This is a genomic window from Rhizobium sp. Nf11,1 (genome assembly GCF_050587665.1).
In the GTDB taxonomy this organism is placed as follows: domain Bacteria; phylum Pseudomonadota; class Alphaproteobacteria; order Rhizobiales; family Rhizobiaceae; genus Rhizobium.
The window spans coordinates 163,332-592,845 of the sequence record NZ_JBOBHU010000001.1; the positions used below are offsets into that span (position 1 = coordinate 163,332).

393 protein-coding genes, 4 tRNA genes and 15 pseudogenes are annotated in these 429,514 nt (G+C 61.3%); 263 read left to right on the plus strand and 149 right to left on the minus strand.

The features are described from left to right. Positions 1–251: 251 nt before the first annotated feature. From ACQ7C1_RS00860 to folD, 26 genes are all read left to right on the plus strand, one after another. Positions 252–1,157 carry a flagellin gene (locus ACQ7C1_RS00860; protein ID WP_430956967.1) on the plus strand — a complete coding sequence of 302 codons (906 nt, stop codon included), beginning with the start codon at positions 252–254 and terminating at the stop codon, positions 1,155–1,157. A 280-nt stretch (positions 1,158–1,437) separates the two neighbouring features. Beyond that, positions 1,438–2,346, plus strand: a complete 909-nt coding sequence (locus tag ACQ7C1_RS00865; RefSeq protein ID WP_430956968.1) for a flagellin — start codon at positions 1,438–1,440, stop codon at positions 2,344–2,346. A 245-nt stretch (positions 2,347–2,591) separates the two neighbouring features. After that, complete coding sequence (locus ACQ7C1_RS00870; RefSeq protein WP_430956969.1) at positions 2,592–3,503, plus strand: flagellin; 912 nt, start codon at positions 2,592–2,594, stop codon at positions 3,501–3,503. Between the two features lie 299 nt (positions 3,504–3,802). Then, positions 3,803–4,765 (plus strand): flagellin, encoded by a 963-nt coding sequence (locus ACQ7C1_RS00875; RefSeq protein ID WP_430956970.1) that lies wholly within the window; start codon positions 3,803–3,805, stop codon positions 4,763–4,765. Between the two features lie 200 nt (positions 4,766–4,965). Next, a complete protein-coding gene (locus ACQ7C1_RS00880) occupies positions 4,966–5,595 on the plus strand; it encodes a hypothetical protein (RefSeq protein ID WP_430956971.1) in 630 nt (209 codons plus the stop codon). Beyond that, positions 5,592–6,914 (plus strand): MotB family protein, encoded by a 1,323-nt coding sequence (locus tag ACQ7C1_RS00885; protein WP_430956972.1) that lies wholly within the window; start codon positions 5,592–5,594, stop codon positions 6,912–6,914. Before ACQ7C1_RS00880 ends, ACQ7C1_RS00885 begins: the two co-directional genes overlap by 4 nt. 10 nt (positions 6,915–6,924) lie before the next feature. Further along, the gene (motC, locus tag ACQ7C1_RS00890; protein WP_430956973.1) at positions 6,925–8,220 is read left to right on the plus strand and encodes a chemotaxis protein MotC; all 1,296 of its coding nucleotides are present in this window, start codon (positions 6,925–6,927) and stop codon (positions 8,218–8,220) included. Next, positions 8,217–9,635, plus strand: a complete 1,419-nt coding sequence (locus ACQ7C1_RS00895; protein WP_430956974.1) for a flagellar hook-length control protein FliK — start codon at positions 8,217–8,219, stop codon at positions 9,633–9,635. Before motC ends, ACQ7C1_RS00895 begins: the two co-directional genes overlap by 4 nt. Further along, positions 9,556–10,140: a lytic transglycosylase domain-containing protein gene (locus tag ACQ7C1_RS00900; protein ID WP_430956975.1), complete on the plus strand. Its 585-nt coding sequence runs from the start codon at positions 9,556–9,558 to the stop codon at positions 10,138–10,140. The genes ACQ7C1_RS00895 and ACQ7C1_RS00900 overlap by 80 nt, the downstream gene beginning before the upstream one ends. Before the next feature lie 280 nt (positions 10,141–10,420). Further along, entirely contained in the window at positions 10,421–11,092 is a 672-nt protein-coding gene (rem, locus tag ACQ7C1_RS00905; RefSeq protein ID WP_064709879.1) for a transcriptional activator Rem, read from the plus strand. A 125-nt stretch (positions 11,093–11,217) separates the two neighbouring features. Further along, the gene (locus tag ACQ7C1_RS00910; RefSeq protein WP_430956976.1) at positions 11,218–12,516 is read left to right on the plus strand and encodes a flagellar hook protein FlgE; all 1,299 of its coding nucleotides are present in this window, start codon (positions 11,218–11,220) and stop codon (positions 12,514–12,516) included. 36 nt (positions 12,517–12,552) lie between these two features. Then, positions 12,553–14,040, plus strand: a complete 1,488-nt coding sequence (flgK, locus tag ACQ7C1_RS00915; protein WP_430956977.1) for a flagellar hook-associated protein FlgK — start codon at positions 12,553–12,555, stop codon at positions 14,038–14,040. Between the two features lie 3 nt (positions 14,041–14,043). Beyond that, a complete protein-coding gene (locus ACQ7C1_RS00920) occupies positions 14,044–15,090 on the plus strand; it encodes a flagellar hook-associated family protein (protein WP_430956978.1) in 1,047 nt (348 codons plus the stop codon). 34 nt (positions 15,091–15,124) lie between these two features. Then, complete coding sequence (gene flaF / locus ACQ7C1_RS00925) at positions 15,125–15,472, plus strand: flagellar biosynthesis regulator FlaF (RefSeq protein ID WP_184457306.1); 348 nt, start codon at positions 15,125–15,127, stop codon at positions 15,470–15,472. Then, a complete protein-coding gene (gene flbT / locus ACQ7C1_RS00930; RefSeq protein WP_012482697.1) occupies positions 15,469–15,918 on the plus strand; it encodes a flagellar biosynthesis repressor FlbT in 450 nt (149 codons plus the stop codon). The genes flaF and flbT overlap by 4 nt, the downstream gene beginning before the upstream one ends. Then, positions 15,909–16,334 carry a flagellar hook assembly protein FlgD gene (gene flgD / locus ACQ7C1_RS00935; protein ID WP_430956979.1) on the plus strand — a complete coding sequence of 142 codons (426 nt, stop codon included), beginning with the start codon at positions 15,909–15,911 and terminating at the stop codon, positions 16,332–16,334. Before flbT ends, flgD begins: the two co-directional genes overlap by 10 nt. 91 nt (positions 16,335–16,425) lie before the next feature. Further along, positions 16,426–16,692 (plus strand): flagellar biosynthesis protein FliQ, encoded by a 267-nt coding sequence (gene fliQ / locus ACQ7C1_RS00940; protein WP_011424049.1) that lies wholly within the window; start codon positions 16,426–16,428, stop codon positions 16,690–16,692. 89 nt (positions 16,693–16,781) lie between these two features. After that, positions 16,782–18,869: a flagellar biosynthesis protein FlhA gene (gene flhA / locus ACQ7C1_RS00945; protein ID WP_085776975.1), complete on the plus strand. Its 2,088-nt coding sequence runs from the start codon at positions 16,782–16,784 to the stop codon at positions 18,867–18,869. Then, the gene (gene fliR / locus ACQ7C1_RS00950) at positions 18,866–19,618 is read left to right on the plus strand and encodes a flagellar biosynthetic protein FliR (protein WP_085776976.1); all 753 of its coding nucleotides are present in this window, start codon (positions 18,866–18,868) and stop codon (positions 19,616–19,618) included. The genes flhA and fliR overlap by 4 nt, the downstream gene beginning before the upstream one ends. 7 nt (positions 19,619–19,625) lie before the next feature. Next, positions 19,626–20,039 (plus strand): hypothetical protein, encoded by a 414-nt coding sequence (locus ACQ7C1_RS00955; protein ID WP_064800702.1) that lies wholly within the window; start codon positions 19,626–19,628, stop codon positions 20,037–20,039. 31 nt (positions 20,040–20,070) lie between these two features. Further along, positions 20,071–20,634 carry a rod-binding protein gene (locus ACQ7C1_RS00960; RefSeq protein ID WP_430956980.1) on the plus strand — a complete coding sequence of 188 codons (564 nt, stop codon included), beginning with the start codon at positions 20,071–20,073 and terminating at the stop codon, positions 20,632–20,634. Positions 20,635–20,645: 11 nt separating this feature from the next. Continuing rightward, entirely contained in the window at positions 20,646–21,011 is a 366-nt protein-coding gene (locus ACQ7C1_RS00965; RefSeq protein ID WP_003556590.1) for a hypothetical protein, read from the plus strand. Then, positions 21,011–21,547 carry a hypothetical protein gene (locus ACQ7C1_RS00970; RefSeq protein ID WP_430956981.1) on the plus strand — a complete coding sequence of 179 codons (537 nt, stop codon included), beginning with the start codon at positions 21,011–21,013 and terminating at the stop codon, positions 21,545–21,547. The genes ACQ7C1_RS00965 and ACQ7C1_RS00970 overlap by 1 nt, the downstream gene beginning before the upstream one ends. Positions 21,548–21,840: 293 nt before the next feature. After that, complete coding sequence (locus ACQ7C1_RS00975; protein WP_430956982.1) at positions 21,841–22,680, plus strand: WecB/TagA/CpsF family glycosyltransferase; 840 nt, start codon at positions 21,841–21,843, stop codon at positions 22,678–22,680. A gap of 171 nt (positions 22,681–22,851) precedes the next feature. Beyond that, positions 22,852–24,615 (plus strand): succinoglycan biosynthesis protein exop, encoded by a 1,764-nt coding sequence (locus ACQ7C1_RS00980; protein WP_430956983.1) that lies wholly within the window; start codon positions 22,852–22,854, stop codon positions 24,613–24,615. A 121-nt stretch (positions 24,616–24,736) separates the two neighbouring features. Continuing rightward, positions 24,737–25,636, plus strand: a complete 900-nt coding sequence (gene folD, locus ACQ7C1_RS00985; RefSeq protein ID WP_430956984.1) for a bifunctional methylenetetrahydrofolate dehydrogenase/methenyltetrahydrofolate cyclohydrolase FolD — start codon at positions 24,737–24,739, stop codon at positions 25,634–25,636. Here the strand turns inward: folD and ACQ7C1_RS00990 are convergent, their stop codons facing one another. Further along, positions 25,637–26,665 carry a LacI family DNA-binding transcriptional regulator gene (locus ACQ7C1_RS00990; RefSeq protein ID WP_430956985.1) on the minus strand — a complete coding sequence of 343 codons (1,029 nt, stop codon included), beginning with the start codon at positions 26,663–26,665 and terminating at the stop codon, positions 25,637–25,639. A 293-nt stretch (positions 26,666–26,958) separates the two neighbouring features. Between ACQ7C1_RS00990 and ACQ7C1_RS00995 the strand changes: the two genes are divergently transcribed. The 6 genes from ACQ7C1_RS00995 to ACQ7C1_RS01020 all read left to right on the plus strand — a co-directional run bounded on the left by ACQ7C1_RS00995 (position 26,959) and on the right by ACQ7C1_RS01020 (position 34,007). Beyond that, positions 26,959–28,320: an ABC transporter substrate-binding protein gene (locus tag ACQ7C1_RS00995; protein ID WP_430956986.1), complete on the plus strand. Its 1,362-nt coding sequence runs from the start codon at positions 26,959–26,961 to the stop codon at positions 28,318–28,320. 183 nt (positions 28,321–28,503) lie between these two features. Then, positions 28,504–29,517, plus strand: a complete 1,014-nt coding sequence (locus ACQ7C1_RS01000) for a carbohydrate ABC transporter permease (RefSeq protein ID WP_085776985.1) — start codon at positions 28,504–28,506, stop codon at positions 29,515–29,517. A gap of 1 nt (position 29,518) precedes the next feature. After that, the gene (locus ACQ7C1_RS01005; RefSeq protein WP_430956987.1) at positions 29,519–30,682 is read left to right on the plus strand and encodes a carbohydrate ABC transporter permease; all 1,164 of its coding nucleotides are present in this window, start codon (positions 29,519–29,521) and stop codon (positions 30,680–30,682) included. Between the two features lie 33 nt (positions 30,683–30,715). Beyond that, the gene (locus tag ACQ7C1_RS01010) at positions 30,716–32,368 is read left to right on the plus strand and encodes an alpha-glucosidase (protein ID WP_085776987.1); all 1,653 of its coding nucleotides are present in this window, start codon (positions 30,716–30,718) and stop codon (positions 32,366–32,368) included. 21 nt (positions 32,369–32,389) lie between these two features. Further along, a complete protein-coding gene (locus ACQ7C1_RS01015) occupies positions 32,390–33,478 on the plus strand; it encodes an ABC transporter ATP-binding protein (RefSeq protein WP_085776988.1) in 1,089 nt (362 codons plus the stop codon). A gap of 175 nt (positions 33,479–33,653) precedes the next feature. Further along, positions 33,654–34,007, plus strand: coding sequence for a hypothetical protein (locus ACQ7C1_RS01020; protein WP_009996042.1), 354 nt, complete (start codon positions 33,654–33,656; stop codon positions 34,005–34,007). A gap of 84 nt (positions 34,008–34,091) precedes the next feature. On the opposite strand, the gene edd is transcribed toward ACQ7C1_RS01020, so the two are convergent. From edd to ACQ7C1_RS01045, 5 genes are all read right to left on the minus strand, one after another. Beyond that, positions 34,092–35,912 (minus strand): phosphogluconate dehydratase, encoded by a 1,821-nt coding sequence (gene edd / locus ACQ7C1_RS01025; RefSeq protein ID WP_097600348.1) that lies wholly within the window; start codon positions 35,910–35,912, stop codon positions 34,092–34,094. A gap of 78 nt (positions 35,913–35,990) precedes the next feature. Continuing rightward, positions 35,991–36,689 carry a 6-phosphogluconolactonase gene (pgl, locus tag ACQ7C1_RS01030; protein WP_430956988.1) on the minus strand — a complete coding sequence of 233 codons (699 nt, stop codon included), beginning with the start codon at positions 36,687–36,689 and terminating at the stop codon, positions 35,991–35,993. Positions 36,690–36,699: 10 nt separating this feature from the next. Beyond that, the gene (gene zwf, locus ACQ7C1_RS01035; protein WP_085776991.1) at positions 36,700–38,175 is read right to left on the minus strand and encodes a glucose-6-phosphate dehydrogenase; all 1,476 of its coding nucleotides are present in this window, start codon (positions 38,173–38,175) and stop codon (positions 36,700–36,702) included. Between the two features lie 134 nt (positions 38,176–38,309). Continuing rightward, positions 38,310–39,605 (minus strand): NAD(P)/FAD-dependent oxidoreductase, encoded by a 1,296-nt coding sequence (locus tag ACQ7C1_RS01040; protein WP_430956989.1) that lies wholly within the window; start codon positions 39,603–39,605, stop codon positions 38,310–38,312. Between the two features lie 8 nt (positions 39,606–39,613). Further along, on the minus strand, positions 39,614–41,050 hold the full coding sequence (locus ACQ7C1_RS01045; protein ID WP_183702729.1) for a glutamine synthetase family protein: 1,437 nt from the start codon (positions 41,048–41,050) through the stop codon (positions 39,614–39,616). Positions 41,051–41,175: 125 nt separating this feature from the next. Here ACQ7C1_RS01045 and ACQ7C1_RS01050 point away from each other — a divergent pair, with 125 nt between their 5' ends. The 4 genes from ACQ7C1_RS01050 (at position 41,176) to ACQ7C1_RS01065 (ending at position 47,493) form a co-directional block, all read left to right on the plus strand. Next, entirely contained in the window at positions 41,176–42,357 is a 1,182-nt protein-coding gene (locus tag ACQ7C1_RS01050) for an NAD(P)/FAD-dependent oxidoreductase (RefSeq protein ID WP_430956990.1), read from the plus strand. Between the two features lie 145 nt (positions 42,358–42,502). Further along, positions 42,503–42,646 (plus strand): hypothetical protein, encoded by a 144-nt coding sequence (locus tag ACQ7C1_RS01055; protein ID WP_176536335.1) that lies wholly within the window; start codon positions 42,503–42,505, stop codon positions 42,644–42,646. 313 nt (positions 42,647–42,959) lie between these two features. After that, positions 42,960–45,491, plus strand: a complete 2,532-nt coding sequence (locus tag ACQ7C1_RS01060; protein WP_430956991.1) for a methyl-accepting chemotaxis protein — start codon at positions 42,960–42,962, stop codon at positions 45,489–45,491. Positions 45,492–45,645: 154 nt separating this feature from the next. Then, the gene (locus ACQ7C1_RS01065; RefSeq protein WP_430956992.1) at positions 45,646–47,493 is read left to right on the plus strand and encodes a methyl-accepting chemotaxis protein; all 1,848 of its coding nucleotides are present in this window, start codon (positions 45,646–45,648) and stop codon (positions 47,491–47,493) included. Here ACQ7C1_RS01065 and ACQ7C1_RS01070 read toward each other — a convergent pair. Next, positions 47,466–47,714 (minus strand): hypothetical protein, encoded by a 249-nt coding sequence (locus ACQ7C1_RS01070; protein WP_430956993.1) that lies wholly within the window; start codon positions 47,712–47,714, stop codon positions 47,466–47,468. The genes ACQ7C1_RS01065 and ACQ7C1_RS01070 overlap by 28 nt on opposite strands. 90 nt (positions 47,715–47,804) lie before the next feature. Here ACQ7C1_RS01070 and ACQ7C1_RS01075 point away from each other — a divergent pair, with 90 nt between their 5' ends. Next, positions 47,805–48,674: a LysR family transcriptional regulator gene (locus tag ACQ7C1_RS01075; protein WP_430956994.1), complete on the plus strand. Its 870-nt coding sequence runs from the start codon at positions 47,805–47,807 to the stop codon at positions 48,672–48,674. A 110-nt stretch (positions 48,675–48,784) separates the two neighbouring features. On the opposite strand, the gene ACQ7C1_RS01080 is transcribed toward ACQ7C1_RS01075, so the two are convergent. Next, positions 48,785–49,021, minus strand: coding sequence for an SMc00767 family acetate metabolism repressor (locus ACQ7C1_RS01080; RefSeq protein WP_064800722.1), 237 nt, complete (start codon positions 49,019–49,021; stop codon positions 48,785–48,787). A gap of 20 nt (positions 49,022–49,041) precedes the next feature. After that, a complete protein-coding gene (gene aceA, locus ACQ7C1_RS01085; protein ID WP_430956995.1) occupies positions 49,042–50,331 on the minus strand; it encodes an isocitrate lyase in 1,290 nt (429 codons plus the stop codon). Positions 50,332–50,523: 192 nt separating this feature from the next. Here aceA and ACQ7C1_RS01090 point away from each other — a divergent pair, with 192 nt between their 5' ends. The 5 genes from ACQ7C1_RS01090 to ACQ7C1_RS01110 all read left to right on the plus strand — a co-directional run bounded on the left by ACQ7C1_RS01090 (position 50,524) and on the right by ACQ7C1_RS01110 (position 56,128). Beyond that, positions 50,524–51,933 (plus strand): helix-turn-helix domain-containing protein, encoded by a 1,410-nt coding sequence (locus ACQ7C1_RS01090; protein ID WP_430956996.1) that lies wholly within the window; start codon positions 50,524–50,526, stop codon positions 51,931–51,933. 126 nt (positions 51,934–52,059) lie between these two features. Then, positions 52,060–53,157, plus strand: a complete 1,098-nt coding sequence (locus ACQ7C1_RS01095; protein ID WP_097600375.1) for a polyamine ABC transporter substrate-binding protein — start codon at positions 52,060–52,062, stop codon at positions 53,155–53,157. 90 nt (positions 53,158–53,247) lie between these two features. Next, positions 53,248–54,390: an ABC transporter ATP-binding protein gene (locus ACQ7C1_RS01100; protein ID WP_221157660.1), complete on the plus strand. Its 1,143-nt coding sequence runs from the start codon at positions 53,248–53,250 to the stop codon at positions 54,388–54,390. Between the two features lie 4 nt (positions 54,391–54,394). Continuing rightward, positions 54,395–55,306: an ABC transporter permease subunit gene (locus ACQ7C1_RS01105; protein WP_221157659.1), complete on the plus strand. Its 912-nt coding sequence runs from the start codon at positions 54,395–54,397 to the stop codon at positions 55,304–55,306. 3 nt (positions 55,307–55,309) lie between these two features. Continuing rightward, a complete protein-coding gene (locus ACQ7C1_RS01110; protein WP_221157658.1) occupies positions 55,310–56,128 on the plus strand; it encodes an ABC transporter permease in 819 nt (272 codons plus the stop codon). Between the two features lie 105 nt (positions 56,129–56,233). Here ACQ7C1_RS01110 and ACQ7C1_RS01115 read toward each other — a convergent pair whose 3' ends face one another. Then, positions 56,234–56,896, minus strand: coding sequence for a GntR family transcriptional regulator (locus ACQ7C1_RS01115; protein WP_183702789.1), 663 nt, complete (start codon positions 56,894–56,896; stop codon positions 56,234–56,236). Positions 56,897–57,234: 338 nt separating this feature from the next. On the opposite strand from ACQ7C1_RS01115, the gene ACQ7C1_RS01120 reads away from it, so the two are divergent. From ACQ7C1_RS01120 to ACQ7C1_RS01135, 4 genes are all read left to right on the plus strand, one after another. After that, on the plus strand, positions 57,235–58,491 hold the full coding sequence (locus ACQ7C1_RS01120; protein ID WP_183702757.1) for an NRAMP family divalent metal transporter: 1,257 nt from the start codon (positions 57,235–57,237) through the stop codon (positions 58,489–58,491). Between the two features lie 74 nt (positions 58,492–58,565). Further along, complete coding sequence (locus ACQ7C1_RS01125; RefSeq protein ID WP_097600377.1) at positions 58,566–59,333, plus strand: LamB/YcsF family protein; 768 nt, start codon at positions 58,566–58,568, stop codon at positions 59,331–59,333. Between the two features lie 149 nt (positions 59,334–59,482). Then, entirely contained in the window at positions 59,483–61,099 is a 1,617-nt protein-coding gene (locus ACQ7C1_RS01130; protein WP_430956997.1) for a 5-oxoprolinase/urea amidolyase family protein, read from the plus strand. Continuing rightward, the gene (locus ACQ7C1_RS01135) at positions 61,096–62,823 is read left to right on the plus strand and encodes an acetyl/propionyl/methylcrotonyl-CoA carboxylase subunit alpha (protein ID WP_430956998.1); all 1,728 of its coding nucleotides are present in this window, start codon (positions 61,096–61,098) and stop codon (positions 62,821–62,823) included. The genes ACQ7C1_RS01130 and ACQ7C1_RS01135 overlap by 4 nt, the downstream gene beginning before the upstream one ends. 237 nt (positions 62,824–63,060) lie before the next feature. Here ACQ7C1_RS01135 and ACQ7C1_RS01140 read toward each other — a convergent pair whose 3' ends face one another. After that, on the minus strand, positions 63,061–64,953 hold the full coding sequence (locus ACQ7C1_RS01140; RefSeq protein WP_430956999.1) for an AsmA family protein: 1,893 nt from the start codon (positions 64,951–64,953) through the stop codon (positions 63,061–63,063). Between the two features lie 244 nt (positions 64,954–65,197). Between ACQ7C1_RS01140 and ACQ7C1_RS01145 the strand changes: the two genes are divergently transcribed. Further along, positions 65,198–67,150, plus strand: coding sequence for an acetoacetate--CoA ligase (locus ACQ7C1_RS01145; RefSeq protein WP_430957000.1), 1,953 nt, complete (start codon positions 65,198–65,200; stop codon positions 67,148–67,150). 258 nt (positions 67,151–67,408) lie between these two features. Here the strand turns inward: ACQ7C1_RS01145 and ACQ7C1_RS01150 are convergent, their stop codons facing one another. Next, positions 67,409–71,185: an ATP-binding protein gene (locus tag ACQ7C1_RS01150; RefSeq protein WP_430957001.1), complete on the minus strand. Its 3,777-nt coding sequence runs from the start codon at positions 71,183–71,185 to the stop codon at positions 67,409–67,411. A gap of 213 nt (positions 71,186–71,398) precedes the next feature. Between ACQ7C1_RS01150 and ACQ7C1_RS01155 the strand changes: the two genes are divergently transcribed. The 3 genes from ACQ7C1_RS01155 (at position 71,399) to ACQ7C1_RS01165 (ending at position 79,207) form a co-directional block, all read left to right on the plus strand. Beyond that, on the plus strand, positions 71,399–71,848 hold the full coding sequence (locus ACQ7C1_RS01155) for a phasin (protein ID WP_430957002.1): 450 nt from the start codon (positions 71,399–71,401) through the stop codon (positions 71,846–71,848). A 130-nt stretch (positions 71,849–71,978) separates the two neighbouring features. Continuing rightward, positions 71,979–72,055 (plus strand) — tRNA-His (locus ACQ7C1_RS01160). A gap of 633 nt (positions 72,056–72,688) precedes the next feature. After that, a complete protein-coding gene (locus tag ACQ7C1_RS01165; protein ID WP_430957003.1) occupies positions 72,689–79,207 on the plus strand; it encodes a M10 family metallopeptidase C-terminal domain-containing protein in 6,519 nt (2,172 codons plus the stop codon). A gap of 237 nt (positions 79,208–79,444) precedes the next feature. On the opposite strand, the gene ACQ7C1_RS01170 is transcribed toward ACQ7C1_RS01165, so the two are convergent. Then, positions 79,445–80,353, minus strand: coding sequence for a nucleotidyltransferase and HEPN domain-containing protein (locus ACQ7C1_RS01170; RefSeq protein ID WP_430957004.1), 909 nt, complete (start codon positions 80,351–80,353; stop codon positions 79,445–79,447). A gap of 307 nt (positions 80,354–80,660) precedes the next feature. Between ACQ7C1_RS01170 and traA the strand changes: the two genes are divergently transcribed. Next, positions 80,661–85,277 (plus strand): Ti-type conjugative transfer relaxase TraA, encoded by a 4,617-nt coding sequence (gene traA / locus ACQ7C1_RS01175; RefSeq protein ID WP_430957005.1) that lies wholly within the window; start codon positions 80,661–80,663, stop codon positions 85,275–85,277. A 1,048-nt stretch (positions 85,278–86,325) separates the two neighbouring features. Here traA and ACQ7C1_RS01180 read toward each other — a convergent pair. Further along, positions 86,326–86,487: a transposase gene (locus tag ACQ7C1_RS01180; RefSeq protein WP_430957006.1), complete on the minus strand. Its 162-nt coding sequence runs from the start codon at positions 86,485–86,487 to the stop codon at positions 86,326–86,328. A gap of 280 nt (positions 86,488–86,767) precedes the next feature. On the opposite strand from ACQ7C1_RS01180, the gene ACQ7C1_RS01185 reads away from it, so the two are divergent. Together ACQ7C1_RS01185 and ACQ7C1_RS01190 are read left to right on the plus strand one after the other, a co-directional pair. Next, positions 86,768–87,205, plus strand: a complete 438-nt coding sequence (locus ACQ7C1_RS01185) for a DUF4174 domain-containing protein (RefSeq protein ID WP_430957007.1) — start codon at positions 86,768–86,770, stop codon at positions 87,203–87,205. Between the two features lie 37 nt (positions 87,206–87,242). Beyond that, positions 87,243–87,410 (plus strand): hypothetical protein, encoded by a 168-nt coding sequence (locus ACQ7C1_RS01190; RefSeq protein WP_430957008.1) that lies wholly within the window; start codon positions 87,243–87,245, stop codon positions 87,408–87,410. On the opposite strand, the gene ACQ7C1_RS01195 is transcribed toward ACQ7C1_RS01190, so the two are convergent. Both ACQ7C1_RS01195 and ACQ7C1_RS01200 read right to left on the minus strand, forming a co-directional pair. Continuing rightward, the gene (locus tag ACQ7C1_RS01195) at positions 87,407–88,288 is read right to left on the minus strand and encodes a LysR family transcriptional regulator (protein ID WP_430957009.1); all 882 of its coding nucleotides are present in this window, start codon (positions 88,286–88,288) and stop codon (positions 87,407–87,409) included. The genes ACQ7C1_RS01190 and ACQ7C1_RS01195 overlap by 4 nt on opposite strands. After that, on the minus strand, positions 88,285–88,599 hold the full coding sequence (locus ACQ7C1_RS01200) for a putative quinol monooxygenase (RefSeq protein ID WP_430957010.1): 315 nt from the start codon (positions 88,597–88,599) through the stop codon (positions 88,285–88,287). The genes ACQ7C1_RS01195 and ACQ7C1_RS01200 overlap by 4 nt, the downstream gene beginning before the upstream one ends. Before the next feature lie 164 nt (positions 88,600–88,763). Here ACQ7C1_RS01200 and ACQ7C1_RS01205 point away from each other — a divergent pair, with 164 nt between their 5' ends. The 8 genes from ACQ7C1_RS01205 to ACQ7C1_RS01240 all read left to right on the plus strand — a co-directional run bounded on the left by ACQ7C1_RS01205 (position 88,764) and on the right by ACQ7C1_RS01240 (position 97,414). Continuing rightward, entirely contained in the window at positions 88,764–90,260 is a 1,497-nt protein-coding gene (locus ACQ7C1_RS01205) for a CoA-acylating methylmalonate-semialdehyde dehydrogenase (protein WP_430957011.1), read from the plus strand. A 218-nt stretch (positions 90,261–90,478) separates the two neighbouring features. Continuing rightward, complete coding sequence (rirA, locus tag ACQ7C1_RS01210) at positions 90,479–90,961, plus strand: iron-responsive transcriptional regulator RirA (protein ID WP_430957012.1); 483 nt, start codon at positions 90,479–90,481, stop codon at positions 90,959–90,961. A 333-nt stretch (positions 90,962–91,294) separates the two neighbouring features. Further along, the gene (locus tag ACQ7C1_RS01215) at positions 91,295–92,890 is read left to right on the plus strand and encodes an ABC transporter substrate-binding protein (RefSeq protein ID WP_430957013.1); all 1,596 of its coding nucleotides are present in this window, start codon (positions 91,295–91,297) and stop codon (positions 92,888–92,890) included. Between the two features lie 86 nt (positions 92,891–92,976). Continuing rightward, positions 92,977–93,981, plus strand: a complete 1,005-nt coding sequence (locus ACQ7C1_RS01220; RefSeq protein WP_097598967.1) for an ABC transporter permease subunit — start codon at positions 92,977–92,979, stop codon at positions 93,979–93,981. Between the two features lie 9 nt (positions 93,982–93,990). Then, on the plus strand, positions 93,991–94,881 hold the full coding sequence (locus ACQ7C1_RS01225) for an ABC transporter permease subunit (protein WP_064800740.1): 891 nt from the start codon (positions 93,991–93,993) through the stop codon (positions 94,879–94,881). After that, positions 94,881–95,897, plus strand: coding sequence for an ABC transporter ATP-binding protein (locus ACQ7C1_RS01230; RefSeq protein WP_085777038.1), 1,017 nt, complete (start codon positions 94,881–94,883; stop codon positions 95,895–95,897). The genes ACQ7C1_RS01225 and ACQ7C1_RS01230 overlap by 1 nt, the downstream gene beginning before the upstream one ends. Beyond that, positions 95,894–96,847 carry a peptide ABC transporter ATP-binding protein gene (locus tag ACQ7C1_RS01235; RefSeq protein ID WP_430957014.1) on the plus strand — a complete coding sequence of 318 codons (954 nt, stop codon included), beginning with the start codon at positions 95,894–95,896 and terminating at the stop codon, positions 96,845–96,847. Before ACQ7C1_RS01230 ends, ACQ7C1_RS01235 begins: the two co-directional genes overlap by 4 nt. A 27-nt stretch (positions 96,848–96,874) precedes the next feature. Beyond that, positions 96,875–97,414, plus strand: a complete 540-nt coding sequence (locus tag ACQ7C1_RS01240) for a gluconokinase (protein WP_430957015.1) — start codon at positions 96,875–96,877, stop codon at positions 97,412–97,414. Here the strand turns inward: ACQ7C1_RS01240 and ACQ7C1_RS01245 are convergent. The 3 genes from ACQ7C1_RS01245 to ACQ7C1_RS01255 form a co-directional block, all read right to left on the minus strand. Further along, entirely contained in the window at positions 97,404–98,651 is a 1,248-nt protein-coding gene (locus ACQ7C1_RS01245; RefSeq protein ID WP_430957016.1) for an NAD(P)/FAD-dependent oxidoreductase, read from the minus strand. The genes ACQ7C1_RS01240 and ACQ7C1_RS01245 overlap by 11 nt on opposite strands. A 72-nt stretch (positions 98,652–98,723) precedes the next feature. Then, entirely contained in the window at positions 98,724–99,227 is a 504-nt protein-coding gene (locus ACQ7C1_RS01250) for an isoprenylcysteine carboxyl methyltransferase family protein (protein ID WP_430957017.1), read from the minus strand. Further along, complete coding sequence (locus ACQ7C1_RS01255) at positions 99,224–100,276, minus strand: type III polyketide synthase (RefSeq protein ID WP_430957018.1); 1,053 nt, start codon at positions 100,274–100,276, stop codon at positions 99,224–99,226. The genes ACQ7C1_RS01250 and ACQ7C1_RS01255 overlap by 4 nt, the downstream gene beginning before the upstream one ends. 166 nt (positions 100,277–100,442) lie before the next feature. On the opposite strand from ACQ7C1_RS01255, the gene ACQ7C1_RS01260 reads away from it, so the two are divergent. Genes ACQ7C1_RS01260 through ACQ7C1_RS01270 form a run of 3 tightly spaced genes read left to right on the plus strand, consistent with a single transcriptional unit; the run spans position 100,443 to position 102,431 of the window. After that, positions 100,443–100,979, plus strand: coding sequence for a tetratricopeptide repeat protein (locus ACQ7C1_RS01260; protein WP_430957019.1), 537 nt, complete (start codon positions 100,443–100,445; stop codon positions 100,977–100,979). Positions 100,980–101,022: 43 nt separating this feature from the next. After that, positions 101,023–101,628 (plus strand): RNA polymerase sigma factor, encoded by a 606-nt coding sequence (locus ACQ7C1_RS01265; RefSeq protein ID WP_430957020.1) that lies wholly within the window; start codon positions 101,023–101,025, stop codon positions 101,626–101,628. Continuing rightward, positions 101,625–102,431, plus strand: coding sequence for an anti-sigma factor family protein (locus tag ACQ7C1_RS01270; RefSeq protein ID WP_430957021.1), 807 nt, complete (start codon positions 101,625–101,627; stop codon positions 102,429–102,431). Before ACQ7C1_RS01265 ends, ACQ7C1_RS01270 begins: the two co-directional genes overlap by 4 nt. 88 nt (positions 102,432–102,519) lie before the next feature. On the opposite strand, the pseudogene ACQ7C1_RS01275 reads toward ACQ7C1_RS01270, so the two are convergent. Further along, positions 102,520–103,227, minus strand: a pseudogene (locus ACQ7C1_RS01275) (O-antigen ligase family protein); the annotation flags it as partial. Positions 103,228–103,390: 163 nt separating this feature from the next. Here ACQ7C1_RS01275 and ACQ7C1_RS01280 point away from each other — a divergent pair. Both ACQ7C1_RS01280 and ACQ7C1_RS01285 read left to right on the plus strand, forming a co-directional pair. After that, a pseudogene (locus tag ACQ7C1_RS01280) lies at positions 103,391–103,670 on the plus strand (hypothetical protein); the annotation flags it as partial. A gap of 1,197 nt (positions 103,671–104,867) precedes the next feature. Beyond that, positions 104,868–105,347 (plus strand): hypothetical protein, encoded by a 480-nt coding sequence (locus ACQ7C1_RS01285; RefSeq protein WP_430957022.1) that lies wholly within the window; start codon positions 104,868–104,870, stop codon positions 105,345–105,347. A gap of 271 nt (positions 105,348–105,618) precedes the next feature. Here ACQ7C1_RS01285 and ACQ7C1_RS01290 read toward each other — a convergent pair whose 3' ends face one another. Then, positions 105,619–105,825, minus strand: a complete 207-nt coding sequence (locus ACQ7C1_RS01290) for a hypothetical protein (protein ID WP_430957023.1) — start codon at positions 105,823–105,825, stop codon at positions 105,619–105,621. 95 nt (positions 105,826–105,920) lie between these two features. Here ACQ7C1_RS01290 and ACQ7C1_RS01295 point away from each other — a divergent pair, with 95 nt between their 5' ends. The 35 genes and pseudogenes from ACQ7C1_RS01295 (at position 105,921) to ACQ7C1_RS01465 (ending at position 139,151) form a co-directional block, all read left to right on the plus strand. Further along, positions 105,921–106,211 carry a DUF982 domain-containing protein gene (locus tag ACQ7C1_RS01295; RefSeq protein WP_430957024.1) on the plus strand — a complete coding sequence of 97 codons (291 nt, stop codon included), beginning with the start codon at positions 105,921–105,923 and terminating at the stop codon, positions 106,209–106,211. Then, positions 106,212–106,529 (plus strand): annotated as a pseudogene (locus ACQ7C1_RS01300) (non-homologous end-joining DNA ligase); the annotation flags it as partial. It lies immediately after the preceding gene. Positions 106,530–106,639: 110 nt separating this feature from the next. Then, positions 106,640–108,160 (plus strand): annotated as a pseudogene (gene istA, locus ACQ7C1_RS01305) (IS21 family transposase). 52 nt (positions 108,161–108,212) lie between these two features. Then, positions 108,213–108,943, plus strand: a pseudogene (gene istB, locus ACQ7C1_RS01310) (IS21-like element helper ATPase IstB). Positions 108,944–109,038: 95 nt separating this feature from the next. Beyond that, a complete protein-coding gene (locus ACQ7C1_RS01315) occupies positions 109,039–110,316 on the plus strand; it encodes a glycosyltransferase (RefSeq protein WP_430957025.1) in 1,278 nt (425 codons plus the stop codon). A 2-nt stretch (positions 110,317–110,318) separates the two neighbouring features. Further along, positions 110,319–111,545: a glycosyltransferase family 4 protein gene (locus ACQ7C1_RS01320; RefSeq protein ID WP_430957026.1), complete on the plus strand. Its 1,227-nt coding sequence runs from the start codon at positions 110,319–110,321 to the stop codon at positions 111,543–111,545. Then, positions 111,542–112,399 (plus strand): dTDP-4-dehydrorhamnose reductase family protein, encoded by an 858-nt coding sequence (locus ACQ7C1_RS01325; protein WP_430957027.1) that lies wholly within the window; start codon positions 111,542–111,544, stop codon positions 112,397–112,399. The genes ACQ7C1_RS01320 and ACQ7C1_RS01325 overlap by 4 nt, the downstream gene beginning before the upstream one ends. A 10-nt stretch (positions 112,400–112,409) precedes the next feature. Continuing rightward, on the plus strand, positions 112,410–113,420 hold the full coding sequence (locus ACQ7C1_RS01330; protein WP_430957028.1) for a polysaccharide biosynthesis protein: 1,011 nt from the start codon (positions 112,410–112,412) through the stop codon (positions 113,418–113,420). After that, positions 113,413–114,540 (plus strand): non-hydrolyzing UDP-N-acetylglucosamine 2-epimerase, encoded by a 1,128-nt coding sequence (gene wecB, locus ACQ7C1_RS01335; protein WP_430957029.1) that lies wholly within the window; start codon positions 113,413–113,415, stop codon positions 114,538–114,540. The genes ACQ7C1_RS01330 and wecB overlap by 8 nt, the downstream gene beginning before the upstream one ends. 74 nt (positions 114,541–114,614) lie before the next feature. Further along, the gene (locus ACQ7C1_RS01340) at positions 114,615–115,436 is read left to right on the plus strand and encodes a glycosyltransferase family 2 protein (RefSeq protein WP_430957030.1); all 822 of its coding nucleotides are present in this window, start codon (positions 114,615–114,617) and stop codon (positions 115,434–115,436) included. A 134-nt stretch (positions 115,437–115,570) separates the two neighbouring features. Continuing rightward, complete coding sequence (locus ACQ7C1_RS01345; protein ID WP_430957031.1) at positions 115,571–117,355, plus strand: ABC transporter ATP-binding protein; 1,785 nt, start codon at positions 115,571–115,573, stop codon at positions 117,353–117,355. 16 nt (positions 117,356–117,371) lie between these two features. Beyond that, a complete protein-coding gene (gene pseC, locus ACQ7C1_RS01350) occupies positions 117,372–118,544 on the plus strand; it encodes a UDP-4-amino-4,6-dideoxy-N-acetyl-beta-L-altrosamine transaminase (protein WP_430957032.1) in 1,173 nt (390 codons plus the stop codon). A gap of 81 nt (positions 118,545–118,625) precedes the next feature. Further along, the gene (pseF, locus tag ACQ7C1_RS01355; RefSeq protein ID WP_430957033.1) at positions 118,626–119,366 is read left to right on the plus strand and encodes a pseudaminic acid cytidylyltransferase; all 741 of its coding nucleotides are present in this window, start codon (positions 118,626–118,628) and stop codon (positions 119,364–119,366) included. 70 nt (positions 119,367–119,436) lie between these two features. Continuing rightward, a complete protein-coding gene (gene pseH / locus ACQ7C1_RS01360) occupies positions 119,437–120,195 on the plus strand; it encodes a UDP-4-amino-4,6-dideoxy-N-acetyl-beta-L-altrosamine N-acetyltransferase (protein WP_430957034.1) in 759 nt (252 codons plus the stop codon). Between the two features lie 55 nt (positions 120,196–120,250). Further along, complete coding sequence (gene pseI / locus ACQ7C1_RS01365; protein ID WP_430957035.1) at positions 120,251–121,303, plus strand: pseudaminic acid synthase; 1,053 nt, start codon at positions 120,251–120,253, stop codon at positions 121,301–121,303. A 178-nt stretch (positions 121,304–121,481) separates the two neighbouring features. Beyond that, entirely contained in the window at positions 121,482–122,375 is an 894-nt protein-coding gene (locus ACQ7C1_RS01370) for a hypothetical protein (protein ID WP_430957036.1), read from the plus strand. After that, positions 122,368–123,351, plus strand: coding sequence for a Gfo/Idh/MocA family protein (locus ACQ7C1_RS01375; RefSeq protein ID WP_430957037.1), 984 nt, complete (start codon positions 122,368–122,370; stop codon positions 123,349–123,351). Before ACQ7C1_RS01370 ends, ACQ7C1_RS01375 begins: the two co-directional genes overlap by 8 nt. Position 123,352: 1 nt before the next feature. Beyond that, positions 123,353–124,627 (plus strand): DegT/DnrJ/EryC1/StrS family aminotransferase, encoded by a 1,275-nt coding sequence (locus ACQ7C1_RS01380; protein ID WP_430957038.1) that lies wholly within the window; start codon positions 123,353–123,355, stop codon positions 124,625–124,627. Positions 124,628–124,650: 23 nt separating this feature from the next. After that, complete coding sequence (locus ACQ7C1_RS01385; RefSeq protein ID WP_430957039.1) at positions 124,651–125,184, plus strand: GNAT family N-acetyltransferase; 534 nt, start codon at positions 124,651–124,653, stop codon at positions 125,182–125,184. 64 nt (positions 125,185–125,248) lie between these two features. Then, complete coding sequence (locus tag ACQ7C1_RS01390) at positions 125,249–125,968, plus strand: hypothetical protein (protein ID WP_430957040.1); 720 nt, start codon at positions 125,249–125,251, stop codon at positions 125,966–125,968. An 11-nt stretch (positions 125,969–125,979) separates the two neighbouring features. Continuing rightward, the gene (locus ACQ7C1_RS01395; RefSeq protein WP_430957041.1) at positions 125,980–127,479 is read left to right on the plus strand and encodes a hypothetical protein; all 1,500 of its coding nucleotides are present in this window, start codon (positions 125,980–125,982) and stop codon (positions 127,477–127,479) included. A 140-nt stretch (positions 127,480–127,619) separates the two neighbouring features. Then, positions 127,620–128,156 carry an acyltransferase gene (locus ACQ7C1_RS01400; RefSeq protein ID WP_285196009.1) on the plus strand — a complete coding sequence of 179 codons (537 nt, stop codon included), beginning with the start codon at positions 127,620–127,622 and terminating at the stop codon, positions 128,154–128,156. 69 nt (positions 128,157–128,225) lie between these two features. Continuing rightward, complete coding sequence (locus ACQ7C1_RS01405) at positions 128,226–128,858, plus strand: class I SAM-dependent methyltransferase (RefSeq protein WP_285196010.1); 633 nt, start codon at positions 128,226–128,228, stop codon at positions 128,856–128,858. 8 nt (positions 128,859–128,866) lie between these two features. Then, the gene (locus tag ACQ7C1_RS01410) at positions 128,867–129,841 is read left to right on the plus strand and encodes a hypothetical protein (RefSeq protein ID WP_430957042.1); all 975 of its coding nucleotides are present in this window, start codon (positions 128,867–128,869) and stop codon (positions 129,839–129,841) included. Next, positions 129,838–130,833 (plus strand): NAD-dependent 4,6-dehydratase LegB, encoded by a 996-nt coding sequence (locus ACQ7C1_RS01415; protein ID WP_430957043.1) that lies wholly within the window; start codon positions 129,838–129,840, stop codon positions 130,831–130,833. The genes ACQ7C1_RS01410 and ACQ7C1_RS01415 overlap by 4 nt, the downstream gene beginning before the upstream one ends. Next, positions 130,830–132,017, plus strand: a complete 1,188-nt coding sequence (locus tag ACQ7C1_RS01420) for a LegC family aminotransferase (RefSeq protein ID WP_430957044.1) — start codon at positions 130,830–130,832, stop codon at positions 132,015–132,017. The genes ACQ7C1_RS01415 and ACQ7C1_RS01420 overlap by 4 nt, the downstream gene beginning before the upstream one ends. Next, positions 132,014–132,631 carry an acetyltransferase gene (locus ACQ7C1_RS01425; RefSeq protein WP_430957045.1) on the plus strand — a complete coding sequence of 206 codons (618 nt, stop codon included), beginning with the start codon at positions 132,014–132,016 and terminating at the stop codon, positions 132,629–132,631. The genes ACQ7C1_RS01420 and ACQ7C1_RS01425 overlap by 4 nt, the downstream gene beginning before the upstream one ends. Next, positions 132,628–133,641: an N-acetylneuraminate synthase gene (neuB, locus tag ACQ7C1_RS01430; protein ID WP_430957046.1), complete on the plus strand. Its 1,014-nt coding sequence runs from the start codon at positions 132,628–132,630 to the stop codon at positions 133,639–133,641. The genes ACQ7C1_RS01425 and neuB overlap by 4 nt, the downstream gene beginning before the upstream one ends. Next, the gene (gene neuC / locus ACQ7C1_RS01435; RefSeq protein ID WP_430957047.1) at positions 133,638–134,807 is read left to right on the plus strand and encodes a UDP-N-acetylglucosamine 2-epimerase; all 1,170 of its coding nucleotides are present in this window, start codon (positions 133,638–133,640) and stop codon (positions 134,805–134,807) included. Before neuB ends, neuC begins: the two co-directional genes overlap by 4 nt. Continuing rightward, entirely contained in the window at positions 134,804–135,856 is a 1,053-nt protein-coding gene (locus tag ACQ7C1_RS01440) for a nucleotidyltransferase family protein (protein ID WP_430957048.1), read from the plus strand. The genes neuC and ACQ7C1_RS01440 overlap by 4 nt, the downstream gene beginning before the upstream one ends. A 6-nt stretch (positions 135,857–135,862) precedes the next feature. After that, complete coding sequence (locus ACQ7C1_RS01445) at positions 135,863–136,405, plus strand: hypothetical protein (RefSeq protein WP_430957049.1); 543 nt, start codon at positions 135,863–135,865, stop codon at positions 136,403–136,405. Next, positions 136,371–137,030 carry a hypothetical protein gene (locus tag ACQ7C1_RS01450; protein WP_430957050.1) on the plus strand — a complete coding sequence of 220 codons (660 nt, stop codon included), beginning with the start codon at positions 136,371–136,373 and terminating at the stop codon, positions 137,028–137,030. Before ACQ7C1_RS01445 ends, ACQ7C1_RS01450 begins: the two co-directional genes overlap by 35 nt. A gap of 12 nt (positions 137,031–137,042) precedes the next feature. Further along, on the plus strand, positions 137,043–137,813 hold the full coding sequence (hisF, locus tag ACQ7C1_RS01455) for an imidazole glycerol phosphate synthase subunit HisF (RefSeq protein ID WP_430957051.1): 771 nt from the start codon (positions 137,043–137,045) through the stop codon (positions 137,811–137,813). Continuing rightward, positions 137,800–138,447 carry an imidazole glycerol phosphate synthase subunit HisH gene (gene hisH / locus ACQ7C1_RS01460; protein WP_430957052.1) on the plus strand — a complete coding sequence of 216 codons (648 nt, stop codon included), beginning with the start codon at positions 137,800–137,802 and terminating at the stop codon, positions 138,445–138,447. Before hisF ends, hisH begins: the two co-directional genes overlap by 14 nt. Then, complete coding sequence (locus tag ACQ7C1_RS01465; protein WP_430957053.1) at positions 138,444–139,151, plus strand: cytidylyltransferase domain-containing protein; 708 nt, start codon at positions 138,444–138,446, stop codon at positions 139,149–139,151. The genes hisH and ACQ7C1_RS01465 overlap by 4 nt, the downstream gene beginning before the upstream one ends. 356 nt (positions 139,152–139,507) lie before the next feature. Here ACQ7C1_RS01465 and ACQ7C1_RS01470 read toward each other — a convergent pair whose 3' ends face one another. Beyond that, positions 139,508–139,789, minus strand: coding sequence for a hypothetical protein (locus ACQ7C1_RS01470; RefSeq protein WP_430957054.1), 282 nt, complete (start codon positions 139,787–139,789; stop codon positions 139,508–139,510). Between the two features lie 591 nt (positions 139,790–140,380). Between ACQ7C1_RS01470 and gmd the strand changes: the two genes are divergently transcribed. From gmd to ACQ7C1_RS01485, 3 genes are all read left to right on the plus strand, one after another. After that, the gene (gmd, locus tag ACQ7C1_RS01475) at positions 140,381–141,442 is read left to right on the plus strand and encodes a GDP-mannose 4,6-dehydratase (RefSeq protein ID WP_285196025.1); all 1,062 of its coding nucleotides are present in this window, start codon (positions 140,381–140,383) and stop codon (positions 141,440–141,442) included. Next, a complete protein-coding gene (fcl, locus tag ACQ7C1_RS01480; RefSeq protein ID WP_430957055.1) occupies positions 141,443–142,393 on the plus strand; it encodes a GDP-L-fucose synthase in 951 nt (316 codons plus the stop codon). It abuts the gene before it with no gap. Positions 142,394–142,743: 350 nt separating this feature from the next. Then, positions 142,744–143,766, plus strand: coding sequence for an SAM-dependent methyltransferase (locus ACQ7C1_RS01485; protein ID WP_430957056.1), 1,023 nt, complete (start codon positions 142,744–142,746; stop codon positions 143,764–143,766). A 363-nt stretch (positions 143,767–144,129) separates the two neighbouring features. Here the strand turns inward: ACQ7C1_RS01485 and ACQ7C1_RS01490 are convergent, their stop codons facing one another. The 4 genes and pseudogenes from ACQ7C1_RS01490 to ACQ7C1_RS01505 all read right to left on the minus strand — a co-directional run. Then, entirely contained in the window at positions 144,130–145,083 is a 954-nt protein-coding gene (locus ACQ7C1_RS01490; RefSeq protein WP_430957057.1) for a glycosyltransferase family 92 protein, read from the minus strand. A gap of 247 nt (positions 145,084–145,330) precedes the next feature. Then, positions 145,331–146,044 carry an IS3 family transposase gene (locus ACQ7C1_RS01495; RefSeq protein ID WP_430957243.1) on the minus strand — a complete coding sequence of 238 codons (714 nt, stop codon included), beginning with the start codon at positions 146,042–146,044 and terminating at the stop codon, positions 145,331–145,333. Next, positions 145,975–146,127 carry a hypothetical protein gene (locus ACQ7C1_RS01500; RefSeq protein ID WP_285194836.1) on the minus strand — a complete coding sequence of 51 codons (153 nt, stop codon included), beginning with the start codon at positions 146,125–146,127 and terminating at the stop codon, positions 145,975–145,977. The genes ACQ7C1_RS01495 and ACQ7C1_RS01500 overlap by 70 nt, the downstream gene beginning before the upstream one ends. 530 nt (positions 146,128–146,657) lie before the next feature. Beyond that, positions 146,658–146,933, minus strand: a pseudogene (locus tag ACQ7C1_RS01505) (ATP-binding protein); the annotation flags it as partial. Here ACQ7C1_RS01505 and ACQ7C1_RS01510 point away from each other — a divergent pair. From ACQ7C1_RS01510 to ACQ7C1_RS01520, 3 genes are all read left to right on the plus strand, one after another. Continuing rightward, on the plus strand, positions 146,844–147,089 hold the full coding sequence (locus tag ACQ7C1_RS01510) for a hypothetical protein (protein ID WP_285194834.1): 246 nt from the start codon (positions 146,844–146,846) through the stop codon (positions 147,087–147,089). The pseudogene ACQ7C1_RS01505 and the gene ACQ7C1_RS01510 overlap by 90 nt on opposite strands. 272 nt (positions 147,090–147,361) lie before the next feature. Beyond that, the gene (locus ACQ7C1_RS01515; protein WP_285194833.1) at positions 147,362–148,189 is read left to right on the plus strand and encodes a 3-deoxy-manno-octulosonate cytidylyltransferase; all 828 of its coding nucleotides are present in this window, start codon (positions 147,362–147,364) and stop codon (positions 148,187–148,189) included. Positions 148,190–148,274: 85 nt separating this feature from the next. Further along, positions 148,275–148,964, plus strand: coding sequence for a glycosyltransferase (locus ACQ7C1_RS01520; protein WP_430957058.1), 690 nt, complete (start codon positions 148,275–148,277; stop codon positions 148,962–148,964). 86 nt (positions 148,965–149,050) lie between these two features. Here ACQ7C1_RS01520 and ACQ7C1_RS01525 read toward each other — a convergent pair whose 3' ends face one another. Then, a complete protein-coding gene (locus tag ACQ7C1_RS01525; protein ID WP_430957059.1) occupies positions 149,051–149,791 on the minus strand; it encodes a membrane-anchored protein in 741 nt (246 codons plus the stop codon). A gap of 249 nt (positions 149,792–150,040) precedes the next feature. Here ACQ7C1_RS01525 and ACQ7C1_RS01530 point away from each other — a divergent pair, with 249 nt between their 5' ends. The 4 genes and pseudogenes from ACQ7C1_RS01530 (at position 150,041) to ACQ7C1_RS01545 (ending at position 154,143) form a co-directional block, all read left to right on the plus strand. Then, a complete protein-coding gene (locus ACQ7C1_RS01530) occupies positions 150,041–150,361 on the plus strand; it encodes a redoxin domain-containing protein (protein WP_430957244.1) in 321 nt (106 codons plus the stop codon). Between the two features lie 759 nt (positions 150,362–151,120). Further along, positions 151,121–151,306 (plus strand): hypothetical protein, encoded by a 186-nt coding sequence (locus ACQ7C1_RS01535; RefSeq protein ID WP_430957060.1) that lies wholly within the window; start codon positions 151,121–151,123, stop codon positions 151,304–151,306. A gap of 106 nt (positions 151,307–151,412) precedes the next feature. Next, positions 151,413–152,906 (plus strand): ArnT family glycosyltransferase, encoded by a 1,494-nt coding sequence (locus ACQ7C1_RS01540; RefSeq protein ID WP_430957061.1) that lies wholly within the window; start codon positions 151,413–151,415, stop codon positions 152,904–152,906. Between the two features lie 213 nt (positions 152,907–153,119). Then, a pseudogene (locus tag ACQ7C1_RS01545) lies at positions 153,120–154,143 on the plus strand (IS110 family transposase). A gap of 266 nt (positions 154,144–154,409) precedes the next feature. On the opposite strand, the pseudogene ACQ7C1_RS01550 reads toward ACQ7C1_RS01545, so the two are convergent. Beyond that, a pseudogene (locus ACQ7C1_RS01550) lies at positions 154,410–154,784 on the minus strand (integrase core domain-containing protein); the annotation flags it as partial. A 143-nt stretch (positions 154,785–154,927) separates the two neighbouring features. Between ACQ7C1_RS01550 and ACQ7C1_RS01555 the strand changes: the two are divergent. Then, positions 154,928–156,220: pseudogene (locus ACQ7C1_RS01555) on the plus strand (IS110 family transposase). 211 nt (positions 156,221–156,431) lie between these two features. Here the strand turns inward: ACQ7C1_RS01555 and ACQ7C1_RS01560 are convergent. Together ACQ7C1_RS01560 and ACQ7C1_RS01565 are read right to left on the minus strand one after the other, a co-directional pair. Beyond that, positions 156,432–157,025: pseudogene (locus ACQ7C1_RS01560) on the minus strand (DDE-type integrase/transposase/recombinase); the annotation flags it as partial. A 155-nt stretch (positions 157,026–157,180) separates the two neighbouring features. Beyond that, a tRNA-Gln gene (locus ACQ7C1_RS01565) sits at positions 157,181–157,254 on the minus strand. A 245-nt stretch (positions 157,255–157,499) separates the two neighbouring features. On the opposite strand from ACQ7C1_RS01565, the gene ACQ7C1_RS01570 reads away from it, so the two are divergent. From ACQ7C1_RS01570 to ACQ7C1_RS01585, 4 genes are all read left to right on the plus strand, one after another. Continuing rightward, complete coding sequence (locus ACQ7C1_RS01570) at positions 157,500–159,056, plus strand: Ppx/GppA phosphatase family protein (RefSeq protein ID WP_430957062.1); 1,557 nt, start codon at positions 157,500–157,502, stop codon at positions 159,054–159,056. 10 nt (positions 159,057–159,066) lie between these two features. After that, positions 159,067–159,774: an RlmE family RNA methyltransferase gene (locus ACQ7C1_RS01575; protein ID WP_085777067.1), complete on the plus strand. Its 708-nt coding sequence runs from the start codon at positions 159,067–159,069 to the stop codon at positions 159,772–159,774. Positions 159,775–160,172: 398 nt separating this feature from the next. After that, positions 160,173–161,447 carry an O-antigen ligase family protein gene (locus ACQ7C1_RS01580; RefSeq protein WP_430957063.1) on the plus strand — a complete coding sequence of 425 codons (1,275 nt, stop codon included), beginning with the start codon at positions 160,173–160,175 and terminating at the stop codon, positions 161,445–161,447. Between the two features lie 132 nt (positions 161,448–161,579). Then, positions 161,580–161,963, plus strand: coding sequence for a VOC family protein (locus ACQ7C1_RS01585; RefSeq protein ID WP_430957064.1), 384 nt, complete (start codon positions 161,580–161,582; stop codon positions 161,961–161,963). 5 nt (positions 161,964–161,968) lie between these two features. Here the strand turns inward: ACQ7C1_RS01585 and ACQ7C1_RS01590 are convergent, their stop codons facing one another. Next, positions 161,969–163,393 carry a DHA2 family efflux MFS transporter permease subunit gene (locus ACQ7C1_RS01590; protein WP_430957065.1) on the minus strand — a complete coding sequence of 475 codons (1,425 nt, stop codon included), beginning with the start codon at positions 163,391–163,393 and terminating at the stop codon, positions 161,969–161,971. 239 nt (positions 163,394–163,632) lie between these two features. Here ACQ7C1_RS01590 and ACQ7C1_RS01595 point away from each other — a divergent pair, with 239 nt between their 5' ends. The 3 genes from ACQ7C1_RS01595 (at position 163,633) to ACQ7C1_RS01605 (ending at position 166,942) form a co-directional block, all read left to right on the plus strand. Next, the gene (locus ACQ7C1_RS01595; protein ID WP_221114024.1) at positions 163,633–164,625 is read left to right on the plus strand and encodes an MBL fold metallo-hydrolase; all 993 of its coding nucleotides are present in this window, start codon (positions 163,633–163,635) and stop codon (positions 164,623–164,625) included. A 275-nt stretch (positions 164,626–164,900) separates the two neighbouring features. Further along, positions 164,901–166,385 (plus strand): IMP dehydrogenase, encoded by a 1,485-nt coding sequence (guaB, locus tag ACQ7C1_RS01600; RefSeq protein ID WP_085777072.1) that lies wholly within the window; start codon positions 164,901–164,903, stop codon positions 166,383–166,385. Between the two features lie 2 nt (positions 166,386–166,387). Then, the gene (locus tag ACQ7C1_RS01605) at positions 166,388–166,942 is read left to right on the plus strand and encodes a hypothetical protein (protein WP_430957066.1); all 555 of its coding nucleotides are present in this window, start codon (positions 166,388–166,390) and stop codon (positions 166,940–166,942) included. A 7-nt stretch (positions 166,943–166,949) separates the two neighbouring features. Here ACQ7C1_RS01605 and ACQ7C1_RS01610 read toward each other — a convergent pair whose 3' ends face one another. Further along, positions 166,950–167,867, minus strand: coding sequence for a LysR substrate-binding domain-containing protein (locus ACQ7C1_RS01610; RefSeq protein WP_430957067.1), 918 nt, complete (start codon positions 167,865–167,867; stop codon positions 166,950–166,952). Between the two features lie 93 nt (positions 167,868–167,960). On the opposite strand from ACQ7C1_RS01610, the gene ACQ7C1_RS01615 reads away from it, so the two are divergent. The 3 genes from ACQ7C1_RS01615 to ACQ7C1_RS01625 all read left to right on the plus strand — a co-directional run bounded on the left by ACQ7C1_RS01615 (position 167,961) and on the right by ACQ7C1_RS01625 (position 170,143). Then, positions 167,961–168,716: an SDR family oxidoreductase gene (locus ACQ7C1_RS01615; RefSeq protein WP_183702860.1), complete on the plus strand. Its 756-nt coding sequence runs from the start codon at positions 167,961–167,963 to the stop codon at positions 168,714–168,716. Between the two features lie 105 nt (positions 168,717–168,821). Then, complete coding sequence (locus ACQ7C1_RS01620; RefSeq protein ID WP_430957068.1) at positions 168,822–169,238, plus strand: MAPEG family protein; 417 nt, start codon at positions 168,822–168,824, stop codon at positions 169,236–169,238. Between the two features lie 263 nt (positions 169,239–169,501). Next, a complete protein-coding gene (locus ACQ7C1_RS01625) occupies positions 169,502–170,143 on the plus strand; it encodes a TetR family transcriptional regulator (protein WP_183702867.1) in 642 nt (213 codons plus the stop codon). A gap of 6 nt (positions 170,144–170,149) precedes the next feature. Here the strand turns inward: ACQ7C1_RS01625 and ACQ7C1_RS01630 are convergent, their stop codons facing one another. Further along, positions 170,150–171,106, minus strand: a complete 957-nt coding sequence (locus tag ACQ7C1_RS01630) for a LysR substrate-binding domain-containing protein (protein WP_097597820.1) — start codon at positions 171,104–171,106, stop codon at positions 170,150–170,152. Positions 171,107–171,310: 204 nt separating this feature from the next. Between ACQ7C1_RS01630 and ACQ7C1_RS01635 the strand changes: the two genes are divergently transcribed. After that, positions 171,311–171,610, plus strand: coding sequence for a DUF1127 domain-containing protein (locus ACQ7C1_RS01635; protein ID WP_183702870.1), 300 nt, complete (start codon positions 171,311–171,313; stop codon positions 171,608–171,610). Between the two features lie 121 nt (positions 171,611–171,731). Here ACQ7C1_RS01635 and ACQ7C1_RS01640 read toward each other — a convergent pair whose 3' ends face one another. The 5 genes from ACQ7C1_RS01640 to ACQ7C1_RS01660 all read right to left on the minus strand — a co-directional run bounded on the left by ACQ7C1_RS01640 (position 171,732) and on the right by ACQ7C1_RS01660 (position 177,094). Then, positions 171,732–172,595 carry a DUF937 domain-containing protein gene (locus ACQ7C1_RS01640; protein ID WP_221114026.1) on the minus strand — a complete coding sequence of 288 codons (864 nt, stop codon included), beginning with the start codon at positions 172,593–172,595 and terminating at the stop codon, positions 171,732–171,734. A gap of 151 nt (positions 172,596–172,746) precedes the next feature. Further along, entirely contained in the window at positions 172,747–174,120 is a 1,374-nt protein-coding gene (locus ACQ7C1_RS01645; RefSeq protein ID WP_430957069.1) for a glutamate--cysteine ligase, read from the minus strand. A 145-nt stretch (positions 174,121–174,265) separates the two neighbouring features. Further along, on the minus strand, positions 174,266–175,003 hold the full coding sequence (locus tag ACQ7C1_RS01650) for a 16S rRNA (uracil(1498)-N(3))-methyltransferase (RefSeq protein WP_430957070.1): 738 nt from the start codon (positions 175,001–175,003) through the stop codon (positions 174,266–174,268). A gap of 17 nt (positions 175,004–175,020) precedes the next feature. After that, positions 175,021–176,517 (minus strand): inorganic phosphate transporter, encoded by a 1,497-nt coding sequence (locus tag ACQ7C1_RS01655; protein WP_430957071.1) that lies wholly within the window; start codon positions 176,515–176,517, stop codon positions 175,021–175,023. 64 nt (positions 176,518–176,581) lie between these two features. Further along, positions 176,582–177,094: an NUDIX hydrolase gene (locus tag ACQ7C1_RS01660; protein WP_430957072.1), complete on the minus strand. Its 513-nt coding sequence runs from the start codon at positions 177,092–177,094 to the stop codon at positions 176,582–176,584. Positions 177,095–177,322: 228 nt separating this feature from the next. Here ACQ7C1_RS01660 and ACQ7C1_RS01665 point away from each other — a divergent pair, with 228 nt between their 5' ends. Continuing rightward, a complete protein-coding gene (locus tag ACQ7C1_RS01665; protein WP_430957073.1) occupies positions 177,323–178,234 on the plus strand; it encodes a LysR substrate-binding domain-containing protein in 912 nt (303 codons plus the stop codon). 97 nt (positions 178,235–178,331) lie between these two features. After that, positions 178,332–179,489 (plus strand): adenosylhomocysteinase, encoded by a 1,158-nt coding sequence (locus ACQ7C1_RS01670; RefSeq protein ID WP_430957074.1) that lies wholly within the window; start codon positions 178,332–178,334, stop codon positions 179,487–179,489. An 88-nt stretch (positions 179,490–179,577) separates the two neighbouring features. On the opposite strand, the gene ACQ7C1_RS01675 is transcribed toward ACQ7C1_RS01670, so the two are convergent. Continuing rightward, positions 179,578–180,474, minus strand: a complete 897-nt coding sequence (locus ACQ7C1_RS01675) for a LysR family transcriptional regulator (protein WP_221138964.1) — start codon at positions 180,472–180,474, stop codon at positions 179,578–179,580. Between the two features lie 156 nt (positions 180,475–180,630). Here ACQ7C1_RS01675 and ACQ7C1_RS01680 point away from each other — a divergent pair, with 156 nt between their 5' ends. The 4 genes from ACQ7C1_RS01680 to ACQ7C1_RS01695 all read left to right on the plus strand — a co-directional run bounded on the left by ACQ7C1_RS01680 (position 180,631) and on the right by ACQ7C1_RS01695 (position 185,299). Continuing rightward, positions 180,631–182,070, plus strand: coding sequence for an FAD-linked oxidase C-terminal domain-containing protein (locus tag ACQ7C1_RS01680; protein WP_430957075.1), 1,440 nt, complete (start codon positions 180,631–180,633; stop codon positions 182,068–182,070). After that, positions 182,067–183,272, plus strand: coding sequence for a glycolate oxidase subunit GlcE (gene glcE, locus ACQ7C1_RS01685; protein WP_430957076.1), 1,206 nt, complete (start codon positions 182,067–182,069; stop codon positions 183,270–183,272). The genes ACQ7C1_RS01680 and glcE overlap by 4 nt, the downstream gene beginning before the upstream one ends. A 235-nt stretch (positions 183,273–183,507) precedes the next feature. Continuing rightward, positions 183,508–184,818 carry a glycolate oxidase subunit GlcF gene (glcF, locus tag ACQ7C1_RS01690; RefSeq protein ID WP_430957077.1) on the plus strand — a complete coding sequence of 437 codons (1,311 nt, stop codon included), beginning with the start codon at positions 183,508–183,510 and terminating at the stop codon, positions 184,816–184,818. A gap of 43 nt (positions 184,819–184,861) precedes the next feature. Then, a complete protein-coding gene (locus ACQ7C1_RS01695; protein ID WP_430957078.1) occupies positions 184,862–185,299 on the plus strand; it encodes a hypothetical protein in 438 nt (145 codons plus the stop codon). A gap of 23 nt (positions 185,300–185,322) precedes the next feature. On the opposite strand, the gene ACQ7C1_RS01700 is transcribed toward ACQ7C1_RS01695, so the two are convergent. From ACQ7C1_RS01700 to ACQ7C1_RS01710, 3 genes are all read right to left on the minus strand, one after another. Beyond that, complete coding sequence (locus ACQ7C1_RS01700; protein WP_221114030.1) at positions 185,323–185,997, minus strand: outer membrane protein; 675 nt, start codon at positions 185,995–185,997, stop codon at positions 185,323–185,325. 121 nt (positions 185,998–186,118) lie between these two features. Beyond that, positions 186,119–186,811: a L,D-transpeptidase gene (locus ACQ7C1_RS01705; RefSeq protein WP_085777092.1), complete on the minus strand. Its 693-nt coding sequence runs from the start codon at positions 186,809–186,811 to the stop codon at positions 186,119–186,121. Positions 186,812–187,045: 234 nt separating this feature from the next. Beyond that, complete coding sequence (locus ACQ7C1_RS01710; RefSeq protein WP_221114031.1) at positions 187,046–187,792, minus strand: L,D-transpeptidase; 747 nt, start codon at positions 187,790–187,792, stop codon at positions 187,046–187,048. A 228-nt stretch (positions 187,793–188,020) separates the two neighbouring features. On the opposite strand from ACQ7C1_RS01710, the gene ACQ7C1_RS01715 reads away from it, so the two are divergent. Both ACQ7C1_RS01715 and ACQ7C1_RS01720 read left to right on the plus strand, forming a co-directional pair. Next, positions 188,021–188,650: a DNA-3-methyladenine glycosylase I gene (locus tag ACQ7C1_RS01715; protein WP_430957079.1), complete on the plus strand. Its 630-nt coding sequence runs from the start codon at positions 188,021–188,023 to the stop codon at positions 188,648–188,650. Continuing rightward, positions 188,647–189,147: a hypothetical protein gene (locus ACQ7C1_RS01720; protein WP_085777095.1), complete on the plus strand. Its 501-nt coding sequence runs from the start codon at positions 188,647–188,649 to the stop codon at positions 189,145–189,147. Before ACQ7C1_RS01715 ends, ACQ7C1_RS01720 begins: the two co-directional genes overlap by 4 nt. A gap of 11 nt (positions 189,148–189,158) precedes the next feature. Here the strand turns inward: ACQ7C1_RS01720 and ACQ7C1_RS01725 are convergent, their stop codons facing one another. Then, positions 189,159–189,863: an HAD family hydrolase gene (locus ACQ7C1_RS01725; RefSeq protein WP_430957080.1), complete on the minus strand. Its 705-nt coding sequence runs from the start codon at positions 189,861–189,863 to the stop codon at positions 189,159–189,161. A gap of 255 nt (positions 189,864–190,118) precedes the next feature. Between ACQ7C1_RS01725 and ACQ7C1_RS01730 the strand changes: the two genes are divergently transcribed. Continuing rightward, a complete protein-coding gene (locus ACQ7C1_RS01730) occupies positions 190,119–191,168 on the plus strand; it encodes an aldo/keto reductase (protein WP_430957081.1) in 1,050 nt (349 codons plus the stop codon). Between the two features lie 241 nt (positions 191,169–191,409). Here ACQ7C1_RS01730 and copM read toward each other — a convergent pair whose 3' ends face one another. The 3 genes from copM to ACQ7C1_RS01745 form a co-directional block, all read right to left on the minus strand. Next, positions 191,410–191,769, minus strand: a complete 360-nt coding sequence (gene copM / locus ACQ7C1_RS01735; RefSeq protein WP_430957082.1) for a CopM family metallochaperone — start codon at positions 191,767–191,769, stop codon at positions 191,410–191,412. 74 nt (positions 191,770–191,843) lie between these two features. After that, positions 191,844–192,209: a hypothetical protein gene (locus ACQ7C1_RS01740; protein WP_430957083.1), complete on the minus strand. Its 366-nt coding sequence runs from the start codon at positions 192,207–192,209 to the stop codon at positions 191,844–191,846. A gap of 79 nt (positions 192,210–192,288) precedes the next feature. Continuing rightward, positions 192,289–193,044, minus strand: coding sequence for a hypothetical protein (locus tag ACQ7C1_RS01745; protein ID WP_430957084.1), 756 nt, complete (start codon positions 193,042–193,044; stop codon positions 192,289–192,291). A gap of 134 nt (positions 193,045–193,178) precedes the next feature. Between ACQ7C1_RS01745 and hisS the strand changes: the two genes are divergently transcribed. From hisS to hisG, 3 genes are all read left to right on the plus strand, one after another. Next, positions 193,179–194,702, plus strand: a complete 1,524-nt coding sequence (gene hisS / locus ACQ7C1_RS01750; protein ID WP_430957085.1) for a histidine--tRNA ligase — start codon at positions 193,179–193,181, stop codon at positions 194,700–194,702. 231 nt (positions 194,703–194,933) lie between these two features. Then, positions 194,934–196,055 (plus strand): ATP phosphoribosyltransferase regulatory subunit, encoded by a 1,122-nt coding sequence (locus tag ACQ7C1_RS01755; RefSeq protein ID WP_183702927.1) that lies wholly within the window; start codon positions 194,934–194,936, stop codon positions 196,053–196,055. Next, positions 196,052–196,747, plus strand: a complete 696-nt coding sequence (hisG, locus tag ACQ7C1_RS01760) for an ATP phosphoribosyltransferase (protein WP_430957086.1) — start codon at positions 196,052–196,054, stop codon at positions 196,745–196,747. Before ACQ7C1_RS01755 ends, hisG begins: the two co-directional genes overlap by 4 nt. 77 nt (positions 196,748–196,824) lie before the next feature. Here the strand turns inward: hisG and ACQ7C1_RS01765 are convergent, their stop codons facing one another. Next, positions 196,825–197,244 carry a DoxX family protein gene (locus tag ACQ7C1_RS01765; RefSeq protein WP_085777104.1) on the minus strand — a complete coding sequence of 140 codons (420 nt, stop codon included), beginning with the start codon at positions 197,242–197,244 and terminating at the stop codon, positions 196,825–196,827. Positions 197,245–197,445: 201 nt separating this feature from the next. Here ACQ7C1_RS01765 and ACQ7C1_RS01770 point away from each other — a divergent pair, with 201 nt between their 5' ends. The 3 genes from ACQ7C1_RS01770 to ACQ7C1_RS01780 all read left to right on the plus strand — a co-directional run bounded on the left by ACQ7C1_RS01770 (position 197,446) and on the right by ACQ7C1_RS01780 (position 200,250). Next, positions 197,446–198,156, plus strand: coding sequence for a glutathione binding-like protein (locus tag ACQ7C1_RS01770; protein WP_430957087.1), 711 nt, complete (start codon positions 197,446–197,448; stop codon positions 198,154–198,156). 445 nt (positions 198,157–198,601) lie between these two features. Then, positions 198,602–199,345, plus strand: a complete 744-nt coding sequence (locus ACQ7C1_RS01775; protein WP_430957088.1) for an SDR family NAD(P)-dependent oxidoreductase — start codon at positions 198,602–198,604, stop codon at positions 199,343–199,345. Beyond that, on the plus strand, positions 199,342–200,250 hold the full coding sequence (locus ACQ7C1_RS01780; RefSeq protein WP_430957089.1) for a sigma-70 family RNA polymerase sigma factor: 909 nt from the start codon (positions 199,342–199,344) through the stop codon (positions 200,248–200,250). Before ACQ7C1_RS01775 ends, ACQ7C1_RS01780 begins: the two co-directional genes overlap by 4 nt. Before the next feature lie 316 nt (positions 200,251–200,566). Here ACQ7C1_RS01780 and ACQ7C1_RS01785 read toward each other — a convergent pair whose 3' ends face one another. The 3 genes from ACQ7C1_RS01785 to groES all read right to left on the minus strand — a co-directional run bounded on the left by ACQ7C1_RS01785 (position 200,567) and on the right by groES (position 203,610). Further along, positions 200,567–201,013 carry a hypothetical protein gene (locus ACQ7C1_RS01785; protein ID WP_430957090.1) on the minus strand — a complete coding sequence of 149 codons (447 nt, stop codon included), beginning with the start codon at positions 201,011–201,013 and terminating at the stop codon, positions 200,567–200,569. Between the two features lie 590 nt (positions 201,014–201,603). Further along, the gene (groL, locus tag ACQ7C1_RS01790) at positions 201,604–203,241 is read right to left on the minus strand and encodes a chaperonin GroEL (RefSeq protein ID WP_085777109.1); all 1,638 of its coding nucleotides are present in this window, start codon (positions 203,239–203,241) and stop codon (positions 201,604–201,606) included. A gap of 72 nt (positions 203,242–203,313) precedes the next feature. Next, positions 203,314–203,610 carry a co-chaperone GroES gene (gene groES / locus ACQ7C1_RS01795; RefSeq protein ID WP_004675403.1) on the minus strand — a complete coding sequence of 99 codons (297 nt, stop codon included), beginning with the start codon at positions 203,608–203,610 and terminating at the stop codon, positions 203,314–203,316. Positions 203,611–203,952: 342 nt separating this feature from the next. On the opposite strand from groES, the gene ACQ7C1_RS01800 reads away from it, so the two are divergent. Together ACQ7C1_RS01800 and ACQ7C1_RS01805 are read left to right on the plus strand one after the other, a co-directional pair. Then, positions 203,953–204,801 (plus strand): TIGR01459 family HAD-type hydrolase, encoded by an 849-nt coding sequence (locus tag ACQ7C1_RS01800; protein ID WP_430957091.1) that lies wholly within the window; start codon positions 203,953–203,955, stop codon positions 204,799–204,801. Positions 204,802–204,815: 14 nt separating this feature from the next. After that, positions 204,816–205,799, plus strand: coding sequence for a bifunctional riboflavin kinase/FAD synthetase (locus tag ACQ7C1_RS01805; RefSeq protein ID WP_430957245.1), 984 nt, complete (start codon positions 204,816–204,818; stop codon positions 205,797–205,799). 11 nt (positions 205,800–205,810) lie between these two features. Here ACQ7C1_RS01805 and ACQ7C1_RS01810 read toward each other — a convergent pair whose 3' ends face one another. Then, a complete protein-coding gene (locus tag ACQ7C1_RS01810; RefSeq protein WP_430957092.1) occupies positions 205,811–206,269 on the minus strand; it encodes a type II toxin-antitoxin system VapC family toxin in 459 nt (152 codons plus the stop codon). Next, positions 206,266–206,529, minus strand: coding sequence for a type II toxin-antitoxin system Phd/YefM family antitoxin (locus ACQ7C1_RS01815; RefSeq protein WP_430957093.1), 264 nt, complete (start codon positions 206,527–206,529; stop codon positions 206,266–206,268). Before ACQ7C1_RS01815 ends, ACQ7C1_RS01810 begins: the two co-directional genes overlap by 4 nt. A 353-nt stretch (positions 206,530–206,882) precedes the next feature. Between ACQ7C1_RS01815 and ileS the strand changes: the two genes are divergently transcribed. Together ileS and ACQ7C1_RS01825 are read left to right on the plus strand one after the other, a co-directional pair. After that, a complete protein-coding gene (gene ileS, locus ACQ7C1_RS01820; protein ID WP_430957094.1) occupies positions 206,883–209,810 on the plus strand; it encodes an isoleucine--tRNA ligase in 2,928 nt (975 codons plus the stop codon). A gap of 131 nt (positions 209,811–209,941) precedes the next feature. Continuing rightward, on the plus strand, positions 209,942–210,571 hold the full coding sequence (locus tag ACQ7C1_RS01825) for a hypothetical protein (protein ID WP_430957095.1): 630 nt from the start codon (positions 209,942–209,944) through the stop codon (positions 210,569–210,571). Positions 210,572–210,683: 112 nt separating this feature from the next. Here ACQ7C1_RS01825 and ACQ7C1_RS01830 read toward each other — a convergent pair whose 3' ends face one another. Beyond that, a complete protein-coding gene (locus ACQ7C1_RS01830) occupies positions 210,684–211,121 on the minus strand; it encodes a nucleoside deaminase (RefSeq protein ID WP_097597863.1) in 438 nt (145 codons plus the stop codon). Positions 211,122–211,211: 90 nt separating this feature from the next. On the opposite strand from ACQ7C1_RS01830, the gene ACQ7C1_RS01835 reads away from it, so the two are divergent. From ACQ7C1_RS01835 to ACQ7C1_RS01845, 3 genes are read left to right on the plus strand one after another with little or no spacing between them, the layout of a single operon-like run. Then, positions 211,212–213,164 (plus strand): pseudouridine synthase, encoded by a 1,953-nt coding sequence (locus tag ACQ7C1_RS01835; RefSeq protein WP_430957096.1) that lies wholly within the window; start codon positions 211,212–211,214, stop codon positions 213,162–213,164. Beyond that, positions 213,145–213,705 carry a 16S rRNA (guanine(966)-N(2))-methyltransferase RsmD gene (gene rsmD / locus ACQ7C1_RS01840; RefSeq protein ID WP_088396576.1) on the plus strand — a complete coding sequence of 187 codons (561 nt, stop codon included), beginning with the start codon at positions 213,145–213,147 and terminating at the stop codon, positions 213,703–213,705. The genes ACQ7C1_RS01835 and rsmD overlap by 20 nt, the downstream gene beginning before the upstream one ends. 15 nt (positions 213,706–213,720) lie before the next feature. Beyond that, on the plus strand, positions 213,721–214,602 hold the full coding sequence (locus ACQ7C1_RS01845; protein ID WP_097597788.1) for a patatin-like phospholipase family protein: 882 nt from the start codon (positions 213,721–213,723) through the stop codon (positions 214,600–214,602). On the opposite strand, the gene ACQ7C1_RS01850 is transcribed toward ACQ7C1_RS01845, so the two are convergent. The 3 genes from ACQ7C1_RS01850 to ACQ7C1_RS01860 form a co-directional block, all read right to left on the minus strand. Further along, a complete protein-coding gene (locus tag ACQ7C1_RS01850) occupies positions 214,591–215,070 on the minus strand; it encodes an EVE domain-containing protein (RefSeq protein ID WP_430957097.1) in 480 nt (159 codons plus the stop codon). The two genes, ACQ7C1_RS01845 and ACQ7C1_RS01850, sit on opposite strands and share 12 nt — an antisense overlap. A 3-nt stretch (positions 215,071–215,073) precedes the next feature. Continuing rightward, positions 215,074–215,445: a VOC family protein gene (locus ACQ7C1_RS01855; protein WP_085777117.1), complete on the minus strand. Its 372-nt coding sequence runs from the start codon at positions 215,443–215,445 to the stop codon at positions 215,074–215,076. 112 nt (positions 215,446–215,557) lie between these two features. Further along, complete coding sequence (locus tag ACQ7C1_RS01860) at positions 215,558–217,372, minus strand: monovalent cation:proton antiporter-2 (CPA2) family protein (RefSeq protein WP_430957098.1); 1,815 nt, start codon at positions 217,370–217,372, stop codon at positions 215,558–215,560. Between the two features lie 119 nt (positions 217,373–217,491). Between ACQ7C1_RS01860 and ACQ7C1_RS01865 the strand changes: the two genes are divergently transcribed. The 6 genes from ACQ7C1_RS01865 to lpxK all read left to right on the plus strand — a co-directional run bounded on the left by ACQ7C1_RS01865 (position 217,492) and on the right by lpxK (position 223,329). Next, positions 217,492–218,838 (plus strand): TldD/PmbA family protein, encoded by a 1,347-nt coding sequence (locus ACQ7C1_RS01865; RefSeq protein WP_430957099.1) that lies wholly within the window; start codon positions 217,492–217,494, stop codon positions 218,836–218,838. Between the two features lie 25 nt (positions 218,839–218,863). After that, entirely contained in the window at positions 218,864–219,673 is an 810-nt protein-coding gene (locus ACQ7C1_RS01870; protein ID WP_097597783.1) for a 3'(2'),5'-bisphosphate nucleotidase CysQ, read from the plus strand. A 62-nt stretch (positions 219,674–219,735) separates the two neighbouring features. Further along, positions 219,736–219,984: a DUF4170 domain-containing protein gene (locus ACQ7C1_RS01875; protein WP_085777121.1), complete on the plus strand. Its 249-nt coding sequence runs from the start codon at positions 219,736–219,738 to the stop codon at positions 219,982–219,984. Between the two features lie 159 nt (positions 219,985–220,143). Next, the gene (gene waaA, locus ACQ7C1_RS01880) at positions 220,144–221,463 is read left to right on the plus strand and encodes a lipid IV(A) 3-deoxy-D-manno-octulosonic acid transferase (protein ID WP_085777122.1); all 1,320 of its coding nucleotides are present in this window, start codon (positions 220,144–220,146) and stop codon (positions 221,461–221,463) included. Between the two features lie 9 nt (positions 221,464–221,472). Beyond that, a complete protein-coding gene (locus ACQ7C1_RS01885) occupies positions 221,473–222,195 on the plus strand; it encodes an HAD family hydrolase (protein WP_430957100.1) in 723 nt (240 codons plus the stop codon). Between the two features lie 90 nt (positions 222,196–222,285). Beyond that, positions 222,286–223,329 carry a tetraacyldisaccharide 4'-kinase gene (gene lpxK / locus ACQ7C1_RS01890; RefSeq protein WP_430957101.1) on the plus strand — a complete coding sequence of 348 codons (1,044 nt, stop codon included), beginning with the start codon at positions 222,286–222,288 and terminating at the stop codon, positions 223,327–223,329. On the opposite strand, the gene ACQ7C1_RS01895 is transcribed toward lpxK, so the two are convergent. Continuing rightward, on the minus strand, positions 223,326–223,556 hold the full coding sequence (locus tag ACQ7C1_RS01895; RefSeq protein WP_011424196.1) for a DUF2093 domain-containing protein: 231 nt from the start codon (positions 223,554–223,556) through the stop codon (positions 223,326–223,328). The two genes, lpxK and ACQ7C1_RS01895, sit on opposite strands and share 4 nt — an antisense overlap. Positions 223,557–223,623: 67 nt before the next feature. Beyond that, positions 223,624–225,426 (minus strand): DNA mismatch repair endonuclease MutL, encoded by a 1,803-nt coding sequence (gene mutL / locus ACQ7C1_RS01900; RefSeq protein WP_430957102.1) that lies wholly within the window; start codon positions 225,424–225,426, stop codon positions 223,624–223,626. Between the two features lie 183 nt (positions 225,427–225,609). Between mutL and ACQ7C1_RS01905 the strand changes: the two genes are divergently transcribed. Together ACQ7C1_RS01905 and ACQ7C1_RS01910 are read left to right on the plus strand one after the other, a co-directional pair. Beyond that, positions 225,610–227,340: a response regulator gene (locus ACQ7C1_RS01905; RefSeq protein ID WP_430957103.1), complete on the plus strand. Its 1,731-nt coding sequence runs from the start codon at positions 225,610–225,612 to the stop codon at positions 227,338–227,340. Between the two features lie 146 nt (positions 227,341–227,486). Next, positions 227,487–228,851 carry a putative bifunctional diguanylate cyclase/phosphodiesterase gene (locus tag ACQ7C1_RS01910; protein ID WP_430957104.1) on the plus strand — a complete coding sequence of 455 codons (1,365 nt, stop codon included), beginning with the start codon at positions 227,487–227,489 and terminating at the stop codon, positions 228,849–228,851. On the opposite strand, the pseudogene ACQ7C1_RS01915 reads toward ACQ7C1_RS01910, so the two are convergent. The 6 genes and pseudogenes from ACQ7C1_RS01915 to ACQ7C1_RS01940 all read right to left on the minus strand — a co-directional run. Then, a pseudogene (locus ACQ7C1_RS01915) lies at positions 228,818–229,018 on the minus strand (hypothetical protein); the annotation flags it as partial. The gene ACQ7C1_RS01910 and the pseudogene ACQ7C1_RS01915 overlap by 34 nt on opposite strands. Positions 229,019–229,077: 59 nt before the next feature. Beyond that, on the minus strand, positions 229,078–229,683 hold the full coding sequence (locus tag ACQ7C1_RS01920) for a PRC-barrel domain-containing protein (protein WP_430957105.1): 606 nt from the start codon (positions 229,681–229,683) through the stop codon (positions 229,078–229,080). A gap of 219 nt (positions 229,684–229,902) precedes the next feature. After that, complete coding sequence (locus ACQ7C1_RS01925; protein ID WP_430957106.1) at positions 229,903–230,790, minus strand: SMP-30/gluconolactonase/LRE family protein; 888 nt, start codon at positions 230,788–230,790, stop codon at positions 229,903–229,905. A 4-nt stretch (positions 230,791–230,794) separates the two neighbouring features. Next, the gene (locus ACQ7C1_RS01930; RefSeq protein ID WP_430957107.1) at positions 230,795–231,427 is read right to left on the minus strand and encodes a 2-dehydro-3-deoxy-6-phosphogalactonate aldolase; all 633 of its coding nucleotides are present in this window, start codon (positions 231,425–231,427) and stop codon (positions 230,795–230,797) included. Between the two features lie 13 nt (positions 231,428–231,440). Continuing rightward, positions 231,441–232,358, minus strand: coding sequence for a 2-dehydro-3-deoxygalactonokinase (locus ACQ7C1_RS01935; protein ID WP_430957108.1), 918 nt, complete (start codon positions 232,356–232,358; stop codon positions 231,441–231,443). Continuing rightward, a complete protein-coding gene (locus tag ACQ7C1_RS01940; RefSeq protein ID WP_430957109.1) occupies positions 232,358–233,149 on the minus strand; it encodes an SDR family NAD(P)-dependent oxidoreductase in 792 nt (263 codons plus the stop codon). The genes ACQ7C1_RS01935 and ACQ7C1_RS01940 overlap by 1 nt, the downstream gene beginning before the upstream one ends. 103 nt (positions 233,150–233,252) lie before the next feature. Between ACQ7C1_RS01940 and ACQ7C1_RS01945 the strand changes: the two genes are divergently transcribed. From ACQ7C1_RS01945 to ACQ7C1_RS01995, 11 genes are all read left to right on the plus strand, one after another. Then, positions 233,253–234,047 carry an IclR family transcriptional regulator gene (locus ACQ7C1_RS01945; protein WP_183702993.1) on the plus strand — a complete coding sequence of 265 codons (795 nt, stop codon included), beginning with the start codon at positions 233,253–233,255 and terminating at the stop codon, positions 234,045–234,047. A 221-nt stretch (positions 234,048–234,268) separates the two neighbouring features. After that, positions 234,269–235,003: a LuxR family transcriptional regulator gene (locus ACQ7C1_RS01950; RefSeq protein ID WP_183703084.1), complete on the plus strand. Its 735-nt coding sequence runs from the start codon at positions 234,269–234,271 to the stop codon at positions 235,001–235,003. A gap of 615 nt (positions 235,004–235,618) precedes the next feature. Next, positions 235,619–236,788 (plus strand): Mrp/NBP35 family ATP-binding protein, encoded by a 1,170-nt coding sequence (locus ACQ7C1_RS01955; RefSeq protein ID WP_430957110.1) that lies wholly within the window; start codon positions 235,619–235,621, stop codon positions 236,786–236,788. 451 nt (positions 236,789–237,239) lie between these two features. Further along, positions 237,240–238,214 (plus strand): magnesium transporter CorA family protein, encoded by a 975-nt coding sequence (locus ACQ7C1_RS01960; protein ID WP_430957111.1) that lies wholly within the window; start codon positions 237,240–237,242, stop codon positions 238,212–238,214. 18 nt (positions 238,215–238,232) lie between these two features. Then, entirely contained in the window at positions 238,233–240,131 is a 1,899-nt protein-coding gene (locus tag ACQ7C1_RS01965; protein ID WP_085777138.1) for a potassium transporter Kup, read from the plus strand. 336 nt (positions 240,132–240,467) lie between these two features. Further along, a complete protein-coding gene (locus ACQ7C1_RS01970; protein ID WP_430957112.1) occupies positions 240,468–241,679 on the plus strand; it encodes a cell wall hydrolase in 1,212 nt (403 codons plus the stop codon). Positions 241,680–241,950: 271 nt separating this feature from the next. Beyond that, positions 241,951–242,286, plus strand: a complete 336-nt coding sequence (locus ACQ7C1_RS01975; protein ID WP_085777140.1) for an AtpZ/AtpI family protein — start codon at positions 241,951–241,953, stop codon at positions 242,284–242,286. A 63-nt stretch (positions 242,287–242,349) separates the two neighbouring features. After that, the gene (locus ACQ7C1_RS01980; RefSeq protein WP_085777141.1) at positions 242,350–243,102 is read left to right on the plus strand and encodes a F0F1 ATP synthase subunit A; all 753 of its coding nucleotides are present in this window, start codon (positions 242,350–242,352) and stop codon (positions 243,100–243,102) included. Between the two features lie 68 nt (positions 243,103–243,170). Further along, positions 243,171–243,398 (plus strand): F0F1 ATP synthase subunit C, encoded by a 228-nt coding sequence (locus ACQ7C1_RS01985; RefSeq protein WP_003588243.1) that lies wholly within the window; start codon positions 243,171–243,173, stop codon positions 243,396–243,398. Positions 243,399–243,475: 77 nt separating this feature from the next. Further along, positions 243,476–244,099, plus strand: coding sequence for a F0F1 ATP synthase subunit B (locus ACQ7C1_RS01990; RefSeq protein WP_085777142.1), 624 nt, complete (start codon positions 243,476–243,478; stop codon positions 244,097–244,099). A 3-nt stretch (positions 244,100–244,102) separates the two neighbouring features. After that, positions 244,103–244,594: a F0F1 ATP synthase subunit B gene (locus ACQ7C1_RS01995; RefSeq protein WP_085777143.1), complete on the plus strand. Its 492-nt coding sequence runs from the start codon at positions 244,103–244,105 to the stop codon at positions 244,592–244,594. Positions 244,595–244,978: 384 nt separating this feature from the next. Here the strand turns inward: ACQ7C1_RS01995 and ACQ7C1_RS02000 are convergent, their stop codons facing one another. Beyond that, complete coding sequence (locus tag ACQ7C1_RS02000) at positions 244,979–245,668, minus strand: ribonuclease HII (RefSeq protein WP_183703011.1); 690 nt, start codon at positions 245,666–245,668, stop codon at positions 244,979–244,981. A 167-nt stretch (positions 245,669–245,835) separates the two neighbouring features. After that, positions 245,836–246,993, minus strand: coding sequence for a PA0069 family radical SAM protein (locus tag ACQ7C1_RS02005; protein WP_430957113.1), 1,158 nt, complete (start codon positions 246,991–246,993; stop codon positions 245,836–245,838). Positions 246,994–247,133: 140 nt separating this feature from the next. Between ACQ7C1_RS02005 and ACQ7C1_RS02010 the strand changes: the two genes are divergently transcribed. Both ACQ7C1_RS02010 and ACQ7C1_RS02015 read left to right on the plus strand, forming a co-directional pair. After that, positions 247,134–247,652 (plus strand): glycosyltransferase family A protein, encoded by a 519-nt coding sequence (locus ACQ7C1_RS02010; protein ID WP_085777146.1) that lies wholly within the window; start codon positions 247,134–247,136, stop codon positions 247,650–247,652. Positions 247,653–248,023: 371 nt separating this feature from the next. Then, positions 248,024–248,380 carry a hypothetical protein gene (locus tag ACQ7C1_RS02015; RefSeq protein WP_430957114.1) on the plus strand — a complete coding sequence of 119 codons (357 nt, stop codon included), beginning with the start codon at positions 248,024–248,026 and terminating at the stop codon, positions 248,378–248,380. An 80-nt stretch (positions 248,381–248,460) separates the two neighbouring features. Here the strand turns inward: ACQ7C1_RS02015 and moaB are convergent, their stop codons facing one another. From moaB to ACQ7C1_RS02035, 4 genes are all read right to left on the minus strand, one after another. Further along, positions 248,461–249,012, minus strand: a complete 552-nt coding sequence (gene moaB / locus ACQ7C1_RS02020; protein ID WP_430957115.1) for a molybdenum cofactor biosynthesis protein B — start codon at positions 249,010–249,012, stop codon at positions 248,461–248,463. Beyond that, on the minus strand, positions 249,012–249,896 hold the full coding sequence (locus ACQ7C1_RS02025; protein ID WP_430957116.1) for a 4-(cytidine 5'-diphospho)-2-C-methyl-D-erythritol kinase: 885 nt from the start codon (positions 249,894–249,896) through the stop codon (positions 249,012–249,014). Before ACQ7C1_RS02025 ends, moaB begins: the two co-directional genes overlap by 1 nt. Before the next feature lie 12 nt (positions 249,897–249,908). Beyond that, positions 249,909–251,741, minus strand: coding sequence for a tetratricopeptide repeat protein (locus ACQ7C1_RS02030; RefSeq protein ID WP_430957117.1), 1,833 nt, complete (start codon positions 251,739–251,741; stop codon positions 249,909–249,911). A gap of 127 nt (positions 251,742–251,868) precedes the next feature. Next, positions 251,869–252,885, minus strand: a complete 1,017-nt coding sequence (locus tag ACQ7C1_RS02035) for a polyprenyl synthetase family protein (RefSeq protein ID WP_285194730.1) — start codon at positions 252,883–252,885, stop codon at positions 251,869–251,871. 108 nt (positions 252,886–252,993) lie between these two features. Here ACQ7C1_RS02035 and ACQ7C1_RS02040 point away from each other — a divergent pair, with 108 nt between their 5' ends. Together ACQ7C1_RS02040 and ACQ7C1_RS02045 are read left to right on the plus strand one after the other, a co-directional pair. Then, on the plus strand, positions 252,994–253,221 hold the full coding sequence (locus tag ACQ7C1_RS02040) for a DUF2007 domain-containing protein (protein ID WP_085777151.1): 228 nt from the start codon (positions 252,994–252,996) through the stop codon (positions 253,219–253,221). A gap of 7 nt (positions 253,222–253,228) precedes the next feature. Then, on the plus strand, positions 253,229–254,020 hold the full coding sequence (locus tag ACQ7C1_RS02045) for a tRNA1(Val) (adenine(37)-N6)-methyltransferase (protein WP_430957118.1): 792 nt from the start codon (positions 253,229–253,231) through the stop codon (positions 254,018–254,020). Here ACQ7C1_RS02045 and ACQ7C1_RS02050 read toward each other — a convergent pair. Next, on the minus strand, positions 254,010–255,350 hold the full coding sequence (locus tag ACQ7C1_RS02050; RefSeq protein ID WP_430957119.1) for an Nramp family divalent metal transporter: 1,341 nt from the start codon (positions 255,348–255,350) through the stop codon (positions 254,010–254,012). The two genes, ACQ7C1_RS02045 and ACQ7C1_RS02050, sit on opposite strands and share 11 nt — an antisense overlap. A gap of 182 nt (positions 255,351–255,532) precedes the next feature. Between ACQ7C1_RS02050 and ACQ7C1_RS02055 the strand changes: the two genes are divergently transcribed. From ACQ7C1_RS02055 to ACQ7C1_RS02105, 11 genes are all read left to right on the plus strand, one after another. Beyond that, on the plus strand, positions 255,533–256,393 hold the full coding sequence (locus ACQ7C1_RS02055) for a S49 family peptidase (RefSeq protein WP_221138976.1): 861 nt from the start codon (positions 255,533–255,535) through the stop codon (positions 256,391–256,393). A gap of 18 nt (positions 256,394–256,411) precedes the next feature. Beyond that, the gene (locus tag ACQ7C1_RS02060) at positions 256,412–256,603 is read left to right on the plus strand and encodes a hypothetical protein (RefSeq protein ID WP_003584596.1); all 192 of its coding nucleotides are present in this window, start codon (positions 256,412–256,414) and stop codon (positions 256,601–256,603) included. A 391-nt stretch (positions 256,604–256,994) separates the two neighbouring features. Continuing rightward, positions 256,995–257,951, plus strand: a complete 957-nt coding sequence (locus ACQ7C1_RS02065; protein ID WP_064694016.1) for a glycine--tRNA ligase subunit alpha — start codon at positions 256,995–256,997, stop codon at positions 257,949–257,951. Then, positions 257,948–258,499 carry an AAA family ATPase gene (locus tag ACQ7C1_RS02070; protein WP_430957120.1) on the plus strand — a complete coding sequence of 184 codons (552 nt, stop codon included), beginning with the start codon at positions 257,948–257,950 and terminating at the stop codon, positions 258,497–258,499. Before ACQ7C1_RS02065 ends, ACQ7C1_RS02070 begins: the two co-directional genes overlap by 4 nt. A gap of 207 nt (positions 258,500–258,706) precedes the next feature. After that, entirely contained in the window at positions 258,707–260,455 is a 1,749-nt protein-coding gene (locus tag ACQ7C1_RS02075; protein ID WP_430957246.1) for a DUF2207 family protein, read from the plus strand. Between the two features lie 113 nt (positions 260,456–260,568). Beyond that, the gene (locus tag ACQ7C1_RS02080) at positions 260,569–261,120 is read left to right on the plus strand and encodes a LemA family protein (protein WP_430957121.1); all 552 of its coding nucleotides are present in this window, start codon (positions 260,569–260,571) and stop codon (positions 261,118–261,120) included. Positions 261,121–261,211: 91 nt separating this feature from the next. Then, positions 261,212–262,474 carry a 3-phosphoshikimate 1-carboxyvinyltransferase gene (gene aroA, locus ACQ7C1_RS02085; protein ID WP_430957122.1) on the plus strand — a complete coding sequence of 421 codons (1,263 nt, stop codon included), beginning with the start codon at positions 261,212–261,214 and terminating at the stop codon, positions 262,472–262,474. Between the two features lie 38 nt (positions 262,475–262,512). Continuing rightward, the gene (locus tag ACQ7C1_RS02090; RefSeq protein ID WP_430957123.1) at positions 262,513–264,447 is read left to right on the plus strand and encodes a DUF2207 domain-containing protein; all 1,935 of its coding nucleotides are present in this window, start codon (positions 262,513–262,515) and stop codon (positions 264,445–264,447) included. 66 nt (positions 264,448–264,513) lie between these two features. Beyond that, complete coding sequence (purD, locus tag ACQ7C1_RS02095) at positions 264,514–265,797, plus strand: phosphoribosylamine--glycine ligase (RefSeq protein WP_430957124.1); 1,284 nt, start codon at positions 264,514–264,516, stop codon at positions 265,795–265,797. Between the two features lie 93 nt (positions 265,798–265,890). Continuing rightward, complete coding sequence (locus ACQ7C1_RS02100) at positions 265,891–266,352, plus strand: plant virulence effector HPE1-like domain-containing protein (RefSeq protein WP_430957125.1); 462 nt, start codon at positions 265,891–265,893, stop codon at positions 266,350–266,352. Positions 266,353–266,780: 428 nt separating this feature from the next. After that, positions 266,781–268,604, plus strand: a complete 1,824-nt coding sequence (locus ACQ7C1_RS02105) for a methyl-accepting chemotaxis protein (protein ID WP_430957126.1) — start codon at positions 266,781–266,783, stop codon at positions 268,602–268,604. Positions 268,605–268,684: 80 nt separating this feature from the next. On the opposite strand, the gene ACQ7C1_RS02110 is transcribed toward ACQ7C1_RS02105, so the two are convergent. The 3 genes from ACQ7C1_RS02110 to glyS all read right to left on the minus strand — a co-directional run bounded on the left by ACQ7C1_RS02110 (position 268,685) and on the right by glyS (position 271,657). Further along, a complete protein-coding gene (locus ACQ7C1_RS02110) occupies positions 268,685–269,173 on the minus strand; it encodes a DUF523 domain-containing protein (protein WP_085777161.1) in 489 nt (162 codons plus the stop codon). A gap of 110 nt (positions 269,174–269,283) precedes the next feature. Then, complete coding sequence (locus tag ACQ7C1_RS02115; RefSeq protein ID WP_157131373.1) at positions 269,284–269,430, minus strand: hypothetical protein; 147 nt, start codon at positions 269,428–269,430, stop codon at positions 269,284–269,286. A gap of 112 nt (positions 269,431–269,542) precedes the next feature. Next, complete coding sequence (gene glyS, locus ACQ7C1_RS02120) at positions 269,543–271,657, minus strand: glycine--tRNA ligase subunit beta (RefSeq protein WP_430957127.1); 2,115 nt, start codon at positions 271,655–271,657, stop codon at positions 269,543–269,545. Positions 271,658–271,896: 239 nt separating this feature from the next. Between glyS and ACQ7C1_RS02125 the strand changes: the two genes are divergently transcribed. From ACQ7C1_RS02125 to ubiA, 6 genes and pseudogenes are all read left to right on the plus strand, one after another. Then, positions 271,897–274,206, plus strand: coding sequence for a Tex family protein (locus ACQ7C1_RS02125; RefSeq protein WP_430957129.1), 2,310 nt, complete (start codon positions 271,897–271,899; stop codon positions 274,204–274,206). A gap of 133 nt (positions 274,207–274,339) precedes the next feature. Continuing rightward, positions 274,340–275,599 carry a class I SAM-dependent methyltransferase gene (locus ACQ7C1_RS02130; protein ID WP_430957130.1) on the plus strand — a complete coding sequence of 420 codons (1,260 nt, stop codon included), beginning with the start codon at positions 274,340–274,342 and terminating at the stop codon, positions 275,597–275,599. Between the two features lie 34 nt (positions 275,600–275,633). Then, on the plus strand, positions 275,634–276,215 hold the full coding sequence (locus tag ACQ7C1_RS02135) for a histidine phosphatase family protein (protein WP_430957131.1): 582 nt from the start codon (positions 275,634–275,636) through the stop codon (positions 276,213–276,215). A 14-nt stretch (positions 276,216–276,229) separates the two neighbouring features. Further along, positions 276,230–276,370, plus strand: a pseudogene (locus tag ACQ7C1_RS02140) (endonuclease domain-containing protein); the annotation flags it as partial. A 116-nt stretch (positions 276,371–276,486) separates the two neighbouring features. Next, positions 276,487–277,299: a MipA/OmpV family protein gene (locus ACQ7C1_RS02145; RefSeq protein WP_430957132.1), complete on the plus strand. Its 813-nt coding sequence runs from the start codon at positions 276,487–276,489 to the stop codon at positions 277,297–277,299. 154 nt (positions 277,300–277,453) lie between these two features. After that, complete coding sequence (ubiA, locus tag ACQ7C1_RS02150) at positions 277,454–278,413, plus strand: 4-hydroxybenzoate octaprenyltransferase (RefSeq protein ID WP_430957133.1); 960 nt, start codon at positions 277,454–277,456, stop codon at positions 278,411–278,413. A gap of 93 nt (positions 278,414–278,506) precedes the next feature. On the opposite strand, the gene ACQ7C1_RS02155 is transcribed toward ubiA, so the two are convergent. Then, positions 278,507–279,073: a DUF6101 family protein gene (locus ACQ7C1_RS02155; protein ID WP_085777167.1), complete on the minus strand. Its 567-nt coding sequence runs from the start codon at positions 279,071–279,073 to the stop codon at positions 278,507–278,509. Positions 279,074–279,374: 301 nt separating this feature from the next. Here ACQ7C1_RS02155 and ACQ7C1_RS02160 point away from each other — a divergent pair, with 301 nt between their 5' ends. Next, positions 279,375–282,710, plus strand: coding sequence for a DUF1217 domain-containing protein (locus tag ACQ7C1_RS02160; protein WP_430957134.1), 3,336 nt, complete (start codon positions 279,375–279,377; stop codon positions 282,708–282,710). A 261-nt stretch (positions 282,711–282,971) separates the two neighbouring features. Here the strand turns inward: ACQ7C1_RS02160 and ACQ7C1_RS02165 are convergent, their stop codons facing one another. From ACQ7C1_RS02165 to ACQ7C1_RS02175, 3 genes are all read right to left on the minus strand, one after another. Beyond that, the gene (locus ACQ7C1_RS02165; RefSeq protein ID WP_430957135.1) at positions 282,972–284,408 is read right to left on the minus strand and encodes an FAD-binding oxidoreductase; all 1,437 of its coding nucleotides are present in this window, start codon (positions 284,406–284,408) and stop codon (positions 282,972–282,974) included. A gap of 29 nt (positions 284,409–284,437) precedes the next feature. Continuing rightward, on the minus strand, positions 284,438–285,418 hold the full coding sequence (locus tag ACQ7C1_RS02170) for an L-threonylcarbamoyladenylate synthase (RefSeq protein ID WP_430957247.1): 981 nt from the start codon (positions 285,416–285,418) through the stop codon (positions 284,438–284,440). Between the two features lie 68 nt (positions 285,419–285,486). Further along, positions 285,487–286,095, minus strand: coding sequence for a DUF6656 family protein (locus tag ACQ7C1_RS02175; protein WP_085777171.1), 609 nt, complete (start codon positions 286,093–286,095; stop codon positions 285,487–285,489). 403 nt (positions 286,096–286,498) lie between these two features. On the opposite strand from ACQ7C1_RS02175, the gene ACQ7C1_RS02180 reads away from it, so the two are divergent. Further along, positions 286,499–287,743 (plus strand): aromatic ring-hydroxylating oxygenase subunit alpha, encoded by a 1,245-nt coding sequence (locus tag ACQ7C1_RS02180; protein ID WP_430957136.1) that lies wholly within the window; start codon positions 286,499–286,501, stop codon positions 287,741–287,743. 117 nt (positions 287,744–287,860) lie between these two features. Further along, entirely contained in the window at positions 287,861–288,331 is a 471-nt protein-coding gene (locus ACQ7C1_RS02185) for a BA14K family protein (RefSeq protein ID WP_183705194.1), read from the plus strand. 110 nt (positions 288,332–288,441) lie between these two features. On the opposite strand, the gene ACQ7C1_RS02190 is transcribed toward ACQ7C1_RS02185, so the two are convergent. After that, a complete protein-coding gene (locus ACQ7C1_RS02190; RefSeq protein WP_183705196.1) occupies positions 288,442–288,705 on the minus strand; it encodes a DUF982 domain-containing protein in 264 nt (87 codons plus the stop codon). A gap of 435 nt (positions 288,706–289,140) precedes the next feature. Further along, complete coding sequence (locus ACQ7C1_RS02195) at positions 289,141–290,136, minus strand: transporter (RefSeq protein ID WP_221139129.1); 996 nt, start codon at positions 290,134–290,136, stop codon at positions 289,141–289,143. Positions 290,137–290,342: 206 nt separating this feature from the next. On the opposite strand from ACQ7C1_RS02195, the gene ACQ7C1_RS02200 reads away from it, so the two are divergent. Together ACQ7C1_RS02200 and ACQ7C1_RS02205 are read left to right on the plus strand one after the other, a co-directional pair. Continuing rightward, the gene (locus tag ACQ7C1_RS02200) at positions 290,343–292,118 is read left to right on the plus strand and encodes an acyl-CoA dehydrogenase (protein WP_430957137.1); all 1,776 of its coding nucleotides are present in this window, start codon (positions 290,343–290,345) and stop codon (positions 292,116–292,118) included. Between the two features lie 10 nt (positions 292,119–292,128). Then, complete coding sequence (locus ACQ7C1_RS02205) at positions 292,129–292,881, plus strand: crotonase/enoyl-CoA hydratase family protein (protein ID WP_430957138.1); 753 nt, start codon at positions 292,129–292,131, stop codon at positions 292,879–292,881. An 8-nt stretch (positions 292,882–292,889) separates the two neighbouring features. Here the strand turns inward: ACQ7C1_RS02205 and ACQ7C1_RS02210 are convergent, their stop codons facing one another. Then, a complete protein-coding gene (locus tag ACQ7C1_RS02210) occupies positions 292,890–294,140 on the minus strand; it encodes a class I SAM-dependent RNA methyltransferase (protein ID WP_430957139.1) in 1,251 nt (416 codons plus the stop codon). Then, positions 294,137–294,922 (minus strand): TlyA family RNA methyltransferase, encoded by a 786-nt coding sequence (locus ACQ7C1_RS02215; protein ID WP_430957140.1) that lies wholly within the window; start codon positions 294,920–294,922, stop codon positions 294,137–294,139. Before ACQ7C1_RS02215 ends, ACQ7C1_RS02210 begins: the two co-directional genes overlap by 4 nt. A gap of 225 nt (positions 294,923–295,147) precedes the next feature. On the opposite strand from ACQ7C1_RS02215, the gene ACQ7C1_RS02220 reads away from it, so the two are divergent. After that, positions 295,148–297,091 carry a methyl-accepting chemotaxis protein gene (locus ACQ7C1_RS02220; protein ID WP_430957141.1) on the plus strand — a complete coding sequence of 648 codons (1,944 nt, stop codon included), beginning with the start codon at positions 295,148–295,150 and terminating at the stop codon, positions 297,089–297,091. Between the two features lie 293 nt (positions 297,092–297,384). Here ACQ7C1_RS02220 and dxs read toward each other — a convergent pair whose 3' ends face one another. Continuing rightward, complete coding sequence (gene dxs, locus ACQ7C1_RS02225; RefSeq protein WP_430957142.1) at positions 297,385–299,301, minus strand: 1-deoxy-D-xylulose-5-phosphate synthase; 1,917 nt, start codon at positions 299,299–299,301, stop codon at positions 297,385–297,387. A gap of 264 nt (positions 299,302–299,565) precedes the next feature. Here dxs and ACQ7C1_RS02230 point away from each other — a divergent pair, with 264 nt between their 5' ends. Then, positions 299,566–301,545, plus strand: a complete 1,980-nt coding sequence (locus ACQ7C1_RS02230) for a phospholipase D-like domain-containing protein (RefSeq protein ID WP_430957143.1) — start codon at positions 299,566–299,568, stop codon at positions 301,543–301,545. A 36-nt stretch (positions 301,546–301,581) separates the two neighbouring features. On the opposite strand, the gene ACQ7C1_RS02235 is transcribed toward ACQ7C1_RS02230, so the two are convergent. The 4 genes from ACQ7C1_RS02235 to ACQ7C1_RS02250 all read right to left on the minus strand — a co-directional run bounded on the left by ACQ7C1_RS02235 (position 301,582) and on the right by ACQ7C1_RS02250 (position 304,639). After that, complete coding sequence (locus ACQ7C1_RS02235; RefSeq protein ID WP_430957144.1) at positions 301,582–302,505, minus strand: pirin family protein; 924 nt, start codon at positions 302,503–302,505, stop codon at positions 301,582–301,584. A gap of 89 nt (positions 302,506–302,594) precedes the next feature. Further along, entirely contained in the window at positions 302,595–303,362 is a 768-nt protein-coding gene (locus ACQ7C1_RS02240; protein WP_430957145.1) for an SDR family NAD(P)-dependent oxidoreductase, read from the minus strand. 87 nt (positions 303,363–303,449) lie between these two features. Continuing rightward, positions 303,450–303,701 carry an exodeoxyribonuclease VII small subunit gene (locus ACQ7C1_RS02245; RefSeq protein WP_039618216.1) on the minus strand — a complete coding sequence of 84 codons (252 nt, stop codon included), beginning with the start codon at positions 303,699–303,701 and terminating at the stop codon, positions 303,450–303,452. Positions 303,702–303,703: 2 nt separating this feature from the next. After that, complete coding sequence (locus ACQ7C1_RS02250; protein WP_430957146.1) at positions 303,704–304,639, minus strand: histone deacetylase family protein; 936 nt, start codon at positions 304,637–304,639, stop codon at positions 303,704–303,706. Positions 304,640–304,905: 266 nt separating this feature from the next. Between ACQ7C1_RS02250 and ACQ7C1_RS02255 the strand changes: the two genes are divergently transcribed. Beyond that, entirely contained in the window at positions 304,906–305,307 is a 402-nt protein-coding gene (locus ACQ7C1_RS02255) for an acyl-CoA thioesterase (RefSeq protein WP_085777184.1), read from the plus strand. A 293-nt stretch (positions 305,308–305,600) separates the two neighbouring features. Here the strand turns inward: ACQ7C1_RS02255 and ACQ7C1_RS02260 are convergent, their stop codons facing one another. Continuing rightward, positions 305,601–306,251, minus strand: coding sequence for a GntR family transcriptional regulator (locus ACQ7C1_RS02260; protein WP_097597731.1), 651 nt, complete (start codon positions 306,249–306,251; stop codon positions 305,601–305,603). 165 nt (positions 306,252–306,416) lie between these two features. Between ACQ7C1_RS02260 and ACQ7C1_RS02265 the strand changes: the two genes are divergently transcribed. From ACQ7C1_RS02265 to ACQ7C1_RS02275, 3 genes are all read left to right on the plus strand, one after another. Beyond that, entirely contained in the window at positions 306,417–307,841 is a 1,425-nt protein-coding gene (locus tag ACQ7C1_RS02265; protein WP_430957147.1) for a malonyl-CoA decarboxylase, read from the plus strand. After that, the gene (locus tag ACQ7C1_RS02270; RefSeq protein WP_097597729.1) at positions 307,838–309,352 is read left to right on the plus strand and encodes a malonate--CoA ligase; all 1,515 of its coding nucleotides are present in this window, start codon (positions 307,838–307,840) and stop codon (positions 309,350–309,352) included. The genes ACQ7C1_RS02265 and ACQ7C1_RS02270 overlap by 4 nt, the downstream gene beginning before the upstream one ends. 93 nt (positions 309,353–309,445) lie before the next feature. Beyond that, on the plus strand, positions 309,446–310,795 hold the full coding sequence (locus tag ACQ7C1_RS02275) for an SLC13 family permease (protein WP_430957148.1): 1,350 nt from the start codon (positions 309,446–309,448) through the stop codon (positions 310,793–310,795). 94 nt (positions 310,796–310,889) lie between these two features. Here the strand turns inward: ACQ7C1_RS02275 and ACQ7C1_RS02280 are convergent, their stop codons facing one another. Next, a complete protein-coding gene (locus ACQ7C1_RS02280) occupies positions 310,890–311,276 on the minus strand; it encodes an ectoine synthase (RefSeq protein ID WP_430957149.1) in 387 nt (128 codons plus the stop codon). A gap of 232 nt (positions 311,277–311,508) precedes the next feature. Here ACQ7C1_RS02280 and ACQ7C1_RS02285 point away from each other — a divergent pair, with 232 nt between their 5' ends. Next, positions 311,509–312,402 carry a LysR substrate-binding domain-containing protein gene (locus ACQ7C1_RS02285; RefSeq protein WP_430957150.1) on the plus strand — a complete coding sequence of 298 codons (894 nt, stop codon included), beginning with the start codon at positions 311,509–311,511 and terminating at the stop codon, positions 312,400–312,402. Positions 312,403–312,998: 596 nt separating this feature from the next. Further along, positions 312,999–314,138: an acyltransferase family protein gene (locus ACQ7C1_RS02290; RefSeq protein WP_430957151.1), complete on the plus strand. Its 1,140-nt coding sequence runs from the start codon at positions 312,999–313,001 to the stop codon at positions 314,136–314,138. Between the two features lie 196 nt (positions 314,139–314,334). Here the strand turns inward: ACQ7C1_RS02290 and ACQ7C1_RS02295 are convergent, their stop codons facing one another. The 3 genes from ACQ7C1_RS02295 to ACQ7C1_RS02305 are packed head-to-tail and all read right to left on the minus strand — an operon-like array spanning position 314,335 to position 316,205. After that, positions 314,335–314,898, minus strand: coding sequence for a biotin transporter BioY (locus ACQ7C1_RS02295; protein ID WP_011424275.1), 564 nt, complete (start codon positions 314,896–314,898; stop codon positions 314,335–314,337). A gap of 24 nt (positions 314,899–314,922) precedes the next feature. Next, positions 314,923–315,531, minus strand: coding sequence for an energy-coupling factor transporter transmembrane component T family protein (locus ACQ7C1_RS02300; protein WP_430957152.1), 609 nt, complete (start codon positions 315,529–315,531; stop codon positions 314,923–314,925). After that, positions 315,531–316,205 carry an energy-coupling factor ABC transporter ATP-binding protein gene (locus tag ACQ7C1_RS02305; protein ID WP_085777191.1) on the minus strand — a complete coding sequence of 225 codons (675 nt, stop codon included), beginning with the start codon at positions 316,203–316,205 and terminating at the stop codon, positions 315,531–315,533. The genes ACQ7C1_RS02300 and ACQ7C1_RS02305 overlap by 1 nt, the downstream gene beginning before the upstream one ends. A 312-nt stretch (positions 316,206–316,517) precedes the next feature. On the opposite strand from ACQ7C1_RS02305, the gene ACQ7C1_RS02310 reads away from it, so the two are divergent. Further along, entirely contained in the window at positions 316,518–317,708 is a 1,191-nt protein-coding gene (locus ACQ7C1_RS02310) for a winged helix-turn-helix domain-containing protein (protein ID WP_097597725.1), read from the plus strand. A 181-nt stretch (positions 317,709–317,889) separates the two neighbouring features. Here ACQ7C1_RS02310 and ribB read toward each other — a convergent pair whose 3' ends face one another. Both ribB and aroC read right to left on the minus strand, forming a co-directional pair. After that, positions 317,890–318,993 (minus strand): 3,4-dihydroxy-2-butanone-4-phosphate synthase, encoded by a 1,104-nt coding sequence (gene ribB / locus ACQ7C1_RS02315; protein WP_085777193.1) that lies wholly within the window; start codon positions 318,991–318,993, stop codon positions 317,890–317,892. Between the two features lie 8 nt (positions 318,994–319,001). Beyond that, on the minus strand, positions 319,002–320,099 hold the full coding sequence (gene aroC / locus ACQ7C1_RS02320; protein ID WP_430957153.1) for a chorismate synthase: 1,098 nt from the start codon (positions 320,097–320,099) through the stop codon (positions 319,002–319,004). A 369-nt stretch (positions 320,100–320,468) separates the two neighbouring features. Here aroC and ACQ7C1_RS02325 point away from each other — a divergent pair, with 369 nt between their 5' ends. Continuing rightward, positions 320,469–320,729 (plus strand): DUF1344 domain-containing protein, encoded by a 261-nt coding sequence (locus tag ACQ7C1_RS02325; RefSeq protein ID WP_003569889.1) that lies wholly within the window; start codon positions 320,469–320,471, stop codon positions 320,727–320,729. Between the two features lie 211 nt (positions 320,730–320,940). On the opposite strand, the gene ACQ7C1_RS02330 is transcribed toward ACQ7C1_RS02325, so the two are convergent. The 4 genes from ACQ7C1_RS02330 to ACQ7C1_RS02345 form a co-directional block, all read right to left on the minus strand. After that, positions 320,941–321,531, minus strand: a complete 591-nt coding sequence (locus ACQ7C1_RS02330) for a histidine phosphatase family protein (protein WP_430957154.1) — start codon at positions 321,529–321,531, stop codon at positions 320,941–320,943. 20 nt (positions 321,532–321,551) lie between these two features. After that, positions 321,552–322,370, minus strand: a complete 819-nt coding sequence (fabI, locus tag ACQ7C1_RS02335; RefSeq protein WP_064800910.1) for an enoyl-ACP reductase FabI — start codon at positions 322,368–322,370, stop codon at positions 321,552–321,554. A gap of 121 nt (positions 322,371–322,491) precedes the next feature. Beyond that, positions 322,492–323,652, minus strand: a complete 1,161-nt coding sequence (locus tag ACQ7C1_RS02340; RefSeq protein WP_430957155.1) for a DnaJ C-terminal domain-containing protein — start codon at positions 323,650–323,652, stop codon at positions 322,492–322,494. A gap of 349 nt (positions 323,653–324,001) precedes the next feature. After that, positions 324,002–324,460: an RT0821/Lpp0805 family surface protein gene (locus ACQ7C1_RS02345; RefSeq protein ID WP_064800911.1), complete on the minus strand. Its 459-nt coding sequence runs from the start codon at positions 324,458–324,460 to the stop codon at positions 324,002–324,004. Positions 324,461–324,525: 65 nt separating this feature from the next. Between ACQ7C1_RS02345 and pdxH the strand changes: the two genes are divergently transcribed. Next, on the plus strand, positions 324,526–325,146 hold the full coding sequence (gene pdxH / locus ACQ7C1_RS02350) for a pyridoxamine 5'-phosphate oxidase (protein ID WP_085777196.1): 621 nt from the start codon (positions 324,526–324,528) through the stop codon (positions 325,144–325,146). A gap of 8 nt (positions 325,147–325,154) precedes the next feature. Here pdxH and ACQ7C1_RS02355 read toward each other — a convergent pair whose 3' ends face one another. After that, positions 325,155–326,192: a polysaccharide deacetylase family protein gene (locus ACQ7C1_RS02355; protein ID WP_430957156.1), complete on the minus strand. Its 1,038-nt coding sequence runs from the start codon at positions 326,190–326,192 to the stop codon at positions 325,155–325,157. A gap of 216 nt (positions 326,193–326,408) precedes the next feature. On the opposite strand from ACQ7C1_RS02355, the gene ACQ7C1_RS02360 reads away from it, so the two are divergent. Continuing rightward, positions 326,409–327,692: a D-alanyl-D-alanine carboxypeptidase family protein gene (locus tag ACQ7C1_RS02360; RefSeq protein WP_430957157.1), complete on the plus strand. Its 1,284-nt coding sequence runs from the start codon at positions 326,409–326,411 to the stop codon at positions 327,690–327,692. Between the two features lie 76 nt (positions 327,693–327,768). After that, positions 327,769–328,080 (plus strand): pyrophosphatase, encoded by a 312-nt coding sequence (locus tag ACQ7C1_RS02365; RefSeq protein WP_085777199.1) that lies wholly within the window; start codon positions 327,769–327,771, stop codon positions 328,078–328,080. Between the two features lie 24 nt (positions 328,081–328,104). Here the strand turns inward: ACQ7C1_RS02365 and ACQ7C1_RS02370 are convergent, their stop codons facing one another. From ACQ7C1_RS02370 to tldD, 4 genes are all read right to left on the minus strand, one after another. Beyond that, positions 328,105–329,118, minus strand: coding sequence for an inorganic phosphate transporter (locus tag ACQ7C1_RS02370; RefSeq protein WP_085777200.1), 1,014 nt, complete (start codon positions 329,116–329,118; stop codon positions 328,105–328,107). Then, positions 329,118–329,759 (minus strand): DUF47 family protein, encoded by a 642-nt coding sequence (locus ACQ7C1_RS02375; protein WP_430957158.1) that lies wholly within the window; start codon positions 329,757–329,759, stop codon positions 329,118–329,120. Before ACQ7C1_RS02375 ends, ACQ7C1_RS02370 begins: the two co-directional genes overlap by 1 nt. 164 nt (positions 329,760–329,923) lie before the next feature. After that, positions 329,924–330,415 (minus strand): GNAT family N-acetyltransferase, encoded by a 492-nt coding sequence (locus tag ACQ7C1_RS02380; protein ID WP_430957159.1) that lies wholly within the window; start codon positions 330,413–330,415, stop codon positions 329,924–329,926. A 16-nt stretch (positions 330,416–330,431) separates the two neighbouring features. Next, positions 330,432–331,847: a metalloprotease TldD gene (gene tldD / locus ACQ7C1_RS02385; protein ID WP_430957160.1), complete on the minus strand. Its 1,416-nt coding sequence runs from the start codon at positions 331,845–331,847 to the stop codon at positions 330,432–330,434. A gap of 220 nt (positions 331,848–332,067) precedes the next feature. Here tldD and ACQ7C1_RS02390 point away from each other — a divergent pair, with 220 nt between their 5' ends. Next, positions 332,068–332,229 (plus strand): hypothetical protein, encoded by a 162-nt coding sequence (locus tag ACQ7C1_RS02390; RefSeq protein ID WP_430957161.1) that lies wholly within the window; start codon positions 332,068–332,070, stop codon positions 332,227–332,229. Continuing rightward, a complete protein-coding gene (locus ACQ7C1_RS02395; RefSeq protein ID WP_430957162.1) occupies positions 332,226–332,609 on the plus strand; it encodes a hypothetical protein in 384 nt (127 codons plus the stop codon). The genes ACQ7C1_RS02390 and ACQ7C1_RS02395 overlap by 4 nt, the downstream gene beginning before the upstream one ends. Before the next feature lie 231 nt (positions 332,610–332,840). Here the strand turns inward: ACQ7C1_RS02395 and ACQ7C1_RS02400 are convergent, their stop codons facing one another. Then, the gene (locus ACQ7C1_RS02400; RefSeq protein WP_183705248.1) at positions 332,841–333,512 is read right to left on the minus strand and encodes an invasion associated locus B family protein; all 672 of its coding nucleotides are present in this window, start codon (positions 333,510–333,512) and stop codon (positions 332,841–332,843) included. A 315-nt stretch (positions 333,513–333,827) separates the two neighbouring features. Between ACQ7C1_RS02400 and coxB the strand changes: the two genes are divergently transcribed. The 8 genes from coxB (at position 333,828) to plsY (ending at position 340,705) form a co-directional block, all read left to right on the plus strand. Next, the gene (gene coxB, locus ACQ7C1_RS02405; RefSeq protein ID WP_430957248.1) at positions 333,828–334,712 is read left to right on the plus strand and encodes a cytochrome c oxidase subunit II; all 885 of its coding nucleotides are present in this window, start codon (positions 333,828–333,830) and stop codon (positions 334,710–334,712) included. Between the two features lie 18 nt (positions 334,713–334,730). Further along, positions 334,731–336,431, plus strand: a complete 1,701-nt coding sequence (gene ctaD, locus ACQ7C1_RS02410) for a cytochrome c oxidase subunit I (protein ID WP_430957163.1) — start codon at positions 334,731–334,733, stop codon at positions 336,429–336,431. 67 nt (positions 336,432–336,498) lie between these two features. Further along, complete coding sequence (locus ACQ7C1_RS02415; RefSeq protein WP_430957249.1) at positions 336,499–337,449, plus strand: heme o synthase; 951 nt, start codon at positions 336,499–336,501, stop codon at positions 337,447–337,449. Beyond that, positions 337,449–337,589, plus strand: a complete 141-nt coding sequence (locus tag ACQ7C1_RS02420; RefSeq protein WP_430957164.1) for a hypothetical protein — start codon at positions 337,449–337,451, stop codon at positions 337,587–337,589. The genes ACQ7C1_RS02415 and ACQ7C1_RS02420 overlap by 1 nt, the downstream gene beginning before the upstream one ends. Beyond that, the gene (locus ACQ7C1_RS02425) at positions 337,586–338,194 is read left to right on the plus strand and encodes a cytochrome c oxidase assembly protein (protein ID WP_430957165.1); all 609 of its coding nucleotides are present in this window, start codon (positions 337,586–337,588) and stop codon (positions 338,192–338,194) included. The genes ACQ7C1_RS02420 and ACQ7C1_RS02425 overlap by 4 nt, the downstream gene beginning before the upstream one ends. 60 nt (positions 338,195–338,254) lie before the next feature. Further along, complete coding sequence (locus tag ACQ7C1_RS02430; protein WP_085777208.1) at positions 338,255–339,133, plus strand: cytochrome c oxidase subunit 3; 879 nt, start codon at positions 338,255–338,257, stop codon at positions 339,131–339,133. A 388-nt stretch (positions 339,134–339,521) separates the two neighbouring features. Continuing rightward, positions 339,522–340,001 (plus strand): HIT family protein, encoded by a 480-nt coding sequence (locus ACQ7C1_RS02435; protein ID WP_430957166.1) that lies wholly within the window; start codon positions 339,522–339,524, stop codon positions 339,999–340,001. Positions 340,002–340,033: 32 nt separating this feature from the next. Next, positions 340,034–340,705 carry a glycerol-3-phosphate 1-O-acyltransferase PlsY gene (plsY, locus tag ACQ7C1_RS02440; protein ID WP_430957167.1) on the plus strand — a complete coding sequence of 224 codons (672 nt, stop codon included), beginning with the start codon at positions 340,034–340,036 and terminating at the stop codon, positions 340,703–340,705. Positions 340,706–341,150: 445 nt separating this feature from the next. Here plsY and ACQ7C1_RS02445 read toward each other — a convergent pair whose 3' ends face one another. Then, on the minus strand, positions 341,151–341,792 hold the full coding sequence (locus tag ACQ7C1_RS02445; protein ID WP_430957168.1) for a chloramphenicol phosphotransferase CPT family protein: 642 nt from the start codon (positions 341,790–341,792) through the stop codon (positions 341,151–341,153). Positions 341,793–342,028: 236 nt separating this feature from the next. Here ACQ7C1_RS02445 and ACQ7C1_RS02450 point away from each other — a divergent pair, with 236 nt between their 5' ends. From ACQ7C1_RS02450 to ACQ7C1_RS02475, 6 genes are all read left to right on the plus strand, one after another. Then, positions 342,029–342,409 carry a DUF983 domain-containing protein gene (locus ACQ7C1_RS02450; protein WP_085777212.1) on the plus strand — a complete coding sequence of 127 codons (381 nt, stop codon included), beginning with the start codon at positions 342,029–342,031 and terminating at the stop codon, positions 342,407–342,409. Next, positions 342,402–343,157, plus strand: coding sequence for an SURF1 family protein (locus ACQ7C1_RS02455; RefSeq protein WP_430957169.1), 756 nt, complete (start codon positions 342,402–342,404; stop codon positions 343,155–343,157). The genes ACQ7C1_RS02450 and ACQ7C1_RS02455 overlap by 8 nt, the downstream gene beginning before the upstream one ends. A gap of 76 nt (positions 343,158–343,233) precedes the next feature. Beyond that, complete coding sequence (gene ispH, locus ACQ7C1_RS02460; RefSeq protein WP_097597698.1) at positions 343,234–344,235, plus strand: 4-hydroxy-3-methylbut-2-enyl diphosphate reductase; 1,002 nt, start codon at positions 343,234–343,236, stop codon at positions 344,233–344,235. Between the two features lie 55 nt (positions 344,236–344,290). Then, positions 344,291–345,256: a homoserine kinase gene (locus tag ACQ7C1_RS02465; protein WP_430957170.1), complete on the plus strand. Its 966-nt coding sequence runs from the start codon at positions 344,291–344,293 to the stop codon at positions 345,254–345,256. After that, entirely contained in the window at positions 345,253–345,708 is a 456-nt protein-coding gene (rnhA, locus tag ACQ7C1_RS02470; protein ID WP_430957171.1) for a ribonuclease HI, read from the plus strand. Before ACQ7C1_RS02465 ends, rnhA begins: the two co-directional genes overlap by 4 nt. 275 nt (positions 345,709–345,983) lie before the next feature. Then, positions 345,984–346,214, plus strand: coding sequence for a hypothetical protein (locus tag ACQ7C1_RS02475; protein WP_430957172.1), 231 nt, complete (start codon positions 345,984–345,986; stop codon positions 346,212–346,214). A 326-nt stretch (positions 346,215–346,540) separates the two neighbouring features. On the opposite strand, the gene ACQ7C1_RS02480 is transcribed toward ACQ7C1_RS02475, so the two are convergent. The 3 genes from ACQ7C1_RS02480 to ACQ7C1_RS02490 form a co-directional block, all read right to left on the minus strand. Next, positions 346,541–347,614 (minus strand): zinc-binding metallopeptidase family protein, encoded by a 1,074-nt coding sequence (locus tag ACQ7C1_RS02480; RefSeq protein WP_430957173.1) that lies wholly within the window; start codon positions 347,612–347,614, stop codon positions 346,541–346,543. Positions 347,615–347,704: 90 nt separating this feature from the next. After that, the gene (locus ACQ7C1_RS02485) at positions 347,705–347,896 is read right to left on the minus strand and encodes a CsbD family protein (protein ID WP_430957174.1); all 192 of its coding nucleotides are present in this window, start codon (positions 347,894–347,896) and stop codon (positions 347,705–347,707) included. Positions 347,897–347,997: 101 nt separating this feature from the next. Next, entirely contained in the window at positions 347,998–348,603 is a 606-nt protein-coding gene (locus ACQ7C1_RS02490; protein WP_011424313.1) for a YqgE/AlgH family protein, read from the minus strand. A gap of 141 nt (positions 348,604–348,744) precedes the next feature. Between ACQ7C1_RS02490 and ACQ7C1_RS02495 the strand changes: the two genes are divergently transcribed. From ACQ7C1_RS02495 to ACQ7C1_RS02520, 6 genes are all read left to right on the plus strand, one after another. Further along, positions 348,745–349,584, plus strand: coding sequence for a protein-disulfide reductase DsbD domain-containing protein (locus ACQ7C1_RS02495; protein ID WP_430957175.1), 840 nt, complete (start codon positions 348,745–348,747; stop codon positions 349,582–349,584). Between the two features lie 76 nt (positions 349,585–349,660). Then, a complete protein-coding gene (locus tag ACQ7C1_RS02500; RefSeq protein WP_221113498.1) occupies positions 349,661–350,146 on the plus strand; it encodes a peroxiredoxin in 486 nt (161 codons plus the stop codon). Positions 350,147–350,504: 358 nt separating this feature from the next. Next, entirely contained in the window at positions 350,505–350,633 is a 129-nt protein-coding gene (locus ACQ7C1_RS02505; protein WP_430957176.1) for a hypothetical protein, read from the plus strand. Continuing rightward, on the plus strand, positions 350,630–351,379 hold the full coding sequence (locus ACQ7C1_RS02510) for a metal ABC transporter ATP-binding protein (protein WP_430957177.1): 750 nt from the start codon (positions 350,630–350,632) through the stop codon (positions 351,377–351,379). Before ACQ7C1_RS02505 ends, ACQ7C1_RS02510 begins: the two co-directional genes overlap by 4 nt. Beyond that, positions 351,376–352,248, plus strand: coding sequence for a metal ABC transporter permease (locus ACQ7C1_RS02515; protein ID WP_430957178.1), 873 nt, complete (start codon positions 351,376–351,378; stop codon positions 352,246–352,248). Before ACQ7C1_RS02510 ends, ACQ7C1_RS02515 begins: the two co-directional genes overlap by 4 nt. Before the next feature lie 16 nt (positions 352,249–352,264). Then, entirely contained in the window at positions 352,265–353,167 is a 903-nt protein-coding gene (locus ACQ7C1_RS02520) for a metal ABC transporter solute-binding protein, Zn/Mn family (protein ID WP_430957179.1), read from the plus strand. A 61-nt stretch (positions 353,168–353,228) separates the two neighbouring features. Here the strand turns inward: ACQ7C1_RS02520 and ACQ7C1_RS02525 are convergent, their stop codons facing one another. The 7 genes from ACQ7C1_RS02525 to ACQ7C1_RS02555 form a co-directional block, all read right to left on the minus strand. Continuing rightward, positions 353,229–353,537: a Dabb family protein gene (locus ACQ7C1_RS02525; RefSeq protein WP_097597683.1), complete on the minus strand. Its 309-nt coding sequence runs from the start codon at positions 353,535–353,537 to the stop codon at positions 353,229–353,231. 103 nt (positions 353,538–353,640) lie between these two features. After that, positions 353,641–354,060, minus strand: coding sequence for a hypothetical protein (locus ACQ7C1_RS02530; RefSeq protein ID WP_097597680.1), 420 nt, complete (start codon positions 354,058–354,060; stop codon positions 353,641–353,643). Positions 354,061–354,144: 84 nt separating this feature from the next. Further along, entirely contained in the window at positions 354,145–357,057 is a 2,913-nt protein-coding gene (locus tag ACQ7C1_RS02535; protein WP_430957180.1) for an EAL domain-containing protein, read from the minus strand. After that, entirely contained in the window at positions 357,054–357,668 is a 615-nt protein-coding gene (locus ACQ7C1_RS02540) for a GNAT family N-acetyltransferase (RefSeq protein WP_430957181.1), read from the minus strand. The genes ACQ7C1_RS02535 and ACQ7C1_RS02540 overlap by 4 nt, the downstream gene beginning before the upstream one ends. A 28-nt stretch (positions 357,669–357,696) precedes the next feature. Further along, entirely contained in the window at positions 357,697–358,992 is a 1,296-nt protein-coding gene (locus ACQ7C1_RS02545) for a M16 family metallopeptidase (RefSeq protein ID WP_430957182.1), read from the minus strand. 3 nt (positions 358,993–358,995) lie between these two features. Next, on the minus strand, positions 358,996–360,420 hold the full coding sequence (thrC, locus tag ACQ7C1_RS02550) for a threonine synthase (RefSeq protein WP_430957183.1): 1,425 nt from the start codon (positions 360,418–360,420) through the stop codon (positions 358,996–358,998). Beyond that, the gene (locus tag ACQ7C1_RS02555) at positions 360,417–360,647 is read right to left on the minus strand and encodes a hypothetical protein (protein ID WP_430957184.1); all 231 of its coding nucleotides are present in this window, start codon (positions 360,645–360,647) and stop codon (positions 360,417–360,419) included. The genes thrC and ACQ7C1_RS02555 overlap by 4 nt, the downstream gene beginning before the upstream one ends. A 37-nt stretch (positions 360,648–360,684) precedes the next feature. Between ACQ7C1_RS02555 and ACQ7C1_RS02560 the strand changes: the two genes are divergently transcribed. Next, on the plus strand, positions 360,685–361,332 hold the full coding sequence (locus tag ACQ7C1_RS02560) for a hypothetical protein (protein WP_430957250.1): 648 nt from the start codon (positions 360,685–360,687) through the stop codon (positions 361,330–361,332). Positions 361,333–362,118: 786 nt separating this feature from the next. Here the strand turns inward: ACQ7C1_RS02560 and ACQ7C1_RS02565 are convergent. Further along, positions 362,119–362,808 carry an HAD-IA family hydrolase gene (locus tag ACQ7C1_RS02565; RefSeq protein ID WP_430957185.1) on the minus strand — a complete coding sequence of 230 codons (690 nt, stop codon included), beginning with the start codon at positions 362,806–362,808 and terminating at the stop codon, positions 362,119–362,121. Positions 362,809–362,962: 154 nt separating this feature from the next. Continuing rightward, a complete protein-coding gene (locus ACQ7C1_RS02570; RefSeq protein WP_430957186.1) occupies positions 362,963–364,351 on the minus strand; it encodes an MFS transporter in 1,389 nt (462 codons plus the stop codon). Between the two features lie 118 nt (positions 364,352–364,469). Between ACQ7C1_RS02570 and ACQ7C1_RS02575 the strand changes: the two genes are divergently transcribed. Continuing rightward, positions 364,470–365,369 (plus strand): LysR family transcriptional regulator, encoded by a 900-nt coding sequence (locus ACQ7C1_RS02575; RefSeq protein WP_430957187.1) that lies wholly within the window; start codon positions 364,470–364,472, stop codon positions 365,367–365,369. 90 nt (positions 365,370–365,459) lie between these two features. Here the strand turns inward: ACQ7C1_RS02575 and ACQ7C1_RS02580 are convergent, their stop codons facing one another. The 3 genes from ACQ7C1_RS02580 to ACQ7C1_RS02590 are packed head-to-tail and all read right to left on the minus strand — an operon-like array spanning position 365,460 to position 366,884. Then, positions 365,460–365,903 (minus strand): hypothetical protein, encoded by a 444-nt coding sequence (locus ACQ7C1_RS02580; protein ID WP_097597665.1) that lies wholly within the window; start codon positions 365,901–365,903, stop codon positions 365,460–365,462. A 9-nt stretch (positions 365,904–365,912) separates the two neighbouring features. Continuing rightward, positions 365,913–366,257 (minus strand): hypothetical protein, encoded by a 345-nt coding sequence (locus ACQ7C1_RS02585; protein ID WP_085777237.1) that lies wholly within the window; start codon positions 366,255–366,257, stop codon positions 365,913–365,915. 54 nt (positions 366,258–366,311) lie between these two features. Beyond that, positions 366,312–366,884 carry a hypothetical protein gene (locus ACQ7C1_RS02590; RefSeq protein ID WP_085777238.1) on the minus strand — a complete coding sequence of 191 codons (573 nt, stop codon included), beginning with the start codon at positions 366,882–366,884 and terminating at the stop codon, positions 366,312–366,314. A 254-nt stretch (positions 366,885–367,138) separates the two neighbouring features. Here ACQ7C1_RS02590 and ACQ7C1_RS02595 point away from each other — a divergent pair, with 254 nt between their 5' ends. Together ACQ7C1_RS02595 and ACQ7C1_RS02600 are read left to right on the plus strand one after the other, a co-directional pair. Then, positions 367,139–367,360, plus strand: a complete 222-nt coding sequence (locus ACQ7C1_RS02595) for a hypothetical protein (protein WP_430957188.1) — start codon at positions 367,139–367,141, stop codon at positions 367,358–367,360. 264 nt (positions 367,361–367,624) lie between these two features. Further along, positions 367,625–368,041 (plus strand): annotated as a pseudogene (locus ACQ7C1_RS02600) (hypothetical protein). Between the two features lie 53 nt (positions 368,042–368,094). Here ACQ7C1_RS02600 and ACQ7C1_RS02605 read toward each other — a convergent pair. Continuing rightward, positions 368,095–368,778 (minus strand): ArsR/SmtB family transcription factor, encoded by a 684-nt coding sequence (locus tag ACQ7C1_RS02605; RefSeq protein ID WP_430957189.1) that lies wholly within the window; start codon positions 368,776–368,778, stop codon positions 368,095–368,097. A gap of 68 nt (positions 368,779–368,846) precedes the next feature. On the opposite strand from ACQ7C1_RS02605, the gene ACQ7C1_RS02610 reads away from it, so the two are divergent. The 3 genes from ACQ7C1_RS02610 (at position 368,847) to ACQ7C1_RS02620 (ending at position 370,776) form a co-directional block, all read left to right on the plus strand. Then, the gene (locus ACQ7C1_RS02610) at positions 368,847–369,176 is read left to right on the plus strand and encodes an NIPSNAP family protein (protein ID WP_430957190.1); all 330 of its coding nucleotides are present in this window, start codon (positions 368,847–368,849) and stop codon (positions 369,174–369,176) included. Beyond that, entirely contained in the window at positions 369,173–369,523 is a 351-nt protein-coding gene (locus ACQ7C1_RS02615; protein WP_430957191.1) for an antibiotic biosynthesis monooxygenase family protein, read from the plus strand. The genes ACQ7C1_RS02610 and ACQ7C1_RS02615 overlap by 4 nt, the downstream gene beginning before the upstream one ends. 122 nt (positions 369,524–369,645) lie before the next feature. Next, entirely contained in the window at positions 369,646–370,776 is a 1,131-nt protein-coding gene (locus ACQ7C1_RS02620) for a site-specific DNA-methyltransferase (RefSeq protein WP_183705291.1), read from the plus strand. Positions 370,777–370,894: 118 nt separating this feature from the next. Here the strand turns inward: ACQ7C1_RS02620 and ACQ7C1_RS02625 are convergent, their stop codons facing one another. From ACQ7C1_RS02625 to mutY, 3 genes are read right to left on the minus strand one after another with little or no spacing between them, the layout of a single operon-like run. After that, a complete protein-coding gene (locus tag ACQ7C1_RS02625; protein WP_430957192.1) occupies positions 370,895–371,260 on the minus strand; it encodes a nuclear transport factor 2 family protein in 366 nt (121 codons plus the stop codon). Between the two features lie 5 nt (positions 371,261–371,265). After that, positions 371,266–371,880 carry an HAD family hydrolase gene (locus tag ACQ7C1_RS02630; protein ID WP_430957193.1) on the minus strand — a complete coding sequence of 205 codons (615 nt, stop codon included), beginning with the start codon at positions 371,878–371,880 and terminating at the stop codon, positions 371,266–371,268. A 2-nt stretch (positions 371,881–371,882) separates the two neighbouring features. Continuing rightward, on the minus strand, positions 371,883–372,974 hold the full coding sequence (gene mutY / locus ACQ7C1_RS02635; protein ID WP_430957194.1) for an A/G-specific adenine glycosylase: 1,092 nt from the start codon (positions 372,972–372,974) through the stop codon (positions 371,883–371,885). Positions 372,975–373,070: 96 nt separating this feature from the next. Between mutY and ACQ7C1_RS02640 the strand changes: the two genes are divergently transcribed. From ACQ7C1_RS02640 to ACQ7C1_RS02655, 4 genes are all read left to right on the plus strand, one after another. Continuing rightward, positions 373,071–373,562, plus strand: a complete 492-nt coding sequence (locus ACQ7C1_RS02640) for a DUF721 domain-containing protein (RefSeq protein WP_430957195.1) — start codon at positions 373,071–373,073, stop codon at positions 373,560–373,562. Further along, the gene (locus ACQ7C1_RS02645) at positions 373,563–373,730 is read left to right on the plus strand and encodes a type II toxin-antitoxin system ParD family antitoxin (protein WP_430957196.1); all 168 of its coding nucleotides are present in this window, start codon (positions 373,563–373,565) and stop codon (positions 373,728–373,730) included. Between the two features lie 401 nt (positions 373,731–374,131). Further along, on the plus strand, positions 374,132–374,902 hold the full coding sequence (locus tag ACQ7C1_RS02650) for a DsbA family protein (RefSeq protein WP_430957197.1): 771 nt from the start codon (positions 374,132–374,134) through the stop codon (positions 374,900–374,902). A 321-nt stretch (positions 374,903–375,223) separates the two neighbouring features. After that, positions 375,224–378,685 (plus strand): chromosome segregation SMC family protein, encoded by a 3,462-nt coding sequence (locus tag ACQ7C1_RS02655; RefSeq protein ID WP_430957198.1) that lies wholly within the window; start codon positions 375,224–375,226, stop codon positions 378,683–378,685. A gap of 255 nt (positions 378,686–378,940) precedes the next feature. Here the strand turns inward: ACQ7C1_RS02655 and ACQ7C1_RS02660 are convergent, their stop codons facing one another. Next, a complete protein-coding gene (locus ACQ7C1_RS02660) occupies positions 378,941–379,594 on the minus strand; it encodes a glutathione S-transferase family protein (RefSeq protein WP_430957199.1) in 654 nt (217 codons plus the stop codon). Between the two features lie 894 nt (positions 379,595–380,488). Here ACQ7C1_RS02660 and ppdK point away from each other — a divergent pair. Further along, positions 380,489–383,155 carry a pyruvate, phosphate dikinase gene (gene ppdK, locus ACQ7C1_RS02665; RefSeq protein ID WP_430957200.1) on the plus strand — a complete coding sequence of 889 codons (2,667 nt, stop codon included), beginning with the start codon at positions 380,489–380,491 and terminating at the stop codon, positions 383,153–383,155. Between the two features lie 19 nt (positions 383,156–383,174). Here ppdK and ACQ7C1_RS02670 read toward each other — a convergent pair whose 3' ends face one another. Beyond that, positions 383,175–383,447: a hypothetical protein gene (locus tag ACQ7C1_RS02670; protein ID WP_430957201.1), complete on the minus strand. Its 273-nt coding sequence runs from the start codon at positions 383,445–383,447 to the stop codon at positions 383,175–383,177. Positions 383,448–383,659: 212 nt separating this feature from the next. Next, positions 383,660–383,857 carry a hypothetical protein gene (locus tag ACQ7C1_RS02675; RefSeq protein WP_085777255.1) on the minus strand — a complete coding sequence of 66 codons (198 nt, stop codon included), beginning with the start codon at positions 383,855–383,857 and terminating at the stop codon, positions 383,660–383,662. A gap of 105 nt (positions 383,858–383,962) precedes the next feature. Here ACQ7C1_RS02675 and ACQ7C1_RS02680 point away from each other — a divergent pair, with 105 nt between their 5' ends. Beyond that, positions 383,963–384,208 carry a hypothetical protein gene (locus ACQ7C1_RS02680; RefSeq protein WP_097597612.1) on the plus strand — a complete coding sequence of 82 codons (246 nt, stop codon included), beginning with the start codon at positions 383,963–383,965 and terminating at the stop codon, positions 384,206–384,208. Between the two features lie 15 nt (positions 384,209–384,223). Here ACQ7C1_RS02680 and ACQ7C1_RS02685 read toward each other — a convergent pair whose 3' ends face one another. After that, positions 384,224–384,610 (minus strand): hypothetical protein, encoded by a 387-nt coding sequence (locus ACQ7C1_RS02685; protein ID WP_085777257.1) that lies wholly within the window; start codon positions 384,608–384,610, stop codon positions 384,224–384,226. Between the two features lie 322 nt (positions 384,611–384,932). Here ACQ7C1_RS02685 and ACQ7C1_RS02690 point away from each other — a divergent pair, with 322 nt between their 5' ends. Beyond that, positions 384,933–385,841, plus strand: coding sequence for a DUF1499 domain-containing protein (locus ACQ7C1_RS02690; RefSeq protein WP_430957202.1), 909 nt, complete (start codon positions 384,933–384,935; stop codon positions 385,839–385,841). A gap of 795 nt (positions 385,842–386,636) precedes the next feature. Here the strand turns inward: ACQ7C1_RS02690 and ACQ7C1_RS02695 are convergent. The 4 genes from ACQ7C1_RS02695 to ACQ7C1_RS02710 all read right to left on the minus strand — a co-directional run bounded on the left by ACQ7C1_RS02695 (position 386,637) and on the right by ACQ7C1_RS02710 (position 389,787). Then, a complete protein-coding gene (locus tag ACQ7C1_RS02695; RefSeq protein ID WP_430957203.1) occupies positions 386,637–387,317 on the minus strand; it encodes a redoxin domain-containing protein in 681 nt (226 codons plus the stop codon). A 114-nt stretch (positions 387,318–387,431) separates the two neighbouring features. Continuing rightward, on the minus strand, positions 387,432–388,430 hold the full coding sequence (locus ACQ7C1_RS02700; RefSeq protein ID WP_430957204.1) for an extracellular catalytic domain type 1 short-chain-length polyhydroxyalkanoate depolymerase: 999 nt from the start codon (positions 388,428–388,430) through the stop codon (positions 387,432–387,434). Next, positions 388,427–388,873: an NUDIX hydrolase gene (locus ACQ7C1_RS02705; RefSeq protein WP_430957206.1), complete on the minus strand. Its 447-nt coding sequence runs from the start codon at positions 388,871–388,873 to the stop codon at positions 388,427–388,429. Before ACQ7C1_RS02705 ends, ACQ7C1_RS02700 begins: the two co-directional genes overlap by 4 nt. Before the next feature lie 206 nt (positions 388,874–389,079). Next, positions 389,080–389,787 carry a helix-turn-helix transcriptional regulator gene (locus tag ACQ7C1_RS02710; RefSeq protein ID WP_430957207.1) on the minus strand — a complete coding sequence of 236 codons (708 nt, stop codon included), beginning with the start codon at positions 389,785–389,787 and terminating at the stop codon, positions 389,080–389,082. Positions 389,788–389,876: 89 nt separating this feature from the next. Between ACQ7C1_RS02710 and ACQ7C1_RS02715 the strand changes: the two genes are divergently transcribed. Continuing rightward, complete coding sequence (locus ACQ7C1_RS02715; protein WP_430957208.1) at positions 389,877–390,275, plus strand: VOC family protein; 399 nt, start codon at positions 389,877–389,879, stop codon at positions 390,273–390,275. 224 nt (positions 390,276–390,499) lie between these two features. On the opposite strand, the gene ACQ7C1_RS02720 is transcribed toward ACQ7C1_RS02715, so the two are convergent. From ACQ7C1_RS02720 to ACQ7C1_RS02730, 3 genes are read right to left on the minus strand one after another with little or no spacing between them, the layout of a single operon-like run. Beyond that, on the minus strand, positions 390,500–392,221 hold the full coding sequence (locus ACQ7C1_RS02720) for a DUF4166 domain-containing protein (protein ID WP_430957209.1): 1,722 nt from the start codon (positions 392,219–392,221) through the stop codon (positions 390,500–390,502). Further along, on the minus strand, positions 392,218–392,667 hold the full coding sequence (locus ACQ7C1_RS02725) for a thiol-disulfide oxidoreductase DCC family protein (protein ID WP_430957211.1): 450 nt from the start codon (positions 392,665–392,667) through the stop codon (positions 392,218–392,220). Before ACQ7C1_RS02725 ends, ACQ7C1_RS02720 begins: the two co-directional genes overlap by 4 nt. 22 nt (positions 392,668–392,689) lie before the next feature. Beyond that, positions 392,690–393,598 (minus strand): MBL fold metallo-hydrolase, encoded by a 909-nt coding sequence (locus ACQ7C1_RS02730; protein WP_430957213.1) that lies wholly within the window; start codon positions 393,596–393,598, stop codon positions 392,690–392,692. A gap of 166 nt (positions 393,599–393,764) precedes the next feature. Between ACQ7C1_RS02730 and ACQ7C1_RS02735 the strand changes: the two genes are divergently transcribed. Next, a tRNA-Gln gene (locus ACQ7C1_RS02735) sits at positions 393,765–393,839 on the plus strand. Between the two features lie 49 nt (positions 393,840–393,888). Here ACQ7C1_RS02735 and ACQ7C1_RS02740 read toward each other — a convergent pair. Both ACQ7C1_RS02740 and ACQ7C1_RS02745 read right to left on the minus strand, forming a co-directional pair. After that, positions 393,889–394,413 carry a hypothetical protein gene (locus tag ACQ7C1_RS02740; protein ID WP_430957214.1) on the minus strand — a complete coding sequence of 175 codons (525 nt, stop codon included), beginning with the start codon at positions 394,411–394,413 and terminating at the stop codon, positions 393,889–393,891. 432 nt (positions 394,414–394,845) lie between these two features. After that, positions 394,846–395,514, minus strand: coding sequence for a hypothetical protein (locus ACQ7C1_RS02745; protein WP_430957215.1), 669 nt, complete (start codon positions 395,512–395,514; stop codon positions 394,846–394,848). A 404-nt stretch (positions 395,515–395,918) separates the two neighbouring features. Between ACQ7C1_RS02745 and ACQ7C1_RS02750 the strand changes: the two genes are divergently transcribed. Next, positions 395,919–396,878, plus strand: a complete 960-nt coding sequence (locus tag ACQ7C1_RS02750; protein ID WP_430957216.1) for a DUF5655 domain-containing protein — start codon at positions 395,919–395,921, stop codon at positions 396,876–396,878. Then, positions 396,871–397,701 (plus strand): DUF429 domain-containing protein, encoded by an 831-nt coding sequence (locus ACQ7C1_RS02755; RefSeq protein ID WP_430957217.1) that lies wholly within the window; start codon positions 396,871–396,873, stop codon positions 397,699–397,701. Before ACQ7C1_RS02750 ends, ACQ7C1_RS02755 begins: the two co-directional genes overlap by 8 nt. 103 nt (positions 397,702–397,804) lie before the next feature. Here the strand turns inward: ACQ7C1_RS02755 and ACQ7C1_RS02760 are convergent, their stop codons facing one another. Together ACQ7C1_RS02760 and ACQ7C1_RS02765 are read right to left on the minus strand one after the other, a co-directional pair. Continuing rightward, entirely contained in the window at positions 397,805–398,584 is a 780-nt protein-coding gene (locus ACQ7C1_RS02760) for an SDR family NAD(P)-dependent oxidoreductase (RefSeq protein ID WP_430957218.1), read from the minus strand. A gap of 496 nt (positions 398,585–399,080) precedes the next feature. Next, the gene (locus ACQ7C1_RS02765) at positions 399,081–399,695 is read right to left on the minus strand and encodes a TetR/AcrR family transcriptional regulator (protein ID WP_430957219.1); all 615 of its coding nucleotides are present in this window, start codon (positions 399,693–399,695) and stop codon (positions 399,081–399,083) included. Between the two features lie 111 nt (positions 399,696–399,806). On the opposite strand from ACQ7C1_RS02765, the gene ACQ7C1_RS02770 reads away from it, so the two are divergent. The 4 genes from ACQ7C1_RS02770 (at position 399,807) to ACQ7C1_RS02785 (ending at position 405,659) form a co-directional block, all read left to right on the plus strand. Then, on the plus strand, positions 399,807–400,493 hold the full coding sequence (locus tag ACQ7C1_RS02770; protein ID WP_430957220.1) for a PspA/IM30 family protein: 687 nt from the start codon (positions 399,807–399,809) through the stop codon (positions 400,491–400,493). A gap of 47 nt (positions 400,494–400,540) precedes the next feature. Then, the gene (locus ACQ7C1_RS02775; protein ID WP_183837055.1) at positions 400,541–400,822 is read left to right on the plus strand and encodes a YiaA/YiaB family inner membrane protein; all 282 of its coding nucleotides are present in this window, start codon (positions 400,541–400,543) and stop codon (positions 400,820–400,822) included. Positions 400,823–400,914: 92 nt separating this feature from the next. Beyond that, complete coding sequence (locus ACQ7C1_RS02780) at positions 400,915–404,310, plus strand: acyl-[ACP]--phospholipid O-acyltransferase (protein ID WP_430957221.1); 3,396 nt, start codon at positions 400,915–400,917, stop codon at positions 404,308–404,310. 284 nt (positions 404,311–404,594) lie between these two features. After that, positions 404,595–405,659, plus strand: a complete 1,065-nt coding sequence (locus ACQ7C1_RS02785; protein WP_430957222.1) for a dipeptidase — start codon at positions 404,595–404,597, stop codon at positions 405,657–405,659. Between the two features lie 329 nt (positions 405,660–405,988). Here ACQ7C1_RS02785 and ACQ7C1_RS02790 read toward each other — a convergent pair whose 3' ends face one another. Further along, the gene (locus tag ACQ7C1_RS02790; protein WP_430957223.1) at positions 405,989–407,179 is read right to left on the minus strand and encodes a TCR/Tet family MFS transporter; all 1,191 of its coding nucleotides are present in this window, start codon (positions 407,177–407,179) and stop codon (positions 405,989–405,991) included. 667 nt (positions 407,180–407,846) lie between these two features. On the opposite strand from ACQ7C1_RS02790, the gene ACQ7C1_RS02795 reads away from it, so the two are divergent. Beyond that, positions 407,847–410,822, plus strand: coding sequence for an NAD(P)-dependent oxidoreductase (locus ACQ7C1_RS02795; protein WP_430957224.1), 2,976 nt, complete (start codon positions 407,847–407,849; stop codon positions 410,820–410,822). Between the two features lie 393 nt (positions 410,823–411,215). On the opposite strand, the gene ACQ7C1_RS02800 is transcribed toward ACQ7C1_RS02795, so the two are convergent. Beyond that, entirely contained in the window at positions 411,216–411,623 is a 408-nt protein-coding gene (locus ACQ7C1_RS02800) for a hypothetical protein (protein WP_085777277.1), read from the minus strand. 262 nt (positions 411,624–411,885) lie between these two features. Between ACQ7C1_RS02800 and ACQ7C1_RS02805 the strand changes: the two genes are divergently transcribed. Then, a tRNA-Pro gene (locus tag ACQ7C1_RS02805) sits at positions 411,886–411,962 on the plus strand. Between the two features lie 692 nt (positions 411,963–412,654). Continuing rightward, entirely contained in the window at positions 412,655–412,894 is a 240-nt protein-coding gene (locus tag ACQ7C1_RS02810) for a DUF982 domain-containing protein (RefSeq protein ID WP_430957226.1), read from the plus strand. Positions 412,895–412,923: 29 nt separating this feature from the next. Here ACQ7C1_RS02810 and ACQ7C1_RS02815 read toward each other — a convergent pair. From ACQ7C1_RS02815 to ACQ7C1_RS02825, 3 genes and pseudogenes are all read right to left on the minus strand, one after another. Further along, a pseudogene (locus ACQ7C1_RS02815) lies at positions 412,924–413,148 on the minus strand (hypothetical protein); the annotation flags it as partial. Between the two features lie 13 nt (positions 413,149–413,161). Beyond that, entirely contained in the window at positions 413,162–413,425 is a 264-nt protein-coding gene (locus tag ACQ7C1_RS02820) for a hypothetical protein (RefSeq protein ID WP_430957227.1), read from the minus strand. A gap of 807 nt (positions 413,426–414,232) precedes the next feature. Next, entirely contained in the window at positions 414,233–414,880 is a 648-nt protein-coding gene (locus ACQ7C1_RS02825; protein WP_085777282.1) for a S24 family peptidase, read from the minus strand. Between the two features lie 83 nt (positions 414,881–414,963). On the opposite strand from ACQ7C1_RS02825, the gene ACQ7C1_RS02830 reads away from it, so the two are divergent. From ACQ7C1_RS02830 to ACQ7C1_RS02875, 10 genes are all read left to right on the plus strand, one after another. Next, positions 414,964–415,188 carry a hypothetical protein gene (locus ACQ7C1_RS02830; RefSeq protein ID WP_430957251.1) on the plus strand — a complete coding sequence of 75 codons (225 nt, stop codon included), beginning with the start codon at positions 414,964–414,966 and terminating at the stop codon, positions 415,186–415,188. Between the two features lie 138 nt (positions 415,189–415,326). Continuing rightward, positions 415,327–415,593 carry a sigma-70 family RNA polymerase sigma factor gene (locus tag ACQ7C1_RS02835; RefSeq protein WP_430957228.1) on the plus strand — a complete coding sequence of 89 codons (267 nt, stop codon included), beginning with the start codon at positions 415,327–415,329 and terminating at the stop codon, positions 415,591–415,593. Positions 415,594–415,628: 35 nt separating this feature from the next. Beyond that, positions 415,629–415,997 (plus strand): hypothetical protein, encoded by a 369-nt coding sequence (locus ACQ7C1_RS02840; protein ID WP_430957229.1) that lies wholly within the window; start codon positions 415,629–415,631, stop codon positions 415,995–415,997. Continuing rightward, positions 415,963–416,361, plus strand: a complete 399-nt coding sequence (locus ACQ7C1_RS02845; RefSeq protein WP_430957252.1) for a hypothetical protein — start codon at positions 415,963–415,965, stop codon at positions 416,359–416,361. The genes ACQ7C1_RS02840 and ACQ7C1_RS02845 overlap by 35 nt, the downstream gene beginning before the upstream one ends. Continuing rightward, on the plus strand, positions 416,358–416,654 hold the full coding sequence (locus ACQ7C1_RS02850; RefSeq protein ID WP_285196211.1) for a GcrA family cell cycle regulator: 297 nt from the start codon (positions 416,358–416,360) through the stop codon (positions 416,652–416,654). Before ACQ7C1_RS02845 ends, ACQ7C1_RS02850 begins: the two co-directional genes overlap by 4 nt. A 5-nt stretch (positions 416,655–416,659) precedes the next feature. Beyond that, positions 416,660–416,872, plus strand: a complete 213-nt coding sequence (locus ACQ7C1_RS02855; protein ID WP_430957230.1) for a response regulator transcription factor — start codon at positions 416,660–416,662, stop codon at positions 416,870–416,872. 14 nt (positions 416,873–416,886) lie between these two features. Then, complete coding sequence (locus ACQ7C1_RS02860; RefSeq protein WP_138393714.1) at positions 416,887–417,480, plus strand: hypothetical protein; 594 nt, start codon at positions 416,887–416,889, stop codon at positions 417,478–417,480. A gap of 783 nt (positions 417,481–418,263) precedes the next feature. Next, positions 418,264–419,397: a hypothetical protein gene (locus ACQ7C1_RS02865; RefSeq protein WP_430957253.1), complete on the plus strand. Its 1,134-nt coding sequence runs from the start codon at positions 418,264–418,266 to the stop codon at positions 419,395–419,397. Positions 419,398–419,850: 453 nt separating this feature from the next. Then, the gene (locus ACQ7C1_RS02870; RefSeq protein ID WP_430957231.1) at positions 419,851–420,258 is read left to right on the plus strand and encodes a GFA family protein; all 408 of its coding nucleotides are present in this window, start codon (positions 419,851–419,853) and stop codon (positions 420,256–420,258) included. 297 nt (positions 420,259–420,555) lie between these two features. After that, on the plus strand, positions 420,556–421,452 hold the full coding sequence (locus ACQ7C1_RS02875) for a glycosyltransferase family 25 protein (RefSeq protein ID WP_430957232.1): 897 nt from the start codon (positions 420,556–420,558) through the stop codon (positions 421,450–421,452). Here the strand turns inward: ACQ7C1_RS02875 and ACQ7C1_RS02880 are convergent. The 4 genes from ACQ7C1_RS02880 to ACQ7C1_RS02895 all read right to left on the minus strand — a co-directional run bounded on the left by ACQ7C1_RS02880 (position 421,349) and on the right by ACQ7C1_RS02895 (position 425,250). After that, entirely contained in the window at positions 421,349–422,746 is a 1,398-nt protein-coding gene (locus ACQ7C1_RS02880; RefSeq protein WP_430957233.1) for a sensor histidine kinase, read from the minus strand. The genes ACQ7C1_RS02875 and ACQ7C1_RS02880 overlap by 104 nt on opposite strands. A gap of 58 nt (positions 422,747–422,804) precedes the next feature. After that, positions 422,805–423,488, minus strand: coding sequence for a winged helix-turn-helix domain-containing protein (locus ACQ7C1_RS02885; RefSeq protein WP_430957234.1), 684 nt, complete (start codon positions 423,486–423,488; stop codon positions 422,805–422,807). A gap of 149 nt (positions 423,489–423,637) precedes the next feature. Next, positions 423,638–423,940, minus strand: coding sequence for a hypothetical protein (locus ACQ7C1_RS02890; protein WP_430957235.1), 303 nt, complete (start codon positions 423,938–423,940; stop codon positions 423,638–423,640). A gap of 965 nt (positions 423,941–424,905) precedes the next feature. Next, positions 424,906–425,250, minus strand: a complete 345-nt coding sequence (locus ACQ7C1_RS02895) for an ArsR/SmtB family transcription factor (protein ID WP_430957236.1) — start codon at positions 425,248–425,250, stop codon at positions 424,906–424,908. A gap of 107 nt (positions 425,251–425,357) precedes the next feature. Here ACQ7C1_RS02895 and ACQ7C1_RS02900 point away from each other — a divergent pair, with 107 nt between their 5' ends. The 3 genes from ACQ7C1_RS02900 to ACQ7C1_RS02910 all read left to right on the plus strand — a co-directional run bounded on the left by ACQ7C1_RS02900 (position 425,358) and on the right by ACQ7C1_RS02910 (position 428,179). Then, the gene (locus ACQ7C1_RS02900; RefSeq protein WP_221126907.1) at positions 425,358–426,104 is read left to right on the plus strand and encodes a glucose 1-dehydrogenase; all 747 of its coding nucleotides are present in this window, start codon (positions 425,358–425,360) and stop codon (positions 426,102–426,104) included. Positions 426,105–426,428: 324 nt separating this feature from the next. Next, the gene (locus tag ACQ7C1_RS02905; protein WP_430957237.1) at positions 426,429–427,715 is read left to right on the plus strand and encodes an SDR family oxidoreductase; all 1,287 of its coding nucleotides are present in this window, start codon (positions 426,429–426,431) and stop codon (positions 427,713–427,715) included. Next, the gene (locus ACQ7C1_RS02910; RefSeq protein WP_430957238.1) at positions 427,712–428,179 is read left to right on the plus strand and encodes a DUF2269 family protein; all 468 of its coding nucleotides are present in this window, start codon (positions 427,712–427,714) and stop codon (positions 428,177–428,179) included. The genes ACQ7C1_RS02905 and ACQ7C1_RS02910 overlap by 4 nt, the downstream gene beginning before the upstream one ends. Positions 428,180–429,205: 1,026 nt before the next feature. On the opposite strand, the pseudogene ACQ7C1_RS02915 reads toward ACQ7C1_RS02910, so the two are convergent. Beyond that, positions 429,206–429,514 (minus strand): annotated as a pseudogene (locus ACQ7C1_RS02915) (Crp/Fnr family transcriptional regulator); the annotation flags it as partial.

Genomic DNA, 429,514 nt, shown 5'->3' on the forward strand with positions numbered 1-429,514 from the left:
AAAGGGTTTCTTTCCCGGCACGTTAGCATGCGAAGAAATAGATTCAGCCGGTATTAACTATGGGATGTAAGGAGCCGGAGCGGACCCTCCATTTTTAAGAAGTTGGCAAGCATTGGCTGCGAGATTGCCCTGGACATGACGGGTTTGGGCCAAACAAGCAGGCGCCGAGTAGCATGAAGCTGGTCCGTCATCGCCGGTATTATAGTCCGGTATGTCCTCCTTTTTGTATCTAGTTTCCAGGGGACAGATTTATGACAAGCATTAACACGAATTCTTCCGCACAGGCCGCTCTCCAGACGCTGCGCAATGTCAACCAGGGCCTCAACAAGACGCAGAACCACGTTTCATCCGGTTATCGCGTTGAAAAGGCTTCCGACAACGCTGCTTACTGGTCGATCGCAACGACCATGCGTTCGGACAACAAGGCGCTTTCCGCCGTTTCCGACGCTCTCGGCGTGGGTGCTGCGAAGGTCGACACCGCTTACACGGCAATGGACAGCGCCATCGACGTCGTCGGCGAAATCAAGGCCAAGCTGGTTGCCGCAACTGAAAACGGCGTCGACAAGGCCAAGGTCCAGGAAGAAATCGGTCAGCTGCAGCAGCAGCTCCTGAGCATCGCCCAGTCGGCATCCTTCAATGGCGAGAACTGGGTTGCTGGCGCTGCCGGCACCAAGAGCGTCGTGTCCTCCTTCGTCCGCGACGGCTCGAACGCCGTATCGATCACCACGACGGACTACGTTCTCGACAGCGGCTCCGCTGGCAACGTTCTGTTCGGCATGAGCGGCGGCTCGGTTGAAACCTCCACGGGCATTCTCGGGACGTCGACGGGCGCGACCGGTTCTATCTACTCGATGGACATTACCAACTTCACGGCCGGCCAGATCCAGTCGGCTCTGACCAACGTCGAATCGGCTCTGAAGGCCATGACCAGCGCGGGTGCTGCTCTCGGCTCGCTCTCCAGCCGTATCGACAGCCAGGAAGACTTCGTCTCGGCTCTCAGCGACTCGATCGACTCCGGTATCGGCCGCCTCGTCGACGCCGACATGGAGGAAGAGTCCTCCAAGCTCAGCGCTCTGCAGACCCAGCAACAGCTGGCGATCCAGTCGCTGTCGATCGCGAACTCCTCTTCGCAGAACATCCTGTCGCTCTTCCGTTAAGCGGTCGGCACAAGGCTTTCAAGTTTCGCGGCCGGCTCATCCCCGGCCGCGAAATGTTTTAACATAAGGTTAATGATAATCTCTCTAAGTATCAGATATTTTTACGTAATTTCGATTTTGAATTTAACTTTCCTTAACCATATTGCTGTTTTCTAGGCCCATCGAAACGGCGAGTTAACCCTAACGAGAATGGTTAACAGGCATGATGCTGATCGCTGTGGGCCGGCCAAAAATCCGGAATGTCCCTTTTTAAAATCTGCCAACAAGGGGCAAACAGACTATGACGAGCATCAACACCAATAATGCTGCAATGGCAGCCCTCCAGACTCTGCGCGGCATCAACCAAGGTCTCCAGACAACCCAGTCGCACGTTTCGTCCGGTTATCGCGTCGGCAAGGCTGCCGACAACGCTGCCTACTGGTCGATCGCAACGACCATGCGTTCAGACAACAAGGCGCTTTCGGCCGTTTCCGACGCTCTCGGTCTCGGCGCCGCTAAGGTCGACACTGCTTACTCCGCCATGGACAGCGCTATCGACGTCGTCGGCGACATCAAGGCCAAGCTGGTTGCCGCGACCGAAAACGGCGTCGACAAGGCCAAGGTTCAGGAAGAAATCAGCCAGCTGCAGCAGCAGCTCCTGAGCATCGCTCAGTCGGCTTCCTTCTCCGGTGAAAACTGGGTTGCCGGCGCTGACGGCACCAAGAATGTCGTCGCTTCCTTCGTCCGCGACGGCTCGAACGCCGTGTCGGTCGTGATGACCGACTACGTTCTCGACAGCGGCTCTGCCGGCAACGTTCTGTTCGGCATGAGCGGCGGCGCGGTCGAAACCTCCACGGGTATCCTCGGTTCTTCGAATGGCGCGACCGGTTCGGTCTACGCGATGGACATCACCAACTTCACCCTCGGCGAGATTCAGTCCGCTCTGACGAACGTCGAATCGGCTCTGAAGTCCATGACCAGCGCCGGTGCTGCTCTCGGCTCGATCTCCAAGCGTATCGAACTTCAGGAAAACTTCGTCTCGGCTCTCAGCGACTCGATCGACTCCGGTATCGGCCGTCTCGTCGACGCCGACATGGAAGAAGAGTCCTCCAAACTCAGCGCCCTGCAGACCCAGCAGCAGCTGGCTGTTCAGTCGCTGTCGATCGCCAACTCCTCTTCGCAGACCATCCTGTCGCTCTTCCGCGGCTAATAAACGCCAGAAAATATGGCCCGCCGGTCTCCGGCGGGCACCTCTGCTCGAGCCGCGCTTCGATGAAGCGCGGCTTTCTTATTTCCGTTAACGATTGATTAACCATAATGTTGTCTTCTCAGCTCAACGAGACGGCGGGTTAACCGACATTAAAGACCGGTTAACAGGCATGAGGCTGATCCCCGTTCCCGGTAACATTCCGGAATGTCCCTTTTTCCCAGATGCCAACAAGGGGCAATCATTTCATGACCAGCATTTTGACGAACGTCGCGGCGATGGCCGCTCTTCAGACCCTCCGCGGAATCAATGACAGCCTCGAAGCTACGCAGAACCGCGTCTCGTCCGGTTACCGCGTCGAAAAGGCGTCCGACAACGCCGCCTATTGGTCGATCGCAACGACCATGCGTTCGGACAACAAGGCGCTTTCGGCCGTTTCCGACGCGCTCGGTCTCGGCGCCGCCAAGGTCGACACCGCTTACTCCGCCATGGATAGCGCCATCGACGTCATCAGTGAGATCAAGGCGAAGATCGTCGCCGCAACCGAAAAGGGCGTCGACAAGACCAAGGTCCAGGAGGAAATCGGTCAGCTGCAGCAGCAGCTGCTGAGCATCGCACAGTCGGCTTCCTTCTCCGGTGAAAACTGGGTCGCCGGCGCCGATGGCACCAAGAGCGTCGTGTCGACCTTTGTCCGCGACGGTAACGGCAATGTCTCGGTCAAGACGACCGACTACGTCCTGGACACGAGCTCCACGGGCAACGTTCTCTTCGGCATGACCTCGACCGGTACGATCGAGACGACCTCCGGCATCATCGGCACATCCTACGGCACGATCGGTTCGATCTACTCTATGGACATCAGCACCTTCGGTTCGGCTGAGATCTCCATGGCCCTGACCTCGATTGAGGCCGGCCTCGAAGCGATGACCAAGGCTGCATCGCAGCTCGGTTCGATTTCGACCCGTATCGAATTGCAGGAGAACTTCGTCGGAGCGCTCAGCGATTCGATCGACTCGGGCGTCGGCCGCCTCGTCGATGCCGACATGGAAGAGGAATCGAGCAAGCTGACGGCGTTGCAAACCCAGCAGCAGCTGGCGATCCAGTCGCTGTCGATCGCCAACTCCAGCGCCCAGAACATCCTCACGCTGTTCCGCAGCTAAATCAGCCGCTGAAGCTGGACCGAATCTTGCGCCGCCGTTCGGCCGCAAGCAGAAAACCTTCCGGACCGCGTCCCAATGGGGCGCGGTTCTTTCTTTAATATCAATGATTTGAGTAGCGAAATGATTCGCTTTTCGCGCTCGCAGCGCCGCTCTTGCCCAACAAGTTGATATCGAGTTAACTTCGCCTTTAGTTGATTTGCTTTTGCGACGCGCCGGTGAAAACTCGCCGGAGGCATGAGGCCACTTCAGTCGCCGCCGGCATTCCGGCCTGCCCTTTCATCTTATTCCGAGACCTGTCGATGACCGTTAAGATTACCAGCGCGGCCGCGGTGAATGCACTTGCGGTGCTGCGCAGCATCAACAAAGAAGCCAGTCAGACCCAGCAGCAAGTTTCTTCGGGCTATCGGATCGAGACGGCCGCAGACGATGCCTCCTACTGGTCGGTCGCCACCGTGATGCGTTCGGACAGCACCAATCTCGGCACGATTGGCGATGCACTCGGTCTCGGCGCTGCCAAGGTGGATGCGACCTATACGGCGATGAATTCGGCGATCGATCTCGTCAGCGAGATCCGCGCCAAGCTGGTTGCGGCAAGAGAGACCGGCACCGACAAGGACAAGATTAATGCGGAGATCAGCGAATATAAGGATCAGCTGAAGACCGTTGTCCAATCGACGTCCTTTGCAGGCGAGAACTGGCTGCTGAACAGTGACAAGGCCGCGCCGCCGACATGGTCGGTCATTTCGGGCTTCGTGCGCGCCTCGACCGGCGAATACCAGGCTCAGACTATCGACTTCCCGTCGTCGCAGACCATCCTCATCGACAAGAACAGTGCGAGCGGCGGCCTGTTCACCAAAGCGGTCGATGCCCAGGCGATCAACAACACCGGCACGGGACCGCGGAACTATTACCTGCTGGACGCCGGCTCGACCACGCCGGCGACAGGCAGCGAGATCGCGATCGACAAGAACACCACCGACGCCCAGCTCGTCGACATGCTCGATGTAACCGACGCCCTGTTCTCCTCGCTGACGACCACGGCCGCCTCCATCGGTGTGATGAAGACGCGTATCGACGATCAGATCGACTACGCGGCCGATCTGTCGGATTCGATCGACAAGAGCGTCGGCGCGCTCGTTGATACCGATATGGATGAGGCTTCGATCCGCCAGAAGGCGATTGAAACCCAGAAGCAGATGGCCGTCGAAGCGATCTCGATCCTCAACACGGCTGCAAGCAAGATCCTCATTCTGCTGGAGTAGAGCTGGGCGCGATCACCGATGGCGGCGCCATTCATCCTCGCGCAAGTTTGACTTCCTAGTTTCCGGCATGAAGGCATCGTCCGAAAATCATGCCGGCCCCAAGGTCAAGCCCTTGTTCGCTGCGAAGGACATGTCGCGCGCAAGGTCATTTTGAACGGGGGCGGGCATGCCGCACGTCTCCCGGATGCTGGATGGTTTCTATGAGCATTTCGCTTTCTCGGTATTTGAAGGACTTCGGCGAACCGAAGCCGTCAGCGCCGATCATCGATATCGACGATTTGGCCGGAGATGTTTTTCCGGAGACGCCGAGCGAACCTCCGGTCGACATCGAGGCGGAGCGGCGCGACGCCTATGCGCAAGGCCATGCCGCGGCGACCGCTGATTTGACCGAGAAATACGAAAGCGAGGCGCGCGCTCTGGCCGAGGCCCATGCGCGCGCGCTCGAGGAGCTGAAGATTCGCTACGAAGTGGAGGCGGCGGCGGTCATTGCATCCCGCGTCCTCGATATCGCCGAAGAAGTCGCTCAACTGGTCAGCGCCGGCGCAGCCACAGCCATTGCACCCGTCATGACGGAAGCGCTTGCGGCCAAGGCTGCCGAAAGTCTCGCCGCTTTGCTGCGCGAAGCGATTCTCGAAGGCGCGGCCGGGCCGATCGTAGTCAGGGGGCCGACCGGCCTCTTCGACATATTGAAAGCCGAGCTCGGCGAACATGCCGCGGCGGTTCGGCACATCGAGGCCGACGATGTCGATCTAGCCGCCGAAATCGGTGAATCCGTCATCGTCACCCGTATGTCCGCCTGGGCGGCCAGCTTGAAGAAAGTTCTCGAATGAGCGACGGCGAAAATCATCACCACGGCAGAAACGAGATCATTATCGTCAAGCGGCATGGCGGCGGTGATCACGATGGTGCCCATGGCGGTGCGTGGAAAATTGCCTATGCCGACTTCATGACGGCGATGATGGCATTCTTCCTGGTCATGTGGCTGGTCAACGCCGCCAACGAGGAGACCAAGGCCGCTGTTGCGACCTATTTCAATCCGATCAAGCTTGCCGACGAAAAGCCGACGGAGAAAGGCCTGAAGAAGCCTGTCGACCATGCCGAGGGCGAGGAGAAGAAGGAAAAGTCGAAACAGAAGGAAGATAATCCGACCGAGGGCAAGTCGGCCGCCGATGGTGACGACCAGACATCGACCTCAGGCGACCAGACCAATTATTCCGAGGCCGATTTCTTCGAAAATCCCTATTCGGTACTCGCGGAGATCGCGCAGGAGGTCGGCCAGCAGGCCAATGTCAGCGCCAAGGGCGATGGCGGCGCGGCCGATTCCGGCCCTGCCACCGGCGCCGATGGCGGGCAAGCCTATCGCGATCCCTTCGATCCGGATTTCTGGACGAAGCAGGTCGAGGTGACAACGGCCGGAAAACCCTTGCCGCCCGGCAAAAGCGAGGAGCAGGCGACCGAGAGCGAGACGACGGAGATCGCCAAGGCCGAGGATATGAAGCCGATGCCTTTGGCGACCGATCAGAAGCCCGCTAAGGAAGCCAAGGAGACCAAGGAGACGACGGGCGCCGCCCAGGCCAAGGACGGCAAGGCGACGGATGGCAAGGCGCCTGAGGAGAAGCAGACGGAAGCTCGAAAGGACGCCGAGCATCAGAAGGAAGCCGACAAGGGGGCGGCCGGGGCCGAGCAGCAGAAGAAGGAAGCCGAACAGCTTCAGGCGCAGATCGCGCAACAGATCGGCGGTGTCGCCGGCAAGCTCGCCGAAGGCCTGACAGTGACGGCAGCCGAAGGCGGCCTGCTGGTCAGCATCTCCGACCAGAACGACGATTCGATGTTCAATATCGGTTCGGCTGTACCGCGCCAGGAGATGGTGCTCGCCATGGAAAAGATCGGTACGATCCTGAAGGAGAGGGGTGGCGCAGTCGCCATCCGCGGCCACACGGACGGGCGCCAATACAAGGGTGGGCAGAACGAGAACTGGCGGCTTTCGATGGATCGCGCCCAGAGCGCCTACTACATGCTCGTGCGCGGCGGGTTGGACGAGACGCGCGTCTCCCAGGTCTCCGGTTTCGCCGACCGCCGGCTGAAGCTCCCCGCCGACCCGTTCAATGCGGCCAACCGCCGGATCGAGATCCTGGTGCAGGCGGAATAGGGATAGTCGGATGGCGCGTCGGCAGCATCGCTACGTCGGATTTATGGCCCTCGGCCTGGCGATGCTTTCGCCTGCCGCAGGCAAAGCGCAGGATCCGGACGATCTTGCGCCGTACAAGATGCTGCGGTCGCTGCAGTTCGTGCAGGATTCCGTCGTCGCCGGCGATCATTCGGCCGGCGAAATGCAGCGTTTCATGCTGGGTACCATCGACGAGCGGCTGCGAACTGCCAATACAAAGATTTTCGATGATGACCGCAATGTCGATGCGGCGCTGATCTATACAATGAGCGGCGGCAATCCCCAGACGCTCGAATATCTGATCGCCCATGACGTCGACGGCTATTTCGATAATCGCGTCACCGATGTGCTGCGCAAATATCTGACCGGCAAGGGGCTGCTCGTCGCCAAGACGCTGGAGGAAACCGCCAGGGAATATCGTGACAAGAAGATCGGCCCATACTTGGCGCTGATCGGCGGCAACGTGCTGATCGCCACGAAACCGACAGATGCGCTTGATCTCTACGACCAGGCACGTCTTGCCGCGCCGGGCACGATCGTCGAGGAGGCAGCCTTGCGCCGTTCCCTCGCCATCTGCGTCGACAAGGGAATGCTCGACAAGGGGCTCGCCTATTCGCAGCGTTATGCCAGGCGCTTCCTGCATTCGCCCTATGCCAGTCAGTTCGCCGATCTTTTCGTCAAGCTCGTCGTCGCCCATGATCACGACGTGAAACCGCAGGATGTCGTCGATATCCTCTCCTTCATGGATGCCCCGCGCCAGCGCGAGGTCTATCTGCGCATCGCCCGCGCTGCCGCGATAGCGGGCAAGCCCGAGTTGGCGCGCATGGCGGTCGAACATGTGCAGTTGCTTGGCGCGGGCACCGACAATGCCTTTGGCCCGCTCGCAGATTTTTATGGCGGCATGGCCGGCCTTCCCACGCAGGATATCGACCAGGCGGCGAAGAATGTCAGCGGCATCGACGGTGAAACGCTTTCGCCGCGGGATCAGGCGCTGCAGGCGGCGGCGCGGTCCGTCGCCGAGCAGATCCTGCGTGCGCCGGATCCGGCAAGCTTGACGCAAGCATTGAATTCTAACACTTCTCATCAAGAAATCACTTCTGAAAAGGCTGCGGCGATAGCCACGCAACCGGGAACGCCAGGCGCGCCTCCCGGGCCTGTTCCAGGAGGTGTGGCATCGACTGGCCAGAGCCAGGATACCGACTCCTCATTCAACGCATTTGTGACGACCAGCCGATCCAAGCTCGACGAGATCGATGGTCTTCTGGCGCAGGAAGGCAACGAACAATGATGGATTTGAGCGTCTCGGGCGGAGCCTCTGGTGCGGAGGCGGCTGCGGCCGCGAAATCCGCGAAGGGAAAGGGCAATCCCGCCGGTCAGCAGGGCGGCTTCTCCGATGTGCTTGCCAAGACAGGCGGCAGCGCCGTCGACGACGCACCCGACGATGCACAGCCGGATCAGGGTGTCGCCGATGGCGATGCAGGGAAAGTGGCGCGGACGATCCGTAGCCGCAGCGGCGCCAAACCGCTGATCGATCTCGGCAACGCCGCGCTGAAGGCGCAGGCCGAGGTGCAGTCGGAAAGGGTCGCCAATGTCGAGAAGGTTGCCGCAAAGCCTGCGAAGGATGAGCTCAAATTGCCCGCCGGCGTCGGCAAGCCCGATGCCAAGGATCAGTCCGCGGACGAGACCGCGCAGGGGGCCAAGGGCGTCAAGCGCGTCAAGACGGACATCCCGAAAGCAGATGCGGATAAGGACGGTGAGTCCGAGGACGGCGGCATCTCCGATGTGCTCGGGCTGCTGAAGCAGGAGGCCGCTAATGGCACGGCTTCGCCGGCCGTTGCAGCCGTCCATCAAGCCTTCACCAAGACCGACCAGGCCGGATCTGCCGAGAAGACGACCGCTGGTATCGACGCCAAAACGAGCGGGCACGCATCCGACGCCCTTGCGGTCGTCAGCGGCAATGTCGAAAGCGTCAAGGCTGATGACATCAAGGTTCCCGGCGCCGAGAACACCGAAGCCGCCGACGCCCGGACGTTCCGGATCAGCCGCGCCGATGGCCGCGGCGTTTCGGTGGACGTTCACGCGGAACAGCCCGGGTCCAAGGAGGGTGCGAAGCAGACCGATATCGAGAACGTCTCGGTCCTCGAAACGCGCCGCTATATCGGCCTGGCGCAGAATACCAATTCTGCTGCGGTCACTGCCGCTCTCTCCGGTGATTCCGAATGGGCGCGCGCCATGCAGCCGAGTTCGGCGCTCTCCAACGCGGCGGAATGGACGAGCACCGGCAAGGTGGTCAATACGCTGAAGATCCAGATGAACCCGATCGATCTCGGCCTGGTGACGGCGACCATGCGCCTTGCCGGCGACGCCCTGAATGTGGACCTCAAGGTCGAAACCAGCACCGCCTACCGGCAGCTGAAGGAAGATCACGGCAAGATTCTCGAAGCGCTGCGCAGCCAGGGCTATGCGGTCGACAACGTCACCATCAGCATGGCCCCCGTCGAGCGGGCCGACGCCGGCAACCAGGGGCAGGCCTCCCAGCAGCAGTCGCTGCCTCAGCAAGGGCAGGGCGGCGAGGCGCGGGAGCGCCACAATCAGATGGCGCAGCGGATGGATGGAGGCTTCAATGGCGCAGGCGAGACCGGTATCGAAGACGTCTCTGCTGGCGGTGCTCGCAACAGCGGTGCTGGCGGCGTTTACCTCTGAGGCGGCCGCTTCCACCGGTGCCTGCGAACGCGAAATCCAGTCGGCTGCGGTCAAATACGGTATCCCGGAAGGCATCCTCTATTCGGTCGGCCTGACGGAGACCGGTCGCAAGGGCTCACTCTATCCCTATGCCATGAACGTCGAAGGCAAAGCGATTTTTCCGCCCTCGGAACAGGATGCGATGAGGCAGTTCGATGTCGCCCGCAGGAGCGGGGCGAAGCTCATCGACATCGGATGCATGCAGATCAATCACTATTATCACGGCGAGAATTTTGCCTCCGCCGAAGATATGTTCGATCCGCATCGCAACGTCGAATATGCGGCGAAGTTTCTCCGCAACCTGCATGACCGTCATGAGACGTGGACGATGGCGGTAGCAAGATACCATGCAGGGCCGAATAACAACCCGGCGCAGAAGCAATATGTCTGCCGCGTCATCGCAAATTTGGTGGCCACCGGCTATGGCAAGTGGACTCCCAATGCGAGTAACTTCTGCCGAAATTAATTCAACCAAAGAGGGAAGTGCCGAATTATGACGAAACTGTGTCGTAATGTGGCAGGAATCCGGCGCCAAATCGGTGTGCAAGTCACATTTAACTGCTCGTTAACTTTTCCACGAAACTTTTGTGTGGATATCCAAACGCAGCCACTATATGTAGATCAAATCGCCACACAGGTCTTAATCAATTATTAATTTCTGCCATTCACTTTAACGAGTTGTCGCCGATTCGTGCGATTCGTACCCATAGATCATCGAAGTGCCACGCTGATTCGGAGGCGGACGAATGATCGTAGTGGTTGATGAGCGTGAGCTCGTAAAAGACGGATACACATCCCTGTTCGGCCGGGAGGGCATTCCCTCCACCGGCTTTGATCCATCGGAATTCGGCGAGTGGGTGCAGACCGCCGCCGATTCGGATATTGCGGCGGTCGAGGCCTTTCTGATCGGGCAAGGCCAGCGCAGCTTCGAACTGCCCCGGGCGATCCGGGACCGTTCGATGGCGCCGGTGATTGCGGTCAGCGATCAGCCCTCGCTTGAAAACACGCTTGCGCTTTTCGATTGCGGCGTCGACGACGTGGTGCGCAAGCCGGTTCATCCCCGCGAAATTCTCGCCAGAGCGGCCGCGATCCGGCGCCGGCTGAAGGCGATCGCCAACTATACCGATATCGGTGGCATCCGCGTTTTCTCGGATGGCCGTGACCCCGAGATCAACGGCGAGGTCTTTGCGCTTCCCCGGCGCGAGCGCCGCATCCTCGAATATTTGATCGCCAACCGCGGTCGCCGGGTCACCAAGACCCAGATCTTCAACGCCATCTACGGCATCTTCGATGAAGAGGTCGAGGAGAACGTCGTCGAAAGCCACATCTCGAAGCTGCGCAAGAAGCTGCGTAAGAAGCTCGGCGTCGATCCGGTCGATTCCAAGCGCTTCCTCGGCTACTGCATCGATTGGGCCTGATTTTCCGGCCGGGTGGCGGCGACCGGCTCAACCTCGATATTGGCCTTGCTGCTCGCCATGACAGACAGCTTCACGCAAGGCCCGACAAATACTCTCGAGTTTAACAGGTAGAACGAGGTTTTCAGATGAGCATTTTCGGCAGCATGAAGACGGCGGTATCGGGAATGAATGCGCAGGCGAACCGCCTCAGCACCGTCTCCGACAACATCGCCAACGTTAACACGACCGGTTACAAGGCCGTGTCGACGAGCTTCTCGTCGCTGGTTCTTCCCTCCTCGGGCGGCAATTACAATTCCGGCGGCGTTCAAACCTCCGTCCGGCAGGCCGTCTCCGACCAGGGCGATATTTCCTACACCACCTCCAGCACCGACCTTGCGATCTCGGGCGATGGCTTCTTCATCGTTCAGGGTGCCGACGGCACGCCGGTTCTGACCCGCGCCGGCGATTTCACCAAGGACGACGAAGGCAACCTCGTCAATTCCGCCGGCTTTCAGCTGATGGGCTATTCCTACGACTCCGGCGCTCCCGCCGTCGTCGTCAACGGTTTCGACGGCCTCGTTCCGATCAACGTCACCCAGAGTGGCCTGACCGCCATCGCCTCGACCTCAGGTGTCTTCACAGGCAACCTCAATTCCAACGCCACTGTTGTTACGGCTAATCTCCCGAGCGATAACGGTGCTAGCGGCACCACGACGACTGACACCAAGAAGTTCTCGATGGTCGCCTACGACAGTCTCGGCAACAAGGTGATGTACGACTTCTACTTCACCAAGACCTCAGTCACGACGCCGCCGCCGTCTACCGGTACCGCCAGCACCTGGGAGGTTGCGATCTTCCGCAACGCCGATGCGGCGACGGGCGGCACGACCTCCTTCCCTTACAGCAGCGCCGCTGTCGGCACGACCACGCTCGATTTCGACGCCGCTGGAAAAATAACCAACTCGACGGGCGCCGTCACGATCGACGATACGGCGACGACGGGCCTGTCGATCGACATGGACCTCACGGGCTTCACCCAACTCGCCTCCGAGTTTGCCGGCACCGGCACGCCGAACGGCCAGGCCGCCAGCCCGGTCAAGGACGTCACGATCGACGGCGACGGCATCGTCTACGCCAAATACGAGGATGGCAGCACAAAGCCGCTCTACCGCATTCCGCTCGCCAATGTGGCGAGCCCCGATAAGCTGACGCTGATGAGCGGCAACGTCTACAGCGCCAACGGCCAGTCGGGCGTCACCGTCACCGGCTTCGCGCAGACCAACGGTCTCGGCACCATCAAATCGGGCGCTCTCGAAGGTTCGAACGTCGACCTCGCCGGCGAGCTCACAGAGATGATCGAAGCGCAGCGCAGCTATACCGCCAATTCCAAGGTGTTCCAGACGGGGTCCGACATCATGGACGTCCTCGTCAACCTCAAGAGATAATCGGGCTCAAGAGATAATCAGGGTAACGGGTAAGCCATGTCGCTCACGTCAGCACTTAATACCGCGCAGGGAATATTCAACAATACCGGCACGCAGAGCAGTGTCGTATCGAACAATATTTCGAATGCCGGCAACAAGGATTACGTGCGCCGGCAGGCGATGCTCACCACGTCCCTGAACGGCGCACAGGTCGTCAAGATCGACCGGGCGCAGGAAGATGCCCTGCTGCGCCAGTATTTGAAGTCGTCCTCTCAGGACAGCGCCCAACAGACCCTGCTCAGCGGTCTCGAGGATCTCAAGTCGATCGTGGGTGGCAACGATTACGAAACGGCGCCATCCACCTATCTCGGTGTTTTCCAGCAGAAACTTCAGGCCTTCCGCACGACGCCGGGCAGCACCGTCGCTGCCCAGGGCGCCATCACCGCCGCCCAGGACGTCGCTAACTCGCTGAACAACGCGTCGACTTCCGTTCAGGACGTTCGCGCCAACGCCGACAAGCAGATCGCCACCGACGTCGAGAAGCTGAATACGCTGCTCAGCCAGTTCGAGACGGCCAACAATGCGGTGAAGACCGCCACGGCTTCGGGTACGGATGCATCCGGCGCTCTGGATGAGCGCGAGAAGGCTCTCAAGCAGATTTCACAGATCGTGGGCGTCAGCGCGACGACGCGCGACAACAACGACATGGTGCTGAGCACGACCGACGGGACGATCCTTTTCGAGACGGTTCCGCGCACCGTGACCTTCAAGTCCCAGGATGTCTATACCGCCTCCATCACCGGCAATTCGGTCTATATCGACGGTGTCGCGCTTGCGCGCGGCAGCGGATCGACGGCGACGGGGCAGGGAAGCCTTCAGTCGCTGCTGCAGGTCCGTGACGAGATCGCCCCGAACTTTCAGAAGCAGCTCGATGAAATCGCTCGCGGCCTGGTCTCGCTCTTCAAAGAGCAGAGCATCTCGGGCACCCCGACCTATGTGACCGGTCTCTTCACCTGGAGCGGCGACACGGTGGAGGCCGGCAGCTCTGCTGTTGCCGGCATGGCTTCGACCATCACCGTCAGCAGCACCGTCATCACCTCGCAGGGCGGCGACCCGATGCGCCTGCGGGATGGCGGCGTCAACGCCGATGGCGTCGTCAACAATCCGACCCACCTCAGCGGTTATACGACGGACCTCGACAGTCTTTATAATGCCTTGGGCTCCGACATGGATTTCGACCCGGCAACGGGAACGACGGTCGGCTTCGACGCCACGACGGGCATCGATTCCAACGTCAGCATCATGGAATATGCCACGAATTCCCTCGGCTGGCTCGAGCAGTACCGCAGCAACGCCACGACGGCGGCGGAGAACACTTCGGCGGCACTGTCGCGCTCCGACGAAGCCTATTCCAATGAGACCGGCGTCAACCTCGACGAGGAGCTGACGCTGCTCCTTGATATCGAGCAGTCCTACAAAGCGGCGACCAAGATTCTGAACGCCGTAGACGAAATGCTGAAGTCATTGCTGGATATTGCGAGTTAAGCCATGAAGAGCTCATTTATTTCAAGTTCGGCCATTCAAAATGCGATGCGGTTGACGATCCGTCAGGCGCAGAACCAGATGACGAAGGCGACGATGGAAGCGACCACGGGGGTCTATGCGGATATCGGCGTCTCGCTCGGCGGCAATGCGGCCAGAAGCGTGGATTTCACCCGCGAGACCGACAGAATCGATTCAATCAAATCAAGCAATTCGCTTGTCAGCGCACGCATGGAATCCTCGCAGCTCGGTCTTTCCAAGATGAAGGATGTGGGCGATGGCCTTGTTTCGAAGCTGACGGCGTTGCAGGGCAGCCACGATCCGGGCAGCGTCACCGTCGCCATTCAGTCGGCGACCAGCGCACTTTCGACCATGATGGATACGGCCAATACCATGGTGAACGGGGAATATCTGTTCTCCGGCATCAACACGGACGTACAGCCGCTGACCGACAAGACGACCGCTACGAGCGCCGCCATCGTTACTGCGCTGAACACTTATGCGACCGGCCTCGGCAAGGGCGTTAGCGACCTCACCGGTGATGAAATGGAGACCTTCATTACGACGACGGTTGAGCCGATGTTCAGCGAAGCGAACTGGACCAACACGACGACCGGCTGGTCGCAGGCATCGAGCCAGAATATGACGAGCCGCATCAGCAACTCGGAAGTGATCGAATCCTCGACCAATGCCAATTCCGAAGGCATGCGTTATATGGCGCTTGCCTCGGTCATGACAACCGCGCTGCTCGGGCAGGACCTCAGCACCGATGCAATGACGACGGTGTCCAAGCAGGCCATCAGCTACACGGCCAAAGCCACAAGCGGTCTCGTGACGCAGGCAAGCCAGCTCGGCCTCTCCCAGGAGCGCGTCAAGAAGTCCAATGACGCTCTCGACGCTCAGTCGAACATCATCAAGAACAAGCTGGTCGATCTTCAGGGCGTCGACCCGTACGAAGCTTCGACTCTCGTCAAGACTTTGGAAACGCAGCTTGAAACCGCTTACACGATCGTCTCGAAGATCCAGCAGTTGAGTCTTGTGAACTACCTTTGATGAGCAAAGGCGCGCAATAAAGAAGGATGCATGAATGTATCAGTTCTCATATGCCGAAGTCATGCAGGACTCGGTGGCCGACGCGAAAGAGCGGGAATGGCAAGTTCTTGACCGGTCCATAGAGCTGCTGTCGTTGGCGCGCGACAAGGAAAAATATGGTCGGGAAGCCATCGAAGCCCTGTTTTATACGCGCCGGGTGTGGATCAGTTTTATCGAGGATCTGAAACATCCGGAAAACCAGCTGGATATCCAGCTCAGGGCTAACCTCATCTCGATTGCGATCTGGATATTGAAGGAATGCGACAGGATCAGAAAACGTCTGTCTAATAACTACCAGGGCATCATCGACGTTACCACCATCATCAGGGATGGACTTAAATGAAAAGTACACTTCGCATTTCTCTGAAGGCCGGAGAAAGAATCTTCATCAACGGCGCCGTCCTGCGTGTCGACCGCAAGGTCGCGCTGGAATTCCTGAACGATGTGACGTTCCTTCTCGAGAATCACGTCCTCCAGCCGGAAGGCGCAACGACGCCCCTGCGCCAGCTCTATTTCATCGCGCAGATGATCCTCATCAATCCCGAGGGCAAGGACCACTCGACGGCGATGTTCCGCAAGTCGATCACCATGCTGCTCACCTGCTTCAAGAACGAAGAGATCCTCGCTGAGCTGAAGCGGATCGATGCGCTTGTGTCGACCGGCCGCGCCTTCGACGCCTTGAAGGCGATCCGCGGTCTCTACGCGATCGAAGACAATATCCTCAACAATCACGAACTGCCGCCGACGATGGTCGAGCAGATTCGCAGGGAGATCGCACCATGGCGGTAGACGCAACGTCAAGCGTGACGAGTTCGACCACGACGAGCTCGAGCTCAACTCAGAGCAAGGCGACGCTGAACTACGACAACTTCCTTCAGCTGCTCATCGCGCAGATGAAGAACCAGGATCCGACCGATCCGATGGATGCAAGCGAACAGGTCGCTCAGCTTGCCACCTTCTCGCAGGTCGAGCAGACGATCCAGACCAACACCAAACTGGATACACTCCTGGCAAGCTCGAGCCTGACCCAGGCCAGCAGCTATGTCGGCAAATATATGGAAAGCGCCGACGGCACCGTCAAAGGCGTCATCGATTCCGTGAAGGTTTATTCCGACGGCATCATTGCGACGACCACGGATGGCGGTAAGATACTCGTGCAGGCGGGAATCACTGTCGCCGACGAGGCGCCGAGCAGCAGCTCCTGACGCAAAGGGGCGCCAGCGCACCTGACAATGCCGATCAATCGCAGCCCTGTCATAGCGGGGCTGCTTCGAGGCGATATGAGGTTGCCTTCAGATGAATGAAGCTGATGCATTGGATCTGTTTCAGGCCGCAATCTGGACGGTCCTGATTGCCTCCGGTCCGGCGGTTCTCGCTGCGATGGTGGTGGGTCTCGTCATTGCCTTGATCCAGGCGCTTACCCAGGTGCAGGAAGCGACACTGACCTTCGTGCCGAAGATTGTCGCGGTGCTGGTCGTGGTCGGAATCACCGCCCCCTTCGTCGGCTCACAGATCTCCATTTTCACCAATCTGGTCTTTTCGCGCATTCAGTCGGGTTTCTGAGCCACCTTCGCGCAAGCTTCGCCATTTAATTCTCGATCCGAATTGGGCGGACTCATGTCCGCCTCCTCTCATGAAGAGACGGAATCGTCATGGCGCAACCACCTGCACTCCCCCTTCCGAAAGTCGCCCCGAGCCTGCGCGATATCGGTTTTGCCCTCGGCATCATCGGCATCATCTGCATTCTCTTCCTGCCGATCCCGCCGTTCCTGATCGATATGGGGCTGGCCTTCTCGATTGCTTTCTCGGTGCTGATCCTGATGGTCGCGCTATGGATTCAGAAGCCGCTCGATTTCTCGTCTTTTCCGACCATTCTGCTGATCGCAACGATGACACGATTGGCGCTCAACATCGCGACGACCCGCGTCATCCTGTCCCACGGCAATGAAGGCCACGATGCGGCCGGCGGCGTCATTGCCGGTTTCGCCAGTCTCGTCATGTCCGGCGACTTCGTCATCGGGCTGATCGTCTTCCTGATCCTCATCACCATCAACTTCATCGTCATCACCAAGGGTGCCACGCGTATCGCCGAAGTCGGCGCGCGTTTCACCCTGGACGCCATCCCCGGCAAGCAGATGTCGATCGATGCCGATCTCTCGGCCGGCATCATCGATGAAAAGGAAGCCCAGCGCCGGCGCAGGGAGCTCGAAGAGGAGAGCTCCTTCTTCGGGGCGATGGATGGTGCGTCGAAATTCGTGCGCGGCGATGCCGTCGCCGGCCTCATCATCACCGCGATCAACGTCTTCGGCGGCATAATCATCGGCTATTTCCGTCACGGCATGCCGATCGGCGAAGCGGCCGACGTCTTCGTCAAGCTCTCCGTCGGCGACGGCCTCGTCTCGCAGATGCCGGCCCTCATCGTTTCGCTCGCAGCCGGCCTTCTCGTGTCACGCGGCGGTACGACCGGCTCCACGGACCAGGCTGTCGTCAACCAGCTGAGCGGCTATCCCCGCGCGCTCTCCGTCTCGGCCGTCTTGATGTTCGTTCTCGGCCTGATGCCGGGCCTGCCGACCATTCCCTTCACCGTCCTCGGCGGTCTTCTCGCCTTCGGCGCCTGGTTCATTCCGCGGCAGGTCGAGGCTGAAAACAAGCTTCGCCGCGAACAGGAGGAAAAGAAGGTCGTCCAGAGCAAGGAGCTGGAGAAGGATTCGGTCAAGTCGGTGCTCCGCACCTCCGAGATCGAGCTCGCGCTCGGCAAGATGGTGTCGACCCGCCTGCTCGGCGCTCACCAGGAGCTGGCGTTCCGCGTCGGCAAGATGCGCAAGAAGTTCGCCACCCAATACGGTTTCGTCGTGCCGGAAATCAAGGTCACGGACGACATCGCCATTCCCGAGAAGTCCTATCAGATCCGCATCCATGGCACGACGGTCGCATCCAACCTGCTGCGCGTAGGTGAAGTCCTGGTCGTCACCGGCGCCGGTCGCAAGCCGAGCATTCCCGGCGACGAAATCCGCGAACCTGCTTTCGGAATGCCGGCCGTCTCGATCCTCGAAAACTTCGCCGACGATCTGAAACGCGAAGGCTTCCAGCCGATCGACAACGTCTCCGTCGTGCTCACGCACATGAGCGAGGTCATCCGCAACAACCTGCCGCAACTTCTATCCTACAAGGACGTCAAGGTGCTGATCGACCGCCTCGACCCGGAATACAAGAAGCTTGCCGATGAGATCTGCTCATCGCACATGTCCTATTCCGGCCTGCAGGCGGTGCTCAAGCTCCTACTTGCCGAGCGCGTTTCGATCCGCAACCTGCATCTCATTCTCGAAGCGGTGGCCGAGCTTGCCCCGCATGTCAGGAAGACCGAGCAGATCGTCGAGCATGTCCGCATCCGCATGGCCCAGCAGCTCTGCGGCGATCTCGCCGATAATGGCGTCTTGCGTGTGTTGCGCCTCGGCAGCAAATGGGATCTCGCCTTCCACCAGGCCCTGAAGCGCGATGCCAAGGGCGAGGTGATCGAATTCGACATCGATCCGCGCAGCCTGGAGGAGTTCAGCGAGCAGGCCAGCAAAGTTATCCGTGAGTTCATGGATCGCGGCCTGCCATTCGCCCTTGTCACGTCGCCGGAAACACGCTCCTATGTGCGCATGATCATCGAACGGCTGTTCGCCACGCTCCCGGTCCTGTCGCATGTCGAATTGGCCAAGGGCATCGAGATAAAGATTTTGGGCTCGATTTCATGATAACAGACCCGCAAGGGACGGTTCTTGCGCTGTTTCTGGTTTTCTGCCGGATCGGCGGCTGTGTGCTGGTTCTTCCGGGTTTTTCCTCGGCGCGCGTGCCTGAGCAGCTGCGCGTCTTCATTGCTCTCGCGCTGTCGATCGCCGTCATGCCGCTGCTCTGGGATACCGTTTATCCCGCCGTTCATACGGGATCCGCGACCTATATCGGCCTGATCTTCAGCGAATCACTGATCGGCGTGATGTACGGCATGCTGGCCAGACTCTATACGCTCGGCATGCAATTCGCTGCGACGATCCTCGCCATGATGGTCGGCTATACCCAACCGGGTTCGGCCGATGTCATCGAAGACACTCCCGAGACCAGCCTTTCCGCCTTCATCACCTTTGCCGGCATCATGATTCTCTTCATCATGGATTTCCATCACATCGTCTTCCGCGCCCTGATCGATTCCTACACGACCATGCCTTTCGGCGGCTTGGTGCAGATGCGCGCGACGCTGATCTCCTTCACCGACACGCTCGAGCAGACGACCTACATCATGCTGCGGCTGTCGAGCCCCTTTCTGATCTACGGCATGATCTTCAACGTCTCGATCGGCTTCATCAACAAGCTGGCGCCGCAGATCCCGGTCTATTTCATTTCCACGCCCTATCTCCTGATGGGCGGGCTCTTCCTTCTTTACATCTCGATTGCGGCGCTGGTCAGCCAGTTCGGCCAAGCCTTCAGTTCGATCTATATCGGGCGATGAGGCTGTCATGATCGAGAAGAGCCGCTCCCAGAAGCTCAAGCGTCTCCTGTCGGTGCAGCGGCATATCGAAAGGATGGCGGAAAACGATCTGGCCGAAACCAGCCGTCAACGCATCGAGGTCAATGCGGCGATGGACGATGTCATCGTCGCGCTTGGCTCGATGGATCCCGTCCACCACGCTTTCTCGCAGAATTATGCCGATCGATTCGGCCGGCTCACCATCAAGGATCAGCAGCTGACCGGCATGCAGCAGATCCACGAGATGCGGCTGTCGCGCGAGCGCGCCAAGGCCGATCGGCTCGAAGAGGGCATGAAAGAGGCCTTGGACGCTGAGCGCCGCGAGGCCGACGACAATGCCGTTTACGATGTAATCGATCAGCAATTCGCAACGCCAGCCTCCAGCAAGCTTCAAAAACCATAATCGTTGCGATCTTAATTCAGAGGATTGTAACGTGGCTATTTCGCCCCCCAGTGATCTGGTCCTGGACGTGGTCAAAGCTGCCGACCCCATGGAGGTTCAGGCAGCCCAGGAGAAATTGAAGGCAAACCGTGCGGCCTTTGCCGCGACGAGCCTCGCCGAGAACGGCAAGGGCTTCTCCAATACGGTCGACGTTCTCGATCATATCGGCCAGAAGAGCGGCCTCTCCAACATCCAGAACCGCACCAAGGCCGAGGAGGTTCCGGAAAGCTACCGGAAGTTCGAGGCCATGGTGCTGCAGAACTTCGTCAAGTCGATGCTGCCGAGCGAGAGCGAAGACGTTTACGGCAAGGGCGCGACCGGCGACATCTGGAAGGGCATGATGGCCGAGCAGCTCGGCAACACCATGGCCAAGGGCGATGGCATCGGCATCGCCAAGCAGATGTACAGCGAGCAGCTGCGCCGCCAGGAAGGCAAGATCGTCAACGCTTCGACCGATGATCGCGACCGCAACACAGCGCTCAGCATGATCGACGACTTCCAGCGCAGGACCTTCGGCACGCCGACCGCCGACTCCAAGACAGCAAGCGACACATAATCGAGGACACAATGGAAATAGTTTCGAACGAATACAGGATCAAATCCGTTCTCGGACGCCTCGAGATGATCATCGACAATGAGAACACCCGGATCGGCAACGATCCGCAATTTGATCTCAAGGTCTCCAACGCGCACAAGAGCCGTTGCCTCTACGAGCTGTCGATGCTTTTCCGCGATACCGATCCGGCCGAGCTTGCCGCTGCCCATCTCGATCAGCTGCACGGCCTGAAAAAGAAACTGGTTCTGAACGCCAGGCGTGTCGAGGCGCATCTCGAAGCGGTTCGTGCCGTGGCCGACCTCCTGAAGAATGCGGTTCAGGACGCCGACGCCGACGGCACCTATTCCCAGGAACAATTCGCCGCGCGTGGAAACTGATGGTCAAGCTCGTCCTTACCGGTATCTGGGTTTGCGCCATCACCTTGGCCTCGGTCTATTTTTCGGTGTACCTGGCGACGGCGCCGGCACCCGCGGCAACGGATTCCAAGCAGAGCGCGCTCGAACTGGTGAAGGGTGAAACGATCACTGTGCCGGTCATCGGCGACGGTGCGATCACCGGTTATTTTCTCGGCCGCATTTCCTTCATGATGAAGAAGGACATGCTGAAGGGCGTGACCTTGCCGCTCACCGAGATGACGACCGACGAACTTTTCAGCCTGCTCGTCGGCAACAAGATGGTCGATCTTGCCCACATCAAATCCTTCGACCCGAAAGCCTTTCGCGAGGAGATCAGGAAGGGCATGAACGAGCGCCTCGGCGGCGAGTATGTCGCTGACGTGATGCTGGAGCAGCTCGATTATCTCTCCAAGGAAGAGGTCAAGGAAAATTCGGCCGGTCAACCGAAGAAGCTCGGCGCACCGGTCAAGATCGTCGAAGGCGCCCCAGCCGAGGAAGCATCGGCCCCCGCACATTGAAGCAACCGATCATCGATGCACAAACGGCGCCTTCGGGCGCCGTTTGTCGTTGGGCCGCCTTTGGTTAACAAACTACTTATGCGAGCATCAAAATCCAAGGAATTTTCCTAAGGGTTGTTTGAAACCGTCCTGCTATATCAGGTGGCACAGCTTGGCATGCGCCGTTTTCCGCGATCGGGGCGACGCCGTCCATGCGTGACGCGACCGGTTCTTTCGAGACCTCCGGGGTGCGGAAATATGGGCTTGTTTTCCGGGATTTCGGGCGCATGAGGCACCCTCGGCAGGAGGTAGGAATGAATTTGATTGCAAACTTCGCGGTGCTTGCGTCGCGGCGGACGATCTTCGATCTGCCGGTCTGCGATCTCGGCTGGGACGATGCCCTCGTTTTTATCAACGAGCTGGCGTCCATTCCCGTCGGCCAGACCGTGGTTTGCTTCGTCAACGCCCATAACATGCTGACGGCGCTGCGCGACGATGAATATTACCGGATCGTGTCGCACAACTTGGTGCTGCCGGATGGTATCGGCCTCAATATAGCATCGCAGATCGCCCATGGTGGGCCATTTCCCGCCAATCTGAACGGCACCGACTTCGTGCCGGCCCTGCTCACCTTCATGGAGACCCCGCGCCGCATCGGTCTCATCGGAGGCAAGCGCTCGGTCGTCGAGGCGGCGGCGGAAAATTTCCGCAAGCACACGCCCTGGCATGAGTTTGTGGTTATTTCCGATGGATTTTTCGACAAGGTCGACTCCACGGATGTCATCGAGGAGGTCGAGCGCCAGAAACTCGATATTCTGATCGTCGGCATGGGGACGCCGCTGCAGGAGAAATGGGTTCATGACAATATTCGTGCCGACCATGCGCGCCTGGTGCTGACGGTGGGCGCGCTCTTCGACTTCGTCTCCGGCGCCGTGCCGCGGGCGCCGAAGACCGTACGGATGATGCGTCTGGAATGGGCCTATCGCCTGATACAGGAGCCCGCGCGCCTGTGGCGGCGCTACATCGTCGGCATTCCGGTCTTCCTCTTTCATGTCCTGCGCTACCGCTTCCGCCGGCGCGAAAGAATGCTCAGCCATCCGGAAGAGGCCCGCAGCGTCGTGCAGCCGGCGGCCGATCGCAAGAAGGCGAGCTGAGCCTGCAGTGTCCGCGCGTTTGACGCGCAGCAGCGCTATCGAGAATCGGACCGCAATTCTTGCCGGCTGCGGTTAACCATTTCTTTGCCATGAATATTTAGAGTGACTTAATCATCTGCTTCGCATGCGGATGAGTAAACTCGGCCATCATGTGCATGAGATGTGGCGCAAATGTACGATAGCAGGGCCAGAAGTAGTTTTCTCGATCACGCAGCCGCAAGGCCGCGCGCCCATGACGATCCCTATCGGCCGCCCCGATCAAACGGACCGGATATCGCCCCGCCCGAAGCCGACCTGCTGCGCGCCATCGGCCGTGTGCTGGAAGAGCAGCGCATGAGGGCGGCGCCCGAGGCGCCGCTCGTCGACCGCATCGAAACAATTCTCGGCAACCGCCTCCGGGCTGCCAATGATGTCGGCCATCGTCTTCCGCCGGAACCGGCGCGATATGAGGAGCCAATGGCTTCCGCCGGAGAGCCGGCGATTTCGGTCGAACCGCTCGCCGCAATTCATCAGGAAACGCTCGAGCCCCGCCCGGCAGCACCGCAGCGCCGCGCGGACAGGGCCGGCCTTGCGGTAACGGTCGCTGCCGCAACGATCCTGGGCGCCGGCCTGCCGATGCTGATGCCGGCTGCGCCCGTCCTCTACCGCGCCGAAGCGACGCTTGCTGTGAAAACGGATGCCGCAAGCCGCGCCGCTTTTACGCAGGCTGCGGCGAAGGGACTGCTGTCGGCGCGCGTGGCTGCGTCGACAGTCGCCACCCTGAAGCTCGATCACGATCCCGAATTCGTCGGCACGGGCGCCAATGCGTTCGCCGTTGCGCTCGATCTTCTCTCGGCGACCGGTGCTGCCGCCGATCCGGCCTCGCGCGCCGAGGTCGCGCTGAGACGTGCAGTCGAGATTGTGCCCGATGCCGCCGCCGGCACGATCCGGGTGCGGGTGACGACCGGCGACGGCGCCAAATCCACCCGCATCGCCGCAAGGCTGGCCGAGGCAGCGGGCGGCGACGCACGCGGCGGCAACGCCGAAACCGACGCGGTTTTGCGCAAGGCCTATGACGAGGTTCAGGCGGAGCTTGCCGCCTTCACGGCAAAGAGCGGCGAAGGCAACGTCAAGGTGGCGATCGATCTTCGCCGCCAGATCGACCGGCTTGATGCCGATCTGAAAGAGGCAGACCAGAACATTCTCGCGGCCAAGGCGCAGGCCGACCGGCTGAAGGCGGCGAAGCTTGCCGGCGTGCTGGACGGTTCCGTGCCCTCCGACATGCTCTCGCCGGCGATGCAGGACTGGCGCGACAAATATGCGGTCGCCAGGACGACGCTTGCGCAGCTTTCGGCTGAGCTTGGCCCGCGTCATCCGCGCCTGTTGCAACAGCAGGCCGAAACCGACGGCCTCAAGGAGAACATGGGCAGGGAGCTTGCCCGGCTCGCACAGGTCGCCAACGCCGCCGCCAAGGCTGCGGTCGATGCACGCAAGGGCCTGAACGACCGCCGCAACACGCTGATCGCCCAGAGCCGGGATACCGGCGTCGATCTGTCGCGGCTGACCGAGCTGCGCGAGAAGGCGAATGCCGCCCGCTCGCGCCTGGATGATGCGACGTCCGCATCGGCGACAGCCGGCGACGGCCATATCACCGTTTTGAAACCGCCGCTGACATCGGCGGTATCGGCAAAGAGTGGTCTGACCGGCCGCGCTCTGGCCGGCGCCGCCACGGGCCTGGCAATCGGTCTTGCCCTGGCTTTCCTGCTGTCCTTGCGCAAATCCGTCGCGTCTCCTGCAACGGAGTTGCCGGCATCTCCGCCCGTTGCTTCTCCGCCGCCATTGCCCGTGCCAGCCCCGGCGGCGGTCGACGAGATCGCGCAGCTGCGCTCCGAAATCTCAGGCCTGCGGGACCGGCTTCGGGTTCATGTGATGGAAACGCGGCAACCGCGGCGCTGAAGCACCCATTTCCTTGCAAATTTGATATTGCCTTGCCGCTTTCCGACAGGATAGGGCGTTAGCGGGCATTTGACGCTCGTCAACTATTCCTAGATTGACGCAAAACAGGGCGGAGAGACGCGTGACGACAGTAATCGACGGCAAGAACGTAGCTGCATCGGTCATTCAGACGGTCAAGAGTGCGACGGCAGCGTTGGAAAAGATGAGTGGCGTTACCACCGGCCTCGCGGTCATCATCGTCGGCGACGATCCGGCGAGCCACGCCTATGTCGGGTCCAAGAGCCGCATGGCCAAGGAGTGCGGTTTCAAGTCCGTTCAGCACACCCTGCCGGCCGAGACGACACAGGAGGAGCTGGCAGGCCTCGTCGCCGCCCTCAATGCCGATCCGTCGATCCACGGCATCCTGGTGCAGCTGCCCTTGCCGAAGCCGCTCGACAGTGAGCCGATCATCCAGTCGATCCTGCCCGAAAAAGATGTCGATGGCCTCAGCGTCGTCAATGCCGGCAAGCTCGCCACCGGCGACCTGAAGACCGGGCTGGTCTCCTGCACGCCGGCCGGCGCCATGGTCTTCGTCCGCCGCACCCATGGCGAGGATCTCTCCGGCCTCAACGCCGTCGTCATCGGCCGTTCCAATCTGTTCGGCAAGCCGATGGCGCAATTGCTGCTCAACGCCAATGCGACGGTGACGATGGCTCACTCCAGAACCAGGAACCTCGCCGACGTCTGCCGCAATGCCGATATTCTGGTCGCCGCCGTCGGCCGGCCGGAGATGGTCAGGGCCGATTGGGTCAAGCCCGGCGCGACGGTGATCGATGTCGGCATCAATCGCGTCCCGGCTCCTGAGAAGGGCGAGGGCAAGACCCGGCTCGTCGGCGACGTGGCCTTCCGCGAAGTCTCCGAAGTCGCCAGCACCATCACGCCGGTGCCCGGCGGCGTCGGGCCGATGACCATCGCTATGCTGATGGCCAACACCGTCATCGCCGCTCATCGCGCTGCAGGGCAGACACCGCCGCAGTTCTGATTATGGCTGCTGTGGGGCAGGGCCGGTCGAGGCCCTGACGATCAGTTCGGTTTTCCACAGCTCCTGTTCGGGAAAGGGGCCGGCCTGTTTCACCGTGCCGATCAGCCGCTGCGCGATGCGAACGCCTGCGGCCCGCAGCGAGGAGCGCGTCGTCGTCAGCGGCACCGAGAAGTTTTCCGGCTTCAAGAGCGGCAGCACGTCGTCATGGGCGATCAGTGAAATGTCCTCGCCGAGCCGCAATCCCGCCTGGTTGACCGAGCGGATCGCCCCGAGTGCCATCACCGTGCTGGAGCAGAGGATCGCCGTCGGCCGTTCCGGCAGTTGCAGGAACCGTTCCATCGCCAGCAGCCCCTGTTCGTCGGTCATCAGCGCGTGGCTGATGCAATCCTCCTCAAGCGTGAGGCCGCGTTCGGCAAGCGCTGCGATGACGCCGTTTCTTCTGCGGATGGCGAAATCGAGATGCATCGGCCCGTTCATCAAAGCAAAACGCGTATGGCCGAGCTGTAGCAAGAGCCGCGTTGCGTCGTAGAAGGCCCCTTCATTGTCGATGTCGAGATAGGGATAGTCCAGCTCCGCGCCGAAGGAGCGACCGTGCACGACATAGGGCATGGAGAGCGACTTCAGCATGGGAAGCCGCGGGTCGTGGCCGCGCATATAGGCGACGAACAGCGCATCGACATTGCCGCTGATCGCAAGGCGCCGGAGCGCCGCCACCTCGTCGTCCGGGTCGGATGGCATGATGACGAAATGGAAATCGTGGCGCACGGCCTCCTCGCCGAGCCCGGTCAGAAATTCGCCGAAATGCACGTCGGACTGGTGGCCGGGAGCCGTCGGCATGACGAGGCCGATCGAGCCTGCCTTGCCGGTCGCAAGCCGCTGGGCAGCCTTGTTCGGCCGGTATCCGGTTTCCTTGACAGCCTGGAGCACGCGCTCCCGGGTCGCTTCGTTGACCTCGGGATAGCCGTTCAGCGCCCGGCTTACTGTCGTCTGCGAAAGCCCAAGCAATTCCGATAGCTGTTTGAGATTCACCTGCTATGCTTCCTCCCGGCCCGCTTGGCGCCTCGACAGGCAAGCCGCCTCCCAGCGACATCCAAAGCGCTTTCAATTATGTATTCATTTGGCGCGCTTGACTCAAGAAAAATCGCTCCATATTGCCCAAGAGAAACCGGTGGACGCCACTATTCTGCATGTCTGCGGCGGCTTTTCGCGAAATGACTTGACTTCGCTCCACCGAAAGTGGAATGAGTTGGGTGCCAAAGCGCTTTGAAAATTTCCGTTGAAGAAGTTTGGCGCTATTGAGTTTGTGATGGGAGGTTGATCACATGAAAAAGTCATTTTTGATGAGCGTTGCCGTGGTGGCGCTTTTTGCCGGTGCTGCGTCCGCGGCCGATCTGAAGTTTGCGCCGGGAGAAGATGCCAAGTTCAACTGGAAGAGCTATGACGAATTCAAGGCCGCGCACGCCGATCTGAAGGGTCAGCCGCTGACGATCTTCGGGCCGTGGCGCGGCGAGGACGAGACGTTCTTCAGGAGCGTTCTCGCCTATTTCACCGAGGCGACCGGCATCGACGTCAAATACTCCTCTTCCGAAAACTACGAGCAGCAGATCGTCATCGACACGCAGGCGGGTTCGCCGCCGAACGTCGCCATTCTGCCGCAGCCGGGCCTGCTGGCCGATCTCGCCGGCAAGGGCTTCCTGACGCCGCTCGGCGACGACAATTCCAAGTGGATCAAGGACAATTACGGCGCCGGCGACAGCTGGGTCGGTTATGGCACCTACAAGGGCAAGGATGGCAAGGAAGCCTTCTACGCCTTCCCTTATAAGGCCGACGTCAAGTCGCTCGTCTGGTACGTGCCGGAGAATTTCGAGGAAGCCGGCTATAAGATCCCGACGACCATGGAAGAGCTCCATGCCCTGACCGACCAGATCGTCAAGGATGGCGGCGTTCCCTGGTGCATCGGTCTCGGTTCCGGCGGCGCGACCGGCTGGCCGGCGACCGATTGGGTCGAGGACATCATGCTGCGCATGCAGCCGCCGGAAGCCTACGACAAGTGGACGACCAACGAGCTGAAGTTCACCGATCCGGCCGTGGTTGCCGCGATCGACGAATTCGGCAAGTTCGCCAAGAACGAGAAATATGTAAACGGTGGTGTCGCAGCCGTGGCCTCGACCGATTTCCGCGACAGCCCGAAGGGCCTCTTCACCGTTCCGCCGAAGTGCTACCTGCACCATCAAGCCTCGTTCATACCCTCCTTCTTCCCTGAGGGCACGAAGCTCGGACAGGACGCCGACTTCTTCTATATGCCGACCTATGCTTCGCATCCCGAACTCGGCAAACCGGTGCTCGGCGCCGGCACGCTCGTCTCGATCACCAAGGACTCGAAGACGGCCCGCGCCTTCATCGATTTCCTGAAGACCCCGATCGCACACGAGGTCTGGATGGCGCAGTCGAGCTTCCTGACACCCTACAAGGGCGTCAGCACGGAGGCCTATGCCAATCCGCAGATGAAGAAGGAAGGCGAGATCCTGACGTCGGCCACCACCTTCCGCTTTGACGGTTCCGACCTGATGCCGGGCAAGATCGGCGCAGGCGCCTTCTGGACGGGCATGGTCGATTTCGTCGGCGGCAAGACTGCCGAAGAGGCGGCCGGCGAAATCCAGAGCGCCTGGGACGGCATCAAATAATCGTTAATACGATGCCGCCGGTTTGCCGGCGGCATGGCCTGCGTGACTGGCCGGGTTCTCAATGAGCCCGGCCTTCGCGGGATATATCGTGCTGGGCAATCAAACAGATTGACGGTGGCCGGCCTTGATCCGTCAGAATAAAATCCGGTCGGAATGAAATCAGGGGAAGCAGGGGAGGGCGAAATGCTGTTGCAGATTGTGTCCGCGTTGGGCGTCGTGGTCGTGGCCGTTGTCGCGTGCTCGGCCTATTTCTATTTTTCGAACAAGATTCTGGATCTGGCACTGCCGGTGAAGGATGGCGACATCCGCGCCGCATCGCGCAACCTCAACCGGCGCGCACTGATCCGGCCGTGGTTGTTCATCGGGCCTGCGCTGTTCCTGCTTTTCGTCTACCTCGTTTATCCCGTCGTCGCGACCTTCATCCTCTCCTTCTACGACCGCACCGGTCTGCAGTTCGTCGGCCTTGCCAACTACAAATGGGCGATTGGGGACCGCGAATTCCGCCAGTCGATCTTCAACAACATCCTCTGGCTTGCCGTCGTGCCGGCCGCCTGCACCTTCTTCGGCCTTGTCATCGCCGTGATGACAGACCGCATCTGGTGGGGCAATATCGCCAAGAGCATCGTCTTCATGCCGATGGCGATCTCTTTCGTTGGCGCATCGGTTATCTGGAAATTCATCTATGAATATCGCGGCGGTAACGACGTCCAGATCGGCTTGCTGAACGCCATCGTCCAGCTTTTCGGCGGCACGCCGGAAGTCTGGATCTCGGTTCCTTTCTGGAACAATTTCTTCCTGATGATCATCCTGATCTGGATCCAGACCGGTTTCGCCATGGTCATCCTTTCGGCGGCGCTGCGCGGCATTCCGGAAGAGACGATCGAGGCCGCCGTCATCGACGGCGCCAATGGTTGGCAGATCTTCTGGCGCATCATGGTGCCGCAGGTCTGGGGCACCATCGCCGTGGTTTGGACGACGATCACCATCCTCGTCCTCAAGGTCTTCGACATCGTGCTGACCATGACGAACGGCCAGTGGCAGACGATGGTGCTGGCGAACCTGATGTTCGACTGGATGTTCCGCGGCGGCGGCGATTCCGGCCGAAGCGCCGTCATCGCCATCATCATCATGCTTGCCGTCACGCCGATCATGATTTGGAACGTGCGCCGCGCCAACCGCGAACTGAAGGGCCATTGAGATGACCGCTGTCGGAAGCTACTTCAAGATCGGTCCCGCCCGTCTCTTCGTTCACCTTGCCGTTCTGCTGATCGTCATCATCTGGCTGATCCCGACGCTCGGCATCTTCGTCAGCGCGCTGCGCGACAAGGACCAGATCGTCGTCTCCGGATGGTGGACGGCCTTTGTCGGCTCGACGCAGACCGTCGCCGTCCGCCTGGGCACGCCCGATCAGCAAAAGCAGGAAGGCGCCACTTACGTCATTTCAGGCAATGTGCTGGAAGGGCAGACCGGCCGCTCGGTAAAAGCCTTCGGCAACCGCGTGCAGCAGCCGGCCGCTTTCGATGCCGGCGAGACCGCCGATCTCGGTGATGGCGAAATGCTGCAGATCAACAGCGACGGCAGCTATCGCTATACGAAGAACACGGCTTTTTCGCCTGACGAGCGGCCGCGGCGCATCTACGTGTCCGTCTCGGCGCCGCCGCAATTCACGCTGCAGAACTATAAAACGGTTCTGACCGGCGAAGGCATCGGCCAGTCCTTCATCAATTCGCTGACGGTGACGATCCCGGCGACGATCATCCCGATCCTGATTGCCGCTTTTGCCGCCTATGCCCTGAGCTGGATGGAGTTTCCCGGCCGCGCGCTGCTGATTGCGCTCGTCGTCGGCCTCATCGTCGTGCCGCTGCAGATGTCGCTGATTCCGCTGCTTCGCCTCTACAACGAGATCGGCAATATGCTCGGCCAGCCGTCGAAGACCTATCCCGGTATCTGGTTCGCGCACACCGCCTTCGGCATGCCGCTCGCCATCTTTCTCCTGCGGGCCTATATCGCCGGCCTGCCGAAGGAGATCATCGAATCCGCCCGCGTCGACGGCGCGAGCGACTTCGAGATTTTCACCCGTATCGTTTTGCCCTTGTCCTTCCCGGCACTCGCCTCCTTCGCCATCTTCCAGTTCCTGTGGGTATGGAACGACCTGCTCGTCGCCATGGTCTTCCTCGGCACCGATCAGGATCACCTCGTGCTGACCGGCAGGCTGAACGCGCTGCTCGGCTCGCGCGGCGGCAATTGGGAGATTTTGACGGCGTCGGCCTTCGTCACTATCGTCGTGCCGCTGCTCGTCTTCTTCGGACTGCAGCGTTATCTGGTGCGTGGTCTGCTGGCGGGTTCGGTCAAGGGCGGCTGACAATCCCCCGAAATGTGACGAACAGGATATCTCATGAACGTGGCTTCCCAATCGATCTTGACCGCCGACAAGGACTGGTGGCGCGGCGCGGTGATCTATCAGATCTATCCGCGCTCCTACCAGGATTCGAACGGCGACGGCATCGGCGATCTGAAGGGCATCACCGCCCGCCTGCCGCATGTGGCGAGCCTCGGCGTCGACGCGATCTGGATCTCGCCCTTCTTCACCTCGCCGATGCGCGATTTCGGTTACGACGTTTCCGATTACGAGAATGTCGATTCGATCTTCGGCACGCTGGTGGATTTCGACACGATGATATCAGAGGCCCATCGCCTCGGAATCCGCGTGATGATCGACCTCGTCATCTCCCACAGCTCGGACCAGCACCCCTGGTTCGTGCAGAGCCGTTCCAGCAAGACCAATGCCAAGGCTGATTGGTATGTCTGGGCCGACGCAAAACCCGATGGCTCGCCGCCGAATAACTGGCTGTCGATCTTCGGCGGCTCCGCATGGGCGTGGGACCCGACGCGCATGCAGTATTACCTGCACAATTTCCTGACCTCGCAGCCGGATATGAACCTGCATAACCCGGAAGTGCAGGATCGTCTGCTCGATGTCGTGCGCTTCTGGCTCAATCGCGGCGTCGACGGTTTCCGCCTCGATACCATCAATTTCTATTTCCACGATCCGCTCTTGCGCGACAACCCGGCGCTTGCGCCCGAGCGGCGCAACGCCTCGACGGCGCCGGCGGTCAATCCCTATAACTTCCAGGAGCATATCTACGACAAGAACCGGCCGGAGAACCTTGCCTTCCTGAAGCGTTTCCGCGCCGTGCTCGAAGAGTTCCCGGCAATCGCCGCCGTCGGCGAGGTGGGTGACAGCCAGCGCGGCCTCGAAATCGTTGGCGAATATACCTCCGGCAATGACAAGATGCACATGTGTTATGCCTTCGAGTTCCTGGCGCCCGATCCGCTGACGCCGGAGCGCGTCGAGGAGGTGATGGAGGATTTCGAAGCTGCCGCACCCGATGGCTGGGCCTGCTGGGCCTTCTCCAATCATGACGTCATGCGTCACGTCAGCCGCTGGGGCGGGCTGGTCGCCGATCACGACGCCTTCGCCAAACTCTATGCCTCGCTGCTCTTGACGCTGCGCGGCTCCGTCTGCCTCTACCAGGGCGAGGAGCTGGCGCTGACGGAAGCCGATCTCGCCTATCAGGATCTGCAGGATCCTTATGGCATTCAGTTCTGGCCTGAGTTCAAGGGCCGCGACGGCTGCCGCACGCCGATGGTCTGGGACAGCCACGTCGCCCAGGGCGGTTTTTCAACCGTCAAGCCCTGGCTGCCGGTACCGGTCGAGCACATCCTGCGCGCGGTCAACGTCCAGCAGGGCGACGAGACTTCGGTGCTGGAGCACTATCGCCGCTTCATTGCCTTTCGCAAGTTGCATCCGGCCTTTGCCAAGGGTGAAATCGAATTCGAGGAGGCGCAGGGCGACAGCCTGGTCTTCACCCGCGAATACGGCGATGAAAAGCTGCTCTGCATTTTCAACATGAGCCCGGCCGAGACCGGCGTCACTCTGCCTGCGGGAGAGTGGCAGGCATTGACGGGCCATGGCTTTACCAGCAACAACTATGGCGACAAGATCGATATTCCGGCCTGGGGGGCGTATTTCGCCCGTCTCGCTTAAGGATCAGGAGGGGAGTGACAAATGACTGGACTGACACTGAAGGACATCCGCAAATCCTACGGTTCCGTGGATGTTCTCCATGGTATCGACCTCGATATCAAGCAGGGCGAATTCATCGTCTTCGTCGGTCCGTCCGGTTGCGGCAAGTCCACGCTTCTGCGCATGATTGCCGGTCTCGAGGCGATTACCGGCGGCGAGATGTATATCGACGGCCAGCTCGTCAATGACGTGCCGCCATCGAAGCGCGGCATCGCAATGGTCTTCCAGTCCTACGCGCTCTATCCCCACATGACCGTCTACGACAATATGGCCTTCGGCATGAAGATCGCCGGCGAAAGCAAACAGGAGATCGACCGCCGTGTCCGCGCGGCGGCCGAGAGCCTGCAGCTGACCAAATATCTCGACCGCCTGCCGAAGGCGTTGTCGGGCGGCCAGCGCCAGCGCGTGGCGATCGGCCGCGCCATCTGCCGCGATCCCAAGGTCTTTCTGTTCGACGAGCCGCTGTCCAACCTCGATGCAGCGCTGCGCGTTGCCACCCGTATCGAAATTGCCCGCCTTAACGAGCAGATGGCCGATACGACGATGATCTACGTCACCCACGACCAAGTCGAGGCGATGACGCTCGCCGACCGTATCGTCGTCCTCTCGGCCGGCAATATCGAGCAGGTCGGCGCGCCGCTGGAGCTCTACGAGCGTCCCGCCAACCTATTCGTCGCAAAATTCATCGGCTCGCCCGCCATGAACATCATTCCCGCGACGATCGCCGGGACCGGCAGCCAGACGACCGTGACGCTGACCGGCGGCATGTCGGTGACATTAGATGTGGCGACCGAAGCCTCCGAGAAAGGCAAACAGGCGAGCTTCGGCGTTCGTCCCGAAGATCTGAGGATCGCCGATGGGAGCGATTATGTTTTCGAGGGCGAAGTCTCGATCGTCGAGGCGCTCGGCGAAGTGACGCTGCTTTATATCGAGGGCCTGGTTCCCGGTGAGCCGATCGTCGTCAAGTTGCCGGGCATTTACGATGTCCATAAGGGCCAGAAGATGCGCTTTGCCGCCGATCGGCAGAAGCTGCATCTCTTTGACGCGACCGGCCATACTTACCGGAAATGAGGTAGCCATTTCTGGGGGAATAATTCCGAGAATTATACTTGGCGGGCCGGATTATCACTTTCTGTTAAAGATCGGCTGCTAACTTTTCCTCATCAATTTACGAGGGGGACAAGCAGTGGCCGCTTCCAATCCATCACAGCCAAGATCTCACTTCCTGAGCAAGGAAGAATCCTTCATGTATGACCGCGAGGCGCGGTTCAAGATGGAGGACACGATGAATGCCGCGCGCATCGAATATACGGAAAAGGGTGTCATGCACGCGGCTTCGCGCCGCTGCGATATCGTCCGCATCTCGATGAGCAGCGCGACGCTCGCCATCCTGACCCAGTTCAACCTGCCGAAGCAGTTCTATCTGGATATTCCAGATGCCCGCATCACCAAGGTCGGCTGCCTGCTGATGAAGGTGAATGCCAACAACACGATCGAGGTGCGCTTCCTGCGACTGCTGACCCAGAAGGAACTCAACAAGATCTTCGTCTACAGCACGCACCCGGCGCACAAGGATTACGTTCTCGATATCCGCGCCTAAGGATATCACCGGACCTGATACAGAAAACCCGCGGGGTGCTTCGTGCGCACCCCGCGGGTTTTTGTTTGCTCCGGGCGTTCATGCTCAGTGGAAGAGCACGCTCGCACCCTGATCGGAAGCGCCGACGGCGCGGCGGAAGGGGGCGAAGAGTTCACGGCCCATGCCGAATTCATTGTCGGAGAGATCGATGCTCACCGGCTCGCGCTCGGCCATGTCGGCGGCGTCGACCAGCACTTCGAGCGTGCCCTTGATCGCGTCGAGGCGAATGATGTCGCCGTCCCGGATGCGGGCGATCGGGCCGCCATCGACGGCTTCCGGAGTGACGTGGATCGCCGCCGGTACCTTTCCGGATGCGCCGGACATGCGCCCGTCGGTCAGGAGCGCCACGCGGAAGCCGCGATCCTGCAGCACGCCGAGCGGCGGCGTCAGCTTGTGCAGCTCCGGCATGCCGTTCGCCTTCGGCCCCTGGAAGCGCACGACGGCGACGAAATCGCGGTTGAGCTTGCCTTCCTTGAAGGCGTCCTGCAGTTCCTGCTGGCTGTGGAAGATGATCGCCGGCGCCTCGATGACGTGGCGCTCCGGCTTGACGGCCGAGATTTTGATGACCGCCTTGCCGAGGTTGCCGCGCAGCATCTTCAGCCCGCCATTCGCCTGGAAAGGTGTCTCGATGTTGGCAAGCACCTTCGGATCGTGGCTCTTGTCCGGCGACGGTTCGCGTAACACGGTGCGGTTCTCGCCGAGGCGGGCATCGACCGTATAGGCTTCGAGGCCCTGGCCGAAGACGGTGCGAACGTCGTCATGCACCAGCCCGTGCTTCAAGAGTTCCTTGATGAGGAAACCCATGCCGCCGGCCGCCTGGAAATGGTTCACGTCGGCAAGCCCGTTCGGATAGACGCGAGCAAGCAGCGGCACGATTTCGGAAAGCTCGGCGATGTCCTGCCAAGTCAGCTGAATGCCGGCTGCCCGCGCCATGGCGACGAGGTGCAGCGTGTGATTGGTCGAGCCGCCGGTCGCATGCAAGCCGACGACGCCGTTGACGACGGAGCGCTCATCGATCATCTCGCCGGCCGGCGTGAATTCGTTGCCGAGTGCCGTGATCGCCAGCGCCCGCTTGGCGGCTTCGCGCGTCAGCGCTTCGCGCAGCGGCGTGCCGGGGTTGATGAAAGAGGATCCCGGCATGTGGAAACCCATGATCTCCATCAGCATCTGGTTGGAATTGGCGGTGCCGTAGAAAGTGCAGGTGCCGGGGCCATGATAGGACTTCGATTCCGCCTCCAGCAACTCGGCGCGGCCGACCTTACCCTCGGCAAAGAGCTGGCGCACGCGCGACTTCTCGTCATTCGGCAATCCCGTCGTCATCGGACCGGCCGGAACGAAGATCGACGGCAAATGGCCGAAGGATAGGGCCGCGATGACGAGGCCCGGCACGATCTTGTCGCAGACGCCGAGGAAGAGGGCCGCATCGAACATGTTGTGGGACAGGCCGACGCCCGCGGCCATGGCGATCAGGTCTCGCGAGAAGAGCGAGAGCTCCATGCCAGGCTGTCCTTGGGTGACGCCGTCGCACATGGCGGGCACGCCGCCGGCCACCTGGGCGACACCGCCAGCCTCGGCGGCCGCCTCGCGGATGATTGCCGGATAGGTCTCGAACGGCTGGTGGGCCGAGAGCATGTCATTATAGGCGGTGATGATGCCGAGGTTGGGGACATGGTCACCGGCGAGCGCGTCCTTATCGGCGGGGGAACAGATGGCGAAGCCGTGCGCGAGGTTGGCGCAACCGAGCACCGAGCGCTGCACGCCCTTTGAAGCTGCGGCGCGCAGGCGGTCCAGGTAGCGCTCGCGGGTCGGCTTCGAGCGTTCGACGATGCGATCCGTGATCGCAGAAATGCGTGCATGAGCGGACATGGAAAATCCCTGCCTTATTCGTTGTCTCTAACTCTCTCGGCGGCTCCGGCCTGAATCCGGATCCGGGTCTGGGGCCGATCAGGGAGCCCAGTAGATCTCGACCGGGGAAGTGGCCCGGCGCAGAACGGCGCGGATCGGCATTTCTGCCTCGTCAGCGCTGCCTTCCGCCTTGGCGAGAACGTCTTTTTTGCCTTCGCCCTCGATATGGAGCACCAGGAGTGCGGCATCCTGAAGACTGGAGAAGGTGAAGGTCAGGCGCGGCTCGCCGGCTCCTTCCGCTTCCATCGGGATGACGCCGCGCGGCGTCGATGCGTCGAGCGCCTGGGCAAGATTGCTGCCGCCCGGAAAGAACGAGGCCGTGTGGCCATCGCCGCCCATGCCGAGGATCACCACGTCGAAGGGGATGCCGATTTCGGCGCTCTTTTCCGTCGCAAGCCTTGCGGCTTCCTCGACTGAGGATGCCGGCTGGTAAAGCGGCACGAAACGCGCCGCCTTCGCCTTGTTCTGCAAGAGATTGGCATCGACCAGCAGATGATTCGAGCGCGGATTGTCGGCCGGTACGAAGCGTTCGTCCACCAGCGTGATCGTCACCTTGTCCCAGGCAATGTCGCGTGTCGAAAGCGCCTGGAAGAAGGCCTTCGGCGTCGAACCGCCGGAAACGGCCATGGACGCCGCACCTCGAGCGGAGATGGACGCCGAGAGCGTATCGGCAACCTTATCGGCGAGGCTGCCGGCGAGTTCGGCGGCACTGGCGAAGGAATGCAGGGTTGAGGCCATCGATGTCGTCCTAGATGTCGTCATGCCAGGTGCGGCCGTCGCGCTCGATCAGCGCGATGGCCTGGCTCGGGCCCCAGGTGCCGGCTGTATAGCCCTGCACCTGCTGGCCGGTCGTTTCCCAACCCTTGAGGATCGGATCCACCCATTTCCAGGCGGCTTCGACTTCGTCGCGGCGCATGAACAGGGTCTGGTTGGAACGGATCACGTCCATCAGCAGGCGCTCGTAAGCGTCCGGATTGCGGACATTGAACGCCTGGGCGAAGCTCATGTCGAGCGATACGTTGCGCAACCGCATGCCGCCCGGACCCGGATCCTTGATCATCAGCGACTGCTTGACGCCCTCATCCGGCTGCAGGCGGATGATCAGCTGGTTGGCGACGATGCGTCCGGCCGCCTGGTCGAAGATCGCATGCGGGATCGGCTTGAAGGTGATGACGATCTCGGACATGCGTCCGGTAAGCCGCTTGCCGGTTCTGATGTAGAAGGGAACGCCCGCCCAGCGCCAGTTATTGATCTCGGCCTTGATGGCGACGAAAGTCTCGGTGTTCGAGACGCCGCCTTCCAGCTCTTCGAGATAACCCTTGACCGGGCCGCTTCCCGAAGCGCCGGCGCGATACTGGCCGCGGACCGTCGCCTGCTCGACATTGGAGGCATCGAGCGGCTTCAGGGCGCGCAGCACCTTCAGCTTCTCGTCGCGAACGGCTTCCGAATCCATCGACGATGGTACTTCCATTGCCGTCAGGCAGAGCAGCTGCAGGATATGGTTCTGCACCATGTCGCGCAGCGCGCCGGCCGTATCGTAATAGCCGGCGCGGCCTTCGAGACCGACCGATTCCGCCACGGTGATCTGCACATGATCGATATAGTTGGCGTTCCACAGCGGCTCGTAAAGCGCATTGGCGAAACGCAAGGCCATCAGGTTCTGCACCGTCTCCTTGCCGAGATAGTGGTCGATACGGAAGATCTGCTCTTCCTTGAAGACGCGGCCGATCGTGTCGTTGAGTTGCAGCGCCGAGGCCAGATCACGGCCGATCGGCTTCTCGACGACGATGCGGGTCGATTTCGTGATCAGCTTGTGGTCATGGATCTTCTGGGAAATATCGCCGAAGATGCCGGGTGCTACCGCCAGATAGAAGGCGCGCACCCGGTCCCTGCTTTCGTCGAGCAGTTTCTTCAGCTGATCCCAGCCCGTGTCAGTGCGGGCGTCGACCGAAACATAGTAGAGGCGGGCACAGAACTTTTCGACCTCCGCGTCGTCGTATTCGCCTTTCTTCAGGTGTTCCTTCAGCGCGTCCTTGGCGAACTTGCGATATTCCTCATGCGAAAGCGGGCTGCGCGAGGCGCCGATGATACGCGTCGGTTCCGTAAACTGACCCTCGATCTGGCGATGGTAGAGCGCAGGCAGAAGCTTACGTTCGGCAAGGTCGCCGCTGCCACCGAAGACGACATAATCAAAAGGCTCAACGGGAATGATCTGGCTGCTCATGAGCTTGTCTCTCAATCAGGCTGGTTGGCGGCCCTTTTAATCTAATCGATTTAAAAAAGCCAGTGTGCAGTGCAATGAATTTGTCAGGCACCGGTTTTAGAGCGAATTCCCAAAAGAGGAAATCCGCAATCGGACTAAAACTTGTCGCGAAGCGCAAACCACGACAAGGCGAGGAAAAGCAACGGCGCTCGCATCCGGGCCCCGCCGGGAAAGGCGGGAACGTCGAGCGATTTGAACAGATCAAGATCGCCGGATTTTCCGAGCACCGCTTCCGCGTAGAGCTTGCCACAGTAGTTTGACAGCATGACGCCATGGCCGGAGTAACCGCCGATCGAGGTGACGCCGGGCATCACCTCGCGCACGAAAAGCTGGCGTGGCATGGTGATGCCGACGCTGCCTCCCCAGGCATGGGTGATCTCGATATCCTTCAGGTCGGGATAGATCTCGGCGATCTGCCGGCGGATATGCTCCGATATGTCCCGCGGATTGTCCGCCGTATAGGCCTCGCGCCCACCGAACAGCAGGCGGCCTTCGAATCTGCGGAAATAGCGCACGACGAAGCGCGAATCGGCGACGGCCTCGCCCCCCGGCAGCACATCGGGGTAGCCGTCGAGCGGAACAGTGGCGCCGATGAAGGAGCGGATCGGCATAACATGACTTGCCGTCACCGGCTCAAGATTGCCGATATGGCCGTTGCAGGCGATCAGCGCCCGGTCGGCGGTGATCGTGCCCTTTTCGGTTTCGATCGTCACCTTGCCGCCGCTTTGGCGGATCGCCTTTGCCTGGGTCATCTCGAAAATGGACGCGCCGGCATTGGCGGCCACCCGGGCGAGCCCGATGAGCAGCTTGAGCGGATGAATATGGCCGGTCCCGACATCGCGCACGCCGCAGTGGAAACGCTTCGAGCCGAGCCGCTCCTGCGTTTCCTTCTCATCCATGAAGCTCAAATGCGGGTAGCCATAGCGCTCAGCGGCGATTTGGGCATTCTCACGGTAGTCACGTTCGTAGCTTGCCTTGTGCGCGACGTTGAGCTGCCCGGGCACATAATCGATCTCGATCTGATGTTCCCGGGCGAAATCGAGAAGATGGCGCTTGGCCGCCTCGGCGACATCGAACAGGGCTTTCGAGCGTTCGTAGCCGATCTTTTCCTCAAGCTCTTCCGGCCACCATCGCTGGCCGGTGCCGAGCTGGCCGCCATTGCGCCCCGACGCTCCGTCTCCGAAGCGCCAGGCCTCGATCAGCACGACGGAAACGCCTGACTTGGCGAGGTTGTAGGCGGCCTGCAGGCCGGTATAGCCGCCGCCGACAATTGCGACGTCGCATGTTCTCGAGCCGTCGAGAGCGGCGTAGGTCGGCCGCTCCCCGACAGTTGCCTGATACCAGGATAGCCCGGGCGCAATCGGGCTCTGCCACATCGCCTGCGATGCCATGATATCGCTCACACGTTGAGCAGAAGAAACTCCCGCTCCCAGGGACTGATCACCTGCATGAAGGTCTCGAATTCGCCGCGCTTGACGCCGGCGTAAAGGCCGATGAACTGCTTGCCGAACACCTCTTCGAAGGCGGGCTCGTCCTCCATCAGCGCCACGGCTTCCAGCAGGCCGCGCGGCAGGTCGATCGAGCCCTCGTTGGCCGAATCCTCGGTCGGCGCCGTCGGCTCGATCTGCCTCATGATGCCGAGCAGGCCGGCGGCAAGCGATGCGGCGAGCGCCAGATAGGGATTGGCGTCCGAGCTCGGCAGCCGATTTTCTACCCGCCGCGCCTGCGGATCGGAAACCGGAACGCGGAAGGCGGTCGTTCGGTTGTCGTAGCCCCAGGCGTTGTTGACCGGGCAGGACATGTCGGGCTGCAGGCGCCGATACGAATTCACATAGGGCGCCAGCATCGCCATCGCGCTTGGCACGAATTTCTGCATGCCGCCGATGAAATGGAAGAATTCCTTCGAGGCCGATCCATCCGCATTGGAGAAGACGTTTCTGCCCGTCTCGACATTGACTACCGACTGGTGGATGTGCATCGCCGATCCCGGCTGGCCCTGCATCGGCTTGGCCATAAAGGTCGCATAGATGTCGTGCTTCAGCGCCGCTTCACGGATCGTGCGCTTGAACAGGAACACCTGGTCGGCAAGCTCGATCGGATTGCCGTGGCGCAGGTTGATTTCGAGCTGCGCCGGTCCCTCTTCGTGGATCAGCGTATCGATCTCCAGTCCCTGCTTCTCGGAGAAATGGTAGATGTCGTCGATCAGCTCGTCGAATTCGTTGATGCCGGCGATCGAATAGCCTTGGCCGCCGAGGATCGAGCGGCCGGAGCGGCCTTTCGGAGGATGCAGCGGATAGTCGGGGTCGTCATTCTTGGCGACCAGGTAGAACTCGATCTCGGGTGCGACGATCGGCTTCCAGCCGCGATCATGATAAAGGCTCATGATCCGCTTCAAGACGTTGCGGGGCGTATAGGGCACTTCCCCCCCATCCGAATCGACGATATCGCAGATCACCTGCGCCGTCGGGTCGGTCTCCCAGGGCACGACCGATAGCGTCGACAGATCCGGCATCAGCTTCAGATCGCTGTCGCGCGGCTCGTATCGGAAGCTCTCGGTCTCCTCCGGATACTCACCTGAAATCGTATGTCGGTAGATCGCCGAAGGCAGGGCCAGTGAGGTGTTGGAGGTGAATTTGGAACTCGGCATCATCTTGCCGCGCGGAACGCCGGCAAGATCCGGCGTGATGCATTCAATGTCTTCGATGCTCCTAGCCCTCAGCCACTGCGCCGCTTCCTTCCAGTTCGCAACGCCGCGCAGGGATCCGGGGTCCGGGGGTGTTTTGGTCGAGGCGGGTACGTTTCTGGCAGGCTTCAGCGTCGTCTTTTTTGGGGACATGACACACCGGTTTGGTTGATCGTGGCGCCATCATAGCCGGAGTTTGCCAATTGGCGAGGGGTTGAGAACGTTGACTTTCGTCCTTTGATGGAAAAGAAGACGCCGGTTGGATCGGGGAAAAAGGTTTGCAGCACAAAAGCGACGTCATCGTCATCGGCGCCGGAGCCGCCGGCATGATGGCGGCCATTCGCGCGGGCAAACGCGGCCGCTCGGTCGTGGTCATCGACCATGCGAAGGCGCCTGGCGAGAAGATCCGCATATCAGGCGGCGGCCGCTGCAATTTCACCAATATCCATGCCGGACCGAGGAATTTCCTTTCCGCCAATCCGCATTTCTGCAAGTCGGCGCTTGCCCGTTTCACGCCCGCCGATTTCATCGCCATAGTCGATCGGCATGGCATTGCATGGCATGAAAAGACGCTCGGTCAGTTGTTCTGCGACGATAACGCCAAGGACATCATTCGTATGCTGCTGGACGAGATGCGCGCGGTCGGCGCGGGCCTGCATCTCGGCACCGAAGTATCCGGCGTCGAGAGGAGGGAGGCAGGCTTCCGCGTCTCCACGGGCGAAGGCGTCTTCGAGGCATCCTCTCTCATCGTGGCGACCGGCGGCAAATCGATCCCGAAGATGGGTGCCACCGGCTTTGCCTATCGCCTTGCCGAACAGTTCGGCCTCACCGTGCTCGAAACCCGCCCGGCTCTCGTGCCGCTGACGCTGGATCCAGGCATGCTTGCAAGCATTGCGCCGCTTGCCGGCATCTCGGCCCCCGCCGAAATCCGCCACGGCCGCACTGCCTTCCGTGAAGCGCTGCTGTTTACCCACCGGGGTTTAAGCGGCCCCGCCATCCTGCAGATTTCCTCCTACTGGCGGGAGGGCGATGAAATCGTCGTTGCAGTCGAACCGGATGTCGACATATCGGCGCATTTGAAGACGGCGAAGCGGCTTAATGGCCGCCAGTCGGCCCAGACAGCTCTCGGCGATATCCTGCCGAAGCGGCTGGCCCAGTTTCTCGTCGAGCGGGAAAAGATCGCCGGTAATATGGCCGACCTGCCGGACAAGGCCCTGCAGCGGCTGGCCGCCAGCGCCCAGAACTGGATCATCAAACCATCCGGCTCGGAAGGATATCGCACTGCCGAGGTGACGCTCGGCGGCATCGACACCGCGGGCCTCGATTCCCGCAGCATGGAAGCAAAGACCGTTCCCGGCCTTTATTTCGTCGGTGAATGTGTTGACGTCACCGGCTGGCTCGGCGGCTATAATTTCCAATGGGCCTGGGCTTCCGGTTTTGCCGCCGGCGAATCTGCTTAGAAATATCCGCAATAACGATTCAAGACTTCTTAAGAGAGGTGCGCCATCCTGTCTCAATTGCCGGCTCTGAAAGCTTTTCCCAAATTAAGCTTTACCGGCAGGCCTTTTTGTTGGACTGTTGTGTCATAAGAGTGAGGTTTCGAGCATGAACAGAAACGCACGACGCGCCCGCGCCATCGCAATCGCCCAGGCAAAACCCGACGCCCGCATCGCCACCCTGCGATACCTGATGCTCGCAGCCGGCGCGACCGCCGCCAGCCTGGCGCTGCTGCTAGCCAACCTCATCTGATCCTGCCCGCCCATCTGAAAGCAAACTTGCCGGCCTCCGATCGCGACGCTGCGGCCGCGTGGCGCATAATCTGCAATTATTTCACCGTCTTGGCTTAAGTCACCATTACCGCTTATCTGAAAATTAATATCTAATCTGACACAATCGCCCGCGATTATTTGGGCGTTTCCAACTCTGCTTGGACATGAACCGGCAATGACTGCCGCCTGGCCTCCAGGTCCCCCGATGGAAATAGAATAATTCGATGTGCACTCGGCTGGCGCGCCTTATGGCTGCCGGCGGGAGGAGTAGTGTATGAAAGGCCCGGAACGCCATGTTGATTGACAAGATTCTTTCCCGTTTCAGGATCAAGACCAAGGTTTTGATCTTCGTTCTGCCCTTTGTCGTCACCATTTCGGCGGTGGGCTTGACCGGCCTTTACGCATCCGGGCTTCTCCAGGGCCGCATGGAAATATCCAACAGCGTGCTGCAGTCGCTGAGCGGGTTCAAGGATCTTTACGGTTCGATGGATGATTTCCTGCGCGTCACCAGCCCCGAGGCGCGCGACAAGCTGCTGTCGGATCTGAAGATGCAGCAAGGCGTGCTCGATCAGACGCTCGACCAGGTCGGTGAACAGGCTGCCGGCCGGGACAGCCTCGCGGAAGCTTCGAGCCGCACCAAGGAGATTTCGGGCGTCGTCGACAAGCTCTGGGCGTTGCACGAGCAGGAACAGGCGCTGCATGAGCAGATCGACGCGGCGCAGAAGAGCCTGATCAGCACCCGCTTCACGGTCTCTTATCAGGCCGATGAACTGCAGACCGCGCTTCAGCGCGACGAAGGCGCCGCCACCATCACGCTGCGCACGGCCGACCGTCTGCTGAAGGGCGGCGATTTCCTCGGCAGCGTCGCCAGCGGTTACAGCAAGCCGCAGACGCCTGAGGAAAAGATCGCCTACATCAAGGAACAGCTGCCGGAGATCATGAAATCCCAGCGGCTAATCGCCATTTCGGTCCCCACCAACCAGAAGAATGTCATCGACTCGCTGGCTGCGACCATTGACAGCATCAAGCAGATCGCCGAGATGCCCAGCCCGACGGAGGAAAACATCACCGAGCTCGGTCGTCTCGTGTCCCGCTTCCGCCAGACCTCGACCTATACGCAGCTGACCGCGACGCAGAAGATGCGTGAGGCAACACAGCGCTTCGCCGAACTCGAAGGCCGCATCGCCCAGACCAATTCCGTCCTTCAGGATACGCGGCGCCTGGAAAATTCGGTCTATGCGCTGCAGATCGTCCTTTCCGATTTCCTTGCCAATTCAAGCAAGGAAAATCTCGTCCGCCTGCAGCAGCAGACCGGCACGCTTGGCAAGGACATGGAGGTGCTGACAACAAGCGCCAAGGGCATGGGCTTTGCCGAAGGCATATCGGATGCAATCAAGCCGGCGCTCGACGCCATTGCCGGCGGCGGTTCGAAGATCGTCGATACGATCGGCGAGCGCGTGACGGCCTATGCCGCAGCGCGCCAGGAACTCGACGGGATCTGGAGGAAGCTCACTGATTTCGCCGAACTGCAGAAGCAGACGGCCGGCACCGAGCGCACCCAGGCAAACAGCATCTCCGTCATGACCACTGGCCTCGGCATTCTTCTGTCGATCCTCGGCGGCATCGCCCTGGTTCTGACGCTGCAGCGCCCGATCAGCCAGATCACCGCCGCCATGCGCCGCATTGCCGACGGAGCCCTGGATACCAGCATATCGGGCGAGCAGCGCTATGACGAAATCGGCGACATGGCCCGGGCGCTCGGCATCTTCAAGGAAAATGCCATCTCGAAGATCCGCATCGAGGAACAGAGCGACGAGGAGCGCGCTGCCGCCGAGCACGAGCGCCAGCGCAACGATGCCGAAAAGCGCGAGATGGACCGTCAGATCGAGTTCGCGGTCAACGCACTTGCGGCCGGCCTCGAGCGCATGTCGCAGGGCGATATCTCGACGACGATCGATACCCCCTTCATCGGCCGACTCGAACAGCTTCGTCAGGATTTCAACGGTTCGATGCTGCGCCTGCAGGCAACGATGAGCCAGATCCGCGACAACGTCGAATTGATCCAGGGCAACGGCAACCAAATGGCCCACTCGGCCGAGGATCTCTCCAAGCGCACGGAACAGCAGGCTGCCTCGCTCGAAGAGACCGCCGCAGCCGTCGATCAGATCACCGTCACGGTCCGTTCGTCGGCCGAACGCGCCAAGGACGCGGACCAGATCGTCCGCCAGGCCAAGCGCAGCGCCGACGATTCCGCGGTCGTCGTCAGCAATGCGATTGACGCCATGGGCCGCATCGAGGAGGCCTCGCGTCAGATCGAGCAGATCATCGGCGTCATCGACGAGATTGCCTTTCAGACCAATTTGCTGGCGCTCAACGCCGGCATTGAAGCGGCGCGCGCCGGCGAAGCCGGCAAGGGCTTCGCCGTCGTCGCCATGGAAGTCCGCGAACTTGCCCAGCGCTCCGCCGCCGCCGCGCAGGAGATCAAGGGCTTGATCAACAAGTCGACCAGCGAGGTCAGCTCCGGCTCGCAATTCGTCCAGGAAACCGGCACAGTACTTGCGAAGATCAGTGCTCAGATCGTCACGATCAGCCAGCACGTCGAGATGATTGCCCGCGCCAGCCACGACCAGTCCAACGCGCTGCAGAGCGTCAACTCGACGGTCAATCAGATGGACCAGATGACGCAGAAGAACGCCGCCATGGTCGAGGAGACGACGGCCGCCAGCCGCGAACTGGCGGACGAGGCTGACGCGCTGCGCCGTCTGATTCAGCAGTTTAAGATCCACGGCGAGGCGGCCGAAGCCGAGGTCTATCGCGCTGCCTGATCGCGATCCCTTTTCATCCAAACGGCCCCGGCTCTTCCCGGGGCCGTTTTCTTTTGTGTGCAGAATCGCGCTTCCCGCCGCTCTGATTTACGGAAAATTTTTCCTTAACGCTTTTGGCTTAATTTAGCATTTGTCATGCCGGCCGGGGGTTACGATGCAGCGCCTTTTTTCTACGTCTATCGTGCGACAGATCGTTGCGATCACGCTGTTTCTGCTGGCGATCAGCACGGCCGCCATTGTCGGCGCAACCTATTACAATCTCAGCCGTCATGTGATGGACGGGGCCGTCTCCGACGCCAGGGATGCCGCCCGCGCCATGGCTGTCCTTTACGGCGCAGCTGATCCGGCGGCGAAGATTGAGGTGAAGGACAATCAGCTCTCCGCCGTCACCGAGGATGGGGTTCCAGCCCTTGCCGATCATTCGCTTGTCGATCGCACCGCGCAGTCGATCGCCGGCGTAGCGACCATTTTCCAGAAGCAGGGCAGCGACTACGTCCGCATCTCCACGAACGTCAAGAAAGAAAACGGCGAGCGCGCCGTCGGCACCAAGCTCGCAGCCGAGCACCCGGCTCAGCCGGTTCTTGCCAGGGGTGAGGCCTATTACGGCCCGGCCGAGCTATTCGGCCGCAAGTTCATGACCGGCTATTTCCCGATCAAGAACGCATCGAATGCCAATGTCGGTATTCTCTTCATCGGCATTCCGATGGAATTCTATTACCAACGCATGAATGAGCTGCAGATCCTGATTCTCGGCATCGGCGCCATCGTCATGCTGCTCGTCGGTGTTCTCGCCTTTTATGCGATCCGCCTGTCGGTGAAGCCTTTGCAGGCGCTGACCGCCAGCGTCCACTCGATCTCCTCGGGCGATCTCGAAGGGACGATCCCTTGTCTTGAGAAGAAGAACGAGTTCGGCGATATCGGCCGAGCCCTGGCGCTTTTCCGCGACAGCGCCCGCGCCAGGCGCGATCTGGAAACCGAAGCAGTCGAACAGCGCGCCTTGAGCGACGCGGAACGCGCCCGCAACGACGCGGACAAGCGCTCGCTCGACAGCCAGATCGATTTTGCCGTCAGCCAGCTTGCGGCCGGCCTCGGGCGCCTGTCCCAGGGCGATGTCTCGCAAACCATCGGCACGCCCTTTATCGGCCGGCTGGAACAACTGCGCGTCGATTTCAACGCGTCCCTGCTGCGGCTTCAGGATACGCTCTCCGGCATTCGCGACAGCGCCTCGACGATCCAGCGCAACAGCAGCGCCGTTTCGGCCTCCGCCGGCGAGCTTTCGAAACGCACCGAGGCGCAGGCGGCGAGCCTGGAGGAGACCGCCGCCGCGGTTGAGGAGATCACAGTGACAGTTCGCTCCTCCGCCGAGCGTGCCCGCGAAGCCAACAGCGTCGTGGCCGCGACCAAGAAGACGGCCGACAATTCCGGCACCGTGGTTGGCGATGCCGTCGCCGCCATGGAGCGTATCGAAGGGGCCTCGAAGCGTATCGAGCAGATCATCGAGGTGATCGACGATATCGCCTTCCAGACCAACCTTCTGGCGCTGAATGCCGGCATCGAAGCGGCGCGGGCCGGCGAGGCGGGCAAAGGCTTTGCCGTCGTCGCCCAGGAAGTCCGCGAACTCGCCCAGCGTTCGGCCGATGCGGCGCGCGAGATCAAGTCGTTGATCGAAACGTCGAGCCGGGAAGTGACGGCAGGCTCGGAACTCGTCCAGAAGACCGGCGGCGTTCTTGCCTCGATCAGCCAGGAGATCATCGCGATCAGCGGCCATGTCGAGACCATCGCCACTGCCAGCCGCGATCAGTCGGCCGCGCTGCAGGAGGTCAACGGCTCCGTCAACGCTATGGACCAGATGACCCAGAAGAACGCGTCGATGGTTGCCGAGACCACGCAGGCAAGCCGTCTGCTCGCCGGCGAGGCCGATACGCTGATGGCGCTGATCGAACGCTTCCGTATTGGCACCGAGCCCGCGGCCGCTCACCTCGGCGTAAGGAAAGTCGCCTGAGGAACCCGGCAGCGACTGCCGCAAGACTGCGCTGCAGCTTTGCGGCGCTTTGACACCACGCGCCTGATGATGAGGTCGAGCGAGGTCAGCCAGGCGGCGAAGCGAATGGTGCCCTTGTCTCCGAACTCGTCATAGAATCGATCCTCATCCGCCTTGCTGTTGCTCGGCGGGCGATGGTGGCGAAATCCATGCACGCCTGCGATGGTGATCATGTCGATCATGGGATGTCCTTTCCTACTCAAAGACATCTCTTGATTTAAGCGGCGAATTTCTCTTCATAAACAGGGAAATCCACGCTATGTTTTTCACTAATGAAAAACGCGAATTGGGATTCCTATCAGCTTTTCCTGCAGGTGGCCCGGCTCGGCGGCCTGACGGGGGCGAGTTCCGCAAGCGGTCTTAGCCCCGCGACCATCGGCCGACGCATGCTCGATCTAGAACAGGAGGTCGGCCGCACCCTGTTTTCCCGCAGCCAGACAGGTTATCGGCTGACGCGGGATGGCCAGGCGCTGCTCGATCACCTTCAGGAAATGGAGGCCGCCGCCCGCAAGGTCGAAGCCTGGCGGCAGTCCGGGGAGGGCGGCACGACAGTTAGGATCAGTGCAGGCACCTGGGTCGCCTGGCTTCTGACGGAGAATTTCGCTGCCATCCGCATGCCGGGCGATGCCTTCGCCATTGCGCTCACCATAGGCGAGGCGCGGGCAAGCCTTGCCTATCGCGAGAGCGACATCGGCATTCGCGCTTTCGAGCCGGAGGAACCCAATCTGGCCGCCCGCCAGCTTGGAGAGGTGGCATACGCCGTCTATGTCAGGCGAAACGCAGTCGAGACCGACGAGCGCTGGATTGCCGTCGGCGAGGAGGAGGCGATCTCGGCCTATCTGCGCTGGCCGCATTCCCATGCCGCGGCTGATATCGTCGCCACCGTCAACCGGCCGCGCTCGCTGCCGGATCTGGTGCGCGCCGGCGCCGGCAAGACGGTGCTTCCCTGTTTCGTCGGCGATCTCCATCCCGAATTGCAGCGCCAAGGCGGCGAATTGCCGGAATTGCGTCATCGTCAATGGATCGTCATGAATGCCGAGGATCGCCATCGCCCGGAGATCCGCACGGTCGCCGACCGCATGACGAAGCTCGTTAGAAGCTATGCCGACCTTTTCGCCGGCAAGCGTCCGAGCCGCGGCTGATACCGAAGGCGGGAATACTGAAAGACTATAAGACGTCCGCGCATTCTTTCGCGGCGCGGACGCTGTGATCGAGCGCAAACCGAGCAGTGCCCGGGCTGCCGCCTATTTCGTCAGTGCCGGTTGGTGACGACGACCGGGATCAACAGGTCGCCCCAGTTGCCGTCGCCGCCGTGGTGACGGGCCGAGCGCACCAGTTCGACAGAAACGCCGGCCTCGACGGCCTTCATGACGGATTGGTTCAGCCGATGCAGGTCATTGGCGAGCATGCGGATCGTCGTCTGCTGATCCTCGCTCATGCTCGATGCCTGCTCTTCGGCCCGTTCGCGGACGCGTGCGATGGATGCCATGATCTATCCTCCTCTTCGGGTCATTCCGCAGCCGGTTTGAACTGCGCATGTTCGGTTGAATCGTGCATCGCCGTGGTCGAAGACCGGCCGCCGGTGATGGCGAGCGACACGGCGTCGAAATAGCCGGTGCCGACCTCGCGTTGATGTTTGGTGGCGGTATAGCCGTTCACCTCCGCGGCGAATTCGGCCTGCTGCAGTTCGGAATAAGCCGACATCTGCCGCTGCTTGTAGCCGCGCGCCAGCTCGTACATGCCATAGTTCAGCTGGTGGAAGCCGGCGAGCGTGATGAACTGAAATTTGTAGCCCATCGCGCCGAGCTCGCGCTGGAACTTGGCGATCGTCGCCTCGTCGAGGTTCTTCTTCCAGTTGAACGATGGCGAGCAATTATAGGCAAGCAGCTTGCCCGGATGGACCCTGTGCACACCCTCGGCAAAACGGCGCGCCTGCTCCAGATCCGGCTTCGAGGTCTCGCACCAGATCAGGTCGCAATGCGGCGCATAGGCGACGGCACGGGCGATGCAGGGCTCGATGCCGTTTCTGACCTGATAGAAGCCTTCGACTGTGCGCCCGGCATCATAGTCGACGAAGGGCTGGTCGCGCTCATCGATATCAGACGTCAGCAGTTTTGCTGCTTCCGCATCGGTGCGGGCGATGACCAGGGTCGCCACGCCCATGACGTCGGCAGCAAGCCGGGCGGCGTCGAGATTGCGGATATGGGCGGCCGTCGGAATCAGCACCTTGCCGCCGAGATGGCCGCATTTCTTCTCCGAAGCGAGTTGGTCCTCGAAATGGACGCCTGCCGCACCCGCCTCGATATAGGCCTTCATGATCTCGAAGGCGTTGAGCGGTCCTCCGAAACCGGCTTCCGCATCGGCGACGATCGGTGCAAACCAGGTCTCGACGGAAAGGCCGTTGCCCTCTGCGGTCTCGATCTGATCGGCGCGCTGCAGCGTGCGGTTGATGCGCTTGGCGAGTTCCGGCCCCGCATTGGCGGGATAAAGCGACTGGTCGGGATACATCGCGGATGCGGTATTGGCGTCGGCCGCCACCTGCCAGCCGGAGAGATAGATCGCCTTCAGCCCGGCGCGCACCATCTGCATGGCTTGGTTGCCGGAGAGCGCGCCGAGCGCATTGACGAAGTCCTCCTGATGAATGAGCTGCCACAAGCGATCCGCCCCCATTTCGGCGAGCGTATGGCTGAGCGCCACCGAGCCTCTCAGCCGCTCCACGTCAGCGGCGGAATAGGGCCGTTCGATACCGTCAAAGCGGCCTGCTGAAGCATTTGGGACAAGCTTGTAAAAATCGGTCATGCGGGCTTTCCTCACTGAAAATCGTCATTGGGTGAATGAATGACAAGATTGACAATTTGCGCCGTTATGGCCAGAAAAACCTTTGATTTTCGGACCGGAAAGAGGTTAAGATGACGAGGATTGACAGAGGGGCGCTGTGAAGTTGTAAAATTTTGTAAATTAAGCGACCCTGTTCTTTGTCAAAGGTGTGACATGGCGGAACGGAAGATCTTCGCAGGCCCTAAACTGCGGCGCATTCGCAATGCGCTGGCGCTGACGCAGACCGCCATGGCCGAGGCGCTGGAGATTTCGCCTTCCTACCTGAACCTGATCGAACGCAACCAGCGGCCGTTGACGGTTCAGCTGCTCCTGAAGCTTGCGGCCGTCTACCGGATCGATCTGGAGGAGTTGCGGGGGCAGACCGGCGGCAGCCTCGGTCAGCTGAAGGAGGTCTTCGCCGACCCGTTGCTATCAGGCGAACTGCCCGGTGACCAGGAATTGGTGGAGGTGGCCGAGGCGGCGCCGAATGCCGCAAGCGGGATGATCAAGCTCTATCGCGCCTACCGCGAACAGGCCGCGCGGCTGTCCGATCTGACGGCGCTGATGGCGGCCGAGGGGCATGCGCCCGTTGCCGCCGGCCGGCTGCCGCTTGATGAGCTGCGCGAGGCGCTGGAGCGCCGATCGGGCTATTTCGGACGGATTGAGGCCGCGGCGGAAGCCTTTGCTGCAACTGTGCCCGGCGGCCTCGATCTGGCGGCGGGGCTGAAGGACTGGCTGCGCGCCGAACGCGGCATTGCGGTGCGCGTCTTGCCCGTGCACGTCATGCCGGATCTGCGCCGCCGTTTCGATCGTCATTCGATGCGGCTTTTCATTTCGGAGCGGTTGTCGCCGGCCGATCGTGCGCACGAAATCTCAGTCGAGGTCGCGAGTCTTGCCTTGCTGCCGGCCATCGATGCCGAGCTCGACGATCTCCAACTTTCCTCCGCCGAGGCGCGCCGCATCGCCCGCTTCGAGCTTGCCCGCATTGCGGCACTGGCGCTGGCCATGCCCTATGAAGCCTTCCTTTCGGCGGCCAAGGCGACGCGTTACGACATCGATATTCTTCGGGCGCGTTTCGGCGTCTCCTTCGGCCATGCGGCAACGCGTCTGACGATGCTGCAGCGACCTGGCGCGGCAGCAATCCCCTTCTTCCTGATCGAGATCGATGCGGCCGGCCATCGGCTGCGGCGAGCTGGCGCCCAAGGCTTTCCGCAGGCCCGTTTCGGCGGCGGCTGTCCGAAGCTCAATATCCACGCCGCCTTCCTGCAGCCGGGCCAGATTCTTGCCGAGACGGTCGTCATGCCGGATGGCGCGTCCTTCCTGACGGTCGCGCGCACCCTGGAGGGGCCGAGCGTCGAATTCGGCGAAAGAATCAGACGCACCGCGATCTTGGTCGGCTGCGATGCCGCTCTTGCAGACGGCGTGGTCTACGGGCAGGCGGCGGCGCTCGATCCGGTTGCGATCGGCCCGGCCTGTCGTCTTTGCGAGCGGCGCGGCTGCCTTTCCCGCGCCGAGCCGCCGGTAACGCGGCCGCTCGGACTGGACGAGATGGTGGCAGGCCTCAGCGCCTTCGACTTCCAGTGATTGTGAAATGATTGAAGGCGCAGTTTTTTGCGCTTGTGGGGTTAGAAATTCCTTCTTAGTCTGCGGGCAAAACCAGAGGGAAAAGATGTCCGCGGATGCGGGCTCTTCGAACAAACAGGAGAAATCATGAGGTCAACCATCGCAACCGTGACGGCCGCAGCCATCGCCGCGCTCCTTGCCGCCGCGCCGGCCGTTGCGCAGGAGCGCGTCGTTAACGTCTACAACTGGTCGGATTATATCGACGACAGCATCCTTGCCGATTTCACCAAGGAAACCGGCATCAAGGTCGTCTACGACACTTTCGATTCCAATGAGACTGTCGAAACCAAGCTGCTTGCCGGCGGCACCGGTTATGACGTCGTCGTTCCCACGGCCGACTTCCTGCAGCGTCAGATCCAGGCGGGCGTCTTCCAGAAACTCGACAAATCCAAGCTGCCGAACCTTTCCAACATGTGGGATGTGATCCAGGAGCGCACCGCTGCCTACGATCCGGGCAACGAATACGCTGTCGACTACATGTGGGGCACCGACGGGATCGGCTATAACGTCAAGAAGGTCGCAGAAATCCTCGGGCCTGATGCCAAGCCAGGTCTTGAAGTGATCTTCGACCCGAAGGTGGCCGAGAAGTTCAAGGATTGCGGCATCTACGTGCTCGACACGCCGAAGGACGTGATGACCACGGCGCTGCGTTATCTCGGCCTCGATCCGAACTCGACCAAGCCCGAAGATTTCAAGAAGGTCGAGGAATTGCTGACGGCGGTGCGCCCTTATATCCGCAAATTCCACTCCTCCGAATATATCAACGCCCTTGCCAACGGCGATATCTGCATCGCCTTCGGCTATTCCGGCGACATGCTGCAGGCCCGCGACCGCGCGGCCGAGGCCAAGAACGGCGTCGAGGTCAACTATTCGATCCCCGTGCAGGGCGCCCAGATGTGGTTCGACATGATGGCAATCCCCGCCGATGCCAAGCATGTGGCCGAGGCGCACGAATTCCTGAACTACCTCATGAAGCCCGAGGTCATCGCCAAGGCGAGCGACCACACCTTCTATGCCAACGGCAACAAGGCCTCGCAGCAGTTCGTCAGCAAGGAAGTGCTGGAAGATCCGGCCGTCTATCCGACCGACGAGGTGATGAAGAACCTCTTTACGGTCAAGCCGTGGGATCCGAAGACGCAGCGCACGGCCACACGGATCTGGACGAAGGTCGTGACCGGCCAGTAAGTCGATGCCAGGCCCGGACGGAAACGTCCGGGCCTTTCAATTACCGGCCCGGGGTGGAGGCCGGCTGAAAACTTATTCTCGGGGAATATGATGAAATCTTTGGGCAATATCCGCCGCGCCTTCGCACCCTGGACCGATCCTTCTGCAAAACCTTTCATAGCCTTCAAGAATGTCACCAAACGTTTCGGCAATTTCACCGCCGTCGATGATCTGTCGCTGAACATTTATCACCGCGAGTTCTTCGCGCTGCTCGGCGCCTCCGGCTGCGGCAAGTCGACGCTTCTGCGCATGCTCGCCGGCTTCGAGCAGCCGAGCTCGGGCGAAATCATCCTCGATGGCACCGATCTCGCCGGCACGCCGCCCTACAAGCGGCCGGTCAATATGATGTTCCAGTCCTACGCGCTTTTTCCGCATATGACCGTCGAGAGGAATATCGCCTTCGGCCTCAAGCAGGACGGCATGCCTAAGGACGAAATGGTCGAGCGCGTGACGCAGATGCTGAAGCTCGTAAAGCTGGAGCAGTTTGCCTCACGCAAACCGAATCAGCTCTCCGGCGGTCAGCGCCAACGCGTCGCGCTCGCCCGCTCGCTCGCCAAACGCCCGAAAGTGCTGCTGCTCGATGAACCGCTCGGCGCGCTCGACAAGAAGCTGCGCGAGGAAACCCAGTTCGAACTGATGGACCTGCAGCAGACGCTCGGCCTCACCTTCGTTGTGGTCACCCATGATCAGGAAGAGGCGATGACCATGGCCGACCGCATCGCGGTCATGAGCCACGGCCAGGTCGTGCAGGTGGCAACGCCGGGCGAAATCTACGAGGCGCCGAATTGCCGCTTCGTCGCGGACTTCATCGGCGACGTGAATATCTTCGACGGCAAGGTGACGACGTCAGGAAGCGGGGCGGTCGAGATATCAGTCGAAAGCGGCCTGACAATCCGGACTGCCGCCACGGAGGCGCCGGCGACCGGCAGCACGGTCGGTTTTGCTATCCGCCCGGAAAAGATTCGCGTGACGCGCACGGCCCCCGCGAACGCCTCGGTCAATGCCGCCAAGGGCGAGATCTGGGATATCGCCTATCTCGGCGACATGACCGTCTTCCACATCAAGCTGCCGGGCGGCAAATTCGTCAGAGCCTCTTCCCTCAACGCGCAGCGTTCCGTCGAAGACCCTTTCACCTATGATCAGGAGGTCTGGGTTTCGTTCGACGAGAATGGCGGCGTGCTGCTGAAGGACTGAGGCTATGGAAACTTTCGCATCTCGCCTTTACAACCGTCTCGTCATCATCATCCCCTATGCTTGGCTGCTGCTCTTCTTTCTGGCGCCGTTCTTCATCGTCTTCCGTATTTCCCTGTCGACGACGGCAATCGCCATCCCGCCCTATGAGCCGGTCTTCTCCTTTGCCGATGGCTGGAGTGGTTTCTGGAGCAAGGTCGCGACCTTTTCCTTCGATAATTACGGCTATCTCACCGACGATCCGCTCTATTTCAACGCTTATCTCTCGAGCGTCATCATCGCGGCGGTCTCGACCTTGCTGATGCTGCTGATCGCCTATCCGATCGCCTATGGCATGGCTCAGGCCCCGCGCCGCATCCGGCCGACGCTTTTGATGCTCGTCATCCTGCCGTTCTGGACGAGCTTCCTGATCCGCGTTTACGCCTGGATCGCTATCCTGAAGCCCGAAGGGCTGCTGAACCAGCTTCTCCTGTCGCTGCATGTGATCGACAGCCCATTGATCATCCTCAACACCACCACCGCCGTCTATATCGGCATCGTCTATTCCTATCTGCCCTTCATGGTGCTGCCGCTCTATTCGGCGCTCGAAAAGATGGACGGCACGCTGATCGAGGCAGCGCAGGATCTCGGCTGCACGCCGATCCAGGCCTTCTGGCGCGTCACCTTCCCACTGTCGATCCCCGGTGTGGTTGCCGGCTGCATGCTGGTCTTCATCCCTGCCGTCGGCGAGTTCGTCATTCCCGATCTTCTCGGCGGTTCGCAGACGCTGATGATCGGCAAGACGCTCTGGAACGAATTCAACGCGAACAGAGACTGGCCGGTCTCCTCGGCGGTCGCAACCATCCTGCTGATGATCCTGGTGATCCCGATCGTTTTCTTCCAGAATGTCCAGGCCAAGGCCGAAGAGCGGGGGAAGTAAGCCATGCTGAGATGGACCCGTTTCAACATCATCTCCGTCGTGCTCGGCTTTGCCTTCCTCTATCTGCCGATCGTGCTGCTGGTGGTCTTTTCCTTCAACGAATCGAAGCTCGTCACCGTCTGGGGTGGCTTCTCCACCAAATGGTATGTCTCGCTGCTCTCGAACCAGGCCCTGCTCGACGCCGCCTGGGTGACGATCCGCGTCGGTCTGCTGTCGGCCACCTTCGCGACCATCCTCGGCACGATGGCGGCGCTGACGCTGGTGCGCTATAGCCGCTTCCGCGGCCGCATGCTCTTTTCGGGAATGGTCTATGCGCCGCTCGTCATGCCGGAAGTCATCACCGGTCTGTCGCTGCTGCTGCTCTTCGTGGCGATCGGCTTCGACCGCGGCTTCTGGACGATCACGCTGGCGCATACGACGCTGACCATGTGCTTCGTCGCCGTTGTCGTGCAATCACGGCTCTTGAGCTTCGACCAGTCCATTGAGGAAGCCGCCCAGGATCTGGGTGCGCCGCCTGTGCGGACCTTCTTCGAGATCACGCTGCCGATCATCTCGCCGGCGGTGTTTTCGGGCTGGATCCTGGCTTTCACGCTGTCGCTCGACGACCTCGTGATTGCAAGCTTCACCTCCGGCCCCGGCGCCACCACACTGCCGATGAAGATCTATAGCCAGGTGCGCCTTGGGGTGACGCCCGAGATCAACGCGATCTGCACGATCCTGATCGCCATCGTCGCGGTCGGCGTTATCTGCGCATCGATCGTCACCAAGCGCCGCGAAGTGCAGCGCGAGCGCGATGAGTGGGCGGCTGCTGCCGGCGCCTGATCCAACGAAAACGAAGAACTCCAGCAGGGCTGGCTGGCGGTCGCTGACGACATGAACGTTTGACTTCGTTCACCGATGTCGCCGAGAGCGCATCGTTGTGAAATCTCAGCCGAGATAGGATGCCCGCTCGAACGCCTTTAAAAGTGCTCGCTCGGACAGATTGAGGTAGGTCTCCATCTCGTGACACGCCTGACTGTTCTCACCTTTTTCTGTCAGGGTAACGATAGTCTTGTTCATATCAATGAACGGTGCGTGAAGTTGCTCCAGATTATCCAGAAGCCCGAACCCAAGGCGCAACTCTGCTGCAACGCGTTCGTAGAAATCGCTAAGCCGTGCGCTGTCTGCCAGGTCCACGATCGCGCTGTGAAATTTCATGTTCGCACTTCCTACTGCATGCCAGTCCTGCTCTTCACGCTTGGTCTCCGCCTCCTCCACAGCCTCGCGCATCGCTTTGACCGCAGGATGAAGTCGCCAGGCTTGCCGAAGCGCGCCGCACTCCAACATCCGGCGAACTCGGTAGATGTCCATGATAGAAGCCACATTCGGTGTTGCTACAAATACACCCCGGTTGGTCTCGTGGCGGAGCAATCCGTCCTTGGTAAGCAGCCGAAAGGCCTCGCGGAGTGAGTTACGCGACACTTCAAACCGATCACTGAAGCCTGCTTCAGACACCCGCTGCCCAGGTAACAATTCACCGGAGATCAACAAAGCGCGGATGCGCTTCGCCAATCGGTCTGCCAAGGGCTGACTCTCAGCTTTTTCGGTCACCGAAACCTCTTCTGCCGCATGGGGATATTCGGCCATTGCATACCATTAAAATGGGCGACTGGAAGGGGAAATCAGTGCGGTTTCAGTAAACGATGTAATTTGATCGTTGAACAATCTGTTAGGTACGTCTTCGCCTGCTCCCATCGCGCTGAAGATGTCTCTGATCAAGATATTTGTGTCTCGATCAACAATATGAGAAAGACCCTCATTTTTTTCGTATTTTGGCAGAACGATAAATAATTATCGTTGAACAATCTTGACAACGTTGCAGAGCGGATCATGATGGGAGTGCTAAAAGCATCCGCGAGGGGCGGGTGACGATAAACGGAGAAACTTCCATGCAGCAGACCGAGCTCGCGCACGGCCGCCAGGTTGCGACTGTGCAAAGCGCCAAAGCGCAGCGCTACGCCTTACTTTCCGCAATGTTCCTGATGTCGATGGCAGCCGTAGGACCGGGCTTCATCACACAGACGGCCAATTTCACCGTTAAGCTCGGAGCAGCCTTTGCCTTCGCGATCATCGTTTCCATCTTGATCGACTTCGTCGTCCAGGCAAATGTCTGGCGTATTGTAACGGTGACCCGCATGCGGGCGCCGGCAGTTGCCAACGCGGCAATTCCGGGTTCGGGTTATCTGCTGGCCGTTCTGGTGATTATCGGTGGCCTGTTCTTCAATATTGGCAACATCGGAGGGGCAGGGCTTGGCCTCAATGCCATGATCGGTCTCGATCCGAAGATCGGCGGCGCGATCGGCGCCCTTGTTGCCATCGGCATCTTCGTTTCGCGCCGTGCCGGTGTGGCGATGGATCGCGTGGTCTTCGTCGCCGCCTTCGTCAAACTTGCACTTATTCTTTATGCTGCAGTCGTTTCCGGTCCCCCGGTCGCTGATGCTTTCCACCAGACGTTCCTGCCATCCACAATTGACTTTGCCACCATCACCACGATCGTGGGCGGCACGATCGGCGGCTACATTACGTATGCCGGTGCACATCGCCTGCTCGACAAGGGAACGGTCGGAGTCGAAAACATCAGCGCGGTCAATCGCGCGGCGCTGAGCGGCATCGCTATCACCGGAGTGTTGCGCTATATCCTGTTCCTGGCCGTTCTCGGCGTCGTTGCCTCTGGAGCGGTCATCGACCTGTCCGGCAAAGCAGCAAATCCGGCAGGCCAGGCCTTCCATGCCGCGGCCGGCGACATCGGCTTCCGCCTGTTCGGCGCAGTCTTCCTTGCTTCTGCGCTAACCAGCATTATCGGCGCAGCGTACACGTCGGTCTCGTTCCTCACGGCCTTCAAGTCGGATATGAGCGAGCGGCAACGTAACTTGTCGACAGTTGGTTTTATCTGCATCTCGCTGATCGCCTATATGCTTGTCACCACCCCGCCAGCCGCTATGCTTGTGTTCGTCGGCGGTCTGAACGGTCTCGTGTTGCCCATCGGTCTTTCGATCCTGTTGTTCGCAGCCTGGAAGCGCGCAGACCTGATGCATGGATACCAATATCCTCGTTGGCTCTTGGGCCTTGGTGCACTCGCCTGCTGCCTGACCTGGTACATGGCCTACAAGTCCGTTGGCCCTATCTTCGCGCTGCTCGGCTATTAAAATCATCCACCCGAATTCTAGCCGGCCATATTGGTGTGGCCACGCAAGTCCACTGCTTCAGGAGGAATATCATGATGGCCGTTATCGATCTCAACAGCGATCTTGGCGAAGGTTACGGCGCTTGGAGCATGGGGGATGATGCCGCAATGCTCGCCGTTGTTTCCAGCGCCAACATTGCCTGCGGTTTTCATGCCGGTGATCCGGCCGGGATCTACCGCACAGTCAAGGGTGCTGCTGAGAAGGGCGTCGCGGTCGGCGCGCATGTCTCCTACCCGGATCGCGTCGGCTTCGGCCGCCGCGATCTCGATGCCACCTCTGAAGAACTGATTGCCGACGTCATATATCAGATCGGCGCGCTGAAGGGCGTTGCCGCAGCCGCTCGCACGACCGTTCGTTACGTGAAGCCACACGGCGCACTCTATAATCGTATCGCGAACGACTCAAAACAGGGACGGGCCGTCATCGACGCCATAAAGGCCGTCGATCCTTCCTTAATCCTAGTGGGCCTTGCCGGCGCACCCATTCTTGATCTCGCCCGCAAGGAGGGGCTCGTTGTTGTCGCAGAAGCCTTTGCCGACCGAGCCTATACTCCGCAGGGACAATTGGTCTCCCGTCGCCAAGCCGGTGCGGTGCTGCACGACGCCACCCATATCGCCGAGCGCATGTTGCAGCTTGCCCGTGAAGGCACGCTTGAGGCCATCGACGGCAGCACCATCAAGATCGAAGCGCAATCCATCTGTGTTCATGGCGACAGCCCCGACGCCGTTGCCATAGCACAGGAAGTCCGCCGCCGTTTCGAACTGGAAGGCGTCGAAATCCGTTCGTTCACGCCCGCCATTTGAGGAACAGCGCATGATCATTCCCGCCTCTTGCCTGAGGCAAGCCGTGGCAGCCATCATGGCCTCCGGCGTTCGCTTCGCCACAACCCGTGCACCGAGCCACATGTTCGTAGCCGACATTTCCGATTCTGCCGATCACGTGTGAGAACAGAATGCGTTTTCTTCCGGTCAGCCTCACCACCCTGCTTGTCGAACTGGCCGATCTTGACCAGACGCTTGCTTTGTTCGCCTCCCTTCAAGCCGATCCGATCGAAGGTATCGAAGAAACAGTTCCGGCGGCCCGGACGCTGATGATCCATTTTCGCCCAGAGAGAATTAGCGGCGAGACACTGGCAAGCAGGCTTGCGACCCGCGATCTCTCGGCCAAAATCGCCGCCTCGGAAAATCTCGTCGAAATTCCCGTTCGTTACGACGGTGAAGATCTCGGCGACGTCGCTGAATTGACCGGCCTGAGTGTTGAAGAGGTCATCCGTCGGCACACCGAAAGCGAGTTCATTGTCGCCTTTTGTGGTTTTGCGCCCGGTTTCGGTTATCTCGTCGGTGGCGACCCCGCGCTTCACGTACCACGCCGCCAAAGCCCGCGTACCCGTATACCCGCTGGCTCCGTCGGGCTTGCCGGCGCTTTCAGCGGCGTCTACCCGCAAAACAGCCCCGGTGGCTGGCAGATCATCGGCACAACGCCATTGAAGATGTGGGATATCGATCGCGATCCAGGCGCGCTTCTCCAGCCCGGTTATCGCGTCCGCTTCCTCAATATGGCAGGCAACACCGTTTCTGTTGCCTCCACGACGCCGCGTAAAGATAAGGCGAAAACAGGCAGGACCGCACCACACTTCGAGGTTCTTGCGGCACCGATGCCGGCGCTGTTTCAGGATCTCGGACGCTTCGGCCAAACCGGGCAGGGCATCTCGGCAGCCGGAGCGCTTGATCGCAGTGCTTTCAATGCCGCTAACCGCATTGTCGGCAATCCCGCCAACACACCCTGTCTTGAACTGACGCTCGGCGGTTTTTCCTTCAAAAGCTCAAGCCGGACCGTTATTGGTGCTGCCGGAGCGCTCGGCTCGATCACGATCAAAACCGCAGCCGGACGCACATTCACTGCCGAAGCTTATGCCCCGGTATCCCTGGAGCCCGGCGATGTGGTGACCTTTGGCCAACCGCTGAAGGGCATGCGCAGCTATCTTGCTGTGCGCGGCGGTTTCAAGGTCGAACCTGTTCTTGGCAGCGTTGCAACCGATACGTTGGCGATTGTCGGCCCGCAGCCGGTCACTGCTGGCTCAACCCTCTTTTTAAATCTCGTGAACTCAGGCCTTTCGAGCGTTTCGATCGACGAGGTACCGGCGTTCGGCCCACCGCGGCCTGGCGATGTGGTAACACTCGATGTGGTTCTGGGTCCTCGCACGGACTGGTTCACGCAAAGGGGACTCGAGACCCTGACAGGCCAGCTATGGCAGGTGACGCCACAGTCGAACCGCGTCGGCATCCGGCTGGCTGGCGACATTCCGGTCGAACGGAAGGATAGCGCCGAACTGGCAAGCGAAGGTACTGCGACAGGCGCCATCCAGATACCTCACAGCGGCCAGCCGGTCCTGTTCCTTAACGATCACCCGTTGACCGGCGGTTATCCGGTTATCGGCGCAGTCGCCAATTATCACCTTGATCTTGCGGGTCAGATTCCGGTGAACGCAAAAATCAGGTTCCGGCCAATTGGCCCATTCGCCGAAATATCGGCGCGCGAGAACCCAGAATTCCGAGGAGAACAGCGATGAAGAAAGTACTGATTGCCAATCGGGGCGAGATCGCGGTGCGCATCATCCGCGCCTGCTGCGACTACGGTATCCAGTCCGTCGCCGTTTATGCCGACCCTGATCAAGACGCACTTTTTGTGCGCCTGGCCGATGAGGCTTATGCACTTGAAGGTATCCGCCCTGCGGAAACCTATCTTGACATTTCCAAGCTGATCGCCATTGCAAAACGCGCCGGCGCAGACGCCGTACACCCCGGTTATGGTTTTCTCTCCGAGCGCGCCGAATTTGCGCAAGCGGTAATGGATGCCGGGTTGACCTGGATCGGCCCGGACCCCCAGGTCATTGAAGCGCTCGGCGACAAGGTGGAGGCGCGACGCATTGCCACCAGCGTAGGTGCACCGTTGGTCGCGGGAAGCGATGGTCCAGTCTCCTCCGCAGCAGAAGTCATCGCCTTTGCCGAGGAATATGGCCTTCCTGTTGCCATCAAGGCGGCTCACGGCGGCGGCGGTCGCGGCCTGAAGGTCGCGTGGAAAATGGAGGAGATCACTGATCTCTACGACTCCGCCGTTCGTGAAGCAACCGCCGCCTTTGGTCGCGGCGAATGTTTCCTCGAACGTTTCCTCGATCGACCCCGCCACATCGAAGCGCAGGTCGTTGCGGACAAGCACGGCAATGTTCTCGTTCTTGGAACGCGAGATTGCTCGCTACAGCGCCGGAACCAGAAACTGATCGAAGAAGCGCCGGCACCTTTCTTGTCCAAGGAGCAGCGGCGCAAGATCCACGAGGCGGCGAAATCAATCTGCGCGGCTGCAGGCTATTCAGGTGCCGGTACCGTTGAATTCCTGCTCGGCGTTGACGGGACGATTTCCTTCCTCGAAGTCAATACTCGGCTTCAGGTGGAACATCCCGTAACCGAAGAAACGACTGGCATCGATCTGGTCATCGAACAATTTCGCATCGCAGAGGGCCATAAGCTGCCTGTCCTCGATACGCCGGAACCGCGTGGCCATTCCATGGAGTTTCGCATCAACGCCGAAGACCCCGGCCGGGGCTTCCTGCCGACGCCCGGCTCCATCTCGGTTTTCGACGCGCCTTCCGGCCCTGGAATCCGTGTGGACAGCGGCGTCGTGGGCGGTTCAAGCATTCCGGGCGTGTTCGATTCGCTGATGGCGAAGCTCATCGTAAGCGGCTCAGACCGAGACGAAGTGCTGCGCCGTGCCCGCCGCGCCTTGAAAGAATTCCGCATCGAGGGCGTGGCAACCGTCCTGCCGTTCCACCGTGCGGCCATCGAAACCAAAGACTTCATCGGCAGCGATGGTTTCAAGGTGCATACGCGATGGATCGAGACTGACTTTGCCGCCATGCCAGACGCGATGGAACGTCCCGAACCGGCAAACGACCCATCCATGACCCACACATGGCTGGAGATTGACGGCAAGCGCGTAAAAGTTGGACTGCCAAACATATTGTTATCTGGTCTTAGCACGGCCGGTCAGATCGACACCGCCGCAGCCGATGCGAACGGTCAAAAAAAGGAAGAAGGCGTTGTGGCACCAGTTTCCGGAACGCTGCAATCCTTCAAGGTAGAGGATGGCGCTACTGTTGCCGAAGGTGATCTCCTGGCGGTGATGGAGGCCATGAAGATGGAAACACAGATCGCTGCCCCGAAGGCGGGCAAGGTCCACCTTCTTGTAAAGGAAGGCGACTATCTGCAGGCTGGCGTGTCGCTCATGGCGCTTGAATAGTATGAAGGAGCACGGTCGATCTACCGCCGCCATACGATTGGTAATTAACCGATCGTCCCCGGCGCAGGCTGGTCTTGCTCGGAATGCTCCGGCCGATGACCGCCAGGCCTTTTCTCGGCGAGAGGCTGGTACGCTCGCCCTTTAAGAGGGCCGCAGCGTTGGGTTGCCGCCAAATAGCGATTCGCTCTGCTCAATGGAACTTGTTGTGAAACGACGGCAGATCTGGCGTCCCGATGGCTATTGCGCGTGGGGCGCGGTGTTCAGAAGTGGAACCGGCGAGATCACCGGGTTCGGCCATGAGCCGCCGACGAAGAACGGCAGAAGCGGCAGCTCGGCTGCCTTGGCCGGATCGGTTGTCTCCAGCGAACCGGAAAGCGCCAGCCCGTTGGACTGATAGGTGACCACGCCGGAAAGCGCCAGCGTCTGCGTCGGCCCGACGATGTTGGCGTCATGGATTTCGGCGGAGCCGTTGGCGAAATCGGCTTGAAGGTCCAATTGGTTGAAGGCGAAAGCGCCGCCCGCTGCGGCACTCAGCGGAAAGAACGGCTTTTGGGCCGCCTGTGTCCTGAGCGCTCCTACGTCGATTCCGGGAATCGTGCCCTCCCTTGTCCAGAAATGCAGTGTGCCGGTGACGTCGGCAAGACCGGCCGTCCAGATCGCTTTCGACGACTGCAGGTCGAGATCGAGCGATCCCGTCGCAAGCGGCAGCGGCCCTTTGAGCTGCAGACGTTCGGCAAGGCCAGCGAAGTCGGCGTCGCGGATCGACAGCTGCAGCTTGCCGCCACCGTCGAAGTCACGCCGTGTCGCCTCCAGATGCGCCGTCATTTCGCCGCCTTCGAAGCCGCTGTCGCCGATATCGAATTTCGCCTCGCCGCCCGTGACGATCATGCTGGCGCCGACATCGGAAAGCTCGAAGCGGCCCATCTCGGCGCGCCGCGCCGAAAGCCTGACGTCGACGTCGAGCAGTTGCAGCGGTTCGCTGATGCCGGCGGAGATGTCCTCCGCCTCACCGGCCGCCAATCTCAGGGCGAAAGCATCAAGGAACGGCTTCAGGTTCATCTGGTCGAAGGCGAGCGTGCCTCCGATCTTCGGCGGTCTGCCGGCCGTGGTCGAAAGGTCCATCACGCCAGTGGCGCTCGCCTCGTTCAGCGACAGGCTGAGATTGTTGAAACGCAGCCCGCTGCCCGACGACATGATGTCGGATTCCAGCGAGGCGCTCTTCAGAGTGCCGACGCCGGGGAGCGATCTGCCCGACCATGTCAGAAACGCCGGCACATCGGGAATGCTGACGGCGATATTGCCGGACAGCGCCGAAAGGCTGGCGATGCTGGCGATCCCTTGAAAATGGGCCGTCAGCAGGTTTGACGTCAACGATGTCCGCGTCTCCGCGCTCTTGCCGGCAAAGGCAAGCAGCGGCTGGCGCGAGGCGAAATCCACCTTCAGGTCCACGCCGTTGATACGGGCGATCACGACAGCCGAGATCGCGCCCGAGAGCTGTGGCCAGCCGACGTCGGCCGTGACGCTGTCAAAATTGTAAGTCTTGGCGCTCTTGAGGTCGGTGACGGCAAGCGTGCCGTCCTCGACGGTGACCGCACCGATCTCGGCATCGAGAGCGGGATCGAGCATCTCAGCCCCGTTTTCGTAGCGCACGCCGCTGATCGCGCGCGCAAGCAGGCCGGCGTAACTCCAGTCGATCAGGCCGTTCTCGTCACGCGTCAGCGCCAGGTTGGGCCGCAGCAGATGGAATTCGTGGAAACTCGTCCGGCCTCTCAGCGCATCGATGAGGCTGAAATCCGCCGACAGGCTTTCAATACTGCCGAGCAGCTTGTCGCCGCTTTCGCGCGGCTGGCGGATGGTGACCTGGTTCAGCGTGATGCGCGGCGTCGGCCAGAATTCGAGAACCGGATTACCCTTGATTTCGGCATGGTAGCCCGTCCATTTCGACAGCGCATCCTCGATGCCGGAGCGCACGAAACCGGCCGTGATGAGATAGGGTGCTGCGACCCTGAGGGCCACGAACAGCGCAAGCGCAACCAGCAGAAGCAATGTCGACATGCGGGCAAAGGCCGGAAGCCAGCGCGAAACCGGCCCGATCTTCCTGCGCCACCTGTGATGTCTAGACGTACTCATGATCTCCGCCGCTTACCCAAGCGCTGGTTTCGCCCGATATATGAAATATCAGGCCTATGCAAATCCAATGCATGTCGCCCGGAAGCGTGCAGCGGTTCCGGGACAACGACATCATAAAACGAAGAGCCGAACCGCGTCCCATGAATCCGGTTCATGCCAGCGGTTTAGCTTTGGGACCGGGCAGTTGTGCACTTTATAATGCAATGCAGCATGATATAAAGACGGCATTGGGGAGGAGGAATGAATGCAGGATAATAAGCCACTTTGGGTGCCCTCGGCCGAGGCGGTCGCCAAAAGCCCGATCCACGCCTTCATCGAGCGTTGTAACGCCGAGTTCGGGCTTTCGCTTTCGGGCTTCGATGATCTGCATGCATGGTCGGTGGCCGAGCGGGAGAAATTCTGGTCGACGGTTTGGGATTTCTGCGGCGTGAAGGGAGAGCGCGGCGCAGAAGTGCTCGTCGACGGCGACAGCATGCTCGGCGCTCGCTTCTTTCCCGACACGACGCTGAATTTTGCCGAAAACCTGCTGCCCGGCCGCGGTGAGGCCGACGCCATCATCTTCCGCGGCGAGGACAAGGCCGAAGACCGTTGGTCGTGGGATCGGTTGCGCGCACTGGTCTCCAAGCTGCAGCAGGCCTTCGCGGCACTCGGCATCGGCAAGGGCGACCGCATTGCCGCTATGATGCCGAACATGCCCGAGACCGTCGCCGCCATGCTTGCCGCCGCCTCGATCGGCGCCATCTGGTCATCCTGCTCTCCCGATTTCGGCGAGCAGGGCGTGCTCGACCGCTTCGGCCAGATCGGCCCCCGGCTGTTCATCGCCTGCGACGCCTATTGGTATTCCGGCAAGCTGCAGGACGTAGGCCAGAAGGTTGCCGCGGTGGCCAAAAGCCTCGGTGTTCCCACGATCGTCGTTCACTATGCCGGCGATGCCGAGGCGGTGGCGGGCAGGACGCCCGGGGCTTCGACGCTGGACGCCTTCATTGCTCCTTACGAGGCCAAGGAGATCGCCTTCACGGCGCTTGCTTTCGGTCATCCGCTCTACATCCTCTTTTCCTCAGGCACGACCGGGGTGCCCAAATGCATCGTGCATTCGGCTGGCGGCACACTGCTGCAGCATCTCAAGGAGCACCGGCTGCATTGCGGCCTGGAGGCAGGCGAGAAGCTCTTTTACTTCACCACCTGCGGCTGGATGATGTGGAACTGGCTGGTCAGCGGGCTCGCCAGCGGCGCCACGCTTTGCCTGTTCGACGGCTCGCCCTTTGCACCTGACGGCAATGTGTTGTTCGACTATGCCGAGGCGGAAAGATTCGCGATTTTCGGCACCTCGGCAAAATATATCGATGCGGTGCGCAAGGGCGGGTTGACGCCGCGCAAAAGCCACGATCTCTCCAGCCTCCGGCTGATGACCTCCACCGGTTCGCCGCTGTCGCCCGAGGGTTTCACCTTCGTCTATGAGGGCATCAAGGAAGATGTACAGCTCGCCTCGATCTCGGGCGGCACCGACATCGTTTCCTGTTTCGTGCTCGGCAACCCGCTGCAGCCGGTCTGGCGCGGCGAGATCCAGGGGCCGGGCCTCGGTCTTGCGGTCGACGTCTGGGATGATGACGGCAAGCCGGTGCGCGGCGAGAAGGGCGAACTCGTCTGCACCAAGGCCTTCCCCTCCATGCCTGTCATGTTCTGGAACGACCCTGATGGCGCCAAATATCGCGCCGCCTATTTCGACCGGTTCGACAATGTCTGGTGCCACGGCGATTTTGCCGAATGGACCAAGCATGGCGGTCTCGTCATCCATGGCCGTTCGGATGCGACGCTCAACCCCGGCGGTGTGCGCATCGGCACGGCCGAAATCTACAACCAGGTGGAACTGATGGACGAGGTGGCCGAGGCGCTGTGCATCGGCCAGGAGTGGGATGATGATGTCCGTGTCATCCTCTTCGTCCGCCTTGCGTCAGGTGTGACGCTGACCGAGGATCTCATCAAGGCGATCAAGACGCGTATTCGCACCGGCGCCTCGCCGCGGCACGTGCCGGCAAAGATCATCGCAGTTGCCGATATTCCCCGCACCAAGTCAGGCAAGATCGTCGAGCTTGCGGTGCGCGAGGTCGTTCACGGCAGGCCCGTGAAAAACCAGGAGGCGCTCGCCAACCCCGAAGCATTGCACCTCTTCGCCAATTTGAGCGAACTGAGGGACTGATAAGGAACGGTAAACCACAAGCTTTCACCATTCAGCAATGACCTGTCATGGAAACCTTTCGTTAAGAAACCTTTGTCAAAGGTGAAACAACTTGGGGGCCGCACATGAACGAGGCGGCCTGAAGCCTCCGGGCTTACGAAACATGACGTTGATCGACTGAGCTCTTGTTGAACAGCACCTATTTGAAGGCAGCCTCCGGGCTGCCTCTTTTTTGCTTGCCCGTGCAGCGTTCCGGCGGCTCCGCCCCGTCGATAGAGATCAACCAGCCAGCACGCGTTGCGACGGGAAGGTGATCTCGACGAGCGTGCCTTCGTTCGGCGCCGAATTGATCGAGAATGTGGCCCGGTTGGCATCCACCATCGCCTTGGTCAGCGGCAGGCCGAGCCCTGTGCCGTCGCCGCGATGGCGTGACTGGGTCGAGGAGACCTGGCGGAACGGCTTCATCGCATGGTCGAGTTCGGCGCGCGTCATACCGATGCCCGTATCGCGGACCCTCAACACCACGCTGCCATTCGCCTCGTAGGAGGTGGAAACGACGATCTGTCCGCCAGACGGGGTAAAGCGGATGGCGTTCGACAGGATGTTGAGCGCGATCTGCTTGATCGAGCGCAGATCCGCTACGACCTCCGGGACTGAATGCGACAGCGCCGTGCGGATGATGACGCGCTGGCCGTTTGCCTGCGGCTGGACGAGGGCGACGGCCTCCGAGACTGCCTCGTTGAGGCCGACGGCGGCGAAGTCAAGATCCATCTCGCCCGCCTCGATTTTCGAAATGTCGAGGAGATCATTGACGATATCGAGGACGTGCCGGCCGGAGCGGCCGATATCGTTGGCATACTCGATATAACGGGGATGGCCAATCGGACCGAAGCGCTCGCCGGCCATCATGTCGGAAAAGCCGATGATGGCATTGAGCGGCGTGCGGATTTCATGACTGACGCGCGCGAGGAAATCGGTCTTGTGGGCGTTGGCGGTTTCGGCCGCGCCCTTGGCGTTGCGCAGCTCGTCCTCGGTGCGTTTCCACTGCGTGATATCGCGGATGACGGCGCAATAGCCGTTCGAGGAGGTCAGCCGGCCCATCGTCATGAACAGCGGCACGAAGCCGCCGCCGGCCTCGCGGCCGATCACCTCACGCCCGTCGTTCAGCACACTTGCCACGCCGTGGCCGGAAAGGCCGTTCAGATAGTCGAGGACGGCTTTCTGGCTCTCATGGGCAAACAACATGACGAAGGGTTTGCCGCGCGTCTCCTGCTCGTCGTAATTGAAGAGCGCGCTTGCCGACCGGTTCATCGAACGGATGTCACCCTCCGTGCCGATGACGACGACACCGTCGGTCGCCGTTTCGAGGATCGAGCGCAATTCCTCGACCTCGACCTGAAGCTTGGCGACCTTCTCGACCATCCGCTCGGGACGCGCTTCGGAGCGGTTGCCGTCGCCGCGGCCATCTTCCTTGCCTTCCACCGGCATCAGCGCCAGCATCAGAGCATTGGCATCTTCCCACCGCACCGATTGCAGCCGGGCAGTCACCGGCGTCAGCGTGTCGTCGGCCTTGACGAGCATCATGGTGCCGGAACCGGCTGCCTTTTCCTCAAGTTCGCGGCGCTGCAGCAGCGCTTCGATACCGCCGACCTCACGCAGCGCGTCGAGCGAATGGTAACCCGTCAGCCGCATGAATTCGGGATTGGCATGGATCAGTTGATCGCCGACATGGATAAGCACCGCGACCGGCAATTGGTCGACCGTACCGGCCGAAAGCCCGTCAATCATCTTCACGCGCGGCGGGATGAAACTTGTGAGAACCTCAATCTGGCTGACCGTCTCCTCAAGCCCTTCCGTCGGCTCGTCCTCGGCGATGGCGTCGGGTTCTTCAGCGGCGTCTTCGCGCAGCGGGTCGACCGCGTTCTCGAAGATTGCCTCCTGCGGCGCCGTCTGCTCGACCGAAGCGGCGTCGGCCGTATCGGCGGCGGGCGTTTCGCCGGTGATGGCTTCCGCTCTTTCTTCGAAGGATGCTGATTCCGTAGCGGTAGTGCCCGCCGGCGGGGCGTCAGGCTCTTGCCTGCGGGCGCCGAAGGCTTCCAGGCGCTTGGCGATTTCGCGGAAGTTCGCCTGTTCGGCGGCCGTCAATGCGGCGCCTGTGCTGTGAAGCTGCACGACCTTGTCGGTCGAACGGCGATTGGGCGTTTCCACGATGCGAAGCGCCGGGGGTTCGTCTGCGGCTTCGGCCGCTGGCGCTTCACTGGCGCCCTCCTGCATCTCTTCGGCGGCGCTCTCCCGGGCGGGCGGCTCGAAGCCGGCCTCTTCTCCGGTCGCTTCGAAAGGCGTCTCTTCGGTCTGCGGGTGGTCCTCGATCGCGTCCGCTGCGATCGGTTCCGACGGGGCCGCTTCGGGCCCGGCGTGAATGTCGTGTGCCGACTCGGTGACAGAGGGGTCGGCCGCCAGGCCGAGGCTTGCGGCATCATGGCCGATGCCGTCCGGGCCGAGCGTCAGGCCGAGCGCCAGCGGATCCTCCTGCGCATCGGAAAGCCGGACGACGCCGAAGCCGCGGAAACCGTCGAAGTCGCGGTTGCGGGTATAGGTCGGCAGAGCGGCGAGATCGACCGGAACGACGAGGCTGGTGCCTTCGACCGGCCAGAGGATCGTCTTGCCCGACCATGTGTCGCGACGCGCAAGCGCCTCGGAAATCTTGCCGTCGGGATCGAGATTGAAGAGAGCGGCGATATCGCTGAAGGCGGAGCCGATGATGGCGGATGCGTGCGGACCGACGGCCTCGGCAAATTCGTGGCTGACCTCGTTGAAGCGTCCTTCCGCATCGATCTTCCAGACGAAGCGCGTGGCGCGGCTGTTCGGCCTGAAGACGAAACCGGGCTCGGCCGCAAGCGACGGGGCAGGGGGCGCGTCGAAAGCTGCGGTGGTTGCGATGGCCGGCTCTTCGCGGGCGGCTTCCAGCGCCTCATCGATGGCCATTTGGCCGGCTTCGGCAGGCGTTTCAGCCGTCAAGGCCGCTTCCGCCGCGCCGTCGGCGGTCGCAGCGGGCTCGTCGACCTCATCCATGCGGCCCTCGGTCGCGCCGTCTTCGTTCTCCGGGGCTTCGTCTGCGGCTGGATTCTCGTCGGCAACCGCCGCCTCTGCGGATGTGAGGGCTGCCTCTGCCGGCTGATCCCGGTCGTCGGTGATCTCCTCCAGCGTCTCCTCGATCTCATCGATCCCCGAGACCGCATCGACGATCTCGCCGATCCCGGTCGCCGCAGTCGCCGCTTGCGAAGGAAGTTCGGATGACGACGTGCCTTCTTCCCCCGCCGGCGCGTCAGCCGCCTGCGGCGGTCCATCGGCTGCGTCGAGCACGGGCGCGTCGACCGGATCGAGATGCCCGATCGCCGTTTCCACGGCAAAGAGCAGATTGAGCGCCGGCTCGTCGCTGAGCCTGCCGACCGCAGCCGGAAGATAGCCCCTGCCGGTGGCGACCGGGCGCTTCACCAGGCGATCGGGATGCGCGCCGGCAAGGTTGATCAAGGCCTTTGCGGTCTCGCCTGATATGGCGAGCGAGGCAAAGCCCGGCGAGGCTGCGATGACTTCGCCATTGGCGCCGATGACGGCCATGTGCGTATCGGGATCATCGAGACCCTGCAACATCTGGGCCGCCGCAGCGCTAGCCGTCAGCGGCCTTGCCGATACCGGCACGGAAAACAGAATGGCCTTCTCGCCTGATGTAAGCCGGATCAGTTCGGCCGCCGCCTGCACCTGCACGCGCTGAAAGCCCTTGGCGACGCGGATCATCAGGCTTCTGTTGTCACCGATATCGGCGAGCTGACGCGCCGCCGTTTCCAGCTGCCGAAAGGTGATGTCGGTGCGATCGACGCCCTGATCGAGCAGGTCGTAGATCGCCGAATGGCCGAAAAGCTCCGCACCTGCACCGTTTGCCCAGAGCAGGCGGGCAAGATCTGATGAAAACAGCACCATGGCTTCGCCGCGCGAAAAGCGCTCCCGCACCCGCGCATGCACGGCGATATCGATGAACGGATACTGGACTGCGGGCATGATCGAACCTTGTCGCTGTCGGCCTTCTAAATTAACGGCTTATTAATAACTGCAGGTCGCATGCCGGTCCAGAACAGCGGGGTGCTTTCGGGCGAAAGGGTTAACGACTTGTGCGTTGCACAATTTATGTTGCAATGCACAATTAGATGTTTTATATAGACGTCATTCGATGATCACAGGCAGCAACTGCCTTAGCCCAAAGGAATGCGACCCATGGCTACCATAAAGACCGATGACGTTTTTTCAATCGCTTCTTTCGACCCCTCCAAGCTGGCTGAATCCTTCCGCGAATTCGCTGAAAAGGGCGCCCAGCAGTCGAAAGATGCCTACGCCAAGCTGAAGAGCGCTGGCGAAGAAGCCGGTAAGACGCTCGAAGCCACCGTCCAGACGGCACAGGCCGGCACGGTCGAGATCGGCCTGAAGGCGGTCGACGTTCTGCGCGTCAACGCCGAAACCTCGCTCTCGCACATGGAAGCACTGCTCGGCGTCAAGTCCGTCGCCGAATTCGTTGAGCTGCAGACCTCGTTCCTGCGCAAGCAGGCCGAACTCGCCGTCGATCAGGCGAAGTCGATGCAGGAAACCACCAAGCAGGTCGCCGAAAAGCTCGCAAAGCCCTCCAAGGACGCGGCCGAAAAGGCTATGGCATCCTTCAAGGTTGCCTGATCGTTCTTTGCCGATCGGAAACAAAAGGCTGGACCTCGCGTCCAGCCTTTTTGTATATTGACGAGGAATGGGGCTTGAATTCACCGTCAAGTCCTCGTATGTGACCCCCATCGCGCCAAGCGTGATTTATGCGGTTGTAGCTCAGTTGGTTAGAGCGCAGGTTTGTGGCACCTGAGGTCAGTGGTTCGACCCCACTCAACCGTACCATCTCCCCGAAAATCGTCGGTACAGAGGCTGGCGTGCCTTGCCAATAAGCGTGGGCTTTCACGTGTGGAATGGCAGACGAGGCGCGTCTCCTGACCAAATAGCAACATCCCGAAGGCAAAATGAGCGGCGCTTAAGAGAGCCTACGCTTCCGACGGCGAATTTGCTGCTTATTTACCACATCAACTCGAACATTTGAGAAGCACAACCCATTCTTATGGTGCCATACCGCTGGGTGAGCTACATCTGCGCGCAGCAGCAGTGAGGTTCGCATTGGGACAATCCGCCACTCGATCCAGAACGATACGCCCACGCAAGCAAAATTGCGGAAGATGCGAGCCGAAGCCGGCCTGGGCAAGCCTGGAGACTTACTAAATTTCAGCAGATGACCGTAACGTCAACTTAAGGGCCGCATGCCAGCAATTCGAAGGTTCGGACGGGGAAAGCGCAGGATCTTGGAAATATGTCTTCTAGCCATTGTTAGAGGTTGCGGAGGAAGCGCTTCATAAGCGCTATCGCCAAGATCAAAAACCTTCTCGAACAGAAATAAAGCTTTTAGTTGAATTTCCTCTTCAAATGCAGCAGAGGGAAATCGGCATTAGGCGCGGCCGGATGGAATAGGCAAACGGGGATTTTATGACGGACCTCATTACTTCGACGAAGAGCGTCTTTTCGACTGGGGATCAGAAAGTTGACGGGCTCTTCAGCGGCACTGCCTGGAACGGAACGATAACCTATGCGTTTCCCACGACCTCGTCATCGTATGACTATAACGGAGAGAAAGACTATTCTTTTTCTCCAATTTCGTCGCAGCAGAAGTCTCTCGCCTTGTTCTTTATGGAGCAATCCTATGGGAGCGCGGCAAACGACGGCTTCTCCGTAGAGGGGTTCACAAACGCCAACTTTGAGGCCGGAAGCGCGGATACCGCAACGGTGCGGTTCGCTCAATCGTGGCTGCCTCCGACGGCATGGGCGTATACTCCGGATGCCGGCGAGCCGGCAGGCGATGTCTGGTTCGGGACGGAATATGCTGGCACCGAAGATGATCTTCGCTTTCCGAGGTTCGGCAATTATGCAGGCCATACCTTAGCGCACGAGCTGGGTCACGCTCTCGGGCTGAAACATGCTCATGAATCGGAAGTTACGAATCCGACGGTCGTTCCGAACGCCTACGACTCGCTCGAATATACGATCATGACCTACCACACATATGTCGGGGACAGTTTGAGTGGGTACAAGTATGAGCATGATGGCGCGCCGCAAACTTTCATGATGCTCGACATCGCCGCCCTGCAGGAAATGTATGGTGCGGACTACACGACGAACAGTGGCGATACCGTCTATAAGTGGAATCCGAACCAGGGCATCACCTATGTCAACGGCGTTGCGGCGATCACGCCTGCTGCCAACCGCATCTTCGCGACAATCTGGGACGGCGGCGGTATCGATACCTATGATTTGAGCGCTTATACGACCGCCCTCAAGATCGACTTGCGAGCAGGGGGATACTCGGTCTTTTCCCAGGACCAGTTGGCCGACCTGGGAGGAGGTCCGAATAATGGTTATGCCCGCGGTAACATTTTCAACGCCCTTCTTTATCAAGACAATGTTGCATCATTGATCGAGAACGTTAAGGCCGGCTCCGGCAACGATACGGTTATGGGCAACGAGGCGGACAATACGCTCTGGGGCAACGCCGGAAATGATACCCTGACCGGCGATTCCGGTAATGATACGCTCGACGGCGGGACCGGAATCGACAAGCTGTCGGGCGGAGTGGGCGACGACGTCTACATTGTCGACAATGCCGGTGACACCGTGATTGAGAATGCCAATGAGGGGACGGACACCGTCCGGACGACGCTTTCTTATACACTCAGCGCCAACGTCGAAAATCTGACCTACACCGGCACCACCACGTTCGTCGGTCACGGCAATGCGGCGGCCAATGTGATCACCGGCGGGACGGGATCTGATTGGCTTGATGGGGAGGTCGGCGACGACACGCTGATCGGTGGTGCGGGCGACGACACCTATGAGGTCGATAGTCTCGGTGATGTCGTCGTCGAGGCGGCCGACGGCGGCACTGACAAGATCCGGACCGATCTTGCGGCTTATTCGCTGGCGGACATTGCCAATGTCGAGAACCTATCCTTCGTAGGTAACGCCAATTTTACCGGTGTCGGTAATAGTCTCGACAATGTAATCACTGGTGGGTTAGGCGACGATACGCTCTCCGGTGGGGCAGGCAACGATACCCTGGATGGTACATGGGGAAATGACTCGCTTGCCGGTGGGACCGGCAACGATATTTATGTCGTTTACGATGCCGGCGACACTATCATTGAAAACGCCGACGAGGGCATAGACACAGTTCAGACGTATGCGGCGAGCTACACACTGAGCGGCAACGTTGAGAACCTCACCAAAATCGGCTCGGGTGCATTTGCCGGCACTGGCAACAACCTCAACAACATAATCACCGGCGGTGCGGCCATCGATAATTTGTCGGGCGGTGGCGGCGATGACACGCTGAACGGCGGCGCCGGCGCCGACACGCTGATCGGCGGGACGGGCAACGACACTTACATCGTGGACAACGCGTCCGACGTCGTTACCGAAAACGCCGATGAGGGCATCGATACGGTGCAAACGGCGCTGGCAAGCTACACTCTGGCCGCCAATGTCGACAATCTCACCTATAGCGGCACGGCAGCCTTTACCGGGACGGGCAATGACCTTGCCAACACGATCAAGGGCGCGGCAGGTGCCGACACCCTGGACGGGAGGGCCGGAGCAGACATACTGATTGGCGGAACGGGCAACGACACCTATCTTGTCGATAACGGTGGCGACCTCGTCACTGAAAGACCGAATGAAGGAGCCGATCTGGTCAAGACGACGGTTACTTCCTACCTTTTGACCAATAATGTCGAAAATCTGATCTTCATCGGCACTGGTGATTTCGCCGGGACCGGAAATGCGCTCGTCAACACGATCACCGGCGGCGCCGGCAACGACACGCTTGACGGCGGCATCGGCAATGACACGCTGGTAGGCGGCCTCGGTGACGACATCTATGTGGTCGACAGCGCGGGCGACGTCGTCAACGAGGCGGCTGGCGCCGGCACCGACGAAATCCGCACGGTGCTTGCAGCTTATTCGATCGCCGCGTTGGTCAATGTCGAGAATCTGACCTATACGGGATCGGCCAGCTTCAGCGGCACCGGCAACGCGGTCGCCAACACGATCACCGGCGGCGCCGGCAATGACATGCTGAATGGCGGGGCAGGTACGGACAGCTTGATCGGCGGTGCGGGCGACGACACTTACATCGTCGACCATGTCGGCGACATTGTCACCGAAGATGCCGACGCGGGAACCGACACGGTTCGCACGACTTTGACAAGCTATACGCTTGGCAGCGATGTCGAGAACCTCACCTATATCGGCACGGCAGCCTTTGCCGGAACGGGCAATGATCTTGCCAACACCATTCTGGGCGGGGCGGGTGCCGATACCCTGGACGGGAAGGTCGGTGCGGATAGTTTGATCGGCGGTGCCGGCAACGACACCTATATTGTCGATGACGTTGGCGACGTGGTCACCGAAGGGCTGAATGCAGGAACCGATCTGATCAAGACGGCGCTTTCAACCTATACGCTCGCCAACAATGTCGAGAACCTGCTCTATACGGGATCCGGCAGCTTCACCGGCACCGGCAATGCGCTCGCCAATACGATCATCGGCGGCGCCGGCAACGACACGCTGGACGGCGGCGCCGGCAACGACACGCTGAATGGTGGTGCCGGCAACGACATCTATGTGGTCGACAGTGCCAGCGACGTCGTCAACGAGGCGGTCGGCGCCGGCACCGACGAAATCCGCACGGCGCTTGCCGCCTATTCGATCGCCGCATTGGTCAATGTCGAGAACTTGACCTATACGGGATCCGCCAACTTCACCGGCACCGGCAACGCGCTCGCCAACACGATCACCGGCGGCGCCGGCAATGACATGCTGAATGGCGGGGGCAGTGCGGATACCCTGATCGGCGGTGCGGGCGACGACACTTACATCGTCGATCATGTCGGCGACATTGTCACCGAAGATGCCGACGCGGGAACCGACACGGTTCGCACGACTTTGACAAGCTATACGCTTGGCAGTGATGTCGAGAACCTCACCTATATCGGCACGGCAGCCTTTACCGGAACAGGCAATGATCTCGACAACGTGATCACGGGCGGCGCTGGCATCGATACGCTTTCGGGCGGCGCCGGCAACGATACGCTGAATGGTGGGGCCGGGGCCGATCGCTTGATCGGTGGTGCTGGCGACGACATCTATATCGTCGACAATGCCGGCGACCTCGTCACCGAAGTTGCCAATGAGGGAATCGACACGGTTCGCACGACCTTGAGTGCCCACACATTGGCGGCCAATGTCGAGAACCTCACCTACCTCGGAAAGGCAGCCTTTACCGGGGCAGGGAATCTGCTCGACAACGTTATCATAGGTGGTGATGGCGCTGACAAGCTCATGGGGGCTGCGGGCAACGACACACTGATCGGGGGGCGCGGTGCCGACAAGATGTTGGGCGGGATTGGCGACGACATCTATGTGGTCGACATTGCGACTGACATCGTGATCGAGAATGTGAACGAAGGGACGGACACGGTCCAGACGGCGCTTGCCGGCTATACGCTCGGCAACAATGTCGAGAACCTGACCTATACCGGATCCGCGAACTTCAGCGGCGCCGGCAACGCGCTTGATAATACGATCACCGGCGGCGCCGGCAACGACACGCTGAATGGCGGGGCAGGTGCGGACACCTTGATCGGCGGAGCTGGCAACGACACCTACATCGTCGACAATGCCGGCGACATCGTCATCGAAGCCGCCGACGCAGGGACCGATATAGTCCGCACGACACTGGCAAGCTATACGCTTGGCAGCGATGTCGAGAACCTCACATTTATCGGAACGGGGCCGTTTGCCGGAACAGGCAATGCGCTGAACAATGTTATCGTCGGTGGTAGTGGTTCTAATACGCTGACCGGTGGCGCCGGCAATGACATGCTGAATGGCGGGGCAGGTACGGACAGCTTGATCGGCGGTGCGGGCGACGACACTTACATCGTCGACCATGTCGGCGACATTGTCACCGAAGATGCCGACGCGGGAACCGACACGGTTCGCACGACTTTGACAAGCTATACGCTTGGCAGCGATGTCGAGAACCTCACCTATATCGGCACGGCAGCCTTTGCCGGAACGGGCAATGATCTTGCCAACACCATTCTGGGCGGGGCGGGTGCCGATACCCTGGACGGGAAGGTCGGTGCGGATAGTTTGATCGGCGGTGCCGGCAACGACACCTATATTGTCGATGACGTTGGCGACGTGGTCACCGAAGGGCTGAATGCAGGAACCGATCTGATCAAGACGGCGCTTTCAACCTATACGCTCGCCAACAATGTCGAGAACCTGCTCTATACGGGATCCGGCAGCTTCACCGGCACCGGCAATGCGCTCGCCAATACGATCATCGGCGGCGCCGGCAACGACACGCTGGACGGCGGCGCCGGCAACGACACGCTGAATGGTGGTGCCGGCAACGACATCTATGTGGTCGACAGTGCCAGCGACGTCGTCAACGAGGCGGTCGGCGCCGGCACCGACGAAATCCGCACGGCGCTTGCCGCCTATTCGATCGCCGCATTGGTCAATGTCGAGAACTTGACCTATACGGGATCCGCCAACTTCACCGGCACCGGCAACGCGCTCGCCAACACGATCACCGGCGGCGCCGGCAATGACATGCTGAATGGCGGGGGCAGTGCGGATACCCTGATCGGCGGTGCGGGCGACGACACTTACATCGTCGATCATGTCGGCGACATTGTCACCGAAGATGCCGACGCGGGAACCGACACGGTTCGCACGACTTTGACAAGCTATACGCTTGGCAGTGATGTCGAGAACCTCACCTATATCGGCACGGCAGCCTTTACCGGAACAGGCAATGATCTCGACAACGTGATCACGGGCGGCGCTGGCATCGATACGCTTTCGGGCGGCGCCGGCAACGATACGCTGAATGGTGGGGCCGGGGCCGATCGCTTGATCGGTGGTGCTGGCGACGACATCTATATCGTCGACAATGCCGGCGACCTCGTCACCGAAGTTGCCAATGAGGGAATCGACACGGTTCGCACGACCTTGAGTGCCCACACATTGGCGGCCAATGTCGAGAACCTCACCTACCTCGGAAAGGCAGCCTTTACCGGGGCAGGGAATCTGCTCGACAACGTTATCATAGGTGGTGATGGCGCTGACAAGCTCATGGGGGCTGCGGGCAACGACACACTGATCGGGGGGCGCGGTGCCGACAAGATGTTGGGCGGGATTGGCGACGACATCTATGTGGTCGACATTGCGACTGACATCGTGATCGAGAATGTGAACGAAGGGACGGACACGGTCCAGACGGCGCTTGCCGGCTATACGCTCGGCAACAATGTCGAGAACCTGACCTATACCGGATCCGCGAACTTCAGCGGCGCCGGCAACGCGCTTGATAATACGATCACCGGCGGCGCCGGCAACGACACGCTGAATGGCGGGGCAGGTGCGGACACCTTGATCGGCGGAGCTGGCAACGACACCTACATCGTCGACAATGCCGGCGACATCGTCATCGAAGCCGCCGACGCAGGGACCGATATAGTCCGCACGACACTGGCAAGCTATACGCTTGGCAGCGATGTCGAGAACCTCACATTTATCGGAACGGGGCCGTTTGCCGGAACAGGCAATGCGCTGAACAATGTTATCGTCGGTGGTAGTGGTTCTAATACGCTGACCGGTGGCGCCGGCAACGATACCCTCACTGGCGGAGCGGCAGCCGACGTCTTCGTTTATTCGTCGATCTGGGGCCACGATACGATCACAAATTTCGTGGCAACCGGCCCCGCACATGACGCGATCTCGATCGATCAAAACATATTCGCCGATTGGGAATCGCTATTTGCCGCAACCGAGCAGTCCGGAAGTGATACAATTATCATGGCAGATTCCGACAACACCATAACGTTAAGGAATGTCGCTCTTTCAAGCCTGCAGTCGTGGGACTTCTTGTTTGCTTGACGGCTGTTCGGGCTTCGGCCGCCCGCACCGGCATCCCTCGGCAAGCGTCAGCAATGCGCTTGCGCAAATCCACGGAAAGAGGTCGCGCCATCATTGCTGGCCTCCCACCAGCAATGATGTTGAATCACAAGCGAAGCTGAAAAGGAATCCTCTTGGATTCATGTTGAAGCTGACCGACACTAGAATGTCCGCATTCGCCTCGGCAAATCTGGTAGCGACGACCGAATTTACGGGACATCATTGCGAGTGCCGCTGAAGCTTCGCGAGGTGCTCGGAGCAAATTGTCTTGACGAGATCAAGCAATAAAGCGGTTTGTTTTGCGAGCCATCCGAGGGCCTCCTTGCTGATCTCGAAATGCTTCGAGTATCGCGCCTTCACATATGCCTCGTTCAGCGTATTGAACCAGGCCCGTTCCCGATGCTGATCGCGCGGAAATGCCTCGGCCAGCCGTCGGTCCTGTTCCTCGGCGAGCGAGCGCAGGAATTTGATGTTGTGAGACGGTGGACCATAATTGGTGAGCGTCAGCAGCACACAGGAGTAAGCCTGCTCTAAGGCTTGATGAAAGAGGAATGCAGCTCGCTTCTTGTAATGTTTGACGCGAGCATGCTCTGCCAACTCAAAAAACTCCTGCGTTGCCTCCAGTCGTTCCTGAAAATGTTCTTTTGCGACCCGAATGCGGTCGGCTGGTGAGAATGGCATGGGCTCTGCAAGCGGCTCATCATCGAGTTCATAGAGAACGATGCCTTCCTTGCGAATGTCGGAGAAGAAATACTGTCCTTCCCTGAGATAGGCGTTCACCTCACGCCTAGAATGGACAATGAAGCTTACCGGCGTTTCGATCGCCTTGTCGTGGATCAGCCGGTCGGCGGCCTTGTGCCAGTACTCGGCGAACTCACAGAGCTTACGGTTGTTGACGATGATGAGGAGATCGAAATCCGAACGATAACCCTTCATCGTGAAAGGCTCATCCACCCAGCCGCCCTTGGCGTAGGAGCCGAACAGGATGATCTTTAAGATCCGGCCGCGCTTCTTGAATTCCGCCGTGCCGTCTTTGAGTGCATCCTCGAATTCCTCGTGGAGGATCTCCAGGACGCGGCCAATCTCGCGTTGTTTCCGGAGCGGCATATGGTTGAGGGACGACTTCATTGCACCATCGATAGGCGAAAGATCCTGCACCGTCTACGACAAATTCGGCACGGCCAAGCCCGTTTGCCTGGGTTCCTAAAGCGCTTTTCATGCGTGGGTCACTGGGTGCCTCGCTCTAGAGGAGCTTATAACAGGCATTTCAAAAACTCGCCTGTTATACTAACTTGAAATAGACAGTAAAATCGCTTAAGTTCTCATGACCTAAATCACACGCTGCAAAAGCCGTCTCGAAACACATTCTGGACGTGGCGGTAGCCTTGCGTCCAGTCTGTTTCCGGTAGCGATTTTCAAGGGTGGGGAGATATCATTGGCGATCATGTTTGTCAGGGCGCAGGTGATCAGCAGGGGTTCAGGACGCAGCGTCGTCGCGGCCGCCGCCTATCGCCATCGCACACGGATGACGGATCACCAAGTGGGCAGATCTTTCAGCTATCGGGGCGGTGGTCCAGAGCTGGTGCATGAGGAACTGGCGCTTCCGGAGCAGATCCCCGCTTGGCTGCACGAGAGGGTCGACGGCAAGTCAGTTGCCTGGGCCAGCGAGGCACTGTGGAATTCCGTCGAGGCCTTCGAGACGAAGTCGAACGCGAGACTCGCCCGCGAGCTGATCATCGCTCTGCCGGAGGAACTGACGAGGGTGGAGAACATCGCGTTGGTGCGCGAATTTGTGCGGGACACTCTTACCTCGACGGGAATTGTCGCCGATTGGGCCTATCACGACAAGGAGGGCAACCCACACATCCATATAATGACCACATTGCGGGCGTTGTCCGAAGATGGCTTTGGTCCAAAAAACTCTCCCGTTTTGGGCGAAAATGGCGAGCCATTACGTCGCAAAAAAACCCGCAAGATCGTCTATGAGCGCTGGGCGGGCGACAAGGAAACCTTGAAGGCCTGGAAGATCGCCTGGGCTGAAACGGCCAACCGGCACCTGGCGCTCGCCGGTCATGAGATCCGGCTCGACGGTCGTTCCTATGCCGAACAGGGGTTGGACGGCATCGCGCAAAAACATCTTGGGCCGGAGAAGGCGGCATTGGCGCGAAAGAGGAGGGAGCTCTATTTCGCACCGGCCGATCTCGCCCGGCGTCAGGAGATGGCCGACCGGCTGCTGGCAGAGCCTGAGCTTTTGCTGAAGCAGCTCGGCAATGAGCGCTCGACCTTCGACGAGAAGGATATCGCCAAGGCGCTGCATCGATATGTCGACGATCCGGCAGACTTCGCCAATATCCGCGCCCGGCTGATGGCGTCGGATGAACTTGTGATGCTGAAGTCGCAAGAGTTCGACGGAGAAACGCTTAAGGTCGCAGCCCCGGCCGTCTTCACCACACGGGCGATGCTGCGCATCGAATACGACATGGCGCGTTCGGCTCGGGTTCTTTCGGAGCAAGCAGGCTTTGGGGTATCGGCTCGGCAGGTCGATGCGGCGATCGAGCGCGTCGAGACCGGCGATCCACAAAAGCCGTTCAAGCTCGATGCGGAACAGGTCGATGCCATCCGCCATGTCACCGGCGACAGCGGCATAGCGGCTGTTGTCGGCCTTGCCGGCGCCGGCAAGTCGACGCTGCTGGCGGCAGCACGGGTGGCCTGGGAAAGCGAGGGCCGGCAGGTGATCGGTGCAGCCCTTGCCGGGAAAGCAGCGGAGGGCCTGGAAGACAGTTCCGGCATCAAGTCACGAACGCTCGCCGCCTGGGAACTGGCCTGGGCCAATGGGCGCGACACGCTCCACCGCGGTGATGTGCTCGTCATCGATGAAGCCGGCATGGTGTCGTCGCAGCAGATGGCCCGTGTGCTTGACATCGTCGAGGCGGCGGGCGCCAAAGTCGTTCTCGTCGGCGACGCCATGCAGCTACAGCCGATCCAGGCGGGGGCCGCCTTTCGGGCGATCAGCGAACGCATCGGTTTTGCCGAGCTTGCCGGCGTGCGCCGCCAGCATGAAGAATGGGCGCGTGAGGCCTCGCGGCTCTTTGCCCGCGGCGAGATCGAGAAAGGTCTCGACGCTTATGCCCGGCATGGTCACCTTGCCGAGGCGGGCACGCGCGCGGAAACGATCGAGCGGATTGTTGGCGACTGGAGCCAGGCGCGCAGAGAGGCAATCGGCCGATCCGTTTCTGAGGGCAGGGATGGCAATCTTCGCGGGGACGAACTGCTCGTGCTTGCCCACACCAATGATGATGTCCGCAAGCTGAACGAGGCGCTGCGTGCGGTGATGGCCGGCGATGGTGCGCTTTCCGACAGCCGCACCTTCCAGACGGCACGCGGGGCGCGGGAATTCGCCGTCGGCGACCGCATCATCTTCCTGGAGAACGCCCGCTTTCTCGAGCCGCGGGCCAGGAGTTATGGTCCGCAATACGTCAAGAACGGCATGCTCGGCACGGTCATCTCCACCGGCGATAAACGCGGTGAAGCGCTGATGTCGGTTCGTCTCGACAACGGCCATAAAGTCGTCTTCAGCGAAGACAGCTATCGCAATGTCGATCACGGCTATGCCGCAACGATCCACAAAGCCCAGGGCACCACCGTCGAGCGCACCTTGGTGCTTGCGACCGGCATGATGGACCAACACCTGACCTATGTGGCGATGACGAGGCATCGCGATCGCGTCGATCTTTATGCAGCCAAAGAGGATTTTGAGCCAAGACCGGAATGGGGGCGCAAGCCGCGTGTCGATCATGCCGCCGGTGTGACCGGCGAGCTTGTCGAAACCGGAGAAGCGAAGTTCCGGCCTGATGACGAGCATGCCGACGACACCCCCTATGCCGATGTCAGGACCGACGATGGCAATATCCATCGGCTGTGGGGCGTCAGCCTGCCGAAGGCGCTCGAGGAGGGTGGCCTCTCTGAAGGCGACACCGTCACGCTGCGCAAGGACGGCGTGGAACGGGTGAAGGTCCAGATTGCCGTCGTCGATGAAGAGACCGGTCAGAAGCGTTACCAGGAGCGGGAGGTCGACCGCAACGTCTGGACGGCCAGGCAGATCGAAACCGCTGAAGCGCGCCAGGACCGCATCGAGCGGGAACGTCATCGGCCGGATCTGTTCAAGCAACTCGTTGAGCGGCTGTCGCGCTCCGGCGCCAAGACGACGACGCTCGATTTTGAAAGCGAGGCCGGCTATCGGGCTCATGCGCAAGACTTCGCCCGCCGCCGCGGGTTCGAGTATCTCTCGCTGGCTGCGGCCGAGATTGAGGGGGACATCGCGCGGCGCTTTGCGTGGATTGCCGCAAAGCGGGAGCAGGTGGAAAAGCTCTGGGAGCGGGCAAGCATGGCGCTCGGCTTTGCGATCGAGCGGGAACGGCGCGTCTCCTATAGCGACGAGCGAACTGAATCCCACCCCATGCCAGGCGCAAACGCCGGCAAAGCCCATTATCTGATCCCGCCGACCAGCGACTTCGCCAGAAGCCTCAACGAGGATGCGCGCCTGGCGCAATTGTCATCGCCGGCGTGGAAGGATCGGGAAACCCTCCTGCGACCGGTGCTGGAGAAGATCTATCGTGATCCGGATGGCGCACTTGTCGCCCTGAATGCGCTTGCTTCAGATGCCGGCACCGAACCCCGCAGGCTCGCCGACGATCTTGCCGCGAGCGCCGATCGGCTTGGCCGCCTGCGTGGCTCTGAGCTCATCGTCGACGGACGCGCGGCGCGTGAGGAGCGTATTGTCGCCTTGGCGGCTGTGACGGAATTGCTTCCCTTGGCCCGCGCCCATGCGAGCGAGTTCCGCAGGAGCGCCGAACGGTTCGAGATCCGTGAGCAGGCGCGTCGCGCGCATATGTCATTGTCGGTCCCGGCACTCTCCGAAGGCGCCATGGCGCGTCTCATGGAGATCGAGGCGGTGCGCAACAGGGGCGGGGACGATGCTTATAAGACCGCCTTTGCGCTTGCCGCGAAGGACCGCACGGTCGTGCAGGAGATCAAGGCGGTCAGCGAGGCGCTGTCTGCGCGCTTCGGTTGGAGTGCCTTCACCGCAAAGGCGGATGCGGTCGCCGAGCGCATGCCGGAAGCTCTGATGGCCGGCGAGCGCGAGAAGCTGATCCACCTGTTCGAAGCCGTCAAACGTTTTGCCGAGGCGCAGCATCTGGCCGAACGTCAGGACCGCTCGAAGATCGTCGCGGCAGCCAGTGCCGTTCCGGACCCGAAGCAAGACAAGGGGGGAGGAAAGGAGAATGTGAGCGTGCTGCCCATGCTTGCCGCTGTCACCGAGTTCAAGATACCGATCGACGATGAGGCGCGATCGCGAACTCTCTCCGCTCCTCTTTACCGTCAGCAGCGTGCGGCACTGGCCAACACGGCAAGGACGATCTGGCGCGATCCGGCCGGAGCCGTCGGCAAGATCGAGGAACTGATTGTCAAAGGGTTCGCCGCCGAGCGCATCGCTGCCGCTGTGACCAATGATCCGGCTGCTTATGGCGCGTTGCGCGGTTCGGATCGTCTGATGGACAAGATGCTGGCTTTCGGTCGGGAGCGGAAAGAGGCGGTGCAGGCCGTGCCCGAGGCAGCCGCGCGCCTGCGTTCTCTCGGCTCTGCCTATGCCAATCTCTTCGATGCGGAGCGCCAGGGCATCATCGACGAGCGCCGGCGCATGGCGGTTGCTATTCCCGGCCTGTCGAAGGTGGCGGAAGAGGCGCTCATGCGTCTGACCGCGGACGCGCGGAAGAATGATCGCAACCGGGGCATCGGGACTGCACCACTCGATGCGAACATCCGCCGGGAGTTCGACCACGTCAGCAAGGCGCTCGACCAGCGCTTCGGGCGCAATGCTATCATCCGCGGCGACAAGGATCTCATCAACCATGTGCCAGACGCGCAGCGCCACGCCTTTGCGGCGATGCAGGAGAGGTTGAAGGTCCTGCAGCAGGCAGTGCGTGCGCAAAGCAGTCAACAGATCCTCGCCGAACGGCGGAAGCGTACGACGCACAGAGGGATTGGTCTTTGAGCCTTTTAACCGTACGGCTATTGTCGCGGGAAAGCGGGCATTGTACCAGGAATAACTAGCTGGCTCGGATATCTCCGGCGTCGCCTCTGAGCACAGGGAGATGTTGTTCACGTAAGGCCTTGACTACGATGTGCACTCGGGCGCCTATGAGCCGCCAACATCCCGCTGGGCATTCGCTTACAGGCAGAAGGTCGGGGCTGTTAGTGCGAGCGTATGGTCGCGGGTCAAAATGTCAGCCTAACCCGTGAAATTCGGCCTGGTCTGTTCACCGGGCCAGGACTCCCAAGGCCGAGAATTGCATCACCGTCGAAGGCGTACCGCGATGATGCTGGATCGGGCGGGGGACTGAATAACAGATACACGCCTCCTTGCCGTATTAGCCGTGACGGGCTCTGCCCGCCTTTTCGCTTCAATACTCGAACGTCTTGTCGTCCGACTTGTACGCTCGTCGAAATTCTTCTTCCCAGGGATCGAAAAATTTCTCACCGTTGGGAAGCGGCGGCTTAGCTGGCCGGTCGTCTCTTTTGTGCTGTTCGTTTGAATCGTTCATGCGTCAGCTTGTAGCCAGAAGAGGCGAATGCGTCGACAATGCGCCGTACACGTTTTGCGAACACGGTTAGATTGCGTGATCGGATTCGGCAGTACCCCTCCGCGATTAGCTGCTCGGGCTATAACTTAAACACCAAGCAGCCATTGCCTCAAATCTTCGCGATACTTGTTCGCCTAGTTCCGAATGTGGCCCATCCTCGGAACCTTCGCGAACCTGATTAGCAGTCTTAGTGAGAACACCGGCGGCGTCTTCCCGCGAAATAAGGCCCTTATCCATCAACAAATACAGAGTGTTTATCGAAGCCCACGAATTCGCGCGGGAGATGATGTCATGCTCAGTATCCCACAGATTGCTGGCCAACTGTGCCTCCAAATTATGTTGTTAAAGCATAAGAGCAGACAGGGATTCGAAGGTCTAGATGCGGCGAGACCGATTGGATTTTGGATGCCTCAGGCTGAAATGTCATTAATTCGAGCCAAAGCATGAGGCATGAGCCGGCTAGACGAAGCCGATGAAATTGGTTGCGAGTTTGTCATAGCGTATGGCGAGGCGACGCCATTGTTTGAGCTTTGCGAAGAAACTCTCGACGCCCCAGCGCTGCTTGCAAGCGATGCTGATGCTTGCAGCGGCGTCGCGGAGGAATGAGCGGGTAGTCTCCAAACGAGATCGCAGACCAGACCCATATCGTTCTGCTTTCCTGGGCCGAGATGGTAACGAACTGGCAGCCCGAGGGCATCCACTACAGCATGGATGTTACTGCCTGACCTCCAAGAGGCAGTGTTGAACTGATCTACCTGGGGCCGCTCAAGAAACTCGACGAGGTTCAAAATTCCACTCAGCCGTAACACCGCCCCGCCATCAGAATGAAAATTATATCCCCGTCGTGCGGATGGAACCTGTGCCATCCGGCGCCGTTCTCCAAGCTGACGGGAGAATACGCATGTGGAAAACCCTGCTCTACGGCGCGACCAAGATCGACGAGACGAACGGCGCCTATTCGCCGATCGAAAGCTTGGCTGCCTTCCAGTGGAAGAACCGTGTGTTCATTCTTTTCGCCGACAGGGGCAATTCCCGCGCGGCGCGCCAGGAAAACCAGCTGCTGGCCGACCGCAGCGCGCTCGATGAGCGCGATATGGTGGTGCTGAAGGTCTCGGGCGGCAAGGTGCGGGCGCTTTTCGACGCTGCCGATGGCCTCGACGGCGAAACGATCCGCCGCGATCTCGATGCGCCGGAGACGGGTGAATTCGCCGCCTTCCTTGTCGGCAAGGACGGAACTGTCAAACTCAAGGTCAGCGAGCCGATCATCAGTGGCGAGCTCTTCGCCATTATCGACAGCATGCCGATGCGCGCTGCCGAGACGCTGAAGTCGGACAAATAGTCCCGACGAACATCGCAAACATAAAAGGGAGGCGGTCATGTCCGTGCCCAACGAACCCATTCCCGATCAGCCGCCAATGCCGGCACCCGGCTGGAAGCCGGTGCCGCCGATCAAGGAGCCGGAGCCGGACAGGCTTCCCGACGAAGTGCCTGTTCCCAACCCTGATGAGAACGACGAGCCGGCCAAGAAGGTCTCTGCGACTTAGAGGAATATGTGGCGCTCGGCGCCAACGAGTTCCTGTAGGAAGTCGACGACGCTGCGGACGCGCACGAGGTCACGCGCCGTCTCATGATAGGTCGTCCAGTAGGCGCGCCGGATTGAAACCTCAGGCAGGATGCGCTCGAGTTCCGGATATTGCCGGGCGATATAATCGTGCAGGATACCGATGCCGGCACCTGACCGCACCGCCTCCGTCTGGCCAATCGCCGTCGAGATTTCGAAGCTTGCATCCCAACTGCGCATCACCTCGCCGGAGAAATTCAGCGAGGCGGTGAAGATCAGGTCTTCGACATAACCGATGCGCGGATGCGCCTTCAGTGCATCGACATCGCCAGGTCTGCCGTGTGAGGCGAGGTAGTGGCGCGAGGCGTAGAGTCCGAGCGTATAATCCGTCAGCTTGGAGGAGACGAGCCGCCCCTGTTCGGGACGTTCCAGCGTGATGGCGATATCGGCCTCACGCTGCGACAGCGAGAAGGAGCGCGGCACCGGCACGAGCTGGATCTTCAGCTCCGGGTGGCGCTCGATCAGCCTGCCCATGCGGGGCGCCAGAAAGGACACGCCGAAACCATCCGGCGCGCCGACGCGCACCGTCCCGGCGATCGCCGTATCGGTGTGGCCGAGATTGGCCTGCGCCGCGAGCATTTCGGTTTCCATTCGCTCGGCGGCATTAAGGAAGATGCCGCCTTCGGCCGTCAGCTCGCAGCCATTCGTGCGGCGCACGAAGAGCCGCGTCTTCAGCGCGTCTTCGAGCGACGTCAGCCGGCGCGAAAGCGTGGCGTGGTTGAGCCCCAGGCGCTTCGAAGCGGCAAGGATCTGTCCGGTTCTGGCGACGGCCAGGAAAATGCGAACGTCATCCCAGTTCATCGCTTGGCCCGCATTACAATCGGATCGACATCGACAAGCGTCAGCGACATCACCATGCCGGCCGTCTCCTTCTTGTATTTGAGGAAATGCGGTGTCCGCAGATGCGCCTCATAGGCCGCCTGGCTGGCGTAGACCTCGAGAATACGAATGTGGTTTGGAGCCTCGCGGATGGAAACGGCGCTGAGTGAAAGAACGCCCTCTTCCAACGCGACCGAAGCCTCGATTTCCTCCGCAAGCAATGCGCGATAGGCCTCAAGCCTCTGTGCGACGATCTCCAGCTCCGCCATTCGCACGACAGGATTTTGGATCATCGGTCGACCTTTCAGAGTTTGACTTGTCCGCAGGACGCGCCAAGTTCGGGAGCGGCAGCGCCTGCCTCGGAACTATAAAACGCGCACAACAGTTGCTTATATCAACGCGTTGATTTGTGCAAATTGAAGTGCGATTATAGGCCATCCAAACAGGAGGAACACTCATGCGTGAGATCGGACATTTCATCGGCGGCAAGCAGGTCGCCGGCACCAGCGGCCGCGTCAGCAACGTCTACAATCCGGCGACCGGCGAAGTGCAGGCGACCGTCGCCCTCGCCAGCGTCGAGGAGCTTCGCGCCGCCGTCGAAAACGCCAAGGCCGCACAGCCGAAATGGGCTGCCACCAACCCGCAGCGCCGCGCTCGCGTCTTCTTCAAATTCGTCGAGCTCCTGAACAGGCATATGGACGAACTTGCCGAATTGATTTCGAAAGAACACGGCAAGACGATCGAGGATGCCAAGGGCGACGTCGTTCGTGGCCTCGAAGTCTGTGAATTCGTATGCGGCATCCCGCATCTCGCCAAGGGCGAATTCACCGAGGGCGCGGGTCCGGCGATCGACATGTATTCGATCCGCCAGCCGGTCGGCATCGGCGCCGGCATCACGCCTTTCAACTTCCCCGGCATGATCCCGATGTGGATGTTTGCGCCGGCGATCGCCTGCGGGAATGCCTTCATCCTGAAGCCTTCCGAGCGTGATCCCTCCTTGCCGATCCGTCTTGCCGAACTGATGATCGAAGCCGGTCTGCCGGCCGGCATCCTCAACGTTGTCAACGGCGACAAGGGTGCGGTGGACGCCATCCTCACCGATCCTGATATCGGCGCCGTTTCCTTCGTCGGCTCCACGCCGATCGCCCGCTACGTCTACGGTACGGCAGCCATGAACGGCAAGCGTGCCCAGTGCTTCGGCGGCGCCAAGAACCACATGATCATCATGCCTGACGCCGATATGGATCAGGCCGTCAACGCGCTGATGGGCGCAGGCTATGGTTCGGCCGGCGAGCGCTGCATGGCGATCTCGGTTGCCGTTCCAGTCGGTGAAGAAACCGCCAACCGCCTCGTCGAGAAGCTGACGCCGAAGATCGAGTCGCTGCGCATCGGCCCCTACACCGACGAGAAGGCCGACATGGGCCCGCTCGTCACCAAGGACGCCTATAACCGTGTTCGCGGCCTGATCGACCGCGGCATCGAGGAGGGTGCCAAGCTCGTCGTCGACGGCCGCGATTTCAAGCTCCAGGGTTATGAAGACGGCTATTTCGTCGGCGGCTGCCTGTTCGATCACGTCACGCCTGAGATGGACATCTACAAGACCGAGATCTTCGGACCTGTCCTTTCCGTCGTTCGCGCCCAGAACTATGAGGAAGCGCTGTCGCTGCCGATGAAGCACGAATATGGCAACGGCGTCGCAATCTATACCCGCGACGGCGACGCTGCCCGCGATTTTGCCTCACGCATCAATATCGGCATGATCGGCATCAACGTTCCGATCCCGGTTCCGCTCGCCTACCACTCCTTCGGCGGCTGGAAGGCCTCGAGCTTCGGCGACCTCAACCAGCACGGCACGGATTCGATCAAGTTCTGGACGAAGACCAAGACCGTTACCGCACGCTGGCCCTCCGGCATCAAGAGCGGCGCCGAATTCGTCATGCCGACGATGAAGTGATCTGCGCGACAGATCGATCTGCAATGCGGGGGCCTTTCGGCCCCCGTTTCATTTGAGCGTTGGCAGGCCATTCCGGCTTATAACCAGACGATCGCGGAGCAGGATTGACGTCGCGGCAAATGGCCTCATAAGCTGAATGCAAATTTCATATTTTGGAATTGTTCAAAACTGCCAAACCGCCTATATACGTCTGAACAGGCACGAGTCAGGAGATCGGCATGCGGTTGACGAAGCAGACCAACTATGCGGTTCGCATGTTGATGTATTGTGCTGCCAACGAAGGGCAGCTGAGCCGGATTCCGGAAATTGCCAAGGCCTACGGGGTTTCCGAACTCTTTCTTTTCAAGATCCTGCAGCCGCTGAACAAGGCGGGTCTGGTCGAAACCGTGCGCGGCCGTAACGGCGGCGTGCGTTTGGGCAAACCGGCGGCCGAAATCACGCTCTTCGACGTCGTGCGGGTCACGGAAGACAGTTTCGCCATGGCCGAATGCTTCGAAGACGACGGCATGGTCGAATGCCCGCTGGTCGACAGCTGTGGCTTGAACTCGGCGCTGCGCAAGGCGTTGAACGCCTTCTTCGGCGTGCTTTCGGAATATTCGATCGACGACCTCGTCAAAGCCCGTCCTCAGATCAATTTCCTGCTGGGAATTACCGGCGAGCAGCACTACCGCAAGCCGGCGGCCGTTGCCCCCGCCGCCTGATTTCAAGAAACAGGTCTGACTTATGAAACCGCGGTTGCCTCGGCGATCGCGGTTTTTGTTTGCGCCGTCCGCTTGCGCATAAGGGTGCTGAAATGTCCAACATGCGCTGCTGAGAGGGCGCAGTTATCCAAAATGCGACGAAATCCCGGACATTTTTGTCCGAATATTTCCGAATAAGGCTGATTTTTGACCAAAAATTTCTAAAATTGTCCAGCTGGAAAAATTTTCTCCGTAGGCCGTTGCTTTCAGTAGATAAATGTCGTTCCATCGACCGTCGATCGGGATGCCTACGGGTCTCCAGACATCAAAAAAGAACAACCGGGAAACAATATTATGAAAAAGATCTCTGTCATGCTGGCAGCGACGGCCCTGATTTCGGTCATGGCGACGTCCGCCTGGTCCAAGACCCTTGTTTATTGCTCCGAGGGTTCGCCGGAAGGCTTCGACCCGAGCCTCTATACGGCAGGCACGACCTTCGACGCGTCCTCGCGCACCGTCTACAGCCGCCTCGTCGAATTCAAGCATGGCGGCACCGAGATCGAACCTGGTTTGGCCGACAGCTGGAGCGTTTCGGACGACGGCAAGGAATACACCTTCAAGCTTCATCCCGGCGTCAAGTTCCAGACTACCGACTTCTTCACCCCCACGCGCGATTTCAACGCCGACGACGTCGTGTTCTCCTTCGAGCGCCAGCTGAAGTCCGACAATCCGTGGAACAAGTATGTCGAGGGCGGTTCTTACGAATACGCTGCCGGCATGGGCTTCCCGGAACTGATTAAGTCGGTCGAGAAGGTCGATGACCTTACAGTAAAGTTCACGCTCAACCATCCCGAAGCGCCGTTCCTGGCCGACCTCGCCATGGACTTCGCTTCCATCATGTCCAAGGAATATGCCGACAAGCTTGCCGCCGACGGCAAGATGGCGCAGCTGAACCAGCAGCCGCTCGGCACCGGCCCTTACACCTTCGTCGCCTACCAGCCGGATGCCGTCATCCGCTACAAGGCGAACGAAACCTATTTCAAGGGCAAGGAAAAGATCGACGATCTGGTTTTCGCGATCACCTCTGACGCTGCCGTGCGCGCTCAGAAGCTGAAGGCCGGCGAGTGCCACCTGATCCCTTATCCGAATGCCGCCGATGTTCCCGAGCTGAAGAAGGACGGAAATCTGACCGTCCTGGAGCAGCCCGGCCTCAACGTCAGCTACCTTGCCTACAACACGCAGATGGCGCCCTTCGACAAGCCGGAAGTCCGCCGCGCGCTGAATTCGGCGATCAACAAGCAGGCGATCGTCGACGCGGTCTTCCAGGGTGCGGCCACCGTTGCCAAGAACCCGATCCCGCCGACCATGTGGTCTTATAACGACGCCGTTCAGGACGAGAAGTACGATCCGGACGCAGCCAAGAAGGCTCTGGCCGAGGCCGGCGTCAAGGATCTCAGCATGAAGGTCTGGGCGATGCCGGTATCGCGCCCCTACATGCTGAATGCGCGCCGCGCTGCCGAACTGATCCAGGCCGACTTCGCCAAGATCGGCGTCAAGGTCGAGATCGTCACGCATGAATGGGCCGAGTATCTGAAGCTCTCCTCAGACGTGAAGCGCGACGGCGCCGTCATTCTCGGCTGGACCGGCGACAATGGCGACCCCGACAACTTTATGGATACGCTGCTCGGCTGCGATGCCGTCGGCGGCAACAACCGCGCTCAGTGGTGCAACAAGGAATACGACGACCTCATGACCAAGGCGAAGCTGACGGCCGATGTCGGCGAGCGCACAAAGGCCTATGAGCAGGCGCAGCTGATCTTCAAGAAGGAAGCCCCCTGGGCAACCCTCGACCATTCGCTCGTCTTCGTTCCGATGAGCAAGAAGGTCTCGGGCTTCAAGATGGACCCGCTCGGCATTCACCGTTTCGACGGCGTCGACGTATCCGAATAACAAGAATAATGTAAGAATGCCCGGCATAGCTGGGCGCAGCCGGCGGTCAGGACCTCCTGACCGCCGGAAACTATTGGACATCTGCCATGTTGCGTTTTTTTATCGGCCGCCTTGCGGTGCTGATCCCGACATTTCTCGGCGTTTCCCTGATTGCCTTCTCGTTCATCCGCCTGCTGCCCGGAGATCCCGTCATGCTGCTCTCGGGCGAACGCGTGATGGCGCCGGAGCGGCACGCCCAGATCATGCACGATCTCGGTTTCGACCGGCCCATGTATATGCAGTATTTCGACTATCTCGGAAAAGTGCTGCAGGGCGATCTCGGCACCTCGATCGTCACCAAGCGGCCCGTTCTCGGCGAATTCCTGACATTGTTTCCGGCAACACTGGAACTGTCCTTCTGCGCCATCATCCTTGCGGTCTGTCTTGGCGTGCCCGCCGGCGTCTTTGCGGCCGTCAAGCGAGGCACGTGGTTCGATCAAAGCGTGATGGGTGTCGCCCTCGTCGGTTATTCCATGCCGATTTTCTGGTGGGGTCTGCTGCTCATCATCTTCTTCTCCGGCTATCTCGGCTGGACCCCGGTATCGGGCCGCATTTCGCTGATGTATTTCTTCAAGCCGGTGACCGGCTTCATGCTGATCGACAGCCTGCTGTCAGGTCAGAAAGGGGCCTTTGCTTCGGCCGTCAGCTATCTCATTCTGCCGACCATCGTGCTGGCGACCATCCCGCTCGCCGTCATCGCCCGCCAGACGCGCTCGGCCATGCTCGAGGTTCTCGGCGAGGACTATGTCCGCACCGCACGCTCGAAAGGTTTGAAGCCGCTGCGCGTCGTCGGCGTGCATGCACTGCGCAATGCAATGATCCCCGTCATCACCACGATTGGCCTGCAGATCGGTGTCCTTCTTGCAGGCGCCATTCTCACCGAGACGATCTTCTCCTGGCCGGGCATCGGCAAATGGATGGTCGATTCGGTGTTCAAGCGTGATTACGCGGTGGTCCAGGGCGGCCTTCTCCTGATCGCCGGCGTCATCATGCTGGTCAATCTGGTTGTTGACGTCCTCTACGGCTTCATCAATCCGCGCATTCGTCACTAGGAGCGGTCCATGAGCACGGTCACCGTCAAAACCGGCCAGCCATCCGCTCTTGCGGAATTCTGGCATTATTTTTCCCGCAACAAGGGCGCCGTCATCGGCCTCGTTGTTTTCGTCATCATCCTCGTCGTTGCGATCTTTGCACCGGTTTTTGCGCCGCATGCGCCGAACGAGCAGAATCGTGAAGTGCTCTTGGCAGTGCCGGCCTGGATGGAAGGAGGCCACGCCTCCTTTCCGCTCGGAACGGATGCCGTCGGCCGCGATATCCTATCGCGGCTGATCTACGGCGCGCGCTTCTCACTCTTCATCGGCGTCGTGGTCGTCACACTTTCGGTCATATGTGGTGTCCTGATCGGCCTCGTCGCCGGCTATTTCCGCGGCCGGATCGATACCGCCATCATGCGCCTGATGGACATCATCCTGGCCTTCCCGTCGCTGCTGCTCGCGCTCGTGCTGGTGGCGGTCCTGGGTCCCGGCCTTACCAATGCGATGATCGCGATTTCGCTGGTCAACCAGCCGCATTTCGTGCGGCTGACCCGCGCCTCGGTCATTTCCGAGCGTGAGAAGGAATATGTGATCGCCTCGCGCGTCGCCGGCGCGGGCACGCTCCGCTTGATGTTCAAGACGATCCTGCCGAACTGTCTCGGCCCCCTGATCGTTCAGGCCACACTTGCCTTCTCGGCGGCGATCCTCGATGCCGCCGCCCTCGGCTTTCTCGGCATGGGCGCCCAGCCGCCGACACCCGAATGGGGCACCATGCTTGCCGAGTCCCGTGAGTTCATCTCGCGCGCCTGGTGGGTCGTGACTTTCCCGGGTCTTGCAATCCTCATCACCGTTCTTGCCATCAACCTGATGGGCGACGGCCTGCGTGATGCGCTTGACCCCAAACTGAAGAGGTCGTGATGCCGCTCCTCGAAATCGAAAATCTCACTGTCGAATTCCAGACGTCTTCAGGTCTTTTCCGCGCCGTCGACGGCGTATCGCTCACCTGCGACAAGGGCGAGATCCTCTCGGTCGTCGGCGAATCAGGTTCGGGCAAATCCGTCGCCATGCTGGCCCTGATGGGGCTCCTGCCGTGGACGGCGAGGATCACCGCCGACCGCATGCAGTTCGACGGCAAGGATCTGCGCGGCATCTCCGGCCGCCAACGCCGCCGGATCGTCGGCAAGGAGATGGCGATGATCTTCCAGGAGCCGATGTCGAGCCTGAACCCGTGCTTCACCGTCGGTTTCCAGCTCGGCGAGACCCTGCGCGTCCATATGGGTCTCAACCGGAAAGAGCGCCGCGAACGTTCGATCGAACTCTTGAGCCTCGTCGGCATTCCAGCCCCCGAAGACCGCCTGTCGAACTTCCCGCATCAGATGTCGGGCGGCATGAGCCAGCGCGTCATGATCGCCATGGCGCTCGCCTGCAATCCGAAGCTCCTGATCGCCGACGAGCCGACGACCGCACTCGACGTGACGATCCAGGCGCAGATCCTCGATCTGCTCGTGCGCCTGCAGAAGGAGCAGGGTATGGCGCTGGTGCTGATCACTCACGACATGGGTGTCGTCGCCGAAACCGCCGAGCGCGTGCAGGTGCAATATGCCGGTCAGAAGGTCGAGGAGCAGCCGGTGAAGGCGCTGTTCCGAGATCCACACCACCCCTATACGGCAGCCCTGCTTGCCGCATTGCCGGAGCGCGCCGAAGTCGGCCAGCGCCTTCCCTCGATCGCCGGCGTCGTTCCCGGCCAGCATGGCCGCCCGACGGGCTGTCTGTTCGCTCCCCGCTGCGGCTATGCCACGGTCGAATGCGAGCGCGGTGTTGTGCGCCAGGGGCCTGAACTCGGACGGGCGCTGTGCAACTATCCACTGAAGGACGGCAAGCCGCTGGGCCATCCCGGCGTCATGCGCGTTGAAACTGCAGGAGACCTGGTATGACGGGCGCTGTTCTCGAGGGCAGGGATCTCGCCCGTTTCTACACCGTCAACCGCGGTCTCTTCAAAGCCGACGCCACGGTCAAGGCGCTGAACGGCGTCAGCTTCAGCCTCCATTCCGGCAAGACCCTTGCCGTCGTCGGCGAATCCGGCTGCGGCAAGTCGACGCTTGCCCGTCTGGTCACGATGATCGAGGATCCGACGGCCGGCGAGTTGCTGATCGACGGCAAGCCGGCGCGGGTCGGCGACCGCAGCCTGCGCAGCCAGGTGCAGATCGTCTTCCAGAATCCCTACGGCTCGCTCAACCCGCGCCAGAAGGTCGGTGCGATCCTGGAAGAACCGCTGAAGATCAACACCGATCTCGATGCCAGCGCCCGCCGCCGCAAAGTGGAGGAGATGATGGCCCGTGTCGGCCTGCGCCCGGAGCATCACGGCCGCTACCCTCATATGTTCTCCGGCGGCCAGCGCCAGCGCATCGCCATTGCCCGCGCGTTGATGCTGCGGCCGAAGGTTCTGGTGCTCGACGAGCCAGTTTCGGCCCTTGATCTGTCGATCCAGGCGCAGGTGCTGAACTTGCTTATGGACCTGCAGAAGGAGATGGGCCTTGCCTACCTCTTCATCTCGCATGGCCTCTCGGTGGTCCACCACATCGCCGACGAGATAATGGTGATGTATCTGGGTCGCCCGATCGAAACCGGTCCCGCCGCCGAAGTCTTCGCCCGGCCGCGCCATCCCTATACGGCCGCCCTGCTGTCGGCGACCCCGATCGCCGACCCCGAGCGCGAGAAGACCCGCATCCGGCTGCAGGGCGAACTGCCGTCGCCGCTGAAGCCGCCGTCCGGCTGCCACTTCAACCCGCGCTGCTGGAAGGCGCAGGACTATTGTCGCCAGGTTTCTCCCGAATTAAGTGGAGAAGGCGCACAACAATATGCCTGTCATTTCCCGCTCGATTGAGCGGGAAACCGCCGTTTGAGAGGAAACATGCAGGACGATCGGATCAACAAACCTCATGCGATCATCGTCATGGGGGTCAGCGGCTGCGGTAAGTCCTCGGTCGGCGAGAAACTCGCCGAGGCCTTGCACCTCCACTTCGTTGAAGGTGATGCGCTTCATCCGGCTTCCAATGTGGAGAAGATGTCGGAGGGCATTCCGTTGACTGATGAGGACCGGATGCCGTGGCTCGACCTGATCGGCAAACGCATGCAGGCTTCGCTGGACAAAGGAGAAGGCATCATCGTCTCCTGTTCGGCGCTGAAGCGCATCTATCGTGACAGGCTGAGGGCTGCTGCCGGCGGCAATCTGCTCTTCGTCTACCTCGAAGGATCGAAGGCGCTGCTGACGAAGCGCATGGGCGAGCGCAAGGGGCATTTCATGCCGGTTTCGCTGCTCGAAAGTCAGCTGGCGACACTCGAGGTGCCGACAGGCGAGCCCGGTGTCGTCACCGTCGATATCGGCGACACCATCGAAGGCATTGCGGCAACGGCCCTCAGGGGTCTCTCCACCCTGGGTGTTATGGCCTGAAGCGCTGCGGCGAGTAGGCCGAAATATCGATGAACGGCGTCTCGCCGGTGATGAGTTCCGCAAGCACGCGGCCGGTCACCGGCCCGAGCGTCAGCCCATGATGGGCGTGTCCGAAGGCGAACCATAGGCCCTGATGGCGCGGCGCCTTGCCGATGACAGGCATCATGTCCGGCGTGCAGGGGCGCGCGCCCATCCATGGTTCGGGATCGAGCCTGCCTCCGAGCGGGAAGATCGTACGCGCCACGGCTTCCGCCCGGTCGAGCTGCACCGGCGTCTTCGGTGCGTCGAGCCTTGCGAACTCCGCCCCGGTCGTCAGGCGGATGCCGCGGTTCATCGGCGCCAGCAAATAGCCCCGCTCGGCATCGAGGATCCAGTTGTTGAGCATGGCATTGCCCTTGGCGGCATAATGCATGTGATAGCCGCGCTTGACGCCGAGGGGAAAGGAATAACCGAGCCGGCGCGTCGCGACGGCTGCCCAGGGGCCGAGCGCCAGGACCGCGTCGTCCGCTTCGAGCGGGCCCTCGCTGGTCATGATCTTCCAGCCACTGCCGAACTGGCCGAGCGAAGCGGCATCGCCCGTGACGAAGCGTCCGCCAAGGCTTTCGAAATAGCGGCGATAGGCTGCTGTCAGCGCATGCGGATCGAGCACCGACCAGGGATCGCGCCAGCGGATACCGCCGGCAAAAGGGACGGTAATATCGGGTTCCATGCGGGCGATATCGGCCGACGTCAGGTTATCATAGGTCACGCCGAATTCGCTCTGCCAAAGCGCGGCCTCGGCGAGGGCCTCGTCGCGCATCGCCTCCGTCCGGAAGATTTTTATCCAACCGTCCTTGCGGATCAGCGCCTGTGCCTGCGAGGCCTCGATCAGGTCCTTGTGCTCGGCAACCGAGTTTTCGATTAGCGGCGCGTAGGCCCGTGTGATGACCGCGTGGCGCCGGGCATTCGAATTCCACCAGTAACGGGCAAGGAAGGCGAGCTGGCTAGGCAGGGCACTGAGATGATAATGGGCATCGATTTCGTTGTTCAGTGCATAACGCAGCAACAGGCCGAGCTGCTGGGGGAAGCCGTAAGGCGCAACCCCTTCGCGCTGGATCAGGCCGGCATTGCCGAAGGAGGTCTCGCTGCCCGGATCCTTGCGGTCGATCAGCGTCACCTGCCGGCCGCGCCGCTGAAGATGTATTGCGGTGGACACCCCGACGATACCGGCGCCGAGCACGATTGCGTTCTTCATCATTCCCCTGCATTCCGCATTGTTACCGGTTGAAAATGCCTCCGCCGATTCCGCTGCGCAAACGAAAAATCGCATTCATTTCAAAATCATTGCGCTTTCCAGTGCGGCATTTTCGGCCTTCACGCGCACATGCAGGATGGCGGCATTGAAAAGCGAGAAGACGATCGCATAGGCGGGCAGGCCGAAGGCAACGGGAAGAGCGGCGATCTCGCCGATGACGATCGCATAGTTCGGATGCCGGAGGAGGCGATAGGGTCCCGATTTCACCAGCGGCGCGCCGGGCAGGACGATGATGCGTGTCGTCCAGCGGTCCTTCAGCGTTGCCAGCACCCAGAGCCGCAGCCCCTGTAGTCCGATGAACAGCAGAAACCAGAAGGGTTGAACCTGTCTACCCGGCGCCAGCAGCCAAAGGCCGATGATCCAGGCGGCATGCAGCGCCACCATGACGGGATAATGCTCCGGGGCGACTTCCCTGCCGCCTCTGACGAGAAGGGCAGCGGTGTTGCGCCGGGCGAGCATGAGCTCGCCCAACCGCTGTAGCGTCACGAATGTCAGGAGCGCGATCGACGGCCACATCACGCCGCCCTCCGCAGCGTCACACAGCTTGCCGAAAAACCTGGTCCCATGGCGACCATCGCCGCCCGGTCCGGCAGCCCGGCGCGGATTGCCCGCTCCAGCACGAACAGCACGGTCGGTGAGGACATGTTACCATATTCGGCAAGTACGGCCCGTTCGTGATCGAGCGTGCCAGGTGTCAGTGAAAGCGCGCTCTCCATCGCAGCCAGCACCTTCATACCGCCGGGATGGCAGATGAAGCGGTCGATATCTGCTGGTCTCAGCCCGTTTCGCGCCAGAATGGCCGCCACCGCCGGGGCGAGTTCCCGTTCGGCGAAGGGCGGCAATGATTGCGCCAGCACAATGCCGAAGCCGCCATCGTCGATCTTCCAGCCCATGATATCGAGCGTATCCGGGAAGAGGTGCTCGCCTGTTGATTCCACCTCGGCCAGTCCGCCTTCGCCGGCGCGGAGCACGCAGGCGGCCGCGCCGTCGGCGAAAAGCGCTGTCGCGATGATGTTCGGCCGCGTCAGCTCGTCCAGCCGGAAGGCGAGCGTGCAAAGCTCGATCGAGACGAAAAGTACGACGGCGCCCGGGCGGCTCCGTGCCAGCCTCGCCGCGATCGCAAAACCCGAGACGCCGGCGGCGCAGCCGAGGCCGAAGACCGGCACACGCTCGATATCCGCCCTGAAGCCCATGCTGCGACTAAGCTGCGCATCAAGGCTCGGCGTCGTAAAACCGGTGGAAGAGACCGTGACGATACAGTCGACATGACAGGCGCCGAGATCGGCCCGGCGAAGCGCCGCGCTGGCCGCCTCGACGAAAAGGGCGCCTGCCACCTCTCCGTAGGCCTGCATGCGGTCCTGCCAGCCATGCGTTTCGTCGAACCAGGCAAGCGGCCGCGCGGCATGGCGCTTGTTGATACCGGCGCTGTCGAAGACGCGGGCTAGATGATGGAAATCCTCGTAGCGGTCGGCAAACAGCCGGGCCGAGGCTTCGGCCGCCTGGTTTTGGAAGATGACATGTTCGGGCGTGGCGGTGGCGAGGCTGACGAGACTGACGGTATCGGTCACGGAATTCTCCTTGTCGTTCCGGCGCAATGCTGAAAACACCCGGTCCCGATGATTTATTCGGCTTTGGACTTCACGAAGCAGTGATGGAGAAAATAGAGAGGCCGGCGAATAAAGCCCGGGGCAGCGGTGTTCTCTCCCCGCAACGCCACTTTCGAGGAGTTTTTCCATGACGATCATGACAGCCCGTATCGCTTCCGTCCTTCTTGGCGGCTGCCTTGCCGCTTCGCTCTTCTCCGGCCCGGTCTTTGCTGTCGGCAACGACAACAGCACGATGCCGACCTGCAAGAAGGGCGAGATCTACGACCAGAAGACCAAGAAATGCGTCAAGCAGCAGAGCGCCAATGTCTCGGACGAGAACCGTACCGACTATGCCTATTCGCTGGCCAAGGCCGGCCGTTATGAAGAGGCGCTTGCCATGCTCGATACGGTCAAGGACCAGAACAGCGCCGAGGTGCTGAACTATCGCGGTTACGCCACCCGCAAGCTCGGGCGCACCGACGAAGGCATCTCCTACTACCTGCAATCGGTGAAAATCGATCCGCAATACGCCAAGGTCCGTGAATATCTCGGCGAAGCCTATGTCATCAAGGGCCGGCTCGATCTCGCAAAGGAGCAATTGAACACGATCAAGGCGATCTGCGGCACGGCTTGCGAGGAATATCAGGATCTGAACGCTGTCATCCTCGACCCATCGAAGATCTGAGCTTAGGCCACTAGCGGGAATGGAGCCGGGAAAGGATATCCGAATGTCGGTCGCGCACGCTACAATTCCTGCCTATAGTCGCGCGAGAATGGAATCGCCTGTTCATCAGGCGGTTCCAAGGGATGCAGGATTGGCGGAGGCGGTCATCGCGAGCGAAGCGGATATCAGGAGCGGTCTGACGGAAAACCTGGCCAGGCTCTGGCGTTATGGTCTCGTTCTCTCGCATCAGCGCGATGTCGCCGACGATCTGGTGCAGGCGACCTGCCTTCGCGCGCTCGAGCGCGCCGGCCAGTTCGTTCCCGGCACCCGGCTCGACCGCTGGCTGTTTTCGATCCTGCATTCGATCTGGCTGAACGAGATCCGCTCGCGCCGGGTGCGCCAGGGCCAAGGTTTCGTCGACGCCGGCGAGGCGCTGACCTTCGACGGCGCGCACGAGACTGAAACGCATGTGATGGCGGGGCAGGTGCTGAAGCAGGTAAATGCGTTGCCCGAGGCGCAACGCACGGCGGTTTTCCTCGCCTACGTAGAAGGACTATCCTATCGCGAGGTTGCAGGCATATTGGATATTCCGATCGGGACCGTGATGAGCCGGCTGGCGGCCGCCCGCGCCAGGCTCTCCGGCGCCGGACAGGCAGGGGGACGCCCATGAGCACGAAACACACCATTCCCTCCGACGAGGATCTCACAGCCTTCATCGACGGCGAGCTGACGACGGAAGAGAGAGCCCGCATCGAAGCCATCGTCAAGGAAGATGAGAGCGTCGCCGAACGATTGGATTTCCTGGCCCGCGCCAGCCTGCCGTTCGAGCCGGCCTTTGCTCCGCTGCTCACCGAAGCCCCGCGCGAAAAACTGGAGGCGATGCTCGCCGCCATTCCTGCGCATGAGAACGCAAGATCGGTCGCTGCGCCCGCGCCCACTCGCCGTCGCTTCCTGGGTGCGCTCGCCGCCTCGCTTGTGGCCGGCATCGCCATTGACCGCGCCGTCATCGGCATCGGCAGTGGTTTTTCGGCAAAGGACGAAAACAGCGAATGGCGCGCCGTGGTCGCCGACTATATCTCGCTCTATACCGCCGAAACGCTTGCGGGCCCCGTGCCCGGCAGGCAGGACCAGGCCGCCCAGCTCGCCAGTCTCGACGAGAAGCTCGGCCTGTCGCTCTCCCCTGAAGCCGTCTCGCTCACTGGGGTCGATTTCAAACGCGCCCTGCTGCTGCAATATGACGGCAAGCCGCTCGCCCAGATCGCCTATCTCGATCCCGAGACCGGGCCGATGGCGCTCTGCATCGTGAAATCCGACGCGGGGCCGAAGGCGCCGGACCTTGAAAACCGCAAGCGAATGAATGTCGTCTACTGGTCGAACGCGACACATGCCTTTATGCTGATCGGGCATGCTGCGGCGGACCGGATGACGGGGATGGCGGACGGGGTGCGGGGGAGGGTGGCTGTCGAATCTTGAGCAGGGCTAGCGGCTTCAAAGTGTCACGAACTTGAAGTCGCCTACCCACCGCTCAACCTTTGCCTCAATTAGGCTGAAAGACAAGATGTCAATTTCCGACCACGGGCGCAAAGCGTGTGCTGCCCCGATCCGCGCAGATAAGGGCGACAAGATAGGCGAAGATCGGGTCCAGTGCTTTTTGGTTGAACATGATGCCGAAGCTGCCGGTAATAATGTAGCTGCTGACGAGTAGCAGAGCGATCGCCATGGACAGATCCCGGCCGGGGCCGGGTTCCTTTTTCTAAGCGGCTATCACAGGCGATAGCAGCAGTAGTGAAAGCGCTGCAATGCCGAAAATGCCGGCGTCAATTCCTGCAGTTACAAAGCCGTTATGGGCGTGCGAATAGGTCAACTGCGGCCTTATTCCTTCGGGGATCTCTGCCAAGACCGCAGCCATCCGGTTTAGCGGGCCGTAACCAGTCACAGGGTTCCTACTGATTGCTGCCAGTGCGGCCTTGTATAGGGCGAGCCGTGCGCTGAGCGATGTGACCGGACCTTCGCAGCGTTCGAGTGATGCGATATTTTCCTGCAGCGCCTGCATGCGATTGAGGATTGGGCCGCTGCCCAGGGCGATTAGTCCGGCGAATAGTAGAGCGCCCGTTATGGCGAGGCTGCGCAAACTCAGATGGAAACTGTCTGTGCGAAGATACCAGAAAAGGATGACGAGATGAACGGGAATGGCGAGCCACGCCGAGCGCGTTTCGGAAAGCAGCACACATGCCAGACCGGCGGCATACCCGAGGATCGCAATTCTACGCAATGTCGTACACAAATGTGGTTTGACGAACTCGGCCAAATTCGAACGGCTGATTTCGGAAGATAGGGTTACCGCACCAGAAGAATACAGGTTTGCCGACGAGGTACTCGAAGCGTTTCACTCTGGGGGCGGTCTCGCGCCGAAAATGCAGGCGTACAAAAGGATCAAGCGCAAGACGCCGCCGATCGAATACAGCGGCCGGGGAAAGGATCTGGTGTGGGTGCAGCCGACGCTCATTGCAGAGGTCGTATCGAGCCTGGACGCATGACGGATAGCTGCGGCACGCATCCTTCAAGGGGATTCGCGAAAAGCAGGACAACGCGATAGTCTACGATTCCAAGACAGACAGGTGTGATTGCCATGTTGCAACCAGGGTTACTAATCCTGATACTGACGTCACTATATTTACTGCTGGCGATCCTAGCGAAGGTGTTCTGATATAAGCGGCTTTGCTATGGCGTCCTCCCGCGCACGACGCGACTCAAAGGGGAGGGTGGAGCTTTGGTTCGAGTATCCAGCCGACCCGGCCCCGGTTTCCAACAGATCGGGCCGGCCTGCAGATAGCCTGGCTGTTTGCGCCTCTGTCATCCGCGCCATGTTCATAGCCGCTTTCCGGCAGGGCCGCATACCGTAGGGATCGCAGCGAGGGCCCGACCCCTCGTCAGGTCGAGCCCTCCTGTTGCCGCCTTCAGGACAAGGGAAGCACGGCGACGGCGGATTGCTCCTTTGTCCGGGGCTTGATCGAGCTTTCAAAAAAAGGCCCGCCAGCGAAGGACGGGGTGGCAAATCTCTGGAGAGATAAGTGGGTCTTGACCGGTGGAAAACGTACGCGATCAGGAAAAGTTCCGCCTTTCGCTCCTCATTCTCCGGGTGAACTATTTGACCCTTCACGCGTTCATGATCAGCAAATTCGGGAGTGCAAGTTCATGAAAAACATTCTTCTAGCTTTCGGCTTAGCGGTTGCTTCACTTTCAGCAGGGACGGTCTCAGCTGCCATGCCTTCGACCCCGTTATCCAATGGGCTCTCCTCCACGGTTCAGCAAGTGGATTGGTCTTGCGGTCCGGGGCGGCACCGAGAAGGTGACGGTCAATGCTATCCGCACCAATACAATAACCGCAGGTTGATGGAATCCTGTGGCCCCAGTCGGGTGCGTGGTGGCGATGGCCAATGCTATGCGAGCCGACGCCAAGCCGGTCACCCCGGCTACTACGGGAACGACGGCTACTCCCGGTTTTCTTGCGGCCCCGGCAGAGTCCGCGGCGGTGATGGTCAGTGCTACCCCGTGCGCGGCAAATCCTGCGGTGCCGGGCGTCACCGTGGACCTGGTGGACAGTGCTACGCCAACTAGGATCAACTGCCGGCCCCCAACCCGCGTTCACAAACGGTTCAGACCTGCGCGCCTATTGTCGACGCAAGCTCTTAAAGAGCTATCGGCTGTAACTCGGGTCGTATATCATGAGAAGTGTTCTTTTGGCGTTGAGCCTCGCAATATCTTTCCTTTCTGCAGACATGGCATTTGCTGTGATGTCGGAGCGGCCCGTTGGCGTTATATCGTCTGTAGTGCAGGTGGATTATTCTTGTGGTCCCGGCAGGTACCGCGGTGGTGATGGTCAGTGTTATCCGGAGCAGGGGCGAGGGCGTGGGAACGGCTCTTGCGGCCGTGGAAGGTATCGCGGCGACGATGGCCAATGTTATCCGGGTCGTCGGGAACCGTGGTATTCCTGCGGCCCTGGTCGGGTTCGTGGGGGCGACGGCCAATGTTACCCTAGCCGCCGCTCGTGTGGTCCGGGCAGAGTCCGTGGTCAGGACGGCCAGTGCTATGCCGACCGTCGCCAACCCCGGTATCAGGATCGCTATTACTACGACGATGATTATCCGCCACCGCCGCCGCCATATGGGTTCCGGCGCTATCCGCAACCGGATTATTATGACGATTACTGATCAACCAGGCTCCGCACTGCGGGGCCTTTTTATCGTATCCGAGTTCACGCAGGTATTGACCCATCGTAGCAAACTGAGCCAACCCCAAAACTGGCACGCCACGACGCCAGTCTCCCCCAGACTTGAAAAGGCGTCGTGGCACACTTCGCCGCTGTATCAGCGCTACGCGAAGAAGTAGACGATGGCGCAGGAGATGAGGACTGTCAGAGCTGCAACGATCAGTTCGAACATTGATGCCCTCATTCGCCAACATCAGCGAAAAAAACCCCACCGGTGTTGGGCGGGGCTGAGGAGTCCAGGAGAGTGGAAAGGTGTTGTATAACGCAGATACTCCTCCTCCGTTCCACGCTGTCCGCTAGCTACGAAAGGCGGCGTTATCGCCCGTGCATTTGCTTCAGTCGGTCATACAGTTCTTCCACCCTGCGAGATGCCTCGCGTGCCGAATCCTCCTATCCGCCTTGTGGCAAGATCCGCTGTTTCACCCATGGAATGTGGATGATGTTCCACTTCCATAAGCCGGCCTTGGTATGCGTCGTCTTGTCGAGTTGAATCCTGCCAAACGATTGACGGTCATCGAACGCGTGATAGTCCTCGTGCCCCTCGCCAGTCCACGTTTCCTTGCACTTGTATCGCGGTTTGTACTCTTCGTCGGTCATTCTCAAACTCATCATCGTTTCTTCTATGGAGTCATCTGGACGAAGTGATTCGTTTTTCCATTTATTGATTCGGGCATGTGTCAAGGAGTCGTAAGATGGAAATTGATTTCCCAGTCCCTATTAGCCCGCTGCAAGTGGAGATCGACGGAACAGGAAAGTACCGCAAGGCGGAAATTGTCCAAGACCTCGCCGGCATGCTCTTGAGCGGGAAGTGGCATAACAAAGGCTCGCAGGGCGAGTTTCACCATGCATTGGTGACCTCGATCGAAGCTATCGAGCTTTATATCGATGCCGATAGGGCCCGGAAGGCATTCGTTGTCGCTGCCCATGCTGCCGGCATGCACGTGCTACCCGACGATATGGATGAAATCAGGAAAGCCAGCTGAATGCCGCGGCGTGCCCAGCCTCTCGTCGCTGACGACAAGCCGCTTAGATCGCGAGCGCGAAAACCGCGCGACCCCTCCCAGCCGCGTCTACCCTTCGACCTGCCAGACCGCGTCGAGCTGTGCCTTGCTCTACTTAAACCACGTCCACCGATCGGGCCGGAATGGACCTACGAGGTTAAGTGGGACGGCTACCGACTCGCGGTGCATCTGAACAATGGTCACGTCCGGATCTTGACGCGTGGCGGGCATGATTGGACGCATCGTTTTCCGCTGATAGAGCAGGCGGCAAAGCAGCTCGGCGTCGGAACGGCCATTCTGTTGGTTTTCACGCGGAACTGAGCCGGTAAGGCGTATAATTTCCATTGAGAATTGAGTCATGTGAACCTTCCCCCAACGCGGTGAGCGACAGGGGCAACGGAGTGATCCACATGGGACTTTTAAACATCATCCGTCGGATGGCACTGCGCGAGAAGTTGTCGGTGCGCGAGATCAGCCGACGAACCGGATTGTCGCGCAATACGATCGCGAAGTATTTGAGCGCCGGCACGATCGAGCCGAAGTTTGCGGTACCGGAACGACCGAGCAAGCTCGATCCTTTTGCCGACAAACTGGCGGGCTGGCTGAAGACCGAGGCCGGGAAGTCACGCAAGCAGCGCCGAACGCTGAAGCAGCTTCATGCTGATCTGACGGCTCTCGGCTTTACCGGCTCCTATGGTCGGGTCGCCGCGTTCGCTCGTGACTGGCGGGTCGCGCAGCAGACAGCGGGCCGCGGCATATTCGTTTCTCTGTCTTTCCGCCCAGGCGAAGCATTCCAGTTCGATTGGAGTGAGGACTATGCCGTGATCGGCGGCGAACGCAGGAAGCTGCAGGTCGCCCATACCAAGCTATCGCACAGCCGGGCGTTTCTGATCAGGGCTTACCTGCTGCAAACGCACGAGATGCTCTTCGACGCCCACTGGCAGGGTTCCAGGTGTTCGGCGGTGTGCCTGGTCGCGGCATTTACGATAACATGAAGGCCGCGGTCGATCGTGTCGGCCGTGGCAAAGAACGGCAGGTCAATATCCGTTTCCTGGCGATGACGAATCACTACGTCTTCGCGCCTGAGTTCTGCAATCCAGCGGCAGGATGGGAGAAGGGTCAGGTAGAGAAGAACGTCCAGGATGCCGGACCGCGGCTGTGGCAACAGATGCCGGACTTTCCAGATCTGGCGGCATTAAATGCCTGGCTGGAACAGCATTGCCAGGACCTATGGCGCGAGACAGCGCATGGCACCTTACCAGGTACGATCGCGGGCATCTGGGCCGCAGAACAGGTGGCACTGATGGCGTTGCCCACCGCTTTCGACGGTTTCGTCGAGCAAAGCGAGCGAGTCTCACCAACATGCCTGATCACCTTTGAACGGAACCGCTACAGCCTACCCGCATCGTTTGCGAACCGGCCCGTCAGCGTGCGGATTTATCCCGAGCGACTGGTCGTTGCAGCCGAAGGCAATATTCTGTGCGAGCATGCGCGGGTCATTGAACGCAGCCACGAAAAGCCGCCGCGAACGATTTACGACTGGCGGCACTACCTTGCTGTCATCCAGCGTAAGTCCGGTGCTCTGTGCAATGGCGCACCCTTCCTGGAATTACCGGTAGCCTTGCGGCAACTGCAGGACCAGATGCTTCGCCGCCCTGGCGGTGACCGGGAGATGGTCGATATCCTCGCGCTCTTGCTTCATCACGACGAACAGGTCGTCGTCAGGGCTGTGGAACTGGCTCTGGATGCAGGCGTAGCGACCAAGACGCACGTGCTGAACCTGTTGCATCGATTTGATCGACGGCAAGTCGACCGACGACCCCGACATCGACACACCACACGCGCTGACCTTGCTTCGCAAACCCAAGGCCAACGTCGAACGCTACGACGGCTTGCGGGTCCGGATCGCAGGAGGTCGCCATGCGTCATGATCCTGCCAGTGCCGCCGTCGTCATCATGCGGCGTAGCCTGAAGATGTATGGCATGGCCCAAGCGGTCACAGACCTGATCGAGCAAGAGGCACCAGCCTTCGATGCGGCCGTGCCTATCCTGTCCCAGTGGCTGAAAGCCGAAATGGCCGAGCGCGAGGTGCGCTCCATCGCCTATCACATGAAGGCCGCTCGCTTCCCTGCCTACAAGGATATATCCGGGTTCGACTTCGCCGCAGCGAGATCAACGAAGCAGCGGTGCGCCAACTGCATTGATGCGAGTTCATGGACGGAGCACAGAATATCGGTTTTGTCGGCGGGCCGGGCACAGGAAAAACACATGTGGCGACGGCTCTTGGCGTTCAGGCGATTGAGCATCATCGCCGAAAGGTCCGCTTCTTCTCCACAATCGAACTAGTCAATGCGCTCGAGCAGGAGAAAGCCAAAGGCAAGGCGGGCCAGATTGCGGAGACGCTGGTTCGCCTCGATCTGCTCATCCTGGACGAGTTGGGATACCTCCCGTTCAGTGCCTCCGGCGGAGCGCTGCTCTTCCACCTGCTGAGCAAGCTTAATGAGCGCACCAGCGTCGTCATCACCACCAACCTCAGCTTTAGCGAATGGGCCACGGTCTTCGGCGACGCCAAGATGACAACCGCTCTGCTGGACCACCTAACCCACCGTTGCCACATCCTGGAAACAGGAAACGACAGCTTCCGCTTCAAGGCCAGCTCGGCCGCGGCGGCACAAAAGAGAGGAGAAAAAACCAATCCCTTGACCAAAGCCTGATCAGAAAACCATACTCAGAGGTGACTCACTTCTCGGTGGAAAAACCGGCTCAGTTCCGCGTGAAAACCAACAGTTTAATCCCTAGGAAGCATTAAATGAGCGAGTCAGCCACTTATCAACTGGCCCCTCAAAACCGACCAATCTCTGATTACTTATGGCATCGCGCGTACGGAAATTTGACCTTGGGCGCGGAAAACGGTTGGAATAAGCGAGCTGAGAAGCTAAAGGCCTTTTGCCCGGAGCTTCGGGCGGCTGCGCTTTCGCAAGGGCCAATTGCTTACGGGATTTATCGGATGGGCTCTGACCCTGAGTTAGCTTTTGACGAAGCGGAGTCTCCCAGACGGCTCATTATTCACGCGCCCAATGTTCATTCTGGGGGCGGGGCCGTGTTGTTGAATGCCATTTTACGCGCCAGTGCTGGGTCGCGCGAAGTCGTATTGATCTGCGATCAACGCATGAAAGTCGATCCAGAAGCGCAGAGCTGTTTAATCACTCGTCGTTTCGCTCCGACAGTTTTTGGTCGTCTCGCTGCAGAACGCGAAATCCGAAATATTACGACTGAAAGTGACTTAGTATTATCGTTCGGTAACTTACCGCCCATATATCGGCTAAAGGCGGCGACAGTGCTGTTTCTGCAAAACCGTTACCTAGTTGATGCCGCCATGCCGCTAAGCGGATTCCGTCTGGGCGCTAGGATACGCCTCTCGGCAGAGCGCGTCTGGCTCAGGAGACGCCTTCGCAATGCAGATCGCGTAATCGTACAGACAGACACGATGGCTGCTCTTTTCGAAAAAAGATTTGGCAGGAAGGCAGAGGTTGCTGGTTTCGATTCTAGGCAACCTGAGAGCGTGCTCGCCGACTACGCGGCGAGAAAGAAGCTCCACGATTTCACCTATATCTCATCAGGGGAGCCGCACAAAAACCATCGGACACTTATTGAGGCATGGTCGCTCCTTTCAGAGGGCGGTGTTACTCCTAGTCTCTCACTCACGCTTTCAACAAGAGACAGCGCCGATCTTCTCGCGTTGGTCGAGAAAACGAACTCGCAGAAACACACCAGGATTGTTAATCTAGGCCAGCTGTCGGCTTCGGAGGTCGACTCGGCCTACGATAGCTCCGGCGCGCTTATTTTTCCTTCGCTTGGAGAGTCCTTCGGCCTGCCGCTCGTCGAAGCGGCCGAAAGAGGCATGCCGATATTGGCAAGCGAGCTTGATTATGTTCGCGACCTTGTCGTGCCAGCTGAAACCTTCGACCCACGCTCGCCAAGGTCAATCGCACGCGCGGTTTGCCGCTTTATGAAGCTCCCACCCGACTTGAACGTAAGCGTCACCGCAGGCGATTTCCTCAAGCAGGTCTGCGAGGAAAAGCACTGAGCATGCGTATACTTGTAATTTCTCAGTATTTCTGGCCTGAGGATTTTCGGATTAACGATCTTGTCAGAGGGTTGTCTGAACGCGGTCATAAGATAACGGTTCTGACCGGCCTTCCCAACTACCCGAAGGGAGAGCTCGCCCCCGGCTATCGCTGGCACGGCCCCTACGTCGAGAACTACGAAGGCGTGAAAGTGGTACGTGCCCCGCTGGTGACGCGAGGTGCCAGCAAAGGCGCAAGGCTACTCCTGAACTATGTCTCGTTTGCCATCTCGGCATCGCTCGTGGGCTTGCTTCGTTGCCGAGAGAACTACGATGCGATCTTCGTCTATGAGCCTTCTCCCATTACCGTGGGTGTTCCTGCGCGCGTGATGTCCTGGTTCAAGCGGGCGCCTGTCTTTTTCTGGGTGCAGGATCTCTGGCCCGAGAGCCTGAGCGCCACGGGTGCCGTAAAGAATGAAAAGGTGCTAGGTGCCGTAGGGGCGCTCGTGCGTTGGGTCTACCGGGGCTGCAAGGTCGTGCTGGCGCAGTCGGAAGGCTTCCGCAAACCGCTTATGACCATGCAGGTCCCTGACGAACGCATAGTCTATTTTCCAAACAGCGCCGAGGCATTCTACAAACCGGTACCCCGGGGAACGTCGTGGAGCGGACAAGCGCTGCCCGACGGATTTCGCGTGATGTTTGCCGGCAACATGGGTGCTGCTCAATCGCTCGACACCATCGTCGAAGCGGCGGATATTCTCCGCAACGAGAAGACAATCAAATGGATCATTGTCGGCGATGGGCGACAGCGCGAATGGGTGCAAAACGAGGTGGCGCGACGTGGCCTCCAAGAGGCCGTTCATCTCATGGGCCGCCATCCGGTCCACACCATGCCTTCATGGTTTGCGCAGGCAGATGTCATGCTCGCCTCGTTGAGCTGCGATCCGATCTTCGCGATGACGATCCCTGCAAAGATCCAGTCTTATCTTGCATGTGCCAAGCCGATCATTGCCGCCCTTGATGGAGAGGGCGCCCGGATCGTCGAGGAAGCGGGAACAGGGGTCGGCGTACCCGCGGAGAATGCGCGTGCGCTCGCGGATGCCGTTCTCGCGATGTCACGCAAATCTCCGGACGAGCTTCGTCAGATGGGCGAAAGCGGTTTGGACTATTTTAACGGTGAGTTCGAGCGGGAGCTACTGCTGAACAAGCTTGAGGCTGTATTCGAGAAACACGTGGGGAAACGTCAATGACGCGGGTTCTGGTATTGGGCGCGAGCGGTACGATCGGGCACATGATGCTGAAGGTCCTCTCGGAAGGCGAAGGGCTCGATGTCTGGGGTACCGTGCGTGCTCCGTCGCTGGCCCGCCATTTCGCGCCGGCCGTCGCTTCGAAGATCCGCGCTGGAATAGATGCCGAGAATCTCGATGTCATTTCACGCTTGGTTGCGGAGCTCAAGCCGGATGTGGTCATCAACTGCATCGGTCTTGTCAAGCACCTCGCCTTCGCGAACGATCCGTTGTTGGTCCTCCCGGTAAACGCCATGCTGCCACACCGGTTGGCGCACATCTGCGCTCTCTCTGGTGCGCGCCTCATCCATTTCAGCACTGATTGTGTGTTCAATGGTGCGCGCGGCAACTATACCGAAACTGATCCACTCGACGCGACCGATCTCTACGGTCAGTCAAAGTTCATCGGCGAGGTAGCATATCCTCACACGCTGACCCTTCGGACTTCCTTTATCGGTCACGAACTGGAAACATCGCAATCGCTGATTGAATGGTTCCTCAAGCAGGAGGGAGCGATCAAGGGCTTCACCGGTGCAATCTATACTGGGCTACCGACTGTAGTTCTGTCCCGTATTGTGCGCGATGTCGTTCTGCTACGTCCGGAACTTTTTGGAATTTATCATGTGGCGTCTTCGCCCATTAGCAAGTATGACCTGCTGAAACTTGTGGCGAAAGCCTACGGCAAGGCAATCGAGATCGCGCCTGACGATAGTGTCCGGATAGATCGGTCGCTCGACGGAACGAAATTCAGGGAATCCACCGGCTATGTCGCGCCAGCGTGGCCGGAACTTATCGAGGCTATGCATGACAACAGGTAAGACCGAGAGGATGTTTAAAGACAAAACGGTCCTCATAACCGGCGGTACCGGCTCCTTCGGCAACGCCCTCCTGCAACGCATCCTGCCGACCGAAATCGGCGAGGTCCGCATCTTCAGTCGGGACGAGAAGAAGCAGGAAGACATGCGTATCGCGCTGAACAACCCCAAGCTGAAGTTCTACATCGGCGACGTTCGCGATCAAGGCAGTGTCAACCAGGCGATGACGAATGTTGATTTTGTCTTCCACGCCGCAGCACTGAAGCAGGTTCCTTCCTGCGAATTCTATCCGATGGAAGCAGTGCGCACGAACGTCTACGGCACCGAGAACGTGCTGAATGCCGCGATCGCCAACCGGGTAAAGAATGTCGTTGTGCTCAGCACCGACAAGGCGGTCTATCCGATCAATGCGATGGGCATTTCGAAGGCCATGGCCGAGAAGCTCATGGTCGCGAAGTCGCGCCTTCTCGGCGAAGGCGAGACGGTGCTCTGCGCCACGCGTTATGGCAATGTCATGGCGTCGCGCGGTTCCGTCATCCCGCTTTTCGTTCAGCAGATCAAGGCCGGCCGGCAGCTGACCGTGACCGACCCGAACATGACGCGCTTTCTGATGTCGCTCGAGGACTCGGTCGATCTGGTGCTTCACGCCTTCAAGCATGGCCGGCATGGCGATATCTTCGTACAGAAGGCTCCTGCCTCGACCGTTGGCGATCTTGCCGCCGCCCTCCAGCAGCTTTTTAGTTCCGAAAGCGCCATCAAGGTCATCGGCACGCGGCATGGGGAAAAGCTGTACGAGACGCTTCTGTCACGCGAGGAAATCGGCAAGGCGGAAGACATGGGCGACTATTTCCGTGTCCCGATGGATGACCGCGACCTCAACTACAACAAGTTTTTCGTCGAGGGTGAAAGCCGCGTCTCCAACCTCGATGACTATACGTCGCATAACACGCGGCGTCTGAACGTCGGACAGGTCAAGGACTTGCTGACCGAATTGAATTTCATCAGAGAGCAGCTACATGCGTAAAGTCATGACCATCGTGGGCACCCGCCCCGAACTCATCAAGATGTGCCGCGTAATCGATGAGTTCGATCGGCAGTTCAACCATGTCGTCGTGCATACGGGACAGAACTACGATTTCGAGCTGAACCAGGTGTTCTTCGACGAACTGGGTATCCGGAAGCCGGACTATTTCCTTGGCGCCGCTGGCGCGACCGCTTCGCAGACAATCGCGCAGGTCATTGTCAAGTCCGAAGAAGTGATGATCGCCGAGAAGCCTGACGCGATCCTCATTTACGGTGACACGAATTCGGGCCTTGCAGTCATTCCGGCCAAACGCCACAAGATTCCCGTCTTCCACATGGAGGCCGGCAACCGCTGCTTCGATCAGCGTGTGCCCGAGGAGCTTAACCGCAAGGTGATCGATCACCTCTCGGACATCAATATGGTGCTGACGGAACACGCGCGCCGTTACCTGATTGCCGAGGGCATCCGTCCGGAGACGATTATCAAGACTGGATCGCACATGCGGGAGGTGCTCGACCACTTCATGCCGCAGATCAAGGCCTCGAAGGTGCTTTCGGAGATGGAGCTGGAGGCTGGCCGCTACTTCCTCGTCAGCGCTCATCGCGAGGAGAACGTCGATTCTCCTTCGGCGCTTGCCGATCTTGTCGCAACGCTTGACGCTTTGGCGAAGACCTATGACATGCCGGTTATCGTCTCGACGCATCCGCGTACGCGCAAGCGTCTCGAAGACCTCGGCAACAGGCCGATCGACGGCCGCGTCCGTTTCCTGAAGCCCTTTGGCTTCTTCGATTACAACAACCTGCAGATCAACGCCTATTGCACGCTCTCCGACAGCGGCACCATTACCGAGGAAGCCTCGCTTCTCGGTTTGCCGGCTGCGACCTTGCGCAATGCCCATGAGCGTCCGGAAGGCATGGATGTCGGCACGCTGGTGATGTGCGGCCTGAAGACGGAATACGTGCTCGACGCGGTGGCCATGGTCACCGAGCAGCATCGTCGCGAGGGAATGACGCCGACGCCGGTGTCGGACTACGAATCTCCACACGTTGCACGGCAGGTTTCGCGCATAGTCATGAGCTATATCGACTACGTGAACCGTACGGTGTGGCGGAACTATTGAGTTGGTCTCGGCTCTCTGGAGCGCACCACCGAGCCGTCAAGACCACTCGATAATCGCAGAAAGGAACTGAGGCATTGAGCCCGTTCGAGGTGAAACCGACCGGCGCCGCAGATCCGGCGCCGACGAAGCCGAAGGTCACGGTGGTAACCGTCGTCCTGAATTCTCGCGAGTTCATGGAGGCAACGATCCTGAGTGTTCTTGGCCAAACTTACGAGAACATCGAATATGTGGTGATCGACGGTGGTTCTACGGACGGTACTCTCGATATCATCGATAGATACAAGAGCCGGATCGATCGTCTTGTCGTGGAGAAAGACCGCGGCATCTACGACGCGATGAACAAGTCCGCGAAGCTGGTGACGGGCGATTACCTGATTTTCATGAACTCAGGCGACGAGTTCGCCACCGAGCAATCGGTTGCCGAATTGAATGCCTGTGCCCGCGACGACGAAACGCTGATCTATGGCGGCTGGATCGTCCGGTATTCGTGGGGATTGGAACGCGCAAGTCATCCCGCTCGGCCAGGGGACTTCTGGCGCGGTATGTTCGTTCAGCACCAGTCCATTATGGTCAAGACGCAGTATTTCCGCGAGCATCCGTTTGACCTTACCCTGGGGCTCGGTGCCGATTATGCCTTCCTTTTGCAGCTGATCAATTCGGGCGCCAAGGTATCCGAATGCGGGACGATCGTGTCTCGTGTTTCGGCGGGCGGCGCATCGGACAACAACCGCAAAGGGGTGTTGATGGCGCATTGGGACCAGGCCAGACGATACTATCCTGGCCTGAAGACCGATGTTCACTATCTGAAGGCAATCGCCCGTGAGCGCCTTGCCGCGTTCGTCAAGAAGTGCCTGCCGGCATCTGTCGTCAAGGGCATTATCTCCGCCAAGGCCTGACGCTTGACCGAACTGGACTTTCTCCCCATCAATAAAACTCGGCTGCCGCCAGCGTGGGCGCTGGAATTTGGTGTGGCTTGCGACTATACCCCCGGAAGTCGCTTTCGAGACAGATCGCGCGGCTTGGAGTAGCAATGCTGGATCGCGATTTCTTGAAATTGTTGTTGCGCCTCTGGGGGCACATTTCCGTCCACAGGAAGCAGCAGCTCTTCATCCTTCTAATCCTGAATTTTTTCTCGGCGTTCGTTGAAATTCTGAGTATTGGGACGGTTCTCCCGTTCCTCGGCGCACTCACGTCCCCCGATGCGATGCTCCAGAACAGGTTCTTGCAGCCCGCCATCAAGGCATTCGGCATTACTGATGGTCATCAGTTGGCACTATTCCTGACGGTCGTCTTTGCCTCGACCGCGCTTGCAGCTGGTCTGTTTCGGCTCGGCTTTCTCTGGTACCAGACCCGCCTCAGTCACGCGATCGGCGCCGATCTCAGCATTGATATCTACAGGCGGACGCTCTACCAGCCCTACACGGTTCATGTTGCCCGTAATAGCAGCGAGGTGATTGCCGGCATTTCCAGCAAGGCCAATGGCGTGACGAACGGCATCATCCTGCCGTCTCTGACGATGGTGAGTTCTGTTTTTACGCTCGTCGCCATTGTCGCCACGATTGCTTATATCCAGCCGACCATCGCGATTGTATCGTTGGTCTTCCTCGGTGGTGCCTATGCCGGCGTCACGATGGTTGTGAAGGAAGAGCTGGGTCGCAACAGCCAGCATATCAACGAAGGCTCGAACAAGGTCATCAAGGCGTTGCAGGAGGGCCTCGGTGGTATCCGGGATGTGTTGATCGATGGCGCGCAGGCGCAGTACTGCGAGGTCTACAGGCTGGCGGATCACAAGGTTCGTCGAGCCACCGCCTATGTTCAGATCATCAGCAGCGCGCCCCGCTATATGATCGAGGCATTGGGCATGGTGCTCATCGCTCTGATCTCCTATTTTTTTGTCAGTTCCGGCGAGGGCATCGAGAAGACAATTCCCATTCTCGGCGCGCTTGCGCTCGGTGCACAGCGCCTCCTTCCGATCTCTCAGCAGATTTATTCGAGTCTCGCATTCTTCAAGGCCGGCCGTTCTCCTCTGGTCGATGTTCTGAGTTTGCTGGATCAGCCGCTGCCGTCCTACCTGGCGCTTCCGCCGGCCGAACCTTTGGCTTTCGAGAAAGCGATTGCGCTGCGGAACGTTGTTTTCTCCTACGGCCCGGACCTGCCGCCCGTCCTCAAAGGCTTGGACCTTGAGATTCCGATGGGCGCGCGTGTCGGGTTCATCGGAATGACAGGCAGCGGGAAGAGCACGCTCCTGGATATCGTGATGGGACTGCTCCCGACCGACGGCAGCCTTACGATCGATGGGACCCGGATCGACGAAAACAATGTCAGGCGTTGGCAGTCTCTGATCGCGCATGTTCCGCAATCGATCTTCCTGTCGGACGCAACTGTTGCCGAGAATATTGCCTTTGGTCTCAAGCGCGAGGATATCGACATGCCGCGCGTGAAACAGGCTGCTGAGGCGGCGCAGCTCTCTGCGACGATCGCCGCCATGGGCAAGGGCTATGATACGTTCGTCGGTGAGCGGGGCATACGGCTCTCCGGAGGGCAGCGGCAGCGTATCGGGATAGCGCGGGCGCTCTACAAGAACGCCAAGGTGGTCGTCCTTGACGAGGCCACCAGTGCGCTCGATAACGACACCGAAAGCGCTGTTATGGAAACGCTCAATGGCCTGAGGGATCGATTGACGATTCTCATGGTTGCGCACCGTTTATCGACACTGAGCAATTGCGATTTCATCGTGGAACTGGTTGATGGAGTGGTGTCGCGCGTCGGCACCTATGAAGAACTGATTGGTTCGCGCTCGAACCCGGACCGATGACTGGCAGGACAAGAAGATGATACCGTACGGCCGACAGGATATATCGCAAGCCGACATCGATTTCGTGATCGAGGTCCTGAAATCCAATTTCCTCACGCAGGGGCCGTCGGTTGGTCGTTTCGAAGAGGCTGTTGCGTCTTACTGCGGCACACCTTTCGCGGTGGCACTGAACAGCGCGACCTCTGCGCTGCATGTGGCCTGTCTGGCGTTGGAGTTGGGCCCGGGTGATGTTCTGTGGACGTCGCCAACGACGTTCGTCGCCAGCGCCAATTGCGCGCTCTATTGCGGCGCAGGGGTCGACTTCGTCGATATCGACCCGAAGACCTATAACATGAGCGTCGAGCGCCTGGCAGAGAAACTGGCCGAGGCCGAAAAGCTCGGAAAGCTGCCGAAGATCGTCGTCCCGGTACATTTGAGCGGTCAGCCGTGCGACATGCCGGCGATCAAGGCCCTTGCCGACCGCTACGGTTTCAAGATTATCGAAGATGCGTCGCACGCAGTGGGCGCGCGGTATCGCACAGGCTCCGGCGAGAAATTCACGCCGGTCGGCGACTGCCGCTTCAGCGACATCACGGTCTTCAGCTTTCATCCCGTCAAGATCGTCACTACGGGCGAGGGCGGCATGGCGTTGACGAAGGACCCTGTGCTGGCCGATCGCCTCCAGCGCTTTCGTAGCCACGGCATCACGAGCGATCGGGAACAGATGGTGCCGATGCCTGATGGCGAGATCTGGAATTACCAGCAGATCCTGCTTGGTTACAACTACCGCCTGACGGACATCCAGGCGGCGCTCGGCATCAGTCAGATGTCGCGGATCGACGACTTCATTCGCCAGCGCCATAGGATTGCCGACCGCTACGACCGCGAGTTCGCTGGCCTGTCGATCACGACTCCCTGGCAGAGCCCAGACATCTACTCAAGCTATCATCTCTATGTCATCCGTGTCAGGGATCAAGGCAGAACGCAGCGCGTACTCTACGACGGGCTGCAGGAGGCGGGCGTCAACGCCAATCTTCACTACATTCCGGTCTACCGGCAGCCCTATTTCCAGAAGATGGGCTTCGAACGCGGCTATTGCCCCGAGGCCGAGGCCTATTTCACGCAGGCGGTGAGCATCCCCATGTATCCGACGTTGACCGATGACGAGCAGGGGCATGTCATCAATGTCATAGCGGATATGTGCAAATGAGGGCTCACTTTGGGCCCATGGCTCTCGTGGAGTCACGGACGCGGTTTAGATAGTCGCACAGCGGCGAAGAAGGCAAATGCGATGCTGAGCAATCTTGATGATATTCTGGTCGTCATTCCCGCGCGGGGAGGCAGCAAGCGAATAAAGAAGAAAAACATAAAGTCTATCGGTGGTCAGCCGATGATTTTTTGGCCTCTTCAGGAGCTATCCAAAATCTTCCGGGCAGACCAGATATTGGTTTCGACGGACGATGAGGAGATCGTGCAAAGCGTCTCAGAGGCGGGCCTTCAAGTCCCTTTTCGTCGCCCCCAGCATCTGGCGAATGACCACGCGGCTACAATGCCGGTTGTTTCTCATGCTTTGCATTGGTACGAGGAGCACAGGAAGAAAGTCGATCTGGTTCTCATAGTATATCCAACGGCGGTGATGTTGAATCATCGAGATATAATTGATTCGATAGAGACAATTAAATCTGACAGCAATTGTGACTGTATTTTCCCGGCGACAGAATTTTCGTATCCCATTCAGCGGTCAATTTACACCCGGCCTGATGGATACGTCGAAATGTTCCATCCTGAGAACTTTCAAAAGAGATCTCAGGACCTGGTCCAAGGCCTGCATGATGCCGGTCAATTCTATCTTTGCCGGCCTGCGTCGATAAGGGATGACTACAACGTATTTTCGAGCAGGTCTCGCGTCATCAGGCTTCCGAGGCACCGGGTTATAGATATCGATACCGAAGAAGACTTCCTGTTTGCGGAAATGCTGCTTAACCACAACAAATACAGGCCTGATAAGATAAACTGGAGGCCTAGCCTCTAGTCGTTGCTGCGTGAAAATCATTATCCATCATTGGGGTGTCTCCACAGAGTGGTGAAGAAGGAAAGTGTAAATGGAAATCCGTTCGGTGGCCGAGAAAATTCAGCTGATCGATGTGGTCACTGCTCCCCAGGATGTGGCTTCTCGTGTTCTTTCGATAAGAAATGAAGAAGAGATACGAGAAATGATGTATAATAACGGAGTCATTTCTGAGAATGAGCATTCTGCTTGGTTGAACAAGCTTGCGGCAGCCGATGATCGTAAATTCTTTGCGGTAGTTTATGATGGCGATGTTATCGGTGGCGTCGGCATGGACAGCATCGATCGGGTAAACAGAAGAGCAAATTGGGCCTTCTACCTATCAAAGGAACAGCGTGGAAAAGGGCTGGGAAAAGCCCTTGAGTTTAGAGCTTTGGAGACGTTTTTCGCGGGCGACGAAATAAATAAGCTCAATTGCGAGGTGATGTCGTTCAACGCGTCTGTGATCAAGCTGCACAAGCAGTTTGGATTTTCGGTAGAAGGTACCAGACGAGCGCATATTCGCCGCGACGTCGAATACTGTGACGTGGTGTTACTGGGAATTACCGCGTCTGAGTGGAGAGCCGTGCGGGACAATATCGCCAAGGGGCAATGGAGTTCCCAAAATGATCCGCAATACTACATGGATCTGATCGATCGGATCCAGGCGATACGAGGGCGAAACAACAAGAACTGGATGGACCTGCTTCGCCTGTCATTCAAGTTGTCTCCGAAGGAAGCCGCTCAAATTGTTTCGAGCATCTATCAAGATGACGGAGAAATTAGCGAGCTTGCGAAGAAGCTGTTGACTTAATTGTCAACACCGACGTCCAGCCCCCTTACAGAAATCACTGCAGTGTAGGTGTCGAATGTTGACTAATCATATGTGGATTGATGGTGTTCAAATTGGCCCCGAAGCGGCGCCTTATATCATCGCGGAACTGTCTGCAAATCATAACGGCAGCCTAGATACAGCTTTGAAGATCGTGGAAGAGGCGAAGAGGGCTGGCGCGAGTGCTGTGAAGCTGCAGACATATCGCCCCGACACGATCACTCTCGACAGCAAGGAAGATGCTTTTCAAATACACGGCGGACTTTGGGATGGTCGGTCACTTTATGAGCTTTATGAAGAAGCGCATATGCCTTGGGACTGGCACAAGCCGCTGTTTGATCATGCGAGGAAGGTTGGCATCACCATATTTTCCTCCCCTTTCGACAAGACAGCAATCGACCTGCTGGAGGATCTTAACGCACCAGCTTACAAGATCGCGTCCTTTGAGGCCATCGATCACGGACTAATTCGCTATGCGGCATCGACTGGAAAGCCGCTGATTATCTCGACAGGCATGGCTGATGAGGAGGAAATTCGCGAAGCGATCGAAGCTGCTCGCTCTGGGGGGTGTCGCGAGCTCGCGATCCTTCATTGCGTATCAGGCTACCCTGCTCCGCCAGAAGACTACAATCTCCGCACTATCCCGGACATGATCTCACGTTTCGGTGTCGTGACGGGTCTGTCAGACCATACCCTCGACAATATCACGGCCTTCACGAGCATCGCTCTTGGCGCATCTATTATCGAGAAGCACTTCACTCTCGATCGCAATGGCGGCGGGCCTGATGATAGTTTTTCCCTCCAGCCGGCAGAGATGAGAGCGCTTTGCGATGGTGCGCGGACTGCTTGGCAGGCCGTGGGCAAGGTAGACTACAGTCGCCAGCCGAGCGAGAAGCAGAACCTGAAATTCCGCCGTTCGCTGTATTTCGTTAAAGACATGCGCGCAGGTGAAGAAGTTACGGAAGACTGCATCCGTAGCGTTCGACCCGGTTACGGTTTGCCGCCTAAGCACTTTGATAAAGTGATTGGACTGAAGCTCAAAGCGGATGTCACCTTCGCTACGCCTGTTTCATGGGATGCCTTGGAATAGTGGCCCGTTTCGGGAGTGAGACCCTCATGATTTTGAGGTCCAGGAGCATGCGTTCGCCAGTACCGTCAAGGTCAAGATGGCGGAGAGCGCGTTGATCGCTGTTTTGTCGAGTAGTCGGTGATTTCGTTTGACCCTGCCTGCTAAGGACAAAAATGTTGGCGGACTGGAGACTTCAAAGATGGCAACCGTAGCGGTGATCGCGCACGACGCGGGTGGCGCGGAGATACTTAGCAGCTGGGCACGCCGTAGCGGAAATGCATGCCTGCTTGTAGCCGAAGGACCTGCGGTCGCCATCTTCAAGCGGAAGTGTCCCGAGTTGACGCCAATGGCGCTTCTCGAAGCGGTCGCCAGCTCCGACTGGTTGCTTTGTGGCTCAGGCTGGCAATCCGCGCTTGAGCGCGAGGCGATCAGGGTAGGCAGGGCGGCGGGCAAAAAGACTGTCACCTTCCTCGACCACTGGGTGAATTATCGAGAGCGCTTTAAGGACGGCCCCCGCTTGCTGTTGCCTGACGAGATTCGCGTTGGTGATGTGGACGCATTGCGTATCGCCCAGGCTGCTTTTCCGATGCATCCGATAGTGTTGGAAGAAAACCCCTATGTGCTCGACCTCCTAGACCAAATAGATGCGATTCCGCAAAGGACGAACAAGGTTGGCAACGTATTGTACGTCTGCGAACCGGTCGCCGAACACGCCAAATTGGCATACGGCGACGCCCGGCATTTCGGTTATACAGAGCATGACGCGCTTCAGTTCTTTCTCGACAAAATTCATCTGTTAAACGATGCCGTGCGCCCCATTGTGATACGACCTCATCCATCTGAAACCGCCGAGAAATATGCCTGGGCCCTGAACGCGACCGAACAGGAAATCTCTTTCGGGGGACAAAATACATTACTCCAGGAAACGCTCGCTGCAGACATCGTCGTCGGCTGCGAGTCGATGGCGATGATTGTCGGTCTGCTCGCCCGGAAGAGAGTTATTTCTTCTATTCCTCCCGGAGGACGGCGGTGCCGGCTACCCCACGCTGAAATCGAACATCTTGCAACGATGGGAGGAGGTCGCGATGGTTGAACGCAAGCGCTGTCTTATCGTCGGCCTGGGCCAGATAGGTGCCGGTTACGACATTGATGCGGGCCAGAACGGCGGTATCTACACGCATGCGAGGGCGATCACCTTGCATCCAGCCTTTGATTTGGTGGGCGGAGTCGATCCTGTTGAAACGCAACGGGCTCGGTTCGAAGCGAAATACAATGTGAAAGCGTATGACGCTGTCGCTGAAGCGATGCATGAGCTTTGCCCCGACGTTGTCGTGATCGCTACGCCGGCGGAGTTCCATCTGCAGAATGTCGACGAGGTCTTGGAAGCCGGGCCGCCTGCCGTAATACTGTGTGAGAAACCACTCGCGCTTTCCGAGGCGGATGGCGAGATGTTGGTGCGACGTTGCGAACAGGCCGGCGTGAGGCTGTTCGTGAACTTCATTCGCCGTTCGGATCCAGGCGCCATCGAAATTCACAGGCGCATCCAGCTCGGCGAGATTGCTGCACCCTTGAAAGCCTCATTCTGGTATTCAAAAGGCCTTTATAACAACGGATCGCATTTCATTAACTTACTGCAGTATTGGCTGGGTGAGGTCAGGGATCATATGGTTCTTGACCATGGCCGGCGTTGGGCCAATTCAGATCCCGAGCCGGATGTGCGCCTTCGTTTTGATCTAGGAACTGTTGTTTTACAGGCTGCTCGGGAGGAATCCTTCTCCTTCTATGGTGGCGAAATCCTGAGCGCTTCCGGTCGACTCTCTTACCGCAATGGAGGTCGAAACATCGGATGGCAAGGTGTGAGGCTTGACGAGAATTTTATCGGGTATCGGTTTCTATCTCCGGAGGTGCAGAGCATCGACAATGATATGGACAGGTATCAATGGCATGTATACGAACAGCTCGGACAGTTTCTTGCCGGGGCGCCCTTCCAATTGTGTAGCGGCGACGAGGCATTGGCCACACTAAGGGTTGTTGCGGCGATAGCCGGGCGTTACGGAAGCGAACTCTGATATGGATACTCTGGCACTATTAGGCGGACCGCAGGTCATCGAGGCCCCCTTCGAACGTTATAATTCTATGGGCGAAGAGGAAGTGGCTGCCGCGAGTGCGGTCGTGCAGAGTGGCGTCCTCTCCAAATTCATTGGCGGTTGGAGACCCGACTTTTATGGTGGTCCGAAGGTAAACGAATTCGAGCGTCAGTGCGAAGCGTATTTCAATGTCCGGCACGCCATAACTGTGAACTCCTGGACATCAGGCCTGATCGCAGCGGTCGGTGCAATCGGAATTGAACCGGGCGACGAAGTGATTGTTTCCCCTTGGACGATGTGTGCTAGCGCGACGGCTATTTTGCAATGGAATGCGATCCCGGTTTTTGCGGATATCGAGGCTGAGACATTCTGCCTGGACCCGGCGTCCGTTGAGGCGAACATATCTCCGTACACAAAGGCGATTATGGCAGTTGATATTTTTGGTCAATCCGCCAACATGGAGGCGATCATGGATATCGCCCGCCGTCACAACTTGAAGGTTATCTGTGACACTGCCCAAGCTCCTGGCGCTTATTACAAGGGGGCTTTTGCTGGGACGTTGGCGGACATTGGTGGTTACAGCCTTAATTACCACAAGCATATTCATACCGGTGAGGGCGGCATTCTTGTCACCAACGACGACACGCTTGCCGAAAGAATGAGGCTTATCCGCAATCATGCTGAGGGAGTAGTGGGTGCGAAAGGCACGAATGATCTCGCCAATATGATTGGTTTCAATTTTCGTCTCGGTGAAATCGAGTGTGCTATCGGAATTGAGCAGCTAAAGAAACTCTCCCGCTTTGTTGAAAGCCGCCAGGCCGCAGCCGAGCGGCTCACCGCCGGACTTTCAGGGCTGAAGGGGTTGCGCACGCCTGTCGTTCGGGAGGACGCAACTCATGTGTACTACGGCTATCCTATGGTTCTGGACGTAGAAGCGCTCGGCGTATCGCGTGCACGGATTATTGAAGCACTGCGAGCCGAGGGGCTGGAAGGCGTTGCGGCAGGTTATGTCAACGTCCATCTTCTGCCGATGTACCAAAAGAAAATCGCTTTCGGGAATTCTGGATTTCCGTGGACCTCCGATATCTGTAAGCGCGACGTAAGCTACGACAAGGGTATCTGCCCTGTCGCCGAGCAGTTACATGATGAGTCTTTCCTCGGTTTTGAGATGTGCCTGCACCGCCTGACCGATCAGGAAGTCGACAAGGTTGTAGCCGTGTTTCAGAAGGTTTGGGCTAATCTGGACACGTTGCGCTGACGTCTGCGAGAGTGGAATATTCCATGCCAAGTGTCGGATTTAGCGATTTACGAGGCAAGCTAGTCGGCTTGCGCGTCTTCCAAAGCTCGGACATAACCGCCGAGTATATTTCATGGCTTAATGATCCGGAAGTGACGCGGTACAGCAACCAGCGCTTTATTCATCATAACGAGGAAAGTTGCAGAGCTTATTTGGCAAGCTTTGCTGGCAGTTCAAACGGGTTCTGGTCCGTGTACCGTCTGGAAGACAATAAGCCGATAGGTACCATGACGGCCTACCTTGTCGAATATCACGGGACCGTGGATATCGGGATCATGATTGGATGCCGTGATGTTTGGGGGCAGGGTTACGGTCAAGATGCATGGAATACGGCCGTTGATTGGTTTCACTCTCAAGCAGGGATTCGCAAAGTGACAGCAGGAACCATGCGCTCGAACCGGTCGATGATGCGGTTGCTAGAGCGCTCAGGCATGACGCTGGAGTGCGTTCGCCCGCGACAAGAACTGCTGGACGGTACGCCGCAGGATCTGTGTTATTTTGCCAAGTACAACGATTAGGGGTAGCCCTGAAAAGTGTACCGTGTAAATCTACAATGTCTCGAACGAAGCTGGTGGAATCATAATGGCTGCGCTGAAGTCGCAACTAGTCGGTATCAGGTCCCGTATTCTTGAGCTGGTGTATCGCTTCGCGCATGCGAGCAAAGTATTTTCCAAGCGCTTTTTCACGCTCGCGATACCGGGTCATGTTCAGCTGGACGAGAATTTCGTTTTTGAGGTGCATCGCGCCAAGGATCGCGGTGCGAAGGCGCCAGACGGAAAATACTACAGCAAATATTACAATCTTCAGTGGAAAGAGCTGCCGGCAGGCATCAAGGACGCGATCCGGAAGTACGATTCCGTAATCCGGATGTACCTTGGCGACGACTATCTAATCAAAGATGGTTTGATTTGGCGCAACATGTCGATTCCGCCTGAGTTCAAGGGAAACGAGCTTTTCAGCCAATACTGGCACTATGACAAAGTCGTTGACTTCAGAAATATTCAGCTGTTCGTTTTGCTGCATGACACGACTGAGGATGATGGTCCCTTCGAGTATGTGGTGGAGCCTGATGAGCATAACTTGATGCCGTCGGTGCTGAAGCGCACGAATATGGATGTTGGCGTGAAAACCGCGAAATTGACGGGGAAACGTGGTGACTGTTTCCTTTTCTCGACGGGTTCAACGCCGCATCGCGCGGGTGTTCCCGCCGAAGGTCGGCACCGCGATATCTTCAGCATCGCATTCTTCCCGGCCTACACGAAGATAGGAACGAGCTCCAAAGCGCTCCTGTCGCAAAGCTGAGCACTTCGCCAATGGAAACGATACGCAGGACGCTTCTGATCGAGCCCTATGGTTACGTTCGCGAACGCTTCGAGCCCGATGCGCGCGTCGCCATCTACGCCGGCAAGACCATCAAATGGCGGCTTGCTGAGCACGAACAGGTTTTTGATATCGTACATCCAGTGGATGAGACTTTTAGTCATCTAGCTGATGTTGATTTCGAGGATGTGAAGGCAAGGATCAGCGCGAATATTCCTCTTTTCTATCGCTGGATGGGGGAGAGTGATACCTATGAAGACAATCAGCGTTCCTTCTTGATTTTTGTACTGCGCTTGACTGAGGTGCTGAGACGTCTGGGGGTCGCGCACGCGATTTTCTTTACGGGTGTTGCGCACCACGTTGAGTACACCCTCATCGAGATCGCCTGCCGGCTTGCCAACGCAAAGCAAGTCTTTCTGTATCCAATGCCGTTTGGGGCCGGAGGGCGGCTGCTGCCAGTGGTGCAGACGAATTCCATCAAAGATCGCGAATTTCTCGGGCTCGAGTTGTCGGGTGTCGATTTTCGGGACGATGTCATCGCCTATCGCGACAACTATCTTGCGCGTGGCGTTCCTAAGCAGAACGAGCGTATCGGTGGCCCGGCGGTCAGCCGCTCGTACGCCTACTTCAAGCTCGCCGAACGCGAGGCAAGGCAACGCGCAAAGAAGATTGTAAGGAAGCAACCTGCTGTCCCACATTTGATCGATCGACGCAGGGGATATGGCTTGTCGGCAATGTCCCGTGTGATCAATCGGCAGAAATACGCGCTGGATTACTATTCGTCGAAGGCAATCTCGAACGAGGAAGCTGAACGGCTGATCGCAAGAGAAAATCCATTGCCGCTCCTCTATGCTCACTATCAGCCGGAGGCTTCAACCTTTCCCGAAGGCGGTTTGTTCAGCGACCATCTCGATGTCGTGCTGGCGATCAGAAGGGCAGGTTACTCCGGGAAAATTCTTTACAAGGAACACCCGGGTAGCTGGATCTACTATTCCAAGATTACGGGATTTTCGCTCGTCGGGATCGCGCGCTCCGTCGAATACTATCACCAGCTTGAAGCGTTGGGATGTGTCTTTCTGCAGCCGCGTTTCCGTCCGGGTGATGCAATGATGCGGCAGGTCTTACCAGTAACAATTACCGGGTCTATTGCCGTCGAACGTAGCCTCACGGGGTGGCGAACCTGCTGTGCCGGTGTACCGTGGTTCAAACACGCACCGGGTGTGACCGGGATCGATGATTGCTTCGGGCCAGATGGAATTTTCTACGATCCGGAAAAGTGGAGAACCGGCGAGCACGAGGGCATTGACTGGTTTGCGGAGCATCTGTCGCGCAAAACGGTTACAAACTATCCAGGTATCGGCACCGGGGTGGCCTCGACGAGCGAGAGCGACAAGCAGGAATTCCTTGGCGAACTTCGGCTCATGATCGATGCTCTCGCCTCGTCTGTTCAGCCGAACGAGACAGATGCATTGCCTCAGGCGGGTGCTGTGTGAATTTTCTATCTAGGATCATCCGTAAACTCACACGAATATCGACCTCTCTTTGCTTCCGAGTGACGCGCGGTCTGTTCACCGGGACGATCCGGATAGATTCGGGCTCCATTGCCAGAACTTCATGGGGCAGGGGGGTGATCTTGCGGGGCGTTGTTGCGATCGACGATGCCTCGCTGGAGATCGGCAGATCGTGCAGCATAGCAAAGGGAGCGGAAGTCGGCGTGGCAGGTAAGGGCGCGGTCGTCCTTCACGACGGAGTGTCGCTGGGCCCGAGAACCATCGTGTCAACGACCGGCGGGCGGATTGAAATCGGGAAGAATACGTCCTTCTTTTCGGATGGTCTCGTTTCCGGCGAAGTTAGCATTGGTGCTGATTGCCTGTTTGCCAACAATGTCACCGTGCTCACCGGTACGCACGAAATCTACGGTGAAGGGACAATCCGAGAGAACGACGCTGCCGCCAGCCGGAAACCCGGTTACAAACCTTTCCGGCCTGTTTCGATCGGCGGGGATTGTTGGTTGGGCGCAAACAGCGTGATTCTCCCGGGGGTAACGTTGGGCCGCGGTTGCGTCGTCGGTGCGAATGCGGTTGTCACGAAGAGTTTTCCGGATTATTCGATCCTCGCAGGCGTACCTGCGGCAGTCATAGGCTCTCGCCGTGACACAAAGATAAAATAGCCATTCTACCGAAAGTCCGACCGAAACCCGCATGAGGTTCCCATGACGCCTGCCCCAATCCACGCACTGATGATGAAGGGCCGCTCGGCCGTCCGGAAAGCGGTGAACCTCGTGTTCGGCAAGGATGGCAAGGCGATCCATGTCAAGCCTGGTTCCGTTTCCGGCCTCAGGGTCCATCTCGGTGCGGGCCCAATCAACCTGCAGGGCTGGGTGAATATCGATGCACGCGAAGCTCCGCATATTCACCTGATCGCGAACAACTTCGATCTCGTTGAGTTCGCCGATGGAACCGTCGCCGAAATATACTTGTGCCATGTGCTCGAGCACTTCTCGTTTGAGGAGTCCGAACAGCTGCTGCGCAATTTTCGGAAGAAGCTGAAGCCAGGCGGCACGCTACGTATTTCCGTTCCGCATTTCGATCACCTGGTCGCGATCTATCAGGCAAACAGCAACAACCTCGAAATTGTGAAGCGCGCGCTGATGGGTGGGCAGGACTACGAATACAATTTCCACAAGTCGATATACAACAAGGCGCTGCTCTCCAGGCTCATGCTCGCCTGTGGTTATGCGAACCCGCAGGAGTGGACCACCGCCGGTGAGTTTGGCGCTGACCTCGGCGACTGGTCCAATAAGAATTTCGATACGCCAGCCGGGAGCTTTCCGGTGAGCCTGAATATCAAGGCCGTTGTCGCCGGCACCTGATAGAAGTCATGACCAGACCTGTCTCCATCGTTGCGTCCACGCTTCCAATCGCTTTTCTGGCGGCGCGCGCGGAAGCGCTGGGCGTCCATCGGATCGTGGCGACGTCGGCCAACTTGAATCGCTCGTACGGCTATCTCGCCCGCAAGATCGGTCGCGAGATGGAAATCGAGACAACGCCGCCGGGCTTCGTTCGCCAATCGCTCTACTTCGCGCTCCTGGTCGCAAAGTGCAGGTTTCTCGGTCGAAGGCTCGTCATTTTCCACGAATGCTGCATGCCCGTGTTGGATCTCTTGATCCTGCTCCTTCGTCCGAAGGGGGATCATTTCCCTCAAGTCTCCATGCTAGGCTCCATCCCTATGGACATTTCGGCAGCACCGAAATCCAAACTTTTGATGTTGCTTAGGCTGTGCCGCCTGGATCGGTTCTTCGTGCTTTATTACTCGCCGCCGGTCGGAGACAATCCCGGCGAGTACAGCCTGTCGGTAAAGGCCTACCCTCGTTCGATTGTGAGTCACCCGGTAGGTTATGCCGGAGAGGCATCGTCGGCGCCAAGGGAGACAGCAAAGTCGCCCGCCATTCTGCTGCTGACCGGCAAGGCTCATTCGCGAGATGAGGACCAGAACGCGATCTTTCATGAAATAGTAGAGCTCGCGGTAAAACGCGGCTTCCGATGCGATGTGAAGGATCATCCGAACCCGTATTTCCGGTTGGGTTTTGCCAGCGAGGCCGCACGGTCCATCGATCCGGAGATGCCATCTGAGCTTCTGGATGACGATTATGCGCTCGTTATCGGCGCGTCCTCGACAGGATTGCTCAGATATGGCAATCGAGCGTTCAGTATCATGGAAATGCTGCCGTCGCTTTCGGCGGATGAAATCGGCTTGGCGAAGAAGCATTTTGATATGGCGGCACCCGGGCACACGCTTCGTTATCTCGAGAGCCTGCAGCAGCTGGAATCGATTCTTGAGGAGCTCAGTCTATGAAGATCTTGGTAACGGGCGCTGATGGCTTCATCGGTTCTCATTTGACGGAAGCCCTCGTCCGAGCCGGCCACGACGTGCGCGCGTTCGTTCTCTACAACTCCTTCGGCTCGTGGGGCTGGCTGGATTCGAGCGCGCCCGAAATCCGCAAGAGCCTCGACATCTTTGCCGGAGATGTCCGCGACCCACATGGCGTGAAGACCGCTATGAAGGGCTGTGACGCGGTTCTTCATCTTGCCGCGCTGATCGCGATCCCATACTCCTATCATTCTCCGCAGTCCTACGTGGAAACGAATATCACCGGCACGTTGAACGTGTTGCAGGCGGCGCGCGAACTTGAGGTCGGGCGCGTCATCCACACGTCTACCAGCGAGGTTTACGGGACCGCCCGCTTTGTCCCGATCACCGAAGATCACCCGTTGCAGGGGCAGTCCCCGTATTCCGCCACCAAGATCGGCGCGGACCAGCTCGCTCTGTCGTTCCATGCGGCCTTTGGCACGCCGGTTGTCGTCGCACGGCCCTTTAACACCTATGGGCCGCGCCAATCAGCGCGCGCGGTAATTCCGACCATCATCTCGCAGATCGCTGCCGGCAAGCGGCAGATCAAGCTCGGCTCGATCTCGCCGACGCGTGATTTCAGTTTCGTCGCGGACACGGTTTCGGCTTTCCTTGCTGTTTTGAATTCCAGCAAGGGGCTGGGCGAGGTCATAAACTTTGGCAGCAACTTCGAGATATCGATCGGCGAAACCGCCGAACTCATCGCCGAGGCGATGAACGCCAAGATTGAAATTCTGACCGACGAGGCCAGGATCAGGCCGGACAAGTCCGAAGTCGAACGGCTTTGGGCGGACAACTCGAAGATGCGCGGCCTTTTCGACTGGGCGCCGCTTTACGGTGGCCGGGATGGTTTCAGACGTGGTATTGAAGAAACGGCGTCATGGCTCGCTCGGCCCGAGAACTTGAGCGGATACAAACCGGATATCTACAATCTATGATCGATGATATCGAAAAGCCTTCGCTGCGTGCTGATCTGGGCACCGCTATCGTCGGAGCGATTGAGGAGGTTCTTGGCCCGGTCAAGGCCGATCTTCACGCCCCCGTCTTCGCCGGCAATGAATGGGCGTACCTGAAGGATTGCCTCGATTCCACGTTCGTGTCGTCGGTCGGCACTTACGTCGATCGTTTCGAGCGGGAACTTGCCACCTTCACCGGTAGCGCGCACGCGGTTGCCGTTGTGAACGGCACGGCCGCCCTCCACGTTGCGCTTCTGCTTGCAGGGGTCGAGCGAGGAGACGAGGTTCTCGTGCCGGCTCTGACCTTTGCTGCAACGGCCAATGCCGTCAGCTATTGCGGCGCCGTTCCTCATTTCGTTGACAGCAGCGACGACACGCTCGGAGTCGATCCCGAAGCGCTCGACAGCTGGCTTTCTTTCAAGACCGAGCAGGTGCGTGGGTTATGCGTTAACCGCGACACCGGTAGGGTCATTCGGGCCGTCGTGCCCATGCACACGTTCGGTCATCCGTGCGATATGGGTGGTCTGTTGCGTGTCGCGCGCAAACACTCGTTGCAGATAGTAGAAGATGCCGCAGAGTCTCTCGGTAGCTACTATCACGGTCGCCACACCGGTACCTTCGGTCTGATCGGCACCTTGAGCTTCAATGGCAACAAGACGCTCACAACCGGTGGCGGCGGAGCAATTCTGACCAACGACGAGCAATTGGCTCGACGTGCCAAGTTCATCACGACGACTGCCAAGCGCCCTCACAAATGGGAATATGTGCATGATGAGGTTGGATTCAACTATCGTCTGCCGAACCTGAACGCTGCCCTTGGATGCGCCCAGCTGGAGCAATTGCCAGGCTTCCTCAAGGCCAAGCGTGCGCTACACGAGAAGTACCGGCAGGTCTTCGCGCGGCTGGATGGTGTCGAACTCGTCCATGAGCCGGAGAACTGCACGAGCAATTACTGGCTTCAGGCCCTAAAGCTGAAGGAAGTGGATCTGCAGCTGCGCGACAGCATCCTCGAGCAGACGAACGCCGCAGGCTACATGTCCCGCCCGGTCTGGAAGCTAATGCATGGCCTGCAGCAGTTTGAGGCCTGCCCTCGCGCGCCGCTCGACGTAGCCGAAAAGCTCGAAAAGACGCTGATCAACATTCCGAGTGGAGCGGGACTTGTGTGAGTGGTTTGCTTCTTGTCGGCGGCGGAGGGCATTGCAGATCCTGCATCGACGTCATAGAGGCTGACGCGCGCTACACTATCCGCGGCGTCGTGGATCGGCAGCCTGCCGCAGTCGCGGATCTGCTTGGCTATCCGCTTCTCGGTGATGACGCGATGCTGGCGTCCCTTCTGGAGCTTGAGCGCAACGCGCTGGTCACAGTTGGGCAGATCAAAAGTGCCGAGGCAAGAATCCGCCTCTATTCGCTTCTGAAATCGATCGACGCTGTGTTGCCCACCATCGTTTCCCCCCACGCCTATGTTTCGAAACATGCTGGTCTCGGTGAGGGAACGATCCTATTCCACGGCGCGATCGTCAACGCTCGCGCCTTCATCGCGCGGAACTGCATTGTCAACAGCCGGGCGCTCGTCGAACATGATGCCGTCGTCGGCGATCATTCCCATATATCCACCGGTGCAATCGTCAACGGGAGTTGCCATATCGGCAACGGAACCTTCGTCGGGAGCGGGGCTGTCGTCCATAACGGCGTCAAGATTGGCTCGGGCTGCGTCATCGCGGCCGGAGCTGTAGTGAAAAACGACGTGCCGGATGGCATGCTAATGAGAGGCGACCAATGACAAAAGGACAGCACACGCTCGTCATTGCAGAGGCCGGCGTAAACCACAACGGCGATGTCGGGATCGCGCGCAGGCTTGTCGAAGCAGCGGCGGAAGCGGGCGCTGATCTGATCAAGTTCCAGACATTTACGGCCAACAAGATTGTCACGGCCACCGCGCCAAAGGCCGAATATCAGATGGCTGGCGGAGACGGTTCGTCGTCGCAGATCGCGATGCTGCGCCAACTGGAGCTGTCGCCGGCGATGCACGAGGAGTTGGCGTCGTATTGCACCGAATATGGCATTGGCTTTTTCAGCACCGGCTTCGATATCGAGAACATCGATTATCTTCTCGGTCTGGGGCAACGCGTTATCAAGATACCCTCTGGTGAGATGACGAATCTTCCCTACCTGCGGCATATAGGTTCGCTTGGTCTTGAAATCCTGATGTCGACTGGAATGTGTTCGCTCGGCGATATCGAGGCCGCAATCGATGCTGTAGAAGCAGCCGGAACCTCCCGGAGCGAGATCACCGTGCTGCATTGCAATACAGAGTACCCGACTCCCTATTCCGACGTAAACTTGTCGGCCATGACGAATATCGGGAAAGCGTTTGGTGTAAAAATCGGCTATTCGGACCATACGAACGGTATCGAGGTGCCCGTGGCTGCCGTCGCTCTCGGCGCAACCGTCATTGAGAAGCACTTTACCCTCGATCGCACGATGCCGGGTCCTGACCATGCGGCAAGCCTGGAGCCTGCAGAGTTGAAGGCGATGATCTCGGCGATCCGGAACATCGAACAAGCGCTGGGTGACGGTATCAAACGCCCCACAGCGAGTGAACGCAAAAACATCTCGATCGCTCGGCGCTCGATTGTCGCGCAAAAGACCATCCGGCAGGGCGACCTGTTCAACGCCGACAATATCGCAGCCAAACGGCCGGGCACGGGGATTTCTCCCATGCGATGGGACGAGGTCGTCGGTCGCGTGGCGAAACGTGATTTCGCACCAGACGAGTTGATCGAACTGTGAGAAAAATCTGCGTCATAACGGGCTCGCGCGCCGAATTCGGACTGTTGCGCTTGCTGATGGAAGCCATTCAGCGCTCGCCGGCCATGACCCTGCAGGTCGTTGCTACAGGCGCTCATCTGTCGCCCGAATTTGGTCTGACCTATCGCGAGATCGAGGCAGCCGGCTTTCAGATCGACCGCAAGGTCGAGATGCTCCTGAGTTCCGACACAAGCGTAGGGGTGACAAAGTCGATAGGTCTCGGCGTCATAGGCTTCGCCGATGCCCTGCAGGATCTCGATCCGGACCTAGTCCTCTTGTTGGGGGACCGGTACGAAATTCTCGGAGCCGCTACGGCGGCGATGATCGCACACAAGCCGATCGCCCATCTGCACGGCGGTGAAAAGACGGAAGGCGCATTCGACGACGCGATCCGCCACGCGATCACCAAGATGTCCCATCTGCATTTTGTTGCCGCCGAGGAATATCGTCGTCGGGTCATTCAGCTTGGAGAAGACCCCGCGCGTGTCCATCTCGTCGGTGCGCTTGGCATAGACAGCCTCATGCAAATGACTCTGATGAGCCTGCCTGAACTGGAGCAGAGCCTCGACTTCCGGTTGGGGAGCCGCAATCTGCTTGTCACGTTTCACCCCGAAACGTTATTGCCGGGCCTCGCGGAACGGCACACGAAAGAGCTTCTCGATGCGCTTGGCAGCCTTGAGGGCACCAACATCGTCTTCACCCTGCCGAATGCCGATACGGAAGGCAGAAAGGTTACGTCGATGATCGAGGCCTTCGTCGCCGAGCATTCCAACGCGCGTGCCTACACGTCTCTCGGGCAACTGCGATACCTTTCGCTGGTCGCCGCCGTCGATGCCGTCGTTGGCAATTCGTCGAGCGGTATCATCGAGGTGCCGAGCCTCAAGAAGCCGACGGTCAATATCGGTGAGCGGCAAAAGGGCCGTATCCGGGCCGCAAGTGTCATAGATTGCGAACCAAGGCGGGAGGATATCCTGAGGGCGATCACGGCAACCTATGACCCGCACTACCGCAAGCAATTCGAAAGCAATGTGAACCCCTATGGTTCGGGCGGCGCAAGCAGTGCTATAGCGAATATTATCGAAAGCTGTGATCTTTCCGAACTGATCCGGAAGCAGTTTTACGATCTGGATTGGACTGGGAGCGAATGAGTGATTCTCAAATCTGGCGCAAAGCGTCCCTGAAGCTTGACGCGACCATAAAGGATGCGATCCAAAATCTGGATGCGGTTGCGATCAAGATCGTGCTCGTGGTCAACGAAGACGGGCAGCTTGAAGGCACCGTCTCGGACGGCGATATCCGGCGCGGCTTGCTCCGCGGTCTGACGATGGACAGTTCGATCTCGAACATTGTGCATCGTGATGCTTTCGTCGTTCCGCCGGAACTTGGCCGCGAGACTGTGCTGCAGCTGATGAACCTGAACAAGGTTCAGCAGATCCCGATTGTTGACAAGGCACAAAGGGTCGTCGGGATTCATCTTTGGGATGAGATTACGGCGCCTGCTGAGCGGTCAAACCTCATGGTCATCATGGCGGGGGGCAGAGGTACACGGCTGATGCCGCATACGGAGAACTGCCCAAAGCCAATGGTTGAAATCGCGGGTAAGCCGATGATGGAGCATATCATCGAGCGGGCCAAATCGGAAGGTTTTCGCAACTTCCTGGTGTCGATCCATCACCTCGGAAACATGATCGAGGACTACTTTGGCAATGGCGCGGCATGGGGCGTAAACATCGCTTACCTCCGGGAAAACCGGCCGCTCGGCACCGCGGGAGCGTTGTCCTTGATCGATCCTCGCCCGAGCGAGCCGTTTATAGTTACAAACGGTGATGTAATAAGTGATATACGGTACGGGGAATTACTTGAATTCCATGTAAAGCATCAAGCCTCTGGAACAATGGCCGTCCGACTCTATGAATGGCAACACCCGTTTGGCGTCGTACACACGGATGGAATCAATATTATTGGCTTTGCGGAGAAGCCGGTTACCCGGAATCACATCAATGCGGGCGTTTACGCCTTAAATCCCGCAGTAATTGAAAGTCTTGTATTGGGCGAACAGTGTGACATGCCGACTTTATTTGAAAGATTACAGTCGCAGTCGATCCGTACGGTAGCTTATCCAATGCACGAGCCTTGGCTGGACGTCGGAAGGCCTGCCGACCTGGCGTCTGCGAACAGTTCGATAAAAAGGCATTGAGGACACATGAAGAGATACGTGCAGAAACAATACAACCTACCGTCCGATATTAAATTCTGCGCCAACTGCACCGTCTCAAATCAGCGCCCACGCATCACCTTTGACGAAAAGGGTGTTTGCTCCGCTTGTAACTATGCGAATTTCAAACGACACGGAATTAACTGGGAAGAGCGTGACAAGGAACTCGCCGCCCTTTGTGACAGACACCGCAAGAGCAACGGTGAGTATGACGTGATCGTTCCCTGCAGCGGTGGCGCAGACGGCAGCTTCGTTGCGCATCAGCTTAAATACAAGTACGGGATGAATCCGCTCGCCATAACATGGGCGCCACTGAATCCGACGGCGATCGGTCGCCAGAACCTCGATGCATTCATCGCATCCGGCTTCAACCACATCCTGGGAACGCCAAATCCCGTTGTCACCCGCAAGCTGACCAGCCTGTCGGTTCAAGCATCTTGGCGATCCTTTCCAGTCATTTATTTATGGCCAGACGAACTATCCGCTGCACATGGCCGTGAAGCACAATGTCCAGCTCATCATGTATGGTGAGAATGGCGAAGTCGAATACGGCGGCGATATGAAAAACGCGTTCAAGCCGACGCGCGATATCGCCGATCACGACAAGCACTATTTCTCGGGTCTCCTGCCGCAATTCTGGGCCGAACACGGTGTGTCGCTCGCCGATCTTTATCCTTTCATGGCGCCGAGATACGACGACATCAAGAAGAACGAAACCGAGATCCACTTCTTCGGTTACTACAAGTTCTGGGACCCGCAGGAGAACTACTACTACTGCCTCGAGCATACGGGCTTCACGCCGAATACCGAGCAATCGGAGGGAACCTACTCGAAGTATGCAAGCCTCGACGACAAGATCGACGGCTCTCGCTACTACCTCGCGTTCATCAAGTTCGGCATCGGCCGCGCCACATCCGATACGGCGCACGAGATCCGCGACGGCAAGATCACGCGGGAAGAGGGTATCGCGCTGGTCAAGCGCTACGACCATGAATTCCCGAGCAGGCACTACAAGGAGTTCCTCGAATACTGCGACATCAACGAGGACGATTTCCACGAAGTGATCGATTCATGGCGAGCCGATCATATCTGGACGAAGGAAGGCAATGATTGGCGGTTGCGAAAACCGATCTGGGGTGGGCTGAGCAAGCCCTGAAAGAGTGTCGCCATGACCAATGTTCGTTTAATAGCCCGGCTCGACGTCAAGGGTCCGAACCTTATCAAGGGGGAGCATCTTGAGGGGCTCCGCGTCCTCGGAGATCCCGGCGAATTCGCAAAAAAATTCTATGACCAAGGCGCCGACGAGATCATCTACATGGATATCGTCGCCAGTCTCTATGGGCGCAGCAATCTCGTCCAAATTGTCCGCAAGACCACGGAGGACGTATTTATTCCGGTCACGGTTGGTGGCGGTATCCGCACTGTGGACGACGTTCAGGAATTGCTGGATAGCGGTGCCGACAAAGTTGCGATCAATACTGCCGCGGCCAATACACCAGAGTTGATCACCCGCGTTTCGGAGCGCTTTGACTCGCAATGCATGGTGTTGTCGATCGAAGCCAAGCGGCAACCCGACGGAAGCTGGAAGGCGTATACGGACAACGGTCGCGAAAGAACCAATCTCGATGTTGTTGAATGGGCGCAGCGCGGCGTCGAGCTCGGAGCAGGCGAGATATTGCTGACGTCGATCGACCGCGAGGGTACCCGCAAGGGGTATGATATCGAATTGACTGCGAAGGTGACGCAGGCGGTGAACTTTCCCGTTATTGCAAGCGGTGGTATGGGCAATATCGATCATCTGGTTTCTTCCGTAAGGGACGCAAGAGCGGATGGTGTCGCGATGGCCGATGTTCTGCATTACGGGCGCTTGCACCTGGATGACATCCGGGCGAGCGCCGATCGCGTCGGCATAAAGGTGAGAAAACATGCCTACGAATGAGGTTGTGGTGGTCAACTACGGCGCTGGCAACATCCGCAGTGTCGCGCGCGCGCTGGAACATTCCGGTGCAGTTGCGAGGATCACAGCTGATCCGGACGTTGTCGCAACAGCCGGTAGGATCTTGCTTCCTGGCGTAGGTGCTTTTCCGAAAGCCATGCGTGAACTGCCCCAGCTTGGATTGGACGATGCATTGCGCCAATCCGTGGCCAAAGGTAATCTGCTGCTTGGCATATGCTTGGGTATGCAAATGTTATTTCAGTCGAGCGACGAGTTTGAAGTAACCAATGGTCTGGGTTTCATCCCGGGGAATGTCTCGCTGATACCATCCGAGGGAGACGCAGGCGTATTGCGCAAGGTGCCGCATATTGCCTGGAACGAATTGGTGCCGGCAGCGGGACGAAATTCTTGGGGCAACACCTTGCTGCGGCGGATACCCAGTGTATCGCCGGTCTATTTCGTCCATTCCTTTATGGCCAATCCTACTTCGGCGGCCGATCGTATCGCTGACGGCATTGCCGCCAATTTGCCGGTCACAGCCGTAGTCCAGCGCGATAACGTGTTCGGATGTCAGTTTCATCCGGAAAAGAGCGGAGTGACGGGCCTGAGGATACTTGAAGAGTTTCTGTCGAAATGAGCCTTCTTTTTTTGATCCCAGCCCGAGGCGGCTCTAAACGCGTTCCTGGAAAGAACATTCGCGAGCTCGGTGGCCAGCCGCTCATATCTTGGACGATTGACCTGGCCAAGCGCGTCGGCTTGTCAGCCGATGTCTTGGTTTCGACTGATGATCCGGACATAGCTTCGATTGCGACCGAGGCGGGTGCATGGGTCCCGTGGCTGCGTCCGCACCATTTGTCAACAGACACAGCAACCTCGCTTGAGGTGGCGCTGCACGCGCTCGATTTCTATGAATCGGAGCGTGGCCCGGTTGAGGCTGTCGTCCTTCTCCAGCCCACATCGCCTTTCCGCCAATTGTCGACGGTTTGTGAAGGCTTGCGACTTTTCCGTGAGCTCGGTGAAAGACCCGTGATTGGCGTTTCACCTGCGGCGACCCATCCTGCCTGGTGCTTTAAGATCCAAGAAAGCGAGCTGAGGCCTTATACGGACGGCAAGGGGCTGTTGCAGCGCTCACAGGATTTGCCACAAGTCTACCAGATCAGCGGCGCGCTTTACATCATTTCGGCAATGCAATTGCGAGACGAGAGAACATTTTTTCCGCACAATGCGGTTCCAATAGTCAGTGACAGCGATGTCGAAAATCTTGATATTGACACGGAATGGGACTGGCTATGTGCGGAAAAGGCCGTGGAGGCCGGGCTCGCCAAGTTCGGGGCGAGCTAGCGCCCTTCCGTGAAAGGGCGAAAGGGCCGTTAGCCCTACGGATTGTGTCCTTTGATTCAGCACTGTTATTGGTGTAGAGGCGAGCGGTGATTTTGAGAATCTGTGCCGGGTCCGCTAATGCGACCGCGGCGGCATCTGCGATGCTGCTAGAAGGTCCGTTCTGCTCGCCGAATTTAACAGTTGTGTGCGAGACAGCGACGAGCCAACCTATATTCCTGGAACGGGAACCGAAGCCGAGGAGCAGTACTACGCCATACTGGACGAACCAGCCATGGCTGCATAACTTAAACCAGACAGCCTCCGGCAAACCCGGCGCGGTTCACACCTTCGTGATTGTCTTGAACGTGTGCTTTTTGTCACCTGGATTGATGCGCTCCGGCGAATAGCCGAGGTTGAAGTCCACGCCCTGCCGGAGCCCCGAGATTTCGGAAAGAATCGGCCCACATATCTTCCTCGGTAGCACCAGGGAATACAGTCGATTCAAAAACGACGATATCGCCAACCTTGAGCAGCGAAGCCACTGTCCGAGATGCTGCAATGAGAGGCGTGAGGTCCGGTTGACGGTTGTCATCGATAGGTGTGGGGACCGCCACAATATAAAAGTTGCAATCCTTTACATCACCAACATCATAGGTCAATCTAAGGGATGAATTTTGCAGGACTGCGCTGTCAACTCGCCGGTTACGTCTTTACCAGCTTTCAAACTCTCAATGCGGTGTCTCTTGACGTCGAATCACACGACCACCGGAAACTTTTCCGCCAAGGCGACCGCGACCGGCAAGCCGACATACCCGAGACCGATTACAGCTATCTTTCGGGTCATTACTCTATCCTCATACTTCTTTGCCAGCACACCAAGCGTGGCACCTAAACGATAACCTCAAAAAAAGCTAGGCGCGGGAGACTGCATCCATCATCTTGCCGGAGCTTCTGCGTTTGCTACCTATGTTCAACACGGAGCTGGTGCATCACCGTCTTGTATGCTGCGTGACCACGGATGAAAGGAAGATGCTGGCAGTCTGGTCGGCGGGGGATATCAATCGGCGTCAAATTCTGCAGTCATCGCCGGTAACCGCCCAGCGATCTTGAGGAGGTTGTCCGTTGTGCCGGTACGGCGCAGAGATCGAGAATGCTCATTTCGCCGGCCTGGCCGCAGGTACATGGGGTTGCACAAATTCGGTCATTTCCATACACCATCCTGAAAAATGTATCGAAAGACGACGTGAAAAATGACGAAAACCGCGCTTATTACTGGGGTAACTGGTCAGGACGGTGCCTATTTGGCCGAATTGCTTTTGAGCAAAGGCTATACAGTACACGGCATCAAGCGGCGATCGTCGTCTTTCAACACCGGCCGCATCGAGCATATCTATCAGGATCCGCACGAAACTCATCCGCGCTTCATCCTCCACTATGGCGATATGATCGACTCGACCAATCTGCTTCGGATCGTGCAGCAGACCCAGCCCGACGAAATCTACAACCTGGCCGCACAAAGCCATGTCGGCGTCAGTTTCGAAACGCCGGAATATACAGCCGATGCCGATGGTATCGGGACGTTGAGGTTGCTTGAGGCTATCCGCATCCTAGGTCTTGAGAAAAAAAGCCGGTTCTACCAGGCATCGACATCGGAACTCTACGGTCTCGTGCAGCAAGTGCCGCAGAACGAGAAGACGCCGTTTTATCCGCGCTCTCCCTATGCCGCGGCCAAGCTCTATGCCTACTGGATCGTCGTGAATTATCGCGAGGCCTACGGCATGCACGCTTCGAACGGCATTCTGTTCAACCATGAAAGTCCGCTTCGCGGCGAGACCTTCGTCACGCGCAAGATCACGATGGCCGTCGCCGCCATCAGCCTCGGCCTTCAAGACAAGCTCTTTCTGGGGAATCTTGACGCCCAGCGTGACTGGGGCCATGCGCGTGAATATGTCGAGGGCATGTGGCTCATGCTGCAGCAGGACAAGCCGGAAGACTATGTCTTGGCGACGGGTGAGACGACGCGTGTCCGCCAATTTGTCGAGTGGGCCTTCGCCGACGTCGGCATCACTTTGGAATGGAAGGGGTCCGGCGTCGACGAGAAGGGCTATGATGCTGCCTCCGGTAGGTGCCTTGTGGAAATCGATCCCCGGTATTTCCGCCCGACGGAAGTCGACCTTTTGCTTGGTGACCCGACCAAGGCACGTCAGAATCTCGGCTGGCGCCACAAGACGCCGGTTCGCGCGCTCGCCGCTGAGATGGTGCGCGAGGATATCAAGCACTGGAAGGCTCAAGGCAGCCGGAAAGAGGTCTGAGTGTACGATCTATCCAACAAGAAGATCTGGGTTGCCGGTCATCGCGGAATGGTCGGCAGCGCTCTGGTGCGCAGGCTTCAATCCGAAGCTTGCAGCGTCGTCACGGCCACCCGCGCCGAGATCGATTTGAAGCGGCAGGACGAGATCGAGAAATTTGTTGAAGCAACCCGGCCTGACGCGATCATTCTCGCCGCTGCCAAGGTCGGCGGCATCCTCGCGAATGACAGCTATCCCGCTGAATTCATCTACGACAATCTGATCATCGAAGCCAACATCTTCGAAGCTGCCCATCGGACGGGAGTGGACCGGCTTCTCTTCCTGGGGTCAAGCTGCATTTATCCCAAGCTCGCGCCACAGCCGATTCTCGAAGAGGCTCTGTTGACCGGTCCGCTCGAGCCGACCAACGAATGGTACGCGATTGCCAAGATCGCCGGTATCAAGCTCGCGGAAGCTTATCGCAAGCAATATGGCCGGGACTACATTTCGGCCATGCCGACCAATCTATACGGCCCCGGCGATAATTTCGACCTGAACTCCAGCCATGTGCTGCCCGCGCTGATCCGCAAGGCGCATGCTGCGAAACTGCGCAAAGACCCGCATATGGTAGTCTGGGGCACAGGAACCCCGCGCCGAGAGTTTCTTCACGTCGACGACTGCGCCGACGCCCTGGTGTTTCTGCTCAAAACCTATTCGGGCTCGCAGCACGTCAATGTCGGCTCGGGCACGGATCTCGAAATTATCGAGTTGACGCGTCTGGTCTGCCGCGTTGTCGGTTATGAGGGGGAGATCATTCATGATCTTTCCAAGCCCGACGGCACGCCGCGAAAGCTGATGAGCAATCAGAAGCTGCAGGATATGGGCTGGAAACCGCGCATTTCGCTTGAGGACGGCATTAGAGCCACTTACGCTTGGTTTTTGGAATTCGAAAACGGGTCTGATCCAGCGGCCTGATGCCGAGTCCCTGCGGACCGGCATTTTTTCTTTCCCACATTGATTCGCGACACAGCGCTGTCGCCGAGCCTCCGATGGCCTCGTGGTCCCATGGCCGAGGGGTCCGGAACGCATTGTGGCCCGAAGCTTCCCTACTCGTCGGTATAAATGCGAAAGCCGGTTCGATTGACAGTCTGCCGGCGAGGAAGAGCAACTCGGATAATGTCGGCGGCCGGCAGCATAGCCCGGTCTCTAAGGCGGGGAACCCGATAGGGTTAGCGCGGTGAGTATTGTGGAATATGCGGATATACGCATAATTTCTGCCGCTGGCGCTGCCAGGCAAGGTCAGTCGAAACTCTCGGGGGGGTTCTATGGAAACAATCGTCGAGCACGCCCATGCCGGCGCAGTGTCGCCCGAACTTGTAGTCGATGCGCTGTTTGCATGCCGAAAGACGGCAGCGATCAGAGCGGCGATCGAGCTCGATCTCTTTACGCACATCGGTGAGGGCAAAACGGCAGCAGTGCTGGCGTCGGCAACGAGCGCCTCGCAGCGGGGCGTGCGCATCCTTTGCGATTACCTCGTCGTCCATGGCTTCCTGACCAAGGAGGGCGATCAGTATCGGATGACGCCCTCGACCAGAATGTTCCTCGATCGCAATTCGCCGGCCTATATGGGCTCTGCCGTCGAGTTCACCGCTGCACCCGAAGTCCTGGATAATTTTCTGCGCGATCCGGCCGCCGTCGTACGAAACGGCGGTTCGGCCGGGCTTGCGAACCTGTCGCCGGACAATCCCGTCTGGTTGAAGTTTGCACGCGGCATGGGCTCTTTCACAAGGCTCAGCGCCAAAATACTGGCTGACGAAATCTCCGGCTGGGCGAGGTCTCCCGAAAAGGTGTTGGATATCGCGGCGGGTCCGGGCCTCTTCGGCATCGAAATTGCCAAGGCCTTTCCATCGTCGGAGATCGTCGCCGTCGATTGGGGCGCCGTCTTGGAACTGTCGAGGCAGAATGCGGAAAAATCAGGCGTGGCGGACCGCTACCGGATAATCGCCGGCAGCGCCTTCGACGTCGACTGGGGCACCGGTTATGATCTCGTCCTGCTTCCGAATTTTCTGCACCATTTCGATTTGCCGACATGTGCTGAGCTATTGCGAAAGATCACCGCGAGCCTTGCAGAGGATGGTCGGATCGTCGCGGTCGATTTCGTGCCGAACGAAGATGGCGTATCGCCGCCTTTTCCTGCGGCCTTCTCTTGGGAGATGCTCGCCAGCACGCCGGCGGGCCAGGCTTATAAGCAAAGTGAGCTGACTGAGATGGCAAAACTGGCCGGCCTCGCCCGCGTCACGGTCAAATCGATGCCGCCAACGCCGGCCAGCGTCATTCTCTTTGAATAGCCATTTCGCCGCGACGTAGCTCGTCGGGCAAATTTAAGAAGAATTGGCTGGGGGAACCTGGGACCAACTCTATGTCGCATTTAAGGGACCCTAAACGCCTACCGAGCGATCATGAATCTCGCCCGCGCGCCAAAATGCCGAACTGATACAAAAGCGAGAACTGTTCGCCCTGGGCTCGGGTAGCGGCGCAGAGATCAAGCTTGACCAATCCGGCGTTTCGACCAAATGGGGCTAGAAAAAATGACGGGTGGCCATTCGCAGTTGGCGGCGATCACGGATTTTGCGGAAATGAGCCGGCGACCGGATCGGCAACAAACCGTCCCGCAGCCGTTCGCTTGTCCTGACGAAAGAGCGGCGGTGCGGTTAAGCCCTCCTGCAGGTAGAGAGCCTCTCCCTCAGATCGGGAATAAATCGTTGTATCGTATCGTCCGGTTGGCTGAACTCTTCAATTTGTCGGAACAATCCCCAGCGTTGCTCGGCATCGGCCGGGAGATGAGGTCCACGCACATTGGATCCGTTGACCTTCGCCGCGAATTCCTCATGCGAGCGCGTATAATAGTGATTGAAGCGTATAGTATTGGCCTTGAGCTTTAAGGGATCCTCCCTTGGATAACGTGGTAGCGGTTCGCCGTCCTCGTTCACGCCGATCTTGTTCGTGCCTTTCAGGTTGAACCAATGGGCGCTCTCGATCGATCTGATCTGAGCTGGCTGAACGATTGATTTGACGTTTAGAAGCTTTGGATATTCGCGCTGGGCATCCATGGGGACTGCCTGTCGGAAGTTCTCCGTGACCAGACCCGTGGGCCGAACCGCGTGGCCGCTCGTTCCAAAATTGACACCGGCGACGCAAATCGCCTGTTCCTGCTCCCGCGCCTGCAAAAAATCGATCAAGGAAGCCGCATGCATCGGAAACATGAATTCATCGAGGTCGAAGAAAGCCATCCAGCGGCTGCGTGATCCGAAATTGCTGACGGCATGAGCATAGGCTAAAATCTGGGTGTTTGCCCAAACGTTAAAGGGACGCCACGGCACGACAGTAACAATACCGGCACTCTCATAGGCTCTCAGTATCGACAAGGACTGATCCGTCGAGCCGTTGTCATAAATATAAAAGTGAGAAATGCCAACCAGCAGATGAAATTGAATCCACTCATCGAGATACTCACCCTCATTCTTTGCGACTGTGACGCACGACAAATAATGATCAGGGTGTGTCGTCACGACGGACTGCGGAACAACGATGGGTTCCCTTACGAGAATTTTTCCGTTGCGGGCCTGGCGGCGTTTTCTGAGCGTGTCCTTAAGCCCGCGCCACATATGCGTTATTCTCTCCTGACAGTCATCCTTGTAAGCCTGCATCAGACAGCTAAGCTCGACGTCGTCGAAACGCAAGAGGCGGCGAACTCAGGGAGGAGGGCCTTGCCTTGCTGATGCAATTTATCCAGCAACCGCCGCGGTGCTGAGGCTCGTCGGCGAGTCCCGAGACATCTGAAACCCGCCAGGCTGTCAACCGGCGCACAAAACTGACCCCTATCTGGGGTGCGCCCCTCGGGGTGGACACTGATCAGGCTGCTGTTTTGCCAGCCTGCCGGATGTGTTGATCCTCGAACTGTTTTGGGCTCAGATAGCCGAGTGCCGAATGGAGCCTGCGCTTGTTGTAGACCTCCTCGATGAAGTGGGGAAGATGCTCGGTGACATCGTCGAAGGCTTCAAAAGCCATGGGATAGACCGCCTCGAACTTGAGCGTCTTCATGAAGCTCTCGGCCTTAGCATTGTCGTAGGGATTACCTCTGCGGCCCATCGAGCCGATCAAACCGTGGTCGGTCAGAAGCTGCCGATAAAGCTCGGCAGCATATTGCGAGCCGCGATCGGAATGGTGCATGCAGCCCAGTGGCGGCTTTCTGCGATCAATGGCAGTTCTCAAGGCCGCGGCCGTAAGGCGTGCGTCAATTGAGCGGCCGATGGCGTAGCCGACGATAAGGCGAGACCAAGCATCAAGGATGATGGCGACATAGATGAAGAGGGTCGGCAGCGCGACGTAGGTTATATCGGAGACCCAAAGCTGGTTGGGGCCGGTCGGGATGATATCCATCGCCAGGTTCGGGAAGATCGGGCCGTCGTGGACACTGTCTGTTGTGGCAATGAAACGCCGCCTGATCTTCGGCCTCAGATCGTGTTCGCGCATGAGGCGGCGAATTTTCTTGTGGTTCACGACAGACCCTGCTGCCGCAGGGCCGCACCGACGCGGCGGTAGCCGTAGAACTCGAACTCTTCGCAGATCGCGAACATCGCTTCGACGATGGCGGTGTCGTCGGCGGGACGTTCCGGAAGGTCATAATAGGTGGAGCGCGCGATTTCCATCAGTCGGCATCCTTCCGCGACGGAGATGCCGCAGGGCTGGTGATGACGGATGTAGTCCCGTTTTCGGGCGCGGTGCGCTTTTCAGAGCCCCCTTTAGAAACTCCAGTTCCAGAGCCTGCGTGCCAACCAGCCGCTCCAGCGCCGCGATCCAAGCCTCGTATTCCTGGATGATATCGGCGGCCTGCTCATCGTCGTCGAATGCACCTTGCTCGTGGTTCTGAACCCAGATGCGGATAAGGTTGCGAGACACGTCGTGGCATTTTGCCAGACCATGCAGCGTTCGCCGGCGAGGAATTCCTGCGCGACCTGACGTTTGAATTCTACGCTGTGACTGCGGTGCTTTGCCATGGGTCATCTTTCCGAAAACCCGGGAGGCCGGTCAATTCCTCATCCCGATCTGTCCACCCCGAGGGGCGCACTCCAATCGGCGTCCAATGTTGATCCCCTACAAGCGATCAGCACTTGGCACGCCCGGCGCTGGTCGGGGTTGCAGAGGGTGGGCCAAGTGCGGGTGATGGGGACCTTCGGCTTTAGCTTTGAGATCGGTTCTTGAAGCGCCAGGATTCGTTTCCGGTCTCGATGACCTCGCAGTGATGAGTGAGCCGGTCCAGCAGCGCAGTCGTCATCTTGGCGTCGCCGAAGACAGAAGGCCATTCGCCGAATGCCAGGTTGGTGGTGACGATGATCGAGGTGCGCTCGTAGAGCCTGCTGATCAGATGAAACAGCAATTGCCCTCCGGCCTGGGCGAACGGGAGGTAGCCGAGTTCATCGAGAACAATGAAGTCGAGACGGGTAAGGTGATCGGCAGTGATCGAAGGCTGCGCGAAGTGTGGAAGCTTCGGCTTTTCGCAATCGAAGACGGTCGAGACGCATTGGAGGTGCGTCGAGCTCTATCCGTATTGGGACGAGATCAAGAGCCGGAGCTCCTCGAGATGATTGCTGGGCTGATCCTGTGCGCCTAGCGGGGCGACATTTTGTCTGGTAATTTGCAATTGCAGCGCGTTCTGAAGCTAACTAGTTTAGTCTTGCTTCGTGGGCTGGAATTTTTGAGCAGAGGGCCGTGATGTCCTGCCCTAATGTCAATACGGTGCGCGAATCTGTGGTCCCGCCGCAAGACTTGCTGCTCCCGCAAATTGTCGCAAGAGCGTAAGTCGACGACGAGAATATTGAATTGGCACCGGCCGATGCGCCGAGAGCATTGTTGAGAAATTGCATGTAACTGCGGCGGAGGCGAATGAAAGTTTTCGATGTCTTGACGGCGGATACGTGGAAGGCGTTGCTGTCGCGCTATTCCCATATCGTGCTGGTAGCAAACAGCGAGGCAGTCGACTTCGAGCGGCTGCGGAGCGAATTGCCGGAGACGGCGCTCTACGTCTTCTTCAACAAGGTCTACAAGGTGCTCGACGAACCCTTCGCCGGGCATGCGGTGCTGGTGGCCCGCAGCGGCGTGATGGGCGCCAATATCGTTCACCGACGCGAGGTGGGGGATGTTCTGCGCTTCTTTGGCGGCGACGATTTTCTGGGCGTCGTCAACATCCGGGTCTCCGTCGAGGAAAATTTCAGCGAAAAGAGCTGCTTCGAAGGCGCTAAGGCCCGTCACCTCGATCTGACGCAAATGCTCGCCGATCTCTATCCGATCGGCAAGATCGCGACGAGTGGCTTTGCTGTAGCGCTGTGGCTCGCCGATCTGCAGTTGCCGGGCAAGATCCTGCTTGCCGGCTTTTCGGCGAAGCGGAGCGAGAAGTGGAAGGTGTTCGACGTTCACGATTGGACATTCGAGCAGATCTTCCTGCGTCTCTTTGCGCGCATGGGTTCGATCTCGATGATGGGCGGCGTCGATGCCAGCCCCTATTCAGCGCTTGCCAAACGGTTTCCTGAGGTGCCGCCGATCGAGATCGCGATGGCTGCGGCTGAGGTCTTGTCGGAGCGGCTCGACAATACGAACAGCCAGATCGACAGGCTGATGTCCGTCACCAAATTCATCCGCGCCGTCGACAATTTCTTTCGGCGGTTCAAACCGAAAACTCGCAAGCAGCGTTTTCTGGAAAAACCCAACGAATAATTGTAACTAACTTAGCTGACGTGGTAGAGCTGCCAAGAAAGCTGCCTCTAAGTTCAATCCGCTTCTATGGTTCTCGGGGTACAAAATGGAACAACAGACTGTCCGAATTTTTGTGGGATTTGATTCCAAGGAAGTCGTCGCTTATCACGTCCTGGTGCAGAGCATCATTGAGAAATCCTCGCTTCCGGTCGAGTTCTCACCGCTCGTGCTTTCAAATCTAAGTGGAGTATTCAATCGCGAACGCAATGCGCTCCAATCCACTGAATTCTCCTTCTCGCGTTTCCTGACGCCCTATCTCAGCGGTTATCGGGGTTGGAGCATCTTCATGGATTGCGACATGCTGATGCGGGCCGATATTGCCGAGGTTTGGGCCTTGCGCGACGAGCGTTACGCCGTCATGTGCGTCAAACACGATTACCAGCCGAAGATCGACACCAAGTTCCTCGGTCAGACGCAGACCAAGTATGAAAAGAAGAACTGGTCGAGCTTCATCATGTTTAACAACGACAAGTGTCGAACACTGACGCCCGACTACGTGAACACGGCGACCGGCCTGCAATTGCATCAGTTCAAGTGGCTGGAAAATGATGATCAAATCGGCGAATTGCCGGTCACGTGGAACTACCTCGTCAACGAATATGACTATCGCGAAGACGCCAAGAACGTCCACTTCACCGACGGTGGACCGTATTTCGAGAAGTACAAAGACGATGATTACGCTGAAGAGTGGTTCGCCGCTCGAGAACGCACGCTGTTTGTACAGCAGGGCGCGTAGGGACGCTTAAAAGGCCGCAAAACCGCTGTTACGTTACCCGGAGAGAATTCTCCGGGTAATACCTTTGGCGGTCGGGTATCCTTCCATCAATCAAGATTTACTTGCCCGTTGCCCTGCCAGAGCGGCAGGCCGACATTCTCGGCTACTTGAGGATCGGCGGTGTAGATGGGGTAGCCGAGCCGGACAAGCCTCACTAGCGTTTCGCTGTCCGTTCGGACATGTTTACGCTCCAGATTGGCGTGATTGTAGACATGCCCTGTGGAGTTCGGATTTATCCCTGAAAGTATCACTGCCGTCGCGCCATTGTAGAGCGCAAAAAGCACTGCGATGATGCCGTTTGAACACTTGGTATCGGCGTCGAGCTCAAGATTTAGCTGACCGCTGACCTTGTGCAATAGAGCGATCCGCTGATAGCGATCGATGATGTGGGCCTCAGTGCAGCGGTAGCCAAATGCTTCGAGACCTGCCTGCAAGCGCTCGCGGCCATGCCGCCAGGCCAGCACGTAAAGCGAGCCGGTGCGCTTTCCGCCGAGAACGCGTCTTGTTTCTATGGCACTCTGATTGGTGCCTTCGATTTCGTTATAACCCATCAACGTGATGTCAGGCGCCTCGATGCCCCAGGACTGAAGCGCGAGTTGTGATGCGTTCACGGAAATGATCCGATAAGTAGCGTCGAGGCCTAACGGCTTATGAGAGGTCGGCGCCGACCCCAGCACCACCACCGGCCCATTAAAAGGCGCCGGGGTAATCGGCGGCTTGGGGTTCCGCAAGACATATTTGATCCGGCGGGAGATGTATTTCTTTGCCGTCGCAAATGTCGTCAACATCGGTAATATCGCTTTGAGGGTCAGCCGGATATAACATCCAGGCTTCACGATAGGCAAGGCGATTGCCTGCGGAACAAGATCGGAGACAAAGGGGGGCCTCGCAAAATCGACCTATCCGGTGGCAACACTGCCAGAGAGGATTTGCTGTCATGGCCTGACCGCTTGCAAATTCACAGAGGTTGATAAGTTCATGGACGCTTACGCGAACATCTACCTGGCGATCCGGCCCCCTGGTTTTACCAGCGATCGATAGCCACGCCCCGTTATGCGTTCGACACCGCTGCGGGACGATACCTCGTCCTCTGCTTCTTCGGATCGACCTCGCATCCGGCGAGCAAAGCCGCAATCGCGGCAGCTCTTCAAAGATCGGACATGTTTGATGATGTCAAGGCATCGTTCTTTGGTGTCACGATCGATTCGACTGACGAAACTGAGCAACGCGTTGCCGAGCGGTATCCGGGCTACCGGTTCTTTTTGGACTTCGACGGCGCCATCAGCCGCCTCTATGGGGGATTCCGATCGACGCCAACCCCGGAGACCGCCAGGTGCCTGTACGCCAGCTCTTGGTAGTACTTGACCCTACCATGCGTGTTCTGAAGGTGCTTCCGTTTGCGCAAGACGGAAGCGATATCGAGGCCGTGTTGTCGCTTGTGGCCGCATTGCCTCCGATCGACCGGCTCACCGGCATCGAACTCCACGCCCATCATCGTAGTTCCTAACGTATTCGAACCTGAACTTTGCAAGAAGCTGATAGATCTCTACGAGCAGAACGGCGGTGAGGAATCAGGTTTTCATGCGCGAGGTCGACGGCAAAACTGTCGAGGTCAAGGATCATGGCGACAACGCCGTAAGGACCACGACATCCAGGAAAAGGACATCATCGCCGAAACGCAGGGGCGGTTCATGCGCAGAATCGTGCCGGAAATCCAGAAGCTCCATCAGTTTACCGTCATCAGGACGGAGCGATATATCGTCTCCTGCTATGCGGCTGAGGACAAAGCGCATTTCCGCCCCCATCGGGATAACACGACTAAAGGGACAGCACACCGCCGATTTGCCGTCTCAGTGAACCTGAAACGATGATTTCGATGGCGGAGAAGTAAGTTTTCCCGAGTACGGCAGTAGGAGCTTCGAGGCTCCGGCCGGAGGCGCAGTGATCTTCTCGTGCTCTTTGCTTCATGCCGCTTCAACGGTTGCGCGAGGACGCCGCTATTCGTTTCTGTACGATGATGCGGTCACAAAGATACGTGAGGCCAACAACGCCTTCCTTGCTGAAGGCGTTGGTAGCTATATTGCGGATAATCAGACAACTGCACCTCCGAGATCCAAGTGATGCTTCGCCCGGGACTTCACGTCGGTGCCGTCGGGATCGACGAGGCGCAGTTCGAGCGGGCGCTCGTCTCAAAGAAGAATGCGACAGCGTCGGGGCAGCAGAACGGCGAATCACCGGTGCGAAAATACTTCACCGTCGAACGCGAAGGATTTAAGGAAGCGCAGGCTCTTTATGAGAAATGAAGGTTGCGTCACAACAGCGGAGTTGATGGCGATGGCGAACTCTTCCACGCCGGCAATCCGGGCGGCGACCGGTAGATGACGGCACTGGCCTGACTTGGAGATCGATGTGTTGGAGCGGATTACCAAAAGTCTTACGAACGCAAGCATTTTTCTGGCGGGATATTTCCTGCTGAATATCGTACTTCGTATCGCCTTGCCCCATACGCTCGATCTCGACGAGGCGGAGCAATCCTTCTATTCACAATATCTGCTTGCCGGCTACGGCCCGCAGCCGCCCTTCTACAACTGGCTGCAATATGCCATCGTTTCGGTGACCGGCATATCGATGTGGGCGCTTTCGGTACCCAAGAACATCATTCTCTTCGGCTGCTACCTGTTCTACGGACTTGCCGCCCGCGAAGTGCTGAAGAGCCGCTCGCTTGCAACGATCGCCATGCTGAGCCTGATTACCCTGCCACAAGTTGGTCTAATGGCGCAGCGCGAACTGACCCATACTGTCGCGCTGCTGTTTGCGACCTCGCTCTTTCTCTTCGGTTTTTTCCGCACGCTGCGCCAGCCGACGATCGGGAGCTATCTTGTCATCGGCATCGCCACCGGCATCGGCCTAATTTCCAAATATAACTTCGCGATCCTGCCGTTTGCTGCCTTCATCGCCGTGTTCCCGGACAGGAAGTGGCGCAGCCGCCTTTTCGACTGGCGTCTGCTGCCGGCGATCGCAATCGCCATTCTGATCGTGCTGCCGCACGCGCTCTGGCTGCCCGATAACCTCGCCCGCGCTTCGCTGCCGACCCTGAAGCGGATGACCGCCGAGCATGAGGCAGCCGCCGGCCTTCCGCGCATCGGACAGGGACTGCTGTCCCTCGTCATCGCCGTCCTCGGCTTCGTCGCATTGCCGATCGTTCTCTTCGCGGCAGCCTTCCGACGGGATTTCTTCCGTGCGCGTTCCGCGTCCAGCCCGATGATCCGGGTCATCGAGCGGATGATGATCGTGAGCCTGCTCGCCTTCGTCGGTGTCGTCATCGTCGCCGGCGCGAGCGATATCCACGAGCGCTGGCTCGACCCCTGCCTGCTCGTCCTGCTGATTTATCTGTTCCTGAAGCTGGAAACCGCCGGCGTCGATCTTTCCGCCGGCCTAGCGCGCTTCCGGCCTGTGGTGCCGGTCTTCATGGTCGTCATCCTGGCGATCCTTCTGCTGCGTATCGTCGCGATACAATATATCGGCACCTATACGAGAACCAACGTGCCCTTCTCCGGCTACGTGGCCGAACTGACCGCCACCCGCAAGCCGGTTCTGATCGTAGCGGAAACCAAGTTCGTGGCCGGCAACATGAAGCTGGAATTCCCTGACGTTCCCGTCGTGATCCCCTTCTTTCGAGGTTCCGGGGTTCCCGAATATGCGACTGCCAAGGGGCCGGTGCTCGTAATCTGGCGCGGCGAGACCGCCGATGACCCAACAATTTCCCCCGATTTCGCGAACGGTCTCGTGAGATCGGGCATTCACCTGCAGGAGTTGAACACGCTGACCTTGCCCTATCTCTTTAGTGGCGGCAAACGCAGCTTCTCCATTGGTTACTCCTGGGTGGAAGGCGGCGCGAAATAGCGTTACGGCAATCAGCCGATTGCGGAGAAACCGGCATTGCCCGCTGGCAACGGGCGGACTCGTGACCCTCGGCCTGCCGCCCTAACGGTGCTGACGAGGCCGTGGCGAGCGTCGTCGCCGAGTAACAGTGACCTGATGTGGTGGACGGCCTCCGTCCCGGCATCGCAATGTGCCAAAGTGTGGCTGTCGAAGTCACATAAGGGAGACCCGTCCGTGGAGAAGATTACCACAATTGGTCTGGATATCGCCAAGCATGTATTTCAGGTTTACGGGATCAATGGTGCCGGCGCGACGGTGAGCCGCCGCAAGCTGCGCCGCGACGATGTCGTTGGATTCTTCAAGGCATTGCCGCCATGCCTGATCGGAATCGAGGCATGCGCGACTGGACACCACTGGGCTCGGTTTCTTATGGCGCTGGGTCACGAGGTTCGGCTGATGCCGGCGTCTTACGTCAAGCCATACGTGAAGCGGCAGAAGAACGACGCGACAGATGCCGAGGCGATTTGCGAGGCGGTGACGCGGCCGACGATGCGCTTCGTTCCAGTGAAGAGCGAGGAGCAACAGGGTGTGCTGATGCTGCATCGGGTCCGCGAGCTTTTGATCCGGCAGCGGACAATGCTGGTGAACGCCTTGCGTGGCCACTTGGCGGAGTTCGGCATCGTAACGCGACAGGGCATTGCCGGCGTCGGAATGCTGATCGCGTTGGTCGACGACGATGATCACAATCTAATCCCGCCGCTTGCGCGGTCCGCGCTTCTTCCGCTGATTGGGCAGTTGCGGGAGGTGCACGAGAAGGTCAGCGAGCTGGATGGCCAAATTCATGCTTGGCATCGCTCGAACGAACTGAGCCGCCGCCTTGAGACGATCCCTGGAATTGGCCCGATCACTGCCAGCGCAATTGCTGCGACGGTGACCGACGCGTCTCTTCAAATCCGGCCGACAATTGGCGGCATGGATAGGCCTGGTGCCGCGGCAGAACTCATCGGGTGGCAAGGACCGCCTCGGAAGGATCAGCAAACAAGGCGATCCCTATCTCCGCCGGCTTCTCGTTGTGGGCGCGTACGCGGTGCTTCGTTTTAGCGGCAAGGCTAAAGTTGCACCGACGCGTTGGGCCGCCGAACTTCTGGTGAAGAAGCCGTACAACGTCGTCGCTGTTGCTTTGGCCAACAAGATGGCGCGGATCGTCTGGGCGTTGATGACGACGGGCAGGCGCTTTGAGGCGACCGCCGCCCTTTGAATGCTCACAGAGAATGCAGAAATTGGTGAGGTGCTGATGGCGTGATGGCGAACGGTCGAGCCGGGATCGGACAAACCCGATCAGTGGGTGCCGCTTGAAAGCGCGTTGACCTGTCTGGGATCCGATCAGCGGACTACATCAGGGCCAGCGGCATGAACGCGCCGCAATCAAAGGCCGTATACATGCCTGCACCCGACCAATCTGCCGGAAACACCAAACTGCCCCTTGCCACGCGGAGGCTGTCCATACATGCCACTGAATTTTCTTCCGGCGGCGATTAGAGCTTCGGCGGTTTTGAATACGCCAAGTGGCGCGGGTGTGAGCAACCGGCGGAAACGCGAAGCTTTCATCTCGCGCAGCGTTGGAGCCGGTTGCGGCAATGGTATCGGCATAGCTTGCCGGGGTCTGTTATCCGAGCGATGAATGCGGCCGGAAATTGTTGTAATCGTCGGCCCATTCAGTAATGGCGCTGCGGGCGTGATCGAGGCCGAAGAACAGGCTTTCGTTGAGCAGCTCGTCGCGCATGCGCCCGTTGAAACGACCTAGCCGTTCTGCATTGGCTTCCCCGTCGCGATGTAATGCCACTCCACCTTGTGATCCCTCGACCAGGCGAGAATGGCATTCGACGTTAGTTGGGTGCCGTAGCACATCAGGAACCTTGCTCTGACGTTGCCGACGGCGCGCGAAGCCACGCGTAGCACAGCGCGCCGTGCTGGGTGGTCCTGGCCGGCCGACAGGTCTCTAAAGTGAAGTTGTCGAGACAACGCTTTGGAGGCGACAAGCCATGACCAAATATCTTTCTACTCCCACAGACGGCGTGCTGGTAGCGATCGATATGTCGAAGCACCGTCAGGAGGTCCTTATCGAGCGACCTGAGGGTGGCCGGCGTCGTTGTATGACGGTGATGGCGACCAAGGATGACTATGACCGTTTGGTCGAGGAACTCGCTTCCATGGCACGACCAATCGTCGTCGGCTTTGAAGCTACCGGCAATTATCATCGTACCCTGGCGCATAAGCTGCTTGTGGCAGGTTTCCAGTTGCGACTGATCTCTTCAGTTGCTTTGGCCAGAACGCGGGAGGCACTGCATAACGGCTGGGACAAGAACGATCCGAAAGATGCGCAGGTTATCCTGCACATGCTGCGCATCGGTGCCACCCAGGTTTACGTAGATCCGCTTGAAGCTGGCATCAACGATTTGCAGGAACTGTCGAAGACGCACGAAGTCATCTCCAAAGCCAAGACCCAGACCTGGCACCGCATCCTGAACCACTACCTGCCACTCTATTTTCCCGAGATCGCCCACTTTTCGGGCAATAGCCGGTCGGACTGGTTTTTGGCGTTGATCGAACGCTTCCCGACACCCACTAGCATCACTTCACTCGGACGCGAGGCGTTTGTTGCGGAAGCGTGGTCGCTCGTTGGCCGTAAGGTCTCAAAAGCACGGTTAATCAATGATATCTTCGAGACAGCCTGCTCATCGGTTGCGCTGCCTATAGCCGAAGACGCCGTCGCGATCAGCATGTTCCGCATGATTATTGACCAGGGACGAGGCTTGATCCGTGAACGCAATCGCATCGAGCAAATCGCTCAGTCGCTGCTGGCAGACCATCAGGACTATCAGCTCCTGTGCAAGATTCCCGGGATAGACCCATTAATGCTTTGACCATTTTGGCGGAAGCAGGTGACTTGCGCCGTTTCCGGCATCATCGGCAGTTTCTGACGTTTTGCGGTCTCGATCTTGCGACCTCGCAGTCGGGCACCTTCCGAGGCCGGACTAAGTTATCGAAGTATGGAAACGCTCGCCTCCGCCGGACTTTCTGGATGGCCGCCCAAGTCGCATCCCGCCGACGTGATAACAGCTTCCGCGACAAGCTTGGAAGATACATGGCTTGCAACGCCAATGATCCAGATCGCAGACGTAAGGCGATGACAGCTCTTACTGCGAAGATGGCACGCGTCGCTCACGCGGTCATCAAGACACAGACAGAATACCGGCCGTTCGTTGAACGACCGGAGACCAGGTGGAAGGACCTCTCTCTGCAAGTGCCGTGAGGGTGTGATTGCGACCCTGTAGATAATGTTCGGGCCTTCCACCTGGGCACGTATCCCATCTTAAGGACGGTGAGGACCACGGTGTGACATGCCGATGGATCCTGTGTTTGCTATGGCAGGGAACGATCCCATTGACGGTGGAAACCATCTGGAGCAATCTCATGAATGCATCGGCAGTTGCTGATGCAGGGAGACCTGTTGGCCTGTTCCCGTTTTGCTTGCCCACATAGGACGTTGTCGGAGACAATCATTCCGGGCTTGCCGCGTCGTTCGATCATCGCCGTCAGTTCTCGGGCGACACCTCAACCAGAGATGGACGTGCCCGGGATCGCTGCCAGGCATTCACGCGTCACATCATCGACGATGTTGAGCACGCGAAACCTCCGTCCGCAGGCGAACTGGTCGTGGACGAAGTCCAGCGACCAGCGGGCATTGGCTTTCGCCTTGACCAGGATCGGTGCACGCGTGCCGACAGCACGCCGCCGGGCCTTTCGCTTGCGAACTGAAAGCCCTTCCTCGCGATAAAGACGATAGATGCGATTGACCCCGGACGGCTCGCCATCCCGCCGCAGCAGGCGAACAGCCGACGGTAGCGGAAACGCCGACGCTCGTTTGCAAGGTCACGCAGCATCGCTCGCAACTCGGTCTCCGGCGGTCGGTTCGACTGGTAGCGGATCGTCTGGCAGGCCCGCCGTTCCGAAAGACCCATGACGGCCTTCAGATGCATGACGGCTTCACGCTTGGCGGCAGGCCCTACCATTTTTTGCAAGGAGCTCACGGAGCGCTGCGGCGTCCAACATCTGCTCGGCCAGCAGCTTCTTCAGTCTTAGGCGGGCCGGCGTGTCGCATACATGTCGCACGGAGCTGCCGTCAATAAATGAGAGCCGTTGTAGACATTGAGAAATTTCTTGCAGTAAATACGACGTGAAATCGGCAGCAAGAAGCAGCGGCGATGACTGTATGTTTTGCTTGGTAAAAATTTTGGCTGGGGAACCTGGATTCGAACCAAGATCGACGGAGTCAGAGTCCGCTGTTCTACCATTGAACTATTCCCCAGCAAGGCGAACCGGCGGGTGGTTCGGCTGGTGTGCGGCGCTTATAAACAAAAGCCCGGCGATTGCAAATACCTGTTTTGAAAAAAATCGGCCTTCTCAGGCCGGGGTGAAACTCTTCCGCAAAGCCCTCTGTCAAAAAAGAATTTGGTGATTTTGGCGGGCGCTGATATTCTTGCGGCAACGCAAAAATCAAATGAGCGCCTGCTGCATATCTCAAGGACTTGCGCGGCGCGGTGGAAAAACAACGTGGAAGACCCCGAAGGCGGCGCAAAGCCGCAATTTGACGGGGCGACGGCGGCAGGGCGCAGGGACGGCAAGAAGTCCAGGCGTCGCAAGGGCAAGCGCGGCGGGCAAACCCGCAGCGCAGCTCAAGCCGCTCCGCATGAGCTCTCCGGCAGTGCCGGGCAGCCGGCGCGCCCCATGGACGATGCGGCCGGACATCCGGCTCGCAAGCGAAAGCGCCGCCGTCGCGGCGGTCAAGGTGTTTCGCAGGACGGTTCGCTTCAAGCCCAGGCGATCGAACAGACAGGCGCAGCAGCCAGTGCCGCCCGGTCCGATGGCGAACAGGCATCGAGCCGGCGCAACCGCCGCAAGCATCGCGGCAAGCGCGGGCTGCAGGGCCGGCCGCTGACGTCGGCCAAGCCTGCCCATGCCCCGCTGCAGGAAAGCCGCGTCCAAGAAACGGCGCGCAGTTCCGCCCCGCGCGAGATGCAGAACGGCGCGGGCCCGGGCCGCAAAGGGCGCCAGGATAGCATCGCTCACCACGGGGATCGCCAGGCCGCAGAGCACGCCTGGCCGGAAGAACTCTATGCCGCACTCGATCTCGGCACCAATAACTGCCGTCTGCTCATCGCCCAGCCCACCCGCCCGGGCCAGTTTCGCGTCGTCGATGCCTTTTCCCGCATCGTACGCCTCGGCGAGGGCCTTGCCGCCAGCGGCCGTCTCTCTGACGAGGCGATGGAAAGGGCGATAGAGGCGCTGAGGATCTGCGCCGGCAAGCTCAGGAACCGGGAGATCCGCCGCATGCGGTTGATCGCCACCGAAGCCTGCCGTCAGGCGGTCAATGGTGCGGAATTCCTCGGACGCGTCGTCGCCGAAACCGGCCTTGAGCTTGAGATCATCGACCGGGAAACCGAGGCGCGGCTTGCGGTCTCCGGCTGCTCCTCGCTTGTCGGCCGCGAGACCCGTTCCGTCGTCCTCTTCGATATTGGCGGCGGCTCATCGGAGATCGCCGTCATCCGTATCGGCGATAGTCGCTTCAGCCGGCTCGCCAATCACATCACCCACTGGACCTCGCTGCCGGTCGGTGTTGTGACGCTGTCGGAACGTCACGGCGGGCGCGACGTCACGCCGGAACTATTCGAAGGCATGGTGCGCGAGGTCGAGGCCATGCTCGGACGCTTCGATTGCCCGGAGATCGAGATCGCTGAGACCGGCGATTTTCACCTCATCGGCACGTCGGGCACGGTGACGACGCTTGCCGGCGTCCATCTCGACCTGCCGCGTTATGACCGGCGCAAGGTCGATGGCATCTGGCTCTCGGATGACGAGGTTTCCGCCATGCAGGCAAAGCTCCTCTCCTGGGATTTCGAAAGCCGCGCCGCCAATCCCTGCATCGGGCCGGACCGGGCCGATCTGGTGCTGGCTGGCTGCGCCATCCTCGAGGCGATCCGCCGCCGCTGGCCGAGCCCGCGCATGCGCGTTGCCGATCGCGGCTTGAGGGAAGGCCTGCTCACCGACATGATGGCCGACGACGGCGTGTGGCGGCGAAACCGCAACCGCCGCGGCCAGCGGGCGAAATAAGGGGAAGGGCATGACAAAGGCACCGATCGCGGGAAACCGCACCGGCCGCAAGCTCGGTCAGCGCGTCAAGAACAAGAAGATGAAGGCATCCTCCCGCCAATGGCTGCAGCGCCACATCAACGATCCCTATGTGCAGCGCGCCCAGCTCGAAGGCTATCGCGCCCGCGCCGCCTTCAAGCTCCTCGAGATCGACGAGAAATACCACATCCTGCGCGGCGCCAGGCGAATCATCGACCTGGGGGCGGCTCCCGGCAGCTGGTCGCAGATCGCCGCCAAAGTCACCGGCTCGACGGATGAGGACGTGCGTGTGGCTGCCATCGATTTCCTCGAAATGGCCCAGCTTCCCGGTGTGAAAATCCTGCAGCTCGATTTCCTCGATCCGAGCGCGCCGGAAAAGCTGATGGAGGCTGTCGGCGGCACGCCCGATCTCGTTATTTCCGATATGGCCGCGCCGACCACGGGCCACCACCGCACCGATCATCTTCGCACCATGCATCTGTGCGAAGTTGCGGCCCATTTCGCCATCGAGGTGCTGGGGGAGGGCGGGCATTTCCTCACCAAGACCTTCCAGGGCGGCACCGAGCGCGACCTGCTCGCCATGCTGAAGCAGAACTTCCGCCAGGTCGTCCATGTCAAGCCGAACTCGTCACGCGCCGAATCGGTCGAGATGTTCCTGCTGGCAAAGGGTTTCAAAGGGCGCAAGGCGGAAGCTGAATAGCAGGCTTGATCTTCGGGCAGTCTTGTCTGATGATCCTGGATCCGGATTTTCTCATGTCGGTCCAAGTCTTGTGAGACACAAGACTGCCCTAGCGGCGCATTCGATCGTGTCCATACGGTTCCAGGCAAGGATAGCTGCTAAACACCGCTCGATTAACGGTGTCTTGCAAGCAAGCGATACCGATCAGAGATCAAATCAGCCTGCACCTCGGCCGTGTCTTTCTGCCGATCAACTTGATCCGTGCGTCGCGTCGTTGATCATTGTGGAAATTGGCTTACGGCGATTTGGAATTCTGTTGTCTGAATACCGCATTGAATAAGGTTATGGATTGCGCCCCGGCTTGACAGCCGACATCACGATCCGTAGCGAGGCAGGACCGATACGATTAGGCCGGTAAAATGAAATATTTTAAACAACTCATGATAGAAGTGCTTTATCCCGGGAATAGGGCTGCAAGTGCACACGACCGAAACAACGGCATTGCGGTCTTTCTCTTTGCAATTGTTCCAGGACTTTCGCCGAACTTTAACTCCTTCATCCTCCTCGCGTCGATGCTGTGGGGCGCCTACTCCCTGGCGACAGGCCGCCTTGCCTTGAACCTGTCGAGATCCGACCAATTGGTTGCCGTCGGTATGTCGATATACCCGTTGGTGATGATCGCGAGCATATTTATCAATCCGCCTTACTCCGAAGAATTGCACTGGATACTCCGGCTCCTGCCCTTCTTTTCGATCTGGCTGGTATTGCCGCGAATGCGCCAATCTCCCGATGGCCGTCTCGTGCCGCTCTTCATCCTCGGCGCAGGGATTGGCATGATCTTTACTTTTCTGCTCAGTCTCCTACAGATCGCGTTTCTTATGGACCGGGCGGAGGGCGGGACTACGAACGCTGCGCTGCTCGGGACCATAGGCATTCTCTTCGGCGGCATTGCGCTCCTCAACCTTCAATCTCCCAAAAGCATGGAGCAAAGGATTGCGATTTTGGGATACGCCGCGGGTATCGGTTGCGTTCTGCTGTCGGGAACGCGTTCGGCCTGGTTGGTTATTCCCGTCCATCTCGTCATCTTTCTCTGGTATTTTCGCAAAAATGGCTTCCATCTGAGCCTGCGCAGCTTCGCCATCACAGGCTCCCTGCTAGTGGTGGGCCTTATTGCCTTAGGCAGCGGCCCGATCCTTCATCGCATCGAAGCGCTGCGAGGGGAACTGCCATCGCTGGAACGCACCGACGGTGAGGTCACCTCGCTCGGTGCGCGGTTTGCTTTGTACAAAGGTGCACTATCGGCAATCAGTAAGGACCCGTTGACCGGTTACGGCCCGCAAAACCGGATGGCTTCGGTTCTGGCGGAGTTGCCTGATAACATAAGGCCACAACTGTCCTTCACGCATGTGCATAACGGTTTTCTGACCGCGGGAATCGATGCCGGCGTTTTCGGCATCGCGGCGCTTTCGCTGATGCTGCTCACACCAGTGATCGGCGCGTGGAGAAAAAAAGCCGGGCCGGGCCGCGATCTGACTATTGCGCTCGCTCTACTGCTCTTCAGCAGCTACGTCATAACCGGTAGCTTTGGCATTATGTTTAACCAGAAGGCTCTGGATCCGATCTTCGCCTATATGGTCGCCCTGATCTGCACGGATCGAGGCAGCATACGCTTTGCGCCCGTTGTTTCGAGCTGACGGTCCTGCACATGGGCGGCGGCTTGCAAAGGGCTTCAACAGGCGCAAGGTGGAAGGTGAGGCACAAGAGGCTTGATCTTCGACCTTCTCCCGTTCGATGATGGCCACGCAGGATTTTAAAACAGATGGCCAATGCTTCTTTACGTCACGCTCGGAACCAATGACCTCGAACGCGCAGGGCATTTTTACGATGCCGTTCTGCCCGCGCTCGGCTATCGTCGCCAGCATTTTTCGCAGGAGGAGATCGGCTATTCCGCGCCAGGCGATACGCGCTGCCGCTTCTGGGTGGTGACGCCCTTCAATCGCCGCCGGGCCACATCAGGCAATGGCGCCATGGTCGCATTCACAGCCGAAACGCGGGCAGCCGTCGATGCCTTCCATGCGGCGGCTATTGCGGCAGGCGCCGCTGATGAAGGCGGGCCGGGTCTGCGCTCCTACCATGCCCATTTCTACGCCGCCTATGTCCGCGATCTCGACGGCAACAAACTCTCTGCCGTCTGCGAGAGCCCTGAATAGGAAGCTCATTTCACTGCTTGCTGCTCGGCCTCGATCGCAGATGCCGCCACGCGTCTCGAGCGATGGCCGGAAACGAGCGCGCCAGCATTGCGATCCATGCGGATGAAGGGAATGGTGGCAATCACCGTCAGTCCGGCAATGATGTAGAAAGCCAGATGGAAATCGGCCACATCAAGCGGCTCGCCTCTGATATAGATCGAGCTCTCCAGGATCGCGGCAGCCACCGCGACGCCGAGCGCCAAGCTGACCTGCTGCATCACGGAGCTCATCGATGTCGCCTGGCTGGCTTCGGCATCATCGATATCGGCAAAGGCAAGCGCATTGACGCCGGTGAACATGAAGGAGCGGGAGAAACCGCCGAGAAGCAGCACGCCGATGATGACGAGGTGCGGTGTTGCCGGCGTGAAGAAGCCGGTAATGACGGTCACAAGTGTCGTCACCATGGCGGCGCCGACCAATGTCGTGCGAAAGCCGGTGGCGGCGAAAACGCGCTTGGCCATGAACTTTGTGGTGATCGCCCCGATCGCTCCGGCAAAGGTGATGAGACCGGATTGGAACGGCGTCAGCCCGAAGCCGAGCTGCAGCATCAGCGGTGTCAGGAACGGCATGGCGCCGACGCAGATTCGAAAGAGATTGCCGCCCATGGTCGAAGCCCGGAACGTCGGATTTTTGAACAGATTGAGGTTGAGGATCGGCGCCGGGTGGCGCTTCGCATGGCTGATGTAGAGGACGCCGCAGCCAAGGCCGACCAAGGTCGCGCTGATGCCGATGATCGGCGGCAGGGCCGGCAGGCTGACCACCGACAGGCCGAAGACGACGCCCGCGGCTGAAAGCGAGGTCAGCACGAAGCCCGTGAAATCGAGCTTCGGCGGCGCCATTGCTTCCACCTCAGGCAGGAAGATCGTTGCAAGCCAGATGCCGATGATGCCCACCGGCACGTTGATCAGGAAGATCCAATGCCAACTGAAATAGGTGGTGATGAAGCCGCCGAGCGGCGGGCCGGTGAGCGGGCCGACAAGGGCGGGAATGGTGAGCAGCGCCATGGCGGAGACAAGGTCGCTGCGCTGCGTGGTGCGCACCAGGACGAGACGGCCGACCGGCGTCATCATCGCGCCGCCCATGCCCTGCAGGAACCGGGCGAAAACGAATTCGACAAGATTGGAGGAGACGGCGCAGAAGATCGAGCCAATGACGAAGACCGAGATGGCAAGGCGGAAGATCTTCTTGGCGCCGAACCTGTCGGCCATCCAGCCGCTGACCGGGATGAACACCGCCAGCGCCACCATGTAGGAGGTCAGCGCGAGCTTCAGCGTGATCGGCCCGACATTGAGATCCCTGGCGATTGCCGGGAGCGCCGTCGAAATCACGGTTGAGTCCATCTGCTCCATGAAGAGAGCGACGGCAAGGATCAGCGGGACGATGCGGTTCATAGGCGGGAGCCTTGATAGGCTGCGGATCGGAGCAGGAAAGGCACTTGCTGTGTAGACCCAGTTCCAGGGCCTGCCAATCCTTCAATCCGCTTCGATCGCACGTTTGGTTCACGTCTGCGTGAGATGGCTTGCACGAAAACCTTCCCTATCAAGATTGGCAGATGTTCCGGACAGAAAATCCGGGCAGACACATCGTCGGGGCAGCGCGGCGGCACACTGCGCATCAAAGGGGAGTGGATATGGCAATCTCAACGCATATAAAGCGGCGCACGCTTTTTGTCGCAAGCCTCGGACTGTTGGCGGCGCCGATGATTTTAAGAGAGAAGGCCGAAGCGGCCGTGACTGGAGAAAGCAGCACTATGGATGCAGCGCCTTTGCCCGAAATCGATCAATTCAAGCTTGGTTCTTACAAGGTTACCGTCGTGCGCGACGGCATCAACATCTCCGAAAAGCCCCATGAAACCTTCGGCACCAATCAGGACCCCGAAACGGTCAAGGCATTGCTGACCGCAAACTTCCTGCCGGCAGATAAATTTCTCAACGGATATTCGCCTGCCCTCATCGATACCGGCTCGGATGTCATTCTTGTCGATACCGGCTTCGGTGCAGCCGGGCGGGTGCGCGGCGCCGGCCGCCTTGCCGAAGGCCTGAAAGCCGCAGGATATTCAGCCGACGACGTCACCGTCGTGGCGCTCACCCATCTGCACGGCGATCATATCGGCGGCCTGACGGAAAATGCCGCAGCTGCCTTCAAGAATGCCCGCTATGTCATCGGCCAGGCGGAATATGACTTTTGGTCGAACAAATCACGCGAAGGTACGCCCGCCGAAGGCGGCCACAAAGCCGTGCTCGCCAACGTGACGCCGCTCGTCGAAAAAGCCACCTTCATCAAAGACGGTGACAGCGTTGCGCCCGGCATGACAGCGATGCTGGCAGCCGGTCACAGCCCGGGCCACATGGTGTTCCATGTTGAATCCGAGGGTAAACGCCTGGTGCTGACCGGCGATACGGCCAACCATTATATTCTGTCGCTGCTGCGCCCGGATTGGGAAGTGCGCTTCGATATGGACAAGGCACAGGCGGCAGCCAGCCGCCGCAAGGTTTTCGACATGATCGCCACCGACAAGATCGCCTTCCTCGGTTACCACATGCCTTTCCCGGCGGTCGGTTTCGCCGAGAAGCAGGATGGCGGCTATCGTTTCGTGCCGAAGACCTATCAGTTCGACATTTGATCCAGGGCGGTTCAGCTTTCACCGAAGGAGGAACCGCTCGATCCCTTTGTTTGGCGCGATTTCCGGCAAACCTGCTTCGCGATTTAGCTGGGAATTGCTCTCCGTGCATGGCACCCATGACGAGCCCGGCCGATGTACCGGGCTTTTTGCTATTTCCTTCCTGTCATAGACGTGTTACCAGCCCTCGCCAACTTCCAAGCAACTCATGCACACCGCCGGGGCGGACGATTCGTTTCCGGGGCCGGTTGCATTTTCTTAAACGAAGGAATTTGGCCATGGCACGCATCATTGAAACGGCAACCGGCGCGGACGCGCTTACCTTCGACGACGTGCTGCTGCAGCCGGGGCACTCCGAGGTCATGCCCGGCCAGACGAACATCGCCACCCGCATCGCCCGCGACTTCGATCTCAACATCCCGATCCTCTCTTCAGCCATGGATACCGTCACCGAAAGCCGGCTGGCGATTGCCATGGCGCAGGCCGGCGGCCTCGGCGTCATCCACCGCAACCTGACTCCGATCGAGCAGGCCGAAGAGGTCCGCCAGGTGAAGAAGTTCGAAAGCGGCATGGTGGTCAACCCCGTCACCATCGGCCCGGAAGCGAAGCTTGCCGAAGCGCTCTCCCTGATGAAATCGCATGGCATCTCCGGCATCCCGGTCGTCGAGAAGTCCGGCCGCCTCGTCGGCATCCTCACCAACCGCGACGTCCGCTTCGCCTCCGATCCGGAGCAGAAGATCCATGAGCTGATGACCAAGGACAATCTGGTCACCGTCAAGGAGAGCGTCGATCAGCAGGAGGCCAAGCGCCTGCTGCATTCGCATCGCATCGAGAAGCTGCTGGTCGTCGACGCCGAAGGCCGCTGCGTCGGCCTCATCACCGTCAAGGATATCGAGAAGTCGCAGCTGAACCCGAACGCCTCCAAGGATGCGCAGGGCCGGCTTCGCGCCGCCGCCGCCATCAGCGTCGGCGACGACGGCTTCGAGCGCGCCGAACGGCTGATCGAGGCCGGCGTCGACCTCCTGGTCGTCGATACCGCCCATGGCCATTCGCAGCGCGTCCTCGATGCCGTGACCCGCGTCAAGAAGCTTTCCAACTCGGTTAGGATCATGGCTGGCAACGTCGCAACCTATGACGGCACCCGAGCGCTGATCGATGCCGGCGCGGACGCCGTCAAGGTCGGTATCGGCCCGGGGTCGATCTGCACGACGCGCATTGTCGCCGGGGTCGGCGTTCCCCAACTCGCCGCCATCATGTCGGCCGTCCAGGCCGCCCAGGATCAGGATGTGCCCGTTATCGCCGACGGCGGCATCAAATTCTCCGGAGACCTTGCCAAGGCGATCGCCGCCGGCGCCTCCGCCGTCATGATCGGCTCGCTGCTCGCCGGCACCGATGAGAGCCCGGGCGAGGTCTATCTCTACCAGGGCCGTTCCTTCAAGGCCTATCGCGGCATGGGCTCCGTCGGCGCAATGGCCCGTGGCTCGGCCGACCGTTATTTCCAGGCTGAGGTGCGCGACACGCTGAAGCTCGTCCCAGAGGGCATCGAGGGTCAGGTGCCCTACAAGGGACCGGTCTCGGCCGTCGTCCACCAGCTCGCCGGCGGTCTCAAGGCCGCGATGGGTTATGTCGGCGGCAAGGACCTGAAGGATTTCCAGGAGCGCGCCACCTTCGTGCGCATCTCCGGCGCCGGCCTTCGCGAAAGCCACGCCCATGACGTGACGATCACCCGCGAGAGCCCGAACTATCCGGGTGCCGGCCTCTGATCATGAAGGCGGGCAGCGCAATTCCGCTCTGGATCGTCGCGCTGCTCGCCGCCCTTTGCCTTGCCGTGCTCGCCTGGACGACCTTCGGCTTCGTCGTGCCTTTCAAGCACGAAACCGGGCAGGCGGTACTCGACACCTATTTCGCCGGTTACGACGAATCGGCCGTCTTCCACATGCAGAAGCTGCTCGATGAAAACGAGACGGCGGCCAAATTGCTCAGCGCCATGTATTTCGGGCCGGAGCTGATTTTTCCGGCATTGCTCACGGTGCTGCTGTTCCTTGTCTTCGTGAGGCTCGGCCCCGTCGGCTCGTGGTTCGACCGGTCACTTCATCCGCTCATAGCCAAGGCGATCTATCTGCTGCCTTTCATCTACGGCATCTCGGACTACGGCGAGAACATTTCCAGCCTGATTGCTTTTGGCAACGGCGCGTCTGCAGGTCTTGCAATGCACCTGCTGCCGTGGCTGACGCGGTTGAAATTCGCAAGCCTCGCGATCTGCTTCATCGTCGCCGCCCGGCTTGCCGTCGCCCGTTGGCTGTCGACAGGCCAGGACTGAAGCGGCATCAGCTCCTTTGCCGCCAGACCGGATTTGACAGTCTCGCCATCATGAAATCGGAAAGGACCTCGACCTTCGCTGGGCGGTTGCGAGCAGAAGGTGTGACGAAATACAGTGCGCCTGTTGGCAGCGTCCAGCCGGGAAGGATCGGCTTCAGCCGGCCGTCTATGAGATAGTCATGTGCGAGAAACTCGGGTAGCTCGATGATCCCGAGGCCGCGTAGCGCCATTGGCACCAAAGCTTGCGAATTGGTGGCTTTGAGAGAGCCACTTGGTACGATGACCTCCTCCTTACCTTCACTGTTGCGCAGGCGCCAGACATCCTGCCGCGCCCTGTAGGAGTATCCGAGGCAATGATGAGCCGCTAGTTCGCTCGGATGTTCCGGCACGCCGTACCGATCGAGATATGCGGGTGCAGCGAGAATGAAGCGATCCACCGGCGTCAGCCTGCGCGCGACCAATGACGAATCCGGCAGCACCGCGATTCTGAGCGCCGCATCAAAGCCGTCTCCCACGATATCGACGACGGCATCGCTCATGTGCAGGTCGATCGAAATCTCCGGAAAGAGCTCGAAAAACTCAGGCAGGACCGGCGCCAGCCAGCGTGTCCCGAAGGCCATCGGTGCGGCAAGCCTGATGAGCCCCTTCGGCCGGGTGGCAATCTCCCTGGCAGTGTCCTCTGCCATCTCGGCTTCCGCATAGATTCGTGCGGCGCTGTCGACCAGTCGCAGGCCGAATTCAGTCAACGCGAGCTGCCGAGAGGTGCGGTTAAAGAGCCTTGCCCCCAGCCTGTGCTCAAGACGGCTCACGGCGCGCGAAACGGTCGGCACTGACACGCCGAGCGTCTGTGCAGCCCGAAGGAAAGAACGCTCTTCGGCGACCTTCGCAAACATCGCCAGACCCTCGAAATCGGGAAACTTGTTCATTTCATTCCTGAAACAATAGCTTTCAATTCTTTCTATTCCGAAAGAATGCCCCCGTCCATATCTCAGCTTCAGTCGAACCAAAGGAGACGACAAATGACACAACGATTGAATGCGAAGATTGCTGTTATCACCGGCGCCACGTCTGGCATTGGCCTTGCAACGGCCAAGCGCTTCGTCGCTGAGGGCGCACGGGTTTTCATCACGGGCCGTCGCAAGGACGTTCTCGATGCGGCAATCGCTGAGATCGGCGGCGGGGTTGTGGGAATTCAGGCTGACTCAGCCAATCCAGCCGACCTCGATCGCCTCTATGAACGGGTGAAGGCAGAAGCTGGGAAAGTCGACGTGCTTTTCGTTAACGCGGGTGGCGGCTCAATGTTGCCCCTCGGCGAAATTACCGAAGAGCAGTATGACGACACGTTCGATCGGAATGTGAAGGGAGTTCTCTTTACGGTGCAGAAGGCCTTGCCACTGCTTTCGGCAGGATCATCGATCATCCTGACAGGATCGACAGCAGGCTCGACCGGGACACCCGCCTTTAGCGTTTACGCTGCATCGAAAGCCGCTCTGCGCAGTTTTGCGCGCAACTGGATCCTCGACTTGAAGGATCGCGGGATTCGGGTCAACACGCTTAGCCCTGGTCCGACGGAAACGACCGGACTGGTCGAATTGGCGGGTAAGGACCCAGTGCAACAGCAGGGCCTGCTTGACGTCCTGGCGGCCCAGGTGCCAATGGGCAGGGTCGGCCGTGCCGAGGAAGTTGCCGCTGCCGCACTCTTCCTCGCTTCGGAGGATTCCAGCTTCGTCACCGGTGCCGAACTCTTCGTCGATGGCGGCAGCGCCCAGGTGTGAAGACGATATCGGGTTTGCGGATGCCGGCGGCGAGCCGCTGGCATCCGCTTATCCTTTCCGCTAATGCTGCCAATGACATACGAAAGCGGAAAGGAAGTGGCGATCATGACCGGCTATGAAATCTTCTGGCCACTCCTCGCCCATGTGACCCTGGTCTATGGTCTCTACGCGCTTCTTGGCTTGAGGCGAAAGAAAATGGTCCGAGCCGGAAAAGTCGCTCGGTCGGATTACCGAGAAAATCGCGGCGAGCCGGTCGAAAGCCTCGTTGTGAAGAACGCTCTCGCCAACCAGTTCGAACTGCCGGTGCTCTTCTATGCCTGCAGCATTCTCCTTTATATCACGCGGGCCGACAACATCTTGACCGTCAGTCTTGCGTGGATCTTCGTCGCGCTGCGTTATGCTCACGCCGCCGTTCACGTCACCAGCAATGAAATGCGCTATCGCAGTCCTCTTTTTGCGGCAGGCTACCTCGTGCTCGCTCTCCTGTGGGTCTGGCTCGCTGTGTGGATGGCGATGGACTGACTTGCGTCGATCGCACCTGACCGAACGCGCGCCTGTACCAAGGTAGGTCCGCCGCATATCTCTGTTCTCACACAACCTTTCGAAGTCTTTTCAATCCCCGTCAATTAGCGCGATATGCTGCGAGGGCTTGATTTCACAGGCTTTTGCCGGTCGCTAAAATGTGAACTTTTCCATTTACTGCTGATGAAGGCCTGCAATGTCATATCCGCTCGATGCGGTGGTGGCAGATAGCTCCTCCGCGAAACAATAAGAATGGGAACGACATGGGCGCGGAAAGCATGGATCGCATCGGCTTGCGCAGGCAGCCGAAGCAGGAGCGCAGCATCCAGAGGCTGGATCTTATCCTCGCCGCCGCCGCCAAGATCATCGCCAAAAAGGGCGTCAGCGCCATGCGGATGACGGAACTCGCGATCGCCGCCAAGGTACCGATCGGCTCGGTTTACCAGTATTTTCCCGAGAAGGCGGCGATCGTAAAAGCCCTGTTCGACCAGCACGCTTCGGCGATCCAGGCGAAGACGGCGGCGATGTTCAGCGATGTGCAGTCACTCGACCAGGCCCTCGATCGCGTCTGCGCCACCATAGACTGGTATTACGAATCTTATCGCGACGATCCCGTCTATCGCGGCGTCTGGATGGGAACCGAAACCGATCAGGATCTGCTTCGGCTGAACATCGAGCATAGCGGTCGCGTCGCCGGTATCTTTCATGACGCCGTAAGCAGGTTGGCTCCCGACCTTTGCGACGAGGAAATGTTCGCGCGCACTTACCTTTTCAGCCACCTGATCGGCGCCGTCGTCCGGCTTGCCGCTGTCAGCGAAGAGACCATAGCGCGGCGCATGCTCGGCGAGTGGAAGCGTGTCATCCGCGCTTCCCTTTTCGCCGCGAGCGCGTCGAGCGCCGCCTGAGGCTTTCTACCAGCTCGGCATCATGTTGGCGGCCTTCGGCCGCGGGTAAAGGCGCGCCTGAGCCGATTTGACATCCGCGTCCAGACCGTCGTCGACGACAGCCGGCGTGATGTTGTCGAGGCAGGCAGTGATGTGCGCCGTAATCGCGTTCATCAGCGACAGCGAGACGCCTGGCCGCTTCATGATGCCGATCTGCACCGGCGGCAGCGCCGGGAAACCGTCGGCCTGGCTTAGCACCTTCATGCCCGTCCGCAGCGCCGATTCCGGCATGACCGAGACCGCCATGCCGGCCAGCACCGCCGCGGCGACGACGGTGCAGGACCAGCTGGTGAACAGGATCTGGTGCTCGCGGCCGACGGCATCGAGAGCCGAGCAGGCGAGCTGGCGCCACTGGCAGTCGCGGCGGCCGACGGCAAGCGGCACCGGCGCGTCGTCGCGGATCGGATGGTTGGCCGAACCGACCCAGCAGAGCGGCTCGGTTCTCACCACATCGGACATGCGCTCGCGCGGATTGTGGGTGACGAGCGCGATGTCGAGCTCACCCTTGTGCATGCGCTCGGCGAGATCCACCGAGGGCTCGCAGACGATGTAGAGCTCGACGTTCGGATGGGTTTTGGCAAAGCGGCCGATGATTTCAGGCATATACCGATCGGCATAATCGTCCGGCGTACCGATGCGCAGCGTCCCCTCCAGCCTGTTGTCGTCGAAGGCGGCGATCGCCTCATTGTTGAGGCGGATGATGCGGCGGGCGTAATTGAGCAGTTTTTCCCCCTCGACCGTCAGCCGGTTACCGCGGCCGTCCTTGATGAACAGCTGCTTGCCGATGCGCTCTTCGAGACGGCGCATCTGCATGGAGACGGCGGATTGGGTCTTGTAGACCCTGTCGGCGGCCTTGGTGAAGCTGCCGGAATCGACGATGGCGATGAAAGTCTGCAACTGGTCGAGATCAAGGGGCGCGGACATGGGTTCACCTATAAAGATAGCTGATGATAATCATTAGAAACATTCGTTGGACTGATCAATAGGTCTTTGGCATCTTCGAGATGCAAATCAAGCAAAGTGAAGGACAGACACCCTGCCTGTCCGAGCCGAATCCAGCCTGCTCCCTTCCGCACGACCTCGCGGCAGGGGTGGGTTGTTGCGTGCCCCGAAAGAAAGGAGAGTTCGATGCACACGACAGACCGGACACTAGAACTCGACTGCGGTAAGCTTACCCCGACGTTTTACCAGCGTCTGGCGGCAAGCCTTGCGCCGTTGACCTTCCTCTTTCGCGTGTTCCGCAATCGCATGGAGATCAACGCGCTGCATGATCTGAACGACGCGCAGCTGAGGGACATCGGCCTCACCCGGGCCGACCTGACCTCGGCGTTCCTGGCCTCGACTTTTTTTGAGGACCCGTCGGAACATCTGACGCGCTCGGCGCGTAATCGTTGGCGCCTGCAGTTCTTCCGCTCCTCCGACGAGTAGGAGCGCGAGTTTCCCCGCAGGGTGATAGCCAATAGCCCTGCCGCTTGACCCGGTGATCGGCTTTCCCAGCCATCGCCGGGTCTTTTTATGCGTGCCGGATGTCGCCTGGACGCGACGCGCGTTAGGTCTCTGACGAAGGCTTCGGCCGGTAGGTTTCGAAGATCGCCTCCAGATTCCTCTGATAGCTCTTCTGCACCTCCAGCCCGCTGTCGAACATGGCGTTCAGCATTTCGGCATAGCTCTCGGCATTGAGTTTTTGCTCTTCCTTCGGCGCTGCCTGCGTCTTCGCTGCCGGCTTTTGGGCCGCCGGCTGCTGGCTGAGGCCGGCCATCATCTCCTGGAAAGCCTTGGCGAAGGGATTGTCGAGGAAGGGGTTGGGTTGAGGCGCCGGTTCGGGCTTCGGTGCCGAAAACATCGTCTGCATCGCTTGCGTGAACGGATTGTCGAAGATGCTGGCTTCAGGAGCAGTCTTTGGCTTCGGTGCGAAGCCCGTGCTTTCCAGCCATTTCTGGATGGTCTCGCCCATCGCCGTGTTGACGAAGGGATTGACGGGCGCGGCCATCTGACCGGTCGTTTGCTTGAAGAGCCCGCCCATCAGCGTATCTGCCAGCACCGGCAGCATCTGTTTGTAGATTTCCTGCCCGATCCCGGTCATCTGGGCGGCCTGGGCTGCGATCGCCCGCGAAACCTCTTTGGAGCCGAAGAGCTGGGCGAGGATACTGTTGCCGTCGGAAATGCCCTCAGGCGTGAAAGCCCGGCTCATATCTTCGAAATAACGTGCGTAATTGCCGGAGGCGACGGCCTGCATCAATCCGACGAAATCGTAAGGATTGCTGGTGCTGCGCTTCAGGCCGGCGGAAAAGGCCGGCATCAGCGCGGCCATGGCCTTCGTTGCCTGCTCCTGAGCCAAGTTGAATTGACGGGCGACCGCTTCCATCGCTGCGCCGTTCTGCGCCTGCATCATCATGTCGAAGAGTGGCAGCATGGAGGTCCCTTTCCCCGAGTCGTGACGCGTGTAACGCCACTATATCCGGAAAAGGTAATGTGCAAACGGCTTTTTGCCATAAGAACTTAAAGCCGTTCCGGCAAAGGCGCGGAGCGAGGTATCCAAGCTGGAGAGTGCCGGTGCGGCAAACCTAATACTGGTAGTCCTCGAAGACCGGCTCGACGGAAAGCTGCCAGCGGCCGTGATAGAGCGACAGCAGATCCTCGGCGAGCGTCGCCTTCTTGGCGAGCACTTCGTCGAGCGGCGCCAGGAAGATGCTCTCGTCCTGCCCTTCGCCGTTGAGCTTGCCGCGGGCTTTGAGGCCGGCCCTCGATATGCCCAACACCTCGCGTGCCGTCTCGAGAAGCGAGTGCCCGTGAAATTCAGCCTGCAGCCCTTCGGCCGGAACGGCGTTGCGCAGGGCGCTGACCTCGGCAAAGCTCCAATCCTTGGTCAGCTGGTCGGCTGCCTCGAGGGCTGCATCTTCATAGAGCAGGCCGACCCAGAAGGCCGGCAGTGCACAGATGCGCCGCCACGGGCCGCCGTCCGCACCGCGCATTTCGAGAAAACGCTTCAGCCGCACGTCGGGGAAGAGCGTCGAAAGATGGTTCGTCCAGTCGCCCATCGTCGGCTCCGGATCGGCGACCTCGCCCTTCAAGGCGCCGTTCATGAACTGGCGGAAGGTGACGTGCGTGCAGTCGTGATAGCGCCCGTTGCGGACGATGAAATACATCGGTACGTCGAGCGCCCATTCGGCGTAGTCGCGGAAACCGAAGTCGTCGCGGAAGGTGAAGTCGAGCAGGCCGGCGCGTCGGTTGTCGACATCGCGCCAGATATCGCCACGCCAGGAAAGCAAACCGTTCGGCTTGCCTTCGGTGAAGGGCGAGGAGGCAAACAGCGCAGTCGCCAGCGATTGCAGCTTCATCGAGACACGCATCTTCTTGCGCATGTCGTCTTCCGAGGAGAAATCGAGATTCACCTGGATCGTGCAGGTGCGATACATCATGTCGAGACCCTTGGTGCCGACCTTCGGCATATAGCGGGTCATGATCTCGTAGCGCGATTTCGGCATCTGCGGAGTCTCGGCATAGGTCCATTTCGGACTGCCGCCGATGCCGAGGAAACGGATGCCCATTGGTTCGGCGATCTCGCGCAGCGTCGCCAGGTGCTGGTTCGATTCCTTGCAGGTCTGATGGATCGTTTCCAGCGGCGCGCCGGAGAGTTCGAACTGGCCGCCGGGTTCGATCGAGATCGCGCCCATGCCGTTCTGTTCGGCAAGGCCGATGATGTTGCCGCCGTCCACGATCGGCTCCCAGCCGCTCTTTTTCTGCAGGCCGGTGAGCAGGGCAGAAATGCTCTCATCGCCAAAATAGGGAACCGGGCTGTTGTCGGCGCGGAAGAAGGCGAACTTCTCATGTTCGGTGCCGATCCGGAAGCGCTCCCGCGGCTTGTTGCCCGCGGCGATGTAATCGGTCAGATCCTGAACCGAAGAGAGCGGCGTCTGGTCGGTAGTGTCGCGGGCCATGCGGGGTACCTGTATTCAAGAAGGCGCCCAGGGGGGCGGGCAGTTGGAAGGTGATTAGGACCCAAGCCACGTTTGTTGCAAGTGAAATTCTTTCAACGACGCATCAAAAAAACAGCAGTGATTTCCGCGTCAACCGTTTTCCCGGTCACGTCCAGTCGCCGATCGCCGCCTGGACCACCGCCAGCGCCGCAACGGCCGCCGTATCTGCCCTGAGGATGCGCGGCCCGAGCGGAATGGCGGTGACGAAATCGAGGCTTCGAAGCCGCGCCCGCTCTTCTTCCGAAAAGCCGCCTTCCGGCCCGACGAGCAGAGCGAGATGCCTTTCCTGGATGGCTGCCAGCACCGGCAGCGGGTTTTGCCCGGCATCGCCCTCGTCGCAATAGATGACGCGCCGTTCTTTCGGCCAGCGGTCGAGCAGGTCGGAAAGCTTCGCCGGCTCGGCCACATCGGGAATGCCGAGAATGCCGCATTGCTCGGCTGCCTCGACAACATTGGCACGCAGTTTGTCGAGATTGGTGATTTTCCCCTGCACGTGCTGGGTCATGACGGGCTGCAGTAAGCCGGCGCCCATTTCGACAGCCTTCTGCACGAGATAATCCATGCGGCCGACTTTGAGCGGCGCGAAGAGATAATGCAGGTCGCAAGGCGCCGGCTGTGGCCGCGTCTGCTCGATCGCCGTCAGCTGGATGCGTTTGCGCGTGGGGAAGGAGAGGGAGGCCTTCCACTCGCCGTCCCGGCCGTTGAAGAGCAGGATCTCCGCAGCGTTCTCCATTCTCAGCACATTGGCGAGATAGTTGAACTGATCGGCATTCGCCTCCACGACGGCGCCGCTGGAAAGGGGCGCGTCGACGAAAAGCCGTTGCATGCGGAAATTGGCGCGCATTCGAAAAACCTGGAGCCTCAGATGAAGAGCGCGAACATAACCCAATAAATCATCGCTGCAAGCGTCGCCGAAACCGGGACGGTGATGATCCAGGCCGCGATGATCGTCATGAAATGTGAGCGGCGGACGAGGTAGCGCCGCCGCCTTTCATAAATGTTCGGCTCCTCCGGTTCATCCAGTTCCCAGCTCTCGGCCTTGCGCCTGATATAGGCGATGCGGCGCTTGGAACGGCGGGTGTACCATTCGCGGAAGAAGCCGACGCCGAAGACGGCGCCGACGGCAATATGCGTGGTGCTGACCGGCAGGCCGAGCCAGGAGGCGACTATGACGGTGAAAGCGGTCGACAGCGCGACGCAATAGGCGCGCATCGGGTTAAGCTTGGTGATCTCTTCGCCGACGAGGCGGATGAGGCGCGGCCCGAAGAGCAGCAGGCCGACGGAGATGCCGAAGGCGCCGATCAGCATTACCCAGAGGGGCGGATGGCCGACGCCGTCGCCGCCGATACCCACCGAATGGACGATCGCCGAAAGCGGCCCGACTGCGTTCGAAACGTCGTTTGCGCCATGCGCGAATGACAGCAGCGCCGCCGAGCCGATCAGCGGCAGCCGGAACAGCACCCGCAGTGAGCTGTTGCGGTTTTCGAGATCCCGCGCCTGGGCGAGGACGAGCGGCCGAACGGCAAGCCAGCTCACCAGCCCCATGCCGATTCCGATCAGAATGACGGTGAAGGGCGGAAATCTGCCGATCGGCGACAGCTGCAGCAGCATATAGGCCATGAAGCCGCCGGCCATCACCGCAACCAACACCGGCACCCAGCGCCGCGCCGCTGCGATTTTGTCGTCGCGATAGATGATGAGGGTCTTGACGAGATAGAGCAGACCGGCCGCGATCAGTCCGCCGAGCAGCGGCGAGGTGATCCAGCTCGAGGTGATCTCAAACATTACCCGCCAATTCACCGGCTCCGGCCCCACAGCTGAGATGCCGGCCCCGATCACTGCGCCGACGATCGCATGCGTGGTGGAAACCGGCGCATTCATCCAGGTTGCAAGGTTGATCCAAAGGGCTGCTGCGGTCAGCGCCGCCATCATGATCCAGCCGAGCACCGCCGGCGACACCTGGCCGGCATCGACGATGTCGGAGGAAATCGTCTTGACCACTTCGCCGCCCGCGATCGTAGCGCCCAAGACCTCGAAGATCGCAGCGATGACAAGCGCCTGGCCCATCGTCATGGCGCGTGCGCCTACGGCCGCACCGACATTGTTGGTCACGTCATTGGCGCCGATATTCATCGCCATGTAGCCGGCAAGGGCCGCTGCCGCCACGACGAGCACGGCGCCCGGACGGTCGAAGACGTAGACGCCTGCAAAGAGCATGACGATGCCGACGAAAATCAGCCCGAGCCCAGGCGCCACCAGCCGCCGCGCAACATGCTTTGCCGCGTCCTCGACATAGGTAATCTTATCGAGGTCCTTGTCGAGCGTGCGTTTCGTCAGAACTGCGGGACGGGGCGGCATTCTTTTTCCTGAAGGATGAAATCTGCTTCTACGCTGCTTTCCTAGCAGTGCAAGATGGCAGGATTCATTCCGCCGGAATTTGTTTCGTCGCCTTGGCCGAGAGTCTATCGGTCATCTTTTGCTTGAAGGCGAGGAAGAGATTGCGAAGTTCTGGTTCGCGGACGCGGCTCGCCGCCTCGTCGCATGAGACCCATTCGATGGTGCGCTCGCCCTTTTCCTTGAAGTTCTTCGCCAAGTCGGTAACCTCAAGCGGATAGACCTGCACCTTGCAGACGACCTGCACCCCGTCACGCAGCACCTTCTGATAGGTGTAGGAACCGAGCGTTTCCGCCTCGGCCGCGCCGCGTACGCCGGCTTCTTCCAGGGCTTCCTGCGCCGCGACCTCATGAGCGCACTTACCGTTCATCGGCCAGCCCTTGGGAATGACCCAGCGGCCCGTGTCGCGGCTCGTCATCAGCAGAACTTCGACCTCAGCGCTTTTCTTCTTCACCCGGTAACAGATGGCACCATATTGCTGTCGCGGCGGGCGCCGGAACATCAGTTGCACATCGGATGCCAATCGGGCGAGAAGAGTCAATTGTCGGGTCACCTTTGCATGGTTGTTAGGAATCACTCATATACGTGTATCACGGAACCCTGACGCAATCCAAAGCCGCGGGCGATCCAAAACATGATTAGCCGCCGTTTTTAGGGGAAAACGAGCTGGGGCAGGCTCAGAAATCCGTCGCGACCTGTCTTGAATGCGTCATATTGCACAGGTGTACAGTATGAGTCGGTCCGGACCCCTAATCAATGCCGGGACGAATTGTTCCCCTATCATTTTGCCAATGTGGTAATTAAGCGTCTCCCGCCTCTCAATGCCGTCCGCGCCTTCGTGTCCGTCTGCCGCCATGGCAGCATTCTGAAGGCTTCCGAGGAGCTGAACGTGGTGCGCGGCGCCGTGCGCCAGCAGATTGCCACGCTGGAGAATCACTTCGGCCGGAAGCTTTTCACGCGCGACGGCCGCAGGCTGGTCCCGACTGCAGAGGCGAGCGCGTTCGCCGAGGCTGCGAGCGCGGCTTTCGATATTCTGCAGCGGGCCGCTTTGGATTTCGAGGGTGCCGCACCTGGCCGTATTCGCCTCGGCGTGCCTTCCGCCTTCGCGGTCTGGTGGCTGATGCCGCGCGTTGCGGATATGCAGGCAAGCCTCGGCGATACTCTGATTGACATCGTGCCGATGGCCGTGGCCGAGCCGCTGCAGATGCACCCGGAACTGGATGCGGTGATCATGGGCGGCGAATACCGGCCGGCTGCAGGGATTGTCGCGCTGCGCTTCATGGAGGACGAATTCGGTCCCGTCGCCATCCCGGCCCTTGCCGCGACATTGTCCGCAGGACTCGGCGCGATGGGCGCTCTGACGCAACTTGTCAGCCGCAGCGTTCCGCGGTTATGGGACGACTGGTTCGCCGAAAGCGGCACGCCGCCGGTCAACTTTTCCCGCCGGCAGGAATTCGAGGATCTGCTGCTGGCGCTCGCCGCTGCCCGCTCCGGGCTCGGCATCGCGCTTGCGCCGCGCGCCTCGATAGAGGACGACCTCGCACGTGGGCAACTGGCCGCGCCCTTCGGCTTCATTTCCCGGCCGTCGGGTTACAGTCTCTGCTGCCGCACGCCGGATGCCAGGCGGCCGGCCTTAGCGGCCTTGTCCGCCTGGCTGCTTCGCTGCGGAACACTGGCCTGAAAGGGCAGTTTTTCTGCTCCAGCGCCAGAATTACGTCCATGTCCGCCTTACTGCCGCTGCGCTAATACAGGCGCGGAAACGGAAAAAGGAAGAGAAGATGGAAAGCACCGCAACCCGCATCGACTGGATCGGCAGCGGCTGTCGGCTGCTCAAGGCAACAGCGGCGGAATTCGAGCGCACGCGCCCTTTCGATGGTCTGTCGATCGGCACCGGCATCCATCTGGAGCCGAAGACGGTGGCGCTTCTCATGACGCTTCGTGCCGGCGGAGCGCGCCTCGTTTGCACCGGCAATCTCAACAGCACCCAGCCCTCGACGGTCGAGTTCCTGCGCGCACAGGGCATCACCGTCTTTGCGACCCTGACGACCGATGCCGCGGCCCATCACCAGAGCCTGGAAGCTGTGATCGCCGAAAGGCCGGATCTGCTGCTCGATAATGGCGGCGATCTTTTCGCCATCGCCGTGGAAAAGCCTTTCGCCAATCTTCTCGGCGGCACCGAGGAGACGACGTCCGGCCGCACGCGGCTGTTGCCGATGCGCGCACGCCTGAACATGCCGATCCTCGTCATCAACGACAGCCCGATCAAGCAGTTTGCCGAGAACCGGCATGCGGTCGGTCAGAGCCTGTTCGAGAGCTATCTTCGCTTCACCAATCGCTCCACCAATGGCAAACGGGTGACGGTTTTCGGCTATGGCGCCTGTGGCAAGGGCACGGCCGCCTGTTTTCGCAATGCTTTTTCCACCGTCAGCGTTGTCGACATCGATCCGGTGACGACGCTCGAAGCCCATCTCGACGGTTTCGTGACGCCCTTGCGCGACGCCGCGATCCGCTCGGCCGATATCCTCATCACCGTCACCGGTTTTCCCGCTATTGTGACGGCGGCCGATCTGCCGCTTCTCAAGGATGGGGCGATCCTGATGAATGGCGGCCATTTTCCGCTGGAGATCGATGTCGAAGCCTTTTGGCGCCATCCCGATGTCGCCGGTATCGACCGATATGAGGCCGAGCATATCGAGACCTTCCATCTGAAGGATGGCCGTTCGTTCCACGTGCTTGGCCGTGGCCATATGGCCAACCTGGCCGGTCCCCGGCCGCTCGGCAATTCCGCCGAGTCGATGGACCTCGGCTTCACGCTTCAGGCCCGCTGCCTGGAGCGGATCGCGAAAGGCGAGGCCGGTGCCGAAGCCTGCGTGGTGCCGGTGCCCTCCGATATCGATGCGATGGTGGCGAGCGCCTATCTCGATCTCTGGCGTTAGAGCATGTCGGGAAATCAAGACTGAAAGCGTGGGCCGAGCGGATCTAGAAGATCGCGGCGCGCTTTTAAGCCGAGGCAGCGGATCTGCGTCAGAGCTCCCAATAAGGGACGGGACCATAAAGCTCGGCCAGATAGTCGATGAACAGCCGCACCTTGGCCGGCAGGAACTGGCGGCTGGGATAGACGGCCGACAGGCCAACGTTCTGTGAGCCCTCATAGGCCGGCAGCACCTGCACCAGTCGGCCGGACTTGAGTTCCTTGCCGATATCCCAGGTCGAGCGCAGGGCAATTCCAAGGCCTGCGATCACCGCTTCGCGGATCACTTCGCTGGAATTGGTGATCAGCATGCCCTCCGGCCGCAGGCTGAGCGCACCCTCCGGCCCGATCAGCCGCCACGTGTCGTTGTTGTGCGCCGGAAGGCATCGGTGGTGTTTCAGATCCTCGATGTCCCCCGGTTGGCCATGCGCAGCGAGATAGTCCGACGAGGCACAGAGCACCCGTCGCACCGGCGCCAGCCGCCGGGCAACGAGGCTCGAATCCGTCAACTCGGCGATGCGGATCGCCAGATCGAAGCCGCCTCCGACGATGTCTGAGAATTCGTCCGTCAGCACCAGGTTAATGGCAAGCTCCGGGTGCGCCTGCATGAACGCCTTCAGATGCGGCGCGATATGCATGCGGCCGAAGGAGGTCGGCGCCGAGATCTTCAGCGTGCCTTGCATTTGCGCCGAGCGGCCGGAAATGTAAAATTCAGCTTCCTCCAACCCGGCGAGAATACCGAGGACACGGTCGTAAAAACCCTGTCCGGCTTCCGTCAGCGAGATCTGCCGCGTCGTGCGCTGCAGAAGCCGGGTGCCGAGCCGGTCCTCCAGCCGTTTGATCCGCTTGGAGACGACCGCGGGCGAAAAGCCGAGGGCCCGCCCGGCGAGCGACATGCTGCCAGTCGAAACGACCTTGGCGAAGATTTCGAGATCACCCAGATTGGTCATAAGGTTTTCAGACTTTTTCCCTTTTGACATAAGTGCTTAGCATTTGCGCCACTTTCGGGAAAGTGCTAAGCCGGTTCACCGGCGGCAGAGGCTGGCGGCCGTCCCGCTGTCATCTTTCCGCTGCGATTTCCGGTCGTCAGGGTCAGGGAGGACACCATGTCCGACGCCATTCCGTTTCTCGCCCCGCGCGCCGATGTGCTGGCGCGCCGCGCCCGGATCGTTGCCGATCTCGCCGATCTTCTGCCGCCCGAATGCCTGGTTCATGAGGCGCGCGAGCTGGTGCCGTTCGAAACCGACGCCTTCGTGTCCTATCGCCGCCTGCCGCTCGCCGTCGCCCTGCCGCGCACCACGGCCGAGGTCGCGGCCGTCATGCGCTATTGCCACCGCTACGGCATTCCCGTCGTGCCGCGCGGCGCCGGCACTTCGCTTTCCGGCGGCGCCATTCCGCAGGAGGATGCCGTCGTGCTCGGCCTGTCGAAGATGAACAGCATTCTTGAAATCGATCTGCCGAACCGTGTCGCCGTGGTTCAGGCCGGCGTCACCAATCTCAACATCTCCGAATCCGTCTCCGCGGACGGCTTTTTCTATGCGCCCGATCCGAGTTCGCAGCTCGCCTGCACCATCGGCGGCAATATCGGCATGAATTCCGGCGGCGCCCATTGCCTGAAATATGGCGTTACCACCAACAATCTGCTCGGCGTCAGAATGGTGCTGGTCGACGGTACGGTGATCGAGCTCGGCGGCAAGGCGCTGGATGCGGCCGGTTACGACCTGCTCGGCCTCGTCTGCGGCCACGAAGGCCAGCTCGGCATAGTCACCGAGGCAACGGTGCGGCTGATCGCCAAGCCGGAAGGTGCCCGTCCCGTGCTCTTCGGCTTCGAAAGCTCAGAAGAGGCCGGCGCCTGCGTTGCCGATATCATCGCCGCCGGCATCATCCCGGTTGCCATCGAATTCATGGACAAGCCGGCAATCGAGATCTGCGAGGCCTTCGCCCATGCCGGCTATCCCCTCGATGTCGGGGCGCTGCTGATCGTCGAGGTCGAGGGTTCGGAAGCCGAAATGGACGCCACCCTGAAGGATATCGTCGAGATCGCCCGCCGCCATGCTGTGAAGACCGTACGCGAATGTCAGTCGGCTACCGAGGCCGCGCTGATCTGGAAAGGGCGCAAATCCGCCTTCGGCGCCACCGGCCGCATCGCCGACTATATCTGCATGGACGGCACCGTGCCGCTCAGCCAGCTTTCCCATGTGCTGAAGAAGACCACGGAGATCGTCGATCGTTACGGCCTGCGGGTTGCCAACGTCTTTCATGCCGGCGACGGCAACATGCATCCGCTGATCCTCTTCAATGCCAACGACCCCGAGGATACCGCCCGCGCCGAAGCCGCCGGCAACGATATCCTCAAGCTCTGCGTCGACGCCGGCGGCTGCCTCACCGGCGAGCATGGCGTCGGCATCGAAAAGCGCGACCTGATGCGCCATCAGTATTCAGAGGCCGATCTCGCCCAGCAGATGGCGGTGCGCGCCGCCTTCGATCCGGGCTGGCTCCTCAACCCATCGAAGGTCTTCCCGCTCGAAGGGCGCCCGGCCCAATGATCGATCTGATGCCCACAAGCGAGGAACAGGCGGCGGCGATCGTCCTCACACATGCGGAGACGAACCGGCCGCTCGCTATCTGTGGCGGTGATACGCGCTCGGGTTTCGGCAACACCGTTGCATCGGAAGACCGGCTGCGATCGACCAGGCTTTCCGGCATCATCGCCTACAATCCCGGCGAGATGGTCATGACGGTCCGCTCGGGTACGCCGCTTGCCGAGGTCGAGGCGGCACTGTCCGAAGGCGGCCAGATGCTTGCCTTCGAGCCAATGGATCATCGGCCAATCATGCGCAGATCGGGCGAGCCGACGATCGGCGGCGTCTTTGCCGCCAATGTCTCCGGCCCGCGCCGCCTCATTGCGGGGGCTGCCCGCGACAGCCTGCTCGGCGTGCGCTTCGTCAACGGCAGGGGCGAGATCATCAAGGCCGGCGGCCGGGTGATGAAGAATGTGACCGGCCTCGATCTCGTCAAGCTGATCGCCGGCTCGCACGGCACGCTGGGTTTCATCACCGAACTGACCTTCCGCGTGCCGCCGCGCCCGAAGACGGAACAGACGCTGGTGCTCTCCGGCCTCAACGATGCCGAAGCGGCCAATGCCATGGCGGCGGCGATGGCGCTGCCGGTCGAGATCTCCGGTGCTGCCCATCTGCCGCTGACGGTGACCTGGAAATTCCTTGCCGGCAAATTGCCCGAGGGCGAGGCGACGGTTCTGCGCGTCGAAGGCTTGCCCGGTTCGGTCGACGTGCGCATCGAGAAGCTTGCGGCCGCGATGTCGGCCTTTGCCACGGTGACGCGGCTGGATGAGCCGGAAAGCCGCAGACTCTGGCGAGAAATCCGTGATGTATTACCCTATGCCGACGGCACGACGCGGCCGGTCTGGCGCGTTTCGGTTGCGCCGGGAACCGGCCATCAACTGGTCTCGGCACTCCGCCTCGAAGCCGGCGTCGACGCCTTCTACGACTGGCAGGGCGGTCTCGTCTGGATGAGGATGGAGGCGGATCCTGAAGCAGATCTGGTCCGCCGCTTCATCAAGGCGCTCGGCGGCGGCCATGCGACACTTATCCGTGCATCGGAGGCAGCGAGGGCGGCAACGGCGGCGTTCCATCCGGAGCCGGAGGCGGTGGCGATGCTGTCGCGGCGGGTGAGGGAAAAGTTCGATCCGGCTGGGATTTTTAATCCGGGGAAGATGGGTGAGGGATAAGATGGCTCTGCGCACGGGTTACCCCCCTCTGTCCTGCCGGACATCTCCCCCACAAGAGGCGAGATCGGATCGGGGCGACGGCTCCCCCAAACAACGGGGGCAATGCCGGTCGAACACGGCAGAGAGGGACCGATGGCCGATCGTCTTGCCGATCTCCCCCCTTGTGGGGGAGATGTCCGGCAGGACAGAGGGGGGTGCCCCAGGCACAGCGCCCCCTAAGCGGAGGCCCCGCTAGATGCAAACCAATTTCACCCCGGCCCAGCTCGCCGATCCCCATGTCGCCGAATCGGAACAGATCCTGCGCAAATGCGTTCATTGCGGTTTCTGCACCGCCACCTGTCCTACCTATGTGACGCTCGGCAACGAGCTCGATAGCCCGCGCGGCCGCATCTATCTCATCAAGGACATGCTGGAAAACGGCCGGCCCGCCGATGCCGAGGTCGTCACCCACATCGACCGCTGTCTCTCCTGCCTTGCCTGCGTCACCACCTGTCCCTCGGGCGTCGACTATATGCATCTGGTCGATCACGCCCGCGCCCATATCGAAAAGACTTACAGACGGCCGTTCATGAACCGGCTGACGCGCGCCATTCTCGCGGCCGTGCTGCCCTTTCCCGGCCGGTTCCGGCTGGCGCTCCATCTCGCCCGTCTCGGCCGCCCCTTTTCCGCACTGATGCGGGGGGCAGCGCTGAAACCCTTTGCCGCCATGCTGGCGCTTGCACCGCGCCGCGTTCCCGCGCCTTCAGATTTTTCAAAACCCGGCACATATCGGCCCGAGGCGGAGCGGCGCGGCCGGGTGGCGATCCTGTCCGGCTGCGCCCAGCCGGTGCTCGATCCCGGCATCAACGCGGCGGCGATCGGGCTGCTGACGCGGTTCGGCGTCGAGGTCGTGGCGCCGGAAGGCGAGGTTTGCTGCGGTTCGCTGGTCCACCATATGGGCCGGGCCGAGCAGGCGCTCGCAAGCGCCCGCACCAACGTCGATATCTGGACGCGCGAGATCGAGAGTCATGGCCTCGATGCGATTATCATCACCGCTTCGGGCTGCGGCACGACGATCAAGGACTACGGTCACATGCTGCGCCTCGACCCCGCCTATGCTGCAAAGGCGGCCAAGGTCTCGGCGCTGGCAAAGGACATTAGCGAATATCTGGTGAGCCTCGACCTGCCGGCCCATATGCCGAGGGGCATCACGGTCGCCTATCATTCCGCCTGTTCGATGCAGCACGGCCAGCGCATCACCCTTCAGCCGAAGCAACTGCTGAAGGCGGCGGGCTTCACCGTGCGCGATCCGGCCGAAGGCCATCTCTGCTGCGGCTCGGCCGGCACCTACAACATCCTGCAGCCGGAGATTTCGGCGGCGCTGAAGGCGCGTAAGGTCAAAAACATCGAAGCCACCAAGGCCGATGTCATCGCTACCGGCAATATCGGCTGCATCACCCAGATCGCCACCGGAACCGAGATCCCGATCCTGCATACGGTCGAACTTCTCGATTGGGCCTATGGCGGCGCTATGCCGGAAAAATTAACTGGTTTGTCGTTAGGCTGAAGGGAATGCCGGCCCATTCGGGCCGCTCCCGGGAGGTTGGGCGATGTGGCGGGGAATGATTGTACTTGCGGGAGTGCTCGGTGCGGCAGGCGCGGCCCGTGCCGACAGCCGCCTATTTTGTTCCGCCGATGACGCGCAGGCGCGGTTCACCCTCGAAAGCGGTTTCGCAAGCGATGCCGGCCACAGGCTCAACCATTTCCGCGGCGCGCTTATTGTCAAGGATCCCGCACAAGCGGCCTTTGCCAAACGTGTGTTCGAATCACAGCATCTGAGCAATCACTGGTCGCGCGATGGCGAACTGCTCCTGGAAGTCTTCGACGGCGGCGGTGACGACACCGGCGGCGCAACGCTGGATCTGGTGGTGGTCGCCGGCGCGCGTGGCAAGCCGGCGGCGAATTTCAGCGGCACCTATTCCCTGACGATCGAGGGCGGCGGCAAACCTTACGCCGCCGAGGGCAAGGTCAGCTGCGGCACGAAATAGCGCCGCAGCTGAATTTCAATTCATTACCAGTGGAACGATACGCCGACATTGACGGCGTTGGTGAAGATGTTGGTCTTCAGCCGGTCGCCGCTGTCGATCGGAACGTCGACGCGCGAATAGGTGCCCTTGTATTCGACGAAGGTCGACCAGCGGTCGGTCACCTTGAAGTCGACGCCGGCCTGAGCCTGCAGCGTCACGCCGCCGAATTCATAAGCCCAGGTCTTGCCCTCGGGGCGAATCACTTCGACATGCGGAATGTTGACGCCGATGCCGGCGCCGAGATAGGGCGTCCAGCGGCGAGTCGGATCCTGGAAGCGATAGAGACCGTTCACGGTGAGCAGGTTCAGACCGTCGGTGAATTCGAAATGTGACCAGCCGGCCTTGGCGAGCGTGTCGTCGTCGGCATAGACCTTGTCATGGGTATAATCGAGCGAGATACCCCAGTTCGGCTTGTTGAAATTCTCGAGCCACCAGGTGACGCGGCCGCCGTAATAGGGCGGGGCGCCGAAGGATTTGCCTTCCCAGCCGGCCGTGAAATGCGTGCCGTCCGAGACGTCGACGCCGCTGTGCGGCGCGGTCTGATAGCCGCCGTAAATGGAGAATTCCAGGTCTTCCGCCGAGGCGGAGGCTGCTGAACAGATGGTGAAAAGCGCGATGCCCGCAAACAGGGAGGCGGAGGAGCGCAGCGCAGACGTCATTGAATAACCCCAAATTGCAATATGTCGACTCTGAGGCAGCTTTGGCAGTTTTCCGCCGCAATGTCTAAGCAAAACAAAGGGCGCCTCCAATGGCGCCTTTCGTTTTTTTCTAAAGTGTTGCTCAGCCGCCGAACATCGTGCGCAACACGTCGATGCCTCTGTCTTCGAACGCCACGTTGCCCTGCTTGTTGCCGGGACCGATGACGATCACCTTGGTGCCGACCGGGGCGCGATCATAAAGATGCATCACGTCTTCGTTCATCATGCGGATGCAGCCGGAAGACATATTGAGACCGATCGTCCAGGGCTGGTTGGTGCCGTGGATGCGGAAGATGGTGTCGCGGCCGCCCTGATAGAGATACATGGCGCGGGCGCCGAGCGGATTGTCCTCGCCGCCTTCCTGGTAGGCGGGGATGATGTGGCCCTTGGCGGCTTCGCGGCGGCGCATTTCGGCCGGCGGCGTCCAGGCCGGCCATTCGGCCTTGCGGCCGATCTTAACGATACCCGACCAGCCGAAGCCGTCGCGGCCGACGCCGATGCCGTAGCGGGTGGCGCGGTTGTTGCCTTCGACCAGGTAGAGATATTTGTTGTTGGTATCGATGATGACGGTGCCAGCCGCTTCCGTCGTCACCAGGCGCACTTTCTTGCGCTTGAACTGCGGCTTTACGTACTTCGGCATCTGCGCCACGCGCACGATCTGCGCCGGCTGCCGTGCATTGTCGGAAGCCGAGCCGACCGGCGCGGCGAAGGCTGATGTAGAAATCAAGGACAGGACAAGTCCGGCCGCGGCCAGTCCCGGCATCACTTTGATCATAGTCGATTCCCCTCAAGCAAGTCCGCCCGAAGCTACATGATCTTCTGCCCGATTCAAGATCGACATGGCCGGATAAAGCAATTTTGACGAGTGAAGCCGCCTGTCTTAGCGGCGTCATAGAGCATTTCCGTATTTCTCCGAAACACGAATATGCTCCATCTCATTGTTTTTACTCAATTCCCAACGCAAAACCGCTGAACACTCTTGCTGGTGCTCCAGCTTTTGCGTGTGCCGTTACATGACGATAACGCGGGTTCCGACGTTGACGCGGTCGTAGAGATCGACGACGTCCTCGTTGCGCAGGCGGATGCAGCCGGAAGAAACGGCGCTGCCGATCGACCAGGGCGCGTTGGTGCCATGGATGCGGTAAAGCGTCGAGCCGAGATACATGGCGCGCGCGCCGAGCGGGTTTTCCGGGCCGCCGTCCATGCGCGCCGGCAGATAATGGCCCTTGGCCGCCTCGCGGCTGATCATCTCGGAAGGCGGCGTCCAGTCCGGCCATTCCGTCTTGCGGGTGATCTTATGGACGCCCGCCCATTCGAAGCCCGGCTTGCCGACGCCGACACCGTAGCGCCGCGCCTTGCCGCCGTCCATGACCAGATAGAGAAAGCGGTTGTTGGTGTCGATGACGATGGTCCCGGGCTTTTCCGTGGTGTCGTAATCGACCATCTGCGGCAGATATTGCGGCTCGATCGGATGGCGGATCGCCGGTATGCCGGGATTGATCGCCGAAACGGTCTGAGGGGCCGGCTGCGGCGCCTGACGCATGATGCGGCGCTGGAAAAGACCACGCTGCTGCGGCTGCACCACCGGGCGCTGATAGACGACAGGCCGGACCTTGCCGCCGAGCTGATTGATCCACGGTGCGGTCAGATCGGGGCTGAGGATGACTGGCGGACGGGTGGCGTAGCGGTCGTCCGCAACGGCGGCCGTGGAGAAGATGCCGCAGAAGGCTGCGGCTAGAAAAAGGTGTTTCATCATCGGACGAACTCTCTACAAATGACCGAAAATGGACTGGCGGGACGGATCCGCTCGCACAGACGCTGCCACCCCATCCGCCAGCGAATGGTAAATATCGATCCGTGAAAAACCGACGGGCCGAATAAACTTTTCGTCAGGGTTACCGATCGGTTTGGAAAGACGGTTTGCAAATGGTAAAGCCGGAATCATGACTGGACAGCGAAGCGGATCCCCGAAAATGAAGCGGACATGAGCACGAATGGCATCATCATCGGCGAGGACGGCAGGAGCCGCTGCCACTGGCACGCCAACCTGCCGGACTATCTCAAGTACCACGACGAGGAATGGGGCCGGCCGGTCACCGACGATATCCGCCTGTTCGAGAAGATTTGCCTCGAAGGATTCCAGTCCGGCCTTTCCTGGCTGACCATCCTGCGCAAGCGGGAGAATTTCCGCGCCGCCTTCGCCGGTTTCGATTTCGAGAAGGTTGCCCTCTTCGGTGAGCAGGATGTGGCCCGCTGCCTGGCCGATGCCGGCATTATCCGTCATCGCGGCAAGATCGTCTCCACGATCAACAATGCCAGGCGCGCCATCGAACTTCGGGACGAATTCGGCTCGCTCGCCGGTTATTTCTGGCGCTACGAACCCGGCCACAACGAGCGGCCGGCTGTGGTCGATCGCGACCACATCGTCGCCAATCCGACGACGCCGACATCGGTCGTCATTTCGAGGGATCTGAAGAAACGCGGCTGGACCTTTGTCGGCCCGACCACAATTTATGCCTTCATGCAGGCGATGGGCCTCGTCAACGATCATCTGGAGGGTTGTTTCTGCCGGCCCGAGGTGGAGGCGATGCGCGCCGTACTGGTTCGACCATGAAAGATCTGTCCGTGAAAATATTGTTCGCTGCCCTTGCCCTGTTCTTCTTGCCGGCATTTGCCGCGGCGCAGACGCCGCAGCTCGATCCCGGCGAGAAGCTGGAGAAGCTGCAGTTTCCGGCCGTCACGATGCAACTCAAGGGATGGACGAAATTCGGCAATAGCCATGTTTACACGCTGCCGGTGCGCGCCGGTCAGCACGTGAAGATCGATTTTTCCACCAAGAGCAAGTTCGCCTTCCTGGCGATCTTCGACCTGTCGAAACCCGATGACGAAGCTTTCTTCGGCACCGATGAGGACGGCATGAGCTACCAGACGACGGTGAAGGAAAATACCACCTGGCTGCTGCGTCCCTATTACTCCAAGGTCTCGCCGCGCCGCGGCCTCGGCGCCCCCTTCAGCATCCTGATCGAGCCCTTGACCGCAGCCCCGCAGCAGCCGCCGGCTGAGCCGGAATCGCCCTCACTGTTTCCGAAGGCGCCTCCCAAGGCGAAGTGAGGCGCGGCCCACTATGCGAGCCCGTCAATCAGTTCGCGCAATTCGCCGAGATGGCCGATCTTGCGGAAGCGCGGCGCTTCCGTCGGTTCGTCCACATGTTCCAGCACCCAGGTGAGTTCGTGCGGCACGAAGACGCCGTAGCTGCCGGCGGCGATCGCCGGCACTATATCCGATTTCAGCGAATTGCCGACCATCATCGCTCGCTCCGGCCCGTCGCCAACCTTGGAGAAGATGCGGCGATAGGTGACGGCAGTCTTGTCGGACACGATCTCGACGGCATCGAAGAAGTCGCCGAGCCCGGATTGGGCGAGCTTACGCTCCTGGTCGAAGAGATCGCCCTTGGTGATCATGACAAGCAGATACTTGCCGGCGAGCGCCTCCAGCGTGTCGCGCGCATGCGGCATCGTCTCGACCGGATGGCTGAGCAGGTCGCGGCCAGTGTCGAGGATCTTGGCGATGACGCTCGCCGGCACCTTGCCCTCGGTGATCTCGATCGCCGTCTCGATCATCGATAGGGTGAAGCCCTTGATGCCGAAGCCGTAGTGGCGAAGATTGCGTTTCTCGGCTTCCAGCAGCCGCTCGGAGATCTTCGGGCCTTCGGCGAAATCGGCAAGAAGCTCGGTAAAATGAGCTTCCGTCAGTCGGTAAAATTGTTCGTTCTGCCAAAGCGTGTCGTCGGCGTCGAAGCCGATCGTCGTCAGTGCTCGCGTCGTCACATGTGCACCTCTTGAACTATGGCCGGCAATCTATCGGCCGCCTGTGTCGAGACAAGGGCTAAGTCGAGACAAGGGCGTCAGCCTTCGATGCGACAAGGCCTGGCGTTGAAAAGCGCCGCCGTCGCACTACATCGAATGGGCCTCACCCAGCAGCCAGCCACGGCTGTGCCTGTCGCGCGCAGGCCAATAATCAAAAGATGAAGTTCTTCCGTTCGCAAGTCCCTCTTGCGGCAGACACAAAGGATTTTTTCGACCATGCGTTACAATCAACTTGGAAATACGGGACTTTTCGTCTCGGAAATCTGCCTGGGCACGATGACCTTCGGCGAAGCCAAAGAAGGCAGCATGTGGGGCGCTATCGCCGATGTCGACCAGAATGCCGCCGACCGGATCGTCGAGCGCTCGCTTGTAGCAGGCGTCAATTTCATCGACACTGCCGACGTCTATTCATCAGGCGAGTCCGAAAGGCTGCTCGGCCAAGCGCTGAAGAACCTCGACATCCCCCGCAAGGACGTCGTCATCGCCACCAAGGTCTATGGCGTCATGGGCGACAAGCCGAACGACCGCGGCGCCTCGCGCGGCCATATCATGGATTCGGTCGAGGCGAGCCTCAAGCGGTTGCAGACCGATCATATCGACCTCTATCAGATCCACGCGACAGATACGGTGACGCCGATCGAGGAGACGTTGCGCGCTTTCGACGATCTCGTTTCGCGTGGTCTTGTGCGCTATATCGGCGTCTCCAACTGGCAGGCCTGGCGCATTTCCAAGGCGCTCGGTCTCTCCGAACGCCGCGGCTTTGCCCGGTTCGAAACGGTGCAGGCCTATTATTCCATCGCCGGCCGTGATCTCGAACGGGATATCGTGCCGATGATGCAGGAGGAAAAGCTCGGCCTGATGGTCTGGTCGCCGCTCGCCGGCGGCCTGCTCTCCGGCAAGTATGGTCCGGGCGCCCCCGGCAACGGCGAGGGCCGCCGCGCCAATTTCGACTTCCCGCCGGTCGACAAGGACAGGGCCTGGGCCTGCGTCGCCGTCATGCGCGAGATTGCCGAAAAGCATGGCGTCAGCGTCGCGACCGTTGCGCTCGCCTACATCCTCGCAAAGCCTTTCGTCACCTCGGTCATCATCGGCGCTAAGCGCGTCGACCAGCTCGACCGGAATCTGGCCGCCGTCAAGCTGAAGCTCGATGAAGACGATTTGAAGAAGCTCGACGAGGTCAGCGCCCTTGCCCCCGAATATCCGGGCTGGATGCTGTCACGCCAGGGCGCCGGCCGCCGGCCGGCCGACTTCGAACCGAAGGATTGATATCACCGGCGTTGCGTCGCCGCTGTCCGGTTCTGCCCCTCACCCTAACCCTCTCCCCGTAAAAACGGGGAGAGGGGACGTGCCTTGCGAGAGCGAAGTGGGAACGGAGAGGTCGCGGCTTGGTCCCTTCGCCCCGTTTGCGGGGAGAAGGTGGCGGCAGCCGGATGAGGGGCGGTCGAGCATGACGAAAGAGGCGGGGGACGCCTGACATCTCCGGCGTTCCCCTTTCAAAAACGAGCGGTTACTTGCCGTGAGCCTTGAGCCAGGCGTTCATCTCGGCGATCTCCGCTTCCTGCGCCTTGATCACGGCTTCGGCAAGTTTGCGGATCTCCGGATCCTTGCCGTATTGAAGCTCGATCTTGGCCATATCGATCGCACCTTGATGGTGAGGGATCATGCCGCGGACGAAATCGACATCGGCATCGCCTGTATATTCGATCATCATATGCTTGTGCATCTTGGCGTTCGCCTCGCTGAAGGCGAGGCTCGCGGCGTCGTGCTTGCCCATCGGCTTGCTCATATCCATGGGCTTGTCTTCGGCAAGGCCGGGAGCGGCAATGGCGGCGAGCATTGCGGTGAGGGCGATGATTTTCAGAGACATGAGAGGTCCTTCCTCTGTCTGAAAAAAGGTGTGCCGGGCGGCGGAGCCACCCGTTTGGCATGGACTGTATGGTGTCAGGACAGCCGGGGAGGGGGAGGCTGCGGAACGGGCCTGTTGTCATCGAGGGCGCGGGCAAGCGCCGGGGCGGGATAGCCGAAGACCGACTTTTGGCCATCCGTGACTGCGACCGCCGGCGGCAGCAGCAGACAGGCGGCGCAAAGCGGCATATGCGCGGCATTGCCGCTGCCACAGGGATCTTTCGAGGGAGCAGTCTTGTCCGCCGTCTCGGGCATATCCATGCCTGCCATCTGATGATGCATGCCGGTTTCGACGGCGGCGGGCGCATTCATCGATGCACAGGTCGGACAGCCGGCCCATGCGGACATGGCGCTGTAGACCAGCCAGCCGAGCAACATCGTCATGAGGCGGAAAGTGCGCATGCTATTTCATATAGGTGAATGCCGGGCGTAAGCCAATCCGGCTGACGGTGAACATTCGGTGACGGCACCGTCATGCCTCTCACCAGGCGGCAATGACCTTGTGCTCGATCTTATAGTCTTTGCTCTCCTCGCCGAGCGGCGCGACCGGCCATGTCCAGGCGGCTTTTGCCGGCGGCGGCGGAACGCCGTGCAGCAGGTCGGCCTCCTCATGCGTTTTGCCGTTGCGGTCGATGACCGCATAGGCGATGTCGGTCACCAGGCAGCTGCGGCAGGAGATGCCCGAAAGCCCGTCAAGATGCGCCGCGATCAGCCTTTCCACCGTATCGTCAGGCATCCGCTCCGCCTCTGCCTCATGGCGCCGTTTCACGCCGCGGCCGATCTGCGACAAGAGATTGGCGGAAACCACGAAATCGAGATAGGGCACGCTACGCAGGAAGCCGAGCGGTTCGGCTTCTTGCCCGGCCGCGAGTTCGTCATAGCCGGAGAGATCGCGCTCGATCAGCCGGACGTTGCGATAGCCCTTGGCCGCAAGCCACAGCCGCACTGAGGCGAGATGAACGAGATCGATGAGCACAACGGTGTCGAAATCGCGTACCAGCTCGTTGATCGGCACATCCCGCAGCAGGCCGGAGCCGAGCACGACGGCGGTCCGTTTCTGACGGAGCCCGGCCGCCGCCGCGCGGATAGCGTCGCGGCTCTTCTCCTCGTGGTCGGCCCAATCCCTGGCGCAACGCCCGGCCCGCGACCAGAGATTGACGGAATAGCCGATGAATTTTCGGTGGGCCTTGCCGGTCAGCGGCAATGTTGCGGCATAGAGAAGCGCCTCGATGATCATGAGCCTATCCGCATCCTAGACAATGCCTCTTGTTCAATCGATTCTGGCCGCGGCATCAAGGCCCTTCGCCCTTGCCGCTCCCCGCCCAATCCGCTAGGACACCGCCACTGTCACAGTCAGCGGAATTGCCGGAAATGAACGACAAGCAGAAGAAACCGCAAAAGCTCAAGGCCCGCCTGCCGCGCGGCTTCGTCGACCGGACGGCCGCCGATATCCGCGCCGTCAACGAGATGACGGCAAAGATCCGGGAAGTCTATGAGCATTATGGTTTCGATCCTGTCGAAACGCCGCTGTTCGAATATACCGATGCGCTCGGCAAGTTCCTGCCCGACAGCGACCGGCCGAACGAGGGCGTCTTCTCGCTGCAGGACGACGACGAGCAATGGATGTCGCTGCGCTACGATCTGACGGCGCCGCTCGCCCGTCATGTCGCCGAGAACTTCAACGAGATCCAGCTTCCCTACCGCACCTATCGCGCCGGTTACGTCTTCCGCAACGAGAAGCCGGGCCCCGGCCGCTTCCGCCAATTCATGCAGTTCGATGCCGATACGGTCGGCGCGCCCGGCGTCCAGGCCGATGCCGAAATGTGCATGATGATGGCCGATACGCTCGAGGCCCTCGGCATCAAGCGCGGCGACTACGTCATCCGCGTCAACAACCGCAAGGTTCTGGACGGCGTTTTGGAGGCGATCGGCCTCGGCGGCGACGACAAGGCCGGCCAGCGGCTCAACGTTCTGCGCGCCATCGATAAGCTCGACAAGTTCGGGCCGCAAGGTGTCTCGCTGCTGCTCGGCCCCGGCCGCAAGGATGAATCCGGCGACTTCACCAAGGGCGCCGGGCTCGACCAGGAGCAGATCGACAAGGTTCTGTTCTTCGTCGGCATCAGGGATTACGCCGAAAGCGCCGGCCGCCTGGCCGAACTCGTCGCGGGAACCTCGAAGGGCGGCGAAGGCGTCGAGGAGTTGAATTTCATCGGTGCGCTCGTCACGAGCGCCGGCTACGGATCCGACCGCATCAAGATCGATCCTTCGGTCGTACGCGGCCTCGAATATTATACCGGCCCGGTCTATGAGGCCGAGCTTCTCTTCGACGTCACCAATGAAAAGGGCGAGAAGGTCGTCTTCGGCTCGGTCGGCGGCGGCGGCCGTTATGACGGCCTGGTCTCACGCTTCATGGGCCAGCCGGTGCCGGCGACCGGCTTTTCGATCGGCGTCTCGCGCCTGATGACGGCGCTGAAGAACCTCGGCAAGCTCGGAGCGAGCGCGGTGATCGAGCCGGTGCTGGTGACCGTGATGGACGGCGACGTCGAGGCGATGGGCCGCTACCAGCGGATGACCCAGCAGCTGCGCGCCGCCGGCATCCGCGCCGAGATGTTCCAGGGCAACTGGAAGAAATTCGGCAACCAGTTGAAATATGCCGATCGCCGCGGCTGCCCTGTGGCGATCATCCAGGGCGGCGACGAGCGCGCCGGCGGTGTCGTCCAGATCAAGGATCTGATCGAGGGCAAGCGGCTTTCCGGCGAGATCGAGGACAATGCCAGCTGGCGCGAAGCCCGCGTGGCGCAGGAGACCGTGGCGGAAGCCGATCTCGTCGCCAAGGTGAAGGAAATCCTTGCCGCCCAGGCTGAGGATCGGAAGAGGGCTGATGGTGATGTCTGAGGCATACCCCCCTCTGCCCTGCCGGGCATCTCCCCCACAAGGGGGGAGATCGGATAGCAGCGGCCTCTCGCTTCAATCAACGGCCTTAGAAAGCCGAAGCCAATGTCCGGGCGGTCGATATCTTGGGAAACCGGTGCGTCTTGCCGATCTCCCCCCTTGTGGGGGAGATGCCCGGCAGGGCAGAGGGGGGTGCCTTCAGACACGCCCTTCACCTATTATTTGGAGCTCGGCATGCCCCTGATCAACCTCCCCGAATTCTCCAGCGAGCTGCTTGCCGAATTTGCCGCCCGGAGCGCCGAGCGCATCGATACGCCGGTCATTCAGCCGGCCGAGCCGTTCCTCGATATTGCCGGCGAGGATCTGCGCCGGCGCATCTTTATGACCGAGAGCGAAACCGGCGCCAGCCTCTGCCTGCGGCCCGAATTCACCATCCCCGTCTGTCTGCGCCACATCGAGACGGCGACCGGCACGCCCAAGCGTTACGCCTATCTCGGCGAGGTCTTCCGCCAGCGCCGCGACGGCGCCAATGAATTCTATCAGGCCGGCATCGAGGATCTCGGCGACATCGACATACCGGGCGCCGATGCGCGCGCCATCGGCGACGCCACCGGCATTCTCGCCCGGCTGCTGCCGGGCCGGCGCTTAGCCGTGACGTTGGGCGATCAGGCGGTGTTCGAGGCGGTCGTCCAGGCGCTCGGCCTGCCGCTCGGCTGGCAGAAGCGACTGATCCACGCTTTCGGCAACATGAGGCAACTGGAGGCGCTGCTGGCCGGCCTCGTCAGCCCGCAATTCGTCACCGGCCTCGACGATGATATCGCCAGGATTGTTGCCTCAGGCGACGATCAGGCGCTGGTCGCCCATATCGAGCACGAGATGCAGGCGACGGGTTACTCGACGAATGCCAGCCGCTCGCCGCTGGAGATCGCCCGCCGCCTCAAGGAAAAGCTCATCCTGTCCGAGACGCGTCTCGACGATGCCGCCTTCCATGTGCTGGAAGAGTTCCTGTCGCTGCACGTACCGCTCGTCAATGCGTCCGCAGCACTTGCCGGCTTTGCCGACGCTGCCGGCCTGAAGCTCGGCAATGCGCTGTCGCGCTTCAACGGCCGCGTTGCCGCCCTTGCCGATGCCGGCGTCGATCTGTCCTGCCTGGACTATCGCGCCGCTTTCGGGCGTCCGCTCGATTATTACACCGGTCTCGTCTTCGAGGTGACGGTGGAAGGTTCGAGCGCGGTTCTAGCCGGCGGCGGCCGCTTCGACCGGCTCTTAACCTTCCTCGGCGCGACGGACCGCATTCCGGCCGTCGGCTTCTCCTTCTGGCTCGACCGCATCGAAACCGAAAGGGCAGCCGCATGACCATCACGATCGCGCTTCCCTCGAAGGGCCGGATGAAGGACGACGCTTCGGCGATATTCGAGCGGGCCGGCATGCCGATCTCGGCGGTTGGCAACGACCGCTCCTATCGCGGCCGCGTCGAAGGCTGGGACGATGTGGAAATCGCCTTTCTCTCGGCCTCCGAAATCTCCCGTGAACTCGGCAACGGCACCATCGACTTCGGCGTCACCGGCGAGGACCTCATGCGCGAGGGCTTTTCCGAGGTCGACAAGCGTGTCGAATTCTGCGCCCGGCTCGGCTTCGGCCACGCCGATGTCGTCGTCGCGGTGCCCGAGATCTGGCTCGATGTCGACACCATGGCCGATCTCGGCGATGTCGCCGCCGATTTCCGCGCCCGCCACGGCCGACGGCTTGCCATCGCCACCAAATACTGGCGCCTGACCCAGCAGTTCTTTTCGAGCCAGCACGGCATCCAGCTTTATCGCATCGTCGAAAGCCTCGGTGCGACCGAGGGCGCTCCCGCCTCCGGTTCGGCCGATATCATCGTCGATATCACCTCTACCGGCTCGACGCTGCGGGCCAATCATCTGAAGGTGCTCCAAGACGGTGTCATCCTGCATTCAGAGGCTTGCCTCGTGCGCGCCCGCAAGGAGAGCCACGTGGACTCGCCGGTCGTGCAGGCGATCGTCGACGCGGTGCGCGCCGCCCTCTAATCTCTACTATCAACGCGCAAGAAAACCCGCCGTCAGTTCAATGACGGCGGGTTTTGCATGCTTGGGAGGAGATGGAATTAACGGGCAGCGACGGCCTGCAGACCACGGCGTGCGTCGATCGAATAGGCACCGGCACCGACGGTGGCGAGCAGGATGTACGCGCCGGCCAGCGTGATGTTCTTCATAACCATGATCTGGTTGAGAATGTTCACGAGTTCCGTGCCGCTAGCGTAGGGCAGATGGAAGGCAACGCCCGTAAAGACACAGAAGCCAGCGAGCAGCCAGCCGGCAATACGGACCTGGAAGCCTGCGAGAACCGCAAGGCCGGCCAGCAGTTCGAAAAGGCCTGCGACATAGGCCAACAGGGTTGCCGCCGGCAAGCCGGCACCGGCGATCATGCCCGCAGTACCGGCGGGATCGGTCAGCTTCATGAAGCCGGAAAGGATGAACATGAATGACAGAAGAATGCGGGCAATCAGGATGATGGCGTTCGACATGGATATTGTCTCCGTTTGAAGGCTCGGGAGATCTTGGTGCCCCGGCACGCTGTGGATCTCTGATACCCCTATGTCGCCGATTTCTTCCGTCATGGAAAGATAAACAGAAGGGGACGCTTCGTTCAACAATATGGAACAATACCCTCGCTTGCCTTTCCGGAGCATCGTCTTCTATGGTCGGCCGATGATATGGAGTCTCTTATGGCAGATCTTTCCGCATTTCCGATCACCACGCGCTGGCCGGCGAAAAATCCCGATATCATCCAGCTCTATTCACTGCAGACGCCGAACGGGGTGAAGGTATCGGCCGCCCTCGAAGAGCTCGGGCTCCCCTACGAGCCGCACTATATTTCCTTTGCCGCCAACGAGCAGAAGTCGCCGGAATTCGAATCGCTCAATCCGAACGGCCGCATTCCGGCGATCATCGATCCGAACGGGCCTGGGGGAAAGCCGATCGGGCTGTTCGAATCCGGCGCCATCCTGCTCTACCTCGCCGAAAAGACCGGAAAGCTCATCCCCGCCGATGCCGCCGGCCGCTATGAATGCATCCAGTGGGTGTTTTTCCAGATGGCCGGGATCGGCCCAATGCTCGGTCAGTTCGGGCATTTCTACAAATTCGCCGCCGACAAGGTCGCCAATAATTCCTATCCGGTGGAGCGCTACCGCGATGAATCCAAGCGGCTGCTCGGCGTGCTCGAAGGCCGGCTGAAAGGCCGCCAATGGATCATGGGTGATCAATATACGATTGCCGACATCACCACTTTCACCTGGATTCGCGGCGCCGATATCTTCTATGGCGGCCGTGAGATTCTCGAATATGCGAAATTCCCCGCCGTTTCCGATTGGCTGGAGCGCTGCATCGCGCGCCCGGCAAGCACCAGAGGCCTCAACATTCCTATCAAACCGGAGTAACGGACGATCCGCCGGAAAATGCAAAAGGCCGCCCTGCCGCCGGCCACTAACGTGGAATCGTGAGGACCATCTTAAGCAAAACCCCAATAACGCTGGTGGTCGGGGCATTACTCATGCCGGAGATTTCCTCAAACATTCAAGGCGGCTTCGATTGCCTGTCCCTTCCGGGGAGTGAACGTCAACCTTTGCAAGAACCCGCATCGGCCGAAATTCGGGATCGCCTCAGATGTGGAGGATCGGCGCGATAGGTCAACCGGAACAAGCAACCTCGTATCAAGGGCGCGATCCGCTTCGCCTGGCGACCGCAATCACGGCGGCATTCGGTCGAGCCAGACTTTTTTGACGCTGGCTTCCACAAATCGCAGATGGCGATGACTCTTTTCACCTTCTTGAACCGTCGTTGTTGCGACCGTCGTCGAGCGGTCGAATGAACGAGGACTGAGAAATGGATCTGGAAGGAAAGCGAATTGTGGTCGTCGGCGGGAGCCGCGGCTTGGGAAGTGGGCTTGCCGAGGCATTCGTTGCTCGCGCGGCCGAAGTCACCGTGGTCGCCCGAAACGCGACGGCTGTGCAGGGACCAGCTGAGCAACTGGCCGTCACCGCCATGTCGGCCGATGCAACTGATGCCGACGCGGCGTGGCGGATCATGGAGCAGACGCGACCTGATGTCGTCATCATGAATGCCGGTGCGAAACCGTCCATGGAGCGGATCGACCGGATTGGCTGGGAGGCATTCACGACCAACTGGAATGTAGACGTCAAGGCTGCGCTGCATTGGGTACAGGCTGCCCTGACCTTGCCAATGGCGCCGGGCGGGCTCGTCGTGCTGGTCTCCAGCGGAGCCGCCGTGCAGGGGTCGCCGCTATCGGGAGGTTATGCCGGCGCCAAGCGCGCGCAGTGGTTCATTGCAAAATATGCCGACGACTTGTCGGCGGAACTCGGCCTCGGCTTGCGGTTCCGGGTCATCGTTCCCCGGCAGATGTTCGTTGGAACTGGTGTGGGCGATACCGGAATCCGGGCCTATGCTGCGAAGGCGAGTCGGACATTTGCCGAACAGGCCGCCACCTGGCCGGACATGACGCCGCGGGCTTTCGGTGATACGGTCGCCGAACTGATCGGCGATTCCGGCCTCGCTGAGGCCATGGTCTATGCCGTGCGTGGGGATACGGGTGTGACGGTCATCGAATGACGAAAGACCCAGCTCTCGGGACTGAAGAGAGGAAAACTCTGCTTGCAGACCTGGCCAGGGAAGCGGACGCGCTTCGCCCCCAACTGCATCGTTACGCTGCTCGTCTCGTGGGTTCGGTGATCGACGGCGAGGACGTGATTCAGGACGCGTTTGCCAAGGTATTTGCGACGGCTGGCTCGATCCCACCAGGCACGTCGCTGCGACCGTGGCTGTTTCGCATCGTCCACAATCGAGCCATAGATTCCCTGCGCCAGCGCAGTACGCGCCGGTCGGAGCCGCTTGAGATGGCCTTTGATCTGCCCGATATCAGCGCAGTCGGCGCGGAGGACGCGCTGATCCGGCGGGACACGGTGCGAGTCGCCCTGGGTCATTTTGCAGAATTGCCGGTGCCGCAACGCAGCGCGGTAATCCTCAAGGATGTGTTGGGAGAGTCGCTTGCGGATATCGCAGCGCTGCTCGAACTGAGTGTCGACGCCGTCAAGGCCCATCTGTCGCGCGGTAGGGCGAGATTGCGTGCGATCTCCGACGTGCGGTCTGACGTTGCGCCGTTGCCAAGTCCCGAGGCCCTGAACTTTGCAGCGCTCTTCAATGCCCAAGATTGGGACACGCTGCGTCGCTTGCTGGCTGATGACGTTCGGCTTCGCCAGGCGCGACGGCCTGAAATCTCGGGTGCCGCCGATGTGGGTCGATTTTTCACTTATTATGCCGAATATCCGCGCGTCAGGGTCGAACCTGCCTGGCTGGAAGGCAGGGAAATATTCCTGGTTTCGGCCGAACCGGCGAGCGGGCCTTCCTATTTCATGCTGCTCGAATGGCGGGGGCAAGAGATAAGCCTTATCCGCGACCATCGCTATGCGACCTATGTCATGGATGGTGCTGATGTCATGCCGGCCGCATCGCGGTGACCGATACTGGTCGAGACGTGCTTCCTCGCGGCCCGCTATGCGCGGCCACTTGCGGACGTTTCGTAAAACATGACTATTCCCGCTATGCCAAAGGGTACGCTGCGATTCCTCTTTGATTTTGCGGCCGGCGGCCGCTTGCGGGCGGGTGATGAAGCTACCCAATCCAAATTGGCCGCCGGACCGCTTGATGCGATAGTACGGATAGCTGCAATGGGCCCGTCGGTCGTGGGCTGAAAATGTGGAACCGCAAAATTTAGCGATTCCACATTTACGTTATGGCCGGGCCATGAGCGGCCTCTATCTAGCGTCGCCGGTCTTATTGCCGGCTGGTGATCTGCCTTGCGCCTTCGAGCTTGAAGCGAGGGAAGATGAAGACGCCGGTTATGCTGCCGCTGTATTTCTCCTCGAGCCCGTTCGACTCGCCCATGCAGAACAGTGGCTGGCGCAAGCCGTTCGGCATGATGATTGTCGTTGAAAAGCAGAAGGAGGAGCAGTGCGTCGCCACCTGCTCGAACAGTTCCAGCACGCGGGCTCGATCCTTGCTATCGTAGCAGCGGATTAGGTTCAGCAGCCCGCATTCCTCGGCGGAAAGGCCGTGCAGCATCGCGCTCCATTTGCCGAGACGGATCAGGCCGCTCGAAAAATCTCCGGTCCAGCTTTCGGAAACCGACAACTGCGCCAGCATCTGGTGATTTTGATGGTTGTCGTTCAGCGAGCCGGTCATCAAGGGCACGGCTGCATTGGCTTTGGCGATCTTAAACAAGGCGTTCCCCAGTTCGGATGCGGCTCCTCCGCCGCACGCTCGGCAAACACAAAGAAACAGGATCATGGGACGGCGGGCATGATGCCCGCGCCTACATCGGCGATCGCTGCAGCCATTCGAGTCTCCGGACCTGAGCCCTTCGAACACGCATCTATGGCATCGCCTTCCCGCGCTCGTCTGACAGCGAAAATGATCGCCGGGCGCGCTTCGATTGCAGCCGCGGATTTATAGGAGCTTTTGCACAAACGGCAACGGCTTTTTGAGCCTGTTCGGATCGGCATTGTTTGTGAGAGATGTCGGCATCACCACGCTCTTCAGCCAGAAGTGACCAGTTTCGGCGTTTTTCGGACGGTTTAGCATCTATTGCGTGAGAAACCTTCCCCGGGAAGCAATCTCCCGCGCACTTTCCGGCATTGGAAAAAGAGCAGCGACGCAAGCCTGACGAAAGCTTCGAGGTCGGCTGACGCGCTGCACGGGATAAAATAGTGCGCAACGGAACGAATCGCAGCGGACAAAAGAAAAGGGCGACCCGGGGCCGCCCTTCCTGTTCCGGATGTGCCGGAATGGATGTCAGTGACGGCTTTCGCCTATCACATCATGTCCATTCCACCCATGCCGCCCATGCCGCCCGGCATAGCCGGAGCGTCCTTCTTCGGCAGCTCGGCGATCATGGCTTCGGTGGTGATCAGCAGCGATGCGACGGAAGCGGCATCCTGCAGGGCGGTACGAACGACCTTGACAGGGTCGATGATGCCCATGCCGATCATGTCGCCATATTCGCCGGTCTGGGCGTTGTAGCCGTAGTTGTCCTGATCCTTGTCGAGGATTTTGCCGACAACGATCGAAGCTTCGTCACCAGCGTTTTCAGCGATCTGGCGGGCCGGAGCCTGCAGAGCGCGGCGAACGATGTTGATGCCGGCTTCCTGGTCGTCGTTGATACCCTTGGCGGAGATCTTGACGGAAGAACGCAGCAGGGCAACGCCGCCGCCCGGTACGATACCTTCCTGAACGGCAGCGCGCGTCGCGTTGAGGGCGTCGTCGATGCGGTCCTTCTTTTCCTTCACTTCGACTTCCGTCGAGCCGCCGACGCGGATGACGGCAACACCGCCGGCGAGCTTGGCAAGACGTTCCTGCAGCTTCTCGCGGTCGTAGTCGGAGGTGGTTTCTTCGATCTGGGCCTTGATCTGGGCAACACGGCCTTCGATGTCGGACTTAGCGCCCGAACCGTCGACGATCGTGGTGTTTTCCTTGGAGATCGAAACCTTCTTGGCGCGGCCGAGCATGTCGAGCGTGACGCTCTCGAGCTTGATGCCGAGGTCTTCGGAGATGACGGTGCCGCCGGTCAGGATGGCGATGTCTTCGAGCATGGCCTTGCGGCGGTCGCCGAAGCCGGGTGCCTTGACGGCAGCGATCTTCAGGCCGCCACGCAGCTTGTTGACGACGAGCGTAGCAAGGGCTTCGCCTTCGACGTCTTCAGCGATGATGAGGAGCGGCTTGCCGGTCTGGACGACGGCTTCGAGAACCGGGAGCATCGACTGCAGGTTCGAGAGCTTCTTCTCGTGGAGGAGAATGAAGACGTCTTCGAGGTCGGCGACCATCTTTTCCGGGTTGGTGACGAAGTAGGGGCTGAGGTAGCCGCGGTCGAACTGCATGCCTTCGACGACTTCGAGTTCGGTTTCGGCGGTCTTGGCTTCTTCAACCGTGATGACGCCTTCGTTGCCGACCTTCTGCATGGCTTCGGCAATGTCGAGACCGACCTGGCGTTCGCCGTTTGCGGAGATCGTGCCGACCTGGGCGACTTCTTCCGAAGTGTTGATCTTCTTGGCCTTGGCCTGGAGATCCTTGACGACTTCGGCAACGGCGAGATCGATGCCGCGCTTCAGGTCCATCGGGTTCATGCCGGCGGCAACGGCCTTGGCGCCTTCGCGAACGATCGCCTGGGCAAGAACGGTTGCAGTCGTGGTGCCGTCACCGGCGATGTCGTTGGTCTTCGAAGCGACTTCGCGGACCATCTGGGCGCCCATGTTTTCGAACTTGTCTTCAAGTTCGATTTCCTTGGCGACGGAAACGCCGTCCTTGGTGATGCGCGGAGCGCCGAAGGACTTGTCGATGATGACGTTACGGCCCTTCGGGCCGAGCGTGACCTTCACTGCATCGGCGAGAATGTCGACGCCGCGCAGCATCTTTTCGCGCGCGGTGCGGCCAAACTTGATTTCTTTAGCTGCCATGTTTGTGTCTCCTGAATTCGATTTGTTCGGGCAAAAAGCCCGTCAGCCATTTCGGGAAAGCGGATCGGCCGATCAGCCGATGATGCCCATGATGTCGGCTTCCTTCATGATCAGAAGGTCTTCGCCGTTGATCTTGACTTCAGTGCCGGACCACTTGCCGAACAGAACGCGGTCGCCAGCCTTGACGTCGAGAGCGACGACCTTGCCGGACTCGTCACGAGCGCCGGAGCCGACGGCGACGATTTCGCCTTCCTGCGGCTTCTCCTTGGCGGTGTCGGGAATGATGATGCCGCCCTTGGTCTTTTCTTCGGACTCGACGCGACGAACGACGACGCGGTCGTGAAGCGGACGGAAATTGGTGCTTGCCATTGTCTAATCCCTCGATCGAATGACATTCGCGGACCGGAGCGGCCCGCATGGATAAGTGTTAGCACTCCTCTCTGGTGAGTACTAGCGCTCGAGCATTTAGGGATGGCTCCGAGAGGAGTCAATGAGAGCAATCACGAATTTTTGTGCCGGAATTGTGAAGAGGCGGCGAATTATCGGAGGTTCCCGCCGAAATCTTGTCTGGCATGGCAACGTTGCCAGACCTTGCCGTACCCTCTCGCCGGGATTGCCGAGGATCTTGTCTGCCAAGGTGAAGAAAATGCCTTGCCATCGCCTTGCGCCTTTGCAATGTCACCGGTGACTGAAGCAAATCGGGAAATTGGAATGGCCAGGCGGATAGGAAACTTCTCGGAGATCACAGATCGCTATGACGTGGTGCTCTGCGACGTCTGGGGCGTCGTTCATAACGGCGTCGATCCGTTTCCGAAGGCCGCCGCCGCCCTTCAATCCGCGCGTGAGAGCGGCCTTGCCGTCGTCCTCATCACTAATTCGCCGCGCCTTTCCTGGCAAGTGGTCGAGCAGCTGCGCCATATCGGCGTTCCCGACGGCGCCTATGACCGGATCGTCACCTCGGGGGACGTCACCCGCGGGCTGATTTCCGAGGGGCCGAAGACGGTCTTTCTGCTCGGCCCCGAGCGCGACAAGGCGCTTCTTGAAGGCATCGGCGTCGAGCGCCGGCCGGCCGGTGAAGCGCAATCGCTCGTCTGCACTGGCTTTTTCGACGACGAGACCGAAAAGCCCGAGGACTACACCGACATGCTCCTCGATTTCCAGGCGCGCGACGTGCCGATGATCTGCGCCAATCCCGACCTCGTCGTCGAACGCGGCCATCGCATCATCCCCTGTGCCGGCGCCATGGCTGCCTATTACGAGCAGCTCGGCGGTAAAACCCGCATTGCCGGCAAGCCGCACCGGCCGATTTACGAGGCGACACTTTCGGCCGCCCGCGAGCTTCGCGGCGATTTTTCCGCCGACCGTGTGCTGGCGATCGGCGACGGTATGCCGACGGATGTGCGCGGCGCCTTGAATTTCGGCCTGGATCTTCTCTACATCAGCGGCGGGATCCATGCCAAGGAATACACCTTGAACGGCGAGACCGACGAGGCGATCCTCAACGCCTATCTCGAGCGGGAGAAGGCCGCGCCGAAGTGGTGGATGCCGCGCCTTGCATGAAGAGAAGCCAGCCGATGACCGTCTTCCACCGCAATGAAACCCGCGAAGCCTTGCCTGCCCATCTGAAGGGCGGGGTCATTGCCATCGGCAATTTCGACGGCGTGCATCGCGGCCATCAATCGGTGCTGAACCGCGCGCTCGAAATAGCGAAGGCGCGCGGCATTCCTGCCCTGGTGCTGACCTTCGAGCCGCATCCGCGCACGGTGTTCCGGCCGCTGACACCGGTCTTCCGGCTGACACCCGCGCCGCTGAAGGCCCGGATTCTGGAAACGCTCGGTTTCAACGCAGTCATCGAATATCCTTTCGACTACGAATTTTCGCAGCGCTCGGCCGACGATTTCATCCATTCGATCCTGAAGGATTGGCTAGGCGCCACCGAAGTCGTCACCGGCTTCGATTTCCATTTCGGCCGCGGCCGCGAAGGCGGGCCTGCCTTCCTGATGAATGCCGGCCAGACCTATGGTTTCGGCGTCACCCTGATCGACGCCTTCCGCGACGAGAACGCCGATGTCGTCTCATCGAGCCATATCCGGGCGCTCCTGAAGGACGGCAATGTCAGCGAAGCCGCCGGCATGCTCGGCTACCGCTATACGGTCGAAGCCGAGGTGATCGACGGCGAAAAGCTCGGCCGGCAGCTCGGTTTTCCCACCGCCAATATGCGCCTGCCGCCCGAGGCCGAACTCGCCGCCGGCATCTACGCCGTCCGCTTCCGCCGCCGGGACGGAACGCTCCACGATGCCGTCGCGAGCTACGGCCGCCGCCCGACGGTGACGGAAAACGGCGCGCCGCTGCTCGAAACCTATCTGTTCGATTTTCACGGCGATCTCTACGGCCAGCTCTGCGCCGTCTCCTTCTTCGGCTATCTTAGACCCGAGCTGAAATTCGACGGGCTCGATCCGCTCGTCGCCCAGATCAAACGCGACGAAGAGGAGGCGAGGGCGCTGCTGGCGGGCGTTACGCCGCTCGGCGAGCTCGATCGGAAGCTTTGCTTCGCCTGAGTGGCTTCGAGTTATCTCCGGCTGAGCGGAAATTGATCTGGATCGCTGGTCCACGGATCGAAGACCGCTGCGCCGGAGAAGCGCGTATCTCGGACGTTTCGCGTGACCAGATAGAGATTGTGCTCGATTGCCGTGGCGGCCAGCATCGTGTCGACAACCGACGGTGCATGTCCGGTCCTCAGTTTCACGCGCCCGGAAATGGCGCCCCAATGCCTGACGGCTGTGTCGCTCAGCGAAAGAACGCGTTGCGAAAACCTCTCTTCCAGTGCATCGCGGGAGGCAGCATAGCGATAGCGGTTCTGATCGTCCTCAGGCAGATTTTCGATGCCCTTGTCGTATTCCGCCAGCGTGAGGATGCTGATGAACATCCTCTCCTCGTCTTGAGCCGCAGCCCAGGATTTGACGGAGGGGGCACCGTTCGGGTTGATCAGAGCGGCAATGACGTTCGTATCGAGCAGCCAGCCGATCACAGCTCGGCATCCCGCCCGTAATCGGCCTCTCGCTCAAGGTCGAGCTCCTTGAGGTCAAGGCTTTCCATGAAAGCGACGAAAGGCTTCTTCGGCTCAGCTTTGGTCAGATGGTCGAGCTCTTCGACGCTGATGACGACGACGCTGTCCCGGCCGCGAACCGTCACGCGCTGTGGTCCTTCGCTGCGGGCGCGGCGAACCACCTCGCTGAAGCGCGCTTTCGCGTCCTCGAGCTTCCAGCTTTGCTTCGTGATTTTTTTCATGCCATTCATCTCTCGATCGAATCTGGTCAGATAGTCAGATTTATATCTCGAGCGAAGAGGATTTTCCAGTCCGATGCTTTCCCGGAAGGATGCGGCGCTGGCAATTCCAGTCACCGGTGCCGATTGCGGGCCGCAATTTCCTCTCTTCCTTTTCCCGGCAAAAACGCCTATGAACCGGCGCTATGACGAAACCTCGGCTGGCAATGACGATACGAATTATCGGCCCGGCCTTCCGCGCGCGCTAAGCGGCCGGGAGGTCCGGGTTTTTGGCGCTTGCGAGCAGGCGCTTCCGCCGCCACCTATTTTCACGTCCGTTGCGCCCCTCCCTGGGCCGCCAGAAACGATTGTCACACATGACCGAAACAGCCGAAAAGATCGATTACTCGAAGACCCTCTATCTGCCTGAAACCGATTTCCCGATGCGCGCCGGCCTGCCGCAGAAGGAGCCGGAGCTCGTAAAGCGCTGGCAGGAGATGGATCTTTACAAGAAATTGCGCGCCTCTGCCGCCGGCCGCGAGAAGTTCGTCCTTCACGACGGCCCGCCCTATGCCAATGGCAACATCCATATCGGCCATGCGCTGAACAAGATCCTCAAGGACGTCATCAACCGCTCGTTCCAGATGCGCGGCTATGACGCCAACTACGTGCCCGGCTGGGATTGCCACGGCCTGCCGATCGAATGGAAGATCGAGGAGGAAAATTATCGAGCCAAGGGCAAGGCCAAGCCTGACCTGACCGAGCCGTCGGCGATGATCGAATTCCGCCGGGAGTGCCGCGCCTATGCCGAAAAGTGGATCGCGATCCAGGGTGGCGAGTTCCAGCGCCTCGGCATCATCGGGGATTTCGAAAACCCATACCTGACGATGAACTTCCATGCGGAGAGCCGCATCGCCGGAGAACTGTTGAAGATCGCCCAGAGCGGCCAGCTCTATCGCGGCTCCAAGCCGATCATGTGGTCGGTCGTCGAGCGCACTGCGCTGGCGGAAGCCGAAGTCGAATATCAGGACTACGAGAGCGACACGATCTGGGTGAAATTCCCGGTAAAGTTCGTCTTGCGTGATGGTGCCGAAGCCAAGTTTCATCTTCTAGACGCTTCAGTCGTCATCTGGACGACGACGCCTTGGACAATCCCCGGCAACCGGGCGATCGCCTATTCCTCACGTGTTGCCTACGGCCTTTATGAGGTGACGGCTGCCGAGAACGATTTTGGCCCGCGCCCGAGTGAAAAACTGATCTTTGCCGACAAGCTGGCTGAGGAATCCTTTGCCAAGGCGAAGCTGCAATACAAGCGCCTTGCCGATGTCACGGCTGACGATCTCGCCGGCGTCACCTGCGCGCATCCGCTCAAAGGTCTCGGAGGCGGCTACGAATTTGCTGTGCCGCTGCTCAACGGCGACCACGTCACCGACGATGCCGGTACCGGTTTCGTGCACACCGCGCCGAGCCACGGCCGCGAAGACTTCGACGCCTGGATGGCGCATGCCCGGGAGATCGAGGCGCGCGGCATCGAGACCAAGATCCCGTTCCCGGTCGACGACGGCGGCTTCTACACGGCGGATGCTCCCGGTCTGGAAGGCGCACGCGTCATCGACGACAACGGCAAGAAGGGCGATGCCAATGATCGTGTCATCAAGGCGCTGATCGAACGCAATGCGCTTTTTGCCCGCGGCCGCTTGAAGCACCAGTATCCGCATTCCTGGCGTTCGAAGAAGCCTGTCATTTTCCGCAATACGCCGCAGTGGTTCGTCTATATGGACAAGACGCTGCCGGACGGGACGACGCTGCGCAATCGGGCCCTCGGCGCAATCGACGACACCCGCTTCGTGCCGGCCGCCGGCCAGAACCGTCTGCGCGCGATGATCGAGCAGCGCCCGGACTGGGTCCTTTCCCGTCAAAGAGCCTGGGGCGTGCCGATCTGCGTCTTCGTGAATGAGCAGGGCGAGGTCCTGAAGGACGAGGCCGTCAACCAGCGCATCCTGAACGCTTTCGATGTCGAGGGCGCAGACGCCTGGTTTGCGGAAGGCGCCAAGGAGCGCTTCCTCGGCAACGAGCATGACCCGGCCAAGTGGACCCAGGTCATGGATATCCTCGACGTCTGGTTCGACTCGGGCTCCACGCACACCTTCACGCTGGAAGACCGCCCGGACCTGAAATGGCCGGCCGACCTTTATCTCGAAGGGTCCGACCAGCATCGCGGCTGGTTCCATTCTTCGCTCTTGGAATCGGCTGCCACCCGCGGCCGCGCGCCTTATAACGCCGTCCTCACCCATGGTTTCACCATGGACGAGAAGGGCGAGAAGATGTCGAAGTCGAAGGGCAACGTCACCTCGCCGCAGGAGGTGATGAAGGATGCCGGCGCCGACATCCTGCGTCTCTGGGTCATGACCTCGGACTACGCTGATGATCTCCGCGTCGGCAAGACGATCATCCAGACCAATGTCGATGCCTATCGCAAGCTGCGCAATACCATCCGCTGGATGCTCGGCACGCTTGCCCACGACAAGGGGGAGGTCATCGCGCTTGCCGATCTGCCGGAGCTGGAGCAGCTGATGCTGCACCGTCTCTCCGAGCTCGATCAGCTCGTGCGCGAGAATTACGATGCCTTCGACTTCAAGAAGATCGCCCGCGCATTGATCGACTTTGCCAATGTCGAGCTCTCGGCCTTCTACTTCGACGTCCGCAAGGATGCGCTCTATTGCGATGCGCCATCCAGCCTCCGCCGTCGCTCGGCGCTCTATGTCATCCGCATGATCTTCGACTGCGTGGTGACCTGGCTTGCGCCGATGCTGCCGTTTACGACGGAAGAGGCATGGCTCTCACGCAATCCCTCGGCTATCTCGGTCCATCTGGAGCAGTTCGCTCCGGTCGCCAAGGAATGGCGCAACGATGCGCTGGCCGAAAAGTGGAGGAAGATCCGCGCGATCCGCAGCGTCGTGACCGGCGCGCTCGAAATCGAGCGCAAGGATAAGCGCATCGGTTCCTCGCTCGAGGCGGCGCCCGTTGTCTATGTCGCCGATGCCGCGCTTCGCAAGGCGCTCGAGGGCCAGGATTTCAGCGAAGTCTGCATCACCTCTGGCATCACGATCAAGTCAGATGCCGGCCCGGCCGACGCTTTCCGCTTGGCCGAGGTGCCTGACGTCGCCGTAGTGCCGAAGCCTGCCGAAGGCGTCAAATGCGCCCGTTCCTGGCGCATCACCACCGATGTCGGTTCTGATCCGGACTATCCCGACGTCTCGGCGCGCGACGCCGCCGCCTTGCGCGAACTCGGCATCCGCGCCTGAAGATATTTGCCGGGTGAATTGCCATTGCGGCGTTCATCCGGTAAAAGCTGCCTGAAAATGGCCGGATTTTTGCGTCAGGGGGACGGTTGTCCGGTAGGGCGACGATTGCACCGGTGGCTGGAAGGGTTTTCATGTTCGCAACGCATTGGTTCCGTATGGGCGCCTGCCTGTCTGTTGTCATGGCGGGATGCTCCCTTGTGTCCGGCTGCGCCAGCAGCCCGACCTACGGCACCGACAAGACCGCCATGGAGCAGCTGACCGACGATCTTGGCCAGTCCGTGTCTCTGACCGGACCGGAACCGAAGAACAAGGGCGTCAAATATACGCCGCGCCCGACGCTGGTGCTGCCGGCTGAGGGCCAGCGAGAGACCCTCGTCGCGCCGCAGCCGACGGTGGCCAACAAGGACAATCCGCAATGGCTTGAATCGCCGGAGGAGACCCGCGCCCGCCTCGTCTCCGAGGCTGACGCCAATTCGGACAATCCGAATTACCGCTCGCCGCTGGCAAGCTCCGCCATCGAAGGCGGCCGCCGCACGACCGAAGCCCAGACCCAGGCCTATCGCGAGGCCCGCGCCCTGCAGAAGGGCTCCTACGTCGATCAGCGTCGCTACATTTCCGATCCGCCGCCCGGTTACCGCACCGTCGACGACCCGGCCAAGCTCGATGACGTCGGCGAGCCGGAGCTCAAGAAGCAGAAGAAGCGCAAGAAGGACGCGGCAATCGCCAATTCCGGCAAGCAGTGGTGGAACTTCCTGCAGTAGCAGCTTTTACCGGCCTGTAGCCCATGCTTTTTGGTTGGTTCGAGTTCATCGATATCACCGGACCGGCCCCTCATCCGCCTGCCGGGATGACGGTGTTGTGCAGGCCCTGAGATTACGGCGCCTCTCTTCGTTCCGCAAAGAATCGCCGCAAAATCTCGGCCGACTGCACCTCATTGATTCCCGAATAGACTTCCGGCGCGTGATGGCAGGTCGGTTGCGCATAGAATCGCACGCCATTGTCGACGGCGCCGCCCTTCGGATCCTCGGCGCCGTAATAGAGCCTGCGGATGCGCGCAAACGAGATGGCTGCCGCGCACATGGTGCAAGGCTCCAGCGTCACATAGAGATCGGCGCCGGTAAGGCGCTCCTGCCCAAGTGCCTCGCAGGCGAGCCGGATTGCGGCGATCTCGGCGTGCGCGGTAACGTCGTTGAGCTCGCGCGTGCGGTTTCCCGAGCGTGAAACAGCAATATCGTCGACAACGACGACCGCGCCGATCGGCACCTCGCCGCGTTCTCCGGCGGCACGCGCTTCTTCAAGCGCCATCTCCATGAAACGATTTGTCTTCACGATCGCAAGAATTTCCACTTAACCGCAGATGCGTGACCTGATAGACAGGCCCAAAAGGCAGGCAAACAGCAAATGACACCCAAAGACAAGCCAAAACGCCCGGGCGCAAAGCCCCTTTCACGGGATAACAGGCCGAAGGCCGGTCCGAAGGCGGGCGGCGCGAAGCCGGCGAAGGCTGCAGCCGCGCGTCCGGCGGCGGCCGAAACCGGCAGCGACACCAAGGCCGAACGCATTTCCAAGGTGATGGCGCGCGCAGGCGTCGCCTCCCGCCGCGACATCGAGCGCATGATCATGGAAGGCCGTGTGACGCTGAACGGCACGGTTCTCGAAACCCCCGTCGTCAACGTCACGCTTGCAGACCGCATCGAGGTCGACGGCGTGCCGATCCGCGGCATCGAGCGAACCAGGCTCTGGCTCTATCACAAGCCGGCAGGCCTGGTGACCACCAATGCCGATCCGGAAGGCCGTCCGACCGTCTTCGACAACCTGCCGGAAGAACTGCCGCGCGTCATGTCGATCGGCCGGCTCGACATCAACACCGAAGGCCTGCTGCTGCTCACCAATGACGGCGGCCTCGCCCGGGCCCTCGAACTGCCGGCGACCGGTTGGCTGAGGCGCTACCGCGTTCGCGCCCATGGGGAGATCGATCAGGAAGCGCTCGACAAATTGAAGGACGGCATCGCCGTCGACGGCGTGCTCTATGGATCGATCGAGGCGACCCTCGACCGCACCCAGGGCTCGAATGTCTGGATCACCATGGGCCTTCGCGAAGGCAAGAACCGCGAAATCAAAAATGTGCTCGGCGCGCTCGGTCTCGATGTCAACCGCCTGATCCGCATTTCCTATGGGCCGTTTCAGCTCGGTGACTTGCCGGAAGGCCATGTCGTCGAGGTGCGCGGCCGCACATTGCGTGACCAACTCGGCCCGCGCCTGATCGAGGAAGCCAAGGCGAATTTCGACGCGCCGATCTACAATGCGCCCGCAGTCGCTGCCGAAGAAGAGGAAGAGGCTTCGGCACCGGCCGCACCAGCAAAGCGCGAGCGGCCGCGACGCGAGGAGGATAAGCGCGAACGGGCGCTGAGCCGCCTCGACACCAAGCGCGACGATCGCCCCGGCGGGCGCAGAGACGACGATCGTCGCGGCGGCCGCAGGGATGAAGAAAAGCCCAAGCGCGCCCAGCCGCTCGGCCAGCGCCGCAGCGCCAATGTCTGGATGGCGCCCGGCGCCCGGCCCCTCGGCGAGAAGGCGGCAGCCAAGGCCGCCAAGAATGCGCAGACCGCGCGCCGGCGCGGCGAACAGCCGGCGGCAAAGACCAATGCTTTCGATCGCATCGAGGATCGTCCGCGCACGCCGATCAACCGTGTGCGCGAAGAGGACGGCGAATGGATCCGCTCGAGCGAGCAGCCCCACCGCAAGGATGAGGGCGAAGGCCGCGGCCACAAGCGCTCGTTCGGCGATCGCCCGGCCCGCGAAGACCGCGGTTATGGCGACCGCCCGGCGCGTGGCGAAGGCCGTGCAGAGCGTTCGCGCGGCGACCGGCCATTCGGCGACAAGCCGCGCGGCGATCGCAAGCCGCGCGCGGATGGTGATGAGCGTCCCCGCGCCGCCAGAGCGTCCACCGGCGAGAGTCGTTCTGAGCGTCCGCGCAGCGACCGCCCCTTCGGCGATCGACCTTCGCGTGGCGATCGACCTTTCGCCGGCAAGCCGCGTGGCGATCGAAAGCCGCGCGAGGAGGGTGACGAGCGCCCGCGGACAGCCAGAAGCTTTGCCGGCGAGGGGCGTTCCGAGCGTCCGCGCGGCGAAAGATCGTTCGGCGACAAGGCTGTGAGCGGCAAGCCTTCGGGCGATAAGCCGCGCGGCAAGGGCTTTGCTGGCAAGCCCGGTGGACCCAAGAATTTTTCCGGCAAACCTAAGGGCGCCAAGCCAGGCGGTGAAAGGCCGGCCGGGGACAGGCCGGCGGGCGGTCCGTCCAGAGGTGGTGCTCGAGGAAAGGGAATGACGCGCGGTGCGGATCGTCGGCGGTGAGTTTCGCGGACGGCCTCTCGCCGTGCCAAAATCCAACGACATCCGGCCGACCGCCGACCGGACGCGCGAGAGCCTGTTCAATATTTTGAGCCATGCCTATCCGGAATGTGTCGACGGCACCCGGATCCTCGATCTTTTTGCCGGGACCGGCGCCGTCGGCCTCGAAGCCGTCTCGCGCGGCTGTCGTCATGCGCTCTTCGTCGAAAACAGCGTCGAGGGCAGGGCGCTGCTCTGGGAAAACATCGATGCGCTCGGTCTGCATGGCCGCACCCGCATCCTGCGCCGCGATGCGACCGATCTCGGCAGCGTCGGCAATCTCGAGCCTTTCGACGTGCTCTTTGCCGACCCGCCCTATGGCAAGGGCCTCGGCGAAAAGGCGATGGCGGCGGCCGCCGTTGGCGGCTGGCTGCGGCCGGGGGCGATCGCGGTACTCGAAGAACGCGCCGACATTGTCGTTTCGGTCCACCCTTCCTATGTTTTTCTCGAAAGCCGCATCTTTGGCGACACCAGGGTGCATTTCTTCCGATATCAGCCGCAATAGGCGCAGGGGCGGGGCGTGCAGCAGGCAGAGATCATCAGTCCTAAACTGCCTGCGATCAGCGATTTGCCGACGGTCGCTGTCGCCTTCGGCGGCGGCGGCGCACGCGGCCTGTCCCATATCCACATCATCGAAACCCTCGACGAACTCGGCATCCGCCCGGTGGCGATTGCAGGTTCGTCGATCGGCGCGATCATGGGGGCGGGCATGGCCGCCGGCATGTCCGGCGCCGAAATCCGTGAACATGCGCTGGCGACCGTCGGCAACAAGACCGCCGTCGTTGCCCGCATCTGGGGCATGAGGCCGACGACAGTGCGCGATGCGGTGGCCAAGGGCATCCGCATCGGCCAGTTCAATCTGGAACGGATCCTGAAAGCTTTTCTGCCGTCGGAGCTGCCGGCCCGATTTGAAGATCTGCTGGTGCCAATGAAGGTCATCACCACGGATTATTACGGGCAGAACGAGGTGATCATCGAAGAGGGCGAGCTGTTTCCCGCACTGGCCGCCTCGTCCTCCATCCCCGCCGTTTTCATGCCGGTGCGCCTGCGCGGCCGCGTGATGATCGATGGCGGCATCAGCAATCCTGTGCCTTATGAGTGCCTGATGGATCTTGCCGACATCGTCGTCGGCGTCGATGTCGTCGGCGCTCCCGAGGGCGACGGCACCCATATCCCGAACCGCATGGAGAGCATCTTCGGTTCCGGACAGCTGATGATGCAGACGGCGATCTCCCTGAAGCTGAAGCTTTGCCAGCCGCACATCTTCCTGCGCCCGACGGTCGGCCGCACCGGCGTGATGGATTTCCTCAAGGCTCGCGAAGTGCTGGCCATGTCCGTCGGCGTCAAGGACGATCTGAAATTCGCCCTCGACCGCGAGATCGAAGCGCGGCTAAAACGCTAAGGAACCTTGCACGGGCACCGTTGCCGGCGTCCGCGAGACATGCGCCAGCGGTTCAGCGAGCATCGCTTCGGCTATGAGGTCGGCATCGTCATTGTCGATTTCAAAGAGACCAAAGCGCAGTCGATAGCCCCAGCCTGTCCGATCGCTCGTGAAAGATAGCCGATCGAGCAGCGGCCGGATGGGCGTTTCAATGGCCCGCCACCAGACGACATCCCGCCTCCAAGGGCGGAAGCCGGGGTGAGCCTCCACTTGATATGCCGCCGTTTCCTCGACCACGCCGATGGCCGTGAACGCCTGCAGGCGATCCTTGCCGCCAAACGTTTCAGTCGGCGAATAGTAAATCACGCGGTCCCCTGGCGCGCTCCGCTTGAGCGGAGCGGCCTTGCCGTGACAGACTTGCATGAACCCGGCTGCGCGCCCGATGCGGACGTGGTTTGCTGATGCGACGGCAATCCAGCTGCGGGACATGGTTCAGTCCTCCGCGACGTTGTAGACGCGCAAGCGATGCCCGTCGGGATCGGCAGCAACAAAGCTGCGGCCGAAATCGAGGTCGGTCGGCGGCAGAAGGATCGCCGCGCTCTTGCCCTGCCATTCGATATGGAGCCTATCGACCATGTCCGCTGTCGCGACTTTGAAACCGACCTCGCAGCCGCCGCCCGCAGCAGCCGGCGCCGGCTGGACGCCCGTCCGGCCCCACAGTCCGAGCGCCAGGCCCGAAGGCAGAATGAACATTGCGAAGGTCGGGCTGGCCTCCACAGGATCTTGCCCGAGCAGCCGCGCATAAAAGCTGGCGCTCTTCGGCGCGTCGGTTACGAAAAGTAGAATGCTGTTGCTGTCGAACACGATAAACCTCCTGTATGTTGGGCAGGAGAATATTTAGAGAGACATGCTGACAGATTCTGGCAGCAGCCCCACTGTTTTGAACTGCTCGACCGTCGCAGCTCCGGCAACAGGTTTATGCGTCCGCCACCGCATTCGCGACTCCCGCCAGCGGATCGTCCTCGAAAGGATCGGCGGTGCGCTTCGGCTTGACCAGCGGTTCGGGCCGCACCGGATGGGAAAACAGCATGTCGCGCCCCGCCTGCAGCCCTTCGGAGACCTGCAGCACCAGCCGCGCCTCGTCGCGCTTGCGGATATCCTCGCCGATTTCATAGGCATCGACCTCCGAGACGCCGAGCGCCTCCAGCGTCCGCCGTCCAAACAGCAGGCCCGATTCCAGCGTTTCGCGCAGCTCGTAATCAATCCCCTTGTTGCGCAGTTCGATCGAATGGATTCGGTCATAGGAGCGTACGTAAAGGCGCGTCTGCGGATAGTCCGCTTGCACCAGTTCGACCACCTTGTCAGTGATCTCCTTCTTCTGTGTGCAGACGAGGACGATCTTCGCCCGGTCGATGCCGGCCGAGCGCAGCACGTCCTTGCGGGTGCCGTCGCCGAAATAGATGCGGAAGCCGAAGGAGGAGGCCTGGCGGATGCGGTCGGCGGAAAAGTCGATGACGGTGACGCTGCGCCCGCCGGCAAGCAGGATCTGGGCGGCGATCTGGCCGAAACGTGAGAAACCGACCATCAGCACGTCGGCGCCCGCACCTTCGAAATCCTCGTCGAGCTCTTCCTGTTCATCGCCGTTGAGCAGCCGCTTCGACAGCGCCGCGCCGATCGGCGTCAGCGCCATGGACAGCGTGACGATCGCCACCAGCAGCGATGCCGTGCTCGTCGACATCAAGCCGACGACGCCCGCAGTGGTGAACAGCACGAAGCCGAATTCGCCGCCTTGCGGCAAGAGGAAGGCGATGCGGATCGCGTCATTGTGCGGAGATCCCGATATCCGGCAGAGACCATAGATGATAATCGCCTTGACGGCCATGACGATCGGCACCGTGACGATGACGAAGAGCGCATTGTCGACGAGAACGTCCAGCTCCAGCGACAGGCCGACGGCGATGAAGAAGATGGCGAGCAGCACGCCGCGGAAAGGCTCGATGTCGGCCTCCAACTCGTGCCGGTAGGAGGATTCGGCCAGCATCACCCCCGAGAGGAAGGCGCCCATCGCCATCGATAGTCCGGCAAGCTGCATCAGGCTTGCCGATCCCATGACGACAAAAAGGGCGGCCGCGATCATGGCCTCGCGGGCCCCTGTGCGGGCGATGATCTGGAAGAGCGGCGTTAATAGATAACGCCCGGCGACGATCATCGCCGCCACGGCGCCGACGGCCACGGCAAAATCGGTGAGCGGCGTATTGCTGCCCTTGCCGCTGCCGTCGAGAACGGTGATCAGCGCGAGCAGCGGCACGATCGCCAGGTCCTGGAACAGCAGCATCGAGAAGGAGCGCTGCCCGTATCTCGTGTTGACGTCGCCATCGCCCTCAAGGATCTGCATGGCGAAGGCCGTCGAGGACAGGGCCAGGCCGAAGCCGGCGACGATGCTGCCGCGCCAATCGAGAATTTCAGAAAACCAGGCGAGCGCGGTCAGCGCCAGCCCTGTCACCACCACCTGCGCCGTGCCGAGGCCGAAGATGTCGCGCCGCATCTGCCAGAGGCGGCTTGGCTTCAGCTCCAGGCCGATGATGAAGAGCAGGAAGACGACGCCGAGCTCGGCGACGGCAAGGATCTGTTCGCCGTCGGTGATGCCGTGGAAGACCGGGCCGATGACGATGCCGGCGGCGAGATAACCGAGCACCGTGCCAAGCCCCAGCTTCTTGAAGATCGGAGCGGCGACCACCGCGCCGCCGAGCAGCAGGATCGTTTCGGAGAAAAGGTCGTTGGGCGCTGACATGCTGGCAATTTCTTTCGACGGCGGGAAACATCCTGGCAGCCCCGGCAAAGAATCGGCGGCGGCGGCCTTGATGCCAAGGAGAGTGCACAATAAATGGAAGCCGAAGGAAAGGCCAAATCATGTCCTCTGAAATCGATTCTTCGACACTTCTTTCCCGCGCAAGTCAATTGATCGATCTGGCAAGGAAGGCAGGGGCCGACGCTGCCGACGCCGTGGTCGTTCGCTCTCGCTCGCAATCCGTCAGCGTCCGGCTTGGCAAGGTCGAGGGGACGGAATTGTCGGAAAGCGACGATTTTTCGCTGCGCGTCTTCATCGGCCAGCGCGTCGCCAGCGTTTCGGCCAATCCGGGCTTCGATCTCCAGGCGCTGGCCGAGCGTGCCGTCGCCATGGCCAACGTTTCCCCGGAAGACCCCTTCGCATGCCTGGCGGACGAGGCGAACCTTGCCAAGTCCTATCCCGACCTGCAATTGCTCGATGCCACCGACGTGTCCTCCGAGATGCTGCGCGAGGCGGCTCTTGCCGCCGAGGCGGCCGCACTTGCGGTCAAGGGCGTCACCAATTCCTCCGGCGCCGGCGCGTCGGCCGGCATGGGCGGTCTTGTTCTCGCCACGTCGCACGGTTTCCAAGGCAGCTACATGGCCTCCCGTTTCGGCAATTCCGTCAGCGTCATCGCAGGCGAAGGCACGGGCATGGAGCGCGACTATGATTTCGACAGCCGGCTTTATTACGCCGAGCTCGACGATCCCGCCGAAATCGGCCGCCGCGCCGGCGAACGGGTGGTCAAGCGCGTCAATCCGCGCCAGGTGCCGACCGGCAAGAACGTCACCGTCGTCTTCGATCCGCGCGTCGCCCGTGGTTTTGTCGGCCATATCGCCGGTGCGATCAACGGTGCCGCCGTCGCCCGAAAGACCAGCTTCCTGCGTGACAGGATGGGTCAGCAGGTGCTGAAGTCGGGCCTTTCGATCACCGACGATCCTCTGATCGTGCGCGGGCCTTCCTCGCGTCCCTTCGACGGTGAGGGCGTGTCCGGCGAGCGGCTTGTCATGATCGAAGACGGTGTCCTGAAGCACTGGTTCCTCTCGGCCTCGACGGCCCGCGAGCTCGGCCTGCAGACCAATGGCCGCGGCGTGCGCGGCGGCAGCGCCGTCACGCCATCTTCCACCAACCTCGCCTTGGAGCCGGGCGAGATCTCGCCGGAGGAACTGATCCGCAGCATCGGCAACGGTTTTTACGTCACCGAACTAATCGGCCACGGCGTCAACATGATCACCGGCGAATACAGCCGCGGCGCCACCGGCTTCTGGATCGAGAACGGCGAACTCACTTTCCCGGTATCCGAGGTGACGATCGCCTCGAACCTCAAGGAGATGTTCATGCGCCTGACGCCGGCAAACGACATCGACCGCAAGTTCGGCGTCGCGGCTCCGACCCTCGCGATCGAAGGCATGACGCTCGCCGGGCAGTAAAAACGGGCAGGAATGGAATGACGGGATGAGCGATAGGGAAAAGCTGCGCTGGCAGAGCGATCTCGCCTTGATCGCCGATGCTGCGAAGGAGGCCGGCGCGGTCGCCTACGGCTTCTTCAACCAGTCTCCCGAGGTCTGGTGGAAGAACGGCGACCGCTCTCCAGTCAGCGCCGCCGATTTCGCCGCCAATAAGACGCTTGAAACAATCCTGCGTAAGGCGCGGCCGGATTATGGCTGGCTGTCTGAGGAAACCGAGGACGATGAAGACCGCCTGTCGCGCGAGACGCTTTTCATCGTCGATCCGATCGACGGCACGCGCGCCTTCCTCGGCGGGCAGCAAGTCTGGTGTGTCAGCGTCGCGGTCGTGCATCGCGGCCGCCCGGTTGCCGGCGTGCTCTATGCACCGGCGCTCGAAGAGCTCTACGAGGCCGTCGACGGCGGCGTGGCGCTGAAGAACGGCACGCCCTTCACTGTTTCCGCCGCCGGGCCGGACGAGATGAGCCGGCTTGCGATCGGCGAAGACCTGTTGAAGACCTTTCCGCCGGCGTTCCGTGACCGGGTGAGACGCGAAAAATATGTCCCCTCGCTGGCCTATCGCATCGCCATGGTGGCAGACGGCCGTTTGGAAGCCACCTTCGTCAAGGGCAATTCGCATGACTGGGACCTTGCCGCCGCCGATCTCGTTCTGGCCTGCGCCGGCGGCGGGCTTGTAGACCTCGACGGCAAGTCCATCGTCTATAACAGGGCCGACGTCACCCATAAGGTCCTCTGTGCGGCGCCGGCGCCCCGTATTGATGAGTTCCTCGCGGCCTTCGCCGGGCGACGAGACAGTTGACGTTTCCGTCAAAATCCCGCAGATGAGGTGGCGGAGGAACTAGGCAGAAAGAGAACAAGAAAATGACTGACTCCGGTGACAAGAAACAGCTTTTGCACCTCGTTTTCGGCGGCGAACTCGAAAGCCTCGAAGATGTCCAGTTCCGTGATCTGGACGGCCTCGATATCGTCGGCATTTTTCCCGACTATGCCTCGGCGCTGACGGCCTGGAAGGCGAAAGCCCAGCAGACGGTCGACAACGCACATATGCGCTATTTCATCGTCCACATGCACCGTCTGCTCGATCCGCAGCAAAAGGCTGGGGGCAACTGACCTCGGCAGCCGCAGCCAGCCGAACGGGCCTTCGTGCATCGGGCGCCCGTCGATCCGGATCGTTTGACGCATTCTGAACAAATTGATCGGCCATTCCGGCCGCAACGATAATAAGGGAATGGGTTTGATGTCGATCGTCTTGGGTCGGAGGCTGGCGCGATGAGCTCCCGGATGGCGCGGCTCGGTCTGAGCACATACCGTCTGGCGGGGACCGTGGCTTCCCCGGTCGTCGGCCTCTATCTGACCTACCGCACGGCCAAGGGCAAGGAAGACCGTGCGCGCCGCCTGGAACGCTTCGGCTATCCGAGCGCCAATCGGCCCCAGGGTCCGCTCGTCTGGTTCCACGCCGCAAGTGTCGGCGAAACCAATGCGGTCATACCGCTGATCCGCGAAATTCGCCGCCGCGACATTCATGTCATCCTGACCACCGGCACCATCACCTCCGCCAGACTCGCCGCCGAGCGCCTCGGCCAGGAGGCGATCCATCAATATGTGCCGCTGGATCTGAAGCCATCCGTCAGCCGCTTCCTCGATTATTGGCAGCCCGATTGCGCGATCATCGCCGAATCCGAAATCTGGCCGGCGACGGTGCTGGAACTCGGCCGTCGCCGCATCCCGCAAATCCTGGTCAATGCCCGCATGTCGGACCGCTCCTTTGCCCGTTGGCGCGGCCGCCCGTCGATTGCTGAGGCCTTGTTCGAAAACCTCGCTCTCGTCATCGCCCAATCCGATGTCGATGCCGAGCGGTTTCGCGATCTCGGTGCCGTTCCCGTCATAACCTCGGGCAATCTGAAGGTCGATACCGATGCGCCGCCTTATGACAGCGCTGTCTTCGCCCGCTACAAGAAGCAGATCGGCGATCGCAAGACCTGGGCGGCGATCTCCACCTTTGACGGCGAGGAAAATGCCGCCGGCATCGTCCATCGCGCCCTGAAGGAGCGCGATCGTCAATTGACGATCATCGTGCCCCGCCATCCCGAGCGCAGCGACGAGATCGAGGCGGCGCTCGTCAAGCAGGGGCTGAAAGTCGCCCGCCGGACCCGCGACGATGTCCTCTCCGCCGATGTCGATATCTTTCTCGGCGATACGATCGGCGAAATGGGGCTTTATCTCCGTCTGACCGAAATCGCCTTCGTCGGCCGCTCGCTCTTTGCCGAGGGTGGTCAGAACCCGCTGGAGCCTGCCATGCTCGGCTGCGCCATCCTCTCCGGCGGCAATGTGCAGAATTTCCGCGAGGCCTATCAGAAGCTCGCCCGCAGCGGCAGCGCCCGAATGGTGCGCGATACCGAAATGCTGGCCAAGGGCGTGCATTACCTGCTGACCAACGATGAAGCCCGCCGTAACATGATCGAGGCCGGCGTCGCCACCGTGCACGAGATGCGCGGCGCACTGTCGGCGACGGTGAAGGGGCTCGAACCCTATATCAATCCGCTGACGGTCAAGGCGCGTTTGCTGCCCAGGACCGCAGCCCAGGTTTGAGGAGACGCGATGTCGGGCCCGGCGCATATCAAAGGCATCCTCTTCGACAAGGACGGCACGCTGCTCGACTATGATGAGAGCTGGCTGCCGGTCAATCGCGAGCTTGCCCGCATCGCTGCTGAGGGCGACCCGCTTTTGGCCGACCGGCTGCTGTCCGCCTGCGGCATGGATCCGGTGAGCGGTCATATCGTCCCCGACAGCCTGCTCGCCGCCGGCAATACAAGGCAGATCGCCGAGGGACTCGTCGCCGCCGGGTCGATGGTCGACATCGACGAATTGACGATCCGTCTCGACGACCTCTTTTCCGGCGCCGCTGAATTTTCCGTGCCGGTGACCGACCTTGCCGGCTTCTTCGCAAGGCTGCATCGGCGTGGTTTCAAGCTCGGTGTCGCCTCCAGCGACAATGAGCGCTCCATCCGCCAGACGGCGGAGCGCTTCGGTTTCGCCCACTATGTCGATTATATCGCCGGCTACGACAGCGGCTTCGGCGTCAAGCCGGAGCCAGGCATGGTGCTCGGCTTCTGCGCTGCGACCGGTCTTCTGCCTGAAGAGGTCGCCATGGTCGGCGACAACAATCACGATCTGCACATGGGCCTAAATGCCGGCGCGGGACTGAGGATCGCCGTGTTGACGGGAACCGGCTCGCGCGATTCACTTGCTGCGGCTGCCCATCATGTGCTCGACGATATCACCGCCCTTGAGACGCTGCTGCCTGATCTGCAGCCGGCCTGATCGGTAAAGGCTTGCATTTTCATCGATTTTAATCTCTCAATCCGGCCGGGAAGACGAAATTCTCTGGCCGGCGGGGAGCGGGACGGCAAAATGATTTCAGAAGCGCCGCCGTTCTGGTGGAGGAAAGCCGATTGGCGGGCCTGGCTGCTGGCGCCGCTTTCCTTTGTCTACGGCCGTGTCGCCGGCCATCGCATGGTCCATGCGCGCCGCGCCTCGGTTTCCGTTCCAGTCATCTGCGTCGGCAATTTCACAGTCGGCGGCGCCGGCAAGACGCCGACGGCGTTGACGCTCGCCCGCGCCGCCAAGGCGAAAGGCCTGAAACCCGGCTTTCTCAGCAGAGGTTACGGCGGCTCGCTCGACGTGACGACCGTGGTCGATCCCCATCATCACCGGGCGGTCGCCGTCGGCGATGAACCGCTGTTGCTCGCCCAGGAGGCGCTGACGGTGATTTCCCGCCGGCGCGTCGACGGTGCTCGGCGTCTGGTGGCGGAAGGCGCCGATCTCATCATCATGGATGATGGTTTTCAGAGCGCCCGGCTGGCGATCGACTATGCGCTGCTCGTCATCGACGCGACGCGCGGCCTTGGCAATGGCCATATCGTGCCGGCCGGCCCGGTCCGTGCGCCGATCCGCCAGCAGCTGCGTTCGGCGACGGCGCTGCTGAAGGTCGGCGGCGGCAATGCTGCCGACGCGATCGTTCGCATGGCGGCACGCGCGGCAAAGCCCTATTTCAACGCATCGCTGAAGGTGCGCGGCGACGACCGACTTGCCGGCATCAAGGTGCTCGCCTTCGCTGGCATCGCCGATCCCGCCAAATTCTTCCGCACCGTCGAATCGCGCGGCGCCGAAATAGCCCTCGCCAAGAGCTTCGGCGACCACGAGCATCTGACCGAGGAGGAGATCGACGACATCCTGACGACCGCCGAACGCCAGGATCTCCTGATTGTCACCACGTCAAAGGATTTCGTTCGTCTCTCCGGCCATCACGGCAAGGCGGAGCAACTGGCGAAAAAATGCCGGGTGATCGAAGTCGACATGGTCTTCGAGGATCATCTCGCCCCGAGCCTGATCATCGACCGGGCGATCGTCGCCTGTCGCGAGCGGCGTTTAAGGGAAATGAAAGTTAAGAGCTAACGCCGCTGGTTCGGCAGCATGCCGGCACGTTTGTCGGCTTCGATTGCAGAAATAACGTCGGCATAGGGCTCCTGGCGGGCGACGCTCCAGTAGCGCAGTTCGTCGAGCGGGATGTTTTTTCCGGTCATCGCACAGACGACATAGGAGCCGGGCGAGAGAATCTGGAAATCGCCGTCGAGATAACGGATCTTCGCCTCGCGGTTTCCGTGCCCTTCGAACAAATTCATGCGCTCCGTTCCCTGCAACTTGTCATCCGTCTGCCATACTCCCGCAAAGGCGGCTTTGCCAGCTTTTTCAGCTTCTGCCGAAAAGCCGCTCAATGTCGCTGAGCTTCAATTCGATATAGGTCGGCCGGCCGTGATTGCACTGGCCGGAGCCGGGCGTCACTTCCATTTCCCTCAGCAGCGCGTTCATTTCCTCCGGCCGCAGCCGCCGGCCGGAGCGAACCGATCCATGGCAGGCCATGGTCGCCGCCACATATTCGAGCTTGGCCGACAGGCCCGACGCCGTATCCCATTCGGCAATCTCGTCGGCGAGCTGGCGGATCAGGCCATGGACGTCGACCTCGCCGAGCATGGCCGGCGTTTCGCGCACCGCGATCGCCCCGGGACCGAAGCGCTCGATCGCCAGACCGAGTTCGGCAAACTCTGCCGCATATTGCATCAGCCGGTCGCAATCCTCCTCCGGAATGTCGACGATCTCGGGGATCAGCAGCACCTGCGAGGCCAGCCGCTTTGAATGCAGCGCCTTGCGCATCGCCTCGAACACCAGCCGCTCATGCGCCGCATGCTGATCGACGATGACGAGCCCGTCCTCGGTCTGGGCGACGATATAATTGGCGTGGATCTGCGCCCGTGCCGCGCCGAGCGGATAACGCCCGGCCGGTTCAGGCGCAGCAGGCTGTGGCGAAGACTGCGTCTCGGCCCGCGCTGTCGGCATCGAAAGTCCGTCGAAAGCGGCTTGGGATCGTTCGCTGAAACCCGTTGCTGGCTGATAGGGGCGGGATGGCGAGGTCTCCGCCGACCATGGCGCCTGCGAGCGTTGGGCAAAGGGCTGGAAACCGGGGCGGAAGGCGCGCAGCATATCGCTCGCGCCGGTCGTTGCCGCCCGGCTGCCGTCGCGCGCGAGCGCCTCGCGAATGGCGCCGACGATCAGGCCGCGCACCAGGCCTGGATCGCGGAACCGCACGTCGGATTTGGCCGGATGCACGTTGACGTCGACGAGGGCCGGATCGAGAGCGATCGACAGCACCGCCACCGGATAGCGCCCGGACGGAATCGTCTCGGCATAGGCGCCGCGGATCGCCGAGAGGATCAGCTTGTCCTGCACCGGGCGGCCGTTGACGAAGGCATATTGATGGGCGGAGTTGCCGCGATTGAAGGTCGGCACGCCGGCAAAGCCGGTCAGCGTGGTCTCCTCGCGTACGGCGTCGAGCGCAATGGCGTTGTCGCTGAAGTCTTTGCCGAGCACCTGCGCCATGCGCGCCAGATGATCGTCGCCCGTTGCCGGAAATTCCAGCGTCGCACGGTCGGAGCCGGACAGCACGAAGCGCACGGCGGGAAAAGCGATCGCCATGCGTTTGACGATCTCGGTAATCGCACCCGCCTCGGCCTTTTCCGTCTTCAGGAATTTGAGCCGCGCCGGCGTGGCGAAGAACAGGTCGCGGACTTCGACGATCGTGCCGGGATTGGCGGCGGCCGGCCTCAGATGCAAGACCTTGCCGCCGGCAACGGCGATCTCGTGGCCGCCGGCGCTGTCGCGCTTACGGCTTGCGATGCTGAGCCTCGCCACGGACCCGATCGAAGGCAGTGCCTCGCCGCGGAAGCCGAGCGTTCTAATATCCTCGAGCGTTTCGGAGATCTTCGAGGTGCAGTGGCGCCTGATCGCCAGTTCCAGATCGGCCGCGTCCATGCCGCAGCCGTTATCGCTGACCCGCAGCAGCGCCTTGCCGCCGCCTGCCGTGGCGATCTCGATGCGCGTCGCTCCGGCATCCAGCGCGTTCTCGATCAATTCCTTGGCAGCGCTCGCCGGCCGTTCGATGACTTCGCCGGCGGCGATCTGGTTGATGAGCGTTTCGGAAAGCTGTCTGATGGCCATGAGCTATTTTCGAGGATTCGCGGGCGGGAGGGAAGGGGTTTCCGACCGCTTGGTGGAACTGTGATCCGCGGCTCCCCCGCATTCAGGGATCGGTAGTGTTAAGCCGGTTTTAACAGAAAAATGGCATTTTTAATCACACACCTCCAGAAGCCGCGAAATCGAACAGATGTGGGACGAAATGGAATGAGTGCCGGCTTCGAAAAGGCGGACACATCATCAGAGACCGACGGGACGCTCGCCGGGGCCGATCTGCAGACGGCGCTCTTCGATGCGGTGTGCGACAGCCTTTCGGCAGCGTTCATCATCTACGACAAGAACGATCATCTGATTTTCGCAAGCCGCCAGATTCTCGAATTCTTCCCCTTGCCGCCCGAGATGCTGAAGCCGGGCATCCGGCTGCGCGATTTCCTGGGCGCGATCTACGATACCGGCGTTCGCCAGCAATATGATATCAGGCAGAGCGGCTCGATGAGCCGCGAGGACTGGCTGTCGCAGAAAATCGCCTCGCATTGGCGCGAGCGCTTCGAATCCGTCGAGCGACATGGCGCCGACAGCTGGGTCCGCTTCGTCAAGCGCAGGCTGCCGAGCGGTTACGGCGTCACCGTCGTTTCCGATATCTCCGAGGACAAGAAGCGCGAGGCGCAGTGGCGCTCGGACCTGGAGCGGGTGCAGCTCACCGAAGACATTCTCGATAATCTGCCGTTCCCGCTTTTCGTCAAGGATCGCAACCTCACCTATGTTGCGGTGAACCTCGCCTTTTGTGAGAAATATCAGAGGAGCGCCGACGAGGTGCTCGGGCGCAAGAGCGGCGATCTCTTCTCACCTGAGATCGCCAAGCGCTTCGAAGAAAGCGATCGTCATGTGCTGGAGACCGGCGAAATGTCTATCTCCCGCCAGCGGCAGATCTCCCGCGACGGCATCGAGCGCGACATCGTCAGCCGCAAGCATCGCATCGGCAAGCCCGGCCGCTATTTCCTGGTATCGACCATGCAGGACCTGCCGCGCGACGGTGCCGATCTCGAGGACTTCGATCGCGCCTCGGCGATCACCGCCTCCGCCAACCAGAGTTATCGCCGCGCCTATGTGCCGGTGCCGAGCGCTGTGGAGCGCCGCGAGCCGGCGGCGATGGAGGCGATCGTTCCGGAGAATTTCTCCGGCCGCAAGATCCTCGTCGTCACCGCCGACCTAGCCGCCGAGACAGCCGCTCTGCGGACGCTGTCGAAATATGGTTTCGAATCCTGCTCGGTGCGTGGTGAGGATGAAGAGGAGCGGTTCCTGGAAATCGCCACCTCCTCCGGCATTTCGCTCGATCTCTTGATCATCGACAATCAGATGGGCATGCGCTGCCTCGAGCTTTCCGAGCAATACGGAATTCCGGCGTTGGTCATGGACGGCTTTCAGATCGCCAACGAGCTCACCTTCCAGATCGCCCGTCATTTCAATCGCAACAGCCGCAATAGCGGTGACGGGGCGGACGCGGATTGGGAAATCAGTACTTCCGACGATACGGCCGGCCTGCAGGTTCTCGTCGCCGAAGACAACGATATCAACCAGATCGTGTTTTCACAGATCCTCGAGGGCCTCGGCTATCGTCATATGATCGCGGCGACTGGCGACGAGGTCGTGCGCCTCTGGGCCGAACACCGGCCCGGCGTGGTGATGATGGACATTTCGCTGCCGGGCTTCAACGGCTTCGAGGCGGCGCGCCTGATCCGCCAGATGGAGGAAGCCGGCGGCGCTGGCCGCACCCCGATCATCGGCGTGCTGACCCAGGCCTTCGAGCGCGATCGCGCCGAATGCGCCAAATCGGGCATGGACGACGTCATCATGAAGCCCGTCAGTCCCGACATGCTGGAGACGATATTTCAGAAATACCTGACGGAAGAGGCCGCGCCGGTTCGAGCGAGCGGATGAGACGAAGTCCGCTTGCCTCCTCCGGTATAACGCAACCTCCCCAAATCTGGGGTAGATCAGCCCGTCAAGGCGGCTGATTTACTAGCGAATTGTTAAGAAATGCCGGTCATTCTCTCTCCGGCTGCGGAGGGAAGCTTGGGTTTTGGATGATGAAATCGGCGGAAACAGCTTTCTTGACCGTGAGTCACAATGAGCTTCAGGCGATGGCTTACACCGATCCGCTGACCGGGTTGGGAAACCGCAATCGCATGCGCGACAAGGTGCTGCAGATCTCCGCCGAGCGGGCCAGCGATCCCGCTCCCTTTACCATCGGCATCGCCAATCTCGACAGCTTCAAGCCGATCAACGATCTCTTTGGTTCCTCGGCCGGCGATGAGATTCTTTGCCAGGTCGCCCACCGGCTCAGGGCCTGCATTCCGGACGGGGCGCTGGTCACCCGTCACGACGGCGACGAATTCGCCTTCGTGCTGCCGTTGGTTTTCGAGCGGGCGAGCGCCGAGAAATTCGGCCAGATGATCCGCGAAGTGCTGTCGGCGCCCTATGACCTCGGGGACCGCAATGTCCGACTGTCCGCCTCCTTCGGCTTCGCCATCTATCCCTTCGCCGGAGAGGACTGCGAAGAACTGTTGAAGAGCGCCGAAACCGCCCTCTATCGTTCCAAGCGCCGCGGCCGCGGCCAGATCACCGTCTATTCGCGTGAAATCGCCCAGGAGATGAAGCGCGCGACACAGCTGGAGCAGGCGCTCAGAAACGCCATCATCTCGGACGCCATCGACGTTCATTTCCAGCCGATCGTCGCGCTTGCCAACAATCAGGTCGTTGGCTTCGAGGCGCTCGCCCGCTGGAACGATCCCGATCTCGGTTTCGTGTCCCCCGGCGTCTTCGTGCCGCTCGCCGAAGAGCGTGGCTTCATCGACGCACTGTCGGAGGCCCTGCTTCGCAAGGCTGCTGAAGCAGCCTTATCCTGGCCGCGTGAACTCTTTCTGTCGTTCAATCTCTCTTCGGCGCAGCTGATGGATCCCGGCACGAGCGGCAGCATCCTGTCGATCCTCGGTCGCGTCGGCTTCGATCCGCACCGCCTGGAACTGGAAATCACCGAGACGGCGGTGATGGGTTCGGCCGACACCGCCCACCGCATCATCGCCGATCTGCGTGCCGCCGGCGTTCGCATCTCGCTCGACGACTTCGGCACGGGCCAGTCGAGCCTCGGTCGTCTGCGCGACTTCATCTTCGACAAGATCAAGATCGACCGCGCCTTCGTTTCGCGCATCAATTCCGACCGCGCCTCCGAACACATCATCAAGGCGATCCTTTCCATGTGCGAAGGCCTGGAACTGGAAGTCGTGGCCGAAGGCATCGAAGATTATGCCGAAGCCGTGAAGCTGCGCACGCTCGGCTGCGGCATGGGCCAGGGCTACCATTTCGGCCGCCCGGCCGATGGCATCGCCACGCTGCGCTTCCTGCACGAGAACTATTACGATATGGCGCCCGCCGAGCGCGTCAGCGCATAAGCAATACCAGCAAAAGTGCGCAGCGGTTTTGCGTCCGGGATTGCGGAAAGCAAAAAGCCAATACCAGCAAAAGTGCGCAGCGGTTTTGCGTCCGGGATTGCGCAAAGCAAAAAGCCAATACCAGCGCAGGTGCGCAGCGGTTTTGCGCGGTGAACTGCATGAAACATGCAAAAAGCAATGGCGCCCCTAGGAGCGCCATCGCCTACGCTGTACTACCGCGCGCGGTTTACTTCGGCGTGGTCGAGCCGGTTGCCGTCGTGTCGGTACCGGTTGCGGCCGGGGCCTTCTCTGCAGACTGCATTGCCAATGTCTTGAACTCGGGCGCAGCCTTCAGCGATTCAGCGGTTTCGGTTGTTGTCAGCTTGAGACTGCCGTCCTGAGTGTTCTGGGCGATGGTGATTTTTTCGATCGGAACGGCGACGTCCTTCTCGCCGATGCCGAGGAAGCCGCCCACGCCGACGATCGCAGCAACGATGCCGCCATCCTTCTTCATGATCAGGTCGTTGATACTACCGATGCTGTCATTGTTGGCGTTGTAGACCGACTGACCGATATAGGTGTTGGCGCTGACCTGGTCCGGAGCCTGCTCCGTCAGATAGGTACCTTGAGCTACATCCGTGCTCGGTTTTGCAGCCGGAGCCTGTGCAGCGTCGCCTGCGGGCTTGGTGACATCAGGGGTGACCGGCTTGGGGGCAGCCGGATCGGCCGGCGCTGCCTGATTGGTCGCGGCGGGATCGGCAGGCTGCGGCGCCGTCTGCGAAAATGCCGCCGGTGCGAAAGCCGTGGCAAACAGCGCGCCAGCGGCAACGGTCGTCAAAAGTTTGCGTGTCATTTCGAACCTACTTTCATTTCCCTAGAGTGATCGCTGACCCGGCAATGCATCATCCTTGCCGCGCCGGTTCGAAGGGAAAATGAGTGGTGCGCCGATTGGTTCCGGTTGAAAACACGGAAAATTTCTCGATTATCACGGAACTTTTATTGGCGAACGGCCCGGAAACGAAAAAGGCGCCCCACTCGGGAGCGCCTTGCATGGCGGCTGGCCGAGTTGCTGTCAGAGCACATAGACGGGATCGAACACGCCCTTGACCTCGATGCCGAGTTCCAGAAGCGCGCCGGCGCTTGGCTGAGCCGAACGGGCATCCTCGTCAAGCCCTTCCCAGGCCGTCGTCACCGCCAGCCGGTCGGCATTGGCGCCGATGAAGGCCGGGCAGGAGGGCTGGACGGCTGGAACCTTGTAGCGCGAGATACGTAAGCCATCGGGATTGTAGCGATCGACGACGCCGGCGCCCCAGCGGGCATTCCAGATATAGCCGTCGGCATCGACGACCGAACCGTCGATACCGCCGGGTTCGTTCATACTGTCGACGAGCACGATCGGCTCGCCCGCAGGCAGACCGGTCTGCGGATCAACCATGACGCGCATCAGCCGGTTGATGCGGGAATCCGTGTAGTAGCCGACCGTGCCATCCGGGGAAAAGCAGATCGAATTCGGAATGCTGATGCCGCTGAAGATCTTTGTCACCTTGCCGCCGGCGACATGATAGATGGCGCCGGCCTGGTTCTCCGCCCGCTTGCTCATCGTGCCGATCCAGAGCGCTCCCGACGGATGGGTGCGGCCGTCATTTGAGCGGTTCTCCGGTCTGTCGTTTTCGAGTGCGGCGTAGAAGGTGAGGTTGCCGCTCACCACGTCACGCACGAAAAGCCCTTCTTCGGTCGCGATGAGCTGCCGTCCGGTATCGACGCGGGCCAGCACGCTTGCCATGACCGGCAGCGAATGGACCTTTTTGGCGCGTGTCGAAAGGTTGAGCTCGTGCAGCTCCTTGCCGAGGATGTTGAACCACCAGACGGTATCGCTGTCCGGATCATAGGTCGGACCTTCGCCGAGAACGGAATTGGTGTTGCAAAGGGTCTTGCCTTCGAACTCGTAAATCTCGGTCATACGTTCACGCTCCCATGGCTGCATCATAGGCGTAAATGGTCGCCTTGGCGCGCTCGGCAACCTCTGCCGCGGTCATTCCGGGCTTGTAGAGGCTGGTGCCGAGGCCGAAGGCTGAGATGCCGGCCCTGGTGTAATCGGCGAAATTCTTGTCCGACACGCCGCCGACGGCGGCAATCGTCAGTTCCGGCGGCAGGATCGCCCGGATCGCCGTGATGCCGGAAGGGCCAAGCACGCTCGCCGGGAAGAATTTGAGACCGGTGGCGCCGGCGCGTGCGGCCGCTAAGGCCTCCGTCGGCGTAAAGACGCCCGGCATCGTCACCATACCATATTCGCGCGCCCGGATGATCACGTCCGGTTCGACATTCGGGGTCACCAGCAGCTTGCCGCCGGCCGCATTCAGGTTGTCGACAGCCTCGACCGTCAGCACCGTACCGGCGCCGATCAGCACCTCGGCCGGCGCCATCTTCGCGGCGATCTCGATGGATTTGAACGGCTCCGGCGAATTGAGCGGAATCTCGATGGCCGTCAGGCCGTTTTCGATCAGGGCGCCGACGATGCTCTTGGTCTCGTCGGGTCGGATGCCGCGCAGGATGGCGATCAGCGGGCGCTTCATGTCAGGGAAGGGGATACGGTTCATCGTGTCAGCTTTCTCAATTCGGCCAGATGGCTTCGGCGGCTGCCGATAGGCCGCGGCGCACGGCCGCGTCGGCGTCGATGGCGGTGAAGGCAAGGGAGAGGGTGTTGAAGGCCTGCTCGTAGAGCGCCTGCAGGCGTCCGGAGGCGACGAGGGTGATATCGGTGCCGTTGGCGGCATCCTGCAGCGCGCCGGCAATTTCGAGGCCGATCAGCGTGCCGGAAAGCCGGGCCTGCGCGGCCGCGGCGGAGACCCCGTGCAGCAGCTGGCCCGAACGGGCGGTAAACAGCAGATTGGAGGCAAGTGCGGGATGCGCAAAGGCCGCCGATACGGCCGCCTCGAAGGCAGCCGCATCCGCCGGCTGTTGTTCGGCACCTGCCACGGCATGCGACAGGATCGTGTTTTTGCTGATCACGTCGAAAAGTTCGCCGGTCATGAAAGTCGAAAAGCCGGCGACCTTGCCGTCCGCCACATGCACCCATTTCGAATGCGTGCCGGGCATGCAGACTGCCTGCGCCGCGGAGTTCGCGCGGTCGAGCGCGCCGAGAAGCTGGGTCTCCTCGCCGCGCATGACATCGGGCCTCGCCACATCCCGCTGGGCAAGGCCCGGCAGGATGCGGATGTCACGGCTTTCACCCGGCACGCGGACCGCCGCGGTGAGGATCGAGGCGAGCGGCGCGGGCACGTCGATATAGCCGGCTTCGACCCAGCCCTGCCTTGCGCCGGCCATGCCGCAAACGATGACAGGCAGACCTTGCGGCGCTTCGACAGCGGTGAGATGGCCCGACAGCACCTGGGAAAAGCCGATCTTAGCCGCGCTCGTCATGCCTTCGCCGCTGCGGCGTTCAGCAAGGATGCCGCCGTCCCTGTCGATCAGCCAGAGCCGGAAACTGCTGGTGCCCCAGTCCACCGCGACGTAAGCGGGATTAGCCATTACAAAACGCCTCCATCGACGATCAGGGACTGAGCGGTCATCGCAGCCGCGCAGTCGGATGCAAGAAACAGGCAGGGACCGACGATGGCATCCGCCTTGAGCGGGAATTTCAGGCATTGCTGCTCGACCGAGCGGGCGATGCTTTCCTCGGTGAGCCACAGCTGCATCTGCCGTTCGGTGACGACCATGCCGGGCAGAATGCAGTTCACCCGGATATTTTCCGGCCCGAGCCGGCCGGCCATGCTCTTCGTCAGTCCGACGACCGCCGCCTTCGCCGCCGCATAGGAAGGAAAGCCGCCCATGTTCAGCTTGAAGGCGATCGATGACATATTGACGATCGCGCCGCCGCCGGCTGCCCGCATCGACGGCGCCACCGCCTGCGAGGTGAAGAACACATGCCGCAGATTGACCGCCTGATTGTTGTCCCAATAGGCCTCGGTCACCGCGTCGAATTCGTGGCGGTCATCCCACGCTGCATTGTTGACAAGCACGCGGATCGGCCCGGATGTCTGAACGACGACATCGACCGTGCGCCGGATCGCCTCGATGTCGCGCAGATCGGCATGGTAGAACAGCACCGGATGCGCCGTTTCCCGCGACAGTCTTTCCGCGAGTTCGCTGCCGGCCGTCTCGGCAATGTCGATGAAGGAGACCTTAGCGCCCTGGCGTGCGAAACCTTCGACGATCGCGGCACCGATGCCCGATCCGCCGCCGGTCACGAGCACGGCGCGATCTTTGAACTCGGGAAATTGTGCTGCCACTGCGCTCACCGTTTCCTCCAGATGTTCCATTATTCGGAACTTAATTTGACTATGTGGAATTATCGGATTATGCTGGTCTACCTGTCAAGGGCGCACGCTTGCCGGCGCGGATCGATTCGATGGCACATAGACAATGACTTCAAGCGACGGCATGGCCCAGGCCCGCGAGACCGGCACCCTCGGCAAATTGATGGTTCTCCTCGATCTCGTCACCCATGCGGATACGCCACTACGCTTCACCGATATCCTGACGCTCGCCGGCCAGCCGCGCGGCACGCTGCATCGCCAGCTCAGCCACCTGGTGGAGGAGGGGTTGCTGGAGCTCGATGGTGACGGCTGTTATGCGCCGGGCCTGCGCCTGCTCGATTTCGCCGCGCGCAGCTGGGCGCGCAACGAATTCCGTCTGGTTGCCGAACCGCACCTGAGCGAACTCCAGCAGGCGACCGGCGAGACGGTGCATCTCGGCGTTCTCCGGGGACAGTCGATCATCTATCTCGACAAGGTCGAAGGCCGTCAGCCGGTGCGCATGTATTCGCAGATCGGCAACGCCTCGCCCTGCTACTGCACCGGCGTCGGCAAGGCCGCTCTTTCGCTGCTTCCGCCCGAAACTCTTGCCGATCTCCTCGCCGGCCTGAACTTCACCAGCTTTACCGCCTCGACACATGCTTCGCCTGAGACGCTTGCCGCCGAAATCCGCGAGATTGCCGAACAGGGCTATGCTTTCGACCTCGAGGAGCACGAGGCCGGCATCCGCTGCGTCGCCGCGCCCGTCTGGTCGGAGGATCGCACCTTCATCGGGGGCATTTCGGTCACGGGCCCGGCCTACCGGCTGTCGATGGAACTTCTGCGTCAGTGGGCCGTTCCCGTACAGCTGGCGGCTGCGAGGATTATGGAGGGCATGCGCGTCCGCCTCGGCCCGCGCCGGTGACGGTATCGCTATCACCTTTGCTGGACGGCTCGCTAAGCATGCTTATGATGAGCGAAATATTGAGATTTGGGGGCGAATCACGCCAAGTGGAATGACCCGCGAATCTACAACCACGCATTGGCTGAAGCCTGTCTGCCGAGACCGCTTCCACGTAATCCAATACACGCTCGTCACGCCTCGATGCAACCGAACCGGCCGCGGCGCCGAAGATGAAAACTGTGATGGTACCCTTGTCGCAAACCTCCACGGAAGAAGACGATTATATCAACGAAATCGCCGGTCTGAAGACGCAGTTCGATATTTTCCGTTTCTTGAAACGCGTCACGGAAGCCTATCGCAGTCGCGCCTTCATGGTTCTCAACCTGCCGCCGATCACCTCTCTCGACCTGCAGGCCAACACCGTCATCACCAGTTGGCCGGCCGAGCTTCTGGCGCTCTACGACCAGGAAGCGCTGATGGTGAACAGCCCGGTTTTGAGGCGGCTTAGAACATCGACGCGGCCTTTCTTTTACGACATGTCGCGGGAGGCCTGGGCGCGGGACGACGGCAAGTCCGTCCTGGTCACGGGGTTGTTCGAGCGTTTCAGGATGATACGCGGCGCCTATTTCCCAACCCACGAGGCCTCCGGCCTGCGCGGTGCCGTCTCCTTCTCCGGCGACCGCGAACCCTTCAGCGCCGCCGAAATGCGCGAGCTTTGTTATATCGCCATCCATGTCTTTGACAGGCTTGCCGAAATCCGCAACCTCGATACGCGCATGACGGATTCGCTAACCGACCGAGAGATCGACTGCCTCAACTGGACGGCGGCCGGTAAGACCAGCGCCGAGATTGCCGAAATCCTCGCGCTGTCGGAGCATACGGTCAATCATTACCTCAACCGCGCCACCAAGAAGCTCGACACGGTCAACCGCACCCAGGCGGTCGCCAAGGCACTGCGGATCGGCCTGATCAAATAAGTCGCAAAGATGGTGGCGCGCCGTGGCCGTCCGCTCAGCTCTTAGGCAGAACCGGGATGTTGCCGCGGCGCTTCTCGGCGCTTTTCCCGATTTTTTCATCTGGCACGCTTTCTGCATCTCCTTTGCCAGAGGTCCAGAGGGGACTTTGATGACCAGCGCCAGGAAATGGCGCGGCCGACACACCGCTGCCCGACGCCGACGCCGCTTCTCTCCCGGCCTTCGGCGTCGGTGGCGGTTGTTGCCTTTTGGCACCGCTTCTTGCGCAGCTGTTTACGATTTCCCCTTCCCGGTCACTTTTCACTGGCCTTTTTTTCGGCTTGCGCTAATTCGCCCCGCATTGCGCCGGTTCTTGGGGAGAGAGACCGTTGCGGCCATCAGGGCGAAAAGCCCGGCGGACTTGATGGCCGCAGCGGATTCGCGGGGTCCCCGCCGGCGTTTTTCGCAGCCGGCAAATTGATTTTCCTCCCGATGATTTTGTTTGGCGAAGACGTGCGGCTCCACTATCTCTACCGCATGATTTCATGCTTTGGCCGGAATTGGCCGAGGCCAAAATCATGTGCGCGCCTTGAAAGACGCGTGGCGCCGTAGTCTGCGAGAAGAAGCAATGAGGGTGGAATGACCGACGTCACCAAGGAACAGGTTCTCGAAACGCTGAAGACCGTGCGCGGACCGGATCTCGAACACGACATCGTCGCGCTCGGCATGGTCTCCGATGTCTTCATCTCCGACGGCAAGGTCTATTTTTCCATCACCGTTCCGGCCGAACGCGCCAAGGAGCTGGAGCCGATGCGGCTCGCCGCCGAGCGCGTCATCAAGGAGATGCCGGGTGTCAAGGGTGCGCTCGTCACGCTGACGGCGGATAAGAAGGCGGCCGCCGCGGCGCCCGCTGCCCGCCCGGCGCCGAACCCGCCCCACGGTCATGCCGGTCATGATCATGGGAGCCACGCGCATGCGCCGCAGCAACAGCCGCCCCGCGCCGGCAAGATCGGTGTCCCCGGTATCGGCGCCATCATTGCCGTCGCCTCCGGCAAGGGCGGTGTCGGCAAGTCCACCACCGCCGTCAACCTGGCCCTCGGCCTGCTCGCCAACGGTCTCCGGGTCGGCATTCTCGATGCCGATATTTACGGCCCGTCGATGCCGCGGCTCTTGAAGATCTCCGGCCGCCCGACGCAGATCGATGGCCGTATCATCAATCCGATGGAGAATTACGGCCTCAAGGTCATGTCGATGGGTTTCCTCGTCGACGAGGAGACGGCGATGATCTGGCGCGGGCCGATGGTCCAGTCTGCCCTGATGCAGATGCTGCGCGAAGTGGCATGGGGCGAGCTCGACGTTCTCGTCGTCGACATGCCGCCCGGCACCGGCGATGCGCAATTGACGATGGCCCAGCAGGTGCCGCTTGCCGGCGCCGTCATCGTTTCCACGCCGCAGGATCTCGCCCTGATCGATGCCCGCAAGGGCCTCAACATGTTCCGCAAGGTCGAGGTGCCGGTTCTCGGCATCGTTGAAAACATGAGCTATTTCATAGCACCCGACACCGGCACCCGTTACGACATTTTCGGTCATGGCGGCGCCCGCAAGGAGGCCGAGCGCATCGGCGTGCCCTTCCTCGGCGAAGTGCCGCTGACGATGAACATCCGCGAAACGTCCGATGCCGGCACGCCGCTCGTCGCCTCCGATCCGAACGGCGTCGTCGCCGGCATCTATCGCGGCATCGCTGCGAAGGTGTGGCAGCAGCTCGGCGGCCAGCCCCAGCGCGCGGCGCCGGCGATCGTCTTTGAATGACGTCTCGGTTTATGGGCAGGACTTCCGGGCCGGAGCGCATGACAGCAAAGCGCTGAAGCGCCGAATCACCGTTGCGACCACCTCGAATTGTGCGGGAAATGTGGTGAAAAGCCGCGCTTCACGGAAGATGTCTTGATTATTTCACGGCTTTGCTTCATATGCCGCGGCGCCATGATGGCATTGCTGCAGATGCTCAATGACGGCCGTCTTCGTTTCGAAGGTCCCGGACCGCCTGCAAGGTCGAAGGGATTGGTAACTGCGATGCGGTGGAGCACAATGCGCATGCTGGCTTTCGAGGCCGGATGCAGCCGGAGTTGTATGAACTTTCTTGATCCGCTTCCGTTTGGGCCTGGAACGAGCCACCCTCGCATTGCCGCGATGGCGGACGGATGGAAAGGCTTGCAATGAAGATGATGACCACGAAGTGTCGTGAGCATCGGAGACGCTGCCGGTGATCACCGCTTACCGTTCCAATTGCAAATCGGTCGAGATCCGCGATCTCTCGCAGCCGGCAGCTTTTCCCGAGGATGTCGTCTGGATCGATATGCTCGAGCCGAGCCGCGAGGAGGAGCTTTATGTCGAGAAGGTTCTCGGCATTGAGGTGCCGACTCGCGACGATCTCAAGGACATCGAACCGTCGGCTCGCCTTTATATCGAAAACGACGCCGTCTTCATGACCGCTTCGCTCGTCTGGAAGGCTGACACCGACGCGCCGACGCTGACTGATGTCGCTTTCATCCTGGCCGGAAACCGCCTGGTCACCATCCGCTACGCCCAACCGAAATCCTTTGCGCTGTTCATCGCCGCCCTTCACCGGCTGCCGGAAAACTGGCGCAGCGGCGCGGCCCTTCTCGCCAAGCTGCTGGAGACGATCGTCGACCGGACCGCCGAAATCCTCGAAACCTCCGTCTCGCGCATCGACATCTTGTCGACGCATGTCTTCGGCAGGGCGAATAAGGTCCGCAAGCCTTCGAACTACCTCGAGCAGAAATTGCGCGATATCGCCGGTCATCACCGCATGATCAGCAAGCTGCGCGACAGTCTCGGCTCGCTTTCCCGGCTTCTGACGTTCTTTTACACGGTCCCGGCGATCCAGCAGGACCGCGAGGCGAAGGAGCTCTGCCGCACTGTCTCGCGCGATATTCAATCGCTGTCGGAGCATGCCTCCTTTGTCGCCGGCAACATCACCTTCCTGCTCGACGCCTCACTCGGCCTCATCAACATCGAACAGAACTCGATCATCAAGATTTTCTCGATCGCCTCCGTCGTGTTCCTGCCGCCGACATTGGTCGCTTCCATCTATGGCATGAATTTTCAGGTCATGCCGGAACTGGCCTGGGCGGCGGGTTATCCCTATTCGCTGGCCTTGATGGTAATATCAGCCGTCATCCCCTTTTTCTTTTTTCGCTGGAAAGGCTGGCTCTGAAGAGCCTGTTGAAATTTCATGTCCGAAGAGAGCGATCCGCACGAACGCCACATGACGCCGCGCAAGCTGTTCTATCTCGCGCTCGGTTCCGTTGGTGTCGTCTACGGCGATATCGGCACGAGCCCGCTCTACGCTTTTCGCGAAGCGCTGAAGCCCGTCGCCCATGACGGCGTCACCCGTTTCGAGATCATCAGTCTTATTTCCCTGATGATCTGGGCGCTGACCATTATCGTCACCATCAAATACGTCCTCTTCCTGCTGCGCGCCGACAACGACGGTGAGGGCGGCACGCTGTCGCTGCTCGCCCTTCTGATGAAGACCGCCAACGGCCATACCGCACTGCTGATGCTGCTCGGACTGATGGGCGCTGCCCTGTTCCTCGGCGATGCGATGATCACGCCGGCACTTTCGGTGCTGTCGGCGGTCGAAGGTCTGAAACTCGTCACGCCCAGCCTGGCGGAATATATCGTGCCGATCTCGGTGGTGATTCTGGCGCTGCTCTTCGTCGTGCAATCGCGCGGCACCGGTGCCGTCGCCAAGTTCTTCGGGCCGATCACTGCTCTCTGGTTCCTCGTCATGGCCGCCGCCGGCATCTCCCATATCTCAGACGATTTCGGCATCCTCGCCGCCTTCAACCCCTATTATGCTGTCAGCTTCCTGCTGCATGAGGGCTTTTACGGCGTCGTCGTGCTCGGTGCCGTCTTCCTGACGGTAACGGGCGCCGAGGCGCTTTATGCCGACCTCGGCCATTTCGGCCGCCGCCCGATTCAATGGGCCTGGTTCCTGCTGGTGTTTCCGGCGCTGACGCTGAATTATCTCGGGCAGGGTGCGCTCGTCCTCGGCAATCCGATGACGATGTCCGACCCCTTCTATCTGATGTATCCGCAATGGGCGTTGCTGCCGGTCGTCATCCTGGCGACGGCGGCGACGATCATCGCCAGCCAGGCCGTCATAACGGGCGCCTTTTCGCTGGTGCGCCAGGGCATCAACCTCGGCTTCCTGCCGCGCATGGAAATCCTTTTCACCTCAGAAACCAACACGGGACAGATCTTCGTGCCGTCGGTCAACGCCGTGCTGTTCTTCGGCGTCATCTTCCTGGTGCTGAGCTTCAAGACCTCGGACGCATTGGCGACCGCCTACGGCATCTCAGTCACCGGCGCCATGGTCGTCACCTCGATCATGGCCTTCGAATTCGTCCGAGCACGCTGGAACTGGTCGCTGCCGGTCGCCGTGATCGCGCTCGCGCCACTCGTCGTGCTGGAAATGATCTTCCTCGGCGCCAACCTTCTGAAGATCCACGATGGCGGCTATATCCCGATCCTGATCGCCACCGCCTTTACCGTCGTCATGTGGACCTGGCGCCGCGGCACCGCGATCCTGATGGAGAAGACCCGGCACACCGATATTCCGCTCGCCTCCTTCGTCAGTTCCATCGAGCGCAAGAGCGAGCATTCGCCGGCCCAGGTTCCGGGGACGGCGATCTTCCTGACCAGCGATCCGGAATCGGCCCCCGCCGCCCTGCTGCACAATCTCAAGCACAACCACGTGCTTCACGACCGCAACGTCATCCTGACGATCCGCACCGTCAATAAGCCGCGGGTGGCGAGCCAGGACCGCTACAAGGTCGAGCAGATTTCCCCGCGTTTCTCCCGTGTCGAACTGCTGTTCGGCTTCATGGAATCGCAGAACGTCTCGCAGGCGCTCGCGACGCTGCGCAAGACCGGACTGAAGTTCGACATCATGTCGACCTCCTTCTATCTCGGCCGTCGCAAGCTGGTGCCGGATGCCAAGTCGGGCATGCCCTACTGGCAGGACCGGCTCTACATCGCGCTGGCCAACGCCGCCGCCAACCCCTCGGACTATTTCCGCCTGCCGGCCAACCGGGTGGTGGAGCTGGGCTCGCACGTTATTATTTGATGGATGGGAAGTGATTGCTGACTCAGCGCCCGCGCTTTCGATTTGCCCTTCCGCCACCTAACCTCCGTCATGCTCGGCCTTGAGCCGAGCATCTACACCGCACCCACCAGCAGCTGAGGCATGGGTCCGCGGCTCAAGTCCGAGGACGACGGAGATTGGGGATTCGTTTCCGTCGAACTCGCCCCGCAGGTTCGGGTCAACAGGCATAGCGCCACCACGAGCGCAGCGGCTCCTGGTGGACGAAGTTATCAGCCATATTAGAACATCCAAAAACTCACACTGCTACTTTCCGGCACGCCTCGTTAACCAGGCATCAAGGTTAATGAGAGATTTTCCATGGCATGTTCCCGCGTTCCATGCCCGGAGTTCGTGTTGCGTCGAAAGAGCCCTTCCCGTAGCAAGCTGCGTCTTCTTCCCGAGAACTGGGTGTCGCCCGCCATCTTCGGGCTTGCCGGCTGGCTGATCTTCCCGAGCGTTGCCTCCCACGCCGATCTCGCCACCATGCTTGCCGGTCTCGACCGTGAGGGGGAGAGCTGGCGCATGGTGCTGACCAATTCGCCGGCCGGCTCCATCCATCAGGCCGAGCTCGCCTTCGCCGATCCGGCAGCGACCGGCTCAATCGCCTCGGGCGCCGGCATGGTGCTGCCCGACGGCCGCAAGGTGGCTTTTACGGCCAAGGACAAGGGGCACGAGGACACGCCGGACGAGGACCGGGTCATTCGCGGCACGAAGAAGGGCCGCGTCGTCGCCATCGAGAAGATGCAGCCGCCGAAAGACTTTTCCGCCGGCTCCATTCTTGAGCGCACCAAGATGCTGTTCACTCCGAATTTCGATCTCAAGGACAGGTCGGCTTTCGTCAAGCCGAAGATCCAGGGTAGGGAAATCGAGATCGCCACCTCTTTCTATAGGAAACAGCCGGTGAGGCCGGAGGTCGGCGTGCCGGCGATGCTCGCAAGCCTCGTCACCAGCAACAAGGCCGACGTGCTTGCCACCGCCTATGCGCCGGCGGCACCGGATTATGCCCGCCAGTCGCCCTTCGATTCGATCCTGACCGAACCGGACAGCGGCCGCTTCGTCCCCCAGATCGGTCCGGGCGACCACGCCTGGGCGGCAAGCGTGCTGCCGCCGAGCGTCTTTTCCGCCCGCGAGCAGCAATGCCTTGCCTCAGGCATATATTTCGAGGCGCGCGGGGAATCGGTGAAGGGCCAGGCGGCAGTCGCCCAGGTCATACTCAACCGCGTTCGCAACCCCGCCTATCCCAAGAGCATCTGCGGCGTCGTCTACCAGAACGAGGATTGGCGCAACCGCTGCCAGTTTTCCTTCGCCTGCGACGCCATCAAGGACCGGGTGAATTCGCAATATCACTGGCGGGTCGCCCGCGACGTGGCCATGGCGGTGACATCAGGCAGGATCTGGCTGCCGCAGGTGGGGTCGGCGACGCACTACCATGCCGTTTACGTCTGCCCGAAATGGGCAAAGACCATGGAAAAGGTCGGGCGCATCGGTCTTCACGTCTTCTATCGCACCTATGGCGGCGGCTGGAGCTGAGAGAAAGCGTTGGGGGATGCCGATTTTCCGCCCCCAAAAGCGGATTCTTTCCGTCGAATTTGCGCGCTCGACCGGAAATCGACTTAACCATCTGATTTTACAAATTTATTTTCTGGCTGGACAGAAGCCGTCTACGCCTTGACTATACCAAGCCCTAAAACTATGTTGCGCGCGACTTCAGAACGGGCCGGAAGGGTCTCAACCTTCGCGTCCGGGGTCCGAATGACCGGGGTAGCGGGAGTGCGGGCGACGGGCAGGCGAGGAGAGATCCATGGCGGACGACCGCGAGGAAAGTCTTGAGAAGCGCCGTGCGCAGCTGGAAGCGGAACTCGCGACCAAGCGCGTAGAGGCGAAAGTGGAAGAGGCAAGCGAAGCCCGCGCCGAGGAAAGCCGCAAAGGTTATGCCCAGGCGATGAAGCTTTCCAGCGAGTTCATTTCCGCGATCGTCGTCGGCGCCGTCCTTGGCTATCTTCTCGACCGTTTTGTTGGCACGGCGCCTTGGGGGTTGATTGTTCTTCTGCTTCTCGGATTCTGTGCCGGCGTTCTGAACGTGCTGCGTTCTGCGGGGGTGGTGGCCCACCCTCTGGACAAGGACGACAAGAAATAGGGGGCCGGTCCCGGTCCAGTGCAATGACCCCGCGTCCTGCGGGCCAAAGAGAGAGAACAAGCGGTGTCTAACGATCCGACTCATCAGTTCCTGATCCAGAAGATTGTGCCGATCGAAATCGGCGGAATTGATTTTTCGTTCACCAACGCATCGCTCTTCATGGTCGCTTCGGCAGCCGTTGCCGCAGGCTTCCTTTATTTCTCGACCTCGAACCGCGCCATCGTGCCCGGCCGTTCGCAGTCGGTCGCGGAAATGTCCTATGAATTCATCGCCAATATGCTGAAGGAGGGCGCGGGCAAGCAGGGGATGAAGTTCTTCCCGCTGGTCTTTTCGCTCTTCATGTTCGTGCTGACGGCGAACCTGCTCGGCATGTTCCCCTATTTCTTCACGATCACCAGCCAGATCATCGTCACCTTCGCGCTGGCGATTCTCGTCATCGGTACGGTGCTCGCCTACGGTTTCTATAAGCACGGTTTCCACTTCCTGAATGTCTTCGTGCCCTCGGGCGTGCCCGGCATATTGCTGCCGCTGGTCGTCTCGATCGAAATCATTTCCTTCCTGTCCCGTCCGATTTCGCTCTCCGTTCGTCTTTTCGCCAACATGCTCGCCGGTCACATCACGCTGAAGGTGTTCGCAGGCTTCGTCGCCTCGCTTGGAACCCTCGGTGCGGTCGGTGTCGGCGGCGCCGTTCTTCCCCTCATCATGACCGTCGCCCTGACCGGTCTCGAGTTCCTCGTCGCCTTCCTTCAGGCTTACGTCTTCGCGGTGCTGACTTGCATGTACCTCAACGACGCAATCCATCCGGGCGGGCACTAAGGATAACGACAACGACGTCTCCAGGGCGTCAGTCATTCGCCGCAACAACCATTTCAAAGGAGTTCAACATGGAAGCGGAAGCAGCAAAGTTCATCGGTGCAGGCCTGGCTTGCTTTGGTATGGCCGGTACGGCTCTCGGCCTCGGCAATATCTTCGGCAGCTACCTCTCCGGCGCTCTGCGCAATCCGTCTGCCGCTGACAGCCAGTTCGGCCGTCTGGTATTCGGCTTCGCCGTTACGGAAGCTCTGGGCATCTTCTCGCTGCTCGTCGCTCTCCTCCTCCTCTTCGCTGTCTGATATCGGCGAATAGATGGATCACGGCCTGCGACCGCAAGCCGTGATCCTTTGCATTTGCAGTCCACCTGGAGGTGAGCATGTTTTTTGTGACCCCGGCTTACGCTGAAGAAGCACCGGCGGCAGCGACCGGCACGGATGCGCATGCCGCTCCGGCCGCAGGCGAGGTCCATACCGAGACCGGTGTTGCCGAAGGCGAACACGCCCGCGGCCCGTTCCCGCCTTTCGATTCGACGACCTACGCCTCCCAGCTGCTCTGGCTGGTGATTACGTTCGGCGTCTTCTACCTCCTTATGCAAAAGGTCATTGCGCCGCGCATCGGGGCCATCCTCGACCAGCGCCACACGCGCATCTCCCAGGACCTGGAAGAAGCAGGCCGCCTGAAAGCGGAAGCCGATGCCGCCGTCGAGACCTATGAAGGCGAACTGGCCGCTGCCCGCGCCAAATCCCACGCGATCGGTTCCGCCGCCCGCGACGCCGCCAAGGTCAAGGCCGAAGAGGATCGCCGCACCGTCGAGGCCAGCCTGTCGGAAAAGATCAAGGCTGCGGAAGCCCGGATCGCCGACATCAAGGCCAAGGCCTTCGCCGACGTCGGCACCATTGCCGAGGAAACGGCAGCCGCCGTCGTCGAACAGCTGATCGGCAGCAGCGCTGCGCAGGCAGATGTCGCCGCCGCCGTCGCGGCCGCCAAGAAGGAGGCTTGATCGATGGAATTTCATTTCGACGCGACTTTCTTCGCCTTTGTCGGCCTCGTCCTCTTTCTGGCGCTGGTCGTCTATCTGAAGGTTCCGGGCATGATGGCACGCTCGCTCGACGACCGCGCCGACCAGATCCGTAATGAATTAGCCGAAGCCAAGCGCCTGCGCGAGGAAGCCCAGCATCTGCTCGCTGAATACCAGCGCAAGCGCAAGGAAGCGGAAGCGGAAGCGGCCCATATCGTTGCCGCCGCTGAGCGCGAAGCCGAGATGCTGACCGCCGAGGCGAAGAAGAAGACGGAAGAATTCGTCGCCAACCGCACGGCGCTCTCGGAGCAGAAGATCAAGCAGGCCGAGGCCGATGCGATGAAGGCGGTGCGTTCCGCCGCCGTCGACCTTGCCATCGCGGCCGCAGAAACGGTGCTGGCCAAGAAGGCCGACGGCAAGGTCCAGTCCGAGCTCTTCGGCAACGCCGTCGGACAGGTCAAGACACGGCTCAACTGAGCGGTATCAACTGGAATAAGGAAAGGCCGGGCATGTCCCGGCCTTTTTCTTTGGTGATAAGGCCTGTTCTTTGCTTGGCCTCGTGCGGAGGCAGCGTAGCGTCCCTGCTCCGGCGTCCGCCCCTCATCCGGCTGCCGCCACCTTCTCCCCGCTTGCAGGGAGAAGGGGACATGCAGCAACCTTTCTGTCCCCTCCACTCTGTCCTTTTGCAGCTCGCTCTCGGATGGCCTTACGAGTGGACGTGTCTGCGAGAGCTAGACTAAGAGGGGAACGGAGAGGGTGCGGTATATCCCCTTCTCCCGCATGCGGGGAGAAGGTGGCGGCAGCCGGATGAGGGGCTGATCGCCAGTCCAAAGGCGGAATATGCCGATCTTTTTTCGGCGACTATTCCGAAAGCAGTTCGTCCATCTCAGGCTCGTCGCCGTCCTTCCGCAGTGGCCGAAAGCTCATCCGGTGCAGGGAGCAGGGGCCGTGCTGTTCAATGCCGGCGCGGTGCTGCGCCGTGCCGTAGCCGGCGTGGGCCGCAAAACCGTAATCGGGAAATACATGATGCGCCCGCGCCATCATCCGATCGCGCGTCACCTTGGCGACGATAGAGGCGGCGGCGATAGAAACCGAGCGGGCGTCACCCTTGACCACGGCCTGTCCTGGGCAATCGAGGCCGGGCGGCACATCAAGCCCATCTGTCAGGACGTAGCTTGCGGGAATGGCGAGGCTGCAGATGGCGCGGCGCATCGCGTCAAGGCTTGCCTTGCGTATGTCCGTTTCGTCGATCCGGGTCGAGCTGGAGGAGGCGATGGAAACCGTCGCCGTCGCCAGGATCTGCGCGAAGAGTTCTTCGCGCCGCTGGGCCGAGAGCTGCTTGGAATCGTTGAGGCCTTCAGGGATGCGCTTCGGATCGAGGATGACCGCAGCGGCCACCACGGGCCCCGCCAGCGGCCCGCGGCCTGCCTCGTCGGCGCCGGCGACCGGCCAGTGGCCGGCCTTGCGTGCTTTGAGCTCGAGCTTGAAATCCGGCACGAGAGGGACCGTGTCGAAAAGCAGGGGAGAATCGGGTGGCGTGCGACGTTTCATGCGGCTGAACCTCGCACGCCAACCCGATTTCCCGCAAGTCCCCGGATCAGGGCGGCGGCCGGGGACGGTCCGGCGGATGGAGGCGGTCAGGGCCATCCGCGGAAATTGCGCTCGGGGCTCGAAAACAGGGCGGATTTTCTGAGCAGCCGATGCGCAAGCTTAAAAAATCAGAGCAGCGACAGCTGTACGCCGCTGCCATCCGGTGGCACGAACAGATCGTCGCGCAACGGCACGCTGCGGCGTGTCAGCTCGAAGCGTCTCGCCGCCATTTCGAAGCGCCGGGCGATCTGCCAGGCATAGGGGCCGGCGCCCTTCATGCGCTTGCCGAATTCGGCGTCGTAATCCTTGCCGCCGCGCATCGAGCGCACCAGCGACATCACGTGCCGGTAACGATCGGGATAGTGCTGCAGCAACCAGTCGCGAAAGAGCGGGCTGACTTCAAGCGGCAGCCTGAGGATGACATAACTCGCCCCGGTCGCGCCGGCAGCCTTCGCCGATTCCAGAATGCGCTCCAATTCGTGATCGTTCAGCGCCGGGATCAGCGGAGCGGCCATGACGGCAGTCTGGATCCCTGCCTCAGACAGCGCATGAATGGTCTCCAGCCGTCGCGGCGGCGTGGCGGCGCGCGGTTCCATCGCCCGGGCAAGCTTGCGGTCGAGCGTGGTGACCGAGATGCCGACGCGCACCAGGTTTTTGCCGGCCATCTCCTGCAGAATGTCGAGATCGCGCAGGATCATCGCCGACTTGGTGACGATCGACACCGGATGGTTCGCCTTGTTCAGCACCTCGAGGATGCCGCGCATAATGCGCCATTCCTTCTCGATCGGTTGATAGGGGTCGGTATTGGTGCCGATCGCGATCACCCTCACCTTGTACCCCGGCTTGGCGAGCTCCCGCTCCAAGAGCTTCGCCGCATCGGGCTTGGCGAAGAGCTTCGTCTCGAAATCGAGCCCCGCCGAAAGCCCCATATAGGCGTGCGTCGGGCGGGCGAAACAATAGATGCAGCCGTGCTCGCAGCCGCGATAGGGATTGATCGAGCGGTCGAAAGAAAGGTCCGGCGATTCATTGCGTGTAATCGCGGTGCGCGGCTTTTCGATCTGAACCACGGTCTTGAACGGTGGCAGTTCTTCCAGCGTCTGCCAACCGTCGTCGAAGGTCTCCCGCTGCAGCGTTTCGAACCGGCCTGTTGGGTTCAGTCCCGCTCCACGCCCGCGCCGCCGGTCAACCTCGACCCGAAGACCGGAGGACACGATCATCGCATCGGCAATATCTGCCGTATTGGCAGGCGCGAATGCGGCCTGCCCTGCCAGGGACTGCTCTCTCATCGGATTCTCCCGCAGCGGAAAGCCGTTGTCTCCGCCCGTTTGTGATGATTAAATTCCTATCGATAAAACGAGAACAATGCAAGAACAAAATACGTAAAACGGTGCTGGCAAAAAATTGTGCGGCGCATTATGAATAGTCGATGTTGACGGTTGTTCTCGAATGCCAGGATCAGGAATCCGAACTGGCGCAGACCTTATCGGTATTGGTGGCAGGCGCGGTGGAAGGGCTCGTCAGCGATGTGATCGTGCTCGATCACGGCTCGCGCGACGGCACCTCGCGGGTCGCCGACGCCGCCGGCTGCCGGTTCCATTCACAATGGGATATCAAGGACATCGTGCGCTCCGCCCGAGGCGAATGGCTGCTCTTTATCGAGCCGGGCGCCAGGCCGCAGGCCGGCTGGATCGATGAGATCGCCGAATATGTGGCGCTGAATAAGACACCAGCGCGCTTTGCCGCGTCGCGCGGCTACCGCCGCCCGTTCTTCCAGCGCGTTGCCCGCGGTCGACCGCCGCTGGAGCTTGGCTTGTTGATGCCGAAGAACCTGGCGCTCGCCGCCGCCAGAAGCGGGATGCCTGTTGCCGACTTCGCCAAGGGCCAGAAGCCGCGCAAGCTTGCAAGTGAATTGATTCCTTCCTGGGTGGCGCGTGCCACGCGGTAGAATGCCCGTCGCTGCATCGACCCTGTCTGAGAGATTGTCTCTCACCTAACCCTCTCCCCGTAGAAGCGGGGTGAGGGGACGTGCCCCAATGCAACGTCGAGATGGAGAAAGCCGGCGCGGCATATCCCCTTCGCCCGCAAGCGGGAAGGTGGCGGCAGCCGGATGGCTGGTCTCGTCGCAAGCGCGCTTTGGTGATTACTTCCCGCCATCGCGCAAAGATGGCGTCCAATAGAATTTCGCGCTATAATTCACCTATGGCGCCGCCGAAGCGCCGCGCTTCGCAACGGGTGCCGTGGAATGCCGGTGAACGGCAGAACAGGTCGGCGAAAAATCTCCTCTTCTGCCGGGTTTCCGGCGAAAGGAGGTGCGTCATGCCACGCGGTAGGATTTACCGCATGCGCGGTAGGATCTACGGCGTACGCGGTAGGATCTACGGCCTGCTGGCCGTCATATTGCCGACATTGGTGATCGCGCATCCGAATTCAGCAGCATCGCAGACGATGCTCAGTTGCGCAGGCCGATCCGACGTCGTCAGTTTCCTCGACAGGAATTTCGGTGAGAAGCTCACCGCCGTCGGCCTGATCAACCAAAACGCCGTTCTCGAGGTCTATGCCGCCAAAAGCGGCACCTGGACGCTCGTCGTCACGGATGTCCACGGCATAAGTTGCATTCTGCTGTCGGGTGATAGCTGGGATTCGATGCCGGCTCTGCCGGGCATTGCCACATAACAAAGGCCAGCGCGTCGGCCTCGAAAGTCTAAATCGGGTTTTCGACGGCGCGATCGCGGCACTGTAACGGCAGCGCCAGTCTATTTCTTTGCGCCGCGTTTCAGATGCTCGTCCAGGCGCGGCATGATCTCGACAAAGTTGCAAGGCACGCTCCGATAGTCGAGCTGTGCTTTCAATATGCCGTCCCAGGCGTCCCGGCAGGCTCCGGGCGAGCCGGGCAGGGCGAAGATGAACGTGGAGTTGGCAACGCCCGCGGTGGCGCGCGACTGGATGGTCGCCGTGCCGATCTTGTCATAGGAGATACGGTGGAAGACAGCGGAAAAGCCATCCATGCGCTTTTCGAACAGCGGCTCCAGCGCTTCGGGCGTCACGTCTCGGCCGGTAAAGCCGGTGCCGCCCGTGGTGATAACGACATCGATCTCATCCCGCTCGGTCCAGGCTTTGACCTGAGCGGCGATTTTCTCCCGGTCGTCGGGCACGATCGCCCGCTCGACCAGCCTGTGGCCGGCCTCGGCGATCCGCGCCGCCAGCGTATCGCCGGACTTGTCCGTCTCCGGCGTGCGCGTATCCGAGACGGTGAGGACGGCTATGCCGACGGCGATGAAGGGCCGTTTTTCGTCCAAACCTGCCATCACATGCCTCCCGAAACCGTTTCCGTCGCCTGGAAATACCAGTCGGGCTGCGCCTCGTGAAGAGCCGCCGTCGCATCGCGCGCGGCGGCCATATTGGCGAAGATTCCGAAGCAGGTGGCGCCGGAGCCGGACATGCGGGCAAGAAGAGCGCCCTCAGCCTGCAGCATCGCCGAGATCGCCGCGATTTCGGGCACGGCTTCGCGTGCCGGTGGCTCCAGGTCGTTGCGAGCCGCGCCGATCGCCGCAAGCCAGCCTTCGGTGTGTGCGAGCCTCAGGGGTGAATTGTTCTTTGCCGTGAGCCGCCGGAAAACCTCCGGCGTCGAAACGCCCTTCAGCGGGTTGGCCAGCACCATGGCAAAGGCCGGCAGATCGGGCACGGCTTCGATCTCCTCCCCGATGCCGCGGGCAATCAGCGGCCGGCTCTCGAGGCACATGGGCACGTCGGCGCCGAGCTTCAGCGCCAGCGCCGCCAGCGGTTCCACCGGCAATCGCAAGCCCCAGAGGCGCATCAGCCCCCGCAGGGTCGCCGCCGCATCGGCCGAGCCGCCGCCGATGCCGGAGGCAACGGGCAGGTTCTTCTGGAGATGGATGTGAACAGGGAAGGCAAGGGCGCCGACAGCCTCGCGCAGGAGATCGCGCGCTCTGATTACAAGGTTGGTGTCGCCGTCGCCGGCAAGCGTCTCTCCGAAGCGGCCCGACAGGGTGAAGGCGTCGGCCTGCGCGGGCAGGAAGCCCAGCCGGTCGCCGCAATCTGCGAAGGTCACCAGCATATCGAGCATGTGATAGCCGTCCGGCCGCTGGCCCGTCACATGCAGGGCGAGATTGATCTTCGCGCGCGCCTCTTCGGTGACGCCGAAAGCGTCGGCCAAGCCCTGCTCAGGCATCGGTCGCGCCCGTCAGGACTTCTTGTCGACCGGCGGCGGGGTGACCGGCGCCGGATCCGGTTGCTTCTTGTCGGCCGCCTTGGCATCGTCGCTAGCGGGCAGACCGTTTGCGATCTTTTCCTTGATCTTCGGAATTTCGGCCGCTTCAGGCTCGGAGGCGAGCGCCCGGTTCCACTGGTAGACTGCTTCGAGCTTGCGCCCGACCCGCCAGTAGGCATCGCCGAGATGGTCGTTGATCGTCGCGTCGCCGGCCTTGATCTGCGCAGCCCGCTCCAGCTCGTCGACGGCGTCGTCGAAGCGGTTAAGGCGGAAATAGGCCCAGCCGAGCGAATCGATGATGTAGCCGTCGTCAGGGCGAAGATCGACAGCCTTCTTGATCATGGCGAGGCCGTCGTCGAGATTCCGGTTCATGTCGATCCAGGAATAGCCGAGATAGTTCAGCACCTGCGGCTGGTCGGGGTTGAGCTCCAGGGCTTTTCGGAAATTCGGTTCGGCCTGGTCCCACTTCTTCAGCCGCTCATAGGCAATGCCGCGCTGGAAGAAGACGCTCCAGTTGGCGCGGCCGGGGATTGGGCCGATCACTTCGACCGCCTTGTCGTAATTGGCGGCCATCGCCTCGTAGTCCTTGGCGTCGGAGAGCACGCTGCCATAGGCGAGGTAGCTGCGGATATCCTTCGGATCGGAGGCGATCAGCGCCTGCAGGTGCTTGCGCGCCTCGTCGACCTTGCCGCCCTGGGCAAGGGCGAGGCCGAGTTGAAGCTCGGAGATGCGTCGCATCGGCGAATCTTCCGGCACCTTCTTATAGAGGGAGATGGCGCGGTCCATCTGGTTCTGCTTTTCGGCGATGCCGCCGAGCAGCACCAGTGTATCGGCGCTGTTGGGGTCGAGCGCCTTCGCGGTCTGCAGGTAGAGAGAGACGATATCCTCGGCGCCATCGCGGTTCAGAGCACCGCCGACGGAGAAGAGCACGCCGGCGGCGCCTTCTTCGGCCGTCTTGACCTGCTGCTCCTGCTTCTCGCCCTTCTCGATGCTGTCGCGCAGCGCATTCAGCGGCGCGTAGTTCGGCAGCAGATTATCGCCGACGGAAACCGCATCGAGCGCCTTCTGCTTGTTGCCCTGCGCCGCCTCCAGGCGGGCAAGCGCCATCACCGCGCGCATGAAGGTGTCGGGCGCCGTCGCCCCGCCTTCCTTGTCGAGCACGGCGTCGTTGAGATGCTGGCGGGCCGACTTCACATCGCCGGTAACGACGGCGATCGCGCCGGCATTGTAGTTCTGAAAGATGCGGAACCAGTCCGGCCCCTTCATCTTCTCGACCATGGCGAGCGCTTCCTTGCCGCGGCCGGCGCCGACGCGGGCCCAGGCGAGCAGGAGGTCGTTCATCATCCGGTCGAGATCGTTCGGACCCTTATATTTCAGGATCGACTCGGCTGTCTTGTAGTCGTCGCGGCGCACGGCATCCATGGCGCGCACGATCGTGGTGATACGCTCGACCGAAGGATCGCTCTTCAGATCATTGGCGTATTTGACGCCTTCCTTGATGTCGCCGTTGAGCAGCAGCGAGATCATCAGCCGCTGACGGATCTCGGGATTGCCGGGTTCGATCTGCAGCGCCTTCTTGTAGAGCGCGATCGCGGTCTCGTAATCGTGATCGACATCGGCTGTGCGCGCGGCGAGGAAGGCGCCTGAGAACGTGGTGACGTTATCGGCATCGAAGAAGCTCTCGGCTTTGCCGGCATCGCCCGCCTTGGCCGCATCTTCGGCACTCACGCCGGCGACGCCGCCAAGCGAAAGGACAGCCGCCAGCGCTGCGCTCGTAAGGAGACGGATGGCAATTCTCTGCCGCATTAGAAAACCTTTCTTCGAGAGCGTCCGGCCGCTGCCGGTCGCAAATCAGTCGTCATCACTGAGTCATAACAGGATGGCTTTTTTGGAGCGGCGCTGCAAGAAAATCAGCCTCGATCGCGGCGTTCGATCAATTGACGCGCTCGATGCAGAAGTCGATCACTTCCATCAGAGCGGATTTCCATACCGTATCGGGTAGCGGCGCCAGCGCGTCCCGCGCGATCGTGCCGTAATGGACCGCCCGGCCGATCGTGTCGCTCAGCGTGCCGTATTTGGTGATCAGCCCGAGCGCTTTTTCCAGGTTGGCGTCGCTGCTGTTGCCGGCCTCGATCGCATCACGCCAGAATGCGCGCTCTTCCGTCGTGCCGCGGCGATAGGCGAGGATGACGGGCAGCGTGATCTTGCCTTCGCGGAAATCGTCACCGACATTCTTGCCGAGATCGGCGGCCTTGCCGCCATAGTCGAGCGCGTCGTCGACGAGCTGAAAGGCGAGGCCGAGATTCATGCCGTAGGATTTCAGCGCATTGCGGCCGGAGCGGCCGGCATCGGCAACGATCGGCCCGACTTCGGCGGCGGCCGCAAAGAGAGCCGCCGTCTTGGCGCGGATGACGGAGAGGTAATCGTCCTCCGTCGTTTCCATGTTCTTGGCGACGGAAAGCTGCAGCACTTCACCTTCGGCGATCACGCATGCCGCGGAAGACAGGACGTCGAGCGCATCGAGCGAGCCGACATCGACCATCATGCGGAAGGCCTGGCCGAGCAGGAAGTCGCCGACCAGCACGCTTGCCTGGTTGCCCCAGATCATCCGCGCCGTCGATTTGCCGCGGCGCAGGTCGCTTTCGTCGACGACGTCGTCATGCAGCAGCGTCGCCGTATGCATGAATTCGACCGAGGTGGCGAGCTTGATGTGGTTTTCGCCGCGATAGTCGAACAGTGAGGCGGCCGCCAGCGTCAGCATCGGCCGCAGCCGCTTGCCGCCTGATGAGATCAGATGGTTCGCCACTTCGGGGATCATCTGCACGTCGGAGCCGGCCTTGGACAGAATGAGCTGGTTCACCCGCTCCATGTCAGCCCGGGTGAGATCGACCAACGGCTTGATGGATGCCAGTTTGTTTTTGCTTTCTTCAAGCGGTATGACCACGCCCAACGACCCGGACTCCTGTTCACTCATTGCATCTGACAATAGAAAGGGGCGATGGACGCGGCAAGGGGTGAATTGTCGCGTTAGCCGAAATTGGAAGGAAAAAGACGGCAAATGCATGAACTTATCCGCGCTAACGATCCCGTTCTGCTCTCCTTCGCCGAGAGCCTGATGAAGGATGCCGGAATTCACTGCTTCATCGCCGATCAGGGCATGAGCGTGCTGGAAGGCTCACTCGGCATGCTGCCGCGCCGCCTGCTGGTGGATGAGGATATGGCCGACCGGGCCCGCCGCATTCTGATCGATGCCGGCCTCGGCGGCGAACTGCGCGACAGGACGTGAGCGGACGATGACCATCGGCCCCGCTGAAACTATCGACGCCTTCCATCGCGGCGCCTTTCATCTGGTGCAGCCGAAGGGCAGGGGCCATCGCGCCGGCATGGATGCGATGCTGCTGGCCGCCCTCGTTGCCGACGATCGCGCGATCAGGGTGGCCGATCTCGGCGCGGGCGCCGGTGCCGCCGGCCTTGCCGTCGCCTCGCGCCTTCCTAAGGCGCAAGTGGTGCTCTTCGAACGCTCTGCCGAGATGGCCGATTATGCCCGCCGCAGCATCCTGTTGCCGGAAAATGCCCATCTCGCCGCCCGCCTCAGTGTCGTCGAGGCCGATGTGACGCTGACCGCCAAGGCGCGCAACGATGCCGGCCTTGCCGATGAAAGCTTCCATCACGTGATCATGAACCCGCCCTTCAACGATGCCGGCGACCGGCGCACCCCCGATGCGCTGAAGGCCGAAGCCCATGCGATGACCGACGGCCTGTTCGAAAGCTGGATCCGCACGGCCGGCGCCATCATGATCCCGGGCGGGCAATTGTCGCTGATCGCCAGACCCCAATCGATAGCAGAGATCATCGATGCCTGCGGCCGGCGCTTTGGCGGCATCGAAGTGACGGCCATCCATCCGCGCCCCGGGGAAAATGCCGTCCGCATCCTGGTGACCGCCATCAAGGGCTCACGGGCGCGGCTGTCGCTGCGCGCGGCCCTCGTCATGCACGAAGAGGGAAGCCACAAATTCTCCCCTCTGGTCGACGATTTCAACAATGGCCGGGCGGCCTATCCCAGGCTTCGAACCCCTAGCCGGTGACGAAGTCGAAGAGCAGCTTGACGTTCAGCCCAGCGATCACGACCGCGATCACATAGGCGATGCCGCTCAGCCAGCGCGGCGCCACGAGTTCGCCCATCTTGGCCCGGCTGGCGGTGAACATCACCAGCGGGAAGACGGCGAAGGAAAGCTGCAGGCTGAGCACGACCTGCGTGAGGATCAGCAGTTCAGCCGTGCCCTGATTGCCGTACCAGATGGTGACGACCGCCGCCGGCACGATGGCGATAGCGCGGGTGATCAGCCGGCGCACCCAGGGTTTCAGCCGGATCTTGAGGAAGCCTTCCATGACGATCTGGCCGGCAAGCGTTGCCGTCACCGTCGAGTTGAGGCCGCAGCAGAGAAGCGCGATGCCGAAGAGCGTCGGGGCGATGGCGAGGCCAAGCAGCGGCGACAGCAGCGCATAGGCGTTGCCGAGCTCGACGACATCGGTCTTGCCATTGGCATTGAAGGCGGCGGCTGCAAGGATCAGGATCGAGGCATTGATCAGCAGCGCGAAACAGAGCGCGACGGTGGAGTCGATCGTCGCATAGGTCAGCGCCTCCTTCTTCTCAGGAATCGTGTGACCATAGGCCCGCGTCTGCACGATGCCGGAGTGCAGATAGAGATTGTGCGGCATGACGGTCGCACCGAGGATGCCGAGCGCCAGATAGAGCATTTCCGGGTTGGTGACGATCTCGGTCGTCGGGAAGAAGCCGGTGATGACGGCGCCCCATTGCGGATCGGCAAGAAAGATCTGCACGCCGAAGCAGAGCGCGATTACCCCAAGCAACGCGATGATGAAGGCTTCCACCCAGCGGAAGCCGAGTCTCTGCAGGAAGAGGATCAGAAAGACATCGAGGGCGGTGATGAGAACGCCGAGCTCAAGCGGAATGCCGAACAGCAGATTGAGACCGATTGCCGTGCCGATCACCTCGGCAATGTCGGTCGCGATGATGGCGATTTCCGCAAAGGCCCAGAGCGGCACTGAAACCCATTTGGGGAAGGCGTCGCGGCAGGCCTGTGCGAGGTCGCGGCCGGAGGCGATCGCCAGGCGCGCGCAGAGTGATTGCAGCACGATCGCCATCAGGTTGGAAAGCAGGGCGACGGTGAGCAGCGCATAGCCGAATTTCGAGCCGCCGGCGAGCGAGGTCGCCCAGTTGCCCGGGTCCATGTAGCCGACGGCGACCATGTAGCCCGGCCCGGCAAAGGCCGCCGCCCGGCGCCACATCGAGCTGTGACGCCCCGTTCCGACAGTGCGGTAGACATCCGACAGCGACGCCTCGCCGCGTTCGTGCCGCCAGCCGCTGTTTGCATTGGGATTGAGGGCGTCCATGCCATTTCCACCTGTTTATCGTCGGTGCACTATGACCGATTAGAATGATAATGCAAGTCATTCGCAACAAGAAAATCAATCCGGTGTTTTTCAGGAACGCGGCCATTGCGTTTGTCGTTCCAGCGCATACATGGATGCGATTGCGAAATGACGATCGTGCGACCCGAAGCGAAGGATGGGAAATGGCCGGATTCTTGAGAAAGCTGCTGCCGAAACGGTTCCGCAAGGAGGGCCTCACCATCCCCGTCGTCAGGCTGCAGGGCGCGATCATCAGCGGCGGCGGCCAGTTCCGCCCCACCCTCAATCTCGCCAATGTCGCCCCCGTCCTGGAAAAGGCCTTCGCCATGAAGGAGGCGCCGGCCGTTGCCATAACAATCAATTCGCCGGGCGGCTCGCCGGTCCAGTCCCGACTGATCTTCACCCGCATCCGCGAGCTCGCCCGCGAAAAGCAGAAGAAGGTGCTGGTCTTCGTCGAGGATGTCGCCGCTTCCGGCGGTTACATGATCGCGCTTGCCGGCGACGAGATCATCGCCGACGCCACCTCGATCGTCGGCTCGATCGGCGTCGTCTCCGGCGGTTTCGGCTTTCCCGAACTCCTGAAGAAGATCGGCGTCGAGCGCCGCGTCTATACGGCCGGCGAAAACAAGGTGATCCTTGATCCGTTCCAGCCGGAAAAGGAAAAGGATATCGAGTACCTCAAGAGCCTGCAGCTCGAAATCCACCAGGTCTTCATCGCAATGGTGCGCGAGCGCCGCGCCGGCAAGCTGACGGATGATGCGACGGTGTTTTCCGGCTTGTTCTGGAGCGGCACCCGCGGCCTCGAGCTTGGCCTCATCGATGGCCTCGGCGACATGCGCCAGGAATTGAAGCGGCGCTACGGCCAGAAGACCCGGCTGGAACTCGTCACCGCCGGCCGCGGCCTCTTCGGCCGCCGCATTCCCGGCGTATCGCCTGTTACACTCGAAGGCGCGGGGGCAGGTCTCGCAACAGGACTTGTCGAAGCGGCGGAAGAGAGAGCATTGTGGAGCCGCTTCGGGCTTTGAGAGGAGCAAGAGAGGGGCATGGCACAGCTTATCACGATCCTGGTCCTGGTGTTCTCAGCCTGGTGGCTCTACCGCCGCTTCGTGTCCGATGCCCGCAAGCTCGCCGAAAAATCGCGCCGCGCCGAAAAGGAACGCCAGACCGGCGCGATCGGCACGCTGGTCAAGGACCCCGTGACCGGGGAGTACCGGCTGAAGCGGGATGAGGAATAGATACAGCCTTGGATTTGCGTCATCCGGCTGCGGGTCCGCCGCGCAAACGTAGGTGGGCTGGGCACCCCCCTCTGTCCTGCCGGACATCTCCCCCACAAGGAGGGAGATCGGCTGGGCGTGACGGCTTCCCCAACCAACTGAGCATTGTGATTGTCGCTGCCGTTAGAGAGGGAGCGATGGTCAAGCCTCTTGCCAATCTCCACCCTTGTGGGGGAGATGTCCGGCAGGACAGAGGGGGGTGCCTAGCCCACCATCGCTGGATTGAGGTTAGGCGCAGTTAGGTTCCGCTTCCACATCGACGTTCGACCCCGACCGCCGCAAAACCCTTGACCCCTGCCGCCCTCCATGGCACCTGTCGCGCCGATAATTCCCAAGCCAGCGGTGCCATCCCATGTCAGCTCTCCCAGACCATATGAACCCGAAGCGCTCCTTTCAGGCGCTGATCCTGACCCTGCATAGCTACTGGGCGGATAAGGGTTGCGCGGTGCTGCAGCCCTACGACATGGAGGTCGGCGCCGGCACCTTCCACCCGGCAACGACCTTGCGCGCCCTCGGCCCCAAGCCGTGGAAAGCGGCTTACGTCCAGCCCTCCCGGCGCCCGTCGGATGGCCGCTATGGCGAAAACCCGAACCGGCTGCAGCATTATTACCAGTATCAGGTCATCCTGAAGCCGAATCCGCCCAATCTGCAGGAACTCTATCTCGGTTCGCTCGCGGCGATCGGCCTCGATCCGCTGCTGCACGACATCCGTTTCGTCGAGGACGATTGGGAAAGCCCGACGCTCGGTGCCTGGGGCCTCGGCTGGGAATGCTGGTGCGACGGCATGGAAGTCTCGCAATTCACCTATTTCCAGCAGGTCTGCGGCATCGAATGCGCGCCGGTCGCGGGCGAACTGACCTACGGCCTCGAGCGCCTTGCCATGTATGTCCAGGGCGTCGACAATGTCTACGACCTCAATTTCAATGGCCGCGAAGGCGACGAGAAGATCAGCTATGGCGACGTCTTCCTGCAGGCCGAGCAGGAATATTCGCGTCACAATTTCGAATTCGCCAATACCGAAATGCTGCATCGCCATTTCGTCGATGCCGAGAAGGAATGCCGGGCGCTGCTCGATGCCGGCGCGCCGGGCCAAAGCGACAATCAGCGCCTGCACAAATGCGTCTTCCCGGCCTATGACCAGTGCATCAAGGCCAGCCACGTCTTCAACCTGCTCGACGCACGCGGCGTCATCTCGGTCACCGAGCGCCAGAGCTACATCCTGCGGGTGCGCACGCTCGCCAAGGCCTGCGGCGAAGCCTTCCTGCTGACCGACGCCGGCGGCGTCAACCTGTCGAAAGAGGCGGCATGACGCAAAAGCCTGCCGGCCGTATCGTCCATATCAACGGCTGGCCAGGCACCGGGAAGCTGACCATCGGCCGCTTGCTGGCGAAAAGAATCGGCGCGCGGCTTATCGACAATCACACGCTGCTTAATCCAGCCGAAGCGCTTTTCGCCCGCAGCAACCCTCTGCATCTATCTCTGCGTGAGCAGATTCGGCGAGCTTTTTTCGACCATGCCGTGCGCGCTGATCCGGCTGAAAGTTTCGTCTTTACCGATGCTCTTGCCGATGACGAGCATGATAGTGCGATGTTCTCCTGGTATCGCGATCTTGCTGCCGCCAGAGGCGCGGATCTGGTCGCGGTTCTCCTCGATTGCGCGCCGGAGGAGAATGCCAGGCGCCTCATCTCTCCCGGCCGATCCGAGGCGCTCAAGCTGACGGATACGGTGAAGCTGCAACAGCTCCGGGCAAACTATAAACTGTTGCGCGGACTGGCTGAACACACGGTCGAAATTGATACGACGGACCTTTCGCCCGAGCAGACGGCGGCTCGAATTCTCACGCATATCGGTGTTTGACGACAGCCGAGGATGCCGGCGGCCTCACTGACGAGCGAGGCGGCGTAAGCACTCTCGAAAATTTCCGTCGCTCCAAGGCCAGACTTCTTTTGTATTGCGCAAACCATCACTACGTTGTCAGCTGTTGCGACAATGCAAGCTTCGGTATCTCTTTTGAAGAACGATTTTCTTTACTTTAAATTTTCAGATGAGAATTCCGCCGCCAGGATGTTGCGTCTTTTAGCATGGCTCAGCTTATGCTCGATGCTGGGCCTGCTGACCTCGTGCAGCGATTTTGACAAGGAGTTCACCGTCCGGTCGGCAAACAGTACGGTTGAAGTCTACACCGACGGCACTGCCTTTGTGTCGGAGCACTTCGACATCGCGGTAAAATTGGCGATGAATTACGGCGGCGTCTACGTCGATATCCCTCAACGCTTCGTGGATGCTGCGGGTGGTGTTCACTGGCGAGATTTCCAATTGGCCGCAGCCCGGCGCGACGGACTCGACGAATATTATTCCCGGGAAAATAATGTGCCCGGCTATTCGATCTACATAGGAGCGGAGCACTGCAAAGACTGCTCTGCAGATCTGCCCACCGGTCTTACAAAGATCCAGATCGCTTACTGGCTCGGACGCCTGGTTCGTCAGGAAGGCGACCGCGAGGTTCTCTTCCTGCCGGCCTATATGGGCCGCGTGCACGGCCAGGGCGCGAAAAAAACGCTTACTCTGAAGCTGCCGCCGGGCGGAACGTTGCGCCCTTCGCAACAGGACCGGGCGGCGGCCTATGACGTCACGCGCAGCGCACCGAATGAGCTCTTGGTGTCTATTCCAGCAGGCAAAGGGGATCGAGTCCTGCCTGATATCGAGATCGAATATCCCGCAGGGACCTTTGTGACCGTCACGAGCGGCAAGCGGATACAGTGGTGGCTTTCCGACCACTTTCTCCCCTTCATAAGCATTTTAGGGCCGCTGATCGTCGGTCTGGTCGCTATCCTCAAATTTCGACCGTACTGGCTTGTGCCTGCACCATCGATAACTGCCGACACCAAAATAACGCAAAGCATATCCCCCGCTCTGGCAGCCTATCTGTTCCGGAATTGGAAGGCAGACGCGGGAAAGGCGGCTTTCATGGCGTCTGTCTGCCATCTCGCGGTCAAGCGAACGCTTCGCATTTCCAGCCTGGGTGAGGATGCCGAGGCCTCGGACTTATTGGCGAAGCAAGACCGAAGGAAGAGCAAGGCGGGTCGCGCCAAATGGTATGATCTTCCGGCTGCGACGCGCTTGGTATTCAAGGGCATTGCAAAGGAACCGTCGGCCGGCGATCGGCGCAGAGTTAAAAATGCCCGGCCTGATGTGAGGGATGAATTGCACAGAACAGTCACTGAGGAATATCAGAAGATCAGAGGCAAAGATCGCTGCAGCCTGGCGGCTGCAGCATCGATTTTGGCTCTCGGCATTGCCGTCGCTTCCTTATCGGGCCTTTTGATCTTTTCCGCCGCCATCTCAGGGTTATTGTTCGTTGTTTTTCTAGTTGTAACCATGTTCCGCCATCCTGAGCGGTTTCCCGTGGCGACCGGCACCGCCGAGCAGTTCAAACAGGCGCTTGGTTTGATGGTGGGTCTTCCGGTGATGGTGATCGTCGCACTTGTCTATATCGGTACGACTGAGGTGATCAGCGAACAGTGGCCATTTTTGATGGCGATCTTGCTGCACATTGCCGGCATTATCGCCGTTTTGGCGATGTCGCGCATGCCAACGTCGAAGCAGCGGCGGATCCGCAACAACATCCTTAGTTTGAATCGTTATTTTCACGGCGAGATAGATGGTCCGGCAATGTCGGTCGAATGCTACGAGCACTATCTTCCTTTCGCTGTTGCCCTGAACGCCGAGCAACGCTGGACCGAGCGGTTCAATCTTTGGCGAGAAAGCGAAAAGATGGAGGCCTATGCTCCGGATTGGCGGAGCAGTTCTTAGAGAAACAGTGATGTAAAGGTCTGATTGAAATCGGCCGGAGAACGACCGCACCACGATGACTTTGTTACGCCGAATCACTAACGTGTGATCATCAAATCGGGGAGCCCATCTGCATGTATGTGATACTCGCGCTTATCGCTGTCATCGCGCTTTACATCGTCTTCATTTATAACGGCCTGGTTCGCTCTCGGCAGATGGCGGAGGAAGCCTGGTCGGGCATCGATGTGCAGTTGAAGCGCCGCGCCGATCTGATTCCGAACCTGATCGAGACAGTCAAGGGTTATGCCGCCCATGAAAAATCGACGCTCGAGGAGGTGGTTGCGCTGCGCAACAAGGCGCAGGCCGTGCCATCGGGCGATGTCGCCGGCAGGGCGCAGGCGGAAGGGCTGCTCGGCCAGGCGCTCGGCCGGGTAATCGCGCTCGCCGAAGCCTATCCCGATCTCAAGGCCAACCAGAATTTCGCCGAGCTGCAGGCGTCGCTTGAAACCATGGAAGGTGAGCTGCAGATGGCGCGGCGTTATTACAATGGCGCGGCCCGTGACCTCAACGTCAAGGTCGAAAGCTTCCCCTCCAATCTTGTTGCCGGCCAGTTCGGTTTTGCCAAGCGCGAGTATTTCGAAATCACCAACGAGGCCGATCGCGCCGTCCCCAGCGTCAAATTCTGACGATCCGCCATTTTGCCTTTGCGAGAAAGCGGTTAAGAGCAAAGGCAGATGGCGACGCGATTTAGCTTCGCTCATGGACGGAAGACATAGCATGACACGCACAGCCAAACTCACGATCATCCCGCCGGGCCGGCCGCTTTCGGGCCGCGCGATGCCACCTGGTTCGAAGTCGATCACCAATCGCGCCCTGCTGCTCGCCGGTCTTGCCAGGGGCACGAGCAGGCTGACCGGCGCGCTGAAGAGCGACGATACGCGCTATATGGCCGATGCGCTGCGCGCCATGGGTGTTACGATCGACGAGCCCGACGACACCACCTTCGTTGTCACCGGCAGCGGCAGGCTCACGCCGCCGAAGGCGCCGCTATTCCTCGGCAATGCCGGTACGGCCACGCGCTTCCTGACGGCTGCTGCGGCTCTCGTCGACGGCACCGTCATCGTCGATGGCGACGAGCACATGCGCAAGCGCCCGATCGGTCCGCTGGTCGAAGCGATGCGCAAGCTCGGCATCGATGCGAGCGCCGACACCGGCTGCCCGCCGGTCACCGTCAGAGGCACCGGCCGCTTTGAGGCCGATCGAATCCTGATCGATGGTGGGCTGTCCAGCCAATATGTTTCGGCGCTGCTGATGATGGCGGCCGGCGGGGACCGTCCGGTCGACATCGAACTTGTCGGCGAGGATATCGGCGCGCTTGGCTATATCGATCTCACCACCGCGGCGATGAAGGCCTTCGGCGCCAAGGTCGAAAAGACCAGCCCCGTCACCTGGCGCGTCGAGCCGACCGGCTATCGCGCCGCCGATTTCGTCATCGAGCCGGATGCATCCGCCGCGACCTATCTCTGGGCGGCCGAAGTGCTGAGCGATGGCAGGATCGATCTCGGCGTGCCGAACGATGCCTTCACCCAGCCGGATGCCAAGGCCTACGAGACGATCGCCAAATTTCCGCATCTGCCGGCCGAGATCGACGGCTCGCAGATGCAGGATGCCGTTCCGACCATCGCCGTGCTGGCCGCCTTCAACGAGACGCCGGTCCGCTTCGTCGGCATCGCCAATCTGCGCGTCAAGGAATGCGACCGCATCCGCGCCCTGTCCACCGGACTCAACAACATCCGCGAAGGTCTGGCGGTCGAGGAGGGGGACGATCTGATCGTCCACTCCGATCCTGCTCTCGCCGGTCAGACGTTGCCGGCCGAGATCGACACCTTTGCCGACCACCGCATCGCGATGAGCTTCGCACTTGCGGGCCTCAAGATCGACGGCATCACCATTCTCGACCCCGATTGCGTCGGCAAGACCTTCCCCGCCTATTGGCGGACGCTTGCCGCGCTTGGCGTGACCTATCGGGATAAGGATTGAAGCAAGGCGCAGCCGGGGCAGCCGGCGGGGAGACAGGGATGGGGCGTCGGTTTTTCGGTTTTTGCTTGGCGCTGCTCCTGATGGTCGCCGCCCCGGCGGCCTTTGCAGCCGAGGTGATCGACAGTTTCGCCTCCGAGATCGCGCTCGAAAAGAGCGGCGTGATGGCGGTGACGGAAACCATCACCGTCAATGCCGAGGGTAACCGGATCAACCACGGCATCTTCCGGGATTTCCCGCTCTATTTCACCGACGCCGGCGGCCGTCGCCGCAGCGTCGATTTCGACATGGTCTCGGTCACGCGCGATGGCGCGAACGAGCCCTGGCACACGGAATCGATATCCGGCGGTATCCGCATTTATGCCGGCTCCGCCGAGGTGACGGTGACGCCGGGCCGTCATCGCTACGTCTTCACATACCGGACCAACCGCCAGATCCGCTACTTCGACGATCACGACGAACTCTACTGGAACGTCACCGGCAATGGCTGGATCTTTCCGATCCGGTCAGTCACCGCAACCGTGAACCTGCCGCCTGATGTTCGCGCGACCGAGACGACCTTCTTTACCGGCCCGCAGGGCGCCAGGGGAAAGGATGCCCGTGTCAGCGAAAGCGGCGCCGGCATCGTCTTTTCCACCACCGCGCCTCTTGGCCCCAAAGAAGGCCTGACCTTTGCGATCCGCATGCCGAAGGGCTCGATCGATCCGCCGGGCGCGGACATGGAAAGCACCTGGTGGCTGAAGGACAACCGCAATTATTTCATCGGCTTCGGCGGCCTGATCCTGGTTTTTGCCTACTACCTCAGATCCTGGCTGAAGGTCGGCCGCGACCCCGCCCGAGGCGTCGTCGTGCCGCGCTGGGATGCGCCAGACGGCATCTCGCCGGCGCTGGTCAACTATATCGACAATAAGGGCTTCTCCGGCGGCGGCTGGACGGCGCTTGCCGCAACCGCGCTCAATCTTGCGGTGCGCGGCTATGTCAAGCTCGACGACCTCAAGGATTCGATCATCATCCGCGGCACCGGCAAACCGCTCGGCAAGGAGAAATTTCAGGCTGGCGAGGCCGAGCTCCTGAAAGTCGCCGGCGGCGAAGGCCGGACGCTGACGATCGATGAGGCGAATGGTGAGCGGGTTAAAACGATCGGCCAGTCCTTCCGTTCGGCGATCGAGAGGGAGCATCGCGGCAAATATTATAATTCCAACATCGGCTACACCACCGGCGGCGTTGCGCTGAGCGCCGCCGCCCTGGTGGCGTTGTTCGTCTTCGGCTCACTGGAGCCGGATACGATCGCGCTGATGCTGATCCCGATTGGCATCTCCGTCTTTATTGCCGTCTTCATCGCCGGTTTGGTCAAGTCGCTGCACCAGGGCAGATCGCTGTTCGCCAAGGTCATGGCCGTCATCGCCGCAGCGGTCGGCGTTTTTGTCGGCATCGGCATTCTTTCCATTATCGTCCTGACGCTTGCCTCGTCGCTGGTGGAATTGCACGAGACGCCGATGCTCTTTGCCGTCGGCGGCATCGTGCTGCTCAATGTCCTCTATTTCTTCATCATGGGCGCGCCGACCCCACTCGGCGCCAGAATGATGGACGGCATTGACGGCCTGCGACAATATCTGACGCTGGCCGAGAAGGATCGCATGAATATGGCCGGCGCCCCACAAATGTCGCCGCAGCATTTCGAGACGCTGCTGCCCTATGCGGTGGCGCTCGGCGTCGAAAAGCCCTGGTCGCGCACCTTCGAGACCTGGCTTGCGGCCGCTGCCGCCGGCGCGGCCGCAGCCTATGCGCCCTCCTGGTATTCCGGCGATTTCAACAGCGGCAGCTTCTCCGATCGCGTCGGCGGCTTCTCCTCGTCGATGGCCTCCACCATCGCGTCGACGATACCCTCGCCGCCGCCATCGAGTTCATCCTCCGGTTTTTCCGGCGGCGGCTCCTCCGGCGGCGGTGGAGGCGGCGGCGGAGGCGGGGGCTGGTAAGCTTTCCCGCTTGACCTTTCGGCCCTCGGCCCTTAACCGCCTGACGGAACAGGAAAGGGATCGCGCATGAAGGTTCTGTTGATCGGATCGGGCGGACGCGAGCACGCGCTCGCCTGGAAGCTGGCGCAATCGCCGTTGATGAGCGAATTCTACGCCGCCCCCGGCAATCCCGGCATTGGCGAACATGCGATCCTCGCGCCCTTGAATGTCGAGGATCACGAAGCGGTCGCCTCTTTCTGCAAGGACAAGGCGATCGACTTCGTCGTCGTCGGGCCCGAGGCGCCGCTCGTCGCCGGCCTCGCCGACCGGCTGCGCGCCGACGGCCTGGCAGTCTTCGGGCCCTCCGCCGGTGCCGCCCAGCTCGAGGGCTCCAAGGGCTTCACCAAGGATATTTGCGCCCGCTACGGCATCCCCACCGGCGCTTACCAGCGCTTCAACAACGCGCCGAAAGCCAAAGCCTATATTCGCGCCCAGGGCGCTCCGATCGTCGTCAAGGCCGACGGGCTGGCCGCCGGCAAGGGCGTGACTGTTGCGATGACGCTCGACGAAGCGCTCGATGCCGTCGACGACTGCTTCGAGGGCGCTTTTGGCGCCGCTGGCGCCGAAGTTGTCGTCGAAGCCTATCTCGATGGCGAGGAAGCGAGCTTCTTCTGTCTCTGCGATGGAAAACATGCGCTGCCGCTGGCGACCGCCCAGGATCACAAGCGGGTGGGCGAGGGCGATACCGGCGTCAATACCGGCGGCATGGGCGCCTATTCGCCGGCGCCTGTGATGACGGCCGAGATGGTCGAGCGGACGATGAAGGAGATCATCAAGCCGACGATACGCGGCATGGCCGAGAGCGGCCATCCCTTCTCCGGCGTATTTTTCGCCGGCCTGATGATCACGAAGAAGGGGCCGGAGCTCATCGAATACAATGTCCGCTTCGGCGATCCCGAATGCCAGGTGCTGATGATGCGATTGAAAAGCGATCTCCTGCCCTTGCTGCTTGCCACCGCCAACGGCACGCTCGATCAGGTGGAGGCCGAATGGAGCGACGATCCGGCGCTGACGGTGGTCATGGCTTCGAAGGGCTATCCCGGCACCTATGAGAAGAACACGCCGATCGAATTCCTGCCGGAGGCAGGCGAGGGCGAGAAGGTGTTTCATGCCGGCACGGGCATGAAGGACGGCGTGCTGGTCGCAACCGGCGGCCGCGTGCTCAACGTCACGGCATCGGGCGGCACGGTTGCCGAGGCGAAGGGCCGCGCCTATGCCCTGCTGGATAGGGTTCGATGGGAAAACGGCTTCTGCCGGCGCGACATCGGCTGGCGCGCGATCGAGCGCGAAAAAGCCTCGCGCGACGCATAAATCGTCGCGTTCCTTAAATTTTTATCCTTTCCCCTGACGGGATGGAAACGAAGCTGCGCTATACCGCTGTCGTAGTGAGACGGAGGTGCGTTGATGCGTCAGATTTTCCTCGGTGCGGCAGTCCTGCTGATGGCAGGCTCGGCGATGGCCTCCTCGATCGAGGTGATCGGCAAAACGGCAGGGCGTGCCGAAGGCAGCATCGTCACTGAACGCTGCACTGCTTGCCCGCCGCTACAGGCCGAGCAAAGCCGCAAGGACTATACGGTGCCGGAACTGAAACCCGGCGTCCTCCAGGCGAGCGAAGTTCGCGACGTCGGCGGCGAAACGAAGATCTTCCGCACCGAAGCCTGGATGGGCGGTTCGCCCGTCGTCTTTGTCAGCAAGGCAACGCCGGAAGCCTTGGCTGCCGCCGAACCTTCGATCTCGCCCGCGCCAGGCATCGACATGAACGCAATGACTGCAGCCGTCATTGGCGGCGATGCCCGGCCGGTTGCCGCCGGCATGGTTGAGCAGCCGCCGGCTCCCGATGTTTCCGAATTCAAGCTGCGTTTCTAAAAAACCACGGCATCAGAGGGCTGTGTGCCCCTAAGCCAATTTGAGCCGCTGCGACAGTTCCCTGCCCCTGCCCGATCAAAGTTTCGATCGCTTGGGGTTCCACTGCGGTGGAGCGGATGCACCCTCGAAGAGAAGCGGGGGTGCATTCCTGCTTTGAGGACCCGGCAGATCCGCAGAGCCAAAACGAGCGATATTCGACTATGAGGTGAAACTCACCGATTGTCTTAGTAACTCAGCCCCCTGATTTTTAGGGAAATTCGCGTCAGTTCGAATAAAATTAAAGCTTTCTTATTGAGTCACCTTCAATTCTTATTCGCCGGTCGCAGCATGTTGTTTAGCAGCGGTAGACGCGTCCTTCTCAGATGCGCTCGCACAGGCGGTAGAAGACCGCACCGGAATGTATTCGCTCATTCCCTTTGCGAGGAATCATGAAAAATCTAAAGATATCGAAGCAGCTCATATTGCTGATCGTCGGCTTGATGGCGGCCTTTGCGATCGCCACGTCCCTGCAGATCCGCTCCTCGGTCGATGCGATTTACAAGGAGCGTTACGACATGCTCCGTGCCGAGGTTCAGTCGGCGATCTCGGTTCTCAAGCTTTACCAGGCCAAGGTCACCGCAGGCGAAATGACGCTGGAGGATGCCCAGAAGCAGGCTTACGCCACCGTCAACGGCATGAAATACGATCCTGACGGCTATTTCTTCGGCTATAGCTACGATGTCCAGATGATGTTTCACTACGATGCCTCGAAGGTCGGACAGAACCTGAAGGGGCAGCCGGACAGCAAGGGCAAGCTCTATCGTGAAGAGCTGGTCAAGCTCGGTCGGCAGGGTGGCGGTCTCGTTGAATTTTATTCCACCAGCAAGCCGGGCCAGCCGGCCGGCGATTATCGCAAGACGGCCTATGGCCAGGCCTTCGACCCCTGGAAGGTTGTCGTTGTCACCGGCGTCTATATGGATGATCTCGATGCCCAGATTAACGGTACGATCCTGACCGCGCTCTCCGGCAGCATCGTTCTCTTCGTCCTTGCCATGGCGGCTGCCTACGTCGTCATTCGCGGCATTTCTGGCCCTCTCAACAATGTCCATGCCGCCCTGAAGGCGGTCTCCGAAGAGGACGTTTCCATCGCCATCCCGCATACCGGCATGAACAATGAGGTCGGCATGATGGCGAAGGCGACGCTGTCGCTGCAGGAAAAGATCCGCGAACGCCATCAGATGTCCGATCGCGAGGCGGCCCAGCAGCTGGCGCTGGAAAGCGAGCGCGAAAACAACCTGCGCCAGCAACAGGACGAGGCCGCCCTCCAGGCCCGCGTCGTGGCGACGATCGGCCAGGCGCTGGAACTGATCGCCCGCGGCGACCTGACGGTCCGCTGCGCCGATCTCGGCCAGAAATACGCCGCCCTTCGCGACAACTTCAACGATGCGCTGTCGCATCTTGAGGCTGCCATGGCCAAGGTCAGCGCCAAGGGCAGTGATATCGGCATCAGCAAGGAAGAGATCCGCCGCGCCTCCAACGAGTTGTCGCAGCGCACCGAGCGCCAGGCCGCAAGCCTGGAGGAAACATCCGCCGCCCTCGATGAGCTCACGGTTGCCGTCCGCCAGACGGCCGATGGCGCCCATGAGGCGAGCAAGCGCGTGCATGCCGTCAGTGCCGAGACCACCCACAGCGATGCGATCGTCAGCCAGGCGATCGAGGCGATGAGCGGCATCGAGAAATCGTCTTCGGAGATATCAAAGATCATTGGCGTCATCGACGAGATCGCCTTCCAGACCAACCTCCTGGCTTTGAACGCCGGCGTCGAGGCTGCCCGTGCCGGCGAATCCGGCAAGGGTTTTGCCGTCGTCGCCCAGGAGGTGCGCGAACTTGCCCAGCGCTCCGCCGCCGCGGCAAAGGAGATCAAGGACCAGATCGCCCGCTCCTCCAGCCAGGTCGAACACGGCGTCCGTCTGGTCGGCGAGGCAGGCGAGGCGCTGAAGCGCATCTCCGACCAGATCAAGGCCGCCAACGAGATCGTCGCCAAGATCGCCCACAGCGCCTCCGAGCAGGACACGACGCTGCGCTCAATCTCCTCGTCGGTGAACCAGCTCGACGCCGCCACCCAGCAGAACGCCGCCATGGCCGAAGAGACCACTGCATCGGCCGAGACGCTCGCCAGCGACACCGACGAATTGATCGATCTCATCCGCGGCTTCCGGGTCGGCAATGCCGGCGCTGCTCCCGTTGCACATCAGGGTCGCCGCGCGGCCTAAACGGCGCGGAGGCAACAAGCTTTTTTATCACGAAATTCTTAGCGGCCGTCGGTTCTCCGGCGGCCGTGTCATTTGGAGGCCTATCGTGCGATGCGCTCGATCAGCCGCTCGATCTCCCGATCGGAAAACACTTCGATGCCGGCCGCTTTCAGTGCTGCCGCCGTGACGCCGCTGCCGGCCTGCCGGCGGCCGGAAAACGTGCCGTCATAGATGAACCCAGACCCGCAGGACGGGCTGCCGTCGATGAGCAGCGCAAAGCGGCAACCGGTCTGGCGTGCGAGCGCCACGGCATTTCCGGCCGCCTGCTGGAACTCTTCCGTCACATCGCCGCCCGTCAGCTCTATAACCCGAGCCGTGCCGGCCAGAACCTCTTCGCCGGTCGCTCCATCCGCGATCTCCGCCGGCGGCCGCGGCACCGGCATGCCCGCGGATATCTCCGGACAGATCGTCACCAACCGCCCTTCGGCCCGCCATCTCTCGATCGCCGGGTGAAGCAACGGCTTCGCCCGCCCGTCATAACGGACGGCGTGCCCCACGAGGCAGGCGCTGACGAGAATCTTGTTTTGCATGGCTGCTTGAGTAACCGCATTGGGGCGGTGATGCTAGGGTTGGATCATCGATGTATGGTGACCGACCAAAACAAACCGCACAAGCAGAGTGCTTGGCATGGATGCTCGGGTCAAGGCAGGTCAAGGCCGAGCATGACGGAGAGATGGGCGGCACTGTTGGCAAGAAAGGACGTCTGCATCTTTCCCATGAAAAGCTGGCTGCGCTCTGGGAAACTGAATTCGAAGTCGCTGATCGTATTGCGTCTGCGGCGCCGCATTTGGCGCAGTGCTCACTCCCCACTCCGTCATCCTCGGGCTTGACCCGAGGATCCATGCGGCAAGCACAGCGTTCGCGTTAGCACTGGCGAGAGCACCCAGCTCAAAATCCGCTCACCCCGAAATCTTCGAGAAATCAGCCACCGTTCCCGTTGCCTCGCGGATCAACCGCAGCAGGGCAAGACGGTTGGCGCGGATCGCGGCATCCTCGTCGTTGACGAGCACCTCTTCGAAGAAGCGGTCGACCGGGCCGCGCAGCTTGGAAAGCGCCTCCATCGCCGAGCGGAAATCCTCCGCGGCAACGGCGTTCGCCGCATCCTCCGAGGCACTCGTTATGGCGGCGAACAGCTCCTTCTCGGCATCGAGCCTGAAGAGCGCCGGCGAAACGCCGTCGGCGATGACGGTGCCCTTCTTCTCCTCGGCGGCGAGCAGCTGCGTGGCGCGCTTGGTGCCGGCAAGCAGGTTCTCGCCGTCCTCCGAGGTGATGAAAGCCGTCAGCGCTTCGACGCGGCGCGCCACCATCAACAGGTCGTCGGCTTCAGGCGTCAGCACGGCATCGATCAGATCGTGCCGGGCGCCCTGATCGCGCAGATAGACTTTGAGACGATCATGAAAGAAGGAGAGCAGATCACCATCCTTGGTCGTCGCCAACAGCGGCAGGCGGATCCGTCGCTCGAGCAGAATGCGGACGACGCCGAGGGCTGCTCGCCGCAGGGCGAAGGGATCCTTCGAGCCCGTCGGCTTTTCGTCGATCGCCCAGAAGCCCGTCAGCGTGTCGAGCTTGTCGGCCAGCGCCAGCGTGATCGCCACCTTGTCGTCCGGCACGCGGTCTGAGGGGCCTTGCGGCTTGTAATGGTCCTCGATCGCCGCGGCGACGGAGGCGTTCTCGCCCTGCAGCACCGCATATTTGCGGCCCATCAAGCCCTGCAGTTCCGGAAACTCGCCAACGGCTTCGGTGCGCAGATCCGCCTTGGCGAGCACGGCGGCGCGATCGACGAGAGCCGCGTCGGCGCCGATAATTTTCGCGAGCTCCGATGCCCGCGCGCGAATGCGGGCGACGCGCGCGCCTTGTGTGCCAAGCTTGGCATGGAACGTCACCTCGAGCGCGTCGAGCTTGGCCATGCGCTGGTCGAGCGGCTTCATCAGGTCGAGGCCGAATTTTGCCGCAGATGCTTTCAGCGTATCGAGATCGGGCATATCGCCCTGGTCGCGCTTCCAGAAATGCAGGGCATCCGAAAGCCGGGCGCGCACCACCTTGCCGTTGCCGTGGACGATTTCCTTGCCGCCGTCGCTCGCCTGGATGTTGGAGACGAGAACGAACCTGTTCGACAGCGTCTCTTCACCCTGCCTGCGGGTTACGAAACACTTCTGGTTGGTCTTGATCGTCAGCCGGATGATCTCCGAGGGGATGGAGAGATAATCCTCCTCGAAGCTGCCCATGAGCACCTGCGGCCATTCGACGAGGCCGGAGACTTCCTCCAGCAGGCCTTCGTCTTCCACCAGTTCGAGCCCGTTGGCAAAAGCGATGTCGCGCGCGTCATGCAGGATGATGTCCTTGCGCCGCTCGGCGTCGAGGATGACTTTCGCCTTTTCCAGGCTCGCCACGTAATCGTCGAAACGCCGGACGGTGATTCCCTCGGGCGCGTGGAAGCGATGGCCGTAGGTGATGTTGGAGGCGGTGATGCCGTCGATTTCAAACGGGATGACGGTGGTTTCCTCATGCTCCGGGCCAAAGGTGCAGACGATCGACTGCAGCGGCCGCACCCAGCGCATTGCGCCGGGCTTGGAGGAAGCCTTGCCCCAGCGCATCGATTTCGGCCAGGGGAAATCGCGGATGATGCCGGGCATCACTTCGGCGACGATCTCTTCCGTCGCGCGGCCGGGTTTGGAAATCACAGCGACGTAGAAATCGCCCTTCTTTGGGTCGCTCACCACCTGGGCCTCGGAGACGGACGAAAGGCCGGCGCCGCGAAGAAAGCCCTCGATCGCCTTCTCGTTGGCGTCGGTCCGCGGCCCCTTGCGCTCCTCGCGCACATCGGCCGAGCGCGCCGTCAGGCCGTGAATGTCGAGCGCCAGCCGTCGTGGCGTCCAGTATTCGCGCGCGCCTTCATAGGACAGGCCGGCTTCGACGAGCGCATCGGTGACGAGCTTCTTCAGGTCGCCCGCAGCCTTGCGCTGCATGCGGGCCGGAATCTCTTCGGAGCGAAGTTCGAGAAGAAGGTTTGGCATGTCACTCTTTTCCTTGCGCCCGCGGGCAGGGCGATCCAAAAACGTTGCTTCTGCTATCAAAGAATGCCGCATCTGCACAACCGCAAAAACGGAAGAGAGCAATGGGGTAGTGGGCAACGGTTGGCGTTGTGCCGTGTAGCCCCAACCCGTCAACTTCCGCTGTGGAAACCCCAGTCGGGCATTGCCTTGCCGCTTTTCGCCGCTATGGTCCCGCAACTTTCGTCGACATAGGGAATCCCATGGCCGCAGACCTCCGTTTTCTCGCAGCCCGCATCTCTTCCGAAATCAATGCCCGGCCCGACCAGGCCAAGGCCGCCATCGAGCTGCTCGACGAGGGGGCCACCGTGCCCTTTATCGCCCGCTACCGCAAAGAAGTGACGGGCGGGCTCGATGACACGCAGCTGCGCGATCTCGCCGAGCGGCTGGTGTACCTGCGCGAGCTCGAGGCCCGGCGCGACACGATCGTCGAATCGATCACCGGCCAGGGCAAGATGACTGAGGAGCTGATGGCCAAGGTCGCGGGTGCCGCAACCAAGGCGGAGCTCGAGGATCTCTATCTGCCCTATAAGCCGAAGCGGCGTACCCGCGCCGAAATCGCCCGGGAACGCGGCCTCGGCCCGCTTGCCGAGGCGATCCTTGCCGATCGCGGCCGGGAGCCAGCGGTGCTCGCTGAAGGCTTCGTCACGGCTGATGTGCCCGACGTGAAGACGGCGCTTGAAGGCGCGCGTGATATCATCGCCGAAGCCATTGCCGAAAATGCCGACCTGCTCGGCAAGTTGCGCGCCCATATGCGCCAGGCTTCGCTGCTGAAAGCCAAAGTCGTCGACGGCAAGCAGGCGACGGGTGAGAAGTTTTCCGACTATTTCGATCACTCGGAACGCTGGGCGACCGCGCCCGGCCACCGGGCGCTTGCCATGCTGCGCGGCTGGAACGAGGAGGTGCTGACGCTGACGATCGAGGCTGATGCCGAGACCGCCTCGCCGAATAAGCCGGTCGAACGGATGATCGCCGCTGCCTACGAGATCGGCACGAGTCGCCCCGGCGACCGCTGGCTGATGGAGGTCGCCAGCTGGACTTGGCGGGTTAAGCTTTCCATGTCGCTGTCGCTCGATCTGATGCGCGAGCTGCGCGAAAGGGCCGAAGAGGAAGCGATCCATGTCTTCGCCCGCAATCTCAAGGACCTGCTGTTGGCCGCACCCGCCGGCTCGCGCGCAACGATGGGGCTCGATCCCGGCATTCGCACCGGCGTCAAGGTCGCTGTCGTCGACGGCACCGGTAAGGTGGTGGCGACATCGACCGTCTATCCCTTCCAGCCGAAGAACGACGTGCGCGGCGCCCAGATCGAACTCGCCTCGCTGATCCGCAAGCACAATGTCGAGCTGATCTCGATCGGCAACGGCACCGGCAGCCGCGAAACGGAAAAGCTGGTCGCCGACATGCTTGCCGAGCTGCCGGCCCCAAAGCCGACCAAGGTCATCGTTTCGGAAGCGGGCGCCTCGGTCTATTCCGCCTCCGCGACCGGTGCGGCGGAGTTTCCCGATCTCGACGTATCGCTGCGCGGCGCCGTCTCCATCGCGCGCCGCCTGCAGGATCCGCTCGCCGAACTCGTCAAGATCGAGCCGAAATCGATCGGCGTCGGCCAGTATCAGCACGATGTCGATCAGCAGAAGCTGTCGCGTTCGCTCGATGCCGTCGTCGAAGACGCGGTGAACGCCGTCGGCGTCGATTTGAACACCGCTTCGGCGCCATTGCTCGCCCGCGTCTCCGGCCTCGGCCCGTCGATCGCAGAGGCCATCGTCCGCCACCGCGACAGCGAGGGCCGCTTCGAGACGCGCCGTGATCTGCTGAAGGTCGCAAGACTCGGCGGCCGCACCTTCGAGCAATGCGCCGGCTTCCTGCGTATCCCGAACGGCAAGGAGCCGCTCGATGCCTCCTCCGTCCACCCGGAGGCCTACGGCGTCGCTAAGAAGATCGTCGCCGCCTGCGGCCGCGACCTGCGCGCCCTGATGGGCGACAGCGCCGTCTTGAAATCGGTCGATCCGCGCCAGTTCATCGATGAGAAATTCGGCCTGCCAACGGTCAAGGATATTATCGCTGAGCTGGAAAAGCCCGGCCGCGACCCGCGTCCGAGTTTCAAGACCGCGACCTTCGCCGAGGGCGTCAATGAAATTTCCGACCTCAAGCCCGGCATGGTGCTGGAAGGCACGGTCACCAATGTCGCCGCCTTCGGCGCCTTCGTCGATATCGGCGTGCACCAGGACGGTCTGGTGCATGTGTCGCAGCTCGCCGATCGTTTCGTCAAGGACCCGCATGAGGTGGTCAAGGCGGGCGATGTCGTCAAGGTGCGGGTGGTGGAAGTCGATGCCAAGCGCAAGCGCATCGGCCTTTCGATGCGCCGCGACGATGGTTCTTCTGCGTCTCAGCCGAGGGGTGATTCCCGCGCAAGTCAGGGCGCCCGGCCGCAGAATGAGCGCCGGCCCGCAGCTCCGAAAGCGGAGGGCCAGGGTGCTTTCGGCGCTGCACTCGCTGAAGCCATGAAGCGAAAATAAGGATTTAGCCGGGATTCTGGCAAAAATGCCACAGTTTGGCAGCGTTCTGCGCTGACTGCTAAATCCGGCGCTTGTAAGGCGAGTGAGAGCTATTAAGTTGATGTGACCATCCTGTCACATTTGCGAGGCGTCCATGGCGTCGGCTTTCTTATCGATCGTCCAGCAAATCATCCGCAAGGGTTCGTTGAAGCTTACCCTTGCCAACGGCGAGACCCACGTGATCGGCGACGGCACCGGCGATATGGTGGTCGCCCGGCTTGCCGATCAGGAGGCTGAAGACGCCATCCGGCGCGACCCGACGATGAAGCTCGGCGAGATGTACATGCAGGGCCGGTTCATTCTCGAACAGGGCAACATCTATGATTTCCTGTCGCTGGTGAAGCAGAACACCACCAATGAGATCTTCGATTTCAAGATGGCTGCACTGCTCGTCGGCCGCATTGCCTGGCAGCAATTGAAGAGCCGCGTGCCGGTCAATCGCAACAAACGCAACGTCGCCCACCATTACGATCTCTCGGCCAAGCTCTTCGATCTATTTCTGGATGAGGACTGGCAATATTCATGTGCCTATTTTAACCCGGCGGACATCAGTCTCGACGAGGCGCAACTCGCCAAGAAACGCCATATCGCAGCCAAGCTGCTGCTTAAGCCCAACCAGCGCATCCTGGAAATCGGCTCCGGCTGGGGCGGCATGGGCATGTATCTGGCGGAGGCGACGGAGGGAGCCGATTTCACCGGTATAACTCTGAGCGAAGAGCAGCTGAAGGTCTCCCGCGCACGCGCCGAAAAACGCGGTCTGTCCGAGCGTGTTCGTTTCGAGCTGCAGGACTATCGCACCATGAACGGCCGGAAGTTCGACCGCATCGTCTCGGTCGGCATGTTCGAGCATGTCGGCATCGGCAACTACGGCAATTTCTTCCGCAAGGTCTCGGACCTGCTCGACCACAATGGCGTCATGGTGCTGCATTCGATCGGCCGTCCGAAGCCGAGTTTCGGCACCAATGCCTTCATCGAGAAGTATATTTTTCCTGGCGGCTACATCCCTTCCGTCGGCGAGGTGCTGCCGCCGCTCGAGAAGGCCGGGCTGCTGGTCAAGGATGTCGAAATCCTGCCGATGCATTACGCCTATACGCTGCGCCACTGGCGCGAGCGTTTCGTGGCGCGCAAGGCCGAGGCGGTGGCCCTTTACGATGAACAGTTCTTCCGCATGTGGGAATTCTATCTCGCCGGTTCCGAAATGGGCTTCCGCTGGGATGAGCTGTTCATCCTGCAGATCCAGATCGCCAAGAACCAGTTCGCCGTTCCCGACAACCGCAACTACATCGCCGAGAATGAAGCCAAGCTGAAGGAATTCGAGGCGCGGCGGGCGCCGCTGGAAAAGGTGACGTTCTGAACCGCCGCAGCATTTGGAATGAAAGGGAATGCGGATGAGCAGTGCGTTTCCCGAAATATATCTGGTTCGACACGGTGAAACCGAATGGAGCCTGTCCGGGCGCCATACCGGGCGCAGCGATATTTCCTTGACGGCGAATGGTGAGACTGCGGCTCGAAAACTTGCCGAGCGGCTGGCCGGCCTTTCCTTTTCCGCCGTCTGGTCGAGCCCGTCGACGCGAGCCCGCAACACCTGCGCGCTCGCCGGCTTCGGAGCGGGCGCTCTGATCCGCGACGATCTCGCCGAATGGGATTATGGCGCATATGAAGGCGTCACGACAAAGGCGATCCTGGCGGAACGTCCCGGCTGGCAGCTCTTTCGCGACGGCTGCCCGAACGGCGAAACGGCTGCCGATGTCGGTGCCCGCGCCGATGCCGTCATCCATGCGCTTCGCCAAGCGGCAGCGCCCATCCTGATCTTTTCCAGCTCGCATTTCCTGCGCGTGCTGGCCGCCCGCTGGCTCGGCCTGCCACCGCAAGGCGGTGCGCACTTCGTGCTCGATACAGCCAGCATCAGCGTGCTCGGCTATGAGCACGACCTGGCCGAGCCGGTCATCCGCCGCTGGAACCAGAGATAGGGCAAATTCCATAGCTGGCGTCGGCCCGTGCGGCCCCCTCATCCGACCCTTTCGGGCCACCTTCTCCCCGCTGGGGAGAAGGGGACGTGTCGCGAGGTCTCAATCCCCTCTTCCCCCAAGCGGGAGAAGGTGCCCGTAGGGCGGATGAGGGGGCCGCACGGCATGAGTTTCATGAGTTTCACTGTGGTTAACATTGGGGTAACGACATCAGGATAAGTCTAGCGGCCGCCGCTCTCCGCGGCTTTGTTTTTGCGTTTCCTGGAGTGCGGACGTGTCTCATCGATCACTCGTATCGATTTCTTTTCTTATTGCTTTTTCATCCGTTGGTTCGGCCACCGCGCAGGAAAGCGGCCAGCATTTCTGGTCCGGCGACTGGTATCTGAGCGTTGGTGTCGCCGGCTTTTCTGCGCCGAAATTCGAGGGTTCACGGCGTTATGAATTTCGGTTCAGCCCGCTGATTTCGGCCGGCCGGCAGGGCTCGGCTCCACGCTTTTCCTCGCGCAACGACAATCCGTCCTTGGCCCTCATGGATAATGGCACCTTCCGCGCCGGCATCGTCGGCAAATTCGTGCCTTCGCGCGATGAGGGCGACGGTCACGAGCTGAAGGGCATGAAGAAGGTCAAATGGGGAGCGGAAGCCGGTGGCTTCGTCGAAGTTTATCCGACCGATTTCCTGCGCGCCCGCGCCGAAGTTCGCCAGGGCATCCGCTCGCATGACGGCGTCGTTGCCGATCTCGCCGTTGATGCCTTCACCGATATCGCCCCCAACCTGCAACTGTCAGGCGGTCCGCGCGCGACATTCGCCACCAGCGGCTATTATGACGCTTATTACGGCGTCAACGCCAAACAGGCGGCGGCGAGCGGGCTTGATCAATACAAGCCGTCGTCGGGCATCCAGTCCTATGGCGCCGGTGCGGCTCTGACATGGAAGGCGACGGAAAACCTGTCGGCCAGCTCTTTCCTCGAATATAAGCGACTGGCGGGTCCGGCGGCCGACAGCAGTCTCGTGCGGCAGCGCGGCTCGAAGAACCAGGTGCTCATCGGTGTCTCGGCGACCTACAGGTTCAATTTCTCTCTGCAGTGATCAAATCATGTCCCGGAAGTGTGCCGCGGTTCCGGGCGTCATGCATCACAAAGAGCCAAAGCGCATTACAGGAATCAGATTTGATGCGACACGCTTCTGGCGCCGTCGCGATCGCTTCTTGACCGGATCGCCAGCCCGCCGCTAGATGGATGGCATGCAAGATACCGGCGAGTTCAACGATCGCGTCTCCGACGCACCTTCCGATAACTGGGTTTACCGGACCCTGCCGCCATGGCTCTGGCCTTATGCGCAGCTTGCACGCTGGGATCGCCCGATCGGCTGGGAGCTCTTGATGTGGCCGTGCTTCTGGTCGGCCACGCTCGCCTCCAACGCGGCGATCGGCCAAGGGCTCTATTCCGGCAGCCTGCTGGTGTCCCACCTTTTCCTCTATTTTATCGGTGCCGTCGCCATGCGCGGCGCCGGCTGCACCTATAACGATCTCGTCGATCACGAGATCGACATGGAAGTGGCGCGCACCCGTTCGCGTCCGCTGCCCTCCGGCCGCGTCACCCGCGGACGCGCGAAGATCTTCATCGGCATTCAGGCGCTGGTCGGCCTCTTCGTGCTCTTGCAGTTCAACTGGTTCACCGTCTTTCTCGGCCTGCTTTCGCTCGGCATCGTGGCACTTTATCCCTATGCCAAGCGCTTCACCGACTGGCCGCAATTTTATCTCGGCCTTGCCTTTTCCTGGGGCGCGCTGATGGGCTGGGCCGGCATTCTGGGCGGCCTCTCCTTTGCCGCCCTCCTGCTTTATGCCGCCTCCATCGCCTGGACGATTGGTTACGACACGATCTATGCGCATCAGGACAAGGAGGATGACGAGCTGATCGGCGTGCGCTCCACCGCGCGTCTCTTCGGCGATAACACGAGGCAATGGCTGATCGGCCTTTATGGGCTGACGCTGGTGCTGATGTTTGCGGCCTTCGCGCTCGCCGGCGCCAATCTGATCGCCTTTCTGGCATTGTTCGGCGCGGCCGGCATGTTCGCCTGGCAGATCATCCGCCTTGATATCAACGATCCCGCCCAATGCCTGGCGCTCTTCAAGTCGAACAACCGCGTCGGCCTGACCATATTCGCCGGGCTGTTCTTTTCGCTGCTCTTTGCCATTCCCTGAATGGAATGGTTCGTGAAACGATAAACCCGGCACGAGGGCCGGGTTTCGCTTCTTCCAGATCTTCCTGCCGAGATGGCACAGTCGCGATTTCGGTCAGTTGCGGGCAATGATTTCCTTGCCTTCGATCTTCATGGCGACCCCCAGCTGCCCAGTGGTGCGACGCACGAGGAAGCGCGGACGGCGATTGGCGAAGTAGGAATGACGGCGACGCGGCTTGAGGTCACTGGTGCGCAGCGCCCCGATATGGTCTTCGAGCGGCCGGGCGACGCCATCTGCCTCGACCATCAGCATCGGAATGCGGAAGGCCTCCGACCAGCTGCGCCAGTCGGCGGCGATGTCGCTGAGATCGTGGGCGACGAGCAGCGGAATGCAGAGTTCCGGATCCGCATGGTGAAGTTCGAGCGTGACGGTGACCTCGCCGTCGCCATGGTCGATCGCGCGGGCGGCGACACCCTTGAAGACGCGCCTCGGCAGGGCAATCGAGAGCGGCAGACCGCTGGAGGGAAGGACTTTCCGCAGCACTGCGCCGCGTTCGTCTATCGTGATGCTGACATCATCCGAACAATCATGGATGGCGTAGCTGATTTGCTGCGGGAAGCGGGACGGATCGAGACGCAGCGTCGTGCCAGCCCAAACGGGCTTCAAAACGGGATTGTTCATTTCATTCTACCCTTGTCTTACCTGAGAGCCGGTTTGCGGTCTTCTCCTCGGGACTTTTCGTCCTCTATGGCCGACAATAGGCGGCCCCCCTTCCGTACTGCTTAAAAATTGCGGTTAAGAAAACTTTGCCTCCCCTGATGGTTATCAAAACCGAATCCGGCAGGGTTTCCGGAAGGTGAACGGCTCGCTGACCTGAAATGGCGCAGTCGAAAGGTAAGTCTCGGGTAAGTTTTGCGTGGCAAAATGGACGCACCAGCAGTTCGTCGTTCTTTTAGAGATTTTGCCGAAAAGGGCGCTTTTCATGATCACGGCTTCCCTCGCTTACACGATCCTGTCGAAGGACATGACGTCGAGCTTGAACAAGGTCGCCTCGCAGGCGACGGTCAAGAAGGATGCCCAGTACTACGCCGACAATATCAACAAGGTCAAAGACGTCGACGACTTTCTCGGCGATTACAAGCTCTACAGCTACGCCATGAAGGCCTATGGCCTCGAGGATATGACCTATGCCAAGGCCTTCATGAAGAAGGTGCTCGAAAGCGATCTCACGGACCCGAACAGCTACGCCAACAAGCTCTCCGATACGCGCTACCGTGAATTCGCGGCCGCCTTCAACTTCAATGCGCCCGAGAAGGACGTGCAGACCGACGCGCAGGAAGACGAGCTCATCGGCCTCTACAAGCAGTCCTTCGTCGATGCCGACAAGGCGGCGGCCACCGAGAGCACCTATTACAGCAACAATATCGACAGCGTGCAGACCGTCGACGACCTGGTCAACAACACCCGGCTGCGCACCTATGTGCTGAAGGCCTTCAAGATCGATCCCACCTATGCCTCGAAGGATTTCCTGCGGCAGGTGCTGACGAGCGATCTCAGCGACCCGACAAGCGTCGTGAACGCGCAGGGCGGCGACAAGTACAAGGCTCTTGCCGCCCAATTCAGCTTCAATGCCGACGGTACGGTCAACGGCAGCGCCCAGACCGCGACGCAGAAGGCGTCGATCATCGAGACCTATACGCTGAATAACCAGTCCGTCATCATCGACAATTCCGTCGGTTCCGATGTCGTCTATGTCAGCAAGACGGCGGCCGAATACAACCAGGCCTATTATACTGCCAAGATCGGCACGATCACCAATGTCGACGATCTCGTCGCCGACAGTCGTCTGACGTCCTATATCAAGACCGCCTACAGCATGGGCGCCGATTTCACCGCGCCGGCGCTGCGCATGGTGTTGACCGACCCCGGCTACGCCCAGCTGATGGGCTTCACCAATGTCTACAACGCCTTCAATTTCAAGGCCGACGGCACGACATCGACAACGGCGCGTGCACAGACGATCGCCCAGTCGAACAAGCTGAAGGACGCGGCGGCAAGCACCGCCAATTATTATAGCGTGACCTCGCGGTCGAGCAGCATCACTAATGTCGACGACCTGCTCGCCGACAGCGTTCTGGCACGCTATATCAAGGATGCCTATGGCCTCGGCAGCAGTTTCAGCAATGCCGAGCTGAAGAGCATTCTGACGGACTCGACCTATGCCGCCGCCCAGGGGCATGCCGATCTCAATGCCGACTTCAACTTCCAGGCTGACGGCTCGATCAACGGGTCGGTGATTCAGACCGACGCGCAGCGCAAGTCGACCACCGACAAATCGGCGGCGAACGCAACGCACTTCAACAGCATGATCGGCAATGTCACCAATGTCGACGACATCATGTCAGATCCCGTCGCCGTCAGCTATCTCAGAACCAGCATGCAGATCGCCGACAGCGTCTCCGACGCAACGCTGAGGAGCTTCCTCGTCGATCCCTCGGCGGCCAGCGCCCAGGGCTACAGCGACGTCCACGATCTGTTCAATTTCAAAACGGACGGCTCGGTCGCGACCCTCTATGCCACGCAGAGCGCGGCGCAAAGCGCCAGCACGGCAAGCAAGGCCGACGATGCCGCCGTCTATTACCAGGCAACCATCGCCGGCATCTCCAATGTCGACCAGCTGCTGGCCGACCGGCGGCTGAATAATTTCATCCGCAACGCTTACGGCATCCCCTCGACCGTCAGCGATGTCGATCTGCGCGCTATCCTGACCGATCAGAGCGGCACCGGCACCTATGCCGACGTCGCTGCCGCCTTCAACTTCAAGGCGGACGGTTCGCTCGAGGACGGCACGGCGGCACAGACGTCCGCCCAGATCACCAACACGAAAATTGCCGCCACGGCGCGCACGGACGACTATTCCGCCCGTATGGCGACGATCTCCAATGTCGATGATCTCATCGCCGATCCTGCAATCACCAACTTCCTGAAGAGCACCTACAATCTGCCGTTCGATATCACGGACGCCGATCTCAGGAGCATCCTGACTGATGCGACCGCCGCCGCCGCGGCCGGCTATTCCGACCTCTATGCCGATTTCAATTTTGCCGCCGACGGATCGCTTCCCGTCGTCAGCTCGATCCAGACCGCAGATCAGGCGCAGACCACCAACGACAACTACATGGCGCGCTATGACGACGAGCGCGACGAGGCGATCGAAGAAGTTGCCGACAATTACAAGAGCATGATGGCAGACAGCAGCAGCCTCTTGAACTTTTCCGACGTCAAGACCGTCAATGATTTCCTGCGCACCAATCGAACGGCCGATTTCACCAGGAGCAACGACAATCTGCCGGATCTCTATCATGTCGCGCTGCAGGCCTTCGGCTTGACCGATCAGGACGTGCCGCGCTCGATGATGCGCAAGATCCTGACGAGCGATGCCTATGATCCGGACGGCTATATCGCCTCGCTCAAGGACGAGCGAATTACCAATCTCGCCCGCGCCTTCAATTTCGGCCCCGACGGCAAGGCGGCCGCACCCCTCCAGGCGCTGCCCGACGCGACCATGGCCAAATACGCCACCGACTACAAGGCGCATGTGACCATGCTGCTGAAGGCCGGCCCGGTAAAGGACAAGGCATCGAAGGACGCAACCGCCGAGGTGGATTATTTCGCCAAGGGTATGGCGAAAGTGCAGTCGCTCGACGATTTCCTCGCTGACAGCCGCCTGACCGATCTGGTGTTGAAGGCGAACAACCTCGACCCGAAGGATTACGACAAGGCGACGCTGAAGAAGATCTTCACTTCCGATCCCGACGACAAGAAGAGCTACCTCAACACCAAGGCCGATGCGCGCTTCAAGGATATCGTCGCTGCCTTCAACTTCGACAAGGACGGCAATCTGACCCGCGCCAAGATCGGCGCCATCCAGAACAAGGCGGCCGAGGACAATACCCAGGAGCTCTACCTGCAGCAGACGCTGGAAACCCAGCAAGGCGAAAGCAACGACGGCGTCCGCCTGGCGCTCTATTTCAGCCGCAAAGCCTCCAGCATCACCTCAATCTATTCGCTCCTTGGCGACAAGGCGCTTTATCAGGTCATCACCACGGCTTACAGCCTGCCGTCACAGATATCGGGCATGGACGTCGCCAAGCAGGCCGATCTCATTAATCGTTTCGTCAAGCTCGAGGACCTCCAGGATCCGAAGAAGGTGGACAAGCTGCTGCGGCGCTTCACCGCGATGTACGACGTCCAGAACAGCACCCAGCAGTCGCCGGCCCTGCAGATCCTGACCGGCGGCGGCACGCAGCAGGCGTAAGGTGGTTCGAGCAACGGGAAATTGCTCCGAGTTTCCCACGATCAGCAGGCTCAAGCCAAGACCGGCCATTCGTACGGACGGCTGCTCCTCACCCTAACCCTCTCCCCGTAAACGGGGCGAGGGACGTGCCCTGCGATGAGGTTGTCGGGGAGACGGAGAGGCTGCGGCATATCCCCTTCGCCCCGCGTGCGGGGGTCCGAAGGGCGGGTCGACCCGTGGCTCGACCCCGGTCGGTGCCGGCAGGCGGATGAGGGGCAAACCTCATATCTCGAGACTGACGACCTTCCCGGGGTTCATGATATCAGCCGGATCGAAGGCGCGCTTGATGCGGCGCATCAGCTCGATTTCGATCGCCGGGCGGATTGCCGCCAGTTCGTCGCGCTTCAGCTGGCCGATGCCGTGTTCGGCCGAGATCGAGCCGCCATGGGCGAGCACCAGTCCATGCACGATGTGGTTCATTTCGCGCCAGCGTGCGATGAAGGCGGCCTTGTCGGCGCCGATAGGCTGGGAAATATTGTAGTGAATATTGCCGTCGCCCATATGGCCGAAGGCGCAGATGCGGGCGCCCGGCATGGCTGCCATGACGGCTTTCTCCGCCTCGGCCATGAAATGCGGGATCTTCGACACCGGCACGGAGACGTCGTGCTTGATTGAACCGCCTTCCGGCTTCTGCGCGTCCGACATGCTCTCGCGCATGTGCCAGATCGCCTTCTGCTGGGCGACGGAGGCGGCAATCGCGGCGTCCTGCACCAGCCCGGCCTCGAAGCCCTGTTCCAGCACGCCGTTCATCATCCGCTCCGCCGTCTCGGCCGAATCCGAGGTCGAGATGTCGATCAGCACGTACCAAGGGTAAGCCGCTTCCAGTGGATCGCGCACGCCGTCGATATGGCGGGTGGTGATCTCGACGCCGAAGCGCGGCATCAGTTCGAAACCGGTGAGCGAGGTGCCGCAGAGGCTGGCGGCAAGGTTGAAAAGCGCAAGCGCATCCTCGACCGAATTGAGGCCGGCAAACGCCACCTGATGACCGAGCGGCTGAGGAAACAGCTTCAGCACCGCGCCGGTGATGATGCCGAGCGTGCCTTCGGCGCCGATGAAGAGATCGCGCAGGTCATAGCCGGTATTGTCCTTCTTCAGGCGGCGCAGGCCGTCCCAGATCTCGCCGGTCGGCAGCACCACTTCGAGGCCGAGGCAGAGCTGGCGCATATTGCCATAGGCAAGCACGGCCGTGCCGCCGGCATTGGTGGAGAGATTGCCGCCGATGCGGCAGGAGCCCTCCGAGCCGAGCGAGAGCGGAAACAGCCGCCCATGCGCTTCGGCCGCTTTCTGCACATCGGCCAGGATCGCGCCGCCATCGGCGACCAGCACGTTCGCCACCGGGTCGACGTCGCGGATCCTCGTCATGCGTTCGAGCGACAGGATGATGTCGGCCTGCCCCGTGCGCGGCGTCTGGCCGCCGACGAGGCCGGTATTGCCGGTCTGCGGTACGATCGCCGTTTTGGTCTCGGTCGCAAGTCTCATGATCTCGGAGACCTCCTCGACCGAACCTGGCTTCAGCAGGAGAGGGGAGGAGCCATGGTAGAGCCCGCGATTTTCGATCAGGTGCGGCGCCAGATCGGCCTCGCCGCGCAGCGCATATTTTTCGCCGACGATCGCGGCGAAACGGTCGAGAAGATCGGTGGAAATGCCGGCGCTGCTCATCAGGTCGATCCTCTGTGGTTTCTGTCAGGTCAATCAGTCGCGCGGGGCGCAGCGGCCCTTTGCAGCCGGTCGTTGATGGCTTCGCCGAGTCCGTCGTCCGGAATGGGCGAAAAGGCAATACTCGATACGCCGCTGGCATCGGCACGCTTCATATAGTCGAAAAGATTGGCCGCCGCTTCCGCCAGGTCGCCGCGTGGGCTGAGATCGAGGACGATGCGTGCCTTACGCGCGCCGTCGACCGCCGCACCGCCGAAGGCGATCAGCGCTTCGCCCGGTTCCACTTTGGTCGCATTGAGGCGCACGCTGGCGCCCGGCGCATAATGCGAGGCGAGCATGCCGGGCGCCTCGATTGCCGCCGATGCCTTTTTGGCGCGCAGCAGCGGCTGGCCTGCGACGCGCTCGATCTCGCGCGCCGCCAGCCCGCCGGGGCGAAGCAGCCGCAGCCGGCCGCCCTCCGCCTTGACAATGGTCGATTCGACGCCGACGGCGCTCGGTCCCGCATCGAGGATCAATGGAATTCTCGCCCCGAGATCGGCTTCGACATGGGCCGCACTTGTGGCGCTGATGGCGCCTGACGTATTGGCGCTCGGGGCTGCGAGCGGCCGCCCGAAGGCGCCGATCAGCGTGCCGGCGAAGCCCTTGGGCACACGCACGCCGACGCTGTCGAGACCGGCGGTAGCCAGAGCGTGGATCGGGCTTTCAGCCTTCACCGGGAGCACCAGCGTCAGCGGGCCGGGCCAGAAGGCTTCGGCGAGCGCCCGCGATACTGGATCGAACTCGGCATGGTGCTCGGCCATATCGAGATCGGCCATATGGCAGATCAGCGGGTTGAAACGCGGCCGTCCCTTGGTCTCGTAGATGCGGGTGATGGCTGCCGGATTGGTGGCGTCGGCCGCAAGGCCGTAGACGGTCTCCGTCGGCATGGCGACGGCAAAGCCTTGGGAAAGAGCGGCACAGGCCGCTTCGAGCGCCGCCTGCCTGTCTGCTCTGATATCGATAATGCGTGCCATATGCTGCCCGTCTCTGGTTCCGGCAGTCATTAGGCTTTCCGTCGCCGGCGATCAATCGCCTTGTTCGCTCACAATTGTCGGATGATTTCGCGCAGCTGTTCGTTGCGGGCGCCGAGCAGCAGGATGTTGCGGATCGCTGCCTGCGGATCGTGGGTGCGAAAGAGCAGCCCGTTGCCGCGCACCGAGCGGTCGATCGTCATCTTTTCGGAGGACTCCTCGCCCGGCTTGATCGCGACGGCAAAATACATCCGCGAATAGCCGACGTCGATCCGTTCGAAGAAGTTGTCGTTGTCGCCGATTTCGGAATAGAAATTGGCGATGTAGAAAGCCCAGCTGACCTCCTCGTAGCGGGCGAATTTGGTGCGCGCTGCGGTGACGTGGCAATAGCCGAGGTGCGGGCTGTCCTCCAGAGTCCGGTGGAAGATCATCTTCGGAAACTGGATCGAGTGGTGGAAGCCGTTGATGTGCTGATGCGTCTTCTCGCCGGCCGCCTGCAGCTTGCGGCCGGTCTTTGCGGCGACCTCGTCATGGGTGAGGTAGCGCCTTTCCTCGGCCAGCCAGTGGCGCCGGTCGCGGGGGATGCGGCCGGTGCGCAGGAATTCGGAATGGGCGGCGACCAGTGGCCGCTCCTGCGGACGGATTACTTCTTTCGCGTCGAAATAGCGGAGTCTGGCCATGGTCTACATGCTTTGTCGGTCTGAGGTCGAAAGCAGGATAAGAGCGTATGCTTAACGCAGCATTAAGATGCGGCCGTCGCATCGGCCGGAAGCCGGCAATGTCGTAAATGCGACAATCGCCGATACCGGAGAGCCGCCTTCTTTGCCAATCCGGTCTTTACGCAATGTCGCAATTGACGATAATTGCCTGCAGAGTCGGACATCGGGTCGACCGGCAGGGGCTGTTTTGAAGCCTCCGCGCTTCCTGTCGTCAATTTCGAAGCCGATGTCGCATTACAACCAAGCGGCAGGAATGCCAGGTGATTAAATGGCGCCATCAACAATTCTCCCGCAGGAGAAGGTTAGCAGGCGCGCTTCCATAGCCTTCCGCTGAAGGCGGCAGCCGGTGCACGAGGACATGAAGATGGATATTCGCAGCAACGTTTTACGTCAGCTCAAGAACCGCCGCGAGGGCTTCAGCCTCGAACAGCCGTTCTACACCGACGAGGATTATTTCAAACTCGACATGGAGATGATCTACTATCGCGACTGGCTGTTCATGGGCCATGATTGCGAGTTGCCGAAGCCGGGCGCCTATTTCACCGTCCAGATCGGCACCTATCCGATCGTCATAGTCCGCGGCCGTGACAATGTCATCCGCGCCTTCCACAACAGCTGTCGCCATCGCGGCTCGCGCGTCTGCACCAAGGAGCACGGCTCCTCCGTGCGTCTCGTCTGCCCCTATCATCAGTGGACTTACGATCTCGACGGCAAACTTGCCTTTGCCCGTCACATGGGCGACGATTTCGACAAAACCGGCTTCAACCTGAAGCCCGTCCACTGCGAGAGCGTCGCAGGCTATATTTTCATCTGCCTTGCCGACGTCGCCCCCGATTTCAAGCCGGTGCGCGACACGATCGAGCCCTATATGGCGCCGCATCGGATCGGCGAGACCAAGGTGGCTTTCCAGAGCACGATCATCGAGAAGGGCAACTGGAAGCTCGTCTGGGAAAACAACCGCGAGTGCTACCACTGCGCCGCCAATCACCCGGAACTCTGCCGCACCTATCCGGAAGCGCCGAGTGTCACCGGCACAGACGGCGGCGCCGACGATCCGGAGATTGCAGGTCATTGGGCGCGCTGCGAGGCCGCCGGCCTGCCGAGCAAGTTCCAGATCTCGCCGGATGGTCAGTTCCGCACCGCCCGCATGCCGCTGATCGAGGATGCCGAAAGCTACACCATGTCGGGCAAGCCGGCCGTGCAGCGCCGGATCTCCGACGACATCTCGATCAATCGTATCGGCACGATGCTGCTCTTCCACTATCCGACGACGTGGAACCATCTGCTCGGCGACCACGCTATCTCCTTCCGAGTGCTGCCGCTCAGCGCCAACGAGACGGCGGTGACGACCAAGTGGCTCGTCCACAAGGACGCCGTGGAAGGCGTCGATTACAATCTTGAGGAACTGACGCACGTCTGGACCGAGACCAACGACCAGGACCGCCGGATCGTCGAGGAAAATGCCTTCGGCATCCACTCGCCCGCCTATGAGCCCGGTCCCTATTCGGCCCTGCACGAGGGCGGCGTCATGCAGTTCCTCGAATGGTATTCGAACTTCATGGTGAACCGCCTGCAGGGTGAAACGGCGAAAATCTCCGCCGTCGCCTGAGCGCGCCGGTTGACCCCGCTTATCCAAAAGCGGCCCGTTCCGGCCGCTTTTGGAACCATTTTCTCCCGAAAGCGTTGCAAGACCAAGCGGTTATCGCTACTGAATGGAGAGAAAGAAATGATCGGCCTGAGAAACAAAATTGCGACCGCGGTATTGGCCGCCGCCGTCGTGCTGACGGGTTTCGTGCCGTCGCAAGCAATACAGATGCCGGCCGCGCCGCAGGTTGAAAAAACCTCGGCTGTCGAGAACGTCCAATACTACCGCGATTATTATCGGCCTTACCGCCGCGACTACTACCGGCCCGGCTATCGCCCCGGCGCCTACTACCGCCCCGGCTGGTATGGCGGCTATCGCGGCTATTCCTACTACCGCCCCGGCTATCGCCGCTATAACGGCTACTGGTATCCGCTCGCCGCCTTCGGCGCCGGCGCGGTCATTGCTGCTCCGCGCTACGCCGCGCCCGCGCCGCGCATGGGTTCGGCTCATGTCGCCTGGTGCGCGAACCGCTACCGGTCCTACCGCGCCTACGACAACACCTTCCAGCCTTATAACGGCCCGCGCCAGCAGTGCTATTCGCCTTATCGATAGGTCCCGAATGCTGCCCGTCACCCTTCCCCTTTCCCGCAAACGGAAGAGGGGAAGGGCCAAACATGGGGAGCGAAGCGGAGGGCCGTGGCACGAAGCAACGGCGCAACAACTCAGTGAACGACGGTGATCACCGGAATGCCTGCTTCCTTGGCGGCACGGATAAGCGCGTACCGTGCGTCCTCAGCAGGAAGGTCCCCGTGGATCGCATCGCGGCATGCCTTCACCGCGGTCAGATATTCTTCTCCGTCTTCGAGCGGCCAGCAAGCCGTCAGCATCTGGGCCGCCTCCCAAAGGCTCGCGACAAGCTTGTATTTTTCCGGCCCGTTCACAACGAGCATCAGCGGGCTGAATTCTCCAGGTGTGTGCCACTTCATGACATCAGGCCTCCCCACGGTGAGCATATTAGTAACCGTGCAAGAACCGTTCCGCGCGAGGTGGCATGAAGCAGCTGATCACGCGGGCACCGATCTCCGGGATTGCCCGCCAACGCCCAGGCCATAATCAGATGGACGAAGCGTCGCAATGCTGACAGTGGCCGCGTCCCGCATGATGCGATGGGCGCAACGCCGCGCCATCCGCTGCGTCGGCGGCTGACTTGGCAAGAGCGTTAACCCACTCTCGGCCTTGAGCTGCCTTGAGCAGAGGATCCATGCCCGGTGCTGGTGGAGGAGGCCTACATGAATCCTCGGGTCAAGCCAGGTCAAGCCCTGGGATGACGGAGCGTTGGGTGAGCTCTGTGGCAAGTACCGCGACGTTTGATGGAATAGGAGCGAGCTCGCACTCCGAGAGTCACGCTGAACCTTTCACCCTCAAAGAATATCCACTCGCCGCAGCAGCCACCAGGCGAAGACGATCGAGGCGATGATCAGGATGACGGCGTATTCCGTGCCGTAATCGCCGACGGCGAAGGGCAGGTTGGCGGTGTTCATGCCGAAGAAACCCGTCACCAGCGTCGGCGGCAGCAGGAAGGCGGTCATGATCGACAGCAGATAGAGGTGGCGGTTGGTCTCGGAGGATTGTTTGGAATCGATTTCTTCGTGCAGCAGGCGGGCCCGGTCCTGCAGGGCATAGACATCGTGGTCGACCGTTTCCAGCCGGCTCGTCAGCCGCCGCGCCACATCGTCGAAGCCGAAGGGCATTTCGTCCTCGTCGGCGGCCCCGGCGCGGCGCATCAGCGCCAGCACCGTGCGCAGATGCCGGTGCAGCCGCACCACGGTCCGCCGGACCGGCGCCAGCCGCCGGCGCTCGTCGCGCGGCGCATTGTCGTAAACGATATCCTCGATCTGGTTCAGCTCCTCGGTGAGCTCGATGACGATCGCGATCAGCGTCCGCTGGAATTCGATCACAAGCAGTTCGAAGAGATCGACCGGCCGCGAGAATTTGCCCGGATTCTTCTCGATCAGCGTGCGCGCCCGCTCGACGCTGCGCAGCGGCTGCAGCCTTGTGGTGATGATGAAGCGATCCGACATGGCGAAATGCAGCCAGCCGAGATTGTTGGTGTCCTGGTCGAAATCGCGCTGGCAGTCGACGAGCGTGCCGTAGAGCATCTGCTCGTCGACGGTCAGCGCCGCATGCGTGTCATGCGTCGTCAATGCCGATCTCGCCTCCTCCGTCAGTCCGTCGAGCGTCTCGAGCAGGGCCGGCACACGGGCGTCGACGAGGTTGAGATGCAGCCAGTAGAAACAGTTCTCGGCGATCAGATCCGCCACCGTCGCGGTGTTGGTCAGCCGCACCGCCGTCTTTTCATCCGGCGAGAAACGATAGGCCCAGACGAAACCGGGTATGTTGACGGGCAATGTATCCATCGGTCGCCGATCCTTTGCGAGGGCGATATATTGTCTTCAGTTTTCCATGCCGTCCATGGGCGCCGCTGCGCAAGAAGAAAGCGCCATGCCGGGTGGAATTATCGCATTGCGTCGTATGAATCAAAATTGACGTTTACGTAAAAATCAACTAGCCCTTGCCGGGGAGGGCTTTGCATGAGGTGCAGGCACCCGACGGAGGAGAAAGCATGTACAAGGCGCCCGTTGAGGAAATCGCGTTCACATTGAAGCATGTAGCCGGCATGGGCGAGGCGATGTCGCACGGTCTTTTTGGCGATCTCGGCGAGGATCTCGTCGACGCCATCCTGGCCGAGGCGGGACGTTTTGCCACAGAGGAGGTGGCGCCTCTGGCCGAAATCGGTGACCGCCAGGGCGCCCGCCTCGTCGATGGCGAGGTCCGGCTGCCGGATGGCTGGCGTGATCTCTACCGCAACTGGATTGCCGGCGGCTGGAACGGCCTGACGGCGCCGGAGGCTTTCGGCGGCCAGGCCTTGCCTGACATGCTGAATGTCGCGGCTCTCGAGATGTGGAATTCCGGATCCATGGCTTTTGCGCTCGCTCCGACGCTGACCATGGGTGCCATCGAGGCGGTCAGCACCCATGGCAGCGCAGCCCTCAAGGAGAAATATCTGGCAAAGATGGTGTCGGGCGAGTGGACAGGCACCATGAACCTGACCGAGCCGCATGCCGGATCCGATCTCGGCGTCCTGAAAGCCCGTGCCGAACGCAGGCCCGACGGCAGCTATCGCATATCGGGTCAGAAGATCTTCATCACCTGGGGCGAACACGACGCTGCCGACAACATCATCCATCTGGTGCTGGCGCGGCTGCCGGATGCGCCGGCCGGCACGCGCGGCATCTCGCTCTTCCTGGTGCCGAAATTCCTGGTGAACGACGACGGCTCGCTTGGGCCCCGCAACGATCTCTTCTGCCACGCGCTGGAGCACAAGCTCGGCATTCATGGTTCGCCGACTTGCACGATGATCTATGGCGACGGCCGGTTCGGCGACGAAAAGGGGGCGATCGGCTGGCTGGTCGGCGAGGAGCACAAGGGGCTCGCCTGCATGTTCACGATGATGAACAATGCGCGCCTCGCCGTCGGCATGCAGGGCGTGGCGATCGCCGAGGCCGCCACCCAGAAGGCTCTGGCCTATGCCAGCGAGCGCACGCAGGGCAGGGCGCCGGGCTGGACCGGCGCCGGCATGAGCCCGATCGTCGAGCATCCCGATGTTGCCCGCATGCTGCTGACCATGAAGGCACTGACCCAAGGGGCGCGCGCCATCTCCTATGCCTGCGCCCATGCGATCGACATGTCCCGCCGGGCACCCGACGGCCGCCATTGGCAGGAGCGTGCCGCGCTTTTGACGCCGATCGCCAAGTCCTTTTCAACCGATGCCGGCGTCGAGGTCGCCTCGCTTGGCATCCAGGTGCATGGCGGCATGGGCTTCATCGAGGAGACCGGTGCGGCCCGTTATCTCCGCGATGCCCGCATCGCGCCGATCTACGAGGGCACCAACGGCATTCAGGCGATCGATCTCGTTACCCGCAAGCTGCCGCTTTCAAGCGGCGATCAGGTAAATGGCTTCATCGCCGAGTTGAAGGGGATCGCCGACGATGTCCGCCGCTCGAATTTCGATGGTTTCGGCGAGACGGCCGCGCGGCTCGATGCAGCCATCGCCGACCTGGAGCAGGCCACCACCTGGCTTCTGAAGGCGCTGGCAGATGACAGGACCGCGGAAGCGCTCGCCGGCGCCACGCCCTATCAGCGCCTGTTCGGGCTGGTGCTCACCGGCTGTTATCTTGCCAAGGGTGGCCTGGCAGAGAGCGGCGACGGCAAAGCCGAGGGCCGCATCGCGCTCTGCCGCTTCGCCGCTGAAAACCTGCTTGCCGAGACAGCAGCCCTTCGCGACCGGATCGTCAACGGCGCGGCAAGCCTTGCCGCCGCTCGCATTCTGCTTGCCTGAGGAGATCCCCATGACTGATCATATCGTCGTCGAGCAGCCTTCCGCCCATCCCGGCGTCCAGCTCATCCGCTTCAACCGGCCGGAAAAGAAGAACGCCTTCACGCGGGCGATGTACCGGACAATGGCCGATGCGCTGAATGCCGCCAATGCGGACGCGAACATCAGGGTGACGGTCTTCCTCGGCACTGAAGGCAGCTTTTCGGCCGGCAACGACATCGGCGATTTTCTGGCCGTCGCCATGGGCGGCGGCATGGGAGAGGAACTGATCGATTTTCTCTACGCGCTCGTCAGATCCGAAAAGCCGCTGGTCTCCGGCGTCGACGGCCTGGCGATCGGCATCGGCACGACCCTCAACCTGCATTGCGACCTGACGATCGCTTCCGACCGCAGCCAGTTCCGCACGCCCTTCGTCGATTTGGCTCTGGTGCCGGAAGCTGCGTCCAGCTTGATTGCTCCGCGCATCATGGGTCACCAGCGGGCTTTTGCCATGCTCGCTGCCGGAGAGGCCTTCGGCGCCGAGGATGCAAGGAAAGCCGGACTTGTCTGGAAAGTGACGACGCCGGAAGAGGTTGAAAGCCAGACGCTGGCCGCCGCCGCAAAGCTTGCCGCCAAGCCGCCGGAAGCGCTGAGGATCGCCCGTGAACTCATCCGCGGGCCGCGGGAAGAAATCATCGCCCGTATCGACGAAGAGGCACGCCATTTCTCCGCCCGGCTGAAAAGTGCGGAGGCGCGGGCCGCTTTCGAGGCCTTCATGCGTCGCTGAAGCGAACTCTACTTCTCCAGCGTCGCCACGACCTCGACATGCGAGGTCCAGAGGAACTGGTCGATCGGCGTCACCCCGGTGATGCGGTAGCCGCCCTCGACGAGGATCGCGAGATCGCGCGCCAAGGTCAGCGGATTGCAGCTGACGGCCGCGATCTTTTTGACCGCCGATCGGGCGAGCTCTCTGCACTGGAACTCCGCGCCGGCGCGCGGCGGATCGAAGACGACCATGTCATAGGGCTTCAGCTCCTGCGTCATCAGCGGACGTCGGAAGAGATCACGCCTTTCGATCGTCACGGGCTTCAGGCCCGGAGTTTTGCGGGCGGCCTGGTCGAGGGCTGTAAGCGCCTTGCCCTCGGCTTCGACCGCATGCACGCGGCCGATCCGCGCCAGCCGGAGCGAAAACGTTCCGGTGCCGGCAAAGAGGTCGGCGATCCGTTTTGATTTGCCGGCATCGGCAAGCACCAGCTCCGCCATCGCCTCTTCCGCCGGCTTGGTCGCCTGGGCAAAGCCGCCGGCCGGCGGCGAAACCGAGACACCGCCGAAATCGAGGAGCGGCTTCGATGGCTCGACCAGGATTTCTCCATTCACCGTCACGCGGGCAATGCCGCGCAAGGCCAGCACCGTCTCGATCGCCTTGCGCCGCTGCGGGTCGGAGAGTTTCTTGATTTCGTCGACCGCTACATCGAGTCCGGAGAGCGTTTCAAGCACGGCGATCCGGAAGGCTTCGGCGCTGGTCGCGAGCGACGCGGCGATCGCCTTGATCGCCGGCAGCCGGGCGACGATGCCCGGCGACGAGATCGGACATTCCTCGATGGCGACGATATGGTGGCTTTCGGCCTGATTGAAACCGATCAGCATGTCCTTCTCGGTCCGGCGCGCCGCAAACACCACACGCCGGCGTTCGCCCGGGTGAGCCGGGACGATTTCGCTGACATCAGGCGTCAACCCCTTCGACTTCAGCGCATCGATGACCAGCTGGCGCTTGAAGGCGCGATAGGGGCCGTCGGCCAGATGCTGCAACGTGCAGCCGCCGCAGGTGCCGTTGACGCCCTCCGGGCCGAAATGCCGGCAGGGCGGCTCCTGCCGGTCGGGTGAGGGCGCTGCGATCGACATGATCGTGCCATGGCTCTTGACGCGGGCGATCGCCACCGTTTCCCCAGGCAGGGAAAAGGGCACGTAGACAGGCCCGCCGGCGTCGCTTGCGATGCCGTCGCCCTGGGCGCCGAGTTTTTCGATCGTGACGGTTTCGGTGCTCACGGTTTCAATCCTGCCAAAAGATATTCCCGATTGCCGTCGCCGCCTGATATCGGGGAGGGAATGAGGCCGAGGCTTTTCCAGCCCATGTCCTCGGTGAACCAGCGCTCCAATTCGGATGCGACGGCCGGAGCAGACGAGGGATCCTTCAAAAGCCCGCCCTTGCCGATCGCCTCGCGCCCGGCCTCGAACTGCGGCTTGACCAGCAGCACGGCGGCGGCGCCCGGCGCGGCAAGATCGAGCGCCGGAGCCAGCGCCAGCTTCAGCGAGATGAAGGAGACATCGGAGACGATGAAGGTGGCGGGCTCGCCGATATCGTCGGCGCTGAGGCTGCGGGCGTTGAGGCCTTCGCGGTTCGTCACCCGCGGATCGCCGGATAGCCGCGGATGCATCTGCCCATGGCCGACATCGATTGCGGTGACGTGCCGGGCGCCCCTGAGCAGCAGCACTTCGGTGAAGCCGCCGGTGGAGGCGCCGATATCGAGACAGTGATGGCCGGCCGGATCAAGCCGGAAATGGTCGAGAGCGGCCGCAAGCTTCAGGGCGGCGCGCGAGACGTAAGCCTGTGCCGGGTCGTCGATCTCGATATCGGCATCGTCGCCGAAGAGCGCGCCGGCCTTGGTTACCACCTCACCGGCGATCCGGACCGTGCCGCGCTGCACGGCGTCGCGCGCCCGAGAGCGGCTGGCAAAGAGGCCGCGGGAGACGAGAAGCTGGTCGAGGCGTTGGCTGTTTTGATCGGACATCGGCTGTGAATGACCGGCAAAGCCGCCGCTTGCAAGCATTTTATTCCTGCCGGTTGCAGGGCAATTCCTCCGATCCGCGATTTAAACAAATTTAAAGCCTGTCCGCATAGGGTCGGCACGATTGCAGCGGTTGGTCCGAACCGCTTCGTGCCATGAAGGCGCAGGCGTCTTCCGCCGATCATGTTTCCAATTCCAAGTCTCTGCGGTTGCGCCTTGCGCGCGACTGTCTCTCGCCGCGCCGACTGTCGCCAGGAGAACTCACCGATGTCTGTTAAAAACATATCCTTGAATGGGAAGCTTGCGGCCACGTTCGCAGCCCTCATTCTGATCTTCGTGTCCGTTTCGGCTTTCGTCTTTTCCAAGGCGACGGCATCGGCGGTCGCGTCCGCCGAGCAGGAAAAATCGGAGCTGCTCGTCAACCAGATCGACGATGCGCTGCAGGCCATGCTCGAGCAGGCGGTCAACCTGCGCGGCTTCATTCTCTTTCGCAGCGACAGCACCTATGGCGATGTCTTCGCCAATCGCGAGCGCATGCTGAAGGCGATCGCCGCCGCCAAGCAGACCGCGGCCGGCGAGCCGCAGCTGGTCGAGATGATCGACGGCATGCAGAAGGCGGCCGACCTTTATTTCCATGAACTTGCCGAACCGCAGACCAAGGCGCGCAAGGAAACCGACATGCCGATCGAAGAGGTCGTCAAGATCGGCGTCAACGCCGCCAAGGGTCAGCTCGATGGTTTCCGCCAGGCGTCCGCCAAGATCAAGGCCACCGCCCGCGAAAAGTCGAATGCGCTCGCGGCGATCCGGGCCGAGGCCAACAGCGATCTGACGACGACGCTGCTTGCCGGTGGCATCGTCGCCTCGCTAGCCGCCGCCATTCTTGCCTGGCTGATGTCGCGCACCATCGTCCGCCCGGTCGTCGGCATGACCGCTGCCATGGACCGGCTCGCCGGCGGCCAGAACGATATCGAGGTTCCGGCTGTCGAACGCGGCGACGAGATCGGCCGCATGGCCCAGTCGGTCCTGGTCTTCAAGCAGGCGGCGATCGAGAAGGTGCGTCTTGCCGGGGAAGCCGACCGCATGCGCGACGATGCAGAGCGCCAGCGCCAGGCAAGCGATGAGCAGAAGGCGCGCGAAGAAGGCGAGCTCCGCTATGCCGTCGACGCTCTGGCCGGTGGCCTTGCCGGCCTTGCCGTCGGCGATGTCGCTGCCCGCATCCAGACGCCGTTCGCGCCGCAATATGACAGCCTGCGCAACGACTTCAACCACGCCGTCGAAAAGCTGCAGGCGGCACTTCAGTCGGTCGGCCGCAATGCCTCGGCTATCAATGCAGGCGCTGGCGAAATCCGCTCGGCTGCCGACGATCTTGCCCATCGCACCGAGCAGCAAGCCGCAGCCGTCGAAGAGACCGCTGCAGCGCTCGAGCAGGTGACGACGACGGTGCGCGACAGCGCCAAGCGCGCCGAGGATGTCGGCAATCTCGTCGAGCGCACCCGCCTCGGCGCCGAAAAATCCGGCGATGTCGTCCGCAAGGCGGTCTCGGCCATGCAGCAGATCGAAAAATCCTCCGGCGAAATCTCCAACATCATCGGCGTCATCGACGACATCGCCTTCCAGACCAACCTCCTGGCGCTGAACGCCGGCGTCGAAGCGGCACGCGCCGGCGAGGCAGGCAAGGGCTTTGCAGTCGTCGCTCAGGAAGTGCGCGAGCTGGCGCAGCGTTCCGCCAAGGCTGCAAAGGAAATCAAGGACCTGATCACCAATTCCGGCACGCATGTGCAGACCGGCGTTACGCTGGTCGGCGAAACCGGCAAGGCGCTGGAAGCCATTGTCGCCGAGGTGCAGGAGATCAACCGCAACGTCAACGCGATCGTCACCGCCACGCGCGAACAGTCGATCGGCCTGCAGGAGATCAACACCGCCGTCAACAACATGGATCAGGGCACGCAGCAGAATGCGGCGATGGTCGAGCAGCAGACCGCTGCAAGCCATGCGCTTGCCCAGGAAGCAAGCGCCCTGGACGAGCTGCTGCGCCAGTTCAAGCTCGGAACCGAGCCTGCCGCTCCGGTCCAGAGGACGGCAGCCGCAACGCCGGCCTCGCGCCCCATCGCCTCACCGGCCCGCGCGCTCGCCAGCAAGGTCACCAAGGCCTTCGGCGGCAAACAGGCGAGTGCTGCGGTTGCGGTTCAGGAGGACTGGACGGAGTTCTGAGAGCGCGCTTTCGGAAGGAACGGCTAAGGAAGAGGGCGGCGCAGTGATGTGCTGCCCTTTTTTATTGAGAAGATTGGCATAGGTGCGAGCAAGAAACTGCCCCTCACCCTTACCCTCTCCCCGTAAACGGGGCGAGGGGACGTGCCCTGCGAAAGGTTAATGGAGAACGGAGAGGGTGCGGCATGGTCCCTTCGCCCCGTTTACGGGGGTCCGAAGGACGGGTCGAGACCCGTGGCTCGACCCCGGTCGGTGCCGGCAGGCGGATGAGGGGCGGCGCACCCTCGGCCGATCACTTACCCGGCCACTCCAACGGCAACCCCGCGTCCAAGCGCCCGGAACACCGTCGAAACAATCCCGGCGCGATCCAATCCCGCATGAGCGTTCATCGCTTCGGGCTTGGCCTGTTCCATCCAGATGTCGGGCATGACGAGCGAGCGGATCTTCAGGCCGTTGTCGAGCAGGCCTTCGCTCGAAAGGTACTGCATCACCTGGCTGCCGAAGCCCCCGACCGAGCCTTCCTCGACGGTGATCAGCATCTCGTGGTGGCGGGCGAGCTGGCGGATCAGGTCGTGGTCGAGCGGTTTGGCGAAACGCGCGTCGGCGACCGTTGTCGACAACCCGGCGGCGTCGAGATCCTCGCCGGCAAGCAGACAGTCGGCAAGCCGGGTGCCGAAGGAGAGCAGCGCCACCTTGGTGCCTTCCTTGACGATGCGGCCCTTGCCGATCTGCAGGATTTCGCCGCGCGCCGGCATGTCGACGCCCACACCTTCGCCGCGGGGATAGCGGAAGGAGATCGGGCCGGCGTCATAGGCGGCGGCCGTGCGCACCATATGTTTGAGTTCAGCCTCGTCGGCCGCCGCCATCACCACGAAGCCGGGCAGGGTGGCGAGGAAGGCTGTGTCGAAGGAGCCGGCATGGGTCGGCCCGTCGGCGCCGACGAAGCCGGCGCGATCGATCGGGAAACGCACCGGCAGGCCCTGGATTGCCACGTCGTGCACGACCTGGTCGTAGGCGCGCTGCAGGAAGGTGGAATAGAGGGCGGCGAACGGCTTGTAGCCTTCCGCCGCGAGCCCGGCGGCGAAGGTCACGGCATGTTGTTCGGCAATGCCGACATCGAAACAGCGCGACGGAAAGGCTTCGGCGAGTTTGTCGAGGCCGGTGCCATTCGGCATGGCGGCGGTGATGCCGACGATCTTGTCGTCGAGGGCGGCTTCCTGCACCAGCGCTTCGGCAAAGACGCTGGTATAGCTCGGCGCATTCGGCTTGACCCGCGCCTGCGCGCCGGTGATGACGTCGAACTTGTTGACGCCATGGTATTTGTCGGCCGCGGCTTCCGCCGGCGGATAACCCTTGCCCTTCTGGGTGACGACGTGGATCAGCACCGGTCCGCGGGCATTGTCGCGCACATTGCGCAGCACCGGCAGCAGGTGGTCGAAGGAGTGCCCGTCGATCGGGCCGATATGGTAGAAGCCCATCTCCTCGAACATTGTGCCGCCGGTGACGTAGCCGCGCGCATGCTCGACGGCGCGGGTGATTGCCCGGTCGATGTTCTTGCCGAGATAGGCCGTCAGTTTCTTGCCGAAGTCGCGGAAGCCCATATAGGTGCGCCCCGAGGCGAGGCGGGCGAGATAGGCACTCATCGCCCCCGTCGGCGGGGCGATCGACATGTCGTTGTCGTTGAGAACGACGATGAGGCGGGCGTCGAGGGCGCCGGCATTGTTCAGCGCCTCATAGGCCATGCCGGCCGACATCGCCCCGTCGCCGATGACGGCGATGACGCGGCGGTCGGTCTTCTCCAGATCGGCGGCGATCGCCATGCCGAGGCCGGCCGAGATCGAGGTCGAGGAATGCGCCGCCCCGAACGGATCATATTCGCTTTCGGCCCGGCGGGTGAAACCGGAAAGGCCGTTTTCCTGGCGCAGCGTGCGGATGCGGTCGCGCCGGCCGGTGAGGATCTTGTGCGGATAGCATTGGTGGCCGACATCGAAGATCAGCCGGTCGTTGGGCGTATCGAAGACACTGTGGATGGCGATCGTCAGCTCAACCACGCCGAGGCCGGCGCCGAGATGACCGCCGGTGCGCGACACCGCATCGATCATTTCGTCCCGGACTTCGCGGGCAAGCTGCGGCAGCTCGCGATCCTCGAGCTTGCGCAGGTCGGCTGGATAGATGACCTGGTCGAGCAGGGGAGTCTTCGGCAGTTGTGTCACGGGCGGGTGCTCTTTCTTGCTTTTCCTCGTTTCGCTTTATTCGATTAGATCGGGGCAAAACAAGTGCATTTCAGGAACCGAAGGTTTTCACCTTAGAGCATGGCGGAAAAAAGTGTGAGCGGTTTCGGAAGATATCACTTTCTATTTCTGTGAGTTGCATTTGCCTGATTTTGCCCGGGCGATCGAATGCGCGAAGCGCTGGCGAACAGCTTGAATATGACACGGAATGGTAGCAATGTTGCCGGACTGACTGGGGGACGGGTCATGGGAACGATTGTTGCAGCGCATGCCTATGTGAACAACGAGGTCGCCTATGTGGCCTGGGACATCGATGCCAAGATCGACGGGTGCCTCGGGTTCGAAGTCGTCCGCGTCTATCTCGACGAACAGGGTAACGTGTCGATAAGGTCCGACGGCAGCGAGGACCGGGTGACCTGCGCCGCCTGGGTCGCCTTCAAGGGGCAGCGTAATCCGCATTGGCTGCCGCAGACGACGTCGCTCTGGCCGGTGCAGAAGCTGTCCTGGCGCGACCTGACGCTGCGCAAGCGCCGCAACGAGATGAAGCGCCGACCGGACGAGGTCCGCGTGCGCTATGAAATCCGCCCGCTCGGCGACCTGAAGCCGGGCATGCAGGCCGCGCCCGATCCGACGCCTGAGATCGTCGAAATCAACAAGCGGGATGAAAATGGCCGGCCGATCAAAAAGCTCGACGGCACCTTCGAGAAGATCGCGGTCAAGGCCTATGAGGGGCCTCCGCGGCCGCTCGGTTATCTCGGGCCGGCCGTCGCCTCCAATCCGGTGCATGTGACGCGCAAGCGTGGCCAGTTCGAGTCCACCTTCACCAACGGCATCCTCGCCGCCCAGTGGCTGCGAAACGTGCTCTTGGAAGACGGCGTCAAACAGCCGAACGAGCTGATCGACATGATCTCCAATCCGGAAAACGGCATCCGCAAATATCTTGCCGGCGATGTCATTCCCATGCTCAAGGACTTCATGAATGCGCCTGGCCGGTTCCTTGTCGCGCTCTACGAGCTCGAGGATGAGGAACTGCTCGACCTGCTGCTTGCCAACAAGGACAAGCTCAGCCTCATCCTCGCCAATACCGGAAAGGTCGGTGACAACTGGGATGTGCGCAATGCCCATGCACGTAACGCGTTGATCGAGGCCGGCGCTGAGATTCACCACCGCATGTTCAACAATTCGAGTCAGATCGGCCACAACAAGTTCGTCGTCCATATTCCGCCTGGCGGCGCGGATCGCAGCGTCTTCACCGGCAGCACCAACTGGACGGCGACGGGCCTTGCCGGCCAATCCAACAATGCGCTGATCGTCAGGAACGATGCCGTTGCCGCGGCCTATGTCTCCTATTGGGAGCGGATGCTGGAAGACAATGCAACGCTGGAAGAGCCGGTCGAATTCGACGACGGCATGCCCGACAACCAGCAGAGCAAGGCGTTCCGTCGCTCGAACGAGACGCCGTCCATTGTGCCCACCGGCAATGGCGCTTCGGTGGAAGCATGGTTCTCGCCGAACATGCAGAGCCGAAGGAAGGGCAAGGATACACCGCCCGACCTTCGCGAGGTCTACCGGCTGATGCGCCGCGCCGAGCATGCGGTGCTGTTTCTGGCCTTCTATCCCGGACAGTCCGGCAAGGATTGCATCGTCGGCGAGGCGATCGACATCGGCCTCAAGGACCAGAAGCTGATCGTGACCGGCGCCGTTTCCAGCCCGCAGGCCATGCCTAACTACGTTCCCGGCAGGAAGAACGACCCGGATGACGAGGACGACGATGTCGACGCCATCTCGCCGCATACGTTCGACGAGGCCAATGTCTCGATCGTCCGGGCCTCGCGCATCGACGACCGTCAGCTCCTGGCGGATTTCGGCGCGGAGGAACTGACCGCCAAGAAAGTCGGCGCCATCATTCACGACAAGGTGCTGGTGATCGATCCCTTATCGGATGAGTGCGTCGTCGTCCTCGGCAGCCATAATCTCGGTTTCAAGGCTTCCTACGCCAATGACGAGAACATGCTGATCGTCAAAGGCGACCGCGCGCTTGCCGAAGCCTATGCCGTCCATATCCTCGACGTCTACGATCACTACCGCTTCCGCGCGGTCGAGGCGGAGCTGAAACGGCAGGGCAAGAAAGGCTGGTCGGGCTTTCTCAACGTCGACGACAGCTGGCAGGACGGCTACGTCAACCGCACGAAAGGTGCGCTGACACGTTATTTCGCGAAGGGTTGAATTCCGGGAGAGTTTGCCGGCGGCGCGTCGCCGCCGTCAGCCTTCCGGCAGGGGCACGAATTCCTCTTCGTCGCCCGGCACGATGTCGAAGCGGCCGGTGCGCCATTCCTCCTTGGCCTTTTCGATCCGTTCCTTCGAGGAGGAAACGAAATTCCACCAGATGTAGCGCTTCGAATTCAGCGCCGCGCCGCCGAAGAGCATGAGATGGCAGCCGTCGCTGCCGGCTTCGAGCGTGATCGGATCGCCCGGCCGGAAAACCAGCAGCTGGTCGGCGGCGAAACGGTCGCCTGCTATGACGACCTCACCTGACAGCACGTAGACGGCACGCTCCTCATGGCCGGCGCCGAAGGGGAAGCGGGCGCCCGGTTGCAGGTTGAGATCGACATAAAGTGTGTCGGAGAACGTGCCGACCGGCGACGTCATGCCTTCGAACGAGCCGATGACGACACGGCCGCGCACACCTGATGTTTCGATCAGCGGCATGTCGGACTTTTCCGTATGGGCGAAGGAGGGATCGATCTCCTCCTTGTCGTCGGGCAGCGCCAGCCAGGTCTGCAGCCCCGACATCAGCAGCGGATGGCCGCGCAGATTGTCGGGCGTGCGCTCGGAATGCACGATGCCGCGCCCGGCCGTCATCAGGTTGATGTCGCCGGGACGAATGACCTTTTCGGTGCCGAGGCTGTCGCGATGGCGGATCTCGCCGTCGAACAAATAGGTGACCGTCGACAGGCCGATATGCGGATGCGGCTTGACGTCGAGCGCCTCGTTCGGCTTCAGGATCGCCGGTCCCATGCGATCGAAGAAGATGAACGGCCCGACCAGCCGCCGCTGCCGGCTCGGCAGCGCGCGCCGCACCTGGAAGCCGCCGATATCGCTGGTGCGCGGGATGATCAGGTTCTCGATCGCATCGCAGGCGAAAGCATCGCCGGGCAGGGGATCTTTACCGGGAAAGAAGGACATCAGGGATCTCCGATCGCAAAGACACCAGGCACAGATAGTCCCTGCAGCGCCGCGCGTCCAACAGGATGTGCCGAAGAGGCTCCATGATGTCAGATCGCGGTGAAGCCGTTGTCGACGAAGAGATGGGCCCCGTTGACGAAGCTCGATTCATCGCTGGCGAGGTAAAGTGCGGCCCGCGCCACGTCTTCGGGCTCGCCGATCCGTCCCTGCTGCGCGGCGATGGCGGCATCCGAGACATCGACGCCGAGCGCCTGCAGGTCGGCGACCTCGCGCAGCCCGTGCGGCGTGCGGATGAAGCCGGGGCAGACGGCGTTGCAGCGGATGTTGCGGTCGCGGAATTCGACGGCGATGGCCCGGGCAAACATATGCACCGCGCCCTTGGTCGTGTCGTAGAGCACTTCCATCGGTGTGGCGGCGACCGCCGAGATCGACGAGGTGCAGACGATCGATCCGCCGCCGGCGGCGATCATCTTCGGCAGCACCGCCTTGGTCATCAGGAACATCGAGCGCACATTGACGGCGTGCAGCCAGTCCCATTCCTGAAGCGTCGTCTCCAGGAAAGGCTTGATGACGATGGTGCCGGCATGATTGAAGAGGACCGTCACCGCGCCATAGCGTTCCTCGACGCCGGCCACGGCGGCATTGACGGCGGCTTCGTCCGAGACATCGGCCGTCCAGCAGTCGGCCTCGCCGCCGGCATCACGGATTTGCTTCACGGTCTCGGCGGCCGCCTGACCATTGCGGTCGATGATCGCAACACGCGCACCTTCGGCCGCAAACAGCTTCGAGGCAGCACCCCCCATGCCGGTCGCGCCGCCCGAGATGATGGCGACCTTGCCCTTCAATCTGTCCGTCATTGTCTGTCCCCTGATGGTGTCGGAAGGGGATCATAGATCGACCGAAAGCCGATCGCCAAGCGTCTTCAAGTGCCGAGTTCGCTACGCTCAGGCGCCGTCCAGCGGCTCGACGCCCTGTGGCCTGCCGGCGCGGTCGAGCCTGATCTTCTCGATGCGGTTCTCGGCCGCCGAAAGCAGCGTCTCGCAATGTTTCTTCAGCGCTTCGCCGCGCTCATAGATCTCGATGGATTCATCAAGCGCCACGTCGCCGCGTTCCAGCCGGGCAACGATGCTTTCGAGTTCGGCGACCGCCTTTTCGAAGGAAAGGCCTGATACTTCAGGCTTGGCGCTGTCAGTCATTCTCAACCCTTCATCATTCTCAGAATATGCATGCCCGCCGATTCGGCCAGCCCCTCGAGATCATAACCGCCTTCGAGCAGGCTGACGACCCGGTTCTTCGCGTGCCGGTCGGCCCGTTCCAGGACTCTGCCCGTCGCCCAGTCGAAATCCTCACCCGTCAGATTGATCTGCGCCAGCGGATCGCGGTGATGCGCGTCGAAGCCGGCGGAGATGATGATCAGATCCGGCCGGAAATCGTCGAGTGCCGGCAGCACCCGCGATTTGAACGCTTCGCGGAAATGATCGCTGCCGACATTCGGCGAAAGCGGCGCATTGACGATGGTATTGTGCTTGCCCTTCTCCTCCTTGGCGCCTGTGCCGGGATAGAGCGGCATCTGATGCGTCGAGCAGAACAGCACCGAGGCATCGTCCCAGAAGATATCCTGAGTGCCGTTGCCGTGATGCACGTCCCAATCGACGATGGCGACGCGCTCGGCGCCGTGCCTCTTCTGCGCATGGCGGGCGGCGATCGCCGCATTGTTGAAGAAGCAGAAGCCCATCGCCGTCATCTTCTCGGCATGGTGCCCGGGCGGACGGGCGGCGACGAAGACATTGTCGGCCTGGCCGGAAAAGACGTCGTCCACCGCCGCCATCGCGCCGCCGATGCCGGTCAGCGCCGCCTGCAGGCTCTTGACGCTGGCATAGGTATCGGCTTCGAGCTGGTTGATCCGATCCTCTTCCTCGGGAATCTCCCTTATGACAGCGGCAAGATGCTCCTCCGGATGGGCAAGCAGCACCGCATCCTCGCTCGCCTGCGGCGCCTGCCGGCGCTCCAGCCGTTCGAAATTCGGATGCTCCAGCGCGACGTTGATGGCGCGGATCCGGTCCGACCGCTCGGGGTGTCCGGCGGGCGTCACATGTTCCAGGAAGATCGGGTGTTCGTAAAGACGGGTGCTCATGGAGACACTCTATCGGCCGCTTCTGTCATGTTCCACAGCAGATGGGGCATCGCCCGCCGATTTCAACAAGTGCTCCCGCGGCGCTTGCGCACGCTACGGGACGCGAACCGTTGCTCGCAATATTTGCTCCGATCGCATCGTCATACCCGCGGCGCGCCTTCGAGAACCTGCAAGCCAGGCTCTAACGCTTTGAATCAAATCTGTTTCGATCCAATGAATTATGCAGTAATGTCGGTTTGGGGGAATGTTGTAAGGCAGTATTGTTGATGAGTGAGTCAAAGCGTCCTGGGGTGACGGAAATACGCGTGCCGTTTCGCGATGTCGATATGAACGGCAAGATGTTCCTGGCCTCCTATATTTCTTACGCTGAATCCGTCATTGCGAGCTTCTGGTCGGCACGGCCCGATGTAGACGACGAACCGCTCTATAGCGCCAGCAAGATCTCCTGCATGCTTCACCGCCCGCTGCACCATGACGAGCCGGCAATCTTCACCGCCGCCATCGACAAGATCGGCGTGCGCTCCATCGGCTTTTTGGTTTCGATCGACACGGGGGAGGAGCGCGCCGCCGAGGTCGAGATCATATGGCAGGCCCGCAACAGAGAGGACGAGCAGCCGGCCTCCCTGCCGGAGGAAACGCGCGACTGGCTCTATGGATTTTTGGATTAGGGGCGTTGCGGCAGGTAGCGATGAAGGACGAGCGAGAGACCGGTCGGTGGGACGCCGACGACGTCGTGAAGTTCATGTATGGAACACAAAGAGCCGCGCTGCTTCTGGCGCTGCGGGATTTCTGGAAAGCACTTCGCTCGGCCTGGCCGAATAAGAAAAAAACTTTCGTTTCCCCGCATCGTGGAGATGAACCTCAAGAGTAAGAGCCCGGTGCTTGCGGTTTTTACGCAGATGGTTTCCTTGATCTCCGCGATGCGGCTCGGCTTTCCGCCGGCTGAAATTTGGGCCTCTCGTCATCTCGACGCCATGCTGGCCACCAGATCGCTGAACCTCTCGCCCTGAATGCCGACATGCGTTCGAAGCAGGCGGCGGGCGGCATCTCCATCTCCGGCAAAGATCGCGTCGACGATGGCGCAATGTTCCGAGAAGGAGGTCGACAGGCGATTGCGCACGCGCAGCTGGAGGCGGCGGTACGGCCGCAGGCGTCGATGCAATTGCTGGCATTGCTCCTCAAGGAAATCGCTGCGGCTTGCCGCGTAGATCGCCTTATGAAATTCCTCATTGTCGTAATAATAGGCATCGCTGTCGCCGGCGCCGGCCGATTGTTCGCAGCGGCTGTGGGTGGCGGTGATCGCTTCCCGGGAGGCCTTGTCCAGCCGGCGTGCGGCGAGCGATCCCGCCAGGCCTTCGAGTTCCGCCATCACCTCGAACATCTCATAGATCCGGTGTGGCCCGGGATCTATCACGATCGCACCGCGGCGCGGGCGGATTTCGATCAGCCCGATGGCGTCAAGCTGCATCAACGCCTCGCGCACCGGCGTTCGCGAAACGCCGAAGCGATTGGCAAGCACCGTTTCATCAAGCCGTTCACCAGGGGCGAACTCGTAGGAAAGTATCGCGTTTTCAATCTCATCCCGAAGCCACCGGCCGGCATTCTCTGACATTTGTCTCGCACCCTTCATACACAATCGCCATTCTTGTATACACGAATGTTGACGCCGTGTACGAAAGATGACACTCTACATACTACCGATGAAGCCCGGTGATGGGAAGCAGATGGTCTGAATGGCCGCACAATACGGCTGGTCTTCGGAAGAGAGGAGAATGGCATGCCCGAGGCGTCTTTCTTCACCGACATGCTGCAAAGCATCACGGATCACGGTCGCCAGCTTTTGTTTTCCGGCTCGCGCAACACACAGGCCGCCGCCAAAGCCGATCTTCAGACCCTCTGTGAAATGCTGCTGTCGAGCCGGGGCGAAGCATCCGGCATGGCCCTTGCGGCCGAGATACTCGATCGCTGGGAGGCCCTCGACAGCGAGGGCGCGCAGGCATTCCTCCAGATGCTTCACGAAAAATTCGGGCCTGATGCGAGCAAGCTCGACCAGGCGATTGAACGCTACCGCACCGACAAGAGTTCGGCCGCCGTTATTGCGCTCCACCAGGCAGCCGAGCCGCGGCGGCAGGAGCTTCTGCGCCGGTTGAATCACGCGCCGAACGGCACCGCCACGCTCGTTCGCATGCGTCAGCAGCTGCTTGCTTCCAAAGACCGATCAGAAGCCTATGACGCGCTTGATGCCGACTTCACGCATCTGTTCGGCTCCTGGTTCAATCGCGGCTTCCTGACGCTGCGACCCATCGACTGGTCGACGCCGGCAAACATCCTGGAGAAGATCATCAAGTACGAGGCCGTGCATGAGATCGCCAGCTGGGAGGAGTTGCGCCGTCGCTTGGCGCCGGCCGACCGTCGATGCTTTGCCTTTTTCCATCCGCGACTGGCCGACGAGCCGCTCGTCTTCGTTGAGGTGGCGCTTACCCGATCCGTGCCGAAGGCGATCGCCGATGTGCTCGATGAGGGCAGGGAGCAGATCAATGCCGACGAGGCGACGACGGCCGTCTTCTATTCGATCTCCAACTGCCAGGATGGCTTGCGCGGCATCTCCTTCGGCAATTTCCTGATCAAGCAGGTCGTGGAAGACCTGCGCCGCGACCTGCCCGGCCTGAAGAATTTCGTCACACTGTCGCCGGTCCCGGGCTTTGCCCGTTGGCTTGCCAAGGTGCGCGCCTCGGCAGACGGCCTGGTTCTATCCGAAGCGGCCCTGAAAACGCTGGCCTTGCTCGACGATCCGAACTGGCCCGGCAAGGAGAACGGCGCGGCCGAAGTGGAGCGCATATTGCTGCCGCTTGCGGCCCGCTACTTCCTGACCGAGCGGACGCCGGAGGGCCGTCCCGTCGATCCCGTTGCCCGCTTCCATCTCGGCAATGGCGCGCGGCTTGAACGATTGAATTTCCTCGGCGACCGCTCGCCCAAGGCTATCCAGCAGGCGCACGGTCTGATGGTCAATTACCTCTACAAGCTCGACGACATCGTCGCCAACCACGAGGCGCTGGCGCAGCGCGGCGAAGTGATCGCCTCGCCCGCCGTCAAAAACCTGCTCAGCCAGAGCGATGACGGCCGCCGCGGCGGCCATGGCCAGCAGGGCTCTCGAGCATTCGTACAACTGATGAATTCCACGCTTGGAGGAGGGCGAAAGTGAGTAACCATCTTTTCGACGCCATGCGGGCCGCCGCGCCCGGCGACGCAGCGTTCATCCGGATCGATAGCACCCGCATATGGACCTATGACGACGCCTTCGCTCTTTCCGGCCGCATCGCCGGCGCGATGGACACGCTCGGCATCCGCCCCGGCGACCGGGTTGCGGTGCAGGTCGAAAAAAGCGTCGAGGCGCTCATCCTCTATCTCGCCTGTCTTCGCAGCGGTGCCGTCTACCTGCCGCTCAACACCGCCTATACGCTGGCCGAGCTCGACTATTTCATCGGTGATGCGGAGCCGCGTCTGGTGGTCGTCGCCCCGGCCGCCCGGGAAGGCGTGGAGACCATCGCCAAACGCCACGGCGCGATCGTCGAAACCCTCGACTCCGACGGTAGCGGCTCTTTGCTCGATCTTGCGCGCGACGAGCCGGCCGACTTTGTCGATGCCTCGCGCGCCGCCGATGATCTGGCCGCGATCCTCTACACCTCGGGAACAACGGGCCGTTCGAAGGGAGCGATGCTCACCCATGGAAATCTGCTCTCCAACGCCCTGACCCTGCGGGACTACTGGCGCGTCACATCAGATGACCGGCTGATTCATGCCCTGCCGATCTTCCACACGCACGGGCTCTTCGTCGCCACCAACGTCACCCTGCTCGCCGGCGCCTCGATGTTCCTGCTGCCGAAGTTCGACGCCGATGAGGTCGTTTCGCTGATGCCGCAGGCAACGATGCTGATGGGCGTGCCGACCTTCTATGTGCGCCTGCTGCAAAGCCCCCGATTCGGCAAAGAAGCGGCGGCCAACATCCGCCTGTTCATCTCCGGCTCGGCGCCGCTGCTGGCGGAGACGCATAACGCGTTCCAGGCGCGGACCGGCCATGCCATTCTTGAGCGCTACGGCATGACGGAAACCAATATGAACACGTCGAACCCCTATGACGGAAAGAGGATTGCCGGGACGGTGGGCTTGCCGCTGCCTGACGTGACGGTGCGCGTCACCGATCCCGCCAGCGGGCAGGTGCTGCCGCCTGAAGAAACCGGCATGATCGAGATCAAGGGGCCGAACGTCTTCAAGGGCTATTGGCGCATGCCGGAGAAAACCGCGGCCGAATTCACCGCCGACGGTTTCTTCATCAGCGGCGATCTCGGCAAGATTGATCGGGACGGCTATGTCCACATCGTCGGCCGCGGCAAGGATCTGGTGATTTCGGGCGGCTACAACATCTATCCGAAAGAGGTCGAGAGCGAGATCGACCAGATCGACGGTGTCGTCGAAAGCGCTGTGATCGGCGTGCCGCATCCCGATTTCGGAGAAGGCGTCACCGCCGTCGTCGTGTGCAAGCCTGGCGCCGTCCTGGATGAAAAGAGCATTGTCAGCGCCCTCCAAGACCGCCTCGCGCGCTACAAACAACCCAAACGCATCATCTTCGCCGACGACCTCCCGCGCAACACGATGGGCAAGGTTCAGAAGAACATCCTGCGGCAGCAATACGCCGATCTTTACACCAGGACGTAAGGCGACCGCCCTCTGGGAGGAGGGCGCGCCGGCATCCGCATCAAACTTGAACGCAACAGCTACGGCGCTGGAGGCGCCGGAGGGAGGGGAATCATGGGTATTGAAATACTGGCCATAGGCCTGCTGGTCGCGATGTTCATCATTGCGACGATCCAGCCGATCAACATGGGCGCGCTTGCTTTTGCCGGCGCCTTCCTTCTCGGCTCCATGACCATCGGCATGAAGACCGGCGATATTTTTGCCGGCTTCCCGAGCGATCTGTTCCTGACGCTCGTCGCCGTCACCTACCTCTTCGCCATCGCGCAGATCAACGGCACCATCGACTGGCTGGTCGAATGCGCCGTGCGCCTGGTGCGTGGACGCATCGGCCTGATCCCATGGGTGATGTTCCTCGTCGCCGCCGTCATCACCGGTTTCGGCGCGCTTGGGCCGGCCGCAGTGGCCATTCTCGCCCCTGTGGCCTTGAGCTTTGCCATTCAGTACCGCATTCACCCGGTGATGATGGGTCTCATGGTGATCCACGGCGCCCAGGCAGGCGGCTTTTCACCGATCAGCATCTATGGCGGCATCACCAACCAGATCGTCGCGAAGGCCGGCCTGCCTTTCGCTCCGACGTCGTTGTTTCTCTCGAGCTTTTTCTTCAACCTGGCGATATCAGTGCTGGTGTTCTTCGCCTTCGGCGGCGCAAAGGTCATGAAGCACGCGCCGGCAACATCACCTGGCCCCTTGCCCGAACTGCATCCCGAGGGCGTGTCGGCCTCGATCAGGGGCCACGGCGGCACGCCGGCCAAGCCGATCCGGGACCATGCCTACGGCACGGCGGCCGATACGGCGGCGACGCTGCGTCTGAACAATGAGAGAATCACCACCCTGATCGGCCTGACGGCGCTCGGCATCGGCGCCCTGGTTTTCAAGTTCAATGTCGGTCTGGTCGCCATGACCGTCGCCGTTGCGCTGGCGCTGCTGTCCCCGAAGACCCAGAAGGCGGCCATCGACAAGGTCAGCTGGTCGACCGTGCTTTTGATTGCCGGCATCATCACCTATGTCGGCGTCATGGAGAAGGCCGGTACGGTCGACTATGTCGCGAACGGCATATCCAGTCTCGGCATGCCGCTGCTGGTGGCGCTCCTGCTTTGCTTCACCGGCGCCATCGTCTCGGCCTTTGCATCCTCGACCGCGCTGCTCGGCGCCATCATCCCGCTTGCGGTTCCGTTCCTCATGCAGGGACATGTCAGCGCCATAGGCGTGGTCGCGGCCATCGCCATCTCGACGACGATCGTCGACACCAGCCCCTTCTCCACCAATGGCGCTCTTGTGGTCGCCAATGCGCCGGATGACAGGCGAGAGCAGGTCCTCAAGCAGCTGCTGATCTATAGCGCGCTGATTGCCATTATCGGCCCGATCGTCGCCTGGTTGGTGTTCGTCGTGCCGGGGCTGGTTTGACGGCCACCGCCGAACCCATCGCTTTCCGCCGCGGACCATCGCCCGCGGCGGCGAAAAAACCTGAACGGCGTGGTGTGCGGGCGGGGCGGCCGGCTCAGTATTCCGAACCGCTTCTATTGCTTAGATCGTGACGTTCCGTGCCATTCAATGGTGGATTGAAGACGCTGACGAGGATGAGATCCCCATCCTTGCCACCCCGCAAATAGTGCCGATCGTGTTTGTCGAGAACGTAGATATCGCCGGCGCGGATGGGGAAGACATTGCCGTCCATATCCTCGACCTCGCCTGCTCCCTGGATGCAGTAGCAGGCCTCCAGATGGTTGCGGTACTGCAGCAGGGCTTCGGTGTTGGCGCGAACAACGGTGTGGCAAACCGTAAACCCCATCCCGTCATCCCTGGTCAGCAGACGGTGGCTTGTGCCATTGCCCCAATCGACGAAACGCTCGGTCTGCTCGACTTCACTCAGGCTTCTCACAAACATGTTCGTCTCCTCGCGAATGGCTGAGATGTGTTGATCTCCGTGATCCATTAGGCACTGCAGCCGCGACTCTTTCAAATGATCTAATTTGAGAGACTTGTTAGAATATTCTACACATAATCTGGCGCGGGCCGAGAGTGATTGGATATTCTCCGGTATGTTCGGAGTGATACTAAAAGATTTGACATATCGGGCGGCCAATGAATCCTGCTGCTTATGTGAGGAATTCGAACATATGCAACTGCCGCCGCTGAACGCATTGAGAGCCTTCGAAGCAACCGCCCGGCTCATGAGTCTTTCAAAGGCCGGAGACGAACTGCACGTGACCCATGCCGCGATCAGTCACCAGATCAAACATCTGGAGACATGGATGGGACGCAAGCTGCTGCAAAAATCCGGACGCGGCGTTGCACTGACGCCGGCGGGCGCCGAATATTATCTGGCCGTCTCGGGCTCGCTGGCCGCCATCGCCCACGCCACCGGCAACATGCGCAGAGACCACAATATGCGTTCGATTACTGTGGGATGCATTCCTTCGATCGCGTCGCGCTGGCTGGTTCCGGCACTTCCATCTTTCCGGGAGAGCGATCCTGATCTTGATGTCAGGATCGTCTATGCAAAAGCGGAAGAGCGCTTCGATGACGAAAGCCTGGATGTTCTCATTACCATGGGAGAAGACGTGTCAGGGGGACGGGAGAGCCGCCTGCTTTTCTCCAGGCGCAACCAGCCGGTGGCCAGCATTCATTATCTGGCAAAGCGAAACTGGACGGCCGACGGCGTTCCCTTTGCGGCAGCCGAACTGCTGCACGATGAAACCATGGACGGCTGGAAAGAATGGTTCCGAAAGGCTGAGATAACGGCGCCCGACCCGCTTCGCGGGCCGATATTCCAGGACTTCAACATTCTTGCCACGGCGGTAATCGCCGGGCATGGCGTCGCACTATGTCCTGTCGAAGTGTTCCGGCGAGAGATCGATCGCGGCGACCTCGTTGTGCTCTCGGACATTTCGACGGCAGAGACTCAAGGCTATTACCTGATCACCAGCTCCTGGGCGAAGAAGCCGGTTCGCCGCTTTGCGGAATGGTTCACGGCGGAGTGTCGATCCGGCGGCCCGCCGACCATGGAATAGGCTGGAAACCACGGGGCACGGCTCGTTTTGGCCCGAGCTGAAATGTCATGAAAGTTTCATATTGGTGCTATTGCGGTGATTGAAAAATAATCTACACTTTTGATCAGGAAACGCGATTTCCTGAAGCAAACGAAAGGAAACTGATTGGATTCATATCTTCTGACGACCCTGCTCGTTGCAGGCCTCCTCGCTTTCGCCGTAACCTCGGTAAAAGCCGGAACAACTGCCCAGACCACCGCAAATACCAGGCGCAGTCCCGATTCGGGTAGCGATGGCGGAATTGGGTTCGAGGTCTCTGATGACGGGGGCTGCGATGGCGGCGACGGAGGTGGCGGGGACGGTGGAGGAGACTAGATCAAACGGAAATCGATAGCATGCCCGACCGCCTCAAGGCGGTTTTTTGTTGCCCGAACTCCACTCCGTACCAGGCCTCCAAATAGGCCGGAATGTCAGGCCCGCTCGAGGATTGCGGAACTGATCTGACGGGCGAATAGACGAACGGATCCGACACGCAATCCAATTTATGGGTCGTCACAGGAAACTTGAGCCCTATGTCTGTCGAGGCGGGCTGGGCGAAGGTGTTGGAGACAATCAATATGGCTAAATCTGCGGCGGGAAACCCGTATATTTACGGGATCGATGCACTGCGCTTTGCATGTGCCCTGATGGTGACAGTGTTCCATCTCGGATTTACTTCCTGGGCCTCGCCTTTATATCTCAGACCGTACAAAATGCCGGCGATCGAGAATGTCGCCCAGCCCGGATGGGTCGGCGTCGAATTGTTCTTCGTCATATCGGGCTTCGTCATCGTCAATTCCGCCGCTTCCGCCAGCGCCCTGTCATTTCTCAAGGGGCGTATTCTGCGGCTCTATCCGGCGGTATGGATCTGCGCATCGCTGACGCTGATCGTCATTGCCACACAGGACGTCAACTGGCGCATCCTCATGAACTATCTGCGCTCGATCACGCTCTATCCCGGGGGGCCCTGGATCGATGGCCAGTATTGGACCCTGGCATGCGAGATTTGCTTCTACGCCATCGTCTTCATCATGTGCGCGACCGGGCAGAAGACGAGGATGTCCGCCCTGGCGCTCGGCCTGTCGCTGGCCAGCGCGGCTTTCATCGCGCTGTCTTACGCCGTTCCCGATGCAGCCATACAGGACATGTTCACCGAGACCGCCTGGCGGGCCATCCCCTTTTACTACGGCTGCCAATTTGCCGTCGGCATCTATATCTGGCTGCTGTCCCAAGGCTGGATGAGTGGGATATCCTGGCTGGGCTTCTTCTGCGCCTTGGCGGCGGGGGGCGCCCAGATCTACATGGCCGGAGAGAACAGCAGCGACCGCACGCTCGCCGCAGCGGGTCATTCTTTCTCCTCCTTTCCCGCAATCGCAATCTGGCTGGCTGGATTGATATCGATCGTCGCAAGCGTCGGCTATGCCAAGCGGATCAGCCGTCTGCCAACCTTGTTGCTTCGATCGGTGAAAACCTTGGGCGCGATGACCTATCCGCTCTATCTCCTGCATCTCGCCATCGGCGTCCGCCTTCTCGACTGGCTGACCGCCCGCGGAATGGCGCCGCTGCTGGCACTGGCTTTGGCCGTCGCGATCATCTGCGCCATGTCGCTTGCCGTATGCAAATGGGGAGAGCCGCCGATGCGGAGCCTTTTGCGAGGATTGCTCGATCGGCTTGGGCAACGGGCTGCCGTTTTTCTGGCGAGGGAGTCTCGGGTCTAGGGGTAAAATTGAGGAGAGGGAGTAGGCCCGAGGCGCAATGATGTCCGAATTCCCCCTTCTCGGCTCTTGCCTCGACCTTGACCCCACTCTCCGTCCTGCTCGGGCTTGCCCCGAGCATCCATGCGACATCCTCTAATACGCAGTGGCCACCTTCGGTGGAAGGCGGCCACTGACGCTATGGATAGGCCCTAAACGCTCAAGCGCGCGCCGGCAGCAGGGGATAGCCGACCATGACGGCGCGGCCGAGGAGGGCGGCGACGACGGCCTTGATCACATCGCCCGGGATGAAGGCCATGGAGCCGACGAAGGCTTTCGTGAAGCCGAGGCCTGCGACGGTGGCGAGATAGGTGATGCCGAAGGCGTAGAGCACGACGATGCCGCCGATCATGGCGGCGAGGAAGAAGCTCACCGTCTGCACCAGGCCGGATTGCCCATGGTTGACCAGGCGCTCGCTGAGATAGCCGGTGACGAAGGCGCCGAAGATCCAGCCGACGAGGAAGCCCGCTGTCGGCGAGGCGAAGATCGCCAGACCGCCGCGGCCGCCGGAAAGCACCGGCAGGCCGATCGCGACGAGCAGCAGCACGATCAGCACGGCGATCGCGCCGCGCCGGGCGCCGAGCACGACGCCGGCCATCATGACGCCGAGCGACTGGGCGGTGATCGGCACCGGAATGAAGCCGAGCGAGATCGGCGGCAGCAGGCCGAGCGCCACGATGATCGCGGCAAAGAGGGCGGTAAGGACGAGGTCGCGGGTGCTCATCATGAACTCCGTATTAAAAAATCGTTAACTTCCATGCCGCCGAATGCGGCGCGCGTCAATCGCGGCGGCGACATTATCCGCGTCCTTCAGCGTCAGAATGATCAGCGGCGCAAGCAGGCTCGTCGGCCGGACCTTCAGCCCGCGCGCCCTGTGCGCCTCGCGGATCGCCTGGTAACGGTTGACGATCTCAGGCACGAAGCGCAGCACCAGGCCGAGAGCAAGGCCGATATCGTCGGCCTGAACCCGGCCGGTGCGTTCGAGCGGGCGGGCAAGCGCCGTCACCTCGTCGATGAACTCGGTAATTGAAGTCGTCGCCGTCACGCTGGCGGCGAGAAGCATCAGCGCCGTCAACCGTAGCACGGGCACGAGCGCCGCCTGCCAGGGATTGAAGATGAAGTTGAAGAGGGCGACGACCGCAATCGTCAGGAAGATCGGCCGCAGCCGTCGCAACGCCTCGCCGAGCGGCAGGCCGACCGTGCCGTAGAGCACCGCCGCCACCAGCACGGTGCCCGAGAGCAGGAGGAGATTGTGGCCGATGAACAGCAGGATGGCGAAGGCCGTCAGCGACAGGAGCTTTGCCCGTGGCGAAAGCCGGTGCATCGGGCTGTTGCCTTCGACGTAGAGCGTCTGCATCAGGCGGCGATCTCCCGATAGCGGGCGACCGCTTCGGCCGCAGGCGCATCGGCGGCAAGCCGCCCTTCGTGAAACACGAGCACCCGATCGAAACCGGCAATCAGCTCAAGGTCGTGGGTGATGACGATGGCGCTTTCCGGCAGTCCGGCGATGATCCTCTCGACCAGCGCCCGGTTTTTGAGGTCGAGCTGGTTGGTCGGCTCGTCAAGGATGAGAATGCCCGGGCCGGTCGCCAGCACCGAGCAGAGCGCCGCCAGCTGGAGCTCGCCGCCGGAAAGCTCGTGCGCCCGGCGATCGGCTAGCGCCTCGGCGCCGAAGCGGGCCAGCACGCCTTGCACCCGTGCCTCAATCTCAGCCTTGCTGAAGCCGCGCCGCTTCAGCCCGAAGGCGATGTCGTCCTTGACGATCGGTAGGATGATCTGGTTCTGCGGCGACTGGAAGATGAAGCCGACATCGGCGCCAACAGTCTTCTCGTCGGCCGTGTCGCGGCCGTTGACCATGACGCGGCCAGTGGTCGGCTTGGTCAGCCCATTGATCAGCCGCGCAAAGGTGGTCTTGCCCGAGCCATTCAGTCCGATGATGCCAATCCGTTTGCCGGTGATGCCGAGCGTCAGCGGCTCGAGCGCCACCCGCGCCCCGAAACTGACACCGGCGCCTTCGAAGCGAATATCCAAACTAATTCCCTCGCATTTTCTACCGGAGGGGTTGCCGATGCCGGCCCCTCATCCGCCTGCTGGCACCTTCTCCCCGTAAACGGGGCGAAGGGACCATGCCGCGCCCTCTCGGTTCCCCGCGGGCCCCTCGCAGGGCACGTCCCCTCGCCCCGTTTACGGGGAGAGGGTTAGGGTGAGGGGCAGCCATTGGCGCCAACCCGACAGCAGTGCTTCTATACGGGGAAGCTAGGATGATGAAAGCGCAAATCGCGATGCCGACATTTGGGCGGATAATCGGGTGGCTAGGAAGATTTTCCGCGTTATGATGGATGCATGACGAATCTGCTGTCCAATTCCGATGCCCGCCGTGTCTTTCTTGCCAAGCAGGGCCTCAGCGCCTCACCGAACCGTGCCTTGACCAAGGCCGGCCTGCTGCAGTTGATCCACGATCTCGGCTTCGTCCAGGTGGACAGCATCCAGACGGTGGAGCGGGCGCATCATCAGATCCTGTTTTCCCGCAACCAGACCTATCGGCGCGAGCATCTGAAGGCACTGCTCGAAAAGGAGCGCGCGCTGTTCGAGCACTGGACGCACGACGCCTCCATCCTGCCCAGCGCCTTCTTCGTCTATTGGAAGCACAAGTTCCGCCACCAGGAGAAAGTCCTCGTCGAGCGCTGGCGCAAGTGGCGCGGCGAGGGTTTCGAGGCGGCTTTCGAGGAGACCTATGAACGTGTGAGGCGCGACGGCGCGATGCTGGCGCGCGACGTCAAGGCCGATGGCCACGTCTCCGGCGGCTGGTGGAACTGGCATCCGAACAAGACGGCGCTCGAATATTTCTGGCACACCGGCAAGTTCGCCATCGCCGGCCGCTCGAATTTCCAGAAGATCTATGATCTGACCGAGCGCGTTATCCCCGCTGAATTCCGTGAGCCGGAGGTGAGCCGCGAAGACTTCGTCGATTGGGCCTGCCGCAGCGCGCTTGCCCGCCTCGGTTTCGCCACCCACGGCGAGATCGCAGCCTTTTGGAACCTGGTCTCGCCCGACGAGGCCAAGGGCTGGGTATCAGCCCATCGTGACGAGCTGACCGAAGTGCTGATCGAACCGGCGCCCGGCGGCAAGCCTCGCCCCTCCTGGGCCTTTGCCGACTTTCTCTCGACGCTTGACACCTATCCGGACGCTCCGCCGCGCATCCGCGTACTCAGCCCCTTCGACCCGATGATCCGCGACCGCAATCGCACCGAACGCCTGTTCGGCTTCTTCTATCGCATCGAGGTCTTCGTGCCCGAAGCCAAGCGCGAATATGGCTATTACGTCTTCCCGCTGCTCGAAGGCGACCGCCTGATCGGCCGCATCGACATGAAGGCGGACCGCAAGAAATCGACCCTCGATGTCAGGCGGCTTTGGCTGGAACCGGGTGTCAAGGCTTCAGCCGGGCGGCTGGAGAGGCTGGAGGCGGAGCTGGATCGGGTGGCGCGGTTTGCTGGCGTGGAGAAGGTCGTGTTGCTCGAGGGGTGGAGAGGATAATTTCCTCGAGAGAGAGCATCAGATTGCCCCTCACCCTAACCCTCTCCCCGTAAACGGGGCGAGGGGACGTGCCAAACGTTGAGATGGAGGACGCCGGTGCGACATGTCCCCTTCTCCCCGCGGGCGGGGAGAAGGTGCCGGCAGGCGGATGAGGGGCTGCCATCCGGCTTTCGTTTGACCCTCAGCAGATCTCCGTCTTGCTGATCTTGATGCCGAAACCTTCCAGGCCGACATAGTGGCGCTCGCGGCTGGTGAGCAGCTTGATCGAGCTGACGCCGAGATCCTTGAGGATCTGGGCGCCGAGGCCGATTTCCAGCCATTCGCTCTCGCGCGTCTGCGCCTCGGCATGGGCTTCGCGGCCCTGGTTGCGCGCCTTGCGGCCATTGTCGTAATGGCCGACGCCGACCGAGCCCTCGCGCAGATAGACGATGATGCCGCGGCCTTCGGCGGCGATCTTCTCCATGTAGAAGTCGACCGGGCTGTTCTTGCCGAAGAGATCCTCGGCGACATTTTCCGGATGCAGGCGCACCGGAATGTCGACGCCGTCGCGGATGTCGCCGAAGACGACGGCGAGATGCTGCATCGGGTCCCAGGGCAGGGCATAGGTGTGGGCCTTGGCCTTGCCGAACGGCGTGTCGATGTCGAAGCTCGCGCCGTGCTCGACCAGCGTTTCCTTGCGCTGGCGATAAGCGATGAGGTCGGCGACGGAGACGAGCTTCAGCCCGTGCTTCTCGGCGAAATCGACAACCTGCGGCCCGCGGGTGACGGTGCCGTCGTCATTGACCAGTTCCGAGATGACGCCGATCGGCGGCAGGCCGGCGAGCCGGCAGAGATCGACGGCCGCTTCCGTATGGCCCGAGCGCATCAGCACGCCGCCTTCGCGCGATACCAGCGGGAAGATATGGCCGGGACGGACGAAATCGGCGGCTCCGACATTCGGATTGGCAAGGTTGCGCACAGTCAGCGTCCGGTCGTCGGCCGAGATGCCGGTCGTCGTACCGTGCTTGAAATCCACCGAGACGGTGAAGGCAGTCGTGTGGGCCGAATCGTTTTCCGCCACCATGGCGTTGAGGTTGAGGCGCTTGGCCTCTTCCTTTGGCATCGGCGCGCAGACGATGCCTGAGGTGTGGCGCACGATGAAGGCCATCTTCTCCGGCGTGGTGTGGACGGCGGCGACGATCAAATCGCCCTCGTTCTCGCGGTCATTGTCGTCCATGACGACGACGATTTCGCCGGCCTCGAAGGCCCTGATGGCGTCGACGACGCGCTTCTGATCGTAAGACATGGACGCTCCTATTTCAGACGGCCTGTCTGGCCGCGGTCGCGAAGATAATGATCGGCAATGGCGCAGGCGACCATCGCCTCGCCGATCGGCACGGCGCGAATGCCGACGCAAGGGTCGTGCCGGCCCTTGGTGCGCACGTCGACATTCTTGCCATCGGCGTCGATCGACTGGCGTTCGGTCAGGATCGACGAGGTCGGCTTGACGGCGAAACGCGCCACGATCGGCTGTCCGGTCGAGATCCCGCCGAGAATACCGCCGGCATTGTTGGAAAGGAAGATCGGCGTTCCGTCATTGCCCATGCGCATCTCGTCGGCATTGTCTTCGCCTGAGGTTTCGGCGGCGGCAAAACCATTGCCGATCTCCACACCCTTGACGGCATTGATCGACATCAGCAGCGAGGCGATGTCCTGATCGAGCTTGGAATAGATCGGCGCGCCGAGACCTGCGGGCACGCCTTCGGCGATCACTTCGATAACAGCGCCGATGGACGAGCCGGCCTTGCGGATGCCGTCGAGATATTCCTCCCAGACCGGCACGATTGCCGCATCCGGCGAGAAGAACGGGTTTTGTCCGACCTGATCCCAGTCCCAGTTGCTGCGGTCGACCTTGTGTTTGCCGATCTGCACCAGGGCGCCGCGCACGGTGACACCTGGCACGACGAGGCGGGCGATGCCGCCGGCCGCAACCCGGGCGGCGGTCTCGCGCGCCGAGGAGCGGCCGCCGCCGCGATAGTCGCGAATCCCGTATTTGAGGTCATAGGTATAGTCGGCATGGCCGGGCCGGTATTGCCGGGCGATCTCGCCATAATCCTTGGAGCGCTGGTCGGTGTTCTCGATCAGCATGGAGATCGGCGTGCCTGTGGTAATCATCGTCTCGCCGTCGGAATCGAGCATGACGCCGGACAGCACCTTCACCAGATCATCCTCGCGCCGCTGCGTCACGAAGCGGGATTGGCCGGGCTTGCGCTTGTCGAGCCAGACCTGGAGGTCTTCGAGCTTGAAGCGCAGACCTGGAGGGCAGCCGTCGACGACGCAGCCGAGCGCCGGGCCATGGCTTTCGCCCCAGGTGGTTACGCGGAAGAGGTGACCGAATGTATTGTGTGACATTTGTTCCCACGGCGGCGCCTGAGCGCCGGTCGCCGCCGGCCGCGCCATTGCTTGAAAAGGCGCGACACTCATAGGCCAAAAAACCGCCGAGGCAAAAGCCTTTCTTTGCGTCAAACCGGCAGCGGCGGAAATGCTGTTTCGCTCCTTTGCGGCAGCATGGCCGTCACGAAGCCAGCCGCCATCCAGTTCCGGCCGCAGCGGCGGTGAGATCAGCGAGGGAAGCGCGTGGTTAACGCAGCGCCTTGATTATGTTTAAAATGCCATTCATCAATTGGGCGGGAAAAGCCATTCTTACGGGCAATTTTCGCCATATTCAGGAGATTATCTGTGGCCAGTGTTCTCGTGCAGCGTTTCAAGAGGATTGTTGCCATGCGTTTCGTCGTCGCCACGCTTTTGGCCACAGCAAGTTTCCTGTCGCCGATGAGCGGTTTTGCCGAGAGCGCCGATGTCGAAGCGACGATCAAGAAGGTCGACACGGCCAATCTCGTGCTGACGCTCGACGATGGCAAGACCTATCAGGCGCCGGAGGAATTCAATTTCGACGGCCTCGAAGCCGGCGTGAAGGTCATCGTCTTCTACACCGAGGTCGACGGCAAGCGCGTCATCAACGATCTCGATATTGTTAAGTAGGCAGGACTCTGGAGAAGGCAGCTGCCCCTCACCCTAACCCTCTCCCCGTAAACGGGGCGAGGGGACGTGCCCTACGAGAGCGAGCGGGAACGGAGAGGTCGCGACATGTCCCTTCGCCCCGTTTACGGGGAGAAGGTGGCGGCAGCCGGATGAGGGGCCGGTCTCGGCAATCTCCCGGGCCAACGCTGAGCGCAGGCGCGCCCTGCGATGCCTACAGCCAGACGATCGTCCGCTCGCTGGTATCGATCCTGACGATCCGGTCCTGTGGTATACCGCCTTCGGCGGCGGTGCTCTTCGGCAGGTCGGCAATCGCCTGGAACAGCGTGCGGATGACGCCGCCATGGGTGACGCAGACAGTCGGGCGATCGACGGAGTGCAGCCATGCGCTTGTGCGCCAGGAGAGGATCTCGTAGCTCTCCGCATCGTCGCCGGGTGGAATGAAATCCCATTTCGAGGCATTGCGTTCGGCCACCCGCTCGGCCTGCGTCGCCCTCAGTTCCTTGAGCGTCGAGCCCTCCCAGTCTCCGAAGGAAATCTCCACCAGCCTCGGATCGGTGCGATAGGCAAGCGGCGGCAGTCCCATGGCGGCGCGCATGATTTCCATCGTTGCGCGCGTGCGTCCGAGAGGGCTTGCGACAAAATCGAATTCGCCAACCGTATCGCCGAGGATCTTGGCCAGCTCGATGCCGTTCTGCCGGGCCTGTTCCAGGCCGATGGCGTTCATCGGCACATCCTTCTGGCCCTGCAGGCGACGCTCGGCATTCCAGTCGGTCTGACCGTGTCTGATCACGTAGATGAGCACGGTCTCGACTCCGGGGGGACTTAGTCCTTGACGACCGAAATATCCGGCGCGTCGACCGCCTTCATGCCGATGACATGATAGCCGCTGTCGGCGTGATGCACTTCACCGGTGACCGAGCGCGACAGGTCGGACAGCAGATAGAGGCCGACGTCGCCCACTTCCTCGATGGTGACCGTGCGGCGCAGCGGGGCATTATATTCGTTCCACTTCAGAATATAGCGGAAATCGCCGATGCCGGAGGCGGCGAGCGTCTTGATCGGCCCGGCCGAAACGGCGTTGACGCGGATGTTTTGCGGCCCGAGGTCGACGGCGAGATATTTGACGCTCGCTTCGAGCGCGGCCTTGGCGACGCCCATGACATTATAGTTCGGCATGACCTTTTCGGCGCCGTAATAGGTTAGCGTCAGCATCGAGCCGCCGTCCGTCATCAGCTTCTCGGCGCGGCGTGCGACCGAGGTGAAGGAGTAGACGGAAATCTGCATCGTCTTGGTGAAATTGTCGGGCGAGGTGTCGATGTAGCGGCCGGTCAGCTCGTCCTTGTCGGAAAAGCCGATCGCATGCACGAGGAAATCGATCTTGCCCCACAGCTTTTCGACATTTTCGAAAACCGCGTCGATGGTGGATTCGTCGGCGACATCGCAGTGGCCGACGAGCGTCGCGTCGATCTCGGCTGCAAGCGGCTCGACACGCTTCTTCAGCGCATCGCCCTGATAGGTGAGCGCGACTTCTCCGCCCTGCGCATGAATGGCCTTGGCAATACCCCACGCAATCGAACGATTGTTGGCGACACCCATGATGACGCCGCGTTTGCCTGCCATGAGGCCGGATGCTTGAGCCATATTTCGCTCCCTAGGATTCTGATCGATCCTGCCTATGGCATAGGCCGTTAATCGGTTCAAGCTTGGCCTGGATCATCAACTGTTAGGGATCGTAACAAAGGGTGCGAATGTCATAAAAATTTCACAGGAACAGGCCTTCGCGCATGCTCCGCATGAGATCTGTGATCTTATCGTCGGGTTTTTCCCACAGGATGATGCGCAATTCGACGACGAGATCGCCTCTGCTGCCGTCTTCCCGCGGCAATCCCTGGCCGGGAATCGCGATCGTCTTGTCCGAGCCCGACCATGCGGGAACGGTGATATCAAGCGGCCCGGCCGGGCCGTCGATGCGCGCCTCGGTGCCGAGCACGGCATTCTCGATACTGATCGGCAGCACGGCGTGCAGGTCGAAACCATCGACGGTGAAGCGCGGATCGGGGGCGATGCGGATATTGACGACGGCATCGCCGCGCTGCATGCCCGGCAGCTTGAAGCCCTGTCCCTTGAGCCTGATCTCGTGACCATCCGTGGTGCCGGCCGGCAGCGCGAAGCCGATTTCGCGGCCCTCCGGCAACGACGCGTTGATCCAGCCGCTTTTCAGCACGTCGTCGATCGTGACCGTCGCCGTCGTCACCTCGTCCGGCGCTTTCTCGAGGCCGCTATCCTTGGCGCCGGTGAAACGGCGCACCAGCGATGTCAGGATGCTGAGCGGCAGCGACAGGTTGGCGGCATTGTTTGATGTCTCGCCGGGTTCCTCCTCGGCTTCGGGGGCCTCGCCATCCACACGTTTGCCCGCTTCGGACTGTGTCTGGCCCTGCGTCTGCTGGGACTGCGTCTGCTGGGCGCGGCCCTGCGCCTGGCCGCCCGCCGCAGCGCGTGTCTGCGCGCCGAAAATGCGCTCGACCATCTCCTCGGCACCTTCGCCGGTGCCGGCCTGCTGTTTTGGGCCTTCGGCCGCGGCCTTCTGGGCAGCCCGGGCAAGCTCTTCCATCACCCGCTCGGCATTGGCCTGCGCCGCCTTGGCGCGGGCCGCAGCCTCGCGCGCGGCCTGGCGCTGCTGCATGATCGTCTGTTCCTGCTTCTTGGCTTCCGCCACCCGCACGGCATTGTCGAACAGGCTGCGTTTGCGCGGGTCTCTCAGCGTTTCGTATGCGCGGCCGATCTCGGCGAACCGCGCCGTCGCCGTCGGATCGTCCTGATTGTGGTCGGGATGGGCTGCTTTGGCCATGTTGCGCCAGGCCGCCTTGATCTCTTCTGCCGCCGCGTCGCGTTTGACGCCCAGAATTTTGTAAGGATCGCGCATGTCAAAACCGCCGGTGTTGCGATGCGGGTGACGCCTGTCCTTGCCCGGCATCCCCGCCCAATATCGAAGTCCAATATCAACATGTGACGCGCCACCGGCCACAAAGGCAGGCAGAGCCACTCTCGACACCGATCGTGCGGCCGAGTTGCTAATCACTTCTTATTTCCGTGGAGAGATGGGGAGTGTTTTGCCGTAAATGGTTAGCTGTTTGCTAAGCATTCGCCACAAAGCCGGCGGCCGTTAACTGTCGCGCGCCGAATTGGTTCCGGCAGATCAAATTTCCCGCCGGACATTAACTTTCACGCCGGAAATTAGCTTTCCCGCCGGAAATTAACTTTCCCGCCGGAAATTAACTTTCCGGCTGGAAGCTCAGCAGCTGCCAGTTGCCGCCGCCGACGAGGCAGGTCTTGCCGTAGAATTTGGCGATCCCGACATAGGAATGCCGCGTCGTGCGGAACTGCCGGCAGACCTGGCCCGATTCGTTGTTTTCGACGATCGTATCGATGACGCCGGCGCTGCCGGTCGATGCATTCGCCCAGGGAAGCGGCTGGCCTTCGAGCTTGTGCACATCGGCCGAGGTCACGGCGTTGCGCACTGTCATCTCGTCCGAAAGCGTGTCGGTGCTCGGCGGCGTCTGCGGCACGGTGCCGGTGGCCACCGACCGGTCGACCTTGGCTTCGCTCAAGAAATCCATCCCGCCCGCGAGGCAGCCGGAAAGCGACAGCATTGCGGCGCCGACAACCAGGAAGACGCTGCTGCGTTGCCGCAGGCCCTTTGTATGGCGATATGACTTTGCTATGACTTCCACCCTGCGTCCTGTCCAGTTATCAAAAGCTGGGCGAGTTTTGAATAATCCGGGGCATTTGAACCAATATGTCGGCAAACGAGTTAACAAGCGGTGACTTTACCGAAAGTGGCGAGCCCTTCAAGCTCTTTGCCGAATGGCTGAAGGAAGCGGAGGCCTCCGAACCGAACGATCCCAATGCCGTGGCGCTGGCGACGGTCGATGAGCATGGTCTTCCCAATGTCCGCATGGTGCTCCTGAAGGGATTCGACGATGACGGTTTCGTCTTCTACACCAATTTCGAGAGCCAGAAAGGTCGCGAAATCTTGGGGCAGAAGAAAGCCGCCATGTGTTTCCACTGGAAAAGCCTGCGCCGCCAGGTGCGGTTGCGCGGACCTGTCGAGATCGTGAGCGACGCCGAAGCCGACGCCTATTTCAAGACGCGGGCGCGCGGCAGCCGCATCGGCGCCTGGGCCTCCAAACAATCGCGTCCGCTCGAAAGCCGATTCGCGCTGGAGAAGGCGGTGGCGGAATACACCGCCCGCTACGCCATTGGCGAGATACCCCGGCCTCCCTATTGGTCGGGCTTCCGCATCCGGCCGACCTCGATCGAATTCTGGAAAGATCAGCAGTTCCGCCTGCATGACCGCATCGAATTTCGTCGCCCATCCCCAGTCGGGGCCTGGGAAAAGGTACGGATGTACCCTTAGCTCACCCTCTACCGGCCCATCAGTTTCAGCGGAATGCCGGAAGCAAGCGCCGAGACGTAGCGCCGCTTCTGGTAGTAGCCGTTCAGCGACATGCGCGGGAGATAGCCGGTCTTGCCGGTCGCCGGCAGCCCCGGCTGCGTCGTGACCGCGACCGAAAAGCCCAGCCGGCCGGCAAGTGTCTCCTCGCGGGCGGTCGCCGCCTCCGGCGTGCCGTAGGGATAGGCAATCGCGGCGGGACGGGCGTCGGTCAGCGCCTCGACATAATCGGCCGAAACTTCCATCTCGATCCGCGCTTCGGCCTCCGGCAGGCGGGCAAGCGCGCGATGGCTGATCGTATGGGCGCCGAGCGTTGCAAGCGGATGTCGGGCGAGCCGCTGCAACTGCACCGGTCCCATCACCAGATCGCGCACGATATCGGTCGGCTCGATGCCGTGTTCCCGGGCCAGCATATCGAGGGTGGCAACGGCGCGCGCCTCGTCGAAGCGGTGGATATACCCGGCGAAGCGGTCGAAGGCATCCCATTGCTGCCGCGGGTTGGCGAGGGCCAGCCGCTCGCTGCCGTGGCCGAAATCGAAGCGGATTTCTTTTGGCCGTCGCAACAGGACGGCGAGCGTTTCCCACCAGATGCTGTGGGAACGTTCGGCAAAACCCTTGGTGACGAACACCGTGAAAGGCGCCCGATGCCGCTCGAACACCGGCAGCGCATGCTCCATGTTGTTGATGTAGCCGTCGTCGAGCGTAAAGGCCGCAAACGGCCGGCCGCCCTCGGGTTCGGCCAGAAGCGCCGGCAGCTGGTCGAGCCGCACGAAGCGATAGCCGTCGCGCGTCAGTCGCCTGAGCGCCGCATCGAGAAAATGCGGCGTGATTTCAAGATGCGCGTTCGGCGTAAAGGCGTGGGGCTCGTGCGGGCGGACATGATGCAGCGTGAAGATGACCCCGCGCCCGCGCGCCTGCCGCATCAGGCCGGCCGCTGCGATCAACGAGGATGCCTCGAGCCCGGCGCCGATCGCCACGCGTTTTGCCAGTCGCTTCAATTGCCCCGTCATGCGTCGCCCATTGTCCTTTGCCGCAAACTAGCAACGGCGGCTTAAGCCTTGCTGAATCCCGCTTTCACACAGCTTCTTTCGTTTTCTGTTAACCAAGGCGATGAAAAGACTAGAAAAATCGTAGGCGTTGCCGCAAAGTCGCGCCAAACTTCCGGCTTCTGTCACATTACGACACATGGCCGGCCCATCGAGAGCCAGCGCATCAGGGGGAACTCCATGAGAAAGCTTTTGGCGGCTGTTTTGACCGTGACGCTGGTCGTTTCGGCGCCGCTTGCGGCTCTTGCCGGCAGCGCCTCGCTGGTCCTCGATGCCCGAACCGGCAAGGTCCTGGCGTCCGAAAACGCCGATACGCTGAACCATCCGGCCTCGCTCACCAAGATGATGACGCTCTATCTCACCTTCGAGGCGCTGAAACGCGGCAGGATCGCCTGGGATACGCCGATCAAAATGTCGAAATATGCAGCCGCCCGGCCGCCAACCAAGCTCGGCGTCAAGGCCGGCGGCACCATCACCGTGCGCGAGGCGGTCTATGGCATGATCGTCAAGTCCGCCAATGACGCCGCTGCCGCCATGGCCGAGACGCTCGGCGGCTCGGAGGCCGGCTTTGCCCGGATGATGACGGCCAAAGCCCGCCAGCTCGGCATGAGCCGCACCGTCTTCGTCAATGCCTCCGGCCTGCCGGACGGCCGGCAGGTGACGACGGCGCGCGACATGTCGACGCTCGGCGTGGCGCTGATCAAGAATTATCCCAATGAATATCGCCTGTTCTCGATGGCAAGCTTCAATTTCCGCGGCAAGACCGTGCGCGGCCACAACAATCTCATGTACCGCTACCAGGGCATGGACGGCATCAAGACGGGTTATACCAACGCGTCCGGCTTCAACGTCGTCAGCGCCGTCAGAGACGGCAACCGCCGCGTCGTCGGCGTCGTGCTCGGCGGCCGCACCGCCCGCAGCCGCGACGCCAGGATGGAAGCGCTGCTCGACCGCTATCTCGGCCGCGCCTCGTCATCCGGCGGCGCCAGGCTGATGGCGAGCGTCGCCGCCAGGGAACCGGTCGAAGTCGCGTCTGCGGCTGACTCTTCCGATGTTCCGGTGCCGCTCAACGCCCGGCGCCCGGACGAAGATCCCGCAGCCAAGAGCCTGGCTTATGCCGATGACGCCGTCGTGCCGCTGGAACGTCCTGTCGCCATGGACGAGATCCTGAATGCCGGCAAGACCGGCAAGGCACCGGCCGAGAAAACCGATGGCACCTGGCAGATCCAGATTTCGGCGGCCCCCAGCGCCGATGCGGCGCGTGCGCTTCTTGCACAGGCCCAGTCGGAAGGCGGCGCACCGCTGGTTTCCGCCTCGCCCTACACTGAGGCGGTCGGGCAGGGGGCGAACCGGATCTATCGCGCCCGCTTCGTCGGCTTTGCCAGCAAGGACGCCGCCGCCTCCGCCTGCGATGCGCTGAAGCAGCGCTCCTATGACTGCGTGCTGCTGCCCGACCACAGCTGATCCCAGCGGCATCATACTCGGCTCTGGACAAGCAGCGGGAATCAGCGTCTCCTCCATAAACAAAAGGAGAACATCCATGCTGCGCCGTCTCGCCGACCAGTTCGAAGCCGCTTCCGCTGTCCATGTCGCCGAGAGCGGCATCGAGCGGGATGACGACTGGTTCCTTTTGAAGCTGCAGGAGGAAATGGGAGAGCTCACCCAGGCCTGGAACCGGCTGACCGGTCGGGGCCGTGCCAAAGGCCGCTCTCCCGAGGATATCAGGCGCGATCTCGCCGACGAGACTGCCGACCTGCTCGGTCACCTCCTGCTGTTTGCTCGCCGTAACGACATCGACATCGCCGCCGCGGTCGAACGGAAGTGGCGGTTTCAGCCGGCACAGACGACCTAAGCGCCACGTCAGCTGTCCGATCGACTAAGAGAGCTGGCCCAACAGGCTCACGAGCCAGAACGAAACTGCCGAAATCATTGCCGCGGCCGGCAGGGTGATGATCCATGCGATCACGATGTTGCCGGCAAGCCCCCACCTGACGGCGGAGACGCGCCGGGCGGCGCCGACGCCGATGATGGCGCCGGTAATGGTATGGGTGGTCGAAACGGGGATGCCGAGCCAGGTGGCGCCGAACAGCGTCAAGGCACCGCCCGTTTCGGCGCAGAATCCTTGCATTGGGTTCAGCCGGGTGATCTTCGAGCCCATCGTATGGACGATGCGCCAGCCGCCGAACAAGGTGCCGAGCGCCATCGCCGCCTGGCATGAAATCACCACCCAGAGCGGCACGTGGAAGCTGCCGCCGAGATAGCCTTGCGAGTAAAGAAGCACGGCAATGATGCCCATGGTCTTCTGGGCGTCATTGCCGCCATGACCGAGCGAATAGAGCGATGCCGACACGAATTGCAGAAAACGGAAGGACCGGTCGACGGCAAAAGGCGTTTGCCGGATGAAGGTCCAGGTCACCGCCAGAATGAGGAACAATGCCAGCAGGAACCCGATCATCGGCGACATGACGATGGCGCTCGCGGTCTTGAGAAGGCCGCTCCAGACGATCGAGCTCAACCCTGCTTTGGCAAGGCCCGCACCGACCAGCCCGCCGACCAGGGCATGGGATGAACTGGAGGGAATACCGAAGATCCAGGTCACGACATTCCAGACGATGGCGCCGATCAAGGCCGCGAAAATCACCTGCGGTGTCACGATCGCCGGATCGATGATGCCGGTCCCGAGCGTCTCGGCCACATGCAGGCCGAAGAACAGGAAGGCGATGAAATTAAAGAATGCCGCCCAGAAGACCGCATATTGCGGCCTCAGGACCCGTGTCGAGACGATTGTGGCGATCGAATTGGCCGCATCATGCAGCCCATTGAGAAAATCGAACAGCAGCGCGACGCCGATGAGGCCGACAAGAAGCGGAAGAGCGAGGGCGGCATCCATCAGACATTCTCGATCACGATGCCGCTGATCTCGTTGGCGACGTCCTCGAAACGGTCGACCACCTTCTCCAGCTCGCCGTAGATCTCGCTGCCGATCATATAGGCCATCGCATTGCCGGCGCGGTGCCGGCGAAACAGATCCTTGAGCCCCTGCTCGTGCAACTCGTCGGAGCGCCCTTCCACCCGCGTGACCTGTTCGACGATGGCAGAAAGCCGCGGCGCATTGGCGTTCATGCGATCGAGCAAGGGAATGGCCTCGGCGATGAGATTGGCAGCTTCCACAACGGTCTTGCCCATCTCCTGCATCCCCGGATCGAAGCTGGTCTGCTCGAAGAGCCGGATGGTTTTGACGGTCTTGTGCATCATGTCGATCGCATCATCCATGGATTGGATGAGATCCTTGATGTCTCCACGATCGAAAGGTGTGATGAAGCTACGCCGGACGGCCTGCATGACTTCGCGCGTTATATCGTCGGCCTGATCTTCCAACCGCACGATCGTTTCGCATTGATGCTCGATCTCTACTCCCGACAGCAACCTGTCCAGAGCCTGTGCGGCGCCGACGATCGTTCTGGAATGTTGTTCGAAAAGGACGAAAAACCGGTCTTCGCGCGGCATCAATTTCCGAAACCAACCCAGCATGAACACCTCGTGATTTTTGATCTGCGCTATGGATGACGAGCCGTCCTAAACCCTATCCCGTTGAAGAGATAGGGCCGAGTTTCGGTTTGTGACAGTTTTATGACAGTTGTGGCGCGACAGGAACATGGCCGTTATCGGCCGCCGACCCTTTGCGGCATCCGCAGTCAGCCGACCTTATACCGGTAAAACTTGGTGTCCACGGCCATCAGCGGGAAGGAGCGGGGCAGGGCGCTCTTGGCAATCTCGGTAAAGCCGTTCTTCTCGTAGAAGCGATGGGCGGCAACGAATTTGTCCGTGGTGCCGAGGAAGATGTCGGTGAGGCCGGCATCTCTGGCGTGGTCGAACAGGCGCTCGAGAAGCCGCGCCGCCACGCCGTGCTCGCGGCCGCGAACCTCGGCGGCGACGAACATCTTGCGCAGCGCTGCCTGATTGTTACCGAGATCCTTCAAGCCCAGCGTTCCGACGATCGCGCCGTCCTTGACGGCGACCCAGAACTGACCTTTGCCGGATTGGTAGAAATCCGGGATGACCCGGAGATCCGGCTGCGCATCGGCTGTGATGTCGATGCCGAACTCCTCGCGCTGAATCGGCAGGATCACCGACAGCACGTCATCGGCATCGCCGGCGGCAAAGGGTCTGATTTCGATCTCTGGCATGAGGAAATACTCCGCCTCAGGTCTGCGTGCCGCCGACGGTGATCTGATCCATGCGCAGATGCGGCTGGCCGACGCCGACCGGAACCCATTGGCCGGCCTTGCCGCAATTGCCGATGCCGGTATCGAGCTTCATGTCGTTGCCGATCATCGACACCCGCTTCATCGCATCCGGGCCGTTGCCGATCAGCATCGCCCCTTTGATCGGCGCGCCGAGCTTGCCGTTCTCGATCAGATAGGCCTCGGTGCAGCCGAAGACGAATTTGCCGGAGGTGATGTCGACCTGGCCGCCGCCGAAGGAGACGGCATAGATGCCCTTCTTCACCGAGGCGATGATCTCTTCGGGCGTCTTGTCGCCGCCGAGCATATAGGTGTTGGTCATGCGCGGCATCGGCACGTGGGCATAGCCCTGGCGGCGGCCATTGCCGGTGGGCGCCATGCCCATCAGCCGGGCATTCTGCCGATCCTGCATGTAGCCGACCAGCTTGCCGTTCTCGATCAGCACGTTGTAGCCGGACGGCGTACCCTCGTCGTCGATCGTGATCGAGCCGCGGCGGTTGTCGATCGTGCCGTCATCGACGACGGTGACGCCGGGCGCGGCGACGATCTGGCCGAGAAGGCCTGCAAAGGCCGACGTCTTCTTGCGGTTGAAATCGCCTTCCAGCCCGTGGCCGACGGCCTCGTGCAGCATCACGCCCGGCCAGCCGGAGCCGAGAACGACGTCCATCGTGCCGGCCGGCGCATCGATCGCTTCCAGATTGACGAGCGCCTGGCGCAGCGCCTCGTCGGCGCCATATTGCCAGCTGCCCTCGGCGATGAAATCGCCGAAGCCGATGCGCCCGCCGCTGCCGTAAGAGCCGCTCTCCTGCCGCTCGCCTTCACCGACCACGACGGAAATGTTGATGCGCGTCATCGGCCGGATGTCGCGGACACGGTGGCCGTCGGCGCGCAGGATGTCGACGACCTGCCAGCTCGCAGCGACCGAAGCAGTCACCTGCCGCACCTTGTCGTCCTTGCCTCTGAGATAGGCGTCGATGTCCTGCAGGACCTTGACCTTCTCCTCGAAGCTCGGCTGGCCGATCGGGTTCTGGTCGCCGTAGAATTTCTTGTTGGTGCCCTGGGGAGCGGCGGCATAGGTGCCGGAATAGCCGCGCGTCACCGCGCCGACCGCATCGGCCGCCCGCTTCAGCGCCGCCACCGAGAGGTCGCCGGCATGGGCATAACCCACGGCTTCGCCGGCAACGGCGCGAAGTCCGAAACCCTGTTCCGTATTGAAGCTGCCGCCCTTCAGCCGGCCATTGTCGAAGGTCAGCGCCTCGGCCTGGGCATGCTCGATAAACAGCTCGCCGTCATCGGCGCCGGCGAGCGCTTCGGCGACAAGGCCGCGCATCGTGGCCTCGTCGGCATCGAAAAGCGTCAGGAGATCGGTGGTCATGGTCTGGCTCCAATGGCATGCGTTCGGGAGTTCGCTTACGCCTTAGATAGGGCTCAACCTGATAAGGAGTGAAGCCCTGTCTTCGAATTATTCTTTGTTGGGCAGAGCGATCTTGGAAATGGAATGGCCTTCGAAAGAGATGTAAGCGTTTTATCGTTTCGCGCTGGGTGGCGGCGCGGCTGTTTTGAGATGATCAGTTGGGGGGGCCAATTTGCTTGAAATGATGAGACGTGGTGCGAGTGGAGTCGTTCTCGCTCTTCTTTTTCCGGTGACTGGCCTAGCGGCCGACACCCGGCTTGAGAAGGTCTTTCCCGATCCGGAGGAGTGCCTCGCGGTCGACGGAATGATCTATTTCGATTTCGACGAACGAAGCTGGTGGTGAGGGAATATAAAAAGGCTCAAGTTCAAAAGCATATCGCGGCCAGGGATGTGATCGTCCGAGAGGAATGCAACGGCGGGGCAGGGATTGCTTCGCCATTGATAAACAAGCCGGGTGAGTTCTTCGGAAATCAATATTCCATATTCGAAATCCCCGCTTCGGGACAGTCGAATGATGGATGCTTCACAGCGTCATCGTATAACATCCTGTTCTCGAAGCCCGGTGCGGCGCTCAGGGATGAGATCGAAAGGCGCACCGGAAAAAGGCTGGAAATATACTCCCCCACCCGTCCCCGTAGCGGTAGTGCAGATGAGATGCCTGGCTATATCGTCGATGCAGGCGACCATTCCGAATATGTTTGCAGCTTTTCCGAGTATGATTAGGTTTCCGGGCTCATAGTCGAGCTGAAGATGATCCACGTAGGCAAGGCTGGCGATCGATCTCGAGGACTGCCCCTCACCCTAACCCTCTCCCCGTAAACGGGGCGAGGGGAGTTGCCCTGCGAGGGTGAGGTGGGAACCGAGAGGTCCCGGCATGGTCCCTTCGCCCCGTTTACGGGGAGAAGGTGGCGGCAGCCGGATGAGGGGCGGACCCATGGTAGACGGCCGCCAGCCTCACGGCAGCGCGTCGAAACCTTCGGCGAAGCCCTTGAGGTCGACGGGGATGCCGATGCCTTCTTCCGGGGTCTGGAAGACGATGAAGGTGGCCTGGGCGCCGCTGCGGAAGGTCTTGAGCAGTTCGTCCTCCAGCACGACTTCGGCATAACAGCCGTCGGCGAAGCAGCGGACGAAGTAGGCGCGGCCGATATCCTTGCCGTCGACATTGAGGCCGAGGCCGTTCGGCAGGAGCACGCCGAGCGGCGCCAGCACGCGCAGGATCTTCGATTTGCGGTCGGCCGTCTTCAAGACGACGACGGAAAGCCCGACCTCCGGCCGGTCCTCGGCGATGACGTTCTGCATCAGCGCGCATTGTTCGGTCGCCGCACCGGCCGGCTTGTCGCAGACGACAGACCATGCGCCGTGATTGGATTTCACTGTGCCCGGCGCCTGCGGCTGGGTCTGGCCGGGCGTCACCTGGATATTCGGGTTGGCAGCCGGGGGCTGCTGGGCCGGGGCAGGGGCGGCCGGTGCAGGGGTGGCCGGTGCAGGGGTGGTGGGCGTGGCCGGGGAAGGGGCGGGTTGCTGCGCGAAGACGGGCGTCGTCGCTGCGGCCGCGATGCTTGCAGTCACGAGAAGCGACCGCGCGAGGGAACGGAAACCCATGGAAACCTCTGGATATCGAATCATTGCGGCTATTGTTGAAGCTGCCCACCGGAAATGAAAAGCCCCACCCCGTGAAAACCGGGGGACTGCGGCAGAAATTGGACCTTTGTCATATAATGTACGGCGGGCGGATCGGCCGGAAAGGGCATTTTTCATATGCCGATGAAAAACTTGGGATGTTTTGCCGTTCGGCCTGCCTGTGCTTTAAGCAAAAATGCCGCATAGACAATTGCTCCTGCCTGTTGCGGCAAATGCCAAACTGTGGTTTGAAGCGCTGAACATGGCAAGGATTCTGCGTTCGATTTAGCAGGTCAAGCGCTCGAGGGAGATAATAAGGTGATGAAGAAGGCTTATGCAGCCCTGACCACGCTGGTCTGTCTGCTTTTTGCTTCCGGCACATATGCCGACCAGCCGACGCCGTGGCAGGCGACGCTGCAGCCGGCGGCGACGCCGATCATGCGGGAAATTCATTGGTTCGAACAATATACCCTGTGGTTTATCGTTCCGATCACGCTCTTCGTCCTGATCCTGCTCATCGTCGTCTGCTTCAAGTTCCGCGCCAGCGCCAATCCAGTGCCTTCGAGGACGAGCCACAATACGCTGGTCGAGGTCATCTGGACCGTGGGGCCGGTCCTGGTGCTGCTCTTCCTCGCCATTCCCTCCTTCAACCTTCTGACAGCGCAGCTGACGCTGCCCGAAAATCCTGACGTGACGATCAAGGCGACCGCCACCCAGTGGCAGTGGAACTATGAATATGAGGGTTCGGGCGACAGCCCGCTCGCCTTCGATTCCTACCTTTTGAAGGATCAGGATCGCGCCGCCGCCGGCAAGGAAGACAAGTCGGTCTATCCGAGACTGCTCGCCGTCGACAACGAGCTGGTGCTGCCGGTCAACAAGACGGTCCGCGTTCTCGTGACCGCGGCACCGACCGACGTCATCCACGCTTTCGCCATGCCGTCCTTCGGCATCAAGATCGACGCCGTGCCGGGCCGCCTGAACGAGACCTGGTTCAGGGCCGAGCGCGAAGGCCTGTTCTATGGCCAGTGTTCCGAGCTTTGCGGCAAGGACCATGCGTTCATGCCGATCGCCATCCGCGTCGTCTCCGAGGACAAGTACAAGCAGTGGCTGACCACGGCCGCCAGCGACCTGCCCGGCGCCTACAAGACACTCATGGCCGCAACCGATGGTCCCGCGAAGACCGTCGACGTTGCCGAAGCACAGTAATTAAAGGGGATCGGGACAATGGCTGGACCTTCCGCTCACGACGATCATTCTCATGCCCACCACGACCATGCGCATGATGATCACGATCACCACGATCACGGACACAAGCCGAGCTTTATCAATCGCTGGCTGTTCTCGACCAACCACAAGGACATCGGTACGCTCTACCTGATCTTCGCAATCATCGCCGGCATTATCGGCGGCGCGCTGTCGGTGGCCATGCGCATGGAGCTGCAGGAGCCGGGCATCCAGATCTTCCACGGCCTGGCCTCGATGGTCTACGGCTATGAGGGCGATGCCGCGATCGACGGCGCCAAGCAGATGTTCAACATGTTCACGACGGCGCACGCGCTGATCATGATCTTCTTCATGGTCATGCCGGCGATGATCGGCGGTTTTGCCAACTGGATGGTGCCGATCATGATCGGCGCCCCCGACATGGCCTTCCCGCGCCTGAACAACATCTCCTTCTGGCTGATCGTTCCGGCCTTCGCGCTGCTCTTGCTGTCGATGTTCGTCGAAGGGCCGGCAGGCGCTTACGGCACCGGCGGCGGCTGGACGATGTATCCGCCGCTGGCGACGAGCGGCACGCCCGGACCGGCGGTCGACCTGGCGATCTTCGCGCTGCATATCGCCGGCGCCTCGTCGATCCTCGGCGCGATCAACTTCATCACAACGATCCTCAACATGCGCGCCCCCGGCATGACGCTGCACAAGATGCCGCTGTTTGCCTGGTCGGTGCTGATCACCGCCTTCCTGCTCTTGCTGTCGCTGCCGGTTCTGGCAGGCGGCATCACCATGCTGCTGACCGACCGCAACTTCGGCACCTCCTTCTTCTCTCCGGAAGGCGGCGGTGACCCGATCCTCTACCAGCACCTGTTCTGGTTCTTCGGTCATCCCGAGGTCTACATTCTCATCCTGCCGGGCTTCGGCATGATCAGCCACATCATCTCGACCTTCTCCAAGAAGCCGATCTTCGGTTATCTCGGTATGGCTTACGCCATGGTCGCGATCGGCGCCGTCGGCTTCGTCGTCTGGGCCCACCATATGTATACGGTCGGTCTGTCGCTCGATGCGCAGCGCTATTTCGTCTTCGCCACGATGGTCATCGCCGTCCCGACGGGCGTGAAGATCTTCTCCTGGATCGCGACGATGTGGGGCGGCTCGATCTCGTTCCGCACCCCGATGATCTGGGCGATCGGCTTCATCTTCCTGTTCACGGTCGGCGGCGTCACCGGCGTCCAGCTTGCCAATGCCGGTCTCGACCGCTCGCTGCATGACACCTATTACGTCGTGGCTCACTTCCACTACGTTCTGTCGCTCGGCGCCGTCTTCGCGATCTTTGCCGGCTGGTACTACTGGTTCCCGAAGATGACCGGCTACATGTACAACGAGTTCCTCGGCAAGCTGCATTTCTGGGTCATGTTCATCGGCGTCAACCTGGTGTTCTTCCCGCAGCACTTCCTCGGTCTCGCCGGCATGCCGCGCCGCTACATCGATTATCCGGATGCTTTTGCCGGCTGGAACTATGTTTCCTCGATCGGCTCATACATCTCGGCCTTCGGCGTGCTGATCTTCCTCGTGTCGGTCTTCGAAGCCTTCGCCAAGAAGCGCCTCGCCGGCGAAAATCCGTGGGGCGAGGGTGCGACGACGCTGGAATGGCAACTGCCTTCGCCGCCGCCCTATCACCAGTGGGAACAGCTGCCGCGCATCAAGTAAGGCGCGTGGAAAACCGGACGCCGCATTTCGATACGGCGTCCGGCATAAGTAAATTCAGGACGGAATGATGACGGTTATCGACAATCACGAGGCGCTTGCAGAGGACGGCGAAATGTCGGAAGCGAGCGCGCGCGATTATTTCGAGCTCTTGAAGCCACGGGTCATGTCGCTCGTGGTCTTCACCGCCTTTGCCGGCCTGGTGCTGGCGCCGGGCCACATCAACCCTGTCCTCGGCCTGATCGCGATCCTTTGCATCGCCGTCGGCGCCGGTGCCTCGGGCGCGCTGAACATGTGGTACGACGCCGATATCGACGCCGTCATGAGCCGCACGGCCAAACGTCCGATCCCGGCCGGCCGGGTCGCCCCGTCGGAAGCGCTCGCCTTCGGCCTGGTGTTGTCGGGCTTTTCGGTTGTCATTCTCGGCCTTGCCGTCAATTGGCTGTCGGCCGGCATCCTCGCCTTCACCATCTTTTTCTACGCCGTCATCTACACCATGTGGCTGAAGCGCTCGACGCCGCAGAACATCGTCATCGGAGGTGCCGCCGGCGCCTTTCCGCCGATGATCGGCTGGGCCTGCGTCACGAATTCGGTGACGATCGAGAGCACCGTTCTCTTCCTGATCATCTTTCTGTGGACGCCGGCGCATTTCTGGGCGCTTGCCCTCTTCAAGATGCGCGATTACGAGGCCGTTGGCGTGCCGATGCTGCCGAACGTCGCCGGCGAGCGGATGACCAAGCATCAGATCGTCGCCTATGCGGTGCTGACCGCCATCTGCGCGGTGCTGCCCTCCGTCCTCGGTTTCGCAAGCTTCGGCTACGGCCTGGTTGCCGCCGCTCTCGGCTCGATCTTCATCACCTGTTCCATCGCCGTCTGGCGCATGCCCGACGGCGATCTGAAGATGATCCCGGCAAAGAAGCTATTCGCCTTCTCGATCTTCTATCTCTTCGCCGTCTTTTCCGCGCTGATGATCGATCGGCTGGCCGCCATGCTGGTCTCGCAAGCAGGAGGCTCGTTCTGATGGATCTCGTCAAGCTCACCGAAAAACAGATGAAGTCGCGCCGCAACCGCAACATCGCCCTCGGGCTCGTGCTGGCCGGCCTTGTCGTCCTGTTCTATGCGATCACGATCGTCAAGATCGGCGGGGGAGTGACCGGATGAGCGAAAAGGCCGCCGCACCCAGGAAGCAGGGCCGTAACAACGGCGCCGTCGTGTTGATGTGCCTGAGCTTCGTCTTCGGCATGGGCGCGATGAGCTATGCCGCCGTGCCGCTCTACCGCATCTTCTGCCAGGTGACCGGCTATAATGGCACGACGCAGCGCGTCGAGCAGATGTCGAGTGTCGTGCTCGACCGCAAGATGCGTGTGACCTTCGACGCCAATGTCGCTCCCGGCCTGCAGTGGAATTTCAAGCCGGTCGAGCGCGAGGTCAATCCGAAGATCGGCGAAACCATCCAGGTCAATTTCGTCGCCGAGAACCGCTCGAACGAGACTCAGCGCGGCCAGGCGGTGTTCAACGTCACGCCGGGCGAGGCGGGCGCCTATTTCAACAAGGTTCAGTGCTTCTGCTTTACGGAAACGGACCTGAAGGCGGGCGAGAAGCTGGAAATGCCGGTCGTGTTCTATATCGACCCTGAAATCGTCAAGGCGGTGGAATCGAAGGATATCCACACGGTGACGCTGTCATATACGTTCTACCCGAAAGAGGGTCCGAAGCCCGTCGCTTCGAATGAGGGTGGAGCGGTAAAGATTGAAAAGAAACTTTGATCAAGGCTCGTTTCCGGCTAAGCCGGGAGCGAAGTGAGGAAGACATCCGGGGATAGCCACATGGCCGATGCGCATCAGAAGAACCACGACTACCACATCATCGATCCGAGCCCATGGCCGATTCTCGCCTCGCTCGGCGCCTTCATCATGGCGATCGGTGGTGTCTGCTACATGCGTTACCTGAACGGCGGCTCCTTCAAGGTCGCCGGCGCCGAACTCGCCAATCCCTGGCTCTTCTACATCGGTCTCGTGCTGGTTCTCTACGTCATGTACGGCTGGTGGGCCGATACGGTGAAGGAAGCCCATGAGGGCTCTCACACCCGCGTCGTCTCGCTGCACCTGCGTTACGGCATGATCATGTTCATCGCTTCGGAAGTGATGTTCTTCGTCGCCTGGTTCTGGGCCTATTTCGACGCCAGCCTGTTTCCGAATGAGGCGATCCAGGCCTCGCGCATGGCCTATACCGGCGGCGTCTGGCCGCCGAAGGGCATCGAAGTCCTCGATCCCTGGCACCTGCCGATCTACAACACCGTCATCCTGCTGCTCTCCGGCACGACGGTCACCTGGGCGCACCATGCGCTGCTGCACAACGATCGCAAGGGCCTCGTTCAGGGCCTGACGCTGACCGTGCTGCTCGGCATCCTGTTTTCCTGCGTGCAGGCTTACGAATATGCCCACGCTCCGTTCGACTTCAAGAATTCGATCTACGGCGCGACCTTCTTCATGGCGACCGGCTTCCACGGTTTCCACGTCCTCGTCGGCACGATCTTCCTGCTGGTTTGCCTGCTGCGCGCGCTGCGCGGCGACTTCACCCCGAAGCAGCATTTCGGCTTCGAGGCAGCCGCCTGGTACTGGCACTTCGTCGACGTCGTCTGGCTGTTCCTGTTCTTCTGCATCTACGTCTGGGGCGGCTGGGGCGCTCCGGTGGCCGCAGGCTGATCGGGACGGAATAAATGCAAAAGGCGGGCTCGGTGCCCGCCTTTTTTGTTGGCAGTTTCGCAGAGCGCCGTCATCGTCTGGCATTTTCATCAAATCCGAGGATGAATGGGTCGCCGGGCGAGGACGACAAGAGCGTCCGCTGGAGCGCATGGCGCTAAAATGCAGAGCAGTTTGGCGCGTTTGCCACGCGAGCTTCCCCATACTCCGTCATGCTCGGGCTTGACCCGAGCATCCAGGCGAGTGCGGCGTATGATGTTCGGCTCAGGGCCAAGCATGACGGAGGTTGAGGGGCCGGCTTGGCAAGAGGCAAGACCGCAGGGTGCAAGATGCGAGCAGTGCTTAGCCATATTCGCGCATTTTTGCAGCCCGGAACTAGAAGGAATGGCAATTGCAGATCCCCGATCGCTTCCATATTGCCGAGACGGACGGGTGGCTGGTGAACCACCGGATCAATTCCGCTCTTCCCGGCTATCTCATGATCAGTTCCAAGACGGACACGAACGATCTGTCCGAATTGCCTCAGGCTGCATTAGGCGAACTCGGGCCACTCCTGGCGAGAGCTCAGAATGCGCTGAAACGGGAATTGAATGCTGGACGCGTCTATATCGGCCGGTATGGACATTCTCCCGGCTATCCGATCCATTTCCACGTAATCCCCATCTATGATTGGGTGGAGGAACTGTTCTGGAAAGACAGCCGGTATCGCGTCCTTCAGAATTTCGCAGAGGGCCCGGGAGAAACCCCGACGGACGGCGCGGAACTGACCCTGTTCGTCTGGCGCGAATTCTGCGAGCGAGCAGAGCCGCCGCCGGTTCAAGGCCGGTCCGTCCCGGAGACCATTGAACTATTGCGAAGGGCGATGCGATGATACGCCGATAGGTCGAGCGTCGAGGAGGCTCCATGGTTTTTTGGGCAGCGAGTTTGTTTGGATTGGCGATCGGCTACCTCATCGGTTCCACGCCCACGGGCTATCTTGCCGGGAAACTGCTTAGACGCATCGATATTCGCGACCATGGCTCCGGATCCACCGGCGCAACGAACGTTTTGCGAACTTTGGGGAAATGGCCTGCGTTGGCGGTACTCCTGGTGGATGTGCTGAAAGGCGCAGGGGCGATCCTCTTTGCCGGCTGGTTTTATCCCTGGCTGCATACATTGCCGCAGGACATCCTGCCGGCAACGCTTGAGCTGCACGCGTGGCTGCCCTGGGCCGTTTGCCTGGCCGGACTTGCCACATTGCTCGGTCACAGCCGTTCGATCTGGCTGAATTTCAAAGGCGGCAAATCCGTCGCTACGGGGCTCGGCCTGTTGCTCGCAATATCCTGGCCGGTCGGTCTTGGCGCCCTTGCGGTTTTTGCCCTCGTGCTCGCCATCTTCAGGATCGTTTCCCTCGGGTCGATGCTGGCGGCTTTGACTGCAATCGTTCTTATCTGCAGCCTGGAGCAGCCCTTACCCTATCGGCTGCTGGTGATTTCAGGCGGTGCTTATGTGATCATACGTCATCGCGCCAACATTCAGCGGCTGCTGTCAGGGATGGAGCCGCGCCTGGGGCAAGGGAGCGCATCACAAAGTTAGAGAGAGCTGGGTCCGTCGCCCGATGCGTCCGTGCGCGGCGACTCCACACCGAAGCAGCGTTTCGACTTCGAGGCGTGAGCCTGGTACTGGCACGGCATCGACGCCGTATGGGCGCGTCCTCTGGTCACAACCGACTGATTGGAGCGATGGAGTGGAGAGGTCGCGGCAAATATCTTCTCGCCAGCGGGAAAGGTGCCGGCAGGCGGATGGGGCTGCCCGGCACTCCGCCCGTGATCGCCTATCCCACCATGCTAACATAGTCGAGACAATGCTGGCGCGGTCGAATCCCCGCATAGCGCGTTTGGAAGGACCTGTTCCTGCGGCCCCCTCATCCGCCCTACGGGCACCTTCTCCCCCGCTGGGGAGAAGGGGGAGTCGATAGGCTGCGGCATGCCTCCGCCTTTGCATGGACCTGAGGCGAGACTCGTGCCTGCTCTTTATCGCCTCACCGTCCGCCGGCGATCCGTTCGAAGGCCGAAGGGGCGGGTATGCCGAGGTCGAGCTGGTGGCGGATCGCTTCGGCGCATTCGAGTGCGGTCAGCACCGAGGTGTCGACCTCGATGTCGTAGATGCCGGGGCGGTGAACTTCGTCCTGCCAGCGCTGCACCGGTTCGGGGACCGACACGTCTGCGGAGGCTTTGAGATAAAGCGTCTCGCGCCCCTCTTGCTTGATCTCGCGCCGCTCCATGACCGTCTCGATCGGACAGCGGACGCCGACGAACAGCACGGCAAATCCCTCCAGCCGCCGGGCGCAATCGGCGAGAATGCCGAGCGGCTGCGAGTAGCTGTCGTGATGGCCGAGATCGGCCACCACATTGAGCCCCAGGCCGGCATGAATGGCGATCGATTCGTAAAGGGCTGCGTAGAGGAACGGCACGAGTTCCTCGAGATCCGGGCGCTCGCCGCCGGGCCTCAGGCCAATGCCGGGCAGGTAGCGCTTCGGCGTCATGTCGTTATAGGCGTCGACGCCGAGGTTGATCCACGGCCCTTCGAATTCGTCCTGAATCGCGCGCGCAATGCTGGATTTGCCGCTTCTCGGCGCCCCGTTCAGGATGATGATCTGTCCGGCATGGCTGTCATTGGTCATCAGTCTTCTTCTTCTGTTTGGCGCGAATCATTACAGCGCCGCGTGTCTTCTCAGACACGCAAAGGACGCCGTAACGCCTTGAATTGCTGAGTCATTCCTCACATCGATTCCGATCGGAGGAATTATGCAGCGGCGAAACCGCGCAGGCATTTCCATTCGGGATGCGAATACTTTATGGGAGAGTTAAGGCAGCATCGAAAATGCCGCGGCCGCAAGTGGCCGTACAGAGGAGCAGCATGAGCGACGACAGCGCGCAATTTCCCCCTCTCGATCCGGTAAAAACCGGTATCAAAGGCTGCTGCCCTCGCTGCGGCCATGGCAAACTTTTCAATGGCCTGCTGGGCCTGCAGCCGCGCTGCGCCTCCTGCGGCCTCGACTATTCCTTCGCCGATTCCGGTGACGGTCCCGCCGTCTTCGTCATCCTGATCGTCGGCTTCATCATCATCGGCATGGTTCTGTGGCTGCAGGTCAATTACGGGCCGCCGATCTGGGTGCATATCCTCATCTTCGGGCCGCTGACGATCATCCTGTCGCTTCTGACGCTGCGCTGGTTCAAGGGCATCCTCATCGCCATGCAGTACCGCCACAATGCCCGCGAAGGACGTCTGAGTGACTGACATCGATCGCGCCGCGCCGCGCCGCCGGCCGCCTGTGATAACCGGCATTCTGGTGCTGATTGCGCTTGCCATCCTGCTGTCGCTCGGCACCTGGCAGCTTCAGCGCCTCCACTGGAAGCAAGGCCTGCTCGCCGATATCGCCGCGCGCCAGGCTGCCGCGCCGGTGCCGCTCGCCGACATCGAGGCACTGGCGGCCTCCGGCGGCGATATCGAATACCGCAAGGTCACTGCCACCGGCCGCTATATCAACAACAAGGAACGGCACTTCTTCGCCACTTGGCGCGGCCAGACGGGCTTTTACGTCTATACCCCGCTCGAGCTTGCCGACGGGCGCATCGTCTTCGTCAACCGCGGCTTCGTTCCCTATGAGAACAAGGAGCCCGAAATGCGCGTGCAGGGCCAGCTGACGGATCAGCAGACGGTCACGGGCCTGGCGCGCGCCAAACTTGCCGGCAAGCCCTCCTGGCTGGTGCCTGACAACGACGTCGGCAAGAACATCTTCTACTGGAAGGATCTCGACGTCATGGCCGAGAGCGTCGGTCTGGAGAAGGCGCGCGTCATCCCGTTCTTCGTCGATGCCGATTCCACGCCCAACCCGGCCGGCCTGCCGATCGGCGGCGTCACCCAGGTCGATCTGCCGAACGATCATCTGCAATATGCCCTGACCTGGTACGGACTTGCCGCCGTGCTCGTCGCCGTGGTGGCGATCTCCTGGTTCCGAAAACCCGGCAAGGCGCCTCGGCAATAGTATCGCTTCAATTCCCGGCCATATTGGGCTAGAGGTCCCTTACTCCCACGCTGGACGGAATTTTGACGGAACGGACATGAATATTGCGGCGAAACCTCCCTTGACGATCAGGCTCTGCGGCCCGCGCGGCTTTTGCGCCGGAGTCGACCGCGCCATCCAGATCGTCGTGCTGGCGCTGAAATCCTATGGCGCGCCGGTCTATGTACGCCACGAGATCGTCCACAATCGTTATGTCGTCGAGGGACTGGAGGCAAAGGGCGCCGTCTTCGTCGAGGAACTGGACGAGATCCCGGCCGAGCATCGCGCCCAGCCGGTGGTCTTCTCCGCCCATGGCGTGCCGAAATCGGTGCCGGAGGATGCGGTGAGCCGCAATCTCTTCTATCTCGACGCCACCTGTCCGCTGGTTTCCAAGGTCCACAAGCAGGCGATGCGCCACAATCGCCTTGGCCGCCATGTCGTCCTCATCGGCCACGCCGGCCACCCCGAAGTGATCGGCACGATGGGGCAGTTGCCGGAAGGCGCGGTTTCGCTGATCGAGACCATCGAGGATGCCGACGCCTACGCCCCCGCCGATCCCGACAACCTCGGCTATGTCACCCAGACGACGCTGTCGGTCGATGATACGGCCGGCGTCATTGCCCGCCTGCAGGAGCGCTTCCCGAATTTGACTGCGCCGGCGGCGGACTCGATCTGTTACGCCACGACCAACCGCCAGGAAGTGGTGAAGCAGGCAGCCCCCGGCTGCGATCTCTTCATCATCGTCGGTGCGCCGAATTCGTCCAATTCCAAGCGCCTCGTCGAAGTGGCGCTGAGGGCAGGGGCGAAGAAATCGATCCTGGTGCAGCGCGCCGCCGAGCTCGACTGGGAGGAAATCGGCGCGATTTCGACGCTCGGCCTTTCCGCCGGCGCCTCGGCGCCTGAGGTGATCGTCAACGAGATCATCGAAGCCTTCCGCGCCCGCTTCGATGCCCGCGTCGAGCTGGCAGAGACGGTGCAGGAAACCGAAAACTTCCTGGTCAACCGCGAATTGCGCAGCATCGAGCTGACGGCGGCCGACATGGCCTTCGTCAACGGCTAGGCCGCCACCCGCGTCCCGGTCATCTACCATCCACAATACAGAGACGAGACCTCACTTGGCAGTCTACACCGATATCGCCGAAGACGATCTGAAATGGTTCCTGACGGAATATGATGCAGGCACGCTGCTCTCCTATAAGGGCATTGCCGAAGGCGTGGAAAACTCCAATTTCCTGCTGCATACTTCCAAGGCCCCGCTGATCCTGACGCTTTATGAGAAGCGCGTGGAAAAGCGCGACCTGCCATTCTTCCTCGGCTTGATGCAGCATCTTTCGGCCCGCGGCCTCTCCTGCCCGCTGCCGCTGCCGCGCCGCGACGGCGCGCTGCTCGGTTCGCTCTCCGGCCGCCCGGCCGCGCTGATTTCCTTCCTCGAAGGGATGTGGCTGAGGAAGCCGGAGGCGAAGCATTGCCGCGAGGTCGGCAAGGCGCTGGCCGAGATGCATGTGGCGGGCGAGGGCTTCGATCTGAAGCGCCCCAACGCGCTGTCGATCGACGGCTGGCGGGGGCTCTGGGAGAAATCCGAGGCGCGTGCCGATGAGGTCGAGCCCGGCCTGCAGGGCGAGATCCGCAACGAGCTCGATTTTCTCGCCTCCGTCTGGCCGAAGAACCTGCCGACCGGCGTCATCCATGCCGACCTCTTCCCCGACAACGTCTTCTTTTTGGGTGATGAGCTCTCCGGCCTGATCGATTTCTATTTCGCCTGCAACGACCTGCTCGCCTATGACGTCTCGATCTGCCTGAATGCCTGGTGCTTCGAGAAAGACGGCGCCTACAACATCACCAAAGGCATGGCGATGCTCGAGGGTTACCAGAGCGTCAGGCCGTTGAGCGGTGAAGAAATCGCCGCCCTGCCGGTGCTCGCGCGCGGCTCGGCGCTGCGCTTCTTCCTGACGCGGCTCTATGACTGGCTGATGACGCCGGAAGGCGCCATGGTCACCAAAAAAGATCCGCTCGAATATCTGCGCAAGCTGCGCTTCCACCGCCAGATCGGTTCGGCCGCCGAATACGGGTTGAGCCTATGAAACATGTCGATATCTTCACCGACGGCGCATGCTCCGGCAATCCCGGTCCCGGCGGCTGGGGCGCGGTGCTGCGCTACGGCGAGGTGGAAAAGGAGCTTTGCGGCGGCGAGGCGGAGACGACCAACAATCGCATGGAACTAATGGCGGCGATCTCGGCGCTGCAGGCCCTGAAGAGCCCTTGCGAAGTCGACCTCTATACCGACAGCGCCTATGTCAAGGACGGCATCTCCAAGTGGATCTTCGGCTGGAAGAAAAACGGCTGGAAGACATCGGACAAGAAGCCGGTGAAGAATGCCGAACTCTGGCAGGCGCTTGAAGAGGCCCGCAACCGCCACAAGGTGACGCTGCACTGGGTCAAGGGCCACGCCGGTCACCCCGAAAACGAACGCGCCGACGAACTCGCCCGCAAGGGCATGGAGCCTTTCAAGAAGGGCAAGGCGGTTTCGTCTTAAGGGTGCGCGGTTTGCCGTCTCAATCTCGCTCGCGGCTTGAATGCGCCCGTCGGCTCAACCCAATCTCCGTCATGCTCGGGCTCGACCCGAGCATCCAGGCGACACCCACCAGCTAGGGCATGGATCCTCGGCTCAAGGCCGAGGATGACGGAATGTGTGGTGACGTCGCAGCCAATCGCGACCCCAGGCGGCTTCATCGACAAGAACATTGTCACGCCTGAAACTCTCCACATATCTGTCTCGACCGCGAGAGATCTTTTGTTCAGGAGGCGAGTGTGACGTCCATACCGACTGTAGACGAGCTAAAGTCGACAATCACTCGCCTGGAGAGCAGGTATCGCGGGCATGATGAGGCCAGGGCGCTGTTTGAAGTCTATGAAAAGCTCTGCGAGCGTTTCGAACAGGATCTGGCCGACGAGCGCGATCTGTTGCTCAACAAGGCGGCCGCGATGATGATGATAAAATATTGGGTCGAACAGGAAGGGCGATATTCTCCCCACGTTTGACGCCCGCAGTCTGCTGTCGCGGACAGGGATCTTGCTGTTTTCGAAGGGGTAGGCTGGCATCTCCCCTCGCTCCCTCATTCCTGTGCTTGTCGCAGGAATCCGGTGCGCCCGAGTCCTTGAGCGCGGAAGACACTCTTCGAGGTGCCTTGGAAGTCATTCGCCGCGGCGACGGCGCGGTGGCTTAATTCCTGTGACGAGCACAGGAATGAGGGTGGAGATATGGCGGGCGCCACGACAACCAGGGTGCCGATCTGGCGTTCCCCTGCACTGGTGGTTGCCTCCTGCTCTCTCATTTCGGTGACGAGCTCGGGGAGAGGCTTTGCCTCTCACGGCTGCCGCGCCGCTGCCCCCTGAATCAGCCGATGCAGATATTCGAGCTTGGCCACAACAGGCGAAGAGAGCACGAAGGGGTAGGAATCCGGCTGACCCATGCTGCGCTGGATGGCGTTGATCGCAATGCTGAGCGGCACCCAGGCGCTGACGAGCTGCTCGGCGCTCTTTGCCCTATAGGGAAGAAAATCGACCTCGCCGGCGATTTCCTCGTGGCCGCGCGGATCGATGGCGATGCCGAAGGCGCGGGCCGTCTCCAGCGTGTCGACGATATGGAGGTAATGCGCGAAACACTCGGCGAAATCCTCCCAGGGGTGCGACGAAGCATAGGCGCTGATGAAATTATCCTGCCATCCCAGAGGCGGGCCGTTGGAATAGTGGTTTTGCAGGGCGGCCGCATAATCCCGGCGCTCATCGCCGAAGACGGCGCGGAAATCGTCGAGGCCGTTCTGGTCGCGCACCAGCTTATTCCAGATGAAATGGCCGGCCTCGTGGCGGAAATGGCCAAGCAGTGTGCGGTAGGGCTCGTTCATCGAGCTGCGCGCCTGTTCGCGCGTCGCGTCGTCGGCTTCGGCGGCGCGGATGGTGATCAGGCCTTCCTCATGACCGGTCATGGCCGGCACGACATTGCCGTTGCCCTGCAGGGAATCTTCGAGGAAATCGAAGACCAGGCCGCCTTGCGGATCCTGGCCGCGATCGGGATGCGGCAGCTTCCAGCGCAAGAGCGAATAGAACAGATGACGCTGCGCCTGACCGATGCGCCGCCAGCGATCGATGCCGTCCTGGGTGTCGGTATTCGGAACCAGCCGGTTATGGCGGCAGGCGGTGCAGAATTCACCGTCGCTCTCGACGTCTACCAGCCAGTTGCAGATGTCGAGGCCGGCATTGGCGCAGAAGCGCACGTGCCGGTCGGGGTCGGAAACGAGCTGCCAGACCATTTCGTCGCGCGGCTCCAGCGCATGCATGGCAAGGTCGCCCGGGAGGAAGCCGAGACGGTGATTGCAGCGGACGCAGTGCCGGTTATCGAAGTGGACGACCTGATCGCAATTGTCGCAGGCAAAGAGTTTCATCGTTTTGATCTCTGCAAAGCAGGGGCGGATGAAAAATGCCCGCCGCGCGCGTGCGCGGCAGGCATGGTTCATCCGGGCTGAGCTGGTGGTTCAGAGCCGGTCGACGGCGCCTTTGAGCTTGTCCTTGACCTTGCCTGTTGCGACCTGTCCCTTGCCTTTGGCTTCCTGGACGTCGCCCTCGGCCTGCATGTCGCGATTGCCCATGGCCTTGCCGGCGGCCTGCTTGGTCTTGCCGGCAATTTCGTTTGCCTTGCCTGAAATCTTGTCGCTGGTGCTACCCATCTGTGATGTCTCCATGCTTCGGCGTCGGACCTGTCGTCCGCGCGGAAAGGGAACGTCACTGGCGGCTATTCGTTCCCGCGACCGCCAGGGAGCCGCGACCGTCAGGCGTGGCCGGCCTCGGCCGATAGCATGGCGGCGTTGATGCCCATGCCGGCAAGCGCCCGCTCGTACTTGTCGTCGAGGTTGCGGTCAAAGATCAGTTCCTCATTGGCCGGGCAGGTGAGCCAGCCATTGTTGGCGACCTCGTTTTCGAGCTGGCCGGCCGCCCAGGAGGAATAGCCGAGCAGCATGGTCGCGCGCTTCGGCCCGGCGCCCTTGGAGATGGCGCGGACGATATCGAGGGTCGCCGTCAGGCAGATGTCGTCGCTGACCGGGATCGAGGAGTCGCTGGCATAATCGTCCGAATGCAGCACGAAACCGCGGCCGCTCTCCACCGGGCCGCCCGTCTGGATCGGGAAATCGCGCGCCCGCTGCGGCAGCACGATCGGTTCTTCCTGCTTGATCATGTCGAGATGCAGGAGCACGTCGGTGAAGGTGAGGCTCTGCGGTCGGTTGATGACGAAGCCCATGGCGCCGGCATCCGAATGCGCGCAGATGTAAATCACCGTGCGCGCAAAATTGCGGTCTTCCATGCCTGGCATGGCGATGAGGAACTGGCCATCGAAGAAGCCGCGTTCCCGTCTGTTCTTCAGCGTCGATAAGGACATCATTCCTCCTGCTGCCAGACCGCACCAAGGCCCCGACAAGAGAAAGATGGGCCAATGTCACAAATCAATCAACCGAAAATGAAGATTTAAATGGGCGCGGCTTCTGGCGGCCGGAGAGCACTTTCGGTAAACCGTTGTTCCATGATGATTATTAGCTTGGTCCCGCGTAGGTTTTTAATTGCGGCCGTCTCAGGGACCGCTGTTCTTATGCCCCTTTGCCAGGCCCATGCGGAAATGAGCGCCTGGGCCGAGGCCGAGGGCGGCCGCATGCGCCTCGTGGCGTTGGCGCCGGATGCCGGCGGCAAAATTCGCGCCGGCCTGCAGATCGAGCCGAAACCCGGCTGGATCACCTACTGGCGCGAACCCGGCAACAGCGGCATTCCGCCTCAGGTCACCATAGCGCCGGCGACCGGCGTCACGCTCGACGCCATTGGCTATCCCGTGCCGAAGCATTTTTTCAATGGCGAGATCGAGGATATCGCCTATGACGCGCCGGTGACGCTGCCGCTGTCCATGAGGGCGGCCGGCAAAGGCGAGGTGAAGATCGACGCCGCCGTATTCATCGGCATCTGCAAGGATATCTGCATTCCCTTCCAGGCGAATTTAAGCCTGAAGCTCGGCCGTGCCATGCAGTCGCATCCGCAGGAAGAGGCGATCCTTGCGGCCGCTGATGCGACGCTGCCGAAGCCGCCTTCGGATGATTTCAAGGTGACGGCGCATGCGATCTCACCTGACAGGAAGACGCTGTCGCTGACGCTCGCTTTGCCGGGTGACGGGAAGGGCGCCCCCGATATCATCGTCACCGGTCCGAGCGGTTATGCCTTCACGAAGCAGAGCGGCGGCAAACGCGATGGCGCCATCTTCAAGACTGATATGATGATCGGCAGGCTGCCCAAGGATTACGATATTTCAGGCAAGCGCTGGGACGTGCTTGTTATCGATGGCGACAGGGCGATGGAGACCACGCTTGCCTTTGACTGACCGGCACTTATAGTCGCCCCATCCCCCGGCGGCGCCCGCCGCAGAGCCCGAACCCACAGAACCCGAGGAGAAAACCATGACGATCGCGATCGGCGACAAGCTTCCTGCCGCCACCTTCAAGGAAAAGACCGCCGACGGCCCGGTCGAAATCACCACCGAGCAGCTCTTCGCCGGCAAGCGCGTCGTGCTCTTTGCCGTGCCGGGCGCCTTCACGCCCACCTGCTCGCTGAACCACCTGCCGGGTTATCTCGAAAACCGCGACACCATCCTCGCCAAGGGCGTCGACGATATCGCCGTTCTCGCCGTCAACGACTGGCATGTGATGGGCGCCTGGGCGCAATCCTCGGGCGGCCTCGGCAAGATCCACTTCCTGGCCGATTGGGACGCCGCCTTCACCAAGGCCGTCGGCCTCGAAGCCGACCTCTCCGCCGGCGGCCTCGGCCTGCGCTCCAAGCGCTATTCGATGCTGGTGGAAGACGGTGTTGTGAAAGCCTTGAACGTCGAGGAAAGCCCCGGCCAGGCCACCGTCTCGGGTGCTGCCGCGATGCTGGAACAGCTCTGAGCGATCGAAAAGCCGTCACCTAACCTGCTGATGTCGCTACAAGATCTGCCCCTCACCCTAACCCTCTCCCCGTAAAAACGGGGAGAGGGGACGTGCCCTGCGAGAGGTTGGTGGGGAATGGAGAGGTGCGGCATATCCCCTTCGCCCCGCAAGCGGGGAGAAGGTGCCGGCAGGCGGATGAGGGGCGTGCCGCGGACTCGAGCGCTGCCATCGTCTAAAGATTACACAGACATCGCGACACATGAAGGGCGGCCGTTCGGTCGCCTTTTTCAATTGTGCGAGCAGCTTTAAACTCCGCCTCAATCCTGCCGCAATCGTTATAACATAACCGTAATGTTATTACATTGTAGGATCCGCCATGCCCCCGAGACCCGACCGCCCCTCCGTCAGCCTTATGGGACAATCGGCATTATCGAGGGTGATCGGCATCATGCTGGTGGTTGCCGTCCTCTGGCTCGCCATCCATTGGGCGGTTCTGCTGCCATGACGCCGTTGATCCGTCTCGACGATCTCACCGTCGCCTATGACAGGCATCCCGCCGTCCATCATGTCTCCGGCGCCTTTGCTCCGGGCAGCCTGACGGCGATTGCCGGGCCGAATGGGGCGGGCAAGTCGACGCTGCTGAAGGCGATCATCGGCGAGCTTCGCCCGGCCGAGGGCAGGGTCGAGCATCGGCTCGGGCGGGCGGAATTCGGTTATCTCCCGCAGGCGGCCGAGATCGATCGCCGCTTTCCGATCTCGGTCATCGACACCGTCATGCTCGGCGCCTGGAAGACATCGGGCGCCTTCGGCCGGATCACTGCGGCCGATGTGAAAAGGGCAGGCGAGGCGCTTGCCGCCGTCGGGCTCGAGGGCTTCGGCCGACGCCATGTCGGATCGCTCTCGGCCGGCCAGTTCCAGCGCGTGCTCTTCGCCCGGCTGCTGCTGCAGGATGCCGGCGTCATCCTGCTCGACGAACCTTTTACCGCAATCGATGCCCGCACGACCCGGGACCTCATCGAACTCGTCATCCGCTGGCACGGCGAGGGCCGCACCGTCATTGCCGTGCTGCATGATTTCGAGCTCGTCCGCGCGCATTTCCCGCAAACCTTGCTGCTTGCCCGCGAACTCGTCGGCTGGGGCCCGACCGCCGAGGTCATGTCGCCGGCCAACCTTTTGCAGGCGCGCGCCATGGCCGAGCGCTGGGACGAGGATGCCGCGGCCTGCGAATCCCAAGAGGCGCCGGCGGCATGACGGCCTACGATCTCTTCCTGGCGCCCTTTGCCGATTTCGGTTTCATGCGCCGGGCTCTCGTCGCCTGCCTCTGCCTCGGGCTCGGCTCGGGGCCGATCGGCGTCTTCCTGATGCTGCGGCGCATGAGCCTGATGGGCGACGCGATGAGCCATGCGGTGCTGCCGGGGGCGGCGATCGGTTACCTCGTCGCCGGCTCGCTGTCGCTGACGGCGATGGGCATCGGCGGCCTTGTCGCGGGCCTGTCGGTGGCGCTGCTGTCGGGCGCCGTCAGCCGGATGACCGTGCTGCGGGAGGATGCGAGCTTTGCCAGCTTCTACCTCGCATCGCTGGCGCTCGGCGTGCTGATCGTGTCGTTGCGCGGCTCGAACATCGATTTGCTGCACGTGCTCTTCGGCACCATCCTGGCAATCGATGCGCCAGCGCTTTATCAGATCGGCGCGATCACCTCGCTGACGCTCGTCGTCCTCGCGGCCATCTACCGGCCGCTGGTTGCCGAATGTTTCGATCCGGGTTTTCTCAGGGCCGTCGGCGGCCGCGGCCCGGCCTATCATGTGCTTTTCCTGCTGCTTGTGGTGCTGAACCTCGTCGCCAGCTTTCAGGCGCTCGGCACGCTGATGGCGGTCGGTCTGATGATGTTGCCGGCCGCCGTCGCCCAGCTCTGGTCGCGCAGCCTGCCCGTGATGATGTTGATCGCGACCGCGAGCGCCGCCGCCTCCGGCTATCTCGGCCTGATCGCCTCATACCATCTCGAACTTGCCTCCGGCCCGACGATCATCATGACGGCAGCTCTGATCTACGCCTTCTCGATCCTTTTCGCGCCCTCCGGCATCGCCCGGCGCCTCTTTCCCCGCCCGCATCTGAAGGGCTGACTTCAAGGAGACTTCGATGAACCCGCCCAGACTGCTTCTTGCCGCCGCCGCACTGCCCGCGCTGATGGCGCTCTCGGCCGCGCCGGCTTCCGCCGAAACGCTGAAGGTGGTTGCGTCCTTCACCGTGCTTGCCGATGTCGTCAAGGAGGTCGGCGGCGACCATGTGCATGTGACGAGCCTCGTCGGTCCGAACGGCGATCCCCACGAATTCGAACCGTCGCCCGCCGATGCGAAGAATTTGAAGGCGGCGCAAGTCACCTTTGTCAGCGGCGAAGGGCTGGAAGGCTGGATGGACAGGCTGATCACCGCCTCAGGCTACAAGGGCAAGCCGGTCATGGTGTCCGAAGGCATTGCCACCCGCACGATGGAGGAGGACGGTGCTGAGATCACCGACCCGCATGTCTGGAACAGTCCCGTCAACGTCAAGGTCTGGGTCGCCAATATCGAAAAGGCGCTGTCGGCGGCCGATCCGGCCGATGCCGCCGCCTTCAAGGCCAATGCCGAGAAGTACACGCAGAAGCTGGATGAACTGAACGCCTATGCCCATTCGAAATTCGACAAGATCTCCGACGACCGCCGAAAGGTGCTGACCAGCCACGATGCCTTCGGCTATTTCGGCCGGGAGTACAAGGTGAGCTTCCTCGCGCCGCTTGGCCTGTCAACCGAGAGCGAAGCGTCTGCCGCCGACGTCGCCAAGCTGATCGAGCAGATCAAGAGCGAGAATGTGAAGGCCTATTTCTTCGAGAATTCCAACGATCCGCGCCTCGTCAAGCAGGTCGCCAGGGCCACCGGCGCCGAGCCCGGCGGCGAGCTCTATGTCGAATCGCTCTCCGACGCCAAGGGTCCGGCGCCGACCTATGAGAAGATGTTCCGCTACAATGTCGATCAACTCGCCGCCGCTATGGCGAAGTCGAGCTAAAGGCTGGCCGCTCTGAAAGGGCGTCGCATGGAGCTTTGAATCAAGCGGCGCGCTTCCTACGCTAGAGATTGAGGTCGAAGACCAGGATGCCGGCAAGGCCGCCGTCCGTCGAGGAGACGATACGCTCGCCGACCGCCACATGTTCGGGATGGACGAGATAGGCGTCCCGGGCTTCGGCGCTTTCGAAGGTTACGGCAAAGCCGTCGACGAAGCCGGCATGCAGGCCTTCGGGCGAAACATTCGGCCCGTATTTGATATCCAATATGCCCGTGATGACCTGTTTTAGCGCGACGATCGCGTCGAACAGCGATTGCTTGTCGTCCATCGTCAGCGCCGTCTTCAGCCGCAGGAACACGCAATGCAGGATCATTATGGTCCTCCCGATTTTCTTGAGAGGAGAATAGCGGCCAAAGCCGCAAGGGCAATGAGATTTATTTTACGTGTCGTTGGCCGAGCGCCGCAGGAGGCCGGGCCTACATCTGGTCGGTCGCCGCCATGTCACGATTATAGATCTTGCGGACGAGCTCGCCGGCGTGAGCACGGGCTTCGTCCTTCTGAGCCGGCGTCATCGGCCGGCAGGTGTTCCTGAGGTTGGACCGGTCGAGCACGGTGGCCGCACCTGAATTGGTGATGACGAGATGCCAGCTGCAGGAGGCGACCTTGTCGACGACCACCGCGCCATGGCATCCGGAAGACAGGCAGAAAGCCACGGTCTGCTGTGCGGCATGATCGCCCTTCTGTGCCAGCGCCAGCGCCGTCTGGAATTCCTGGGTCCATCGTTCACAATGCTTCACCCCAGGCACGCAGGCTTTCATGACGGGATGGACGTCACCGGCCTGAAGCGGCGAAACGAAAAAGACGCCGATCGACAGGGCGAGCAGAAGTTTGAGCATCGCAAATTCCTTATATGATAAGCGAGTGGCGCATATTGCCGGCCGCCGGTCAATCGCCATTTCTAGGGAGATCATTGCCGGTGATCACGCCCGTTTCGTCAGCGGAAACCGATCGCGAAGCAGCCGCAGCACCGAGTCCGACGGCATCGGCGGGCCGAAGAGATAGCTCTGCCCGTAGCTGCAGCCCATTTTGGCAAGCTCGATCGCATCCTCGTTGGATTCGATTCCCTCGGCCACCACCTTCATATCGAGCTCGGCCGCCATCGATATCACTGATCGGAGCACGGTTGCCTTCTTGTCGCTGCTGTCGCGCACCAGCGCCTTGTCGAGCTTGATCGTATCGAAGGGGAAGCGGGTGAGATAGGCAAGCGACGAATAGCCGGTGCCGAAATCATCGAGCGCCAGCCCGATGCCGGCTTCCTTGAGCTTCTGCAGAACGAGGCGGGCCTGTTCCGGATTTTCCATCACCATGGATTCCGTCAGTTCCAGCTTGAGCCGCGAGGGCGTGCAATGCGTCTTGGCGAGAACCGAGCGCACATCGTCATAAAGCTCGTTGTTGAGCAGCTGCACACTCGACAGGTTGATCGACACGAAGATTGGCAGTTCGCCGGTCTGGTTCTGCCAGCTCATCAGGTCATTGGTCGCCTGTTCGAGCGCGAACATGCCGAGCGCCCCGATGACGTCGGACGCCTCGGCAAGCGGAATGAATTCCGACGGCGGGATATTGCCGCGTTTCGGATGCTCCCAGCGCATCAGCGCCTCGAAGCCGGCGACCTCGACATCTTCAAGCCGGGCGATCGGCTGGTAGACCATCGACAATTCCCTGCGCTCGATGGCGCGGCGCAGATCGGTTTCGAGCTGCAGCCGGTCGGTGCCGAAGTCGCGGAAAGCCGGCTGGAACGGCTCGACGCGGTTGCCGCCGGCCCGTTTTGCCCGATACATCGCAAGCTCCGCATCACTGAGCAGGCCGCTGGCGCTCTCCTGCCGGTCCACCCAGGAGGCGAGCCCGATCGAGGCGGTCAGGATGATCTCACGATTGGCGAAATTGATCGGCACCATGATCGCCTTGCTCACAGCATCGGCGAAATCGGCGACCTTGGCCGGATCGTGCTCGGAGACCAGGATGAGGCCGAACTGGTCTCCGGCAAGCCGCGCCAGCGTGTCCTGCGGCTTCATCAGACGCCGCAGGCGCCGCGTCAGCGCAATCAGGATGTTGTCGCCGGCGGCAACGCCGAGGGAATCATTGACCAGCTTGTAGCGGTCGATATCGATCACCATCACAGTCGGGCGCAGCGTCTCGCCGCCCGGCGCCAGCGCCAGCACCGACTGCAGCCGGTCGAGGAAGACCTGCCGGTTCGGCAGGCCGGTCAGATTGTCGTGCAGCGCATCATGCAGCAGCCGCTCGACGGAATTCTTCTGCTCGGTGACGTCGACGATCGTGCCGACACAGCGGATGATCTCGCCGTTGGAGCCGAGCACCGGCCGGGCGCGGATCAAGAGCCAATGGAAATGCCCGTCCTCGGCGCGGATGCGGAATTCGTGGTTCAGCCGGCCGCGCCGGTGTTCAAGCAGCACGTCGAGCGTGGCGCGGAAGCGGTCGCGGTCGTCGGGATGCAGCCGCGGCAGCCAGTTGCGCGCCGCCCCATGCATGGTGCCGGGGGAGAGACCAAGCTTGACCGAGACGTCGGGAATGGTGACGACGCGATCGCGCGCCACATCCCAGTCCCAGACCATGTCGCCGGAGCCGGTCAGGGCCAGGGATTGCCGCTCGAGATCGGAAAACAGTCCCTGCTGAAAGGCGCCGCCGGCAAAGGCGTGTTGCATGACGGTGAAGCCGATCAGGAGCACGATCAGCACCAGGCCGCCGCCGAGCGCCGGCTGGATAATGTCGTTGTCCAGCCGGCCGGTCACGGTCAGCCACGCCCCGAACAGCCAGACGAGCGTCAGCGCCCAGGCCGGCACCAGCAGAATGGCGCGATCATAGCGATTGAAGCCGAGATAGATGATGAGCAGCAGGCCGGTCGCCGCCGTCAGCGCGAAGGACAGCCGGGCGATCCCGGCGGCGATCGACGGATCGTAGATCGCCACGCCGAACAGCAGGGCAAGGCCGAGCACCCAGGCGAGCGTGGCGTAGCCGAGATGGGCGTGCCAGCGATTGAGGTTCAGATAGGTGAAGAGGAAGATGACGAAACTCGAGGCGAGCGCCACTTCGGCGCAAGCGCGCCATATTCGCTGGTCGGCCGAGGCGACGCTGATGAGCTTTCCGAGGAAACCGAAGTCGACGCAGATATAGCCGAGCACTGCCCAGGCGAGCGCTGCCGTTGCCGGCAGCATCGAGGTGCCCTTGACGACGAAGAGGATGGTCAGGAACACGGCGAGCAGGCCGGCAATGCCGAGCACGATGCCGCGATAGAGCGTGAAGGCGTTGATCGTATCCTTGTAGGCGTTCGGTTCCCAGAGATAGATCTGCGGCAGTTGCGGCGTCGACAGTTCGGCGACGAAGGTGATGACGGCGCCCGGATTGAGCGTGATGCGGAAGACGTCGGCCTCGTCGCTGGGCTGGCGGTCGAGCGCAAAGCCTTCGCTCGGGGTAATGGCGATAATGCGCTGCGAACCGAGATCCGGCCAGAACAGCTTGGAATTGACCAGACGGAAATGCGGCGCGACGATGACGCGCTCCAGCTGTTCCTCCGAGACGTTGGCGAGCGCAAACACCGCCCAGTCGCCCTGATGGTTGTCCGAACTCGCCCGGACCTCGATGCGCCGGCGGATGCCGTCGGCGCCGGCGGCCGTGGACACCTGGAAGGCCTCGCCCTGGTTGGCGTAGATCTCGGTCGTCGCCGTCAGGTCGAGCGCGGTATCGTCGCGGGAAATCTTCACCGGTTCGGCCGCCTGGGCAACGCCCGCCGAAAGGGCGAAGACCGCCAGGAAAAGGGCTGCGATCACCGCGATCACTCGTCCGGACGGTGACTTGGGCAGCATGCTGTTTCTGGTCATCGGCTGTCGGTTTTCCTGCCTTTGTCCGTATCCGTGGCGAGCCGTGAAAATATCACGTGGTCGTGCCACTGACCGTTGATCTTCAAATATCCGCGCAGATAACCTTCCCGCTGAAACCCGGCCTTTTCAAGCAGGCGCATGCTGCGCGCGTTATCTGGAATACAGGCTGCTTCAATACGGTGCAACTCAAGCCCGGAGAAGATGTAAGGAATAACCAACTGAAGGGCAGCGTACATATGCCCCTGGCCGGCATGGCGTTCGCCCATCCAGTAGCCGATCATGCAGCTTTGTGCCGCACCGCGCCTGATATAGCCGATGGTGATGCCGCCGACGAGCGTCCGGTTTTCCTTGAGGAAGATGAACAGCGGGATCGACTGTCCCGAGGCATATTCCTGCTTGCCGCGGATGACGCGGGCGCGGTAGGCGCCCTCCGTCAGCTCGTCGCGCCGCCAGGTCGGCTCCCAGGGTTCGAGGAACTTGCGGCTTTCGGCGCGCAGCCGGTGCCACTGATTGAAATCCTGATAGCGCGGCAGGCGCAGGAGATATTTGTCATTCTCCAGCTCCACCGCATCCGGCTGCCGCGACAGAAACCGAAACACCGATTTTGGCATCGATCACTCCCGGCAGACGGACGTCGGCTCAGCTGGCCTGCATCGTCTTCGGCGCCGGGACCGAAAGCGAGGCGATGATGTCTTCCATCGGCGCGAGCTGTTCCAGCGGCCCGATCGCCGAAAGCGTCGGCACCGTATCGTAGAACAGCCGGCCGGCGAGGTCGGTCAGCCGCTCGATGGTGATGCCCTCCAGCCGTTCCATCATCTCCGGATTGGAGATCGGCCGGCCGTAGAGCATCATCTGCCGTGCGATCTGGCCGGCACGCGCGGCCGGGCTTTCCTGGCCCATCAGCAACTGGGCGCGGATCTGGGCGCGGGCGCGTTCGATCTCCTTCTGGTGGATCTCGTTGGCCGACTTGTGCAGTTCGTCGATGATGACAGGCACCAGCTCCGGCAGGTTTTCGCCGCCGGTGGCGGCATGGATGCCGAAGATGCCGGTATCGGAAAAGCCCCAGTGGAAGGCATAGACGGAATAACAGAGGCCGCGGAATTCGCGCACTTCCTGGAACAGCCTGGAGGACATGCCGCCGCCGAGGATATTGGCGAGGATCTGCGAGCAGTAGAAGTCGCGCGCGTGGTAGGGCTTGCCCTCGAAGCCGAGCAGGATCTGCGCGTCCATCAGGTCGCGCGGCTCGCGCACGCTGCCGCCGATATAACGGGCCGCTTCCATGACCGGCGGCGCCGAAGGCTGCGTCGGCAGGCTGGCGAAACGTTCCTCGACCATGCCCAGAAATTCCTGGTGGTCGACGGCGCCGGTCGCCACCACGAACATGCGGTCGGTCGTGTAGTTGCGGCCGAGATAGGTGCGGATCTGCTGCGGCGTGAAGGAGACGACAGTCTCCGGCGTGCCGAGGATGGCGCGTCCGAGCGTCTGGTCGCGATAGGCGGCCTCGGAGAAACGGTCGAACACCACGTCGTCGGGCGTGTCGTTGGCGGCGTTGATCTCCTGCAGGATCACCTGCTTCTCACGCTCCAGCTCCTCCTCCTCGAAGGCCGATTCCGTCAGGATGTCGGCGAGGATGTCGACGGCGAGCGGCACGTGGTCCTTGAGCACCCGGGCATAATAGGATGTCGTCTCGGTCGAGGTGGCGGCGTTGACCTCGCCGCCGACATCCTCGATCTCTTCGGCGATCTGGCGGGCCGTACGCCGCGCCGTGCCCTTGAAGGCCATATGTTCGAGCAGGTGGGCAATGCCGTGCTCGTCTTCCGTCTCGTTGCGCGATCCCGATTTGATCCAGACTCCGAGCGCAACGCTTTCCAGGTGCGGCATGGTTTCTGTGACTACTGTCAGCCCGGATTTGAGCCGGGTGCACTCAACTGTCATTGGCTATCTTTCTGCGCCTGCTGTCGTCTCGCTGCGGGCGTGCTGGCCGATAAAGGTTTCAACGGCTTTCAGCTCCGGTTTGATGATCTGGAAGCGCTCCTCCCTTTGCATCAGACCAGCAAGCCACGTCGGAAGCGCCGGGTCAATACCGCTGGCCGATTTTACGGCAACCGGGAATTTCGCCGGATGCGCGGTCGCAAGCGTCACCATCGGCGTGTTCGGCTTCTCTTTCTTCTTTGCCACGAAGACGCCGATCGCCGAATGCGGATCGAGCAGGTAGCCGGTCTCGGCATGGGTCTTGCGGATCGTCTCGGCCACCTGCCGCTCGCTCGCGCGCCCGGCCCGGAAGTCGCGGCGAATCGCCTTCAGCGCTTGGCCGCCGATCTCGAAGCCGTTGGATTGCTTGAGGCTTTCCATCGCCGCGCGTACCTTCGAGGCGTCTCGACCATAGGCTTCGAACAGCAGTCGCTCGAAGTTCGACGAGATCTGGATATCCATCGACGGCGAGCTTGTCGCCTTGACCGCCTTCATATCGTAGCGGCCGGTCTTCAGCGTCCGCGTCAGGATGTCGTTTTCATTGGTGGCGATGACAAGCCGGTCGATCGGCAGGCCCATGCGCTTGGCGCAGTAGCCGGCGAAAATATCGCCGAAATTGCCGGTCGGCACCGTGAACGAGATCTTCCGGTCCGGGCCGCCGAGCGCCACCGCCGTCGTAAAATAATAGACGATCTGGGCCATGATCCGGGCCCAGTTGATCGAGTTGACGCCGGAGAGACGGACCTTGTCGCGGAAGGCCGCATCGTTGAACATCGCCTTCACCAGGTTCTGGCAATCGTCGAAATTGCCCTCGACGGCGAGCGCATGCACGTTCGAAGAGGTTGAGGTCGTCATCTGCCGCTGCTGCACCGGCGAGACCTTGCCGTGCGGGAAGAGGATGAAGATATCGGTGCGCTCGCGCCCGGCGAAGGCATCGATCGCCGCCCCGCCGGTGTCACCCGAGGTGGCGCCGACGATCGTCGCCCGCGCGCCGCGCTTTTCCAGCGCATAATCCATCAGCCGCGCCAGCAACTGCATCGCCACGTCCTTGAAGGCGAGCGTCGTGCCGTGGAACAGTTCCATGACGAAGCTGTTCGGCCCGGTCTGGACGAGGGGCGCGATCGCCGGATGACGGAAGGTGCCGTAGGCCTCGTCGATCATCGCGCGGAAGGTCGCCGCGGGGATTTCGCCATTGGTGAAGGGCGACAGGATGGTGAAGGCGACCTCCTGATAGCTCTTGCCGCGCAGCGCCCGGATCTCCTTTTTCGAGAAGTGAGGCCATTCACGGGGAACGTAGAGCCCGCCGTCGCGCGCCAGGCCCGTCAGCAGGGCGTCGCAAAAGCCGAGGGAAGGGGCCTCGCCGCGGGTCGAGATATAATCCACGTTGGTCATCCTTGATCTATCGCTGAAAGAAATCCGGCCAGGCCCGGCCGTGGCTTGCTTTGCCGGAAACCGAGTGGGCGCGGCGCTGCGGACATACGATCGCCGTTATCTTGTTGAAGTTGCCCGCATCCGGCGGCGAAAAGTGCATCAAAACGGCGCGTACCCAATCGATTTTTGTTTGAGCCGCTGATATAGACCATCGCAAACCGTCGTGAAAGGCCCCACGCAAAAGACATGGGGCCTCCAAGAAACGCTTGTGCAAGGGGTGGAATAATCGTGCTCGGCAAGGTCTCGCGTCTCATCGTCTCCGCTTCTCTTGCCGCGCTGCTCGCCGGCTGCAATTCACTCGGCATAGGCGGCGACAGCAAACCGGAGGCAGCGCCCGCGCAGCCGAACGGCACCGCCCAGATCATGCCGCTGGCGCCCGCCAACCCTTCCTCCAACAATCCGTCGATCGGCACGGCCAAGACGGCGCAAGGCACGACCGCCCCGGTCGTCCAGGGCGCCTGCCCGCAGATCTTCATGCGTGACCAGGATGCGATCTTCCGCACTTACGCCAAGGGCAAGAAGGACGATCCGCAGCAGATCGTCGTCCAGGCCTCGTTCGGCGATTACACCCGCCAGTGCATGCTGAACGACACGAGCCTGACGATGACCGTCGTCGCCCAGCTGCGCCTCATCACCGGCCCGGCCGGCGCCCCCGGCCCGGTAACGCTGCCGATCCGCGTCACCATCCTGGACGGCGAGAACGTGCTCTATTCCGAAGTCACCAAGTTTGCGACCGAAATCCCGGCGGGCTCGCCAGGCACCCAGGTCATCTTCCGCAAGGAAGGCATCAAGATGCCCGTCGGCGCCGGCGCCCTGGTCCGCGTCAACGTCGGCTTCGACACCCAGCCGGCCAAGAGCAAGAAGAGCAGCTAGATTTTGCATTCGCACGAGCTTCGGCAGGAGCGCCCCTCACAAGCCTCGGTAATAGCGACGTCTTAAAAGCTGCGCCGCCGGTGCGTTTGGCAACATCGCCAACCCCACACTCCGTCATCCCAGGGCTTGACCCTGGGATCCACGACCCGGCATTCGGCTTCTGTGATTTTCCGCAGTTGGATGCCGTGCCTTTCCACGCCGTACCCGCCGCATGGATCCCAGGGTCAAGCCCTGGGATGACGGAGGAGAGGTGGTGCCGCGATCGATAACTCCGCGGCGTGGAGAGAGGTGGTGCCGGATGCATTAGTCCGCCGGCGTGGAGAGAGGTGGTGCCGGATGCATTAGTCCGCCGGCGCATCAGAGGTGGTGTCTGGGCTCATCGGCACAGCTACGGCGATGAAGCGACGCCAGATCCGGCGCCCACAAGCTTCGGCGAAAGCGACGTGTCACAAGCTGCTTCGGCGGTACGTTTGGCAGGAGCGTCCTTCACAAACCTCGGCAATAGCGACGTCTCACAAGCTGCGCCGCCGATGCGTTTGGCGAGAACGCCAACCCCACACTCCGTCATCCCAGGGCTTGACCCTGGGATCCACAACCAAGCACGCGGCCTCAGTAATTCCCTGCAGCTGCACTCCATCGCTCCTGACGCCGTGCCCGCCGCATGGATCCCAGGGTCAAGCCGTGGGACGGAGGAGAGGCGTTGCCGGGAGGCATACGCCCGTCGGCGTGGAGGAGGGGTGTGCCGCGACCGCATCGGGCCCAGCAGCCGAGCAAATGGCCGAGGCCTTAAAGCACGCCTTCCCAGGCCGCAAGCGCTGCAACGACGCCCGGCAGGTCGTTCATGCGTGAGATCACCGTCTCGGCGCCGGCATCGGTCAGTTTGTCGGCATGGGCGGGGTAGCTGTGCGAGGCGCCGGTAAAGCCGATGACGCGCATGCCGGCGGCGCGCGCCGCGTGCACGCCGTGGACGGAATCCTCGACCACGACGGTCTTGTCGGGTGAAACACCCATGCGGCTTGCGCCGTGCAGGAAGATATCCGGCTTCGGCTTGACGCGGTCGGCGCCGAGATCCTTGGCGGAGAAGATGTTGGGCGCGAAGAGCGGCTTCAGCCCGACCTTGCCCAGCATCATGTCGAGCCGCTTCATGCTCGAATTCGAGCAGATGCAGCGCTTCATCGGCAGCCTGGAGACGGCGAATTCGACGCCTGGGATCGCCTTGACGTCATTCGCCAGCCTGAGGTCGAGCAGCTTCTCGGACTTGTCGAGCAGGGAAGCCGAAAGCGGGATGCTGGCCTCGCGCTCGACCTGCAGCAGGATGTTGTGCCAGGTCATGCCGGCGAAACGCTCGCCCATTTCCTCGACGCCGATCGGATATCCGGCCTCCGTCAAAAGCGCGGATTCAACTTCGGCCGCGATGATTTCGGAATCGACGAGAACACCGTCGCAGTCGAAGATGATGAGATCGAAGCCGTCCATTGTTCACGCCTTGCTGGAAATCTGGTCTTGTCCGGGGATGCTGCGGCTTTACACGATGGCCGGCCAAAGCTCAACCTGATCTCAAGCATGGCTGCGATGCGGCAGGCGACCGGCTCCGTAAAGCCCGCTTCCACCCGGACGACCAGAAGCTCGTTCAGGACGCTCCGGGCTGTCCCGCCACTTCGTAGCGCGCCCGGCTCAGGCTGACCAAACTGGCTGCGGCTGCGCAGCCGCCCGATATGACGACCGCAAAGTCGAGTGCCGTCGACAACGGCAATGTTGCAAAAAGGATTGACATGGAGATCCCGCCCAGGGTTTGGCCGAGAAGCCGCGCGGTGCCCTGCATGGCGCCGGCCGCACCGCTTCTGGCTTTCGGTGCCGAAAGAAGGAGAATGCGGTTGTTCGGCGTCTGGAACAATCCGAAACCGAAGCCGGCGACCACGGTGCCGACGACAAAGGCGATGCCGCGCGGATCGGGCGGCGTCAGGCCCGCCACCAGCAGACCAAGCGCCAACAGCGCCCCGCCGATGGCGCAAAGCCATGCCGTCTTGACTCGGTTTGCCAGGCGTCCGGAGACCGGCGCAATGACAGCAGTCGCGGCCGGCCAGGCCATCATGTAGAGACCGGCCAGAACCGGCGTCATGTGCAGCCTGTGCTGCAGGTAGAAGGGGAGGGCGATGGTGCCCAGCATCTGACCGCAGAAGCAGAAAATCGAGGCGACGACCGATACGCGGAATGCCGGTGCGGCCAGGAGATCGGTCGGAATGAGCGGGACGTCACTGTTCCGTTCGAGGCGCAGCAGGCTGAACAGGCAGGCGAGCGACGCCATGATGAGGGCGGCGCCGCTGACCGGCGCGGTCGCAATCCGATCGGCGCCTGAAAAGAACAGGATGAACATCGCTGTATTGGCCAGCAACACCTTCGCATTCAGCTTCCGCTTCGCGCCTTCGACCTGCCCCAGCAGGCCGCCGCCGAAGAGAACGATGATGCCTAGCGGTATGTTGACCGCAAACAGCCAGGGCCAGCTCGTAACGGAAAGGATGGCGCCGGCAAGGCCCGGGCCCGCCGCCGAGGAAATGGCGATGATCATGGCATTGACGCCGATGATCGGACCCAGCATGTGCTGCGGCAGGGCCTGGCGCAGGTTCATCATCGCGAGGGCCATGATCGCGCCCGCGCCAAGGCCCTGCGCGAAACGAGCAAGGATCAGCACGGGCAGATCGCCCGCCAAGGCGCAGGCTGCGGACGCCGCGGTAAACAGCGCGACGCCGATCAGGAAGACCCTGCGCGCGCCGTAGATCTCGCCGAGCGCCCCGCAGGGAAGAATGGCGACGAGCACGGCCAGCTGATAGGCGGAGACGACCCATACGGTGCTATCCGCTTGCGCGTGCAGCGAAAGCGCGATCGAAGGCAAGGCGACATTGGCGATCGCCCCATCCAGAACGACGAGAACAATTGCCAGAAGCAGGAGGGCGACAGCCAGGTACCGTCGGGGCGACGCCAGGCCATCTTGAGAGATCGGGGGGGTGCAGGTGAGGGACATGGAAACTCCGGGATGCTTATGGGATGGCCGATTCATTAGCCCTCGTCGATCTCCTGCGCCAGACGCAACTGAAGCAATTGACCGTTGCATACAGCGCCATGCCTGATAGAATAGCGCCATGTCCGATCTCGATTTCAATCTTCTGGTGGCGCTGGATGCGTTGCTGCGAGAGCAGAGCGTATCGGCCGCCGCTCGCCGGCTTGGCCTCAGCACATCGGCCATGAGCCGGACGCTGTCGCGCTTGCGGGCGGCACTCGGCGATCCGATCCTGGTGCCGGCCGGGCGCGGCATGGTCGCCACACCGCATGCCCTGGCGATTGCCGAAGAGGTACAGGTGTTGAAGGACGCCGTGAAAGCGGTGCTGAGTCCGCCATCGACCGTGGAAATCCGGGAAGTGCGGCGCGACTTCACCATCCGTGCCAATGAGGCCTTCGTGCTTCTCTACGCCGCCGACCTCAGCGCCGCCGTGACCAACGCCGCGCCGGGGATAAGGCTTCGTTTTGCGCCGCGATCGGACAAGCACGTTCAGGCTTTGCGGGACGCGGCAATCGATTTGGATATCGGTGTCCTGCCGCGGGACGGCGGGGAGCTGCGTTGCCAGAGTCTTTTCGAGGACCGGTTCGTCGGTGTCGCAAGGGCGGGGCATCCGATCTTCGATGCAGGGCTAACGGCTGCGGGCTATGCCGCCTGTGGTCATGTGGTCTTCTCGCCGCAAGCGGACTATGCCGGTCCCGTCGACAGGGCGCTCGCCGAGCTGGACCTTTACCGGGATGTCAGGCTGATCGTCCCGAGTTTCCCGGCGGTGATCGCCGTTGCAGCGGCTTCCGATCTGATCGGCTCTATCCCGAAGTCCTATTGCAAGTCTTCCCCGATCAGCGGGATCAGGATTTTTGACCTGCCTGTCGCCGTGCCGGTTTTCAACATCGTCCAGGCCTGGCACCCTCGCATGGATGCAGATCCCGCCCATCGCTGGCTGCGGGCGCTGATTTTCGAGACTTTCCACAACGCCATGAACTGAGGAAGCGCCGAGCCAAGACAACTGCTTTTCCCCGTTTGCCCGGAATAAGGGCACGGCTCACCTTGTTCAAGAGAGGTGAGCCCACTTACCTTATTGTTGCGGCAAGATGATCTTCTGAGTGGTGGTGCCTTTCACCGGCTTCTCGCCGGGAACATGCGACATCGTACGCGTTGTGCTTTGCAAGCTGTCGCCGTCCGTGCTGGTCTTGGTGCGCGACTTGCTGAACGTGCCCTGGTCGACCGCCTGGGCCTTGGTCTGCGCCTTCAGCTTGTCGCCATTGTCATTGATGTGGGTCTTGCTTTGCGCCTTTCCGTCGACCGTCGCGGCACTTCCGCCGGATCCGATCGACGATGTCGTGCCGCCGTCAGTCTGGCAGGCGCCGGCCGTCCCGACGGAGCTCGCGGATGTGCCGCCGACAGCAGCGCTTCCCGCCGTTCCCACGGTTCCTGCGGCGTTACACTCTTCTGCAAGAACGGCCGGGCTCGATGCGAGCAGCGCGATCGAGGCGGCAGCGATAAGATTGATAGGTTTCATTGCCATCTCCTATTTTTTCGGTTTCGTCACCGAACAGGTTCCATCGGAACGTTTGGTGATGACGGTGCCATCGGGCCGGGTAACGCTGGCGGTCGAATAGCTGTCGACGCTTCCCGAACTCGACGAGGATCCGGCGGAGGCCGATGACGAGGTGGAGCCGGCCGAACCGCTCCCCGTCGTGGTCGACGAGGACACGTGCCCGTTGCCGGCGGTGACGGTGGTGGACATGTCGCCTGCCTGGGACTGGACGACGGTGCACGTCGTTCCGTCGTCGAGCTTGATCTCCTCGGCCATGGCCTGCCCGCCGATCGCCACGAGCGATGCCGTCAATGCGATTGTCGGAAATCTGGTCATTGCTTTCATCTCCAAAGGTTTTGGCCGGCGCCATCAAGGCGCCGGCCGACATCGTCAGCAACCTTTAGTGCCGGCGGCGTCCTTCTTGACCTGGCCCGGTGCGCAGCCTTTCTTGCCTTTGTTGTCGTGCGAAGAGCCTGCGGCACTGCTGCCGGTGCCGACAGTACTGCCGGTCTTGTCTCCATCCGCCGACGATGCGCCGGTTCCGACACTCGAAGCGGAATTGGCATCGCCCGAACCTGCGGCGCTACCGCCGGTTCCCACGCTGCTGCTGGACGTGCCGCCGCCGGCCGATGAACCGCCGGTGCCGAGCGTCGAAGCAGAGCCCGAGCCGGACCCCGAACCAGCAGCGCTACCGCCGGTGCCGACGGAACTGCTTGATGTGCCGCCGCCAGCCGACGAGCCGCCAGTGCCGAGGGTCGAGGACGAGCCGGAATTGCAGTTGGTCGTGCCGGCCGGGCAGGTGCCCCCGGCAGAGCTGCCACCAGTACCGACGGTGCTGCTCGCAGTTCCGCCGCCTGCCGACGAACCGCCGGTTCCGACCGTGCTTGACGATTGGGCGTAGCCGGACGCCGCCGTGCCGGCCAGAAGGGCCGCTGCCAATGCCAGATGTGTTACCTTCATCATAGGATATTCCTCCGTTTGTTCTTGAAGCGCTTTCGCATCCGGAGTGGATGGATAGCTCCATGGCAAACTTCGGTTAAACCTCACTGTTCCTCTCTTAAGCCCTCGGTCGGATAAAACCCCGACTTTGGTCTGATCCCGATCGCGATCGGCTGGCGGCGAAGAAATTAGCAATGCTGTTCTGCAGCGGCGCGACACGAGCAGCGTTGCCGGTCCAAGGGCTTGATCCTACTATGGGCGACAAGAGGAGAGGGACCATGAGGCTGTCAGCTCTTTTTCAATCAGCGGCGGCCGCAGCGCTGCTATTTGCATTCACGTCCGCCAATGCCACCGCCAAGGGCGGCAAGCACCACAATCACAAGAGCTGTGCGCAGCTGCAGGCGATGATGGATCATGGTTTGACCGGCGGAAAACATGCCGGCGACGGGCCTGAAAGGAAGGCAAAGATCGAAAAGAAGATGCGGAAGAAAGGCTGCTAGCTTGATGGCTTCGCGCGCCGGCAAAGGACGCCGGATGGAGCCCGCACTCGTGCCGAATGCGAGCGTGGCTCGACCGGAGCGGGCGCGCAGGGGCAGCTGCTCAAGCGAGGCGAGTGGGAAATCGATGAAATTCGGTTGATCGGCAACCAGCTACATTGCCAGGGCTACCTTTGGACTTTTCGTGCACTCGCTCCGGGTAGATGAAACCACCGCCGCCGTGGGAGGGACGCGGCATGCCCGAAAGTGGACGAAGAGGAAGACTGTATGACGATCGAGGATATCATCGAAACCCTGGAAAGGACGGCCGGATCGATGCCTTCATCACCTGCGCCTTTATGCTGAAACAGTTCCGGCCGGCCGAGCCGAAGGATTTCGACGGCCCTCGCGACTACCTGCCGAGCAGCATCAGGTCTGAGCACGGCTTCCTGATGGCGCGGCCGTTCAGCCATGACGTGAATCACGCCATCGATATGCCGGGAAATTCGGCCGGATGCGATCTGGCACCTCGCCCGCGCCCGACATACGCCGGATGACCCGCTTTACGGTGCTCAACTGCGTGAAACGGCGGAAGGCCAAAGCGTCCTGGGTGAAGCCGAGAGCGATCACGCGGCGTTGGCGCTGACGCTGGCGGCGCTGCGGGCGCACGTACGGCAGGAAGGTGAAAAGACGGCAAGTGCATAATGGCGCGCCGTTTCCGCAACTTCGCGGCAGGTTTTTGCAGATCTGCGGCCAGTCTATCCAGCCGGAAAAAGCAATAGAAATTGCCGGTCGCCTTCCGGGGTAAAGAGGATCGAGCGGCTTTCCGTCGTTCGCCGCGCCCAGCCCCTGTCGAGGAAACTTGCAAGCAGGGCCTTGCCGAGACTGCCGGCCAGATGGGCGCGCCTTTCGCTCCAGTCGAGGCAGGAGCGGCAAAGCGGGCGGCGCGAGGATCGGAGATTGCCGACGTCGATGCCGATGCGGGCGAGATCGCTTTCGCCCTTTTCGGTCAGCGCCAGCCCTTCGCCGACCGCCTCGATCGCGCCGGAGGCGATCAGACTGTCGAGCATGCGCACGCCGTAATCGCCGGCCAGATGATCATAGCAGATGCGCGCCTTGCGCAGCGCCGGCTCCTTCGGACCGGGCCGGTGGCGCAGATGCCCGCGGCCGGCGGCAAAGCCCATCATGCTTTCGATCAGCCGGGCGACAGCCTCGTCGGCCAGCGTGAAATAGCGGTGGCGCCCCTGCTTGCGCTGGGCGATCAGGCCGCCGGCTTCGAGCTTGGCGAGATGGGTGCTTGCCGTCTGCACGGTGATGCCGCCGACGCCGGCAAGCTCGGTCGCCGTCAGCGCCCGGCCGCCGGTCAGAGCCGCCAGCATATTGGCCCGCGCCGGATCGCCGATCAACGCGCCGATCTGCGCAATATCAGGACCTTCCTTCATACTTCGATCGTAACCGAAGCATCGCCGTCCGGCAATGTGCGAAAACGGGAAGCACAAAGGAGAACCCGATGATCACCTGCTTTATCCGTTATGAGATCGACCCCTTCAGGAAGGAAGCCTTTGCCGAATATGCCGAGAATTGGGGCCAGGCAATTCCTCGCAACGGCGCCGATCTGATCGGCTATTTCGCCCCGCATGAGGGCTCGGCGACGACGGCCTACGGCGTCTACAACATCGAAAGCCTCGCCGCCTACGAAGCCTATCGCGCCAGGCTGGCCGCCGACCCACTCGGCCGCGAGAATTACGAATTTGCCAGACGCGAACGCTTCATCCTCAAGGAGGACCGCATCTTCCTGAAAAACGTCTCCGCTCCCCACGCCAAGCTGGTGCTGCCATGATCGCCGTCATCTTCGAAGTCGTGCCCTATATGGGCGAACGCCACAAATATCTCGACCTCGCCGGCGAGCTGCGCGCCGAGCTCGAAACCATCGACGGCTTCATCTCGATCGAACGGTTCGAAAGCCTCACCAATCGCGGCAAGCTGCTGTCGCTCTCCTTCTTCCGTGATGAGGCGGCGGTCAAGGAATGGCGCAATCGCGAGGCCCACCGGGCCGCCCAGCAGGCCGGCCGCGGCGGCGTCTTGGCCGATTACCGCCTGCGGATCGCCAGTGTCGTGCGTGATTACGGCATGTTCGAACGCGACGAGGCGCCGGCTGACAGCCGCAGGGTTCACGATGCTGCTTGATGAGGGAAGGGGTGTCGCCGCCACAATAAATTCCGGAATTCGGTCATCGCTTCAGGCTTTGGTAACTAAGTTGGGTAACCATAACGGAGAGTTAAGCGTAAAGCGTATGAGCGAGTATCAGAATGGCGTCAGTTTTTCCGCTTGCCGACCTCAAGGCTTCCGTCAAGGCGGACTCCTGGGTTGACACGATCATCAAGGGCGACTGCGTGAGCGCCCTTGAAGCCTTGCCCAACCACTCCGTCGATGTGATCTTCGCCGACCCTCCGTATAATCTTCAGCTCGGCGGAACGCTGCACCGTCCCGACCAGTCGCTGGTCGATGCGGTCGACGACGAATGGGATCAGTTCGCCTCCTTCGAAGCCTATGACGCCTTCACCCGCGCCTGGCTGCTCGCCTGCCGCCGGGTGCTGAAGCCGACAGGTTCGATCTGGGTGATCGGCTCCTATCACAATATCTTCCGCGTCGGCGCCACGCTGCAGGATCTGAATTTCTGGATCCTGAACGACATCATCTGGCGCAAGACCAATCCGATGCCGAATTTCAAGGGCCGCCGTTTCCAGAACGCCCATGAGACGATGATCTGGGCGAGCCCCAATGCCAAGGCCAAGGGTTACACCTTCAATTACGATGCGATGAAGGCGGCCAATGACGACGTGCAGATGCGCTCGGACTGGCTCTTCCCGATCTGCAATGGCAATGAGAGGCTGAAGGGCGAGGATGGCAAGAAGGTGCATCCGACGCAAAAGCCGGAAGCGCTGCTGGCCCGCGTCATCATGGCCTCGACGAAGCCAGGCGATATCGTGCTCGACCCCTTCTTCGGTTCGGGAACGACGGGTGCCGTCGCCAAGCGCCTTGGCCGCCACTTCGTCGGCATCGAGCGGGAGCAGGATTATATCGATGCGGCTTCGGCCCGCATTGCCGCCGTCGAGCCGCTCGGGAAGGCGGAACTGACCGTCATGACCGGCAAGAAGGCCGAAGTGCGCGTTGCCTTCAACGTGCTTGTCGAAAGCGGCCTGATCAAGCCCGGCCAGGTGCTGACCGACGCGAAGCGCCGCTACAGCGCCATCGTGCGCGCCGACGGCACCGTTGCCTCCGGCGGCGAGGCCGGCTCCATTCATCGTCTCGGCGCCAAGGTGCAAGGGCTCGATGCATGCAACGGATGGACCTTCTGGCATTTCGAAGACGGGCAGTCCCTGCGCCCGATCGACGATTTGAGGTCCGTCATCCGCAGTGATCTGGCAAAGGTGGATTGAGCAGCGCCTTCGCGGGATCGAAATACCTTCTTCCGGTTTCCTCCAGTTGCGGAAGAAGACCAAGGCGCCCGGGGTTCCGACCTCGGGCGTCTTCTATTTCAGCGTCCGGATTGCCTCGTCAAAAGGCCTTGTAGTCGGTGACCTCGACGCGGGTGATGCGGCCGTCTTCATTGAAGGTGATCGTCTCCTCGCCCTCGCGCAGCAGCGGCTTGCCGGTCTGGCTGTGGGTGGCGCGGAGCGACCAGACGGCGCGGCCGGAGAGGGGCGTCAGGTTTTCCACCAGCGAATTCTCGGCCGTCTGATCGGGGTAATCGTCGAAATAGCGCCGGAAGGCGGCCATGATCTCGGGCCGTCCGGCAAGGCTGCCGACGCCGTTCGAGACATAGGTCGCGTCCTCGGCGAAATAGTCCTCGATTGTGGGAAAATCCAGCGCGTTGATGGCGGCGTGGAAGCGTTCGATTTCTTCTGCCGGGTCGAAGGCCATGGGTCTCAGACCTTCACGCCATGGGCGGCGAGATCGCTGCGCAGTTTATCCGTGCCCGAAAACAGCACCGCATTCCAGCCGAAAGCCTTCGCACCTTCGACATTGGCCGGTGCGTCGTCGATGAAGATCGTCGCGGCGGGATCGAGGCCGAAGCTCTTCGTATGCGTCTCGTATATCGCGATGTCAGGCTTGATCAGGCCGACATCGCCGGAAACGGTGACGCCGCGCGGTTTCGTCAGAAAGGGGAAACGCTGCTGCGCCTCGCGAAACGTGTCGGAGGCGAAGTTGGTGAGCATCGTCACGTCACGGCCCTCCTCGATCAGTCCCTCCATGATCGCGACGCTCTCCTCATAGGCGTGCGGCACCATCTCATGCCAGTATTTGCGGAAGGCGCGGATATGCTCCTCGCGCGTCGGATGCGCTTCGATCAGCAGCGCTTCGGCCTCCGCCCAGGTGCGGCCGCGGTCCTGCTCGACGTTCCAGTCATGGGTGCAGATATTGGCGAAGAACCAGTTGCGCTCGGCCTCGTCGGGAATGAGGCGGGCGAAGGGTAGATTGGGATCGTAATGAATGAGGACTTTGCCGATGTCGAAAACGATATGCTTTATTTCAGTGGTCATGTTTATGCCCTGGATGTTTTGAATGCGAGAGGAATAGCCGCTGCGATCGCTTTTTTCATGACGGTCGGCAAGGCCTGCGCTTCAAGATTTGTAACGGGTTCCCACCATCCGTCATCCATGTCAGGCTTTTGGGCAATCGCCGCCCGCCAGATTGCAAGCCTGAGCTCGAAATGGGTGAAGACATGGGTAACAGTGCCGCTGGCCTGCCATCCGGCGGCGAAAGGAGCGGCCGCCGCCGAGGTTTCGCCGTCGAGCCGCGCCGTCCAGGCTGTCGTCGGCACCTCGGTCATGCCGCCGAGCAGGCCGCTTTCACCGCGCCGCCGGAGCAGGATTTCGCCCTCTCTGGTCACCGCGATAAAGGCCGCGCCATGGCGCACCGGCTTTTCCTTCTTCGCCGCCTTGACCGGAAAGAGCTCGGGATCGGACAATTTCAGCGCCTGGCAGGCGTCTCGGAACGGACAGAGTGAACAGGCCGGCCGCTTCGGCGTGCAGATCGTCGCTCCGAGATCCATCATCGCCTGGGCGAAATCGCCCGGCCGGCCCGGCGGCGTCAGCAGCGCCACCTTCTCCTTCATCAGCGGCTTGGCGCCGGGAAGCGGCGCTTCGATGGCATAAAGCCTGGAGATCACTCGCTCGATATTGCCGTCCATGACCGCAGCCCGCCGGTTGAAGGCAATGGCCGCGACCGCCGCCGCCGTATAATCGCCGATCCCTGGCAGCAACTTCAAACCCTCCTCGGTGTCCGGAAAGACGCCGCCATGTTCCCTCGCCACCGCTTCGGCGCATTTCTTCAGATTGCGGGCGCGCGCGTAATAGCCGAGGCCCGCCCAGGCGGCCATCACCTCGTCGTTGTCGGCCGCGGCGAGATCGGTGACGTCAGGCCAGCGCCGGAGAAACTTCTCGAAATAGGGTTTGACCGCCTGCACCGTGGTCTGCTGCAGCATCACTTCGGACAGCCACACCCGGTAGGGATCGGCGCGGACGCCGCGCGCCGCCATGCCGGGCGAAACGCGCCAGGGCAGATCGCGGTGATGGCGGTCGTACCAGTCGAGGAGGGGCTTTGCCGAGAGCGTATCGAGTGTCGTGGTCGTCATGATTTGCCGCGATGGGGGGAAGGCCTTATACTTGGCGAAGCAATGGCGCGCGATCAAGTCGGCCGTGCCACTTCGTGGCGCCGTCCAAGGGTTTCGATGAGTTATCCACGCAAAGATGTGAAACAGATTTCCGAGCTGGCGAACGGGCTGATCGATCCGGTCCTGGCGCGCCGCGCCGGCATCAACACGGCGCTGCTTGGCTCCTGGAGCGAGATCGCCGGCGAGGATTTCGCCGATTGCACCCGCCCGGAAAAAATCGCCTGGGCCCGCGGCGGCGGCGATGACGGCAGCTTCCGCCCCGGCGTGCTGACCATCGCCTGCGAAGGCGCGCGCGCTCTTTTCCTCACTCATGCCCAGGGCGAACTCATCCAGCGCATCAACAGCTTCTTCGGCTTCGCCGCCATCCACCAGATCCGCATCGTCCAGAAGCCGGTGTCGCAAGCCGTCCGCCGCTCCCGCACCCCGCCGTCGCTGAAGGGCGAAGCCGCCCGCAAGCTCAAAGGCATGATGGAGGGGATAGAGGGAGACAAGCTGCGCCAGGCGATTGAGCGACTGGGCACGGCGGTGATGGGGAGGAGGGGACGATAAATGCGGCGCGTGTTCGATCGAAAAAAAGATGAGACGTATGAAATCATGCGTCGAAAAATCCACGAGGCGATCGAGGATCCGGGTTCGGATATTGATGCCGATGTCGTCTTCGAGCGGCTCGAACGCCGGCATGCCGAACGGATGAAGGCCGACAAAAGTGGCGGTTAAGCTCGCGCTCCGTCACTTTAGTCTCAGGAGATTGCGGGCACCAGCCCCTCATCCGGCTGCCGCCACCTTCTCCCCGTAAACGGGGCGAAGGGATATGCCGCGCCGGCCTCCTCTATCTCGACCTTCCGTTAGGCTCGTCCCCTCTACCCGTTCACGGGGAGAGGGTTAGGGTGAGGGGCAGCTGTCGACAAGAACCGCAAAGTCGTGGCTGATGACTATGAGCGTCCGAATCCATCGTGGTGAAAAGCAAAACCTCCAATCCTGCAATTTTTGGTCTAGTCGTCTTCCCGCGGTCACAATTCTTTGAAGGAAGTTGGCGAACCGTGCCTTGTGGGCGGCCGCAAGCCGTTATATCGCACAGTCACGCCGTCAATCTCATTAGTTATGGGGAACCCATGCAGATGTCCGAAATGCAACTGACGAAACGCCGCCTGCTCAGCGGTATTGCCATCGCCGCAGCTGCCGCCGTGCTTGTCGCCTGCAACGACAGCAAGGACGCTGCCGATGCATCGTCTTCCGGCAAGACCATGGCCGACGGCACCAATGTCGATACCATGCAGACGGCGGCCACTTCGGCAGGGGACATGCCGCAGTCCGACGGCGATGTCGATATGGCCGAGGTGCTGAAACCCGGCGCGCTGCCGGAAATGGCGCTTGGCAAGGCCGACGCGCCCGTCAAGATCGTCGAATATATGTCGATGACCTGCCCGCACTGCGCCCATTTCCACAACACCACCTTCGACGCCATCAAGCAGAAATACGTCGACACCGGCAAGGTGCAGTTCATCATCCGCGAATTTCCCTTCGATCCGCGTGCGGCGGCCGCCTTCATGCTCGCCCGCTGCAGTTCCTCCAATCCGGAGCAGTTGAGCACGCCGGAACAGTATTTCCCGATGGTTTCGATGCTGTTCAAGCAGCAGCAGGTCTGGGCCGCCGCCGATGACGGCCGCGCCGCACTGCTGCAGATGTCGAAGCTTGCCGGATTTACTGAGGATAGCTTCACGAAATGCTTGACGAACCAGAAGCTTCTGGATGAAGTGAACGCCACGCGGGAAAGGGGATCGAAGGATTTCGGCGTCAACGCCACGCCAACCTTCCTCATCAATGGCAAGCGCTATTCTGGAGACATGCCGGTTGACACCATGTCGAAGCTTATCGACAGCCTCATCTGAACCGGATCGTTCGACCACAACGGGCGACGGCGAAAGCCGCGCGCCCGTTTTTTTGTGGCTGCGTGGGGGATACCCCCCTCTGTCCTGCCGGACCCGGGGTCGAGCCACGGGTCTCGGCCCGTCCTTCGGACCCCCACAAGGGGGGAGATCGGCTGGGCGCGCTGTCTCTTCCTTCATGACCGTCGCTTTTACGGCTGCGCTGCATGGGCACTCAGTTGTTTGGCGGAGCCCTAGCCACTTGCCGATCTCCCCCCTTGTGGGGGAGATGCCCGGCAGGGCAGAGGGGGGCTGCACGCCCGCAGAGCGCCCCGGAGCGGCTGCATGAAGTTCAACAAGCTGCGCCTGGTCGGCTTCAAATCCTTCGTCGAGCCGACGGAATTCATTATCGAGCGGGGACTGACCGGCGTGGTCGGGCCGAACGGCTGCGGCAAGTCCAACCTGGTCGAGGCGCTGCGCTGGGTAATGGGCGAGAATTCCTACAAGAACATGCGCGCCTCCGGCATGGACGACGTGATCTTTTCCGGCTCGGGAAACCGCCCGGCTCGCAATACGGCTGAGGTGGCGCTCTATCTCGATAATGGCGAGCGCACCGCGCCTGCCGCCTTCAACGACAGCGACGAGATCCAGGTCACCCGCCGCATCGAGCGCGAGCAGGGCTCGCTCTATCGCATCAACGGTAAGGAAAGCCGCGCCAAGGACGTGCAGCTGCTGTTTGCCGACGCTTCCACCGGCGCGCGCTCGCCCTCGATGGTCGGCCAGGGCCGCATCGGCGAGCTGATCCAGGCCAAGCCGCAGGCCCGCCGCCAGCTGCTCGAAGAGGCGGCCGGCATTTCGGGCCTGCATTCGCGCCGCCATGAGGCCGAGCTGCGGCTGCGCGCCGCCGAAACCAATCTCGAGCGCCTCGACGACGTCACCTCGCAGCTCGAAAGCCAGATCGAGAGCCTGAAGCGCCAGGCCCGCCAGGCCAATCGCTTCAAGACGCTGTCGGCCGATATCCGCGCCCGCGAGGCGATGCTCCTGCATATCCGCTGGGTGCAGGCCAAGGAGGCTGAGGCCGAGGCCGACAGCGCCCTCAATCAGGCAACATTAATCGTCGCCGAAAAGGCGCAGATTCAAATGGAGGCCGCCAAGCAGCAGGGCATCGCCAGCCTGAAGCTGCCGGAACTGCGCGACGGCGAGGCGCGCGCCGCCGCCGCCCTGCAGCGCCTGCAGATCGCCAGGAGCCAGCTGGAGGAGGATGCCGGCCGCATCCTGCGCCGCCGCGACGAACTGACCCGCCGTCTCGCCCAGCTTGCCGAGGATATCCGCCGCGAGGAGCGGCTGGTGGCCGATAATGCCGTCATTCTCGCCAAGCTCGACGCCGAAGAGGCCGAGATATCGGAAATCCTGGCCGATTCCGGCCGTTTTGCCGAGGAGACCCGCAAAGCCTTCGAAGCGGCGGCGGAAAAACTTGCCGACAGCGAACGGACCTTCACGCAGCTGACGGCCGAGCGGGCGGAAGCCGCCGCCGGCCGCAACCAGCTGGAGCGCGCGATTCGCGATCTGGCCGACCGCCGCATGCGCCTCGAGCGCCAGATGGACGAAGCAAATGCGGAATTGTCGGCGATCGGCGAGAAGATATCAGGCCTGCCCGATCCGGATGAAAAACGCGCGATCGTCGAGGCCGGCGAAATCGCGCTTGCCGACGCCGAAGCCGCCGTCCAGACGGTCGAACAGGCGCTGGCATCAGCCCGCCAGACCGAGGCATTGTCGCGCGCCCCGGTCGATCAGGCCCGCGCCGGCCTGAATGCGCTGGAGACCGAGGCCCGCACCATTTCCCGCATGCTCGCCTCCGGTGCGGCCGCCGGCAAATTTTCGCCGGTTGCCGACGAGCTGAAGGTCGATCGCGGCTTCGAGACGGCGCTGGGGGCCGCCCTCGGCGACGATCTGGAATCGCCGCTCGATGCCGAGGCGCCGGCCCATTGGTCGGAGAACGGGGATGGCGCCGCCGATCCCGCGCTTCCCGAAGGCGTCGTGCCGCTCATCGCCCATATCAACGCGCCATCAGCTCTCACCCGCCGCCTGCGCCAGATCGGCCTGGTCGCGGAAGCGGAGGCGCGGTCGCTGATGGCGGCGCTGAAGCCCGGCCAGCGGCTGGTGACGAAGGAGGGCGCCGTCTACCGCTGGGACGGCCATGTCACCGGCGCCGATGCTCCGAGCGCTGCCGCGCTGCGCCTTGCCCAGAAGAACCGCCTGGCCGAACTCGAAAGCGAAGCGGCGATCGCCCGTGATGTGCTTGCCGAGGCCGAAGAGCGGCAGGCAGCGGCGGCCGAAGCGATCCGCCTCGATGAGCGGCGGCTGGCCGAGGCCCGCGACATGAGCCGGCTGTCGGCGCGTCATCTGGCCGAAGCGCGCGAGGCGCTGGCTGCGGCCGAGCGGGCTTCCGGCGATCTCATCCGCCGCCGCGATGTCGTCAGCGAGGCCGCCAGCCAGCTGGGCGCGCAGTTGGAAGAGATCGGCGTCCAGGAAGAAAATGCCCGCATCGAGCTGGAGGACGCGCCTGACCTGACCGAGATCGACGAGCGGCTGCGCTTCCAGCAGGCGGAGGTGGCGACCGACCGCGGCACGCTCGCCGAGGCCCGCGCCCGTCATGAAAGCCTTGCCAGGGAAAACGAGGCCCGCCAGCGCCGCATCATGGCGATCGGCCAGGAACGCGAGACCTGGCACCAGCGGGCGGCAAGCGGCGAGGATCATGTCGCGACACTGCGCGAGCGCGAGGAAGAGGCGCGCGAAGAGGCGGCCGATCTCGAAATGGCGCCTGACGAATTCGACGACAAGCGCCGTGCTCTGCTGAGCGAATTGCAGAAGGCCGAGGAGGCGCGCCGTCAGGCGGGCGATCTGCTCGCCGAAGCCGAACGCATCCAGCGCGAGGCCGACCACAGGGCGGCGACCGCTCTTTCCGAGCTTGCCGAATACCGCGAACGCCGCGGCCGCGCCGAGGAGCGCCTGGTTTCGGCCCGCGAGAGACGGCACGAAAGCGAAAGCCGCATCCGCGAAGCGCTGAACGTGCCGCCGCATGAGGCGCTGCGGCTCGCCGGCCTGCAGCCGATGCAGGCGCTGCCTGATCCGCGCGAGGTCGAGCGCGAGCTGGAGCGGCTGAAGATGGAGCGCGAACGGCTCGGCGCCGTCAACCTGCGCGCCGACGAGGAGCAGAAGGAGCTGAGCGAGAAGCTCGAAGCGCTGATCAAGGAGCGCGACGACGTCATCGACGCGATCCGCAAGCTGCGCGGCGCCATCCAGAGCCTGAACCGCGAGGGCCGCGAGCGCCTGGTCGCCGCCTTCGACGTCGTCAACGGCCAGTTCCAGCGGCTGTTCACCCATCTTTTCGGCGGCGGCACCGCTGAGCTGCAGCTGATCGAATCCGACGATCCGCTGGAGGCCGGCCTCGAAATCCTGGCCCGCCCGCCCGGCAAGAAACCGCAGACGATGACGCTGCTCTCAGGCGGCGAGCAGGCGCTGACGGCAATGGCGCTGATCTTCGCCGTCTTCCTCACCAACCCGGCGCCGATCTGCGTGCTCGACGAGGTGGACGCGCCGCTCGACGACCACAATGTCGAGCGCTACTGCAACCTGATGGACGAAATGGCGGCTTCGACCGAGACCCGCTTCGTCATCATCACCCATAATCCCATCACCATGGCCCGCATGAACCGCCTCTTCGGCGTCACCATGGCCGAACAGGGCGTCTCCACCCTCGTCTCCGTCGACCTGCAGACAGCCGAACGCCTGCGCGAGATTGCCTGAGGTCTTGCGAGGAGGCTGTGCTCCCAGGGTCAAGCCCTCGGATCACCAATGAGAGTTGGTGCGGGGCGCCATGAAGCTACGGCCGGCGCAGAGCCGCAAGCTGCGTCGCCGGTGCGTGGTGAGAACGCCAACCACACTCTCCGTCATCCCAGGGCTTGACCAGGCTTGACCCTGGGATCCATGGCCAAACACGCGGACTTCTATTTCTCTGCCGTGGGACGCCTTCGCCGTTCACCGACCCGCCACGATCCCTGATCAGTCCGCCGCCGATGCGGCCTGAAAAACCGCGAGCTGCGCGGCGAAGGCGCGCTGATAGGCGGGTCGCGCCTCAGCGCGGGCGACATAGGCGGCGAGGCTGGGATAATCGTCGAGGATATTGGATGACTTCAGCCGCAGCAGCACCGACGCCATCAGCAAATCGCCGGCGTTGAATGCGCCATCGAGCCAGTCGGCGTCGCCGAGATGGGCCGAAAGGCTGTTCAGCCGTTTGCGGATGCTGCCCTCCAGGGAACGCAGGCGCTTCTCATACCAGGGTTCGTCGCGCTCGAGAATCCTGGCGAGGCTGTGCTCGAAGATCGGCGTCTCCACCGTATTGAGCGCAGCAAACATCCAGGCAATCGCCCGCGCCCGTCCATTGACGTCTTGCGGCAACAGGCCCCCATGACGCTCGGCGATATGAAGGACGATCGCGCCGGATTCGAACAAAGTGAGATCGCCTTCCTCATAGGTCGGGATCTGCCCGAAAGGCTGACGCGCCAGGTGCGCCGGCTGCTTCATCGTCTCGAATGAGACGAGGCGGACATCATACGGCTGGCCCGCTTCCTCGAGCGCCCAGCGAACCCGCATGTCGCGCGCCAGCCCACGGCCCCGATCGGGCGAACGTTCAAAGGCGGTAATGGTGATCGTCATCGTTTTCTCCATGGCTTGTCTGCATTGAAGACGTGCGGCCAAACGGGGTTCCGACATTCACCGCCGTCGGGCGTCAGCTTTTGCGGGAACGGCTGTCTGCAATCGGTGCAGGATCTGCCTCGCCGCATTTCGAGAGGGTCGTTTCGACGACGAGGCGATTGCTCACCGGTCGGTCGGGACTCGCGCTCGAAACGGAATTCGCACAAATCGCGCGCAGTTTTCCCGCATTCGGCGATAAACACCAAAAAAGGTCGGCTGTCTTGCGGTTCCTACCCCATTTGGGTGATGCTCTTTTCTCTGACTTGCATTAGAAGTTGTTTCAACGCAACCTGATGACTTTGCTGAAGAGCGGGGCGGTCAAAGTTGCGGATTTGTCGAATTTGCGATGCGCTTTTCAGGTAGAGGGCAAGGACCTGGAAGCTGTTTGAGCAATCCCCGGAAATGCGAAGCGTCTCTTGAGGAGTTGCGGAAAACAAAGATCAGGGCGGGTCCATGAATCGCCCTGGGTTGAGGGACCCCCCGTCCGGTTTTCCTGGCCGGACGGAAACAAGGCTTTGCGGGACATTGTTGCAGTCCCGCAAAGCTTTTTTTATGCCTTCTTCAGGCGGGGTTACATGGCTTTCGGCCGCCAGTGACTGTGAAAATATTGTGCGACGCAGCATTTTCGCCGCATTTGTCGATTTTCATTTCAACTCCAAGGCATTAAGCTGATTTCCCAGACGCTGGCGGTGTTTGTTAAACTTCTCCTTCGTCATGCTCGGGCCTGTCCCGAGCATCTGCAGCCAGTCGATATGGAGCAGATCCTCGGCACAAGGCCGAGGATGACGGCGAGGGAGCAAGACATGTCAGCAAACTGAGGGATCACGCTGATCCTTTTGTGGTGTTGGGGGGAAGATGACCAAGTGGGTCTATAGGTTCGGCGACGGACAGGCTGAGGGTGGCGCGCGCGACCATGAGATTCTCGGCGGCAAAGGCGCCAACCTCGCTGAAATGTGCGCTCTCGGTCTTCCCGTCCCGCCGGGGCTGACGATCGTCAGCAGCGCCTGCAACACTTATTACACGAATGGCGGCCATATCGACGACCGGCTGAAGTCCGAGGTGCGCGCCGGCATAGCTGCGATCGAGGCCATCACCGGCCGCCATTTCGGATCCACCAGCCAGCCGCTGCTGCTCTCCGTGCGCTCCGGCGCTCGCGTCTCCATGCCCGGCATGATGGACACGGTGCTGAACCTCGGCCTCAACGACGAGACGGTGCAGGCGCTCGGCCACGATGCCGGCGATGCGCGTTTTGCCTGGGACAGCTACCGCCGCTTCATCCAGATGTATGCCGACGTCGTCATGGGCCTCGGCAACGACGCCTTCGAGGAGATTCTCGAAGACGAGAAGGCCAAGCTCGGCCACGAACTCGATACCGAGCTCAGCGCCACCGAATGGCAGCATATCGTCTCGCTCTACAAGAGGCTGATCGAGGAGGAGCTCGATCGGGAATTCCCGCAGAATCCGGAAGTCCAGCTCTGGGGCGCGGTTGGCGCGGTCTTTTCCAGCTGGATGAGCGCGCGCGCCGTCACCTATCGCCAGCTGCACAATATTCCCGAAGGCTGGGGCACGGCGGTCAATATCCAGGCCATGGTCTTCGGCAATCTCGGCAATAGCTCGGCCACCGGCGTCGCCTTCACCCGCAACCCCTCGACCGGCGAGAAGGCGCTTTACGGCGAATTCCTCGTCAATGCGCAAGGGGAGGATGTCGTCGCCGGCATCCGCACGCCGCACAGCATCACCGAGGAGGGGCGGCTTTCCTCCGGCTCCGACAAGCCCTCGATGGAAAAGCTGATGCCGGAGGCCTTCCGCGAGCTCACCCGCATCTGCGGCGAGCTCGAGATGCATTACCGCGATATGCAGGATATCGAATTCACCATCGAGCGCGGCAAGCTGTGGATGCTGCAGACCCGCGCGGGCAAGCGGTCGACCCGGGCGGCGATGAAGATCGCCGTCGACATGGTCGATGAGAAAGTGATTACCGAGGAGGAGGCGGTGCTGCGCATCGAACCGTCGAGCCTCGATCAACTCCTGCATCCGACGATCGATCCGCGCGTCAACCGCCAGGTGATCGGCACCGGCCTGCCGGCCTCACCGGGGGCCGCGACCGGCGCCATCGTCTTCACCGCGGAAGAGGCGGTGGAGGCGGAAGCCGAGGGCCGCAAGGTCATTCTGCTTAGGGTCGAGACCAGCCCGGAGGATATTCACGGCATGCATGCCGCCGAAGGCATTCTGACGACGCGCGGCGGCATGACCAGCCATGCGGCGGTCGTCGCCCGCGGCATGGGCATTCCCTGCGTCGTCGGCGCCGGCACCATGCGCATCGATCAACGCAACGAACGGCTGCTCGGCATCGGCGTCACCCTGAAGAAGGGCGACATCATCACCATCGACGGCTCGGCCGGCCAGGTGCTGAAGGGCGAGGTGCCGATGATCCAGCCGGAGCTGTCGGGCGATTTCGGCCGCATCATGGGCTGGGCCGACCGGGCGAGGCGGATGACGGTGCGCACCAATGCCGATACGCCGGCCGATGCGCGCGCCGCCCGCTCCTTCGGCGCCGAAGGCATCGGCCTTTGCCGCACCGAACACATGTTCTTCGAGGGCGAGCGCATCCATGTCATGCGCGAGATGATCCTTGCCGAGGATGAGAAGGGCAGGCGGCTGGCGCTCGACAAGCTCCTGCCGATGCAGCGCTCCGATTTCACCGGCCTCTTCACTGTCATGCACGGCCTGCCGGTGACGATCCGCCTGCTCGATCCGCCGCTGCACGAATTCCTGCCGAAGACCGACGACGAGGTGGCCGAGGTTGCCTTTGCCATGGGCATGGAGCCGCTTGTCCTGCGCCAGCGCGTCGATGCGCTGCACGAGTTCAACCCGATGCTCGGCCATCGCGGCTGCCGGCTGGCGATCTCCTATCCGGAGATCGTCGAGATGCAGGCCCGCGCCATCTTCGAGGCGGCCGTCGCCGCAGCCCAGGAGACCGGGGCGGCCGTCGTGCCTGAAATCATGGTGCCGCTCGTCGGCCTCCGTTCCGAGCTCGATTACGTCAAAGCCTGCATCGACGCCATCGCCGGCAATGTCATGGCCGAAGCCGGCATGAAGATCGATTATCTCGTCGGCACGATGATCGAACTGCCGCGCGCGGCGCTGCGCGCGCATGTGATCGCCGAGGCGGCCGAGTTCTTCTCCTTCGGCACTAACGACCTGACGCAGACCACTTTCGGCATCTCGCGCGACGATGCCTCCGCCTTCATCCCCACCTATCAGCGTAAGGGCATCATCGAGCACGATCCCTTCATCTCGCTCGATTTCGACGGGGTAGGGGAATTGATCAGCATTGCTGCCGAACGCGGCCGGCGCACCCGCAACGACATGAAGCTCGGCATTTGCGGCGAACATGGCGGCGACCCGGCTTCGATCCGCTTCTGCGAAACGATCGGTCTCGACTACGTCTCCTGCTCGCCGTTTCGCGTGCCGATCGCCAGATTGGCGGCGGCACAGGCGGTCATTTCGGAAAACCGGTAAAACCGGGCGAGGCCTGCCGTCAGTGGTGATAGCGCCAGTGATCCCGGTAGACATAGGGCCCATTCAGATCCCAGGCCATGCTGTGCATCAGCTCGGCACTCGCAGCCCGCGATTCGGCCCGCCGGTCGAGATCGATGCGCTGCAGGCAGGTGGCAAATCCATCGGTGCCGCGGCGGAAACCATAGCTCAGGCATCGCTGCTCATCCGCCGCCCGCCGCTCCTCCGGCGTCATCGTCTGGCAGGCGGAAAGGCCGAGCGTGGCGAGGAGGGTGAGGAGAAGGGGGAGGCGCATCGGGGTGGTCCTTGCTTTTCCCTGAGGAAATGCCATTCGGGCGAGGCCGTCAAGCTGCCCCTCATCCGCCTGCCGGCACCTTCTCCCCGCGCGCGCGGGGAGAAGGGGATATGCCGCACTGTCTCGGCTCCCATCAACCTTTCGCGGGGCACGTCCCCTCGCCCCGTTTACGGGGAGAGGGTTAGGGTGAGGGGCAAATCACGGCAGCATCTTCACGCCGCCCCGGCCGGATCCCCGATCGGCAAGAGCGCCGGGTCGAGCGGCGGGTCTTGCGGGTTCTTGGTGTCGCCTGGGTCTTGGGCCGGGGTCAGCGGCGGTTTTTCCTGGGTGCGGTCCGGGACGCCCGGCGTCGGCGTCGGGCCGCGCGGTGTGTCAGTCGTCGGTGTCGGTATCGGGTCTCTGTTCGGCATGATCGCCTCCTTTTGAAAAAAGGAACGGCAGCCCAGGCAGATGGTTCCACTTTCGCCGCCGGCGATTCCTCTGTATGAGTAGGCCGGAAAACACTGGAAACGAGCATGGCCATCCGCGATCGATTCTCGAAGAAACTGAACTGCCCGCAATGCGGCAATGCGGGTTTTGCCGAGGCCTCGGAGATCGACGATCCCAAGCGCAAGCATCCGGATTTCACGGTCGATCACCTGCCGCGCGGCTTCGGCGTGCAGCGGGCTTCCAACCACCAGGAAAGCTTCATGATCAAATGCGAATGCGGGCGCAAGTTTCCCTTCCGCAGCCTGGCGGAAGCCGCGGCCGAGCGGCGCTAGAAATCTCGATCGCGCTCAGATCCGCTCCAACACCTCGATGAAGGCATCGGCGAAACGCACGAGATGGGCGGTCTCCTCGTCGGGCGCCTGCATGCGGATCTCGGTGCCGTTGTGGTCAAGCAGCGCCAGCACGACGCGCATGTTCTCGCCATCGGGAATGCGCAAGACGGCGATGCGCCGGCAATCCTCGATCAGGCCGGCGGCCGGCAGGTCGAACAGCAGTTCGCCGCCGGAACGGCCGGCTGCCTGGCGCACCGCCTCGCAGAAGCCGGCGTCACCGCCGGCATAACCTTCGAGCGACAGTTCGAGCTCGACGAGCTCCATCGGCAGCGACGGCTCGGTGTGATCGATCGCGCCAAGCGCAGACGCCTGCGGCCTTGCTGCTATCTCGGGTGAAATCATCCCGTCTCTCCTGTCCGTGACCCTGGAGATGAAACCGCGGCAGAATGGCCTTTTTTTGGCATATCAGCAAGGGCTTACGGATAGCCATTCCGCCTTCGCCGTGGATTCCGGCGGATATGCTTGCGACAACAGTTTCAATTCAGCCGAATCTTGCACCAGATCCGGATGATTTCAGGCCGGGCCGGCCTAAAATCTAAATCAAAGAAATAGAGCATGATGTCGTCCGAAAACCGCTTCACACTTTTCGGCATCATGCTCTAAACAGGTCTATGGCGATTTGCGTGGTTCTTGGCGCGGCGCTGACGAGCAACCGGTAAGTTTGATGGCCATCCGCTACGACCGCCCCGTTTCCAGCGCCGCCCGCTTTTCGCGGCTGCTTGGGGCGTTTTCGCTGGTTCTGGCGCTCGCCGTGCTGATCGCCCACCGCTTCGGCGGGCTCGCCACGCCGTATCTGGTGCTGCTTTTGATCTTTGCCGCCGGTTGCGCGCTGCTCGCTACGATGCTGGCCGCGCTCGGCTTGCGCAGCCTCTGGATGACCGGCGCCGAGGGTGGGCTCGCCGCGCTGGCGGCGCTGATCTATGCCGCCTTTCCGCTTGGTATTGGCGCTGTGGCCGCCGAGCGCTACATCAGCCTGCCTGCGATCTACGATGTCTCCACGGATCCGGTCTCGGCACCGGACTGGCTATCGCCGCCGAAATCCGACCAGATCTGGCTGAAGCGCAATCCGGTGGTGACGCCTGAAGATCGCGAGAAGCAGATGGAGGCCTATCCCGAACTCACCGGCCGGCGTTATGAGGGCGCGCTCGACCGCGTGCTGGAAGCGGTGCGCAAGGTTGCCAAACAGAGCGGCTTTACGATCGTCAGGAGCACCGGCACATCAGAGCCGGACCGCGATCTCGAGGACCGGCCGGCAAAGCCCGCCCCCGGCGACGACGCCGTGACCGATGCGCCCGGCATCATCCCGGTGCCGACGCCGCGCCCCTATGACGACGATGTCGCCAAGCTGATCCGCGGCGCCAACGGCGTGACGCTGCAGGCCACCACCCGCACGCTGATCCTCGGCCTGCGCTTCGATATGATGATCCGCCTGCGCGAAGAGGCCGAAACCACCTTCGTCGACATCCGCGTCGCCTCCCGCTACGGCCAGCACGACCTTGGCCTCAGCGCCGAAATCGCCGGCGATTATCTGAAGGCGCTCGACGCCGAACTTCTGGGGATTGCGGGTGGGTGAGCCGCGGTGCCGCCAGAGGCGGCAGCAATCGATCCAGTGAATCGATTGCAGCGGCGAACGCCCTGAGCCCAAAGCGAAGGGCCGGGAGAGGGTCCGGCAGACGCGACCCCCTACGGCGCCGCAAACTCGACACTTCTGAGAGATCGCCACCTAAACGCCCTGATTTTTACTTCGTCAAACGTCCAGAAGGAATAACGGGGAGGGTGTGCCGTGCGGCACCCCCCTCTGCCCTGCCGGGCATCTCCCCCACAGGTGGGGAGATTGGCTGGACTTGCCGGCTTCCCCAAACAACTGGCCTTGCAGCTCGGCGAAACGATAAAGGGGCCGGAAGGTCCTGAGCGCAAGCGAAGGGCCGGGATAGGGCGCGGCAGACGCGACCCCCTACGGCGCCGCAAACTCGACACTTCCGAGAGATCGCCACCTAAACGCCCTGATTTTTACTTCGTCAACCGTCCAGAAGGAATAACGGGGAGGGTGTGCCGTGCGGCACCCCCCTCTGCCCTGCCAGGCATCTCCCCACAGGTGGGGAGATTGGCTGGACTTGCCGGCTTCCCCAAACAACTGGCCTTGCAGCTCGGCGAAACGATAAAGGGGCCGGAAGGTCCTGCCCCTTGTGATCTCCCTCCTTGTGGGGGAGATGCCCGGCAGGGCAGAGGGGGGTGCCACACGGCATGCCGAAGACCTGCGAGACTGCCCGAGCAGGCCTCCCACATTCCTGTGACGAGCACAGGTGAGGGCGCAGAGGTGGGAGCGAACGCCCTGATCCGCCAAATCATCCGGCTACGCCCCTGCAACCTAGCGTCCAAGCTCACCCACTGCGGCGATGATCTCCGCTACCGTTGGGAAAATGCAAAGGCTGCTGGGTCCATCCAGCGCCTCGATTTGTGCCCAGGCAATGGTGCCGTTTTGATCGACCAGGAAGTGCCCGACGAGCTGGGTGGCGTGTTTCGCGAAGATCGCATGATCGGCTTCGTCAAGCTCGAAGCGATCCTTGGAGTTGAGAACCGTGTTGGCTTCCATCGGCTGGAGCGGTTCCGGGAACTCGCCCGTGGGGTTGATGCGCGCCGCCTGGAACTGCGCCATCGTCGCGCGATAAGGCCATTCGGGCTGCGCGCTGCTGCCATCGGGCAGGAACTCGGCATGCGGCACGCCGTAGGCGCGATGCGTGTGGCAGTCGGGATCGCATAAGAGCGTCACCGGCGTCGGGCGGTGGCGGACATACAGGCGAGCGCGTTCCACCGGCGTGTTGATAACGGCAACGGTCTTCACCCCGGCGGCGCTGAGGATGGGCGCTATGCCGGCAAGCTGTTCGAGCTGGCGTCGGCAGAAAGGGCAGTGCAGCCCGCGAAAGAAGCCGATCAGGAACGCGCGACCGCTCAAGTCGGCCAAGGAAACCGTTCCTTCGAAATTGGCCGTGGCGAGTTCAAACGCGGGCGCGGTGTTTCCGGGTTGCAGCGGGCGCTTCTGGTCTCCCATGGAAGAATTCCTTTCCCGGATCGTCTCAGGTGAAACGACCGGAATTGAATATAGCACTCGTTGCAAGAAGACCCAGCGCCCGGTGTTGAGATCGGCTGGAGTGGCCAGGCATGCTTACCGCCTCGGCAGACGCCACAGACGCATCAGTTCGATCGGAGCCGAGATCTCCGCTGCCAACACGAATGGGTCTGTCGCTCCTGAGGGGGCCGGCTTTCGACTCTTGACGGGAAGACCGTGCCCCATGCCATGGATCGAATAGAGCGATACTGGGCGGGCGCCTGCGACGTTCCAAGAGGACAACTCGCCCCAGGGCTTCTTCTCGACACGGACTCTGCTTCGATCGACAGCGTTCGCTTCAAGCCATTGATCGACGCAAGCCCTCGCATTTGCCGGGTTGACCGTGCGATCCGCAGTCCCCTGCCAGATGCTGATCGGCGGCCAGGACCGTTGGCGAGGGGAGATTTCGGCAATCCTTGCGCCCCAGCCATCCGCGGGCAGTGCCGCGCCGGACTTCATCGCATGGAGCGCTGACATTGCATCGCGCACGGCGCCAACCGGCATTCCGGCGACGATAGCGGCGCCTGCAAACATATCGGGATAGTTGGCGACCAATGAACCTGTCATCGCTCCGCCGGCAGAAAGGCCGACAATGTAAACGCGCGTGCGATCGGCTCGGTGTCGTTTGAGGGCATGGTCGATCATCTGCTTGATGGAAAGCACTTCGCCGCGATCGCGAGCGACCTCGCTCGGACGGAACCAGTTGAAGCATTTCTGAGCATTGTTGGCGTGGGTCTGCTGCGGGTAAAGCACCACGAAGCCTCTCTCCCTCGCCAGTCTCGAGAAGCCGCTGGCGGCGTCCAGGCTTTCCGGCGTCTGCCGGCATCCATGAAGCACCACCACAAGGGCCGGCTTGCCTGGCAGATCGGCGGGCACGAAGGTCTTCATCACAAGCCTTCCGGGGTTGCTGCCAAATGCGGAGGTCGTCTGGAGCCTCGGTCGCTCCTGCCTGGATGGCTTATGGCGAAGCGGACGCCATGTCTTCTCCAGCAGACGTACGGCTCGCCGTCGCGTCTTCAACAATTTCGACAGCGATTTGGTGAAGCCGGGCTTCAAAGGGCCGCGCCTTCAAGCCTGGAAAGCAGAGCCTTCAAGCCGGGCTGTGCCGCATCTCGGATCGCGACTTTCAAAGGAAACCATTTCTGTTTGCGCATGCCCTTCTCCGGGAAATCAGCTTGCGCCTCGACGACGTGCAGCAGGTGAACGGTGACATGGTAGTGATGCGGCGAGCTGTCTTTGTGGTAGCTGAATGAACCGAAGGCTGTCGCCTCCACGTCGCCAACGACGCCCGCTTCCTCGAAGGATTCGAGCCTCGCTGCTGCCGATGTCGTCTCGCCGGGGTCGAGATTGCCTTTCGGAACGCCCCATCGTCCATGCCGACGACTTCCTACGAGAAGGATGCGAAGCTGCCCGCTTCCGTTCCTTCGATAGCAGATCGCACCCGCCTGCGGAACGTCGGATCCGATTGTCGAGTTGGATTGATCGTCACCGTGGAGCATGGCTGTTTTCGATTTTTCCTGTCTTTCATCAGAGCTGTAGCATCGAACCGTGACAGTCTGCTCTGCATTGAGTTGTTTCTTCTGGCAGCCGGAGTTCAAGTTGTCGTCCGAGATCAACCGTCACAAGAAGCCGCAATGCAGTCATTGGTTCCGATCTTTTGCGAGAATCCGACAGGGCTGTGACGTCGCTCGCCGACCGGAAGCAGTTACGGCAGCCCACCCGGCTTGCGCATTTCGGCATCGCGCCACTGCTGCCATTGCTGCCGCAGCCGGCTCCTGGACATGCCGATGGATTCGGCCAAAATCTCGACCTTGAGGATCCGTTCGGTGCGGAAGTGGCGGAAGGCCTGTTTCGATTGGCACCAGGCAATCAGAAGGCTGTGCGCCTCGGCATAGCCGAGCAGCACGGGCCAGACGATGCGGCTGCTGACCGTCCCATCCGCCGCGCGATAATCGAGTTCAAGTTTGCGGCCTTCCCTGATCGCCGACCTCAGCGGCCGCGTGTCGACCATCGCATCGCCGCCGATATCCTCCGGTCTGATGCCGACCGCCGGCTCGGCAATATAGGGAAGCAGGTCCGGCGGCATGACCGACGTGATCTTGGCCATGACATCGCCGGCGGCAGTGCGCATCGCCGCATCATTCAGCCTTGCCACCATCTGCACGCCGAGCACGACCGCCTCGATCTCCTCGGGCGTCAGCATCAGCGGCGGCATGTCGTAGCGCGGATCGAGCACGTAGCCGAACCCCGCTTCGCCTTCGATCGGCACACGCTGGGCAATCAGATGCGCGATGTCGCGATAGACGGTCCGCCTGGCGACCTCCAGTTCCTCCGCGAGCGCCGACGAGGTCACCGGCCGGCTCGACCGGCGAAGAATCTGGATGATCTGAAAAAGCCGCTCCGCTTTTCGCATGCCTGCTGACTCCTGCTGCCACAACGCTGTCAGCACGGCTGTGTGACAAAGGCAAGCCAAGAGATTGTCGCGCAGCCAGGGAAAACATCATGAAATTCGCATCCACCCGCCTGATCGCCGCTGATATCAACAGCATGGTGGCCTTTTATGAACGTGTGACGGGCTGCCGCGCCGAATGGCTTGCGCCCGTCTTCACCGAGATCGTCACACCAGGCGCGACCCTCGCCATCGGCAGCGCCGAAACCGTGGCCTTGTTCAGCGAGGGCAGCGCCGAGCCGGGCGCCAACCGGACGGCCATTCTCGAATTCATGGTTTCTGATGTCGATGCGGAATTCGCCCGGCTCAAGGATCGGGTCACGGTGGTGCACCCGCCCAAGGATCTGCCCTGGGGCAATCGGACAGCGCAGTTTGCCGATCCCGAGGGGACTTGCGTCGCCCTATATACGCCTGTCACCGAGGCCGCCAGACAGCGTTTCGCCGGCCGTTGATCGGCCGCCTGCGAAACCGCATTCCACGCACGGAAAACGCCGCGTGCCCCTCATCCGGCTGCCGCCACCTTCTCCCCGCGCGCGGGGCGAAGGGGACATGCCGCAACCTTTTTGTTCCCCACCAAACTCACGCGGGGCACGTCCCCTCGCCCGTTTTACGGGGAGAGGGTTAGGGTGAGGGGCAACCGTCACGAACGGGACAGCAGCGCGCTTGCCGCCACCCCTCACTCCAACACCAGCCACCCCGAATAGCGCACCACCAGCCCTGTCAGTCGGCCGCCGATCTCCACATGGAAATGGAAGCGGCCATCGCGCTCCTCCTCGTAAGTATCGCCGCCTGGCGCCAGGAACAGCGGCAGCGGAATGCCGCAGAAGCGCCAGCCGCGCACCACGAGCCTGAGCTTCTGCCCCTCCGGCACCAGCGCCAGCCGCACCCGGAACGGCCCGAACACCTCGGCAAGCAGGTGGCGCTCACGGCCGGTGCCCTCAGCCTGCCAGCTGCGGAAAGTCTTGCTGCCGAAAGACCGCGTCCAGATCTCCCTCTCGCCATCGGCGGCAAAGCGCACCGCGACCGGCACATCCTCGCCGGCGGCGGGAAAGCCGATGAGGCCGGCGATCAGCCGGGCGAGGAGCCCGCTGCCGCGCTCGATCCGCGCCCGGCCGGAAGCAAGCCGCGTGCCGCCCGCATGGATCGCCGCCAGCGCCGGCGGCAGCTTTTCCCAGGCTTCGCCGAGGATGCGCCGGTAGAGCGGCTGGGCCTCTTCCTGGTAATCCAGCCGGATGCCTGAGGCGATCGAGAACTGGCGGAAGGCCGCTTCGAAATCCGCAAGCGATAATTCGCCCGCCGCCGGCCGCGCGCCGCTTTCCGGCCGCCTGCCTTCGAGCAGCCGGCGCACCAGCAGCTCGACGCCGAGAACCGGAATGAACGGCCCGTCATCCCCTTCGGCAATCAGAGACCAGTCGGCCGTCAGCCGCCGCCCGTCACGATCGAGGCCGCCCAGGCGCACGAACATGCCGCCGCGATGGGCGCCGGAGGCGAAGCGATGGCTGGCCGCCTGCAGCGCCCGGGCGAACGGCGTGAGCGAGGGTAAGAGCCCGACCTCCACCAGCCGGGCGGCAAATCTCAAGAGCCGCTGCAGCGCCTGCGGCTCGGTGTCGACGCCGGTGAAGGTGGATTGCAGGCCGGCAAAGCGGCCGGGCAGCAGCGCCAGGTCGGGCGCATCGACCAGCAGGAAAGTGCGGCTGGCGAGCGGCGCCACATCGGGCGGGGCGATCGTCACCCGCATCTCGTCGATCAGCCCGCGCCCCTTGGCCGGCTGCCCCTCGTGCAGCAGCGCCACCGGCCTGCCGGCATAACTGGCGATGGCTCTGACGACATTGAGGCCGATCCTGACATGCGCCGAGGGCGCAATGCCGGCGGCGACGCTGTCGACGCGGGAGAAATGCGGCGCCATCGCCTCCAGCGCCGCAAAGGAAAGCGCCGGCAGGCTGCTGAGCCCGGAGAGCACGAAGGTGCCCTTCGCCTTCGCCTCAGCATCGAGCCCGCTTATGCCGGCGACGAAGCCGCTGCTGTCGGCGAGATCGGCATAATCGATGCCGAGCTCGATGCAGGCCCGCACCACCTTGTAGCCATCGCCGGTGAAGCTCTGGAACGGCCCCGAGGCATCGACGACGAGATCGGGCCTCAGCCGCGTCAGCTGCTCCCGGAGGTCGCCGTCGCGATCGAAGGTCACCGCCTGCAGCCAGGCGCCGAGATCGTTGCTGCCGAGCCGCCCGGCGCCGCCTTTCGGCGAGCGGAGATCGAAGACGAAATCATCGGCCTTTTCGAGCGAGCGGCCGGCGATCAGCAGCCTGAGCCGCGGCTCCTCGCCGAGCAGCCGGGCGAGCCGGCCGCCGAAGGCGCCGTAGCCGCCGATGATCAGCAGGGAAAAGGTGCCGCCGCTCATGCGATGAAGCGGCTGCGCTGCTCCGGTGTCGGCACCATGCAGCTCTGCCGTCCGGCGATCTTCAGCCTGTTGCGGGCGATGAATTCATAAAGCGCGTCGGCGGCGCGCCGCGGCAGCAGCCGAAAGAGCTTCGCCAGCGAATAGGGAAAGCCGAGGCTTGCCACCATGCGGATCGTGCCGTCGGATTTGAAGAAGGCGCGGCCGCCTTCGATGAGGATATTGGTTTCGTAGTCGCGCGTATCGAGGCCGTAATGCCGGTAAAGCGCTTCGCCGAGCGGCGTCTGCGCCGCGAGGAACCGGTATCGCCGCTGCCTGTCGTGCTTCAGCACGAATTTCACCCAGCCGGAGCAGAAGACGCATTCGCCATCGAAGACGATGAGCGGCCGGTCATCGGCAAAGGCGGGAACGGCGGGATCGGTGCGATAGCTGTAATCGGCGCGGCCCATGCTGATCTCCCTCCGCCTTTCATTACCCCGGCCAATAGCGCGCGGCAAGCGAAGGCGGCCCATCCGCTGCAATCTCGCCGCGCTCCATGAGATGCTCGATATGGGCGAGCACGGAAAGCGCGGCCGCCCCATGCAGCTTCGGATCGGTATCGCGATAGATCGCCTTCACCATCTCCCCAATCTCCCGATCGCCGGCCGCAACCCGCGCCAGCACTGCCTGCTCGCGCCCGAGGCGATGCGCCTTCAGCGCCGGCAGGAACGTCTTCGGCTCGTTGACCGGCCCGCCATGGCCGGGCAGCAGCAGGCCGTCCTCGCGCGCTATCAGCTTGTCGAGCGAGGCCATGTAATCCGCCATCGCCCCATCCGGCGGCGCGACGATCGAGGTCGACCAGGCCATGACATGATCGCCGGAAAAGAGGATCTCGCGGCCCTCGAGCGCGAAGGCGGCATGATTGGCCGTATGCCCCGGCGTCAGCACCGCTGTCAGAGCCCAGCCGTCGCCCGTTATCGTCTGACCGTCGCCGAGCGCGATATCCGGCACGAACTCCATATCCGAGCTTTCGGCAAAGGGATTGACCTCGCCCTCCCGCAGCGGCCGCGCCGGCCGGTGCGGCCCTTGCCCCACCGTCACCGCTCCCGTTTCCGCCTGCAGCCGGCGGGCGAGCGGCGAGTGATCGCGATGGGTATGGCTGACGAAGATATGCGTCACCTCCCGCCCGCCGATCGCCGCCATCAGCGCTAGATAATGTGCATCGTCCTCCGGCCCGGGATCGATGACCGCAAGCGAGGAGGCGCCGACGAGATAGCTGTTGGTGCCGAAAAAGGTGAAGGGCCCGGGATTTTCCGCCGTGATGCGCAAGATATCGGGAGCAACCGGCACGGCCCGCCCATAGGCCGGCTCGAAAGCAAGGTCGAAAACGGGACTTTCCATGCGGGACGATGATCTCAGGTTGATAATATCGCGGCATGCTAGCACGCCGCCCACCGCTTCGCGCGCAGAAATCTGTCTGAGGCGCAACTTAGTCATTGTGACAGGCAAAGAGCTTTGCTAATCAGGCGTCGATTTCTGAGCAAGCGGTTCGCCGCTCAAGCTCTGGTGGGGCGTAGCCAAGCGGTAAGGCAGCGGTTTTTGGTACCGCCATCCCCTGGTTCGAATCCAGGCGCCCCAGCCACAGCTTAATTTTTGAATCAATTAGTTACGCTATGTCGGACGTAGCGAAATCAGAACGGTTTCTCGGTGCGTGACCTCTTTTCAATTTCAGGTCTCTTCGGCCGCTTCATTCGAATCCACCGGCGCCAGTGTCTCGGCGTGTAGGCGATCTGGGTGATCTGGGTAATCTTGATGAACGCCTCATGCTGTGCGCGATGCGCTGCGGCGCGCCACATCCGATAGTAGATCGTTCCGATCAGCGCGACGGCGCTGATCGCGACAACGAACCAGGAGGCTATCCAGAGCAGCCATATTAGTCCGATCCCAATTAAACGGTCGCTTCCTTGAAAGAATGTCATAACTGATGCGGTGGCCTGATCGAAGAACCAGAGCAACGGGCCGACGACCATCAGCAGAAAGATGGTCAGATAAGGGAGGGCTGCCAATGCGCAGCGTTCCCAGTGCATCTGGTGTAGGTCTTCATAATAGAAATCTTGCCTCGGATAGCCGATCTTCCCGAGGTGATAGAATGCAACGGTCAGAAACACCACTGCCAGCACACAATAACTGGTGATTACCAAGTATATCATCGACACGCTAAGAGGCCCCCAATCATTCTGCGCATCTTATCAGGTTCTTGTTAAATGCAAGTTCTGTTGTGCAGAGACTACCGAGCTACTCCTGCGGACAACGTGCTTCACGCCTTGGACACCTCATAGTGTTCATCTTCGGCTGCACTCTTCGCGGCGAGCCGCAACCAATCCACCTTCCTAATGAGGCCTGAAGTTCCTAGGCAGACCAGAGCAAATGTGCGCCATTTTCTTCTCCCCGACGCTATGCTCTCCCCTGACCATAAAAAACAGCAGCTCAGCCGGCGGGTGTGTTTAAGCATCCGGCTTTGATCGAAGCAGCCAATCCGTTGGCGCTTCATGACTGGCGGTGCACCATCGATCTTTAACATCGAAACCTCCCAATCGCGGACGGATCGTTTTTTATGTAGCCTGCGGCCGCGAAGGCTGACGCGGCGTTCAAGACATCATAACCAGCTCGGCCTCAGCCCAGATGACGCATGGACTTGCGGAGTCACCGTGCAGGAGGCCGTGACAGCCGAACTTCACGTGATACCGAGCGAGACCCTCTTCGTCGACGGAATCGGGCTCTCCTTCCGGCTCGAAAAGACAAGTTAACACAGCGGTGGATGGAGGGCGTCCATCCTCCTTTCCCGGAAGCAAACAGTTGACAATGACGCCCGGCTGGCCGAACGCTTTCCCCTGCGGCCGCTCACTCCCATCAATCTTAACGTGGTGTGGGAAAAGTTTGACGCGGTTGATCGGCGCCACTTCGAGGTAATGGACATTCAGCGGACGCCGATTGCGGTTGGTAACAGTGACCTGAGCGACAGGCGAAAAATCCTCTCCGACCGTGCACCGAACCATCATGTCGGGCTCGATGTTGCCTAACTGATGATCGATTTGCCTCTCCTGGGCTGCAATCTGCCTCCTAAGCGCGAAGAGAGTAATGAACGCAGCTAGCGCGGCCGCCCAGCCGCTCGTTGCGGTTAGCCATTCGCGCAAGCAAATCTCATCTTCCTTACAGAACAACGACCGCGTTGGCGTGAAGCCGGAAATCACCACCACTAATATGATGATCATAATCGCTCCGGCGAGCGGAGTGGCCCACTTGTCCATGAATTTCATCTTATTGGCTCTCCCAGGTCCTGGCGCCATTCCATTCATAGTAGATGCGGTAGGGTTATGACTGGCCGCTCGCGCGCCGCCGGCCCCACATTCTACCAATATGCTCCCCAAGCAGCCGCACACCCGTCAACCCAGACAGCCTCTCCACCAGCTTATGTGAAAGGCCGGATCGCTCATATAGGCGACGCCACACGCTGCCGCCGATGGTACCAGCAACCGCCGCTGACCTTGGCCGCGCTGGTGTCGGCCATCGCCAACCACGTTTGGTGGAGGTCCCTGTTTCGAGATCATCGGAGCAGACGGCCGATCCCCGCAAGTCGGCGCTCGCCGGCAAATTATCTGGACAAGGGCGATAAAGCGAATAGAAATTTCACCACAATCTGCGGTCACGCTTGGGGCGAATTTTGAGCGATATCAAACTCTTTCATTTCGGGGGCGCCCAGGTGAGCGAACTGCCGGGCAGCTCGATGCAGGTCGAGAAATCCCTGCAGATCCTGTTCGAGTCCAATCTCGAGGCGCTGCTCGGCATCCGCTTTCTTGCTACCGAGCATTCGACCGGTGCCGTGCACGGCGGAAGGATCGATACACTCGGTCTGGACGAGGACAACTCACCGGTCATCATCGAATACAAGCGGTCGGTGAACGAGAACGTCATCAATCAGGGCCTCTTCTACCTCGACTGGCTGCTTGATCACCGCAAGGAATTCCAATGGCTGGTTATGGAACGCCTCGGTCAGGACGCCGCGAATGCCGTTGACTGGTCTGCTCCACGACTGCTCTGCATTGCCGGCGATTTCACCCGCTATGACGAGCACGCCGTCAAGCAGATCGCGAGAAACATCGAACTTATTCGCTATCGGCGGTTCGGTGACGATCTGCTGATGTTGGAACTGGTGCATGTGCCGAAGACCAGTAAACTCAATGGTCCTAAGATGATAACCGAAGTCAAAAGCCTAGGCTCCCTGCAGTCCAGAGCTGACGTCGCTCAGGAAAACGACCCCTATCTCAGCCAAAGGATGAGCTACCGGCTATCACAGTCATCGGCAGACCTTCGAGATATCTATGACGCCGTTCACCAGTTTCTGATCGGGCTCGGGGATGATGTGCAGGTAAAAGAATTGAAGCTCTACACAGCATTTAAGCGCTTGAAGAACTTCGTCTGTATGGAGATCTATCCACAGGCGCGGACTGTGTTGCTGTTCCTGAAGCTCGATCCAGACACCGTCGCGCTTGAAAGCGGCTTTACGCGCGACGTCAGCAATGTTGGCCACTTTGGTACTGGTGATCTCCAGGTAACGCTGAAGTCAATGGCGGATTTTGAGAGGGCACAGCCACTACTGGTTCGGGCTTACGAGGGTGGGTAATCAGGGGAGCGCCGCAAACTTATCTGTTGTTGGTTTCGACTCAGCGTGGACCGACAACCCAAAGGCGCCAGGTGCAATCTGTGTGATCCGAGTCGATTCGCACGGTGCGCGGTTGCACATGGAGCCGAGGTTGGCCTCATTCAGTGAAGCCGCAGCACTTATTCAAGCCGAAAGGCGCGAGGCCGGCAAATGTCTCGTCGCGCTTGATCAGCCAACAATCGTTCCGAACCGCAGTGGCTCGCGTCCGGTCGACAAGGTTGCAGGGGCGCTCATCTCCTGGGTAGGCGGTGGTGTTCAGCCAGCCAACCGATCGAAGCTTGGCATGTTTGATGATGCCGCGCCGATCTGGCACTTCAAGCAGGCGCTCGGGGCCACGGAGGATCCAGAGGCCGCACGGACCGCATCGGCCGGACTCTTTCTGATTGAGGTATTTCCCGCCCTAGCACTGGTTGCTATCGAGAGCGCCTACTGCAAACGTCTTGGGGCTCCAAAATACAATCCAGCCAACCGGAGAATGTTTAATTTAGGGCACTGGCATGCTGTGGCGGAGACAATTCGGACATTCGGATCGCTCAGAGCTTTAGAGCAGCTAGAACGGTGGCGTTTGGATGTGTCGGCTAACCTGATGCCGAAGAAAGCCGACCAGGACAAGGTTGACGCAATGATCTGTGGCCTCATCGGTTTGCACTGGCTGGTGGCACCACGCGAAGAATCTGTCATGATTGGTGACCTCAACAACGGCTACATGATCGCTCCGGCGGTAAACGGTATCCACGAGCGGCTGGTTACCGCTGCGAGGAAAAGGAATGTGCCGGTCAGATAATTCGACCCTGACACGTGGCCGCCACGCACCGGCCACTCCCGCTGAGCCTTGGTGCATGGCTGTTGAATTGCCAGCTGTCATATGCCCGTTGTGAGAACGCGCGTCACCGGTTCTCCCCAAACAACCGCACACCCGTCAAATCCTCCAGCCTCTCCACCAGCGCCTCCTGAAATCCAACATCATTCACCTCCGTCGCCGCCTCCCGCTGCTGGCGGTGATACCAATACCCGCCGCTGACCTTCGCAGCTTCGTCCTCGCTCGTCGCAAGCCAGGTCTGCGTCAGATGCCCCATCTCCAGATCGTCTGGCGCGCCGGCGCCGCCCATCTTTGTTGGCACCCAGCCGGGGTCGACGGCGTTGCTGAGCACGTCCGGCCAGTGGCGGGCGATGGCGGCGGAAAGCGTGGCGATGTAGAGCTTGCTTTCGGAATAGGCCTGGCTGGCGCTCCATGGCCGCTTCTTCCAGTCGATATCGTCAAGCGCGCTGCCGCCGCTGCGGTGCATGCCGCTGGTCAGGTAGATCAGCCGGTCGGGCCGGGTGATCCAGGCGGTGAGCAGATAGGGGGCGAGAGTGTTGACCGCCAGCGTCTTGGCGTGGCCTTCGGGCGTTTCGCCGCGGCTGCGCTCGAGGTAGATGCCGGCATTGTGGATGATGGCGTCCATGCGGCCGATGGCGTTGACCTGGTCGGCGATGGAGCGGGTTTCGGCGGCGCTGGCGAGATCGCCAATGACGAGGCCGATGGCGGCGGCGGAGGTTTCGGCGATTGCCGCGGCGCGGTCGCGGGAGCGGGCGTGGAGGACGACCTCGTGGCCTTCGCGGATGAGGGTGCGGGCGGCGGCGAGGCCGAGGCCATCGGTGGAACCGGTGATGAAGATGCGACTCATGGGGGTTCCTTTCGCGGGGCGTGGGGTGGGCGCAGAGTGATAGGGTGGGGGTGCTTAGGTCAAGCCCGAGGACGATCGGCAAGAGGAGAGATAGTGGAGCAATTCCACCAGCGTGTCGGTGCGGTTCTGCCCCTCACCCTAGCCCTCTCCCCGTTCTGACGGGGAGAGGGGACGTGCCCTGCGGAGCGCGGGAGAGGAACGGAGAGGGTGCGGCATATCCCCCTCGCCCCGTTTACGGGGAGAAGGTGCCGGCAGGCGGATGAGGGGCGTTTTTCGCGGTGATTTCAGCAGGTTGTCGCCAATACCCGTCGAGATCCTGGGTGGCGGGCGTGGATCCTCGGCTCAAGGCCGAGGATGACGGAGAGTGGGGTGGGGCTGAGGCTGGAACCGCAAGGCGGGTAATCAGATGATACCGCTTCCTCTCGACGTCATTCTACCAAACACGGCTCTTTCGACGTCCGCTCGTCCTCCGACCTCACTCCACCCAACGCGATCCTCACATCCCCTGCCGCCGCCGCTCCGCCCCCGCCGCAATCGTCTGCACCAGCTCGTCCACCTCCAGCGCCAGCCGCTCCAGCGGCAGGCCGACGAAGCGGCCTTCGAGGCTGATGCTGACGACGCCGTGGACGGCGCCGAAGAGGGTGCGGGCGCGGATGGCGCGGTCTTCGGGGGGCATGTCGGGCTGCAGTTCGGCGAGCGGCTCGGCGATCACGTCCATCAGGAAGAGGTGTTCGTCGAGATGCCATTGCGGCGTCGGGCTGGTGTCCGGGGGCGAGTGCTCGAACAGCGCCTTCCAGAGGTTTCGGTGCTCGACGGCGAAGGCGAGGTAGCCCTGGGCGAGGTTGCGCAGGCGATCGGTCGGGCTTTTGTCCTTGGCCTCGGCCAGTGTGAGGCGTGCTTCCAGCGCTTTCAGCGTCGCGGAATTGACGTGGATCACGAGTTCGGCGAGGTCGGAGAAGACGGTGTAAAGGCCGCCGAGCGCGCAGCCGGCATCCTGGGTGATGTCGCGGGCTCTGAGGTTGGAAAGCCCGTCGCGGGCGATGCGCTCGCGCGCCGCCTCGATCAGCCGGGCCTTCAGATCCTCACGTTTTTCTTCCCGTCGACCGGCCATTAACCATTCCCTTCCGAATTTTTGAACGTCGTTCAAAATTATTCTTGAACAGCGTTCACGATTCTGCCATAACTCATCTCGTGAACAACGTTCATAAACCGGAGGACAGAAATGTTCAAATTGATTTCCACATTGCTGCGGGGCAGGGCGCATGACGCCGAGCAGGCCTTCGCCGATCGCCACGCCGTGCCGCTGCTGGCCCAGCAGATCCGCGATGCCGCCCAGTCGATCCAGACGGCGCGGCGCAGCGTCGCCGTCGCCATCGCCCAGAACGAGCAGGAGAAGGCGCAGCACGCCACGATCCTTTCCCGCATCGCCGATCTCGAGACCCGCGCCACCGCGGCGCTCACAAAGGGCAATGAGGGCCTGGCGCGCGAAGCGGCCGAGGCGATCGCCTTCCTCGAGGCCGAGCGCGATGCGTCGGAACAGGCGCAAAGCCAGTTCACCACTTCGATCGCCAAGCTGAAGGGCATCGTCAGGGATGCCGAGGCGCGGCTGCAGGCGCTGCAGCGCGGAGAGCGGCTGGCCCGCGCAACTGAGGAGGCGCAGAAGCTCGATGTCGCAGTCGCCGGCCCCGGCTTTGCCACGCTCGACGATGCCGAGGAGACGCTCGCCCGCCTTCGCCTGCGCCAGAGCCAGAACGAGCTGACATCAGCCGCACTGAAGGACATGGAAGGCGCCATCCGCCCGGCCGGTATCATCGAGAAGCTTGCCAATGCCGGCTTCGGCCCGCCGCTGCACAGCTCGGCCGATGATGTGCTTGCCCGCCTGAAAGGCCGGGTCAGCCCGGCCGCCTGAACCGCATCCAGTCCCCATTCATCCATCTAAAACAAGGAATTGAGATCATGAACGACAGTTTTCAGAAACATTCCGCCAGCTGGGTCAGCTTCTCCTATATCTCCTTCGGCTCGGCCGCCTTCATGCTGGCGCTCGGCCTCTACATGATGCCGCTCGATCTCTGGGGCAAAGGCTATCTCGCCATGGGCATCTTGATGCTGGTGCAGACGACGGTGAACATCACCAAGACGCTGCGCGACAATGCCGAATCCGAGAAGCTGATCCGCAAGGTCGAAGATGCCCGCACCGAAAAGCTGCTGGTCAAATTCAATCGTAACGGTGAAGATTGATCTTCCTTAACCACATCGCAGAGTTGTTATCGCACTCAACTTTTGCGTAACAACTCTGTGGCCTTCTCTGCCCACCAAAAGAGGGTCTCGCCGTGCAACACAATCTGATGACATCGAGGAAATTCGCGCCGCTGTTCTGGACACAGTTCCTGACCGCCTTCAACGACAATTTCCTCAAGAATACGCTGGTCTTCCTCATCCTCTTCAAGATGTCGGCAAGCGAAGGCGCGGCCCTGGTGACGCTTGCCGGCGTCATTCTCATCGTGCCCTTCCTGCTGCTTTCGGCGCTCGGCGGCGAAATCGCCGACAAGCACGACAAGGCCAAGGTGGCGGAGCTGCTGAAACGCTGCGAGATCGGCATTGCGGCCCTTGCCGTCGTCGGCCTCGGCTTCTCCTCGATTTTTGTGCTGATGGTGGCGCTCTTCGGCTTCGGCGTCATCTCGGCGCTGTTCGGGCCGATCAAATACGGCATCCTGCCCGATCATCTCGAACGCCGCGACCTGCCGAAGGCCAATGCCTGGATCGAGGGCGGCACCTTCATCGCCATTCTCGGCGGCACGATCATCGCCGCGCTCGCCTTTTCGAGCGGCGACAATGTCGTCCTCTTCGGCTCGATGATGATGGGGCTGTCGCTGCTCTGCTGGCTTTCGGCCCGGATGATCCCGGCGACCGGCTCCAAGGCGCCGGATCTTGAGATCGACCGCAATGTCATCCGCTCCAGCTACAGGCTCGTCATGGAAATCCGCCAGGACAAGCGGCTCTGGCGCTCGGCGCTGATGAACTGCTGGTTCTGGCTGGTCGGCGCCTTCACCCTCTCCATCCTGCCGACCATGGTGACCGAGCTGCTCGGCGGCTCAGAGCTCGTCGTGCCGGCCTATCTCACCGTCTTCGCCATTGCCGTTGCCGTCGGTTCCGGCATTGCCGCCTGGATGTCGTCGGGCCGCATCGTGCTCTTGCCGGCGCCGGTCGGCACCGCATTGCTCGGCCTCTTCAGCCTCGATCTCGCCTGGAACCTCTGGGGGCTGGCTTCGACAGCCCATGCGACGACGATCCTCACCTTCTTCGCCGGCGAAAATACCATCCGCGTCGCCATCGATCTCGCCGGCCTGGCGATCTCGGGCGCCTTCATCGCCGTTCCCACTTTTGCCGGCCTGCAGACTTGGGCGCATGAGGATCGCCGCGCCCGCGTCATCGGCGCCGCCAATGTGCTCTCGGCGCTGTTCATCACCGTCGGCCTCGGCCTCGTCGCCGTCATCCAGGCTCTCGGCGCCACCATTCCGCAGATCCTGATCGGCCTCGGCATCGTCAATTTCGCGGTCGCCTGGCTGATGCTGAAGACGCTGCCGACCAATGCCTTCCGCGATTTCATCTCGATCCTGTTCCGCGCCTTCATGCGGCTCGAAGTCGAGGGGCTGGAGAATATCAAGAAGGCCGGCCCGGCGCCGATCATTGCGCTGAACCATGTCAGCCTGCTCGATGGTGCGCTCGCGCTCGCCATCACCGAGGAGGAGCCGGTCTTTGCCGTCGATTACAAGATCGCCCAGGCCTGGTGGGTGCGCCCCTTCCTGAAAATGTGCAAATTCCTGCCGCTCGACCCGACCAAGCCGATGGCGACGCGCTCGCTGATCAAGGTGGCGCAGGAAGGCAACCCGATCGGCATCTTCCCCGAAGGCCGCCTGACGGTGACCGGCACGCTGATGAAGGTCTATGATGGTGCCGCCATGGTCGCCGACAAAACAGGCTCGATGGTGGTGCCGGTCAAGATCGACGGGCTGGAGAAGACCTATTTCTCCTATCTCGATAACGGCAAGATCCGCCGCCGGCTGTTCCCCAAGGTCAAGGTCACCATTCTCGAGCCGGTGAAGCTGGAAGTGCCGCCGGAGCTGAAGGGCCGCAAGCGCCGCACGGCGGCGGGAGCCGCCCTCTATCAGGTGATGTCGAACCTGCTGTTCCGCACCGCCGATACCTCGTCGACCGTGCTCGAGCGCGTTATCCGCGCCGGCCACGAATTCGGCATGAAGAAGCCCGCCGTCGAAGATCCGGTCACTGGCCGGCTGACCTATGGCAAGCTTTTGACGGGGGCCGCCGTGCTCGGCGCAAAATTCCGCGCCCGCTTCCCGGAACAGAACCTCGGCGTCATGCTGCCGAATGCCAATGGCGCCGCCGCCACCATTCTCGGCGTCATGACGGCGGGCAAGGTGCCGGCGATGCTGAACTTCACCGCGGGCGCCGCCAATATCCTTTCGGCCTGCAAGGCGGCGGAGGTCAAACATGTGCTGACCTCGCGCGCCTTCGTCACCCAGGCCAAGCTCGGCCCTGTCATCGAGGAACTGGAAAAGCAGCTGGCGATCGTCTGGCTCGATGATCTGAGAGCCGAAATCTCCTTCAAGGACAAGCTCGTCGGGCTTCTCAGAAAGGGCCGGCCGCTCGTCAAGCGCCAGGCCGACGATCCGGCCGTCATCCTCTTCACCTCGGGCTCGGAAGGCACGCCGAAGGGCGTGGTGCTGACCCACCGCAACGTGCTGTCGAACGCCGCCCAGGCCGCCGCCCGCATCGATTTCCACAGCGGCGACAAGGTGTTCAACATCCTGCCGGTGTTCCATTCCTTCGGGCTGACCGCCGGCACCGTGCTGCCGCTGATCTCGGGTGTGCCGGTCTATTTCTATCCCTCGCCGCTGCATTACCGCATCGTGCCGGAGCTGATCTATGTCTCCAACGCCACGATCATCTTCGGCACCGATACTTTCCTCAACGGCTATGCCAGAACGGCGCATCCGTATGATTTCCGCTCGATCCGCTACATCTTCGCCGGCGCCGAGCCGGTGAAGGCTTCGACCCGCCAGACCTATATGGAAAAATTCGGCCTGCGCATCCTCGAAGGCTACGGCGTCACCGAAACGGCGCCTGTCATTTCCATCAACACGCCGATGTACAACCGCTCCGGCACGGTCGGCAAAATCCTGCCGGGCATGGAATGGAAGCTCGAGCCGGTGCCCGGCATCGACGAGGGCGGCCGCCTGCACGTGCGCGGCGCCAATGTCATGGCCGGTTACCTCCGCGCCGAAAAGCCGGGCGTACTCGAACCGCTCGCCGATGGCTGGCACGACACCGGCGACATCGTCAGCATCGATGAGGACGGCTTCGTCAAGATCCGCGGCCGCGCCAAGCGCTTCGCCAAGATCGGCGGCGAAATGGTGTCGCTGGCGGCGATCGAGGCGCTTGCCGCCGAACTCTGGCCCGGGGCGCTATCGGTCGTCTCATCGCTGCCCGACCCCAAGAAGGGCGAGCGCCTGGTGCTCTTGACCGACGCCGAAACCGCCACCCGCGCCGAATTCCTCGCCTTCGCCAAATCGAAGGGCGCCATGGACATGATGGTGCCGGCCGAGGTCACGATCGGCAAGGTGCCGGTGCTGGGCTCCGGCAAGGTCGATTTCGTCGCCGCCCGCAAGCTGGCGGAGGGGGCGGTGCAGAAGGAGGAGGCGGCGTGATTGTCCGCGGCCGATGAGATCGCGACTTGCCCCTCACCCTAACCCTCTCCCCGCTCGCGGGGCGAGGGGACGTGCCCTGCGAGGAGTTAGTTGGGAACCGAGAAGTCGCGGCATGGTCCCTTCGCCCCGCAAGCGGGGAGAAGGTGGCGGCAGCCGGATGAGGGGCCGCTCTCGCCGATCGCTGAGGGGCGGGTGTTGCATTCATTGAATCTCCGTTCGTCTTAGCCGACAAATAAATCGCGCCCAAATGGATAAACCATCTCGCGATCCAGGAGCAAACCGCCATGGCCGAAATCGAAGTCTTCGACGGGCATAATGACGCGGTGCAATTCATGGCCGAATACAGCACCACCGGCCGGGACTTTCTGGCGCGGTCTGAAAGCGGGCATCTCGATCTGCCGCGAGCCCGCGAGGGCGGCCTGGTCGGCGGCTTGTTTGCGCTGCATGCAGGCCCGGAGCAGCCGCCGGAAAATGACCTCATCATAAGAGACGACGGCTACGAGGTGATTTATGCCGAGACCGTCGATCCGCTTTATGCCCGGCAGCAGATCGAGGCCGAGCGTCTGGCGCTGGAAAGCTTAGTCCAGCGCTCCGCCGGCCAGATGCGCCTGGCGATCGATGTCGATGAGATCAAGGCCGCCAGAGCCGAAGGCGCCTTTGCCGTCGTGCTTCATATGGAAGGGGCCGAAGCGCTGGATGGCGGTTTCGACTATCTCTATCGGCTTTATGCGGCGGGCCTGCGGTCGCTGGGTCCGGTCTGGAGCCGCCCGAATATGTTCGGCTACGGAGTTCCCTTCGCCTATCCGAGGTCGCCGGATACCGGCCCCGGGCTGACCGAGAGCGGCCAGGAGCTCGTTAGGACCTGTAATCGGCTCGGCATCATGATCGACCTGGCACATCTGAACGAACGGGGTTTCTGGGACGTGGTGGCCTTGAGCGACGCCCCGCTCGTCGCCACCTATGCCTGCGCCCATGCCATTTGCCCGTCGACCCGAAATCTCACCGACAGGCAGCTCGACGCAATCCGCGACAGCGACGGCGTGATCGGCTTCAACCTCTCGGTCAACGATATTCGCGCCGACGGCGACCTGAACGACGATACCCCGCTCGACGACGTCGTTGACCATATCAACTATCTGATCGACCGCGTCGGCGAAGACCGGGTCGCCCTCGGCTCGGATTTCGACGGCGCGGTGATCCCCCGCGGGATCAAGGATGCCAGCGGTCTGCCGCATCTGTTCGAAGCAATGCGCAAGCGCGGCTTCGACGGGCAGAGCCTGTCGAAATTCGCCTTCGACAACTGGCTGCGCGTGTTCGAGTTGACGTGGAAGAACAGCCGGTCATCGTGAAGGCGAGTTCGACAAGCGCGGTGCAGGCGGGGGAGGCGGTGTGGGGATTGGCAAGCGCCCGTCTTGTGGACACCCCCTCTGCCCTGCCGGGCATCTCCCCCACAAGGAGGGAGATCGGCTGGCGGCACGGGCTTCCCCAAACAAAATCGCTTGCATCCGTATATCGACAGAGAGGGCGAAGTGTTTGCCTCTTGCCAATCTCCCCCCTTGTGGGGGAGATGTCCGGCAGGACAGAGGGGGGTGCTCCGTGCCGCCACGCAGGCTAAGAAGCGTCACCACAACCTCCGGCATTCCCGTCTTAGGGCTTTGACCCGAAGGGGGAGCCCATGTCAGCCCGCCGCAGCCGCCGGCTTCCTCAGCCCGAGACTGAGAATGAGCGGCACGGCGAGCGCATAGACGACGACGACCGAGAGCCAGATGGCGCCCGGCCATTGCTGCCGGACGAGGAAGTAGAGGCTGGAAAAGCCAAGCGGCGCGACGATCGAGGCAAGGCTCACGGCCGAGGCGAGCACGCCCTGGAACTGGCCTTGGCTGTTTTCATCGACCTGCCGGGTCGCCAGCGACTGCAGCGCCGGCACGCCGATGCCGCCGAGCGTGAAGACCGGCATGATGGCGAAGATCATCCAGCTCCGGTCGGCAAAGGCCATGACGGCGAGCGCGATGGAGACGCCAGCGACGCCGGTCAGGATCGCCCCGCGTTCGCCGAGCAGCCGGACCGCCGGTCCCGGCAGGAAGGCCTGGGCCAGCGCCTGGCAGAGGCCGAAGGCGCCGAGCGACAGGCCGATCGCTAGCCCGTTCCAGTGGAACGCGTCGCTGCCCCAGAGCGCCCAGCAGGTGCCGTAGGCCTCGCCGGTGGCGCTGAAGAGGAAGAAGAGGATGATGACGGGCAGCAGGCTCTTGATCTCCAGCACTGACCGCAGCGGCTTCAGCGGATTGAGCGCGGCAAGGTCGATCCTCTCGCGGCTGCCAGGCCGCGATTCCGGCAGAACGAAGAAGGCGAGCAGCAGGTTGGCGCCGTTGAGCGCGGCGGCTGCGATGAAGGGCAGCCGCAGCCAATGATCGCCGAGCACGCCGCCGAGGACCGGGCCGATGATGAAGCCGAGGCCGAACATGGCGTTGAACAGGCCGAACCGGCGGGCGCGTTTCTCCTCCGGCGAGATGTCGGTGATATAGGCGGTGGCCACCGAGACGTTGGCGCTCGTCAGCCCGGCGATCGCCCGGCCGATGAAGAGCAGCAGCAGGTTGGGCGCGAGCGCCAGGAACAGGTAGTTGACGGCTGCACCGGCAAGCGAAATCAGCAGCACGGGCCGCCGGCCGAGCCGGTCGCTCAGCGCCCCGAGCACCGGCGCGAAAATGAACTGCATAACGGCGTAAAGGGCGGTCATTGCGCCGATAGTGGGGGCGACGTCGCCGCTGTGGGTGATCTCCTGCAAGAGCTGCGGCAGGATGGGGAAGATGAGGCCGATGCCGACGGCATCGAGGACAATGGCGGTGAAGATGACGATGAGGGGTCTGGTCATGGGTGCGTTCCACGGTCGACGCAAGCCGGGAGGCTCGCCAGCGCTTCCCTGATTTCGTTCAAATCACGGAATTGCGTCGCGACGCCGAGTGCTCACGATGAGGCCTGATCTCGTCAGGCGCTGGTTTCAGGGAGTGCTGGCCGAACCATGGCTGAAACGCATGGCCGGCGTGTGCTCGACCGCCTAGACGACCCATTCGTCCACCTGTTTACTCCGCCACTGAGCGGATCAAGGGAGGCAGTCGCTTTTCGCGACGGCAAAGACATACGCTGGATGGTTGCGTGCGGCAAGTCTGTTTTGTGAGTGAGGTGAGCGACTGCGGGTTGCGATGTCGACGGGCAATAGACCTCGGATCCGAGCAGAGAGTTGCCCCTCACCCTAACCCTCTCCCCGTAAAACGGGGAGAGGGGACGTGCCCTGCGAGAGGTTGGTGGGAACGGAGGGCGTGCGGCATATCCCCTTCTCCCCGTCAGAACGGGGAGAAGGTGCCGGCAGGCGGATGAGGGGCTGGCATCGGAGCGTCTCGCCAGCCGCCAAACGCGCGAACATCACCGCAGCAACCCCAATGACGCGATTCGCCTGTTGTTCGGCGCATATGAGGTTGTCGAGCCGGAGCACTCGCTTCACCATGAAGGCAACTTCAGCTCCGGAAACAGGCAGGCAGGCAATGACAGAAATTGCGCAGATGCAGGAACAGCGATTGAGCGCCCTTCGACAGACCGCCTCGGGTGCGCCGAAACTGCCGTCCAACCCCTTTTTCGGCGTCGGGCCGATCACCGACGCGACGACCGACGAGGTCGACAGCCGCCTGCGGCGCATCGCCTTCGACGCCTGGATCGAAAAGACCTATCGCAAGTTCGACGACAGGGGCAACGATATCGGCGGCTTCACCACGGCCGAGATTTCCCGCAGCATGCATCGCGGCTACCCGGCCGATAAGATCCTGACCGACATGATGCGGGCGATCCATCGCTATTTCGGCTTTCCGAAGGTCAACCGCATGGCGGTCGGGCTCGGCGGCGGCCATAGCGGCTTCACCGTCTGCATCCAGCACCTGATGAATGCCAATGACGCCGGCCAGCGCGTCTATGTCGACACGCCTCAGCCGGAGAGCGATCCTTCCAAGGCCGCCGGCTTCTTCCGCCAGTCCTGGGCCACACAGCTGATCGAGATGCAGCGCTTCGCCGAAAAGGGCTGCGAGAGCCGCATTCATTTCGCCGCCTCCGAAGGCGTGATCCCGACGGCGGCCGAACTTGCCGACCTCGGCGTTTCGATCTTCGTCGGCGTCGGCCACGAGACGACGGGGGCGAACGCCTATACCAGCCGCGAGATCCGCGAACTCTTGAGCTGGCTCGACGGCGACCCGGCCAACCGCCATGCGGTGTTCGACGCCACCTCGATGCTCGGGGCCATGCCGTGGGAGCCGGAACTGGTCAGCGCCGTGATGGCGAAATGCTGCCTGTTCATGCCGTTCCAGAAGGCGATCGGCGGCATCTCGGGCTATTTCGTCGCCTCCTTCACCCCGCATGCCCTGGCGCTGATCGAGAGGAACCAGCAGGATCCCGCCTGGGCGATCCCGCGGCAGCTGAAGATCGCGCCGCCGATCGATCCCCGGCAGCCGTTTTCGGCCAAACGCTCGGTCGATGCCGGCCCGTTCTACGATCCGGCCGAGGACCGCATGCTCGGCGGCGTCATCAACACCTACAGCGCGCTCGCCTTTGCCGAGACCACCTTCGGCCTGCTGCAGTCTGAGGCCCGGGTCGGCTCCGTCGTCGATCTCAACCGCCGCTCCGCCGCCAACCGCGCCGTGATCGACGAATGGGTCAAGTCGCACCCGCTGCTGTCATTGACCGTCACCGATGCCGATCGCCGCGGTGCTGCGGTGACGCTGCTGAGGGTCGAGGACGACGGCATCACCGACGCCGGCATCCACGCCCGGATCATCGCCCGGTCCAAGCAGCTGCTCGGTTATGAGGGCATCACCCATCCGAACGGCGAATACGAGCCCGGCCTCGACGCGGCCCGCTACGTCAACGCCTTCCCGGGCACGCCGGGCGATTACCGCGCCTGGGTCGGCGGCATCCGCGAGCCGGACGATGTCGTGGCACTGCTGGAAAATCTGCAATATGCCTATCTCAGAGCCAAGATCGTCGTTCTCGAGGAGGAGCTGGAAAAGCACGGCGTGACCTTCGAGGCGCCGGTCAAAGCCGAAGGCGCCCTGCGCATGGACGATCCGAACCGCGCTTACACGGTGCTGATCGCCGACCTGGTGGGCCTGCGTTTCGGCGCCGACGGCGAGCCTGATTACAGCGAGGTCAAGGCCTATATCGAGGAGAAGGGTGGCGTCTTCCATCTCGGTCCGCTCGGTGATCGCGCCGGCCTCGAAAAGGGCCGCATCCACTTCTTCTATCAGCCGAACCTCAGCACCGAGGCGGAGATCCTGCCGCAGACCGACAAGGGCCAGTACGACGCGCTGATCGCCGCGGCGACCTTCATTCCCAAGGCCTCGGTCTTCCCGCTCGGCGGCGTGCGCATTGGTGCGGGCACCGGCAATATGGGCTCGGCTTCCTGGGGCGGCGGCAATGGCGAGGGCGGCACTGCGGCCCTGATGAACACGCCGGGGATCAACAGCCGGGCGACCGCCCAGATGGCCGTGAAGGCGATCCTGAAGGTCGTTCCCGACCTGCCGGTCGATAGATTGCACCGGATGGTCGCCGGCGGCGATTTCGACACCGGCCGCCAGCTCAAGGATTTCCCGACGGCAAAGCTCGAGGGCCGGAAGCTTGCCGTTCTCGGCTACGGCAATATCGGCCGCGAAGTCGCCAAGCTCGCCAAGGCCTTCGGCATGAAAGTGGCGATTTACGCCCGCGAACATCACCGGCGCTGGATCGAGGCGGAGGGCTTTACCTATGCCGCAAGCTCGGTCGAAGCGGCAAGCGGCGCCGATGTGCTCTCCGTTCATATCGGCCTCGGCCGCCTCGATACATCGACCGGCCTCTATTCGAATGCCGGCACCGTCGATGCGAAGGTGCTCGGCGCGATGAAGGACGGTGCCGTGCTGGTCAATTACGACCGCGGCGAAGTCGTCGATGCCAATGCGCTCGATGCAGCCCTGTCGTCGGGCAAGATCGCCCATGCGGCAATCGACGCCGACCTCTTCAGGGACGCCGCAACCGGTACGCTCAGCGGCCCTATGCTGCCCTACCTGCCGCTCGAACAGCGTCACAAGGGCAAGCTCGAGCTCCTGCCGCATGCCGCCGCCGACACCGACCATCCCTCACGGGTGACCGGCGCCAAGCAGGCGGTCGACCAGATCTTCGACGTCATCCGCTTCAAGTCGGTCGTCAATCTGAAGGGCGACCTGCCGGAGGGTTACGTCTCCGCCGGCAGCCGCACGCCCGCCGGCATCGGCAAGGTGACGAAGCAGGTGGTCGCCGAGGCCGGCGGCAAGGCCGAGCTTCTGCAAGAGCTGCGCCAGACCTCGGAAAAGATCGCCGCAATCACAGGCGCGCTCGCGGCCGTATCCGACCCGGATCACCGCGCGCGGATCGTCGAACGCTACACGGGCCTCCTGGTCGAAAATGCCGACCGGCAGCGGGCGCTTCTCGATGAACTCGGCCTCTACGGGCCGGCGGAGGGGTGATTAGGAGCGGCGCGGCGGGCGGCGATGGTCTCCTGTCGTTATCGGAATGACGGGACGCGGCAAGACGATCGCGATTATCGAGATCACGCGGCGCGTGGCAGACGTGGGCGTCGCATCCTGTGGAACCCCCCTCTGCCCTGCCGGGCATCTCCCCCACACGGGGGGGAGATTGGCAGGAGGCGAAGACTTCGTCCCTCGCTGAGCGATGCGCAGATTCGTCTGAAAAGACGAGCGGCGTTGTAAACGGAAATTGTTTGCGGAAACCCTAAAGCCCAGCCGATCTCCCCCCTTGTGGGGGAGATGCCCGGCAGGGCAGAGGGGGGTATCCACGCGTTACGGGCGGTCACAGGCGGCACCCTTGCCGCCTGTCTCCATATGCCGGACGAACCGTCCTTATTTCTGTTCGGGCGCCAGGAACTCGGCGCAATAGGACGGGCCGTTAACGCCGGGAATGTCGGCGACGGTGCGGATGTCGCGGATCGTGTAGTCGGAATTGGTGGTGATTTCGGCCTGGCAGCGCAGATAGGCGGTGCGGGCGGCGGCGATCTGCTTGCCGCGCTTGCCGTCGGCGCCCTCGGCATATTTCGCCGGAATGCGCACGGTCTTGTAGCCGCCGCGCCAGGTGTAGATGGTGCTCGCACCTTCCTCGCGATCGCTGATCGGAGGCCCGTAGGCGGCAAAGAAGACGCCGGCCGATTTGCCGACCCAGCGGGCCTCGATCGGATTGCCGGCGGAAGGAATGGTCGTGCATCCGGCAAGCGCAATTGCAAGCCCGGCCGCGGTAATGGTGCGGAGTTTCATCGTGTCGTCCCTGATCTCTAGCGCAATGGCCGCGAAGCCGCCGTCGCGACGGTTTCGCCTGTCCCGCCGAGCCCTTTAGCGCGGAACCCGGCAAAAGAAAATTGCCCCTTTTGCACTTCCGTTCGATTTGCTCAGAGTGTGTCTTTTTGCAGCAGCGGCCCATTCCGGCCTCTGTCATCAACCGGTCAAAAAATCCCTCGCCTTTTTGAAATTTGGCGCTTGTGCAACCAGATAGGCTGTTCTATAGAAGCGCCGCTGGTCACGGAGTGTAGCGCAGTCTGGTAGCGCACCACGTTCGGGACGTGGGGGTCGAGTGTTCGAATCACTCCACTCCGACCAGCTAGAAACCCCGCCACGGCGGGGTTTTTCATTTTCGGATCGAGTGATCATGCGGAGCGCTTAGAAAGCGTTTGCTGCCTGCTGTACAAACTCCGCGCTTGCATGCGCATAACACCGTTTGATCTCTTCCGTGGTCATGATTTCGCGGAGCCAATGTGCGTGATGGAAAGGCGGAGCTGCCGCGGTAACAGCACTCCGCGCTCCAAGGAAAAACCCGGAAAAGGTCCAACCGCCTCCGGAGATTCAACTTGATAAAGAAAGCCCCGCGAAAAGCGGGGATTAAGAAAGGGGGGTGTTTCCTTAGGCATTGCGCGTCTGGGCGCTGTGCAGTTACTTTACACAAATCAATATTTATTGCAATGATTAATACTATCGTGAATGCTAGCCTAGCGGCTATATAGAGATGAGTAGCCGTAAGATTGTAGGTTTATTTTCCGAGGAGCAAATTATCTACAACTCGAGACTGATATGTATTCAGAGGGGGCTCTCCAACGAGATTTTCTAAAACCCCCGTCTCCCGTGCGTTAGGCGGTCGACCCAAAAACCGGTCGCCACCTTTTTCAGGCTCTCGAACGTCCGGCTGCCGGCAAGTTGATTCGCTCGGCGACTATTACATGTGAGATAGTCATCGCAACCGGAACGAGTCCGACCGCCGCTCGTTGAGTCGCGTGTTCCGCGTGAGGGGCTGCATCATGAGCAGGCGACGAAGCTTCAAGCCGGTGAAGATCACCATCAACGGCAAGACCAGGACCGTTTACAACGTCGTTCAGGCCGGCAATGCCTTGCTGAACGACTGGCCGGAGCAGACGCCGGCGGCCAAGGCCGCCGAGCTGCTGGTGCTCGATGTGTTCAACGATGTCGCTGAGCCCGAGCAGGTGCGGCGGGCATTCATCACCGCGGCCAGGGCAAGCGACATCAAGTTCAGCTCCTGACTGGCGGCGCTTCGAAAACCATTCGCTTGCTTCCATGATGCTTGCTTCCGATTATCGAGGTCGGGATTCTTGAGTTGCGGCTGCATCCAGGCGGACGAGACGATCGCCGTCAGAAAGCCGAAGGCGATGCAGGTGATTGCCTGGAGCCGCCAGGAGACGAAGGTGACCGGTGCCGGGATAATGGGCTTCTCTCCGCATTGGCCGGGCAGGCAGGCGCAGCCGGAAAAGGCTTTGACGCTGCAATCGGCGGACATGTCGGTTTCTCCCTCAGGCATAGAGCTGATCGCGATCGGTGATGCCCATGATCTCGCGGGCATAGCGGTAATGCGCCTCGACGCTGGCCGTGGCGCCGCGCAGCCATGACGGGCCGCGCACCGAATGTTCGGGGCGGCCGAGATAGGCAAAGCCGAGGGCGCCCATGCGCTGGGCCTCGTTGGCCATATAGGCATCGCAGTCGTCGAGCCCTCGCACCGCATTCCAGCGGGTGTCCCGCCGGCTCTGCTCGGTCTCGATCCTGCGGATATGCTGCATTGCTCTGCCCTCTCGTGCCGGCCGGTCGGCATATCGGAAAAGGTACATAACATACCCCAAATCGTCAATCGAAAAGGTATAAAAAATACCTTAAAGATTGACGAGGTACGAATCGTAGGCGTAGTCTCGACCAGATGATTGGGCGACCGGGTGCAACTCCCGAGCTGACGAAGCCCAGCGGCGCGGGAAGCGAAAGTCCTTAAGTGCGCTGTCAGAAAATCAGGACGAGGGCGAAGCGAATGGCCCCTCTGGCACGTGTCCCATCCCGGCTCCGGCCTTCAGGACATGGCCAATGCTCTCCCGGCTTCATGGGCCTTGCTCATGGGGTAGGGGGAAGCTTTGGCCGGAACCCTCCCTCACCAGCCTTCAGGAACAGGAAGGAGATAGAGGAGAGAGGGAGTGAGAGAGATCAGGATATCGCAGGCGCGCGGGGCGGGCGATGCTCCGCTCTGCGGCGCGTCGCGGCCTTCAGATTGGACGCCTGCGCTCGAAGCGGTTGTTTGCAGGCGCGTCAGTGCAGCGAGGTCGCTGCAGGCACCTTGCGCGGGGGGATTGGAGCCCGGGTAGAGCGGGCTTCGGTCTTGAGAGCCGTCTTCGTTGTGAGGGGTTCACCTCAAAGCAGGATCGCCTGCGTGGCGCCGAAAGCGGTGATCAGCACGGCAAGTGTCGCGATTTGGAACCAGATCCTGCCGGCTCGTGAGGACGGGCGGATGATCTTGAATCTTTTTGGGAAGTCGTTTGAATTTTGCTGGAACGGTAAGCGTTAAGTCACAGATTAGATTTATATTTTTTTGAAGAGCCTTGCTCTCACATCTCGATCACCGACCGCCGGACACGGCCGACGATGGTGACGGCGCCGTGGAATTCCGGTGGCGGCACGTCCTCGTAGGAGGCGGGCTGGAAGGGCGGATTGTCGTTCGGGCGGTAGCGCTTGTAGGTCGCGGCCCCCGTCTCGTCGGCGACGACGTAAAGCGCGTTCGGCGCCAGGCGCTTGTCGCGGCGGTTGACGAAAATGATCGAGCCTGGCGGCGAGATCTTGTTCATCGAATTGCCCTCGACCTCGAGCGCGATCCAGTCGCCGTCGGGCAGATCGAGCGCGGCGACGGTCGGGAATTCCGAGAAGTCGGTGATCGGCGCCTGCTCGGTCAGCTGGCCGGCGCTGACCCAGGAGATCTTCGGCACGTCTGCGACGGAAACCGGCCGCTCCTCCGGATCGAGCGCATCGCCGGTTCCGAACTGCAGCCAGTTGAGATTGACCCTGAACGCCTTGGCATATTTCTTCGCGTCGGCGATGCCGAAGCCGTTCCGGCCCGACTCGTGCGCCTTGTAAACATTGGCGTTCCAGCCGAAACGATCGACGATCGCCTTCGGCCCGGCAAAGCCCGCGTTCTTCCTGGCCATGACCAGACGCTTTGCGCGTTCTTCGCGCTCAAATTGTTCCTGATCTTTCAACATGATATAAATAATACCCTAAAAAAAGGTACATGTAATCCCCTAAATCGCTTGACGTGCGAGGTATTTTACGTACCCTTATGCCCATGACAAGCACCAATATCATCAACAACCGGCCCCGGCTTTCGGGCTTTGCCAATGCCCGTTACACCGGCTGCCCGCGCTGCGGCAGGGCGCTGTCGATCGCCGAGGTGATCGAGCGCCATTGCGAGAATTGCGGCCGGCAGACCGAGCCCGAAGAGATGCGGCAGACGCCGGTCTTGCCCGGCTCTCGGCCGATCAGCAATTCCGGCAGCCTCACTCCTCCCTGAAGGCTATCGGCAGCTGGCGTCGCCGCGCTCCCTCGGCGACGCCGGCACCTTCCACAAGATTTGAGACAAACAATCTCGCCGGCGCCCGCTTTGCGGGAAGGGCCCGGCCGCGGATCGTATGGAAAAGAGATCAAACGAATGAGCACTGCCCCGGCGCATCAAGCCGCTCACATGAACGCCCTCGAGCTCTTCCGCTCCGGCCGGGATTATATCGAAATCGCAGCCATCCTCGGCGTGCCGGTGCCTGCGGTGGAAAGCGAGATCCACCGTCTTCGCAGCGCCGAGAAGGGCGACACCGCCCAGCAGGATCATGACGGCCGCGATGTCAGGCGCTTTCCCGGCCGCGCTTTAAGGCCGGGCGTCCTGGTCAACTTCGCCCGAGGGCGGCCGAGGCGCCCGGTATGACGACGGCAACACGTCGCGAGCGGAAAAGCAATCGCATGGAAAAGGCAGAGATGAGCAAGGACATCATGGAGATCCTCAGCCCGGTGCTGGGGCAGGAGCTGGCGGCGGCAATCATCGAGCATCGCAGCCGCACGCTGAAAAAGCCGCTGACGGCCTATGCGGCGAGGATCCAGGTCAGGGAGTACCTGAAGACCGGCAACCCGGTCGAGGCCGCCGAGATGCAGATCCTGCGCGGCTGGCGGGCGATCAAATCCGATTGGTATTTCAATGAAAAGGCGAGGGAAGCCGGGCCGATCAATGCAAGCACGGGCAGAAGGACATCCGTCGATGCCGCAAGAGATTTCCTCTCCGGTCACGATCATAGCGGGGATGCTTTCGGGCTTTCCGGCCTCCGCCGGCATTGATCCCGACATGCAGATCCGCGCCTATCTCGTCGCCATCGACGGCATTCCGGCAGAGGCGGTCTGGCGCGCCGCCAAGCTGTTCCTCTCCGGCAGGGTCCGCGATCATAACCGCGCCTTCGCCCCGAGCGCTGCGACCTTTGCCGAAATCGCCCGCCAGCAGCAGGCGGTGATGGAAGCGCAAAGCCGCCCGCGCGTCGAGGCGCCGCCCGAACCGCCGCAGCCGAAGGTCGCCGCCCACAAGATGCGGCTTCTGAGACAGGCGGCAAACGGCAGCCGCAGCGCCAAGCGGGCGCTGGCTGAGATGTTTCCCGACAATCCGGTCATCGCAAGGGCCGCAAGAGACGCACAGGAGGCAGTGGGATGAGAGATTTGTTCTGGACGGAAGACAAGATCGTCAAGGCGCAGAAGCTCTGGCAGGAAGGGTTGTCGGCACGTCAAATCGCCGAACTCTTCGGCTCGAAGAAGAACACCGTCATCAACATGGCGCATCGCAACCGCGACCGGTTTCCGCCAAGGCAGGACCCGCGCAAGACGCTGGCGGTCGCCGGCGCGGCGCCCGCACCGATAAGCCATCCCGACCGGGTGCGGCGGGTGACGCTCTCGGGCGCCGAGGTGACGATGCCGCGCGTGCCGACGATCGACGGGCCGGCGCCATGAGAGCCATGACCAGTGCCGTGACCAGTGCCGTGACCCCGCGCGAGCGAGAAATCATCGGCTGGATGGCGCAAGGCAAGACCGCCGCCGAGATCGGCACCATCCTCGGCATCTCGCCGATCACCGTCAACACCCACATTGCCAATGCCAAGGCGAAACTCGGCGTGTTCAAGGAGACCGCACTGGTCGCCGCCGCGCTGCGAAACGGCATCATTCGATAGGAAGGATAATCAGCATGGGCGGCAAGGCCACCAAGGTGAAGATACAGCGGGCAAACAAGGGCGCCGGCCGGCCGCGCAAGGCCAATGTCGAGCGTTTCCCCTGCGGCAAGATCAAGCCCTTCGAAACCGAGAAGGAGAATATCAGCGTGGCGATGGCAGCGCGCCGGCGCATTCACGGCTTCGGCAGGACGGTTGATGACGAGACGGTCAGAAGCCCCTATGCCGGTTATACCCTCGGCCGCATGTTCCTCGACGGGCTGATATCAGACGAACAGCGCCAGGCCGGCGACGACTATGCCGAGGTCATGGCCCGCTACCACAAGACGACCGGCATCCCGGCCCCGAGCCCCAGGGCGCAATCGCTCTTCGCCGTCAAGGGCCATGAAGGCGAGGTAACCGAAAGCCTCGCCGACCGCGCCCGCAAGGCCAGCAACCGCATGATGGAACTGCAGGCCGTCCTTCTGCGCTGCGAGGACGGACCGCAGGTGCGCAGCACCGTCTATAACGTCGCGGTGATGGATTACGAACACCTGCGCCAGATGCCGCCGCAGCAATTGCTGTGGCTGCGGCGGGGTTTGATCGCGCTGCGCAGGGCGAAGGCTGGGTGATGGGGGCCGCCGGAGAGCATGCCCCACCCTCCGTCATTCCAGGGCTTGACCCACTGCTGTCCGCTTTAAAATATGGACTGGGTGGATGGGGTTGATTCTTTTTACTTTCAGACGCTTCCCTCGAACCGAGACACGAGCGGAAATTCAATGTCAGGCGACATCCCCAGGAGACCGGTGAACACGGCCCCTCATCCGGCTGCCGCCACCTTCTCCCCGCTCGCGGGGCGAAGGGACTGAGCCGCAGCCGCTCCGTCCCCAAGCAGTCTCGCAGGGCACGTCCCCTCGCCCCGTTTACGGGGAGAGGGTTAGGGTGAGGGGCAAGTCCGCGGTCCGAACCGGACAGCAATGGGCTTGACCCGAGGATCCACGCTGGCTCCATCAGATGTGGCCATGCATCCCAGGCTTAAGGCCTGGGATGACGGAGGTCGGGGCGGGTGTTTTCGCCGGACGTGGCGGTCGAAGCCGAATGGAACGACACCGGCCTGCGTTTACGTCAGGCAAACCGGGATGTGCCATTCGGCCATCCAAAATTGGTGGTTCCACAAACGAGAGACTGCAGCTAAAAATTGCAGTAGATGAGGAACTCCAAGGGGCAGTATGCGCTACATTCTGGTGATGATCGGGGCAGTCTGTCTCGTTTACGCCGCCTGGCATGCGGCGATGGTGCGGTCGACCACCATTCGGCTTGAGCCTGCTGGCTATCAGTTGACCTTGAGCTACGCTGACATGTCGCTGCGCCTGTCAATTTCACTGGTTGTGTGCGCCTTCCCGCTGAGGAGTATCATGTACAGATTGATTGTTTTCGCAGTGATCACGATCGCGGCCGGTTCCGCCTTTGCGAGCGAGGTTCCGTTTCTCGCCAGTCCTGATGTGCCCGACTATACCGCAAAGATGATCGTGCGTGACGCCTATGGTGCCAAAGGGGACCGCCAGCGGGTCGTCCACCATCACAACGGCTGGACACGTGTTGAAGAGCAACGAAACGAAGAAACGAACCTTTCTTACGGACATTTCTTCAAGAACGTGGTTCTGAGGGCAACCAGGAGGAATGGTGAAATCTCGTCATTTCAGGTCAGGCAGGTCGAACCATGTCAAGACTATGACGGCATCACGAAAGTCAGGGAAACGGATGAGGTCGAGACCGTCGGCGGTGAGCAGTGTCGCTGGCGGCAGATCGTCCGGCGCATGGACAGGGACGAGACCCGTCCCAATTGGATGACTTGCCTGACCGAGGACGGAATAGAGATCGCGACGAAAGTCCTTTTCTCCAGCGGGGAGGTCATGTCCGAGACGCGGCTGACGGATCTGCGGCGCGGGCCTGTGCCGGAAGCGGTGGTACGACCGCCTATGCAGCTTCTCGAAGCCGGCACCTGGCTCGCGCCCTCGCCACGTTACGACGATTACACCCCGAATGCTGGAGACTTCGAGGCGGAGCTCGTTAGCCACAGATCCAAAGAGAGGCTGTTGCGTCATTATCCCTGGTGGCTCCGACAGCGCGACGGTGGAGATGGATCGATCCTGATCACCGTCTGGAACGAGCTTGAAGACCAGGGGCTTCGATATTCCGCATCCAAGGGGGAGCGCATGTTCGAAGCTGTCCGCTCCTCCTCGATTCCCGCGCCGAAGTTCAGGAGATTCGACGAGATTTATGGGATGGTCGACTTGAGAGAGCAGGATCGGCTGCTCGGCGAAGATTGCGCATGGTATGACCGGACACCAAATATGGCTGATGGGGGCCTAAGACAATGCCTGACTTCGGACGGCATACCGCTGATTGACGACCACTGGTCTGGCTGGGGAGACAGCGAGAGGTTCAAAATAGTGACGCTGACGCGCCGGCCGGTGGGTATGGATGAAATGCAGCCACCCCGTGATTACCTCGAGCCTGCTGCCTGGGGCTTCAGCCCTCCATACTAGGGATCGGGGATATCATAAAGGCCGGCCGGGGGCGTCCTTTATCGCTCTGTAACAGGTCGCGTCGTGGGGCTCACCGGCGCGCGATCGCCTTCGCGTTGCGCGTCGAGACATCGCGGCTGTGAGCGGCGGGCTTGACCCGAGGATTCACGTTTGGCCTCATCAGATGTGGCATGGATCCCAGGCTCAAGGCCTGGGATGACCGAGGGTGCGGGTGCGGCTCCAATCGCGATGCGGATCAGAAGTGGGCAAGAATGCGGGCCTGGCTTTGACCGGAGTGGGCCGCACAGAGTATCGAAGTGCATGGCTGTGTTATAAGCACCTCCGCACGGCCCGCAGACCTTACGATCGGCGAAGCCCGTTGTTCCCGAACCGACGAAGTATTTTGGATGCGAGGCGCGTCAGAACGATCTGAACAACGGCACTCCGCCGTGAGATGAACAGGGAATGAGCCAAATGCCAGTCTTTCATGCCAAGTGCAACTGCGGCGCCCTGTGCCTGGAGGTCGATGGCGATCCGGTGCACAATCACGTCTGCACGTGCACGCGCTGCCAGCGCGCATCCGGTAGCGCTCTCGCCCACAATGTATGGTTCCGTGAGGAAGATGTCCGGATCGTTTCCGGAGACTATTCCCTATGGTTTCCGCAGGGCGAAGCCGTGCCGGATGTGATGAAAGCCTTCTGCCGGATCTGTGGTGGGGGCGGATTTTCCAGATCCGGCGCATACTTCCCCGGCACCGTTGTCATCGCGGCCGGCACATTCGCCGATCCGTCCTTTCCTGCGCCCGATCACGTTCATTGGTGGGACAATCGCCCTCAATGGATCGACCTCGCCCACTCGATCGAGCGTCATGCCGGAAATTAGGGGTTCCGGCCGACGCGAGTTTCTGACTCCGGCGCGGCACGCAATGGGTCGCCGTCGTCATCGAAGGCGTGATTGAGGTCGTCATGATCGCGGGAAGGGAAGTGACCCATTGCGTGCAGCAAGCGAGATGTAGCGCGGCATTCTTACGGGCTTTTTGCCGGGACAATACCAATCCGTAAGAATGCATCGCTCGGCCGGCGATGGCGCAGCTTACGAAAATGTATGATCCAGGCGAAGTCCCGGTGAGATTGGCAGTGCAGGTTTGGCGTCGTCATTGCCAAGTCGAGGCCAAGTCTCATGAATATGCGCGCCACACCTGCCGCCCTTATGCCGGCCTTTCATCCGGTCAGCCTGCGGGTGAATACCTATCTCATCAATCTCGACCGCGCGCCGTTGCGCCGGTTTCGAATGGAGCGGCTGCTGTCAGGCTTCGGCCTTGCCTATGAGCGCGTGGCGGCGGTCGACGGGGCGGGGCTGAGCCTGCCGCATCCCGACTTCGACGAGAGATCCTATCTCCGCCGGCACGGCCGCCGGCCGAACCTTTTCGAGATCGGCTGCTATCTCAGCCATGTCGTATGCGCCAGGCGCTTCCTCGGCAGCAATGCCGAATTCGCCCTCATTCTCGAAGACGACCTCGACTTCGACGATGATTTCGCCGAGTTGCTCGAGGCCGCCCTCCAGCACGAGGCGCAGTGGGACATTCTGCGGCTCTCGACGGTCAATTCCGGGCGGAAGCACCGGGTTGAGCCGCTGACCGCCGCCCGCTCGCTCGCCATCGCGCTGACCCGCGAGAAGGGCTCCGGCGCCTATCTGATCAACCGCAAGGCGGCGGGCTGGATTGTTGGGGCGATGCTGCCGATGCGGCTGCCCTATGATCTCGCCTTCGACCTGGAGTTCGATGAGGGGCTACGCGCCTGCTTCGTCGATCCGCTGCCGGTGAGCCAAAGGGCCGATCCCTGCTCGCAGATCCAGGCGGGGCTTTCGGCCTACCGGCTCGGCCGCCGCAGGCCGTGGAGCGTGCTGCCCTTTCGCGCTGCGGCCGAAATCCGCCGTTTTGTTGCCCGCTTCATCAGGCTCGCGGCATGGCGGCTCAGGATTTCTCCGGCATCAATGGGAAGGCGATCGAAACGCGAAGGCCGGGATAATTGTCCGTCAGCGCAATCTCGGCCGAATGCAGCTCTGCGATCGCCTTGACGAGGCTGAGGCCGAGGCCGCTTCCCGGCGTCGTGCGGCTCTTGTCGATCCGGTAGAGGCGCCGGAAGACCTTGTCCGTTTCCTCGGCGGGTATGCCGGGGCCGGTATCGGCGACCGAGAGAAGGGCGCGGCTGCCGTCGCGGCGGAGCGAAAGCGTGATGCCGGTTCCGGCCGGGCAGTGGGTGATCGCGTTCTCCACCAGGTTGGCGATCATCTGCGTCAGGAGATCGCGGTCGCCCCAGATGACGGCAGGCGCGCGCCCGGCGATCCGGAACGACTGCCCCGCATCTTCGGCGACATCGCCATAGACCTCGGAGATGACGGTGAGCACGGCGTCGAGATCGGTCGCCTGGAAACGCTCTTTGCGGGCGCCGGCCTCGATCTGGGAAATGCGCAGCAGCGCCTCGAAGGTGGCGTTGATCCGGTCGCTCTCGTTTCTGGCTTCGTCGAGCAGAGCCGAAACATCCGCCTGCCGGTCGTTCTCGGCCGCGGCAGCATCGAGCGTCAGGCGCAGCCTGTTGAGCGGCGTTTTCAGATCATGGGCAATATCGGCGCTCACCTGCCGCATGCTCTCGACCAATCGCTGCAGCCGCTCCAGCGCCGCATTGATCTGGATCGCCACCGTATCGAGATCGTCGCCGTTGCCGGTGATCGGAATGCGGGCGTCGAGCGCGCCGTGGGAGACTTCGTTCATGGTGTTGGCGACCCGGTCCAGTCTCGCCTGGGCGCGAACGGCGAGAAAGACGCCGCCGCCGATCGCCGTCGCCACGACGATGGCCGCCGCCCATTCGAAGCTCACCAGCACGATCCGCAGCATCTCGTCGGCATCGTTGAAGTTCTCGGCCACCACAAGGCTGTAGGGACCGACCGTCGAGACCTGCATCCGGTAGCGTTCATGTCCCTTGAGCCCGACATCGCGGGAGGTGACGGTATAGACGCCGTTCGGGATGCGGGGTGCTGTGAAATTGCCGGCAAGCTTGCGCCCGCCGGCATCGGTCAGCGAATAGAGCCCGTCGGAGGTCGACTGGAAGCTTGCATAATTGTTCAGCGTGTTGATCAGATCTTCGGTGTCGCCGGGCTGATAGGTCGAGACAATCAGTGAATTCATCTCGCTCAGCGACTGGTCGACATCGCGGCCGAGGCCGAGGCTGAGCATGTGATAGATGATCGCGCCGCTGAAGACGAAGGCGACGACGAAGAGCACGCCGAAGGTGACGGCCAGGCGAAACGGCGTGCTCCTGCGCAGGCTAGAGCATGATGCCGAAAAATGTGCGCGGTTTTCGGACGACATCATGCTCTTACTCTTTAAATTGCGAACAGGATTTGAGATTTTCAGGCCGGTGGGCCTGAAATCATCCTGTTCGAGGCGCATGCAGGCTGTATCCGGTGTTGCGGATCGTATGCAGGAGCTGGACCTGGAACGGCTTGTCGACCTTGGTCCTGAGGCGGCTGATATGGGTCTCGACGACGCTGGTCTTCGGGTCGAAGTGGAAATCCCAGACCCGCTCCAAGAGCATCGTCTTGGTGATGACCCGGCCTTCGCCGCGCATCAGCACCTCGAGCAGGGTGAATTCGCGCGGCTGCAGCTCGATCACCTGGCCGGCGCGCCGCGCCTCCCGCCGGATCAGATCGAGCTCGAGATCGGCAACCTTCAAGACCGTGCGCTGCTCCTGCACCGGCGGGCGCCGGCCGAGCGCATTGACGCGCGCCAGAAGCTCGGAGAAGGCGAAGGGTTTGGTGAGATAATCGTCGCCACCCGCCTCCAGCCCCTCGACCCGGTCGTCGACGCCGCCGATCGATGTCAGGAACAGCGCCGGCGTGCCGACCTTGGCAGCCCTGAGGGAACGCACGATCGCCAGGCCGTCGAGGCCCGGCAGCATGCGATCGACGACGATGACGTCATAGGCCTCGCGCTGCGCCTGAAACAGCCCGTCGCGGCCGTCGCCGATGACGTCACAGACATGCCCGGCCTCGGAGAAGCCCTTGGCGATATAATCGGACGTCTTGAGATCGTCCTCGATCAGCAGGATTCGCATCGGCCGCTCCCGACATGCCTGGAGTGGCCAGATCTAGCCGAGAGGGCGGCCGGGCGGCAACTTACGGATTGGTAAGGGGGAGGGCGGGCAGGCTGCTCCACCGGTGAAGTGCGACTCGAGTGTGACAATGCCTCCCTGCAACTAGGGGCTCATTGCTGCTGGTTGCCCGTCCGGCCGGTCGAAGCGGCTCCCCACTGGCGTTCAAAGAATTTCGTCTTGGCGCCGAGATAAACGAGCGCGAGCAACAGGGCGATGCCGAAATAGCGATGGACGTAGACCGTGGCCAGAAGAACGAGCGCGACGCCGCTGGCGCAGATGAACCCGAAGCGGATCGAGTACGGCTTGTCCTTTGCTCCCCACCCCAAGCCGAGGGCCAGGAGCCACGCGAGGAAGATGAAGCTGGGGACACCCCATTCGGACAACCAGAAAGATCTGAACAGCACGCCGGACACGGCCAGCAGACACCCTACGACCAACGAACAAACTCTGATCATCCCTGTGCCGCCTCCATGATTCCGAAATTGGCGGATCGGTTAGCAATGAAATGATGCAACATGCAAAGGCGGCCTTCCCGTGGTGGCTGTGTCACAACCCGATCGCGATGCGCAATCACTAGCAGCGGAACTTAAACCAAAGGCAAATACGTATGGTTGTGTTCTAACTAAATTGCGCGGGAACTCGCAGACGCCATCAGCGCCGCGGTCGCGTCCGCTGAGGTGTGAAAAAAGCCGGACGATGCGTTTTGCCCCTCATCCGCCTGCCGGCACCTTCTCCCCGTTCTGACGGGGAGAAGGGGATATGCCGCATGCTCTCCGTCCCACGCCGACCTTTCGCAGGGCACGTCCCCTCTCCCCGTCACTACGGGGAGAGGGTTAGGGTGAGGGGCACACGCAACCGGGACCCATGGCTCAAAGCCCCGGGGTGACGCAAGCCGAGTGCGCGATCTCGTTAACTTTTTGCGCGACGACGAATGGCAACCGCCTTAGGCCGCGCCGGCAGGGCTGCGTAGCCGTTGGCCGGCAATGGCAGCGACATCACAATGGCTTCAGGAGGGCAACATGACTTCCATATTGCATAGGCTGCGAAGTCCTCATTTCACTTCGTTATAAGTTTCTGCCAAAGCCTTATAACGCGTCGGCAAGTCTCGATCAGCCGGGCATGGATCCCAGACTCAGGGACTGAGGCGCAAGGCCGGGATGACGGAGTTTGAAGGTACGTTCTGCCAAATTCGCAGCGGATGGCGCGTCGGCTAACGGTGAGTGATGAAGTTTGGCGGTGAGATCAGAAAGCGCGATGTCTTGGTTTTGCCAGGGGTCTGCGTTTGCCGCAATCGCCTCCCCACCCTCCGTCGTCCTCGGGCTTGACCCGAGGACCCAGGCCTGCACCGGCAGCACCCATCGAAGGTATTCAAGGTCCGTCAACCCGTCTTCAGCTGCTCGGGAAGCTGGCCATAAGCCGTCAGAATCGCCCTGACCAGCCCGGGAAAGCGCTCGTCGAGCTCGGCGCAGCGGGTCTGGTTGCGCATCTCCACCCCCTGGCGCTCGCTGCGGATCAGCCCGGATTCGCGCAGCACCTTGAAATGGTTCGACAGCGACGATTTCGGAATGACGCGGTCGCCGAGATAGGCGAGCGCTGAACACGTGCCGCCGCAGGCGGTGCCGGCGAGCTTGGCGAAGATCGCGACGCGCTCCGGATCAGAGAGCGCATAGAGGATCGCCTCGGGTTTTATGTCCTCCAGGGCGGGGTGAAAAATCGGTCGCATGAATTTTATATAGGGCCACTTGACATCGAGATCAACAGTTCCGAATTTCTGAACTACGGAACAAGGCCGCTAATTCCGGCGGCCATCCGGATCAGAAGGAACAAGAAATGGCTAAGCTCACAGGAAAGGTCGCAGTGGTCACGGGAGCCTCCAAGGGCATCGGCGCCGCGATTGCCAAAGCGATGGCGGCTGAAGGTGCTGAAGTGGTGGTGAATTACGCCTCGAGCAAGGCCGGAGCCGACGCCGTGGTCGAAGCGATCGGCGCGGCCGGCGGCAAGGCCATCGCGGTGCAGGGCGATGTTTCCAAGGCCGAACAGGCGCAGGGCGTGGTCGATGCCGCGGTCAAGGAATTCGGCAAGCTCGACGTGCTGGTCAACAACTCAGGCGTCTATGAATTCGCCCCGATCGGCGAGGTGACCGAGGAGCACTATCGCCGCATGTTCGACGTCAATGTTCTCGGCGTTCTCCTGACCACCCAGGCAGCGGCCAAGCATCTCGGCGAGGGCGGCAGCATCATCAACATCTCCTCGGTGGTCACCAGCATCGGGCTGCCGGCCACTGCCGTCTACACCGGCACCAAGGGCGCCGTCGAGGGCATCAACAGCGTGCTTGCCAAGGAGCTTGGCCCGCGCAAGATCCGCGTCAACGCCATTCTGCCGGGCATGGTCGAGACCGAGGGCACCCACACGGCCGGCGTCATCGGCTCCGATCTCGAACAGAACATGGCCGACCAGACGCCGCTCGGCCGCATCGGCCAGCCGGACGATATCGCCGATGTTGCCGTCTTCCTCGCTTCCGACGATGCCCGCTGGTTGACCGGCGAACGGCTGGTCGCGAGCGGCGGTTTCCGCTAAGGCTTGCGATGGCGGTGCGTGCGCCTTTATGGAGGCGCGCGCATACTGTGTCGGCAGAAGGTTCGCTCCTCCGTCGTCCTCGGGCTTGACCCGAGGACCCACGCCGGCCTCCTCGGCTGTGGCCATCGTCATTGGGATGACGGAGAATGAGGCGGTGCGTTTCCGTCCAACTCGCCGCATCGAGCAGACGCGATCTGGGAACTCAAGCACTCGGAATTGCTGGGTCGACGCAATTCAAAAGTTATCCCGGCATTGTCACGAAGGGCGCTGGAACGAAATCCTGCACGCACAGGTTCGGGGCTTTTGAATGCGAAGGTCGTCCGTATGAAAATCCTTGTTACCGGCGCAACAGGACTTGTTGGCAGTGCCGTCTCAGCCCGGCTCGCGGCATGCGGACATGATATCATCCGTGTGGTGCGTCCTGGAAAACGGCCGGTTGAAGGCACCGGCAGTTGGGTTGAAGTCGATGTGGCCCAAGCAGTGGCGCCCTCTGCCTGGCTGCGCCATCTCGAGGGAATGGACGCCGTCGTCAATTGCGCCGGGGCATTGCAGGACGGAGTGACCCACAACATGGCGGGCGTCCACGCGCAGGGACCGGGAGCGCTGTTCCGCGCATGCGAGCAATCCGGCGTGCGCCGTGTGATTCATTTCTCGGCAATTGGAGTGGATCGGCAGCAGCCATCGACGTTCTCGCGGACGAAACTTTCCGGCGACATGGCCTTAATGGAGACGGATCTCGACTGGGTAATACTGCGTCCGTCCGTGATCCTTGGTGATGCGGCCTTCGGCTCCAGTGCATTGTTTCGCGGACTTGCGGCGCTGCCGTTTCTGCCAGTGATGCCATCGACCGGGAAACTTCAGGTGGTGCAGCTCGAAGACGTCGCCGAAACCGTCATTCGGCTGCTCGACAGAACGGCCCCGTCGAAAATCGCGCTCGAAATCGTCGGCCCTCAGGCGCTCGAGTTTGAAGAGATTGTGGCGCGATACCGCAGGTGGCTTGGCTGGCGTCCGGCCAAGCGCTATCTGCTGCCTCGCCCGCTCGCCAGCCTTCTCTATTGGCTCGGCGATTTTGCCGGGTTGCTGGGCTGGCGGCCGCCGGTTCGAAGCACGGCCGCAAGGGAGATCGTTCGCGGCGCCATCGGTGATCCCAGCGAATGGATCGCCGCAACGGGTATCCGGCCGTCGTCGTTGGACGATGCCTTGGCACGTCGACCGGTTTCGGTTCAGGAGCGTTGGTTTGCCAAGCTTTACTTCCTGAAGCCCGTCACTTTTGTGCTGCTGCCGATCTTCTGGATATCGACGGGAATAATTTCGCTAACATCGGGTTTCGAGCAGGGTGTCAAGCTGATGATGGGGGGCGGGGCAGCTAGTTTGGCGGCACCAACCGTTATTGCCGGGGCACTTGCGGACATCGCGATAGGATGCGCCATCGCCATACGCCGCACTGCGCGGTGGGGTCTTTACGCAGCTATCCTGCTGTCACTTTTCTATGCGGCGGCCGCCACCGCGATATTGCCGGAGTTATGGAATGAGCCGCTCGGCCCGTTGACAAAGATATGGCCGATCCTCGTGTTGCACCTGGTTGCTCTCGCAATCTTGGAGGAGCGATGACCTATTTCGTGCTGAAATTCCTGCATATCATCGGCGCCACCGTTCTCCTCGGCACCGGCGCGGGCATCGCCTTTTTCATGTTGGTGGCGCATCGGACCGGCAATGCAGCGACCGTGGCCGCCGTCGCGCGGATCGTGGTCATTGCGGATTTCGTCTTCACCACAACCGCCGTGATCGCTCAGCCGGTCACCGGCATAGCGCTCGCCTGGTATGTCGGCTATTCCCTTTGGGAGCGCTGGCTCGTTTGGTCGATCGTTCTTTATCTCATCACGGGTGCTTTTTGGCTGCCGGTCGTTTGGATGCAGATGGAGATGCGCAAGATTGCGAAAGAAGCAGCTGCAAATGGTGAGCCGCTGCCGGCGCGATACCATCGGCTGTTCTGGACCTGGTTTTATTTCGGCTTTCCCGCTTTCGCAGCGGTGCTGGCAATTCTCTGGCTGATGATCACCCGCCCGGTTGGATAATCGGGGTGCATTTGTTGCAGGCTCACTATGACAATCGCGGTGAGATGCACCTTGAATATTCCAGCCGTTTTAATTCGGGTTTGACTCTCGTTTGCGATTTGTACCGAGCCGGTGAAAAGTCCCCGGAGTTCCGGCTCTTCGACCAATCTCCCGCCTCGGCCTGCCTCTCCGATCTCTGTGCCGCCTTCCGACCGGAAAATTTAGACCGGCCGCCCATTCGGCGGGCCAGCGCCACCGCCGCTGACGAACTTGGCGTCATCGCCGACGCCGTCGAAATATGCTCAGATTGCACTCGCCAGCAAATCCGTCCGTTGATGCGACTAACTGTGCCAGATGCCGAACTAAGTTCAACTTTCTCCAACGCCGTAACGGAACCTAGCCAGCCCCTCTTTCGTCGAAGTAACAGGAAAGCACGGGTGTTCCTCCTGTGCGATCCGTGTTGTCCAGACTTGCCCCGTTTCGGCGGGGCTTTTTTGTGTCCGGCATCGTACCGGAACCACATTGGGACAATGAGGTTGACTCACCGGATCGCGGGAGAAAGCCAGTTAGTTCCAGTTCGCGTAATGCCTTCCTCTTACGGTCCACTGTTGGGTCGTGCGGAGTCAATTTACCGGTCAGCTCCCAAGCGACGCTCCGCACGGCCCGACGCCTCAAGACATCCTGCCAGATTGAACCGTCGCGTTCCCCCCTCCCTTTAGCATAGGAGAGTGAGGCGTTATGATCCTGTCCGAAGTATTCCAAACCCAGAGCGCATTGAATCATGCTGAAGTGGCCCTCTGCAAAGCCTGACGCCAAGCATCAACGCCGAAAACTCGTGGGTAACAGGCATATCGTCAACAAGAAGACGGTCATGGCACATGAGCAGCCATCTCGCGAGGCGCTGGTGCATGTTGTATGGGCCCGCCGCCAAAGCCGAGTAAGCCAGTTGCAGCTCCCGCGTGTGAACGTAGCGGAGAAACATTAGACGAGTTGCTTCGTCGCGCAAGAGCGGCAGGAAGCGGCTGGTGGGCAGTCTAGCCCGACCCCTTAAATCTGCATGAAAGCGCGGTTTGGCATCCGATAGACGCCGAGCACCACCGGATATCCGCTCATCCCCTCGTATCCAATCTGACCCACCTCGATGCCTATTCCGTTCGAAGCCACGGCCACCATTGAAGCCAGACCGCTCTCGATAAAACAAACGTGCTCAATTGGTCGATTAGGTTCAACAAGCGAGCGGCGGACTGGAAGATCAACACGCTTCAGGTCCGATGCGATATGTTCAAAAACCTCCTCAGGAAGCCTTCGCAGCAACTTGTTCCTGGTATCCTTCCCGCAGGCAATCGAGATTTGGGA

What these genes read in the sequence shown, in the direction of transcription:
- ACQ7C1_RS02510 (WP_430957177.1), top strand. Translation starts at nt 350,630, where the DNA reads ATGACGCCGTTGATCCGTCTCGACGATCTCACCGTCGCCTATGACAGG.
- ACQ7C1_RS02535 (WP_430957180.1), bottom strand. Translation starts at nt 357,057, where the DNA reads ATGACCAGAAACAGCATGCTGCCCAAGTCACCGTCCGGACGAGTGATC.
- ACQ7C1_RS02045 (WP_430957118.1), top strand. Translation starts at nt 253,229, where the DNA reads ATGACCATCGGCCCCGCTGAAACTATCGACGCCTTCCATCGCGGCGCC.
- ACQ7C1_RS02185 (WP_183705194.1), top strand. Translation starts at nt 287,861, where the DNA reads ATGATCGGCCTGAGAAACAAAATTGCGACCGCGGTATTGGCCGCCGCC.
- ACQ7C1_RS01500 (WP_285194836.1), bottom strand. Translation starts at nt 146,127, where the DNA reads ATGGAAATCGCGCGCTCCACCTATTATGACCTTCCGGAACGTCCCGCC.
- motC (WP_430956973.1), top strand. Translation starts at nt 6,925, where the DNA reads ATGGCGCGTCGGCAGCATCGCTACGTCGGATTTATGGCCCTCGGCCTG.
- ACQ7C1_RS01465 (WP_430957053.1), top strand. Translation starts at nt 138,444, where the DNA reads ATGAGCCTTCTTTTTTTGATCCCAGCCCGAGGCGGCTCTAAACGCGTT.
- waaA (WP_085777122.1), top strand. Translation starts at nt 220,144, where the DNA reads ATGAGCTCCCGGATGGCGCGGCTCGGTCTGAGCACATACCGTCTGGCG.
- ACQ7C1_RS02575 (WP_430957187.1), top strand. Translation starts at nt 364,470, where the DNA reads ATGTCCGATCTCGATTTCAATCTTCTGGTGGCGCTGGATGCGTTGCTG.
- ACQ7C1_RS02660 (WP_430957199.1), bottom strand. Translation starts at nt 379,594, where the DNA reads ATGACGATCACCATTACCGCCTTTGAACGTTCGCCCGATCGGGGCCGT.
- ACQ7C1_RS01110 (WP_221157658.1), top strand. Translation starts at nt 55,310, where the DNA reads ATGCTGAGATGGACCCGTTTCAACATCATCTCCGTCGTGCTCGGCTTT.
- ACQ7C1_RS01910 (WP_430957104.1), top strand. Translation starts at nt 227,487, where the DNA reads ATGATGAAATCGGCGGAAACAGCTTTCTTGACCGTGAGTCACAATGAG.
- ACQ7C1_RS02180 (WP_430957136.1), top strand. Translation starts at nt 286,499, where the DNA reads ATGGATATTCGCAGCAACGTTTTACGTCAGCTCAAGAACCGCCGCGAG.
- coxB (WP_430957248.1), top strand. Translation starts at nt 333,828, where the DNA reads ATGAAGAAGGCTTATGCAGCCCTGACCACGCTGGTCTGTCTGCTTTTT.
- pdxH (WP_085777196.1), top strand. Translation starts at nt 324,526, where the DNA reads ATGTCGGCAAACGAGTTAACAAGCGGTGACTTTACCGAAAGTGGCGAG.
- ACQ7C1_RS01905 (WP_430957103.1), top strand. Translation starts at nt 225,610, where the DNA reads ATGAGTGCCGGCTTCGAAAAGGCGGACACATCATCAGAGACCGACGGG.
- ACQ7C1_RS02240 (WP_430957145.1), bottom strand. Translation starts at nt 303,362, where the DNA reads ATGACGGACAGATTGAAGGGCAAGGTCGCCATCATCTCGGGCGGCGCG.
- ACQ7C1_RS02380 (WP_430957159.1), bottom strand. Translation starts at nt 330,415, where the DNA reads ATGCCAGAGATCGAAATCAGACCCTTTGCCGCCGGCGATGCCGATGAC.
- ACQ7C1_RS01230 (WP_085777038.1), top strand. Translation starts at nt 94,881, where the DNA reads ATGCCGCTCCTCGAAATCGAAAATCTCACTGTCGAATTCCAGACGTCT.
- ACQ7C1_RS02090 (WP_430957123.1), top strand. Translation starts at nt 262,513, where the DNA reads ATGGGGCGTCGGTTTTTCGGTTTTTGCTTGGCGCTGCTCCTGATGGTC.
- ACQ7C1_RS01885 (WP_430957100.1), top strand. Translation starts at nt 221,473, where the DNA reads ATGTCGGGCCCGGCGCATATCAAAGGCATCCTCTTCGACAAGGACGGC.
- ACQ7C1_RS01040 (WP_430956989.1), bottom strand. Translation starts at nt 39,605, where the DNA reads ATGGCATCGCAGGCGATGTGGCAGAGCCCGATTGCGCCCGGGCTATCC.
- ACQ7C1_RS02010 (WP_085777146.1), top strand. Translation starts at nt 247,134, where the DNA reads ATGTTGACGGTTGTTCTCGAATGCCAGGATCAGGAATCCGAACTGGCG.
- flgK (WP_430956977.1), top strand. Translation starts at nt 12,553, where the DNA reads ATGTCGCTCACGTCAGCACTTAATACCGCGCAGGGAATATTCAACAAT.
- ACQ7C1_RS01395 (WP_430957041.1), top strand. Translation starts at nt 125,980, where the DNA reads ATGGAAACGATACGCAGGACGCTTCTGATCGAGCCCTATGGTTACGTT.
- ACQ7C1_RS01895 (WP_011424196.1), bottom strand. Translation starts at nt 223,556, where the DNA reads ATGAATTTGTTCGAAGGGCACGGAAACCGCGAGGCGAAGATCCGTTAT.
- ACQ7C1_RS00895 (WP_430956974.1), top strand. Translation starts at nt 8,217, where the DNA reads ATGATGGATTTGAGCGTCTCGGGCGGAGCCTCTGGTGCGGAGGCGGCT.
- ACQ7C1_RS02135 (WP_430957131.1), top strand. Translation starts at nt 275,634, where the DNA reads ATGAGCAGTGCGTTTCCCGAAATATATCTGGTTCGACACGGTGAAACC.
- ACQ7C1_RS01515 (WP_285194833.1), top strand. Translation starts at nt 147,362, where the DNA reads ATGAAAGTTTTCGATGTCTTGACGGCGGATACGTGGAAGGCGTTGCTG.
- aceA (WP_430956995.1), bottom strand. Translation starts at nt 50,331, where the DNA reads ATGACCGATTTTTACAAGCTTGTCCCAAATGCTTCAGCAGGCCGCTTT.
- ACQ7C1_RS00885 (WP_430956972.1), top strand. Translation starts at nt 5,592, where the DNA reads ATGAGCGACGGCGAAAATCATCACCACGGCAGAAACGAGATCATTATC.
- ACQ7C1_RS02580 (WP_097597665.1), bottom strand. Translation starts at nt 365,903, where the DNA reads ATGAAACCTATCAATCTTATCGCTGCCGCCTCGATCGCGCTGCTCGCA.
- ACQ7C1_RS01730 (WP_430957081.1), top strand. Translation starts at nt 190,119, where the DNA reads ATGCGTTACAATCAACTTGGAAATACGGGACTTTTCGTCTCGGAAATC.
- ACQ7C1_RS02170 (WP_430957247.1), bottom strand. Translation starts at nt 285,418, where the DNA reads ATGGCACGCATTATCGATATCAGAGCAGACAGGCAGGCGGCGCTCGAA.
- ACQ7C1_RS02790 (WP_430957223.1), bottom strand. Translation starts at nt 407,179, where the DNA reads ATGACCAGACCCCTCATCGTCATCTTCACCGCCATTGTCCTCGATGCC.
- ACQ7C1_RS02860 (WP_138393714.1), top strand. Translation starts at nt 416,887, where the DNA reads ATGGGCGGCAAGGCCACCAAGGTGAAGATACAGCGGGCAAACAAGGGC.
- ACQ7C1_RS02515 (WP_430957178.1), top strand. Translation starts at nt 351,376, where the DNA reads ATGACGGCCTACGATCTCTTCCTGGCGCCCTTTGCCGATTTCGGTTTC.
- ACQ7C1_RS02910 (WP_430957238.1), top strand. Translation starts at nt 427,712, where the DNA reads ATGACCTATTTCGTGCTGAAATTCCTGCATATCATCGGCGCCACCGTT.
- pseH (WP_430957034.1), top strand. Translation starts at nt 119,437, where the DNA reads ATGGAAATCCGTTCGGTGGCCGAGAAAATTCAGCTGATCGATGTGGTC.
- ACQ7C1_RS02850 (WP_285196211.1), top strand. Translation starts at nt 416,358, where the DNA reads ATGAGAGATTTGTTCTGGACGGAAGACAAGATCGTCAAGGCGCAGAAG.
- ACQ7C1_RS02745 (WP_430957215.1), bottom strand. Translation starts at nt 395,514, where the DNA reads ATGAAATTCATGGACAAGTGGGCCACTCCGCTCGCCGGAGCGATTATG.
- ACQ7C1_RS02825 (WP_085777282.1), bottom strand. Translation starts at nt 414,880, where the DNA reads ATGTTGAAAGATCAGGAACAATTTGAGCGCGAAGAACGCGCAAAGCGT.
- ACQ7C1_RS01100 (WP_221157660.1), top strand. Translation starts at nt 53,248, where the DNA reads ATGAAATCTTTGGGCAATATCCGCCGCGCCTTCGCACCCTGGACCGAT.
- ACQ7C1_RS02540 (WP_430957181.1), bottom strand. Translation starts at nt 357,668, where the DNA reads ATGCCAAAATCGGTGTTTCGGTTTCTGTCGCGGCAGCCGGATGCGGTG.
- ACQ7C1_RS02215 (WP_430957140.1), bottom strand. Translation starts at nt 294,922, where the DNA reads ATGCTTGCAAGCGGCGGCTTTGCCGGTCATTCACAGCCGATGTCCGAT.
- ACQ7C1_RS02670 (WP_430957201.1), bottom strand. Translation starts at nt 383,447, where the DNA reads ATGCGCCTCCCCCTTCTCCTCACCCTCCTCGCCACGCTCGGCCTTTCC.
- ACQ7C1_RS02775 (WP_183837055.1), top strand. Translation starts at nt 400,541, where the DNA reads ATGAACGACAGTTTTCAGAAACATTCCGCCAGCTGGGTCAGCTTCTCC.
- gmd (WP_285196025.1), top strand. Translation starts at nt 140,381, where the DNA reads ATGACGAAAACCGCGCTTATTACTGGGGTAACTGGTCAGGACGGTGCC.
- ACQ7C1_RS01190 (WP_430957008.1), top strand. Translation starts at nt 87,243, where the DNA reads ATGTCCGTGCCCAACGAACCCATTCCCGATCAGCCGCCAATGCCGGCA.
- ACQ7C1_RS02765 (WP_430957219.1), bottom strand. Translation starts at nt 399,695, where the DNA reads ATGGCCGGTCGACGGGAAGAAAAACGTGAGGATCTGAAGGCCCGGCTG.
- ACQ7C1_RS00865 (WP_430956968.1), top strand. Translation starts at nt 1,438, where the DNA reads ATGACGAGCATCAACACCAATAATGCTGCAATGGCAGCCCTCCAGACT.
- copM (WP_430957082.1), bottom strand. Translation starts at nt 191,769, where the DNA reads ATGTCTCTGAAAATCATCGCCCTCACCGCAATGCTCGCCGCCATTGCC.
- ACQ7C1_RS02630 (WP_430957193.1), bottom strand. Translation starts at nt 371,880, where the DNA reads ATGACCACTGAAATAAAGCATATCGTTTTCGACATCGGCAAAGTCCTC.
- ACQ7C1_RS01225 (WP_064800740.1), top strand. Translation starts at nt 93,991, where the DNA reads ATGAGCACGGTCACCGTCAAAACCGGCCAGCCATCCGCTCTTGCGGAA.
- ACQ7C1_RS01155 (WP_430957002.1), top strand. Translation starts at nt 71,399, where the DNA reads ATGGCTACCATAAAGACCGATGACGTTTTTTCAATCGCTTCTTTCGAC.
- ACQ7C1_RS02835 (WP_430957228.1), top strand. Translation starts at nt 415,327, where the DNA reads ATGAGCACTGCCCCGGCGCATCAAGCCGCTCACATGAACGCCCTCGAG.
- glyS (WP_430957127.1), bottom strand. Translation starts at nt 271,657, where the DNA reads ATGCCAAACCTTCTTCTCGAACTTCGCTCCGAAGAGATTCCGGCCCGC.
- ACQ7C1_RS01710 (WP_221114031.1), bottom strand. Translation starts at nt 187,792, where the DNA reads ATGATGAAACACCTTTTTCTAGCCGCAGCCTTCTGCGGCATCTTCTCC.
- flgD (WP_430956979.1), top strand. Translation starts at nt 15,909, where the DNA reads ATGGCGGTAGACGCAACGTCAAGCGTGACGAGTTCGACCACGACGAGC.
- hisS (WP_430957085.1), top strand. Translation starts at nt 193,179, where the DNA reads ATGAACGACAAGCAGAAGAAACCGCAAAAGCTCAAGGCCCGCCTGCCG.
- ACQ7C1_RS01865 (WP_430957099.1), top strand. Translation starts at nt 217,492, where the DNA reads ATGTCCTCTGAAATCGATTCTTCGACACTTCTTTCCCGCGCAAGTCAA.
- ACQ7C1_RS02355 (WP_430957156.1), bottom strand. Translation starts at nt 326,192, where the DNA reads ATGACGGGGCAATTGAAGCGACTGGCAAAACGCGTGGCGATCGGCGCC.
- ACQ7C1_RS01525 (WP_430957059.1), bottom strand. Translation starts at nt 149,791, where the DNA reads ATGTTGACGACATTTGCGACGGCAAAGAAATACATCTCCCGCCGGATC.
- ACQ7C1_RS02645 (WP_430957196.1), top strand. Translation starts at nt 373,563, where the DNA reads ATGCGGCGCGTGTTCGATCGAAAAAAAGATGAGACGTATGAAATCATG.
- ACQ7C1_RS02075 (WP_430957246.1), top strand. Translation starts at nt 258,707, where the DNA reads ATGTTGCGTCTTTTAGCATGGCTCAGCTTATGCTCGATGCTGGGCCTG.
- tldD (WP_430957160.1), bottom strand. Translation starts at nt 331,847, where the DNA reads ATGACCACCGATCTCCTGACGCTTTTCGATGCCGACGAGGCCACGATG.
- ACQ7C1_RS01135 (WP_430956998.1), top strand. Translation starts at nt 61,096, where the DNA reads ATGAAGAAAGTACTGATTGCCAATCGGGGCGAGATCGCGGTGCGCATC.
- ACQ7C1_RS02195 (WP_221139129.1), bottom strand. Translation starts at nt 290,136, where the DNA reads ATGGATACATTGCCCGTCAACATACCCGGTTTCGTCTGGGCCTATCGT.
- ACQ7C1_RS01745 (WP_430957084.1), bottom strand. Translation starts at nt 193,044, where the DNA reads ATGATCATCGAGGCGCTTCTCTATGCCGCAACATTGCCGCTGACCGGC.
- ACQ7C1_RS02390 (WP_430957161.1), top strand. Translation starts at nt 332,068, where the DNA reads ATGATGAGACGTGGTGCGAGTGGAGTCGTTCTCGCTCTTCTTTTTCCG.
- ACQ7C1_RS02640 (WP_430957195.1), top strand. Translation starts at nt 373,071, where the DNA reads ATGAGTTATCCACGCAAAGATGTGAAACAGATTTCCGAGCTGGCGAAC.
- ACQ7C1_RS02680 (WP_097597612.1), top strand. Translation starts at nt 383,963, where the DNA reads ATGGCCATCCGCGATCGATTCTCGAAGAAACTGAACTGCCCGCAATGC.
- ACQ7C1_RS01045 (WP_183702729.1), bottom strand. Translation starts at nt 41,050, where the DNA reads ATGTCCCCAAAAAAGACGACGCTGAAGCCTGCCAGAAACGTACCCGCC.
- ACQ7C1_RS01140 (WP_430956999.1), bottom strand. Translation starts at nt 64,953, where the DNA reads ATGAGTACGTCTAGACATCACAGGTGGCGCAGGAAGATCGGGCCGGTT.
- ACQ7C1_RS02300 (WP_430957152.1), bottom strand. Translation starts at nt 315,531, where the DNA reads ATGCAGACGCTCTACGTCGAAGGCAACAGCCCGATGCACCGGCTTTCG.
- ACQ7C1_RS02730 (WP_430957213.1), bottom strand. Translation starts at nt 393,598, where the DNA reads ATGGAAAGTCCCGTTTTCGACCTTGCTTTCGAGCCGGCCTATGGGCGG.
- guaB (WP_085777072.1), top strand. Translation starts at nt 164,901, where the DNA reads ATGGCACGCATCATTGAAACGGCAACCGGCGCGGACGCGCTTACCTTC.
- ACQ7C1_RS01765 (WP_085777104.1), bottom strand. Translation starts at nt 197,244, where the DNA reads ATGTCGAACGCCATCATCCTGATTGCCCGCATTCTTCTGTCATTCATG.
- ACQ7C1_RS01510 (WP_285194834.1), top strand. Translation starts at nt 146,844, where the DNA reads ATGAAACAGCAATTGCCCTCCGGCCTGGGCGAACGGGAGGTAGCCGAG.
- ACQ7C1_RS02110 (WP_085777161.1), bottom strand. Translation starts at nt 269,173, where the DNA reads ATGCAAAACAAGATTCTCGTCAGCGCCTGCCTCGTGGGGCACGCCGTC.
- ACQ7C1_RS02610 (WP_430957190.1), top strand. Translation starts at nt 368,847, where the DNA reads ATGATCACCTGCTTTATCCGTTATGAGATCGACCCCTTCAGGAAGGAA.
- ACQ7C1_RS02875 (WP_430957232.1), top strand. Translation starts at nt 420,556, where the DNA reads ATGAATATGCGCGCCACACCTGCCGCCCTTATGCCGGCCTTTCATCCG.
- ACQ7C1_RS02340 (WP_430957155.1), bottom strand. Translation starts at nt 323,652, where the DNA reads ATGCGCGATCCTTACAAAATTCTGGGCGTCAAACGCGACGCGGCGGCA.
- ACQ7C1_RS01330 (WP_430957028.1), top strand. Translation starts at nt 112,410, where the DNA reads ATGTTTAAAGACAAAACGGTCCTCATAACCGGCGGTACCGGCTCCTTC.
- ACQ7C1_RS02615 (WP_430957191.1), top strand. Translation starts at nt 369,173, where the DNA reads ATGATCGCCGTCATCTTCGAAGTCGTGCCCTATATGGGCGAACGCCAC.
- ACQ7C1_RS01610 (WP_430957067.1), bottom strand. Translation starts at nt 167,867, where the DNA reads ATGAACAAGTTTCCCGATTTCGAGGGTCTGGCGATGTTTGCGAAGGTC.
- ACQ7C1_RS01015 (WP_085776988.1), top strand. Translation starts at nt 32,390, where the DNA reads ATGACTGGACTGACACTGAAGGACATCCGCAAATCCTACGGTTCCGTG.
- ACQ7C1_RS00970 (WP_430956981.1), top strand. Translation starts at nt 21,011, where the DNA reads ATGGTCAAGCTCGTCCTTACCGGTATCTGGGTTTGCGCCATCACCTTG.
- ACQ7C1_RS01170 (WP_430957004.1), bottom strand. Translation starts at nt 80,353, where the DNA reads ATGAAGTCGTCCCTCAACCATATGCCGCTCCGGAAACAACGCGAGATT.
- fliQ (WP_011424049.1), top strand. Translation starts at nt 16,426, where the DNA reads ATGAATGAAGCTGATGCATTGGATCTGTTTCAGGCCGCAATCTGGACG.
- ACQ7C1_RS02485 (WP_430957174.1), bottom strand. Translation starts at nt 347,896, where the DNA reads ATGGGTAGCACCAGCGACAAGATTTCAGGCAAGGCAAACGAAATTGCC.
- ACQ7C1_RS02500 (WP_221113498.1), top strand. Translation starts at nt 349,661, where the DNA reads ATGACGATCGCGATCGGCGACAAGCTTCCTGCCGCCACCTTCAAGGAA.
- ACQ7C1_RS01990 (WP_085777142.1), top strand. Translation starts at nt 243,476, where the DNA reads ATGTTTTTTGTGACCCCGGCTTACGCTGAAGAAGCACCGGCGGCAGCG.
- ACQ7C1_RS01695 (WP_430957078.1), top strand. Translation starts at nt 184,862, where the DNA reads ATGTGGCGGGGAATGATTGTACTTGCGGGAGTGCTCGGTGCGGCAGGC.
- ACQ7C1_RS00975 (WP_430956982.1), top strand. Translation starts at nt 21,841, where the DNA reads ATGAATTTGATTGCAAACTTCGCGGTGCTTGCGTCGCGGCGGACGATC.
- ACQ7C1_RS00910 (WP_430956976.1), top strand. Translation starts at nt 11,218, where the DNA reads ATGAGCATTTTCGGCAGCATGAAGACGGCGGTATCGGGAATGAATGCG.
- ACQ7C1_RS01290 (WP_430957023.1), bottom strand. Translation starts at nt 105,825, where the DNA reads ATGACCGACGAAGAGTACAAACCGCGATACAAGTGCAAGGAAACGTGG.
- ACQ7C1_RS01390 (WP_430957040.1), top strand. Translation starts at nt 125,249, where the DNA reads ATGGCTGCGCTGAAGTCGCAACTAGTCGGTATCAGGTCCCGTATTCTT.
- ACQ7C1_RS01095 (WP_097600375.1), top strand. Translation starts at nt 52,060, where the DNA reads ATGAGGTCAACCATCGCAACCGTGACGGCCGCAGCCATCGCCGCGCTC.
- ACQ7C1_RS01145 (WP_430957000.1), top strand. Translation starts at nt 65,198, where the DNA reads ATGCAGGATAATAAGCCACTTTGGGTGCCCTCGGCCGAGGCGGTCGCC.
- ACQ7C1_RS01650 (WP_430957070.1), bottom strand. Translation starts at nt 175,003, where the DNA reads ATGCGCGCCAATTTCCGCATGCAACGGCTTTTCGTCGACGCGCCCCTT.
- ACQ7C1_RS01675 (WP_221138964.1), bottom strand. Translation starts at nt 180,474, where the DNA reads ATGACCAATCTGGGTGATCTCGAAATCTTCGCCAAGGTCGTTTCGACT.
- ACQ7C1_RS01700 (WP_221114030.1), bottom strand. Translation starts at nt 185,997, where the DNA reads ATGACGTCTGCGCTGCGCTCCTCCGCCTCCCTGTTTGCGGGCATCGCG.
- ACQ7C1_RS00870 (WP_430956969.1), top strand. Translation starts at nt 2,592, where the DNA reads ATGACCAGCATTTTGACGAACGTCGCGGCGATGGCCGCTCTTCAGACC.
- ACQ7C1_RS02295 (WP_011424275.1), bottom strand. Translation starts at nt 314,898, where the DNA reads ATGAGCACCCGCGACCTCGTCCTTACCGCCCTCTTTGCCGCGATCATC.
- ACQ7C1_RS02585 (WP_085777237.1), bottom strand. Translation starts at nt 366,257, where the DNA reads ATGACCAGATTTCCGACAATCGCATTGACGGCATCGCTCGTGGCGATC.
- ACQ7C1_RS01295 (WP_430957024.1), top strand. Translation starts at nt 105,921, where the DNA reads ATGGAAATTGATTTCCCAGTCCCTATTAGCCCGCTGCAAGTGGAGATC.
- ACQ7C1_RS02865 (WP_430957253.1), top strand. Translation starts at nt 418,264, where the DNA reads ATGTACAGATTGATTGTTTTCGCAGTGATCACGATCGCGGCCGGTTCC.
- moaB (WP_430957115.1), bottom strand. Translation starts at nt 249,012, where the DNA reads ATGGCAGGTTTGGACGAAAAACGGCCCTTCATCGCCGTCGGCATAGCC.
- ACQ7C1_RS01930 (WP_430957107.1), bottom strand. Translation starts at nt 231,427, where the DNA reads ATGAACCGTATCCCCTTCCCTGACATGAAGCGCCCGCTGATCGCCATC.
- ACQ7C1_RS01315 (WP_430957025.1), top strand. Translation starts at nt 109,039, where the DNA reads ATGAGCGAGTCAGCCACTTATCAACTGGCCCCTCAAAACCGACCAATC.
- ACQ7C1_RS01670 (WP_430957074.1), top strand. Translation starts at nt 178,332, where the DNA reads ATGGAAAGCACCGCAACCCGCATCGACTGGATCGGCAGCGGCTGTCGG.
- ACQ7C1_RS01705 (WP_085777092.1), bottom strand. Translation starts at nt 186,811, where the DNA reads ATGATCAAAGTGATGCCGGGACTGGCCGCGGCCGGACTTGTCCTGTCC.
- ACQ7C1_RS02025 (WP_430957116.1), bottom strand. Translation starts at nt 249,896, where the DNA reads ATGCCTGAGCAGGGCTTGGCCGACGCTTTCGGCGTCACCGAAGAGGCG.
- ACQ7C1_RS01800 (WP_430957091.1), top strand. Translation starts at nt 203,953, where the DNA reads ATGGCCAGGCGGATAGGAAACTTCTCGGAGATCACAGATCGCTATGAC.
- ACQ7C1_RS01060 (WP_430956991.1), top strand. Translation starts at nt 42,960, where the DNA reads ATGTTGATTGACAAGATTCTTTCCCGTTTCAGGATCAAGACCAAGGTT.
- ACQ7C1_RS01375 (WP_430957037.1), top strand. Translation starts at nt 122,368, where the DNA reads ATGGTTGAACGCAAGCGCTGTCTTATCGTCGGCCTGGGCCAGATAGGT.
- ACQ7C1_RS01640 (WP_221114026.1), bottom strand. Translation starts at nt 172,595, where the DNA reads ATGCTGCCACTCTTCGACATGATGATGCAGGCGCAGAACGGCGCAGCG.
- ACQ7C1_RS02505 (WP_430957176.1), top strand. Translation starts at nt 350,505, where the DNA reads ATGCCCCCGAGACCCGACCGCCCCTCCGTCAGCCTTATGGGACAATCG.
- ACQ7C1_RS02265 (WP_430957147.1), top strand. Translation starts at nt 306,417, where the DNA reads ATGCCCGAGGCGTCTTTCTTCACCGACATGCTGCAAAGCATCACGGAT.
- ACQ7C1_RS02800 (WP_085777277.1), bottom strand. Translation starts at nt 411,623, where the DNA reads ATGAAACTCCGCACCATTACCGCGGCCGGGCTTGCAATTGCGCTTGCC.
- pseC (WP_430957032.1), top strand. Translation starts at nt 117,372, where the DNA reads ATGATACCGTACGGCCGACAGGATATATCGCAAGCCGACATCGATTTC.
- ACQ7C1_RS01625 (WP_183702867.1), top strand. Translation starts at nt 169,502, where the DNA reads ATGGGCGCGGAAAGCATGGATCGCATCGGCTTGCGCAGGCAGCCGAAG.
- ACQ7C1_RS02705 (WP_430957206.1), bottom strand. Translation starts at nt 388,873, where the DNA reads ATGCTCCACGGTGACGATCAATCCAACTCGACAATCGGATCCGACGTT.
- ACQ7C1_RS02715 (WP_430957208.1), top strand. Translation starts at nt 389,877, where the DNA reads ATGAAATTCGCATCCACCCGCCTGATCGCCGCTGATATCAACAGCATG.
- ACQ7C1_RS01070 (WP_430956993.1), bottom strand. Translation starts at nt 47,714, where the DNA reads ATGATCGACATGATCACCATCGCAGGCGTGCATGGATTTCGCCACCAT.
- ACQ7C1_RS01020 (WP_009996042.1), top strand. Translation starts at nt 33,654, where the DNA reads ATGTATGACCGCGAGGCGCGGTTCAAGATGGAGGACACGATGAATGCC.
- ACQ7C1_RS02620 (WP_183705291.1), top strand. Translation starts at nt 369,646, where the DNA reads ATGGCGTCAGTTTTTCCGCTTGCCGACCTCAAGGCTTCCGTCAAGGCG.
- ACQ7C1_RS01415 (WP_430957043.1), top strand. Translation starts at nt 129,838, where the DNA reads ATGAAGATCTTGGTAACGGGCGCTGATGGCTTCATCGGTTCTCATTTG.
- rem (WP_064709879.1), top strand. Translation starts at nt 10,421, where the DNA reads ATGATCGTAGTGGTTGATGAGCGTGAGCTCGTAAAAGACGGATACACA.
- rnhA (WP_430957171.1), top strand. Translation starts at nt 345,253, where the DNA reads ATGAAACATGTCGATATCTTCACCGACGGCGCATGCTCCGGCAATCCC.
- ACQ7C1_RS02115 (WP_157131373.1), bottom strand. Translation starts at nt 269,430, where the DNA reads ATGCGGCGCCGCAGACGCAATACGATCAGCGACTTCGAATTCAGTTTC.
- ACQ7C1_RS01520 (WP_430957058.1), top strand. Translation starts at nt 148,275, where the DNA reads ATGGAACAACAGACTGTCCGAATTTTTGTGGGATTTGATTCCAAGGAA.
- ACQ7C1_RS02445 (WP_430957168.1), bottom strand. Translation starts at nt 341,792, where the DNA reads ATGACCAATGACAGCCATGCCGGACAGATCATCATCCTGAACGGGGCG.
- glcF (WP_430957077.1), top strand. Translation starts at nt 183,508, where the DNA reads ATGCAAACCAATTTCACCCCGGCCCAGCTCGCCGATCCCCATGTCGCC.
- ACQ7C1_RS02370 (WP_085777200.1), bottom strand. Translation starts at nt 329,118, where the DNA reads ATGGATGCCGCCCTCGCTCTTCCGCTTCTTGTCGGCCTCATCGGCGTC.
- ACQ7C1_RS02830 (WP_430957251.1), top strand. Translation starts at nt 414,964, where the DNA reads ATGACAAGCACCAATATCATCAACAACCGGCCCCGGCTTTCGGGCTTT.
- ACQ7C1_RS02880 (WP_430957233.1), bottom strand. Translation starts at nt 422,746, where the DNA reads ATGATGTCGTCCGAAAACCGCGCACATTTTTCGGCATCATGCTCTAGC.
- flhA (WP_085776975.1), top strand. Translation starts at nt 16,782, where the DNA reads ATGGCGCAACCACCTGCACTCCCCCTTCCGAAAGTCGCCCCGAGCCTG.
- pgl (WP_430956988.1), bottom strand. Translation starts at nt 36,689, where the DNA reads ATGGCCTCAACCCTGCATTCCTTCGCCAGTGCCGCCGAACTCGCCGGC.
- ACQ7C1_RS02275 (WP_430957148.1), top strand. Translation starts at nt 309,446, where the DNA reads ATGGGTATTGAAATACTGGCCATAGGCCTGCTGGTCGCGATGTTCATC.
- ACQ7C1_RS01715 (WP_430957079.1), top strand. Translation starts at nt 188,021, where the DNA reads ATGAGCACGAATGGCATCATCATCGGCGAGGACGGCAGGAGCCGCTGC.
- ACQ7C1_RS01380 (WP_430957038.1), top strand. Translation starts at nt 123,353, where the DNA reads ATGGATACTCTGGCACTATTAGGCGGACCGCAGGTCATCGAGGCCCCC.
- ACQ7C1_RS01630 (WP_097597820.1), bottom strand. Translation starts at nt 171,106, where the DNA reads ATGTCCGCGCCCCTTGATCTCGACCAGTTGCAGACTTTCATCGCCATC.
- ACQ7C1_RS02365 (WP_085777199.1), top strand. Translation starts at nt 327,769, where the DNA reads ATGCTGCGCCGTCTCGCCGACCAGTTCGAAGCCGCTTCCGCTGTCCAT.
- ACQ7C1_RS01775 (WP_430957088.1), top strand. Translation starts at nt 198,602, where the DNA reads ATGGATCTGGAAGGAAAGCGAATTGTGGTCGTCGGCGGGAGCCGCGGC.
- ACQ7C1_RS01120 (WP_183702757.1), top strand. Translation starts at nt 57,235, where the DNA reads ATGCAGCAGACCGAGCTCGCGCACGGCCGCCAGGTTGCGACTGTGCAA.
- ACQ7C1_RS01920 (WP_430957105.1), bottom strand. Translation starts at nt 229,683, where the DNA reads ATGACACGCAAACTTTTGACGACCGTTGCCGCTGGCGCGCTGTTTGCC.
- ACQ7C1_RS02595 (WP_430957188.1), top strand. Translation starts at nt 367,139, where the DNA reads ATGAGGCTGTCAGCTCTTTTTCAATCAGCGGCGGCCGCAGCGCTGCTA.
- ACQ7C1_RS01490 (WP_430957057.1), bottom strand. Translation starts at nt 145,083, where the DNA reads ATGTGGCGCGGGCTTAAGGACACGCTCAGAAAACGCCGCCAGGCCCGC.
- aroC (WP_430957153.1), bottom strand. Translation starts at nt 320,099, where the DNA reads ATGTCACACAATACATTCGGTCACCTCTTCCGCGTAACCACCTGGGGC.
- ACQ7C1_RS02070 (WP_430957120.1), top strand. Translation starts at nt 257,948, where the DNA reads ATGACGCAAAAGCCTGCCGGCCGTATCGTCCATATCAACGGCTGGCCA.
- ACQ7C1_RS02570 (WP_430957186.1), bottom strand. Translation starts at nt 364,351, where the DNA reads ATGTCCCTCACCTGCACCCCCCCGATCTCTCAAGATGGCCTGGCGTCG.
- ACQ7C1_RS01585 (WP_430957064.1), top strand. Translation starts at nt 161,580, where the DNA reads ATGCTTCTTTACGTCACGCTCGGAACCAATGACCTCGAACGCGCAGGG.
- ACQ7C1_RS01825 (WP_430957095.1), top strand. Translation starts at nt 209,942, where the DNA reads ATGTTCGCAACGCATTGGTTCCGTATGGGCGCCTGCCTGTCTGTTGTC.
- ACQ7C1_RS02125 (WP_430957129.1), top strand. Translation starts at nt 271,897, where the DNA reads ATGGCCGCAGACCTCCGTTTTCTCGCAGCCCGCATCTCTTCCGAAATC.
- ACQ7C1_RS02530 (WP_097597680.1), bottom strand. Translation starts at nt 354,060, where the DNA reads ATGCTCAAACTTCTGCTCGCCCTGTCGATCGGCGTCTTTTTCGTTTCG.
- ACQ7C1_RS01870 (WP_097597783.1), top strand. Translation starts at nt 218,864, where the DNA reads ATGAGCGATAGGGAAAAGCTGCGCTGGCAGAGCGATCTCGCCTTGATC.
- purD (WP_430957124.1), top strand. Translation starts at nt 264,514, where the DNA reads ATGAAGGTTCTGTTGATCGGATCGGGCGGACGCGAGCACGCGCTCGCC.
- mutL (WP_430957102.1), bottom strand. Translation starts at nt 225,426, where the DNA reads ATGGCCATCAGACAGCTTTCCGAAACGCTCATCAACCAGATCGCCGCC.
- ACQ7C1_RS02840 (WP_430957229.1), top strand. Translation starts at nt 415,629, where the DNA reads ATGGAAAAGGCAGAGATGAGCAAGGACATCATGGAGATCCTCAGCCCG.
- ACQ7C1_RS01575 (WP_085777067.1), top strand. Translation starts at nt 159,067, where the DNA reads ATGACAAAGGCACCGATCGCGGGAAACCGCACCGGCCGCAAGCTCGGT.
- ispH (WP_097597698.1), top strand. Translation starts at nt 343,234, where the DNA reads ATGAATATTGCGGCGAAACCTCCCTTGACGATCAGGCTCTGCGGCCCG.
- neuB (WP_430957046.1), top strand. Translation starts at nt 132,628, where the DNA reads ATGACAAAAGGACAGCACACGCTCGTCATTGCAGAGGCCGGCGTAAAC.
- groES (WP_004675403.1), bottom strand. Translation starts at nt 203,610, where the DNA reads ATGGCAAGCACCAATTTCCGTCCGCTTCACGACCGCGTCGTCGTTCGT.
- ACQ7C1_RS02230 (WP_430957143.1), top strand. Translation starts at nt 299,566, where the DNA reads ATGGGAACGATTGTTGCAGCGCATGCCTATGTGAACAACGAGGTCGCC.
- glcE (WP_430957076.1), top strand. Translation starts at nt 182,067, where the DNA reads ATGATCGATCTGATGCCCACAAGCGAGGAACAGGCGGCGGCGATCGTC.
- ACQ7C1_RS02175 (WP_085777171.1), bottom strand. Translation starts at nt 286,095, where the DNA reads ATGGCCAGACTCCGCTATTTCGACGCGAAAGAAGTAATCCGTCCGCAG.
- flaF (WP_184457306.1), top strand. Translation starts at nt 15,125, where the DNA reads ATGTATCAGTTCTCATATGCCGAAGTCATGCAGGACTCGGTGGCCGAC.
- ACQ7C1_RS01150 (WP_430957001.1), bottom strand. Translation starts at nt 71,185, where the DNA reads ATGCCCGCAGTCCAGTATCCGTTCATCGATATCGCCGTGCATGCGCGG.
- ACQ7C1_RS02290 (WP_430957151.1), top strand. Translation starts at nt 312,999, where the DNA reads ATGGCTAAATCTGCGGCGGGAAACCCGTATATTTACGGGATCGATGCA.
- hisF (WP_430957051.1), top strand. Translation starts at nt 137,043, where the DNA reads ATGACCAATGTTCGTTTAATAGCCCGGCTCGACGTCAAGGGTCCGAAC.
- ACQ7C1_RS01590 (WP_430957065.1), bottom strand. Translation starts at nt 163,393, where the DNA reads ATGAACCGCATCGTCCCGCTGATCCTTGCCGTCGCTCTCTTCATGGAG.
- pseI (WP_430957035.1), top strand. Translation starts at nt 120,251, where the DNA reads ATGTTGACTAATCATATGTGGATTGATGGTGTTCAAATTGGCCCCGAA.
- ACQ7C1_RS01940 (WP_430957109.1), bottom strand. Translation starts at nt 233,149, where the DNA reads ATGGAACATCTGGAGGAAACGGTGAGCGCAGTGGCAGCACAATTTCCC.
- ACQ7C1_RS01965 (WP_085777138.1), top strand. Translation starts at nt 238,233, where the DNA reads ATGTCCGAAGAGAGCGATCCGCACGAACGCCACATGACGCCGCGCAAG.
- ACQ7C1_RS02725 (WP_430957211.1), bottom strand. Translation starts at nt 392,667, where the DNA reads ATGGGCCGCGCCGATTACAGCTATCGCACCGATCCCGCCGTTCCCGCC.
- ACQ7C1_RS02490 (WP_011424313.1), bottom strand. Translation starts at nt 348,603, where the DNA reads ATGTCCTTATCGACGCTGAAGAACAGACGGGAACGCGGCTTCTTCGAT.
- ACQ7C1_RS02760 (WP_430957218.1), bottom strand. Translation starts at nt 398,584, where the DNA reads ATGAGTCGCATCTTCATCACCGGTTCCACCGATGGCCTCGGCCTCGCC.
- ACQ7C1_RS02000 (WP_183703011.1), bottom strand. Translation starts at nt 245,668, where the DNA reads ATGAAACGTCGCACGCCACCCGATTCTCCCCTGCTTTTCGACACGGTC.
- ACQ7C1_RS02885 (WP_430957234.1), bottom strand. Translation starts at nt 423,488, where the DNA reads ATGCGAATCCTGCTGATCGAGGACGATCTCAAGACGTCCGATTATATC.
- ACQ7C1_RS02205 (WP_430957138.1), top strand. Translation starts at nt 292,129, where the DNA reads ATGACTGATCATATCGTCGTCGAGCAGCCTTCCGCCCATCCCGGCGTC.
- ACQ7C1_RS01950 (WP_183703084.1), top strand. Translation starts at nt 234,269, where the DNA reads ATGGTACCCTTGTCGCAAACCTCCACGGAAGAAGACGATTATATCAAC.
- edd (WP_097600348.1), bottom strand. Translation starts at nt 35,912, where the DNA reads ATGTCCGCTCATGCACGCATTTCTGCGATCACGGATCGCATCGTCGAA.
- ACQ7C1_RS01205 (WP_430957011.1), top strand. Translation starts at nt 88,764, where the DNA reads ATGCGTGAGATCGGACATTTCATCGGCGGCAAGCAGGTCGCCGGCACC.
- ACQ7C1_RS02625 (WP_430957192.1), bottom strand. Translation starts at nt 371,260, where the DNA reads ATGGCCTTCGACCCGGCAGAAGAAATCGAACGCTTCCACGCCGCCATC.
- ACQ7C1_RS02220 (WP_430957141.1), top strand. Translation starts at nt 295,148, where the DNA reads ATGTCTGTTAAAAACATATCCTTGAATGGGAAGCTTGCGGCCACGTTC.
- ACQ7C1_RS02905 (WP_430957237.1), top strand. Translation starts at nt 426,429, where the DNA reads ATGAAAATCCTTGTTACCGGCGCAACAGGACTTGTTGGCAGTGCCGTC.
- ACQ7C1_RS02480 (WP_430957173.1), bottom strand. Translation starts at nt 347,614, where the DNA reads ATGAAACTCTTTGCCTGCGACAATTGCGATCAGGTCGTCCACTTCGAT.
- rirA (WP_430957012.1), top strand. Translation starts at nt 90,479, where the DNA reads ATGCGGTTGACGAAGCAGACCAACTATGCGGTTCGCATGTTGATGTAT.
- ACQ7C1_RS00995 (WP_430956986.1), top strand. Translation starts at nt 26,959, where the DNA reads ATGAAAAAGTCATTTTTGATGAGCGTTGCCGTGGTGGCGCTTTTTGCC.
- ACQ7C1_RS02520 (WP_430957179.1), top strand. Translation starts at nt 352,265, where the DNA reads ATGAACCCGCCCAGACTGCTTCTTGCCGCCGCCGCACTGCCCGCGCTG.
- ACQ7C1_RS01075 (WP_430956994.1), top strand. Translation starts at nt 47,805, where the DNA reads ATGAAAAACGCGAATTGGGATTCCTATCAGCTTTTCCTGCAGGTGGCC.
- ACQ7C1_RS01955 (WP_430957110.1), top strand. Translation starts at nt 235,619, where the DNA reads ATGACCGACGTCACCAAGGAACAGGTTCTCGAAACGCTGAAGACCGTG.
- ACQ7C1_RS00965 (WP_003556590.1), top strand. Translation starts at nt 20,646, where the DNA reads ATGGAAATAGTTTCGAACGAATACAGGATCAAATCCGTTCTCGGACGC.
- ACQ7C1_RS02030 (WP_430957117.1), bottom strand. Translation starts at nt 251,741, where the DNA reads ATGCGGCAGAGAATTGCCATCCGTCTCCTTACGAGCGCAGCGCTGGCG.
- ACQ7C1_RS01995 (WP_085777143.1), top strand. Translation starts at nt 244,103, where the DNA reads ATGGAATTTCATTTCGACGCGACTTTCTTCGCCTTTGTCGGCCTCGTC.
- ACQ7C1_RS01420 (WP_430957044.1), top strand. Translation starts at nt 130,830, where the DNA reads ATGATCGATGATATCGAAAAGCCTTCGCTGCGTGCTGATCTGGGCACC.
- ACQ7C1_RS01405 (WP_285196010.1), top strand. Translation starts at nt 128,226, where the DNA reads ATGATGAAGGGCCGCTCGGCCGTCCGGAAAGCGGTGAACCTCGTGTTC.
- ACQ7C1_RS01065 (WP_430956992.1), top strand. Translation starts at nt 45,646, where the DNA reads ATGCAGCGCCTTTTTTCTACGTCTATCGTGCGACAGATCGTTGCGATC.
- ACQ7C1_RS01970 (WP_430957112.1), top strand. Translation starts at nt 240,468, where the DNA reads ATGGCATGTTCCCGCGTTCCATGCCCGGAGTTCGTGTTGCGTCGAAAG.
- ACQ7C1_RS02690 (WP_430957202.1), top strand. Translation starts at nt 384,933, where the DNA reads ATGGCCATCCGCTACGACCGCCCCGTTTCCAGCGCCGCCCGCTTTTCG.
- ileS (WP_430957094.1), top strand. Translation starts at nt 206,883, where the DNA reads ATGACCGAAACAGCCGAAAAGATCGATTACTCGAAGACCCTCTATCTG.
- ACQ7C1_RS01370 (WP_430957036.1), top strand. Translation starts at nt 121,482, where the DNA reads ATGGCAACCGTAGCGGTGATCGCGCACGACGCGGGTGGCGCGGAGATA.
- ACQ7C1_RS01620 (WP_430957068.1), top strand. Translation starts at nt 168,822, where the DNA reads ATGACCGGCTATGAAATCTTCTGGCCACTCCTCGCCCATGTGACCCTG.
- ACQ7C1_RS02685 (WP_085777257.1), bottom strand. Translation starts at nt 384,610, where the DNA reads ATGATTTCACCCGAGATAGCAGCAAGGCCGCAGGCGTCTGCGCTTGGC.
- ACQ7C1_RS02325 (WP_003569889.1), top strand. Translation starts at nt 320,469, where the DNA reads ATGCGTTTCGTCGTCGCCACGCTTTTGGCCACAGCAAGTTTCCTGTCG.
- ACQ7C1_RS01440 (WP_430957048.1), top strand. Translation starts at nt 134,804, where the DNA reads ATGAGTGATTCTCAAATCTGGCGCAAAGCGTCCCTGAAGCTTGACGCG.
- ACQ7C1_RS02375 (WP_430957158.1), bottom strand. Translation starts at nt 329,759, where the DNA reads ATGCTGGGTTGGTTTCGGAAATTGATGCCGCGCGAAGACCGGTTTTTC.
- ACQ7C1_RS01195 (WP_430957009.1), bottom strand. Translation starts at nt 88,288, where the DNA reads ATGAACTGGGATGACGTTCGCATTTTCCTGGCCGTCGCCAGAACCGGA.
- ACQ7C1_RS01125 (WP_097600377.1), top strand. Translation starts at nt 58,566, where the DNA reads ATGGCCGTTATCGATCTCAACAGCGATCTTGGCGAAGGTTACGGCGCT.
- ACQ7C1_RS02430 (WP_085777208.1), top strand. Translation starts at nt 338,255, where the DNA reads ATGGCCGATGCGCATCAGAAGAACCACGACTACCACATCATCGATCCG.
- ACQ7C1_RS01325 (WP_430957027.1), top strand. Translation starts at nt 111,542, where the DNA reads ATGACGCGGGTTCTGGTATTGGGCGCGAGCGGTACGATCGGGCACATG.
- aroA (WP_430957122.1), top strand. Translation starts at nt 261,212, where the DNA reads ATGACACGCACAGCCAAACTCACGATCATCCCGCCGGGCCGGCCGCTT.
- ACQ7C1_RS01770 (WP_430957087.1), top strand. Translation starts at nt 197,446, where the DNA reads ATGGCAGATCTTTCCGCATTTCCGATCACCACGCGCTGGCCGGCGAAA.
- ACQ7C1_RS02425 (WP_430957165.1), top strand. Translation starts at nt 337,586, where the DNA reads ATGAGCGAAAAGGCCGCCGCACCCAGGAAGCAGGGCCGTAACAACGGC.
- ACQ7C1_RS02545 (WP_430957182.1), bottom strand. Translation starts at nt 358,992, where the DNA reads ATGACAGTTGAGTGCACCCGGCTCAAATCCGGGCTGACAGTAGTCACA.
- ACQ7C1_RS01595 (WP_221114024.1), top strand. Translation starts at nt 163,633, where the DNA reads ATGGCAATCTCAACGCATATAAAGCGGCGCACGCTTTTTGTCGCAAGC.
- hisH (WP_430957052.1), top strand. Translation starts at nt 137,800, where the DNA reads ATGCCTACGAATGAGGTTGTGGTGGTCAACTACGGCGCTGGCAACATC.
- ACQ7C1_RS01215 (WP_430957013.1), top strand. Translation starts at nt 91,295, where the DNA reads ATGAAAAAGATCTCTGTCATGCTGGCAGCGACGGCCCTGATTTCGGTC.
- ACQ7C1_RS01580 (WP_430957063.1), top strand. Translation starts at nt 160,173, where the DNA reads ATGAAATATTTTAAACAACTCATGATAGAAGTGCTTTATCCCGGGAAT.
- ACQ7C1_RS01835 (WP_430957096.1), top strand. Translation starts at nt 211,212, where the DNA reads ATGACACCCAAAGACAAGCCAAAACGCCCGGGCGCAAAGCCCCTTTCA.
- ACQ7C1_RS02165 (WP_430957135.1), bottom strand. Translation starts at nt 284,408, where the DNA reads ATGAGCAGCGCCGGCATTTCCACCGATCTTCTCGACCGTTTCGCCGCG.
- ACQ7C1_RS01935 (WP_430957108.1), bottom strand. Translation starts at nt 232,358, where the DNA reads ATGGCTAATCCCGCTTACGTCGCGGTGGACTGGGGCACCAGCAGTTTC.
- ACQ7C1_RS01200 (WP_430957010.1), bottom strand. Translation starts at nt 88,599, where the DNA reads ATGATCCAAAATCCTGTCGTGCGAATGGCGGAGCTGGAGATCGTCGCA.
- ACQ7C1_RS02770 (WP_430957220.1), top strand. Translation starts at nt 399,807, where the DNA reads ATGTTCAAATTGATTTCCACATTGCTGCGGGGCAGGGCGCATGACGCC.
- hisG (WP_430957086.1), top strand. Translation starts at nt 196,052, where the DNA reads ATGACCATCACGATCGCGCTTCCCTCGAAGGGCCGGATGAAGGACGAC.
- ACQ7C1_RS02200 (WP_430957137.1), top strand. Translation starts at nt 290,343, where the DNA reads ATGTACAAGGCGCCCGTTGAGGAAATCGCGTTCACATTGAAGCATGTA.
- ACQ7C1_RS01655 (WP_430957071.1), bottom strand. Translation starts at nt 176,517, where the DNA reads ATGCCGCCCCGTCCCGCAGTTCTGACGAAACGCACGCTCGACAAGGAC.
- ACQ7C1_RS02810 (WP_430957226.1), top strand. Translation starts at nt 412,655, where the DNA reads ATGAGCAGGCGACGAAGCTTCAAGCCGGTGAAGATCACCATCAACGGC.
- groL (WP_085777109.1), bottom strand. Translation starts at nt 203,241, where the DNA reads ATGGCAGCTAAAGAAATCAAGTTTGGCCGCACCGCGCGCGAAAAGATG.
- ACQ7C1_RS01320 (WP_430957026.1), top strand. Translation starts at nt 110,319, where the DNA reads ATGCGTATACTTGTAATTTCTCAGTATTTCTGGCCTGAGGATTTTCGG.
- lpxK (WP_430957101.1), top strand. Translation starts at nt 222,286, where the DNA reads ATGATTTCAGAAGCGCCGCCGTTCTGGTGGAGGAAAGCCGATTGGCGG.
- ACQ7C1_RS01975 (WP_085777140.1), top strand. Translation starts at nt 241,951, where the DNA reads ATGGCGGACGACCGCGAGGAAAGTCTTGAGAAGCGCCGTGCGCAGCTG.
- ACQ7C1_RS01220 (WP_097598967.1), top strand. Translation starts at nt 92,977, where the DNA reads ATGTTGCGTTTTTTTATCGGCCGCCTTGCGGTGCTGATCCCGACATTT.
- ACQ7C1_RS02420 (WP_430957164.1), top strand. Translation starts at nt 337,449, where the DNA reads ATGGATCTCGTCAAGCTCACCGAAAAACAGATGAAGTCGCGCCGCAAC.
- ctaD (WP_430957163.1), top strand. Translation starts at nt 334,731, where the DNA reads ATGGCTGGACCTTCCGCTCACGACGATCATTCTCATGCCCACCACGAC.
- ACQ7C1_RS02900 (WP_221126907.1), top strand. Translation starts at nt 425,358, where the DNA reads ATGGCTAAGCTCACAGGAAAGGTCGCAGTGGTCACGGGAGCCTCCAAG.
- ACQ7C1_RS02855 (WP_430957230.1), top strand. Translation starts at nt 416,660, where the DNA reads ATGACCAGTGCCGTGACCAGTGCCGTGACCCCGCGCGAGCGAGAAATC.
- ACQ7C1_RS02720 (WP_430957209.1), bottom strand. Translation starts at nt 392,221, where the DNA reads ATGAGCGGCGGCACCTTTTCCCTGCTGATCATCGGCGGCTACGGCGCC.
- ACQ7C1_RS02555 (WP_430957184.1), bottom strand. Translation starts at nt 360,647, where the DNA reads ATGTCTTTTGCGTGGGGCCTTTCACGACGGTTTGCGATGGTCTATATC.
- ACQ7C1_RS01130 (WP_430956997.1), top strand. Translation starts at nt 59,483, where the DNA reads ATGCGTTTTCTTCCGGTCAGCCTCACCACCCTGCTTGTCGAACTGGCC.
- ACQ7C1_RS02105 (WP_430957126.1), top strand. Translation starts at nt 266,781, where the DNA reads ATGAAAAATCTAAAGATATCGAAGCAGCTCATATTGCTGATCGTCGGC.
- ACQ7C1_RS02845 (WP_430957252.1), top strand. Translation starts at nt 415,963, where the DNA reads ATGCTTTCGGGCTTTCCGGCCTCCGCCGGCATTGATCCCGACATGCAG.
- ACQ7C1_RS02155 (WP_085777167.1), bottom strand. Translation starts at nt 279,073, where the DNA reads ATGAACAATCCCGTTTTGAAGCCCGTTTGGGCTGGCACGACGCTGCGT.
- ACQ7C1_RS02060 (WP_003584596.1), top strand. Translation starts at nt 256,412, where the DNA reads ATGGCACAGCTTATCACGATCCTGGTCCTGGTGTTCTCAGCCTGGTGG.
- ubiA (WP_430957133.1), top strand. Translation starts at nt 277,454, where the DNA reads ATGCAAGATACCGGCGAGTTCAACGATCGCGTCTCCGACGCACCTTCC.
- ACQ7C1_RS01410 (WP_430957042.1), top strand. Translation starts at nt 128,867, where the DNA reads ATGACCAGACCTGTCTCCATCGTTGCGTCCACGCTTCCAATCGCTTTT.
- ACQ7C1_RS01805 (WP_430957245.1), top strand. Translation starts at nt 204,816, where the DNA reads ATGACCGTCTTCCACCGCAATGAAACCCGCGAAGCCTTGCCTGCCCAT.
- ACQ7C1_RS01780 (WP_430957089.1), top strand. Translation starts at nt 199,342, where the DNA reads ATGACGAAAGACCCAGCTCTCGGGACTGAAGAGAGGAAAACTCTGCTT.
- ACQ7C1_RS01270 (WP_430957021.1), top strand. Translation starts at nt 101,625, where the DNA reads ATGAGCACGAAACACACCATTCCCTCCGACGAGGATCTCACAGCCTTC.
- ACQ7C1_RS01235 (WP_430957014.1), top strand. Translation starts at nt 95,894, where the DNA reads ATGACGGGCGCTGTTCTCGAGGGCAGGGATCTCGCCCGTTTCTACACC.
- ACQ7C1_RS02400 (WP_183705248.1), bottom strand. Translation starts at nt 333,512, where the DNA reads ATGATTCGATATCCAGAGGTTTCCATGGGTTTCCGTTCCCTCGCGCGG.
- thrC (WP_430957183.1), bottom strand. Translation starts at nt 360,420, where the DNA reads ATGACCAACGTGGATTATATCTCGACCCGCGGCGAGGCCCCTTCCCTC.
- ACQ7C1_RS02495 (WP_430957175.1), top strand. Translation starts at nt 348,745, where the DNA reads ATGATGATTATTAGCTTGGTCCCGCGTAGGTTTTTAATTGCGGCCGTC.
- ACQ7C1_RS01345 (WP_430957031.1), top strand. Translation starts at nt 115,571, where the DNA reads ATGCTGGATCGCGATTTCTTGAAATTGTTGTTGCGCCTCTGGGGGCAC.
- ACQ7C1_RS02415 (WP_430957249.1), top strand. Translation starts at nt 336,499, where the DNA reads ATGACGGTTATCGACAATCACGAGGCGCTTGCAGAGGACGGCGAAATG.
- ACQ7C1_RS01720 (WP_085777095.1), top strand. Translation starts at nt 188,647, where the DNA reads ATGAAAGATCTGTCCGTGAAAATATTGTTCGCTGCCCTTGCCCTGTTC.
- ACQ7C1_RS00920 (WP_430956978.1), top strand. Translation starts at nt 14,044, where the DNA reads ATGAAGAGCTCATTTATTTCAAGTTCGGCCATTCAAAATGCGATGCGG.
- flbT (WP_012482697.1), top strand. Translation starts at nt 15,469, where the DNA reads ATGAAAAGTACACTTCGCATTTCTCTGAAGGCCGGAGAAAGAATCTTC.
- ACQ7C1_RS00880 (WP_430956971.1), top strand. Translation starts at nt 4,966, where the DNA reads ATGAGCATTTCGCTTTCTCGGTATTTGAAGGACTTCGGCGAACCGAAG.
- ACQ7C1_RS01850 (WP_430957097.1), bottom strand. Translation starts at nt 215,070, where the DNA reads ATGTCCCGCAGCTGGATTGCCGTCGCATCAGCAAACCACGTCCGCATC.
- ACQ7C1_RS00860 (WP_430956967.1), top strand. Translation starts at nt 252, where the DNA reads ATGACAAGCATTAACACGAATTCTTCCGCACAGGCCGCTCTCCAGACG.
- ACQ7C1_RS02695 (WP_430957203.1), bottom strand. Translation starts at nt 387,317, where the DNA reads ATGGGAGACCAGAAGCGCCCGCTGCAACCCGGAAACACCGCGCCCGCG.
- ribB (WP_085777193.1), bottom strand. Translation starts at nt 318,993, where the DNA reads ATGTCTTACGATCAGAAGCGCGTCGTCGACGCCATCAGGGCCTTCGAG.
- ACQ7C1_RS01260 (WP_430957019.1), top strand. Translation starts at nt 100,443, where the DNA reads ATGACGATCATGACAGCCCGTATCGCTTCCGTCCTTCTTGGCGGCTGC.
- ppdK (WP_430957200.1), top strand. Translation starts at nt 380,489, where the DNA reads ATGACCAAGTGGGTCTATAGGTTCGGCGACGGACAGGCTGAGGGTGGC.
- ACQ7C1_RS01740 (WP_430957083.1), bottom strand. Translation starts at nt 192,209, where the DNA reads ATGCGCACTTTCCGCCTCATGACGATGTTGCTCGGCTGGCTGGTCTAC.
- ACQ7C1_RS01445 (WP_430957049.1), top strand. Translation starts at nt 135,863, where the DNA reads ATGAAGAGATACGTGCAGAAACAATACAACCTACCGTCCGATATTAAA.
- ACQ7C1_RS02005 (WP_430957113.1), bottom strand. Translation starts at nt 246,993, where the DNA reads ATGAGAGAGCAGTCCCTGGCAGGGCAGGCCGCATTCGCGCCTGCCAAT.
- ACQ7C1_RS02245 (WP_039618216.1), bottom strand. Translation starts at nt 303,701, where the DNA reads ATGACTGACAGCGCCAAGCCTGAAGTATCAGGCCTTTCCTTCGAAAAG.
- ACQ7C1_RS02655 (WP_430957198.1), top strand. Translation starts at nt 375,224, where the DNA reads ATGAAGTTCAACAAGCTGCGCCTGGTCGGCTTCAAATCCTTCGTCGAG.
- ACQ7C1_RS01860 (WP_430957098.1), bottom strand. Translation starts at nt 217,372, where the DNA reads ATGTCAGCGCCCAACGACCTTTTCTCCGAAACGATCCTGCTGCTCGGC.
- ACQ7C1_RS02870 (WP_430957231.1), top strand. Translation starts at nt 419,851, where the DNA reads ATGCCAGTCTTTCATGCCAAGTGCAACTGCGGCGCCCTGTGCCTGGAG.
- ACQ7C1_RS00900 (WP_430956975.1), top strand. Translation starts at nt 9,556, where the DNA reads ATGGCGCAGGCGAGACCGGTATCGAAGACGTCTCTGCTGGCGGTGCTC.
- ACQ7C1_RS02260 (WP_097597731.1), bottom strand. Translation starts at nt 306,251, where the DNA reads ATGTCAGAGAATGCCGGCCGGTGGCTTCGGGATGAGATTGAAAACGCG.
- fabI (WP_064800910.1), bottom strand. Translation starts at nt 322,370, where the DNA reads ATGGCTCAAGCATCCGGCCTCATGGCAGGCAAACGCGGCGTCATCATG.
- ACQ7C1_RS01165 (WP_430957003.1), top strand. Translation starts at nt 72,689, where the DNA reads ATGACGGACCTCATTACTTCGACGAAGAGCGTCTTTTCGACTGGGGAT.
- ACQ7C1_RS02250 (WP_430957146.1), bottom strand. Translation starts at nt 304,639, where the DNA reads ATGAGCACCCGTCTTTACGAACACCCGATCTTCCTGGAACATGTGACG.
- ACQ7C1_RS02255 (WP_085777184.1), top strand. Translation starts at nt 304,906, where the DNA reads ATGAGTGAGTCAAAGCGTCCTGGGGTGACGGAAATACGCGTGCCGTTT.
- ACQ7C1_RS02130 (WP_430957130.1), top strand. Translation starts at nt 274,340, where the DNA reads ATGGCGTCGGCTTTCTTATCGATCGTCCAGCAAATCATCCGCAAGGGT.
- mutY (WP_430957194.1), bottom strand. Translation starts at nt 372,974, where the DNA reads ATGACGACCACGACACTCGATACGCTCTCGGCAAAGCCCCTCCTCGAC.
- wecB (WP_430957029.1), top strand. Translation starts at nt 113,413, where the DNA reads ATGCGTAAAGTCATGACCATCGTGGGCACCCGCCCCGAACTCATCAAG.
- ACQ7C1_RS01265 (WP_430957020.1), top strand. Translation starts at nt 101,023, where the DNA reads ATGTCGGTCGCGCACGCTACAATTCCTGCCTATAGTCGCGCGAGAATG.
- ACQ7C1_RS02565 (WP_430957185.1), bottom strand. Translation starts at nt 362,808, where the DNA reads ATGGACGGCTTCGATCTCATCATCTTCGACTGCGACGGTGTTCTCGTC.
- ACQ7C1_RS02015 (WP_430957114.1), top strand. Translation starts at nt 248,024, where the DNA reads ATGCCACGCGGTAGGATTTACCGCATGCGCGGTAGGATCTACGGCGTA.
- ACQ7C1_RS01925 (WP_430957106.1), bottom strand. Translation starts at nt 230,790, where the DNA reads ATGACCGAGATTTACGAGTTCGAAGGCAAGACCCTTTGCAACACCAAT.
- ACQ7C1_RS02590 (WP_085777238.1), bottom strand. Translation starts at nt 366,884, where the DNA reads ATGATGAAGGTAACACATCTGGCATTGGCAGCGGCCCTTCTGGCCGGC.
- ACQ7C1_RS01105 (WP_221157659.1), top strand. Translation starts at nt 54,395, where the DNA reads ATGGAAACTTTCGCATCTCGCCTTTACAACCGTCTCGTCATCATCATC.
- ACQ7C1_RS02795 (WP_430957224.1), top strand. Translation starts at nt 407,847, where the DNA reads ATGACAGAAATTGCGCAGATGCAGGAACAGCGATTGAGCGCCCTTCGA.
- ACQ7C1_RS02450 (WP_085777212.1), top strand. Translation starts at nt 342,029, where the DNA reads ATGAGCGACGACAGCGCGCAATTTCCCCCTCTCGATCCGGTAAAAACC.
- ACQ7C1_RS02785 (WP_430957222.1), top strand. Translation starts at nt 404,595, where the DNA reads ATGGCCGAAATCGAAGTCTTCGACGGGCATAATGACGCGGTGCAATTC.
- fliR (WP_085776976.1), top strand. Translation starts at nt 18,866, where the DNA reads ATGATAACAGACCCGCAAGGGACGGTTCTTGCGCTGTTTCTGGTTTTC.
- ACQ7C1_RS00955 (WP_064800702.1), top strand. Translation starts at nt 19,626, where the DNA reads ATGATCGAGAAGAGCCGCTCCCAGAAGCTCAAGCGTCTCCTGTCGGTG.
- ACQ7C1_RS01385 (WP_430957039.1), top strand. Translation starts at nt 124,651, where the DNA reads ATGCCAAGTGTCGGATTTAGCGATTTACGAGGCAAGCTAGTCGGCTTG.
- ACQ7C1_RS02190 (WP_183705196.1), bottom strand. Translation starts at nt 288,705, where the DNA reads ATGAAGTGGCACACACCTGGAGAATTCAGCCCGCTGATGCTCGTTGTG.
- ACQ7C1_RS02820 (WP_430957227.1), bottom strand. Translation starts at nt 413,425, where the DNA reads ATGCAGCATATCCGCAGGATCGAGACCGAGCAGAGCCGGCGGGACACC.
- ACQ7C1_RS01875 (WP_085777121.1), top strand. Translation starts at nt 219,736, where the DNA reads ATGACTGACTCCGGTGACAAGAAACAGCTTTTGCACCTCGTTTTCGGC.
- ACQ7C1_RS02065 (WP_064694016.1), top strand. Translation starts at nt 256,995, where the DNA reads ATGTCAGCTCTCCCAGACCATATGAACCCGAAGCGCTCCTTTCAGGCG.
- ACQ7C1_RS02100 (WP_430957125.1), top strand. Translation starts at nt 265,891, where the DNA reads ATGCGTCAGATTTTCCTCGGTGCGGCAGTCCTGCTGATGGCAGGCTCG.
- ACQ7C1_RS02055 (WP_221138976.1), top strand. Translation starts at nt 255,533, where the DNA reads ATGGCCGGATTCTTGAGAAAGCTGCTGCCGAAACGGTTCCGCAAGGAG.
- ACQ7C1_RS01240 (WP_430957015.1), top strand. Translation starts at nt 96,875, where the DNA reads ATGCAGGACGATCGGATCAACAAACCTCATGCGATCATCGTCATGGGG.
- ACQ7C1_RS02280 (WP_430957149.1), bottom strand. Translation starts at nt 311,276, where the DNA reads ATGTTTGTGAGAAGCCTGAGTGAAGTCGAGCAGACCGAGCGTTTCGTC.
- ACQ7C1_RS02285 (WP_430957150.1), top strand. Translation starts at nt 311,509, where the DNA reads ATGCAACTGCCGCCGCTGAACGCATTGAGAGCCTTCGAAGCAACCGCC.
- ACQ7C1_RS01185 (WP_430957007.1), top strand. Translation starts at nt 86,768, where the DNA reads ATGTGGAAAACCCTGCTCTACGGCGCGACCAAGATCGACGAGACGAAC.
- ACQ7C1_RS00875 (WP_430956970.1), top strand. Translation starts at nt 3,803, where the DNA reads ATGACCGTTAAGATTACCAGCGCGGCCGCGGTGAATGCACTTGCGGTG.
- ACQ7C1_RS01680 (WP_430957075.1), top strand. Translation starts at nt 180,631, where the DNA reads ATGTCCGACGCCATTCCGTTTCTCGCCCCGCGCGCCGATGTGCTGGCG.
- ACQ7C1_RS02080 (WP_430957121.1), top strand. Translation starts at nt 260,569, where the DNA reads ATGTATGTGATACTCGCGCTTATCGCTGTCATCGCGCTTTACATCGTC.
- ACQ7C1_RS01635 (WP_183702870.1), top strand. Translation starts at nt 171,311, where the DNA reads ATGCACACGACAGACCGGACACTAGAACTCGACTGCGGTAAGCTTACC.
- ACQ7C1_RS01245 (WP_430957016.1), bottom strand. Translation starts at nt 98,651, where the DNA reads ATGATGAAGAACGCAATCGTGCTCGGCGCCGGTATCGTCGGGGTGTCC.
- ACQ7C1_RS01645 (WP_430957069.1), bottom strand. Translation starts at nt 174,120, where the DNA reads ATGGCCCGCGACACTACCGACCAGACGCCGCTCTCTTCGGTTCAGGAT.
- ACQ7C1_RS02040 (WP_085777151.1), top strand. Translation starts at nt 252,994, where the DNA reads ATGCATGAACTTATCCGCGCTAACGATCCCGTTCTGCTCTCCTTCGCC.
- ACQ7C1_RS01000 (WP_085776985.1), top strand. Translation starts at nt 28,504, where the DNA reads ATGCTGTTGCAGATTGTGTCCGCGTTGGGCGTCGTGGTCGTGGCCGTT.
- ACQ7C1_RS02525 (WP_097597683.1), bottom strand. Translation starts at nt 353,537, where the DNA reads ATGATCCTGCATTGCGTGTTCCTGCGGCTGAAGACGGCGCTGACGATG.
- ACQ7C1_RS02160 (WP_430957134.1), top strand. Translation starts at nt 279,375, where the DNA reads ATGATCACGGCTTCCCTCGCTTACACGATCCTGTCGAAGGACATGACG.
- ACQ7C1_RS02650 (WP_430957197.1), top strand. Translation starts at nt 374,132, where the DNA reads ATGTCCGAAATGCAACTGACGAAACGCCGCCTGCTCAGCGGTATTGCC.
- ACQ7C1_RS01605 (WP_430957066.1), top strand. Translation starts at nt 166,388, where the DNA reads ATGAAGGCGGGCAGCGCAATTCCGCTCTGGATCGTCGCGCTGCTCGCC.
- ACQ7C1_RS01005 (WP_430956987.1), top strand. Translation starts at nt 29,519, where the DNA reads ATGACCGCTGTCGGAAGCTACTTCAAGATCGGTCCCGCCCGTCTCTTC.
- ACQ7C1_RS01055 (WP_176536335.1), top strand. Translation starts at nt 42,503, where the DNA reads ATGAACAGAAACGCACGACGCGCCCGCGCCATCGCAATCGCCCAGGCA.
- pseF (WP_430957033.1), top strand. Translation starts at nt 118,626, where the DNA reads ATGCTGAGCAATCTTGATGATATTCTGGTCGTCATTCCCGCGCGGGGA.
- ACQ7C1_RS02050 (WP_430957119.1), bottom strand. Translation starts at nt 255,350, where the DNA reads ATGGACGCCCTCAATCCCAATGCAAACAGCGGCTGGCGGCACGAACGC.
- ACQ7C1_RS01985 (WP_003588243.1), top strand. Translation starts at nt 243,171, where the DNA reads ATGGAAGCGGAAGCAGCAAAGTTCATCGGTGCAGGCCTGGCTTGCTTT.
- ACQ7C1_RS02675 (WP_085777255.1), bottom strand. Translation starts at nt 383,857, where the DNA reads ATGCCGAACAGAGACCCGATACCGACACCGACGACTGACACACCGCGC.
- ACQ7C1_RS01615 (WP_183702860.1), top strand. Translation starts at nt 167,961, where the DNA reads ATGACACAACGATTGAATGCGAAGATTGCTGTTATCACCGGCGCCACG.
- ACQ7C1_RS02310 (WP_097597725.1), top strand. Translation starts at nt 316,518, where the DNA reads ATGACGAATCTGCTGTCCAATTCCGATGCCCGCCGTGTCTTTCTTGCC.
- ACQ7C1_RS01755 (WP_183702927.1), top strand. Translation starts at nt 194,934, where the DNA reads ATGCCCCTGATCAACCTCCCCGAATTCTCCAGCGAGCTGCTTGCCGAA.
- ACQ7C1_RS01945 (WP_183702993.1), top strand. Translation starts at nt 233,253, where the DNA reads ATGACTTCAAGCGACGGCATGGCCCAGGCCCGCGAGACCGGCACCCTC.
- zwf (WP_085776991.1), bottom strand. Translation starts at nt 38,175, where the DNA reads ATGAGCAGCCAGATCATTCCCGTTGAGCCTTTTGATTATGTCGTCTTC.
- ACQ7C1_RS02235 (WP_430957144.1), bottom strand. Translation starts at nt 302,505, where the DNA reads ATGTCCTTCTTTCCCGGTAAAGATCCCCTGCCCGGCGATGCTTTCGCC.
- ACQ7C1_RS02895 (WP_430957236.1), bottom strand. Translation starts at nt 425,250, where the DNA reads ATGCGACCGATTTTTCACCCCGCCCTGGAGGACATAAAACCCGAGGCG.
- ACQ7C1_RS01090 (WP_430956996.1), top strand. Translation starts at nt 50,524, where the DNA reads ATGGCGGAACGGAAGATCTTCGCAGGCCCTAAACTGCGGCGCATTCGC.
- ACQ7C1_RS01830 (WP_097597863.1), bottom strand. Translation starts at nt 211,121, where the DNA reads ATGGAGATGGCGCTTGAAGAAGCGCGTGCCGCCGGAGAACGCGGCGAG.
- ACQ7C1_RS01010 (WP_085776987.1), top strand. Translation starts at nt 30,716, where the DNA reads ATGAACGTGGCTTCCCAATCGATCTTGACCGCCGACAAGGACTGGTGG.
- ACQ7C1_RS00980 (WP_430956983.1), top strand. Translation starts at nt 22,852, where the DNA reads ATGTACGATAGCAGGGCCAGAAGTAGTTTTCTCGATCACGCAGCCGCA.
- ACQ7C1_RS01815 (WP_430957093.1), bottom strand. Translation starts at nt 206,529, where the DNA reads ATGAAAAAAATCACGAAGCAAAGCTGGAAGCTCGAGGACGCGAAAGCG.
- ACQ7C1_RS01080 (WP_064800722.1), bottom strand. Translation starts at nt 49,021, where the DNA reads ATGGCATCCATCGCACGCGTCCGCGAACGGGCCGAAGAGCAGGCATCG.
- ACQ7C1_RS02710 (WP_430957207.1), bottom strand. Translation starts at nt 389,787, where the DNA reads ATGCGAAAAGCGGAGCGGCTTTTTCAGATCATCCAGATTCTTCGCCGG.
- ACQ7C1_RS02360 (WP_430957157.1), top strand. Translation starts at nt 326,409, where the DNA reads ATGAGAAAGCTTTTGGCGGCTGTTTTGACCGTGACGCTGGTCGTTTCG.
- ACQ7C1_RS01485 (WP_430957056.1), top strand. Translation starts at nt 142,744, where the DNA reads ATGGAAACAATCGTCGAGCACGCCCATGCCGGCGCAGTGTCGCCCGAA.
- ACQ7C1_RS02605 (WP_430957189.1), bottom strand. Translation starts at nt 368,778, where the DNA reads ATGAAGGAAGGTCCTGATATTGCGCAGATCGGCGCGTTGATCGGCGAT.
- plsY (WP_430957167.1), top strand. Translation starts at nt 340,034, where the DNA reads ATGGTTTTTTGGGCAGCGAGTTTGTTTGGATTGGCGATCGGCTACCTC.